This is a genomic window from Azotobacter tropicalis (assembly GCF_059739045.1).
On record NZ_AP046059.1, the window covers coordinates 3,688,598 to 4,149,970 of the forward strand.

A 461,373-nucleotide genomic window follows, 5' to 3' on the forward strand; every position below is an offset into this window, starting at 1 on the left:
GCGCCCGGACTCGACCTGGCGCTTGTGCAGGACGGCCTGCTCGGCCACGACCGGAATCGTCTTGCTTTCCAGCTTCCCGGGTTCGTCTGCAGGCATCGTTTCCCATCCTTCGCTCGGCCGAGCGTTTCACGCCCTCCTGGAAACTAGAGTTCGCCCCGGCTTTGTTGGTTCAGGAAACTTTGCAGTCGATCCGACAGACTGTCGGATTGAAAAGGAGGAATTAAATAAACAGCGGAAAATTGCATGTTTGAAGTTGCTGCCGCAGGCCGGGCAAAGTTCCGTCAGACAGCGCCCCGCCTGCCTGCCTGCCGGCCACTCACCGAACAACTCGCCTGTTGTGCAAAGACGCATGGTCTTTTGCGCGATGAATGCTGCCCTGACACGGCGAAAGAGCAAAGGTGGGTAACGGGAAAGTTCCGGAATATCCATTTCCGGCACTTTCTCGGAAAGGAAAGTCTGCCGGGAGTTCTTCAATCGTCCCGCGTCAGCACTTCCAAGAGTTCGATCTCGAAGATCAGGTTCGAATTCGGCTTGATGTGCGCGCCGATCTGCCGCTCGCCATAGGCGAGGTGCGCCGGCACGAAGAGCCTGCGCCTGCCGCCGACCTTCATGCCCATCAGCCCCTGGTCCCAGCCCTTGATCACCCGCCCGGTGCCGATCACGCACTGGAAGGGCCTGCCCTTGTCGTAGGAGGAGTCGAACTGGGTGCCGTCCTCCAGAAAGCCGCTGTACTGGGTGGTGATCAGGGCGCCCTTGATCACAGCCTTGCCGTCGCCCGGCTGGATGTCCTCGATCTGCAATTCGTCGCTCATCGCTCGCTCCGTTCAGCCGGCAGCCCGTGGGGGCTGCCCGAGTGGGCAGCGTTTTCTCAGGAATCGCACGACCTGGCAAGCGTAGCGGAGGCAGTCAGCGCCTCGCATGCTGCTCGCCGGTCGCGCGGGCTATGCTGTCCCGACGTGAGGGGGGCGCCACAAGCAAACCAGAATGCGCGGCCCCGCCAGTTATTGCTCATGGATACCAGCCCCCGGACATGGCACGCTGTGGCCAGGCTTATAGCGGCCGTGCCCGGCCAGAAGCAGCGAGGTGAGCATGACAGGGCGCCAGCAATTGTTCGAAGACCTGGAGTCCGGCAGGGCGCAGCAGGCGCCGGTCGCGCTCACGGCGTTCGGCACGCCGATCGAGGTCGGCGCCGTGCCGCGCCAGGTGATCTACGCCATACCGGGCTTGCGCCAGGTCCACCGCGCCGATGTGTTCTGGAGCAAGCTGCAGGGCCGCCTGCAGAAGCGCCTCGACCTGCTCCTCGAACCCTTCCAGCTCTACTACGCCGAGCTGCCCGAGGACGAGCAGCAGGCCGCTCTGGGGCGGCTGGCGAAATATCCGAACTGGGTCGACTTCGCCCGCTGGTTCACCCGCCGGGTGAACCTGTTCCGCCATGGCGCGCATTACACGCTGACCCTGGAACTGCACGGCGAGCCGCTGCACCTGCCGGCCGAGCTGGAGTTCCCGGACAACCGGGTGCTCGGCGAGGCCGAGGTCGAGTCGCTGCGCGCCGCCCAGCGGGAGGCCTATCGGCGCAACCTGGAAACCCTGATCGAGCTCGCCGAGGACTTCGACCTCGACCAGGTGGAGAGGCCGGTGCTGATCCGGCTGCTGCGCCAGAGTCCGCGGCGCCTGCGCAAGCACTTCCTCGAGCTGAAGGAGCGGATGCGCACCGCCATGGTGCTAAGCGAACTGCGCCGCACCGATGCCCGCTTCAGCCAGTACCACGAGCTGTACCGGGCGCGGCGTCTGAAGCGCCGCTGGCAGGCCTACCTGGGGCCGACCAACAGTGGCAAGACGCACCGCGCCATGGAGCAGGTCGCCCAGGCGGGCAGCGCCCTGTATCTCTCGCCGCTGCGGCTGATGGCCCTGGAGAACCAGGAGCGCCTGGAGGAGCAGGGCATCCCCTGCACCCTGATCACCGGCGAGGAGCAGATCATCCGCGAGGGCGCCACGCACTACTGCTGCACCATGGAGGAATTCGGTCGCTTCCAGAACACCCGCTTCGACGTGGTCGTCATCGACGAGGTGCAACTGCTGGGCGATGCCCAGCGCGGCTGGGCCTGGACCGACGCGCTGGTCGGCGCCTACACCGAGCGGCTGATCATGACCGGGCCGGAGCTGGTGACACCGTCGCTGGAGCACCTGTGCCGGATCTGCAACGACGAACTGGCGATCGAGCGCACCCGGCGCCTCACGCCGCTGGCCGTCGATCCGCAGCCGCCGAGCCTGCAGCGCATCCCGGCCGGCTCGATCATCGTCGATTTCAGCCGCCGCGGCGTGCTGGAGCTCAAGGCCCTGCTGGAGCAGCGCGGGCGCAGCGCCGCGGTGATCTACGGCGCCCTGTCGCCGGTGGTCCGCCGCGAGCAGGCCCGGCGTTTCCGCGAGGGCGAAGTCGAGATCATGGTCGCCACGGATGCCATCGGCATGGGCCTCAACCTGCCGGCCCATCGGCTCTATTTCAGGACCGACGAGAAGTTCGACGGCACCACGGTGCGCACCCTGACCGGCCAGGAGATCAAGCAGATCGCCGGGCGGGCCGGGCGGTACGGCTTCTCCGAGAGCGGGCTGGCCGGCGGTTTCGAGCACACCGTGATCCACACCATCCGCCGCGGGCTGGACGAGCCCGATCCGCCGCTGGACCTCAAGAAGTTCGCCGTGCGCCCGAGCTACGGCCATCTGAAGACGCTGGCCGACGCCCTCGGCGAGCGCAGCCTGCTCAGGGTCTGGCTGACCTTCATCGAGTCGGTGAACTACGGCAAGCACTTCATGGCGGTGCTGCCGGAAGAGCTGATGAACTGGATCAGGCGGCTCGACGACCCGGCCATTGACCTGCGCCTGCGCTGGATCTTCGCCAGCGTGCCGATCCACGGCGGACCGGAAAGCCCGGCGCGGCTCAGCGCCCTGGCCTGGCTGCGCCAGGTCCATCAGGGCGGCAGCGTGCCGCTGCCGCACCTCGGGCGCCTGCAGGACCTGCGCAGCCTGGAGGAAACCCTGCACGAGCTCGAGGTGTACATCCATCTATGGCGTGCGTTGCCGGAGCACTTCATCGAAGAGGAAGCGGCCAGGGCGCGGCGGGAGGAACTCAACGAGCGCATCCTCGAGATCCTGAGCGTGACCCGCAGACGCCGCTAGGCGCTGCCGGCAAAGCGTCGGCGGTCCGCGGCAACCCTCAGGCGCGAAGCTTTTCCGCAATCCAGATGGTGTGCCGGGTGCCCTTGTTGCCGTGGGCGAAGACCTGAACCTCTTCCGCCCGGAAACCGGCCCTGGCAAGCCGTCCGGAAAAGGCCCGGTCGGCGCTGGCCGACCAGACGGCCAGCACGCCCCTGGGCCGCAGGGCCTGCGCGCAGACGCTCAGGCCGTCCGGCGAGTAGAGCCAGCCGTTCGCTTTCTGCGTCAGCCCCTCGGGCCCGTTGTCGACATCCAGCATGATCGCGTCATAACCCCCGGGTTCGCGCTTGAGGACCGCCGCGACGTCCTCGTTGAGCAGGGTGGTGCGCGGGTCGTTCAGCGGATGGCCGGCCTTCTCGCCCAGAGGGCCGCGGTTCCACTCGATCACGCCGGGCACCAGCTCCGCCACCTGCACCTCGGCATCGGCACCCAGCGCCTTGAGCGCCGCCGCCAGGGTGAAGCCCATCCCCAGCCCCCGACCAGCACGCGCGCCTGCGGGCGCGACGCGACCTTGCGGCAGGGGATCTGGCCAAGGGCGTCCTCCGACCCGTGCATGCGGGTATTCATCAGCTGATTGCCGCTGCCGCCCTGGATCTTGATGACGAAATCCTCGCCATATTCGTACAGGCACAGCGCACCGCCGTTTTTCGGGATGGGGGCCGTGTCGAGCAGGACGAAACGTTTCATGGGCATCTCTACGAGGAGGGCGGCAGTGAGCCGGAGACGGGGCGGTCAACGCTACCGCGGAGAGCTTCGCCAGGCTGCGGGGCGGAGGCGACCGGTGCGGCAGCTTGTCATGGACGGATGGTGGCCTCAAGGCGAAACCGGCTCGTCCCGGCCTGGAGCCGGCCTTGCGGGTTCAGGCCTTGCGCGTATGCCTGCGATGGGCGATGAGTCCGATCATTCGTTGATTGAATGGATGGACTGCGTAGGGGGCCTGCTCGGCGACCAAAAGCTGAGGAGATTTGATTATTTATGTAGGCAATGGCGGTTTTCGAGCCTGAGCGGCTTTTCGATCCATAACAAACGTTAAACCTTAGTCAGGAAATTGACCAAAGCGGGCCTTCGAATTCCCCTACGGAACTAGTGGCGATTCAGTATGCTTTGTCTGCCAGCGCTGGAAGGGTGGCGCTGCTTCTCCAATGAAATATTCATCAACTCTCCTCTAGCGAGCATGCAGGCGTGGAAGTAGAAGAATTTTACGAAGCTGTAGAGCTGTTCTTTGGTGATAATAAGTTGTCGGAGCTGTGTGAAGTTCTGAAAATAGGAGACGACATTCTTGATGTAATTTCTCTGAGTGAAAATCAGCATTCAGACCTTCTTGCCTGGATGTTTGATCCTCGTGAGGGGCATGGTCAGGGCGATCAAATTCTCCGTGACCTGCTCCTAAGCGCCGCGCAAGCTGCCCGACAAGGCTGTGGACTGGATGGCAGAGGCACTACAGCACGTTTCTTTGCTGAGTGGCCGTCTTCCCGAATCCGCACCTCAGGTTTTGGCTCGGTCTTCACCGCTCGTGAGCTGGGGATGAAGGCATCAGAGCGAGTTGATCTATTTGTGATCGATCCAATCAACAAGTTCGTTCTGCTGATTGAGAATAAGGCAGGTACTACTCATAGTAGTGAACAACTTGATGGTTACCGTGGGAGCTGGCTGGAGACTATCGCTAGCAACCCTCATCTTCGAGAGTACGATAGTGTATTCATCGCCTTGGACCGGGAGTTTGCCGGCGATGACTGGTCTGATCGTCCTTCGAACGGCTATTGGTTACACCTAGGCTATGATTGGTTGAAGGCCTCTGCTGACCGAGCATTGCTCCATGTTGAGCGAGGTAATGCGGCGGCTCGGCTTGTAGTCAGCTATTGCAGTCGGCAGACGGACTGGGAGAGCCCAGTAAGCCAGCGAGCCATAACACTTGCCGCTGAGCTTCATGAGGCTCATGGTCTTGCTATCAAGCAGTTGCTCGAGGCCTCTACAGGTCGTCTCGAAAAGGCTTGGATTCAAAGCCGCAGCGATACACATATGATGTTTATGCTGCAAAACAAAGCAGCCATTACTCTCTTACGAGAAACACAAGGTATGGCTTCAATCAAGGAAACACTTGTGGCGAAAGTGCCTGGCCTGAAGCGCGAGAATATCGCTCACTCCCGTGCCTGGTTGGATATCTGTCCGCCGGGTTGGGAGAAATATAAAGGTGGGGCTGGTGGCCAGTTTACTTTAGTGTCAGTTACTCCGACAGCTCCAAGTCGAAGTGTGATGTCGCATTAATTTTGGACAAGGGCTACGCAAACTCCGAGGAAGAGGGAGAGAAACTGCGAGGTCATCTAAAAATATTTGATACACGCTTTGCCAAGCATCAGGGCACTGATCGGCGCCGGGTTGTTTTAAATAAAAGTCTCAGCGTTTCAGATCTCGTGCAGAAGCTTGATGAGCACTCGATCCGCTTGCTCAAGACTATTACATAGTGTGATTCAAAGAGGGCCACTTCAAGCATGAGCCTTGAATTGGTCCTTCTAATAACTCACATACTGATCGACACTCCTGCGTCCAAGGGACGCAGGAGTGTCCTTGGCGGCGTACCTATGCAGGGGCAGATAAGACCAGTTTCACCGTCCCCATCTGACCGACACCTGCGCCATTGTCCCAAACGCTCTTCGCCCCTCAGCGCAGCCCCAGATGCACCAGCAATCCCGCCAGCGCACAGCCCGCCAGCACCTCGATCACCCCGCGCTTGAAGCGCAGCAGCGCGACGGCGGCGGCCAGGGCGATCAGCGCCGAGGGCCAGTCGAAGCGGCCGGCGAAGCCTTCGGGCCAGAGCACGTGGTAGCCGAAGAACAGCGCCAGGTTGAGGATCACCCCCACCACGGCGGCGGTGACGCCGGTCAGCGGGCGGTGAATTTCAGGTCGCCGTGGGTGGATTCCACCAGCGGGCCGCCGGCGAGGACGAAGAGGAACGACGGCAGGAAGGTGAACCAGGTGACCAGGCAGGCGGCCAGCGCGCCTGCGAGGAAGGCCTGCTCGGCGCCGAACATCGGGTGGATGTAGCCGCCGACGAAGCCGACGAAGGCCACCACCATGATCAGCGGCCCCGGCGTGGTCTCGCCGAGGGCCAGGCCGTCGATCATCTGCGTCGGGGTCAGCCAGCCGTAGTGGCCGACCGCGCCCTGGTAGACGTAGGGCAGCACCGCGTAGGCGCCGCCGAAGGTGAGCAGCGCGGCCTTGGTGAAGAACCAGCCCATCTGCGTCAGGGTGCCGTGCCAGCCGAACAGCACGGTCAGAAGGCCCATCGGCAGCAGCCAGAGCAGGGCGCCGGCCAGCAGCAGCCGCGCCAGCCGTGCACGGCTGAAGCGCGCATGGGCGGGTGGCGGGGTGTCGTCATCGATCAGCGCCGGGCCGTAGCCGGGCTTCGCCGCCGCATGGCCGCCGGCGCCGCCGAAGTGCTCCGGCGCCAGGCGCCCGCCCAGGTAGCCGAGCAGCGCGGCGCCGAGCACGATCAGCGGGAAGGGCACCTGGAGGGCGAAGATCGCCACGAAGGCCGCCGCGGCGATCGCCCACAGCCAGGCGTTGCGCAGGGTGCGCGCGCCGATGCGGTGGGCGGCGTGGACGACGATGGCGGTCACCGCCGGCTTGATGCCGTAGAACAGCCCGGCGACCAGCGGCACGTCGCCGAAGGCGAGGTAGACCCAGGACAGGGCGATCAGGATGAGCAGTGAGGGCAGCACGAACAGCGCCCCGGCGATCACCCCGCCGCGGGTGCCGTGCAGCAGCCAGCCGAGGTAGGTGGCGAGCTGCTGCGCCTCGGGGCCGGGCAGCAGCATGCAGAAGTTCAGGGCGTGCAGGAAACGGCGTTCGGAGATCCAGCGGCGCCGCTCGACCAGCTCCTGATGCAGGATGGCGATCTGCCCGGCCGGGCCGCCGAAGCTGATGAAACCGAGCTTCAGCCAGAAGCGCAGGGCCTGGCCCAGGCTGGCGGCGGTGCGGTCGGGATGGGAGTGCTGCGCAGGCGTTTCGGACATCGGGTGTTCCTGGCCGGGAGGGTTGCGTTCGGATGACTGCCGCCGGGAACGCCTCACAGGCTTCCGGCGGCGACTGCGCGGGCGTCGCGGGGCGCATCATAGCCTGCGCCGGTTGCAGGCGTCCGACCGCCGCCCGGTCGGGCGGTGTTCAGATGGACAGGTCGACCCGCTGCCGGCTCGCCGGCGGCGGCAGGCTGCGGCGCTTGTTGACCACCAGCTCGCCGATGCGGATCAGCTGCGCGCGGGTGACGTTGCGGCTGAGGCCGAGCAGGTTGGCGGTGTGCACCTGGTTGCAGTGGCAGAAGCGGTAGGCGGTGCGCAGCAGGGCCGCCTCGACCCGTTCGTGCAGGGCGCCGCAGTCCTCCTCGAAGAGCTTGTGGAAGGCGCGCTGCAATAGCGCCTCGGCCGACTCGTCGGCGCGCGGGCGGCTTCCTCCTGGCGGTCGAGGCGCAGGTTGGAGAGGTGCAGGTCGGCGGCGCCGATCCGGTCGTTGCGGCAGATCAGCAGGGTGTGATGGATGACGTTTTCCAGCTCGCGGATGTTGCCCGGCCAGGAATAGGCGAGCAGCTTCTCCTCGGCCGCGCGGTCCAGGGCGATCTCGCTGTAGCCCAGGCGCCGGCTGTACTCATTGATGAAGTGGCGGACCAGCGGCAGCACGTCGCCGGGCCGCTCGCGCAGCGGGCTGAGTTCCAGGCTGACCACGTTGAGGCGGTAGTAGAGGTCCTCGCGGAAGTTGCCGGCGTTGATCGCCTTCTCCAGCTGCACGTTGGTCGCCGCGAGCACCCGCACGTCGATGGGGATGCTCTTGCGCGAGCCGAGGCGCACCACCTCCCGTTCCTGCAGCACGCGCAGCAGCTTGACCTGGATCGGCAGCGGCAGGTCGCCGATCTCGTCGAGGAACAGGGTGCCGCCGTTGGCCTCCTCGAACCAGCCGGCCTTGGCGCTGAGGGCGCCGGTGAAGGCGCCCTTCTCGTGCCGAACAGTTCGGCCTCCACCAGGTTCTCCGAGAAGGCGCCGCAGTTCACCGCGACGAAGGGGCCGCCGCGGCGCTTGCTGAGGTTGTGCACGTGGCGCGCCACCAGCTCCTTGCCGGTGCCGGTCTCGCCGATGATCAGCACGCTGGCGTCGCTCGGCGCGATCCGTTGCAGGTGGGCGAGCAGGGCCTGCGACTTCGGATCGGCGAAGACCTGCGCGGTGGCGCGGACCGAGGTGGCCAGCGCGGGGGACGGGGGCAGGGTGAGTAGCTGCATGGGCGATCGCTATGAGTAGAAGGTGGGAGTCGGCAGCGCCCCGTTCAGCGCCCAGTCGCCCAGTTCGTGGAGCTTGTAGTCCACCGGGTCGTGCAGGGTCTGGGTGCGCAGGTTGCGCCAATAGCGGTCCAGGCGCAGGGCGGCATGGGTGGCGCGGGCGCCGGTGACCTCGAACAGCCGGCCGGTCAGCTCGAGGCCGACGCGGCTGGCGGCGACCTTGGCGCTGGCGATGGCCACGGCGAGCCGGCCGCGCTCCTCGGCGCCGAGGCCGTCCTCCTTGCGCCAGGCCTCGTCGAGCAGCGCATTGGCCCGCTCGACGAGCAGCCGCACGCTCTCCAGGCCGACCCAGAACTCGCCGAAGTGGCGCAGGGTGTAGGGGTCCTCGCCGATGTGCGCGGCGCCGGACTTGAACCACGGGCGGGTTTCCTTGAGCGTGTAGTGGCGGGCCTCGGCGAAGGCGCCCTCGGCGATGCCGAGGAACAGGTTGGCGAAGGTCAGCTGGGCGATCAGCGGGCGCAGGCAGGCGAAGGGCGTGCTCAGCGGGCCGGGCTCGAGCAGCAGCTCGTTCTCCTCGACGCGCACCCGCTCGAAGGTGACGCTGCCGCTGTCGGTCTGCCGTTGGCCCATGTTGTCCCAGTCGCCGTGCAGGGTGATGCCGCTGCGCCCGCTGGGCAGCGCGGCGATCAACAGCTTGCCGCTGCCCTCGTCGAGCGCCGAGGCGATCAGCATTTCCGAATCGGCCGAGCCGGAGCAGAAGCTCTTGCGCCCGGAGAACTCGCGCCAGCCGTCGAACTTGCGGGCGACGGTACGAGTGTCCAGCGGGTTCAGGGCGTTGCCCCAGAACCATTGGTTGCGCGCGGTCTGCTCGAACCAGGGCTGCCACTGGTCCGGGCGGGAGAACAGGCGCACGGTGGCCAGCATCAGGTGCTGGAAGCCGTAGACGTGGGCGATCGAGCTGTCGACCCGGGCGAATTCGCGGACGATCTCCAGGGTTTCGTACCAGCTGGCGCCCAGGCCGCCGTACTGGCGGGGAATGGCCAGGGCCAGCAGGCCGCTCCGGCGCAGGGCGTCGCGCTGGGCCTTCGGCGTGCCGCCGTGCTGGTCGCGCTCGGCGGCGGTTTCGGCGAATTCGGCGGCCAGTTGGCGGGCGGTCTGCAGGGGCGACAGTACCTTGGGTTGTTGGATGGCGGTCACGCGCGGTTCCTCAGGCTGTGGTTCGACTGGCGCTGAGTGGGGCAATCCCTGTGCCATCTTGAAAATCCTTTTGAAATCATTGGCTTATACAGATGCTGCGGAACCGCTTCTGTTGGATTCGGCGCGCCGCTGTTGAACCGCTGTTGGCGGCGCAACACTTCGTCCGCTGTTGCCGGAGCAGCAGCGGGCCTGGCGAGACGGGCGTGCCGCCGGTTTGGATAAACTATGCGATATAAAAATTCAGAATTAAATATCTTTTTGTTATTTGCTTAAGGGTTTTGCCGTGGTCGCCGGCCGGCATGTCGCACTGTTGCTGGCGCAACTGTTGCTCCGGCAACACTTGCCGCGCAAAGTGTTGGCCCGCCGACAGCCGGCCGCTGCGCGCCGCCAGGGCGTGCCCGGTCGGGCGTTCGCAGCGCTGCGCCTGTTCGCGCACCTTTTGCGGGAATTGCCCGCCCATTCGCCGCCATTGCTTTCGATTCACCGCCGCCTCGCGGTGCTGGCACGGGGCTTGCCACCTCAGGGAAACCGCGCATCGCCGCACCCGTATTCCTCCTGAGGCACGCATCCATGAGTCTGGACATCTTCTGGTTCCTTCCCACTTCCGGCGACACCCGCTATCTCGGCAAGTCCTCCGCCGGCCGCCCGGCGACCAACGAATACATGCGGCAGATCGCCGTGACCGCCGAGAGCCTCGGCTACGACGGCCTGCTGATTCCCACCGGATCGAGCTGCCTCGACCCCTGGATCACCGCCGCCAGCCTGGCGCCGGTGACCAGCCGCATCAAGCTGCTGGTGGCGCTGCGCACCTCGGTCAGCGGTCCGACCGCCACCGCCCGCCAGGCCGCCACCCTCGACCAGGCGCTCAAGGGCCGCCTGCTGCTCAACGTGGTGCCGGGCGGCGACGCCACCGAGCTGGCCGCCGACGGGGTGTTCCTCGGCCACGACGAGCGCTACGAGGCGGCCGACGAGGTGCTGACCGTGTGGCGCGACCTGCTGCAGGGCAAGACCGTCGACTTCGCCGGCAAGCACGTCACCGTCGAGGGCGCGAAGAACTTCTTCCCTCCGGTGCAGAAGCCCTATCCGCCGCTGTACTTCGGCGGTTCCTCGCCGGCCGCCCACGAGCTGGCCGCCAAGCACGTCGACGCCTACCTGACCTGGGGCGAGCCGCCGGCGGCGGTGGCCGAGAAGATCGCCGACGTGCGCGAGAGGGCCAGGAAATACGGCCGCACCGTGCGCTTCGGCGTGCGCCTGCACGTGATCGTCCGCGAGACCAACGAGGAAGCCTGGGCCGCCGCCGAGAAGCTGATCAGCCATCTCGACGACGAGACCATCGCCAAGGCCCAGGCCAACTACGCGAGCATGGACTCCGAAGGCCAGCGCCGGATGGCCGCGCTGCACGGCGGCCGTCGCGACAAGCTGGAAGTCAGTCCCAACCTGTGGGCCGGGGTCGGCCTGGTGCGCGGCGGCGCCGGCACCGCGCTGGTCGGCGATCCGCAGACCGTCGCCGCGCGCCTCAAGGAGTACGCCGACCTCGGCGTCGACAGCTTCGTGCTCTCCGGCTATCCGCATCTGGAGGAGGCGATCCGCTTCGCCGAGCTGGTGTTCCCGCTGCTGCCGGGCAAGCAGCCAGTCACCGTCGAGGAGGAACTGACCGGCGGCGCCTTCGACGTGCGCGCCACCAAGAGCGAGGCCGCGGCATGAAGGTCATCGACATGCGTTGCCGGCCCGCCTACCTGCACGACTTCTTCGGCGCCACGCCGGGCAATGCCGCCCACGCGGCGGCCCGCTGGCTGAACCGGCGGGTCGGCACCCGCGGCGACGACGCGCACTTCGAGCGCTCGTTGACCGCCGAGGGCTTTCTCGCCGAGGTGCGCGACGCCGGGCTGAGCAAGGCGGTGGTGGTCGGCCGCCATACGCCGAGCCAGCACCTGCCCAACGACTTCATCCAGCAGATCGTCCACGGCCACGACGAGCTGCTCGGCATCGCCGGCATCGACCCGGCGCTGCAGGGCGTCGAGGGCGCGGTGGAGGAGATCGACCGCGCCGTCGACCGCCTGGGCCTGTCCGGCATCGACCTGGAGCCGGGCTTCGGCGAGCCGGCCCGGTACCCCGACGATCCGCTGTACTTCCCGGTCTACGAGCACCTGGCGGCGCGCGGCATCCCGCTGTTCCTGATGTCCGGGCCGACCACCCCCGACCCGGCGTTCAACGACCCCGGCCGGCTGGCGAAGATCGCGCGGACCTTCCCGACCCTGCCGATCGTCTGCTACCACGGCTACTGGCCGAACGTGGACCAGCTGCTCGGCGTGGCCTTCCGCTACGAGAACATCCTCGCCGTGCCGGACATGTACCTGTTCCTGCCGGGCAGCGCGGCCTTCGTGCAGGCGGCCAACGGCTTCCTCGGCGACCAACTGCTGTTCGGCTCGTCCTATCCGTTCCGCCCGATCCGCCAGTCGATCGACGACTTCCTCGCCCTCGGTTTCCGCGAAGACGTGCTGGACAAGCTGCTCTACGGCAACGCCACGCGGCTGTTCGGCCTGTAACGCCGGCGCCGGCTGGCCGGCGAGCCCTTCTGCCGCCCCACGCAAGGTGGGGCGGCACTATCTTGTCGGCAGACCTCAGCAAACCCACCTCAGGATTTCGCCATGCCCGAACCCTTTTCCGGTTTCTCCACCCGCGCCGTGCACGCCGGCAACGAGGTCGATCGCCAGATGGTCACCCACCCCAAGGCCCAGCCGATCTACCAGACCTCGGTGTTCGTCTACGACTCGCTGGCGCAGGTCGACGACTTCCTCGCCGGCAATCCCGACAACTACATGTACACGCGCATCGGCAACCCCAACCCGGCCGCGCTGGAGGAGCTGATCCTCGCCCTGGAGGGCGGCGCGGCGGCGCTGTTCGGCGCCTCCGGCATGGCGGCGATCGGCGCGGCGCTGCTCGGCAACCTGGAGGCCGGCGACCACCTGATCGCCAGCCGCGAGCTGTACGGCACCACCCAGAGCCTGATCGAGAAGGAGCTGGGCCGCTTCGGCATCGCCGCCACGCTGGTCGACATCCGCGATCTGGCCGCGGTGGAGGCGGCGATCACCCCAAGGACCCGGCTGATCTACACGGAAAGCGCCTCCAACCCGCTGGTGCGAGTCAGCGACGTACCGGCGCTGGCCGCGCTGGCTAAGCGCCGCGGTCTCAGGCTGCTGGTCGACAACACCTTCCTCTCGCCGGCGCTGTACCGCCCGCTGGACGACGGCGCCGACCTGGTGCTGCACAGCACCACCAAGTACCTGAACGGCCACAGCGACGCCACCGGCGGCATCCTCGCCGGCGACGCCGAGTGGGTGGCCCGGGCGCGGCGCTTCCAGATCAACGCCGGCGGCAGCGCCAGCCCGTTCGAGGCCTGGCTGACCTTCCGCGGCGCCAAGACCCTGGCCCTGCGCATGCAGGCCCACTCGCGCAACGCCCAGGCGCTGGCCGAGGCGCTCGAAGCCCATCCCCGGGTGAAGCGGGTCCACTACCCGGGGCTGCCCTCGCATCCCGACCACGCGCTGGCCCGGCGGCTGTTCCCCAGGGGCTGCTCGGGCATGCTGAGCTTCACCCTCGACGGCGGGCTGGGCGAGGTCGACCGGCTGATCCGAAACCTCAGGCTCGCGGTGTTCGCCCCCTCGCTGGCCGGCGTGGCGACCAGCATCAGCCACCCGGGCAAGACCTCGCACCGCGCCCTGGCGCCGGAAATCCTCGCCGAACTGGACATCCACGACGGCACCGTGCGCGTCTCGGCGGGCATCGAGGAGGCCGAGGACATCGTCGGCGACTTCGTCCAGGCGCTGGACCGGCTGTGAGCCGACGCTGCCCGTCGGGCAACAGCGAATGGGCACTTTGCTGCTGGCGGCATTCGCAGGAATGCCGGGGTGTCGATGCAAGTCACTGAATCAAAATAGTTTTTTTCTTGGCATGGATATTGAGCTGGGACCAGGCGCGCCTCCACGGAGGAGGGCGCCCCGACCCGTCACAGGAACCCGTCCATGCACAAGCCCGTCCGCCTCCTATCCCTTTCCATCGCCCTGGGCCTGCCGGCGCTCGCCGCCGGCGAAGGCTTCTTCGACGACGCCCAGTTGAAGGTGCTCAACCGCAACTTCTACATGAGCCAGGACTTTCGCAACGACAGCCGTTTCCGCAACCCGCAGACCGGCGAGAGCAAGCACTTTCGCGCCGAGTGGGCGCACGGGGTGATCGCCACCTTCGAGTCCGGCTTCACCCCCGGTCCGCTCGGCGTCGGCCTGGACGTGCGCGGCCTGTTCGGCTGGAAGCTGGACGGCGGCGACGGCCGGGTCGGCGACAGCAACGCCGGCAACGGGTTGATCCCGCGGCGCGGCCACAACTTCGACGGCAAGCCCAAGGACGACTTCGGCAAGGTCGACGTTGCCCTCAAGCTGCGCCTGTTCGAGGACACCGAACTGCGCTACGGCGATCACCGGCCGGCCAGCCCGGTGATCAACGCCAGCGACACCCGCCTGCTGCCGCAGAGCTTTCGCGGTTCGTTCTTCAAGAACACCTCGATAAAGGGTCTGACGCTGGAGGGCGGCAAGGTGGAGTCCGGCAGCGACCGCTCCGCCACCGCCCACAACGGCGACCTGGGCACCGCCTACGGCGGGCGCTTCAAGGACGCCGACGACTTCATTTATGCCGGCGCCGACTACCGGTACGACGAGCGCTTCTTCTTCCGCCTGCACCACGGCCGGCTCGACGACGTCTGGAACCAGACCGCCTTCTACGCCGACTGGCGCCAGCCGCTGGGCGAGGGCCTGGGCTTCAATACCGGCTTCAAGTACTTCCGCACCCGCGACACCGGCAAGTCGCTGCTCGGCGACATCGACAACGACTCCTGGAGCGCCCATGCCGGGCTGACCGCCGGCGCCCACGCGCTGACCCTGACCCACACCCGGATCGACGACGATTCGCCGTTCGACTACCTGTGGAACACCTGGGACTTCTTCCTCAACACCGGCTCGCAGGTCTCCGACTTCAACAACCCCAACGAGCGCACCTGGATGCTGCGCTACGACTACGACTTCGCCGCCGTCGGCCTGCCCGGCCTGATGCTGATCGCCCGCTACCTGCGCGGCACCGACATTGACGGCAGCAAGGTCGGGCCGGGCTATGCCGCCTACCAGAACATCCGCGACGGACGCCACTGGGAGCGCGACTTCTGGCTCAGCTACGTGGTGCAGAGCGGGCCGGCCAGGGACCTGACTTTCAAGGTCCTGCACGCCAGCCACCGGGCGAACGGCGACCACACCGCCGAGGCCGACATCGACGAGCTGCGCCTGATCGTCGAATACCCCCTGGACCTGCGCCAGCTGTGACCGGCCGGTCGTCCCCTGGCCGGGCCGCAACAGCGGGCGCTGTCTGCCGGGCAGGTGTGCGCAGCTCAACAGCCGATCAGCAGACTGTGCCCCCGGCAATACCGGGCGGATCGCTTTTGTTCGCCTATCTCGTTGAATCCGAAGCGTTTTATCGAGTGGCACGGTTTCTGAAAAGGTAAAGACGACTTCGATCCGTTCGTCGACGGCCTCGCCGGCCTGGCCCCCGTCGACGCATGCCCCTTCGTGCACTTTCAAGGAGAGTCCCATGCCCCGCGAAATCCGCCTCAACGCCTTCGAGATGAACTGCGTCGGCCACCAGTCCCCCGGCCTCTGGGCGCACCCGCGCGACCGCGCCTGGCAGTACAAGGACCTGGAATACTGGACCGAGCTGGCCAAATTGCTCGAGCGCGGCAAGCTCGACGGGATCTTCATCGCCGACGTGATCGGCATCTACGACGTGCTGGGCGGCAACGGCGAGGCGGCGATCCGCCAGTCCACCCAGGTGCCGGTCAACGACCCGCTGGCGCTGATCACCCCGATGGCGCTGGTCACCGAACACCTCGGCTTCGGCCTGACCGCCTCGCTGACCTTCGAGCATCCCTATCCCTTCGCCCGCCGCCTGTCGACCCTCGACCACCTGACCAAGGGCCGCATCGGCTGGAACATCGTCACCTCCTACCTGGACAGCGGCGCGCGCAACCTCGGCCAGCAGGCGCTGATCGATCACGACGCGCGCTACGACCACGCCGACGAATACCTGGAAGTGCTCTACAAGCTGTTCGAGGGCAGCTGGGAGGACGGCGCCGTGCTGCGCGACCGCGAGCGCCGGCTGTTCACCGATCCAGGCAAAGTCCATGAGATCCGCCACCACGGCCGGCACTTCCAGGTGCCCGGCATCCACCTCTGCGAACCCTCGCCGCAGCGCACCCCGGTGCTCTACCAGGCCGGCGCCTCCAGCCGCGGCAAGCGTTTCGCCGCCGAGCACGCCGAGTGCGTGTTCGTCGCCGCGCCGTCGAAGACCATCCTCAAGAAGACCGTCGCCGACATCCGCCGGCGCGCCGTCGAGGCCGGGCGCGATCCCTACCAGGTGCGCATCTTCAACCTGCAGACGGTGATCCTCGGCGAGACCGACGCCGCGGCCCAGGCCAAGTGGCGCGACTACAAGCAGTACGTCAGCTACGAGGGCGCGCTGGCGCTGATCTCCGGCTGGACCGGCATCGACTTCGCCCAGTACCGGCCCGACCAGGTGCTCAAGCACATCCACACCAACGCCATCCAGTCGGCGGTCGAGGCCTTCTCCAGCGCCGACCCGAACAAGCAGTGGACGGTCCAGGAACTGGCCGACTGGGTCGGCATCGGCGGCTTCGGCCCGCTGTTCGTCGGCAGCGCGCAGACCGTGGCCGACCAGTTGCAGGAGTGGGTCGAGGAAACCGACGTGGACGGCTTCAACCTGGCCTACGCGGTGACCCACGAAACCTTCGTCGACGTGGTCGAGCTGCTGGTCCCCGAGCTGCAGAAGCGCGGCGTGTTCAAGACCGACTACGTGCCGGGCACCCTGCGCGAGAAGCTGTTCGGCGCCGGGCCGCGCCTGCCGGAGAACCATCCGGGCGCCCGCTACCGCAACCTGGCGGCCCTGCCGGCGCAGCGCCCCGAAGCGGTCGGCGCCTGATGGCGGAGGAGCGGAACATGACGAGACAAGCACTGTTGGCGAAGGTCGACGAGCAGGCAGCGGAACTGACCTTCGACGGCCCCCTGTCGCCCGATTCCGCGGAGCTGGAGCCGTTGCTGGCGGAGATCGCCCGGGACGCCGAGGCGCGCCGCCAGCCCGGCCGGGAAGGCCATCCCTGGCATGCGCTGGAGCTGATCCGCCGGGCGCGGCTGGGCGCGCTGCGCCTGCCGCGCGAAAGCGGCGGCGGGGGCGCGAGTCTGCGCGAGCTGTTCGGGGTGGTCATCCGCCTCGCCGAGGCCGATCCGGACGTCGCGCACATCCTGCGCGCCCACTACCTGCTGACCGACGAGTTCCTCCGCGCGCCGGCCGGCGCCGTGCGCGACGAGCGCCTGCGCCGGGTGGCGGCCGGGGAGCTCTTCGGCAACGCCTACACCGAGCTGTCGACGCAGGCGGTCGGCGACTACCGGTTCGAGACCCGCCTGTCGCCGGACGGCGACGGCTATCGCCTGAACGGCACCAAGTACTTCAGCACCGGCACCCTGTACGCCGACTGGGTGTTCGTCACCGCCTCCCTCGAAGACGGCAGTCCGGCCGGCGCGATCGTGCCGACCAGCCGGCCGGGGGTGCGCATCGTCGACGACTGGGACGGCATCGGCCAGAAGTACACCGGCAGCGGCACGACCCACTTCGACGACGTGCGGGTCGAGCCCGACGAGCTGGCCCTGCGCGACACGGCGAACCAGTTCAACGCGCTGGCCCAGCTCTATCTGCACGGTGTCATCGCCGGCATCCTGCGCAGCGTGACCGGCGATGCCGCGGCGCTGCTGCACGGGCGGAGCCGGACCTTCAGCCACGCCGCCGCCGCGCGGCCGGCGGAGGACCCGCAGCTGCTGCAGGTGCTCGGCGAGCTGTCGAGTAGCGCCTTCGCCGCCGAGGCCATCGTGCTGGCCGCGGCAGACGCCCAGGACCGCGCCTTCGCCGCCGCCGTCGACGGCGCGGTCGATCCCAGCCTCGGCCACGAGGCCTCGCTGCGCGCCGCCCAGGCCAAGGTGGTGGTGGATGCGCTGGCCCTCGAGGCGGCCAGCCGGCTGTTCGAGGTCGGCGGTTCCTCGGCGGCCCGCCAGTCGGCGCAGCTCGACCGCCACTGGCGCAACATCCGCACCCTGGCCTCGCACAACCCGGCGCTCTACAAGGCCCGCGCCATCGGCGACTACGAGGCGAACGGCCGGGAGCTGCCGCGCAACGCCTACTTCTGAGCGGAACCCGGACCCCACTTGCAAGGCGGGCCGCAGGCCCGCCGGGAGGAATGCATGAGCGTGCACGAACTGAATCCGGTCGGCGTCGATGTCCTGCCGGACAATGCCCTCGAGCGGATGAAGCACTGGGCCGCCGGCCGGCCGCTGCAGGTCGCCCTGTGCCACAAGCGCCGCGGGCGCTGGAAGGCCTGGCGCTGGGTCGACGTGCTGCACGAGGTCGCCCGGCTGGGCGTGGCGCTGCAGCGCCAGGGCTTCGGCCCGGGTTCCCGCCTGGCGCTGAGCGGCGCCCTGGAGCCGACGGCGATCCTGCTCGCCCTGGCCGCCCAGGCCGCCGGCGGCCAGGTGGTTCCGGTCTGCCGGCGGGCGGAGGGCGGCGAGCTGCGCAGCCTCCTGCTGCGCCTGCAGCCGAGCCATGCCTTCGTCGAGAGCCGCGAGGGCGTGTCGCGCTGGCTGGAAGCCGCGCAGGAGCTGCCGCGCGAGCTCTTGGTGTTTTCCGCCCGTTCGGCGCCGCGCCGGCAGGGCCACTGCCGGGTGCTGCCGCTGGCCGCGCTGGAGGAGAGCGTGCCGGTCGTGCCGCTGATCCAGCCCTGGCGCGCCGTCCGCCGGCAGGAGACGCTGTGGTGCGAGGAGGGCAGCGAATGGCGCGAGGGCCTCGGGCTGCTGCTCCGCCACTGGCTGGACAGCGGCAGTGGCTTCGCCTTTCCGGAAAACAGCGAGTCGGCGGCGCGCGACCGCCGCGACGTCGCGCCGACCGCCCTGCTGCTCTCGGAAGGACGCCGGCAGGCGCTGGTCGCCGAGATCGAGCAGCGCCTGGCCCCGGCCGGCAGCTGGTTGCGGCGGCTGAGCGACTGGGCGCTGCACGGCCCCGAGCGCGGCCCGCGCCGCTGGCTCGCGGCACGGGTGCGCGAGCTGCTCGGCCTGCAGCGTCTCGAACGCCTGCTGCCCGGCGAGGCGGCGGCGCCGCTGGCAAGGTCGGCCCAGACCTGGCTCGGCGAACCGCGGGAGCAGGCCGCATGAGCATCGCCATTTCCGCTGCCGAGCCGATCCTCGAAGTGCGCGACATCTCCCTGTCGTTCAAGGGCGTCAAGGCGATCAACGCGCTGTCGTTCGCGGTGCGCCGCGGCGAGATCTGCGCGCTGATCGGTCCCAACGGCGCCGGCAAGAGCTCGCTGCTCAACATCCTCAACGGCGTGTACCGGCCGGATTCCGGCGAAGTGATCTTCGAGTCCGAGCACTTCCGCCGCATCCAGCCGCTGGAGGCGGCGCGCCGCGGCATCGGCCGTACCTTCCAGAACAACGCGCTGTTCAAGAAGATGAGCGTGCTCGACAACCTGCTCAGCGGCCTGTCGCGACACACGCGCAGCGGCTTCTTCGCCCAGGCCCTCGGCTTGCCGGGCGCCCGCCGCGAGGCGCGGCGCTTCCGCGAGCAGGCTGAAGGCATCCTCGAATTCCTCGAACTGCAACCCTGGCGCGACGTGGCGGTGGGCAGCCTCGCCTACGGCCTGCAGAAGCGCGTCGAGCTGGGCCGCGCGCTGATCGCCGGGCCGCGCCTGTTGCTGCTCGACGAGCCGATGGCCGGGATGAACGCCGAGGAGAAGCGCGAGATGAGCCGCTTCATCGCCGACGTCAACCGCGACCTGGGGACCACCGTGGTGCTGATCGAGCACGACATCCAGGTGGTCATGGGCCTCTCCGGCCACGTGGTGGTGCTCGACTACGGCCGCAAGGTCGGCGACGGCACGCCGGCCGAGGTGCAGGCCAACCCCGAGGTGATCGCCGCGTACCTTGGCACCGTGCACTGAGGAATTGAGATGACCTTCTTCCTGGAAACCCTGCTCGGCGGCCTGCTCGCCGGCACCATGTACTCGCTGGTGGCGATCGGCTTCGTGCTGATCTACAAGGCCAGCGGCGTGTTCAACTTCGCCCAGGGCGCCATGCTGCTGTTCGCCGCGCTGACCTTCGTCAGCCTGCAGGAGCAGGGCCTGCCCTTCGCTCTGGCGCTGCTGCTCACCGTGGCGGTGATGGCCCTCGGCGCCATCGCCATCGAGCGCGCCGTGCTGCGCCCGCTGGTCAACCGCTCGCAGATCACCCTGTTCATGGCCACCCTCGGCCTGTCGTTCGTCATCGAGGGCCTCGCCCAGGGGCTGATGGGTGCCCAGGTGCGCGCACTGGATCTGGGCATCGACGACGTGCCGCTGTTCCTCGGCGAGGTGATGGTCAGCCAGTTCGACCTGGTGGCGGCCGCCACCGCCGCCGTGCTGGTGGCAGCGCTGGCGCTCTTGTTCGAGCGCACGCGGATCGGCGTGTCGCTGCGCGCGGTGGCCGACGACACCCGCGCCGCGCTGTCGGTCGGCATCGACCTCAACCGCATCTGGCAGATCGTCTGGGCGGTGGCCGGCATCGTCGGGCTGGTCGCCGGCCTCCTGTGGGGCGCGCGCCAGGGCGTGCAGTTCTCGCTCTCCCTGGTGGTGCTCAAGGCGCTGCCGGTGCTGATCATCGGCGGCTTCACCTCGATCGGCGGGGCCATCGTCGGCGGGCTGATCGTCGGCGCGGCGGAAAACCTCGCCGAGGTCTACATCGGCGCGCACATCGGCGGCGGCATCACCCCCTGGTTCGCCTACGCGCTGGCCCTGGTCTTCCTCTACATCCGCCCCGCCGGCCTGTTCGGCGAGCGCGCCATCGAACGGGTATGACGCCATGACCACGCTTTCCCACAGCCTTCCCGCCGCTCACGACAGCGCCCCGGTCGAGCTGCTCCGCCGCCGCCTGCCCTGGAGCCTGCTGGCCCTGCTGGCGGTCGCCTTCGGCCTGGTGCCCTGGCTGGGCAACGATTACTGGCTCAACGCCATTCTCATCCCGTTCCTGGTGCTGTCGCTGGCCGGGCTGGGGCTGAACCTCTTGACCGGCTACACCGGGCAGACCTCGGTGGGCGCCGCCGGCTTCATGGCGGTCGGCGCCTTCGCCACCTACGGCCTGCTGCTGCGCGTGCCTGGGCTGCCGTTGCCGCTGGCGCTGGCCGGCGGCGGGGCGATCGCCGCGGCGGTCGGCTTCCTGTTCGGCATCCCCAGCAACCGCATCAAGGGCTTCTACCTGATGGTTACCACCCTGGCGGCGCAGTTCTTCCTCGAATGGGTGTTCACCAAGTTCCCGTGGTTCTACAACTACGCCTCCTCGGGGACCATCAGCGCGCCGCGCCTGGAGCTGTTCGGCCACGACCTGCATTCGCCGACCGGCCGCTACCTGCTGGTGCTGGGCAGCGTGGTGCTGCTGACCTGGGTGGCGGTCAACCTGGTGCGCAGCCAGATCGGCCGCAACTGGATGGCGATCCGCGACATGGACACCGCCGCCGCGGTGATCGGCATCCCGGTCGACCGCTACAAGCGCCTGGCCTTCGCCGTCAGCTCGTTCTACCTCGGCATCGCCGGCGCGCTCTGGGCCTTCGCCTACCTGGGCACCGCCAGCGCCGGCAGCTTCGACATCAACCGCTCGTTCCAGATCCTGTTCATCATCATCATCGGCGGCATGGGCAGCATCGCCGGCAACTTCGTCGGCGCCGCCTTCATCAGCCTGCTGCCGATCCTGCTCAACCAGACCGGGCAGTGGCTCCTGGGCGGCAACGTCGATGCCGGCCAGTTGCAGAACCTGCAGAAGATCATCTTCGGCGTACTGATCATCGCCTTCCTGATCAAGGAGCCGGAGGGGCTGATCCGCCTGCTGAGCAATCTGCGCGAACGGCTGGCGCGCTGGCCGCTGCGCTTCTGAAACGACTTCCATCCACCTCGACCCGACCGCGGGACAGGAGCACCCATCATCGATCCCTAGAAGTGAACCGACATGCGTAAATCCTTGCGACGCTCCATCGCCGGCGCGTTCCTCGCGCTCGGCGCCTCCAGTGCCCTGCCGGTGACGGCCCAGGCGGCACCCAACGAGCAGTTCTTCCCGCTGGCCACCTACCGGGTCGGCGCCTACGCCTCCAGCGGCATCCCGGTGTGGGCCGGGATGATCGACTACCTGCGCTACATCAACGAGGTGGAGGGCGGCATCAACGGCGTCAAGCTGGTCTGGCAGGAGTGCGAGACCGAGTGGACGGCGGAGAAGGGCATCGAGTGCTACGAGCGCTTCAAGAACGGCCTCAACGGCGCTCCGGTGGCGGTCTACCACCCCAACGGCGCTCCGGCCGCCTACGCGCTGTCCGACAAGGCCGCCGCCGACAGGATCCCGCTGATCACCCTGGGCTACGGGCGTACCGAGGCCACCGACGGCAGCGTGTTCCCCTACAACTTCCCGGTGATGCTGACCTTCTACAGCGAGGCCTCGGCGGTGGTGAACTACATCGCCGAGCGCGAGGGCGGCCTGGACAAGCTCAAGGGCAAGAAGATCGCCACCGTCTACCACGACTCCGCCTACGGCCGGGAAACCCAGGGGCCGCTGGCGCTGCTGGCCGAGAAGTACGGCTTCGAGAACCTCCAGATCCCGGTGGCCGACCCGGGCAACGAGCAGTCCGCGCAGTGGCGCCAGGTGCGCCAGGCCAAGCCGGACTGGGTGTTCCTGCGCACCTGGGGCGTGTCGACCCCGGTGGCGATCAAGACCGCGGCGCGCTTCGGCTTCCCGGTCGACCACATCATCGGTGACATCTGGGCCAGCTCCGACGAGGACGTGCTGCCCACCGGCGAGGCCGGCAAGGGCTACCTGGCGCTGACCCCCTATCCGGGCGGCGCCGACTTCGAGATCCACAGGAAGATCAAGGAGCACATCCTCGACAAGGGCAAGAGCGACCTCAAGGACCCGAAGAGCTTCGGCAGCGTCTACTACAACTCCGGGCTGGTCAACGCGGCCATCGCCGTGGAGGCGATCCGCGCCGGGCAGGCCAGGTTCGGCCAGCGCCCGCTGACCGGCGACGAAGGCCGCTGGGGCCTGGAGCACCTGAACATCGACGACGCACGGCTCAAGGCCATCGGCTTCCACGGCCTGATGCAGCCGCTCAGGCTGTCCTGCTCCGACCACGAAGGCGGCGGCGCGGCCAAGGTGCAGCAGTGGGACGGCGCCAGGTGGAGCCTGCTCACCGACTGGGTGCAGGCCGACCGCCAGACCCTGCGCCCGCTGATCGAGGCCAAGTCGGCCGCCTATGCCAAGGAGAAGGGCATCGCCGCCCGCGACTGCCGCGCCGAGCCGTGAGCCGCCCTAGCCAACGCCCTCTGAATCGACTTCCGGAAACCCATCACCATGCGTAAATCCCTGCAACGCGCCATCGCCGGCGCGCTCCTCGCCCTCGGCGCGTCCGGCGTCCTGCCCGCGCTCGCCCAGGCGGCGCCCAACGAGCAGTTCGTCCCGCTGGCCACCTACCGGGTCGGCCCCTACGCCTCCAGCGGCATCCCCTGGTGGGCCGGCACCATCGACTACCTGCGCTACGTCAACGAGGTGGAAGGCGGCATCAACGGCGTGAAGATCGCCTGGGAGGAGTGCGAGACCGAGTGGAGCACCGACCGTATCGTCGAGTGCTACGAGCGTTTCAAGAACGGCCGCGACGGCGCGCCGGTGGCCTTCTTCCTCACCCACAGTACCCCGGCCTCCTACGCGCTGATGGAGAAGGGCGCGGCGGACCACATCCCGCTGATCGACCCGGCCGGCGGGCGCACCGAGTCCACCGACGGCAGCGTGTTCCCCTACGCCTTCCCGCTGCTGCTCACCTACTACGGTCAGGCCTCGGTGGGCATCAACTACATCGCCCAGCGCGAGGGCGGCTTCGACAAGCTCAGGGGCAAGAAGATCGCCACCGTCTACCACGACTCCCCTTACGGCCGGGAGACCCAGGCGGCCATCGAGCTGCTGGCGCAGAAGTACGGTTTCGAGAACATCCAGATCCCGGTCGCCCACCCCGGCAACGAGCAGTCGGTGCAGTGGCGCCAGGTGCGCCAGCTCAAGCCGGACTGGGTGTTCCTGCGCACCTGGGGGGTGTCGACCCCGGTGGCGCTGAAAACCGCGGCGCGCTTCGGCTTCCCGGCCGACCACATCATCGGCGATGTCTGGGCCGGCTCCGAGGCCGACGTGATCCCGGCCGGCGCCGCCGCCAAGGGCTACCAGGCGCTGGCGCCGTTCCCCGGCGGCGACGGCTTCGAGATCCACCAGCGCCTGCGCGAGCAGATCCTCGACAAGGGCAAGAGCGACCTCAAGGACCCCGGCTACTTCGGCAAGGTGTACTACAACATCGGCCTGGTCAACGCGGCCATCGTGGTCGAGGCGCTGCGCGCCGGCCAGGCGAAGTTCGGCAACCGCCCGCTGAACGGCGAGGAAGGGCGCTGGGCGTTCGAGCACCTCAAGGTCGACGAGGCGCGCCTCAAGGAGATCGGCTTCGCCGGCCTGCTGCAACCCTTGCAGGTCAGCTGTGCGGACCACGAGGGCGGCGGTGCCGCCCGCGTGCAGCAGTGGGACGGCGAGAAATGGACGCTGGTCAGCGACTGGGTGCAGGCCGACCGCGACACCCTGCGCCCGCTGATCGAGGCCAAGTCCGCCGCCTACGCGAAAGAGAAGGGCATCGTCCCGCGCGAGTGCACCGCGACGAACTGAGTCCGCGCTGAAGGTGGACGAGCTGCGCGTCGTCCACCCTACGCCTGACCGCGAACCGTAGGGTGGGCAACGGCGCAGCCTTGCCCACCATCGGCACCACAGGAGCCGCTTTCCATGCAAAGGACATCCCCATGAGCAATCAGCCCCAATCCGCCGCCGCCCCCGCCGAGCTGCTGGCGGTGAACGACATCGAGGTGATCTACGACGGCGCCATCCTCGCCGTGGCCGGCGTGTCGCTGCGCGTCGCACGGGGCGGCATCGTCGCCCTGCTCGGCGCCAACGGCGCCGGCAAGAGCACCACCCTCAAGGCCATCTCCGGCCTGGTGCAGGCCGACCGCGCCCAGGTCAGCCGCGGCAGCATCCATTTTCTCGGCGAGGGCACCGCCGGGGTGGCGCCCAACCTGCTGGCGCGGCGCGCATCGTCCACGTGCTGGAGGGCCGCCACGTATTCGCCCACCTGACCGTCGAGGAGAACCTGCGCAGCGGCGGCTTCCTGCGCGGGCCGAGCCGCCGCGAGCTGGAGGAGGACCTCGAACGCATCTACGCCTGGTTCCCGCGCCTGAAGACCAAGCGCAAGACCCAGGCCGGGCTGACCTCCGGCGGCGAGCAGCAGATGCTCGCCATCGGCCGCGCGCTGATGACCCGGCCGACGCTGGTACTGCTCGACGAGCCGTCGATGGGCCTGGCGCCGATCATCGTCGAGGAGATCTTCGAGATCGTCGCCCAGCTCAACGAAAAGGAGGGCATGAGCTTCCTGGTCGCCGAGCAGAACATCAACGTCGCCCTGCGCCATGCCGACTACGGCTACATCCTGGAGAACGGCCGGGTGGTGGGCGAGGGCGCGGCGCAGGCGCTGGCGGCGCGGGAGGATATCCAGCACTTCTATTTGGGCGGCAAGGCGGGGTAGGTGGGGTAATCGGGTGGAATGTCTGGCGGATGGTGTGTATGAGCCTTGGCATGGCTGATTGCCGAGTAGGCCGACACTCCCTTTTTCGGCCCCACGGCCGAGTCACTTTTTCTTGCGTGGCCAAGAAAAAGTAACCAAAAAGAAGACCACCCCGTCGTCAGGCCCTGCGCTTCGCTCCGGGTTCCCTCGCTCCATCGCCGCTCCAGGGGCACGCCACGAAGGGCCATCCATGGCCCTCGCGGCTCTCGCGGCATCCCTGCCGCTCGACCCCTTGCGCGGCGATTCCGCTCGGCCTGACGAAGGGGGGAATGGGTGTAGTCCCCACTCCGCAAAAAAACGAGCGAAGAGCGGAAAAGCTTTTGACTATGCCCACGCTTTCCGCGTGAACCGCGCTGTGGCACCCAGCCTTGGGCTCCCACGCAGGAGCGTGGGAGCCATCGACAGCTGTGCCGGAAACACGAAAGCACTTTCAGGCAACTCGGAGTCGACTCCCGTTCAGAAGGCCGAACGCAGGTGTCGCGGAGGGGCGAGCCGCATGGATGCGGCGAGAGCCGTAGAGGGGCATGGATGCCCCTTGTACGGCGGCCCCCGGAGCGGCACCGGAGCGAGGGAACCCCGGCGCAGCCGGGGCCGGATGACCGGCGCGCTTTCTCTTTGGTTACTTTCTCTTTGCGCGCGCAAAGAGAAAGTGACTCGGCCGGGGGCCGAAACAGGGGGTGTCGAACGACTCGGTAATCAGCCATACCAATCCTCCCTCGTCGCCCCATGCGAGCAACAGAGTACTGTCCGGCAGGCAACAGCATTCGCACGGACTGTCGCCAACGCAACAGTCCGGCCGCCGTTGCCGCCCGGCCAGCCCCGGAAATCCGCCCCCGGCGGGCTGGCACGCAACCTGCTCCTGCCGAATTCATCCACCGGCGCCTGCGGGCGCCCCGCTTTTTCCCGTACAGGTTGATACGCCATGCCCGCATTTCCCGAGGCCTCGTTCGATACCGTCGAGACCGCCATCGCCGCCATCGCCCGCGGCAAATTCGTCGTCGTGGTCGACGACACCGACCGCGAGAACGAGGGCGATCTGATCGTCGCCGCCGACGCCATCAGCCCCGCGCAGATGGCCTTCCTGGTCCGCCACAGCAGCGGCCTGGTCTGCATCGCGCTGCCCGGCGAGCGCCTCGATGCGCTCGAACTGCCGCTGATGGTCGAGGCCAACAGCGAATCGCAGCAGACCGCCTTCACCGTCAGCGTCGACTACCGCCACGGCACCAGCACCGGCATCTCCGCCGCCGATCGCGCGGCGACCCTCAACGCCCTGGCCGACCCGGCTTCCAAACCGGACGACTTCGCCCGGCCCGGCCACATCTTCCCGCTGCGCGCCAAGTCTGGCGGGGTACTGAAGCGCCCCGGGCACACCGAGGCGGCGCTGGATCTCGCCGTGCTGGCCGGCCGGCGCCCGGCCGGGGTGCTCTGCGAGATCGTCAACGACGACGGCAGCATGGCGCGCCGCCCCGAACTGTTCGCCTTCGCCCGCGCGCACGGCCTGCCGATCGTCAGCATCGAACAGCTGATCGCCTGGCGCCGCGCCCGCGAGGCGGCGCCGGTCCCGCAGCTGCTCGCCGACACCCGCCTGCCGACCCGCCACGGCGAGTTCCGCCTGCACCTGTACGCCTTCGAGGGCGGCGAATACCCGGTGCTGCTCGCCGGCGAGCCGGCCGGCGAAGGGCTGCTGACCCGCCTGCATTCCGAATGCCTGACCGGCGACGTGCTCGGTTCGCTGCGCTGCGATTGCGGCGAGCAGCTCGACCTCGCTCTGGCGCGCATCGCCCGCGAAGGGCGCGGCGCGCTGCTCTATCTCACCGGCCACGAGGGCCGCGGCATCGGTCTGGCCGCCAAGCTGCGCGCCTACGCCCTGCAGGACGGCGGCCTGGACACCGTGGAAGCCAACCAGGCGCTCGGCCTGCCGGTGGACGCCCGCGACTACCGGGCCGCCGCGGCCATCCTCAAGCAGCTCGGCGTGCGCTCGGTGCAGCTGCTCAGCAACAACCCGGCCAAGGCCCGTGCCCTGCAGGCGTCGGGCATCGCGGTGCAGCGCCAATTGGCCCACGAAGTACCCGCCAATCCGGCCAACCAGCACTATCTCGCCACCAAGCGCGAACGGCTGGGCCACCGCCTGGCGCTGCCGCTGGCGGTGCCGCGCCGGGCCTGAGCCGGCCCGCCAATCATGTCCGGCGCCCGGCAGGCCCGGCCGCCTGATCCTGTGCAAGCAACTTTGAACCCGAGGGACCGACATGCCTGAAACCATCGACCGTTTGTGGCAACAACGCTACCGCGACAGCGCCCCGCAGCCGGACGCCTTCACCCCCGACGCGATCATTGCGACGCTGCTCAGGCATCGCAGCGTGCGTGCCTATCTCGACCGGCCGCTGCCTGCCGGCACGCTGGAAACCCTGCTGGCCGCCGCCCAGTCGGCAGCCAGCTCCTCCAACCTGCAGGTGTGGAGCCTGCTGGCCGTCGAGGACCCGCAGCGCAAGGCGCGCCTGGCCGAGCTGGCCAACGGTCAGGCGCATATCCGCCAGGCGCCGCTGTTCCTGGTCTGGCTGGCGGACTTCTCGCGCATCCAGCGCCAGGCCGAGCGCCGGGAGGTCGAGCTGCAGGCGCTGCCCTATCTGGACAGCTTCCTGATGGGCGCCATCGACGCGGCGCTGGCCGCGCAGAACGCCGTCACCGCCGCCGAGTCCCTGGGGCTGGGCACCGTCTACATCGGCGCCCTGCGCAACCAGCTGCCGGCGGTGATCGAGGAGCTGCGCCTGCCGCCGCTGGTCTACCCGGTGTTCGGCCTCTGCGTCGGCTATGCCGACCCGGACAAGCCGGCGCAGGTCAAGCCGCGCCTGCCGCAGAGCCTGATCCTGCACCGCGAGACCTATGCGCTGCACGAGCAGGAGGCGCAGCTGATCGACGACTACGACCGGGCCATCGCCGCCTTCTTCGCCGAGCAGGGGCAGCCGTCGCCCGGCTGGAGCCGGCAGTCGCTGGAGCGGCTGAAGAGCGTCGCAACCCTGCACGGCCGCGAACGGCTGGCCGAGGCGGTCGAGGCGCAGGGCTTTCCGTTGCGCTAGCCGGGCGCGGGCTACAGCCAGTTCATCCGCTTGAAATTGACGAACAGCGTGCCGCAGCCGAGGACGATGACGCCGAGGACGGCGAAGTAGCCGTAGTGCCAGCCGAGTTCGGGCATGTGCTCGAAGTTCATCCCGTAGATGCCGGCCATCGCGGTGGGGAAGGCGAGGATCGCCGCCCAGGCGGCGAACTTGCGCTGCACCACGCTCTGCCGCGAGGACTCCAGCAGCAGGCCGATCTCGATGGCGTGGTCGGCCATCTCGCGCTGCCCGGTGAGGTCTTCCTGCAGGCGCGCCACATGGATCGCGATGTCGCGAAAGTACGGGCGCATGGGCTTGTCGATGAACGGAAAGTCGAGCTGCTGCAGTTCGCGGCAGATCTCCGCCATGGGCGCGATCTGTCGGCGCAGGCGCAGCAGGTCGCGGCGCAAGCCGGAGATCCGTTCGACATCGGCCGTGCTCAGCGGCCGTTCGAGGACGGTCTGCCCGATTTCCTCCAACTCCTCGAACATGCTGTCCAGCAGCGGCCGGTAGTTCTCGATGACGAAGCTGAGCAGGGCGTAGAGCACGAAGTCCTCGCCGTGCGTCAGCAGCAGCGGACGCGCCTCGCAGCGCTGGCGCACCGTGGAGTAGGGCGCCGAGTCGCCGTAGCGGGCGCTGATCACGTAGCCCTTGCCGGCGAACAGCTGGGTTTCGACGAACAGCAGGCGGCCGTCCTGGCGGATCGGCGAGTACAGCACCATGAACAGCGCATCGCCGAAGGTTTCCAGCTTGGGCCGGGTGTGCTGGGCGATGGCGTCCTCCATGGCCAGCTCGTGCAGGTTGAACTGTCGCTGCAGGCAGCGCAGCAGGCTGCTGTCGGGGTCGCGCAGGCCGATCCAGACCATGTGCCCCGGCCTGGCGGCCCACTGGCTGCCTTCCTCGAGGCTGATATCGGCGACTTTGCGGCCCTGGTGGTAGGCGGCGGCGGCAACGACCTGACCCATGGATGCTCCTCGGCGGGTGGGGTGGGGCAGCTTATCCCAGGCGCCGGCGGTCTGCAGCGAGCGCGTCGTCGTGCGTGCGGCGCGGGTCCGCTGGAGTGCGCAAGGAGGCCGGGCGCGGCGCCTGCGCCCCGGATGCCGGTGGGCGGCGGTGCGGCGCTTGCGAAGGAGAAGGGGAATTCCGGGAGCCGGCCCCGCGCCGGGCGTCGCGAAGCGCGCGCCCTTCGCCGGCGGGGCCGGGGTGTGGCGTTATTCGGTCACCATCAGGGCATCGGCGGATACGTCTTTCACGCCCTTGATGCTCATGGTTTTCTGGATGGCCAGGTCCTTCTCGGCCTGGCTGTCGACCGTGCCGGACAGCGACACCACCCCTGGTTGGTTTCCACCTTGATATCCATGCCGTCGAGATCGCTGTCGGCCAGGAAAGTGGACTTCACCTTGCTGGTGATCCAGGTATCGGAAACCGCATCTTCGGCCTTCTCCATGGTTTCGCCGGCGGCGACCGTCAGCGGCTGGGCCTGGCTGGTGCGGCTTTGGTCGGCGAGGACGCCGGTGCTCATCGACAGGCCGAGAACCGTGGTGGCAGTGATGGCGGCATAGGCCCAGGGATGTTTTTTCATGGTGTTCACTCCTGTTCTTCTTGAGGAATTACAGCGTGTCAACGTAGCTATGGACTGCCCGGACAGGCGGTAAGTTCTACGCGGCAGCGGAGCGAGGAAGAGCGGCGCTTTGCCGGCCGCCGATCCGCAGGCGCCCTCCGGCGTGTGTCGGGAGGCGCGTCGGATAGGCGGTGGGCCGGCTACAGGGGCACGGGCGTCGGGGGCTGCTGCCCGCTAACGTACGCCTCGATATTGGCCAGGACGCAGGCCTCCTGTTCCTGTGCCGCTTCGAGGGTGCTGCCGCCGATATGCGGCGTCAGGGCCACATGGGGGAGCTGGAAGAGTTCGCCGGGATCGACGGCTCGTGCTCGTAGACATCCAGCCCTGCACCGGCGATCTGGCCGGTTTTCAACGCCTGCAGCAGGGCTTTTTCATCGACGGTGGTGCCCCGGGACACATTGATCAGGAACCCCTGCGGACCCAGCGCCTGCAGCACCGTGGCATCGATCGCATGGTAGGTGCCGGCGTCCGCGCGCAGGGACACGACCAGCACGTCCGCCCAGCTGGCCAGTTGCACGAGGGACGCGAAATACGGGTAGGCAACCTCCGGGCGAGCCTGCCTGCCGTGGTAGCCGACCTCCATGTCGAAGGCCGCGGCGCGTTTGGCGATATTCAGGCCGATGGCGCCCAGGCCGCAGATGCCCAGCCGGCGGCCGGTCAGGCCGCGCACCGGTTGCATGCGCTCGCCGGCGTTGCCCTGCCAGCGCCCGGCCTCCAGGTAGTGGCGGGCGGCGGGCAGGTTCCTGACGCTCGAAATCAGCAGGCCCATCGCCAGGTCGGCCACGCTTCTGGCATTGGCCGCGGGACTGTTGGTCACGACGATCCCGCGTTCCCGTGCGTGGTTCAGGTCGATGCCGTCGTAACCGCTGCCCAGGCAGCAGATCAGCCCCAGTTGCGGCAGCCGGGCCAGCGACTCGCCGCTCATCCGCGTCGAGCCGAAGGCGACGACGATGCGTATTTCCCCGGCCAGTTCCGGCGCCAGCGCGGCGACCGCGGCGTCGAAGTCGGCGGCCGTGGCCTCGATCACCCTGAAACGGGCCTTCAGGCATTCGAGGAACGACGCGGAAACGCGAGAGACGAGGAGAAGGGTGGGCTGCATGGCGGTTGCTCGTGAGGAGGACGGACCCAGCTTACCGTCCGTCGCCCGCCGCCACAGTTGCGCATTGGCGAAGCCTCCGCCGCCGGGGGGGGGGGGCGGCGGGGCTGGCCGCTCCGCTACAGCCAGGGATGGCGTGCCGGCTTGACGCCGTTGAGGTAGTAGTTGCCGATGATGCTGAACTTCCAGCGCACCGGGTCGTGCAGGGTGTGGGTGCGGGCGTTGCGCCAGTGGCGGTCGAGGTTGTACTCCTCGAGAGTGGAGCGGGTGCCGGCCAGTTCGAACAGCTTGTTGCTGGCGAGGATCGCCGCCTCGGTGGTGAGCACCTTGGCTTCGGCCACGGCGATGGAGGCGGCGGCGACGGTTTCCTCGTCGGGGTTGGCGACGGCGAGCTGGATCCGGTCGGCGGCCAGGTCGAGCACCGCTTCGGCGGCGCGCTGGCGGATCTGCAGGTCGCCGATCTGCTGCAGGGTGTAGGGGTCCTGCCAGGCGTGTTCGAGGCCGGAGTCGAGCCAGGGGCGGGCGTGGCGGCGGACCTGTTCCTGGGTGTCGGCCAAGGCGCCGCGGGCGATGCCGGCGTCGATGGTGGCCTGCAGGAACTGCGAGATCGGCCCGGCGGCGGTGGGCCGCTCGAAGGCCTGGTGGACCGGCAGCAGGTGCGCGGCCGGAACGCGCACGTTCTTGACCAGCACGGTGCCGCTGGCGGTGGTGCGCTGGCCGAAGCCGGACCAGTCGTTGATCACTTCCAGCCCCTCGGCGTCGCGGCGGATGAAGGCCAGGAAGGGACGTTTCTCGGCGTCCACCGCGACGGTGGGCACCCAGTGGGCGAGCAGGGCGCCGCTGGAGTAGAACTTCTGCCCGTCGACGCGGAAGAAGCCCTGGCCGTCCGGCGTCAGGCTCGTCTCGAAGTCGGCCACGGTGCGGCTGTTGCGCTCGGAGAAGGCGTTGCCGAAGCGCACGCCGTCCAGCACCAGGCCGAAGAAGTAGCGCTTCTGGGTTTCGTCGCCGTCCAGGCGCAGGTGGTCGACGATGGCCAGGTGGTTCTGCGGCAGCTGGGCCAGCGACGGGTCGGCGGCGGCGATGGTCTTGATCACTTCGCCGAGGGTCCGGTAGCTGACCTCGGCGCCGCCGTAGGCGCGGGGCACGGTGATGCCCCACAGGCCGCTCTGCGAGAAGGCGTTCAGTTCCGCCACCGGCAGGCGCCGCTCGCGGTCGCGCTGGCCGCCTCGCGGGCGAAGTCGGCGGCCAGGGCGCGGGCGATCTCGATGGCCTCGGCGTCGCTGCGGATGCGGTGCGCCGGCTGCGGCGGCGGCGCTTGCAGGTAGGGATCGGCCGGGCGGGCCGGGGTGTGCAGTTCGCTCATGGGGATCTTCCTTTCGTGCATGACGTGCTTCGGTGGCGGGGTCGGCTCAGGCGGCGGCGCTCGGGCCGCTGCCGATCTGCCAGACGTAGGGCGGCTCCGTGCCGTTGACCTCCCAGTCGCCGACGATGCGTTCCTTGTAGATCAGCGGGTTGTGCGAGGCGGCGGTGCGCGCGTTGCGCCAGTGGCGGTCGAGCTGTTTCTTCTCGCTGGTGGCCGAGGCGCCGAGGGCGTTGAACAGCTCGGTGGTGACGCGCAGCGCCAGCTCGGCGATCACCACCTGGGCCTGGGCCGACTCCAGTTCGGCGGCGACGTTGGCGGCGTGCTCGGCGGCCGCGTCGTTGCCGAAGCGGGTTTCGTAGGCGCGCTGGGCCGCGGCGGCGGCGCGCAGGGCGGTGGCCTCGGCGGCGTAGACCTGGGCGGAGGCCTTGCCGATCACCTGCAGCACCTGCGGGTCCTGGCTGACCCGCGGGGCGTTGCCGGTGCTGAAGATGCGCGTGCGCTGGCGCACCTCGGCGGCGAAGTCGCGCAGCGCGCCGCGCCCGCTGCCGGCCAGCACGGCGATCAGCACCAGCTGGTAGAAGGCGGTCTGGTATTTGAAGCGGCTGGCGAAGTCGATGAGGTTTTCCTCGGCGACCACCGCGTCGCTGAACACCGAGGTGCCGCTGCCGGTGGTGCGCTGGCCGAAGCCGTCCCAGTCGTCGTGCTGCTGCACGCCCTTCTGGTGGGTGCTGACCGCGGCGATCACGTCGCGGCCGTCGTCGTCGCGCTGGGCGTAGACGTCGATCCAGTCGGCAAAGATGCTCCCGGTGCTGTAGTACTTCTGGCCGTTGACCACCCACTGGCCGTCCTTGCGGCTGACCCGGGTGCCGACTTCGCCGATCTTCACCGCGCCGATCTCGGTCCAGGCGTTGCCGACCAGCTCGCCGGCGACGAAGCGCCGGAACCACTTGTCCTGCGGGGCGACGGCCTGGGCGTTGAGGCGGTCCTCGACGAAGGCGAAGTGGCCGCGCAGCGCCTGCGGCACGCTGGAGTCGGCCTCGGCCAGCTCGATCAGCAGCTGGAACAGCTGGGGCAGCGAGGCGCCGGCGCCGCCATGTTCCACCGGCACGCGCACGGCGCCGAAGCCGGCTTCCTTGAGCCACTTGATCTGCTCGTACGGCAGGCTGCGAGTGCGCTCGCGCTCGACGGCGCCTTCGGCGATGCGCGCGAAGATCGGCCGAAAGCGCGCGGCCAGCTGCTCGTAGTCGGCGCCGCTGGAAAGGGAGGACAGATGTTGCTGGGCGGTCATGGCAAGGCTCCTGAGTGGGAACGGTCGCGGCAGCCGATGCCGGCCGCCGTGTTGCCAAGCCTTTTGCACAGGCCGTGCCTGCCCCGCCAAGCCAGCATCCATGCGGGTTGCGGCCGTCGGCGGGGGGATTTGCCTGTTGCCTGCGGCGCAACTTGCTGGCGGACTGCGGCCTGGGCAACAGCTGGCTTGTCGCCATGCTTCGCGCAGGCCGGGGCGACGGCTGTCGGCCGTGCCGGGCGCGCTGTCCGCCGGGCAGCAGTCGTTCAGCAGGTTGCGCCGGGCGGAACAGCGCGAAAGTCCGGCTGCTCTGGGTAAGCTTTTGATTCTTTATGGGTTTTTCATGTTGGCACGACGGCTGCTCCAGGGCTTGCAGCGGGTGCCGCTGCGGTACCCGGCGTTTTCCCGTTTTCCCTTTCTAGCCGTGGAGCACATGCCATGAGTCAGCAACCGATCAAGTTCGCCTACTGGGTACCCAACGTCAGCGGCGGCCTCGTCGTCAGCAAGATCGAACAGCGCACCAGCTGGGACATCGACTACAACCGCACGCTGGCGCAGATCGCCGAGAAGGCCGGTTTCGAGTACGCGTTGTCGCAGATCCGCTTCACCGCCGGCTACGGCGCCGAATACCAGCACGAGTCGGTGGCGATCAGCCATGCGCTGCTGGCTTCCACCGAGAAGCTGCGGGTGATCGCCGCGATCCTGCCGGGGCCGTGGCATCCGGCGGTGCTGGCCAAGCAGATCTCGACCATTTCCCATCTGACCAACGGGCGCATCGCGGTGAACATCGTCTCCGGCTGGTTCCGCAGCGAATTCACCGCCATCGGCGAGCCCTGGCTGGAGCACGACGAGCGCTACCGGCGTTCCGAGGAGTTCATCGAGGTGCTCAAGGGCATCTGGACCCAGGACGATTTCACCTACAAGGGCGACTTCTACCGCTTCCACAACTACAGCCTCAAGCCCAAGCCGCTGCAGCAGCCGCGCCCGGAGATCTTCCAGGGCGGCAGCTCGCGCGCGGCGCGCGACATGGCCTCGCGGGCGGCCGACTGGTACTTCACCAACGGCAACAGTGTGGAGGGGATCAAGGCCCAGGTGGACGACCTGCGCGCCAAGGCGGCGGCCAACAATCACCAGGTCAAGGTCGGCGTGAACGCCTTCATCATCGCCCGCGACACCGAGGAGGAAGCCAGGGCCGTGCTGGCCGAGATCCTCGCCAAGGCCGATCCGGAAGCGGTCCGGGCCTTCGGCCACGAGGTCCGGCAGGCCGGCGCGGCCAGCCCGGAAGGCGACGGCAACTGGGCCAAGTCCAGCTTCGAGGACCTGGTGCAGTACAACGACGGCTTCAAGACCAACCTGATCGGCACCCCGCAGCAGATCGCCGAGCGCATCGTCGCCCTCAAGGCGGTCGGCGTCGACCTGATCCTCAGCGGTTTCCTGCACTTCCAGGAGGAGGTCGCCTACTTCGGCGAGAAGGTCCTGCCGCTGGTGCGCGAGCTGGAGGCCAGAAAGGCCGCCGAGAAGGACGCGGCCTGAACATGGTTCGGTTTGCGGACGGCGGGGAGCGCGTCCCCGCCAGCCTGCCGGAGTGGCTGCAGTGGCAGGCGCGCCGGCAGGGCGAGGGCATCGCCCTGCGCCACAAGCGCCTGGGTGTCTGGCAGGCGCGTAGCTGGGCGCAGCTGGCCGCCGAGGTGCGCGGTCTGGCCGGCGCGCTGCAGGTGCGCGGTTTCGCCGGCGATGCGCAGCTGGTCGTCCTCAGCCGGCCGCGTCCCGAGGCGCTGCTGGCATCGCTGGCCGCGCAGTGGCTGGGCGGCTCGGCGGTGCTGCTCGATCCGCTGGAGCCGGCCGCCGGACAGCAGGCGCTGCTGCGCGGGCTGCAACCGGACTTCGTCTTCGCCGAGGGCCTGGAGGAGCTGGAGCGCCTGCGCGGCACGGGACTCGTCCCGCGCCTGGCGTTCTACGCCGACGCGCGCGGGTGAAGGCGCAGGCCGGGGAGCAGGACTATGCCCGCCTGCTGACCGGGTCGGGAACGGCGCAGCCGGAACTGCTGGCCCAGGCCGGGCGCTGCGCCTTCGCCTTCTACCGGCGCGGCGCCGATGGCCGCCACGAGCGGCAACGGATCGGCCACGCCGAGCTGTTGCGGGAGGGACACCGGCTGGTGCAGGCCGAGCAGCTCGACGCCGATGAGGAGGCCCTGGCCGCGCGCGCCTTCGCCGCCGGCGGCCAGGCCCGCTACCTGCTGGCGCCCTGGCTGATCGCCGGCTTCCGGCTGAATTTTCCGGAAAGCCTGGCCACCCGCGACAACGACCGCCGCGAGCTGGGACCGACCCTGGTGGCCGGCACCCGGGAGACCTACGGGCGCCTGTACGCGCAGGTCCAGGCCCGTCTGCCGCCGCCGGGCAGCGCGCAGGGGCGCCTGGTCGACTGGGCGCTGGACGGGCGGCCCGGCCTGCTGCGCCAGGTGTTCGGCGATTGGCTGGTGCGCCGGCCGCTGCGCGACGTGCTGGGCTTCTCGCGCACCCGCGCGCCGCTGCTGGTCGGCGAGCCGCTGCCGCCGGACGTCGAGGCGTTCTTCGCCGGGCTGGGCGTCGCGGTACGCGCCTGGCCAGATCCCGCCGAATGGCACAGTCCGTCGGCGCAGCCGGTGCCGGCCGCCGGCGGCTGGCTTGCCGACGGCTCGCAACCGGCCTGAGGAGGAGAGGCACCGATGTCTCGACCGCTGCTCGAACTGGACAACATTTCCCTGGCGTTCAAGGGCGTCAAGGCGATCAGCAATATCGGCTTCGCCGTGGCCCCCGGCGAAATCTGCGCACTGATCGGCCCCAACGGCGCGGGCAAGAGTTCGCTGCTCAACGTCATCAACGGCGTGTACCGGCCACAGGAGGGGCTGATCCGCTTCGACCGGGTCGCGCGGCACCGGATGCGCCCGCAGCAGGCCGCCGAGCTGGGCATCGCCCGCACCTTCCAGAACATCGCCTTGTTCAAGGGCATGAGCCTGCTCGACAACGTGCTCACCGGGCGCAACCTCAAGCGCCGCGGCAGCTGGATCGAACAGGCCCTGCGCGTCGGCCGCGCGAGCGGCGAGGACGACCGCCAGCGCGAAGCGGCCGAGCGGGTGATCGAGTTCCTGCGCCTCCAGCCGTGGCGCGACGCCAGCGTCGGCCGGCTGCCCTACGGCCTGCAGAAGCGCGTCGAGCTGGCCCGCGCGCTGGCCGCCGAACCGCGCCTGTTGCTGCTCGACGAGCCGATGGCCGGGATGAATGCCGGGGAGAAGGCCGAGATGAGCCGCTTCATTGTCGAGGTCAACCGCGAGTTCGGTACCACGGTGGTGCTGATCGAGCACGACATCGGCGTGGTGATGGGCATCTCCGACCACGTGGTGGTGCTCGACTACGGGCGCAAGATCGGCGACGGCCCGCCGCATGAGGTGCGCCGCGATCCCGAGGTGATCGCCGCCTATCTGGGCACGCGGCATTAGGGACTGCGTAGGGTGGGCAACGGCGCAGCCTTGCCCACCGCTGGTGGATGGCCACCCCGTGGGAAATCGCTGCGCGAGTTTCCCACCCTACAAGAACCCCGCAATCGACGACGACCGCCTGCGTGCAGGCGGCCAGGGCGGCTTGCGCCCGCAAATGGCAGGAACAGGTATATGGAATTCTTCTTCGAAGTGCTGATCGGCGGGCTGCTGGCGGGGGTGATGTACTCGCTGGTCGCCATCGGCTTCGTGCTGATCTACAAAGCCTCGGGCGTGTTCAACTTTGCCCAGGGCGCGATGGTGCTGTTCGCCGCGCTGACCTTCGTCAGCCTGCTCGAGCGCGGCGTGCCCTTCTGGCTCGCCTTCCTGATCACCCTGGCGGCCATGGTGGCGCTGGCGCTGGCGATCGAGCGCGCGGTGCTGCGCCCGCTGGTCAACCGCTCGCCGATCACCCTGTTCATGGCCACCCTCGGTCTGTCCTACATGATCGAGGGCTTCGCCCAGGCGCTGTGGGGCGCCCAGGTGCACGGCCTGGAGCTGGGCGTCAGCGACGCGCCGCTGGAAGTCGGCGGCCTGCTGCTCTCGCAGTTCGACCTGTTCGCCGCCGGCACCGCCGCCGCGCTGGTCGCGCTGCTCACCGTGCTGTTCAACAGGACCCGCATCGGCCTGTCGCTGCGTGCGGTGGCCGACGATCCGCTGGCCGCGCTGGCGGTGGGCATCCGCCTGCAGCGCATCTGGGCAGTGGTCTGGGCGGTGGCCGGCTTCGTCGGCCTGGTCGCCGGCCTGTTGTGGGGCGCGCGCCTCGGCGTGCAGTTCTCGCTCTCCCTGGTGGTGCTCAAGGCGCTGCCGGTGCTGATCATCGGCGGCTTCACCTCGATCGGCGGCGCCATCGCCGGCGGCCTGATCGTCGGCGCCGCGGAGAAGCTCGCCGAGGTCTATCTCGGCCCCTTCGTCGGCGGCGGCATCGAGAACTGGTTCCCCTACGTGCTGGCCCTGCTGTTCCTGCTGGTGCGTCCGGCCGGACTGTTCGGCGAGCGCGCCATCGAGCGCGTCTAAGGAGATCGCCACATGCTCTATCGAGAAGCCGGCCAGTTCAGCATCCGCTACGCCGACGACCGCCGCCTGTTCCGCCTGCGCCAGGACCGCCTCGGCCTCGCCCTGCTGCTGGCCTTCGCCTTCGTCGCGGTGCCGTACCTCGGCAACGACTACTGGTTCAGCGCCATCCTGATTCCCTTCCTGGTGCTGTCGCTGGCCGGGCTGGGGCTGAACCTCTTGACCGGCTACGCCGGCCAGCTGTCGTTGGGTTCGGCGGCGTTCATGGCGGTGGGCGCCTTCGCCGCCTACAACTTCGAATTGCGCGTGGCGGGCCTGCCGCTCTTGGCCAGCTTCGCCCTCGGCGGGGTGGTCGCCGCGCTGGTGGCGCTGCTGTTCGGCCTGCCGAGTCTGCGTATCAAGGGCTTCTACCTGATCGTCTCGACCCTGGCCGCGCAGTTCTTCGTGCAGTGGGCGCTGACCAAGTTCTCTTGGTTCTCCAACGACAACCCCTCCGGCGTCATCACTGCGCCGAAGCTGCAGATCCTCGGCGCCGACTTCGGCTCGCCGGCCGGGCGCTACCTGCTGACCCTCGGCGTGGTGGCGGCGCTGTTCTGGCTCGGCCACAACCTGGTGCGCAGCGAGCTGGGCCGCAACTGGATGGCGGTGCGCGACATGGACACCGCCGCCGCAGTGATCGGCATCCCGCTGGCGAAGACCAAGCTGCTGGCCTTCGCCCTCAGCGGCTTCTTCCTCGGCGTCGCCGGCGCGCTCTGGGCGTTCACCTATCTCGGCACGGTGGAGCCGCACGGCTTCGACCTCAACCGCTCGTTCCAGGTGCTGTTCATCGTGATCATCGGCGGGCTGGGCAGCATCCTCGGCAACTTCCTCGGCGCCGCCTTCATCGTGCTGTTCCCGCTGCTCCTGTCCAACCTCGCCGGCCTGCTGCCGGCCGGGCTGATCGACGCCGGGCAGCTGGAGAACCTGCAGAAGATCGTCTTCGGCGCGCTGATCATCGCCTTCCTGATCAAGGAGCCGGAGGGGCTGGCCCGCCTCTGGCGCCGCCTGCGCGAACGCGCCCGGCTTTGGCCGCTGCGCTATTGATGCTCTCAAGGTTAAGAGCCTTCAAGCACCACCGGACGCCGGTCCGGCCCCTGACTTCCCTCTCTCTACAAGGACAAGCACGATGTTCGAACGCAGTTTCGTCAGCAGCCTGGCGCTGGCCCTGAGCCTGGGCAGCGCGACCCTCACCGCGCACGCCGCCGGCGAGCAGTACTTCCCGCTGCAGAGCTACCGGGTTGGCCCCTACGCCGCCGGCGGCACCGGCTTCTTCGGCGGCTTCATCGACTACCTCAAGTACGTCAACGCGGGCGGCGGGGTGGGCGGCGTCAAGCTGACCTGGAGCGAGTGCGAGACCGAATACGTGGTGGAGAAGGGCGTCGAGTGCTACGAGCGCCTGAAGGGCGGCTTGAATGGCGCGCCGGCCGCCGCCACCAACCCGCTGTCGGTGGGCATCGCCTACGCCACGCTGGACCGCTCCACCGCCGACAAGCTGCCGCTGATCACCATCAACCACGGGCGCACCGACTCCACCGACGGCAGCGTGTTCCCCTATGCCTTCCCGCTGCAGCTGAACCCGTATTCCGAGGTGTCGGCGATCATCAACTACATCGGCCAGCAGGCCGGCGGCCTCGACCAGCTCAAGGGCCAGAAGATCGTCACCCTCTACCACGGCTCGCCGTACGGCAAGGAAACCAACGAGGTGCTGAAGGCCCTGGCCGACCAGTACGGCTTCGCCCTGACCCTGCTGGAAGTGCCGCACCCGGGCAACGAGCAGCAGTCGCAGTGGCTGAACATCCGCCGCGAGAAGCCCGACTGGGTGATCCTGCGCGGCTGGGGGGTGATGAACCCGGTGGCGCTGAAGACCGCGCAGAAGGTCGGCTTCCCGGCCAACCGCATCATCGGCAACATCTGGAGCAACTCCGAGGAGGATGCCGCGCCGGCCGGCGCCGCGGCCAAGGGCTTCATCGCCATCACCACCCACCCGTCCGGCACCGCCTTCCCGGTCTTGCAGGGCATCAAGCAGCAGGTGGTCGACAAGGGCCAGGGCGACCTGGCCGATCCCAAGCGCTTCGGCACCGTCTACTACAACCTCGGCGTGGTCAACGGCATCCTCAACGTCGAGGCGCTGCGCATCGCCCAGGAGAAGTTCGGCCAGCAGCCCCTGACCGGCGAGCAGGTGCGCTGGGGCTTCGAGCACCTCAAGCTGGATGATGCGCGCCTCGCTGCGCTCGGCGCCAAGGGCCTGGTGCAGCCGCTCAAGCTGTCCTGCGCCGACCACGAAGGCGGCGGCGCGGTGCGCTTCCAGCAGTGGGACGGCGAGAAGTGGAGCCTGATCAGCGACTGGGTGCAGGCCGACCGCGCCCTGCTGCGGCCGATCATCGAGGCGTCCTCGCACAAGTACGCCGCCGAGAAGGGCATCGTTCCGCGCGAGTGCGGCAAGGAGGCCTAAGCCGCACGGGGCGGGGCTGGCCTTCCGCCCGCGCCAGCCCCGACAGGCGCCTGCGCAACGATGACATATTTCACAACCGGGCATCCGGCACGGACGTTCTGTGAACCACGTCTGCCGAATGGACTTATCAGGCCGGTGGTCAGGGGCCGATAATTGACCTGCTTCCGTTCCAGGAGAAGGTCTTGTCGAGCCCATCCCCTTCCGCTGCCGATTCCTCCCTGTTGCTGGTGCAGTTGACCGACAGCCACCTGTTCGCCGATGCGCAGGCGCGGCTGCTCGGCATGCAGACCCAGGACAGCCTGCAACGGGTCATCGAACTGGTGCGTCGCGAACAGCCGCGGATCGATCTGGTGGTGGTCAGCGGCGACGTCTCCCAGGACGGCTCGGCCGAGTCCTACGCGCGCTTTCGCCAGCTCTGCGCGCCGCTCGCCGCGCCGCTGCGCTGGATTCCCGGCAACCATGACACGCGCGAGGCGCTGAACCGGGCCAGTGCCGGCGGCGACTGGCGCCGGCCGATCGTCGACCTGGACAACTGGCGCATCGTGCTACTCGACTCGGTCCTTCCCGAGGCGGTGCCCGGCTTTCTCGAGGCGAGCGAGCTGGCCCTGCTCGAGCGAGCGCTCGCGGAGGCCCCCGAGCGCCATCATCTGGTCTGCCTGCATCACCATCCGGTATCGGTCGGCTGCCACTGGATGGAGTCGATCGGCTTGCGCAACGCCGAGGCGCTGTTCGCCGTGCTGGACCGTTTCCCGCAGGTGCGCGTGCTGCTCTGGGGGCACGTGCACCAGGAGTTCGACCGCCTGCGCCGCGGCGTGCGCCTGCTGGCTTCGCCCTCGACCTGCGTGCAGTTCACCCCCGGCAGCGAGACCTTCGCGGTCAGCGACCAGGCGCCCGGCTATCGCTGGCTGCGCCTGCACGCCGACGGTCGCCTGGAAACCGGCGTGTCGCGCCTGACCGATTACCGCTTCCAGATCGACTACGGCAAGGGCGGCTACTGATTCGGCAAGGTGCCGGCTACCTTGCCATACGGCAGCAAATGCGCCGCTCGACTTGAGACTGGCGCGCGCCGCTTGTAGCCTTCCTCCCCTAGGGTCTGTTGACGTTTTGGCGTAGGCCGCGACGGCGGCCCGTCTAGCGCAGAACAAGGAACGAGGAGAGAGGTTTGGTCATTCCAAATGAACGACGAGCGACGCCGTGCTGCGCCAGACGGGCCCCGTCCCTTCGGGTTGCGCGGCAAATGCCGCCATGCGGCGTTGCGGGGCTTGGCAAGGGAAGGACCATTGCCGGCGCCCCGCGCCTGGCCGAACGCGGCCCGGCCTGGCGGCATTTGACGCGGCAACGCGGCTCACGCCAAAACGTCAACAGACCCTAGCCACTGCCGCCCGAGATTCATGCCCAGCGCCGCGCCGTCCATCCTTTATATCCACGGCTTCAACAGCTCGTCCGCCTCCCTCAAGGCGCGGCAGCTGAGCCGCACCATGCAGGCCATCGGCCTGGCGGCGCGGTTGCGGGCGCCCGATCTGCACCACCATCCGCGCCAGGCGATCGTCCAGCTCGAGGCGGCGCTCGCCGAACTCGGTCGGCCCACGCTGGTCGGCAGCTCCCTGGGCGGCTACTATGCGACCCATCTGGCCGAGCGGCACGGCCTGCAGGCCGTGCTGATCAATCCCGCGGTGCGCCCGCATCGGCTGTTCGACGGCCGCCTGGGGGCGCAGCGCAACCATTACAGCGGCGAGGCCTGGGAGCTGACCGCCGACCATCTGGCGACCCTCGCCGCGCTGGAGGTGCCGCCTCCGCAGGACCCGGCGCGTTACCGGGTGTGGCTGCAGACCGGCGACGAGACCCTCGACTGGCGGGATGCCGCGACCTACTACCGGCACTGCGCGCCCGACGTCGAGACGGGTGGCGACCACGCGTTCCAGGGCTTCGCCGGGCGCCTGCCGGAACTGCTCGCCTTCGCCGGCTTCGATGCCGGGCTGTGGCGCGATTTCGATTTTTCCGAACTCTGATCTTCGAACTCTGAACTAAGGCAACCATGGCTCAGACCTACAATGCGGACGCCATCGAGGTCCTTTCCGGACTCGATCCGGTGCGCAAGCGCCCGGGCATGTACACCGACACCACGCGTCCCAACCACCTGGCCCAGGAAGTGATCGACAACAGCGTCGACGAGGCCCTGGCCGGCCACGCGAAATCCGTGCAGGTGATCCTCCACGAGGACAATTCGCTGGAGGTGATCGACGACGGCCGCGGCATGCCGGTGGACATCCACCCGGAGGAGGGCGTGCCGGGGTCGAGCTGATCCTCACCAAGCTGCATGCCGGCGGCAAGTTCTCCAACAAGAACTACCAGTTCTCCGGCGGCCTGCACGGCGTCGGCATCTCGGTGGTCAACGCGCTGTCGACCCGCGTCGAGGTGCGTGTCAAGCGCGACGGCAACGAGTACCGCATGGCCTTCGCCGACGGCTTCAAGGCCAGCGAGCTGGAGATCGTCGGCAGCGTGGGCAGGCGCAACACCGGCACCAGCGTGCAGTTCTGGCCGGATGCCCAGTACTTCGATTCGCCGAAGTTCTCCGTCGCCCGTCTCAAGCATGTGCTCAAGGCCAAGGCGGTGCTCTGCCCGGGCCTCTCGGTGAGCTTCGAGGACAGGGCCGCCGGCGAGAAGGTCGAGTGGCACTACGAGGACGGCCTGCGCTCCTACCTGGCCGATGCGGTCGGCGAGTTCGCCCGCCTGCCCGAGGAGCCGTTCGTCGGCAGTTTCGCTGCCAGCCGCGAGGCGGTGGACTGGGCGCTGCTGTGGCTGCCCGAGGGCGGCGAGAGCGTGCAGGAAAGCTACGTCAACCTGATCCCCACCGCCCAGGGCGGCACCCACGTCAACGGCCTGCGCCAGGGCCTGCTGGACGCCATGCGCGAGTTCTGCGAATTCAGGAACCTCTTGCCGCGCGGCGTCAAGCTGGCCCCGGAGGATGTCTGGGAGCGCATCGCCTTCGTCCTCTCGATGAAGCTCGCTGAGCCGCAGTTCTCCGGGCAGACCAAGGAGCGCCTGTCGTCCCGCGAGGCGGCGGCCTTCGTCTCCGGGGTGGTCAAGGACGCCTTCAGCCTGTGGCTCAACGAGCATCCCGAACTGGGCCTGGCGCTCGCCGAGCTGGCGATCAGCAACGCCGGGCGACGCCTCAAGGCCGGCAGGAAAGTCGAGCGCAAGAAGGTCACCCAAGGGCCGGCGCTGCCCGGCAAGCTGGCCGACTGCGCGGGGCAGGACCCGCAGCGCGCCGAGCTGTTCCTGGTCGAGGGCGACTCCGCCGGCGGCAGCGCCAAGCAGGCGCGCGACAAGGAGTTCCAGGCGATCATGCCGCTGCGCGGCAAGATCCTCAACACCTGGGAGGTGGACGGCGGCGAGGTGCTGGCCAGCCAGGAGGTGCACGACATCGCGGTGGCCATCGGCATCGATCCCGGCTCGGCGGATCTGTCCCAGCTGCGCTACGGCAAGATCTGCATCCTCGCCGACGCCGACTCCGACGGCCTGCACATCGCGACCCTGCTGTGCGCGCTGTTCGTCCGCCATTTCCGCCCGCTGGTCGAGGCCGGCCATGTGCATGTCGCCATGCCGCCGCTGTACCGTATCGATCTGGGCAAGGAGATCCACTATGCCCTGGACGAGGCCGAGCGCGACGGCATCCTCGAGCGCCTGGCCGCCGAGAAGAAGCGCGGCAAGCCGCAGGTCACCCGCTTCAAGGGCCTCGGCGAAATGAACCCGCTGCAGTTGCGCGAGACCACCATGGACCCCAACACCCGGCGTCTGGTGCAGCTGACCCTCGACGACTTCGACGCCACCCGCGAAGTCATGGACATGCTGCTGGCGAAGAAGCGCGCCGGCGACCGCAAGTCCTGGCTGGAGACCAAGGGCAACCTCGCCGAGGTGCTGGTTTGATGCGCCGCTGGCTGGCGGCCCTGGGCCTGCTGTTCAGCGCGACGCTGCACGCCGCGCTGCCGGTGGAGCCGTTGCGCCTGCTCGACGAGCACCCGCTCGACGGCATGCCGAGCGGCAACCTGTCCGGTCTGGCGCGCTGCGGCGACGCGCTCTGGGCGGTTTCCGACCGCGACGACGATCGTTTCTACCGCCTGCATCCCGGCGAAGCGGCCTGGCAGGCCGAGGCGCAGACCTTCGTCGTGCCGCCGCTGCCCGACAGCGGCTTGCCCTGGGGCGTGCGGGCACGGACCAAGCTGATGGGCACGCTGCGCGGCGGCGAGATGGATTTCGAGGGGCTGAGCTGCGACGCCCAAGGCAACCGCTATCTGGTCAGCGAGTCCTATGCCGCGGTGCTGCAACTGCCGGAGATCGGCCAGCCGCAGTGGCTGGCGCTGCCGGCGCCGCTGCTGCGCCAGGCGCGGGCCAGCGGCATGCTGCTGAGGTTCAACGCCATGTTCGAGGGCGTCGCCGTCGATCCGCCCGGCGAGCGCCTGTGGCTGGCCGCCGAGCGCGAGCGCCGCGGCCTGCTGGTGGCGCACCGTGCCCAGGCGAGCTGGCACTGCAGCGGCAGCTGCGTGTTGCTCAGCGAGGACGGCCCGGCGCTGCCGCCGGCCCAGTTGAAAACCTCGCGGCGCTGGGCGAAGAGCTTCTCCGACCTGACCTTCTACGGGACAAGCTGTTCAGCCTGGAGCGCCTGGCCCACCAGATCTGCCGGCACAGCCCGAACACCGGCGAGGTCGAGCGCTGTTGGTCGTTCGCCGATGCGCTGCTCACCGACGCGCGCCGCTACGCGCAACCCTGGGGCAGCGCCGAGGCCCTGTGGATCGACGCCGAGGGCGCCTGGATCGGCACCGACAACGGCTCGCTGGCCCGCGGCGACGGCGAGACCCGGCCGATGCTCTGGCATTTCGCCGCGCCGGCCGAGGGCTGGAACGCCGCACCGTGAAACCTGGCCACGACACCGCATTCATCGTCTTCCGGCGCCGGCCGCCTGCCGCCGCGCCGCAACCTAGGGTGTGACCCATGAACGAATCCTTCGATCCCGGCCTGGACGGCGTGGAGCGCCGCTCACTCGCGGAGTTCACCGAGCAGGCCTACCTCAACTATTCCATGTACGTGATCATGGACCGCGCCCTACCGCACATCGGCGACGGCCTGAAACCCGTGCAGCGGCGCATCGTCTACGCGATGAGCGAGCTGGGCCTGGATGCCGACGCCAAGCACAAGAAGTCGGCACGCACCGTCGGCGACGTGCTCGGCAAGTTCCACCCCCACGGCGACTCGGCCTGCTACGAGGCCATGGTGCTGATGGCCCAGCCGTTCAGCTACCGCTACCCGCTGATCGACGGCCAGGGCAACTGGGGCGCGCCGGACGATCCCAAGTCGTTCGCCGCCATGCGCTACACCGAGGCGCGGCTGTCGCGCTATTCGGAAGTGCTGCTCGCCGAGCTGGGGCAGGGCACCGCCGACTGGGTGGCGAACTTCGACGGCACCTTGGACGAGCCGGCGGTGCTGCCGGCGCGGCTGCCCAACCTCTTGCTCAACGGCACCACCGGCATCGCCGTGGGCATGGCCACCGACGTGCCGCCGCACAACCTGCGCGAGGTGGCGAGCGCCTGCGTGCGCCTGCTCGACGAGCCGCAGGCGACGGTGGCGCAGCTCTGCGAGCACATCCCGGGCCCGGACTTTCCCACCGAGGCGGAGATCGTCACCCCGCGCGCCGAGCTGCTGAAGACCTACGAGACCGGCCGCGGTTCGGTGCGCATGCGCGCGCTGTACCGGGTCGAGGACGGCGACGTGGTGATCACCGCGCTGCCGCACCAGGTCTCCGGGGCCAAGGTGCTGGAGCAGATCGCCGCACAGATGCAGGCCAAGAAGCTGCCGATGGTCGCCGACCTGCGCGACGAGTCGGACCACGAGAATCCCTGCCGCATCGTCATCATCCCGCGCTCCAACCGGGTCGACGTGGAGGGGCTGATGCAGCATCTGTTCGCCACCACCGAGCTGGAGTCCAGCTACCGGGTCAACCTCAACATCATCGGCCTGGACGGCCGGCCGCAGGTGAAGGACCTGCGCACGCTGCTTTCCGAATGGCTGGAGTTCCGCGTGCGGACGGTGCGCCGGCGCCTGCAGTTCCGCCTGGACAAGGTGGAGAAGCGCCTGCACCTGCTCGAGGGCCTGCTGATCGCCTTTCTCAACCTCGACGAGGTGATCCGCATCATCCGCAGCGAGGATCATCCGAAAGCCGTGCTGATCGAGCGCTTCGCCCTCAGCGAAGTGCAGGCCGACTACATCCTCGACACCCGCCTGCGCCAGCTGGCGCGGCTCGAGGAGATGAAGATCCGCGGCGAGCAGGACGAGCTGGCCAAGGAGCGCGACAAACTGCTGGCTTTGCTCGGCAGCGAGGCCAAGCTGAAGAAGCTGGTGCGCAAGGAGCTCCTGGCGGACGCCGAGACCTACGGCGATGCGCGGCGCTCGCCGATCGTCGAGCGGGCTGAGGCCAGGGCGCTGTCGGAAACCGAGCTGCTGCCCACCGAGCCGGTGACCGTGGTGCTTTCCGAGAAGGGCTGGGTGCGCTGCGCCAAGGGCCACGACATCGACCCGGCGGCGCTTTCCTACAAGGCCGGCGATGGCTTCAAGGCGGCGGCTCAGGGCCGCTCCAACCAATACGCCGTGTTCATCGACTCCAGTGGGCGCAGCTATTCCCTGGCGGCCCATTCGCTCCCCTCGGCGCGCGGCCAGGGCGAGCCGCTGACTGGGCGTCTGGCGCCGCCGCCGGGGGCGAGCTTCGAATGCGTGCTGCTGCCGGAGGACGAGGCGCTGTATGTCCTGGCCTCCGATGCCGGCTATGGCTTCGTGGTGAAGGGCGAGGATCTGCAGGCGAAGAACAAGGCCGGCAAGGCACTGCTGAGCCTGCCGGCCGGCGCCCGGGTCATGGCGCCGCGCCCGCTGGGCGATCTGCAGAACGACTGGCTGGCGGCGGTGACCACGGAGGGGCGCCTCTTGCTGTTCCCGTGGCCGAGCTGCCACAGCTGGCCAAGGGCAAGGGCAACAAGCTGATCGCCATCCCCGGGGCGCGGGTCGCCAGTCGCGAGGAGTACCTCGGCGATTTCGTCGTGCTCTCCGCCCGGGCGACCCTGGTGCTGCAGGCCGGCAAGCGGACCTTGTCGCTGAAGCCAGGCGACCTGGAGCATTACCAGGGCGAGCGTGGTGGGCGCGGCAACAAGTTGCCGCGCGGTTTTCAGCGGGTGGACGCGCTCTTGGTCGAGGAACCGGGCTGATGGCAGAATGTCGCGCGAGCGCATCGGAGGGGGCGGGGGCAGCTGCTTGCCGCTAGCTGTCTGCAGTTTCCCAAACGATTACACAGGCCGGCCTGCAAGGGATTGACGAATTGGCCATGCTCGGGCCGGCTTTGTCCGGGGGCGTTGCGGCCCCCGGCGGACGGGTGCCGTCCGCTTCGGGCATGGCCGGCTAACCTCCGGCGCCTCCTGCCAGCGCAGTTCGCCGGGTCATGTTGTTTGACGATGGACTATGGCTGCCTGGTGGCGGCCTTCTGGGTGAACATTGATGAGATTCCCTCGCTTTCGTTTGCTTGTCCTGCTGGCCGTCTTGTCGCTGCTGGGCGCCTGTTCGCTCCGCCCGACGACGACCCTCTACCGGCTGGACAGCGGCGATCCTGAAACACCCGAGCGGAACGGCCTGGCCGTGCTGCTCGGTCCGGTGATCCTGGCCGACTATCTGCAAAAGGATGCCGTCCTGGTGCAGCGTCATGAGGATGGCCGCCTGAGCACGGCACGCGATGCCCGCTGGGCCGGCGATCTGAAGGCCGATATCGACCAGTTGTTGCTGCGCCAGCTGGCCTGGCGCCTGGACAGCCACCGCCTGGTTCCCGAGCCGGGCGCGCCCGGCTTCAAGCCGGACGTGCAGGTCCAGCTGAACATCACCCGCCTGGATTCGGGGCCCAAGCAGCCGGCGGTTCTGGAGGCTCAGTGGCGTCTGCTGGACCGCCGGGGACGCCTCAACGAGAGCCGCCTGATCCGGCTGGAGGAGCCGCATCAGGGGTCCAGCGCCGATCAGGTACGGGCGCAGAGCGTGGTGCTGCAGCGCCTGGCCGAAAATCTGGCGGCGGCGATCCTGCCGCTGGCCAAGCAACAGCAGGCGCCGGTGGCGGAATCGCGCAAGACCGCGCGGGCGGCAGTGCCCAAGGTCGAGGAAAAACCGCCGCAGACCCCGGATATCCCCGTCGCTCGACCGACCCGGGACGTCGAGGTGTTCCGCTTCTGAACGCGCCGGCGCCTCAGGGCAGGTCGAACAGCAGCGCCTCGACCGCCTCGCCGGCTTCCAGCTCGATCGCCGATTCGCCGGCCAGCGTGGCGCCGTCGCCGGCTCTGAGCGGCACGCCGTTGGCCTGCAGGCTGCCGCGGGCGACGTGCAGGTAGTAGGTGCGTCCGGCACGGGTCGGCAGGCTCACCTGCTGGCGTTCTTCCAGGCGGGCCAGGTACAGGCAGGCATCCTGGTGGATCGGCAGCGAGCCCTCGCGACCGTCCGGCGAAACCACCAGGCCGAGCCCGCGCACGGCAGAGAAGTCCTTCTGCGCATAGCCCGGCTGCACGCGGTTTTCCTGCGGCTGGATCCAGATCTGCAGCAGGTGCAGCGGCTCGCTCGCCGAGGGGTTGTATTCGCTGTGCACGATACCGCTACCGGCGCTCATCGCCTGAACCTCTCCGGCCTTCAGCTGGCTGTGGTTGCCCATGCTGTCCTGGTGCTCGACGGCGCCCTCCAGCACATAGGTGATGATTTCCATGTCGCGGTGCGGGTGGGCGTCGAAGCCGGTCCGCGGCGCGACGCGGTCGTCGTTGATCACCCGCAGCCGCGAGACGCCCATGTGGCGCGGGTCGTAGTAGTCGGCGAAGGAAAAGCTGTGGTGGCTGTCCAGCCAGCCCAGGCTGGCATGGCCGCGTTCGGCGGACGGGCGCAGGGTGATCATCGAGTCTCTCCTGAAGGGGAAGGGGTGTTGCTGTGAGCAAGGCTAGCCTTCGGAGGACTGGAAGAAAAACGCGGTTTTCGGAGGGAATCGATCGAAATTATGGATGTTTCTACCGAGGCCCGTAGCGGGGCTGGATTCTCGGCCGGGGAACGCTCGTCCGCTGCAGAGTCGCTTCCGGGAGCAGCTGTGCGGCCTGCGTACCCGACAGCCGTGGTGTCGATGCATGGCCGACGGTGCCGGGCAGGGCATGAGGGGCATGCATAAACAAGAAAGCCCGCACAGGGCGGGCTTTTCAGGGGTGTTTCCGGTCATGTGGGAACATGTGGAAACTTGCATTTGGTGGAGCCGGGGGATTTGAACCCCCGTCCGTCAGCTCTCCGCTATCGGTTCTACATGCTTAGCCAGCTCTACTGAGTTAACTCCGCGCCGCCCGAGTGGCAGGGTGCTTGGAGCGAGCTGTATGGGTTTTAGCCGTTACGTCTACAGCGAACTTGGCGGCGATCCTGTTCTGTCTGACGATCACTTCGGGTTTACAGGCATCCCCTGATGATCGCTGGCGCCGAAGCGACCAGATGAAGGTTAGGCGGCTAGCGCGTACCCTTCGAAGTTGTCATCGTTGGCAACTATAGGTTTGCAACAGTGGATTTACGAGTTCTGTTACCAACTCGGCATGCCCCTCAAGTTTCGTTACCGGCGTCGAATCCTAATCGGCCCCAAAACCTTAGGTACTGAGTCAAGTATACGGTAAATAGACCAGTGAGTCGACTATCGTGGCTGGCAAAATCCGTCAGTAGGCTGCTATATGATGGGCTTTCCGACGTCGCTGGGTGACGAGACTTTTTCCATGCCTCGGGCAACGCGATACCCCTTGCGCCAGTGGATCTGGCGCGCCTTCATACAGTGCGCCTTGCTTCCGTTGTTGCTGGTGGAGCTGGTGCTGATTGGCGCCTATCTGCTGAGCAACGCTGCCATGCGCGATGCCCAACTGGGACATCTCGAGGCGCGGGCGCAGCAAGGACTGGAGAGTGCCGCGCAGCACGAGGCCGAGGTCGTAGACTGGCAGCTGTGGAGCATCGAGAGGCAGACGCGGATCTTCCGCGAGGCCGTCATCCATGCGCTGCAGAATGAACGCTTCCAGCCGGACGAAGCAGAGCGGGCGCGGCATGCGCTCGGCCCGGACGGCCAGTTCTACAGCCGCAGCGACGATGGTCGCGCGGCTTCCTTCTATGCGAAGAGCACGCCGCGGGAGCGACAGGATCATGCCAAGGCACTGCGCCTGTCGCAGCTCGATCCGCTGATGCGCTCGATCAAGGAGACCGACCCTCTGGTGGTTTCGGTCTATTTTCGCAGCTGGGACCACTACACCCGGCATTTCCCGTTCTTCGACGTGCTGCAGAAGGCGCCCGGCGACACGCCGTCTTCCGGATACAACTTCTATTCCCGGGCCGCCGAGCAGGGGGACCCGGAGCGCGAGCCGGTATGGACTTCGCCCTATCTCGATCCCGCCGGCCGCTGGCGAACGGCGACCATCGCCCCCGTATACCGCGGCAATTTCCTGGAAGGGGTGGTCGGTCTGGAGATCGACCTCGAAGAGATGCTGGCCAAGACGAGGACCCTGGAAGTGCCATGGCAGGGACACGCCATGCTGATCGACGGGGAGGGAAGCGTCATGAGCTTGCCGAGGGAGGGCGAGAGGCCGAGCCCTTTCGCGGTCAATGCGCCGGAGCATCGGCGGGAGGTCGAGCATCTGCTGCAGGCGGTTGGTGCCGAAGGGGTGGCGCAGGCAGCGATGTTCGACGGACACGAGCATCTGCTGGTCTGGCGGCGGATTCCCCTGACCGGCTGGCGTCTGCTGCTGGTCGTGGACGAGGACAGGATCTTCCAGTCGACCCGGGCCCTGGCAGCCCACTACCAGAAGATCGGTTATCTGCTGATCGCCGGTCTGCTGCTGTTCCATGGCTTGTTCCTGATGCTCTGGTGGCGGCGCTCGCAGCGCCTGAGCCGCGAACTGGAGCAGCCAATCAGCGGCATCGTCGACATGCTGCGCCATCTGGGCAAGGGGCAGTGGCATGCGGGGACCGATCGGCCGCTGCCACTGCGGAGCAGCCGGATCGACGAATTGAATACGATGGCTGATGCGTTACGCAGCAGCGATCGGCAGTTGCACGCCAGCGAGGCCGAGCGCTCCCGGACTCAGCGCCTGCTCGAGGTGGTGATGGAGAACACCACCGAGAGCCTCTGGGAAATCATCGCGGACGAGAGCCAGATCCGGGTGAGCAGCCGCTTTGCCAGGCGCTTCGCCTTGGACTCCGAGAGTGTGACCCTCGAAGAGTTCAACCGGCTGGTCCATCCGGACGACATGGAGCGTCTCAGGCAACGGCGCGAGAGTTTCTTCAGCGGTGCCGACGGTGTTTACGAGGTGGAGTACCGCTGTATCGACCGCGCCGGCCAATATGTCTGGCTGCTGTCGCGCGGCCAGGCACTGGCGTGGGATGCCAGTGGCCGGGTGCTGCATTCGGCGGGTACCCATGTGGATATTTCGCGGCTGAAGGCGGTGCAGGAGGACCTGCGCCGCGCCACCTTGCAGGCGCAGGACGCCAGCCGGGCGAAGAGCCGTTTCCTGTCCAGCATGAGCCACGAGCTGCGTACGCCGCTGAACGCGGTGCAGGGCTTCGCCCAGTTGATCGAGCTGGAGGTGGAGGGCAAGCCCGAGACGAACCCGGTCGGCGAGTATGCCCGGGAAATCGTCAAGGCCAGCCGGCATCTCACCGCGCTGGTGGACGACATCCTCGATCTGTCGACCCTGGAAGGGCGCCGCCAGCAATTGCATATCCGGCCGGTCGAGGTCGGTGCCATGCTGGCCAGTTGCGCCGAGCTGGTGCAGCCGCAGGTCCTCGAGCGCCAGTTGCAGCTACAGCTGATCCCCATGTGCATGCCCCTCTACGTGCATGCCGATTCCCGGCGCCTGCGGCAGATCCTGCTGAATCTCTTATCCAATGCGATCAAGTACAACCGTCCGCAGGGCCGGGTCACGCTCGGCTACGAGGTGCGTTCGGACTGCGTGCGGCTCTGGGTCAAGGATACCGGGCCGGGGCTCGACGCCGAGCAGCAGAGTCAGCTGTTCCAGCCCTTCCAGCGTCTTGGTCGGGAAAGCTCGAACATCCCTGGCTCCGGCATTGGTCTGGTGTTGTGCTATGAGCTGGCCAGCATGATGAGCGGCAGCATAGGCTTCTACAGCGAGCCTGGGCACGGCTGCTGCTTCTGGATCGATCTGCCGAGCGCGGCGGCACCCGAGGAGGAGCGGGCATCGCCCGGCGACGAGCCGCCGACCGGGCAGGTCGAGCGGGTCGAGGGCGATTCCTGAGGTCCGGCTTGGCGCTGGGGCATCCCTGCCCCGGTAGGTTCAGGCCGGACGGGCCTTGGCGCGGCTGACCCGGTCGACCAGGTAGACCAGCCCGTGGTAATCGAGACCGCTGTGCCGGCTGAGACCGATCTCGCAGGTCCGGCTGGTGGAGACGCCTTCCTCGCAGTACTGCACCGCTGCCTTCAGGTTGCGCAGGGCATTGGCGTTCAGCTCGGGGCTGGTGAAGCCCTTGTCGCCGGCGAAGCCGCAGCAGTGGATGCCTTCCGGAACCACCACCTCGCGGGCGCAGCGCCGGGCGATGTCGATCAGCGCCTCGGCCTCGCCCAGGTGCTGGGTGCTGCAGGTGACGTGCACGGCGATCGGTGTGTCCTGCGGCTCGAAGTCGAGACGGTCGAGCAGGAAGGTGCGGATGAATTTCACCGGATCGAAGATCTTCAGGCGCTCGTCGGTCAATTCCTTGACCAGCCGCAGGGTGCAGGGACTGGTGTCGCAGTAGATCGGATCGAGCCCGCCGCGGCTGGCTTCGAGCAGGGCGTCGAGGGTTTCCCGGCGCTTGCGCTCGGCCTGCTCGGCATAGCCCTTGGAGGCGAACGGCTGGCCGCAGCAGAGCTTGTCCAGGGCCTGCGGAAAGACCACCTGGTAGCCGGCTTTCTCCAACAGGGCGCGGGTCTTGTCGATCAGCGGCACCTGCTCCTTGTCGTTACCGGCCGGGCCCATGGCGCGCGACACGCAGGCAGCGAGATAGACCACCCGCGGGCGTTCGTCGGGCTGCGGCGCAGCGCGGCGCTGCAGCCGTACCGGCTGCGGCATGGCCGGCGTCCACTGCGGCAGGTGACCGCCGCTGAGACGGGTCAAGGCGCCGCTGAGCTTCGTCAGGCGCGGCGCACCGAGCAGGCGGCGCGCGCCGTCGGCGGCGAGCAGCACCAGGCGCGAGGCGCGCACGCTGGCGGCGAAGTGTTCGGCCAGCCAGTCGGCGGTGCTCTGGCGGCCGGCCTCCAGGCCGCGCAGCTTGCGCACCAGGTCGCCGGTGTTGATCCCCACCGGGCAGCGCTGGGCGCACAGGCCGGTGGCCGCGCAGGTGTCGATGCCTTGGTAGCGGTAGGCCTTCTCCAGGGCGGTGCTGCCGGCGCCGGCGCGCCGCCTGGCCTGGATGTCGCGCCACATGACGATGCGCTGGCGCGGCGTCAGGGTCAGGCCGCGGGACGGGCAGACCGGCTCGCAGAAGCCGCATTCGATGCACTTGTCGACGATCTCGTCGGCGGCCGGCAGCGGCTTGAGGTTCTTCAGGTGGATCTGGGGATCTTCCGAGAGCACCACGTCGGGGTTGAGGATGCCCCTGGGGTCGAGCAGGCGTTTGATCTTCCACATCAGCTGGTAGGCGTCCTGCCCCCATTCCAGCTCGACGAAGGGCGCCATGTTGCGTCCGGTGCCGTGCTCGGCCTTCAGCGAGCCGCCGAACTCCACCGCCACCAGTTGCGCGACTTCCTGCATGAAGGCCTCGTAGCGGGCGACCTGGGCCGGCTCGTCGAAGCCCTGGGTGAAGACGAAGTGCAGGTTGCCCTCTAGGGCGTGGCCGAACAGGATCGCCTCGTCGTAATGATGTTTTTCCAGCAGCTCGATCAGCCGGTTGACACCCTCGGCCAGGCGCTCGATCGGGAAGGTGACGTCCTCGATGATCACCGTGGTGCCGGTCTGGCGTACCGCGCCGACCGCCGGGAAGGTGTCCTTGCGGATCTTCCACAGCTGGTTGTAGACGGCCGGGTCGCTGCTGAAGTCGACCTGCTTCTCCACCGGGAAGCCGGCGATGGACGCGCCGATCCGCTCGATCTGTTCCTCCAGCAGCGAGAGGCCGGAGGCACGGGTTTCGATCAGCAGGGCGCAGGCGGTGGCGGACAGGCCCCTCACCCAGTCCGGCATGCCCTTCATGTTCTCCACCGAGCGCAGGCTGCGCCGGTCGAGCAGTTCCACCGCCGAGACCGGCTGCTGCTTGAGCACCGGCACGGCGTTGCAGCAGGTTTCCACGTCGGGGAAGACGATCAGCGCGCTGGCCTTGTGCGGGTGCTCGGGCACGGTGTGGTAGGTCACCGCGCTGATGAAGCCCAGGGTGCCCTCGGAGCCGACCATCAGGTGGCTGAGGATGTCCAGCGGCCGGTCGTAGTCGACCAGGGCGTTGAGCGACAGGCCGGTGGTGTTCTTCAGCCGGTACTTGTGGCGGATCTTCGCCGCCAGCGTCTCGTCGGCGCGGGTCTGCCGGCCCAGTTCGGCGAGCCGTTCGAGCAGCTCGCCGTGACTGGCCTCGAAGCTCGCCACGCTGAGCGGGTCCTCGGTGTCCAGCACGGTGCCGTCGGCCAGCACCAGGCGCAGGGCGGCGAGGGTGTGGTAGCTGTTCTGCGCGGTGCCGCAGCACATGCCGCTGGAGTTGTTGGCGACGATGCCGCCGATCTTCGCCGCATTGATCGAGGCCGGGTCCGGACCGATCTTGCGCCCCAGCGGAGCCAGCACGGCGTTGGCGTGGGCGCCGATGACCCCGGGCTGCAGGCGGATCTGCGCGCCGCCGTTGCGGATGTCGCGGCCGTTCCACTGCTCGCCGAGAACGATCAGCACCGAGTCGCTCACCGCCTGGCCGGAGAGACTGGTGCCGGCCGCACGGAAGGTCACCGGCACGCGGGAGGCAGAGGCCAGGCGCAGCAGCTTGACCACCTCGGCCTCGGACTCGACGCGCACGACCAGCTTGGGGATCAGCCGGTAGAAACTGGCGTCGGTACCGAAGGCCAGGGTGGAGAGCGGGTCGTCGAAGCGCCGCTCGCGGGGAATCAGGCGTTCGACGGCGTTAAGAAAGGAAGCGGGCAGGCTCATGCATCCTCCAGGATCAACACGACCAGATCCTTGGGTCCGTGGGCGCCGTAGGCGAGCACCTGCTCGATGTCGGCGGTCTTCGAGGGGCCGGAGACCAGCAGGGCGTTGGTCGGCATGCCGGCGGCCCACTGCTGTTTCTGCTGCACCTCGAAGAAGTTGTCGTAGACCTCGCTGGCCTTGAGCAGGGCGAAGTGTACCGGCGGCACCAGGCTCATCAGCCGCGGCTCCTCGCGGTTCGGCCAGAGGATCAGGCTGCCGGTGGCGGCGATGGCGCCGAGGGTGCCGGTCAGGCTGGCCGGGGTGTCGTCGAACAGCTCGGCCTTCCATTCCTCGATCGGTCGATCGTAGGCCTTGAGCCGCGGCAGGCCCTCGCGCCCGGCGAAGTGCGCGGCGAGCTGCGCGCCGTGGGCGGTGGCCGGGGCGATCAGCAGGCTGGGCAGCTGCTTGTCGGCGAGCAGCTTTTCCAGCAGCACCGGCCACTCGGCCGTGGTGGTCAGGTGGGTTTCGGTATGCACCGCCTCCATCAGCTGGCGCAGGCGCGGGATGCGCTCCGCCGCCGGGTAGCTCCAGGGCCGGGTCACCAGGTCCAGGTCGTAGTCGTCGGCGACCGGCGAGGTGCCTTCGAGGCTCTTTCTCAGCTTGGCGAGGATATTGGCTTTGGCTGACATCATTTGCCCTCCAGGTGCTCGCGGGCCAGCTCGTGCAGCGAGCGGGCAGCCGGTTTCGGTGCGCTGTGGTTCTGCGTCCAGGGGCCGAGGTTGCTTGGCGTCAGGCCGCGCAGGCGGGTGGCGAAGAAGCCGAAGGCGCGATACAGCAGGGGCGAGGTGTTGAGCAGGCGCCACCCCTTCCACAACAGGCGCTCGCGCGGCGAGTACTTGCTGCCCTGGCCGCGCATCACCGAGTTGGGTGCATCCGGCTTCTTGATGTTCTCCTCGCGCAGGCGGCGCAGCAGCGAGGGGATCGGGATCTTCACCGGGCAGACCTCGCCGCAGGCGCCGCACAGCGAGGAGGCGGACGGGTGGTCGGGGGTGTTCTCCAGTCCCATCAGGTGCGGCGAGACGATCTTGCCGATCGGCCCGGGATAGACGGTGCCGTAGGCCTGGCCGCCGATCCGGGTGTAGACCGGGCAGTGGTTCATGCAGGCGCCGCAGCGGATGCAGTTGAGGGTCTGGCGCAGCTCGCCGTCGGCGAAGGCCTGGCTGCGGCCGTTGTCGAGCAGCACCAGGTGGACTTCCTGCGGGCCGTCCAGCTCGCCGGCCTTGCGCGGCCCGGAGATCATGTTGACGTAGGTGGTGATGCCCTGGCCGAGCGCCGAACGGGTCAGCAGCGACAGGAGCGGCACCACGTCGCGCAGGTTCTCGACCACCTTCTCGATGCCGGTGACGGCGATGTGCACCGGCGGCACGCCGGTCGACATGCGGCCGTTGCCCTCGTTCTCCACCAAGAGCAGGGTGCCGGTCTCGGCCACCGCGAAGTTGACCCCGGAGACGCCGATGTCGGCCTCGAAGAACTTCTGGCGCAGCACGCGCCGGCCGGTCTGGATCAGCGCATCGACATCCTCGGTGTAGGGCTCGCCGAGCTTGTCGTGGAACAGGCCGGCGACCTGCCGGGCGTTCTTGTGGATCGCCGGCATGATGATGTGGGTGGGCTTCTCGTGGTCGAGCTGGATGATGTACTCGCCCATGTCGGATTCCAGGGCTTCGATGCCGTGGCCTTCGAGGAAATGGTTCATCTCCATTTCCTCGCTGACCATCGACTTGCCCTTGATCACCTGCTTGGCCCGGTGGGACTCGGCGATCTGCAGGACGATGGCGTTGGCCTCGTCCACGGTTTCCGCCCAGTGCACCTTCACGCCGTTGCGGGTCAGGTTGGCTTCCAGTTTTTCCAGCAGCTCCGGCAGCTTGGACAGGGCGCGGGCGCGCACGTGGTTGCCCATTTCGCGCAGGTGTTCGCGCTCGTGCTCGTCCGGCATCGAGGCCAGGCGCTTGGCCATCAGCGAATCCATGGCCTTGCGCATGTTGCCGCGCAGCTGGGCGTCGTCGAGGGCGTCGTGGGCGTTGCGCTTGAGGGTACGGCTGGAAATCTCCAGTGCGGGGATGCGGGCTTGGCTGTTCATGCTCCACCTCCAGTGCGTTTCCAGAGGAAGCTGGCCAGGTGCTGGCCGCGCAGCGTCTCGTTCTGCTTCTCCAGCGCGCCGTTGATGTTGAGCAGGCAGCCGCAGTCGGCGCTGACCACCTGGGCGGCGCCGGAGTCCTTCAGGGCGCGGGTCTTGTCGGCGACCATGGCGCCGGCGATGTCCGGCATGCGCACGCTGAAGGTGCCGCCGAAGCCGCAGCATTCGCTCTCGTGGTCGTGCTCGACGCGCTCGACCCGTTCCAGCTGGGCGAGCAGGGCACGGCCATGCAGGTGGGTGTTCATCTCGCGGCGCGCCGAGCAGGAGGTGTGCAGGGCGACCTTCTGCGGCTCGCCCCGGTCCTTGAACTCGACCTTGCAGACGTGGAGGAGGAATTCGGCCAGCTCGAAGGTGCGCGCGGCCAGCGCCTGCACCTGGCGCAGGGTGGCCGGCTCGTCCTTGAACAGCTCGACGTAGTGGTGGCGGATCATCCCGGCACAGGAGCCGGACGGCACCACCAGCGGCCAGTCCTCGGCGAACAGCGCCAGCTGGGCGCGGGCGACCTGGCGCGCCTCCTCGGTGTAGCCCGAGGTGTAGGCCGGCTGGCCGCAGCAGCTCTGCTCCTGCGGGAAGTGCACCTGGATGCCTTCGCGTTCGAGCAGGCGGATGGCGTCGAGGCCGGCCTCGGGGAAGAACAGGTCGAGCACGCAGGTGCCGAACAGGTAGGCGTGGCCCGGCTTCTGCGCCGGGTACCGGCGCGGCTCGGGCAGGGGCGGCGCCACGCGGGTGGCGTTGGGCGCGGCGTCGTAGAAGAGTTCGCTCATCGGGCATGCCTCCGGGTTGGCCCGGTTATCGGATGGCAGGCGCCGGGGAGTTCCCGGCGCTGCATGGCTTACGCAACAGCTCGTTCAGTGCACCAGCATGCCGGTGAACACGTAGGCCTGGGCCAGGGTGATCAGGCCGACGAAGACGGCGAAGATCAGGCTGTGCTTGAGGGTGAAGCGGAACAGATCCGACTCCTTGCCGACCAGGCCGGTCGCGGCGCAGGCCACGGCGATCGATTGCGGCGAGATCATCTTGCCGGTCACGCCGCCGCTGGTGTTGGCCGCCACCAGCAGGGTGTCGTTGACGCCGATCTGGTGTGCGGTAGTGGCCTGCAGCGAGCCGAACAGGGCGTTGGACGAGGTGTCCGAGCCGGTCAGGAACACGCCCAGCCAGCCGAGCAGCGGCGAGAAGAACGGGAAGGCCGCGCCGGTGCCGGCCAGTACCAGGGCGAGGGTGCTGGACATGCCGGAGAAGTTGGTGACGAAGGCGAAGGCCAGCACCATGCCGATGGACAGGATCGGCCAGCGCAGTTCGACCAGGGTGTCCTTGAAACTGGTCAGACCATCTTTGAGGTTGACCTTGAGGACCAGCATCGACAGCAGCGCGGAAAGGAAGATCGCGGTGCCGGTGGCGGATACCGGATCGAGCTTGAATACCGCCGGGATGAAGGTGTCCTTGGCGACGATCGGCGCGGTCTTGATCACCAGCTGGTCGAGGTGCGGGATGGCGAAGTAGAGCACCAGGTCGTGCAGCGCGCCGTCGGCGGCGAACAGCGCCTTGAACGGCTTGAGGGTCCAGACGGTGACCAGCGCGGTGAGGATCAGGAACGGCGACCAGGCCTTGACGATCTGTGCGGCACTGTAGGGCGAGGGAGTGGTGTTGCGCGGGCCGCCGAAGCCGCCCAGCACTGCGGCGCCGCCGGCGGTGATGCCGACCACCTGGGCGCTTTCCGCGCGCTTGGGTTGCCAGACCTTGAGGAACAGGGTCAGCGACACCAGGCTGACCAGCGCCGAGGTGATGTCCGGCAGTTCCGGGCCCATGAAGTTGGAGGTGAAATACTGGGTCACGGCGAAGCTGGCACCGGCGACCAGCGCGGCCGGCCAGGTTTCCCTGATGCCGCGCCAGCCGTCCATCATCGCCACCAGCCAGAACGGCACGAAGATCGACAGCAGTGGCAGCTGGCGGCCGGTCATGGCGCCGATCTTGAAGGCGTCGATGCCGGTGACCTGGCCGGCGACGGTGATCGGGATGCCCAGGGCGCCGAAAGCCACCGGCGCGGTGTTGGCGATCAGGCACAGGCCGGCGGCGTACAGCGGGTTGAGGCCGAGGCCGACCAGCAGGGCGGCGGTGATCGCCACCGGGGCACCGAAGCCGGCGGCGCCTTCGAGGAAGGCGCCGAACGAGAAGCCGATCAGCAGCACCTGCAGGCGCTGGTCGTCGGTGACCGACAGCACCGAGCTACGGATCACTTCGAACTGGCCGCTCTTGACGGTGAGTTTGTAGAGGAACACCGCCGCGACGATGATCCAGGCGATCGGCCACAGGCCGTAGAGGAAGCCGTAGCCGGCGGCGGCCAGGGCCATGTCGGCCGGCATGCCGTAGGCGAAGATGGCGACCAGGATGGAAAGTGCCAGGGTGATGCTGCCTGCCACATGTCCCTTGAGGCGGAACACGGCCAGGGCGAGGAAGAAGAATACGATCGGGACGAGGGCGGCCAGGGCCGATAGGCCGAGGCTGCCAAGCGGTGTGTAGAGCTGTTGCCAGGCTTGCATAGGGGGTTCTCCCTTGATTGTTTTTGGAGGGATCGACGACTCGCTGCGGCGTACCCCAGCCGCAGTAAGGACTGAAGGTTCCGGACTGTGCGGCGGGCAGCAGCCGGTTTTTCTGTCGCTGCAGTTGATTAAATTGGTCATACCAATTTACAATGTTGCCGGACAAGATTAGTTTTTGTGTGGGAGTCGTGTCAATTTGTCCTCTCGCGACTTTTGTCGTGGGCTTTTCTTGGTGCCGCTCGTTGTTAGGGTTGGGGCGGCTTGGATAGGCTTCACGAGGAAGGCTTGAGGGCTGGTGGTGGGTGGGGTGTCAACTGGTCAAGCTAGTGGAGGGGGAGGCAATGGGATTTGGCCCGGTCCGGCAGCGCCGTCTGTCGGACGATATCGTCGAGCGCCTCGAGGCGATGATTCTCGAGGGGTCGCTCAAGGCCGGCGAGCGCTTGCCGGCGGAGCGCGTGCTGGCCGAACAGTTCGGCGTGTCGCGCCCCTCGCTGCGCGAGGCGATTCAGAAGCTGGCGGCGCGCGGCCTGCTGGTTAGTCGCCAGGGCGGCGGCACCTATGTGGCCGAAGCGCTGGGCTCGACCTTCAGTGATCCGCTGTTGCAGCTGCTGGAGAACAGCAGCGAAGTGCAGCGCGATTTGCTGGAGTTCCGCCATACCCTGGAGGGGGCCTGCGCCTTCTATGCGGCGCAGCGCGCCACGCCCCTCGATCACGAGCGGCTGCGCAAGGCGTTCGAGCGCCTACAGCAGTGCTACGCCGCCCCGGTGCCGGGCGGCGGTGCCGAGGAGGGCTTGGCCGATGCGCGTTTCCATCTGGCGATCGCCGAGGCCAGCCACAATGCCGTGCTGTTGCACACTATCAAGGGCCTGTTCGACCTGCTCCGGCGCAACGTGGTGACCAATATCGGCGGTATGTATGCCCAGCGCGGCGAGACCCGCGACATGCTGATGCAGCAGCATCGCGAGCTGTACGAGGCAATCGTCGGCGGGCGGGCCGAAGAGGCGCGGGCGGTGTCCAGCCGGCACATCCATTATGTGCAGGAGGTGCTGGCCGAGGTGCAGCAGGAGGCGCAGCGCGAGGCGCGGGCGCGACGGCGTCAGGGGTTGGTCGAGGGTTGACGGGGCGGGCGGCGTCATCGAGGATGCCGCCCGAAAGCTCGATCAGTCTTCCTTGCCCTTGCTGCGAATGGCGCGCTGGATTTCCCGGTCGGAGTCGCGGGCCTTCTCGGTATCGCGCTTGTCGTATTCCTTCTTGCCCTTGGCCAGGGCGACCTCGCACTTGATCAGATGCTTCTTCCAGTACAGCGAGAGGGCGACGCAGGCGTAGCCCTTCTGCTGGACGGCACCGAACAGCTTGCCGAGCTCGCGCTTGTGCAGCAGCAGCTTGCGGGTGCGGGTGGGATCGGCGATCACGTGGGTGCTGGCTGTCTTCAGGGGCGTGATGTGGCTGCCCATCAGCCAGGCCTCGCCATCCTTCAGCAGCACGTAGCTGTCGACCAGTTGTGCCTTGCCGGCGCGCAGGCTCTTCACCTCCCAGCCAGCCAAGGCCAGGCCGGCCTCGAACTTCTGCTCGATGAAGTAGTCGTGCAGCGCCTTCTTGTTCTGCGCGATGTTGCCCTGAGGGTGTTTCTTTTGCTTAGCCATAGGGCGCGCATTATAGGCACTTGCAAGCGGGCTGGCGACACCGAGCTTGAGGGGTGGCTGCTAATTTCGGACAATGCCCGATCGCTTTTGCATGCGGCTGTGGCTGCGGGGCGCCGGCCGGGCCGATCGTGCCCTTGTCTTGGTTCCGGGCATTCCCTTGCGGCGATATTGACGAAGTAACCGAGAGTTCATTGAATGGCGACTCGCATACACCGCTCGGCACTGCTGCCTTTTCCGGCGCGTGCTCTTTACGATCTGGTCAACGACGTGGCGCGCTATCCGGATTTTCTGCCCTGGTGCAGCGCCGCCGAGGTGCTGGAGGCCAGCGAGACGCACATGCGTGCCAGGCTGGAGGTGGCCAAGGGCGGCTTGAGTCAGCGCTTTCTCACTCGCAACGCTCTGCAGCCGGGACAAAGCATCGAGATGAGCCTGGAGGAAGGGCCCTTCGCCCACCTGCATGGTTTCTGGGAGTTCAAGGCGCTCGGCGAGAAGGCCTGCAAGATCAGTCTCGATCTGACTTTCGACTACTCCGGTCCGTTGATCAAGGCGACCCTCGGGCCGCTGTTCAACCAGGCGGCCAATACCCTGGTGGATGCCTTCTGCGAACGGGCCAAGCAGTTGTATGGATAGGCAAAGCATTGCCGTGGAGGTCGTCTATGCCCTGGCGGACCGGCAGAGGCTGGTCGGCCTGAGCGTGCCGCGCGGCACCACGGTGCGCGAGGCGGCGTTGCGCTCCGGGCTCGACCGGGACTTTCCCGGTCTGGATCTGGCGAGCAGTCCCCTGGGGATTTTCGGCAAGGCGGTGGGCAGGCCGGAGGAGCGCGTGCTGGAGGAGGGGGAGCGGGTGGAGATCTATCGTCCGCTGATCGCCGATCCCAGGGAGGTCCGCAAGCAGCGCGCCGCCAAGGCTGCCAGGGCCAAGGCGGGGGAGGAGTCGCCAGAAAAGTAGGGCGCTGAGGCTCGGCAGGCTTTTATTGCGGGCTGGGTTCCAGGGGCTCGACCGTCGGCACGGGCATGCTTTCCGCCTCGTCCACTTCGCGCTGGATCTCTTCGAGCAGGGAACCGGGCTTGGCTGGCTCTTCGCCTTCCTCGGTCGGCGCTCGTTTGATGATGGTACCGCCGCCAGTGTGCCCCATGATTTCCTCTTCGCGCGTGGCGCCGGGAAGGAAGTCGCCGGCCAAGCCAACCAGCAGGTCGTTGTTATCGAATACCAGGCTGACCCGCTCCTGTAGCCGCTGACCGCCACCGGGTTTGATGCTGTACAGATAGTCCCAGCGATTCGGGTGGAAAGTGTCGGTGATCAGCGGACTGCCCATAACAAACCGGACTTGCCGGCGGGTCATTCCGGGACGCAACTGGTCTATCATGTCCTGCGTCACGACATTGCCCTGCTGAATGTCGATTTTGTACACCCCGGGAATCGTGCAGCCGGCAAGAGCGAGCAGGCCCACGAGGGGTAGACTGGTCAGCATGAGCTTGGTGTTTTGCATTGCTGGGAGAGTTCCGCTATCTGCTGAGGCAACTAATCCCTGATAATACCTGCATTGAAGGAGGCTGCGAAGCAGCAGCAAGAAAGCCGACCATGGTTGAAAATAACGAACTGCGTAAAGCCGGTCTGAAAGTTACCCTGCCGCGCGTCAAGATCTTGCAGATGCTCGACTCTGCCGGGCATCGCCATATGAGTGCGGAGGATGTCTACAAGGCGTTGATGGAAGCCGGGGAAGACGTGGGACTGGCGACGGTCTATCGGGTACTGACCCAGTTCGAGGCGGCTGGGTTGGTGGTCCGGCACAATTTCGATGGCGGACATGCGGTGTTCGAGCTGGCCGACAGCGGTCATCACGACCACATGGTCTGTGTGGACTCCGGTGAGGTAATCGAATTCTACGATCCGGAAATCGAGAAGTTGCAGCGCGAGATCGTCAAGCGGCACGGCTTCGAGCTGGTCGATCACAACCTGGTGCTCTACGTGCGCAAGAAATCCTGAATCGCGAGGCAGTCCAACGCTCGGCATCAGGCACAGGAAGGCGACCGGACAGTCGCCTTCCTGGTTTTGGCCGGTGCAGCCCTCAGGCCTGGGCGCTGCCGATCATTCGGCGGGCATGGGCCAGGGACTCCTCGGTCAGTTCGAGCCCACCGAGCATGCGGGCCAACTCCTTGATGTGCGGCTCACCCTCCAGGCGGGTGACTGCCGTGCGGGTTTCGTCGATCCCGCGCGCCTTGTGAACGAAAAGGTGGCGGTGCCCCTGGGCAGCGACCTGGGGCAGGTGGGTAACAGTCAGCACCTGGCCGTGCTGGCCGAGTTGACGCAGAAGCTGGCCAACCACTTCGGCGGTCGGGCCGCCGATGCCGACATCGACTTCGTCGAAGACCAGCGTCGGCGTGCGTGAGGTCTGCGCGGTGATCACCTGAATCGCCAGGCTGATGCGCGACAGTTCGCCGCCCGAGGCCACCTTGGCCAGAGGCTTCTGTGGCTGCCCGGGGTTGGCGCTGACCAGGAATTCGATCTGTTCGAGTCCCTGGGGTGAGGCTCGTTCGAGCCGGACGGATGCAGCTCGATGGCAAAGCGTCCGCCGGGCATGCCCAGGCGCTGCATCTGTTGCTCCACGGCCGCAGCCAGGCGTCCGGCGGCCTGTTGCCGCAGGCCGCTCAGCTCTTGGGCTTTCTCCTGGTAATGCCGTGTGTAGGCTGCCAGCTCCCGGTCGAGGCGCTCGAGCGTTTCGTCGTCCGCGCTCAGGCCGGCCAACTCGTCCAGCAGCCGCTGCTGCAGGGGGATCAGCTCATGCGGCTGGACCCGGTGCTTGCGCGCCAGGCTGTAGATGGCATCAAGGCGCTCCTCGACCCGCTGCTGGCGCTGCGGGTCGACATCGAAGTGATCGAGGAAGCGGTTCAATTCGCCGACGGCCTCCTCGACCTGGATCTGCGCGCTGGCCAGCAGGCCGACTGCCTCGCCGAGCGGGCCGGGCTGCACCTGCAGGCCGGTCAGGCGCTGCAGGCTGGCGGTCAGGGCGGAAAGCACGTTGCCGGCATCGTTCTCGCTGCACAGATCGATGACCTGCCGGCAGTTGCTGAGCAGGTGTTCGGCATTGGACAGCGCCTTGTGTTCCGTCTCCAACTCCTCCAGTTCGTGGTCGCCGAGGGCGAGACTCTCCAGTTCCTCCAGCTGATAGCTGAGCAACTGCTGGCGGGCGCGCTGTTCGTCGCCGGCGCTGCATCGCCTTTCCAGCTCCTGGCGGGTCTGCCGCCAGCGCTGTGCGGCCAGTCGTACTTGGTGGGCCAGGTCGCTGGCGCCGGCGTACTCGTCGAGCAGGCGGCGCTGGGTGTCGTTCTTCAGCAGGGACTGGTGTTCGTGCTGGCTGTGGACGTCGATCAACAGTTCGCCGAGTGCCCGCAGATCGCCCTGCGGGCAGGGCGTGCCGTTGATGTAGGCGCGCGACCGTCCTTCGGCGGTGATCACCCGGCGCAGGATACACGGGCTTCCGCGCTCTAGATCTCGCTCGGCGAGCCAGGCCTGTGCCTCGGGGATCGTCGTCAGATCGAAACTGGCGAGGATGTCCGCCTTGGTCGCGCCCGGTCGTACGGCGCCGCTGTCGGCCCGGTCGCCCAGTGCCAGGCCGAGGGCATCGAGCATGATCGACTTGCCGGCGCCGGTCTCGCCGGTAATGACGGTCATGCCTGCATCCAACTCGAGGTCCAGGTGTTCGACGATGGCGTAGTTGTGGATCGACAGGTGCACCAGCATGGCAAGACTCGCGGGATACAATTTCTGTGTGTATATACAGTAGTCGATTTTATGCCGACAACTCGTTCGCATGTGAAATGTCGGCGGGCTGCACAACTCCTCTTGAAGCGTTGGATTGCATCCCCATATAGGGCGGCAGAAACACGAGCCACGCCCGTGGCCCGTGGCCGCTTTTTGAAAGGAGAGATGCATGGCTGACGAACAGAACCTCGATAACCAGGTGCCCGAGGCGGCTCCTGCCGGCGAAGGTGCTCCTGCTGGCGAGGACCTGGCTGCCCGCGTGCAAGCGTTGGAGGAGCAGTTGGCTGCTGCTCAGGATCAGTCCCTGCGTGCCGCTGCAGAGTTGCAGAACGTGCGCCGGCGTGCCGAGCAGGATGTGGAGAAGGCGCACAAGTTCGCCCTCGAGCGCTTCGCCCAGGATCTGCTGGGAGTGGTCGACAGCCTCGAGCGCGGTATCGAGCTGTCCGATCCGGCCGACGAGTCGATCCGGCCGATGCGCGAAGGCATGGAGCTGACCCTGAAGATGTTCCATGACGTGCTCAAGCGCTACCAGCTCGAGCAGCTCGACCCCCACGGCGAACCCTTCAACCCCGAACATCATCAGGCGATGGCCATGGAAGAGAGCGCCAGTGCCGAGCCGGGCAGCGTGCTCAAGGTGTTCCAGAAAGGCTATCTGCTCAGCGGTCGCTTGCTGCGTCCGGCGATGGTGGTGGTCAGCAAGGCGCCGGCGCCCTCGAACAACGGACAGGCTTGAAATGGCACGGCCCGTCCCCATTTGTAAGGGCATGCATTTATCGGCTTTCGCGCCTGGCCTTCCAAGGCACGGCGACAGGCCAGTGAAACGATTAGCACAGTGGCTTTCAGTGGCCTGCTGAATCAAAGTTCTCGGAGAGTGAATATGGGCAAAATCATCGGCATCGACCTGGGCACCACCAACTCCTGCGTGTCCGTGCTGGAAAACGGCGTGGCCAAGGTCATCGAGAACGCGGAAGGTGCACGCACCACTCCGTCGATCATCGCCTACAGCAACGACGGCGAAACCCTGGTCGGGCAGTCGGCCAAGCGCCAGGCAGTGACCAACCCGCAAAACACGCTGTATGCGGTCAAGCGCCTGATCGGTCGCCGCTTCGAAGAAGAGGTGGTGCAGAAGGACATCAAGCTGGTCCCCTACAAAATCGTCAAAGCCGATAATGGTGACGCCTGGGTCGAGGTGAAGGGCCAAAAGATGGCTCCGCCGCAGATCAGCGCCGAAGTGCTGAAGAAGATGAAGAAGACTGCCGAGGACTACCTCGGCGAGCCGGTCACCGAAGCGGTGATCACCGTGCCGGCCTACTTCAACGACAGCCAGCGCCAGGCCACCAAGGACGCTGGCCGCATCGCCGGTCTGGACGTCAAGCGGATCATCAACGAGCCGACCGCCGCGGCGCTGGCCTACGGCATGGACAAGGCCAAGGGCGACCACACCATCATCGTCTATGACTTGGGTGGCGGTACCTTCGACGTGTCGGTGATCGAAATCGCCGAGGTCGACGGTGAGCACCAGTTCGAGGTGCTGGCCACCAACGGCGACACCTTCCTTGGCGGCGAGGACTTCGACATCCGCCTGATCGACTATCTCGTCGACGAATTCAAGAAGGAAAGCGGCATCGACCTGAAGGGCGATCCGCTGGCCATGCAGCGCCTGAAGGAGGCTGCCGAGAAGGCCAAGATCGAGCTGTCCTCCAGTCAGCAGACCGATGTCAATCTGCCGTACATCACGGCCGATCAGACCGGTCCGAAGCACCTCAACGTGAAGATTTCCCGCGCCAAGCTGGAAGCCCTGGTCGAGGAGCTGGTGCAGCGCACCATCGAGCCGTGCCGTATCGCCCTGAAGGACGCCGGCATCGACGTGGGCAAGATCGACGAGGTGATCCTGGTCGGTGGCCAGACCCGCATGCCGCTGGTACAGCAGAAGGTCGCCGAGTTCTTCGGCAAGGAGCCGCGCAAGGACGTCAATCCGGACGAGGCCGTGGCCATGGGCGCCGCCATCCAGGGCGCCGTGCTGGCCGGCGACGTCAAGGACGTGCTGCTGCTCGACGTGTCCCCGCTGACCTTGGGCATCGAGACCCTGGGCGGCGTGATGACCCCGCTGATCGAGAAGAACACCACTATTCCGACCAAGAAGTCGCAGGTGTTCTCAACCGCCGACGACAACCAGAACGCCGTGACCATCCACGTGCTGCAGGGCGAACGCAAGCAGGCCGCACAGAACAAGTCGCTGGGGCGCTTCGATTTGGCCGACATCCCGCCGGCGCCGCGTGGCGTGCCGCAGATCGAGGTCACTTTCGATATCGACGCCAACGGCATTCTGCACGTGTCCGCCAAGGACAAGGCCACCGGCAAGCATCAATCCATCGTGATCAAGGCCAATTCCGGCCTGTCCGAGGAGGAGATTCAGCAGATGGTGCGCGATGCCGAGGCCAATGCCGAGGAAGACCGCAAGTTCGAAGAGCTGGTGTCCGTGCGCAACCAGGGTGACCAGCTGGTACATGCCACCCGCAAGATGATCTCCGAGGCAGGTGACAAGGTCAGCGCGGATGAGAAGGTAGCCATCGAGAAGGCGGTCACCGATCTGGAGGCGGCACTCAAGGGCGACGACAAGGCCCGGATCGAATCTCAGATGAACGCCCTGTCCCAGGCTACTGCGCCGCTGGCGCAGAAGATGTATGCCGAGCAGGCCGAGTCCGGCGAGGCTGCCCAAGGGGGCGAGAAGGCCAAGGGCGCGGCGGACGATGTGGTGGACGCCGAGTTCGAAGAGGTCAAGGACAGCAAGGGCAACAAGTAAGCAGCACGCTTGCTTCCGTCCCGGCCCGTCGCTTGCGAGGGGCCTGAACCGCCGCGCGGGGGCTTGCTCCCGCGTCGGCGTGTCTGGGGCAGACGAATCCGGAGTTCATGAGATTTATGGCGAAGCGTGACTATTACGAAGTGCTGGGGGTCGAGCGGGGAGCCGACGAGGCGGAGCTGAAGAAGGCTTATCGCCGTCTGGCCATGAAGTACCACCCCGATCGTAATCCGGACGACAAGTCGGCCGAGGAGCGATTCAAGGAGGTCAACGAGGCCTACGAAGTGCTCTCGGATACCGGCAAGCGGACCGCGTACGATCAGTACGGGCATGCCGGAGTCGACCAGAGTATGGGGGGAGGCGGTTTCGGCGCTGGCGGAGCCAACTTCTCCGATATCTTCGGCGATGTGTTCAGCGATTTCTTCGGCGGCGGGCGCGGCGGCCCGCGTGGCGGCCCGCAGCGCGGCAGCGACCTGCGCTACACCCTGGAGCTCAACCTGGAGGAGGCGGTCCGCGGCACGACGGTGACCATTCGTGTCCCAACCCTGGTGCATTGCAAGACCTGCGATGGCAGCGGTGCGAAGAAGGGCACCACGCCGGTCACCTGTACGACCTGCGGCGGTATCGGTCAGGTGCGCATGCAGCAGGGCTTCTTCTCGGTGCAGCAAACCTGTCCGCGTTGCCATGGCAGCGGCAAGATGATTGCCGATCCTTGTACGGACTGCCATGGTCAGGGACGTGTCGAGGAGCACAAGACCCTGTCGGTGAAAGTGCCGGCCGGCGTCGACAGCGGTGATCGTATCCGTCTGGCCGGCGAGGGTGAAGCGGGCTCCCTGGGGGGGCCATCCGGCGACCTCTATGTCGTGGTCAGCGTGCGCGAGCACCCGATCTTCCAGCGTGACGGCAAGCATCTGTATTGCGAGGTGCCGATCAGCTTCGCCGACGCGGCGCTCGGTGGTGAGCTGGAGGTTCCCACCCTGGATGGTCGGGTCAAGCTGAAGATTCCGGAGGGCACCCAGACCGGCAAGCTGTTCCGCCTGCGCGGTAAGGGTGTGGCTCCAGTGCGTGGCGGCGCGGCGGGCGACCTGATGTGCCGGGTGGTGGTGGAGACGCCGGTCAACCTGAGCAAGCGCCAACGCGAACTACTCGAGGAGTTCCGCAGCAGTCTACAGGGCAACAGCAGTCATTCGCCCAAGGCTAGCGGCTGGTTCGAGGGCATGAAGCGCTTCTTCGACGATCTTTAACCGAACAGGATGGCGGCGCGGCGTGGCCCGCTCGCCTTCCGGAGCAGAGTTATGCGACGTATTGCAGTGATGGGTGCCGCCGGGCGCATGGGTAAGGCCCTGATCGAGGCGGTGCAGCAGGCGCCGGGGGCCTGCCTGACAGCGGCCGTTGCTCGGCCGGACAGCACCTTGGTGGGGGGCGATGCCGGCGAGCTGGCCGGTCTGGGGCGGATCGGTGTGCCCCTGTCGGGCGATCTGGGAGCAGTGCTGGACGAGTTCGACGTTCTAATCGATTTCACCCATCCGACCGTGACCCTGAAGAATCTGGAAATCTGCCGCCGGGCCGGCAAGGCCATGGTGATCGGCACCACCGGCTTTTCGGTCGACGAACGGCAACTACTGAGCGAGGCGGCTCGGGAGATTCCGATCGTCTTCGCCGCCAACTTCAGCGTCGGCGTCAATCTGTGCCTGAAGCTGCTGGATACCGCGGCGCGGGTGCTGGGTGACGAGGTCGACATCGAAATCATCGAGGCGCATCACCGGCACAAGGTCGATGCGCCGTCCGGTACCGCCCTGCGCATGGGCGAGGTGGTGGCCAGTGCCCTGGGGCGCGATTTGCGGAAAGTGGCGGTATATGGTCGCGAAGGCCAGACGGGGGCCCGGGCGCGGGAAACCATCGGCTTCGCCACCGTGCGCGCCGGCGATGTTGTCGGCGACCATACTGTGTTGTTCGCCGCGGAAGGCGAGCGGGTCGAGATTACCCATAAGGCTTCCAGCCGCATGACCTTTGCCAAGGGGGCAGTGCGTGCCGCACTCTGGTTGGAGGGGCGCGATCCTACGCTGTACGACATGCAGGATGTACTCGCGCTGCGCTGAAAAGACCTAGCAAAATGGTTGGTTACTAGACCGGGAAGGCCTTTTCCTGTACTCTAGGAATCCAATGTGTCTACCTAAAAGCACGCAGACAATCTGAAAAAGAGCGGGATGATGTGTCCACACGTCATTCCGCTTTTTTACAACCTGCGTATGCCCTATCAGGCTTGATTTCCGGGAGGTCTTCTTGACTAAGCCAGCCATTCTCGCCCTTGCTGATGGCAGCATCTTTCGTGGCGAATCCATCGGTGCCGATGGACAGACCATCGGCGAGGTGGTGTTCAACACTGCCATGACCGGCTATCAGGAAATCCTCACCGATCCTTCGTATGCGCAGCAGATCGTCACCCTGACCTACCCGCACATTGGCAATACCGGCACCACGCCGGAGGATGCCGAGTCCGGTCGCGTGTGGGCTGCCGGCCTGATCATTCGCGACCTGCCGCTGCTGGCCAGCAATTGGCGCAACAAGCAGTCGCTGCCGGACTACCTCAGAGAAAACGGCTGCGTAGCCATTGCCGACATCGATACCCGCCGCCTGACCCGCATCCTGCGCGAGAAAGGTTCGCAGAACGGCTGCATTCTGGTCGCCGACGACGCTACCGAGGAAAAAGCCCTGGAGCTGGCACGCAGCTTCCCTGGCCTCAAAGGCATGGACCTGGCCAAAGTGGTCAGTTGCTCTGAGCCCTACGAGTGGCGCTCCGGTGTCTGGGCGCTGGCGACCGACAGCCATCCGGAAGTCTCGGCCGGCAAGTTGCCCTACCATGTGGTCGCCTATGACTTCGGCGTCAAGCTGAACATCCTGCGCATGCTGGTGGCGCGCGGCTGCCGCTTGACCGTGGTGCCGGCGCAGACCCCGGCCAGCGAGGTTCTGGCGCTGAGTCCGGACGGCGTGTTCCTGTCCAACGGGCCGGGCGACCCCGAACCGTGCGACTATGCGATCCAGGCGATCAGGGACATCCTCGGGACAGACATCCCGGTATTTGGCATCTGCCTCGGCCATCAACTGCTGGCACTGGCCTCCGGTGCCAAGACCGTGAAGATGGGCCATGGCCATCATGGCGCCAACCACCCGGTGCAGGATCTCGATACCGGTGCGGTGATGATCACCAGCCAGAACCACGGTTTCGCCGTGGACGAGAGCACGCTGCCGGCCAATCTGCGGCCGATCCACAAGTCACTGTTCGACGGCACCCTGCAGGGCATCGAGCGCACCGACAAGTCGGCCTTCAGCTTCCAGGGCCACCCGGAGGCCAGCCCGGGTCCGCATGACGTGGCCCCGCTGTTCGACCGCTTCATCGCCGAAATGGCCAAGCGTCGCTGAGCCTGCCGACAGATCAACGGATTCGTGTGAGAGACCATGCCAAAACGTACAGACATTAAAAGCATCCTGATCCTTGGTGCCGGCCCCATCGTCATCGGCCAGGCCTGCGAGTTCGACTACTCGGGCGCCCAGGCGTGCAAGGCGCTGAAGGAAGAAGGCTTCCGCGTCATTCTGGTGAACTCCAACCCGGCCACCATCATGACCGACCCGGCCATGGCCGATGCCACCTACATCGAGCCGATCAAGTGGCAGACCGTGGCCAAGATCATCGAGAAGGAGCGCCCCGACGCCCTGCTGCCGACCATGGGCGGCCAGACTGCGCTGAACTGCGCCCTGGCGCTGGAAAAGCACGGCGTGCTGGCCAAGTTCGGCGTCGAGATGATCGGCGCCAACGCCGACACCATCGACAAGGCCGAAGACCGCTCGCGCTTCGACAAAGCCATGCGCGCGATCGGCCTGGAGTGTCCGCGCTCCGGCATCGCCCACAGCATGGACGAAGCCTATGGCGTGCTCGACAAGGTCGGCTTCCCCTGCATCATCCGCCCCAGCTTCACCATGGGCGGCACCGGTGGTGGCATTGCCTACAACCGCGAAGAATTCGAGGAAATCTGCACCCGCGGTCTCGACCTGTCGCCGACCAGCGAGCTGTTGATCGACGAATCGCTGATCGGCTGGAAGGAATACGAGATGGAGGTGGTCCGCGACAAGAAGGACAACTGCATCATCGTCTGCTCGATCGAGAACTTCGATCCGATGGGTGTGCATACCGGCGACTCGATCACCGTGGCCCCGGCGCAGACCCTGACCGACAAGGAATACCAGATCATGCGCAACGCATCGCTTGCGGTGTTGCGTGAGATTGGCGTGGAAACTGGTGGTTCCAACGTGCAGTTCGGCATCAATCCGGTCGACGGCCGCATGGTGGTGATCGAGATGAACCCGCGCGTGTCGCGCTCCTCGGCACTGGCCTCCAAGGCCACCGGCTTCCCGATCGCCAAGATCGCCGCCAAGCTGGCGGTGGGCTATACCCTCGACGAACTGTCCAACGACATCACCGGCGGCCGTACCCCGGCCTCCTTCGAGCCGGCCATCGACTACGTGGTCACCAAGGTGCCGCGCTTCGCCTTCGAGAAGTTTCCCAAGGCCGATGCCCGCCTGACTACCCAGATGAAGTCCGTGGGTGAGGTAATGGCCATCGGCCGTACCTTCCAGGAGTCGGTGCAGAAGGCCCTGCGTGGTCTGGAGGTCGGCGTCGCCGGTTTCGATCCCAAGCTGGACCTGGGCAACCCGGAAGCCGAGAGCATTCTCAAGCGCGAGCTGATCGTGCCGGGCGCCGAGCGCATCTGGTATGTGGCCGACGCCTTTCGCGCCGGCAAGAGCGTCGATGATGTCTTCGCGTTGACCAAGATCGATCCCTGGTTCCTGGTGCAGATCGAGGATCTGGTCAAGGAGGAGGAGCGGGTCAAGACGCTCGGTCTCTCCAGCATCGACCGCAACCTGATGTGGAAGCTCAAGCGCAAGGGCTTTTCCGACGCCCGCTTGGCCAAGCTGCTCGGTGTGACCGAGAAGAACCTGCGCAGCCACCGGCAGAAGCTGAAGGTGCAGCCGGTGTACAAGCGTGTCGATACCTGTGCTGCCGAGTTCGCCACCGATACCGCCTACATGTACTCGACCTATGAGGAAGAGTGCGAGGCCAATCCGTCGTCCCGCGACAAGATCATGGTCATCGGCGGCGGGCCGAACCGTATCGGCCAGGGCATCGAGTTCGACTACTGCTGCGTGCATGCTGCGCTGGCCATGCGCGAAGACGGTTACGAGACCATCATGGTCAACTGCAACCCGGAAACCGTCTCCACCGACTACGACACGTCCGATCGCCTGTATTTCGAGCCGGTGACCCTGGAGGACGTGCTGGAGATCGTCCGTGTCGAGCAGCCCAAGGGGGTCATCGTGCAGTACGGCGGCCAGACCCCGCTGAAGATCTGCCGCGCCCTGGAAGAGGCTGGCGTGCCGATCATCGGTACCAGCCCGGACGCCATCGACCGCGCCGAGGATCGCGAGCGCTTCCAGCAGATGGTCGAGCGTCTCAACCTGCGCCAGCCGCCGAATGCCACCGCCCGCAGCGAGGACGAGGCCATCGCCGCCTCGAAGGTGATCGGCTATCCGCTGGTGGTGCGTCCGTCCTATGTGCTGGGCGGCCGGGCCATGGAAATCGTCTATGAGGAGGACGAGCTCAAGCGCTACATGCGCGAGGCGGTACAGGTGTCCAACGACAGCCCGGTGCTGCTGGATCACTTCCTCAATTGCGCCATCGAGGTCGACATCGACGCGGTCTGCGACGGCGAGAACGTGGTGATTGGGGCGATCATGCAGCATATCGAACAGGCCGGCGTGCACTCCGGCGACTCGGCCTGCTCGCTGCCGCCCTATTCGCTGCCGGCACATATCCAGGACGACATCCGCGAGCAGGTCAAGAAAATGGCCCTGGAGCTCGGTGTGATCGGCCTGATGAACGTGCAGATGGCCGTGCAGGGCGAGGACATCTACGTGCTGGAAGTGAACCCGCGCGCCTCGCGTACCGTACCTTTCGTCTCCAAGTGCATCGGTGAGTCCCTGGCCAAGGTCGCGGCCCGCGTGATGGCGGGCAAGACCCTCAGGGAAATCGGTTTCACCGAGGAAATCATTCCGCCGTTCTTCAGCGTTAAGGAAGCGGTGTTCCCGTTCGCCAAGTTCCCCGGCGTCGATCCCATCCTTGGCCCGGAAATGAAGTCCACCGGCGAGGTGATGGGGGTCGGCGACAGTTTTGCCGAGGCTTTTGCCAAGGCCCAGCTGGGGGCCAGCGAGACGCTGCCGACCGGCGGCTGCGCCTTCATCAGCGTGCGCGAGGACGACAAGCCGTTCGTTGCCGATGTGGCGCGCAACCTGGTCGCCCTCGGCTTCGAAGTGGTGGCCACTGCCGGTACCGCTCGCATGATAGAGGCGGCCGGCCTGCCGGTTCGCCGGGTGAACAAGGTGACCGAGGGGCGTCCCCATGTGGTCGATATGATCAAGAACGACGAGGTCACCCTAATCATCAATACCACCGAGGGGCGTCAGTCGATCGCCGACTCCTTCTCGATCCGTCGCAACGCTCTGCAGCACAAGATCTGCATCACCACCACCATCGCCGGTGGTCAGGCGATCTGTGAGGCGCTCAAGTTCGGTCCCGAGAAGACCGTGCGCCGTCTGCAGGATCTCCATGCAGGAATCAACGCATGACCAAGTTTCCGATGACTGTCCAGGGCGCGCGCGCCCTGGAGGAAGAACTCAAGCATCTGAAAACCGAACTGCGTCCGCAGATCACCCAGGCGATCGCCGAGGCGCGCGAGCTGGGTGACCTCAAGGAGAACGCCGAATACCACGCTGCCCGGGAGCAACAGGGCATGGTCGAGGCACGGATCCGCGACATCGAAGGACGCCTGCAGAATGCGCAAGTCATCGATGTAACGGCCATTCCCCATACCGGGAAGGTGATCTTCGGCGTCACCGTTGAAATCGCCAACGTCGAGACCGACGAAACCGTGGTCTACCAGATCGTCGGCGACGACGAGGCCGATATCAAACAGGGCAAACTGTCGGTCAGCTCGCCGATCGCCCGCGCCCTGGTGGGCAAAGAAGAGGGCGATGTTGTGGCGGTAAAGACGCCAAGCGGCACCGTCGAATACGAGATCATCGAAGTCCGCCATCTCTGAGCCGAAGACGTCGACAAAGGCAGGGAGCGGTCTTCCGGGTTGCTCCCTGGGCATACGGTATCTGGTGTAGCACCAAGTCGTAACTGGCAGCCCGCTCACAGGTGGATTTCTGGTTGCCTATCGGTTGCTTTAGGCCTGGTGGAAGCGGCTGATGTTCGAAAGGTTCTTGTTCGGCTTGGGGTTCTTGCGGTAGAGCAGGGCGACCTTGCCGATCACCTGCGCCAGTTCGCTTCCGGATGCGTCGCAGAGTTCGGCAACCACCGCCTGGCGGTCGTCGCGTTCGGCGAGGTTGATCTTCACCTTGATCAGTTCGTGATCGTTCAGGGCTCGCTCAAGCTCGGCCAGAACGCCTTCGGTCACACCGTTTTCGGCCACGATCAAAACAGGCTTCAGGTGATGGCCGATGGATTTGAAATGTTTCTTCTGCTCCTGAGTGAGCGCCATAATCTGACCCCTGCGTCCGATCTTGTTGAAAAGCGGCCTAGTCTACCCGAGCGACCCGGGGCCGCCCAGCCAAACACGAGGTGCCCGTGGCCCGATCCAAGACTAGTCATCGCTGGTTGAAAGAACATTTTGATGACCCCTATGTGAAGATGGCGCAAAAGGATGGTTATCGTTCACGTGCCAGCTACAAACTGTTGGAGATTCAAGAGAAGGACCGCATCCTGCGGCCGGGCATGACTGTCGTCGATCTGGGGGCCGCGCCGGGCGGCTGGTCACAGGTGACCAGTCGGTTGATCGGAGATAGAGGGCGTCTGGTTGCCTCGGACATCTTGCCGATGGACAGCATCCCGGATGTGACCTTCATTCAGGGAGACTTCACCGACGATACGGTGTTCGCCCTGCTCCTTGAAGCAATCGGCGGGCAACCGGTAGATCTTGTGATGTCCGATATGGCGCCCAATATGAGCGGAGTGAAGGCAGCCGACCAGCCACGGGCCATGTATCTCTGCGAGCTGGCGTTGGATCTGGCCGGGCGGGTTCTGCGTCCGGGAGGCGATTTTTTGATCAAGATCTTCCAAGGCGAAGGCTTCGATCAATACCTTCGGCGGGTGCGCGAGGGCTTCGACAGGGTGCAGATGCGCAAGCCCCTCTCTTCCCGTGACCGTTCTCGCGAACAATATCTGCTCGCGCGCGGCTTTCGCGGAGCCTAGACTGCTGATGAGCCGTACGGGTGTTCGAAATAAGGCACACAAAGGGTTACAGAGAGGCCTGCCGGGGGCGGGGGTTGTGTATTAAGTTAGGCGGGTAGCTGTACCAGCCGTCATACAGGGACTGGCGCCGTCCCAGAGGGTAGTTAATTGAACGATATGGCAAAGAACCTGATTCTGTGGTTGATCATCGCAGCCGTTCTGGTGACCGTGATGAACAACTTTACCAATCCGAGCGAACCGCAGACGCTGAATTATTCGGACTTCATCCAGCAGGTCAAGGACGGTAAGGTCGAGCGGGTTACCGTGGATGGCTATATCATCACCGGGCAGCGGATAGACGGCGACAACTTCAAGACGATCCGTCCGGCCATCCAGGACGGTGGCCTGATAGGCGATCTGATCGACAACAATGTTCAGATCGAAGGCAAGCAGCCCGAACAGCAAAGCATCTGGTCACAGTTGCTGGTGGCCAGCTTCCCGATTCTGGTGATCATTGCCGTATTCATGTTCTTCATGCGCCAGATGCAGGGTGGCGCGGGTGGCAAAGGTGGGCCGATGAGCTTCGGCAAGAGCAAGGCGCGCCTGCTCTCGGAGGATCAGGTCAAAACCACCTTTGCTGATGTTGCCGGCTGTGACGAGGCCAAGGAAGAGGTCAGTGAGCTGGTCGAGTTTCTTCGCGATCCGGGCAAGTTCCAGCGCCTCGGTGGGCGCATTCCCCGTGGCGTGCTGATGGTCGGCCCGCCCGGCACCGGCAAGACGTTGTTGGCCAAAGCGATTGCCGGCGAGGCCAAGGTTCCGTTCTTCACCATCTCCGGTTCGGATTTTGTCGAGATGTTCGTCGGTGTCGGTGCTTCGCGTGTCCGGGACATGTTCGATCAGGCCAAGAAGCATGCTCCCTGCATCATCTTCATCGATGAAATCGATGCCGTTGGCCGTCATCGCGGTGCCGGACTTGGCGGCGGCCACGACGAGCGTGAGCAGACACTCAACCAGTTGCTCGTGGAGATGGATGGTTTTGAAATGAACGATGGCATCATCGTCATTGCTGCGACCAACCGCCCGGACGTGCTTGACCCGGCGCTGTTGCGTCCGGGGCGCTTCGATCGCCAGGTGGTGGTCGGCCTGCCGGATATCCGCGGTCGCGAGCAGATCCTCAAGGTGCATATGCGCAAGGTTCCGGTGAGCGAAGATGTCAACCCGGCGGTCATCGCTCGGGGTACTCCCGGCTTTTCGGGGGCTGATTTAGCCAACCTTGTGAACGAGGCCTCATTGTTTGCCGCGCGTGCCAACAAGCGCATCGTCGAGATGCGCGAGTTCGAGCTGGCCAAGGACAAGATCATGATGGGCGCCGAGCGCAAGACCATGGTCATGTCCGAAAAGGAAAAGCTCAACACGGCATACCATGAGGCGGGGCATGCGATCGTCGGAAGGCTGGTGCCCGAGCATGATCCTGTCTACAAAGTATCGATCATTCCGCGCGGGCGCGCTCTGGGCGTGACCATGTTTTTGCCTGAAGAAGATCGCTACAGTCTGTCCAAGCGGGCGCTGATCAGCCAGATTTGCTCGTTGTTCGGCGGGCGTATTGCCGAAGAGATGACCTTGGGCTTTGAAGGGGTCACTACGGGGGCCTCCAACGACATCATGCGTGCCACCCAGATTGCCCGAAACATGGTGACTAAGTGGGGGCTCTCGGAAAAACTAGGACCGTTGATGTATGCGGAAGAAGAGGGAGAGGTGTTTCTTGGCCGCACCGCCGGGGCCCAGCACGCCAACGTCTCGGCGGAAACCGCCAGGCTGATCGACCAGGAGGTGCGCAGTATCATTGACCAGTGCTACTGCACGGCCACGCAGTTGCTGAGAGATAACCGTGACAAGCTGGACATGATGGCGGAGGCATTAATGAAGTATGAAACCATTGATGCCGACCAGATCGATGACATCATGGCGGGACGCACAGTGCGTGAGCCGAAGGACTGGCAGGGTGGTTCCGGCACCTCTGGTACACCGGTTTCTCAGGGGGGCAATCGGGCCGAGTCTCCAATAGGAGGGCCGGCTGGCGAACATTAAGGCTTGCAAATGACTTTGTTGCCTCCGACCCGGTTGCCTTGTGGCAACCGGGTTCTTGATTTGTCACGCTCCCATGTGATGGGCATTCTTAATGTAACGCCAGACTCTTTTTCGGACGGGGGGCGCTTCAAGGGCTCGATGCTGCGTTGAAGCATGCGCGGAGTATGGTTGCTGCTGGAGCTGCGTTGATCGATGTTGGGGGGGAGTCGACTCGTCCCGGTGCTCGCGTGGTGTCGGCGAATGAGGAACTGGATCGCGTTGCGCCCGTCGTCGAAGCCATTGCATCCGAATTAGATGTCATCATCTCGGTGGATACCTCGACTCCGATAGTAATGCGCGAGGCAGCCCGTCTGGGAGCCGGTCTAATCAATGACGTCCGTTCGCTGCGGCGAGACGGTGCTCTGAAGGCGGCGGCGGAGGCGCGGCTGCCAATCTGTCTGATGCATATGCTGGGAGAGCCGGCCACCATGCAGGCGGATCCCCGCTATGTGGACCTGCTGGGCGAGGTGCGAGGCTTTCTGCTTGGGCGCATGCAGGCCTGTGCTGCGGCGGGGATTCCGGCTGAGCGCCTGCTGCTGGATCCGGGCTTTGGGTTCGCCAAGACGTTGCAGCACAACCTGCTGTTGTTCCGGCATATGGAGACGCTGCACGAGCTTGGTCGCCCGCTGTTGGTCGGTGTCTCCCGCAAGAGCATGATCGGTCAGGTATTGGGGTGCGAGGTTGGCCGGCGCCTGAACGGCAGTCTAGCCTTGGCGGCATTAGCGGTAGCCAAGGGGGTGCGTATCGTGCGGGTGCACGATGTGGCGGAAACGGCCGAGGTGGTACGAATGATCGATGCCGTGGAAACGGCAGAATGGGAGGAGGGGAAGCATTGAGCAAAAAATATTTCGGCACCGACGGCATCCGTGGGCGGGTGGGCGAATATCCCATTACCCGGATTTCATGCTCAAGCTGGGATGGGCTGCCGGCAAGGCCTTTCGTCGCCAGGGGGGGTGCCGTGTGCTGGTCGGCAAGGATACTCGCATATCCGGCTACATGTTCGAGTCGGTATTGGAAGCGGGGCTCTCCGCTGCTGGTGCCGATGTGCTGCTGCTCGGCCCCATGCCGACGCCCGCTATTGCCTATCTCACGCGAACCTTTCATGCCGAAGCAGGCATTGTCATCAGTGCTTCGCACAATCCCCATTACGACAATGGCATTAAGTTCTTTTCCGGCCAGGGAACCAAACTGCCCGACGAGTTGGAACTGATAATCGAGGAACTGCTTGATACGCCGATGACGGTAGTCGACTCATCCCAGTTGGGCAAGGTTTCCCGTATCAACGATGCAGCCGGGCGCTATATCGAATTCTGTAAGAGCAGTGTGCCGACCGGTACTAGCTTTGCCGGCCTCAAGGTCGTCGTAGACTGTGCTCATGGCGCAACTTATAAGGTCGCTCCCAGCGTGTTCCGTGAGCTGGGTGCCGAGGTGGCGGTTCTAGGGACTCAACCCAACGGGTTAAACATCAACGACCGTTGCGGCTCTACTGATATCGTTGCGTTGCAGGCAGAAGTGCTCATGCAGCGTGCCGATCTCGGTATTGCTTTCGACGGTGATGGTGATCGGGTGCTAATGGTTGACCATGCTGGGGCAGTGGTTGATGGTGATGAGCTGCTCTTTCTGATCGCACGCGACATGCAGGAGCAGGGTAAGCTGCGAGGCGGAGTTATCGGTACTCTGATGAGCAACTTAGGGCTAGAACTGGTTCTGCAGGATATGAACATTCCATTCGAGCGAGCCAAGGTCGGTGACCGTTATGTCATGGCCGAATTATTGGCTCGCAATTGGCAATTGGGAGGAGAAAGCTCCGGACATATCGTTTGCTGTCATCATGCAACAACTGGCGATGGCATTATTGCTGCGCTGCAGGTGTTGATGGCCTTGAAGCATCGTGGACAGAGGCTCGCTGAAGCGCGCCAGGGGATGCGCAAATTTCCGCAGGTGTTGCTCAATGTACGTTATGAGGGCGACAAGGATCCTGTTGGGCATCCGATTGTACAAGAGGCTTGCGAGCGTGTGACCGAACAAATGGCGGGACGAGGACGGGTACTGCTACGCAAGTCGGGTACCGAGCCTTTGGTGAGAGTAATGGTTGAAGGTGATGACGAAAGCCAGGTACGACTCTATGCAGACCATCTAGCAAAGATTGTTGCAGATGTATGTGCTTGATTGGCTTGTCAGTTCATTTTGGTTCATATAACATCTGCGCCCACTTTGATCGATTGCCTAGATATGCCGGCTCTTTGGCGGTAATGGCTGTTTTAAATGTTTTGGTGCGGGTTGCATCGCTCTGTATGTTTGATGTGTTGCGATTGGTAGCTGTGACCGAGTTGGTTGACCGTCTGGTTGTTGGTGAAGGCTGCTTGGTTTGACTCCTCTCAATGCAGATGCAGATAAAGTCTGATGCGATCTGCTGCGCTGCAGGTAACTGAAGATGCTGGAAACGGAAACGATCATTGTCGTCTTTCACCTGTTGGCCGCTCTGGGTGTGGTCGTGCTGGTTTTGATTCAGCAGGGTAAGGGGGCGGAGGCTGGGGCTTCTTTTGGCTCTGGTGCGTCTGCAACTGTTTTTGGTAGCCAAGGGTCCTCTACCTTTTTGAGTCGCGTTACTGCTATACTGGCTGCCGCTTTTTTTCTGACTAGCCTTGGGTTGGGGTTTATAGCTAAAGAAAAGGCAGGCTCGTTGGGTGAAGTAGGTTTGCCGAGTCCGGCGGCGATAGAGGTTCAGCAGGAAAAGCCGGCGGCGGAAGATGTGCCTGTGTTTGAAGAGCAAAAATCCGCAGGTGGCTCTGTAGGTATGCCTCAAATTCCAGGGCAGAAGTAAAGGTTTTGCCGAGGTGGTGGAATTGGTAGACACGCTACCTTGAGGTGGTAGTGGCCATAGGCTGTAGGGGTTCGAGTCCCCTCCTCGGTACCAAATCAGGAAGGCCCGCTAATTGCGGGCCTTCTTGCTTACAGAAGTTAGGTTGACTGGAGAGTAGGGGTATACGTATACTTGTTTTCCAGCTTTATGACGCGGGGTGGAGCAGTCTGGTAGCTCGTCGGGCTCATAACCCGAAGGTCGTTGGTTCAAATCCAGCCCCCGCAACCAGTTGTTATAAAAGCCCCTTTTCAAGGGGCTTTTTGCTAGATATCAGTAAGTGCCGATAATCGGTACACGTAGCGACGATAAAGGGAATGGGCGTTTCGCCCATTTTTTATTTGCACAGCATGCGCGAGGGGTTCAGGTGTCGAGCAAGCTAGAACAGTTGCAGGCCTTGCTGGCCCCGGTAGTCGAGGCTCTCGGCTATGAATGCTGGGGTATTGAGTTCCTGTCACAGGGGCGGCACTCGCTGTTGCGGGTCTATATCGATCACGCCAACGGCATCCTCATCGATGATTGCGAAAAGGTCAGTCGCCAAGTCAGCGGTGTGCTCGATGTGGAGGACCCGATCAGCAATGAATACACCCTTGAGGTTTCCTCGCCAGGCATGGATCGGCCGTTATTTACTCTTGAGCAGTTTGCTCGCTGTGCCGGCGAGCAGGTGAAAGTTAGATTGCGTTCTCCCTTTGATGGGCGGCGCAATTTCCAGGGGCTCCTGCGTGGTGTCGAGGACCAAGACGTCGTCATGCTGGTGGATGACCACGAATATCTGTTGCCAATCGATCTGATCGATAAAGCCAATATTATTCCCCGTTTTGATTGAGACGCGGATCCGCGGATCCCAATGGATTGCGAAAGGCGAGCGTACGATGAGCAAAGAAGTACTGCTGGTAGTTGAGTCGGTATCCAACGAAAAAGGCGTTCCGGCTGGTGTGATTTTCGAGGCCTTGGAACTGGCGTTGGCCACTGCCACCAAGAAGCGCTATGAGGACGAAGTTGATCTGCGTGTGCAGATCAATCGCCAGAGTGGTGCGTACGACACCTTTCGTCGCTGGACTGTCGTCGAGGATGAGCTGCTGGAAAATCCAGCCGCTGAATTGACGCTCGACGAGGCCCGTGAGCGCAAGCCCGATGCAAAGCTGGGGGATGTGCTTGAGGAAAAAATAGAGTCGATTGAGTTCGGTCGCATCGCTGCGCAGACTGCCAAACAGGTGATCGTGCAGAAGGTGCGGGAGGCCGAGCGAGCCCAAGTTGTAGATGCCTACCGCGAGCGTGTGGGTGAAATCATTTCTGGTAGCGTGAAGAAGGTCACTCGCGACAATGTCATCATTGATCTTGGCAATAACGCCGAGGCGCTGCTGGCTAGGGAAGACATCATTCCGCGGGAGACCTTTCGGGTTGGTGCGCGGGTGCGTGCATTGTTGAAAGAAATTCGTCCAGAGAACCGGGGCCCACAGCTGATTCTTTCGCGTACTGCGCCGGGCATGTTGATTGAACTGTTCCGCATCGAAGTGCCGGAAATTGCCGAAGGATTGATCGAGGTGAAAGGGGCTTCCCGTGATCCGGGGTCACGCGCCAAGATTGCCGTTCGTTCCAAGGATAAGCGTATCGACCCTCAAGGCGCCTGCATTGGTATGCGCGGCTCGCGCGTGCAAGCCGTTTCCGGCGAGCTGGGAGGAGAACGTGTCGACATCGTGCTATGGGATGACAACCCAGCACAGTTTGTGATTAACGCAATGGCTCCCGCCGAAGTGGCGGCAATCATTGTCGATGAGGACGCTCATGCAATGGATGTCGCCGTGGCCGATGACAATCTGGCCCAGGCTATCGGCCGCGGCGGGCAGAACGTGCGACTGGCCAGCCAACTGACTGGCTGGACCCTGAACGTGATGACCGAGGCCGACATCCAGGCTAAGCAGCAGGCCGAGACCGGTGGCATCTTGCGTTCCTTCGTCGAGGAGCTTGAGGTTGATGAGGAACTGGCGCAGGTGCTGGTGGAGGAGGGATTCACCAGTCTGGAAGAGATTGCCTATGTGCCGATGGAGGAGATGCTCGCCATCGATGGCTTCGATGAGGAAATCGTCAACGAATTGCGCGCACGCGCCAAGGACCGTCTGCTGACTAAGGCCATTGCTACTGAAGAAAAGCTAGCGGAAGCCCATCCGGCCGAAGACCTGCTCTCGCTCGAGGGCATGGACAAGGAGCTGGCGGTTGAGCTGGCGATGCGCGGAGTGATTACCCGCGAAGACCTGGCCGAGCAGTCGATCGACGACCTGCTCGACATCGACGGCATGGATGAAGAGCGTGCCGGCAAGCTGATCATGGCCGCCCGAGCCCACTGGTTCGAGTAAGCATTCGCGGCCTGAGGAGAGAGATGCATGACGCAAGTCACGGTGAAAGAACTGGCCCTGGTGGTCGATACACCGGTCGAGCGCCTGCTGCAGCAGATGCGTGAGGCAGGGCTGTCGCATACCAGCGCCGAGCAGGTAGTGACCGATAATGAAAAGCAGGCCCTATTGGCTCACCTCAAGAGCAGCCACGGTGTGAAGCTGGAGGAGCCGCGAAAGATTACCTTGCAACGCAAGACCACGACTACCTTGAGGGTCGCCGGTAGCAAGACTATCAGCGTCGAGGTGCGTAAGAAAAAGACTTATGTCAAGCGCAGCCCTGACGAGCTCGAGGCCGAGAAGCAGCGCGAGCTTGAGGAGCAGCGGGCTGCCGAGGAGGCTGCCGCCGTACGCCAGAAGGCAGAGGAAGAGGCCAAACGCCGTGCTGCCGAGCAGGAGGCGCTGCGCCAGGCGGAGCAGGCTGCTGCCGCTGCTGTCGCGAAGGAGCGGGAGCCGGTACTTAGCGTCGCTGTTGAGTCTGTGTCTACGCCTCCGACTGCCGGCGAAGAGCGTAAGCGCGAAGAGCTGCGTCGAGTCGAGAAGGAGAAGGTGCGCAATGTCGACGATGAGCGGCGTGAGCGCAAGAATGCCCAGCATCGCCCCTCCATCAAGGACAAGGCTCCGGTTGCCCGTGCAGCAGTGCGCAATGTCGACGAAGAAGGCGAAGGTTTTGGCCGTCGCGGTGGTCGTGGTGGCAAATCCAAGCTCAAGAAGCGCAATCAGCATGGCTTCCAGAGCCCGACCGGTCCTGTCGTGCGCGAGGTGACCATCGGCGAAACCATCACGGTCGCTGAGCTGGCCCAACAGATGTCGGTCAAGGCGGCCGAGGTCATCAAGTTTATGTTCAAGATGGGCACGCCGGTGACCATCAACCAGGTGCTCGACCAAGAAACCGCACAACTGGTAGCCGAGGAGTTGGGGCACAAGGTCAAGCTGGTCAGCGAGAACGCGCTGGAAGAGCAGTTGGCCGAGTCCCTCAAGTTCGAGGGTGAGGCCGTGTCGCGCGCGCCAGTGGTCACCGTCATGGGCCACGTCGATCACGGTAAGACCTCGTTGCTCGACTACATTCGTCGCACCAAGGTGGCGACTGGCGAGGCGGGTGGCATTACCCAGCACATCGGCGCCTATCATGTGGAAACTGATCGCGGCATGGTAACTTTCCTCGATACTCCCGGCCATGCTGCCTTCACCGCGATGCGTGCCCGGGGCGCCAAAGCCACCGACATCGTCATTTTGGTGGTGGCGGCCGACGATGGCGTGATGCCGCAGACCGAGGAGGCCATCCAGCATGCCAAGGCGGCCGGCGTGCCGATCGTCGTGGCGGTCAACAAGATCGATAAGCCGACAGCCGATCTGGACCGGATCAAGAACGATTTGGCCGCACGCGACGTGATCCCGGAAGAGTGGGGTGGCACCACCCAGTTCGTCCCGGTTTCGGCAAAGGTCGGTACTGGTATCGACGAGCTGCTGGAGGCGGTGCTGCTGCAGGCCGAGGTGCTTGAGCTGACTGCTACGCCGAGCGCCCCAGGGCGCGGCGTCGTGATCGAGTCGCGTCTGGACAAGGGGCGTGGCCCGGTGGCGACCGTACTGATCCAGAACGGTACCCTGCGCCAGGGCGACGTCGTCTTGGCCGGCGTCAACTTCGGTCGTGTGCGGGCAATGCTGGACGAGAACGGCCAACCCCTCAAGGAGGCCGGCCCGTCGATTCCGGTGGAGATTCTCGGTCTGGACTCCACGCCCGATGCAGGCGACGAGCTGACCGTGGTCGCCGACGAGAAGAAGGCGCGCGAAGTGGCGCTGTTCCGTCAGGGCAAGTTCCGCGAGGTCAAGCTGGCTCGTCAGCATTCGGCGAAGCTGGAAAACATCTTCGAGACCATGGGCCAAGACGAGAAGAAGACCCTCAACATCGTTCTCAAGTCCGATGTGCGCGGCTCCTTGGAGGCCCTGCAGGGTGCTCTGGCCGAGCTTGGCAACGAGGAGGTTCAGGTCCGTGTGGTCGGTGGCGGCGTTGGCGGCATCACCGAGAGCGATGCCAACCTGGCGCTGGCCTCCAACGCCGTGCTGTTCGGTTTCAATGTGCGCGCCGACGCCGGTGCGCGCAAGATCGTCGAGCAGGAAGGTCTGGACCTGCGCTACTACAACGTCATCTACGACATCATCGAGGACGTCAAGAAGGCGCTGTCGGGTATGCTGGGCAGCGAAGTCAGGGAAAATATCTTGGGTGTCGCCGAGGTGCGCGATGTGTTCCGCTCGCCGAAGTTCGGTGCCATCGCCGGCTGCATGGTGGTCGAGGGCAACGTGCATCGCAACCGCCCGATCCGCGTGCTGCGCGATGACGTGGTGATCTTCGAAGGTGAATTGGAGTCCCTGCGCCGCTTCAAGGACGACGTATCCGAAGTACGGGCCGGCATGGAGTGTGGCATCGGTGTGAAGAGCTACAACGACGTCAAGGTCGGCGACAAGATCGAAGTGTACGAGAAGGTCCAGGTGGCGCGCTCGCTTTGACGCGCACACAAGCACGAAGCTGGAAGCATGAAGCTGGAGGCCGGAAGGCTGCCGGCTTCGGCTTCCAGCTTTTGGCTTATAGAGAGGCGAGATATGGCCAAAGACTACAGTCGCACCCAGCGCATCGGCGATCAGATGCAGCGTGAGCTGTCCCTGCTGATCCAGCGCGAGATCAAGGATCCGCGTCTCGGGATGGTCACCGTGACGGCGGTGGAGGTGGCCCGGGACCTGTCCCATGCCAAGGTATTCATCACCGTCATGGGCAAGGAAGACAGTGCAGACGAGATCAAGCGGAACCTAGATATTCTCCAGGAGGCGGGCGGCTTTCTGCGCATGCAACTGGGCAAGGCGATGAAGCTGCGCAATGTGCCGCAGTTGCACTTCAGTTATGACGCGAGCATTCGTCGAGGCGTCGAGCTGTCCGCATTGATCGAGCGTGCCGTGGCCGAGGATCGGCTGCATGCCGGCAAGGGCGAGGAGTGAGGCATGGCCCAAGGCAAACGTATCCGCCGCAAGGTCGATGGCATCTTGATCCTCGACAAGCCGCGTGGGCTGACTTCTAACGCCGCGTTACAGAAAGTTCGCTGGTTGCTGAATGCCGAGAAGGCCGGGCATACCGGCAGCCTCGATCCTTTGGCCACCGGGGTGCTGCCGCTGTGCTTTGGCGAGGCGACCAAGTTCTCCCAATACCTACTGGATGCCGACAAAGGCTACGAAACCCTGATGCATCTCGGTGTGAGCACCACCACTGGGGATGCCGAGGGTGAGGTGCTCGAGCGGCGCGATGTGCAACTCGGGCAGGATGTGCTGGAGGCGGTGTTGGCGGACTTCCGGGGCGAGATCAGCCAGGTTCCGCCCATGTACTCGGCACTCAAGCGCGACGGGCAGCCGCTTTACAAGCTGGCCAGGGCTGGTGAGGTGGTGGAGCGCGAAGCGCGTTCTGTTACTATTACGCGTTTGGATTTGCTAGCCTTCGAGCCACCGTTCGCACGGCTGGCGGTGGCTTGCAGCAAAGGTACCTATGTCCGCTCCCTGGTCGAGGATATCGGCCAGGCGCTCGGGCTCGGAGCGCATGTCGCAGAGCTGCGTCGGACTCAGGCCGGTCCCTTCGGGCTAGTCCAGACAGTCAGTTTGGACGCTCTGGAGCAGGCCCACGCCGAAGGCGGCAATGAGGCGCTCGACCGTTTCCTGTCGCCGGCAGACAGTGGGCTGGAGCACTGGCCTGTACTGCAGCTTTCCGAGCACAGCAGCTACTACTGGCTGCACGGTCAGCCGGTGCGCGCGCCGCAGTCGCCGAAGTTCGGCATGGTACGGGTGCAGGATCACACAGGCCGCTTCATCGGTGTCGGTGAAGTGAGCGACGACGGGCGAATCGCGCCGCGTCGACTGATTCGGTCGGAATGACCGATGCGAGGGTGGCTGTCAGCAGGCACGGTCATACCTCTTTCTCAAACACGGGAAGATTTCCCGGCCTGCTGAAACCGCTCGGTGCTACGGCCCGAATGGTTTCCCGACAGAGAGGATGCCCATCATGGCACTCACCGTTGAAGAAAAAGCCCAGATCGTTAACGAGTACAAGCAAGCTGAAGGCGATACCGGTTCCCCGGAGGTGCAGGTTGCCCTGCTGACCGCCAACATCAACAAGCTGCAGGATCACTTCAAGGCCAACGGCAAGGACCACCACTCCCGTCGTGGCCTGATCCGCATGGTCAACCAGCGCCGCAAGTTGCTGGACTACCTGAAGGGTAAGGACACCACTCGTTACAGCGCCCTGATCGGTCGTCTGGGTCTGCGTCGCTAAGACGCGCGCTACGCCGAGGCTGCAAGTGGGAGGCTGGAAGCGAGACATCGGGCTTGCTTCCAGCTTCTTGCTTTCAGCCTTCGGTTTTTCAGGAGGCCTCTGCGGGTCCGACTCCCGACTTCCTGACGATTTCCCCAAGGCAACAATAGAGAAGGAAAATACCGTGAATCCGGTTATCAAGACATTCCAGTTCGGTCAGTCGACCGTCACCCTGGAGACCGGCCGCATTGCCCGCCAGGCCTCCGGCGCCGTAATGGTTACCATCGACGATGACGTGACCGTACTGGTCACCGTAGTCGGTGCCAAGCAGGCCGATCCGGGCAAGGGTTTCTTCCCGCTGTCCGTGCATTATCAAGAGAAGACCTATGCCGCCGGCCGCATCCCTGGTGGTTTCTTCAAGCGCGAAGGCCGTCCTTCGGAAAAGGAGACCCTGACTTCGCGCCTGATCGACCGGCCGATCCGTCCGCTGTTCCCGGAGGGCTTCATGAACGAGGTGCAGGTGATCTGCACCGTGCTCTCCACCAGCAAGAAGACCGATCCGGACATCGCCTCGATGATCGGCACCTCGGCTGCCCTGGCGGTTTCCGGCATCCCCTTCAACGGTCCGATCGGCGCCGCCCGTGTCGGTTACCACGAGGAAACCGGCTATCTGCTGAACCCCAATTACGAGCAGCTCAAGGCTTCCCGCCTGGACATGGTGGTGGCCGGCACCGAGTCCGCTGTGCTGATGGTCGAGTCCGAGGCCGAGGAACTGACCGAGGACCAGATGCTCGGTGCCGTGCTGTACGCCCACGAGGAGTTCCAAGCGGTCATCCAGGCCATCAAGGAGTTCGCCACCGAAGCCGGCAAGCCGGCTTGGAACTGGGCTGCGCCGGTTGCCAACACCGCACTGCTGAATGCCATCCGCGCCGAGCTCGGCGAAGCGATTTCCCAAGCCTATACCATCACCATCAAGCAGGAGCGCTACGGGCGTCTGGACGAACTGCGCGAGCAGGCCGTTGCCAAGCTGTCCGGCGAGGCCGAGGGCCAGCCGTCTGCCGGCGAGGTGAGGGATGCCTTCGGTGAAATCGAATACCGCACCGTGCGCGAGAACATCGTCAACGGCAAGCCGCGCATCGACGGTCGCGATACCCGGACCGTGCGTCCGCTGAAGATCGAAGTCGGCGTACTGCCGAAGACCCACGGCTCTGCCCTGTTCACTCGCGGCGAAACCCAGGCGTTGGTGGTGGCCACCCTGGGTACTGCCCGCGATGCCCAGGTGCTCGACACCCTGGAAGGCGAGCGCAAGGACAGTTTCATGCTGCACTACAACTTCCCGCCATTCTCGGTAGGCGAATGCGGCCGCATGGGCAGCGCCGGCCGTCGCGAGATCGGTCATGGTCGTCTGGCCCGCCGTGGCGTGCAGGCCATGCTGCCGAAAGACGATAGCTTCCCCTACACCGTGCGCGTGGTGTCGGAAATCACCGAGTCGAACGGCTCCAGCTCCATGGCGTCGGTCTGCGGTGCCTCCCTGGCGCTGATGGACGCCGGCGTGCCGATGAAGGCGCCGGTAGCCGGCATCGCCATGGGTCTGGTCAAGGAAGGCGAGAAGTTCGCCGTGCTGACCGACATCCTCGGCGATGAGGACCACCTGGGCGACATGGACTTCAAGGTGGCCGGTACTGCCAAGGGCGTCACCGCGCTGCAGATGGACATCAAGATCCAGGGCATCACCGAAGAGATCATGGAGATCGCCCTGAACCAGGCGCTGGAAGCCCGCCTGAACATCCTCGGCCAGATGGGCCAGGTGATCGCCCAGTCGCGCAGCGAGCTGTCGGCCAACGCTCCGACCATGCTGGCGATGAAGATCGATCAGGACAAGATCCGCGACGTGATCGGCAAGGGCGGTGCTACCATCCGCGCCATCTGCGAGGAAACCAAGGCCTCCATCGACATCGAGGACGACGGCTCGATCAAGATCTTCGGTGAAACCCGCGAGGCGGCGGAGGCGGCCAAGCAGCGCGTGCTGTCGATCACCGCCGAGGCCGAGATCGGCAAGATCTACGTCGGCAAGGTCGAGCGCATCGTCGACTTCGGTGCCTTCGTCAACATTCTGCCGGGCAAGGACGGCCTGGTGCACATCTCGCAGATCAGCGATCAGCGCATCGAGAAGGTCACCGACGTGCTCAAGGAAGGTCAGGAAGTGAAGGTGCTGGTGCTCGACGTGGACAACCGCGGCCGCATCAAGTTGTCGATCAAGGACGTTGCCGCTGCCGAAGCCTCGGGTGTCTGATACCGAGCTTCCGGCTGGAAAAGGAGAGGGCCCTGCGGGGCCCTCTTTCGTTTGTGCGGGGCGCCGCCAGCCGGCTCACTGGCCGCGACGGCTGTCGATCTCGATCAGCCGGTTGCCCTCGAACCGCAGGAAGTAGTACATGCCGTTGCGCGGGCCGTAGACCCATTCCTCCACCACCAGTTCGTGGCGGCTCCCCAGTAGTCGAAGCGTTCGCGATAGCCGAGCAGATCGCGGCTGGCCGGCTCGCCGCATTTGGCCAGGACTTCGCGAGCGGAGTCTCCGGTGCTGATCAGGCGGCTCTCGCAGCGCAGGCTGGCGCCCAGGAGCAGTGCCGGTGCCAAGCCGAGCAAGGCGACGAGCAGGCGGGGCAGGTTCATGGGCGTACCTATTCGCTGGCCAGCTGCAGCGGGACGCTGATGGGCTCGCCGGGCGGTGCCTGGCTGACGCCGACGTCCAGTTGGTAGATGCGTTGGTCGTCCAGACCTCCGCGCTCGACCAGATAGGTTTTGATGTTGATGGCGCGCGCCTGGGCCAACTGGCGAAGCAGCAGAGTGCTGTCCTCCCAGGAGTCCAGCACGGCTTCGCGCAGCCGCTCGGTGCGTTGCTCCTGGTCTAGCCCATGCCATGCCGCCGGTGGTTGCTGCTTAAGGCGGTTGCGGTAGATGCCCTCCAGCAAGGCGGCCTTCTCGCCGTTGGGCACCTGCAGTCCGTCGGCGCTGGCCGGCACGCGCTCGCCCCGTTGCTGCAGGAGCCGGTAGTAGAGATTCCGGTATTCGCGTTCCAGGCGCTGCTCTGCCAGCAAGGGACCGTCGCTGGCTTGGGCGCTCATGCCTTCTACTTCCAGGCGCAGCTGCGGGCGCTCCTTCAGTGCCTTGGCGAGGACGTCCAGGTTGCGCCGCGCAGTGGCATCCAGTTCACTGCTGCCCGCGCTGAACTCGACCTGGCTGAGGTCGGCCTCGCCGCCGGCAAGGCCGGTGATGAACCTGAACGGCGCCTGTGCGGCACGCACCACCAGGTTGCGCAGAGTCTGCCAGACGATGGGCATGACCCTGAATTCGGGATTGTTCAGGTCGCCCTGAACCGGCAGGTCGATGGCGATCCGCCCCTGGCTGTCCTTGAGCAGGGCCACCGCCAGGCGAATAGGCAGGTCTACCGCGTCCGGACTGTCGACCTGCTCGCCCAGTTGCAGCTGCTCCAGGACCAGGCTGTTCTCCGCATTCAACCGGCCTTGCTCGATGCGATAGTGCAGGTCCAGGTTGAGGCGGCCCTTGCGGATGCGGTAGCCGGCGAACTTGCCGGAGTAGGGGGTCAGGGTGGTCAGCTCGACGCGCCGGAAGCGGGTTGCGATGTCCAGGCTCTCGAGCGGATCGAAGGGGTTCAGGCTGCCCTTGATGCTGACCGGCGCGTAGCGGTCGACCTTGCCCTTGATGTCCACCGTGGCCGGCTTCCGCTGGCGGTTGTCCAGGCTGCCGATACGGCCGTCGAGCTGCTGAATGGCGGTGGCGAAATTGGGATTGAGGCTGAAGTCGGCAAAGTTGGCCGAGCCTTCCCGGATCTCCACCGTGCCGATGTGGATGCCCAGCGGCGGGCTGGCCGGTTGTTCCGCGGCTTTCACCGCACTCTTCTGCTCCGGCTGCCGCTGCTCGGGCTTCTGGGCTACCAGCAGTTCGCTGACGTTGGTGCTCAGGTTCTCGTTGATGAGGAAGCGGGCATAGGGCTGCTTGAGCAGAACCCGTTGAATGGTCAGTCGGTCGCCATGCCGGTAGCTGAGCTCCTCCAGATCCAACTGCTGCCACTTGACGAAGTCGCGGCTCTTGAGGGTGTCGAGGGTGTGCAGTTGTCTGACGCTGGCGCGGCCGTCGATCTGCAGAGCCAGTTTTTCGCCGCCCTTCATGTCGATCTTGAGGGCACTGTCGAGTTGCCCGCTGCGCAGTTCCAGACGAATGAAGGGGCTGATATAGGCTTGCGCCGGCCGCAGGTCCAGATCCTGGGTCGCGACCTGTAATTGCACCGCAAGAGGGGTCAGGCGTGCCTGGCCGCTGGCCTTGAGTCGCCCCTGACCGCCGATGCCGCTGTCCAGTTCGAGTTGGAGGGGTTTCCGGCCCTGGCTGTCGAAATCGCGCAGGGCCAGATCCAGCGGCCCGATCTGCAGCTCCACCTCCTCTGCCGGTACCCGGTCGCTCAGGTGCAGGCGGCTGCCGCGCAGCCGGGCGTCCGCCAGCAGGATCTGCCAGGGCTGTCCGGGCGCCTTGCCGTTGCCGGCATCCTTGGCGGGCGTTTGGGCCTTTTCCTCCCGCTTCTCGTTCTGGCTCTTCTCGCCGCTCGCTGGTCGCTCGGCAGAGCGGGGGCGAACAGCTTCTGCCAGTCCAGAGCGCCATCGGCCTCGCGCGCCGCCCAGGCTTCCAGTCCCTGGCCGAGCACCTGGCCGATCGATAGCTGACGCTTGTCGAGGTCGAGCGAGGTCTGACCGACCTCCAGACTCTGTAGGCGCACGAGGGGGCGTCCGTCCGCTGCCTTGAGGGTGAGTGGCGCCAGTTTGAGGGAAGCGTTCTGCAACTGCAGCCGGAAGCCATCGGCCAGATCCAGTCGGTAGTCGCTGCCGAAGCTGAGCGTGCCATCTTCCAGCACCAGTGGTGCGGCGTTCCGCGCATAGGGCCACCAGTGGCGCAGGCTGGCCTGCTCGATGCCCAGCCTGCCGCTCGAGCGCAGCGGCACCAGGCTGAGCTGTCCGGTCCACTCGATGCGCCCGCCGTCCGGGCCGCTGGCCTGCAGCTTCAGTTCGGCGTTGTCGTCGGGCAGGGTACCGAGTTGGCGCAGTTCGAGGTCGAGGTTGTCATAGCGGGCCTCGACCGGCTCGCTTGGGCGCTGATCTTGGAAGTGCACTTGTCCGCTGCTCAGCAGAAAACGGTCCAGGTGCAGCGGAAAGGGCCGGTGGCGGAGGCCGGCTCCTGCGTGTCAGAGGACGGGAGCTTGAACAGGCGGCTCAGGTTGAGAACGCCCTGCTTGTCGAACAGCACTTGCACGCTTGGGCGCTCCAGCTGTACTTCGACCAGATGCAGGTGGCCGGTCCACAGGCTGTCCCAGTGCAACTTGCTGTACAGGCGTTCGAAGGCCAGCTGCTCGCGTCCCGTTTCGCCGAGGCGCAGTCGGTGCAGCGTCAGTTCCAGGGTGAGGGGGTTGAACTCCAGGCGCTCGAGGCTGGCCGGCTGGGTGACGAAGCGGGGCAGTTGACGGTTGATCAGTTGCAGGCTGGCGCCGGGAAGAATGAGAAAGCCGAACAGGCTGTAGAGGGCGGGTGCGATGGCCAGGGTGGCGAGGGTGGGCTTCAGTCCTTTGGGCATGGGCGAACATCTTTCCGACAGACAGGAGTCGGAGTATGGCATGGGAAGCTTGCGCTCCGAAGTCGCCGGCCCGCCGCGACATGGGCGGGGCGAGTCATGCACCCCGCCTATGGTCCCGGCTCAAGGGCGGTTCAGGCGGCTATCGATCAGTTCCTGGAGAACCGAGGGGTCGGAGAGCGTCGAAGTGTCGCCCAGGTTGTCCAGCTCGTTGCAGGCGATCTTGCGCAGGATGCGCCGCATGATCTTGCCCGAGCGGGTCTTCGGCAGGCGCGGTGCCCATTGCAGGAAGTCCGGCTTGGCGAAGCTGCCGATCTCCCGGCTGACCTGATCGATCAGTTCCCGCTTGAGCGGGTCGCTGGACTGGCTGCCGGTCACCAGGGTGACGAAGGCGTAGACGCATTGGCCCTTGACGTCGTGGGGGCAGCCCACCACGGCGGCTTCGGCGACATTGTCATGCAGCACCAGGGCGCTTTCTACTTCGGCGGTGCCGATGCGGTGGCCCGACACGTTGATCACGTCGTCGACCCGCCCGGTGATCCAGTAGTAGCCGTCCTCGTCCAGGCGTGCGCCATCGCCGGTGAAGTAGTAGCCGGGATAGGGCTTGAAGTAGGTGTCGATCAGCCGCTGGTGATCGCCATAGATGCTGCGGATCTGGCTCGGCCAGCTGGCCTTGATCGCCAGGATGCCCGCGCCGGGCCCCGATTTCCTTGCCGTTGTCGTCGAGCAGCACCGGTTGCACGCCGAAGAACGGGCGGGTCGCCGAACCGGGCTTGAGCAGCGTGGCGCCGGGCAGGGGAGTGATCATGATGGCGCCGGTTTCGGTCTGCCACCAGGTATCGACGATCGGGCAGCGGCTCTCGCCGACCACATGGTAGTACCACTCCCAGGCCTCCGGGTTGATCGGCTCGCCCACCGAGCCGAGCAGGCGCAGGCTGGCGCGCGAGGTCTTCCTGACCGGAGCTTCGCCGTCGCGCATCAACGAGCGCAGCGCAGTAGGTGCCGTGTAGAAGATATTCACCTGATGCTTGTCGACCACCTGCCAGAAGCGCGAAGCGTCCGGATAGTTGGGCACGCCCTCGAAGATCAGCGTGGTGGCGCCGTTGGCCAGCGGGCCGTAGACGATGTAGCTGTGCCCGGTAATCCAGCCGATGTCGGCGCTGCACCAATAGATGTCGCCATCGTGGTAGTCGAACACGTACTGGTGGGTCATCGCCGCCTGCAGCAGGTAGCCGCCGGTGCTGTGCAGCACGCCCTTCGGCTTGCCGGTGCTCCCCGAGGTGTAGAGGATGAACAGTGGCGCCTCGGCGTCCATCGGCTCGGCCGGGCAGTTGGCGCTGCAGCCCGACACTGCTTCGTGGTACCAGAGATCGCGTCCTTCGCTCCAGTCGATGCCGCCACCGGTGTGGCGTACCACCACCACGCTGGAGACGTTCGGGCAGCTCTGCAGGGCCTTGTCGACATTGCGCTTGAGGGGCACGACCTTGCCGCCGCGCACGCTTTCGTCGGCGGTGATCAGCAGATGGCAATCGGCATCGAGGATGCGGTCGCGCAGCGCCTCGGGGGAGAAGCCGCCGAACACCACCGAATGGATGGCGCCGATGCGGGTGCAGGCCAGCATGGCATAGGCGGCCTCGGGAATCATCGGCATATAGATGCAGACACGGTCGCCCTTGCCGACACCACGGCTTTTCAGCAGGTTGGCCAGGCGGCAGACCTGTTCGTGCAACTGGCGGTAGGTGATCCGCGCAGAGTCGGCAGGGTTATCGCCCTCCCAGACGATCGCCACCTGATCGCCACGCCGTTCCAGATGCCGATCGATGCAGTTGTAGGAGACGTTCAGCTCGCCGCCAGCGAACCAACTGGTCTGGCCCTTGCTCATGTCGCCGCTATGGACGTTCTGCCAGGGTTTGAACCAGTCGAGGAAGATCTTGGCCTGCTCGGCCCAGAAGCGCTCCGGCTGTTCGACCGATTGTCGATACAGGCGCAGGTAGTCGTCATTGTTCAGCCAGCTGTGCCGGCGTGATGCTTCGCTGACGGGGTGGTTGGCGATCTTGAACATGGCGGCTCCTTGTTGTTGTGTGTCCGCAGGTGTCGTAAGCGTGGACCCACAGATCGCCGCGTTCAAGTCTCCCAAGGGGGCGGTAGAGGGGGGCGCAGGCCGGGTGCGGCCTGCGCCCTGGCTGGACTCAACCGCGATGGCGGCCGCGGAAGTAGGCGATCAGGCCCTGGGTCGAGGCATCCTCGGCCGGTGCCTCGTCCTGGCCGATCAAGCGCTGGTAGACACCCTTGCCGAGCTCCTTGCCGAGCTCGACGCCCCACTGATCGAAAGCGTTGATGCCCCAGACGACGCTTTGCACGAACACCTTGTGCTCGTACAGAGCGACCAGCGCGCCGAGGCGCCGCGGGCTGACGCGCTCCATCACCAGGGTGTTGCTCGGCCGGTTGCCGGGGATCACCTTGTGCGGCGCCAGGCGCTTCACTTCCGCCTCGGGCAGGCCTTTGGCGCGCAGCTCGGCCTCGGCTTCCGCACGGGTCTTGCCGCACATCAGCGCCTGGCTCTGCGACAGGCAGTTGGCGTACAGCCACTGGTGGTGGTCGGCCACCGGGTTGTGGCTGACCACCGGCACGATGAAGTCCGCCGGGATCAGCAGGGTGCCCTGGTGCAGCAGCTGGTGGTAGGCGTGCTGGCCGTTGCAGCCGACGCCGCCCCAGATCACCGGGCCGGTATCGCAGGATACCGGGCTGCCGTCCTGGCGCACGCTCTTGCCGTTGGACTCCATGTCCAGCTGCTGCAGGTGCTGGGTGATGTTCCGCAGGTAGTGGTCGTAGGGCAGGATGGCGTGGCTCTGCGCCCCCCAGAAGTTGCCATACCAGACGCCGAGCAGGGCGAGCAGCACCGGCATGTTGCTTTCGAAGGGGGTGTTCAGGAAGTGCTGATCCATGCTGTAGGCGCCGGACAGCAGGTCCTTGAAGTTGGCCATGCCGATGGCCAGGGCGATCGGCAGGCCGATGGCCGACCACAGCGAATAGCGTCCGCCCACCCAGTCCCACATCGGGAAGATGTTTTCCTCGCGGATGCCGAAGGCCACTGCCGCCGCGATGTTGCTGGAGACGGCGATGAAGTGGCGGTGCAGCTCGCTTTCCGTGCCGCCCTGGGCCAGGTACCAGGTACGCGCAGCCTGGGCGTTCTTCAGGGTTTCCAGGGTGCCGAAGGATTTGCTGGAGACGATGAACAGGGTGGTTTCGGCGCGCAAGCGGCTGGACAGCTCGTGGAATTCGCTGCCGTCGATGTTCGCCAGATAGTGGCAGCGCACGCCGCGCTGGGCGAAGGGCAGCAGGGCTTCGGAAACCAGCTGGGGGCCGAGGAAGGAGCCGCCGATGCCGATGTTCACCACGTCGGTGATGGGCTGTTCCGAATAGCCGCGCCACAGCCCGTCATGGATGCGTCCGACCAGCTCGGTCATCTGATTGAGTACCCGGTGCACCTGAGGAATCAGGTTCACGCCGTCGACCATCAAGCGGTCGCCGACCGGTCGGCGCAGTGCGGTGTGCAGCGCAGGACGGCCTTCGGAGGCGTTCACCGCCTCGCCCTCGAACAACGCATGAATGGCCCTTTCCAGGCCGGCTTCCCGTGCCAGGCGAACCAGCAGGTCGCGGGTCTCGTGGGTCATCAGGTTCTTCGAATAATCGAGGAACAGACCGCTGCTGCTCAGGGAGAATTGCTCGAAGCGCTGCGGATCACTCTGAAAGGCTTCGCGCATGTTGAAAGCTTGCATGGCCTGGCGATGCTGGCGGAGCGCCTCCCAAGAGGCCAGGGTCGTCACATCGAAGGGTTGCTGGTGGTGCGACATGGGGATTCTGCTTCCTTTGAATCGGTGCGAATAGCAAAAAGCCCGGAGCATTCCGGGCTTTTCGGAGAGACGCTTGCAGCGGGCAAGGCCAAGACAGGAGGTCTGAGGACTGGCGCGGACGACTCAGGCGACCTGGACTGGGATCGCATTGCTGGTATGGCTGAGCACGTTGCCGGGAGCCATGTACAGCATGCGCGGCTTGTGGCTGGCCAGCTCCGCCTCGCTATAGTGGGCATAGGCGCAGATGATCACGCGGTCGCCCTTCTGCGCCTTGTGCGCGGCGGCGCCGTTCACCGAAATCATCTTCGAGCCATCCTCGGCACGAATCGCATAGGTGGTGAAGCGTTCGCCGTTGTCCACGTTGTAGATCTGAATCTGCTCGTACTCGTGGATGCCCGCCAGATCCAGCCATTCCCCATCGATGGCGCAGGAGCCTTCGTAATCGAGCACCGAGTGGGTTACCTCGGCACGGTGCAGTTTGGCCTTGAGCATGATGGCATGCATGGCGATTCCTCTTCAGGGTCCACTGGCGGCGGCTGAGTTTGCCTTAACCGCCGGGGGTGATCAAGAAAACGGCCCGCCGGGACCGACCTGTGGTGCGTCCCGGCGGGCCTTCGTCGATGTTCAGTCGTCGGTGAGGTCGACGCTCAGGTTGTCGATCAGGCGCGTATTGCCCAGATAGGCCGCGCCGAGCACCACCAGACGGCGGTCCTCGGCGGTCGCCGGACGAAGGCTGGCGGCTTCGCGGATTTCCAGGTAATCCGGGCGGAAGCCGGCCTGCTGCAGCGTCTCCAGTCCCCGCGCGCAGAGTCCGGCGAAATTCCGTTCGCCGGCCTGGAGGGCAGTGCTGGCGTTGCACAGCACGCGGTACAGCGTCGGCGCCACGGCGCGCTGCTCGTCGTTCAGGTAGCCGTTGCGCGAGGACAGCGCCAAGCCGTCGGCGGCGCGCACGGTGGGCTCGCCGAAGATCTGGATCGGCATGTTGAGGTCGCGCACCAGGGTGCGGATCACCGCCAACTGCTGGAAGTCCTTCTCGCCGAACAGGGCGATATCCGGCTGGGCGATGTTGAACAGCTTGGTCACCACGGTGGCGACGCCCTCGAAGTGGCCGGGACGCGTCGCGCCGCAGAGTCCCTCGGAAACGCCGGGGACGGCGATACGCGTCTGTCCCTGCATGCCGCCCGGATACATCTCCTCGGCGCCGGGGGCGAACAGCAGGTTGCAGCCACCTTCGAGGAGCTTTTCCTGGTCGGCGGCGAGGGTGCGCGGGTACTTGTCCAGGTCCTCGGCGGGGCCGAACTGCAGGGGGTTGACGAAGATACTGGCGACCACGAAGTCGGCGCGCTGGCGAGCCTTCTCCACCAGAGCGATGTGGCCGGCATGCAGGTTGCCCATGGTCGGTACCAGGGCGATGCGTTTGCCTTCGCCGCGGGCCCGGGCGATGGCGGCGCGCAGTTCGCGGACGGTCTTGAGGGTGATCATGCGGAAAATCCGTGTTCGACTGCGGGGAATTCGCCTTGCTTGACCGCGCTGACGTAGGCGGCGAAAGCCGCCTGAATGCTGTCCTGGCCGGCCATGAAGTTCTTCACGAACTTCGGCGTGCGTCCGCTCAGGGACAGGCCGAGCATGTCATGCATGACCAGCACCTGACCGTCGGTGGCGGCGCCGGCGCCGATACCGATGACCGGCACGCCCGCTGCCTGGGTGATCTGCTCTGCCAGCGGGCTGGGCACGCACTCGAGCAGCAGCATGGCCGCGCCGGCGCGCTCCAGGGCCTCGGCATCGGCACGCAGCTGGCGCGCCCGTCCCTCGTCGCGCCCCTGCACCTTGTAGCCGCCGAACAGGTTCACCGACTGCGGCGTCAGGCCCAGATGCACGCAGGCCGGGATGCCGTTCTCGGCCAGGCGCGTCACGGTTTCGCACAGCCAGGCGCCGCCCTCCAGTTTGACCATGTGGGCGCCGGCGCGCATCAGCGCGGCGCTGCTGTCCAGCGCCTGCCCAAGGGTCGCATAGGCCATGAACGGCAGGTCGGTGACCACCAGGGCACCACGGTTGCCACGCTTGACGCAGGCAGTGTGGTAGGCCATGTCGCTTACGCTGGTCGGCAGGGTGCTGTCGTGGCCCTGCAGGACCATGCCGAGGGAGTCGCCGACCAGCAGCACCTCGACGCCGGCCTGGCAAGCGGTCTGGGCGAAGGTGGCGTCATAGCAGGTCAGCATGGCGATCTTTTCGCCGCGCTGCTTGAGGCCTTGCAGGGTGGTCAGGGTTACATCGGGCATGTCGGTTTCGTCCTGGTCGACATCGGCGGACGCCGGTGCGGAGCAATGGGAGGCTTATAGTCCAGATGGGGGGGCTTCAAGTCAATTGGCGCTTGAGCCATCCGGCTCCCGGTCGTCATGGCGACGCAGCCCCTGCGGCGGACAGGCGGCGAGCAACTCGTCGAGCGGGCGGCCGTCCGGCAGGCACAGCCCGGGGGCGATCTCGGCCAGCGGATAGAGCACGAAGGGGCGCGCATGCAGGTGGTAGTGCGGGACGGTCAGGCGCTCCTCGTGCAACTCGCGGTTGCCGAATAGCAGGATGTCCAGATCCAGGGTACGCGGTCCCCAGCGCTCCGCCTTGCGTACCCGACCTTGTTCCCGCTCGATCGTCTGCAGGGCGTTAAGCAGTTCCAGCGGTTCCTGCGCAGAGTCCAGCGCGGCCACGGCATTCACGTAACTAGGCTGGTCGGCCGGGCCCAGTGGCTCGCTGTCATAGAAGGAGGAAACCGCCGCCAGGCGCGTGCGCGGTAGCGCTTGCAGGGCGGCGAGGGCGGCGCGCAGTTGCGCGGCGGGATTGGCCAGGTTGCTGCCCAGGCCGATATAGACACGCTCCATGTTCAGTCTCCAGCAGGCGAGCCGCCCGTGTTGCGGCGTCGCCGGCTGCCACTGCGGCGACGCTTGCGGGGGGCAGCGGTTTCGTCCTTGTTGCCGAGGGCGCGGATCATGCTGCGCCTTTCGCTGTCGCTGGCCTCTTGGTAATCGGTCCACCAGTCGCCCAGCTCGCCGGTCTGCTCTCCGGCCTCCTCGCGTAGCAGGAGGAAGTCGTAGCCAGCGCGAAAGCGCGGGTGCTCGAGCAGCAGGTCGGCGCGTTTGCCCTGGCGGCGTGGCAGGCGCTCCTGCAGGTCCCAGATTTCCCGGGCGGGCATGGTAAAGCGTTTGGGAATCGCCGTGCGCCGGCACTGCTCGGTGATCACCAGGTGGGCGGCTTCCTGCAGCGCCGGGATCGGCGGCATGCCGCGCTCCTGCAGTGCCAGGGCCCGCGGCGGCAGAGCCGGCCAGAGCAGAGCGGCGAACAGGAAGGCGGGCGTCACCGGTTTACCCTGGGCGATGCGCTCGTCGGTATTGGCCAGCGCCTGGCGGATCAGTCGGCCGGCGTAGCTCGGATTGCGCTCCAGGGCAGCCGCGCTGGCGGGGAACAGCGGGGCGAACAGGTCGTATTCGAGCAGCAGCTCGAAGGTGTCCTCGGCATAGCCGGACAGGAACAGCTTGAGTACCTCGTCGAACAGGCGGGGCGCGGGAATGTCGCGCAGCAGCGGCGCCAGCCGGCGGATCGGCGCAGCGCTGTGGTGTTCGATGTCGAAGTCGAGCTTGGCGGCGAAACGCACGGCGCGCAGCATGCGCACGGGATCCTCGAGGTAGCGCTGCTCGGGATCGCCGATCAGGCGCACCAGGTGGTTGCGGATGTCGTGCACGCCGTGGGCGTAATCGAGGATGCGCTCATGGGTGACGTCGAAGTACAGGGCGTTGATGGTGAAGTCGCGGCGCTGGGCATCCTCTTCCACGGTGCCATAGACGTTGTCACGCAGAATCCGGCCGCTTTCGTGGCGCGCAGCCAGGTGGCTGTCCTCGTCGTCCTCGTCGTCATCCGAGTGATGGGCGCGAAAGGTGGCGACCTCGATGATCTCCCGGCCGAAATGCACATGAACCAGCTTGAAGCGGCGGCCGATCACCCGGGCGTTGCGAAATTCGGCGCGGACCTGTTCGGGCGTGGCGCTGGTGGCGACGTCGAAGTCCTTGGGCTCGATGTCGAGCAGCAGGTCCCGCACGCAGCCGCCGACGACGTAGGCCTGATAGCCGGCATTTTGCAGGCGCTCCACCACGCTGACGGCATGCCGGCTGATGTCGGCACGGCGCAGCGGGTGCTGCTGGCTGCCGAGGACCTCCGGCGTGCTGCGCGGATGGGGGCGGTTCAGGGATAGGCGAAAGGACTTGAACAGCTTCTTCAGCATCGGGATGCACTGCTTGACGGAGTGGCCGGCCAGAAACGAGCTTGACCGCGGAATGGCTGCGGATTCTAGCATCGGCACCGGAGGATATACGAAACCGGAGTGGCTCTCGAACGCAGAAAGGGAGCCGAAGCTCCCTTTCAAATCGAAGTGCGTGCGTTGTTTTTGTTCTATTCGGGGCTGTTGTTCTTGTTGTATGCCCGTCCCGGTTGGCCCGTGGGCTCCGGGATGGCCCCCAACAGGGGAGCCAATAGCAAACAGATTTCTTTGGTCGCTGATATCGCCTGGGTCGTATCGACCCACCAGTTCGGGTGCTGCCTATGGGCAATTTTATTATTCTCGGCCTGGCTGCGGGCTTGGCCCGACGGGCATGTTTCTACTCCAAAAAAATCGGTTGGCCCCGCCTCCGCGTCGTTGTTTTTATAAGGCTGGAGTCGTGTCAATCGTTCTTGTTCTGAGTGCTACATCTTTTTATTGTTGTTGTACGAATAGTAAAGCAGATCCCGTGCCATATTTTAAAATCACTTATTAAACATATACTTAAATCTTCGGCGCGGATCGGTAAGGAGCGCTCGTTCGGCGTTTGGTTACCTGCCGACCCGGTTTCTGTTACCACTTTGGTCGAGGGTAACAGCCGGGCGGTGGGGGGCTGTTACCGGGCTGATCAGGAGCTGCTGGGCGCGCCCGACTTGCGGCGCGGGATGCCGAGGCGCTGGCGGCGCTCCCAAAGGCACTTGCGGCTGATGCCGAGCTTGCGGGCCAGTTCGGTCTCGGTCATGTGGTCCTGATGCTCGAGGACGAAATGCTGGAAGTAGTCCTCCAGCGAGAGGTCCTCGGTGGGCTCGTGACCGGCTCCGACATCGGGGCCGGGGAGTTCGGCGAAGTCTTCGTCTTCCAGTTCTTCCAGTTCGATATCGATACCCAGCAGATCGGCAGGGATCGACTGGCTCTCGCAGAGAATCACCGCACGCTCGATGGCGTTCTCCAATTCGCGCACGTTACCCGGCCAGGTGTACTGGCCGATGGTCCGCTCGGCCTCGGGGGAGAAGCGCATCTCGCTGCGGCCCATGCGCTGGCTCTGGCGTTTGAGGAAGGCCCGGGCGATTTGCAGGACGTCGTCCTCGCGGTCGCGCAGGGCCGGCAGCTTCAGCGAGATGACGTTGAGCCGGTAGAACAGGTCCTCGCGAAACTGGCCAGTCTTGGCCAGCGTCTTGAGGTCGCGGTGGGTGGCGGCGATCAGGCGGACATCGACCTTCTGCGACTGCACCGAGCCGACCCGGCGGATCTCGCCTTCCTGCAGCACGCGCAGCAGGCGCGCCTGGGCCTCAAGAGGCAGCTCGCCGATCTCGTCGAGGAACAGGGTGCCGCCGTCGGCCGCCTCGACCAGGCCGGTGCGCCCGGCGACGGCACCGGTGAAGGCGCCCTTCTCGTGGCCGAAGAGCTCGGACTCGATCAGGGTTTCCGGAATCGCCGCGCAGTTCACCGAGATCAGCGGCGCCTTGGCACGTTTCGACAGGTTGTGCAGGGCGCGGGCGACCAGCTCCTTGCCGGTGCCGGACTCGCCCTGGATCAGCACCGTGGAGTCGGTCGGAGCGACCTTGCGGATCTTGCCGAACAGGTCCTGCATGGCCGGGCAGGCGCCGATGATGCCGATCTCGGCATCGGTCGCCGCGGGCGTCGGCGGCACCGGTTCGGCGGCGATGGCCGCTGGCGGCGCCTGGCGACGCTCGCCGAGGATGCGCGTCACGGTCTGCAGCATCTCGTCGTGGTCGAAGGGCTTGGCGATGTAGTCCATCGCGCCCATCTTCATCGAGTCCACCGCCGAGCGCAGACTGGCGTAGCTGGTCATGATCAGCACCGGCGTGCCCTCGGCCAGCCGGATCAGTTCGGTGCCGGGCGCGCCGGGCAGGCGCAGGTCGCTGATGATCAGGTCGAAGCCGGGGATGCTGTAGCGTTCCTGGGCCTCCTGCACCGAGCCGGCCTCGCTGACCTGGTACTGGTTGCGTTCCAGCAGGCGGCGCAGGGCGGAGCGGATGATGGTTTCATCTTCGACGATCAGAATATGTGGCATCGGACGGGTTCTCTCGACGGTCTCACGGCACCGGCGCTATATCGACATGCCGTGGCAGGGTGACCCGGACACGGGTCCCGCGTTGCCGCTCTGGGTCGGCCGGGCTGTCGATGGTGATCCGGCCATAATGCTCTTCCACGATCGAATAGACCAGTGCAAGGCCGAGACCGGTCCCCTTGCCAGGGTCCTTGGTAGTGAAGAAGGGTTCGAACAGGCGGCCGGCGATGGCCTTGGGGATGCCGCTGCCTTCATCCTCGACGATCAGGTCGATACTGTGCTCCGCGGTCTCGCTGCGCACGCGGATGGCTCCGCCGGGCGGAGAGGCGTCACGGGCGTTGGAGAGCAGGTTGACCAGCACCTGGACCAGCCGCTGGGGGTCGCCGACCACGCAGTGGGCGGGGTTGCACAGGTTGAGGAAGTGGACCTCGACGCCTTCGCGGTTGAGCGACAGCAGGCCGATCGCCTCGCGGGCGATATCGGCCAGGCACACCGGTTCGCTGTCCTGTTTGTGGCTACCGGCGTGGGCGAAACTCATCAGCGAACGGACGATACGGGTCACCCGCTTGGTCTGGTCGATGATCTGGCTGCTGATTTCGCCCAGTTCGGCATCGCCCTCGTGCTCCTCGCGCAGGTTCTGCGCCAGGCAGGCGATGCCGGTGATCGGGTTGCCGATCTCGTGGGCCACGCCGGCGGCCAGGCGGCCGATGCTGGCCAGGCGCTCGGAGTGCGCCAGCTTGTTTTCCAGCAGCTGGGTTTCGGTGAGGTCCTCGACCAGCAGGACCAGGCCGCTGCTGCCCGGTGCCAGGGGCTCGTCGATCGCCGCCTTGTGCAGATTGAGCCAGCGCATCTGGCCGTCCAGCGGCAGCCGCTGCTTGTGCAGGTGTTCGTCGGAGCGCTGGATGAAGTCTTCCAGCAGGCCTTTCCAGGGGGCATCCAGGGTCGCCAGGCAGGCGCCGACCACGCGCTCGGCGGAGATCCCGGTAAGTTCCTCCATGGCCCGGTTCCACATGAGGATTTCCCGGTCTTTGGACAGCGAGCAGACGCCCATCGGCAGCTCCTGCAGAGTCTGGCGATGGTAACGGCGCAGCGCGTCGAGTTCGGCGGCCAGGCCGGTCAGGCGCGAGCGGTAATCCTCCAGGCGGCTTTCGATGAAGTGGATATCCTCGGTGACGAAGTCCTCGCTGGCGGTCTTGTAGGGCAGGAAGGTCTCGACGATGTCCTGCGCCACGCTCGGTCCCATCAGGCCGGACAGGTTGGCCTCGATGCGGTCGCGCAGGCGGCGCAAGGCGAAGGGGCGGCTTTCGTCGAACGGCAGGTGCAGGTCGCGCAGAGCCTGCTTCACCTCGCGCTGGGCGATCTTCGCGCCGAGCGGCCGCGCCAGCTGGGCGGCGAACTCCTGGGCGGAGGTGGCCAGCAGCTCGCGGCGCTGCGGTCGGCGCACGTTGTCCACCGCGCAGGCCTCGCCGGCGCTGCGCTCCTCGGGACTCGGCTCGGTGAAGAGCGACACCAGGATGAACACCAGCACGTTAGCGGCCAGCGAGGTGATCGCCGCCAGGTGCCAACTGGTGTCGTCCAGCACGTAGACGAAATCCAGCAGTGGCAGGCGCACGTCCTGCAGATTGCCCAGCATGGGCAGCATCATGCCACCCAGCCATACCGTCATGCCGACCAGCAGTCCGGCGATGAAGCCGCGGCGATTGGCGGTCTGCCAGTAGAGCGTCGAGAGCACGCCGGGGAGGAACTGCAGGGTGGCGACGAAGGCGGTGACGCCGAGGTTGGACAGGTTCTGGCTGGCGTCCAGCAGCCGGTAGAAGGCATAGCCGGCGGCGATGATGGCGAAGATCAGCGTGCGCCGCGTCCACTTCAGCCAGCGGTAGATGTTGCCCTCGGCCGGCGGCTGGTACAGCGGCAGCACCAGGTGGTTGAGGGTCATGCCGGACAGGGCGAGAGTCAGGACGATGATCAGGCCGCTGGAGGCGGACAGGCCGCCGACATAGGCGAGCAGGGTGAGGGGGGCGCTTTCCAGCGCCAGACCCACGCCCAGGGTAAAGTATTCCGGGCCAGCGGCGACCTCGAGACGCATGCCGGCCCAGAGAATAAGCGGGACGGCCAGGCTCATCAGCAGGAGAAACAGCGGCAGGCCCCAGCTGGCACTGGCCAGTCCGCGGGGGTTGAGGTTCTCGGTAAACGCCATGTGATACATGTGCGGCATGACGATGGCCGAGGAGAAGAACAGCAAGAGCAGGGTGCGCCACGGGCCTTCCTGCAGCGGCGTGTGCAGCGTGCCCAGCACTTCCCGCTGCTGCAGCAGCCACTGCTCCAGACCCTGGGGGCCGTCAAACACCCGGTACAGGGTATAGATCCCGATGCCGCCGAGGGCCGCCAGCTTGACCAGCGACTCGAAGGCGATGGCGCAGACCAGCCCCTGGTGCTTCTCGCGGGTGGCAATGTGCCGCGAGCCGAAGAGGATGGTGAAGAGGATGATCAGGGCGCAGAAGCCCAGCGCCACCCGCTCCTTCACCGGCTCCTGGGTGAGGATGCCCACCGAGTCGGTGACCGCCTGGATCTGCAGGGCCAGCAGCGGCAGCACCGCAACCAGCATGAGCAGGGTGGTCAGCGCGCCGGCCCAGGTGCTGCGGAAACGGAAGGCGAACAGGTCGGCCAGCGACGACAGCTGGTAGGTGCGGGTCAGGCGCAGGATCGGATAGAGCAGCACCGGCGCCAGCATGAAGGCGCCGGAAACCCCCAGGTAGCAGGCCAGAAAGCCGTAGCCGTACTGGTAGGCCATACCGACCGCGCCGTAAAAGGCCCAGGCGCTGGCGTACACGCCGAGCGACAGGGTGTAGACCAGCGGGTGGCGCACCACCCGCTGCGGGATCAGGCCCTGCTCGCTGAGCCAGGCGACGCCGAACAGGGTCAGCAGGTAGGCGGCGCTGATCAGCAGCAGTTCACTCAGGCTAAAGCTCATCGGCGTCGGGCTGGGTCTGCAGGATGAAGGTCACCACGATGAGGATCAGCCACAGCAGGTACGGGCGGTACCAGGCACCGTTGGGGTCGATCCACCAATCCATGATGGCGGGGGAAAACAGGTAGATTCCCACCACCAGCAGCAGGACCAGCCGGTAGATGTACATGGCATGTTTCTCTGTCGATGGGGAATGGCGTCGGCGATGGTAATGGATGCGCGCGCCGGCGCAAGCGTGGCGGCGCGTCTGCCGGTCGCGCGAGGACGTCGAGCGCTCAGGCCAACGTGGCCTCGGCCAGGGTCAGGCAGTGCGGGATACGCCCGGCGTCCCAGTGGGCGATGCCCCATTCGAGCAGCTCCCGCGGCCGGGCGTGCTCCAGTTCAGCCGGTGGACACTGGCCGAGCGCGCGCAGGGCGCGCAGCAGCAGCGGACCGGCCTGGTCGGCGGGGAGCGGGGGCGAACGATAGGACTTGCCCAGCTTGTGGCCGTCCGGCTGGACGATCAGCGGCACGTGCAGGTAGCGCGGCCGGGGCAGGCCGAGCAGTTCCTGCAGGTAGAGCTGGCGCGGCGTCGAGTCGAGCAGGTCGGCGCCGCGCACCACGTCGGTCACGCCCTGCCAGGCATCGTCGAGGACCACCGCCAGCTGGTAGGCGTAGAGGCCGTCGCGACGGCGGATCACGAAGTCGCCGACTTCCCGGGCGAGGTGCTGGGCGAAGGGGCCCTGCACCCGGTCGACGAAGGCGTATTCGCGCTCCGGCACGCGCAGGCGGATGGCGGCATCATGGGAAGAGCGCTTGGCCTCCCGGCAGAAGCCTGGGTAGATCCCGGAAAAGCCCTCCAGCTGCCTGCGCGAACAGGTGCAGGCGTAGGCCAGGCCCTGTTCGAGCAGGCGCTCGACCACTTCGCCGTACAGCGCCAGGCGCTCGCTCTGGCGCACCAGCGCGCCGTCCCACTCGAAGCCATAGTCTTCCAGGGTCTTGAGGATGGCCGCCTGGGCGCCCGGAACCTCGCGAGGCGGGTCGAGATCCTCCATGCGCAGCAGCCAGCGGCCGTCGACGCTGCGTGCATCCAGATAGGACGCCAGGGCGGCGATCAGCGAGCCGAAATGCAGGTAGCCGCTGGGCGTGGGCGCAAAGCGGCCGACGTAGGGGAGGAGGGGGGAAGCGATCATGCGGTGCTCGGAGGGAGCTGGCGATCGGGCGCTGGCAGCCTGCCGGGCTGCAGATGCGACGCGGGGCGCCGTGGCGCCCCGCTGGCAGGATCAGCTGCCGATCTGCTTTTCCTTGATTTCCGCCAGGGTCTTGCAATCGATGCACAAGGTGGCGGTGGGGCGCGCTTCGAGACGGCGGATGCCGATCTCCACGCCGCAGGAGTCGCACCAGCCGTATTCGTTGTCTTCGATCAGCTGCAGGGTCTCGTCGATCTTCTTGATCAGCTTGCGCTCGCGATCGCGGGCGCGCAGTTCCAGGCTGAACTCCTCTTCCTGGCTGGCCCGGTCGGCGGGATCAGGGAAGTTGGCGGCCTCGTCCTGCATGTGGTGCACGGTACGGTCGACCTCCTCCATCAACTCCTGTTTCCACTTATTGAGGATGTTGGTGAAGTGAGCGCGCATGTTGTCGCTCATGTACTCCTCGCCCGCAGTCTCCGGGTAAGGTTCGAAACCGCGAACCAGGTTGTTCTGCTTTGCTTTGGTGGGCATGGATGGCCGCCTCGCTCTCTCTAATCCATACACGCAGGCACATGTTCCCTGCCGACGCTGTCGGCCCTGCGACCGCAAGCGGCCGAACTTACCAGAAGCCATCCGGCCGCGCCACTCCCCGCCGCCTGCCACGGCAGCTGCCAGAGCGGTTCCGTGTGGGTAGAATCCATCCTTCGCCCCGTTTTGGTGGAAGGCCCATGTCCTACAGTGCGCGCAGCCGCGCCATCGAACCCTTTCATGTCATGGCCCTGCTGGCCCGTGCCAACCAGCTCCAGGCTCAGGGCCGCGACGTGATCCATCTGGAGATCGGCGAGCCGAACTTCACCACGGCGGCGCCCATCGTCGCCGCCGGGCAGGCGGCGCTGGCGGTCGGGCATACCCGCTACACCGCCGCACGCGGTCTGCCGCAGCTGCGCGAAGCCATCGCCCGCTTCTATGAGCGGCGTTATCGCTTGACTATAGACCCCGAGCGCGTCCTGATCACTCCCGGCGGCTCGGGTGCTCTGCTGCTGGCCACGAGCCTGCTGGTCGACCCGGGGCGGCACTGGTTGCTGGCCGACCCCGGCTATCCGTGCAACCGCCACTTCCTGCGCCTGGTCGAGGGCGGCGCGCAACTGGTCCCGGTCGGACCGGGAGAGCGTTACCAGCTGACCCCGGAGCTGGTGGCGCGGCACTGGCGTTCGGAGAGCGTCGGCGCCTTGGTCGCCTCGCCGGCCAACCCCACCGGAACGCTGCTGCGCCGCGACGAACTGGCGGCGCTGGCCGCCGTCCTGCGTGAGCGCGGCGGCCATCTGCTAGTCGACGAGATCTACCATGGGCTGACCTACGGCGTGGACGCCTCCAGCGTGCTGGAAATGGACGATGACGCCTTCGTGCTCAACAGCTTTTCCAAGTATTTCGGCATGACCGGTTGGCGGCTCGGCTGGCTGGTGGCCCCCGAGGCGGCGGTGCCCGAACTGGAGAAGTTGGCGCAGAACCTCTACATCAGCGCCTCGACCTTGGCCCAGCATGCCGCGCTGGCCTGTTTCGAGGAGGAAACCCTGGAGATCCTCGAGGCGCGTCGCGCGGAGTTCGCCCGGCGCCGCGACTACCTGCTGCCGGCGTTGCGCGAGCTGGGCTTCGGCATTGCCGTGGAGCCCGAGGGGCCTTCTATCTGTATGCGGACATCGGCGCCTTCGGCGGCGACGCCTTCGCCTTCTGCCGGCATTTCCTGGAGCGCGAGTTCGTCGCCATCACCCCAGGAGTCGATTTCGGCCGCCATCTGGCCAGCCGGCATGTGCGCTTCGCCTATACCCAGAGCCTGCCGCGTCTCGAGCAGGCGATCGAGCGCATCGCCCGCGGCCTGAAGAGCTGGCAGCCCGATGCGCTTTGATCCGCCGCTGGAGACGGGGCGCCTGCTGCGCCGCTACAAGCGCTTTCTTGCCGACATCGAGACGCCGGCCGGCGAGCTACTGTGCATCCACTGCCCGAATACCGGCTCGATGCTCAACTGCATGGAGGAGGGCGGGCGCATCTGGTTCAGCCGCTCGAACGATCCTCGGCGCAGGCTGCCCGGCACCTGGGAGCTGAGCGAGACGCCGCAGGGGCGGCTGGCCTGCGTGAATACCGCGCGGGCCAATCCACTGGTGGAGGAGGCGTTGCGCGCCGGGCTGATCGCCGAGCTGAGCGGCTTTGCCGGACTGCGCCGCGAGGTCCGCTACGGGCTGGAGAACAGCCGGGTGGATTTCTGCCTGGACTATCCGGACGGGACGACGTTCGTCGAGGTGAAGAGCGTTACCCTGGGCTTCGCTGACAGCCCGGTCGCCGCCTTTCCCGACGCGCGGACCGAGCGCGGCGCCAGGCACCTGCGCGAGCTGGCGGCCCTGGCCCGGCAGGGTGTGCGCACGGTGCAGCTGTACTGCGTGAACCTGTCCGGCATCGCGGCGGTGCGCCCGGCGGCGGAGGTCGATCCGCTCTATGCGCAGGCATTGCACGAAGCCGTGTCGGCGGGCGTCGAGGTGCTCGCCTATGGCGCCGAATTGTCGCCCGCGGCGATCCGGCTGACGCGCCGGCTCGAGGTGTGCCTGTAGAGCGGCGAGGCGGCGGTTACAGCTCTACCCAGATGCCGGCTTCGTCCTCGTGGCAGTCGATACGTGGCAGGCGTTTTCCGGCGCAGGGGCCGGCCACGCATTCGCCATTGTCGATCAAAAACAGCGCGCCGTGGGTGGCACACTGAATCAGGCTGCCGCTGGCGTCGAGGAAGCGGTCGGCTTGCCACTCCAGCGGAATGCCGCGGTGCGGGCAGCGGTTAAGGTAGACGAAGGCCCGGCCGTCTTTGCGCACGGCAAGGAGTTTCCGGTCCTCCAGCAGGAAACCGCGGCTCTGTCCTTCGCCGAGGGCGCTCCCGATACAGAGAAACTTCATGGCACCTCCCGAAAAGCCCGGAATTATCCATGCCGGCGGTGGGCGAAGAAAGGCGTGCGCTGGCGGCTGGTCGGATCGCCTCTTATCCTTGCCGCCACCTTCGCTGCCAGAGCCCTTCATGACTGCCTGCGTTCGCCGTCCCCGTGTTCTTCTGTGCGCCCTGGGCCTGCTGTTGCTGCTCGCTTTCTGGTTGTCGCTGGCGCTCGGGCCGCTACGGCTGCCCCTGACGGACTCCCTGCTGGCACTGCTGCGCCTGGCCGGCGTGCCGCTGTCCGGGGCGGGGCTCGAGCAGGCCGAGCTGATCGTCGGACAGATCCGCCTGCCGCGCACCCTGCTCGGCCTGACGGTGGGTGGTGTACTGGCGCTGAGCGGGGTGGCGATGCAGGCGCTGTTCCGCAATCCGCTGGCCGATCCCGGGTTGATCGGGGTGTCCAGTGGCGCCGCGCTGGGCGCGGCGCTGGCGATCGTCGGCGGTTCGCTGCTCGGAGTCGATGCGCCACTCGGGATGTCGCCCTATCTGCTGTCGGCGAGCGCCTTTGGCGGAGGGCTGGCGATGACCGCGCTGGTCTACCGGCTGGGGCAGCGCGACGGCCGGACCCGGGTGGCCACCATGCTGCTTGCCGGGCTCGCCCTCAGTGCCCTGAGCGGCGCGGCAGTCGGTCTGTTCGGCTATCTGGCCGACGATGCCGCGCTGCGCCGGCTGACCTTCTGGAATCTGGGCAGCTTGAGCGGCGCCAGCTATGCCCGGCTCTGGCCGCTGCTGCTGGCGACCCTCGGCGTGGCGTTCTGGCTGCCGCGCCGCGCCGGGGCGCTGAACGCTCTGCTGCTGGGCGAGTCCGAGGCGCGCCATCTGGGCTTCGAGGTGGAGCGGCTGAAGCGCGAGCTGGTGTTCTGCACGGCCCTGGGGGTGGGGGCGGCGGTAGCGGCGGCAGGGTTGGTCGGCTTTGTCGGCCTGCTGGTGCCGCATCTGCTGCGTCTGCTCTGCGGACCGGATCATCGCCTGCTGTTGCCGGCGGCCATGCTCGGCGGCGCCAGCCTGCTGCTGTTCGCCGATTTGCTGGCGCGCCTGCTGCTGGCGCCGGCCGAGTTGCCGCTCGGCATCGTCACGGCGCTGCTCGGCGCACCTTTCTTCCTCTGGCTGCTGCGGCGGGAGCCGCTCTGATGCTGCAGGCCGAACAACTGATCGTACAGCGCGGTGGCCGGCAAGTGCTGAACGGCATCGACCTGGAGCTGCGGCCCGGCGAACTGCTCGGCGTGCTGGGGCCGAACGGGGCGGGCAAGTCCTCGCTGCTGGCGGCGCTGTGCGGCGAGCTGCGTCCGGCGGCGGGGCAGGTCCGTCTGGATGGCCGGGCGCTGGCCGATTGGCCTGGTCCCGAGCGGGCGCGCCGGCTGGCGGTGCTGCCGCAGAGTCCGGCGCTGGAGTTCGCCTTCCGCGTCGAGGAGGTGGTCGGCTTCGGGCGTCTGCCGCACGCCAGTGGCCGGCGACGCGATGCCGAGATCGTCGCTCAGGCGCTGACGGCGGCCGACGCTGTCCATCTGGCCGGGCGCAGTTATCTGACCCTGTCCGGTGGCGAGCGCCAGCGGGTCCATCTGGCCCGGGTGCTGGCGCAGCTCTGGCCGGGTGGGGTGCAGCAGGTGCTGCTGCTCGACGAGCCGACCTCGATGCTCGACCCCCTGCACCAGCACAGCATCCTGCAGGCGGTGCGGGAATTCGCCGGACAGGGCACGGCCGTGCTGACGATACTCCACGACCTGAACCTGGCGGCGCGCTACTGCGATCGCCTGCTGTTGCTGGCCGATGGTCGCATGCAGGCGCTCGGCAGTCCTGAGGAGGTCCTGCGTGCCGGGCCGCTGAAGGCGGTCTTCGGCCTCGATGTACTGGTGCAGCGCCATCCGGAGCGGGGATATCCGCTGATCGTGGCGCGTTGAGGAGGATTCATGCGTTCATTGCTGTTCGTCTGCCTGACCTTGCTGGCCGCCTGCCAGGCCCTGCCGCCATTGCCTGCCTGGCAGCAGAGCGGAGGCGGGCGGGATGGCGAGCCCGGCTCCATCCACGACCTGCGCAGCGGCGAGCGCTTGACCCCGGCACAGCTGGTCGAGCGTTTGGCCGGGGCGCCGCGGCTGTTGGTCGGCGAGAAGCACGACAACCCTGATCATCATGCCCTCGAGCTGTGGCTGCTCGAGGCCCTGGCCGGGCGGCGGGCACAGGGCAGTCTGCTGCTGGAGATGCTCGAGCCCGCTCAGCAGGCACGGGTAGCGGCGACCCAGGCCGCCTTCGCGGCGAAGCGCGCACCGGCAGACCTGCCCGCGGCACTGGCCTGGCGCGAGGGCTGGGACTGGGCGCTGTACGGTCCGCTGCTGCGCCATGCGCTGGCGCAAGCCTATCCGGTCCTGGCGGCGAATCTGGATACGCAGGAGATGCGCCGCGTTTATGCCGCGCGGCCGGCGTTGTCCGGTGCTGCGTCAACCAGCAAACAGGTGCGCGAGGCGCTACTGGCGCAAATCGGGGTGTCCCATTGCGGCCAGTTGCCGGAGTCCCAGTGGCCGGCGATGCTCGCCGTCCAGCAGCAGCGCGACCGACGCATGGCCGAGCGCCTGTTGGCCGCCCCGCAGCCGGCCCTGCTGTTGGCCGGTGCCTACCATGTGCGGCGCGATCTGGGCGTGCCCCTGCATCTGGTCGATCTCGGCAGGACGGCCGAAGGCAGCGTTGTGTTGCTGCTGGCCGAGGCCGGCGAAGCAGTGGAGGCTCAAGCCGCCGACTATGTCTGGTATACCCCGGCGACGCCGGTGCGCGACTATTGTGCCGACATGCGGGCAAAAAAAGACCCGGCAGAGCCGGGTCGAAAACCGTAATTAGCCTGATGAGGAGATAACCTGAAGAGTAGCCGCTCTGTCAGTTTACCGCTGATCTCGCGATCAGTTTTCAAATAATAACGCTTCTCATTTGTTGGTCAAGCGCTGTTTGCGATTTTTTCCAGCTTCTGCGCGCACCAAGAGAAAGAAGGCGCCTTCTTTCGGTGGGGAGGGGACTTACAGGTCGGGGAGGCGCTTGCGCATGCGCGCCACCAGCTCGTCAAGGCTCTCGGCAAGATGGGTGTCGACCCGGCGGCTATGCTGCTGCTCGACTTCGCTCAAGGGTTCGCGACCGGCCTGCTGCGCCTTGACGACCTCCAGGGTGGCGTCGGACGGGTCTTTCCCTGCGGCCCGGCGTTCCGCAAGCCATTCGGCAATCAGGGCTTCGGGGGCCTGGCAGTCGACGATCAGAAAGGGGACGCCGTTGTTCTCGGCGACCTGCCAGGCGGCCGTGCGCTGGACCTGTTTCAGGTAAGTAGCGTCGATCACCACCGGAAAGCCGGCCTGCAGGGCGCCGGCTGCCAGCCGGTGCAGATGTTCGTAGGTCGCCTCGCTGGCCTGGGGGCTGTAGATGCCGCTCGCCAGTCGATCCTGGTCGGTTGCCTGTTGCTCGCCGAACAGGCGCTTGCGTTCGACGTCCGAGCGCAGGCGGATGGCGCCGAACTCCTCCGTCAGACGTTGGGCGACATGGCTTTTGCCGACGGCGGAGACCCCGTGGGTAATGGCCAGGAAGCATGAGGGAATGGCACTGTAGCATTCTGCCAGGCTGGCGTAGTTGCGATACTGCTGGAGAATGGCGGCGCGCCGCTCGGCGCTCTCTTCCTGGGCCAGGCGGAACAGGTTGACCTTGCCGCGCACCATGGCGCGGTAGGCCTTGTAGAAGTTCAGCAGCGGCAGGGCTGCATAGTCGCCGGTCAGCTCCAGCCAGGCGCTGACGAAGCGCCGGGAAAGTCCCTTGAGGCCGCGGTCTTCCAGATCCATGGCGAGGAAGGCGGCGTCGCAGACGACATCGATCAGGCGAAACGGCTCGTTGAACTCGATGCAATCGAACAGGACGGCCTGGCCGTCGAGCAGGGTGGCGTTGCCAAGGTGCAGATCACCGTGGCATTCGCGGATGAAACCGTCCGCCTTGCGCTGTTCGAGTAGCGGACGCAGGCGTTCGAAGCTGATCTCCGCCCAGGCTTCGAGAGCGTCGAGCTGCTGCAGGTCGGCCGCTTCGGCGAGCAGCGGGCGGATCTGTTCGAAATTCTGTCGCACCGGGCTCATCACCGCCTCGGCGCTGCCTAGCGAATGCTCCACCGGCACCTTCGGTGCATGCAGGTGGAAGGTGGCGATCCGTTCGGCCAGGGCATCGATGTGCTCGGGCGCGAGTTCGCCGCGGACCTGCATTTCGCCGAGCAACTGGCTCTGCGGAAACTGGCGCATTTTCACCGCATACTCGATGACCGGGCCTGCGCCGGCCAGCTGCGGAGCGCTCTCGCTGCCGGTGATCGGCAGCACGTCCAGATAGAGGTCGCGGGTCAGGCGCTGGTTCAGGCGCACTTCCTCCTCGCAGAAGTGCTTGCGCGCTGCCAGGCTGGTGAAATCGAGGAAGCCGAAGTCGACGGCCTTCTTGAACTTGTAGGCATAGGGGCCGGTGAGCAGGACCCAGGAGATATGGGTCTCGATGACCTTGAACTCAGTCACCGCGTGCGGATAAAGCGCGGGGTTCTGCAGGGCGTTGATCAGGGCTTGGCTCACGGTCAGTCCTTGCGGCGGCGGTCAGGGTGAAGGGCCGCATTATGGCTGCTGAGGCCGGCCCTGCAAACCGCCGGGCTGCGCTATCGAGGGGGGGCAAAGTGCGTATAATGCGCCGCCATGACTCGTACCCGCTCTCCCCAATCGCCTCCTCGCCGCTCCGGCGCCCTTCGTTCCTGGCTGGGCTGGACCGCCAAGCTCGGCCTGGTCGGCCTGGTCGTGCTGGCCGGTTTTGCCGTCTATCTCGATGCCGTGGTGCAGGAGAAGTTCTCCGGCAAGCGCTGGACGCTCCCGGCCAAGGTCTACGCGCGGCCGCTGGAGCTGTTCTCCGGCCTCAAGCTGTCGAAGGAGGACTTTCTCACCGAACTGGATGCGCTCGGCTATCGTCGCGAAGCGGTTGCCGGACCGGGCTCGGCCGCTGTGGCCGGAAACACCGTCGATCTGCATACCCGAGGCTTCCGTTTCTATGAGGGCGACGAGCCTTCCCGGCGGATTCGCGTGCGCTTTTCCGGCGATTATGTGGCCGGCCTGAGTGGCGCCGACGGTAGCGATCTGGCCGTCGTGCGGATGGAGCCGCTTCTGATCGGCGGTCTGTACCCGGCACACAACGAGGACCGCATCCTAGTGCAGCGCAACGAGCTGCCGCCCTATCTGGTGGAAACCCTGGTGGCGGTGGAGGATCGCGAGTTCTTCAGTCATTTCGGGGTGTCGCCGAAGTCCATCGTCCGCGCCCTGTGGGTAAACGCCGCGGCGGGTGGAGTGGTCCAGGGGGGCAGCACGCTGACCCAGCAGCTGGTGAAGAACTTCTACCTGAGCAACGAGCGCAGCCTGGTACGCAAGGCCACCGAGGCCATGATGGCCGTGCTGCTGGAGCTGCACTACGACAAGGACGAGATTCTTGAGGCTTACCTCAACGAGGTGTTCCTGGGCCAGGACGGTAATCGCGCGGTGCATGGCTTCGGTCTGGCCAGCCAGTATTTCTTCGGCCAGCCGCTGGCCGAGCTGCAGGTACATCAGGTCGCCTTGCTGGTGGGAATGGTCAAAGGACCCACCTATTACAATCCGCGCCGTAATCCCGAGCGGGCCATGACGCGGCGCAACCTGGTCATCGATCTCATGGCCGAGCAAGGGGTGATCGATGCCGCGCAAGCCACCGCTGCCAAGCAGAAGCCGCTCGGTGTCACCACCCGCGGCAGTCTGGCCAACAGCTCCCATCCCGCGTTTCTTGATCTGGTCAAGCGTCAATTGCGCGAGGATTACCAGGAGGCCGACCTCACCGAGGAGGGATTGCGGATCTTCACCAGTCTCGACCCCATCTTGCAGAACAAGGCCGAGGCGGCGGTACATGACACCTTCAAGCGTATCGGCAAGAGGGGTGATCCGGTCGAGGCTTCGATGGTGGTGAGCAATCCGGAGACCGGTGAGGTGCTGGCCCTGCTCGGTAGCCGGCAGCCGCGCTTCGCCGGCTTCAACCGGGCGCTGGATGCGGTACGGCCGATCGGCTCGCTGATCAAGCCGGCGATCTACCTCACCGCCTTGGAGAAGCCCAGCCAGTACACCCTGACCAGTTGGCTGGCGGATGTGCCCTTTTCCGTGAAGGGTGAGGACGGTCAGCTGTGGCGTCCGCAGAACTATGACCACCAGGCCCATGGCGATATCTACCTCTATCAGGGACTGGCCAACTCTTACAACCTGTCGACCGCCAAGCTCGGTCTGGAGTTGGGCGTTCCGAACGTGCTGAAGACGCTGGCGCGATTGGGTGTCAACCGTGAGTGGCCGGCGTATCCGTCGATGCTGCTCGGAGCGGGTGCGCTGACGCCGATGGAGGTATCCAGCATGTACCTGACCATCGCCAGCGGCGGTTTCAACACGCCGCTGCGCGGCATTCGCAGTGTCCTGGCTGCCGACGGCGAGCCTCTCAAGCGCTATCCGTTCCAGATCCAGCAACGCTTCGATCCGGGAGCGATCTACCTGCTGCAGAACGCAATGCAACGGGTGATGCGCGAGGGGACCGGGCGGTCGGTCTACAGCCAGTTGCCGCGCTCGCTGAATCTGGCCGGCAAGACCGGCACCACCAATGATTCGCGGGACAGCTGGTTCGCGGGCTTCAGTCAGGATCTGTTGGCAGTGGTCTGGCTGGGGCGCGATGACAACGGCAAGACGCCGCTGACCGGCGCCACCGGTGCCCTGCGGGTCTGGACGGACTTCATGGTCAAGGCCGATCCGCTGCCGCTGGATATGCCGGTGCCGGACAATGTCGCTTTGGCCTGGGTGGATGCGCGCAACGGGCTGGGCTCCGAGCCGGGTTGTCCGGGGGTGGTGCAGATGCCCTATATTCGCGGTAGCGAGCCGCCGGCGGGGCCCCCTTGCGGTCTGCCGCAGACGCCGGCTGGCAATGGGCAGGATGTGATTGAAAATGTTCAGGATGTCATGGATTGGGTGCGCGGCTGGTCGAATTGAGCGAAGAGGGCGCCAGGTGAACAGGTGGTTGATTTGTGCAGTGGCCTCAGGTGCGCTGCTGAGCGGTTGTGCGACGGTCGAGCGCGGCTCGATTCCGGTGGTTGATGCAAGCGGTTCAGTCTACGATCGGCAGGAGGGGCGTAGCAGCGGTACGGTGTCCCGGCCGCCGGTGGCTGCGGCGCCCCAGGTGCCGGCACCCATCGAGGATTCGGGGGTGGTGGTGATGGTGCCTGGGGGGCTGCCAGCTCGGCGCCGATCCAGTCCTATCCGGCGGCGGGCGTCTCGGGGAATGCGGCCCCCGTCGTTTCGCCGCCAATCACTGCTACCACCTCCGGCGGCAATGCTGGCTATTCCGCTCCCAGCACTCCGAGTGGCACGTCGAGCGGCAGCCCTGCCGTCTCAGGCGGCTTGGCCGCCGACGAGCAGCTCGATGGTCCGGTTTTGGCGCTGCTCACCACCGCACAGCGGGAGCAGGGCAGTGGCAATCTGGATAGTGCCGCTTCCAGTCTGGAGCGGGCACAGCGCATCGCTCCGCGCGAGCCGCAGGTGCTCTATCGGTTGGCCGAGGTGCGCCTGGCCCAAGGCGATGCTGCCCAGGCCGAGCAGTTGGCGCGTCGTGCCTTGACCTATGCAGGTGGCCGTCCGGCATTGCAGGCCGGCTTGTGGAATCTGATCGCCCAGGCGCGTGAGCGTCAGGGCGATGCAGCTGGCGCAGCGCAGGCTCGCGAGCGGGCGCGGGTCAATCTGTGATGATGGACGCTCGCATCCCTGCACTGGCCGAGCAGCTGTTGTTGATTGAGCGAGAGCTGCGAGGGCTCGGCTTGTGGTCGCGCTTGCCGCCGAGCGAGGAGGCACTGTCCAGCAAGCAGCCATTTTGTGTCGACGGCCTGGCTTTCGAGGAATGGCTGCAATGGGTTTTCCTGCCGCGCATGAAGTTGATCATCGAAAGCGATAGCGCTTTCCCGGCCGCTTCGGGGATTCTTCCGATGGCTGAGATGGTCTATGCCGAGCGACTGGCCGAGATGAAATGTTTGCTGGAGTCGCTCGGCGAAATCGATCGGCTGATCTCGAATGAAAGCTGAGTCTCGCCAGTTGCTATTGGCAGTTGTCTTCTATGGCTTTTTTCGCCTCGGTGATGCGGGTCTGGCGTTCTTCCTCAGTCAGCCTGCGCATCTCCCCTGAATCTGCGTGCGTAGCCTGGGGTTGTTCTCCAGTTGGGCCAGGTTGGTGCGTACGGTTTCGCAATATTTCCTGCGCTTGGCTTCTTGGATGGCGATATCACGCTTCACTTTGCGCTCGACGTCGCCCTGCTGGTCGGAGTCGTTTGACTGTACGGGCGGTAGCTTTTCCGGGGTAGGTAGTCGGGGCGTCGGAGCCGTTGTGCTGAGCGGGGAACTTGCCTGGTCGTTCGGGGGTTGTTCGCTGAAGTGGGTTACGCCCTGCTTATCCACCCAAGTGTAAACCTGGCTAGCCGTGGCGGCTGTGCTCAAGGTAAGCAGCAGGCTTGTGAGGATCATGCGTTGCATGGGAGGTCCTTTGCGTCTCGGTAGAGGCTTAGCGCTACTATACCGGAACGATCGTGCGCCTCATGGCATCCCGTCACAGCGAGAGAAGGGGCGAAAGCCTGAGGCATTACTTGACTTGACTTGAGTGAATCCGAACAATTCAAGGTTCGCTGCAGGGGGGTTCGTCGCAGGCGGGCTTCAGCTCAGCAGACATGAGGCGTCACCCACGCCGACCTGATACACCCGCAACGCGTTACCTCGCGCTGGGTGGGAGAATCCTGCAACACACTCCGGGCCTCCCGATACTTGCTCGACAGCGCTGCGTAGGCGGCGACAACCGTCGCTCATGCCTGTTTGGCAGTAACCTATTCAGGCCGTCCGGTCGCGGGCGGTAATCTGGCGTTCTAGAGGTGAACAACGTGGAGCTTTTATCCGGCGCTGAAATGGTCGTCCGCTTTTTGCGTGATGAAGGCGTTAAGTACATTTACGGATATCCGGGCGGTGCTCTTCTGCACATCTACGATGCCCTGTTCAAGGAAAAGGAAGTCACTCATATCCTGGTCCGTCACGAGCAGGCCGCCACCCACATGGCTGACGGCTATGCCCGCGCCACCGGCAAGGCGGGTGTTGTCTTGGTGACCTCGGGCCCTGGCGCTACCAATGCCATTACCGGCATTGCTACCGCTTACATGGACTCTATCCCGATGGTGGTGATTTCCGGGCAGGTGCCAAGCACCATGGTTGGCAGTGATGCCTTCCAAGAAACTGACATGATCGGCGTCTCCCGTCCGATCGTGAAGCACAGCTTCATCGTCAAGCATCCCTCGGAAATCCCCGAAGTGCTGAAGAAGGCTTTCTATATTGCCGAGTCCGGAAGACCAGGGCCGGTAGTGGTGGATATTCCGAAGAATATGGGCGATCCGACCCAGAAGTACGAATATGTCTATCCCAAGAAGGTCAAGCTGCGCTCCTATAGTCCGGCCCTGCGTGGCCACTCCGGCCAGATTCGAAAGGCCGTCGAAATGCTTCTGGCAGCTAAGCGTCCCGTGCTCTATTCCGGTGGGGGGGTAATCATGGGTGGCGCTGCCGCCCAGTTGACCGAGTTGGCGCAGATGCTCAACCTGCCGGTGACCAATACCCTGATGGGGCTGGGGGGCTATCCAGGCAACGACCGGCAGTTCCTTGGCATGCTGGGCATGCATGGCAGCTACACCGCCAACCTGGCTATGCATCATTCCGATGTGATTCTCGCCGTCGGTGCGCGATTCGACGATCGGGTGGTCAACGGGGCCGCCAAGTTCTGCCCGAATGCCAAGATCATTCATGTCGATATCGATCCGGCGTCAATTTCCAAGACCATCAAGGCCGACGTCCCGATCGTCGGACCGGTCGACAGCGTACTCGCGGAGATGATTTCCATCGTTAAGGAAATCGGGGTAATGCCGCAGAAAGATGTCGTGGCCAGTTGGTGGAAGCAGATTGATGAGTGGCGTGGCGCGCGCGGCCTTTTTCCCTATGACAAAGGGGACGGTACTGTCATCAAGCCGCAGACAGTGATCGAAACTCTCTATGAGGTGACCAAGGGTGATGCCTACATCGCCTCCGATGTAGGGCAGCACCAGATGTTCGCCGCCCAGTACTATAAGTACGCCAAACCCAATCGCTGGATCAACTCTGGTGGTTTGGGCACCATGGGTTTCGGTTTTCCGGCGGCCATGGGTGTCAAACTGAATTTTCCTGAAACCGATGTGGCCTGTGTTACAGGGGAAGGCAGTATCCAGATGAACATTCAGGAAATGTCGACTTGCCTGCAGTACGACTTGCCGGTAAAGATCGTCAACCTCAACAACGGCGCGCTGGGTATGGTTCGCCAATGGCAGGACATGCAGTACAGCAGCCGCTATTCGCACTCTTATATGGAGTCGTTGCCTGATTTCGTCAAGTTGGCCGAAGCCTATGGCCATGTCGGCATGCGTATTACTGCGCTGAAAGACCTCAAGCCGAAGATGGAAGAGGCTTTCGCCCTGAAAGATCGCCTGGTGTTCCTCGACATTGCGGTGGATACCAGCGAGCACGTCTATCCGATGCAAATCAGAGACGGTGCGATGCGCGATATGTGGCTGAGTAAGACGGAGCGAACCTGAGCATGCGGCACATCATCTCCCTGCTGATGGAAAACGAGCCGGGGGCACTGTCCCGGGTAGTCGGTCTGTTTTCACAGCGCAATTACAACATTGAAACTCTTACTGTAGCGCCGACCGAGGATCCAACCTTGTCTCGTTTGACCTTGACCACTATTGGTCAGGATGAGGTCATTGAGCAAATCACTAAGAATCTCAACAAGCTGATCGAGGTCGTCAAGCTGGTAGATCTATCGGAAAGTGCACACATCGAGCGCGAGCTGCTGCTGGTCAAGGTTAAGGCCACTGGAGCTCAGCGTGCCGAGATCAAGCGTACTACCGACATCTTCCGTGGCCAGATCGTCGATGTTACCAGCAGTGTCTACACCATTCAGCTCGCCGGAACCAGTGATAAGCTGGACAGTTTCCTGCATGCCATCGGTACCTCATCGATTCTCGAAACCGTGCGCAGTGGTGTCACCGGCATTGCCCGTGGCGACAAAGTACTCACCATTTAGTAGCAGATGGCCGTACCGGGCCAGATAATAGGGGTAACCTCATGAAAGTGTACTACGACAAAGATTGCGATCTTTCCATTATCCAGAGCAAGAAGGTTGCCATTATCGGTTATGGTTCCCAAGGTCATGCGCACGCTTGTAACCTGAAGGACTCCGGTGCCGATGTTTGCGTCGGCCTGCGTGCTGGTTCCGCTTCGGTGGCCAAAGCCGAAGCCCATGGTCTGACCGTGAAGAGTGTCAAGGATGCCGTTGCTGCCGCTGATGTAGTGATGATCCTGACTCCTGACGAATTCCAAGGTCGCTTGTACAGGGATGAGATCGAGCCGAATCTGAAAAAGGGAGCTACCCTGGCTTTCGCCCATGGTTTCTCTATTCACTACAATCAGGTAGTGCCGCGTGCTGACCTCGACGTGATCATGATTGCTCCCAAGGCGCCAGGACATACTGTGCGTTCCGAGTTTGTCCGTGGTGGCGGTATCCCGGACCTAATTGCTATCTACCAAGATGCTTCCGGCAATGCCAAGAACGTTGCCCTGTCCTATGCCTGCGGTGTCGGTGGTGGTCGTACCGGTATTATCGAAACTACCTTCAAGGACGAAACCGAAACCGACCTGTTCGGTGAGCAGGCAGTTCTGTGCGGTGGCTGTGTCGAACTGGTCAAGGCGGGTTTCGAGACGCTGGTCGAAGCGGGTTATGCGCCGGAAATGGCCTACTTCGAGTGTCTGCATGAGCTGAAGCTGATCGTCGATCTGATGTTCGAAGGTGGCATCGCCAACATGAACTATTCGATTTCCAATAATGCTGAATACGGTGAATACGTCACCGGCCCAGAAGTGATTAACGCCGAGTCTCGCGCTGCTATGCGTAATGCTCTGAAGCGCATCCAGAATGGCGAATATGCGAAGATGTTTATTACCGAAGGTGCGGCTAATTACCCGTCGATGACTGCTTATCGTCGCAACAATGCTGCTCATGGTATCGAAGTGGTTGGTGAGAAGCTGCGCGCTATGATGCCGTGGATCGCTGCTAATAAGATCGTCGACAAGACCAAAAACTAAGGTCGAAAGACGAAACACAAAAACGCGGCTTCGGCCGCGTTTTTTGTTATAAGTTGGACTTTTGGTATAAAGGCCTGCAGAGCGGGTTGTCTGCGAGAGTACATTGCAGGCGTGAATTAAAGCTGTTTTCGAATCACTAAAGGGTACTGTTCATGAGCGAGCGTCCGGAGGGGCCTGGCAAGGAGCCTATAGCTGAAAGTTTGTTGCCAGTCGACGAGCACATTGAAGAGGAGCGAGATGCAGAGGGGCGTAAGGTCAGGCACCGTGGTATTTATTTGCTACCTAATCTATTTACTACGGCCAATCTTTTTGCTGGCTTCTACTCCATTGTGAGTGCGATTAATGGAAATCTATATGTAGCTGCAGCCACAGTTTTCGTGGCGATGGTGTTAGATAGCTTGGATGGGCGTGTGGCCCGCCTGACTAATACTCAAAGTGCGTTCGGTGCCGAGTATGATTCACTTTCCGACATGGTGGCCTTTGGGCTAGCTCCTGCGATTCTTGCCTTCGAGTGGGCGCTAAGTAGTATGGGGAAGGTCGGCTGGATGGTTGCGTTTGTTTATGTAGCTGGTGCAGCTTTGCGCCTGGCGCGTTTCAATACGCAAATTGGTAAGGCTGACAAGCGCTTCTTCATTGGGCTGGCCAGCCCGGCGGCAGCGGGGGTGGTCGCTGGTACTGTCTGGGCTTTTAGTGATTTCGGTATTCAGGGGTCAAATATTGCTTCCGTAGTGGCTCTGCTGGTTGCTGGGGCAGGCATGCTGATGGTCAGCAATATCAAGTACTACAGTTTTAAAGATCTGGACCTCAAGGGGCGGGTTCCTTTGTCGCCATTCTGGTGGTGGTACTACTCTTCGCTGTGGTATTCAGTGATCCGCCGCGAATTTTGTTATTGATTTTTCTTGTCTATGCAGCTTCTGGACCCGCGCAGTATCTGTTGCAATGGTGGCGTCGGAGACGAGTGGGTTGAGAGAGCGACGCTCTTCAGATGGCGGGGGTAGGCGTGCTTGTTATCGGGCTTTGTGGGAGGGGCAATTAGGTGTTGACTCTCGCGGGCGGTGCCCTATAATGCGCCCCACTTGCCGGGCAGCTGCTGCGGAATTCCTTGAAAATCAAGGGGTTGGCTAAAGGGTGTCGGGCAGGCAAGGCAGGCGGTGCCGACAAAGCAAGACGATTCGGCAAGGCGCTTGACAGGACGAAAGGCTGCTGTAGAATGCGCGGCCTCGGTTGAGACGAAAGCTCAAGCGAAACGCTCTTTAACAAGTTGAATCAAGCAATTCGTGTGGGTGCTTGTGGGTAAGACTGGTGATCGAAAGATTGTCAGCAACACAAGTGACTCGTGAATTCGTGAGTTTATTTGCGATTGCTGAGCCGAAAATCGGATCTTCGGATCCTGCAGATTTGAACTGAAGAGTTTGATCATGGCTCAGATTGAACGCTGGCGGCAGGCCTAACACATGCAAGTCGAGCGGCAGCGGGACCTTCGGGTTGCCGGCGAGCGGCGGACGGGTGAGTAATGCCTAGGAATCTGCCTGTTAGTGGGGGATAACGCGGGGAAACTCGCGCTAATACCGCATACGTCCTACGGGAGAAAGCGGGGGCTCTTCGGACCTCGCGCTAACAGATGAGCCTAGGTCGGATTAGCTAGTTGGTGGGGTAATGGCCCACCAAGGCGACGATCCGTAACTGGTCTGAGAGGATGATCAGTCACACTGGAACTGAGACACGGTCCAGACTCCTACGGGAGGCAGCAGTGGGGAATATTGGACAATGGGCGAAAGCCTGATCCAGCCATGCCGCGTGTGTGAAGAAGGTCTTCGGATTGTAAAGCACTTTAAGTCGGGAGGAAGGGCTGTAGGCTAATACCTTGCAGTTTTGACGTTACCGACAGAATAAGCACCGGCTAACTTCGTGCCAGCAGCCGCGGTAATACGAAGGGTGCAAGCGTTAATCGGAATTACTGGGCGTAAAGCGCGCGTAGGTGGTTCAGCAAGTTGGATGTGAAAGCCCCGGGCTCAACCTGGGAACTGCATCCAAAACTACTGGGCTAGAGTACGGTAGAGGGTGGTGGAATTTCCTGTGTAGCGGTGAAATGCGTAGATATAGGAAGGAACACCAGTGGCGAAGGCGACCACCTGGACTGATACTGACACTGAGGTGCGAAAGCGTGGGGAGCAAACAGGATTAGATACCCTGGTAGTCCACGCCGTAAACGATGTCGACTAGCCGTTGGGCTCCTTGAGAGCTTAGTGGCGCAGCTAACGCATTAAGTCGACCGCCTGGGGAGTACGGCCGCAAGGTTAAAACTCAAATGAATTGACGGGGGCCCGCACAAGCGGTGGAGCATGTGGTTTAATTCGAAGCAACGCGAAGAACCTTACCTGGCCTTGACATCCTGCGAACTTGGTAGAGATACCTTGGTGCCTTCGGGAGCGCAGAGACAGGTGCTGCATGGCTGTCGTCAGCTCGTGTCGTGAGATGTTGGGTTAAGTCCCGTAACGAGCGCAACCCTTGTCCTTAGTTACCAGCACCTCGGGTGGGCACTCTAAGGAGACTGCCGGTGACAAACCGGAGGAAGGTGGGGATGACGTCAAGTCATCATGGCCCTTACGGCCAGGGCTACACACGTGCTACAATGGTCGGTACAGAGGGTTGCCAAGCCGCGAGGCGGAGCTAATCCCAGAAAACCGATCGTAGTCCGGATCGCAGTCTGCAACTCGACTGCGTGAAGTCGGAATCGCTAGTAATCGCGAATCAGAATGTCGCGGTGAATACGTTCCCGGGCCTTGTACACACCGCCCGTCACACCATGGGAGTGGGTTGCTCCAGAAGTAGCTAGTCTAACCTTCGGGGGACGGTTACCACGGAGTGATTCATGACTGGGGTGAAGTCGTAACAAGGTAGCCGTAGGGGAACCTGCGGCTGGATCACCTCCTTAATCGAAGATCCCAGCTTTTCATAAGCACCCACACGAATTGCTTGATTCACTGGCAAAAAAGCGATTGGGTCTAGACCCGAGAGTGAGACGATTGGGTCTGTAGCTCAGTTGGTTAGAGCGCACCCCTGATAAGGGTGAGGTCGGCAGTTCGAATCTGCCCAGACCCACCAATTGTCAAGGGGCGTGGCCGGTTCGCCCTCGGGAGAGGGTAGAGGGGCCATAGCTCAGCTGGGAGAGCGCCTGCTTTGCACGCAGGAGGTCAGGAGTTCGATCCTCCTTGGCTCCACCAACCACTCCATATCGCTAAAGCGCAGAAATGAATGTTTCCGGATCTCGGTCGGTGAACATTGATTTCTGGACTTTGCGCCAGAACGTTCTTTAAAAATTCGGGTATGTGATAGAAGTAGACTGATCGATTGTTTCACTGCAGTCGATCGGGTCAAGGTAAATTTGCGAGTTCAAGCGCGAATTTTCGGCGAATGTCGTCTTCACGAACCGCTCGAGCCTGCTGAGAAGCAGATTGCTTGGGGTTATATGGTCAAGTGAAGAAGCGCATACGGTGGATGCCTTGGCAGTCAGAGGCGATGAAAGACGTGGTAGCCTGCGATAAGCTTCGGGGAGTCGGCAAACAGACTGTGATCCGGAGATCTCTGAATGGGGGAACCCACCCAGCACAAGCTGGGTATCTTGTCCTGAATCCATAGGGGCAAGAGGCGAACCAGGGGAACTGAAACATCTAAGTACCCTGAGGAACAGAAATCAACCGAGATTCCCTTAGTAGTGGCGAGCGAACGGGGACTAGCCCTTAAGCGGGCTGGATTCTAGTAGAAGGCTCTGGAAAGGGCCGCCGTAGTGGGTGATAGCCCCGTATACGAAAGGATCCGGCGCGTGAAATCGAGTAGGACGGCGCACGTGAAACGTTGTCTGAACATGGGGGGACCATCCTCCAAGGCTAAATACTCCTGACTGACCGATAGTGAACCAGTACCGTGAGGGAAAGGCGAAAAGAACCCCGGAGAGGGGAGTGAAATAGAACCTGAAACCGTATGCGTACAAGCAGTGGGAGCCCACTTTGTTGGGTGACTGCGTACCTTTTGTATAATGGGTCAGCGACTTATATTCAGTGGCAAGCTTAACCGTTTAGGGGAGGCGTAGCGAAAGCGAGTCTTAATAGGGCGTTTAGTCGCTGGGTATAGACCCGAAACCGGGCGATCTATCCATGAGCAGGTTGAAGGTTAGGTAACACTGACTGGAGGACCGAACCGACTCCCGTTGAAAAGGTAGCGGATGACTTGTGGATCGGAGTGAAAGGCTAATCAAGCTCGGAGATAGCTGGTTCTCCTCGAAAGCTATTTAGGTAGCGCCTCGTGTATCACTGCTGGGGGTAGAGCACTGTTTCGGCTAGGGGGTCATCCCGACTTACCAAACCGATGCAAACTCCGAATACCGGCAAGTGTCAGCACGGGAGACACACGGCGGGTGCTAACGTCCGTCGTGAAAAGGGAAACAACCCAGACCGTCAGCTAAGGTCCCAAAGTCCTGGTTAAGTGGGAAACGATGTGGGAAGGCTTAGACAGCTAGGAGGTTGGCTTAGAAGCAGCCACCCTTTAAAGAAAGCGTAATAGCTCACTAGTCGAGTCGGCCTGCGCGGAAGATGTAACGGGGCTCAAACCAGGCACCGAAGCTACGGGTGCATCGCAAGATGCGCGGTAGAGGAGCGTTCTGTAAGCCTGTGAAGGTGAGTCGAGAGGCTTGCTGGAGGTATCAGAAGTGCGAATGCTGACATGAGTAACGACAATGGGTGTGAAAAACATCCACGCCGAAAGACCAAGGGTTCCTGCGCAACGTTAATCGACGCAGGGTGAGTCGGTCCCTAAGGCGAGGCTGAAGAGCGTAGTCGATGGGAAACGGGTTAATATTCCCGTACTTCTAGTTACTGCGATGGGGGACGGAGAAGGCTAGGCCAGCTTGGCGTTGGTTGTCCAAGTTTAAGGTGGTAGGCCGAACACTTAGGCAAATCCGGGTGTTCAAGGCCGAGAGCTGATGACGAGCCTTCTTTTACGAAGGCGAAGTGGTTGATGCCCTGCTTCCAGGAAAAGCCTCTAAGCTTCAGGTAACTAGGAACCGTACCCCAAACCGACACAGGTGGTCGGGTAGAGAATACCAAGGCGCTTGAGAGAACTCGGGTGAAGGAACTAGGCAAAATGGCACCGTAACTTCGGGAGAAGGTGCGCCGGTGAGGGTGATGGATTTACTCCGTAAGCCCATGCCGGTCGAAGATACCAGGCCGCTGCGACTGTTTATTAAAAACACAGCACTCTGCAAACACGAAAGTGGACGTATAGGGTGTGACGCCTGCCCGGTGCCGGAAGGTTAATTGATGGGGTTAGCGCAAGCGAAGCTCTTGATCGAAGCCCCGGTAAACGGCGGCCGTAACTATAACGGTCCTAAGGTAGCGAAATTCCTTGTCGGGTAAGTTCCGACCTGCACGAATGGCGTAACGATGGCGGCGCTGTCTCCACCCGAGACTCAGTGAAATTGAAATCGCTGTGAAGATGCAGTGTATCCGCGGCTAGACGGAAAGACCCCGTGAACCTTTACTGTAGCTTTGCACTGGACTTTGAGCCTGCTTGTGTAGGATAGGTGGGAGGCTTTGAAGTGGGGACGCCAGTTCCCATGGAGCCATCCTTGAAATACCACCCTGGCATGCTTGAGGTTCTAACTCTGGTCCGTTATCCGGATCGAGGACAGTGTATGGTGGGCAGTTTGACTGGGGCGGTCTCCTCCCAAAGAGTAACGGAGGAGTACGAAGGTGCGCTCAGACCGGTCGGAAATCGGTCGCAGAGTATAAAGGCAAAAGCGCGCTTGACTGCGAGACAGACACGTCGAGCAGGTACGAAAGTAGGTCTTAGTGATCCGGTGGTTCTGTATGGAAGGGCCATCGCTCAACGGATAAAAGGTACTCCGGGGATAACAGGCTGATACCGCCCAAGAGTTCATATCGACGGCGGTGTTTGGCACCTCGATGTCGGCTCATCACATCCTGGGGCTGAAGCCGGTCCCAAGGGTATGGCTGTTCGCCATTTAAAGTGGTACGCGAGCTGGGTTTAGAACGTCGTGAGACAGTTCGGTCCCTATCTGCCGTGGACGTTTGAGATTTGAGAGGGGCTGACCTTAGTACGAGAGGACCGGGTTGGACGAACCTCTGGTGTTCCGGTTGTCACGCCAGTGGCACTGCCGGGTAGCTATGTTCGGAAAAGATAACCGCTGAAAGCATCTAAGCGGGAAACTTGCCTCAAGATGAGATCTCACTGGAGCCTCGAGCTCCCTGAAGGGCCGTCGAAGACTACGACGTTGATAGGTGGGGTGTGTAAGCGTTGTGAGGCGTTGAGCTAACCCATACTAATTGCCCGTGAGGCTTGACCATATAACACCCAAACAATCTGGCCCCCGACAGGGCGGTGCAGGGGTGAGGTCGAAGCCGACTGAGCCGAAAATTTGGCTGAACCGCAAAGCCACCGAGACTGCAGTATCACATGCCTGATACGGGATGGCGCCTGACCGCGACGTCCCCACCGAATTGCTTGACGACCATAGAGCGTTGGAACCACCTGATCCCATCCCGAACTCAGCAGTGAAACGACGCATCGCCGATGGTAGTGTGGGGTTTCCCCATGCGAGAGTAGGTCATCGTCAAGCGCCTATCCCGAACCCCCGAGCCGCAACAGACGGCTCGGGGGTTTTTGTTTTGGCCTTGCAAGTACTCTACGGAATTTTTGCGCGCGTTTAGAATGGGCGGCTGTTTCATTTGGGCATTTGCCATGCATGATTCGTCTCAATCTCATGATTTAACGGAGCTTCCCTTGGATAAGCTAGTCGCCTGCCATGAGTGCGACTTGCTGATGCTCAAGCCCAAACTCTCGCTGGGCGAGCGTGCTGAATGTCCTCGCTGCGGCTTCGAGTTGTTCAGCCGGCGGCCTCATATGCTGGGACGTAGCTTGGCGCTGGTCATTGCCGCTTTGCTGCTTTATGTGCCGGCCAACTTTTTGCCGCTCTTGCAGCTGCGCCTTTTGGGCCAGACGACTCAGGACACGGTCTGGAGCGCTGTTGTCGCGCTTTATGAAAGTGGCTTGCAGGGGATAAGCGGGGTCGTCTTTCTCTGCAGTATGGGTATTCCACTGCTCAAGCTGTTTTGCCAGTTAGCTGTCTTGTTGAGTATTCGCTGGGATGTGGGACGCGCATATGGCTTGCTGCTATATCGTATCTATCACCATCTACGCGAATGGGGAATGTTAGAAGTCTATTTCATGGGTATCTTGGTTTCGATCGTCAAGCTAATTTCTCTTGCCGATCTGGCTGTTGGGGCAGGATTGGTCTGCTTTGTCTGTCTGCTGCTGGTACAAGTCTGGCTTGAGATCACCATGTCACCGCATCAAATTTGGGAAGCCCTTTCTCGAGGGAGGGTATATGCAAGCCATTGATGCGGGTATCTTGGTCTGTCCGGAGTGTCATCAGCTCAACCGTCATGTACAAGAGTCGGATGGGCAGCAATGCATTCGCTGTGGTGCGCGAGTACATGCACGGCACCCGAACAGTCTGGGGCGCACTTGGGCATTGCTGATTACCGCCGCCATCTTATACATACCAGCCAATCTGTTGCCCATCATGACTGTCAGCTCCTTTGGCAAAGGAGAGCCGGATACCATCATGTCCGGGGTGATTGCTTTGGTACATATGGGCTCTCTGCCCGTCGCGTTGGTGGTGTTCGTGGCGAGTATCCTAGTGCCTACCTTCAAATTGGTCGGCATTGCCCTTTTACTGATTTCCGTGCAGCGTCACCAGCCGCTCTCTGCCCGTCAGCGAATCATCATGTTCCGTTTTATCGAATGGATTGGTCGTTGGTCGATGCTGGATATCTTCGTCATCGCCATTCTAGTGGCCGTGGTTAATTTCGGCACCTTGGCCAGGGTCGAGCCGAATCTGGGAGCCGTCGCCTTCGCCACTGTAGTCATTCTGACCATGTTGGCAGCCGTTACCTTTGATCCACGCCTGATTTGGGACAATACGGAGTCCGACGATGACCGTGAGTGATCTGCCTGAGGCCAGAACCCGTCCGGCCTCCACCTGGTCAGCGATCTGGGTGCTGCCGCTGATCGCCTTGCTGATCGGCGCCTGGCTGGCTTGGCGTACTTATAGCCAGGCGGGTATCGAGGTCCAGGTTCGTTTCGCCAGCGGTGAGGGCATTCAGGTCAATAAGACCGAAGTGATCTACAAAGGAATGCCGGTAGGCAAGGTCGTGGGGCTCACCCTGGATGACGAGGGCTCGAACAGGGGGTCATCGCTACGCTGGAAATGAACAAGGAGGTCGATTCCTACCTGCGCAGCAATACACGTTTCTGGCTGGTCAGACCGCGGGTTACCTTGGCCGGTATCACCGGTTTGGAGACCCTAGTATCAGGCAACTACATCGCGGTCAGCCCGGGGGATGGGGAGCCGAGCAAGAAGTTCACCGCCCTTTCCGAAGAGCCGCCGTTGCCGGACAGTACACCGGGATTGCATATCACGCTGAAGGCTGAGCGGCTGGGCTCGCTGAATCGAGACAGTCCGGTCTTCTACAAGCAGATCCAGGTTGGCCGGGTAAAAAGCTATCAGCTGGCCGAGGATCTGAGCACGGTGGAGATCAAGATCTTTGTCGAGCCGGCCTATGCGCATCTGGTGCGCAAGCACACGCGTTTCTGGAATGCCAGCGGTATCACGGTCGATGCCGGACTCGGTGGCGTCAAGTTCCGTACCGAGTCCTTGGCCAGCATCGTGGCCGGCGGTATCGCCTTCGCCACGCCGGAGAATCGCCAGGATAGTCCGCCCACCGATCCTCGCTTGCCGTTTCGTCTCTACGACAGTTTCGATGCTGCCCAGACCGGTATCAAGGTCATGCTTGAGTTGCGCGATTTCGAAGGGCTGCAGGCCGGCCGCACTCCAGTGGTGTACAAGGGCGTCCAGGTCGGCACCCTGAAGACGTTGAAGATCGAGCCCGGCCTGTCCAGTGCCAAGGCCGAGCTGACCCTGGACCCATTGGCCGAAGACTTTCTGGTCGAGGGAACCGACTTCTGGGTGGTCAAGCCCTCGATCTCCCTAGGCGGCGTCACCGGCCTCGAGGCGCTGGTGAAGGGCAACTACATCGGTATGCGTCCGGGCGAGAAGGGCGCTGCGCTCAAGCGCGAGTTTGTCGCCCGGCCCAAGGCGCCTCCGCTGGATCTTGGCGCCCCCGGTCTGCATCTGGTGCTGACCAGCGATACCTTAGGCTCGCTGGATATCGGCAGCCCGGTACTCTACCGGCAGATCAAGGTCGGCTCCGTGCAGAGTTACCAACTCTCCCGCAACCGTCGCCGTGTACTGCTGGGGGTGCACATCGAGCCGGAGTACGCCAGCCTGGTGAACGGCTCGACGCGCTTCTGGAATGCCAGCGGCATCACCCTGACTGGCGGCCTGTCGGGGATCGAGGTGAAGAGCGAGTCCTTGCAGAGCCTGCTGGCCGGCGGGATTGCCTTTGAAACGCCTGATCCCCAGGCGCCTGCCAGCGCCCGGCGGATTCCACGTTATGCTTTGCATGCCGACCGCGAGAGCGCCCTGCAGGCAGGGTTGGAGTTGCAAATCCGCGTGGACAGCGGCGACGGACTGAAGCCGGGAACGCCGATCCGCTATAAGGGATTGGACGTCGGCAAAGTGGAGCGGGTCGGGTTGAGTGAAGACCTGCAGTCGGTGCGCCTCCACGCCCGGATCACCCAGGCTGCCGAGCGCATTGCCCGCTCTGGCAGCCTGTTCTGGGTGGTCAGGCCCGAACTCGGCCTGATGCGCACCGCCAACCTGGACACCCTGGTCAGCGGCCCCTATATCGAAGTGCGGCCGGATTCGGGTAACTCTTCCCGGCAGACGAGCTTCGCCGCCGTGCCACCGCCAGCGGAGGATTCGTCCCAGCCAGAAACCGGACTCCGCTTGGTGCTCAGTACGCCACGACGCGGTTCGCTCAAAGCGGGCGTGCCGGTCACCTATCGAGAGGTGACGGTGGGCAAGGTCACCGGATTCGAGCTCGGCCGAACGCCGACCGGGTGCTGATCGGCATCCTCATCGAGCCGCGCTACGCGCCGCTGGTACGCAGCGGCAGCCGCTTCTGGAACACCAGCGGCTTCGGCTTCGACTTCGGTCTGCTCAAGGGTGCGCAGGTGCGCACCGAGTCGTTGGAAACCCTGCTCGAGGGCGGTATTGCCTTCGCCACCCCGGAGGGCGAGCAGATGGGCAAGCCGGCGGCCCCTGGGCAGACCTTCCCGCTGTTCGGTGAGGCGAACGAGGAGTGGCTGCAGTGGGCGCCGAAGATCGCCCTAGAGAAGGAAAAGAAATAACTCGCAGAAAATGGACGAAGGGCCGCCACTGCAGCCTTTCGGCGTTTCCGGGGCAAGCGGTCGTTGGAGGACCTTCCGGATTGGCTCCCGACAGCTTTCCGCCTGCCCTGTTTCCGGCCACAATTTCGCTATGGGCTTGCCTTCCGGCAAGCATCGAACAAGCCCGACCCTCGCCACATCTGACGAGGCCTTGAGGATCCCGTGAATGAGCAGCAAAGACCGCGTCATCATCTTCGACACCACCCTGCGCGACGGCGAACAGAGTCCCGGCGCCTCCATGACCAAGGACGAGAAGCTGCGCATCGCCAAGGCACTGGAGCGGCTCAAGGTGGACGTGATCGAGGCGGGCTTCGCCATTGCCAGTCCGGGCGACTTCGAGGCGGTCAAGGCCATCGCCGAGAGCATCAAGGACAGCACTGTATGCAGTCTGGCGCGTGCCGTGGACGCCGATATCGAGCGTGCCGCCGAAGCGCTGAAAAATGCCAATTCGGGACGTATCCACACCTTCATCGCCACCAGTCCGATCCACATGCAGTACAAGCTGCGCATGCAGCCCGACCAGGTGGTCGAGCAGGCCGTGCGGGCGGTGAAGAAGGCGCGCAGCCTGTGTGCCGACGTGGAGTTCTCCTGCGAGGACGCCGGCCGTTCGGAAATCGACTTCCTCTGCCGGATCATCGAGGCGGCGATCGCCGCCGGCGCGCGCACTATCAACATTCCGGACACCGTCGGCTACGCCATTCCGCATCAGTACGGCGAGATGATCGGCCAACTGCTCGCGCGCATTCCCAACGCCGACCAGGCTGTTTTCTCGGTGCATTGCCACAACGATCTGGGCCTGGCCGTGGCCAACTCGCTGGCCGCAGTGGTGGCCGGAGCGCGCCAGGTGGAGTGCACCATCAACGGCCTCGGCGAGCGCGCCGGCAATGCCGCGCTGGAAGAGATCGTCATGGCGATCAAGACCCGTCACGACCTGCTCGGCGTGCACACCAACATCGATACCCCGCACATCCTCGCCGCCTCGCGGCTGGTTTCGGGCATCACCGGCTTCCCGGTGCAGCCGAACAAGGCCATCGTCGGCGCCAACGCCTTCGCCCACGAGTCGGGCATCCACCAGGACGGCGTGCTCAAGCACCGCGAAACCTACGAGATCATGTCGGCGCAGTCGGTCGGCTGGCACACCAACAAGATGGTGCTGGGCAAGCACTCCGGACGCAACGCCTTCCGCACCCGCCTGGAAGAACTGGGTATCCAGCTCGCTGACGATGCTGCATTGAATGCGGCCTTCGCCCGCTTCAAGGCGCTGGCCGACAAGAAGCACGAGATCTTCGACGAGGATCTGCAGGCGCTGGTCTCCGAAGCCCAGGACGACGAGGCGCCGGAACACTACCGGCTGCATTCCCTGGAGGTCGTCTCGAAGAGTGGCGCGGTGCCGCGGGCGCACCTGCTGCTCGCCGTCGGCGGCCGCGAGCAGGAGGCGACCGCCGAAGGCGCCGGCCCTGTGGATGCGATCTTCAAGGCCATCGAGTCGCTCGCCGCGTCCCAGGCCAGCCTGCAGCTCTACTCGGTCAATGCCATCACCGAGGGCACCGACTCCCAGGGCGAGGTCACGGTGCGTCTGGAGAAGGGCGGGCGCATCGTCAACGGCAACGGCGCCGACATCGACATCTTGGTGGCCTCGGCCAAGGCCTACATCAATGCGCTGAACCTGATGCAGGCCGGCGTGCCCAAGGCCCACCCGCAGGCGGCCGACGTTTGATCGACGAGGCCCGCCGCCGCGCCTACCTCGGCGCCATGCAGGTGGTCAGCTGGCTGCCGCGGGTGGCGCTGCCGTTCGCCGCGCCATCGCGCCCGGAGTTGCTCGAACCCCTCGAGCCGCCTGCGTCGCCCGCTCCGCAGCGTCCGGGCGTAGAGCTCAAGGTCGTGCCCGAAGCGCCACCGCGGCCACGGCCGGTCGAGCGGGCGAGGCTCGAAGTGCCGCGTCCCGCCGCCCGTGGCGAAACGCCCGCGGCTCGCGAGCAGGCGATCGAGACGGCCCCGCCCAAGGCTACGCCGTTGCCGCCGCCGCGCTTTGCCCTGCAGTTGCTGCGCGCCGGGCGTTGTGCCCTGCTGGTCGAATTGCCCACCGGCGAACCCTTCCAGAGCCGCGACCCGGCCTACCTGCTGCTCCGCGATCTGCTGCGCGCCGCCGGGCTGGCGGACAGCCCGCGCCCGCTCGGCGAGCCGGTGCGTTGGCCGTTGCTGCGGGGCGGTAACCTGGACCAGGGACCGCAGGCGGCGCGTGAGTTCGTGCAGACCTTCGTCACCGCGCGGCTGGAGGAGGAGGGCGATTGCGCCTGCCTGTGGCTGCTCGGTCTGCCGGCGCTGCGCTTCGCCGCCGCGGTCGAGGCCGATGCCTTCAATCGCGAGCTGCAGATCGGTGGCCTGCCGCCGGTCTGGGCACTGCCCGGGCTGGAAACCCTGATGGAGGAGCCGGCCCGCAAGGCCGAGCTGTGGCGCGCCATGCGCCGTGTACGTGTGCGCTGGATACCCGTGAATGAATGATGCAATAAGCTTCCGCCCGATGACCGAGGCGGATCTGGATGCCGTGCTGAAGATCGAGTTCGCCGCCTTCAGCCATCCCTGGACCCGCGGCATCTTCCAGGATGCGCTGAAGTCCTACGAGTGCTGGCTGATGTTCGAGGGCAGCCAGCAGGTCGGCCATGGCGTGATTCAGGTGATCCTCGACGAGGCGCACCTGCTGAACATCACCGTCAAGCCGCAGAACCAGGGCCGCGGGCTCGGCTTGCAGTTGCTGGAGCACCTGATGGTGCGCGCGCGGGAGCGCCGCGCGATGGAATGCTTCCTCGAGGTGCGGGCCAGCAACGGCGCCGCCTACCGGCTCTACGAGCGCTACGGCTTCAACGAGGTTGGCCGGCGTCGCGATTACTACCCGGTCGCCGGCGGACGCGAAGACGCCCTGGTGATGGTTTGCACCCTGCTCGATTAACCGCTCAGGGCTCCCGGTCGCGCGACGAGTGAAGCGGCTCGGGGCCTTGAGCTCCTCGTCGGAAAGCACTTCCTCGTTCTCCTCCTCGGTGGATGTGGCCGCACGCCCTTCCCAAGGCTGACCATCGAGGGGGAAGACCCGAGCCTCCTCGGCTTCGTCCAGGCCACCGCCCGCACCGATCTGATCGGCGGAGACGATGCTCAGGTCCCTGTCTGTCGGAATGCCGTGGCCGCGCTCGCTCGGTGAGCGGGCGCCATCTTCCGGGATCAGGATCTCCGGATCCGCATCGTCCATGGTCGATCCGCCGCCGGGTATCTCGCCGCCGGTCATGCCGGCTTCGCGTACCCGCTCCGGGGGAATTCCTCGCGCAGCTCCTCGGCCGGCCGTCTATCGCCGATACGGCCTTGGCGCTCGTCCCGCCGGCTGCTGAAATCCAGCGGCTCCAGCGAGCCCATGCGATCCTCGAGGTCGTCGATTTCCTGCACCTGGGTTTGCGATGTTTCATGGGAACCTCCTGCCGGGGCTGCGTTCTTGCAGGGTGTGACCTGCGCCATGACGGATGATTCAGCCAGGCCGCCGGCCGGCATCGACAGGTTGCCGCAGCTGCCATTGATCCAGGCGAAGCGAACCTACGCCGTCGATTGGCGGTCCCAATCGACATGAACAATCAATACCCCCGCAGCGCGCTGGGCCTGCAGAACTGCGCCTTCTTCTTCGATGTGGACGGAACGCTTGCCGAAATACAGCCCCGTCCCGAGCTGGTATTCATTCCCGCCATTACCCTTGCCGCCCTCGACCGGCTTCAGGCCGGCGGCGTGCCGGTCGCGGTGATTTCCGGGCGCCGTCTGCAGGACCTCGACCGCCTGTTCGAGCCGTTGCGCTTGCCGGCCGCCGGCGTGCATGGCGCCGAGCGCCGCGCTGCCGACGGGCGGCTGCGGCAGCTGGACCTGGATCTGCAGGCCTTGCATCAGGTCGAGGGCGAACTGGTGCAGGCCTGTGCCCGGCACCCCGGCCTGCACCTGGAAAACAAGGGCCTGGCGTTCGCTCTGCATTTCCGCCTGGCCCCCGCGCTGGAAGAAACCGCCCGCGCCCTGGCCGAGGACTTCGCCAGCCGGTATGCCGGGCTGCTGACCCTGCAGCCCGGCAAGTGCGTGTTCGAGCTCAAGCCCCGCGGCGCCAGCAAGGGCGAGGTGATCCGCGAATTCATGCGCGAGTCGCCGTTCCGCGGCCGGGTGCCGGTATTCGTTGGCGACGACCTCACCGACGAGGCCGGTTTCCAGGCGGTCAACGCCTTGGGAGGGCATTCGTTCAAGGTGGGGCCGGGCGAGACGGCCGCGCAGCAGCGGCTGGACTCCGTCACCGCAGTGGAAAACTGGCTGGACGAACTGGTCCGGCCTCTCAAACCGGAGGTTTACCCATGAACCGTCTAGTCGTGGTTTCCAATCGGGTCGCTCCCATCCGCGAAGGCAAGGTCGCTGCGGGAGGGTTGGCCGTGGGGGTGTACGATGCCTTGAAGCAGAATGGCGGCATCTGGTTCGGCTGGAGTGGCGAGGTCAGCAAGCGGCCGGAAACGGCCTGCGAGACCATCGGCAATATCACCTATGTCACCCTGGGTCTCAGCAAGGCCGACTACGACCAGTACTACCGCGGCTTTTCCAATGCCACGCTCTGGCCGATCTTCCACTACCGCATCGATCTGTCGCGCTACAGCCGCGAGGAATACGAGGGTTACCGGCGGGTCAACGCCATGCTGGCGGAAAAGCTCAAACCCCTGCTGCGACCCGACGACATCATCTGGGTCCACGATTACCACCTGATTCCCTTCGCCGCCGCCTGCCGTGAGCTCGGCATCGGCAACCGCATCGGCTTCTTTTTGCACATTCCTTTTCCGACTTCGGAAGTCCTCACGGCCATCCCGCCGCACGAAAGCCTGTTCCGGACCTTCTGCCACTACGATCTGATCGGTTTCCAGACCGAAACCGACCGGTTGGCCTTCCAGGATTACGTCAGCCGCGAACTCGGTGGCGTGGTCGAGGCCGACGGCAGCCTGAGCGCCTGCGGGCAGAACTTCCGTGCCGGTGTCTATCCCATCGGTGTGATGCCCGACGAGATCCGCCGCCTGGCCGACTCCTACCGGGGCCGCCGGCCCATGATCGGGCGGACCATGGAGGGCAAGCTGCGCAAGACCCTCATCAGCGTCGACCGGTTGGACTACTCCAAGGGGCTGGTCGAGCGCTTTCTGGCCTACGAGCAGTTCCTGGAGCACTTCCCCGAGCATCGGCGCAACGTGGAGTTCATCCAGATCGCGCCGACTTCGCGTTCGGACGTGAAGACCTACCAGGCCATCCGCAAGCAGCTGGAAACCGTGGCCGGACACGTCAACGGGCGTCTGGCCGACCTCGACTGGATGCCGCTGCACTATCTCAACAAGAGTCTCGACCGGCGCACCCTGATGGGGCTGTTCCGCACCGCCAATGTCGGTCTGGTGACTCCGCTGCGCGACGGCATGAACCTGGTGGCCAAGGAGTACGTCGCTGCGCAGAATCCGGCCGATCCGGGCGTGCTGGTGCTGTCGCGCTTCTCCGGCGCGGCCCGCGAGCTGACTGCGGCGCTGATCGTCAATCCCTACGACGGCTTGGGCATGGCCGAGGCCATGGACCGCGCCCTGCGCATGCCGCTGGAGGAGCGCAAGGAGCGTTACGAGGACATGATGCGGGCGCTGCGCGCCGCCGACCTGAACGCCTGGCGGGACAACTTTCTCCGCGACCTGCGTACCTTCGGCCGGCACCGGGTGGTGACGGCGAGTCGGGCTGCCGCTGTCTGAGGCGTCCTGCGCCGGGGGCTGTGGTGCTGGCGGCAAAGCGCCGGCTTGCCCGGGCCTCAGCGCAGCTGTATCTGCATCTGCAGGTCCGAGGCTGCCGGCAGCACCAGCGACAGGCCATACCAGGTGAGCATCAGCGCCAGGCCGCCGAGCCAGACACCGACGGCGATCTGCAGCACCAGGCTGCCGTTCCTGCGGCGGGGTTGCCCGGCGGAGCGGGGCGGGGCCATTTCCAGATCGAAATCTTCCAGTTCGTCTTCGCGGGCGCTGAAGCCTTCCAGTCTGTTTCGCTTGTTCATCGACTCATCCTGCCGCGCTGCGCTCCGCTGTCGAGGGAGCCAGGCTTGTAGCGTATGGAATGTAAAGGCGCTCCGTGCCCGGTGAGGGGCCGGACATGCATCCGTCGGGATGCGGCGTATTGTCTGCGGCTTTCGGGGGCATCTTACCGCATCTTGCCAATGCGCCTGGCCGTTTTCCGGGCATCGCATCGGGACGTTCGGTCAGCGCTGCTAGGGGGCCGGCAGGGAATAATTTCGTGATCGGCTCGCGGAAGGCTTCATAGGGCTGTACCTCTCCGCTTCAACTTTTCCGCAGGGATACACACCGGCATACAAGACGAGCAGCGCTGCACGGGGCAAATGGGGGTACGCAGAAACAAGAAAGCCCGCACGGGGCGGGCTTCTTGGGGCGTTTCGTAGACTGTTAGAGACAGCTAGAAACAGGGTTTTGGTGGCTACACCGGGACTTGAACCTGGGACATCAGCATTATGAATGCTGCGCTCTAACCGACTGAGCTATGTAGCCAAGTGGCGCGCATTATTATCGCCATCGATTTGGGTGTCAACCCTCTTGCTCATAAAAAAGATCAGGAAAATCCGGGTCTTGGCGACGACCGGGGAAAACGCCGGGTGCGCTCCAACGTCCCGGGCCGGTCGGGGGATTGGGGAAAAGCTCATGCGGTTGCCGACCAAGACAAGTCCTGCCGGAAAGAGTGGGGCGGTCAGGCTCCGCCCTTTTCCTGCTCCGGAGGCAGCAGAATGTCGAGAAGCCTGGCGCTGCGTTGCGCCTTTTCCTCGGGATCGGCGCCGGCCTGCACCTGCGACAGGCTCTGCTGGTAGGCGTAGATCAGCCAGGCGCGGTCGCGGGCTTCGGTTTCGTTGCAGCCGAGTTGCATCAGCAGGCCTTCGATATAACTCAGCCGGTGGCTGTCGACCTCGTCGATGGCCTGACGCGCCTGCGGGTCGCGACGGGCCCAGCCGCGGATGCCGATTTCGGTGGCAGCCGCCTCGCGTGCGGTATTGCCGTGCAGGGGCAGTTCGAGCAGTTGCTCGAGCTGCTCCCGCGGGCTGTTGCGGGTATTGCGCAACTGCTGGATGACGCTCTCGGTCGCCCGGGCGCGCCAGTCGCCGAGGATGCTTTCGAGCAGTTCGCCGCGACTCTTGAAGTGGTAGTAGAAGCTGCCGCGGGTGATGTCCAGCTCCTTCGCCAGGGTGTCGACGCGGACCGAGTCGATGCCGCCCTTGACCAGCATGCGCTGGGACGCACGGATCCAATCTTCGCGGGTGAGGGGGTGGCGTGCGGACATGGTCGTCTTTCTTCGTGCGGTCGTGGGTTTTGGAGCGCGGCGTACAAGCCTAACCGATTGACCGTATGGCTGGAATAGGGACGGCTTTTCGCCACTTTTGCCCACCCGATCGCGTTCGACTTCCGTTATTGCCATCCAAAAGGGCCCTGTCCGCCTCCGGTGGCTATGTCGCCACAGCCATGGGGGAAGATGCTGGTCGTGTGCCAGAGGGATCGCTCGATCGGGGGCGATGAGCAGGGTGGCCTCGACAGGTTGCGGCAGATCCTGGTTCCCAAAGCCACCTTGTTCTGCAAGAGCTGAAATACAGTATTGTATGTTTGCGGATGGGCTCCTTGCCTTTGGTCGTGCAGTTGCGTTCGCCAGGCTGAAGCTGGAGCGGGTATGCTTGGCGTTAAGCGGATGACGACCGAGCATCTTGCGCGGGATGCGATCCGAATGAGACATGTTGACGCAGGTCTTTTGCCTCGCTAACGTACACATACGTATCTGTATTCAAGTGCGCGGAGACGGTTATGGAAGGCATAGGCAAGACCCTGCTCGCAGCGGGGCACCAGACCAACTACCACGAGGCGGGCCAGGGCGATGCGCTGTTCCTGCTGCATGGGTCGGGTCCCGGGGTTTCCGGGTGGACCAACTGGGCGAAGACCATGCCGGTGTTCGCCGACCGCTGGCGGGTCATCGTTCCGGACATCGCCGGTTTCGGCTTCACCGAGTTCAAGGACGACGCCAAATACGACATCAAGCTGTGGGTCAGCCATCTGCTCGGCATCATGGATGCGCTGGACATCCCGAAGGCGTCCTTCGTCGGTAACTCCTTCGGCGGCGCGCTGGCCATCGGCCTCGCGGTGTTCGCGCCGGAGCGGGTGAACAAGCTGGTGCTGCTCGGCACCCCGGCCGGCGAGTTCGTGCAGACCGCAGGGCTGCGCGGCGCCTGGGAGTACGAGCCGTCGCTGGAGAACATGGAAAGGCTCATGCAGCTGTTCCCCTACGACCAGGCGCTGATCACCCCCGAGCTGGTCAGGAGCCGCTTCGAAGCCAGCGCGCGACCGGGTGCCCAGGACGCCCTGCGCAGGCTGATCCCGCAGCCGGCTGCCGAGGGCGAGACCCTCGTCAAGGGCTTCCCCGCCGCCGCGCTGGCCAAGATCGCCGCGCCGACCCTGGTGGTGCACGGCCGCGAGGATCGCGTGGTGCCGCCGGAATGCGGCCTGCTGATCGCCAACGCGGTGCCGGACGCCGACCTGCACCTGTTCGGCCGCTGCGGCCACTGGGTGCAGTCCGAACAACCCCGCCGTTTCGCCGCGCTGGTGCGCGATTTTCTTTCGGAGTGAACCGACCCATGAGCCGCAACGTACTGGAAAGGGTGCTCTGGCAGCTGTCTGTCGAGCGTGCCGCCAAGGAGTGCTTCCGCGAGGACCCGCGCAGGTTTCTCGGCCGCTTCGCCCTCTCGCCCGAGGAGGTGGACATTGTCGTCGACTTCGATGTCGCCGCCCTGCAACGGCTGGGCGTGAGCCCGATGCTGACCATGGGCTTCTGGCAGGAGCTGTCGCCGAGCCGCGACATGCGCCTCTACAAGGAGCGCCTGGGCGCGACCGACAACCAATACGCGGGCTTTTCCGCCGCACTGAAGGGGTGAGAGATGGGCAAGATCGTTGGCGGCTTCTGGATGCCGCATGACCCGGTGATGTTCGTCGCCCCCGAGGCGCCGCCCCAGGAGCAGCGCGACAGGGTGTGGGGCGCCTACCAGGACTGCGCCCGGCGCTTGGCCGAGCTGGAGCCCACCGCGGTGATCATCGTCGGCTGCGACCACTACATCCTCTTCGGCACCCACTGCCTGCCGCGCTACCTGATCGGCACCGGCGACGTGGACGGGCCGATCGACCGCCTGCCGGGCCTGAACCGCGAGGTGGTGACCAACCACGAGGCGCTGGCCAACCACATCGTCGCCCACGGCGAGCAGCAGGGCATCGACTGGAGCGTGGCGCGCAGCTTCACCGTCGACCACGCCTTCTCGATTCCCCACCAACTGGTGGTGCGTCCGGCCGAGCAGCTCATGGGCCGCCGCCTGCCGAGCATTCCGGTGTACCTGGCCTGCGGCGTCGATCCGTTCATCCGCTTCGAGCGTGCCGCCGACCTCGGCCGGCAGATCCGTGCGGCCGTCGAGGCCTTCGACGCCGACGAGCGCGTCGCGATCATCGGCAGCGGCGGCATCAGCCACTGGGTCGGCACCGCCGAGTCGGGCCGGGTCAACGAGGCCTTCGACCGCGAGGTGCTGGCCATCGGCGAGCGCGGCGATCTGGCGGCGCTGTGCGCCTACCGCGACGAGGACATCCTCGAACGCGGCGGCAACGGCGCCATGGAGATCCGCAACTTCGCCTGCGCCATGGCCGCGGTGCCGGGCGCCCGCGGCGAAACCATCGCCTACGAGGCCGTGCCGGCCTGGGTCACCGGGCTGGGCTTCCTGCAACTGCACCCCGAAGAGAGCGTGGCGTAATGAACAAGGTCTTCCTCTGCCAGCGCGACGAGCTGGCGCCCGGTTCGCTGAAGAAGGTCCCCAACGCCGAGGTGGGCGACATCTGCGTGTACAACCTGGAGGGGCGCTACTACGCCACCGCCGACCTGTGCACCCATGCCACCGCCTCGCTGGCCGAGGGCGACCTCGACGACGACCTGATCACCTGCCCGGTGCACTGGGGCCAGTTCCACGTGCCGACCGGCCGGGCGGTCACCTTCCCCTGCGAGCGCCACCTGCGCACCTACCGGATCATCGTCACCGACCGGGAGGTGTACGCCGACGTCGCAGCCGAGGCCGAGGAGGCCCTGGCGGACGCCGACCCGGCCGGCGCCGGCAGCCCGGTCTGAGCACCTTCGAATCCACCGATCCACCTTGCGAGAGCCGTCATGGACAAACCAACAACACTCAAAGCCATAGACTCCACGCCGCCCTTGGCCGACCTCGACCGCCTCTGCGACATGCAGGAAGGCCGGATGGCCGGCAAGATCTTCTGGGACTCCGGGATCTACGAGCAGGAGCTGGAGAAGATCTTCGCCCGCTGCTGGCTGTTCGTCGCCCACGAGTCGCAGATCCCCAAGGCCGGCGACTACGTCGCCACCACCATGGGCGAGGACGAGGTGCTGGTCGTGCGCCAGAAGGACCAGTCGATCAAGGTCCTGATCAACGCCTGCCCGCACCGCGGCAACAAGGTCTGCTTCGCCGAGGCCGGCAACGCCCGCGGCTTCATCTGCAACTACCACGGCTGGGCCTTCGGCCCCGATGGCGCGCTGCGCGGCATGCACGAGTCGGGGGTCTACGAGCAGAGCGGCTTCGACAAGTCCCGCCAAGGCCTGCGCGAGGCGCGGGTGAGCAGCTACAAGGGCCTGGTGTTCGCCACCTTCGCCGCGGACGCGCCGAGCCTCGAGGAGTACCTGGGGCCGATGGCCTGGTACCTGGACGTGATCCTTGACAACGACGAGGGCGGCACCGAGTTCGTCGGCGGCTGCATCCGCTCCACCTACGAGTGCAACTGGAAGATCGCCGCGGAGAACTTCGTCGGCGACATCCTGCACGCCGGCTGGACCCACGACTCGGCGGCCCAGGCCATGCTCGGCGGCTCGGTGACCAAGATCAGCGAGCTGCCCGAGTCCTGGCAGGTGAACTGGAACGGCCACGGCTACGAATTCGCCCGCGACCTGGTGGGCAACGCCGCGGTGCTCGGCGAGAGCGCCATCAACAAGTACCTGCACCAGCACAGCCCGAAGGCCGCCGAGCGCCTGGGCGAGTTTCGCGCGCGGATGCTCGGCGCGGTGTCGTCCTTCACCGTGTTCCCCAACTTCTCCTTCCTGCCCGGGCAGAACACCGTGCGCGTCTGGCAGCCGCGCGGGCCGAACAAGATCGAGCTGTACACCTGGGTGATCGTCAACAGGAACGCTCCCGAGGAGGTGAAAGAGAAGTGGCGGCGCGGGGCGATGATGACCTTCTCGCCGACCGGGGTGTTCGAGATGGACGACGGCGAGAACTGGGAATACTGCACCAAGACCAGCCGCGGCAAGGTTACCCGCTACCAGGACCTGTATGTGGGCCTGGGCATGAACACCCGGCTGACCGACAGCGACCTGCCGGGCAACGTGTTCAAGGGGCAGCTGAACGAGGCCAATGCGCGGGCCTACTACCAGCGCTGGAAGGACCTGCTGCAGGCGCGCAGCTGGGCGGAAGTACCCGATCGCAACGGCAAGCTGAGCTGAGGAGGATGGCAATGAGCACGCTGGAACTGGTGAGTATCGACGAAGAGCGCGCCGTACGGGCCTTCCTGCTGCGCGAGGCGCGGCTGCTGGACGAGGACCGCTGGGACGACTGGCTGCTGACGGTTTCCGAGCGCATCCACTACTGGATGCCGGGGATCGAGAACCGCCGCCGCGAGGACGAGCGGGGCGCCTTCAACGCCGAGCACATGGCCCTCTTCGACGACGGCTACCGCGAGCTGCAGCGCCGGGTGGCGCGCTTCAAGCAGCCCTCGGCCTGGGCGGAGAACCCGCCGACGCGCAACGTGCACCTGGTCAGCAACATCGAGGTGTACGCCGGGGAGAACGCCGGCGAGTACCGGGCCTATTCCTGCTTCGTCAACGTGCGCAGCCGCGGGCTGGACGAGCAGTACCAGATCGCCGGGCGGCGCGAGGACGTGCTGTGCCGCGAGGGCGACGGGCTGAAGCTGCTCAGGCGGCAGATCCTGATCCCCAACGCCACCTTGCCCTGCAAGAACATCAACACCTTTCTCTGAGCAAGGAGAGCGACATGGGCTGGCTCGACGGACAAGTGGCACTGGTGACCGGCGGTACCGGCGGCATCGGCTCGGCCATCGTCAGGCGTTACGTGGAGGAGGGCGCGCGGGTCGCGGTGATGGCCCGCGATCCTGCGCAGTTGCAGCAACTCAAGGACGAGTTGGGCGAGGCGGTCGTCACCGTCAGGGGCGACGTGACGCGCCTTGAGGACAACCGGCGGGCGGTCGAGGCCACCCTGGCGGCCTTCGGCAAGCTCGACACCTTCGTCGGCAACGCGGCGGTGTTCGACTACTTCACCCGTCTCGACCGGATCGCCCCGGAGGAGCTGGAGACGGCCTTCCAGCGCCTGTTCGCGGTCAACGTGCAGGGCTACCTGCTCGGCGCGCGCTGCTGCATCGACGCCCTGCGCGAAACCCGCGGCAGCATGATCTTCACCCTGTCCAACAGCGCCTTCTACGCCGGCGGCGGCGGGATTCTCTACGTCACCGCCAAGCACGCGCTGGTCGGCATGATCCGCCAGCTCGCCTACGAGCTGGCCCCGGACATCCGCGTCAACGGCGTGGCGCCGGGCGCGACCAACACGCCGATGAAGAGCCTGGAGGGGCTGAACACGCGCAGCGTGCCGCTCAACCAGATTCCCGGCTTCGAGCAGGGCGCGGCGCAGGCGGTGCCGCTGGCGCGCATCGCCGAGCCGGAGGACCACGCCGGCCACTACGTGCTGCTCGCCTCGCGCCGCGATTCCGGGCTGACCACCGCGACCATCATCCACAGCGACGGCGGCTGGGAAATCCGCAGCGCCGGGCTGCGCGCCCACACCAGGAGCTGACGTCCCCGAACCGCCCGACAGCGCCGTACAACAACGACAAGAACGAGAGGCCTTCATGAACGCCAGCACCCATTGCCTGAGCGTGCAGCAACGACACGTCCTGAAACTCTTCGAGGGACTGCGGATTCCGGTACTCGCCGCGCCCATGTTCCTCGTCTCCGGCCCGCGGCTGCTCACCGCCTGCTGCCGCGCCGGCATCCTCGGCAGCCTGCCGGCGCCCAACGCCCGCACCCTGGAGCAGCTCGACCAGTGGCTGGGGCAGATCGCCGACGAGCTGGCCGCGGCGGCCCGGGCCGGTGAAAGGGTCGCCCCCTGGATGCTCAACATGATCGTCCACTCCAGCTACGACCGCTTCGCCGGCGAACTGGAGCTGGTGCGCCGCTACCGCCCGCCGTTGGTCTCCACCGCGCTGGGCAGCCCGAAGCGGGTGCTCGACGCGGTGCACGCCTACGGCGGCGCGGTGCTGGCCGACGTGATCAGCCCGGCGATGGCGCGCAAGGCGGCCGAGGCCGGCGTCGACGGCCTGATCCTGGTCTGCAACGGCGCCGGCGGCCACACCGGCAGCTACAACCCCTTCGCCTTCGTCGCCGAGGTGCGCCGCTTCTGGAAAGGCCCGCTGGGCCTGGCCGGCGCGGTGTCCAGCGGCCGCGACATCCATGCCGCACAGGTGCTCGGCTGCGACTTCGTGGTGGTCGGCACCCGGCTGATCGCCGCCGAGGAAAGCCTGGTCGAGGACGCCTACCGGCAGATGCTGATCGACTGCTCGATGGACGACCTGGTCGCCACCAAAGCGGTCAGCGGCGTGCTGGCCAACTGGATGAAGCCGTCGCTGGAGCGCGCCGGCATCGACCCGGCTGCCGAGAGCCGGGCAAACATCGACTTCTCCGGCAACATCGCCAGCGCCAACAAGGCCTGGAAGCACGTCTGGTCGGCCGGCCAGGGCGTCGGCCAGATCGAGCGCGTCCAGCGCGTCGCCGAGCTGGTCGAGGAGCTGGAGCAGGGCTACCGCGCGAGCCGCGAGCGGGCGCTCTGATGCCCCCCATCCATTCAATCGAGGAATTTTCGGTGACCCACGAATCCCGTCTCCAGGCCGCCGCCGCGGTCCTGGCCGAATCGCGCAAGACCGCCCGGCCCTGCTGCCGGATCTCCGAGCGCTTCGGCATCCAGAGCCTGGCCGACGCCTACGCCGTCCAGGAGCTGAACACCCAGGCCGCCCTGGCCCGGGGGCGCCGCCTGGTCGGCCGCAAGATCGGCCTGACCTCGCTGGCCGTGCAGCAGCAGCTCGGCGTCGACCAGCCCGACTTCGGCATGCTCTTCGCCGACATGGAGCGCCGCGACGGCGAGGCCATCGACTGTGGCCGGCTGATCCAGCCCAAGGCCGAAGGGGAGATCGCCTTCGTCCTCGGCCGCGACCTGCCCGACGCCGACGCCACCCTGGGCGAGCTGGTCAACGCCGTGGAGTTCGTCCTGCCGGCGCTGGAGATCGTCGACTCGGCGATCGAGGACTGGAAGATCACCCTGGTCGACACCGTGGCCGACAACGCGTCCTCGGCGCTCTACGTGCTGGGCCGGACGCCGACCCGGCTGCACGGCCTCGACCTCGCCCTGGAAGGCATGGTCCTGGAGAAGAACGGCGCCCAGGCCGCCATCGGCGTCGGCGCCGCCTGCCTGGGCAATCCGCTGGAAGCCTGCCTGTGGCTGGCGCGGACCATGGCCGAGGTCGGCCGCCCGCTCCAGGCCGGCGACGTGCTGCTCTCCGGCGCCCTCGGGCCGATGGTCCCGGTGGCCGCCGGCGACAGCCTGCGCCTGCGCCTGACCCGCCTGGGCGAGGTGTCCTGCCGCTTCGCCTGAGCCTTGCGCTGCAAATCGTGGTAACGGTCGCTCCCCGATTCGACGGTGCGGGGAGCAGAGAATGCTTCGCTTGCCGGCCCGGCCGGACAGAACAACAACACGAGGGCGGTACTTGCGTGCCGACCCAGGAGGCATACCCGTGGTCGACTTCTTCAATGACGCCAATCTTCTGGCCCCCGCCCGCGCGGTGGTCGAGTCCCGTTCCGACGGCGCCTTCATCCTGCGCTCCCCCGAGCCGCTGCAGCCCTACGCGCGCTGCATCGGCGAGTGGCTGGAGCGCTGGGCGCGGGAGACTCCCGGGCGGACCTTTCTCGCCGAGCGCGACGGCGACGGCTGGTTCCGCCTGAGCTACGCCGAGGCGCGCCAGCGGGTCGGCTCGCTGGCCCAGAGCCTGCTCGATCTGGGGCTGCCGGCCGGCCGCCCGCTGGTGGTGCTGTCGGAAAACGACATCGACCATGCGCTGCTGGCGCTGGCCGCCATGCACGTCGGAATCCCGGTGGCGACCGTCTCGGTGGCCTATTCGCGCAACGGCGCCGGCGGCTGCGGCAAGCTCAAGGCGATCCTCGAGGTGCTCCAGCCGGGGCTGGTCTTCGTCAGCGACGGCGATCCGTACGGCGGGGCGATCGGCCAGGTCCGCCCGGACTGCCCGGTGCTGGCCGCCCGCAACGCCGGGGAGATTCCCGGCGCGCTGAGCCTCGCCGGCTTCTACGACCGCCAGGAGAGCCCGGCGGTGATGGAGGCCTTCGCCCGCCTCGACGGCGACAGCCACGCCCGCTACCTGCTCACCTCCGGCTCCACCGGCGGGCCCAAGGCGGTGGTCAACAGCCAGCGCATGCTGTGCGCCAACCAGCAGGCCATCGCCCAGTGCTGGCGCTTCCTCGAACGCCGCGAGATCGTCGTGCTCGACTGGCTGCCGTGGAGCCACACCTTCGGCGTCAACCACAACTTCAACATGGTCCTGCGCAACGGCGGCACGCTCTATATCGACGATGGCCGCCCGCTGCCCGGTCAGATCGAGCGCACCCTGGAGAACATCAAGTCGGTGCGCCCGACCATCTTCTACAACGTGCCGCGCGGCTACGAGATCCTGCTGCCCTATCTGGAGCGCGACAAGGAACTGGCCGATGCGCTGTTCGGCCGTCTGGACGCCCTGTTCTACGCCGGCGCGGCCCTGCCGCAGAACAGCTGGGACCGCCTCGCCGCGGTGGCCGACCGGGTGCGCAGCACGCCGCTGTTCTTCACCTCGGCCTGGGGCGCCACCGAGACCGCGCCGCTGCTCACCAGCGTGCACTTCCGCATCGACAAGCCGGGCAACCTGGGCCTACCGGTGCCGGGCATCGAGATCAAGTTCGTGCCCTCCGGCGACAAGCTGGAGATGCGCGTGCGCGGCGAATCGGTGTTCAGCGAGTACCGCAACAACCCGGAGCTGACCGCGAAGGCCTTCGACGAGGACGGCTTCTACATGATCGGCGACGCCGGCCACCTGCTCGGCGACGACCGCCCGGAGCAGGGCATCCTGTTCAACGGCCGGGTCAGCGAGGACTTCAAGCTGACCACCGGCACCTGGGTCTCGGTCGGCACCCTGCGTCCGCGGCTGGTCAGCGCCCTGGCGCCCTACGCCCAGGATTGCGTGATCTGCGGCCACGACCGCGACCAGCTCGCCGCGCTCATCTACCCGACACCGGCCCTGCGCGCCCTGGCCGGCGAAGCCGGGGCGAGCATGAGCGCCGACCGGCTGGCCCTGGAGCCGGCCGTGCGCCTGGCGCTGTGCGCCGGCCTGCAGGCGCTGGCCAGGGAGTTTCCGGCGTCCTCCCAGCACGTCTCGCGGCTGCTGATCCTCGACTCGCCGCCCAGCCTCGCGGCCGGCGAGATCACCGACAAGGGCTACATCAACCAGCGCATGGCCCTCGCCCTGCGCGCCGGGCAGGTCGAGCGGCTCTACGCCGAGACGCTCGACCCGGCCGTCATCCTCCTCGCCGAGGTACACGGAGAGTTCGCATGAGTTCCAAGAAACTGAAAGTCGCCATCGTCGGCTCCGGCAACATCGGCACCGACCTGATGATCAAGATCCTGCGCCACGGCAAGCATCTGGAAATGGGCGCGATGGTCGGCATCGACCCGGCCTCCGACGGCCTGGCCCGTGCCGCACGTCTCGGCGTGGCCACCACCTCTGAGGGCGTCGAGGGCCTGACCCGCCTGCCGGTGTTCGCCGACATCAACTTCGTTTTCGACGCCACCTCGGCCGGCGCCCACGTGAAGAACGACGTGTTCCTGCGTGGTTTGAAACCCGGCCTGCGCATGATCGACCTGACCCCGGCGGCCATCGGCCCTACTGCGTGCCGGTGGTCAACCTCGAGCAGAACCTCCACGAACCCAACGTCAACATGGTCACCTGCGGCGGCCAGGCGACCATTCCGATGGTCGCCGCGGTGTCCCGCGTGGCCAGGGTCCACTACGCCGAGATCGTCGCCTCGATCAGCAGCAAGTCGGCCGGCCCCGGCACCCGCGCCAACATCGACGAGTTCACCGAAACCACCTCGAAGGCCATCGAGGTGATCGGCGGGGCGCAGAAGGGCAAGGCGATCATCGTCCTCAACCCGGCCGAGCCGCCCTTGATCATGCGCGACACCGTCTACGTGCTGTCCGATCTCGCCGACCAGGCGCAGGTCGAGGCCTCCATCGCGGAAATGGCCCAGGCGGTGCAGGCCTACGTGCCGGGCTATCGCCTCAAGCAGAAGGTGCAGTTCGACGTGATTCCCGACTCCGCGCCGCTGAACATCCCCGGCCTCGGCCATCTCGCCGGCCTGAAGACCTCGGTATTCCTCGAGGTCGAGGGCGCCGCCCACTACCTGCCGGCCTACGCCGGCAACCTGGACATCATGACCTCCGCCGCGCTGGCCACCGCCGAGCGCATGGCGCAATCCATGCTCAACGCCTGAGGACCACGCCATGACCTTCACTCCCGGCAAGAAGCTGTACATCTCCGACGTGACCCTGCGCGACGGCAGCCACGCCGTGCGTCACCAGTACTCGATCCAGAACGTGCAGGCCATCGCCCGCGCGCTGGACCTGGCCAGGGTGGACTCCATCGAGGTCGCCCACGGCGACGGCCTGCAGGGCTCGAGCTTCAACTACGGCTTCGGCGCGCACACCGACCTCGAATGGATCGAGGCGGTGGCCGAGGTGGTGACGCACGCGAGGATCGCCACCCTGCTGCTGCCCGGCATCGGCACCGTCCACGATCTGGACAACGCCTACCAGGCGGGCGCGCGCATCGTCCGGGTGGCCACCCACTGCACCGAGGCCGACGTGTCGAAGCAGCATATCGAGCACGCCCGAAAGCTCGGCATGGACACCGTGGGCTTTCTGATGATGAGCCACATGACCAGCCCGCAGAACCTCGCCGTGGAAGCCAGGAAGATGGAAGGCTACGGCGCCACCTGCATCTACGTGGTCGACTCCGGCGGCGCCATGGGCATGCAGGACATCCGCGAGCGTTTCCGCGCGGTCAAGGACGTGCTCGACCCGGCCACCCAGACCGGCATCCACGCCCACCACAACCTGTCCCTCGGGGTGGCCAATTCCATTGTCGCGGTGGAGGAGGGCTGCGACCGCATCGACGCCTCGCTGGCCGGCATGGGCGCCGGGGCGGGGAATGCGCCGCTGGAGGTGTTCATCGCCGCGGCCGAGCGCCTGGGCTGGAACCACGGCACCGACCTCTACACCCTGATGGACGCCGCCGACGAGATCGTCCGCCCGCTGCAGGACCGTCCGGTGCGGGTCGACCGCGAGACCCTGGCTCTCGGCTACGCCGGGGTCTACTCGAGCTTCCTGCGCCATGCCGAGGTGGCGGCGAGCAAATACGGCCTGAGCACCGTGGACATCCTCGTGGAGCTGGGCCGGCGGCGGATGGTCGGCGGCCAGGAGGACATGATCGTCGACGTGGCGCTGGACCTGCTCAAGCGTTCCTGATCACCCCGGCCGCCGGAGGGCGGCCGTTCACCCGCAGTACCGACAACAACAATCATCAGAGGTACGTACATCCATGGAAACCTATGGCTCGCAACGCGTCGCCGCACTGGCGGGGGAGACCCCGCGCACCTGGACGACCATCGGCCTGTGCTTCGTCGTCGCCCTGCTCGAAGGCATGGACCTGCAGGCCGCCGGCATCGCCGCCGGCGGCATGAAGGCCGCGTTCGGACTGGACGCCTCGACCCTCGGCGCGGTGTTCAGCGCCGGCATCCTCGGCCTCTTGCCCGGCGCCTTCGGCGGCGGCTGGCTGGCCGACCGCATCGGCCGCAAGTGGGTGCTGATCGGCGCGGTGGCGCTGTTCGGCGTGTTCTCCATCGCCACGGCCCATGCCTGGGATCTCTACAGCCTGCTGGTGGCGCGCTTCATGACCGGCGTCGGCCTCGGCGCCGCGCTGCCCAACCTGATCGCGCTGTCCTCGGAGGCGGCCGGCCCGCGCCTGCGCGGCACCGCGGTCAGCCTGATGTACTGCGGCGTGCCGCTGGGCGCGGCGCTGGCGGCGCTGGTCGGCATGGCCGGCTTTTCCAGCGGCTGGAAGGCGGTGTTCTACGTCGGCGGCGTGGCGCCGCTCTTGGTCGCGCCGCTGCTCGCCCTGTGCCTGCCCGAGTCGGCGGCCTTCCGCGAACAGCAGCGCGCCCAGGGTGCGGCGGCGGCGCGGCCGACGATCTGGCAGGGGCTGTTCCGCGATGGCGCCGCGCTGCCGACCTTGCTGCTCTGGGTCGCCTACTTCTTCACCCTGCTGGTCGTCTACATGCTGATCAACTGGCTGCCCTCGCTGCTGGTCGGCCAGGGGTTCAGCTCCGCGCAGGCCGGCCAGGTGCTGTTCTCGCTGCAGATCGGCGGCACCCTCGGCTCGCTGGCGCTGGGTTCGCTGCTCGACCGCTGGCGCCCGCTGGCGCTGATCGTGCTGACCTACGCCGGCATCCTCGCCGCCCTCGCCGGGCTGGGCCTGTCCGGCCAGTTCCACAGCATGCTGGTCGCCGGTTTCGTCGCGGGCTTCTTCGTGGTCGGCGGCCAGTTGGTGCTCTACGCCCTGGCGCCGCAGTTCTATCCCACCGGCATCCGCGCCACCGGGGTCGGCAGCGCCGTGGCGGTCGGCCGCCTCGGTGCCATGAGCGGCCCGCTGGTGGCCGGGCAGATGCTGGCGATGGGTTATGGCGCCACCGGCGTGATCCTCGGTGCCGCCCCCGGCATCCTGGCCGCCGCCGCGGCGGTGTCCTTCCTGCTGGTCCGGCGCCGCGCCGCCTGAGCCCCGAGCGGCGGGCCGCGGCGGCCCGCCGGCTCTCCCGTTTACTTAACCCATGCAGAGGTAGCCATGACTATTCGGGTCGATATCCAACCCTCGGGCCAGTCGTTCAGCCTGGACGCCGGGCGGAGCATTCTCGACGGCGCGCTGGCCGAGGGCCTGATGCTCAGGCACAGCTGCCGCGAAGGTACCTGCGGCAGCTGCAAGGGCCGGGTGGTCGAGGGCCGCGTCGACCACGGCCAGACCTCGCCCGAGGTGCTGAGCGAGGCGGAGCGCGCCGCCGGCCTGGCACTGTTCTGCTGCGCCAGGGCCGAGTCCGATCTGGTCATCGAGGCGTCGGAAGTGACCGAGCTGCGCGGCATCTCGATCCAGCAACTGGCGGCGCGGGTGGCCAGTGTCGACAAGGTTTCCGACGACGTGGCCATCGTCCGCCTGCTGCTGCCGCCGGGCCTGACCTTCAACTACTACCCCGGCCAGTTCGTCCAGGTCCTGCTCAAGGACGGCAGCCGGCGCAGCTACTCGATGGCCACCCGCGCAGTCGCGGACAACCAGCTCGAATGGCATGTCCGCCGGGTGCCGGGCGGGGTGTTCAGCAGCCACGTCTTCGAGGGACTGAAGCCCAGGGCGATGCTGCGTCTGGAAGGCCCGTTCGGCTCCTTCTTCCTGCGCGAAGGCACGGGACCGCTGATCTTCCTCGCCACCGGCACCGGCTTCGCACCGATCAGGGCGCTGCTGGAGCAGTTGCGCGAGCAGGGCAACCGGCGCCCGGTCTACCTCTATTGGGGCGGGCGCCGGCGCCAGGACCTCTACCGCCACGACGAGCTGCTGGCGCTGGCCGCCGAGCTGCCCTGGCTCCGCTACACGCCGGTGCTCTCCAGGCCGGGCGAGGCCTGCGACTGGCAGGGCGCGACCGGCCATGTGCAGCAGCAGGTGCTCAGGGACTTCAGCGACCTGCGCGACTTCGAGGTCTACGCCTGCGGCTCGCCGGCGATGATCGATTCCGCCCGCCGCGAGCTGGTCGACCGGCTCGGCCTGGCGGAAACCCGCTTCCATGCGGATACCTTCGTCTGAGGAGACTCCACAGGCCCCGCAGCGCTGGCGGGGCTTGCCACCGCAACCCGCAAGACCATGCATCCACCAGGGCCGGCGGGAATGCCGGCCCGACAATAAAAACAAGACAGGAGCCTTTCCCATGCGCCATCCGCATGCGCCCGCGTTCGCCCCGGCGAACCCCCTTGCCGTCCCGCTGCCGCCCTGCGCCGGCCGGCGCCCGATCCCGTTCCCCGTCATCATCCTGCGCTGAGGTCACCATGGGCTTTTCCATCCGAACCCTTGCTGGCAGGGGCGGGGCGGCGTGCGCCCTGTTCGTTCTGAGCGTTCCGGCCGACGCCGGTTTCATCGAGAACAGCCAGGGCAGCCTGACCCTGCGCAACTTCTACTTCGACCGCGACTACAAGGGCAAAAGCAATATCTCCGCGCGCCGCGAATGGGCGCAGGGCTTCATCCTCAATATCAAGTCCGGCTTCACCGAGGGCCCGCTCGGCTTCGGCCTCGACCTGCAGGGCATGCTCGGCGTCCAGCTCGACTCCTCGCGCGACCGGGTCGGCACCGGCCTGCTGCCGGTCCAGCGCGGCAGCGGCGAGGCCGCAGAGGAGTATTCCGAGCTGGGCCTCACCGGCAAGGTCCGCTACTCGAAGACCGAGCTGAACGTCGGCACCGTGATGCCGCGCCTGCCGATCCTGATCAGCAGCCCGGCGCGGCTGCTCTGGCAGACCTTCAAGGGCGGCCACCTGCGCTCCCAGGACCTCCCGGCCTGAGTTTGCAGGGCGGCTACCTGAACCGCATGAACCAGCGCGACTCCACCGACTACCAGAAGATCGCCATCGCCGCGCCCAACGGCCGCTTCGACGGCACCGCCGAGTCCGACGAGTTCCTCTTCCTCGGCGGCGACTACGCGCTGGGCAAGAGCCTGACCCTGAGCTACTACCACGCCCGCCTCGACGAGATCTACCAGCAGCACTACCTGGGCGCGATCCACCAGTTCAAGCTGGGGCCGGGGGAGTTCAAGACCGATTTCCGCTGGTTCCTCAGCGACGAGGAGGGCGACGGCAAGGCCGGTTCGGTGGACAACCAGTACGTCGGGCTGAACCTCGGCTACAAGCTGGGCGGGCACAGGCTGACGCTGGGCGGCGCGCTGTCCAGCGGCGATTCGGCGATGCCCTACATCGCCGGTTCGGAGCCGCACCTGATTTCCGAGTACGCGCTCAGCTCGGAATTCCTCAACGCCGACGAGCACTACTGGCACCTGCGCTACGACTACGACTTCGCGGCGGTCGGCATCCCCGGACTGACCGGCATGGCGCGCTTCATGCGGGGCACCCACGCCGAGCTGCCGGCGCGCCTGGGCGGCGGCGGGCGGAGCGAGAGCGAGCGGGACCTGGAGCTGTCCTACGTGGTGCAGTCCGGGCCCTTGAAGAACCTGGCATTTCGCGTGCGCAACGCGCGCTACCAGAACAGCTTCGCGGCCAACGCGACGATGCGCGACGACAACGAGACGCGGGTCAACGTCGACTACACCTGGAAGCTCTGGTAGGGCAGCGCCTTTCTCCCCGGTAGGGGCACTACCGGGAGAGGGGTGCTTGCGGGGCTGAATTGGTACTCCCGTCACGGATAAACCATACTTTTTTTGAGAGATTCCGCGCGGGCACCGAGCTGTGCTTCACAACATGCAAGCCTGTCTGCCTCCGGCAGACTGTCCGGTCTGCGATTCGCTTGTCAGAACTTTTCACGAAAACGAAATGGCGGTCCCCATGGATAATGCCGGGCCCGAAATTTTCGGTTTTCCAGCTGTAGCGGTGTATTCCCGAGACGTGCACTACCGGCATTTTCGCAAGTGGCGATAATCATCCGGATGTACCGAGGCATGTTCGGCTGGACGGACTTGTCCGGCGTGCCCGGGTTCGCGAAGGAAGTTGTTTAAAGCATATAAGGCGCCCATCCGGGGTAGGGACTTCGAGGAGTAAGCCGACTTTCTGTCTTGTCGTAATAAAGCGCTGTTACCTTCTCCCCGGAACGGGCATGTCGATTGGTATCGAGGGCGTCTAGGACGAGAATCCGGAGACTATGGAAAGAGCGTTGGCGTTTTTCTTTTTCCATGGCGCCGAACGGTTTCGAACATCTTCTTCCGGCTTGCCGGAAGTTCAAAAGAGACGGAAAGAATTTATCCGGCCGACACGGCAGGGACATATTGCCTGCGCGCGGCAATGCTGTTTGCGGATATTGAATTGCTGTAGGCGAGCCAGTTGCCCGAGAGCAATATGTTCGTCTGGTTGCAATGATGAAGAACGACGTTTCTATCGTTTATTGGCACACGTATTTTCAAGTGTCCAGATTTTTTAAAAAGGAGTTTGTATAGATGTCCGGCTTTGGAGACGATCAACCGGTGTTTGGTCTGAGCCGTCGTTCCCTGTTGAAGGCAGGTGCGGCCCTGAGTGCTCTCATGGCGACCGGCCAGGCGAGCGCGAACCAGGGCAAGCGGCCGCCCGCTCCGGGGTGAAGATCCGCAAGGCGTTCAACAAGCTGTCCGTGTCGGAAATCGAATCGATCCGCACCGGCATCCGGGTCATGAAGGAGCGCCCCGAGAGCGATCCGACCAGTTGGTGGTACCAGGCCAATATCCACGGCACCTACACCACGCCGACCGAGGAAAACGCCAAGAAAACCTGGAGCAACTGCCCGCACGGCACCTATCACTTCCTGCCGTGGCACCGCATGTATCTCTACTATTTCGAGAAGATCCTCCGCGAAGCCGCCCGCGATCCCAACCTGGCCCTGCCGTACTGGAACTACACGGACCCCGATTACCTGGATCTGCCGGAGGCCTTCCGCATCCCGGCCAGCAGCCTGAACCCGCTGTGGTACCAGGACCGCCTGCCGTTCCGCGACGAGGCGACCAGCACCGATCTGAACATCGGCGCCGGCGACAAGATGCCCTGGGCGCTGATCGACCCCACCGGTACCATGGAATTCATCAACTTCTGTTCTTCCGTGCAGAAGGCCGGCAACGACTTCGCTTCCGCCAAGGCGGACTGGATCCACTTCACCACCACCTTCGGCGCCCTGGAAAGCCAGCCGCACAACAACGTCCACCTGCTGGTGGGCGGTCTCGTGGCGGCCGCCAGCGGCGACTTCCTGCCGGGTGCGCAGCTGGCCATCGGTTCGATGTCCGACATCAACAAGGCGGCCAACGACCCGGTCTTCTGGTTCCACCACTCCAACATCGACAGGCTGTGGGATCACTGGATCTCCCTGGGCGGCGGCCGCTCCGATCCGATTGAGGAGCAGGAGTGGATGCAGACCGGCTTCACCTTCTTCGAGCCCGACGGCAGCCCGGTCCAGGTCCGCATCGCCGATGTGCTCGACAGCGAGAAGCTGGGCTACCGGTACGACACCCTGGAGCTGACCGCTGCCGGACAGGCCTCGCAGCAGCAGAATGGGCAGGACGTCGCCAAGATCACCAGCTGCACCGCCACCGCCGTCACGGCCGCGCTCGCCGCGGACCACGGCGGACATGCGGCCGAGCAGAAGGTCGCCGGCCAGGCGACCGGCTCGGGCCAGGAGCCCGCCCTGCTGCACAAGGGCGGTCGCGCCTCGGCGAAGGTCATGCCGCCGGTCGCCGCCGTCCCGGAGAAAGACTCCAAGCGGCGGGTCATCCTGCATCTGCAGGGCATCAGTGCGCCCATGCACTCCTTCCTGCTGCCGGTGTTCGCCAACCTGCCGAGCGACGAGAAGCCGTCTCTGGACAGCCCCTACCTGGTCGGCACCATCTCCATGTTCGGTGCCACCCTCAAGATGCAGCCGATGAAGTTCGACCGCACCTTCGATATCACCGAGGCGCTGCGCAAGCAGGTCGAGAAGGGCCTGTACTCGGGCGGGGAAATCACCGTGACGGTTGCCGGCGCCGTGCCGCAGCAGGTCACCGTCGATCAGATCCGCATCGAATACCGCTGAGTCCCCGGTTGCCCCGGACCGCACCGCGCGCAACGCCGGTGCGCTCCGGCGGCCTCTGCCGCCGTCGAACGCCTCGCGCGCGGCAGTCCCCGTTCAGCGCACGCCCTGATCCTTGCCCGCCGCCAGCAGCCCGGCCAGCAGGTTCTTCGGCAGCCAGCCCGACCGGTGCAGGATCAGGTAGGCGAGGGCGCCGATCACCACCCCCCAGAAGGCCGAGCCCAGGCCGAAGAAGCTCATCCCCGACGCCGTGGCCAGTAAGGTCAGCATGGACGCCTCGCGGTGCTCCTCCTCGTTCACCGCGCCCATCACGTTGCTGGTGATGGCGCCGATCAGCGCCAGGCCGGCGAGCACGGCGACGAAGGTCCTCGGCATGGCGCTGAACAGCAGGATGATGGTGCCGGCGAAGGTGCCGCCGAGCAGGTAGAAGACGCCGTTGGCGATGCCGGCGACGTAGCGCCTGTCCGGGTCCTCGTGGGCGTCCCGGCCGGTGCACAGGGCGGCGGTGATGGCGGCGATGACGATGCTGATGCCGCCGAAGCAGGCCACCGCCAGCGAGGCCAGCCCGGTGGTGGCGAGCACCGGACGGGCAGGGGTGTCGTAGCCGGCATTGCGCAGGATCGCCATGCCGGGCAGGAACTGCCCGGTCAGGCTGACCAGCACCAGCGGAATGGCCAGGCTCAGGGTCGAACTCCAGCTCCACTGCGGGGCGATGAACTGCGGCGCGGCCAGGCTCGCGCCGATGCCGGCGAGGTCGCTGCCTTCCAGGCCGACGGCCAGGACCACGCCGACGACCAACAGCAGCACCAGGCAGTAGCGCGGGAACAGGCGCTTGAAGACCAGGTAGGCGAGGAGCATGCCGAAGGCCAGCGCTGGCATCGAGGCCACCGACTGGAAGGCGCCGATGCCGAACTGGAACAGGATGCCGGCCATCATGGCGTAGGCGATGCCTTTGGGAATGGCCCGCACCAGCCGGTCGAACCAGCCGGAGATGCCGATCAAAAAGAGGATCGCGCCGGCCGTCAGGTAGGCGCCGACCGCCTCGTTGAGGCTGAGCGCCGGGAACAGGGTGACCAGCATGGCGGTGCCGGGCGCGGACCAGGCGGTCACCACCGGCACCCTGAGCCAGAGGCTGAGCAGGATGCCGGACAGCGCCGCGCCGATGGAGATGGCCCAGACCCAGGAGGACATCATTTCGGCGGAGATCCCGGCGCTCTGCGCGGCCTGGAAGAAGATCACCAGCGGGCCGGAGTAGGAGATCAGCACGGCGAGGAAGCCGGCGGTGACGGCGGACAGCGAGAAATCCTTGTGGATGCTTATGGGCTTCATGCGGGCTCGGCTCCTGGCGGCTGTGTGGACGAGGCCCCACCTTATTGTCATCGCCTGGATGGATAAAGCCGCGCAAACCGGCAACACTGTTCGGCCTTAGTGAACAAAGACCCTAGCCATGGACCGCTTTCAGGCCATGCAGCTCTTCGCCCGCATCGTCGAACTCGGCAGCTTCAGCAAGGCCGCCGAGCAGCAGGGCATGTCCCGCGCCTCGGCCAGCGCGCTGATCCGGCAACTGGAGAACCACCTCGGCGTGCGCCTGCTGCAGCGCACCACCCGACAGGTCAGCGCCACCCTCGACGGGCGTTCCTACTACCAGCACTGCCTGTCGGTCCTCGGCGAGATCGAGGAGGTGGAGAGCGTGCTGTCGCAGAGCGCCGGGCACCCGCGCGGCCGGCTGAAGATCGACATGCCGGCCTCCCTCGGCCGCCTGCTGGTGATCCCGGCCCTGCCGGACTTCTACGCCCGTTACCCGGAAATCACCCTGGAAATCGGCATCGGCGACCGGATGATCGACCTGGTGCGCGAAGGGGTGGACTGCGTGGTGCGGATCGGCGGGCTGAGCGACTCGACGCTGATCGCCCGCAGCCTGCCGGCACTGCCCCAGGTCACCTGCGCCAGCGCCGGCTACCTGGCCCGCCACGGCCTGCCGGACAGCCTCGACGAACTGGAAGGGCACCGCTGCATCGACTACTTCTCGCCCACCAGCGGGCGCCTGGCGCCGCTGGAGTTCGCCGTCGACGGCCGCCTCGAGACGCGCAGCCTGCCGGCCAGCCTGGCAGTCAACCACGGCGAAGCCTACGTGGCAGCCTGCGAGGCGGGGCTGGGCATCGTCCAGGTGCCGCGCTACCACGTCGAGCGCCAGCTGGCCGCCGGCAGTCTGGTCGAGCTACTACCCCAGCACGCGCCGCCGGCGCTGCCGCTGACCGTGCTCTATCCCCATCACCGGCACCTGACGCCGCGCCTGCGGGTGTTCATCGACTGGCTGGTGGCGCTGTTCGGCTGAGGGCGGGGCGGCAACCATCGACGCGCGAATGGCTCCTGAGCCGAATAGTCCCCATAATCGGCTCACCGAATGAGCCGAATAGCCTCCCTAATCGGCTCGCCACCCGCAGGCAGGTTCACGATGGAAGACTCACGCTGGATCTGGCAGCAACCGGATTGGCCGCATTTTCGCTGGCAGGCCGAGCGCCTGGCGCCGCTGCTGCGCGACTGCGCGCAGGCCCAGGGCCGGCTGCTCGGCATGGCCGGGGCGGCAGGGGACGAACTCGGCGCGCAGAGCGAGCTGGATGCCCTGCTGCAGAACATCGTCACCTCCTCGGCCATCGAGGGCGAGCAACTCAACGTCGGCTCGGTGCGCTCCTCGCTGGCCCGCCGCCTGGGCCTCGAAACGGACAGCGCCAGCCGCGTCAGCCCGCGCAGCGAAGGTCTCGCCGAGCTGATGCTGGACGCCACCCGGCACCTGGAGCAACCGCTGAGCCGCGAACGCCTGCTGCACTGGCACCGCCTGCTATTTCCCGCGCAGGACGACGACCTGCTGCCGCGGCGCATCCGCATCGCTGCCCTGCGCGGCGAAGAGCCGATGCAGGTGGTCTCCGGCCGGCTCGACCAGCCTACCGTGCATTTCGAGGCGTCGCCGCGCGACGGGCTGGAGCGGCAACTGGCCGCCTTCCTCGACTGGTTCGAGGCGAGCCGCAGCGACGGCGGCCTCGACCCGCTGCTGCGCGCCGGCACCGCCCATTTCTGGTTCGTCACCCTGCATCCCTTCGACGACGGCAACGGCCGGCTGACCCGCGCCATCACCGACCTGGCGCTGGCCCAGGGCGAGCGCCAGGCAATCCGCCTGCATGCCATGTCGGTCAGCATCCTCGACGACCGCCAGGGCTACTACCGCATCCTCGAAGCCAGCCAGAAGGGGGGGCTGGAGATCACCCCCTGGCTCGAATGGTTCCTCCACACCCTGCTGCGCAGCCTGCAACAGGCGCTGGCGCGCATCGACCGGGTGCTGGCCAAGGCGCGCTTCTGGCAGCGGCACCGCCAGCAGGTACTGTCCGTCGAGCAGATCAAGGTGCTCAACCGCCTGCTCGACGGCGGCGAGCGCGGCTTCGAAGGCGGCATCAGCGCCGCCCAGTACCAGGCCGTCGCCGAGGTTTCCAAGGCCACTGCCACCCGCCATCTCGGCGACCTGCTCGACAAGGGCTGCCTCGTCCGCCTGCCCGGCGGCGGGCGCAGCACCCGTTACCGGATCGACTGGCCTGCTGGCGGCGTGTCCGATACAGCCCTGTAGCGGATTCGGCGGAAGGCCGTCACGCGGGGCTGGCGGCCATCAGGGCAATCGCATGAACACTGTAGGAGCCAGCTTGCTGGCGATTTTCCAGTGCCGCCAAACGGATCGCCAGCAAGCAGGCTCCTACAGAGGGCGGCCCTGACAGAGCCTGATGAGCCCCGGATTGCCTGCGGACGCCCATCCAGCGGCTGGCCCTGTCCTCCTCGAATCCGTAACATCCGAAGCCCTTTTTTCCAGCCATCCCTCTGCGGCCGGCCTCGCCGGCCAACCGTTCAGGTAAGTCATGAAATCGAAATCCCTGCGTGCCGATGTCCTGGCCGGACTCACCACGTCTTTCGCCCTGGTGCCCGAGTGCATCGCCTTCGCCCTGGTCGCCCACCTCAACCCGCTGATGGGCCTGTACGGCGCCTTCATCATCTGCACCCTGACCGCCCTGTTCGGCGGCCGTCCGGGCATGGTGTCCGGCGCCGCCGGCTCGATGGCCGTGGTGATCGTCGCACTGGTGGTGCAGCACGGCGTGCAGTACCTGCTCGCCACCGTGCTGCTCGGCGGGCTGATCATGGTCGCCTTCGGTCTGCTGCGCCTGGGCAAGCTGGTGCGCATGGTGCCGCATCCGGTGATGCTCGGCTTCGTCAACGGCCTGGCGATCATCATCGCCCTGGCCCAGCTGGAGCACTTCAAGGACGGCGAGGCCTGGCTGAGCGGCACGCCGCTCTACCTGATGCTCGGGCTGGTGGCGCTGACCATGGCCATCGTCTACCTGCTGCCGCGCCTGACCCGCGCCGTGCCGCCGGCGCTGGTAGCGATCCTCGGCGTCGGCCTGCTGGTCTACCTGCTCGGCCTGCCGACCCACACCCTCGGCGACATGGCGCACATCGCCGGCGGCCTGCCCGTCCCGGCGGTGCCGGACGTGCCCTGGAACCTGGAAACCCTGGGCATCGTCGCCCCCTACGCGGTGCTGATGGCGCTAGTCGGCCTGCTGGAAACCCTGCTGACCCTCAACCTCACCGACGAGATCACCGAGAGCCGCGGCTATCCGGACCGCGAGTGCGCGGCGCTGGGTGCGGCCAACCTGGTGTCCGGCCTGTTCGGCGGCATGGGCGGCTGCGCGATGATCGGCCAGACCATGATCAACCTCAGCTCCGGCGGCCGCGGCCGGCTCTCCGGGGTGGTCGCCGGAGTGATGATCCTGCTCTTCGTGCTGTTCCTCTCGCCGCTGATCGAGCGCATCCCGCTCGCCGCGCTGGTCGGGGTGATGTTCGTGGTGGCACAGCAGACCTTCGCCTGGGCCTCGCTGCGGGTGCTCGACAAGGTGCCGCTCAACGACGCGCTGGTGATCGTCGCGGTAACCATCGTCACCGTGTTCACCGACCTGGCCACCGCCGTGCTCTGCGGGATCGTCATCGCCGCGCTCAACTTCGCCTGGCAGCAGGCCCGCGAGCTGTACGCCGACACCCATCGGGAAGCCGACGGCAGCAAGCTCTACCGCCTGCACGGCACGCTGTTCTTCGCCTCCACGACACCCTTCCTCAACCAGTTCGACCCCGCCGGCGACCCGCCCCAGGTGACCCTGGATTGCCGCCACCTGAGCTTCGTCGACTACTCGGCCATCGCCGCGCTGAAGACCCTGCGCGAGCGCTACGCCAAGGCCGGCAAGCACCTGCGCGTGCTGCACCTGTCCGAGCGCTGCAGGAAACTGCTCAAGCGGGCGGGGTGCAGCATGAGTGAAGGGAGGGTATACGGGGGCCGATTTTCGACGCTGCGATGGGCAACGCAGGAAATCGGGGGCCGTCGTCGCCCGGCGATCTGGCGGCGTTTTATCTCCATTACTAGTGTGGTGAATCACAACTACTCAGGATAAGTCTTGTCTACCGCGGAGCTGACAGAGTTCTTTCGGAAGACATGCGATGAAAACAGGCCGCCCAGCCGCTCGGATCAAACTGACCGAACAAGAGCATGCCGAACTCACCCACCGCCGAGCCAGGCACAAGGGGCCTGCCGATATGCAGCTGCGCGCCGAGATCATTCTGTCCTGCGCTCGAGGCGAGTCCGGCTCTTCCATTGCTCGACGGCTTGGCATTACGGCGCAAACCGTTTCGAGGTGGCGCCTTCGCTTCGCCCGTTTGGGCCTGCAAGGCCTCAATGACGAGCCGCGCTCAGGCCGCCCACGCAGCATCAGTGATGAAAAGGTCCAGGAAGTGGTCGACCGGGTGCGGCAGACCAGGCCCGACGATGCCAGTCATTGGAGCTCGCGCCGGATGAGCAAGGCCACCCATATTTCACCGGCGAGCGTACAGCGTATCTGGCGAGCCTTCGGGCTCAAGCCCCACCTGGAGCACACCTTCAAGCTGTCCACCGATCCTGCCTTTGTCGACAAGGTGCAGGATATCGTCGGGCTCTATCTAAATCCCCCTGATAAAGCGCTGGTACTGTGTGTCGATGAGAAAAGCCAGATCCAGGCGCTCAATCGAACACAGCCGGGGCTGCCGCTGGAGCCTGGGTATCCGGCGACCCGTACCCATGATTATCAGCGCCATGGCACGACGTCCTTGTTTGCCGCCCTGGATGTGGCCACCGGCGAGGTGATCGGACGTCTCAAGCGCCGTCACCGCAGCGCAGAATTCCTGGAGTTTCTCAGGGCCATCGAGGAAACGGTCAAGAGCGACAAGGCCATCCACCTGATCATGGATAACTATGCCGTGCACAAGACCGACAAGGTGCGTGCCTGGCTTGTCGCGCACCCGCGTTATCACGTGCATTTCACCCCGACGTCTGCGTCATGGCTGAATCGGGTGGAGCGCTTTTTCTCGATGCTCACCCAGAAGTGGATAAAGCGCCAGGCCCATACCAGCGTGAAGGATCTCGAGCAGTCCATCGAGTATTACCTGGCGACCTACAACCAGAATCCAAGGCCTTTCCGCTGGAGTAAGGGAGCAGGTGAAATCCTGGCCTCTGTCGGCAGGGCTGCTCGAGCCTTGCAAAGAAATAATAATGAAGCGAACTTGTGATTCACCACACTAGGTTCTGTTGACGCAAGCCCAGTGCTAAAACTGGGCTTTTGCCATGACTGACAGAAGCCGTCTGAGCGATACCGACGGGTCCCGTATCCAAAGTCTGCTGAGCGCCACGAAGGGGATCCGGCTGACCCGTACTCTCGGCTGTCGCCGCTTTGTCGAGGCGGTGCTCTGGATACTACGCAGCGGCGCTCAATGGCGGATGCTGCCTCGTTGCCTCGGCTCCTGGAACAGCGTTTTCAAACGCTTCACCCGCTGGTGCCGGCTCGGCATCTGGGACCGGCTTCACTCGGTACTGGCTCGGGACGCCGACCTTCAGCACGTCTGCATCGACAGCTCCGTCGTGCGTGCCCATGCCTGTGCAGCCGGGGCGGCCAGCAGTACTGCGGCCCAGGAGGCACTGGGGCGTTCGCGAGGAGGCTTCAGCAGCAAGATCCATGTGTTGACCGATGCGCTGGGGTTACCGATTCGCTTCATCCTGACGGAAGGCCAAGCGGCCGATATCAGCCAGGCGATCCCACTCATGGCGGGGATCGCCACGTCGGCACTGCTGGCCGACAAGGGCTATGACGCCAACCCGCTTCTGGCCTGGCTGAAGGAGCGCCAAATCCAGGCCGTCATTCCCGCCAGACGGAACCGCATCGAGCAACGCTCCTGCGACTGGCATCTCTACAAGGAGCGGCACGTGATCGAGTGCCTGTTCGGCAAGCTGAAGCACTACCGGCGGATCACCACTCGCTATGAGAAGAGGGCCAGCCATTTCAAGGGAATGCTGGCTTTTGCGGCTGTTTTGCTATGGCTGCGCTGATACGTCAACAGAACCTAGGCTTGCCCCTAAAACTTTGGGCTTACAAGGGAGGGCTTGGGAATCACAGGCAACAAAAAACCGGCTCTAAGGCCGGTTCTTCGTGGGTTTCGGGCTTTCTTGGGAAGGCTCGAAAAGATTGTGTGGTGCCGGGAGGGACTAGAACCAATCGCTGAAAGCCTCGCTGTTTCTAGCTTTTGGCCTGATGTGGTTTTTCATCTACTCACAAATCTACTCACAAAACGAAAAGTACCCCTCTTTTTCGGCTGCTTTTTGACCAGTTTCCAGCCCACCAGGATGACGCACTGCTGGCGCTGGTGATCGTCGTCACTCCCTCGGGTCGGGGTGGTGATGCGGTGATCGGCATCAGGAGGCGACGATTCGCCGGCCCCTCGCGTGCGTGCGCGTACTGGTGCAGAAAGTCGGCTCGAATATCAGGTTTTGTCAGGTCGGCCAGCCACTCGTTGGCCTCGACCCTGAAACCGTAATTTCGCGGAAACGGAAAAAAGGCTGTAGGCGCGGTCTAGGTGGGCATGGGCTTGGAGTTTTTGCCTACCCCCTCCCTGTTAACTGTTAACGCCTTCCGTTAACGGGGAAATAATCTGCGCGTGCGGTCGGGTGCGGTCTACATTTCGGCGCCTCCCGAACTTCAACAATCCCCCCTCCCACCAGCGCCAGCACCAGGCGCGAACAGGATCAGGCCGGGCCATCAGCTACCCGGATCGCTGGCGCGTGCTATTCCGGGATTTTCCCGGCTTTACGCGGGGTGTGGTCATCATCGCCACCCCTTCGGCCTTACCGTGTTCTTACCGTCCGGCATCACCCTAACCTCACCCTTCGGCCTTGTTGCGATCTTGCTGCGCCCAGGGCTTGACGGCGGTCATTCATGGGGTTGTTTTCGCAAAAGCCGGAATGCCGGCCTTTTAGGGAGTCAAGAAACCCCCGCCGCCTTGCCGTGATCTTGCCGTACACCAGGGCTTGACGCGGCCTTTCATGGGGTTTGTTTTCGCAAAGCCGGGGCGGGACTGTAAACGTGCTTTACAGGTGGCTTGCATGGGGTGTTTTCGCAGCGCCGGGAATCTCCGTCTCGGAGACACCTTTTGCGGACTTCCGCCAATCGGCGTTGATGCCGGGTTTTCCGACTTCAAATCGGAGAACCGCCCCGGATTGGCCGGCGATCATTTCCGGCTTTCCGGGCATGTAGAGCAGGCGGCCCCTCAGAATTGAGGAGCCAGATTGCCCAGTTCGATGGAGCGCACCAGGCTAAGCAGTAATGCCGGATTTTCCGGTAATTCCCCCTGATTCGGGGTATTTGACCGGCCCAGTCCTTCAGGGCTGGAGAAGATGCCAGGATGGCACTGGTGGGAGTTCTTCGAAGTCATCTTCTAGCTTTCGGTCCAGCCCTCCAGCCTCTCGGGCGATAGCGCGGATGAACTCCTTCCAAGAGCGGCTGCCATCGAAAACCGCGACGCCAGACTTAATGTTGTCTTCGTGCTCTTTACGCATCCGCTTTATCAAGTCGGATGTCTTCGCTTTGAAGTCGTTCATGACCGCTCTCGTATGTAGTTGAGCCAGGCCGGCCCGGTGCTGGTCTGGTGCCTTAGCCAGTCGAAACTACCAATTCCGGCAGTCTCGACTGAAACAGGTCGTTTCGCAGAGTCGCCAGCCACCATGGCATTACCGCGATCAGCAGCGCGACAGGGCATCCCCGGCAATCTTCACGCTGCGTTCGATCCTGCCGAGCAGGGCGCGGGCTTCGTCCAGGGCGCGGGCGTCCACCCGCTTGAGCTGTTCTATCTTCCGCTCGAAGGTCCGCCAGTGCATGCCCTTGGGCTTGCGGATGAACTCGGCAGGCAGGGACAGGAACCCCTCATCGCAGCCCAGGGCCTCGCGCAGCGTCCACGAGCGGTCACAAGGAACGTCCCGCTTGCTGGCCTGCTGGCTGCGGTAGTTCAGGCGTCGGCAGTGACGGCAGGCGAACACGCTTTGCAGGTACAGCTTGGCCACGCGCCGGCCACAACAGGGGCATAGGAACCACGGGCGTTCCCCTCCCAGGTGGCAGGGTGTCCAGGTGATCGGCACGGGGTAGTCCTTCGCCTGGCGTTCGCCCCGGATCGTTACTTGATAACGCAGGCGCACGCGGTCCCGGTTCTCGGCCTCGATGCCGATGGTTGCCACCACGCTGCCCCGTCGCGTCCATTGCCAGTTGCCGCGCCAGCCCGGCACCAGCACGCCGGCACGATGAAGCCCCCGCACGTCCAGGGCGCGGTAATCCTCGGTTGCGTCCTTCTCCTTGTCTCTGCTCATTGGGCGAACCTAAATCAATTGGAAAGTTTGGTAACTGGCTACCGGGTGCGAACCCCGGCAGCCGGCAGGGTTTAGCGCTTCACCAAGCGGGAGCCGCTGGCGTCGTGCACGGTCAGGTCGGGCCGCTTGATGGTCATGGTCCCGTCCGGGTGGAGCATGTGGACGGGCACACCATAGAGCGGACCATCCGGGCCGAACGGATCGGGCAGCGTGCCCTTGGGCGCGGTACGGATGAAGTGCCCCATGGCAGCGAAACACGCCTCGAACAGCGGGCCGCGCTTGAAGTCCTCGCCCCGATGGCTGGCGCTGTCCTCCAGGTTGTGAACGAACACCAGCCCGGACAGATCGTCCACTCCGTCGCGGCGGGCCTGTTCCCGCTCCACGGTGTTGACGTTGAGCACGTCGCACACCCCGTCGAAGCCCAAGGCGGCCATGTAGCCGTCACGGTCGTGAAGCAGCGATTCGCCAACGGTCCGCAGCACTGGGCGGATGGTGGCCAGCTGTTCGGCGCCGTAGTTGTCTGCCTGCTGCTCCAGGGCGTCGGCCTGCTGCTTGGTGAACGGCTCGAACGCCCGCAGCCTGGCGGCCTCCCGGCACAGGGCGCGGCGCTGCTCGTGGATGGCCTCGCGGTACGCACAGAAGTGACGCACGAGACGGCGGGCGACGATCAGGCTGTCGCGCTTGGTGATGCCCGGTTTCATGGCGATGTTCGCCAGGGCGATGGCTTGAGTAGGGGTCATGGGTCAGTTCTCCAGAATGTCGGCATCCGGCCAGCGCCAGCGGGCTTCGGCCAGGGCTTCGTCGTAGGTCATGGGGGCGCCGCAGATCGTGCAGACCGGCTTTCCCCCTCGGGTGATCGTCCAGGCGTTGCGGCGGGCCTCTGCCGGGCGTTCCGCTGCGGGTGCTGGGGTTGGTACTGCTGGCCCGGCCTGTGCGTCGTTGGCGGCGATCAGCTCGGCCAGCAGCTCGGCCTTGTGGTCGCGCAGGTACTGGCGGTGGGCATCGGTTAGGCGGTCGGCTGGAGTGACGCGCAGACGCTCGCCCTCCAGCTCGATGGCCAGGCCAGCCCGGCGCAGGTAGTCCAGGGCGGCCATGTCAGAAGTACTCCGCGTTGTCTTCGACTGGCAGGGGCGTTTTATCCGCAACACCGCAACAACCCGCGCCAGCCGTGGCTTTCAGCCCGTTTTGATCCGCAACAGTTGCGGCTCGTGTTGCGGTTCCAAAATCTCTGTAAGCCGCGTGGTTGCTGGGTTGTTGCGGTGTTGCGGTTGTTGCGGGGGTGTCGCCGGGCAGATACCGCTTAAAGGCTTCCTCGAACTGCTCCCGCATGTAGCCTTTCGGCGTTTTCAGTCCAATACGGACGGTTGTCGACTTGATGCCGAACTCGGAAAGCCGCTTTGCCAGCTGGTGCGGTGTCATGGGCTTGCCCCGATTCCAGGCAGCCCAGGGCGCTTCCTCATCCTCCGCCAGCACCTCCAGCAGATCGGCAGTCGATAGCCTGTCCGTGCGCCGGCTGTCGAAGGCATCGCGGATGGACGCCAGCAGCTCGGCACCAATGCTCGGCGCCTCTCCCTCCAGCCCGTGAAGGGTGACGGCGGACTGGCGAGCCAGGCGCGGCCAGTTGCCCCCGGCCACCTCGGCGACGGCCAGCAGCGGCTCCCAACAATCGTTTGCCCGGTCGTTCAGCCCTTCGATTTCTGCCGGCCTGGCCATGCGGACGGCCTCCCGGTTATCGATGGCGAAGCGCGCCAGCTTGCCGGCCAGTTCGGCAAAGGCGGCGGGATCGGCGTGGCGAATCTTGGTCGTGCGCTCGCCGGCCAGCTTGCGGCGCAGGCGTAGCGGAATGCTGCGGTCGGCCAGGGTGTCGGCGATCTTGCCGATACCGCACAGCGCTTTGGCGCCCCACACGTTGAACCGGGTGGGGATGTGATCGTCGCCCACACAGCGGATCACGAAAGCACTGTCGCGGGTGAAGCCGGCATTCAGGATGCCGCGTGCCTCCTCATGCTCGGCCAGGAAGGCGTCCACTTCGTCGATCAGCAGGGTCGGCGACCACAGTTCGATGGCACGGAACAGCGCCGCCGGGGCGATGTTGGAGACGGCCAGCGGGCGGCAGGCCAGACGCGCCAGCACGCCCAGCATCACGGTCTTGCCGCAGCGCTTCTCCGGGGCAGTGATATTGGCGATGGGCGCCACGTCCACCACGTCGATGAACCAGGTGAAGGCGGCCCACAGGGCAGCGGCATGGACGGTCGGCGGGTCGGCGATCACATGGCGGCGGATGATGGCGGCCAGTTCTTCCAGCAGCTCGGCGCCGTCCACCGGCTCAGGCCACAGCGTTACCTCGGGGAACAGCTCGTCGGTGCCGGTGGCGGCCTCGCTGGCGTTGCTGGTCAGCTTGTCCAGGTCGGCCAGGCTGACCGTCTTGGCCTCCTTGATGGCGAAGCGGATGCGTGCCCAGCGGGCCGGCTCCTCCTCCCGCACCTTGCGCAGCAGCGCCAGCACGTCGGCTTCAAACACGGCGCCGGGATCTTGGTTGACCTTGGCGACCGCCTCCGCGATGGGATCGGGCGCCGGGCTGGCCTCGGGGATCAGCTCGATAGTGCTCATGGGTGGGCCTCCCGCCACTGGCGCAGGTCGTTGAAGTCGGACAGGGACAGCGGTTCCTCGCCGCTCCAGGGCGGGAACACCACGCCACAGCCGAGCAGGCCGGCGGCATGGTTGGCCTTGGTGCGTCCGGGGTTGCCCTCGGTCTGGCGGTCGTCGTCGCCGGCCACGATCAGCGGGTTGTCGGGATAGGCGCGGCGCAGGTAGTCGCCCACGGGGTACAGGTTCCCCGCGTTCATGGCGCAGGCCACGGCGGCGCCGTTGTGCTCGTGGATCGTCGCGCCGGTCGCCCAGCCCTCGCAGAGGTAAAGCGACTGCCCCGGCTCCAGGCGGCCAAGGGGTGAATAGGCGCCCTTCACCAGTGCCCCCGGCAGGAAGCGCTTGGTGCCGTCCGGATAGATGCGTTGCAAGTTCACCAACTGGCGCCCCCGGTAGAGCGGGATCAACAGCACGTCGCCCAACTGGCGGGCGTTGTGCGGCTTCACCCCCTTGCGGGCCAGGTAGGGGTGATCGGTATCAGCCGGCGCGCTGGCGCCCCACTGACGTTGCGCCTCGACGGCGGCGGCCTGCTGGCGCTGGTGCTGCTCGGCCTCCCGCTGGCGACGGGCCTGCTCGATGCGCTGGGCGATCAACTGCGCTTCCAGGTGGTCGGCGGGCGTGCGGTTGCTCCAGGTCTGCGAGCCGCCCGCCTTCCAGCTGCCGAACAGGCCGCAGGCGATGCCGTCCAGGTGGAGCACATACCAGCCGTTGCGCGAGCCGGCGCGGTCGCCGGGGACGTGGAAGCGATGAATCTGGCCATCCGGCACGGGCAGCCAGTCCAGCGGGCCGAGCACCGATTGCAGGGCATCACGGAACAGAATCACGGCGTCAGTCATGGGTGGGCCTCCTCGATGCTTTCCAGGTAGGCGATCAAGGCCACGGCCAGCCGCTCGGCAGCGGACTGCCAGGCGTTCATGTCCTCGGGCGAACCTCCCTCGGCTGTCGCGCGGTGGAGCGCCTGCTGCGCTTCGCGGATCAGCCCCAGATGGCGGGGGGCGAACAGTCCGGCGACTTTCTCCGGGCAAGCCGATCCCGTCGCTGCCCGCGAGCAGCGTTGAAAATCCGTCATGGGTCAGTCCTCGCGCTTGATGTTGCGGTGTTTGCGCTCGATGGCGATACCGCTGCCGGTGTCGGCCAGCTTGGCGGACAGCTTGCCCAGGGTTTCCAGCAGCCAGCCCAGGTCGGTTATGGCGTCAGGATCGAGGCCGTGGTCTTCGTTCGAGGCGCAACCAGCCAACAGGTTGCCGATGGCAGCGATGCCGAAGCCGATGTTCATGCCGTAGTTGTCGGCTGCCTGGCCGGCGGCGTCCAGCTTCTCCGGAGTCATTGCTGCAATGGCTTCATGGTTCGGAAGCAGGGCATTCCAATCGGCGCGGCTCATTTCGCCACCGCCTGCGCATCCAGCTCGCGGCGAAGGTCGCTGGATTGCGTGTCCAGGTAGTTGGCGCAGTCGCTGGCCAGGTAGTGCCCCAGGGTGGCCAGATCGGCCACGCGGCGGCCTTGGTTGTGCTCGGCATCGAGGCGGATGGCGACCATCAGAGCGGACAGCCAGGTCGAATGCTCTTGGCCAAAGGCAATGGCGCCGATTGCGTCATCGGCGATGGCGTCAGTGGTGCGGACGATGGTGCTCATGCCAGCACCTCCACTTCCAGGGCGCGAGTACGAACCTCGGCGGCGAGGTGCTGCTCGATGTGCTTCTCAAGCGACGGAGAGCCGGCAGCAAGGGCAAGACGCTCCAGGTCGGCCAGACGCACGTCGGCGGGCAAGCGCATGTTGCCGAGGACGCGCCCGGTGCTGTCGATCAGTTGAACGGCGATCACAGTGCCACCTCCGCTTCCAGGGCGCGGGCCTTGGCCATGTGGTCGTTGTAGCGCTTGAGGCGGACGGACAGGCTGGAGTCGGCGTGAAGGGCGGCCAGGGCCATTGCTCGATGGGCGGCGGCGCGTTGCCGGAGTGCGGACGGATTGAGGACGGGGTCGTGCTTCATGGGGTGGTATTCCAAGTTTGAGATTGGAACCGCCACCGCCTGCGGCCAAGCAGGGAATGGTGGCGGACTGTGCAGGGTTGGCCGACCGGGAAACTTGGAACCCGGCACACCCGAAGGTGTCCCCACACAGCCCACCATGACACGGCATTGCGGGCACAAAAAAAGCGCCTGCGATGGTGTTGGGGCGCTTGTGCGCCAAGTTTCGACTGGGGCGGCCAAGCCCACTGGCCACGGGATTTACCGTGACGGGCGCAGAATAGTGCCGGTCGATGGCCAGTGCAACCCCCGGTTTCAGGCTATCGGGCCTATAGCCAACCGGTTGTTGCATATGCCGTTTGGCCGTGTCATTCCTTTCAGCATGAACCACCAGAAAGAGGTGATCGAGCATGGAGAAGGTAATCGAGCAGTTCCAGACCGATCTGCTGAAATCCGTACAGGCCTTGGTGGACTCTGTGCGGCAGATGGAGGCCACGGATGCGGCGAGGTTCGCGTCCGACGGCAAGGTTTCCGTCACCGTTCGGCTACCACCCCAGCTGGTGGAGGCCTTCCGCGCCACGGGCGACGGTTGGCAGGCCCGGATGGATGCCGCTCTGGCGGATTGGTTGAGGATAAATTCGCCCACCAGGACGCTGATGTAGCCCTCGGCTCCGGCAGGATGGCATCCGCTTGCCGTCCGCATCGAGCCAGCAGCGCGGGGGCGGCGATCTGCCGTGGCCCCGCGTTTTTCATTGAAGGCGATCATGCCGCACGCCCTCCCGCCAGACGCTTGCCCTGCAACGTCTGCATGTACTGGCTCAGGCTGGCCTTGCGCTCGGCGTAGGGCATGCCGGTGCCCATCAGCGCCGTGTCGCGCAGTTCGACCAGGGTGACAAGCTCAAGCTCTGCGGCGCTCAGTTGCTCGCGACTACGGCCAGCGAAAGCCCCGGTGATCGTCTCGTTGATAAGCCGGGCCTCGTTGATGAAGTGATGACGCTGGGGCGTCTTGCCACGGGCCTCATGGTGGAGCGCCAGCGCATCGCACATGGCCCGGTAGCCGAGGGCAGCCTCGCGCCTGGCGCTCGCCCAAGGCTTCCCGTCACCGCGCAGCAGGGCGTCAATCTGCATGTCACACCAGGCGGCGAACTTCGGACTGATCCAGCGGGCGAACGCGACGGCCAACTTCGGGTGAAGCCACGTCCCGCCGTTGTTCCCGCGTCGGGTCTTCAAATATCCGGAATCACGGACATTTGAGATTGCGGACGGCCCATCATCAGGGTGCTGGAGTTCGTCCAGGGCACGGACGTACTCCAGGGTTTCGGCGCTGTCGAGCCAGTTGCGCAGGTGCTTGCCGAACCGCTCGGCGATCTCGGTCGCGTGGAGCCAGCCCTCGGCGTTGAACCGTACCGGCTGGCCTTCGTACTCGAAGGGGATGATGCGTGCGCTCATGCGGCCACCCCCTGGCGTTCTTCTGGCAAGGTGCCGATGTAGTACAGGGCCACGCCACGATGGGGGCGCCCGTGCTCGTCAATCAGGGTGATGCGGTGGGTCTTGATGGCGTGCCCCAGCTCGCGCAGCTCCTTTACTCGGGCCGCCGGCATCATGATGTTCAACTCACGCCGGGCGGTGATCGTGTCCACCGGGCCGGCTTGCAGACGCGCCAGCAGTCGGGCGCGCTGGGCGTCGGCGTTGGTATCATGGATGCGTGATTTCTTGGGGCTGGCCTGTTGGTCGGCCTTTTTTTTGTCCGTCATTCAGGCCACCTCCCCACGGCTCTCGGCGATGCGCTCATCACACCAGGCCAGCACCTCGGCTTCGATCCAGACAACAGACTTCGGACCAAGGGTGACTTGAGCTGGGAAGGTGCCGGCTGCAATGCGGCGGTAAATCTCGGAACAGGACAGGCCGGTAATGTCTTCTACGGCCTGGCGCTTGATGAAGCGGCGGATAGGGTGGGAAGGGGTGGCAGTTGCGGCCATGTCGTGCGCCTCCTTGGGTGGCGTTGGGAACATGGCTTGCACGGTAGAGAGGAGGGCGATATGTCAGGAACGGGTGACATAGTGTCATGTCGCTATGTCATGCCCCCGTGTCATGTGCTCGGTTCAGGCGTCCCGCTGGGCTTCGGGCTTGATAATAGTCGCCAATTCCTTTGCTTTGCGCTCGGACATTCCGCCGGCCTGCTCTGCAATGAATTGTTGTACCTGCTTTTGCAGCGGGGGGCGGTTGGGGTCGTAATCTTGCCAAAACGCCAAAGCAGCCGCGCGCATAGCCTCAAGCTCTTTTGTTGCATAGGGGAAGGTCAGGCCGGTGGCTGGCTGTTGTCTCAGAGTTTCAACCCATTGGTCAGCTAGGTTGTTGCTGTCGTCATTTCTATGGCTGCATACCTTAGACACTTCTGTTTTTGCGGTTTCTTGTTGGGCGTTTTCTTGCTCCAGTTGTTGGCGCTTGTTATCAGCCTGTTCCATGTCGTCTATTTCGTGCAGTCCGCGCAAAAGCTTCGAAAAAGAAAATGCTGTTAAAGCTTTTATAAAGAGAGCAAGAAAAATAATCAGCGCGGCTCTTTCGTAGCCATTCCTGCTCAGGACAACGTATAAAAATAAGTTCCCCATGCCAAACATTGTGCCTGCCAAGAAAAAACCCAATTCACGGGTGAAATATTCTTTCTTCACACGGTTCTCCCTCCCGGGCATTCATCCACTCTTGAATAGGTCGGCCAGCCAGGCGGGTGGATAGTCCGCTTTTCGCCCCGTCGGGCTAGGCTGGCCGGTAACTCGTCATGCCCTCTTGATCGCTACCACATTGGCGCCAGCACACAGCGCGTCTATCGAGTCGGCCCAGGCTTGCATCATGTCCCGGCGCTGCTCCAGGTAGGTGGCATGGTTGTAGGTGTCGCGCATCTCGTCTTGGTCGCCGTGGGCGAGCTGGCGCTCGATCCAGTCCCGGTTGTACCCCCGGCTGTTGAGTTCGGTGCTCAGCAGGTGGCGGAAGCCGTGGCCGGTCTGGCGGCCCCGGTAGCCGGCATCGGCCAATGCCTTGTTCACTGTGTTCTCGCTCATCGGGCGGGCGCTGTTGTTGCGGCCTGCAAAGACCAGCTCATATGCCCCGGTGATCTCTTGCAGCTGGCGCAGGATCATCACGGCCTGGCGGGGCAGAGGGACGATATGCGGGCGGCGGGCCTTCATGCGTTCTTTCGGGATCGTCCAGACGGCGGCCTCCAGATCAAATTCGGCCCAGGGTGCGGCGCGCAGTTCACCCGGGCGGACGCCAGTCAGCACCAGCAGGCGGATGGCGTGTCGGGTCAGGACGTTGATGCTGGCGCCCTCGATCCTGCCCAGCAGCTCGGGCAGCTCGGCGAAGGTGACGTGCGGATGATGGCGGGTCGCTGGCGCATGGGCCGCTACTACGTCCAGATCGGTGGCCGGATTGGCGTCTACGCTGCCTTTCGCCAGCCCGAAGCGGAATATCTGGCTCAGCCACTGGCGGGCCTTCTTGGCGACGTTGTGCGCGCCCCGGTCCTCGATCTTGCGTAGCAGCTCCACCAGCTCGGGGCGGGTGATCGCCTTCACCGGGCGATTGCCCAGGGCGGGCAACAAGTCCGACTCCAGATAGGCAGCGGTCTTGTCGGCGGTGGACTTCGCCCAGCGTGGCGCCCGGTAGGCGTGCCACTCCCGCGCCAGCGTCTCGAAGGTCAGGCCGTCACTCTGCTGGGCTTCCTGCTCGGCTTTGCGTTCGGCGCTGGGGTCTTTGCCTTCGGCCAGCAGCTGGCGGGCTGCGTCACGCAGCTGGCGGGCTTTCTGGAGCGTGACGGCAGGGTAGACGCCAAGCGCCAGCATCTTTGCGTTGCCGTTGAAGCGGTAGCGGTAGCGCCACAGCTTGGAGCCGGTGGGCGTCACCTCCAGGCATAGGCCGTTGGCGTCCGCCAGCCGATACAGCTTTTCTCTCGGTTTTGCGGTGCGGATGGCGGAGTCTGAGAGCGGCATGGGGTGCCCGGGTGTGAGTAGATTTGAAAACCGAACTCGGTCTACTCACGAATCTACTCACAATGTTTTGGGCTTACAAGGGAAGGCTTGGGAATCACAGGCAACAAAAAACCGGCTCAGAGGCCGGTTCTTCGTGGGTTTCGGGCTTGCTTGGGAAGTCCCGAAAAGATTGTGTGGTGCCCCGGGAGAGACTCGAACTCTCACTCTGTCGCCAGAAACGGATTTTGAATCCGCCGCGTCTACCGATTCCGCCACCGAGGCACGATGGCGGCGCAGTATAGGGAGACGAGCGAGGCGGGTCAATCGTGTCGCGTGGTCACTCGAAGCGCTTTCCGGTAAGCTTTGCGCCCCGAAAAGCTGATCTTTCTGCCATGCGCGTCGCCGATTTCCATTTCGATCTTCCCGAGTCCCTGATTGCCCGCCATCCGCTGGCCGAGCGTCGTGCCAGCCGACTGCTGGTGCTGGACGGCAAGACTGGGGAGCTGCAGCACCGGCGTTTCACCGATCTGCTCGACTATCTCCAGTCTGGCGATCTGATGGTGTTCAACAATACCCGGGTAATTCCCGCGCGTCTGTTCGGGCAGAAGGCTTCCGGCGGGAGAGTGGAGATCCTCGTCGAGCGGGTGCTGGACGAGGAGCGGGTATTGGCTCACGTGCGTGCCAGCAAATCGCCCAAGCCAGGCTCGAAGATTCTCATCGAGGGGGCGGAGAGGCACAGATGCTGGCTCGCCATGATGCGTTATTCGAGTTGCGTTTTGACCAGAGCGTGCTGCCCCTGCTCGAGCGCGTCGGGCACATGCCGTTGCCTCCTTATATAGATCGCCCAGATGAAATGGCCGACCGCGAGCGTTACCAGACAGTCTACGCCGAGCGTGCCGGCGCGGTGGCGGCACCCACCGCCGGGTTGCACTTCGACGAGGCATTGCTCGCGGCGATTCGCGACAAGGGAGTGGCGATCGCTTTCGTTACCCTGCATGTCGGCGCCGGCACTTTCCAGCCGGTGCGCGTCGAGCGCATCGAGGATCACCACATGCACCGCGAGTGGCTGGAGGTCGGCCAGAAGGTAGTCGACGCCGTAGCTGCCTGCCGCGCGCGCGGCGGGCGGGTGGTCGCGGTCGGCACCACCAGCGTGCGCTCGCTGGAGAGTGCCGCGCGGGACGGCGTACTCAAGCCGTTCAGCGGTGACACCGATATCTTCATCTACCCCGGGCGGCCCTTCCATGTGGTCGATGCCCTGGTAACCAATTTCCATCTGCCCGAATCCACTCTGCTGATGCTGGTATCGGCTTTTGCCGGCTATCCCGAGACCATGGCCGCCTACGCGGCAGCCGTGGAGCGGGGTTACCGCTTCTTTAGCTACGGCGATGCCATGTTCATCACCCGCAATCCCGCTCCCCGCGGTCCCGAGGAAACCCCATGAGTCATATGTCCTTCGAGTTGCTGGCCACCGACGGCAAGGCCCGCCGCGGCCGTCTGACCTTTCCCCGCGGGGTGGTCGAGACCCCGGCGTTCATGCCGGTGGGCACCTATGGCACGGTGAAGGGCATGCTGCCGCGCGATATCGAAGCGATTGGCGCGCAGATCATCCTCGGCAACACCTTTCACCTCTGGTTGCGGCCGGGCACCGAGGTGATCCGCCGGCATGGCGACCTGCACGACTTCATGCAGTGGCAGGGGCCGATCCTCACCGACTCCGGCGGTTTCCAGGTGTTCAGCCTGGGAGCGCTGCGCAAGATCAAGGAGGAGGGCGTGTATTTCGCCTCGCCGGTGGACGGGGCCAAGGTGTTCATGGGGCCGGAGGAGTCGATGCAGGTGCAGCGCGATCTCGGTTCGGACATCGTGATGATCTTCGACGAGTGCACGCCCTATCCGGCCGACGAGGAGGTGGCACGGCGTTCCATGGAGCTGTCGCTGCGCTGGGCCAAGCGCTCGAAGATCGCCCATGAGGGCAATCCGGCAGCGTTGTTCGGCATCGTCCAGGGCGGCATGCACGAGGAGTTGCGCCTGCGCTCGCTGGAGGGACTCGAGGAGATCGGCTTCGACGGCCTGGCTATCGGTGGTCTGTCGGTCGGCGAGCCGAAGGAGGACATGATCCGCATCCTCGACTTCCTGCCGCCGCGCTTGCCGGCGGATAAGCCGCGTTATCTGATGGGGGTAGGCAAGCCGGAGGATCTGGTCGAGGGCGTACGCCGCGGCATCGATATGTTCGATTGCGTGATGCCGACCCGTAATGCGCGCAACGGACATTTGTTCGTCGACAGCGGCGTGCTGAAGATCCGCAACTCGGTGCATCGGCACGACGAGTCGCCGCTGGACCCGGCCTGCGACTGTTACACCTGCAAACATTTCTCCCGCGCCTATCTGCATCATTTGGATAAATGCGGCGAAATGCTGGGCAGTATGTTGAATACAATCCATAACTTGCGGCATTACCAGCGTTTGATGGCTGGTTTGCGCGAGGCTATTCAACAGAGTAAATTGGCCGCCTTTGTCGATGCCTTCTATGCCCGGCGCGGTTTGCCGGTGCCGCCGCTGACCTGAGTCGGCCGTCCTTTTCGAATCCTTTCAACAGGAGCGTTACATGAGTTTTCTGATTCCCGCCGCCTATGCCGAAGCCGCTGCCCCCGCCGCTGCTCCGCCGGGTACCGGCTTCGAGTGGATCTTCCTGGTTGGTTTCCTGGTCATCTTCTATTTCATGATCTGGCGTCCCCAGGCCAAGCGCGCCAAGGAGCACAAGAACCTGCTCGGCGGCCTGCAGAAGGGCGACGAGGTGGTGACCAGTGGTGGCATCGCCGGGCGGGTGAGCAAGGTGAGCGACGATTTCGTCGTGCTGGAGGTCTCCGACACCGTGGAACTGAAAATTCAGAAAGGCGCGATCGTCGCTTCCCTGCCCAAGGGCACCCTGAAGGCTATCTAAGCTCCACTCCTTTCATTCATGACGGGGCGCGCAAGGCGCCCCGCGTCTCAATCGGACGTCGTCATGCTCAACAAGTATCCCCTGTGGAAATATCTGCTGATCCTGGCCGTGCTGCTGGTCGGCATTGTCTATTCCGTGCCCAATCTTTTTCCGGATGACCCGGCTATCCAGATCAGCGGGGCGAGCACGGCCCGACAGATCGGCCAGGGCGATCTCGAGCGTGTCGGCAGGGCGCTGGCCGAGGCCGGCATCACCGTCAAGGCGAGCAGTCTGGCCAACGAAGGCAAGGCCGGTCTGGTGCGCCTGGTCGATCAGACGCGCCAGCTGGAGGCCAAGGATGTCGCACGCAAGACGCTCGGCGACGAATACGTGGTGGCGCTGAACCTAGCGCCGACGACGCCCGCTTGGCTGCGCGCGCTGGGTGCCAACCCCATGAAACTGGGCCTGGACCTGTCCGGCGGCGTGCACTTCCTGCTTGAAGTGGACATGGAGAAGGCGCTGGATGCGCGTCTGAAGGTATATGAAAGCGAAGTGAAGAGCCTGCTGCGCAAGGAGCGCCAACGCTATCGCAGCCTGCCGCAGCAGGATGGCGCCATTCAGCTGGGCTTTGCCGACGTGGAGCAGCTGGAGCAGTCCCAGGCCCTGATACGCAAGAATTTCAGCGATTTCGAGCTGACCACCGCCGAGCGCAACGGCCAGCAGGTGCTGCGTCTGGCGCTGTCCCCGGCCAAGCTGGCCGAAATCCGCGAGTACTCGATCAAGCAGAACCTGACCACGGTGCGCAACCGGGTCAACGAGCTGGGCGTTTCCGAGCCGCTGGTGCAGCGCCAGGGAGCCAACCGCATCGTGGTCGAGCTGCCCGGCGTGCAGGATACCGCCGAGGCCAAGCGGATTCTCGGCAAGACTGCCAACCTGGAGTTCCGTCTGGCTGCCGACTCCGATGCCTCCCGAGCCACGACCGAAAGCTTCGAGTTCCGCGAGGAAGGGCGTCCGGCGGTATCGCTGGAGCGCAGCCTGATCATCACCGGCGATCAGGTGACCGATGCCCAGGCCAGCTACGACGAGAACGGTCGGCCGCAGGTGAACATCCGCCTCGACGGCCACGGCGGCGAGTTGATGAACCGGGCGACCCGCAACAATGTCGGACGCAGCATGGCGGTGCTGTTCATCGAGCAGAAACCGGTGACCCGCTACGTCAAGCAGACGAGCGACGGCGTCGAGAAGGAGGTGCCGGTCGAGACCTTCCGCGAAGAGAAGAAGATCATCAGCCTGGCGACCATCCAGTCGGCGCTCGGCAGCCAGTTCCGCATCACCGGCCTCAACGGCCAGGGCGAGGCCTCGGAACTGGCGCTGCTGTTGCGTGCCGGTGGTCTGGCGGCGCCCATGTACTTCGCCGAGGAGCGCACCCTGGGCCCGAGCCTGGGGGCCGAGAACATCCAGCTGGGCATCCAGGCCTCGCTGTGGGGGTTCCTCTTCGTCACCGTGTTCATGCTGCTGATCTATAAGTTCTTCGGCTTGCTGGCCACCGTGGCGCTGGCCTTCAACATGGTGCTGCTGATGGCCTTGATGTCGCTGCTCGGGGCGACCCTGACCCTGCCGGGCATCGCCGGCATCGTGCTGACCATGGGCATGGCGGTGGATGCCAACGTGCTGATCTTCTCGCGCATTCGCGAGGAAATCGCCAACGGCCTGTCGATCCAGCGAGCTATTCACGAGGGCTTCGACCGGGCCTTCTCGGCGATTCTCGACGGCAACCTGACCACCCTGCTGGTGGGCGGAATCCTTTTTGCCTTGGGTACCGGGCCGGTCAAGGGCTTCGCCGTGACCATGTCGCTGGGGATCGCCACCTCCATGTTCACCGCCATCATCGTTACTCGCGGCATGGTCAACCTGATCTACGGTGGCCGCGATCTGAAGAAATTGTGGATTTGAGGGGTTCGGCATGAAGCGCGTTATCAATTTCATGGGTATCCGCCGGGTGGCTTTCATCGCGACCCTGGTGCTGACCCTGCTATCTCTGGCCAGTCTGGCGATCAGGGGGCTGAATTTCGGCCTGGATTTCACCGGCGGTACCCTCATCGAGCTGAACTACGCGCGCCCCGTCGAGCTGTCGAGCGTGCGTGCCAATCTGGACGAGGCTGGCTACGGCGATGCCCTGGTGCAGAGTTTCGGGGCGACCACCGACGTCCTGGTGCGCCTGCAAGGCGACGATCCGCAGCTGGGCGAGAAGGTGGCGTCGGCACTGCGCCAGTCGGCCTCCGATAATCCGGTGGCGGTCAAGCGTGTCGAATTCGTCGGTCCGGCGGTGGGCGAGGAACTGCGCGACCAGGGCGGTCTGGGCATGCTGTTGGCGTTGGGCGGCATCCTGGTCTACGTAGCCTTCCGCTTCCAGTGGAAGTTCGGCTGCGGTGCGGTGCTTTCCCTGTTCCATGACGTCATCGTCACTCTCGGTGTGTTCTCCCTCTTCCAGATCCCCTTCGATCTCACGGTGCTGGCGGCGGTCCTGGCGATCATCGGTTATTCGTTGAACGACACCATCGTGGTGTTCGACCGTATCCGCGAGAATTTCCGTCTGCTACGCAAGGCCGACCTGATCGAGAACATCAACATCTCCACGACCCAGACGCTGCTGCGCACCATGGCGACCTCGATCTCCACCCTGCTGGCGGTTCTGGCCCTGATGTTGTTCGGCGGCCAGGCGCTGTGGGGCTTCTCCCTGGCGCTGTTCATCGGGGTGGCGGCAGGGACCTATTCCTCGGTCTACATCGCCAACATCACGTTGATCTGGCTGAAGCTGACCCGCGACGACCTGATTCCGCCGGTCGCCGAGAGCGCCGAGGCCGACCTGCGTCCCTGAGCCTTCGCGAAGCGGAACCGCCAAATGGGACGGCGGTCCAACTCGCGGCGCCCATCCGTCGTGGTGGGAAGAGCGCAGGCAGGAGACAGTGATGAGCAAGGCAATGATCGTGGGGGCGGTGTTCGGTGCGCTGGGGATGGTCGCGAGTGGGGCGGTATCCGCCTACGGCCTGGGCGAGCGCGAGCCGGAGTATGCCGACGTGCTGGCGGTGCAGCCGATCAGGGAGAACGGCGAAGCATCGCGCGAGAGTTGTCGGGAGGTCGAGGCGAGTCGCCCAGCCCAGGTCAAGGATCAGCATCAGATCGCTGGCACGTTGATCGGTGCGGTGGCCGGCGGCCTGCTGGGCAGCCAGATTGGCAGTGGTGGCGGGAAGAAGCTCGCTGCCGTGGCTGGCGCAGTGGCCGGCGGCTATGCCGGCAACAAGATCCAGGAAACCCTGCAGGCCCGCAATGCCCAGGCCGGCACCGAAACCCGCTGCGATGGCATGGCGGACAGCGGCTACTACGGGGTGGCCGGCTACGATGTGAAGTATCGGCTGGGCCAGGAGGTCGGTTGGGTGCGCATGGACCACAATCCCGGCGCGCGGATTCCGGTGCGTAACGGCCGGCTGCTGCTGGATCGCGAGGATGCGTCATCCGTGTGGTAGGCAGTCGCTCCGCTCGCGTCTTTTCAGGTCGATAAAAAACCCGCCATTGCGGGTTTTTTATTTTGCGGCTGGCGCTTCAGCGCTTCAGCGCGTGCGGCAGGTGCGGCTGGATGGCAGTCAGCACGGCCTTGAAGCACTTGGTGTTGCCAGCCACCACGTGGCCCTTCTCAAGGAATTCGTGGCCGCCGCTGAAGTCGCTCACCAGGCCGCCCGCCTCCTGGATCAGCAGGGCGCCGGCAGCCATGTCCCATTCGGACAGGCCGAACTCCCAGAAGGCGTCGTAGCGGCCGGCGGCGACGTAGGCCAGGTCCAGACTGGCGGCGCCGGCGCGGCGAATGCCGGCGGTCTGACCGGTCAGCGCGCGGAACATGCCCAGGTAGTTCTCGAGGTATTCGAGCTGGCTGTCGCGGAACGGGAAGCCGGTACCCAGCAGGGCGCCGTCCAGGCTCTTGCGCGGGCTGACGCGGATGCGCCGGCCGTTGAGGGCGGCGCCGTTGCCGCGGCTGGCGGTGAATTCCTCCTGGCGCACCGGATCGAGCACCACGGCATGCTCCAGGCGACCCTTGTACTTGCAGGCGATGCTCACCGCGTAGTGCGGCACGCCGCGCAGGAAGTTGGTGGTGCCGTCCAGCGGGTCGATGATCCACTGGTAGTCGGCGCCTTCGCCGCTGCCCGGTTGCAGCCCGCCTTCCTCGCCGAGGATGGCGTGGTTGGGGTAGGCCTTGCGCAGAGTGGCGATGATGGTCTGCTCCGCCGCGCGATCCACCTCGCTGACGTAGTCCTTGGCGTCCTTCTCGTCGACCGAGATGACGTCCAGGCGTTCGATGGAGCGGAAGATCAGTTCGCCGGCGCTGCGGGCTGCGCGCAGCGCGATATTCAGCATGGGCTGCATGGAGGTTTCACCTGGGTCGTTAAAGAAAGCCGGCCATACTAGCAGAAACGGGCGAGGGGTGCAGTGGCCGGGGTCGCGTGGCGCCCGCCAGCCGGCTTCTGTAAGATGCCAGCCCCTTTGGTCGTGTAGCGTTGGGGAGCTGGTGTTGCTGCAGAACATTCGCGTCGTCCTGGTGAATACCAGTCATCCCGGCAATATCGGTGGGGCGGCTCGCGCCATGAAAAACATGGGCCTGAGCCGTCTCTATCTGGTCGATCCCGAAGACTTTCCGAGCAGCGAAGCGGTTGCCCGGGCCTCCGGCGCCACCGACATTCTGGATAGTGCGCAGGTGGTCGCCACCCTGGAGGAGGCGCTGATCGGCTGCAGCCTGGCGCTCGGCACCAGTGCCCGTGACCGGCGTATCCCCTGGCCGCTGCTGGATCCGCGCGAGTGTGCCTCGACTTGTCTGGAACAGGCCGGGCAGGGCGCCGAGGTGGCCTTGGTGTTCGGTCGCGAATATGCCGGACTGACCAACGAGGAGCTGCAGCGCTGCCAATTCCATGTGCATATTCCTTCGGATCCGGCGTTCAGCTCGCTCAATCTGGCGGCGGCAGTCCAGGTGCTCGCCTACGAGGTGCGCATGGCCTGGCTGACAGCCGAGGGGCTGCCGAGCAAGCAGGAAAAGCTGGAAACCACGGCGATGCTCAATGCCCAGCCGGCCACCATGGACGAGTTGGAGCTGTTCTACGGGCACCTGGAGAGCACCCTGGTGGAGATCGGCTTCCTTGATCCGGAAAAGCCGCGCCATCTGATGTCGCGGCTGCGCCGGCTGTACGGCCGCAGCGGAGTCAGCAAGCTGGAAATGAATATCCTGCGCGGCATCCTGACGGAAACCCAGAAGGCGGCTCGTGGCGAGGCCCATACGCGGAGAAAGCAGTGATGTTCGAACGCATGCGAGAAGATATCCGGAGCGTTTTCCAGCGCGACCCCGCTGCCCGCAACGCCCTCGAGGTGCTGATCTGCTATCCGGGTTGCATGCTCTGTGGCTGCACCGCCTGGCGCACGGGTTGTGGTGCGCCGACTGGAAGCTGCTGGCGCGGCTGGTCTCGCACGTGGGGCGCTGGCTGACCGGCATCGAGATCCATCCGGGCGCGCGGATCGGCCGGCGTCTGTTCATCGACCATGGCATGGGCGTGGTGATCGGCGAGACTGCCGAGATCGGCGACGACGTCACGCTCTATCACGGCGTGACCCTGGGGGGCACCAGCTGGAACAAGGGCAAGCGCCACCCGACTCTGGAAGATGGAGTGATCGTCGGGGCCGGGGCGAAGATTCTCGGCCCCTTCACCGTCGGCGCCGGCGCCAAGATCGGCTCCAATGCCGTGGTGACTCGGGCGGTGCCGGCCGGTGCCACGGCGGTGGGGATTCCCGGACGGATCATCGCCAAGCCGGACGACGAGCAGGAAGCCCGGCGCCAAGCGCTCGCCGAGAAATACGGCTTCGACGCCTATGCCCTCGGCCAGAGCATGCCGGACCCGGTGGCGCACGCCATCGGCCAGTTGCTCGATCACCTGCAGGCAGTCGACGAGCGTCTTGAGGGCATGTGCCAGGCGCTCAAGGCGTTGGGCAGCGATTACCACGCCAAGGAGCTGCCCGCGCTACGTGAGGAGGATTTCGCCGGGGTGAAGGAAGAGAACGGCAAGCCGCCGGTCTGATATCGCCGTCGCTGCTGTCCCGGCGGGACCGTCCGGGAGCGGGTAATTCCGAGTAAAGTGGATGGATTTATAGTTGATCCAAATACTCGGATATTGCATACTCATCACAAATCAGCGATTCCCTGGTATCGACCATGCGACTGACAACCAAAGGCCGGTATGCCGTTACGGCCATGCTCGATCTGGCACTGCATGCCCAGAACGGCCCCGTCTCCCTCGCCGACATCTCCGAGCGCCAGGGGATTTCCCTTTCCTATCTGGAGCAGCTGTTCGCCAAGTTGCGGCGCAACAGCCTGGTGACCAGCGTCCGCGGCCCTGGGGGCGGCTATCAGCTGTCCCGGGCCATGGCCGACATCCAGGTGGCCGAAGTCATCGACGCGGTCAACGAGTCGGTGGATGTAACGCGTTGCCAAGGCGACCGCGGCTGCCATTCGGGAGAGGTCTGCCTGACCCATTACCTGTGGTGCGACCTCAGCCACCAGATCCACGAATTTCTCAGCGGCATCAGTCTGGCCGATCTGGTCGCCCGCAGCGACGTCCAGGATCTTGCCCGCCTGCAGGATCGGCGCCAGGGTGGCGGCTGCCCGCTGCCGTATGCCGGAAAGATCGAAGCATCCGCCATCGAATGAGCCGGATGCCAGCCCGACAGGAGAGCCTCATGAAGTTGCCGATTTACCTGGATTATTCCGCCACCACCCCGGTCGATCCGCGGGTAGCGCAGAAGATGAGCGAGTGCCTGACCATGGACGGCAATTTCGGTAATCCGGCCTCGCGCTCCCATGTCTTCGGCTGGAAAGCCGAAGAGGCCGTCGAGAATGCCCGCCGCCAAGTGGCGGAGCTGGTCAATGCCGATCCGCGGGAAATCGTCTGGACCTCCGGTGCCACCGAGTCCGACAACCTGGCGATCAAGGGGGTCGCGCACTTCTACGCGAGCAAGGGCAAGCACATCGTCACCTCGAAGATCGAGCACAAGGCGGTGCTGGACACCACCCGCCAGCTCGAGCGCGAAGGCTTCGAGGTGACCTATCTCGAGCCTGGCGAGGACGGCCTGATCACCCCGGCGATGGTCGAGGCGGCGCTGCGCGAGGACACCATCCTGGTCTCGGTGATGCACGTCAACAACGAGATCGGCACCATCAACGACATCGCCGCCATCGGCGAGCTGACCCGTGCCCGGGGTGTGCTGTACCACGTCGATGCGGCGCAATCGACCGGCAAGGTGGCCATCGACCTGGAGAGTATGAAGGTCGATCTGATGTCCTTCTCCGCCCACAAGACCTACGGGCCCAAGGGCATCGGGGCGCTCTATGTACGCCGCAAGCCGCGCGTGCGCCTGGAGGCGCAGATGCATGGCGGCGGCCACGAGCGCGGCATGCGCTCCGGCACCCTGGCGACCCACCAGATCGTCGGCATGGGCGAAGCCTTCCGCATCGCCAAGGAAGAAATGGCTGCGGAAAGCCGGCGCATCGCCGCTCTCAGTCAGCGCTTCCATGAACATGTCGGCAGCCTCGAAGAGGTCTATCTGAATGGCAGCGCCACGGCGCGAGTGCCGCACAACCTCAACCTCAGCTTCAACTACGTGGAGGGCGAGTCGCTGATCATGGCGCTCAAGGACCTCGCGGTTTCCTCGGGCTCGGCCTGCACCTCGGCTTCCCTGGAACCGTCCTATGTGCTGCGAGCTCTGGGGCGCAACGACGAGCTGGCGCACAGTTCGATTCGTTTCACCTTCGGTCGCTTCACCACCGAGGAGGATGTCGACTACGCCGCGCGGAAGGTCTGCGAGGCGGTCAGCAAGCTGCGCGAGCTGTCGCCGCTCTGGGACATGTACAAGGAAGGGGTCGACCTGACCAAGGTCGAGTGGCAGGCCCACTGAGATCCCTTTCCGAAATTGCCCGTGATTAATGAGGTGTTGCACCATGGCTTACAGTGACAAGGTCATCGACCACTACGAAAACCCGCGCAACGTCGGCAATCTCGACGCACAAGATCCGGACGTCGGCACCGGCATGGTGGGCGCCCCGGCCTGCGGCGACGTGATGCGCCTGCAGATCAAGGTCAACGAGCAGGGGGTCATCGAGGACGCCAAGTTCAAGACCTACGGTTGCGGTTCGGCCATCGCCTCCAGTTCGCTGGCCACCGAGTGGATGAAGGGCAAAACCCTGGACGAGGCGGAAACCATCAAGAACACCCAGATCGCCGAAGAATTGGCGTTGCCGCCGGTCAAGATCCACTGCTCGGTGCTGGCAGAGGATGCTATCAAGGCTGCCGTGCGCGACTATAAGCACAAGAAGGGCCTGGTTTAACCACGCTGACACTGACGAAGGAGTTGCAATGGCCATCACCATGACCGAAGCCGCCGCCAGCCATGTGCGTCGTTCCCTCGAGGGGCGCGGCAAGGGTGAGGGTATCCGCCTGGGCGTCCGCACCAGTGGCTGTTCGGGTCTGGCTTACGTGCTGGAGTTCGTCGACGAGGTGGCCGGCGAGGATCAGGTGTTCGAGAGCCATGGAGTCAAGGTGATCATTGATCCCAAGAGCCTGGTCTACCTGGACGGCACCGAGCTGGACTTCGTCCGCGAAGGGCTCAACGAAGGCTTCAGGTTCAACAACCCGAACGTGCGTGGCGAGTGCGGCTGCGGCGAAAGCTTCAACGTTTGAGACGATCGCATGGCTAATGCCAGTCATTTCGCCCTGTTCGACCTCGAGCCGGATTTTCGCCTCGACCTGGACCAGCTCGCGATGCGCTATCGCGAGCTGGTGCGGCAGGTGCACCCAGACCGCTTCGCCGGCGCGTCCGTGCGCGAGCAGCGCCTGGCGCTGGAGGAGTCCGCCCGGCTCAATGAGGCTTACCAGACACTGAGGAGTCCGTCCCGGCGCGCCCGCTACCTGCTGTCTCTGCTGGGCGAGGAGATGCCCCAGGAGACCACGGTGCAGGACCCGGTGTTCCTCATGCAGCAGATGGAGCTGCGTGAAGAACTTCAGGAATTGCAGGACAGTGCCGATCTGGGCGGACTGGCACGCTTCAAGCGCCACCTCGCGCAGGCGCAGGACCAACTGAACGAGGGCTTTGCCGCCTGCTGGGCCGATCCGCAGCGGCGTGACGAAGCCGAGCGCCTGGCGCGGCGCATGCAGTTTCTCGACAAGCTCTCCGCCGAAGTCCGCCAGCTCGAAGAGCGCCTCGACGACTAACCCCGCGCAGATCCGCTGCGCCTCCGATAGCTGAAATGTCATGGCCCTACTGCAGATCGCTGAACCCGGACAGAGCCCGCAACCCCACCAGCGCCGTCTGGCGGTTGGAATAGATTTAGGCACCACCAATTCGTTGGTCGCCACGCTGCGCAGTGGTCTGGCCGAATCCCTGAAGGATGCCGACGGAGAAGCGATCCTGCCTTCGGCGGTGCGTTACCTGGCCGGCAGCCAGGTCGAGGTCGGCCGCAGTGCCAAGGTGGCCGCCACCGTCGACCCGCTGAATACCGTGCTGTCGGTGAAGCGCCTGATGGGGCGCGGTATTGCCGATGTCAAGCTGCTCGGCGAGCAACTGCCTTACCGCTTCGTCGAGGGCGAGTCGCACATGCCCTTCATCGATACCGTGCAGGGGCCGAAAAGCCCGGTCGAGGTGTCGGCAGAGATCCTCAAGGTGCTGCGCCGGCGTGCCGAGGAAGCCTTGGGCGGCGAATTGGTCGGCGCGGTGATCACCGTTCCGGCCTATTTCGACGAGGCCCAACGGCAAGCCACCAAGGACGCAGCGCGGCTGGCCGGTCTGAACGTGCTGCGCCTGCTCAACGAGCCGACCGCGGCGGCGGTCGCCTACGGCCTCGACCGGCGCGCCGAGGGCGTGGTGGCGGTCTACGACCTGGGTGGCGGCACCTTCGACATCTCCATCCTGCGCCTGACTCAGGGGGTCTTCGAGGTGCTTGCCACCGGCGGCGACAGCGCCTTGGGCGGCGACGATTTCGACCATGCCATCGCCATGTGGATTGTCGAGCAGGCGGGATTGTCCGCCGACCTCGATCCGGGCACTCAGCGCCATCTGCTGCAACTGGCCTGCGCGGCCAAGGAGACGCTGAGTGACAGCGGCTCGGTGGCGCTCGCCTATGGTCCCTGGCAGGGCGAGCTGTCCCGCGAGCATTTCGAGGCACTGATCGAGCCTTTGGTGGTGCGCAGTCTCAAGTCCTGTCGCCGGGCACTGCGCGACGCCGAGATCGATCCGCAGGATATTTCCGCGGTGGTCATGGTCGGCGGTTCGACCCGGGTGCCCCGGGTGCGCCAGGCGGTCGCCGAGTTGTTCGGCCGTCAGCCGCTGATCGACATCGACCCTGACCAGGTGGTCGCCATCGGTGCGGCGCTGCAGGCCGATACCCTGGCCGGCAACGGGCGCGACGGCGAGGAGCTGCTGTTGCTGGATGTCAATCCGCTGTCCCTGGGGCTGGAGACCATGGGCGGGCTGATGGAGAAGGTCATCCCGCGCAATACCACGCTTCCGGTGGCGCGTGCCCAGGACTTCACCACCTACAAGGACGGTCAGACGGCCATGCTGATCCATGTCTTGCAGGGCGAGCGCGAGCTGGTCAAGGACTGCCGCTCCCTGGCGCGTTTCGAGCTGCGTGGGATTCCGCCGATGGTGGCGGGTGCGGCGAAGATCCGCGTCACCTTCCAGGTCGATGCCGACGGCCTGCTCGGCGTTTCCGCCCGCGAGCTGGGTTCGGGAGTCGAGGCGAGTGTGCAGGTCAAGCCTTCCTACGGCCTGACCGACAGTGAAGTCGCGCGCATGCTCAAGGATTCCTTCGAGCATGCCGGTGGCGACAAGGCGGCACGCCAGTTGCGCGAGCTGCAGGTCGAGGCACGGCGCCTGCTGGAAGCGGTACAGGCGGCTCTGGAGGCGGATGGCGAAGCATTGCTGAGCCCCGGCGAGCGGGCTGACATCGACGCGCAGATGCAGGCGCTGCGCGAGGTGATCGATGGGCAGGATGGCGTCGCCATCGAGCTGCATACCCGGCGCCTGGCGCAGGTCACCGACACCTTCGCCGCCCGGCGCATGGATGCCTCTGTGAAGGCTGCCTTGTCCGGCCGCCGACTGAACGAAATCGAGGAGTGAGTGATGCCGCAGATCGTTTTTCTGCCCCACGAAGTACATTGTCCCGAAGGCAAGGTGGTCGAGGCCGAGCCTGGTGAGAGCATTCTCGATGCTGCCCTGCGCAACGACATCGAGATCGAGCATGCCTGCGAGATGTCCTGTGCCTGCACCACCTGTCACGTGATCGTGCGCGAGGGCTTCGGCTCCCTGGAGCCGTCCGACGAGTTGGAGGACGACATGCTCGACAAGGCCTGGGGGCTGGAGCCGGAGTCGCGGCTATCCTGTCAGGCGAAGGTCGGCACGGAGGACCTGGTGGTGGAAATTCCCCGCTATACCATCAACCAAGTGTCGGAAAAGCACTGAGGGCATGCCCGTGAGTCTGAAATGGACCGACGTACAGGAAATCGCCCTGCAACTGGCCGATACTCATCCGCAGATCGATCCGCGCTACCTCAACTTCGTCGACCTGCACCGCTGGGTGCTGGCTTTGCCGGAGTTCGACGATGAACCCGCGCGAGGCGGCGAAAAGGTGCTGGAGGCCATCCAGGCGGCCTGGATCGAAGAAGCCGACTGATCCACAAGCTGGTCTTATGTATTTCACTGGAACCCGCGTATAATCCGCGGGTTTAATTTTCCGCTTTTCAAACCCCCGATTGACTGGAGCTATCCATGGCCGTTGAACGTACCCTTTCCATCATCAAGCCCGACGCCGTCGCCAAGAACGTCATCGGTGAGATTCTCACCCGTTTCGAAAAGGCTGGTCTGCGTGTCGTCGCTGCGAAGATGGTCCAGCTGTCCGAGCGCGAAGCCGGCGGCTTCTACGCCGAGCACCAGGCGCGTCCGTTCTTCAAGGATCTGGTGTCCTTCATGACCTCCGGTCCGGTTGTCGTGCAGGTGCTGGAAGGCGAGGGCGCGATTGCCAAGAACCGTGAGCTGATGGGCGCCACCAACCCGAAGGACGCAGCTCCGGGCACCATCCGCGCCGACTTCGCCGTGTCCATCGATGAGAATGCCGTGCACGGCTCCGACTCCGAGGCTTCTGCTGCTCGCGAGATCGCTTACTTCTTCGCCGCCACCGAGGTGTGTGCCCGCATCCGCTGATCAGGCGATGGGGGAGGGTGAATCCATGAGCGAAACCACCAAGGTGAACCTGCTGGGGCTGACCCAGCCGCAGCTGGAAGGCTTCTTCGAGTCCATCGGCGAGAAGCGCTTTCGCGCCGGTCAGGTGATGAAATGGATTCACCACTTCGGCATCGACGACTTCGAGGCCATGAGCAACATCGGCAAGGCCTTGCGCGAAAAGCTCAAGGCCTGCGCCGAGATCCGTGGCCCGGAGATCGTCAGCCAGGACATTTCCAGTGACGGCACCCGCAAGTGGGTGGTACGCGTGGCGTCCGGTAGTTGCGTCGAAACCGTGTACATCCCGCAGGCCGGGCGTGGCACGCTGTGCGTGTCGTCCCAGGCCGGCTGCTCGCTGGATTGCAGTTTCTGTTCGACTGGCAAGCAGGGCTTCAACAGCGACCTGACTGCCGCCGAGATCATCGGCCAGGTGTGGATCGCCAACAAATCCTTCGGCACCGTCCCGGCCAAGATCGACCGCGCCATCACCAACGTGGTGATGATGGGCATGGGTGAGCCGCTCCTGAATTTCGATAACGTGGTCGCCGCCATGCAGATCATGATGGACGACCTCGGCTACGGTATCTCCAAGCGCAAGGTGACCCTCTCCACCTCCGGCGTGGCGCCGATGATCGACGAGCTGGGCAAGGTCATCGACGTGTCCCTGGCACTGTCGCTGCACGCACCCAACGACGAGCTGCGCAACCGGCTGGTACCGATCAACCGCAAGTACCCGCTGGTCGTGGTGCTGGATGCCTGCAAGCGCTACATCTCGCGTCTCGGCGAGAAGCGCGTGCTGACCGTGGAATACACCCTGCTCAAGGACGTCAACGACCAGCCCGAACATGCCGCGCAGATGATCGAGCTGCTTCGCGACGTACCGTGCAAGATCAACCTGATTCCCTTCAATCCCTTTCCCTTCTCCGGTTACGAGCGGCCGAGCAACAATGCCATTCGCCGCTTCCAGGATCTGCTGCATAAGGCTGGGCACAACGTCACGGTGCGCACCACGCGGGGCGACGACATCGACGCTGCCTGCGGCCAGCTGGTCGGCCAGGTCATGGATCGCACCCGGCGTAGCGAGCGCCATATCGCCGTGCGTCAGCTCGGTGACGAGGTGACGCCATCCCCTGGTGCCGCTAACCGGACCTGAACGAGGATATCTATGACCCTGCGCGCTGCGCTGCTGTTGTTTTCCGCCACGCTGCTGGTGGGTTGCGTCTCGACCGGATCGGTCGACCCCATGAGGACCGCGCAGGGCCGCCAGCAGGCCCGCGATGCCTATATCCAGCTCGGTCTCGGCTATCTCAAGCAGGGGCAGACCGATCGTGCCAAGGCGCCGCTGGGCAAGGCGCTGGAGATCGATCCGTCCGATGCCGATGCCCACGCTGCCCTGGCCTTGGTGTTCCAGGCCGAGCTCGAGTCCGACCTGGCGGATCAGCACTATCGCAAGGCGCTGGCCAATCGTCCCGGCGACGCACGGATCCTGAACAACTATGGCGGCTTTCTGTTCGAGCAACGTCGCTATCAGGATGCCTACGAGCGCTTCCAGCAGGCGGCGGCGGACACGCTATACCCCGAGCGTGCGCGGGTTTACCTCAATCTCGGTCTGACCGCGGTCAAGCTGGGCCGCCGCGACCTCGCCAAGGGGCATCTGGAAAAGGCCCTGCGGATCAATTCGCAGCAGCCCCTGGCTCTGCTGGAAATGGCGACGCTGGATTTCGAGCAGCGCGACTATGTGTCGGCCCGCTCCTATTACGCCAGCTTCAGCCGGATGGGCGAGCAGAATGCCCGCAGTTTGCTGCTGGGCACTCGTCTGGCGAAGATTTTCGATGATCGTGATCAGGCCGCCACTCTTGGCCTGCAACTGAAGCGCAATTACCCGGGCACGCCGGAATATCAGCAATATCTGTCGGAGCAACGATGAACGCGTCGCAAATCGAGAGCACGGCAGCGGCCTCCGTCAATCCGGGAGAGATCCTGCGCAAGGGCCGCGAGGCCAACGACTGGTCGCTGGCCCAGGTGGCCGGTCAGTTGCATCTTTCCGCCCGGACCTTGGCCCAGTTGGAGGCCGGCGAGTTCGATAAGCTGCCGGGGCATACCTTCGCCCGTGGCTATGTGCGCTCCTACGCCAAGCTGTTGGGCATGGACCAGGCCCGCCTGGTCGAGGCTTTCGACCAGTACACCGGCACCAACGCCAAGGGCAGCGAAGTGCACAGCCTGGGGAGGATCGAGCAGCCGCTGCGGATTTCGCAGAGTCTCCTGCGGCTGGCCGGCCTTGCCCTGATCCTGCTGCTGGTCGGCACCGCCCTGTTCTGGTGGCAGGAGCATTCGGCGCAGCAGGGAAGCCGCAACGCGCTCAACCTGGCCCATGTCGAGGTCGACAGCGCCGACGGCACCACCCAGATCCATCCGCTCGACGAGCCCGAAGACCAGGCTGTGGCTCAGGCGCTCCAGCCTGCCGAACTGCAGCCCCAGCCGACCCCGCTGGCCGGTAGCGCAGTCGGTACGGACAGCCACCCGGCGGTCGGGGCGGCGACTGAGGCGACGCCGCTGCCGTTGGCGCCGGTCGTGCCCGGTCCGGTTGCTCCGCAGGCCGGGGCTGCCCCTGCTCCGGCCGCGCCGGTCGTCGTGCCGGCCGTGCCGGCTGCTGCTCCGGCCACGGCCAGTACGCCGGAAGCCGCGGCCAGCCCTTCCCCGGCTGCCGAGCCGGCCGCCGGGGAAGGGCTGCTGGGCATCCGCTTCACGGCCGACTGCTGGGCACAGGTCACCGACGCCCGCGGCAAGACGCTGTTTCGCGGCCTGAAGCGCGCCGGCGACATGCTCGAGCTGCGTGGCCAGAAGCCCCTGGACGTGCGCCTCGGCTTCGCCCACGGTGCCGAGGTCAGTTTCAACGGCCAGCCGGTCAATCTGGCCCCTTATACCGCCCGCGGCGCGACCGCCCGCCTGAAACTGGGGAACTAAGCCTCCATGCACAGTGAATCACCCATTCAGCGTCGTCCATCGCGCAAGATCTGGGTCGGCTCGGTGGCGGTGGGCGGCGATGCACCGATCTCGGTGCAGAGCATGACCAACACCGACACCCACGACGTCGAGGCCACCGTGGCGCAGATCCGCCGCCTGGAAGCCGCCGGGGCCGACATCGTGCGCGTCTCGGTGCCGGATATGGATGCCGCCGAGGCCTTCGGCCGGATCAAGCAGCAAGTACAGGTGCCGCTGGTCGCCGATATCCACTTCGACTACCAGATCGCCCTGCGCGTGGCCGAGCTGGGTGTCGACTGTCTGCGCATCAACCCGGGCAACATCGGCCGCGAGGACCGGGTCCGCGCCGTGGTGGACGCCGCGCGCGACCGAGGCATTCCGATCCGTATCGGCGTCAACGCCGGTTCCTTGGAGAAGGACCTGCAGAAGAAGTACGGCGAGCCGACCCCGCAGGCCCTGGTGGAGTCCGCTTTGCGCCACGTCGAACATCTCGACCGCCTGGATTTCCAGAACTTCAAGGTCAGCGTCAAGGCTTCCGACGTGTTCATGGCGGTGGCCGCTTATCGCCTGCTGGCCGGACAGATCGAGCAGCCGCTGCACCTGGGCATCACCGAGGCCGGCGGGCTGCGCTCGGGCACCGTGAAGTCCGCGGTGGGCCTCGGCATGCTGCTCGCCGAGGGCATCGGCGACACCATCCGCGTGTCGCTGGCCGCCGATCCGGTGGAGGAGATCAAGGTCGGCTTCGACATCCTCAAGTCGCTGCACCTGCGCTCGCGAGGGATCAATTTCATCGCCTGCCCGAGCTGCTCGCGGCAGAACTTCGACGTGGTGAAGACCATGAACGAGCTGGAGACCCGCCTCGAGGATCTGCTGGTGCCGCTCGACGTGGCGGTGATCGGCTGCGTAGTGAACGGTCCCGGCGAGGCCAAGGAGGCGCATGTCGGCCTCACCGGCGGCACCCCGAACAACCTGATCTACATCGACGGCAAGCCGGCGCAGAAGCTGGGCAACGAGAATCTGGTGGACGAGCTGGAGCGGCTGATCCGCCGCAAGGCCGCGGAAAAGTCCGCGACCGATGCCAGCCTGATCGTCCGCAGCTAAGGAATCCGCGTGAGCAAGAACATCCAGGCCATCCGTGGCATGAACGACATCCTGCCGGAACAGACCCCGCTCTGGCGCTATTTCGAGAACGGCGTGGCCAGTCTGCTGGACGGCTACGGCTACCGGCAGATCCGCATGCCGATCGTCGAGTTCACCGAGCTGTTCAAGCGCTCGATCGGCGAGGTCACCGACATCGTCGAGAAGGAGATGTACACCTTCGAGGACCGCAACGGCGACTCTCTGACCCTGCGTCCGGAGGGCACCGCCAGCTGCGTGCGTGCGGTGCTCGAGCACGGCATCAGCGGCGGCGGTCAGGTGCAGAAGCTCTGGTACGTCGGCCCGATGTTCCGTCATGAGCGCCCGCAGAAGGGCCGCTACCGGCAGTTCCACCAGATCGGCGTGGAGGTCCTTAACCTGCCCGGGCCGGACATCGATGCCGAGCTGATCGTGCTGACCTGGCGCCTCTGGGGGCTGCTCGGTCTGCGCGAGGCGGTGACCCTCGAACTCAACAGCCTGGGCAGCAGCGAGGCGCGTGCGCGTTACCGCGAGGCGCTGGTCGAGTACCTCTCGGCACGCTTCGAGCAGCTCGACGAGGACAGCCAGCGCCGCCTGTCCAGCAACCCGCTGCGCATCCTCGACAGCAAGAGCCCGGACACCCAGGCCTTGCTGGTGGATGCGCCCAAGCTGGCCGATTACCTGGACGAGGAATCTCGCCTGCACTTCGAGGGCCTCAAGGCCCGCCTGGACGCCGCCGGCGTCCCCTACGTGATCAATCCCAAGCTGGTGCGCGGCCTGGACTACTACGGCAAGACGGTATTCGAGTGGGTCACCGACCAGCTCGGCGCCCAGGGCACCGTGTGTGCCGGCGGCCGCTACGACGGCCTGGTCGAACAGCTGGGCGGCAAGCCGACGCCGGCGGTGGGCTTCGCCATGGGCGTCGAGCGCCTGGTACTGCTGCTGGAGACCCTGGACAAGATTCCGGCGGAGCTGTCCCGGCAGGTCGATGTGTACTTCTGCGCTTTCGGCGAGGCGGCCGAACTCGCGGCCCTGGGGCTGGCCGAGCGGTTGCGCGATGCTTTGCCGGGGCTGCGTCTGGCGGTCAATGCCGGAGGTGGCAGCTTCAAGAGCCAGTTGAAGAAGGCCGACAAGAGCGGCGCCCTCTATGCCCTGGTGCTGGGCGAGGACGAGCTGGCCGGGCGCATCGTCGGGCTGAAGCCGCTGCGCGCCGAGGGCGAACAACAAAGCATAGGCTGGAACGAACTGGGCGAGCGCCTGGCGACCTGCCTGCAGGCTTGAATACTGGATTGAGGAGTAATCGGGGTGACCTCGCGTACCGAAGATGAAGAGCTGGCGCAGATCAAGGACTGGTGGCAGCGCAATGGCAAGCCCCTGCTCACTGGCGGCGTTCTGGCCTTGGTGGCGGTCTTCGCCTGGCAGGGCTGGGACAAGCACCAGACCGGACAGGCCCAGGGGGCCTCGGCGCTCTACCAGCAGTTGCTGGATGCCAGTCTGAGTCCTGCCGCGAAGCCGGACATGGCCAGGATCACCGACCTCTACGGGCAGCTGCAGAGCAATTTCGGCGGTAGCCATTATGCCCAGTACGGCAGCCTGCTGGTCGCCAAGGTAGCGGTGGAGGAGGGCAAGCTCGACGATGCCGCGGTCGAACTGCGGAAGGTTCTCGACAAACCGCTCGATGCCACCCTCGGCGAGGTGGCACGCCAGCGCCTGGCGCGGGTCCTAGCAGCCCAGGGCAAGGCCGAGGAGGGGCTTGCCCTGCTCGCCGGTGAGGCCGATCCGGCAACCTTCCAGGCCGGTCGCGAGGAGGTCAGGGGTGATCTGCTGATCCAGCTCGGCCGTCCCGACGAGGCGCGAGCTGCCTACGAAAAGGCCAAGGCGGCCCAGCCCGAAGAGGCCGGGCAGGGTACCTTGCAGATGAAACTCGACGATCTGGCCAAGGGAGACGCCTGACGTGAAGGCCTGGAAGCATGCCGTGGTGCTGGCGATGGCCGCGACGCTCACCGGTTGCATCAGTAACTGGTTCAACAGTTCCAAGGAGCAGCCGCCGGCTCCCTTGACGAAGTTCAAGGAAGAGGTACGGCTGAGCAAGGAGTGGAGTCGCTCCATCGGCGAGGGCCAGGGCAAGACTTACAACCAACTGGTGCCGGCGGTGGAGGGCGACAACCTGTTCGTCGCCGATGCCGCCGGACAGGTGATGGCCCTCGACCGCTTCAGCGGCAAGGTCATCTGGCGCAAGGATCTGGAGTTGCCGATATCAGGGGGCGTTGGTGCCGGTTATGGCCAAGTCCTGCTCGGCACCCTGCAGGGTGAAGTGATCGCGCTGGATTCGGGCAGTGGCGAGCAGGTCTGGCGCAGCCGGGTCAGCAGCGAGGTGCTGGCCCCGCCGGTGAGCAATGGTGACGTGGTGCTGGTACAGACCCAGGACGACCGCCTGATCGCCCTCGAGGCGAGCAGCGGCAGCCAGCGCTGGATCTACGAGAGCACCCCGGCCGTGCTCACCCTGCGCGGCACCGGCACGCCCCTGCTCACCAATCAGCTGGCAATCGCCGGTCTCTCCAGCGGCAAGGTGATCGCCCTGGAAACCCAGCGCGGCCTGCCGATCTGGGAGCAGCGGGTGGCGGTGCCTTCCGGCCGTTCCGAGCTCGAGCGGGTGGTGGACATCGACGGTGGCCTGGAGTTGTCCGGCGGCACCCTGTATGTCGCGACCTTCCAGGGCAGTATCGCCGCCCTCGATCTGCAGAGCGGGCGGCCCCTGTGGCAGCGTCAGGCCTCCAGCAACGGCAGCGTGGCGCTGGGCTACGGCAGCGTGTACGTGAGCCTGGCCGAGGGCGCCGTCGAGGGCATTGACGAGCGCAGTGCCTCGGCGCTGTGGAAGAACGATGCGTTGGCCCGCCGCCAGCTGTCGTCGCCGGCGGTGCTCTCCAGCTATGTGGCGGTCGGCGATCTGGAGGGCTACTTGCACTTGCTCAGCCAGACCGACGGCCGTTTCGTCGGGCGCATCCGCATCGACAGCAACGGCCTGCGCGCCCGTCCGCTGGTGGTGGGCGACTGGCTGTATGCCTATGGCAACGGCGGCAACCTGGTCGCACTGACCGTTCGCTGACCGCTGGCCATCGGTCGGCTCGTGCCGACCCCCGTTCGGCCGCTGCCCCGTGCAGCGGCCGTTGTGTTTTCCGAACATTGCAGGTGAGAGCCTTATGGTTCCCGTAATCGCCCTGGTGGGCCGCCCGAACGTCGGCAAGTCGACGCTGTTCAACCGTCTGACCAAGACCCGCGACGCCATCGTCGCCGAATACGCCGGACTAACCCGCGACCGCCAGTACGGCGAGGCCAAGTGGCAGGGGCGCACGTATATCGTCATCGACACCGGGGGTATTTCCGGCGACGAGGAAGGCATCGATGCGAAAATGGCCGAGCAGTCGCTGCAGGCCATCGAGGAAGCCGACGCCGTGCTGTTCATGGTCGACTCCCGCGCCGGGATGACCGCCGCCGACCAGCTGATCGCCGAACACCTGCGCAAGCGCAACAAGCGCAGCTTCCTGGTGGCCAACAAGGTCGACACCGTCGACCCGGACATTGCCCGCGCCGAGTTCAGTCCGCTGGGCCTGGGCGACGCCCTGCCGATCGCCGCCGCCCACGGGCGCGGCATCAACGCCATGCTCGAGGCGGCCCTTGGCATCTTCCCCAGGGACAACGCCGAACTCGAAGGCGAGGAAGGCGAAGCGGAGATCGTCGCCGAGGGCGAGGAGCCCAAGCGCATTCCCGGCCCCAGCGAGAAGGACGGCATCAAGATCGCCATCATCGGCCGTCCCAACGTCGGCAAGTCGACCCTGGTCAACCGCATGCTCGGCGAGGAGCGGGTGATCGTCTACGACCAGGCCGGTACCACCCGCGACAGCATCTACATCCCCTTCGAGCGCGGCGAGGAGAAATACACCCTGATCGACACCGCCGGCGTGCGCCGCCGCGGCAAGATCTTCGAGGCGGTGGAGAAGTTCTCGGTGGTCAAGACCCTGCAGGCCATCCAGGACGCCAACGTGGTGATCTTCGTCATGGATGCCCGCGAAGGGGTGGTCGAGCACGACCTCAACCTGCTCGGCTTCGTGCTGGAAACCGGCCGCGCTCTGGTCATCGCCCTGAACAAATGGGACGGCATGGAGCCGGGCCAGCGCGACTACGTGAAGACCGAGCTGGAACGGCGGCTGATGTTCGTCGACTTTGCCGACATCCACTTCATCTCGGCGCTGCACGGCACCGGCGTCGGGCATCTCTACAAGTCGGTGCAGGCCTCGTTCAAGTCGGCCATCACCCGCTGGCCGACCAGCCGCCTGACCCAGATCCTCGAGGACGCGGTGCAGGAGCACCAGCCGCCCTTGGTCAACGGCCGGCGCATCAAGCTGCGCTACGCCCACCTGGGCGGCGCCAACCCGCCCCTGATCGTGATTCACGGCAACCAGGTGGAGGCGGTGCCGAAGTCCTATACGCGCTATCTGGAGAACACCTATCGCCGCGTGCTCAAGCTGGTCGGCACGCCGATCCGCATCGAATACAAGGGCGGCGACAACCCCTATGAGGGTAAGAAGAACACCCTCACCGACCGTCAGGTGAACAAGAAGCGCCGCCTGATGAGCCACCACAAGAAGGCCGAGAAGAAGCGCCGCGATAAGAAGCGCTGACGGCCCGCCCGCCTGCGCTCACGGCCGCGCGGCCGGGGCGCCGCAGGCGTGGCAGAAGCGGGCGAAGGCACTCTTGCGCTGCTGGCACTGCTCGCAGTGGTCGAACAGACAGATGCCGCAGTGCGGGCAATAGTCGATCTGGGCATTGTCCAGATCGACCGGCCGTTCGCAGCCCGGGCAGACCTTCTTGGCCAGCCGCGCCAGCGCGGTGTCGTAGGGCAGCTCCTGGCGCCGTTCGGCGTCCGGCCTGGCCTCGGCCTGGCGCTGTCGCTCCAGGTAGCGGTTCAGGGCGACGATCGCCTGACGGCCGACCAGCACGGTGATCAGGATGCCCACGGCGTGCCGAACGTAGCCGCCGTAGCTCGGCAGATAGGGCACCAGCTCGACGAAGAACACGAACAACGCGAAGAAGATGAAGCCCCACACGAAGGGCCACCAGGTGCTCCTGCGCCGACGCGCGAACAGCCAGCCGGCGACGACCAGAAAGGGCAGGGTCAGCGCCAGCCGGTAGAGGAACACCTTCAGCTCCTGGCGCTGCAGTTCGTCCTGTAGTCGCTCCCGGGCCTGCTTCTCCAATTCCTGCAGGCGCTGTTCGGCGCGGCTCTCGGTTTGCTGGGTGTCGAGCAGGCGCTGCTGCTCGGCCTCGACTGCCGACCGTGCGCCGCGTTCGGCGTTCTTCAGCCGTTCCAGGGCTTCGGTGCGCTGCAGTAGCTCGGCGTCCCGGGACGACTGCTGGGTGGCGCGGCGGCTGGCCAGCCAGGCGTCGAGGCTGTCGCGGGCAGCCAGGCTGTCCTGGCGGGCCACCTCCAGCTTCAGACGCGCCTGGTCCAGGGCATCGCGGATGTCCTGGGCGAGCCGGCGCTGCTGCTCGCTCTCCTGACGCGCCTGCTCGGCGGCGGGTCGGTCGATGAAGTCCTCGAACGTCAGGTATTGCTCGACCAGCGGCAGGTTCTTCACCAGGCTGCCGCCCAGGCCGATCAGAAACCCGGCAAAGACCACGGCGATGATCCACAGGACGACACGGAACCATTTTTCCGACAGGCGTTGGGCTTTGCTCATGAGGGAGTCCTTTCTCTGCGAGGGCCTTCGTAGGCGGCGGATGTGCTTATGGCAAGATGCCACAGGATAGCAGCCGGTCCGTCCCGGCGCGCTTGCCGCCCGGCGAGCGATGTGGCTGTCGCGGGGACGTGGATCGGCTATTCTCGCGGCTTCGCCCGTCGCTTGTCCGTGAAACCCAGGCCATGATCCAGAGCAAACTGCCCAACGTCGGCACCACCATCTTCACCACCATGTCCCAGCTCGCCGCGCAGACCGGCGCCATCAACCTGTCCCAGGGATTTCCGGATTTCGACGGCCCGCCAGCGCTGCGCGAGGCGGTCGGCCGCCACGTCATGGCCGGCCACAACCAGTACGCGCCGATGACCGGCCTGCCGGCGCTGCGCGAGCAGGTCGCGCAGAAAATCGCCCGCAGCTATGGCCGCCAGGTGGATATGGACGGCGAGATCACCGTCACCCCGGGTGCCACCGAGGCGATATTCTGCGCGGTGCAGGCGCTGGTCCGTCCGGGCGACGAGGTGATCGTCTTCGATCCCTGCTACGACAGCTACGAGCCCTCGGTAGCGCTGGCCGGCGGGCGCTGTGTGCATGTGCCGCTGGCTCTGCCGAACTTCTCCATCGACTGGCAGCGCCTGGTCGACGCCCTCAGTCCGCGTACCCGGCTGATTATCCTCAACAGCCCGCACAACCCCAGCGGCGCGCTGATCTCCCGCAGCGAACTGGACCAGTTGGCCAGGCTGATCCGCGGCTTCGACATCTATCTGATCAGCGACGAGGTCTACGAACATCTGGTCTACGACGGCGTGCAGCACGCCAGCGTGCTGGCCCACGAAGAACTCTATGCCCGCGCCTGCGTGGTCAGCTCGTTCGGCAAGACCTACCACGTCACCGGCTGGAAGACCGGCTACGTGGTGGCGCCGCCGGCGCTGTCCGCTGAGCTGCGCAAGGTTCACCAGTTCGTTACCTTCTGCGGCATCACCCCGCTGCAGTGGGCGCTGGCCGACTACATGACCGCCCATCCCGAGCACGTCGACGAGCTGCCGGCCTTCTACCAGGCCAAGCGCGACCTGTTCTGCGATCTGCTGGCCGGCTCGCGCTTCACCTTCAAGCGTACCCCCGGCACCTACTTCCAGCTGGCCGACTACTCGGCGATCCGCGCCGACCTCGACGACGTGGAGATGTCCCTGTGGCTGACCCGCGAGCACGGCGTGGCGACCATCCCGGTGTCGGTGTTCTACCAGACCCCGCCGGCCGGCCTGCGCCTGGTGCGCTTCTGCTTCGCCAAGCGCGAGGAAACCCTGCGTCAGGCGGCGGAGAAGCTGTGCCGGGTTTGACGGCCTGTAGGCTGGATAACCGCGCAGCGTTATCCACCATCGAGCCCCAACGTCTGCCCGACGACCAAGGATTTGTGGAGACCTCCCATGCGTGACCTGACCGCCTTGCCCGACCTGAAGCTGGCCCTGGTGCAGACCGCCCCGGTCTGGCAGGACCCCGCCGCCAACCATGCCCACTTCGGCAGACTGCTGGAGCAGGCCGCCGGCGCCGATCTGGTGATCCTGCCGGAGATGTTCAGCACCGGCTTTTCCATGGACGCCGCGGCGTTGGCCGAGGAGGCGGACGGCCCGAGCCGCGCCTGGCTGCTGGCGCAGGCTGCGCGTCTCGGCGCCGTGGTGGTCGGCAGCGTCATCACCCATGCGGCCGATGGCAGCTATCGCAACCGCCTGTACTGGGTGCGTCCGGACGGCAGCTGCGCCCACTACGACAAGCGCCACCTGTTCCGCATGGCCGGCGAGCACGAGCACTACGCCGCGGGACAGGAGCGCGTGCTGCTGGAGCTCAAGGGCTGGCACGTGCGCCCGCTGGTCTGCTACGACCTGCGCTTCCCAGTGTGGAGCCGCGATCCCCACGACACCGACCTGCTGCTTTACATCGCCAGCTGGCCGGCGGCCCGGCGCAACGCCTGGAACCGCCTGCTGCCGGCGCGTGGCATCGAGAACCTGTGCTTTGTCGCGGCGGTCAACCGTATCGGCGCCGACGGCAACGGCTACCCGCACGCCGGCGACAGCCAGGTGCTCGACTTCCACGGCGAGCCGCTGCTGGCGCCGGGCGAGGCCGAGGGCGTGTTCCACGTCACGCTCTCGGCCCAGGCCTTGGCCAAGTACCGCACGCGCTTTCCGGCCTGGCGCGATGCGGATGCCTTCGAGCTGAAAGATTGAGCGGACGCCCAAGGCTCAGGCGGCGGGCCGACAAACCTGCGCAGCGAGGTAACCGTCATGCCTCCCGGCCTCTCCGTACAACGCCGCCAATGGCGCCTGCTCGGGGGCCCGCTCCTCGCGCTGCTGGCCGCCCTGTTCGCCGGCTGCTCCTTCGGCCTCTTCTACGGTCAGCTGCACCGGCTACTGCCCTGGTACATCGACGACTACGTCAGCCTGGACCGCGACCAGCGGGCCCTGCTCGACGTGCGTCTGGCCGAGCGTCTCGCTTGGCACTGCCGTACCCAACTGCTGCCCTACGCCGCTCTGGTGCAGGAACTCGAGGGCAATCTGCGCGGCGGCACCGTCACGCCGGCTCGGCTCGAGGCCCATCTCGGGCAGGGTGAAATCCTCCTGCACGACCTGCTGGCGGCAATCCTGCCGGATGCGCGGCTGCTGCTCGCCCGGCTCGACGACGAACAGCTCGTCGAGCTGGGCGAGGCCTTCCGGCGCCGGAACCGCGAACTGCGCGAGGAGTTCCTCTCCGGAACGCCAGACGAACAAAGAACGGAGCGCATCGAGCGCATGGAGAAGCGCCTGCGCAGCTGGTTTGGCCGCCTGAACAAGGCGCAGCGTGCGCTCGTCGTGCGTTGGAGCGATGCCCTGCAGCCCACCGCGGTGGAGTGGCTGGCCAACCGCGAGCGCTGGCAGGCCCGGCTGCTGGCGGCGCTTGCGCAGCGCCGGGATGCCGTGCGCTTCGAAGCGGCGCTGCGGCCGCTGCTGCTCGAGCCCGAGGCCGCCTGGAGTGCCGGCTACCGCGCCCGGCTGGCGCACAACCGGGAGCAGACCCTGATCCTCCTCGCCGCGCTGTTCGACACGGCGACGCCGCGCCAGCGCACGCATCTCTTCGCCGAGCTGGATGCCTGGGCCAAGCAGTTCGAGCAATTGGCCTGCACGCCTTCGCCGGTGCTGACGGCCGGGCAGGGCTGAGCGCTTCAGGTTTCCGAGTCCTTCCTGGACGCCTGGCGCACCTCCCGCACCAGATACGCCTGCTTGTGTCCGCGTCGCTCGTAGTCGTGCATCAGTGCTTCGGCCGCGGCGCGCTCGGCGAAGCGGCGCATCTCCACCTCGTTGCCGTTGTCGTCGATGCGGTAGAGGAGCCAGCGGCCGCCGCCTGCTGCGTCCTGTGTCGCTGTTTCGTCGTTCAAGTGAGAACCCTCACAGGGGCCCGGACGGGACTATGGTTGATCGGATAACGCCATCTTTTCCCCTCCAGGAGTACCTTCATGAAAGTCCAGCTTCCCCTCGCCGAGGTCTATGCCGTCCTCGAGCCCGGGCCGGTGCTGCTGCTCAGCACCAGCCATGCCGGGCGGGATGACCTGATGCCGATGTCCTGGCATTGCATGCTGGAGTTCGAGCCGCCGCTGGTGGGTTGTGTGGTCAGTGCGGCGAACTTCTCCTTCGCCGCGCTGAGCGAGACCGGCCAGTGCGTGCTCAACGTGCCGACGGTGGAGCTGGCCGAACAGGTGGTCGGCTGCGGCAACTGCTCGGGACGCACTCTGGACAAGTTCGCCCGCTTCGGCCTCACCGCCCGGCCGGCCAAGCAGGTGGCGGCGCCGCTGGTGGCCGAGTGTTACGCGAATCTGGAATGCCGGGTGACCGACCGCCAACTGGTCGGCAGCTACAACTTCTTCATCCTCGAGGTGGTGCAGGCCTGGCACAACCCGGCGGTGACCGCACCGCGCACCCTGCACCACCGCGGCTTCGGCAAGTTCATGGTGGCCGGCGAGGAGCTAAGCCTGCCCTCGGCCATGCGCTAAGGCATCGATCTGCCGGTCCTGCAGGCGGCTGAGGCCGAGCAGGGCGGTGCCGGCGCCGAGTAGGGCGAGAAAGATGTCCGACTGGGTGTCCCAGGGATCGCCCTGGGTACCGAGGAAGTCCTCCGCCCCCTGGCCGGCGAGCAGCGCCACCCACCATTCGATCAGCTCGTAGAAGGCGCTGATCGCCAGTGCCACGCACAGCGACAGGAAGGCCAGCATCCGCCCGTTGGCCAGGAAGCGACCACGCAGCAGGATCTCGCGGGCGGCCAGCGCCGGCACCAGGCCCTGCATGAAGTGGCCGAGCTTGTCGTAGGGGTTGCGGCTCAGCCCGAACAGTTCCTGTACCCAGAACCCCGCCGGTACTCGCGCATAGGTGTAGGCGCCACCGAGGATCAGTACCAGGGCGTGGGCGGCGATCAGCAGGTAGAGCAGGCGGGTCAGCGGGAAGCGACCGTAGGTGAGCACCAACAGTGGCGCGGCGATCAGCACCGGGGCGACTTCCAGCAGCCAGGTAGCCCGGTCGTAGGGTGCGATGCCGGAGACGAGCAGGGCGGTCAGGACCGTCAGGCCGAGGGTGGCGGGAAGTCGGTTGCGCTGCATGGCGTGGCTCGCCTGGATTGCCGGGGAGGGCGAGAGTTAGCACCCGGCCGGGCACTTGGCAAGAACGCCGGCCGGCGCAGGCTATTTCTTCGGGCAGCGGCGCAGGTCCACCTCGCCGACCAGCGGGTTGGCGTTGCCCTGCACGCAGGCGATGCGCTGGTTGCGCCAGAGCTCCCACTCGCTCACCGGGTACTGGCGGTTCCAGATGTCGTAGAGACGCTGGTCCTGCCTGGACAGGCGCAGCCGGTAGCGCTGGCTCATGTACAGGTAGGTGCGGGCGATGGTACCGCGGCTGTATTCCGCCGGCATGGCGGTGCGCTGCTTGAAGTCGACCACGAAGGGACAGGCGCCGTACTGGGTGGGCTGCTCGGTCAGCATGCCGAAACCGAAGTTGCTGCGGTCGCCGTTCACCTCGCCGACCACCGGCACCAGGTTGTGCAGGTCGGCCTCGGCCTGGCTGAACACCGGGTCGTTCTCCGTGCAGTTCTTGCGTCCGCCGTCCTGCCAGCACTGGCGTTGGTGGCCGATCACCCAGGCCGGAACGATGTGTTCCCACTCGACACGACCGGCACGGTTGGCGTTCTTGCGCGGCTGGTAGCCGCAGCTCTCCAGGTCGATGCGGTTGCCCTTGTAGGCGCACTGGCAATAGAAGTCCACCGGGCGTTCGGCATAGATCTTCCAGGCGATCTTCTTCGCTTCGCGGAAGGTGCGCGGGGCTTCGGCGTGGACCAGGGAGAAGGGTAACAGGAGCAGCAGAAGCGGAACGAAGCGGCGCATGGGACTCTCGCAGTTGATGTAGTACGAGCGTCCATGCCAGTGCGCCGAATGTTACTCGGTTACGGAAAGAAATCCATGCAGATTGTGATTCGATAGACAGATTCGGCATATGCCGAAGAGGGCCACGGGAGCGCTGGGAGCGACAGCCAGGCCGGCGGCCTGCCTGGGTGGCATGCGTGGGTGAGGAAATGGGATGGGAGCAGGGCATCAATGTTGCCCCGGCTTCCCCCCTCTCCCCGGAGGGAGAGAGGGGCGTCTTTGCCCTCAGGCCGCGCGTGCCGCCGCCTGCTGACCGAGGGCGCGGTTGAGCGCACTGAACAGCGCGCGCAGGCTCGCCGTGGTCAAGTTCTCGTCGATCCCCAGGCCGTGCAGCGGACGCTGGCCGTCGAGGCGCAGTTCGATGTAGGCCGCGGCCTTGGCGTTGCTGCCGGCGCCGATGGCGTGCTCGTGGTAGTCCATGATCTCCACCCGGACCGGCAGGCTGGCGACCAGCGCCTCCAGCGGGCCCTTGCCGATGCCGCGCCAGTGCCGGCGCTCGCCCTTGTCGAGGACTTCCACGTCCAGCGCGCAGGTGCCGTTCTCCTCCTGCAGGCGATGGCCCTTCAGGGCGTAGGGTGCGTCGGCGCGCAGGTACTCGGCCTCGAGCAGGGCATGGATCTGCGCGGCGCTCATCTCCAGGCCGAGGCGGTCGGTCTCCTTCTGCACCACCTGGCTGAACTCGATCTGCATGCGCCGCGGCAGGCTGATGCCGTACTCCTGCTCGAGCAGGTAGGTGATGCCGCCCTTGCCCGACTGGCTGTTGACGCGAATGACGGCCTCATAACTGCGGCCGATATCGGCCGGGTCGATCGGCAGGTAGGGCACCTCCCAGATGCCGGCCGGGTCCTGCTGGGCGAAGCCCTTGCGGATCGCGTCCTGGTGCGAGCCGGAGAAGGCGGTGTGCACCAGGTCGCCGACGTAGGGATGGCGCGGGTGCACCGGCAGCTGGTTGCATTCCTCGACCACCTTGCGCACCGCGTCGATGTCGGAGAAGTCCAGTTCGGGGTCGACGCCCTGGGTGTAGAGGTTCAGCGCCAGGGTCACCAGGTCGACGTTGCCGGTGCGCTCGCCGTTGCCGAACAGACAGCCCTCGACGCGGTCGGCGCCGGCCATCAGGCCCAGCTCGGTGGCGGCCACGCCGGTGCCGCGGTCGTTGTGGGTGTGCAGACTGACCAGCACGCTGTCGCGCCGGTCGATGTGCCGGCAGAACCATTCGATCTGGTCGGCGTAGACGTTTGGCGTGGCCGCCTCGATGGTCGCCGGCAGGTTGAGGATCAGCTTGTGCTCCGGGGTCGGCTGGAACACCCCGACCACCGCGTTGCACACCTCCACGGCGAACTCGGTCTCGGTGGAGCTGAACACCTCCGGGGAGTACTCGAAGCGCCAGGCGGTGTCCGGGTTGGCGTCGGCCAGGCGCTTGATGATCGTCGCCGCGTTGACGGCGATTTCCACCACCCCGGCCTTGTCCTGGTTGAAGACGATGCGCCGGAAGCTCGGCGCGGTGGCGTTGTAGTAGTGGACGATGGCTTGCTTGGCGCCCTTGAGCGACTCGAAGGTGCGGGTGATCAGGTCCTCGCGGGCCTGGGTCAGCACCTGGATGGTCACGTCGTCGGGGATGTGGCCTTCCTCGATCAGTTGGCGGACGAAGTCGAAATCGGTCTGCGAGGCCGAGGGAAAGCCCACCTCGATTTCCTTGAGGCCCACCTGCACCAGGGTCTTGAAGAAGCGCAGTTTCTTGTGCGCATCCATCGGCTCGATCAGCGACTGGTTGCCGTCGCGCAGGTCGGAGCTGCACCAGATCGGTGCCTTGTCGATCAGCCGGTCCGGCCAGGTGCGGTCGCGCAGGGCGATCGGCGCGAAGGGGCGGTATTTCTGCGACGGGTCTTTGAGCATGGTCATGGCGTCTCCCTGGGTCTTGCAGGCGCGGACCGCAAGCGGTGCTGCGCAACTTTCATTCGTGGGGCACACGCTAGTGGTTCGTCTGTGTTAATTGCAAGCTTGTGCTGAAAATTGGTTTTTTTTGCTTTATGAGGATTTATTCAAAATTATTGATTGCCGGAAATAGCCATAAAAATAGATTTTCTTGTTCTAGCTGTTTGCGGTGTTTTGTCGCACGTTGAGGGCGGCTCGCGCATGCGACCATCTGCGGTCGTACTGGATGGGCCGGCGATAGGCAGGAAGCACTTGTGACGGGTCAGGGACGAAGGGCAGCGGGAGTCTGGCTTGGCTTGTTCGCCATGCTGATGCTTCATGCCGGCCCCCTTTATGCCGCCCTGTGTGCCTTGTCGGCACCGGAGCCGGTCGTCGCCGAGCTGCATGCCGGCCACACCGGGCACCAGGCCGGTACGCATCGGCACACGCCGGGGCCGGGCGGCGAGCCTGGCTGGCTGACGGCCTTGGAGCTGTGCGGCTATTGCGAGCTGCTGACGCTCAATCCGCCGCTCGCCCTGTCCCCTGATCTCGCCCTGCCGCACTACGCGCCAGCCTTCGTCCAGTCCCTGCCGAGAAGACCTTTGCCGGTCGCGCCTCGGCACGCCAGTGGGCACCCGCGCGCGCCCCCGGCTTCCCACATCTGACCGGCCAGCCGGCCGCCACTCCGTTCGCCCGAGTCGTGCCGAGCGATGCGGGGCGCTACGTCGCTCCTTGCTGCCCCGTACACCGGCACAAGCGCTTTCATGCGCTCTTTGCAACCCGACGATGTGAATAATCCATGAACTGCGACATACCTTGTGCGGCGCGCTCGCCGCGGTTCCCCAGCCGCTCCCGCGCGCCTTTCCGCCGGCATTGGCCGCTGCTCGGCTTGTTGGCCTGCGCCGGCCTGTTGGCCAGCCAAGCGGACTCCTGGCCCGATATAGCGCCATGGGCGGCTCCCGATCTGCCGTCCCGGGCAGCCGATGCGGACATTTCCCTCCAGCCGGCCGCGGGCCAGGGCGACGGGCTTCGCGGCGATGGCCGCGATACCCGCTGTGAGTCGGGCGTTTCCGGCGAGCTGGGGAGGAAGGCCGAGACACCTCTCTATCACACCATCTGGCCGGCGACGACACCTTCCGACGCGGCGCCGATCCAGCCGTCGAAGTGCCGGTACGGCTCGGGCAGACGCATCTGGATGTGAGCCTTCTGGACGGCACCCAGGGGTGTCGCCGTTTCGCGGATCCGCCTGTGAATGGGCCGGGCTGAAGTGGCAAGGCGCCGACTACCCACCTGGGGGGGAATACCTGGGGGGGAGGGGCAGTATGCTTGCCGGGCCGGCCACCGCTTCGTCTTTCCCGTGGCCCGTGCGCAGAACAAGAACAAGATCGAGAGGAAGGCCGGCACGACCGGCCCGAGGTAGAAACATGAATAGACGATCCCGACCGCAGGCTTCCAGCCACCCCGACTGATCCGCCACGCCCCCCGGCAACCGCGCCAGTCCCGCCCAACCCATCGAAATCCACGTACGACCCGCCGTGCAATCACCGCGGGGCGCGGCACCGCCTTGCCGGTGCGCGGCCCGGACCTGTCCTCGGGATGGTCGTCATGCTTCAGCAACAGGAATGAATCCATGCGCTTCAACAAGAAGAATCCAGCCTGTGCCGCATCCCTGACCCTGGTCCTGGCGGTTCCGGCTATTGCCGCCGACGGTGGCGGAGAGGGCTTTCTCGAGGGCTCCAGCTTCAAGGTGCTCAACCGCAACATCTACTTCAGCCAGGATTTTCGCAACGGCGACAGCGCCCTCAACCCGCAGACCGGCGAGAAGGAAACCCGCCGCACCGAGTGGGCGCACGGCGTGATCGCCACCTTCGAATCCGGTTTCACCCCCGGCCCGATCGGCTTCGGTCTGGATGTGCGCGGCCAGTTCGGGATCAAGCTGGACGGCGGCGACGGCATGGTCGGTAACGGCATGGCGGGCAACGGTATCGTCCCGCGGCGCGGCTACGACTTCGACGGCAAGCCCAAGGACGAATTCGGCCGGGTCGACGTGGCGCTGAAGATGCGTCTGTTCGACGACACCGAACTGCGCTACGGCGATGTCCGGCCGCTCACCCCGGTGGTCAACACCAGTGATATCCGCCTGCTGCCGCAGAGCTTTCGCGGCGGCACCGTCATGAACACCTCGATCAAGGGCCTGACCGTGCAGGCCGGCAAGCTGGAATCCAACGCCGACCGTACCGCCACCGCCCACGGCGGCGACCTCGGCACCGCCTACGGCGGGCGCTTCAAGGAGGCCGACGACTTCATCTACGCCGGTGCCGACTACCAGGTCAACGACCGGCTGCTCCTGCGCCTGCACCACGGCCGGCTCGACGACGTGTGGAACCAGGCGTTCCTCGGTATCGAGTGGAACCAGCCGCTGCGCGAAGGCCTGAAGCTCAGGGCCGGCGGCAAGTACTACCGCACCCGCGACACCGGCCAGTCGCTGATGGGCGACATCAACAACGATTCCTGGAGCGCCCATGTCGGCCTCGACGTCGGCGCCCACAGCTTCACCGTGGCGCGCACCCACATCGACGGCGACACGCCGTTCGACTACGTGTGGAACACCTGGGACTTCTACCTGGACACCTTCTCCCAGTCCTCCGACTTCAACAACCCCAACGAACGGGTGTGGATGGCGCGTTACGACTACGACTTCGCCGGCATCGGCATCCCCGGCCTGACCTTCACCACCCGCTACATGCGCGGCACCGACATCGACGGCACCAAGGCCGGGCCGCACTATGCCGCCTACCAGAACATCCGCGACGGCCGCCACTGGGAGAACGACGTCTGGCTTGGCTACGTGGTGCAGAGCGGGCCGGCCAAGGACCTCACCTTCCGCGTCTGGCACGCCACCCACCGGGTCAGCGGCGACCACACCGCCGAGGCCAACCTCGACGAACTGCGCCTGATCTTCGAATACCCCATGGACTTCCGCCTGTTCTGAACAGGCCCTTGCCCCTGCGGGCCCAGTGCCTGCAGGGGCTTTTTTTCGTCACCGCCATTCAGCCGACCGGATCTTCGCCTCCGGGCTTTCGCACTACAGTTAGTGTTTCAGGGTCAGGCTGCCGGCCCGTGGCGGGAGCGTGCATTCTCGTCCGCCAAGCTGCCGGTGCTTCCAGTTGCAGGCTGGGTACAGGAGGGGCGGATGATCACGACGAACGCGCCACGACCGCGGCGGATCACGCTGACCGGGGTGCTGATGATGCTCCTGGGCGCCTTGCTGGCGCTCGGTGGCGCCTACCTGACGGTCTTGGGCGGCTCCTGGTACTACCTGCTCGCCGGCCTCGGGCTGCTGGCCGTGGGTGTCCTGATCTTGGCGGGGCGTCGGCTGGCGATTTGGCTGTATGCGGTACTGCTGCTCGCCACCCTGGCCTGGACGGTCCACGAGGTCCGCTTCGACTGGTGGCAGCTGTCGACGCGCATCGATCTGTGGTGGGGGCTGGGGCTCTGGCTGCTGCTGCCCTTCATCAACCGCCATATCGGCGCTCCGCCGAGCTGGCGGGATGCTGCCAGCGGCCTGCTCGGCCTTGGCCTGCTGCTCGGCGCGCTGATGGCCGGCTACTCGCTGACCCAGGACTATTCGCGCATCGCCGGCGAATTCAGTGCCGAGCGCCTGTCCGGCGGAAGCCCCGAAGGGCAGGCCGGCCGCTCGGCGAGCGAGTGGCCGGCATACGGCGGTTCGGCGCGCGCCGAGCGCTATTCTCCGGCCGGCTCCATCACCCCCGAGAACGTCGGGCGGCTGAAGAAAGCATGGGAGTACCACACCGGCGACTGGCCTCGCGAGGGCGACCCGGACGAGCTGACCAATCAGGTCACCCCGCTGAAGGTCGGCGACAGCCTGTTCATCTGCACGCCCCACAGCATCGCCATTGCGCTGGATGCGGACACCGGCGAGGAGAAGTGGCGCTTCGACCCGAACATCAACCGGGACGCCAAGTACTACCAGCACATGACCTGCCGCGGCCTGGCCTATCACGATGCCGCCGCCCATCCCGGCACGGGCGAGGTTGCCGCCCCCCTTGGCGAGCCCGCTCAGGCCGCCGCCACAGGCTGTACCCGCCGGTTGTTCCTGCCGACCAACGACGCCACGCTGTTCGCCCTGGACCCCGGCACCGGCCAGCCCTGCCAGGACTTCGGCACGGGCGGCATGATCGACCTGAAAGCGGGCCTGGGCGACGGGGCCCTGGGCGTATACCTGCCGACCTCGCCGCCCGTGGTGACCGGGAAGCTGGTGATCGTCGGCGGTTCGATAACCGACAACGGTTCGGTGGACTCCCCGGCGGGGTGATCCGTGCCTACGACGTGCGTACCGGCGCGCTGGTGTGGAACTGGGACCCGGGCAATCCGGAGGCGACCGATCCCTTGCCGGCGGGCGGAACCTACGTCCGCAGCACGCCGAACTCCTGGACCATCGCTAGCGCCGACGAGGAGCTGGGCCTGGTCTTCATCCCCACCGGCAACCAGACCCCGGACCAGTGGGGGCCTCGGCGCTCGCCGGAAACCGAGCGCTTCAGCGCCGCCCTGGTGGCGCTCGACCTGGCCAGCGGCAAGGTGCGCTGGGTGTTCCAGGCCGTGCACCATGACCTGTGGGACCGCGATCTGCCCTCGCAACCCACGCTGGTCGATCTCGACGGCCCGCAGGGCAAGGTGCCGGCGATCATCCAGGCGACCAAGGGCGGCGATCTGTTCGTGCTGGACCGGCGCACCGGCCAGCCCATCGTGCCGGTGCATGAGCGTCCGGTGCCGCAGGGCGCGGTCGAGGGCGATTTCACCGCGCCGACCCAGCCCGCCTCCGCGCTCAGCTATGCGCCGAAGAGGGCATTGCGCGAGAGCGACATGTGGGGCGGCACGCCGCTCGATCAACTGCTGTGCCGCATTCAGTTCCACAAGCTGCGCTACGAGGGCGACTTCACGCCGCCGAGCGAACAGGGTTCGCTGATCTATCCGGGCAACGTCGGCACCTTCAACTGGCCGTCGGTGGCGGTCGACCCGGTGCGGCAGATACTGTTCGGCGCACCAAACTACCTGGCTTTCGTCTCGCGGCTGGTCAAGCGCAGCGAGATCGAGGTCGAAGAAGGCCGCAGAGGCGGCGGCGAACTCGGTCTGCAGCCCAATCTCGGTGCGCCTTATATGGTGCACCTGGGACCCTTCATGTCGCCGCTGGGCTTGCCCTGCCAGTCGCCCCCCTGGGGTTACGTCACCGCGGTGGACCTGCGCAGCATGAAGCCGGTGTGGATGCACAAGAACGGCACCAGCCGCGACAACGCCCCCTACATTCCGTTTTCCGTAGGCGTTCCCGCGCTGGGCGGCCCGCTGATCACCGCCGGTGGCGTGGCCTTTCTCAGCGGCACGCTGGACTACTACCTGCGTGCCTACGATGTGCGCGACGGCGAGGAGTTGTGGAAGGGGCGTCTACCCGCCGGCGGCCAGGCGACGCCGATCACCTACATGTCGGAGAAGACCGGGCGGCAGTTTGTCGTGGTGATGGCTGGAGGCCATGGCTCGTTCGGCACCCGGATCGGCGATTCGCTGGTTGCCTGGGTGCTCGAGGAGGAGGCGAGGCGCTAGAGGCTTGTCGTCGAACCGGGCTTGCCGATGCTTTTTTTCGGGCTATGTTGAAAAGAGGATGCTGTTACCCACTCGCGGGTTTGCCCATGTCGGGCGCATTAGATAGGGAGATCCAGGCAATGCGCGACTTCTACTCCGTCGGCAGTGATTTGTTCTTTGAGGAAAAGTACGGATTTCAGATCGAGGAAGAAGAGGAGGAGGAAGAGGACAGTTTTTATCCCGATCTCGATGATATAGCCAAACTCAGTAACAACTGATCAACGAGAAGGCCGCCGAGAGCGGCCTTTTTCTTGCCGAGAGCGGCCAGGCTTAGGGGCTGCACTTGAGTCAATCGGTCTCTCGGCCCGGCAGCTCGCGCTTCGTATCATTGCTTCTCGGAATCACCCCCTCCGGTCGACGTCGAGAACTGCCGTCATGAAGAACCTCCGCATCACCTGCCTTGCCCTGTTCGGCGGTCTCAGCCTGCTCTGGCTGCTGGACGACAATCTGCTCGGGGCGCCCTACGAATTCTTCGCCCTGCGTCGGGCAATGGTCAATTTCACCGGCATCCTCGCCGTCGGCGCGATGAGCGTCGGCATCTTCCTGGCGATCCGTCCGGCCTTCCTGGAGGCCTTTCTCGGCGGACTGGACAAGGGCTACCGCCTGCACAAGTGGCTGGGCATCGCCGCACTGGGGCTGTCTGTCGTCCACTGGCTGTGGGTCAAGGTGCCGAAATGGATGGTCGGCTGGGGCTGGCTGGAGCGGCCGGCACGCAAGGCGGCCGGCGGCGAGGAGGTGGGGGCGCTGCTGAGCTTTCTGCGCAGCCAGCGCGGTCTGGCCGAGCAGGTCGGCGAATGGGCCTTCTACGCCGCCGTGGCGTTGATCCTGCTGGCGCTGTTCAAGCGTTTTCCCTACCGCTACTTCTTCAAGACCCACCGCCTGCTGGCCGTGGCCTACCTGGCGCTGGTCTTCCACTCGACGATCCTGATGAACAGCGCCTACTGGGCCTCGCCGCTCGGCGTGGTCATGGCCGCGCTGCTGCTCGTCGGCACGCTGGCCGCCGGCGTTGCCCTGCTGCGCCGGATCGGTGGCAGTCGCCGCGCGCTCGGTCACATCGAGGCGCTGGAGCTGCACAAGGACAACCGGGTGCTCGGCATCGATATCCTGCTGCAGGACCGCTGGCCCGGCCACCAGGCCGGGCAGTTCGCCTTCGTCACCTTCGACCCGGCCGAAGGGCCGCATCCTTTCAGCATCTCTTCCGCCTGGCAGGGCGACGGCCGCCTGCGCTTCAACGTCAAGGGCATCGGCGACTACACCGAAACCCTGCCGCAGACCCTCAGGGTCGGCGATCCGGTCAGCGTGGAAGGCCCCTACGGGCGCTTCGACTTCGCTGGCGGCAAGCCGCGGCAGATCTGGGTCGCCGGTGGCATCGGCATCACTCCGTTCCTCGCCGGCCTGCAGGCCCTGGCCGAGCAGCCGGACGGTTGCCGCATCGACCTGTTCTACAGCACCTCGGCGCCGGACCAGGGGTTCATCGAACGCCTGCACACGCTGGCCGGGCAGGCCGGAGTACGCCTGCACGTGCTGGTCAGCGGCCGCGACGAACGCCTGACCGGCGAGCGCTTGCGCGACCAGGTGCCCGACTGGCGCGAGGCCGACGTCTGGTTCTGCGGCCCGGCAGGCTTCGGCCGCGCGCTGCGTGAGAGCCTGACCGGCAGTGGCCTGCTGGCGGCGGACTTCCATCAGGAACTGTTCGAGATGCGCTAGCGCCTGCGCCTTCCCCTGGGCCGGCGTATGAAAACGAGACTGCCAGTCCGGACCGGCGTGCGAAAGCGAGTCGGCCGCTGAGACAGGGCGTCTCAAGGCCGTCCCGCTGTATCCGTCCCGGCGAGACGCGGCGTCTCGCCGGCACCTCCGCCGCACCCGCCTGGCCCATCCGAAAAGCCTCTCTGCCGCGGGCCTTTGCGCCTGCCGCCAGGACTCTGGCACCGACCTTGCTCTGGTTCGATGGCATGCGTAGCAGGCCTCTCCCGCCGCATCCAATAACAACAAGCAGAGGTGCGAAATGTCCGAACTCTCCCTTTCCGACTTCTTCCTGTCCACAAGCGCTGCCCGGGATGCCGGCGGCGCGGCGCGCTAGTCGCAGGAGGCGCCTCGCTCGTCCGGCCTGAGCCATCGCGCCAGCCGGGCCGGCGCCTCCGCCCAGGACCCCGATCGACACCTGCCGTGCAGCCGCTGCGGACGGCGGCCTCGCGCTGCCCGCGTGCCGCCCGGCCGACGCCAGGGAAGGTCGTCATGCTCCAGCAACAGGAATGAACCATGCGTCTCGACAACAACAAGAATCCAGCCCGTATCGCCTCCTTGTCCGTCCTTCTGGCCCTGCCGGCCGTGGCCTTGGGCGAGGAGGGCTTTTTCGACGGCTCCAGCTTCAAGCTGCTCAACCGCAACTTCTACTTCACCCAGGATTTCCGCAACGGCTACCGCGCCACCAACCCGCAGACCGGCGAGCGCAAGGGACAACGCACCGAGTGGGCGCACGGCCTGATCGCCACCTTCGAGTCCGGCTTCACTCCGGGAGCGGTCGGCTTCGGCCTGGACGTGCGTGGCCTCTACGGCGTCAAGCTGGACGGCGGCGACGGCCGGGTCGGCGACGGCAACGCCGGCAACGGCCTGATCCCGCGGCGCGGCTACAACTTCGACGGCAAGCCCAAGAGCGAATTCGGCAAGGTCGACGTCGAGCTGAAGCTGCGCCTGTTCGAGGACACCGAGCTGCGCTACGGCGACGTCCGGCCCCTCAGTCCGGTGCTCAATACCAGCGACATCCGCCTGCTGCCGCAGAGCTTTCGCGGCACCACGCTCAAGAACACCTCGGTCAAGGGCCTGACCCTGCAGGGCGGCAAGCTGGAATCCGGCAGCGACCGTACCGCCACCGCCCACAACGGCGACCTCGGCACCGCCTACGGCGGGCGCTTCAAGGAGGCCGACGACTTCGTCTACGGCGGCATCGACTACAACCTCGACGACCGCCTGCTCCTGCGCCTGCACCACGGCCGGCTCGACGACGTCTGGAACCAGACGGCCTTCTACGCCGACTGGCGCCAGCCGCTGGGCGAGGGCGTGAGTCTCAGTGCCGGTTTTCGCTACTACCGCACCACCGACACCGGCAAGTCGCTGCTCGGCGATCTCGATAACGACTCCTGGAGCCTGCAGACCGGCCTGACCGTCGGACCGCACGCCTTCACGGTGGCCCACACGCGGATCGACGACGGCTCGCCGTTCGACTACGTCTGGCACACCTGGGACTTCTTCCTGAACACCAACTCCCAGGTCTCCGACTTCAACAACCCCAACGAGCGCGTCTGGCTGTTCCGCTACGACTACGACTTCGCCGCCGTCGGCCTTCCCGGCCTGGCGCTGATCGCCCGCTACGTGCGCGGCACCGACATCGACGGCAGCAAGGTCGGGCCGAGCTATGCCGCCTACCAGGGCATCCGCGACGGCCGGCACTGGGAGCGCAACGTCTGGCTCAGCTACGTGGTGCAGAGCGGGCCGGCCAAGGACCTGAGCTTCCGGCTCCTGCAGGCCACCCACCGGGTGAACGGCGACCACACCGCCGAGGCCGACATCGACGAGTTGCGGCTGATTCTCGAGTTTCCTCTCGACCTGCGCATGTTCTGAGCAGGCGTTTGCCCCTGCGCTACTGACCGTCTCTGCAGGGGCTTTTTTATTCCGGCGCGGCTGCCCACGGCAGCCGTGCCCCGGTTCAGCCGAAGGCCGCCAGCGGCGCGTGGCCGGCAGTCGCCTGCCGGTGGGCCACGGCCAGGGCATCGGCTTCGCGGATGGCCCGGTAGACGTCGCCCGGCGCGACGGCGAAGGGCATGTTGCCCATGCTGTCGTGCTTCTCGCAGGCCCGTTCCGCCACCCGCCGCCACTGCGCCTCGGCGAAGGTCTTGACGCCGAGATCCTGCAGGGTGAGCGGCAGGCCGACCGCCTGGATGAAGTCGAGCACGCTGGCGATTTCCTCGTCCGGCGCCTGTTCCAGCACCAGTTGGGCGAGCAGGGCGAAGGCCATCTTCTCGCCGTGGCGGGCGTGCTGCAGGGCGGGCACGGCGAGCATGCCGTTGTGGATGGCATGGGCCGCGGCGCGGCCGCCGCCGTCGGCGCTCACCCCGCTGAGGTAGACGGTCGCCTCCAGCACCGCCTCCACTGCCCGACTCGCGCGCTGGCGCTCCACGTCGAGACGGGCCTGGACGGCGTTCTCCAGCAGGCTGTCGAGACACAGGCGGGCGGTGGCCAGGGCGGTGCGGCTCGGTTCCGTGCGCTTGGCCCTGGCCCGATAGCAGGCGCGTACCTCGAAGTAGGTCGCCAGGGCCTTGCCGATGCCGGCGACGAACAGCCGCGTCGGCGCCGCGGCGAGGATCGCGGTGTCGGCGATGACCACGTCCGGGCCGCCCGGCAGCAGCATGCAGCGGTCGAACTCGCTGTTCAGGGTATAGATCAGCGCGCGGGCGGTGCAGGCCGCATCGCTGGAGGCGGTGGTCGGCACGGTCAGCAGCGGCAGCCGCTCGTGGCAGGCGACCGCCTTGGCGGTATCCAGGGTCTTGCCGCCGCCGATGCCGACGATCAGGTCGGCCTTGATGCTGCGCGCCAGCTCGCGGTTGCGATTGATCTCGACGCGCGTGCACTCGTGCTGGAACTTGCCGAACACCGCCTTGCCGCGCGCCTCGAACGACGGGCCGGCTTCGGCGATCGCCCGTTCGAGGATGAACTTGTCGCAGAGGACGTAGGCGCGGCTGCCGAAGGCCTGGGCATAGCTGCCCAGATTGCCCAGGAGGCCCTTGCCCATGAAGAACTTGCCCGGGGGGCGGATGGAGATTGCGCCGTTCGGCATGATGGATAGCCCTTTTGTCGGATCTTATAGGCAGGATATGCACGCCGGGCGCCGCGCCGGAGAAGGCATTCGCCGGGGCGGAACGGCTGGCTGGGGCTACGGTAGGGAAAGGCCGGCGGACGGAATAACTACCCGGATGGGGGCGCGGACGAGCGGGATAGGGCATTATCCTTGCGGGCGACGCGCCGTGCGGCCTCCGACCGATCCGGGGGGCTGCGCGTGTGGTGTCGATGACAACAAGAACAGGTCGGAACAGACCGGCTTTCGAGGTATGAAAGATGGATCGACGCCATTCCGAGCGCCGCTTCGCTCCCGTCTACAGCCAGGGCACCTGCGGCCTGCCGCTGATCGCCACCAAGTTCGTTCCGCCGCGCTCGCCCGGCGTGCTGCTGGCCCGCCCGCGCCTGCTGGCGCGCTTCGAGCCGCTGGCCGAGCGCAGCCTGGCGCTGGTCTGCGCCGGGGCCGGCTTCGGCAAGACCACGCTGCTCGCCCAGTACCGCGGCCAACTGCAGGAGCGTGGGGCGGCCGTCGCCTGGCTGAGCCTGGACGAGGGCGACGACGTGCCCGAGTACTTCTGCCACTACCTGCTCGACGCCCTGCTGCCGCTGCACCCCGGCCTCGGCTGGCGACTCGGCTTTCTCGCCGCCGGACTGCCGTCCATCGACCGCGTGTTCGGCCACCTGATCAACGCCGTGCAGGCGGTGGAGGCGCCGCTCTACCTGATCGTCGACGACTACCACGCGATCCGCAACCCGGCGATCCACCGCGCCTTCGCTTACCTGCTCGAACACGCCCCGGCCAACTTCCACGTGCTGCTCGGCAGCCGCAGCCTGCCGTCGCTGCCGCTGAGCCGCCTGCGCTCGCGCCACCAGCTGATCGAGATCGACGCCAACGACCTGCGCTTCAACCTTTGCGAGGCGCGCCATTACTTCGCCGACTCCGCCGCCCTGGCCCTGAGCAATGCGCAGGCCCAGCGCCTGCTGGAGGTGACCGAGGGCTGGATCACCGGCATGCAGATGGCCACCCTGTCGCCGTCGATCAAGGACAACCCGGCGCAGGTCATCGACAGCCTGAGCCACGGCGGCCGGCTGGTCGGTCGCTACCTGGAGGACGTGGTGTTCGAGCCGCTGCCGGCGGCGGTCGACGACTTCCTGATGTGCACCTCGATCCTCGACCGCTTCTGCGCCGAGCTGTGCGATGCGGTCACCGGGCGCAACGACGGCCACGCCATGCTCGACTGGATCGAGCGGCACAACCTGTTCGTCGCCGCGCTGGACGACCACGGCCAGTGGTTCCGCTACCACCACCTGTTCGCCGAAACCCTGCAGACCCGCCTGCGCCGGCGCCCCGACCTGGACGTCGCCACCTTCCACGAGCGCGCCGGCAACTGGTTCGCCGGGCAGAGCCTGTGGGCCGAAGCGACCCGCCACGCGCTGGCCGCCGGCAAGGTGGAGAGCGCGCCGGGCCGCGCCGGGCTGGGCGCCCAGTCGCTGGCCGAGCGTGGCGATATCGACACCCTCTTGGGCTGGCTGCAGCAGCTGCCGATCACCGCCGACGAGCACCGCATCAGCCTGCAGCTCAACCTGGCCTGGGCGCTGGCCCACCGTTTCCGCTTCGACGAGTCGCGGCGCCTGCTCGGCGAGCTGCGCCGCTGGTTCGCCGTGCATCCGGCACGCCGCGACCTGCGGGTCAAGCTGGATGCGGTGGCGGCGATCTGCGAGGCCTTCGCCGAAAACGTGCAGACCGGCATCGCCCTGGCCGAGCCGCTGCTGGCGCAGATCCCCTGCGGCGACAGCTGGGTCGACGGGCTGGTCTGCAACGTCCTCAGCTACTGCCACATGGTCCTTGGCCAGCACGATCAGGCGCAGGCCGTGCAGCGCCACACCCTCTATCCGGGCGCGCCCACCGAGAACCTGTTCGTCACCGTCCACCGCGCCTTCATCCTCGGCCAGAGCCACCTGCGCCAGGGCGACCTGCGCACCGCCGAGGCCTGCTTCCTGCAGGCGATGGAGTCCGCCGACCGGCTCACCGGGCCGCAGTCCAGCGGCAGCGCCACCCTGGCCGCCTCGCTGGCCGAACTGGCCTACGAGCACGGCGACTGGGAACGCCTGGATGCGCTGGTGCGCCAGCGCGGCCCGCAGATCGACCGCGTGGTGCCCCTCGACGGTGTGCTGGCGGTCTACCGCGCGCTGTGCCGGCGGTCGCTGGCCGAGGACGATGGGGTGCAGGCGCGTCTGTTGCTCCAGCACGCCCAGGAAATCGCCGGCCAGCGCCGCTGGAACCGCCTGCAGGCGGCACTGCTCGCCGAACAGGTGCGCCTGCAGCTGCAGCGCGACGACCTGGCCGGCGCCGAACACATGCTGCGGCGCATCGAGTTGCTGAAGAGCGACGAGGGCGCCGTCCCCGGTTGCCGCCACTACGCGCGGATCGCCCGTGCCCGGCTGCTGCTCGCCCAGGGCCTCGGCCTGGCGGCGGCCGACTGCCTGGCCGGGGTGGTGGCCGAGTTCGAGGCGCGCGGCCAGCAGCTCGAGGCCATACGCCTGCGCCCGCTGTGGGCCATCGCCCTCTGGCAGGGCGACGAACGCGACGCCGCCATCGCGGTTCTGCTGCCGGCGCTGCACTTGGGCCAGCGGGAAAACCTGCTGTGTAGCCTGACCGATGCCGGCCGCGCCCTGCTGCCGCTGCTGAGTCGCTGCGCCAGCGTGGAGGCGGGCGCCGGCGACCTCGCGGGCTACGTCGCCATACTGCGCGAACGCCTCGGCGGCGAAGATTGTGCCGAACCGCCGTTCAGCCTCAGCGAGCGGGAAAGCCAGACCCTGCGTCTGGTTGCCGCCGGCCAGTCCAACAAGGAAATCGCCCGCACCCTGGACATCTCCGTGGAAACGGTGAAATGGCACCTGAAGAACCTCTACGGGAAACTGCAGGTCACCAGCCGGACGCGGGCGATGAGCCGGGCGCGGGAGTTGAGTTTGCTGGAGTGAGGGAAGGGGAGCGGCAAAGTTGCCGCTCGTCGACTGAGGCATAGTTTCAAGCGGCTTTTCATATGGCAGCCGCTTGCTACGTATGCATGTGTGGCTATTTTTCCCACTATCGTTCGTTGTCTTCCGGCTTTCTTGCTTGGCCGGCGACAATATCTTTCTATGGGTTGTCCGCTCTCCGGGACGCGGCTGGATAGCGCTAGTGTTATCGCCAGTGCTGCAATGGATTCAATGATATTGCAGAGTTGGAATTCAACTATGGCGTTATGAGTTGGAGTTCAACTGCTGGTACGTACTTCACTAAGAGTCAGGCAGAAAGTTTTTCGGGCTGCTCATTACTCTGGATCAATCTGACGTGCCTTGATGGCTTGGGTTGACAATAATGGGCGCGAATCTAATTGCGCTGATGTCTCAGTAAGTTTGGCTTGCTGTCATCGATGCTGTATGGCCCTTCGAAAATCGGTTGATGAAACAAAACGTTGGAGAAGGGCTCCTGCGCTTTTCTATGGGGCGCTACAAGTCGAGTTTGCGCAGTTGGACGCCTGGCTTGCTGGCATGTAGTTGATGCGTCGGACTACATCCAATCCGAGCGCTATATTGCCAGTGAAAAAGGCTTTCGCCGTCAGCCCGCAATTTTATTGTCCACAAATTAGTGCTCCGCCAACATTGACCGGGGTGCGATCCATACGGTGATTCGCTGAGTAACACCCTGGATGATCATTGTCGGTGCTACGGGCGGTGAGTTGAAACTGATCTGCCAAGCATTGGCGTATAGCGAACTTGTTGGGAATAGCCTGCCTGTTTCCTCCAACCTTCCCGCATAAGCATTTATCGCCGCGCGTTATGACGATTCGCATCTGCGTACATCCGGACTTTGGGAGGCGTTTCCCATGCCATGCATAATCCGTCCGCTGACTGTGCTGCTGATCTTGGCTGTTTCCGGACTGGTAGCGGCCGCTCCTTATTCAGAACTGGTGGTTTTCGGCGATTCGTTGAGTGACGGCGGGCAGTTTCCGGATAGCGGCAGCCCTTTGCTGAGCGGCTTGCCGACGGGTGGTCTGCGTTTTACCAACCGCACAGGCCCCGGCTATCTGCCGGACAATAGCGAGTACTTCGCGCCGGTTTCCATCCAGCGCCTGGCAGGCCGGCTGGGATTGGAAGCGCTGCCCTCGACACCGATTTTGCCGCAGGTCCTGACCGGCAATCCCGACGGTAGCAACTATGCGGTCGGCGGCTACCTGACCGGCCAAGTGCGTGCCTCGATCATGGATCCCGACGGCTCAATGGTGGATACCGGCCGCGGCCTCGTGCGCAGCCGCGACGGCTATCTGGTCGAGATGCCGCGGGTGGATCCGGATACGCTGTTCTATGTCAACGGTGGCGGCAACGATATCTTTCAAGGCCGCATCGTCGATGCGGCCAGTGCCGCGCAGGCTGCCGCCGAGTTGGTCGAGGGGGTGGCGGCGCTGCAGCGTGCCGGAGCGCGTTACATCATCGTCGCCGACCTGCCGGACGTCGGCGCTACTCCGGCCGGCTTCGCCAGCGGCGCCCGGCCGCTCTGGAGCCAGGCCGCCGCCCAGTTCAACGCGGCGCTGGACACCCAGCTGGCCGCCCTCGGCGGCAACCTGATCCGCCTCAATTTGCGCGGGCTGCTCGCCGAGGTGAAGGCCGAGCCGGCCGTCTTCGGCCTCGATCCGGGCGTGGCGCAGAGCGATTTCTGTTTCGATGGCTCCAGGGGGGACTGCGTCGAGGACCCGACCTGGGGGCTGCATGGCGGCTCGCCGGATCCACAGCGGCTGCTGTTCAACGATGGCGTGCATCCCACGGCGGCCGTCCAGCAGGTCAGTGCCGACTACACCCATGCATTACTCGCGGCCCCCTGGGAAATCTCCCTGCTGCCGGAAATGGGCCGTGTCACGCTGCGCGCACATCTGCGCCTGCTGGACAGCGAACTGCGGGCGCAGCAAGACAACTGGCAGGCGCTCGGGCCCTGGCGATTGTTCGTGCAGGGCGGCTACCGGCGCCCGGATTACGATGACAAGACGTCCGGCGCCGAAGGCGACGGTCACAGCCGGAGCCTGACGCTCATCGCCAGCCGGCGATTCGCCGCGCAATGGCTGGCCGGGCTGAGCCTGGGCCTGGAGGACAATCACCTGGAACTGGGTGAGGCGGATTCGGACTACGAGATGCGCAGCGTGCTGCTCACCGGCTTCGCCCGCTACCAGCCCGGTCGCCTGTTCGCCGATCTGCACGCCTCGCTGGGCTGGCTCGACTACGATGAGCTCGAACGCCGCTTTGCCCTCGGCACGGCCTGGCGTACCGAGGAGGGCGACACCGAGGGCTGGCTCTGGGGCGTCGGCGGCCGCCTGGGCCTGAACCTGTTCGCGACGGGCGCCCGCCTGCAGGCCGGGCCCTTCGTCGGCGCCGACTACCTGCGGGTGACGGTCGACGATTACCGCGAGCGCGGTGACAGCTCCAGTGCCCTGGCCTATGACGATCAGAAACAGGACTACCTGCTGCTCGTTGCCGGCCTGTTCTTCGATTACGCCCTCGGCGAGCGGACCCGGCTGTTCGGCGAGATCGCCCGCGAGCATGAAGGCCATAACGATGCCGAGGATCTTCGCCTGGGATTGGTCAGCGTGCCGGGCAACAGCTTCAAACTGCAGGGCTATGCGCCGCCGAACGACCAGACCCGCCTCGCCCTCGGCCTGGCCCGGCAATTCGGTCGGGATCTGTCGCTGCGCGCCAGCTACCACTATCTGGGCGATGAGGACTCCGTCCAGGGCCTCGATCTGTCGTTGGCCTGGAGCCTGTAGGGGCGAACAGGATGGAGCCCCCATTGAGCGCGGGGCTCTGCTGCGCTGCCGGGAGCCATGCCAATCGCGGAACTGGGATTGCGTGGGTAGCCGCTGTTTTATCGGCCGGAACTTGCCTGTCCTGCGGGCTCCGGAAACTGGTATCGGACAAGAGAGCCCAAGGCCCGACTTCATCCTTTGTTCTGGGTGCTGTTTTAATAGGTGGCGTATCCATGCGCGATAAGGCGCGTGCATTGGGCTACACAGGCTCGAGTCAGTGACTTTTTACGTATGGGGGCGGCCAGGTTCGGTCATCGGGTATAGCTCACGACTGTACTGCTCACTGAGTGATCGGGCGTTTTCGGCTTATGGGAGAGTCCGAGGGAGGCGATGAAATTGGAAAAACGGATCGAGAAACCGGGGGAGTCTGCTTCTGAAGTGTCGTCGCTGGTGAATGAGGGCCAAGCATCCGCCCAGGATCAGGCTGGCGACGCAGCGGCCGCATCGGCGCCCGAAAAGCCATCCCGCCAGACTGCCGCCCACGGATACGCCAAAGCCGCCCTCGTCAAGGCGAAGACGCTGACGGCGGCCGCGGCGAGCGGGACGAAGAACATGCCCGGCAAGGTCGTGGCCAAGGTCAAGGCGCTCGATGCGAATCACAAGGATGTGGCCGACAAGATCGACACGGTGTCCATGGGGCTGGGCATCACGTCCGGCGTGGTGAGCGCCGGGGCGGTGTTCGCCGCCCCGACCGGCCTGAGCGCGCTAGGCGTTGCCCTCGGCCTGACCAGCGCCCCCCTGATCGTGACCGCCGCGCCCATCGTCGGCGCCGCCGCCGCCGTAACGGGTGCCCTTTCGGGCGGGGCGTATTTCTATTCGAAATGGAAATCGTCGAAGGCGGCGAAGGCGGAGCGGGCGGCCCAGGATTCCCAACCGCTCGACTCGCCGGATGTCGAACAATAGGGGCCGCGCACGGGGCTCCTTTTCTCAAAGCGTCAGCGTGAACCGCCCCAGCAACGCCCCCGGCAGCGTCCTGGAGCCGCTCTGCCGCGCGCCATAGGTGCCTGCCGGCAGGATCGTTTCGGGCTCGCGGGTCAGGGCTTCCAGGTGGTGGCCGAGGAAGCTGAACACCGAGTCGTCGAAGCGCATGGTGTCGACCGGGGCGTGGAGCTGGCCGTTTTCCACCCAGAAGGTGGCGAAGCGGGTCATGCCGGTCAGCCGGCCGGCCGGGCGGTCGGAGAAGTTGAGGTACCAGAGGTTGCCGATGTACAGGCCGGTGTCCAGGCGGGCCAGGATGTCGCCCTCGTCCAGTTCGCCGCCGGCCAGCACCGGGGACAGCGGGTATTCGTGAGCGCCCGCGCCGTTGGCGGTCAGGCCGTATTCGGCGGCGCTGCGCGAGCCGACCAGCCGCTCGCCCGGCAGGCCTGCCGCGAGCAGGCGCAGATCCTGGCGCGGGCCTTCGCTGGTGAAGGCCGGGGCCAGGCCGCCGTCGATCCGCTCGTGGAGGTGCAGCAGCGGGCTGAGCCGTGCCGAGCCGGCGAACAGGCGCTGCAGGGGGCTGCCGCCGCTGGCCAGGGCCTGGGCCGAGAAGCCGCCGCTGAGCATGTCGAGGATCTCGTCCAGCGCCGCCGGGGCCAGGTAGGCCCGGTAGTCGCCCGGCGCCAGGGTCCGCGCCGGGCGGCCGAGGTATTCCAGCTGCTCGCGCGCCGAGGCCATGCGCCGGGCGAAGGCCAGGGCGTCCCAGCGTTGGCCGGCATAGGCGCTCTTGACCGCCTGGCCGTTGGCGTGGAACAGGCTCCAGTCGAAGTTGAAGCTGCTCGCCGCATGCCAGCCGAGAGCACCCCAGGAACTGGCGAAGCCATGGTACTGCGGGCCGGCGGTGTAGATGCCGGCCAGGTCGAGTCCCGCGGCGGCGGCGACGATCTGCCCGACCGCCGCCGCGCCGTCCGGCATCGTTCCCGCCTCGGCGCTCTCGCTCCGCCAGGGCTCCCGGTTGAGGCGCAGGTAGGGGTCGGGGGCCAGCGCCGGCACCACCGCGCGCAGCTTTTCCAGCGCATGGCGCAGGCGGGCGCGGTCCTCCTCGGCCACGCCGCTCAGGCTCAGCTCGAAACGGGCATGGCGCTCGCCGAGGTAGAGGGCGAGGGTGGCGTATGCCTGTTGCACCTGGCCGGCCTGGCGCACCCGCGCCCGGTTGAAGCGCACGAACTCCGAGGCCTCGGCACGGTAGTCCAGGGTGAAGCCTTCGCCGGCGCGCAGCAGCGGCCGCAGGCTGGCGAGCAGGGCGTGGAAATGCTCACGGGCGTTCATCAGGCGGTCCCTCCGAATACGACGACGTTCTTGAATACGCAGGCCGGCGAGGCGTGGCCGACGCGCACCGCCTGGTTCGGCTCGCCCTTGCCGCAGTAGGGCGTGCCGAGCACCTCGACGGTGCTCGCGTCGCCCACCGCGGCGAGGTTGCGCCAGAAGTGCGCGGAGATCCCGCGGTAGTTGGGGTTCTTCACCACGCCCTTGAGTTCGCCGTTCTCGATCAGTCGCCCCCATTCGCAGCCGAACTGGAACTTGTTGCGGGCATCGTCGATCGACCAGGAGCGGTTGGTGCTCATCAGGATGCCGTGCTCGATGCCGCCGATCAGTTGCGCGAGGCTGCGGTCGCCCGGTTCGACGTTGAGGTTGGCCATGCGGTCGATGGGCGCGCGGTTCCAGCTGCAGGCGCGGCTGCAGGCCACGCCCGGCAGGCCGCTGCGCAGCTGCGACAGGGCGCCGCCCAGCGGGCGCTGCAGGATGCCGCGGCGGATCAGGTACTCGCGCCGCGCCGGGGTGCCATCGTCGTCGTAGCGGTAGCTGGCCAGCTCCTCGGGGCGGTCGGGTCGAAGGTGACGTCGAGCAACGGCGAGCCGTACTGGTAGCGGCCGAAGTCCTCCAGGCGGATGAAGCTGGTGCCGGCATAGTTGCGCTCGTCGCCGAGGATGCGGTCCAGCTCCAGCGGATGGCCGATGGATTCGTGGATCTGCAGCACCATCTGGTCGGGCATCAGCAGCAGGTCGAGCGGGCCGCTGGGGGTATTGGGGGCCAGCAGCAGCTGCAGCGCCTCGTCGGCGATGCGCGGGGCCGATCCGATCAGGCCGAGGCGGTCGATCACCTCGGCGCCGCCCTGCTGGCCGAAGTTGAAGCCGCCGAGGCTGCGGCTCTGGCTGTCGTGGCCGTCGCTGGCGGTCACGCTCAGCTCCGGGTAGACGAAGCGCTGGGCGCGCCGCAGGCAGGCGCCGGCGCTGTTGAGGTAGATCTGCTCCACACACTGGACGCCGAGTCCGGCGCTCCAGTCCACCAGCCGCGCCTCCCGGAGCACCCGCGCCGACTCGGCGCCCAGCACCTCGAACCAGTGCGCCGGGCCGGCCAGCGGCCGCTCGTAGCCGGGCGCCACGTCGTCCGCCGCGCCGGTCGGCACCGGCAATTCCCGCACTTCCAGCAGCGCGTGCCCGGCCAGGACGCGGGCCAGGTGCTCGGCCCGCTCCAGGGCCGCCTGCAGCCCGGCCAGGGTCAGATCGCTGGTGGCCGCATAGGCTTCGACGCCGGCGATGCGCGCCGTCAGCATGGCGCCGCTGTCTTCGCCGAAGGAAGGCGGCAGGGCGACGTTGCGGCGCACCCGGTAATGCTCGCTGACTTCGTGGACATGCCGCAGCGACCAGAAATCGGCGCTGCTGCGCAGGGCGGCGAACCGGCGCGACAGCTCGGAGGCGGATTCGAACATGCAGTGGGTCCTGTACGTGCGGGGATGGACCGGATTGTAGCGAGGTGCAGCCGCGATCAGGGCACCGACAGGCGGAGCGGGCCAGGACGCCCGCCCCGGAGCGATCAACGGCTGAACTGGCCGATGAAGATTGCCGGATCGACCCGCGCGTCGTTGAGGCTGACGTTCCAGTGCAGGTGCGGCCCGGTGGCCCGGCCGGTGGCGCCGACCCGGCCGAGCACGGCGCCGCGGGGCAGTTCGTCGCCGACCTTCACCTCGACCTTGGACAGGTGGCAGAACATGCTCACCAGGCCCTGGCCGTGGTCGACGAACACCGTCCTGCCGTTGAAGAAGTAGTCGCCGACCAGGGTCACCCGGCCGGCCGCCGGGGCCTTGACCGGGGTGCCGGCCGGCACGGCGAAGTCCAGCCCGGAATGCGGGTTGCGCTCCTCGCCGTTGAAGAAGCGGCGCAGGCCGAAGGGGCTGGAGAGGGGACCGGCGACCGGCTTGTCGAACAGCAGGTTGCTCGGCTGGCGCGGCTCAAAGCGCCGGTAGGCGTCGGTCTGCTCGGCCAGTTCGCGTTCGATGCGTTTGAGGTCCTCCGGGTTCGGGTCGACCTGGCGCTGGTTCTTCAGGGTGATGCGCTGCTCGCGGTAGTGGCGGGGCTCGACCCGGAAGGCGCGGCTGCGGCCGTCCGCCTCGATGCGCTGCTCGCCCGGCTTGACCGACAGCGGGATGCCGACGATGGCGAGCCAGCGCTGGCCGTCCTCGCGGACCGTCAGCAGTGGCTTGTCCTGGTAGGTCGCCTTGGGCGGCGTGGGGCCGTCGCCCAGGTCGATCACCGCCACGCCGCCGGGCACCGGCTTGTCCAGCAGGCGGGAGATGAAGCCGTCGGCGTGGGCGGGCAAGGTGAGGAGCAGGGCGAGGCAGGCGGCGAGCAGGCGTGACATGGCGGGTTCCGGCGCTTGGGTTCAGGAGGGGCTGGCGAAGCGTTCGGCCAGTTGCTGCCGCCACAGCTCTTCGAGGGTCGGCGGTGCGGTCGGGCCGTAGAGCGCTGCCGGCTGGCCGCGATACCAGGCCCACAGCTGGTCGCCATAGTCGTAGTGCCACCACTCGCTCGGCAGGTTGCTGAAGCCGGCCGCGAGCATGGCGTTGTGCAGCAGCCGGCGGCGGTCGCGGATCGCCAGCGCGACGCTGTCGCCGGCGGCCGCGCTCTCGTAGTGGGCGCTGAACGAGCGCGGACCGACTTCGTCGAAGCGCGAGCCCATGTCCAGCCAGCGGCCCTGGGCGTCGCACAGGGTCACGTCCACCGCGCCGCCGGTCAGGTGCGGGCTCGGTGCCTGCGGATCGCTGCTGGGCGGCGAGACGAACTGGCGGGTCAGGCGCTGCAGGGTCGCCGCGTCGGCCTGCGGATGGTGCTGCGCCATGGCCGCTTCCAGGGTGCGGTACAGGTGTTGCTGCACGGTGATCGGTCGCCAGCCGTCGAGCACCACCAGCGCCAGGCCGGCGGGTAGGCACTCGGCGGCGCGCAAGAGACGTTCGAAGACTTCCTGGCGTACCTGGCAGTCGTCGACCGCCTGGGGGATGCCGAGATGACGGTAGGCCGGGTAGACCCGCAGCGCGGGGGCCAGGCGCAGGCTGCTCAGCGCTTCGCCGCACTCGGCCACGGGGATGCGGGCGACCTGCGCCCAGTCGGGTTCGGCGAAGGCCGGGATCGCCTGGTTCGGCTCGTTCATCGGTTCAGTCCGGCTGCGGCAGGGAAGAAGAAGGGGCCTCGACCCGCAGGTCCAGCTCGCCCTCGGCAAGGCGCGCGTGCAGGCGCTGGCCGGGGCGGGTCTGGGCGGCGGCGCGGATCGCCCGGCCCCGGTCGTCGAGGAGGATTGCGTAGCCGCGGCCGAGGGTCGCCAGCGGGCTGACCGCCTGCAGGGTCTGCGCGGCGGCTTCCAGATGCTGGCGCCGCTCGCGCAGGGCGCCCTGCATGGCGCGCGGCAGGCGCTCGCCCAGATGCTCTAGGCGCTGGCGCAGCAGGCCGAGCAGGCGTTCGGGATGCCGGGCGGCGAGGCGGGTGTCGAGGCGCGCCAGGCGCTCGCTGCCGTCCTGCAGGCGGCGCTGCATGGCGCGCCTGAGGCGCAGTTCCAGATCGTCGAGGCGCTGGGCCTGCTGCTGCAGGCGCTCGCCGGGATGGCGCAGGCGCCGGCGCAGGCCGTCGAGCTGCAGGCGGCGGGCGGCGAGCAGGTGCTGCATGCGCAGCTGCAGGCGGCGCTGCAGGCCGTCGAGGCGGCGTGCGAGGTCGCTGCTGTCGGGGGCCAGCAGTTCGGCGGCGGCCGAGGGGGTCGGCGCGCGCAGGTCGGCGACGAAGTCGGCGATGGTCACGTCGGTCTCGTGGCCGACCGCGCTGACCAGCGGCGTCGCGCAGGCGGCGACGGCACGGGCCACGGCTTCCTCGTTGAAGCACCAGAGGTCCTCCAGCGAGCCGCCGCCGCGGGCCAGGATCAGCGCGTCGAAGCCTTGGCGGTCGGCCAGTTCGAGGGCATGGACGAGCTGCGCCACCGCCTCGCGGCCCTGCACCGCGGTGGGCACCAGGGTCAGCTCGACCTGCGGCGCGCGGCGGCGGAACACCGAGACGATGTCGCGGATCACCGCGCCGGTCGGCGAGCTGACGATGCCGATGCGCTGCGGATGGGCCGGCAGCGGGCGCTTGCGTCCGGCGGCGAACAGGCCCTCGGCGGCGAGCTTTTCCTTGAGCGCCTCGAAGGCCAGGCGCAGGGCGCCGTCGCCGGCCGGCTCGAGCAGATCGAGGATCAGCTGGAAATCGCCGCGCCCCTCGTACAGCGAGACCTTGCCGCGCACCCGCACCGCCAGCCCGTCGCGCAGGATCTCGCGCACGCGCAGGGCGTTCTGCCGGAACAGCGCGCAGCGCACCTGGGCCTGGCGGTCCTTGAGGGTGAAGTAGAGGTGGCCGGAGGCCGGGCGGGCGAGGTTGGAGATCTCGCCCTCGACCCAGACCTGGGCGAACACGTCCTCCAGCAGCACGCGGGCGCGGCCGTTGAGCTGGCTGACGGTGAGGATTTCCCGGTCGAGACCGAGGCGCTGGAAGGGATCGCTGAGCATGGCCGGCATGATAAGCCGCCACGGCGGCGGCGGGAACCGCGCTGGCACCTGCGTTCCGGCCTGGATGTAGCGGTGTGCTCATGGCGGAGCGGCTGTGAGGGCTGTGGTATTCCGGGCTTGTCCGTATCTTATGCTGAAGTACCGCTCATGAAAGCCATGCCATGAAGAATGTTCTTTCGGTGATAGTGTGGGTGCTTATCGCAGGCTGTTCGGCGAAACCGGCCGTGGTTCCCTCTTCCGAGGGCAGCGCGGGGAAGGGTGATAACGAAATATATATAGTGAGTCATGGATGGCATACGGGCTTCGTTGTTCCGGCCGAGGATGTGCAAAGACGGCTTCCCGAACTGAAGAAGCGGTTTGGAAACACGGCCTATATCGAGTTCGGCTGGGGGGACGAGGGGTTCTATCAGGCTGAGGAGGTCACCTCGGGGCTAGCGCTGAAGGCAATATTCTGGCCGAGCGAGTCTGTGATGCATGCGGTTGCTGTGCCGGTTGCGGCCGATGAGTACTTTTCCGGCCAGGAGATGGCGAAGTTGTGTCTCACCGATGGCGAGCTTCGATCATTGGTGGACTTTATCGAAGGCAGTTTTTACAAGGATGAAAGGGGAGAAATACGCAGGTTGGGAGATGGCATCTACGGGGATAGCCAGTTTTACAAGGGGTGGGTGAATATCACCTGATGAATACGTGCAACAAGTGGACGGCGAAGGGTTTGAGAAGCGCCGGAGTGGATATATTTCCTGCCTTCAAGTTGACTGCGGGCAGCATCATGAAGTCGATCGCGAAGATTGAGTGCAATACCCGATCAGCTCCCTGAGCGGTTGGTCTTGCCCAAGGGGCAACGGATCGAAAAGTCTTTCAACACCCTCTCCCCGCTGGGGGAAGCTGGCATCTTGGCCAACTTCCTTCTTCCCGGCTCCTCGGCTTTGGACTTCTGCATCCGTGCGGATGTTTCCCGTGCATGAAAGGGCGGAGTCCTCGTACGCCTAGTGCCCCGCCAGCACCTGCGGATTGGCCAGGTTGCGCGGCTCGCCGGCGAAGAACGCCAGCAGGTTGTCGAAGGCGTCGCCGAAGTACAGCTCGTATCCGTGCTTCTCGACATAGCCCAGGTGCGGGGTGCAGAGCAGCCGCGGGTGGTTCAGCAGCGGGTGGGCGGGGTCGAGGATCGGCTCCTGCTCGAACACGTCGAGGGCGGCGAAGCCCGGACGGCCGGCGTCGAGGGCGCGGAGCAGGGCGCCGGGGGCGATCAGTTCGGCGCGGCTGACGTTGACCAGCAGGGCGTCGGGCTTCATGCGCGCCAGGTCGTCGAAGCCGACGATGTGCCGGGTGGCGGGCGCCAGACGCAGGTTGAGGCTGAGCACGTCGGCCTCGGCGAAGAACGCCTCGCGGGATTCGGCGGCGCGGTGGCCGTGGGCGACGGCGGCCTGGCGCGAGGCCTCGCTGCCCCAGACCAGCACCGGCATCTCGAAGGCCTGAGCGTAGCGGGCCAGACGCTGGCCGATCTTGCCATAGCCCCAGATGCCCAGGGTCAGTCCGGCCAGGCGCTCGCCGAGGTTGGTCTGCCAGCGGCCTTCGTGAAAGGCGGCGATGGCCGGCAGCAGCTGGCGGCGGGCGTTGAGGATCAGTGTCCAGGCCAGTTCCGCCGGGGCGACTGGCGAGCCGCGCCCTTCGGCCACGGCAACGCCGTGGCGGGTGCAGGCGTCGAGGTCGAGGTGGGCGGCGATCTTGCCGGTCTGGCTGATCAGCCTGAGCCGGGGCAGGCGGGCCAGCAGGGCTTCGTCGATGCGCGTGCGCTCGCGGGTCAGCACCAGCGCGTCGGCATCGGCGAAGCGCGCGGCGAGATGCTGCGGATCGCTTTCGGCGTCGTGGAGGATTTCGACGCTGTGGCCGGAGTCGCGCAGGCGGGCGAAGCAGTCGAGGCGGCGGATGACGTCCTGGTAGTCGTCGGGAATGACGATGTGCATGGGCTGGTTCCTTGGCGGGTGGGGCCGAGTTCTAGCAGAAGGGGGTGGGCTCGTCACGGTCGGCAGCGTCTCCGGCCCGCGGCGATCCGCTGGCGAAATGAGACGCCTGTATCATAAATCCTCTACCATGAGCGGCTTTCGTTCCGTCCCGCCAGGGCGGAATCTGTCGCACCGGATACCGGGAGCCGCCATGGCCATATTCATTCCGCCGCTCGGCGCCTGTCTTGCCCGCCTGACGGCAGGGCAACGGCAGGTCGCCCGCCTGCTGCAGGACAGCCTCGCCGACGACTGCCTGGTCTGGTGCGGCCTGCCTGCCGGCGCGGCGCGGCGCCAGCCCGACTTCGTCGTCCTGCATCCCGAGCGCGGCCTGCTGTTTCTCGAGGTGCGCGACTGGACGGCGGGCAGCCTCAAGCGGATGTCCCGCGCCGCCTGCACCCTGGAGACCGCCGAGGGGCGCCAGGAGCTGGTGCATCCTCTGGCGCTGGGGCGGCAGTTCGCCGTGCAGGCGTTGCAGGAGCTGCTGCGCAGCTCGACGTTGCGCCGGGGCGAGGGCAGCGATGCCGGCCGGCTGGCCTGCCCCTCGGCTGGGGCCTGGTGTTCAGCGACATCGCCCGCGCCCAGGTGGAGCGGGGCATCCCGCGCGAGGTGCGCGAGCGGCTGTTGCCGGAGTGGCAGGTGCTCTACCGGGACGATCTGCGCGAGGCTGCCGCCGAGTCCTTCGGACAGCGCCTGTGGCGGATGGCCGGACCGGGCTTTCCCTGCCGGCTGACGCAGGCGCAGGTCGAGCGCATCCGCTGGCACCTGTTTCCCGAGCTGCGCATCGGCACCGACGGGCTGCCGGCGCCCGACGGCACGCGGCTCATGGATCTGCAGCAGGAACGGCTGGCGCGCAGCCTGGGCGAGGGGCAGCAAGTCATCCACGGCGCGGCCGGCTCCGGCAAGACGCTGGTCCTCGCTTACCGTTGCCTGGCGTTGGCCCGGACGCTCGACAAGCCGGTCCTGATGCTGTGCTTCAACAGTGCCCTGGCGGCCAAGCTGCGCCGTTTCGCCGAGGCGTGCGGCCTCGGCGCCCGGGTGCAGGTCCATCATTTCCACGACTGGTGCGAGCGGCAGCTCGAGACCTGGCGGGTCGAGACGCTGGAAGACGAGGACGAGTACTACTGGGGACCGGTCGACGCGGTGATCGGCGCGGTGGAGCGCGGGAGGATCCCGCGCGGCCAATACGGCGCCCTGCTGATCGACGAGGGGCACGACTTCGAGCCGGAATGGCTGGCGCTGCTGACCCGAATGGTCGATCCGCGAAGCGGCTCGCTGCTGTTGTGCTACGACGATGCCCAGGCGATCTACAAGAAGCGTTCGGCGCAGGGCTTCAGTCTGGCCGGCGTCGGTATCCAGGCGCGGGGCCGCCCCGGCGTGCTCCGACTCGACTACCGCAACACCCGGGAGATCCTCGCGTTCGCCTGGCGTCTGGTGAAGGAGCACCTGCCCGAAGGCAAGGGCGACATTCCGCTGGTCGAGCCGCAGGCGGCCGGGCGGACGGGGCCGCTGCCGGTGGTGCGGCGCTTCGAGCGGCCGGCCGGGGAGATCGAGCATGCCGCCCGCTGCCTGCAGCAATGGCATGCCGAAGGGGTGGCCTGGAAGGACATGGCGGTGCTCTACCCGGGCGGCGGCGCCGGCCAGGCGATGGGCGAGGCGCTGGCCGAACTCGGCGTTCCCCACGCCTGGCTGGACGGCGGCGAGACCGGCGGCGAGGCAACCGAGCGGGTGGCGATCATGACCATCCACCGCAGCAAGGGCCTGGAGTTTTCCCGGGTGGTGCTGCTCGACGCCTCCTTCGTGGCGCCGGGCGAGGAGGCCGACAGCTCGCTGCCCGAGCGGGTGCGGCTGCTCTATGTCGGCATCACCCGGGCCAGGCAGCAGCTGCTGGTCGGCTTCCACCGCAGCAACGCGATTGCCCGGGCGCTGAGCGGAGGCGAACTGAGCCGCTACGCACATTGAGCCGGGATGGGGGGCTGGGTATAATGTCGCGCTTCCATTTTTTCCCGCCTGGGAGCCCCCGCCATGCTGCGTATCAGTCAAGAAGCCCTGACTTTCGACGACGTTCTTCTGATTCCTGGATATTCCGACGTACTGCCCAAGGATGTCAGTCTCAAGACTCGCCTGACGCGCGGCATCGAGCTCAACATTCCGCTGGTGTCTGCCGCCATGGACACCGTCACCGAAGCCCGTCTGGCCATCGCCATGGCCCAGGAAGGCGGCATCGGCATCATCCACAAGAACATGACCATCGACCAGCAGGCCGCCGAGGTGCGCAAGGTCAAGCGCTTCGAGGCCGGCGTGCTGCGCGACCCGATCACCATCGACGCCGACGCCACCGTCCGCGACCTTTTCGACCTGACCCGCCAGCACCACATCTCCGGTGTGCCGGTGCTTTCCAACGGCGATCTGGTGGGCATCGTCACCTCCCGCGACGTGCGTTTCGAGACCCGCCTGGAGGCCAGGGTGCGCGAGGTGATGACGCCGAAGGAGCGCCTGGTCACCGTCCGCGAGGGGCCGACAAGGAAGAAGCCCGCCAACTGCTGCATAAGCACCGCATCGAGCGCGTGCTGATCGTCGACGACGCTTTCCGTCTGAAGGGCATGATGACCGTCACCGACATCGAGAAGGCCAAGGCCTACCCGCTGGCCAGCAAGGACGACCAGGGCCGCCTGCGCGTCGGCGCCGCGGTGGGTACCGGCGCCGAGACGCCGGACCGGGTGGCCGCGCTGGTCGCCGCCGGGGTCGACGTGGTGGTGGTGGATACCGCCCACGGCCACTCCAAGGGCGTGATCGAGCGGGTGCGCTGGGTCAAGCAGAACTTCCCCGAGGTGCAGGTGATCGGCGGCAACATCGCCACCGGCGAGGCCGCCCGGGCGCTGGCCGAGGCCGGCGCGGACGGCGTCAAGGTCGGCATCGGGCCGGGCTCGATCTGCACCACGCGGATCGTCGCCGGGGTCGGCGTGCCGCAGATCAGCGCCATCGCCAACGTCGCCGCGGCGCTGGAGGGCAGCGGCGTGCCGCTGATCGCCGACGGTGGTATCCGCTTCTCCGGCGACCTGTCCAAGGCCATCGCCGCCGGTGCCTACTGCGTGATGATGGGCTCGATGTTCGCCGGCACCGAGGAGGCACCGGGCGAGGTCGAGCTGTTCCAGGGCCGTTCCTACAAGGCCTACCGCGGCATGGGTTCGCTGGGCGCCATGGCGCAGAGTCAGGGCTCGTCCGACCGCTACTTCCAGGACTCCTCGGCCGGCGCCGAGAAGCTGGTGCCGGAGGGTATCGAGGGGCGCGTGCCGTACAAGGGCGCGCTGGCGGCGATCATCCACCAACTGATGGGTGGCCTGCGCGCCTCCATGGGCTACACCGGCAGTGCCGATATCGAGACGATGCGCACCCGGCCGCAGTTCGTGCGCATCACCGGCGCCGGCATGGCCGAGTCGCATGTGCACGACGTGCAGATCACCAAGGAAGCGCCGAACTATCGGGTGGGCTGACTTCCAGCTTGCTTGAGATCTCGACACGGGGCTGTTTGATTCAGCCCCGTGTCGTTTGTGAATTCCGCCAAGAGAGATGGCCATGGCCCACCAAGATATCCACGCCCACCGGATCCTGATTCTGGATTTCGGCTCCCAGTACACCCAACTGATCGCCCGCCGGGTGCGCGAGATCGGCGTCTATTGCGAACTGCATCCGTTCGACATGAGCAACGAGGACATCCGCGCCTTCGCGCCGCGCGGCATCATCCTCGCCGGCGGGCCGGAATCGGTGCACGAGGCCGACAGTCCGCGCGCGCCGCAGGCGGTGTTCGACCTGGGCGTGCCGCTTTTCGGCATCTGCTACGGCATGCAGACCATGGCCGAGCAGCTCGGCGGCAAAGTGCAAGGCTCGGACCTGCGCGAGTTCGGCTATGCCCGCGTCGACGTGGTCGGCAAGGCGCGCCTGCTCGAGGGCATTGAGGACCACGTGGACGACGACGGCGTGCTCGGCCTCGACGTGTGGATGAGCCACGGCGACAAGGTCACCGAGATCCCCCCGGGCTTCCACGTGCTGGCCAGCACCCCGAGCTGCCCGATCGCCGCCATGGCCGACGACAAGCGCTGCTACTACGGCGTGCAGTTCCACCCGGAAGTGACGCACACCAAGCAGGGGCTGCGCATCCTCTCCCGCTTCGTGCGCGAGATCTGCGGCTGCGAGGCGCTGTGGACTCCGTCCAACATCGTCGAGGACGCCATCGCCCAGGTGCGCGCCCAGGTCGGCGGCGCCAACGTGCTGCTCGGTCTTTCCGGCGGCGTCGACTCCTCGGTGGTCGCCGCGCTCTTGCACCGCGCCATCGGCGACCGGCTGACCTGCGTGTTCGTCGACAACGGCCTGCTGCGCTTGCACGAGGGTGACCAGGTAATGGCCATGTTCGCCGAGAACATGGGCGTCAAGGTGATCCGCGCCGACGCCGAGGCGCAGTTCCTCGACAACCTGGCCGACGTGTCCGATCCGGAGCAGAAGCGCAAGATCATCGGCCGCACCTTCATCGAGGTGTTCGACGCCGAGGCGGCCAAGCTCGAGGGCATCAAGTTCCTCGCCCAGGGCACCATCTACCCCGACGTGATCGAGTCGGCCGGCGCCAAGACCGGCAAGGCCCATGTGATCAAGTCCCACCATAACGTCGGCGGCCTGCCGGAGGAGATGAACCTCAAGCTGGTCGAGCCGCTGCGCGAGCTGTTCAAGGACGAGGTGCGCAAGATCGGCCTGGAGCTGGGCCTGCCCTACGACATGGTCTACCGCCACCCGTTCCCCGGCCCGGGCCTGGGGGTGCGCATCCTCGGCGAGGTGAAGAAGGAGTACGCCGACCTGCTGCGTCGTGCCGACCACATCTTCATCGAGGAGCTGCGCAACTTCGACTGGTACCACAAGACCAGCCAGGCCTTCGTGGTATTCCAGCCGGTGAAGTCGGTCGGGGTGGTCGGCGACGGCCGTCGCTACGCCTGGGTGGTCGCCCTGCGCGCGGTGGAAACCGTCGACTTCATGACCGCGCGCTGGGCGCATCTGCCCTACGAGCTGCTGGAGAAAGTCTCCAACCGCATCATCAACGAGATCGACGGTATCTCCCGCGTCACCTACGACGTGTCGAGCAAGCCGCCGGCCACCATCGAGTGGGAGTGAGGCTACGGCCTGCGCCTCGCACTGCCAACGTCCGTCCTTTGTTGTTTGCCGCCGACGCCCCGCGGGCGTCGGCGGTGCCCTCCCGATCCGTTCCCGCGTCGATGCCTTCCGTTTCGGGCAGGTCATGCTTTCTTTTCTTTCCTGATGTTGTAACGGCGCAAAGCGCTGTCGAATATAGCGTTGCATTTGAGAATTAGATGCAAGTAAGAAATATATAAAGTTTCAGCGATACAGTTGCGAAGTTATTTAGTTGCCTGGCTAATTATTTGCAGCGAAACTTTTTTCGAAAAATTCCCATGATTAAAGTCATTGTATTGGTCGATATCTGTAAGTACTATCGTCCTCACAGTCCTTGAGGATAAAGGGCTGCCTCTACAGTGACTTGCAGCATTCAGGAGTTATTGTGTGGTGTTGTCATGCTTCCGTAATTCAACTTGGCGGAGGCATGTAAGTTGGTCCGGTAATTCATTACGAAAGGATTTTTGTATGGCTACGATTTATTTCTCTTCGCCGCTCATGCCGCATAACAAGAAAGTCGAAGCAGTCGCCGGCAAGCGTTCCACGCTGCTGGGCGTTGCCCAGGAAAACGGCATCAAGATTCCTTTCGAGTGCCAGGATGGCAACTGCGGTTCCTGCCTGGTCAAGATCACCCACCTCGATGGCGAGCGTATCAAGGCCATGATGCTGACCGACAAGGAGCGGAACGTGCTCAAGTCCGTCGGCAAGCTGCCGAAGTCCGAAGAGGAGCGCGCCAACGTGCGCGACCTGCCGCCGACCTACCGTCTGGCTTGCCAGACCATCGTCACCGACGAAGACCTGCTGGTCGAGTTCACCGGAGAACCGGGCGGCGCCTGATCGCCTCGGTTTTCCCCGGAAACCCCATGGCCGCGACGGCCATGGGGTTTTTCGTTTCTGGGGCGGGCAGACGCCCTTTTGCCGCCATCTACCAGTCGTATAGGCCAGCCGAGCCAGGCCTATGACCGCTTGAATGCTTGTCGCGTCCTGCCAGTCGATGCGGCGATGGCTGATCTTGCGGGATAATGAGAAACTGTTTCATCCATAATCCACTGCCGAATACCGCGCCCACGATCGACCGCCCGATACTGGCCGTGCCTTGCCGGGCAGGAGACTGACTTCATGAGCTTTACCCGCAGACAGATGCTCGCCGGCCTTGCCGGCGTTTCCGTGCTCGGCCTGGGCGCCGGCGGTGTGCGCTACTGGCTGGGCCGGCCGGACGAGGCGAAAACCCACGATTACGAGTTGATCGCCGCGCCGCTGGATGTGGAGCTGGTGCCGGGATACAGGACCTCCGCCTGGGCCTACGGCGGCCAGGCTCCCGGGCTGGAGCTGCGCGCACGGCAGGGCGACTGGCTGCGGGTGCGCTTCGTCAATCGCCTGCCCGAGCCGACCACCATCCACTGGCATGGCATCCGTCTGCCGCTGGAGATGGATGGCGTGCCCTACGTGTCGCAACTGCCGGTGCAGCCGGGCGAGTACTTCGATTATCGCTTCCGGGTGCTGGATGCCGGCAGTTTCTGGTATCACCCGCATACCGCCAGCGGCGAGCAGCTCGGCCGCGGGCTGGTCGGTCCGCTGATCGTCGAGGAGCGCGAGCCGACGGGGTTCCGGCATGAGCGTACGCTGAGCCTGAAAAGCTGGCATGTGGACGGGCAGGGCGTTTTCGGCGCATTCAGCGTGCCGCGCGAGGCGGCCCGCGGCGGCACGCCGGGGCGGCTGACCACGGTCAACGGCAAGGCGCTGCCGACCCTGGAGCTGCCCGCCGGACAGGTCGTGCGCCTGCGCATTCTCAACCTCGACAATACCCACACCTATCGCCTCAACCTGCCGGGCGCCGAAGCGCGCATCTACGCGCTGGACGGTCACCCCGTCGTGCCGCGTCCGCTGGGCGAGGAGTACTGGCTGGGGCCGGGCATGCGCATCGAGCTGGGTCTCCGGGTGCCGGCGGCCGGGATGGAGCTGCCGGTGCGCAATGGTCCGTTGCGCCTGGCGGCCCTGAAAAGCGTGGCCAGCGACGAGACGCCCGGCGACTGGCCGGCCGCGCTGCCGACCAATCCCGTCCCCGAGCCCGAGCTGGACGGGGCGGAGAGCCTGCGCTTCAACTTCGAATGGGCCGGCGCCCTATCGGCGGACACGGAGCAGGGCGGGGCCTTCAAGTTCTGGCAGATCAACGGCCAGGCCTGGGACATCAAGGATCGCAGCTGCGCCGAACGGCCGATCGCCACCTTGCAGCACGGCCGCAGCTACGTCTTCGAGTTGCGCAACGTCAGCCAGTACCAGCATCCCATCCATCTGCACGGGATGGCTTTCAAGGTGCTGGATTCCAACCGCCGGAAGATCATCCCGTATTTCACCGACACCTATCTGCTGGGGCGCAACGAAACCGCCCGGGTCGCCCTGGTGGCGGACAATCCCGGGGTGTGGATGTTCCACTGTCACGTCATCGACCACATGGAGACGGGGCTGATGGCGGCGATCCGGGTGGCATAGGGCGGCAACCCTTTCTTCGATTCCGACTTGTGCCTATTTATGAAGAATCCGCAGATCATCGACCGTAGTCAGGACGAGCGTTTCATGCGCGAGGCGCTGCTCCTCGCCGCCGAAGGGGCCGGCCTGGGCGAGGTGCCGGTGGGCGCCGTGCTGGTGCAGGAGGGCGAGATCGTCGGGCGCGGCTTCAATTGCCCGATCTCCCGCCGGGATCCCAGCGCCCATGCCGAGATGGTGGCGATCCGCGCCGCCGCTGCCGCGCTGGACAACTACCGGCTGCCCGGCAGCACCCTGTACGTGACGCTCGAGCCCTGCAGCATGTGTGCCGGGCTGATCGTCCATGCGCGTGTCACCCGGGTGGTATTCGGCGCCAGCGAGCCGCGCGCCGGGGTGGCGGTCAGTCGCGGGAGCTTCTTCGCCCAGGCGTTTCTCAACCATCGGGTGCTGGTCGAAGGGGGGCTGCTGGCGGAGGAGTGCGGGGCGATGCTCACGGCCTTCTTCAAGGCGCGGCGCGGTTGAGGGCGGGTTCTACAGCTTCGGCTTCTCGGCCGGCGGCTCGCCCTTCGGCAGGCCGGGCACGTGCAAGCCGCTTTCGGCGATGCGCGAGCCCTCCATCTGCGGCTGGGTCACCCAGGTGAGGATGTCGTAGTAGCGGCGGATGTTGGCGACGAAGTGCACCGGCTCGCCGCCGCGGGCGTAGCCGTAGCGGGTCTTGCTGTACCACTTCTTCTCCGCCAGGCGCGGCAGCATCTTCTTCACGTCCAGCCACTTGTCCGGGTTCAGGCCCGCGGCCTTGGCCAGCTTGCGGGCGTCGTCCAGGTGGCCGCTGCCGACGTTGTAGGCGGCCAGGGCGAACCAGCTGCGGTCGGGCTCCTGGATGCTCTCCGGCAGGCTCTGATGGACATGGATGAAGTATTTGGCGCCGCCGTGGATGCTCTGCCTGGGATCCAGGCGGTTGGCCACGCCCATCGCTTCGGCGGTCCGCTGGGTGAGCATCATCAGGCCGCGGACGCCGGTCTTGGAGGTGGCGCTGGGCTGCCACTGGGATTCCTGGTAGCCGATGGCGGCCAGCAGGCGCCAGTCGATTCCCTGTTTCTTCGCCGCTTCGTGGAAATGCTGTTCGTAACGCGGCAGGCGCTGCTGCAGGTGCTGGGCGAAGGTGTAGGCGCCGACATAGCCGAGCACCTCGACATGCCCGTAGTAGCGTTCCTTCAGCTGCTGCAGGATGCCCTTCTTCTGGGCCTGGGCGAGGAAGGCGTCGACCTTCTCCAGCAGGCTGCGATCGTTGCCGGGAGCCACCGCCCAGCTCAGCGTGCGGGCGTCGCCCAGGTCGAAAGCCACGCGCACGTTGGGGAAATACACCTGGTTCATCGCCAGTTCGTTGGAGTCGACCAGGGTCAGGTCGATCTGGCCCTCGTCGACCATGTGCAGCAGGTCGGCGATCTCCAGTTCGGCGGTTTCCTCGTATTTCAGCTCCGGCAGTTGCCGCTTGATCTCCGCCAGTTGATCGGCATGGCTGCTGCCCTTGAGGACCAGGATGCGCTTGCCGACCAGGTCCTGCGGCCGGGTGGGGCGGCGCTGGCCGTTGCGGTAGACGACCTGCGGGGTGACGTCCATGTAGGGGCGGGAGAACAGCGCCAGGCGGCTGTGCGCCTGGCTGGGGATCAGTCCGGGGGTGGCCAGTTCGGGCCCGTTGGGCTGGTTGAGCAGGACGAAGATGGCGTCGATGTTGTCCGCGGTCTCGATCTGCAGGCCGACGCCGAGATCGTCGGCGAAGCGCTTGACCAGTTCGTATTCGAAGCCGGTTTCGCCGTTGCGGTCCTGGAAATAGGTGGCCGGACTGTTGCGGGTGACGACCCGCAGCACACCTTCCTCCTGTACGCGCTGAAGGGTCGACGGCCGGGGAGACTCGCTGCAACCCATGAGCATCAGGAAAAGTAAGGTCGGCAACAGCCGGCGTTGGGCGCGGCGCCCGCGGAGCGCGGTTCGGTCGGTCATGGCCGTAGTATACGCAATTCGACAGGCGAGTGGCGCGGCCGTCGGCGGGCTGGCGGCCGCGGCTCTGCCGGCCTGGCGTCCTTAGCGTCCGGCGTCTCCATGGAGTAGAATGAGCGGCTTCCAAGCTCCCCTCCGAGGCTGTTCCGACGATGTTGATCCTGCGCGGCGCTCCCGCCCTTTCCACTTTCCGTCACGGCAAGCTGCTCGATCAGTTGACCCAGAAGGTCCCCGCCGTCAGCGGGCTGTATGCCGAGTTCGCCCATTTCGCCGAAGTGACCGCCGCCCTTTCCGGCGACGAGGAGAAGGTGCTGGCCCGCCTGCTCGAGTACGGCCCCAGCGTGCCGGTGCAGGAGCCCGTCGGCCGGCTGTTCCTGGTCTTGCCGCGCTTCGGCACCATCTCGCCCTGGTCGAGCAAGGCCACCGACATCGCCCGCAACTGCGGCCTGGCCAAGATCGAGCGCCTCGAGCGCGGCATCGCCTACTACGTCGCCGGCACGCTGTCCGAGAGCGACGCGCAGACCGTCGCCGCGGCGCTGCACGACCGCATGACCCAGCTGGTGCTGGACAGCCTCGAGCAGGCGGCCGGTCTGTTCAGCCATGCGCAGCCCAAGCCGCTGAGCGTGGTCGACGTGCTCGGTGGCGGGCGGGCGGCCCTGGAGAAGGCCAACCTGGAACTGGGCCTGGCCCTGGCCGAGGACGAGATCGACTACCTGGTCAAGAGCTTCACCGAGTTGGGGCGCAATCCCCACGACGTCGAGCTGATGATGTTCGCCCAGGCCAATTCCGAGCACTGCCGGCACAAGATCTTCAACGCCAGTTGGGACATCGACGGGCAGGCGCAGGAAAAGTCCCTGTTCGGCATGATCAAGAACACCTACGAGCTGCACCGTGAGGGCGTGTTGAGCGCCTACAAGGACAACGCCTCGGTGATCGTGGGCTTCACCGCAGGGCGCTATTTCCCCGACCCGGAAACCCGTCAGTACGGTGCCAGCCAGGAGCCGGTACACATCCTGATGAAGGTGGAGACGCACAACCACCCGACCGCCATCGCGCCTTTCCCGGGCGCCTCCACCGGCTCCGGCGGCGAGATCCGCGACGAGGGCGCTACCGGCCGCGGCGCCAAGCCCAAGGCCGGTCTGACCGGCTTCAGCGTCTCCAACCTGAACATCCCCGGCTTCGAGCAGCCCTGGGAGCAGCCGTACGGCAAACCCGAGCGCATCGTCAGCGCCCTGGACATTATGATCGAGGGCCCGCTGGGCGGCGCCGCCTTCAACAACGAATTCGGCCGCCCGGCGCTGACCGGCTACTTCCGTACCTTCGAGCAGAAGGTCGGTTCTCCGCGTGGCGAGGAGGTGCGCGGCTACCACAAGCCGATCATGCTCGCCGGCGGCATGGGCAACATCCGCGCCGAGCACGTGCAGAAGGGCGAGATTTCGGTCGGCGCCAAGCTGATCGTGCTCGGCGGCCCGGCCATGCTGATCGGCCTGGGCGGCGGCGCGGCTTCCTCGATGGCCACCGGCGCCAGCTCGGCGGACTTGGACTTCGCCTCGGTGCAGCGCGACAACCCGGAGATGGAGCGTCGCTGCCAGGAGGTCATCGACCGCTGCTGGCAGCTGGGCGAGGCCAACCCGATCAAGTTCATCCACGACGTCGGCGCCGGCGGCCTGTCCAACGCCTTCCCGAGCTGGTCAACGACGGCGGCCGCGGCGGTCGCTTCGAACTGCGCAACGTGCCCAACGCCGAGCCGGGCATGAGCCCGCTGGAAATCTGGTGCAACGAGTCCCAGGAGCGCTACGTGCTATCCGTGGACGCGGTCGACTTCGAACGCTTCAAGGCCATCTGCGAGCGCGAGCGCTGCCCCTTTGCGGTGGTCGGCGAGGCCACCGAGGAGCGCCGCTTGACGGTGGGCGACAGCCATTTCGCCAACGATGCCGTGGACATGCCGCTCGATGTGCTGCTCGGCAAGCCGCCGCGCATGCACCGCAGCGTCAGCCGCGAGGCCGGGCAGGGCGATGACTTCGCCGCCGCCGCACTGGGTATCGGCGAGGCCGTCAGCCGCGTACTGCGTCACCCGGCGGTGGCCAGCAAGAGCTTCCTGATCACCATCGGCGACCGTTCGATCACCGGCCTGGTGGCCCGCGACCAGATGGTCGGCCCCTGGCAGGTGCCGGTGGCCGACTGCGCGGTGACCGCCACCAGCTTCGACGTTTACACCGGCGAGGCCATGGCGCTGGGCGAGCGTACCCCGCTGGCCCTGCTGGATGCCCCGGCCTCCGGACGCATGGCCATCGGCGAGACCCTCACCAACCTGGCTGCCGCGCGCATCGAGAAAATCTCCGACATCAAGCTGTCGGCCAACTGGATGGCCGCTGCCGGCCACCCGGGCGAAGACGCGCGCCTGTACGACACCGTGAGGGCGGTCGGCATGGAGCTGTGCCCGGCGCTCGGTCTCACCATTCCGGTGGGCAAGGACTCCATGTCGATGAAGACCCGCTGGCAGGAGGTGGGCGAGGACAAGAGCGTCACCGCGCCGCTGTCGCTGATCGTCTCCGGCTTCGCCCCGGTGCAGGACGTGCGCTGCACCCTGACCCCGCAGCTGCGCCTCGACAAGGGCGAGACCGACCTGATCCTGATCGACCTGGGGCGCGGCCGCAACCGTCTGGGCGGCTCCATCCTCGCCCAGGTGTACGGCAGGCTCGGCCGCGAGGTGCCGGACGTCGACGACGCCGAGGATCTCAAGGCTTTCTTCGCGGTGGTCCAGGGGCTGAATGCCGACGGCCATCTGCTGGCTTACCACGACCGCTCCGACGGCGGTCTGCTCGCCACCGTGCTGGAGATGGCCTTCGCCGGCCACTGCGGTCTGAGCCTTTATCTCGATGGCCTGGCCGATGATCACGCCGGCGTGGCCGGCACGCTGTTCAGCGAGGAGCTGGGGGCGGTGATCCAGGTGCGCCAGGATGCCACGCCGGAAGTGCTGGCCCAGTTCAACGCGGCCGGCCTCGGCGACTGCGTGGTGGTGATCGGCCGACCGCTCAGCGGTACCGACGTGACCATCAGCTTCAATGGCGAGACGGTGTTCGCCGCCGAGCGCCGCGTGCTGCAGCGCCAGTGGAGCGAGACCAGCTACCGGATCCAGCGCCTGCGCGACAACGCCGACTGCGCCGATCAGGAGTTCGACCTCATTCTCGAGGAGGACAACCCCGGGCTGTCGGTGAAGCTCTCCTTCGACGTCGAGCAGGACATCGCCGCGCCCTACATCAAGCGGAGCGTTCGCCCGCAGGTGGCGATCCTCCGCGAGCAGGGGGTCAACGGCCAGGTGGAGATGGCGGCGGCCTTCGATCGCGCCGGTTTCGCCGCGATCGACGTGCACATGAGCGACATTCTCGCCGGGCGTGTCGATCTCGCCGAATTCAAGGGGCTGGCGGCCTGCGGCGGCTTCTCCTACGGCGACGTGCTCGGCGCCGGTGAGGGCTGGGCCAAGTCGATCCTGTTCAACGCCCGCGCCCGCGATGCCTTCCAGGCCTTCTTCGAGCGCAAGGACAGCTTCGCCCTCGGCGTGTGCAACGGCTGCCAGATGATGTCCAACCTGCACGAGCTGATTCCCGGCACCGAGTTCTGGCCGCACTTCGTGCGCAACCGCTCGGAGCAGTTCGAGGCGCGGGTGGCCATGGTGCAGGTGCAGGAGTCGGCCTCGATCTTCCTGCAGGGCATGGCGGGGTCGCGTCTGCCGATCGCCATCGCCCATGGCGAGGGACACGCCGAGTTCGAGAGCGAGGAGGCCTTGCTCGAGGCCGATTTGTCCGGCTGCGTGGCGCTGCGTTTCATCGACAATCTCGGCAAGGTCACCGAGCGCTATCCGGCCAACCCCAACGGCTCGCCGCGGGGGATCACCGGACTGTCCAGCCGCGACGGCCGCGTCACCATCATGATGCCGCACCCGGAACGGGTGTTCCGTGCCGTGCAGAATTCCTGGCATCCGGAGGCCTGGCAGGAGGATGCAGGCTGGTTGCGGATGTTCCGCAACGCCAGGGTCTGGGTGGACTGACCGGGCGGTGCTGTTTTCCGGGAGGCGCCGGAGCTGTTCCGGACGCGCCCTTCATCACCGGGGGGCGGTCGGGTGCTGTGAGCTCCGGCCTGTCTCGCCTTAGGGGGGATTCCGATGTACAAGCTGTGCTTTTACGTACCGGAGAGTCATGTGGAAACGGTCAAGGATGCCGTGTTTGCTGCCGGAGGCGGGCGTATCGGCGCTTACGACAGTTGCTGTTGGCAAGTCCTGGGGCAGGGGCAGTATCGCCCGCTCGAGGGTAGCCGGCCCTATCAGGGGCAGACCGGCAAGCTGGAGCAGGTGGCCGAGTGGAAGGTGGAGATGGTGGTTGCCGACGAATGGATTCATGACGCCGTCAAGGCGCTGAAAAAGACTCATCCCTACGAAACGCCGGCCTTCGAGGTCTGGCGGCTGTCCGACATGCAGTTCTGACCCTGTTCAGGCTGCACGCAGGCCCCGGCTCGCCAGCGGCGAGTCGGGGCTTTGTCTTTCGGGCTCAGGGGCGGATTTCGATCAGGGTGCCGTCCCTGACCAAGCTCCAGACTTCGCGCATGTCGTCGTTGCGCATGGCGATGCAGCCTTCGGTCCAGTCGAGTCCGTGGAAATACCACTCGGGGTAGTGCTCGTCCAGGGGGGTGCCATGCAGCATGATCATGCTGCCGGGTGGCACGCCCTCGGCACGGGCGCGCGCCTGGTCGCGGACGTTGGGATAGGAAATGTGCATGGACAGATTGAACTTGTCGCTGGTCTTGCGCCAGTCGAGCCAGTAGAGGCCTTCCGGGGTGCGCTGGTCGCCTTCGCGCAGCTTGGGGCCTCTGGGCTGCTTGCCCAGGGAGACCTTGTAGGACTTGAGGGGCTGCCCTTTGCTGAGCAGCTGCAGCTTGCGTTCGGATTTCACCACCAGCACCTTGTCGACGATTCGCTCATCGCCGGCAATGGGTACGCTGGCTTGCGAGAGAGTGGCAAAAGACAGGCAAAGGAATGCAAGCAACCGGCGCATCGAAGGTTCCCTATCTGCGATCAGGATTGTTCCGTGGATTCGTCAAGAGTGTGTGCAAGGGCGCAAGCGGTTCGTTGCGCACCGGGTAGAGCTGCCGAACCCGGTCCTTGAAAAAATATTCTAGGGTATGACCGACCGTCGGAAAAGCCAGCTCCGGCCAGGGGATCTCGGTCTCGTGGAACAGTCGTACCTCAAGGCTTTCCGCGCCGGCGGCAAAGTTCGCGTCGACCAGGCGGGCGCGGAAGAATACATGCACCTGCTGGATGTGCGGTAGATCGAAGAGGGTATACAGCTCGAGCCCCTCGACGCGCGCACAGGCCTCCTCCAGGGTTTCCCGGGCCGCCGCCTGCTGCATGGTTTCGTCATTCTCCATGAACCCGCCGGGCAGCGTCCAGAAGCCATGGCGTGGCTCGATGGCACGCCGGCACAGCAGGACCTGCTCGCGCCAGAGCGGCAGGCAGCCAGCGACTATCTTGGGATTCTGGTAATGCACGGTGCGGCAGGCGGGGCAGACGAAGCGCGGACGATGATCGCCGCTGGGTGTCTGCCAGTTCAGCGGGTTGCCGCATTGGCTGCAGAATTTCATGGGCTTTCCTGAGCGTCGTTACCGGCCGGCCGCCGCGATGGCGCAGGCGGGGCGGGGCGGGGCTTGGGCGGGCTGTGCGGTTCGTGTCATGATGCGTTCATGGAGTAAAGATAGAGAATGACGATGCAGGAAGATCTACTCCGACGCGTGCGAAACTATTCGCCCCGGCGCCTGAATGCCGATGGTCGCTTTCCCGAGGCGGCGGTGCTGATGCCGATCACCCGCAGTGACGAGCCCGAACTGGTGCTGACCCTGCGCGCCAGTGGTTTGTCCACCCACGGCGGCGAGGTGGCCTTTCCCGGCGGGCGCCGCGATCCGGAGGATTCCGACCTGGCCTGCACCGCCCTGCGCGAGGCGGAGGAGGAGATTGGGCTGCCGCCGGGGCTGGTCGAGGTGGTGGGGCCGCTCAGTCAACTGGTGTCGCGTCACGGCATCCAGGTGACGCCATACGTGGCGTTGGTGCCCGACTATGTCGAATATCGGCCCAACGACGGCGAAATCGCCGCAGTTTTCTCGGTGCCTCTGGTTTTCTTCTGCGACGACCCGCGGGAAACGACCCACCGCATCGATCATGAGGGGCGCAGTTACTATGTGCCCTGCTACCGCTACGGCCCGTACAAGATCTGGGGGTTGACGGCGATGATGGTGGTCGAGCTGGTGAACCTGCTGTTCGATGCAGGTATCGAGATCGGGCATCAGCCGGCGAGTTTCGTCGAGCTGAGCTGATTACGAGACGATGGCAGCCCGGTCTCCGCGTGTCCGATGCGCGGAGACGGCCGGGGTGTCGCGCTGGAAGAGTGATGAACGACGAACGCCCCGTCCCTTCGCCCTGCGTGCAGTTGTGCGCGCTGGACGACAACGACGTCTGTCTTGCCTGCCTGCGTACGGTGGACGAAATCAGGCGCTGGCGACGATTGGACAATTTCGAGCGCCGTCAGATACTGGCATTGTGTGCCGAACGGGCCCGCGCCAAGGGCCTGCTCTCCTAGGTTGCCTCTGTCCGCTGTGCGGACAGGCCCCCCTCATGTGAAGGAAACCTCATGTCCCGTATTGGAACTCCGCTGTCGCCGAGTGCGACCCGTGTATTGCTTTGTGGCTCAGGCGAACTAGGCAAGGAAGTGGTTATCGAATTGCAGCGCTTCGGTGTGGAGGTGATCGCCGTGGATCGCTATGCCAATGCGCCGGCCATGCAGGTCGCTCACCGCAGCCATGTGATCAACATGCTCGACGGCGCGGCCTTGCGCGCGGTGATCGAGCAGGAGCGGCCGCACTACATCGTGCCGGAAATCGAGGCCATCGCCACCACGACCCTGGTCGAGCTGGAGAGCGAAGGCTTCACGGTGATTCCCAGCGCGCGCGCGGCCCACCTGACCATGAACCGCGAGGGCATTCGCCGTCTGGCGGCAGAGGAGCTGGGACTGCCGACGTCGCCCTACCGGTTCGCCGACAGCTTCGAGGAGTACCGCGCGGCGGCAGAGGCGCTCGGTTTCCCCTGCGTGGTCAAGCCGATCATGAGCTCCTCCGGCAAGGGGCAGAGCCTGCTGAAGGGACCGGAGCAGCTGCAGGCCGCCTGGGACTATGCCCAGGAGGGCGGGCGTGCCGGCAAGGGGCGGGTGATCGTCGAGGGGTTCATCGACTTCGACTACGAAATCACCCTGCTGACCGTGCGCCATTCGGGCGGAACCACCTTCTGTGCGCCTATCGGCCACCGTCAGGAGAAGGGCGACTATCAGGAGTCCTGGCAGCCTCAGGCGATGACGGCCGCGGCGCAGGCCGAGTCCGAGCGTATCGCTAGGACGGTCACCGAGGCGTTGGGCGGGAGCGGACTGTTCGGCGTCGAGTTGTTCGTCAAGGGCGACCGGGTCTGGTTCAGCGAGGTTTCGCCGCGTCCCCACGACACCGGCCTGGTGACGCTGATCTCCCAGGACCTCTCCGAATTCGCCCTGCACGCGAGGGCCATTCTCGGCCTGCCGATCCCGACGATCCGCCAGTACGGGCCGGCCGCCTCGGCGGTGATCCTGGTCGAGGGGCAGTCCCGCGAGGTGAGTTTCGCCAATCTGGGCGGGGCGCTAGCCGAGCCGGATACGGCGCTGCGCCTGTTCGGCAAACCGGAGGTGGCGGGACAGCGGCGGATGGGCGTGGCTTTGGCACGCGATGTCTCCGTCGAGGCTGCACGACAGAAGGCAGCGCACGCCGCGCAAGCGGTCGAGGTGCAACTGTAGCAGCTCCGAGTCGCGCGCGAGCAGGCCGTTCACTCGGCCGTCGGCGCCGACGGGAGGCGTGTTCCAGTCTCCCAGATCCGCACGTTTTTCACTCGGTTCTCCATCGTCTCGAGAATCTCCAGTCGATAGGGGCCGATGCTCAGGCAGACCCCGCAATCGGGAATGCTCTGCAGGGCCTCGGTGATCAGTCCGTTGAGGGTACGCGGACCGTCGCTCGGCAACTGCCAGCCGAGCGCCTTGTTCACCTCGCGTATGTGGACGGCACCATCGATGATCTGGGTGCCGTCCCCCTGCGGCTGAATGTCCGGGGCGGGCAGGCTGTCACGGTTGGTGAACTCGCCGACGATCTCCTCCAGGATGTCCTCGAGCGTGACGATGCCCTGCACGTCGCCGTATTCGTCGACCACTATGGCAATGCGCCGCTTCTGCTGCTGGAAGTGGATCAGTTGGGTGGCCAGCGGCGTGTTTTCCGGAACGAAGTAGGGCTCCTGGCAGACTGCGTACAGATTTTCCTTGGTCAAGCGGTTCTCGGTGAGCAGGCGGGCGATGTGGCGCATGTGCACCACGCCCTCGACCTGGTTGATGTCGCCACGAAATACCGGCAGGCGCGTGTGGGAGGTGTTGCACAGCTGCCGGGCGATCTGTTCCAAGGTTTCGTCCAGGTCGATCCCGACGACTTCGTTGCGCGGGATCATGATGTCGTTGACGCTGACTCTCTCCAGGTCGAGGATGCCGAGCAGCATGCCCTGCCGGTTCAGCGGTAGAGTCTGTCCGGACTCGTGAACCATGTTGCGTAGCTCCTCGCTGGTCAGGCTCTCTTCACCAAGGCTATGCGGGATGATGCCGGCTAGTCGGGACAGGCCTTTGCTGATCCAGCCGAGCAGGATCAGGAGCGGGTTGAGGAGCTTCTGCAGCTGCGCCAGCGGCAGGCTGAAGGGGTAGGCCAGCAGTTCCGGGCGTATGGCCGCCAGGGCCTTGGGGATGATCGTGCCGACGACCGACAGGGCCAGGGTCAGGCCGAGGATGGCGATGGCAATGCCGGCCTCGCCCCACAGCCGTAGAGCCAGCAGGGTGGCGATGGCGGAGGCCAGGACGGTGACGAAGGTGTTGCCGATCAGAACGGTGCCGAGCAGGCGATCAGGACGTTCGAGCAGCTTGCTGGCGCGCCGGGCGGCGCGATGGCCCTTCTTGGCCTTTTGGCGCAGGCGATGCCGGTTGAGGCTGATCAGGCTTGTCTCGGTGCTGGAAAAAAACGCCGAACACAGCAGCAGGAAGAGCAGCAGGCCAATCAGGTAACCGAAGGGCAGATCTTCCATGGGCGTTTTATGGCGCGTTCAGGAGGGCGGGGCATGTGTTTTCGCCGCCTTGCCCGATGCCAAGGGGACTATCCGCTCGCTGTCGGATGCACTTCCGAAGCGGGGCGCTACACATGCACGATGAATTCGCGGACCAGCTTGCTGCCGAAATAGGCGAGCATGAGCAGGCAGAAGCCGCTCAGGGTCCAGCGGATCGCCGTGTGCCCGCGCCAGCCGAGGCGATGGCGGCCGATCAGCAGGGCGGAAAAGACCAGCCAGGCCAGGCAGGCGAGGAGGGTCTTGTGCACCAGATGCTGGGCGAACAGGTCGTCGAGGAACAACCAGCCGGAGACCAACGACAGCGAGAGCAGCCCCCAGCCGGCCCAGAGAAAGCTGAACAGCAGGCTTTCCATGGTCTGCAGCGGCGGAAAGTTGCGGGTCAGGCCGGAGGGGTGCTTGTGCTTCAGTTGGTGGTCCTGCAACAGCAGCAGCAGGGACTGAAACATGGCGATGGTGAGCATGCCGTAGGCGAGGATCGACAGCAGGATATGGGCGAGGATTCCAGGTTTCTCGTCGATTCCCTGCAAGGTACCGACTGGCATGAACTGAGCCAGCAGCACGGTGAGCGCGCTCACTGGCAGCAACAGCAGCAGTAAGTTCTCTACCGGCATGTAGCAGCTGGCGAGCAGGGTCAAGGCGACCACTGCCGCGGCGATCAGGCTGGAGGCATTGAAGAAGTGCAGGGTCAGTCCATTGGAGCCCAGCAATTGCAGCACTAGGCTGAGGCTGTGAGCGATCAGCGCGAGGATGCCCAGCAGGAGCAGCAGACGTTTGTCCGGCAGGCTGCGTCTGGCCAGGCGCATGCCCTGGTAGAGCGTGGCGGAGGCATATAGACCGGCGGCGGCGAGGCTGGGCAGCAGTGGGTGCATGAGTCCGTGTCTGGCAGGTCCTAAAGCCCGAGTGTGGCATATAAGGGGCTTCTCACGAAAGACCGCCAGCGGTGTCGGCTCCGGGTGCCTTGGTTTATAATTGCCGACCCGCTGCAAGCCCACCCTGGGCTCTTCAGAGCCTGAAAGGAACGCGCATGTTCGAAAACCTTACCGATCGCCTTTCCCAGACCCTTCGCCATGTCACCGGCAAGGCCAAGCTGACCGAGGACAACATCAAGGACACGCTGCGCGAGGTGCGCATGGCCTTGCTTGAGGCCGATGTCGCGTTGCCAGTGGTCAAGGAGTTCGTCAATCGGATCAAGGAGCGGGCCGTCGGCACCGAGGTCTCGAAAAGCCTGACCCCGGGGCAGGCCTTCGTGAAGATCGTCCGTGCCGAACTGGAAGAGCTGATGGGCGCGGCCAACGAGGATCTGGCGCTGAATGCGGCGCCGCCGGCGGTGGTACTGATGGCCGGCCTGCAGGGGGCGGGCAAGACCACTACCGTAGGCAAGCTGGCGCGTTTCCTCAAGGAGCGTCGCAAGAAGTCGGTTCTGGTGGTTTCCGCCGACATCTACCGTCCGGCGGCGATCAAGCAACTGGAAACTCTGGCTGGGGAGGTCGGTGTCACCTTTTTTCCCTCCGATGCCAGTCAAAAGCCGGTGGATATCGCCCAGGCGGCGATTCGCGAGGCTCGGCTGAAGTTCATCGATGTGGTGCTGCTGGATACCGCCGGCCGTCTGCATGTCGACGCCGAGATGATGGAGGAGATCCGGCTCCTGCATGCGGCCGTCAAACCGGTCGAGACTCTGTTCGTGGTCGATGCGATGACCGGCCAGGATGCCGCCAACACCGCCAAGGCCTTTGGTGACGCCCTGCCGCTGACCGGCGTGGTGTTGACCAAGGTGGATGGCGATGCGCGCGGCGGCGCGGCCCTGTCGGTCCGTTACATCACCGGCAAGCCGATCAAGTTCATCGGCATGGGCGAGAAGAGCGAGGCTCTGGAGCCCTTCCATCCGGATCGCATGGCTTCTCGCATCCTCGGCATGGGCGACGTGCTCAGTCTGATCGAGGAAGCCGAGCACAAGCTCGATCGCGAAAAGGCCGAGAAGCTCACCAGCAAGCTGAAGAAAGGCAAAGGCTTCGATCTGGAAGACTTTCGCGACCAGCTGCAGCAAATGAAGAACATGGGCGGGCTCGGCGGGCTGATGGACAAGCTGCCGGCCATCGGCGGCATCAACCTGGCGCAGATGGGCAATGCCCAGGGCGTGGCGGAGAAGCAGCTGATGCAAATGGAGGCGATCATCAACTCCATGACCCCAGCCGAGCGCCGCGATCCGGACATGATCAGCGGTTCGCGCAAGCGTCGCATCGCCCTGGGCTCGGGCACCCAGGTGCAGGATGTCGGGCGACTGATCAAGCAGCACAAGCAGATGCAGAAGATGATGAAGAAGTTCAGCGCCAAGGGGGCATGGCCAAGATGATGCGAGGCATGAGCGGCATGTTCCCGGCGGCCGGCTTCCCAAGGTCTAGCGGACCGGCCCGGTTGCTCCGCTTGTCTGGTCGGCCCAGGGAGCGGAGCTTGAAGGGGGCGTTTCGTAGGATGGTTGGTGAAAAGCCGTTTGCAAAACGGCGCATAACCTTTAGAATATGCGGCCTTTCGGGCCATGAGCCCAGTGCGCAATCTGGTTTTGCAGCACCGACTACAGGAACGATGTTCACATGGTAACCATCCGTCTTGCCCGTGGCGGCTCCAAGAAGCGCCCCTTCTACCACCTGACCGTGACTAACAGCCGCAACGCCCGCGACGGTCGTTTCGTCGAGCGCATCGGCTTCTTCAATCCGGTTGCCTCGGGTGCCGAAGTCAAGCTGTCCGTGGATCAGGAGCGTGCCAGCTACTGGCTGAGCCAGGGCGCCCAGCCGTCCGAACGCGTTGCCCAGCTGCTCAAGGAAGCGGCCAAGGCGACTGCCTAAGTTCGCTATGGATACGACGCCTGCATCCGCCGACGAGCTGATCGTTCTCGGCAAGATCACTTCGGTGCATGGCGTCCGTGGGGAAGTGAAGGTCTATTCCTTCACCGATCCGATCGACAACCTGCTGGACTACCATCGCTGGACGCTCCGGCGCGGTGATGAGTGGCGGCAGGCAGAGCTGGTTCGTGGCCGCCTGCAGGGCAGGGTGTTGGTAGCCAAGCTGAGGGGGGTCGATGATCGCGACGAAGCGCGTGCCTTGGCGGATTTCGAAATTCTCGTCCCTCTCGCTCAGCTGCCCCGGCTGGAAGCGGGTGACTATTACTGGCATCAGCTCGAAGGCCTGCGGGTAGTCGACCAGGCGGGTCGCTTGCTTGGCAGGGTCGATCATCTGCTGGAAACCGGCGCCAACGACGTGCTGGTGGTCAAGGCCTGCGACGGTAGTCTGGATAATCGCGAGCGCCTGCTGCCCTATACGCAGCAATGCGTGCTGCAGGTGGATCTGGCGGCCGGGGAGATGCGGGTGGACTGGGATGCGGATTTCTGAGCATGCAGGTCGAAGTCATCAGCATCTTTCCGGAGATGTTTGCCGCCATCCGTGATTTCGGCATTACCAGTCGAGCGGTCAAGCAAGGGCTGCTCAGGCTCAACTGCTGGAATCCTCGGAGCTTCACGGAGGATCGTCACCAGACGGTGGACGATCGTCCGTTCGGTGGCGGCCCGGGCATGGTCATGAAGATCCAGCCTCTGGAGCGGGCACTGGCTGCCGCCAAGGCCGCAGTCGGGGGACGGGCGAAGGTGATCTACCTGTCGCCGCAGGGCCGCCAGTTGAAGCAGCAGGCGGTGCGTGCGCTGGCCCAGGAGGAGGCGTTGATCCTCATCGCTGGCCGTTATGAAGGAGTCGACGAGCGTTTCATCGAGGCGCACGTGGATGAGGAATGGTCGATCGGCGACTATGTCCTGTCCGGCGGTGAGCTGCCGGCCATGGTGCTGATCGATGCGGTTACACGGTTGTTGCCCGGTGCGTTGGGACATTCCGGCTCCGCCGAGGAGGACTCGTTCACCGATGGCCTGCTCGATTGCCCGCACTACACCCGACCGGAGGTGTACGAGGGAAAGCGTGTTCCTGAGGTGCTGCTAAGCGGCAATCACGAGCACATCCGGCGCTGGCGTTTGCAGCGGTCCCTTGGGCGGACCTGGGAGCGCCGCGCCGATCTTCTGGATAGCCGCTCGCTTTCTGGAGAAGAGCAAAAGCTGTTGGCGGAATACCTTCGCCAGCGGGACGATAGTTGACGTATCGATGGCGGACCGGGGGTCTGCCTTAGGAGCATTCAGATGACCAACAAGATCATTCAGCAGCTCGAAGCCGAGCAGATGAGCAAAGAGATTCCGGCCTTCGCCCCGGGCGATACCGTGATCGTGCAGGTTAAAGTGAAGGAAGGCGATCGCCAGCGTCTGCAGGCTTTCGAGGGCGTGGTCATCGGCAAGCGCAACCGCGGCCTGAACAGCGCTTTTACCGTGCGCAAGATTTCCAACGGCGTGGGCGTCGAGCGTACCTTCCAAACCTACAGCCCGCTGGTCGACAGCATTTCCGTCAAGCGTCGCGGTGACGTGCGCAAGGCCAAGCTGTATTATCTCCGCGACCTGTCCGGCAAAGCAGCACGTATCAAGGAAAAGCTCTCCTGATCGGGGTTTTTCTCTTCGAAAAAGCAGCCGAAAGGCTGCTTTTTCGTTTGCGCGCGTCGGGCGGGCGCCTAGTCCTGCCTTGCAGCGCACAAGAACAACATCCCGCCAGTGGCAGCCACCTATTTTTTATCAGGAAGTAGTGGCATGACCCCTAGAGAGCAAGAAATCCAGCGTCGGATCGCCTTATCCGAGACCCGCATCACCAAAGCGGTCTTTCCGTTCACCACCAACCACCATAACACCCTGTTCGGCGGCACCGCGTTGGGCTGGATGGACGAGATCTCGTTCATCACTGCGACGCGCTTCTGTCGTCTGCCGACCGTCACGGTTTCTTCGGACCGGGTCGATTTCAAGCATCCGATTCCCGGCGGCTCGATCGTCGAGCTGGTCGGCCGGGTAACACAAGTCGGCAACACCAGTTGCAAGGTCGAGGTGGAGATCTTCGTCGAGGGCATGTATTGCGGCAGCCGCGAGAAGGCGATCACCGGCGTGTTCAGCTTCGTCGCCATCGACGAAGACAAGCGGCCGCGGGCGATACTGCCCGATTTCCCCATCGAGAAGGACGAGGCCGCCTGAGTGGAATGTCGTCGCCAGCAGGCTGAGATCGGCCCGCTGGCGGCACTTCTCTGTCCGTCTTGGCAAGGAGACGTCATGTCTGCCGTCGAACATCCCCAGATCGAGCGTTTTCTCGAAGCCCTGTGGCTGGAGAAGGGGCTTTCGGCGCATACCCGGGCGGCCTATCGCAGCGATCTCGAGCTGTTCAACGGCTGGCTGCGCGAGCGCGGCCTGGAACTGCTCGAGGTGGGGCGCGAGCTGATCCTCGATCATCTGGCTTGGCGGGTCGATGCCGGCTACAAGGCACGCTCCACGGCGCGCTTCCTGTCGGGCCTGCGCGGTTTCTTCCGCTACCTGCTGCGCGAGGGGGCGATCGCCAGCGATCCGACCCTGCAGGTAGATCTGCCGCAGCTGGGCCGCCCCCTGCCAAAATCCCTTTCCGAAGCCGACGTCGAGGCGCTGCTGGCGGCACCTGAAAGCGCTGAGCCGCTCGGGCTGCGCGACCGAGCCATGCTCGAGCTCCTGTATGCCTGCGGCCTGCGCGTCAGCGAATTGGTCGGCTTGCGCCTGGAGCAGCTGAACCTGCGCCAGGGGGTGGTGCGGGTATTCGGCAAGGGCAGTAAGGAGCGTCTGGTGCCGCTAGGCGAGGAGGCCATCGCCTGGCTCGAGCGCTATCTGGCCGAGGCCCGGCCGTGGTTGCTGGCTGGCAGACCGAGCGACGTGCTCTTTCCCAGTCTGCGTGGCGAACAGATGACCCGGCAGACCTTCTGGCACCGTATCAAGCATCACGCCCGGGCGGCGGGAATCGGCAAGAGCCTGTCGCCGCACACCCTGCGCCATGCCTTCGCTACCCACCTGCTCAACCACGGTGCCGACCTGCGCGTGGTGCAGATGCTCCTCGGCCACAGCGATCTGTCGACCACCCAGATCTATACCCACATCGCTCGGGCACGCCTGCAGGAGCTGCACGCGCGGCATCATCCGCGCGGCTGATACACCGTCCGGTGTGCCATGCCTATGATAGGCTCTGCCCATTCGCACCATCCCTCCGGAGTATCCATGCGCGTTTCCTTCCTTTTTGCTGCCGCGGCTCTCAGCCTGGCAAGCACTCTGGCCCTGGCGGCCGACCCCGATCAGGCCATTCGCAAGGCCCTGCAGCAGATGCAATCAGGGCTGCCGGTCGAGTCCATCGCCGAGAGTCCGATGGCGGGGCTCTACCAGGTCCAGCTGAAAGGTGGGCGGATGTTCTATGCCAGTGCCGACGGCCAGTTCGTTATGCAGGGTTACCTGTATCAGCTCAAGGACGGCAAGCCGCTCAATCTCACCGAGAAGGCGGAGAGCCAGGCCGTGGCGAAGACCATCAACGGCATACCGGCCAGCGAGATGGTGATCTTTGCGCCCAAGGAGCCGAAGACCCATATCACCGTTTTCACCGATACCGATTGCGGCTACTGCCAGAAGCTGCACAGCGAGGTGCCGGAGCTGAATCGGCTTGGTGTCGAGGTGCGCTATGTGGCCTTCCCGCGCCAGGGCATCGGTTCCCATGGCTATGGGGACCTGGTCAGCGTCTGGTGTGCCAAGGACCGCCAGGCGGCGATGAACAAGGCCAAGGCGCGCGAGAAGGTGCCGGCGGCCACCTGCGACAACCCCGTGGCCAAGCAGTTCGAGCTGGGCCAGATGATCGGCGTGCAGGGTACTCCCGCCGTGGTGCTGGCCAACGGGCATATGATCCCGGGTTATCAACCGGCTCCGCAGCTGGCCAAGCAGGCCATAGCCGCCCAGGCGACCAACTGACCCGGTAGCCGTCAAGGCGTACCGCCGGCACCCTGCGGGCGGTGCGCCAATTGACTAAAGGCCGAGTGCTTCGTAATGTGCGGCTCTTTTCTCTGCGGCCGGGGCATGCCCGGTCGTTTTCTGCGGTGAAGATGGGGAGTTTCAGCGTGAAACCGGTCAAAGTAGGCATCTGTGGACTGGGTACCGTCGGTGGCGGCACCTTCAATGTGCTCAAACGCAATGCCGAGGAGATCGCCCGTCGTGCCGGGCGCGAAATCGAGATTGCCCAGATCGCCATGCGCAGCACCAATCCGAAATGCGATATCGCCGGCACCCCCATCGCCGCCGACGTTTTCGAACTGGTCGACAATCCGCAGATCGAGGTCGTCGTCGAGCTGATCGGCGGCTGCACCCTGGCCCGCGAGCTGGTGCTCAAGGCCATCGACAACGGCAAGCATGTGGTCACCGCGAACAAGGCGCTGATCGCCGTGCATGGCGACGAGATCTTCACCAAGGCCCGCGCGAAGGGTGTGATCGTCGCCTTCGAGGCGGCGGTGGCCGGCGGCATCCCGGTGATCAAGGCGATCCGCGAAGGGCTGGCCGGCAACCGCATCAACTGGGTGGCCGGCATCATCAACGGCACCGGCAACTTCATCCTCAGCGAGATGCGCGAAAAGGGGCGGGCCTTCGCCGACGTGCTCAAGGAAGCCCAGGCGCTCGGCTATGCCGAGGCCGATCCGACCTTCGACGTGGAGGGTATCGATGCCGCCCACAAACTGACTATTCTCGCCTCGATCGCTTTCGGCATTCCGCTGCAATTCGACAAGGCCTATACCGAAGGTATCTCCAAGCTGACCAGTGCCGACGTCAACTACGCCGAAGCGCTGGGCTACCGCATCAAGCACTTGGGTATCGCCCGACGTACTGCCGAAGGCTTCGAGCTGCGCGTGCATCCGACGCTGATTCCGGCCGACCGTCTGATCGCCAATGTCAATGGCGTGATGAACGCGGTGATGGTCAACGGCGATGCCGTGGGCTCGACCTTGTTCTGCGGCGCCGGTGCCGGCATGGAGCCGACCGCCTCGGCGGTGGTGGCCGACTTGGTGGATGTGGTCCGCGCCATGACCTCCGACCCGGAGAACCGCGTGCCGCACCTGGCCTTCCAGCCCGACGCGCTGTCTGCCCACCCGATCCTGCCGATCGCCGCCTGCGAGAGCGCCTATTACCTGCGCATCCAGGCCAAGGACCACCCGGGCGTATTGGCCCAGGTGGCGAGCATCCTCTCCGAGCGCGGTATCAACATCGAGTCGATCATGCAGAAGGAGGTCGAAGAGCACGACGGCCTGGTGCCGATGATCCTGGTCACCCACCGGGTCCGCGAGCGTTGCATCGACGAGGCCATCGCCGCCATGGAGGCGCTCGAGGGCGTGGTCGGCAAGGTCGTCCGTATCCGCGTCGAACAGCTCAACTAATCCGCTATAAGCCGCCCGCCGCCAGTTGCCCGATTCGCTGCGGCCCGGGCCGGCGGCCCGAACCGAAGGTTTGCACCCATGCGCTACATCAGCACCCGCGGCCAGGCGCCGGCCCTGAATTTCGAAGACGTGCTGCTGGCCGGCCTCGCCAGCGACGGCGGCCTCTACGTGCCGGAAAACCTGCCGCGCTTCACCGTCGAGGAGATCGCCTCCTGGGCCGGCCTGCCGTACCACGAGCTGGCCTTCCGGGTGATGCGCCCGTTCGTCGCCGGCTGCATCGCCGACGCCGACTTCAAGCAGATCCTCGAGGAAACCTATGGCGTGTTCGCCCACAAGGCGGTCGCTCCGCTGACCCAGCTGGGCGCCAACGAGTGGGTGCTCGAGCTGTTTCAGGGGCCGACCCTGGCGTTCAAGGACTTCGCCCTGCAGCTGCTCGGCCGCCTGCTCGACCATGTGCTGACCAAGCGCGGCGAGCGCGTGGTGATCATGGGGGCGACCTCCGGCGATACCGGCTCGGCGGCCATCGAGGGCTGCAAGGCTTGCGACAACGTCGACATCTTCATCATGCACCCGCACAACCGGGTGTCCGAGGTGCAGCGCCGGCAGATGACCACCATCCTCGGCGACAACATCCACAATATCGCCATCGAAGGCAACTTCGACGACTGCCAAGAGATGGTCAAGGCCAGCTTCGCCGACCAGGGCTTCCTCAAGGGCACCCGGCTGGTGGCGGTCAACTCGATCAACTGGGCGCGGATCATGGCCCAGATCGTCTACTACTTCCACGCCGCCCTGCAGCTCGGCGCGCCGCACCGCTCGGTGGCCTTCTCGGTACCGACCGGCAACTTCGGCGACATCTTCGCCGGTTACCTGGCGCGCAACATGGGCCTGCCGGTCAACCAACTGATCGTCGCCACCAACCGCAACGACATCCTGCACCGTTTCATGTCCGGCAACCGCTACGACAAGGACACCCTGCACCCGTCGCTGTCGCCGTCCATGGACATCATGGTGTCGTCCAACTTCGAGCGTCTGCTGTTCGATCTGCACGGCCGCAACGGGGCCGCCGTGAGTGCGCTGATGGACGAGTTCAAGGCTACCGGCAAGCTGGCAGTGGAGGATGATCGCTGGACCGAGGCGCGCCGGCTGTTCGACTCGCTGGCGGTGGACGACGAGCAGACCTGTGCCACCATCGCCGAGGTGCACGGCGAAACCGGCTACCTGCTCGACCCGCACACCGCGATCGGCGTCAAGGCCGCCCGTGAGTGCCGCCGCAGTCTAGTCCTGCCGATGGTGATCCTCGGCACCGCGCATCCGGTCAAGTTCCCCGAAGCGGTGGAGAAGGCCGGCATCGGCGCCGTCCCGCAATTGCCGCCGCACCTGGCCGACCTGTTCCAGCGCGAGGAGCGCTGCACGGTGCTGGCCAACGATCTGAAGGCGGTGCAGGCCTTCGTCAGCCAGCACGGCAATCGCGGCAAACCGCTATAAGGTGCGCTGCTGGCTTCTGAGGCCCGCTGACGTTCGAGCAACGAAGCCGCCCCCGACAGGGGGGCGGCTTTTTTCTTTCATATTCCCTCCGTAGCCTGTCCAGGCATCGCTGGCCGGCCATGGCGACCGCTCGCGGGTCTCTTCGCTGCCCATGAGCGCCGTGCCCCGATGCCTTAAGAACAAGGCCGGGCGGAAACTTTCCGCGTGCTGGCAAGTCATTTGCAGGCTGTAAGCAGCCTTCTCATCACCTGAGGTGTTTGGATATGGAGAGCACGCGTGCGTTGCTGGTCGAGGCGCTGGCGCCTTACAAGATCGATATGGGAGCGGTTCGCCCGGATGGAGGTCGGTTGCTGACGTTGCGAAATGGCGCCGGCGAGGTCCTGATCGAGCGTCTGCTCCGTCCGGTGCAATTGATGGACAAATGGTTGCTCATCGATGTGGTGGATGGTCTCCATCGTGACCTGCGTATCCTCGAAGGGCGCCTCTCGCCCAAGGTGATCGCGGCGCTGGAGCGGGGGCAATGCGCCCGGCAGAGCGCCGTGTTCTGAGCCGGTGAGCGACGAAAGGCCCCGTGACGACTGCGGGGCCTTGCGTGTGGGGCTCCGGGCAGGGCAAGCCCGGCGGTCAGACTGCTCCGTTTTCGCGCAGGGCGGCGATCCGCTCTGCACTGTAACCGAGCGCCTGCAGCAATTCGGCCGTGTGCTCGCCCAGCGCCGGCCCCACCCAGTCCGCCGAGCCGGGTGTCTCCGACAGCTTGGGCACGATGCCGGGCATCTTGAACGGCTTGCCGTCCGGCAGGCGCGCGGAGAGGAACATCTCGCGGGCGAGAAACTGCGGGTCGGCGAGCATGTCCTCCACCGAATAGATGCGGCTGGCCGGCACCTCGGCGTGGTTGAGCAGGGCCAGGGCCTGGTCTGCCGGCAGCGATGCCGCCCAACGGTCGATCACTCCGTAGAGTTCGTCGCGACGCGCATCGCGACCGGCATTGTCGGCGAGCGTCGGGTCGTCGGCCAGATCAGGACGGCCGATGGCCTGCATGAAGCGCCGGAAGATCGCGTCGCCGTTGGCACCGATCTGCAGGTGACGCCCGTCGGCGCAGGTGTGGATGGAGGAGGGCGTGATGCCCGGCATGATGTTGCCGCTACGCTCGCGGATGAAGCCGAACACGTCGAACTCCGGTACCAGGCTTTCCATCATGGCGAACACCGCCTCGTACAGCGCCACGTCCACCACCTGGCCCTGGCCGCCGTTGACCTCGCGATGCCGCAGCGCCATCAGCGCGCCGATCACCCCCCACAGCGCGGCGATCGAGTCGCCGATGGAGATGCCGGTGCGCACCGGCGGACGGTCCTCGAAACCGGTAATGTAGCGCAGGCCGCCCATCGACTCGCCGACCGCGCCGAAGCCCGGCTGCTCCTTCAGCGGCCCGCTCTGGCCGAAGCCGGACAGGCGCACCATCACCAGCTTGGGATTGAGCGCATGCAGTTCTTCCCAGCCGAGACCGAGCTTTTCCAGCACGCCGGGGCGGAAGTTCTCGATCAGGATGTCCGCATCGGCCAGCAACTGCTTGAGGATCGCCAGGCCGTCCGGATGCTTGAGGTTGAGGGTGATCGACTTCTTGTTGCGTGCCTGCACGAACCACCACAGCGACGTGCCCTCGTAGAGCTTGCGCCACTTGCGCAGCGGGTCGCCGCCGTCGGGCGACTCGACCTTGATCACCTCGGCGCCGAACTCCGCGCAGAGGCGCGCGGCGAAGGGGCCGGCGATCAAACTGCCGAGCTCGATCACCTTGAGGCCGGCGAGCGGTTTGCCAGGGCTGGGCATGGAATGGGTTCCGTCGGCTGGGCGATGCGGCGACTCTAACCCGTGCTGTCGTACCCGAACAGTCCAGGCGTGGCCTTCAGGTTCTGGCGCCCTGCCGGCGGCACACGTAAAGTTCCGCCTTCCGGTCCCGGCTCCGGCCCGCCCATGATCCTGCATCTGCCCACTCTGCTGCTGACGGTTATCTACGTGCTCACCCTGCTGGGCCTACTGATGGTGCATGCCTGGTGGCGCAGCGATAGCGAGTCGACCCTCGGCTACATGGCCAGCACGCTGCTGCTGGCCGCTTTCGGACTGCTGCTGGGCTGTCTGCGCGGCATCGGGATCGACACCCTGTCCATCGTGCTCGGCAACATGCTGTTGCAACTGTCGGGGGGCTGGGATGGACGGCTTCGCGCGCGTTCGCCGGAAGGCCGGCCTGTTGGCCGGGAGTCCTGGCCGGGGTCCTGCTCTGGGGGCTGCTCTGCCTGTGGCCGACATTTCTGGCCTCGCTGCCGCTGCGGGTATCGGTCAGCAACCTGCTCGTCCTCCTCTACACCGCCCTGGCGGCCTGGGAGCTGTGGCGTGTCCGGGCGTCCCTGACGGTTTCCGTCGTGCCGGCATTGGGGCTGATGGGCGTGCACGGCGCCTTCTACTGCCTGCGTCTGCTCTTCGACCGCGGCGATTCCATCGGTCAGTCCTGGAGCGAAAACGGCGCCAGCTTCATGGCCTGGCTGGTGCTGGAGGCCTTTCTGTTCGCCAATGGCATCGCCTTCGTTACCCTCGCCATGGTCCGCGAGCGCGCCGAACAGCGTTACCGCGCAGTGGCCTATCGCGATCCGCTCACCGATATCGGCAACCGTCGGGCCTTCACCGTCGGCGGCGAGGCCCTGCTGGCCCGCTGCGCCGCCGAGGGGCGGCCGGTGATCCTGCTGCTCTGCGACCTCGACCATTTCAAGCGGCTGAACGATACCCATGGGCATGCCATGGGCGATGCGGCGCTGGTCGCCTTTGGGCGCCTGCTGGCGCTGGGCATCCGGCAGCAGGATATCTGTGGACGCATCGGGGGCGAGGAGTTCGCCTGCCTACTGCCCGGAGCCAACGAGGCGGTGGCGCTACAGGTGGCCGAGCGCATCCGTCAGGCCTGCAGCGATCTGGTGCTGGAGCCGGCGGTGCGCGTCAGCGTCAGCATCGGCATCGCCTCCACGGTGCAGGCCGGCTACGAACTGTCGCGTCTGCTGGCGCTGGGCGACCAGGCGTTGTACCGGGCCAAGGCCAAGGGGCGCAACCGGGTCGAGTGCTTCGCCGACTGAGCGCTGCAGCCCGCGTCCCGGATTCGGGGTACACTTGCCGCCCCTCGGACCGGACCGGACGCCTGCCATGGCCCTGCAAGCCACCCCCTACAAAGTCGAACTCAACCTCACCGACCTGGATCGCGGGGTCTACGAGAGCCTGCGTTTCACCGTCGCCCGGCATCCCTCGGAGACCGAGGAGCGCCTGGCCGTGCGGCTGATCGCCTATGCCCTCTGGTACGACGAGCAACTGGCCTTCGGTCGCGGCCTGTCGGACGTCGACGAACCGGCGTTGTGGCAGAAGAGCTTGGACGACCGCATCCTGCACTGGATCGAGGTCGGCCAGCCGGATGCCGAGCGCCTGACCTGGTGCTCGCGTCGCGCCGAGCGGGTCAGCCTGCTGGCCTATGGCAGCCTGCGGGTCTGGCAGGGCAAGGTGCTGGAGGCGGTGAAGGGCCTCAAGAACCTCAGCGTGGCGGCCGTGGGGCAGGAGGCGCTGGAGGCGCTGGCCCGCGACCTGCCGCGCTCGCTCAGCTGGAGCGTGATGATCAGCGACGGTGCCTTGTTCGTCACCGACGAGCGCGGCCAGCACGAGATTCCCCTGGAGTGGCTGCTCGGCGAGCGCTGATCGGCGTTTTTCCATGGGGGCGGGGCTACCCGCCAGGCTTCGAATCCGGCGGGCTGTTCCCGCCCTGCAGAATTACGATTTCAATGCGCATCGAACCCCGCCCGCTGCCCGAACCGCTGCCCGACCTGGGCGACCTGCCGCCGCTCTTGACCCGCCTCTACGCCGCCCGCGGCGTGCAGACCGCTGCCGAGCTGGACAAGGGGCTGGCACGCCTGCTTCCTTACCAGCGGCTCAAGGGCATCGAGGCGGCGGTGGAACTGCTGGTCGAGGCGCTGCACGAGCGCCGGCGCATCCTCTTCGTCGGCGACTTCGACGCCGACGGTGCCACCGCCAGCACGGTCGGCGTGCTCGGTCTGCGCCTGCTCGGCGCGGCGCAGGTCGACTACCTGGTGCCGAACCGTTTCGAGTACGGCTACGGACTGACCCCCGAGATCGTCGCCGTGGCTCTGGAGCGCCGGCCCGAGCTGCTGGTGACGGTGGACAACGGCATCTCCAGCCTCGACGGGGTGGCCGCGGCCAGGGCCGCCGGCCTGCGCGTGCTGGTCACCGACCACCACCTGCCGGGCCGCGAGCTGCCGGCGGCGGACGCCATCGTCAATCCCAACCAGCCGGGCTGCGGATTTCCCAGCAAGGCCATGGCCGGCGTCGGGGTGATCTTCTACGTGCTGCTGGCGCTGCGCGCCCGTCTGCGCGAGCTGGGCTGGTTTGCCGGGCGGAGCGAGCCGAACCTGGCCGAACTGCTCGATCTGGTCGCCCTGGGCAGCGTCGCCGACGTGGTGCCGCTGGATGCCAACAACCGCATCCTGGTCCACCAGGGGCTGGCACGCATCCGCGCCGGACGGGCACGGCCGGGGCTGCGCGCGCTCCTCGAGGTGGCCGGGCGCGACCACCGGCGGATCACCTCCACCGATCTCGGCTTCATTCTCGGGCCGCGGCTCAATGCGGCCGGGCGGCTCGATGACATGTCCCTCGGCATCGAGTGCCTGCTCTGCGAGGACGAAGGGCTGGCCCGCGACATGGCGGTGCAGCTCGACCAGCTCAACCAGGACCGCAAGGCCATCGAGCAGGGCATGCAGCGCGAAGCCCTGGCCCGGCTCAAGGAGCTGCCGGTCGAGGCGCTGCCCTTCGGCCTCTGCCTGTTCGAGCCGGACTGGCACCAGGGGGTGATCGGCATCCTCGCCTCGCGCCTCAAGGAGCGCTACCACCGTCCGGCCATCGCCTTCGCCGATGCCGGCGACGGCCTGCTCAAGGGATCGGCGCGCTCGGTGCCGGGCTTCCACATCCGCGATGCGCTGGATGCGGTGGCGGCCCGCCAGCCGGGACTGATCAGCAAGTTCGGCGGGCATGCCATGGCCGCCGGACTGTCGCTGCCGCAGGCGAACTTCGCCGCCTTCGCCGCGGCTTTCGACGCCGAGGTGCGCCGCCAGCTCAGTGCCGACGACCTGACCGGGCGGCTGCTCTCCGACGGCCAGCTCGGCGTCGAGGAGTTCCACCTCGACCTGGCCCGCGCCTTGCGCCAGGCCGGTCCCTGGGGCCAGCACTTCCCCGAGCCGCTGTTCCACGGAGTGTTCCAGATCGTCCAGCAGCGCCTGCTCGGCGAGCGCCATCTGAAGCTGGTGGTGCGCAGCGACTGCGGCGCCGTGCAGCTCGACGCCATCGCCTTCAACGTCGACCGCGAGCAATGGCCGAACCCCACGGTACGCTGGGTCGAGCTGGCCTACCGGCTGGACGTCAACGAGTATCGCGGGCAGGAGAGCGTGCAACTGGTGGTGGTGCACCTCGCGGCGCGCTGAGCAGGCTCGCCGGGCGTGCCGGTCTTCTCGCTTCGGTGGCGCATGTGCGCCAGAACGAAGGCCCGGTCCCGTCTAGAGTTGTTGGAGTATGACCATTCGTTAGGATCCAAGGGAGTGTTGCCATGAGCCTGTTGTTCGAGCCCCTGACCCTGCGTCAGCTGACCCTGCCCAACCGCATCGTGGTATCGCCGATGTGCCAGTACTCGGCCCGCGACGGGCTGGCCAACGATTGGCATCTGGTGCATCTGGGCAGCCGCGCGGTGGGCGGCGCGGGGCTGGTGATCGTCGAGGCCACCGCGGTCGCCGCCGAGGGCCGGATCTCCGCCCAGGATCTCGGCCTCTGGTGCGACGAGCAGATCGAGCCGCTGCGCCGGATCACCGCCTTCATCGAGGCCCAAGGCTCGCTGGCCGGCGTTCAGTTGGCCCATGCCGGGCGCAAGGCGAGCGTCTGGCAGCCCTGGCTGGGTCGCCCGGGCAGCGTGCCGCCCGCGGAGGGCGGCTGGATTCCGGTCGGTCCCTCGGCGATTCCCTTCGATCCCCGCCACACCGTGCCCCGCGCGCTCGACGAGGCCGGCGTCGGCGAAATCGTCCAGGCCTTCGTGCGCGCCGCCGAGCGCGCCCTGGCCGCCGGCTTCAAGGTCGCCGAGCTGCATGCTGCCCACGGCTATCTGCTGCATCAGTTTCTCTCGCCGCTGTCCAACCAGCGCCGGGACCAGTACGGCGGCAGCTTCGACAACCGCATCCGCCTGCTGCTGGAAGTGACCGAGGCGGTGCGTGCCGTGTGGCCCGCGACCCTGCCGCTGTTCGTCCGCCTGTCGGCCACCGACTGGGTGGAGGAGGGCTGGAACCCGGAGGAGACGGTGGAGCTGGCCCGGCGCCTGAGGGCGCTGGGCGTCGATCTGATCGACGTGTCCTCCGGCGGTACTGCGGCGACCGCGGAGATTCCCATCGGCCCGGGCTACCAGACCCGCTTCGCCGAGCAGGTGCGTCGCGAGGCGGAAATCGCCACCGGCGCGGTGGGCATGATCACCGAGGCGGCACAGGCCGAGCACATCCTGCGCACCGGTCAGGCCGACCTGATTCTGCTGGCCCGCGAGCTGCTGCGCGATCCCTACTGGCCGCTGCATGCCGCGGACTTTCTCGGCGACAAGACAGTGCCCTGGCCTGCACAGTACGTGCGGGCCGCGCATCGTGATACGCCGTTTCGCGAGCCCGGCGAGCTCGACTGACGGTGCCGGTTTCGCTTCTCGACCTAGAGGAGACTGCGCGATGAACACCAGCGGATTGCTCGACCAACTTCTCCGGTCCGCCCAAAGCTTTCGCCGGCAGGGTCAGCCACGGCCCGGCGGCAGGAGCGGAGCTGGCGGTGGCGTGCTCGGCAACATTCTCGGCGGCGCCGGCGGTGGTTCCCTGGGCAGCCTGATGGGCGGCGGGAACAAGGGCGCATTGGCTGCCGGGGCCCTTGGTCTTTTGCTCGGCAAGCGGCGGATCGGCAAGCTGGGCGGCAACGCCATGGCCTACGGCGGTCTCGCCGCCCTCGGGATGCTGGCCTACAAGGCCTTCAGCAACTGGCAGGCGCAGCAGGCTGGCGCTCTCCGGCACGAGCCGCAGACCCTCGACCGCCTGCCGCCGGATAAGGCCGAAGGGCACAGCCAGGCCGTGCTCAAGGCGCTGGTCGCCGCGGCCAAGGCCGACGGACACGTGGATGAACGCGAGCGCCAGTTGATCGAAACCGAGTTGGCGAGGGTCGCCGAAGACGACGAACTGAAGCGCTGGCTGCATGATGAATTGAACAGCGCGCTGGACCCGGCCGATGTGGCCCGGGCCGCCGACACGCCCGAGCTGGCTGCCGAGATCTATCTCGCCAGTCTTCTGGCGGTCGACGAGGAGCAGTATATGGAGCGCGCCTACCTCGACGAGCTGGCGCGGCAGTTGAAGCTCGACCCGCAACTCAAGGCGGAGCTGGAGAGCCAGGCCCGGGCCGCTTGAGCCCGATTGGCGCGGCATGCGTGCGGACGCGCGGGCTGTCAGCCACGGCCCGCTGCGTTATACTCCCGGGCTTTTCGAACTGTCCGACCGCGAGTGCTGCCCACCATGGAAATCAACCCAATCGTCAACAGCATCAAGGACCTGTCCGAACGCACCCAGACCATTCGGGGGTATCTTTGACTACGATCACAAGCGTGATCGTCTGACCGAGGTCGAGCGCGAGCTGGAAGACCCGAACGTCTGGAACAACCCGGAATACGCCCAGAACCTGGGCCGCGAACGCGCCCAACTGGCGCTGGCCGTCGAGACCCTCGACGAGCTCGCCGGCGGCCTGGCCGACTCCCGCGACCTGCTGGACATGGCCGTCGAGGAAAACGACGAAGGTGCGGTGAGCGACGTCGCCAGCGAGGTCGAGCGCCTGCGCGGGATCCTCGAAAAGCTCGAGTTCCGCCGGATGTTCAGCGGCGAAATGGATGCCAACAACGCCTATCTCGACGTTCAGGCCGGCTCCGGCGGTACCGAGGCCCAGGACTGGGCCAACATGCTGCTGCGCATGTACCTGCGCTGGGCCGACAAGCATGGCTTCGACACCGAGATCGTCGAGCTGTCGGAGGGCGAGGTCGCCGGCATCAAGAGCGCCACCGTGCACGTCAAGGGCGAATACGCCTTCGGCTGGCTGCGCACCGAGATCGGCGTGCACCGCCTGGTGCGCAAGAGCCCGTTCGACTCCGGCAACCGCCGCCACACCTCCTTCTCCGCGGTGTTCGCCTCGCCGGAGATCGACGACAACATCGAGATCGACATCAACCCGGCTGATCTGCGCATCGATACCTATCGCTCCTCCGGCGCCGGCGGTCAGCACGTGAACACCACCGACTCCGCGGTGCGCATCACCCACCTGCCGACCAACACCGTGGTGAGCTGCCAGAACGAGCGTTCCCAGCACGCCAACAAGGACCGCGCGATGAAGATGCTGCGCGCCAAGCTCTACGAGCTGGAGGTGCAGAAGCGCAACGCCGCGGCCCAGGCCTTGGAAGATACCAAGTCGGACATCGGCTGGGGCCACCAGATCCGCTCCTACGTGCTCGACCAGTCGCGGATCAAGGATCTGCGCACCGGCATCGAGAACAGCAACTGCGACGCGGTGCTGGACGGCGATCTCGACGACTTCATCGAGGCCAGCCTCAAGAAAGGGCTCTGACGCCTCCGACGCCCCTGCGCCGAGCGGGCCGGGGCAGGGGGGCGGGCTCGCAGCACCTCCCCCGAACCCTCTCCCCGGCGCGGCGAGGGGATGCAACCCATCAGGAACATGACACGACCATGAGCGAACAACCGCTGAACCAGCATGCCCTCCACGAGGAAGAAAACAAGCTGATCGCCCTGCGCAAGGAAAAGCTTGCCGCCGAGCGCGCGAAGGGCAACGCCTTCCCCAACGATTTCCGCCGCGATAGCTACTGTGCCGACCTGCAGAAGCGCCATGCCGAGGCGAGCAAGGAGGAGCTGGAAGCGGCCGCGATTCCGGTCAGGGTGGCCGGGCGCATCATGCTCAACCGCGGCGCCTTCATGGTCATCCAGGACATGACCGGTCGCATCCAGGTCTACGTCGACCGCAAGACGCTGCCGGCGGAGACCCTGGAAGCGGTCAAGCATTGGGATCTGGGCGACATCATCGCCGCCGAGGGCACCCTGGCGCGCTCCGGCAAGGGCGACCTCTACGTGCACATGACCGCGGTGCGCCTGCTGACCAAGTCGCTGCGCCCGCTGCCGGACAAGCACCACGGCCTGACCGATACCGAGCAGCGCTACCGCCAGCGCTACGTCGACCTGATGGTCAACGAGGAGACCCGCCACACCTTCCGCGTGCGTTCGCAGGTCATCGCCTACATCCGCAAGTTCCTCGCCGAGCGCGACTTCCTCGAAGTGGAAACGCCGATGCTGCAGGTCATCCCCGGCGGCGCCGCGGCCAAGCCCTTCCAGACCCATCACAACGCGCTGGACCTGCCGATGTTCCTGCGCATCGCGCCCGAGCTCTACCTCAAGCGCCTGGTGGTCGGCGGCTTCGAGCGGGTCTTCGAGATCAACCGCAACTTCCGCAACGAAGGCGTTTCGACCCGCCACAACCCCGAATTCACCATGCTCGAGTTCTACCAGGCCTACGCCGACTACGAGGACAACATGGACCTCACCGAGCAGCTATTCCGCGAGCTGGCGCAGCTGGTGCTGGGAACCACCGACGTGCCCTACCAGGGCAAGGTGTTCCACTTCGGCGAACCCTTCGCCCGCCTGTCGGTGTTCGACTCGATCCTCCGCTACAACCCTGAAATCTCCGCCGTGGACCTGCGCGACATCGACAAGTGCCGCACCATCGCCAAGAAGGCCGGTGCCGACGTCAAGGGCTTCGAGGGCCTCGGCAAGCTGCAGACGATGATCTTCGAGGAACTGGTCGAGCACAAACTGGAGCAGCCGACCTTCATCACCCGCTATCCCTTCGAGGTTTCGCCGCTGGCCCGGCGCAGCGACGACGACCCGAGCGTCACCGACCGCTTCGAGCTGTTCATCGGCGGCCGCGAGATCGCCAACGCCTACTCCGAGCTGAACGACGCCGAGGACCAGGCCGAGCGCTTCATGCAGCAGGTCAAGGACAAGGATGCCGGCGACGACGAGGCCATGCACTTCGACGCCGACTTCGTGCGCGCTCTGGAATACGGCATGCCGCCGACCGCCGGCGAGGGCATCGGTATCGATCGTCTGGTGATGCTGCTGACCGATTCGCCGTCGATCCGCGACGTGATCCTCTTCCCGCACATGCGTCCGGAAGTCTGATCCGGGGCTGACCAGCCGCTGCCCAGGAAAGGCCCGCACTCAGCTGCGGGCCTTTTCGTTGCGGGTGGATTCGCCTTGCTGTTGCACTTTGGTATCGGAGTGCCAGGATGGATTGCTTCCGGCGCCGAAAGCCCTAACAATGGGGACAGGTCTTAGTTGGAAAAGGATGCCCGTCTTGACCCAGTTCATCGTTCTGAACAGTGCCGCCCGCATGGCCAGCGCTGTTGCCCACAGTGTCCAGTATCAAGGTCGCAAGACCAGCCGGCGCGGCAGCGAGCAGCGCCGTCAGGCGATTCTCGACGCCGCCATGCGCATCATCATCCGCGACGGCGTGCGTGCCGTGCGCCATCGGGCGGTGGCCGCCGAGGCCGGCGTGCCGTTATCGGCGACCACCTATTACTTCAAGGACATCGACGACCTGCTGACGGACACCTTCGCGCTGTTCGTCGAGCGTAGCGCGGCCTACATGGCCGGCTTCTGGGAGCGTACCCAGGGGCTCTTGCTGGAGCAGGTCGACCGGCTGGACGAAAGCAGCGAGTCGCGCCGCCAGTTGGCCGAGGAGATCGCCCGATTGGCGGTGGGCTACGTGCGCCACCAGTTGCACTTCCGGCGCGACGAGCTGATCGCCGAGCAAGCTTTCCAGCAGGAGGCGCTGATCAATCCGCGTCTGCACGATCTGGCCCGTTCGCACCGGCGGATCCTCCAGCAGGGGGCCATCCAGGTCTTTCAGGCGCTCGGTTCGCAGCATCCGGAGCAGGATGCCAACGTGCTGACCGGCATCATCGGACGCATGGAGTATCAGGGCCTGCTCGACGGTCCGGCACGCCTGGACGACGAGGAGATGCTGGCCATCCTCAGTCGCTACATGTATCTGGTGCTCGGGCTCTGAACAGGGCCGTCCCCGGTGCAGGCGCCGGGGACGGCCCGTCCTGGCGGAGGAAAGCGGGCGCTTCCCATCCTCCTGCTGTCCTTCCGCCTGCTCGTCGGCTGCCTGCTGGGCTTCATTCGGCGGATCGCCCCCAGCCGCTACCGCGCCCGATGCCGTTGCAGGCCGAATTCAGCGTGGCCGGCCATGGCCGGCGCTGGTATCTTTCCGCCGGGCTGCCGGACGACTTTAGCGGAGGTTTTCGCATCCTCGGCTTCGCGTTGACGGTGCAGAACGAGCGGGTGCTCTACAACCTGAAGCCGGCCCGGATCCGCGAGGTGCCGGAGTGGGGCGTGTTCTCAGCCCGCTGGCAGGGTCTTCGCCTATCGGGACGATCCCGCCCATTCCGACGTATTCAGCGAAGTGGCGCGCTAGCGGTGCGCCGGCCAGTGAGAGCTTGATGAGCAGACGCAACAAGCAGCAAGACAATTACCAGCAGATCATCCGCAGCCTTTCCGACCGGCTGGTCGAGGCGCAGATGCCGATCCGCGTGCTGGATGCGGTGAAATGGGACGACGAGGTTCGCCAGCGTTTCTTCGCTGCCGGTTGCCGCCAATTGCCGCCGGTGGACCGGGCCTACTACGAGAGCCGTCCGCTGTCCTTCGATCCGGTGGCGAAGAAGCAGGAGTTCCAGGGCATCGAGCGGGATATCACCCGGCAGCTCGGCCAGTTCAGCCCGGTCGGGCAGATCATGCGACGCATGTGCAAGGAGTACCGCATGGTCATCCGCATGCTCGAGGCGCGTGGTACGCCGGACTTCGGACTGATTTCCGAGGAACTCTACGGCGCCGCCTCGGATGCCTTCCATGCGGGCGATCCGACCCTGGCCGATCTCGGCCTGATGCTCTCCGACTATCTGAATCAGATCGCCGACCGCGGCGACCTCAAGGACGAACCCAAGACCCTCAACGCCAGCGCCGCCGTGACGCTGCTCCAGGAGCGCCTGAACCGGGTGTTCGGCGAGAGCGAGGGGACGGTCCGCGTGTTCGAGTCCGACGGCATCGTCGCCGACGCCGCGGCCGGCGCCGACTACATCAAGATCCGCAGCGACGCGCTGTTCAACGAACGCGACGTGCGCGCCCTGGAGGTGCACGAGGGGCTGGTCCACGTGGCCACCACGCTCAACGGCCTGAGCCAGCCGATCTGCACCTTCCTGGCCAAGGGCCCGCCGTCCTCCACGGTGACCCAGGAGGGCCTGGCGATCCTCATGGAGGTGATCGCCTTCGCTTCCTACCCGAGCCGCCTGCGCAAGCTGACCAACCGCACCCGGGCCATCCACATGGCCGAACAGGGCGCCAACTTCCTGGATATCTTCGAGTTCTTCCGCGACCAGGGCCTGAGCGACGAGGACAGCTACACGAACGTCAGCCGCGTGTTCCGTGGTTCGCGTCCAGACGGCATGCCGTTCACCAAGGATCTGTCGTATCTCAGGGGCTTCATCCTGATCTACAACTACATCCAGCTGGCGGTGCGCAAGGGCAAGCTGGAGCAGATCCCGCTGCTGTTCTGCGGCAAGACCACCCTGGAGGATATGCGCACCCTGCGCCAACTGGTCGATCAGGGGCTGGTGGTGCCGCCGAAGTACCTGCCGGAGCAGTTTCGCGACCTCAATGCCCTGTCGGCCTGGATGTGCTTCTCCAACTTTCTCAACCACCTCAGCATGGAGCGGATCGAGGCGGACTACGCCAACATCCTCTGAGATGCGCGGCGTGCGTCGTTTCGCGTCGCCGTGCACCGCCGGGGTATCCTTGCAGGCTTCCTGCCCCGATAAGGATCGTTTCCATGGCCAGCCATCAGCTCGACTACGAAATCCTCGGTTCCCACGCGCAGTCGGTGGAGATCATTCTCGATCCCGGCGAAACGGTGGTCGCCGAAGCCGGCGCGATGAACTACATGACCGAAGGCGTGCGCTTCGAGACGCGCATGGGGGACGGCTCCGAGGGCGGCGTGCTGGGCAAGCTGTGGGGCATGGGCAAGCGCATGCTGACCGGCGAGTCGCTGTTCATGACGCACTTCTCCAACCACGGCAAGCGACAGGCGCGGGTCGCCTTCGCCGCCCCCTATCCGGGCACCGTGGTGCCGGTGGACCTCGCCCAGATCGGCGGCACCCTGGTCTGCCAGAAGGACAGCTTCCTCTGCGCGGCCCGCGGCACCGAGATCGGCATCACCTTCAGCAAGCGCATCGGTGCCGGTTTCTTCGGCGGCGAGGGCTTCATCCTGCAGAGGCTGTCCGGCGACGGCCTGGCTTTCCTGCATGCCGGCGGCGCGGTGATCCGCAAGGAGCTGCACGACGAGACCCTGCGCCTGGATACCGGCTGCCTGGTGGGTTTCAGCGAGGGCATCGACTACGACATCCAGCTGGCCGGCGGCCTGAAGAGCATGCTGTTCGGCGGCGAGGGGGTTCTCCTGGCGACCCTCAAGGGCACCGGCACCGTATGGCTGCAGAGCCTGCCGTTCTCGCGGCTGGCCGAGCGGGTCTACGAGGCGACCGTCAAGGCCCGCGAGGACGTGCGCGGCGGAGGCGACTGATGCTGGGGCCGGGGCGAGCGCTGTGCCTGGCCCTGCTCGGCCTGGTGCTGGCCGGCGCCGGCTGCAGCTCCCTGCTGTTCTATCCGGAGCCCGGCCAGCCCCTCACGCCGCGAGCGGCCGGGCTGGAGTATCGCGACGTCGAACTGCGCGCCGCCGACGGCACGCGGCTGCATGCCTGGTGGCTGCCGGCCAAGGCCGGGCGGGAGGTGCGCGGTACCGTGCTGCATCTGCACGGCAATGGCGGCAACCTCGCCTGGCATCTGGGCGGCAGCTGGTGGCTGCCGGAGCAGGGCTGGCAGGTGCTGCTGCTGGATTACCGCGGCTACGGGCTGTCCGAAGGCACGCCCGCACTGCCGGAGGTGTATGGCGATCTGGAGGCGGCCTTCGCCTGGCTGGAAAGGGAGCCGGCGGTGCGCGGCAAACCGCTCGCCGTGCTCGGCCAGAGCCTCGGCGGTGCCCTGGCGGTGCACTTTCTGGCGCAGCAGCCGCCGCGCCGCGCCCAGGTCTCGGCCTTGGTGCTCGACGGCGTGCCGGCCAATTACCGGGAGGTGGCGCGGCACATGCTGGCCGGCGCCTGGCTGACCTGGCCGCTGCAGGTGCCGCTGTCCTGGCTGGTGCCGGACGGCGACAGCGCGATCGAGGCGATGCCGCAGCTGCAAGGCCTGCCCGTGCTGATCTACCATAGCCGCGACGACGACCTGGTGCCCCTCGCCAACGGCCTGCGTCTGTACCGGGCCGCCCTCCCGCCGCGGCTTTTCCAGCCGACCCGCGGCGGCCACGTGCAGACCTTCGCCGAACCGGCCTGGCGTGCGCTGATGCTGCGCTTTCTCGCCGACCCGCGAGGGGCCGGCGGACCGGTCGATCCCCATCCTTGACGAGACTTACCGATGAGCGTGACCAATCCCGTCCACCTGATCCTCACTGCGGTCGGCAGTGTCGCCGCCACGGTGGTGGCGCTCGGCTATTATGGCTATCTGCATGTGGCCCGACCGGAGGACGCCCTGCTGCTGGCGGAGTTCACCATGCTCAAGACGATTCCCGGCGAGGATTACCGGCTTTCCCTGAAGCCGGCCAGCCAGGTGGCGCAGTGCATCGATGGTGTGCTGGTGCTGTTCGACACCGAGCAGAAGGGACTCACCGGCGTGCTGGTGGACCGGCGCAAGCAGGCGGTGCGCTGCCTAGGTCAGGAAACGCCGCAGGTAGAGCAGCCATGAACGTCCTGATCTGGCAGGGCGATCTGACCTGTCTGGCGGTGGACGCCCTGGTCAATGCCGCCAATCCCAGCCTGCTCGGCGGCGGCGGGGTGGATGGCGCCATCCATCGCGCCGCCGGCCCCGGGATGCTCGCCGCCTGTCGTCGGTTGGGCGGCTGTCCGACCGGCGAGGCGCGCCTGACCCCGGGCTTTCGCCTGCCGGCACGCTACGTGATCCACACGGTCGGACCGGTCTGGCAGGGTGGCAGCCAGGGCGAGGCGGAGCTGCTTGCCGCCTGCTACCGCAACAGCCTGGCCCTGGCCGAGCAGCACGGGCTGGAGAGCATCGCCTTCCCGGCGATCAGCTGCGGCATCTACGGCTATCCGCCGGAGCAGGCGGCAGCCATCGCCCTGAGCGAGCTGCACCGTCCGCGCCCGGCCGGCAGCTCCCTGCGCCAGGCGTTTCTGGTGGCCTATTCGGCGGACATGGCCGCCCTCTATCGGCGCCTGCTGAACCCCTGATCCTCAGTGGCTGGCGCCGTCGGCTTGGGCGACCATTTCCTGCAGGTAGCGGCGCGACAGGGCGAGAAAGCGCGGTGTCGGGCCGATGTCCTCGTAGAGCGGGTCGCCCTGCTCGTCCATGGCGACGACCTGGCTGCCCTTCACGTAGGGCATGTTGGTCTCCAGCTCCTCGAGCGCCGCGCCGATCAACTCGCCGAGCAGCTCCTCGACGCTGCGCCTGGGATACATTTCGGCCAGCGCGGCAAGGCGTGCCGCGGATTCCAGATCGAGTCGGATCTGATAGGTGCTGGGCGTCAGACGACCTCTGGCGCCGCGCTCCCAGTGCTGGAGCAGTTCGCGGATCTTCATGAGGCACCTCATCCTGCTGCATGGGCTGACGGGCGGCCCGTCGGACGACGACGGGTCGTGCTCTGGTATGAGTTCAGACTAGCCCAGCAGCGCTGCCCCTTGTCAGAAATCGGCACGCTGGGCCACTCTACGGAAAGCGATCCGGCTCGACGGAGAGACCGCCGGAGGCCCGATCGGCTGCGTGTTCCCCAAATGCTGCTGGAGGTTGCGATGGAGGAAATCGACGCTCGTCTGCGCGAGGAAGTCCGCCTGCTCGGCGAACTGCTCGGTGAGTACATCCATGCCCAGTGCGGCGAAGCCTTCTTCGACAAGATCGAGCGCATCCGCCTGGGGGCCAAGACCGGCCGCCTCGGTTCGGAGGAGGGCGCCGAGCAGTTGACCCGCACCCTGGGCGAGCTGCAGGAGGACGAGCTGCTGCCGGTGGCGCGGGCCTTCAACCAGTTTCTCAACCTGGCCAACATCGCCGAGCAATACCACGAGATTCGTCGCCGCGGTCCCGAGGAGCCACCGCCCTTCGCGCTGCGCGCGCTGCCCGAGCTGCTCGAGCGGCTGCTCGCCCGCGGGCATGCCGCCGATGCCCTGGCCCGCCAGCTCGGGCGGCTGGATATCGACCTGGTGCTCACCGCTCACCCCACCGAGGTGACGCGCCGCACCCTGATCCGCAAGTACGAGGCGATCGCCGCCGAGTTGGCCGTGCTCGATCACGGCGATCTGCTGCCGGCCGAGTGCGAGGCGGTGCGCGAAAGCTTGCGCCGGCTGATCGCCGAGGCCTGGCACACCGACGAGATCCGCCGCAGCCGGCCGACTCCCGTGGACGAGGCCAAGTGGGGCTTTTCGGTGATCGAGCATTCCCTCTGGCAGGCCGTGCCGGCCTTCCTGCGCAGCGTCGACCGGGCGCTGCACCAGGCCACCGGCCTGCACCTGCCGCTGGAGGCGGCACCGATCCGTTTCTCCTCCTGGATGGGCGGCGATCGCGACGGCAACCCCAACGTCACCGCCGCGGTCACCCGCGAAGTGCTGCTGCTGGCGCGCTGGGCGGCCGCCGATCTCTATCTGCGCGACATCGACCAACTGGCCGCCGAGCTGTCCATGCAGGAGGCGAGCCGCGAGCTGCGTGCCCAGGTCGGCGAGGTCGACGAACCCTATCGGGTTCTGCTCAAGCAACTGCGCGAGCGCCTGCTGGTCAGCCGCGACTGGGCTGCCGCGGCCTTGCACGGCATAACGGCGCGCCCGCCGGCGCTGCTGCAGAGCAACCGCGAACTCCTGCAGCCGCTGGAGCTCTGCTACCGCTCACTGCATGCCTGCGGCATGGGCCTGATCGCCGATGGCCCGCTGCTCGACTGCCTGCGCCGGGCGGCCACCTTCGGGCTGTTCCTGGTGCGTCTGGACATCCGCCAGGATGCCGCCCGGCATGCCGCGGCACTCAGCGAGATCACCGAATACCTGGGGCTCGGCCGCTACGCCGACTGGGACGAAGACGCCCGCACCGCCTTTCTGGTGCGCGAGCTGGACAGCCGCCGGCCGCTGCTGCCGGTGCACTTTCCCGCCTCGGACGAGACTGCCGAGGTGCTCGCCACCTGCCGCGAGGTGGCGCTGGCACCGGCGGCCTCGCTGGGCTCCTACGTCATCTCCATGGCCGGCGCGCCCTCCGACGTGCTGGCCGTGCAACTGCTGCTCAAGGAGTGCGGGCTGCAGCGGCCGATGCGCGTGGTGCCGCTGTTCGAGACCCTGGACGACCTGGAGCAGGCCGCGCCGACGGTGGAACAGCTGCTATTGCTGCCGGGCTACCGAGCCCGCCTGCACGGCCCGCAGGAAGTGATGATCGGCTATTCCGACTCGGCCAAGGACGGCGGCACCACGGCCGCCGCCTGGGCGCAGTACCGCGCCCAGGAGGGCCTGGTGGAGGTCTGTCGGCGTCAGGGTGTCGAGCTGCTGCTGTTCCATGGCCGCGGCGGCACCGTCGGCCGCGGCGGCGGCCCGGCGCATGCGGCGATCCTCTCGCAGCCGCCGGGTTCGGTGGCCGGGCGCTTCCGCACCACCGAGCAGGGCGAGATGATCCGCTTCAAGTTCGGTCTGCCGGACACTGCCGTGCAGAACCTCAATCTGTACCTGGCCGCCGTCCTCGAGGCCACCCTGCTGCCACCGCCGGAGCCGGAGCCGGCCTGGCGCGAACTGATGGACCGCCTGGCTGCGGAGGGTCTGGCCGCCTACCGCGGCGTGGTGCGCGAGCATCCGCAGTTCGTCGAGTATTTCCGTCAGGCCACCCCCGAGCAGGAGCTCGGCCGCCTGCCGCTGGGCAGCCGACCAGCCAAGCGGCGGGCCGGCGGGGTCGAGAGCCTGCGGGCGATTCCCTGGATCTTCGCCTGGACCCAGACGCGCCTGATGTTGCCGGCCTGGCTGGGCTGGGAGACGGCGCTGGGCAACGCCCTGGCGCGCGGCGAGGGCGAGTTGCTCGAACGGATGCGCCAGCACTGGCCGTTCTTCGGCACGCGCATCGACATGCTGGAGATGGTTCTGGCCAAGTCCGATGCCTCGATCGCCTGGCTTTATGACGAGCGCCTGGTGGAGCCGCATCTGCGCGGGCTCGGCCAGCAACTGCGTGGCCTTTTGTCGCAAGCCTGCGACGCCGTCCTCGAATTGACAGGGCAGGAGCGCCTGCTCGGCCACAATCCCGAGGTCCGTGCCGCCTTCAGCGTGCGTAATACTTATCTGGATCCCCTACACCTGTTGCAGGTCGAACTGCTGGCGCGCTACCGGCAGCATCAGGAGCAGACCGGTAGCCCGCTGGAGCAGGCCCTGCTGGTGAGCGTGGCGGGCATCGCTGCCGGTTTGCGCAATACTGGCTGACGAGCGGCTCCTGCGCAGGAGATTGCCGCAGGGAGGCTCCGGCATGCTGTGCCAGCATGCTTTTCAGCGAGATTTTTCTGTAATTTGCCGCACGTTCGCCATGGTTTTGGCTGACTTGTGCGCCCGAGGTCGGCTGTGTATCTTGTGCACCCTTTTGGCTGCCGAAAGCGCCAAATTCATCGTTCAGATGATCGATCAGAGACAATTCGAAAATTTAAAAATCACTCAAGGAGCTACATCGATGCGCATGATCCTGCTGGGGGCGCCCGGTGCCGGCAAAGGCACCCAGGCCCGCTTCATCACCGAGAAGTTCGGTATTCCGCAGATTTCCACCGGTGACATGCTGCGTGCCGCGGTCAAGGCCGGCAGCCCGCTGGGGCTCAAGGTGAAGGGCGTGATGGACAGCGGCGGCCTGGTGTCCGATGACATCATCATCGATCTGATTCGCGAGCGTATCGTCCAGCCCGACTGCGCCCGCGGCTTCCTCTTCGACGGCTTCCCGCGCACCATCCCCCAGGCCGAGGCCCTGCGCGATGCCGGCGTGACCATCGACCACGTGCTGGAAATCGCCGTGGACGACGAGGAGATCGTCTCGCGTATGTCCGGCCGCCGCGTTCACCCGGCCTCGGGGCGCGTCTACCACGACCTGCACAACCCGCCGAAGGTGGCCGGCAAGGACGACGAGACCGGCGAGGCGCTGATCCAGCGCGAGGACGACAAGGAGGAGACCGTGCGTCACCGCCTGGCCCTCTACCATTCGCAGACCAAGCCGCTGGTCGATTTCTACCAGAAGCTCGCCGCCGCCACCGGTACGCCCCGCTATAGCCGCGTCGAAGGCGTCGGTCCGGTGAACGAGATCACCGCCCGCGTGCAGGCCGCCCTGGCCTGATTCGCCCGCCTGCGACGGACGGCCCGCCCTGTGCGGGCCGTCCGCTTTTCGGCGTCCGGATGGCCGGGCGTTTATAATGTCCGCCCTTTTTTCCGCCCGGATGACCCGATGACCACTCTGCTGGCCCTGGATACCGCCACCGAAGCCTGTTCCGTCGCCCTCCTGCACGAGGGGCGCGTGTTCGGCCGCCATGAGGTGATCCCGCGACTGCATGCCCAGCGCGTGCTGCCCATGGTGCAGGAGCTGCTGGGCGAGGCGGGCATCGCCCTCTCGGCGGTCGACGCCATCGCCTTCGGCCGTGGCCCGGGGCCTTCACCGGGGTGCGCATCGTCGTCGGCGTGGTGCAGGGGCTGGCCTTCGCCCTTAAGCGGCCGGTGCTGCCGGTTTCCAACCTGGCGCTGCTGGCCCAGCGCGCCCATCGCGAGCAGGGTGCCGAGCAGGTGGCGGCGGCCATCGATGCGCGCATGGACGAAGTCTACTGGGGCTGTTACCGCCTGGAGGCCGGCGAGATGCGCCTGGTCGGCGCCGAGGCGGTGCTGCCGCCGGAGCGGGTCGGGTTGCCGCGCCTGGCGAGCGGCGATTGGTTCGGTGCCGGGACTGGCTGGGCCTATGCCGAGCGCATGCCGATCAGGCCCGTCGCCCGGGACGCCAGCCTGCTGCCCGATGCCCGCGACCTGCTGAGCCTGGCCGGCTTCGCCTGGCAGCGCGGCGAGGGCGTGCCGGCCGAGCAGGCCCAGCCGGTCTACTTGCGCGACAAGGTCGCCACGCCCAAGGGCGCCCGGTAGGTCCGCCGATGCTGCCCTATTGCCTCGGCTGTCCTTCCTGGAGCGAGGTGGCCTGGCGCGGCAGCCTCTACCCGGACGGCACGCCGGCGGCCGACTACCTGAGCCTGTATGCCCGGGTGTTCAATGCGGTCGAGGGCAACACCACCTTCTACGCTCAGCCCTCGGCGGCCGCCGTGCAGCGCTGGGCGCAGCGCATGCCGGCGCATTTCCGCTTCTGCGCCAAGCTGCCGCGGGAGATCAGCCATTCGGCCGATCTGCGCCTGCAGGTGCCGGCCAGCCGGGCTTTCGTCGAGCTGCTGGCGCCGTTGGGCGAGCGGGTCACGCCGTACTGGCTGCAACTGCCGGCCAGCTTCGCGCCGGTGCGCCTAGGCGAGCTGGCGGACTTTCTCGCCCATTTCGAGCATCCCCTGGCGGTGGAAGTCCGCCATCCGGCCTTCTTCCAGCGGGGTGAGGAGGAGCGGGCGCTGAACCGCCTGCTGCGCGACAGCGGTGTCGAGCGGCTGTGCCTGGATGCTCGCGCCCTGTTCAGCTGCCACGACGACACGCCGGCGCTGCGCCATGCCCAGGCGAAGAAGCCGCGCCTGCCGGTGCGCCCGGCGGCCTTCACCGGGCTCCCGCAGGTGCGTTTCATCGGTCATCCCGAGCTGGAAGCCAACGACCCGTTCCTGGTGCCCTGGCTGGACAAGGTCGCCGCCTGGGTCGAGGAGGGCCGGCATCCCTACGTCTTTCTACACACCCCGGACAACCGGCTGGCCCCCGAGCTGGCGCGGCGCTTCCACGAGCAGCTGACGGTGCGTCTGCCAGGACTGCCGCCTTTGCCGGCGCCGGCGGCGAACGGAAATTCGCAGCTCGATCTGCTCTAGAGCCTGTTATTAACCCGTTCGTTTCTTGATCAGCCGGGTGTTGCCAAGGCCTTGAGAGCAGTCGGCAACATCAGGCAAACAAAGGCTATGAAGTGAAAGCCCGCCAGCGTCGAGGCCAGGCGCTCGTAGTCCCGACTCAGTCTTCGAAAGCGGGCCATCCAGCCGAAGCTGCGCTCGACCACCCAGCGCCGGGGCAGCAGGATGAAGCCCTTCTTCGCTTCCGTGTGCTTGATCACTTCCAGCTGGATGCCATGCGCCTCTGCCTGTCGGGCCGCCGACTCGCCGCTGTAGCTCTGGTCGGCGAAGGCAACCTCCACCGCCTCACCGGTCACCCGCTGCACCTGCTCGGCGAGGGCGGCCACCTGGGCGCGGTCCTGTTCGTTGGCGGGCGTCACCCGCAGGGCGAGCAACTGCCCCAGCGTATCCACGGCCATATGCACCTTCGAGCCCTTGCGGCGTTTGGCCCCGTCATAGCCGGCCCGTGCGCCGCTTTCCGGCGTCGACTGCAGGGTGCGGCTGTCGAGGATCACGGCGCTGGGCTGAGCCTTGCGCTTGTCCGCCACCCGGATCAACTCGCGCACATCATGCAGCAGTTCCTCGAAGACGCCGGCCTCGATCCAGCGTCGGGTCTGCTGATACACCACCTGCCACGGCGGCAGATCATGCGGCATCTGCCGCCAGAGCAGGCCGCCGCGGACGATGTAGCGCAGGGCATTGAAGACCTCGCGCAGGCTGTGGACGCGATGGGCGGAGGATTCGGGCATCAGCGCCAGATAGGGCGCCACGAAGGCCCACTCCTCATCGCTGACATCGGTGGGGTAGGGTTTTCGGGTTAACTGCAGACGATAACCAAAGCAGTGGTTAATAACAGGCTCTAGGCGTGCAACCTGGCCGCCTGTGCGTTGCCTCAAGAACATGTTCATCGTTCGCAGGTTCTTGGTGTGCACGCTGCTGGCAGGACTCGCCTGGGTCGGCTGGCAGGCCTGGCCGGCCGTGCCGCCTCGCTGGAATCCCTGGGCGCCGCTGGATGTGCGCGAGCCGCCGAACCTGCTCACGCCCTTCAAACTGTGGCGCCTGCAACACGATGAGGCGCTCTGCGCCGAGGCGCTGGCCAGCTCCGCATTGCGCTATGCCGCCGTGGCCGACAGCCGGCCGGCGCCCGGCTGCCCGATCAAGAACAGCGTGCGTCTGCACGCCTCCGAGGTCGCCTTCAATGCCAGCTTCACCGCCACCTGCCGGCTCGCCGTCGGCTATGCACTGTTCGAGCACCATGGCCTGCAACCTGCCGCCCGGCAGGTTTTCGGCCAGCCGGTGGTACGCATCGAGCACTATGGCAGCTTCGCCTGCCGCAACGTCGCCCGCAGCGCCAGGCGCAGCCAGCATGCCAGCGCCAATGCCCTGGACATCGCCGGTTTTCGCCTGCGTGACGGCCGGCGCATCACCCTGGCCCGCGACTGGGGCGGCAACGATGAGGAAGCACGCTTTCTGAGGCTGGTGCGCGATGCCGCCTGCCGCTCCTTCAACGTCACCCTGGGCCCGGATTACAACGCCGCCCACCGCGATCATTTGCACGTCGACATGGGGCCGGGACGGCTTTGCCGTTAGGCCCGGTAAACGCCGGAAAGCGCCTCGACTCTGGCAGAATGCCCGGCCTGAAGTTGGCGGCCGCCGCTGCGGCCTTTTGCGAGCGCGTTGCGATGATCGATGAGTCTCCTGCGGTATCTGTCCGGGTCGAGGCCCTGAATCCGGTATTCGACGAGGCGGCACAGGCCCTGGCCGAGCGCCTGGGCCTGTCGCTGGGCGGCGCGGCGGACTTCGCCCTGCAGTTCGGCGAGCAGGGCCTGCAGTTGGCCGAGCTGGGGCCGCAGGCGCCCGGGCCGGTGCGGGTCGATTTCGTCGAGGGGGCGGCGGCGCACCGGCGGCTGTTCGGCGGCGGCAGCGGGCAGATGATCGCCAAGGCGGTCGGCGTGCAGAGCGGGGTGCGCCCGCGGGTGCTCGACGCCACCGCCGGACTGGGGCGCGACGCCTTCGTGCTCGCCTGCCTGGGCTGCGAGGTGATCCTGATCGAGCGCCAGCCCTTGATCGGCGCACTGCTCGCGGACGGTCTGGCCCGTGCCGTCCGCGACCCGGAGGTCGGCCCCATCGTCGCGCGCATGCATCTGCGCCAGGGCGATGCCATCGCGCAGATGCGCCAGTGGGCGGATGCGCCGCCGCAGGTGATCTACCTCGACCCGATGTTCCCCCATCGCGACAAGAGCGCCCTGGTGAAGAAGGAGATGCGCCTGTTCCGTCCGCTGGTCGGCGACGACCTGGACGCGCCGGCCCTGCTTGAGGCCGCCCTGGCGCTGGCCAGCCACCGGGTGGTGGTCAAACGCCCGCGCAAGGCGCCGATCGTCGCCGGGCCCAAGCCGGGTTACAGCCTGGACGGCAAGTCCAGTCGTTACGACGTCTACGCGCTGCAGTCGCTGAAGGGATAGAGGCCCGCGTCACAGCGCGCCGAATACCTTCTTCGCCAGGCTGCTGGCGGCCGCCGCCGGGTTCTCGCGGATCTTCGCCTCTTCCGCGGCGATCACCTCGAACAGGCCGTCGAGCGCCTGCTCGGTAACGTAGCCCTCGAGATTGGCGCTCTTCGCGTCGAGCGCGCCGAAGCTCGCCGCCTGGCTGGCGAAGGCGTTGTACTTCTGGGCCAGGCCGACCTGGTCGGTCGCCTGCTTGACGATGGGCAGGAAGCGGGCGCGGATCTGCTCGCGGCTGCTGCGATCGAGGTACTGGGTGGCCGCATCCTGCGGGCCGGCGAGGATCCCTTTGGCGTCGGCCACGGTCATCTTGCGCACGGCATCCAGCAGCAGGGCCTGAGCCCGCGGCACCGCGGCCTCGGCGGCCTGGTTCATGCGCGCTTCCAGTTGCTCGACCTGGCTGCCCATGCCCATCAGCTTCATGGTCTGGGCGACCTTGCCGAGCTTGCCCGGCAGTCCGATGCGCCGCTCCGGGTCGTCGCTGAAGCCGCCGGGGCGGCCCAGTTGCTGGACGGCCAGCTGGGCGCCCTGGCCGAGCGCATCCTTGAGTCCGCCATTGGCGTCCTGTTGCGTGAGATCGGCGAGCGAGAGGGCGAGGGCGTTGGCGCTCAGCATGAGGCCGGCGAGCAACGGGGCGAGGCGACGCATGATGGCATTCCGTGCAGAAAAGGGGCGGCCAGCTTAGCCGAGGCGGGCGGGTCAGAACATCCGGACACGGCCTTCTGGCGCGCCGCAGAGCGGCTGCGCAGCGGCAGGGGCGATCTTGCCAGGCCGCGAGCGGACTCCTTATAGTCCGCCGGCATTCACTACACCGGCCGCTGGAAAGCCTCCGCAGGCGGCCATCGGCCTCCGGGCCGGGTTTTCCAACGGATCGAACGGGGCGCTTCCTGCGCGCGGCTGTCGGCGGACAGGAAGGCTTCACTGCACGGATGAGAGGCCATGATCGAGATAGACAACCTGACCAGGCGCTTCGCGCAGCACACCGCGGTGGACAACCTGTCCTTCCGCGTCCGGCCGGGGGAGGTGCTGGGCTTTCTCGGCCCCAACGGCGCCGGCAAGTCCACCACCATGAAGATGCTCACCGGCTTCCTCGCGCCGACCTCCGGCAGCGCGCGCATCCTCGGCTTCGACATCCAGCGCCAGACCCTCCAGGCCCAGCGGCAGATCGGCTACCTGCCGGAGGGCGCGCCCTGCTACGGCGAGATGCGTGTGGCCGGCTTTCTCGGCTTCATCGCCGAGGTACGCGGCTTCCGTGGCGCGGAGAGGCGGCGCCGGGTCGAGGCGGCGGTGGCCCGCCTGGAGCTGGAGAAGGTCCTCGACCAGACCATCGACACCCTCTCTAAGGGCTTCAAGCGCCGGGTCGGCCTGGCCCAGGCGATCCTCCACGAGCCGCCGGTGCTGATCCTCGACGAGCCGACCGACGGCCTCGATCCCAACCAGAAGCATCAGGTGCGCCAGCTGATCGGCGATCTGGCCCGCGACCGCATCGTCATCATCTCCACCCATATCCTCGAGGAGGTGGCGGCGGTGTGCAGCCGCGCGCTGATCATCGCCGCCGGCCGGCTGGTGGCCGACGGCACGCCGCTGGAGCTGGAAAGCCGCTCGCGCTACCACCAGGCGGTGACCCTGGTCGGTGAGGGCCTGGAGCGGGACGCGCTGGCGGCGCTGCCGGGCGTCGCCGGGGTCGAGGCCAATTCCCGGGAGGACAGCCTCACCGTGCTGGCGAAACCCGGCGAGGTGATCTTTCCCCAGGTCAATGCGCTGATTCACCAGCGTGGCTGGCAGGTGCGCGAACTGGACGTGGAGCGCGGCCGCCTCGACGAGGTGTTCCGTACCCTGACCCGGGGGAGGCGGCATGAGACAGCTACCGGTGGTCTTCAAGCGCGAACTGGGCAGCTATTTCGCCACGCCCCTGGCCTACGTGTTCATCCTGATCTTCCTGGTCCTCTCCGGGGTGTTCACCTTCTACCTGGGCGGCTTCTTCGAGAGCAACCAGGCGAGCCTGGCGCCTTTCTTCAACTTCCATCCCTGGCTCTACCTGTTCCTGGTGCCGGCCATCGCCATGCGCCTCTGGGCCGAGGAGCGCAAGTCGGGCTCCATTGAGCTGTTGATGACCCTGCCGATCAGCCGCTTCGAGGCGGTCGCCGGCAAGTTCCTCGCCGCCTGGGTGTTCGCCGGCCTGGCCCTGCTGCTGACCTTTCCCATGGTGCTCACCGTCAACTATCTGGGCGATCCGGACAACGGCGCGATCCTCACCGGTTACCTCGGCAGCTGGCTGCTGGCCGGTGCCTACCTGGCGATCGGCGCGTGCACGTCGGCGCTGGCGAAGAACCAGGTAATCGCCTTCATCCTCGCCGTCAGCCTGAGCTTCCTGTTCATCGCCAGCGGCTTTCCGCTGGTGCTCGACGCCTTCAGCGGCTGGGCGCCGCAGTGGCTGGTCGACGCGGTGGCCTCGCTGAGCTTCCTGGTGCGCTTCGACGCGATCAGCAAGGGCGTGCTCGACCTGCGCGACCTGCTCTACTTCGTCTCCCTGATCGCCGCCTGGCTGGCCGCCACCGCCGTGGTGGTCGATCTGAAGAAGGCCGACTGACATGAAGAAGATCCTGCACTCCGGCGCCGGGCTGCTGCTCATCGCCGTGGCCTTCCTGGCCTTCAACATCCTCTCCGGGCAGCTGCTCGGCAACGTCCGCCTGGACCTCACCGAGCAGAAGCTCTACACCCTTTCCGGCGGCACCGAGCGGATCCTCGCCGGGCTGGAGCAGCCGCTCGACCTGTACTTCTTCTACTCCGACCGCGCCACTCGCGAGGTGGCGCCGCTGCGCAACTACGCGCGGCGCGTCGAGGAAATGCTCAAGGCCTACGAGCGGGCCGCGAACGGCAGGCTGCGCCTGCACCTCGTCGACCCCGAGCCGTTCTCCGAGGACGAGGATCGCGCCGCCGAGTTCGGCCTGCAGGCAGTGCCGCTGAACCAGGGCGGCGAACAGGTCTACTTCGGCCTGGCCGGCCGCAATGCGGCCGGCAACGTCCAGGCGATTCCGTTCTTCCCGCTGGATCAGGAAGAGTTTCTCGAGTACGAGATCAGCCGCCTGGTGCAGGGGCTGGTCCACACCCGGCTGCCGGTGATCGGGGTGCTCTCCGGGCTGCAGCTCAACGGCGGCTTCGACATGCTGGCCGGGCAGCCGACGCCGCCCTGGATGGTGCTTGAGGAGATCCGCCAGCTGTTCCGCATCGAAAGCCTGGAGGCCGGCCTCGACCAGATCCCCGAGGACGTCTCGGTGCTGCTGCTGGTGCATCCGAAACAGCTGCCGGAGCAGACCCTCTACGCCATCGACCAGTTCGTGCTGCGCGGCGGCAAGCTGCTGGCCTTCGTCGACCCGCTCGCCGAGTTCGACAGCGGCATGAGCCTGTCCGGCGAGATGGGCAGCGGCCGGGCCTCCGACCTGGAGCCGCTGTTCAAGGCCTGGGGTGTGCGCCTGCGCCCCGGCGAGGTGCTCGGCGACGGCGCCTACGCCATGGCGGTGAGTGTCGGCCAGGGGCAGCGGGCGGTGCGCCATCCCGCCTGGCTGAACCTGCCGCCCGCGGCGCTGGACCAGCAGGATGTCAGCATCGCCGGGCTGGAGAGCCTGACGCTCGCCAGCGCCGGCATCCTCGACCCCGTGGAAGGCGCCTCGACCCGCTTCGTGCCGCTGATCAAGAGCTCCGTCTATGCCATGCCGCTGGACGCCGAGCGGGTCGCCGCCGTCGACGACCCGCAGAGTCTGCTCGGCGACCTGCAGCCGACCGGCGAGCGCTACACCCTCGCCGTGCGGATCAGCGGGCCGGTCAGGTCGGCCTATCCGGACGGCATCGAGGGGCGCCGGGACGGCCTCAAGGCGGCCGACAACATCAACCTCATCGTGGTTGCCGACAGCGACCTGCTCAGCGACCGCATGTGGGTGCGGGTGCAGGACTTCTTCGGCCAGCGCGTTCCGCAGCCCTTCGCCGACAACGGCAGCTTCGCGATCAACGCGCTGGACAATCTGGCCGGCTCCGAGGCGCTGATCGAGGTGCGCTCGCGCGGCCGTTTCAGCCGCCCGTTCGTGGTGGTCGAGGCGCTGCAGCGCGAGGCCGAGGCGCGCTTTCGCGAGAAGGAGGAGGTGCTGCAACAGCGTCTGACGCAGACCGAGCAGCAGCTCGCCGCCCTGCAGCAGAGCGAGGAGCCGGGCAAGGCCCTGGAGCTGAGTCCCGAGCAGCAGGCCACGCTGCAGCAGTTCCTGCAGGAGAAGCTGCGTATCCGCAAGGAGCTGCGCGAAGTGCGCTACCAGCTCAATGCCGACATCGAAGCCCTCGGCCGCACCCTCAAGCTCCTCAACATCGCCCTGGTTCCGTTGCTGCTGACCCTGGGCGCGCTGGCGGTCTGGTTGTGGCGTCGTCAGCGCCGGGTCTGAGGGGCGAAAACGCTTACAAAATATGCGGTTACCGCCGAGGGCACGGGCGAAACGCTGAAATCAGTCGAAAATAGTCGGATTTTCGACCGATTTATTGACCTAGGGGGTTGCGCGCCTACGACAAAAAGTCCTTTCCAGCTTGGGTGGTTGCTTTATACTGCCCGAGCGGTGCTTCCAGGGATGCGCCTTCAACACCCACGCGACACGCATGTTTGAGGGTTTGGAGCACGTCCGCGGGCCTTGTGGCCTCTGGTAAGGCAAACAACAAAATTGCATGTTTGGAGAGAGTGGTAATGGCTGATCGTGAGGTCGGAACCGTCAAGTGGTTCAATGATGCCAAAGGCTATGGATTCATTCAGCGCGAGAGCGGCCCGGACGTGTTCGTCCATTACCGCGCCATCCGCGGCGACGGTCATCGTTCCCTGATCGAGGGACAAAAGGTGGAGTTTTCGGTGATCCAGGGCCAGAAGGGCCTGCAGGCGGAAGACGTCTCCAAAGTGTAAGACCCGGCAGGCCCGTCCGCGACGGGCCTGTCAGCTCCTGGCCCCGGCGCTCGCCGGTGCTCTTTCGGCCCTCACTGGGTCCGCCAGATGAACTCCTGCTCGCCCTCGCCGTTGATCTTGATCCAGCGGTCGGCGGCATCGACGCTTTCCTCTTCCTGCCAGCCCCCCGGCGCACAGCGGATTTCCACGCCCAGTGCGGCGAAGGCGGCGCGGGCGAAGGTCAGATCGTCCTCCCAGGGCGTCTGCTCGCTTTCGATGAACAGGCTGTGCCACTTGCCCACCGCGTTCGGCAGCCAGGTGACGGGCGCGCCGTTGGCGGCCTGGCACTTGAAGGTCTGGCCCTGGCGTCGCCAGGGCGTGCAGGGGCCGATCGTCGTGTTCAGCCAGTCGGTGACTGCCTGCTGATCGCCGTCCTTCAGGTAGATCTCGATGTCGGGTTGGCGCATGGCGAATTCCTGGCGTCTAACTGCGTTCGATCCAATCGTAGCGTATGGCAATGGTGACCTCTAAGGGCGCGGCGATCACCGCGGCGCGGCGCTCGGCGCTGGCACGCCAGCCGTGCGGGGTCATCGCCAGCAGGTCGGCGCGGTCCTCGGCCCTGTCCAGCCGCAGCCGGTAGCTCAGCGTTTCGCTGTGCGCCAGATGCAGGCCCGGCGGAATCAGCGATAGGTGCTTGGCGTCGTCGTATTCGCGCACCTCGTCATAGAGCAGGCCACGCAGCTCCAGCAGGTGCTCGCGGGTCGGCCCCATGCGCAGCAGGCCGCCGCCGGGGCCAGCAGGCGGCGGGCTTCCTGCCAATCGAGCGGGCTGAATACGCTGGCCAGCAGTTCGCAGCTGGCATCGGCCAGCGGCACCCGCGCCATGCTCGCCACCAGCCAGGTCAGCTGCGGGGCCCGGCGGCAGGCCCGCTTGACCGCCTCGCGGGAGATGTCCAGGGCGTAGCCGTCGGCCGCGGGCAGGGCCTCGGCCAGTTGCGCCGTGTAGTAGCCTTCGCCGCAGCCGATGTCCAGCCAGCGGCGCGGTGCGCGCGCGGCGGCCAGTTCGGTCAGCCGGCGGGCTGGCGGGGCGTAGTGTCCGCCGTCGAGGAAGCGCCGACGCGCCTCGACCATCGCCTGGTTGTCGCCGGGATCGCGGCTCTTCTTGTGCTGCACCGGCAGCAGGTTCAGATAGCCCTGGCGGGCGCGGTCGAAACGATGCCCGGCGGCGCAGGCGACACCTCGGTCGTCGGCGCTCAGGGCGCCGTTGCAGAGCGGACAGATCAGCATGCCAGCAGCCGCACCAGGGTCTGGTAATAGATTTCGGCGAGCAGGTCCAGGTCGCTGGCCAGGATGCGCTCGTCGACCTGGTGGATGGTGGTGTTGAGCGGACCGAACTCGACTACCTGGGTGCCCAGGGTGGCGATGAAGCGCCCGTCGGAGGTGCCGCCGCTGGTCGAGGGCGTGGTGTTCCGGCCGGTCACCGCACGGATGCTGGCCGACACGGCATCGAGCAGCTCGCCCGGTTCGGTGAGGAACGGCAGGCCGGACAGCGCCCAGTCGATCTGCCAGTCCAGGCCGTGGCGGTCGAGGATCGCCGCGACGCGCTGCTTGAGGCTTTCCTCCGTGGATTCGGTAGAGAAGCGGAAGTTGAACAGCACCTGCAACTCGCCGGGGATCACGTTGGTGGCACCGGTGCCGGCCTGGATGTTGGAGATCTGGAAGCTGGTCGGCGGGAAGAAGGCGTTGCCGTCGTCCCAATGCTCGGCGGCCAGCTCGGCGAGCGCCGGCGCGGCCAGGTGGATCGGGTTCCTGGCCAGCTGCGGATAGGCCACGTGGCCCTGCTTGCCGCGCACCGTCAGGGTCGCGCCGAGCGAGCCGCGCCGGCCGTTCTTCACCGTGTCGCCGAGCGCCTGGCTGCTCGATGGCTCGCCGACGATGCACCAGTCGAGGCGCTCGCCGCGCGCGCGCAGACGCTCGACCACTGCCTGGGTGCCGTGCAGCGCCGGGCCTTCCTCGTCGCTGGTGATCAGGAAGGCGATCGCCCCCCGGTGGCGCGGGTGATCGGCGACGAAGCGCTCGACCGCGACCACCATGGCCGCCAGGCTGCCTTTCATGTCCGCCGCACCGCGTCCGCGGAGCATGCCGTGCTCGTCGATGCTGGCGGCGAAGGGCGGGGTCTGCCAGGCCTCGTGCGGGCCGGTCGGCACCACGTCGGTGTGGCCGGCGAAGCACAGCACCGGGCCCTCGCCGGTGCCGCCGTCGCGCCGCGCCCAGAAGTTCTCCACTTCCTCGACGGGCATCGGCTCCAGGGCGAAGCCGACGGCGCCCAGGCGGGCCATCATCAGCGCCTGACAGCCTTCGTCCCGCGGCGTGACCGAGGGGCGGTTGATCAGTTCGCAGGCGAGCGCCAGGGTGGGAGAGAGGGCTGAGGCGGTCATTGCGGCTCCGGAGCGACGGAAAAAGGGCGTCATTTTAAGACAAAAGCCGCTGACGGGCTGCAGCGGCTTTGAGGGATGAGAGAAGGCCGCATCGCCGCCGGGGAGTCCCCGGCAGCGATGCCCGGCCTCAGGCGGCCTCGGCGAGCGGGGCTTCCTGGACTTTCTTCGGCAGCGACGACAGCAGGGCCATGATCAGCGCCGCCAGGTAGGGCAGCGACTGGATCAGCAGGACCGCCACCCAGAAGATCACGTCGTTGCTCGGGAAGCCCTGCACCAGGGCGATGCCGGCGGCCGCGCCCCACAGCACGAGCATGATCACGACCTCCTCGCGGGCCTCCGCCAGCGCCACCAGGAAGCCGTGGCTGGTCGCCATCTTCGGCGTGCGGAAGAACGGGATGCTGCTGGTGAAGAAGCCGTAGAGCACCGCCTTGGCGATGGTGTGCGACAGCGCCAGGCCGGCGATCGCGGCGTAGAAGGCATCTTTGAGGTTGACGCCCACCGCGCGGCGGTAGAGGAACAGGATCTTCGCGACCTTGAAGAAGAACAGCGCCAGCGGCGGGATGGCGAAGATCATCAGCGGCGGGTCGACCCGGTGCGGCACGATGATCATCGCCGCCGACCAGAGCAGGGCGCCGAGGGTGAAGAAGATGTTCAGCCCGTCGGCGATCCACGGCAGCCAGCCGGCCAGGAAGTGGTAGCGCTGGCCGCGGGTCAGCTCGGTGTCCTTGCCCCACAGCAGGCTGCGGGTATGGCGCTTCATGATCTGGATGGCGCCGTAGGCCCAGCGGAAACGCTGCTTCTTGAAGTCGATGAAGGTGTCGGGCATCAGGCCCTTGCCGTAGCTGCGTTCCGAGTAGGCCGCCGAGAGCCCCTTCTCGAACACCCGCAGGCCCAGTTCGGCGTCCTCGGTGATGCACCAGTCGGCCCAGCCCAGCTCGTCCAGCACCGAGCGTCGGGTCATGGTCATGGTGCCGTGCTGGATGATCGCGTCGCGGTCGTTGCGGGTGATCATGCCGATGTGGAAGAAGCCCTTGTATTCCGCGTAGCAGAGCTTCTTGAAGGCGCTTTCCCTGTCGTCGCGATAGTCCTGCGGCGACTGCACCACGGCGATCTTCGGATCGGCGAAGTGCGGCACCATGTGCTTGAGCCAGTCGCGCTCGACGCAGTAGTCGGAGTCGATCACCGCGATCACCTCGGCGTCCGGCGCGGTGTGCTGCATCACGTAGTTCAGCGCGCCGCCCTTGAAGCCGGCCAGCGGTGCGACGTGGAAGAACTTGAAGCGCGGGCCGAGGCGCGCGCAGTGCTCCTCGAGGGGCTGCCAGACCGCCGGGTCCTTGGTGTTGTTGTCGATCACCAGCACCTCGAAGTCCGGATAGTCCAGATGCGAGAGGGCGTCGAGGGTCTGCTTGACCATCTCCGGCGGCTCGTTGTAGCAGGGTACGTGGATCGACACCTTGGGCCGGTAGGCCTCGTCGCCGGTGACCGCCGGGAACGGCCGACGGCGTTTGAGCGTCCACACCGTCTCGGCCAGTTCGTGGGCCTCGGTGAGCAGCACGATGAACACGCCGAGGGCGCCGAGGGCGAGGAGGAAGCCGACGGTGAGGCTGAACCAGGTGCTGTACTGCTGGCTGTAGTCGTAGGCGATCCATACCAGGATCGAGCCGCAGGCGAAGGCGACGAAGGTCAGGAAGGTGCGGCCGCGCTGGCGCAGTGCGCTGCTGTCGATCAGCAGCAGGGCCAGGGCCAGCACGGCGAGGACCACCGAGCCGATGGCCAGCAGGCGCCACTGGGGAATGGCCACCACCGGTCCCTCGAAGGCGAACTTGGGCTGGCGCTCGAAGTTATAGACGCCCCAGTAGGCGCCCACCGAGCCTTCGTCGTCGATTTTCCAGGGCTGATCGAAGGCCTCGATGACGAAGTAGTTGTAGCCCTGGGCGTTGAGGGTGTTGACCAGGGTGCGCAGGTAGACCGCCTGGTCGGCCTGCGAGGCCTCGGCGCCGCCGCGGGTGCGGCCGTTGCTCGGCCAGCCGACTTCCGAGAGCAGCAGCGGCTTTCTCGGGAACAGCTTCTTCAGGTCGCGGGCGCGGTCGAGGGTGAACTGGATGGAGTCCTCCATCGGCACGAATTCCCAGTAGGGCAGGATGTGCGCGGCGATCAGGTCGACGTGGCGGCCCAGTTCCGGATATTCCTGCCAGATGTGCCACTGCTCGGAGGTGGTCACCGGCACCTTGACCGCGGCGCGGACCCGGTCGATGTAGGCGATCAGCGCCTCGGGGGTGATCTCGCCGCGGAACAGCGCCTCGTTGCCGACCACCACGCGCACCACGCTGCGCGAGCTCTTGGCCAGTTCGATGGCCTTGGCGATTTCCCGCTCGTTGCGCTCGAGGTCCGCGCTGATCCAGATGCCCAGGGTCACGCGCAGGCCGAACTCCTCGGCCAGACGGGGGATGTCGGCCTGGGTGCCGGACACCGAATAGGTGCGGACGCTGTCGGTCTGCCGACTGAGCAGCTCCAGGTCGGCGCGGATTTCCTCGTCGCTCGGGTAGATGTCTTCCTGGGGGTTCTGCCCCGGACGGAAGGGTGAGAAGGAGTAGCCGGAGATTTGCTCGGGCCAGTCCGGTGCGGTGACCGGCAAATTGTAGAGTGCCCAGAAACCGGTGAAGAGCGCAGCGACTGCCACGACCACCACCAGGTTGAGTCCGAATTTATGCGATGACATGACTGATTCAGGTTCCAAGAGGTGGAGCAGGCGAAGCCGGCGAACGCCGTCGGCGCATCCTACTTTGCCATCCCTGACCTGTATAGCTCCCGCCCGTCCTGCCACGCCACGCCCGGCGCAGCTTGCAGCCCTTTGGCAGCGGCGGGCCGGGCAAGTTCTCCGCAGCGTTCGCGAAGGCTCGGCGAACGGCGAAGGCTTCAATCCCACCTTGCCTGGACCGATAATAACCGCCCGTTCACGAGGTGGCTCAATGATTACAGAGGATCAGCGCTTCGGCGGCATCGCCCGCCTGTACGGCCGCGACGGCCTGGCCCGCCTGGCGGCGGCCCATGTGGCGGTGGTCGGCATCGGCGGGGTCGGTTCCTGGGCGGCGGAGGCCCTGGCGCGCAGCGGGGTCGGCGAGATTTCCCTGTTCGATCTGGACGACGTCTGCATCACCAATACCAATCGTCAGGTGCATGCCCTCGAGGGTGCCGTCGGTCGGCTCAAGGTCGAGGCGATGGCCGAGCGCCTGCGCGCCATCAGTCCCGCCTGCCGGGTGCATGCGGTGGCCGACTTCGTCACCCGCGAAACCATGGCCGAACACATCACCGAAGACCTGGACTTCGTCATCGACTGCATCGACAGCGTGGCGGCCAAGGCGGCGCTGATCGCCTGGTGCAAGCGGCGCAAGATCGGCATCGTCACCACCGGCGGCGCCGGCGGGCAGATCGATCCGACGCAGATCCAGGTCGGCGACCTGAACAAGACCTTCAACGACCCGCTGGCCGCCAAGGTGCGCTCGACCCTGCGCCGCGACTACGGCTTCTCGCGCACCCCGGGACGGAGCTACAGCGTGCCCTGCGTGTTCTCCAGCGAGCAGCTGCGCTATCCCAAGCCGGACGGCACGGTGTGCCAGAGCAAGGGCTTCGTCGGCGAAGGGGTGAAGCTCGACTGCGCCGGCGGCTTCGGCGCGGTGACCATGGTCACCGCCAGCTTCGGCATGGCCGCGGCGGCCAGGGCGGTGGACAAGCTGGTGGCCGGCGCGCGGCGACCGGCAGAGCGGCGCGCGCCTTCCGCCTGAGGGATTCTTTACCCGACGCTTACCCAATCCTGACCCAGCCCTTGCGCCCCGGCTGGCACCATCGACCGCCGTTCCGAAGCATTCCGGAGACCGTGCGAATGTCGAAATCCAGGCTCTTGCGTCTTTCCCTGCCGTTGTTCGTCGGTGCCGCGCTGGCTGCCTGCGCCGGGCGGCCCGAGCCGCCGGGGCCGCCCGGCGAAGGGCTCGAACGCCACCTGGAGGGCGCCTACCGTCCGGCGCTCCGGTTGCCGGTGCGCGGCTGGGATGCCGAATGGCAGGTCGCCGGACAGACGGTCGAGGTCAGCTGGATGGCGCCGGAGCCGGCCCGGGGCGCGCCGCTGATCCTCTACCTGCCGGGACTCGGCGAGGGCAGCCGGGCCGGCGCACAGTGGCGGCGGGCCTGGGCCGAGGCCGGCTACGCGGTGCTCTCGGTGCAGCCGCAGGCCTACGGGCGGGCGGCCTATTCCACTGCCGAGGCGCAGGCCGGGGTGTTCCGCTCCTTGGCGCAGAAAAGCTTCGCCGGCCAGGCCCTGACGGCGCGCATTGCCGTGCTCGATCAGGTGCTGGCGGAACTGCGCAGCCGCGCCCAGGCCGGCGAGCCGAGTCTGGCCGGGGTCGACTGGCAGACCCTGGCGGTGGCCGGTTTCGACCTCGGCGCGCAGACCGCCGCCGCCCTGGCCGGCGAGCGGGCGAGCGGGGAGGCGCCGCCGGCCGGCTGGCAGCCGAAGGCGGCGATCCTGCTCAGCCCCTACGTGTCCGCGGAGGCGGACAGCGAACGCTTCGGGCGTATCGACACGCCGCTGCTGGCGCTCACCGGGCCGCGCGACGAGGACCCCTTCGGCTGGGTGGAGCCGCCGAGCCGCCGCCAGCGGCTCTGGCAGGGGCTGAAGGTGCCCGGCAGCTACCAGCTGATCGCCGCCGAGGCCACTCACCGGCTGCTCGGCGGCTCGTTCGAGGCGATACCGGGGCCGGGCGCCGGGCCCGAAGGCGGACGTCCGGCGGGTGGTCGGCCGGAGAGCGGCGGGGGCCTGGCGGAGGTGGACCTGGCGCCGGCGGCCCCGGAGGCGGTGGCGGCGAGCGAGGCGGGCGCGGCGGCCGTCCCGGCGGCAAGGGGGGCGGCCCGGCCGGGGGCGGCCGGCTGGGGCATGGCCAGGGCATGGAGGAGCGCGTCGATCCGCGCCGGATGGCCAGCCTGCTGAGCCTCAGCCTGGCCTTCCTCGACGCCCGGGTGCGCGACGCCGCGCCGGCGCGCCTGTGGCTGGAGCAGGATGCCGCCCGCTGGCTGGAGGCGACCGGCCGGCTGGAGAGGAAACCATAGGGCCTGTTGAGACTACTACACGGCCGCGACGGAGCCCGTTTTTGCGCGAGGCTAGGCGCGAGACGCGAAGTTTGGTCGTTCCAAATGAGCCGTCGAGCAACGACACATCGCGCAAAAACAGGCCCGTCCCTTCGGGTTGCGCGGCAAATGGCGCCATGCGTCGTTGCGGGACTTGGCAAGGGAACGCCGCCTAGCTTGGCGCCATTTGGCGCAGCAACGCGGTTCGTGAAGTAGTGTCAACAGGCCCTATCCTGGCCGGCCAGCTCGCGCATCCGCTGCAACACGGCGTTCAGGCCGTTGCTGCGCGACGGCGAGAGCTGGCGCGACAGGCCGAGGCGGGCGAACCAGTCGGCCGTATCCACCGCCTGCAGCTCTTTCGCCGTCAGTCCGTCGACCCGCGCCAGCAGCAGCGCCAGCAGGCCGCGCAGCAGGCGCGCATCGCTGCCGGCGCGGAAATGCCAGCGGCCGTCCCGCTGTTCGCCGAGCAGCCAGACCTGGCTCTCGCAGCCCTGTACCCGATGGGACTCGCAGCGATCTGCCTCGCCCAGCGGCTCCAGGCGTTCGCCCCACTGCAGCAGCAGGCGTGCGCGCTGTTCCCAGCCGGGGCACTGGGCGAAGGCCTCCAGAGCCTCGCAGGCGGCGGCGGGCAGGTTCATCGCAGCAGCTCCAGGGCATGTCGAAGGGCGGCGAAGAAGCGCTCCAGATCGTTCCCGTCGCTGTACAGGCCGAGCGACACGCGCAGCGCGCCGGGCAGACCGAGGCGGCGCAGCAGCGGCATGGCGCAGTGCTGGCCGGCGCGCACGGCGATGCCCTGTTCGGCGAGCAGGTGGGACAGGTCGGCGTTGTGCACGCCTTCGATCACGAAGCTGGCCAGCGCGGTGTGCGGCTCGGCGAGCAGGCGCAGGCCGTCGACGGCGCGCAGCCCGGCGAGCAGGCGCGCGTGCAGGGCCGCCTCGTGGGCGGCGACCGCCGCGCCGTCCAGGCTCTGCAGGTAATCCAGCGCGGCGCCGAAGGCGATGGCCGCACCGATCGCCGGGGTGCCGGCCTCGAAACCCAGCGGCGCCGGGCGGAAGTGCGCGGCGTGGTAGTCGGCCTGCTGGACCATCTCGCCGCCGAACTGCCAGTGACGGAGGCGCTCCAGGGCCTGCGGGCGGCCGTAGAGCACGCCGAGGCCCTCCGGGCCGTAGAGCTTGTGCGCGGAGAACACGTAGAAGTCGCAGGCCAGCGCTTGCAGGTCGTGGCGGCCGTGGACCGCGCCCTGGGCGCCGTCGACCACGCTCAGCGCGCCTTGGGCGCGGGCCAGGGCGAGCAGCGCTTCGAGCGGCTGCCAGCGGCCGAGCACGTTGGACAGCTGGCTGACGGCGAGCAGCCGGGTGCGCGGGCCGATCAGCCGTGCGGCCTGCCCTAGGTCGATGTCGCCGGCGCCATCCAGCGGCAGCACCACCAGCTCCAGGCCGCGGCGCTGCGCCAGCTGCTGCCAGGGCAGCAGGTTGGCGTGGTGCTCCAGGGCGCCGACGGCGATCTGCTCGCCTTCGCGGAACAGGTGTTCGAGGCCGTAGGCGAGCAGGTTGATCGACTCGGTGGCGCCGCGGGTGAAGACGATCTGGCCGGCGCTGGCGGCGTTCAGCCAGGCGGCGACCTTGGCCCGCGCCTCCTCGAAGGCGCGCGTGGCGCGTTCGCCGGGGGCGTGCTGGGCGCGGTGCACGTTGGCCGCGCCGCCGGTGTAGTAGCTGAGCAGGGCGTCCAGCACCGCCTGCGGTTTCTGCGCGGTGGCGGCGCTGTCCAGGTAGGTCTGGCCGTCCCGGGCGAAGGCGGCGAAGGCCGGGAAGTCGGCGCGCCAGGGAGAGGGAAGGGACATGGTCGGCGCTGCTGTGATGATGAAGGAAATCGGCAAAATCGCCGGCGATCACTGTTCGGAGTGACGCAGTCCAGTGTAGGAGCGAGCCTGCCCGCGATCCAGGCCGTTCGGGCACATCGCCAGCAAGCCGGCTCCTACGTTCGGACGCGGCGATCAGTTGTGGGCGTGCAGCGCCTCGTTCAGCTCGATGGCCGACTTGTGGGTCTTGCACTCCACCGCGCCGGTCTGCGAGTTGCGGCGGAACAGCAGGTCCGGCTGGCCGGCCAGGTCGCGGGCCTTGACCACCCTGACCAGCTGGTTCTGCTCGTCGAGCAGGTTGACCTTGGTGCCGGCGGTGACGTAGAGGCCGGATTCCACGGTGTTGCGGTCGCCCAGCGGGATGCCGATGCCGGCGTTGGCGCCGATCAGGCAGCCTTCGCCCACGGAGATCACGATGTTGCCGCCGCCGGACAGGGTGCCCATGGTCGAGCAGCCGCCGCCCAGGTCCGAGCCCTTGCCGACGAACACCCCGGCCGAGACGCGGCCTTCGATCATCCCCGGACCTGCGGTGCCGGCGTTGAAGTTGACGAAGCCCTCGTGCATCACCGTGGTGCCCTCGCCGATGTAGGCGCCCAGGCGGATCCGCGCGCTGTCGGCGATGCGCACGCCGGACGGCACCACGTAGTCGGTCATCTTCGGGAACTTGTCCACCGAGAAGACCTCCAGCAGCTCGCCCTTCAGGCGCGCTTCCAGCTGGCGGGCCGGCAGTTCGGCGAGGTCGATGGCGCCCTGGCTGGTCCAGGCCACGTTGGGCAGCAGCGGGAAAATCCCGGCAAGGTTCTGCCCGTGCGGCTTGACCAGCCGGTGGGAGAGCAGGTGCAGCTTGAGGTAGGCCTCCGGGGTGGAGGTCAGGGCGGCGTCCTCGGCCAGCAGGGTGGCGACCAGCGGCTTCTGGGCTTCGGCCAGGCGGGTGAGCAGGGCGGACTGCGCCGGGTCGATGCCCTTCAGCGCCTTGGACAGTTCGGCGGCCTGGTCGGTGTCGAGGGCGATCGCCTGGTTGCCGCCTGCGTAGCCGAGGATCGGCGCGACCGCGGCGACCAGTTCGGCGGCCGGCGCGAGCAGCGGCAGGGCGTAGAAGACTTCCAGCCAGGCGCCCTGGCGGTTCTGGGTGCCGACGCCGAAGGCCAGGCTGAACAGGGTAGTGGACATGCGGGTGTTCCTTGTTGCTGATTCGTGAAGGCGCCGGCCTCAGGCCAGCGCGGCGGAATAGAGGTCCGGCTTGAAGCCGACCAGACTGCGGGCGCCGAGGTCGAGCACCGGGCGCTTGATCATCGACGGCTGGGCGAGCATCAGCTCGATGGCCCTGGCCTGATCAAGATCGGCCTTCTGTGTGTCATCCAGTTTGCGGAAGGTGGTGCCGGCGCGATTGAGCACGACCTGCCAGCCGTGCTCGGCGCACCACTTCTCCAGGCGCGCGCGGTCGATGCCGGCGCTCTTGTAGTCGTGGAAGCGGTAGACGACGCCATGCGCGTCGAGCCAGGCGCGGGCCTTCTTCATGGTGTCGCAGGCCTTGATGCCGTAGAGAACCGGGGTTCCGTCTGTCATCTGGGTATCGTGTGGTCGGGAGGATGGTCGGGAATTATGCCACGCCGAACCCCGGCCGGCGGCAGATTGAATCCGAACGGATTGTTTCGGGGCCGTGTCGAACCGGCGGCGTTGCGGGCGAGGGCCGCCTCTGCGCGAATCCCCGTCAGGCGCTACACTGCCCGCCCCCTTTCGGCTGCCGCCATCACCGTTTTCTCAAGGACCCGCATGCCCAGCCTGAACCGCATCATTCTGATCAACACCCACCTCCAGGGCGTGGTGGAGCTGGTCGTCGACGACCACACCAACATCTGCGGCACCAACGCCTCCGGCAAGACCACCCTGCAGCGGCTGGTGCCGGTGTTCTACGGTGAGTACCCGAGCCGCGTGGTGCCGGCCACCCGCGACAGCTTCGAGCGCTGGTACCTGCCGACCGAGCAGAGCTTCATCGTCTACGAATACCAGCGCATGGACGGCCAGCTCTGCCAGGCGGTGCTGGCCGCCGCCAGCGACGGTCGGGGGGTGGCCTACCGCCTGGTGCAGAAGGGCTTCGAGCTGGACGACTACGTGAAGAGCCGCCAGGGCGACGCCATCGCCTGCCTGAGCATGGAGGAGCTGGGGCGGCGCTTCCGGCAGGCCGGCGTCAACACCACCCGGCTGATCAACACCACCCAGTTCCGCGCCATCGTCCAGAACGACCGCAGCCTGCTCGCCGCCGACGGTCAGCGCGCCGAGCTGCGTGCTTTCGCCCGGCAGTTCTCGCTCTGCGACCCCGAGCACTCCCTGCGCCACATCGAGAAGCTGGCGCGCGCCGTGCATTCCCGGAGGGCAAGATGGAGACCATCAAGTCGATGGTCGCCGCCATCCTCGAGGAGGACGGCGTCAGTCCGCCGGCCACCCACCTCAACCTGCAGCGGGTCGAGGACTGGATTCGCGACAGCCGCCTGATCCAGGGCTTCAACGCCATCCGCCCGGAGTTCGAGCGCCTGGAGCGCGAGTATCAGGACCTGCTGGGCGGCGAGCTGCGTCTGGCCGGCCTGTTGCTCGGCTACCAGGCCGACGAGCCGCGCCTGTTCCAGGCCCAGGAAGAGACCGAGGCATCGATCGAACAGAGCGGCTTCCAGCTCCGCCAGCTGGAGGAGCGCTGGAAGGACCGGCGCGACGCGCTCAACCAGGAGCTGTCCGCTGCCCGCGGCGACATCGGGCGCATCGAGGACGAGCTGGAGCAGATCGAGCGGCAGTACCAGGATTACCTGGACGCCGACATCGAGCAGGCTAAGGCCGATCTCGAGCAGGTCGGCGCCTGGCGCGACGAGATGGCCAACCTCGATGCCCGCCACCGCTTGTTCACCAGCCAGCACCAGGACGTCGAACGCGACTGGCTGGAGCGTCAGCAGGCGATCAAGGACCAGCGCGAGGCGGCGCTGGAGCAACTGCGCGGCCAGGAGGAAGCCCTGCGCGAGGAGCGCGACGAGCGCAAGGCCCGCCAGGACGAGGCGCTGCACGCCCTCGAAAGCGCTTTCGCCGCCCGCCGCCAGGAGGGGCTGGAAGACTTCAGCCGCCGCGAGTACGAGCGCAGGCTCGAGCGCGAGCGCCTCGACCAGCAGAGCCGGAGCCTCGGCTACAGCGAGGAGGAGAACCTCGCCCTGGCGATCCTCGACCGCCGCCTGGAAGAGGCCGACGAGAAGGTCGAGGCCGCCGAGGCCCAGGTTCGCCAGCTGGAAATCCAGGAGCGCGGCCTGCGCGCCCGCCGCGAGGAAGCCCACGGCGCCTTCACGCTGGGCGCACGGCGGCTGGTCGAGCGCCAGGAGCGGCTCGACGAGATCGAGCTGATGCTCTATCCCGGCCAGCACACCCTGCTGGAGTTCCTGCGCCGCGAGCAGCCGGGCTGGGAGAGCCGGCTCGGCAAGGTCATCCATCCGGAGCTGCTCAAACGCGCCAATCTCAAGCCGGCGCTGGCCGGCGACGGCGAGGACAGCCTGTTCGGCGTGCATCTGGACCTGGCCGCCCTCGAAATCCCCGAATACGCCGCCAGCGAGGCCGAGCTGCGCCAGCGCCTGCAACTCGCCCAGGACGCCCTGCAGGATGCCGAGAACCAGCAGAAGGAGGCCGAGGCCCGGCTGGTCGAGGCCAACGACGCGCTGGAGGCGCTGCAGCGGCAACTGGTGGTGGCGCGCAGCGAGGCGCAGAACCGCCGCGACGACCGCCAGCGCCTCAAGGAGGAGCGCCGCGCCCAGAAGGATCGGCTGGACGCCGCGGTGGCCGAGCGGCGCAGCCAGGCACGCCGGCAACTGGTCGAGCTGGATGGCGCGCTCAAGCAACTGGCCGCCGAGCGCGACGCCTGGCTGGACGGGCTGAAAAGCCGCTACGGCGAGGAGCGCCTGGAAACCTCGGCGCACTGGCAGCAGGTGCTCGGCAGCCTGGACAACCAGATCCGCCAGCTCAAGGCCGCCGCCGAGGCGCGCCGCGCCGGCGCCCAGGCCGAGCTGGACGAGTGCGAGCGCTGGTACAGGGCCGAGCTGAAGTCGCGCGGCGTCGACGAGAACGCCATCGTCGAGCTCAAGCGCCAGATGAAGACGCTCGGCGAGCGGATCGTCCGCACCGAGCAGCGCCGCGCCGAGGTGCTGCGCTACGACGAGTGGTACCGGCACAGCTGGCTGGTGCGCAAACCCAAGCTGCAGGGCCAGTTGGGCGACAGCCGCGACCTGGCCGCCGATCTCGAACAGCGGCTGGGCAGCGCCAGCGCCGCCTACAAGGCCGAACGCAGCCAGCTGGAGGAGCTCCGCCGGCAGGCTCTGCAGCTCAAGGGGCAGCTCGACGAGGCGCTGGGCCGCGTCAGGGTGCTGCTGCGCCGCCTGGGCGAACTGAAGCTGCCGCGCGAGGGCAGCCTCGCCGAAGGCGAGCTGGACGAGCGCCTGCGCCTCGGCGAGGAGCTGCTGCAGGCCCGCGAGCGGCAACTCGTCGCCGTCAAGGCCCACGTCGAGCGCTTCGACGGCCTGATCGCCGGGCAGTCCGGTTCCGGCCTGGCGGAGACCTGGGAGCGCAGCCGCGCCGAATGCACCCTGGTCGGCGAGCGCGGCATCCCGACCCTCGACTACCGCCGCCTGGTGCCGCACCTGGCGGAACTGCTCAACACCCTGGTGCCGCAGAAGATCGCCGTGCTGCGCGATCTGGGCAAGAACTTCGGCATCGAACTCAATCACTACTACGAGGTGCTCGCCGACATCGACCGCAAGATCGACACGCAGAGCGCGCGGATCACCCGCGAGGTCAGCGAGGAGCTGTTCCTCGACGGCGTCTCCGACTCGGCGGTGCGCATCCGTTCGCGGATCGGCGAGCTGGAGTTCTGGCCGGAGCTCAAGGCCTTCATCAAGGCCTTCCGCACCTGGCGCGAGGACGGCTACAGCGAACTGCCCGGCGAGGACTACACCGCCAGCATGCGCCGGACGCTGGACATCATCGGCCGCTCGGCGCTCGGCGGCGGCATCGCCGGGCTGCTGGAGATCGAGCTGCGCCTGCGCGAAGGCAACAGCGACCTGGTGATCCGCACCGACCGCCAGCTCAACGAGTCGTCCAGCCACGGCATGGCCTATCTGATCCTCTGCAAGTTCCTCTTGGCCTTCACCCGCCTGCTGCGCGGCGCGGCGCCGGCCGTCGTCCACTGGCCGATCGACGAGCTGGGCACCCTGCACCACAACAACGTGAAGAAGATCTTCGAGGCCTGCAGCAACAACAACATCCGCATCCTCGGCGCCTTCCCCAACCCGGACTCCGAGGTGCTGTCGCTGTTCGCCAACCGCTACATCGTCAACAAGCAGACCCGCCAGTTGCAGGTGGTCAAGCCGCGCCTGGATGTCATCGCCGAGCGTCTGAAAAGCCTGAAGAACGGGGAGGTGGCGTAAATGCTCTCGACCAGGGGACAAGTGATCGAACGCCTGCTCAGGGGCGAGTTCATCTGCCGTACCAGCGACGAGGACGCCTGGCGCTTCCTGAAGACGCCGGCCAATCGCGAGCAGGTCGATGACTACCTGGCCACCCTCAACCGCAGGGTCGCCGCCGTCGGCGGCTCCGGCGAGGGCGACGTGTTCTTCTGCGCCTACCGGCAGCTCGGCGAGGACGAGCGCGGGGTGATCGGCCAGCAGTTCCGCGACGTCTGCGCCGCGCTCTCCCCGCTGGTGGAGTGGCTGGTGCTGGTCCAGGAGGCCGGCGCCCAGGATGCGCCGCTCACCGAGGGCAGCGCGCTGCGTCTCAACGAGCTGCAGAGCATCGTCGAGGACACCCCGGCGTTCCGCGAGCAACTGGCGCGGATCAGCCACTACCGGCTGTTCGGCTCGACCAGCGCCAGCGTTGACGGGCAGATCAAGCAAGTGTTCAAGAAGCTCTGCGAGCTGGGCTACCTGGTGCGTCCCAACCCGGACAAGCAGATCTACCTGGGCACCGGCAAGCTCGACTACCTGTACGAGGTGATCCGTTTCATCGACGAAAGCGAGGGCCTCGACCTCGAGGGCCGCGCGGAAGGCGCCGGCCAGGGTTCGCTGCTATGAGCGGCAGCAACCTGCATCAGGCGGGGGTGCGCTTCCTGCGCCTGCTGGGCCGCCATGCCGAGCCGATCATGGACGCCTACCTGGCCGGCTCGGTGGCGGACCAGGCGCTGGAGCCGGCGGTCGAGGAGCGGCTGGTCAAGGAGGGCATCCTCTACCGGCCCGAGCCCGGCGCCGACCTGCACCTGCGCCGGGCGGTGCGCGCGCTGCTGGAGGAGGCCCTGCGCGACGACCGCAACCGGCAGATCGACGCCAACACCGGCTCCGCCCTGGCCACCTTCAAGACCCTCGCCGCCCACTACAAGGAGGCGCGCCACCAGGGCGACTACGCGGCCGCCGATGCCTACCTGGGCGAGCTGCGCGAGCACGTCTACGCCTTCGGCGAGACGCTGGGCCACGGCATCCGCGTGCTGTGGAGCCGGATCAACAACGAGTTCGGCTATGTCGGCACCCTCAATGCCAAGATCCGCGAGAACGAGCTGGCCCAGGCCCAGGTGAGCGAGCTGCTCGCCGGGCTGGAGCTGATCAGCTTCGAGGAGCTGGCCGAGACCGCCGGCGATCTGCGCGAGCTGCGCCGTCTGCTGGTCACCAGCCTGCAGCGCACGGTCAGCGCCTGTTCCCAGGAGTTGAGCGTCGTCCAAGGCCGTCTGCTCGAACTGCTCGGGCGCTTTCGCCAGATCCGCGGCCGCACCCGCCTGCTCAAGGGCTGGCTGCTGCACATGGAGCAGCAGCCCGACTATCGGGTGGGCAACCACGCCGTCCAGCCGCAGGTGCCGCAGTTGTTCAACCTGGCTTCGGCGATCCTCGCCCCGGCCGCGGCGGACGTCCACAACCCGCTGCAGGAAGAGGTCCTGCTCGCCCTGGTGGCCCAGGCGCGCAGCCTGCAGCCGGCCGAGCGCCTGAGCCAGGCGCCGGGCGAGGCCGGCGAGTTCGTGCTCGGCGCGCACGAGGACTTCGAGGTCGTCGCCAGTCCCATCCGCGCGGCCGTCGAGGCCTACTTCTGTCGGGTCATCGACAGCGGCGAGCGGCTCTCGGCCCTGGAGTACCGGGCGCAGCACGACCTGCCGTGGGAGGCGGAAAGCTGGCTGTACCAGGTGATCGGCGGTTACGAGGGGCTGCCGGAGGAGCAGAAGCGCCATTTCGAGCTGGACCCCATCGGCGAGCCGCATCCGGTCTATTCGGGCAACTTCATCGTGCGGGACGTGCGGCTGTGGCTGGCCTAAGCCGGAGGCACATGCAGGCCGTCCATCGCCTGCTGCGCGAGCGCCTCGACCGGGTCGAGCTGAGTTCGACCTGGAGGCCGATTTACGCGGCCTTCGAGGTGGGCGAGGCGCTGGGCAACTGGCTGCATTTCAACCGGGAACAGCGGGAGGTACTCCGGGAGCTGGCCCGGCGCGCATGGGGCTTCGACCCGCTGGAGGGGATTCCGGACGGCTCGCGCCGGGAGGTGGCCGCCCGGACCGTCGACGAAAAGATCGCTCGCCAGCGTCCCGACGACCGGCACGTACTGGCCAAGGGGCGCCTGCCTGCGCCGCTTCCGTCACTGGGCCCGGAATTGAGTCTGCGCGTGCCGCTGGAGAGCCTGGACCTTGGGGCCGTCGCCTCGGTCGTGGTGATCGAGAACCTCGACAGTTTCGACGACTGGCACGCCTATCCGGCCCCGGTCGGGCTGACCGACAGCCTGGTCCTCTACCGCGGCCATGGCGGCCTCGCCCGCGGCGCGCGCCGCTTGCTGACGGCGCTGCCGGAGCGCTGCGAGGTCACCGTCTTCGCGGATTACGACCCGGCCGGCCTGAGCATCGCTGCCAGCCTGCCGCGTGCCGATACCCTGCTGGCGCCGGCACTGGACGAGCGCCTGCTGGAGAAGGGCAGCCGCGAGCACTTCGTCCGCCAATCCCGGCAGTCCGCTCATCTGGAGGGTATCGAGCTGGACGGCTGGCAAGGCGTGTGGGAGGAGATGAAGGCGTATCGGGTCAGCATCAAGCAGCAGCACATGCTGGCGTTCGGCGCTGTCCTGCGGCAGGTGCCGCGTCGCTGACTCGAAAAGATTTTCACCTCGACCTTCGCGAGGTTTGCCGCTTCGCTTGAGGGAGTAGACTGGGAGCTCTTCCCGGCTGCTCCTTCCCGCGTATGCAACTTCTCTACACCATCCTGATCATGCTGCTGGTCGTCGGCGGCACGCGCATCACTGCGCAGTTCATCCCCGTTCCGCTGCCGCTCATCCAGATCGCCATCGGCGCGCTGCTGGCGCTGCCGGGTTTCGGTCTGCACGTGCGGCTCGATCCCGAGCTGTTCCTGCTGCTGTTCATTCCGCCCCTGCTGTTCGTCGACGGCTGGCGGATGCCCAAGGGCGAGTTCTGGCGGCTGCGCACGCCGATCCTGCTCCTGGCCTTCGGCCTGGTGCTGTTCACCGTGCTCGGCGCCGGTTGGCTGATCCACTTGCTGTTTCCAGGCATTCCGCTGGCGGCGGCCTTCGCCCTGGCGGCGGTGCTGTCGCCCACCGACGCCGTGGCGGTGTCGGCGATCGTCCACGGCCGCCTGCCGCGCACCTTGATGAACATCCTCCAGGGCGAGGCGCTGATGAACGACGCTTCCGGTCTGGTGGCCTTCAAGTTCGCCGTGGCCGCCGTGCTGACCGGAGCCTTCTCGCCCGTCGAGGCCAGTCTGGATTTCGCCGTGGTGGCCCTCGGCGGGCTGGCGGTCGGGGTCGCGCTGAGCTACGCGCTGGGGCGTTTCCGCGCCTGGATGATCGGCCTCGGCTGGGAGGAGCCGGCACCGCATGTGATGTTCATGCTGCTGCTGCCGTTCGCCGCCTATGTGGCGGCCGAGCACCTGGGCGTCTCCGGGATTCTCTCGGCGGTGGCGGCGGGCATGATGCAGAGTCGTCTCGACCTGCTGCCGCGGCAGACCACCACGCGGCTGCTCAACCGCAGCGTCTGGGCGCTGCTGGAGTTCACCTTCAACGGGTTGATCTTCCTGCTCCTCGGCCTGCAGCTGCCGGACATCGTCAAGGCCTCGCTGGAGGAGGGCGAGCCGTTCTGGGCGAGCGCCGAACAGCTGGCGCTCTACGTGGGCCAGGTATACCTGGCGCTGATCGTGCTGCGTTTCGTCTGGACCTGGCTCTACTGGCTGGTGTCCGGCGCGCTGCGCCGCTGGCGCGGTCTGCCGAGCAGCTTCGACGGGCAATCGTCGCTGCGCCTGGCCGCGCTGCTCACCCTGAGCGGGGTACGCGGTGCGGTGACCCTGGCCGGCGTGCTGTCGTTACCCTTGCTGCTGGGCAACGGCGAGGCCTTTCCGCAGCGCGACCTGCTGATCTTCATCGCCGCCGGGGTGATCCTGCTCTCGCTGCTGGTCGCCACTCTCGGCCTGCCGCTGCTGCTGCACGGCCTGCCGGCGGACAACCAGGAGGCGCGCGAGCAGGAGCTGCGGCGCAACCGGGTGAAGACCGTCGAGGCGGCGATCCGTGCCCTGGAGGCGCAGAGCGACGAGCCCGGCCTGAGCCCCGAGGGGATGGCGCTGGCGGCCGAGGTCAAGGCCAAGATCATGGCCGAATACCGCCAGCAGCTGGAACGCGACGGCTCGGGAGAGACGCGGATGCGGCTGCGCCAGATGGATGCGCTGGAGCAGCGCCTGCGTCTGCAGGCGCTGCGTTCCCAGCGTCTGGAACTGTACCGCCTGCGGCATCGCCATCAGGTCGACGACGACCTGCTCGGCGAGATCCTGCGCGAGCTGGACATCAACGAGGCGCGGCTGCACCGCAGTTGAGGGGCGGGGGCGGCGCGCCGGGTGCGCGCCGCCTGTCGGAGTCAGCCGGCGCGGACGAACTCGCGGATGCGCTCGGCGGCTTCCACGCACTCGGCCAGCGGCGCGACCAGGGCCATGCGCACGCGACCGGCACCGGGGTTGAGGCCGTCCACGCTGCGCGACAGGTAGCTGCCCGGCACCACGGTCACGTGCTCGCGGGCGAACAGCTCGCGGGTGAAGGTCGGGTCGTCCGTCGGGGTGCGCGGCCACAGGTAGAAGCTGCCGTCCGGGCGCTTGACGTCGAGCACCGGCTGCAGGATGCCCAGCACCGCGTCGAACTTCTCCCGGTACAGCACGCGGTTGGCGCGCACGTGGACCTCGTCGTTCCAGGCGGCGATGCTGGCCAGCTGGGTCGGCACCGACATGGCGCAGCCGTGGTAGGTGCGGTAGAGCAGGAAGCTCTTGAGGATCTCGGCGTCGCCGGCGACGAAGCCCGAGCGCAGGCCCGGCAGGTTGGAGCGCTTGGACAGGCTGTGGAACACCACGCAGCGGGAAAAATCGCTGCGGCCCAGCTCGGCACAGGCGGTCAGCAGGCCGGGCGGCGGGTTCTGCTCGTCGAAGTACAGCTCGCTGTAGCACTCGTCGGCGGCGATCACGAAGTCGTGCTCGTCGGCCAGGGCGATCAGCCTCTTCAGGGTTTCCAGCGGCACCAGGGCGCCGGTGGGGTTGCCCGGCGAGCAGAGGAACAGCACTTGGCAGCGCTGCCAGACCTCGGCCGGCACCGCGTCGAAGTCGGGATTGAAGCCGTTTTCCTCAAGGCACGGCAGGTAGTGCGGCGCAGCGCCGGCGAGCAGGGCCGCGCCTTCGTAGATCTGGTAGAAGGGGTTGGGGCTGACCACCAGGCCGTTGCTTTCACGGTTCACCACGGTCTGGGTGAAGGCGAACAGCGCCTCGCGGGTGCCGTTGACCGGCAGCACGTGGCGTGCCGGGTCCAACCAGCCGGTCGGCACCCGGAAGCGCCGTTCGCACCAGTGGACGACGGCCTCGCGCAGCGCCGGCAGGCCGAGGGTGGTGGGATAGACCGCGAGCTGTTCGAGATTGGCGCTCAGGGCCTCGGCGACGAAGCTCGGCGAGCGGTGCTTGGGTTCGCCGATGGACAGGGCGATGGCCTTCTTGCCGGCCGGCGGCTGCACGCCGGCGAGCAGCACGCGGAGCTTCTCGAAGGGGTAGGGTTGCAGCAGGTTCAGGGCGTCGTTCATGGGGCTTTCCTGGTGACCGCAGGCAGGCGGCCCGTCCGCGGTTGGGGACGGGCGCCGCCCTGTTCAAGGTTCAGATGCTGATCCAGCTCGGCTGGATGTGGCTGTTGCCGTCGGCCAGCTGCTCGACGATCGCCAGTTGCAGGCGGGCGCAGAGCTCCGGATCGGACAACGGCTGGTTGTGGGCATCGGTGACGAAGAACACGTCCTCGACCCGCTCGCCGAGGGTGGCAATCTTGGCGTTCTGCAGCGACAGGTCGAAGTCCAGGAAGATCTTGCCGAGCCGTGCCAAGAGGCCGGGGCGGTCCGGGGCGATGATCTCGAGGATGGTCACCGGGCGCAGGGCGTCGTTGTGGATGGTGACCTGCGGCGCGAAGGCGAAGTGCTTGAGCTGGCGCGGTACGCGGCGCTGGATGATGGTCGGGTAGTCGGCCGGATTGCGCAGGGCCTCCACCAGCCCCTGGCGGATCTCGTGGATGCGCGCCGGGTTGTCGCCGATCGAGCCGCCGTCGGCGTCGAGCACGATGTAGGTGTCGAGGGTGAACTGGCTGGTCGAGGTGATGACGCGGGCGTCGTGGATGCTCAGGTTGAGCTGGTCCATGGCGGCCACGGTCACGGCGAAGAAGTCGTGCTGGTCCGGCGCGTAGATGAAGATCTGGGTGGCGCCCTCGAATTCGCGCTGGGTGGTTTCCTTGATCAGCACCAGCGGCCCGCCGCTGCTCGGGTGCTGGAGGATCGCCTCGGTGTGCCAGGCGATGTCGTTGGAGGTGTGGCGCAGGAAGTAGTCGTCGCCCAGCTGCGTCCACAGGTGTTCGGCGTCGTCGGGGTCGGTGCCGCTGCGCACCAGGATGTCCAGCGCGGCGTTCTGCGTCTGGCGGATCTGCTCCTCGCGACCGACCGGCTGCTCCAGGCCGCGGCGCAGGGCGTGCTTGGTCTCAGTGTAGAGCTGGCGCAGCAGGCTGGCCCGCCAGGAGTTCCAGAGCGTCGGGTTGGTGGCGTTGATGTCCGCCACGGTCAGCACGTAGAGGTAGTCCAGGTAGGTCTGGTCGCGGACCTTCTGGGCGAAGTCGAAGATCACCTGCGGGTCGGAGAGGTCCTTGCGCTGCGCGGTGGTGGACATCAGCAGGTGGTTGCGCACCAGCCAGACGACCAGCTGGGTGTCCCCCGCCGGCAACTGATGGCGTTGGCAGAAGGCCAGGGCGTCGGCGGCGCCGAGTTCCGAATGGTCGCCGCCGCGGCCCTTGCCGATGTCGTGGTAGAGCCCGGCTAGATAGACCAGCTCGGGCTTGGGCAGCTTTTCGATCAGCTTGCTGGCCAGCGGGTATTTCTCCGCCAGCTCCGGCCAGAAGAGTTTGCGCAGGTTCTTGATCAGGTTCAGGGTGTGGGCATCAACCGTGTAGATGTGGAACAGGTCGTGCTGCATCTGCCCGACGATGTGGCCGAACTCCGGCAGGTAGCGGCCCAGGATGCCGTAGCGGTTCATGCGCCGCAGGTTGCGGTGGATGCCCTGGCGGCTCTTGAACAGCTCGATGAACAGGCCGGTATTGTGGGGATCGCGGCGGAAGGCGTCGTCGATCAGATAACGGTGATCGCGCAACAAGCGGATGGTGTCGGCGCGCACGCCGCGGAGCTCCGGGTGCCGGGCCAGCAGCACGAAGATCTCCAGGAGGGCAGCAGGGGTTTCCTGGAAGATCTTCTCATGGGTGGCTTCCAGAAAGCCGTCGCGTATCTGGAAGCGTTCGTTCAGCGGCTCGACCCGTCCGGCGCTGTCGTCCGGCAGGATGACTTCCTCGAAGTGCTGGAAGACCAGTTCGGTCAGCTCGGCGATGCCCATCACCACCCGATAGTACTTCTGCATGAAGCGTTCGACCGCGAGCTTGGCGTCGCTGTCCTCGTAGCCGAGCAGGCCGGCGATCTGCCGCTGCAGGTCGAACAGCAGGCGGTCCTCGGCGCGTCCGGCGAGCATGTGCAGGGCGTAGCGCACCTTCCAGAGGAACTCCTGGGAGGCGGCGAGCAGGGTGTATTCGCTTTCCAGCAGGAAGCCCTGGCCGACCATGGCGTGCAGGTTGATGGTGCCGAACTGGCGGCGGGCGATCCAGAGAATGGTCTGGATGTCGCGCAGGCCACCGGGCGAGCCCTTGACGTTGGGCTCGAGGTTGTATTCGGTGTCGTTGTAGCGGGCGTGGCGGGCCTTCTGTTCGTCGCGCTTGGCGAGGAAGAAAGCCCGGCTCGGCCACATCCGCTGCGTGCTGGTGACTTCCAGCATGCGCTCGCGCAGGTGCTCGGGGCCGGCGAGGGTGCGGCTCTCCATCAGGTTGCTGATCACCGTCAGGTCGGCCTGCGCCTCCTCGGCGCATTCGCTCAGCGAGCGCACGCTCTGCCCGACCTCCAGGCCGATGTCCCAGAGCAGGGTCAGAAAGCCCTCGATCGGTTCGCGGAACACCTCGTGATCGGCGCCGTCCATCAGGATCAGCAGGTCGATGTCCGAGTAGGGGTGCAGTTCGCCACGGCCGTAGCCGCCGACGGCGATCAGCGCGATGTCGGCATCCTCGCTCCAGTCGAAACGGTTCCAGGCCAGGGCGAGAATCTGATCGACGAACCAGGCGCGGTCCTCGATCAGCCGGCGGATGTCGCGGCCCTCCCGAAAGCGCGCATCGAGCACTTCCCGGGCGCGCCGCAGCGCCTTCTTGAAGGCGGCGATGGGGCTGGACTTGAGGGCCAGTTCGGCCTGGAACTGCCCGGGGTCGAACAAATCGGGGTCCACCTGCGGCATGGCGTCACCTTTCTACTGCGGTCGGATATTCGGGGGCGTGTGGCTCAGCGCGGCGTGCGGGCGATGGTTTCGTCGCGGCGCAGGGTGAGGATCTCGTAGCCGTCGGCGGTGACCAGCAGGGTGTGCTCCCACTGGGCAGACAGCTTGCGGTCCTTGGTGATGGCCGTCCAGCCGTCGCCGAGCAGGCGGGTTTCCGCGCGGCCCTGGTTGATCATCGGCTCGATGGTGAAGGTCATGCCTTCCTTGAGCTCGAGGCCGGTGCCGGCGCGGCCGTAGTGGAGCACTTGGGGTTCTTCGTGGAACACCGCACCGATGCCGTGGCCGCAGTATTCGCGGACCACCGAGAAGCCGTTCTTCTCGGCATGCTTCTGGATCGCCTCGCCGATGTCGCCCAGGTAGGCGCCCGGGCGTACCAGTTTGATGCCTTTATACAGGCACTCTTGGGTCACCTGGCACAGGCGCTTCGCCCACTCCGGGGTGTCGCCGACCAGGAACATCATGCTGGTGTCGCCGTGGTAGCCGTCCTTGATCACGGTGATGTCGAGGTTGACGATGTCGCCGTCCTTCAGTGGCTTGTCGTTGGGGATGCCGTGGCAGACCACATGATTGACCGACGTGCAGATCGACTTGGGAAAGCCCTTGTAGTTGAGCGGGGCGGGAGTGGCGTGCTGCACCTCGACGATATAGTCGTGACAGATGCGGTCCAGCTCCTCGGTGGTGACGCCCGGCTTGACGTGTTCACCGATCATTTCCAGCACCTCGGCGGCCAGGCGGCCGGCCGTGCGCATTTTCTCGATTTCTTCGGGCGTCTTGATGGTGACGGTCATGCGGATTCTCTCTCGGCGCCTGAGGCGCGGGGCATTCGTTCGGAAGGCGCGATGATAAACCAAATCGCGTGGGCGCCGTGCGGCGAGAGGGGTGGATTGCCGGCCTGTCGGTAGCCTGCAGCCGGCTTTTGTGCTATAAAACGCGCCGCTCGACGGACCTGTCGTTCGCGAGCACCAAACCCCACACACGTATCGGCACGGTATCCTGGGTGCCCGCAAGGGTTGGATATCGGGATGCGTGGAGGCCTAACCCGATTCGATCGAGGAATTGAAATGTCCCAAGTCAACATGCGCGACATGCTGAAGGCTGGCTGCCACTTCGGCCACCAGACCCGTTACTGGAACCCGAAGATGGGCAAGTACATCTTCGGCGCGCGCAACAAGATCCACATCATCAACCTGGAAAAGACCCTGCCGATGTTCAACGAAGCCCTGAGCTTCGTCGAGAAGCTGGCAACGGGCAAGAACAAGATCCTGTTCGTCGGCACCAAGCGTTCTGCCGGCAAGCTGGTCCGCGAGGAGGCTACCCGTTGCGGCATGCCCTACGTCGACCACCGCTGGCTGGGCGGCATGCTGACCAACTACAAGACCATTCGTGCCTCCATCAAGCGCCTGCGCGAGCTGGAAACCCAGTCCCAGGACGGCACCTTTGCCAAGCTGACCAAGAAAGAGGCGCTGATGCGTTCTCGCGATCTGGAAAAGCTGGAGCGCAGCCTGGGCGGCATCAAGGACATGGGCGGCCTGCCGGACGCCATGTTCGTGATCGACGTCGATCATGAGCGCATCGCCATCACCGAAGCCAACAAGCTGGGCATTCCGGTCATCGGCGTGGTCGATACCAACAGCAGCCCCGAAGGTGTTGACTACATCATCCCCGGTAACGACGACGCCATTCGTGCCGTGCAGTTGTACCTGAGCGCTGTGGCCGACTCGGTGCTGAGCGGCCGTCAGAACGCCAGCACCGGCGACGAGTTCGTCGAGGAAGTCGCCGCCTCCGAGGGCGCGGAAGGCTAAGCGCGGGACGCCAGGCGGTACCCGCTGCGCAAGAAGGGGGCTAGGCCCCTTTTTGCCACCTTCATATCTGAAGATTGGAAACGCCCGGTCCAGCGGGCGGAATGGTTGAGAACCTATTCAAGAGGATTGCGAACATGGCAGAGATTACTGCGGCGCTGGTCAAGGAACTGCGCGAACGTACCGGCCAGGGCATGATGGATTGCAAGAAGGCCCTGACAGCCGCCGGTGGCGACATCGAGAAAGCCATCGACGACATGCGTGCCGCCGGTGCGATCAAGGCAGCCAAGAAGGCCGGCAACATCGCTGCCGAGGGCTCCATCGCGGTCAAGGTGGCCGACGACAACAAGGCGGCCGTGATCATCGAAGTCAACTCCCAGACCGACTTCCTGGCCCTGCAGGACGACTTCAAGGCCTTCGTCGCCGCGAGCCTCGAGAAAGCCTTCGCCGACAAGCTGACCGACGCCGCTCCGCTGATCGCGGCCCAGGAATCGGCGCGCGAGGCTCTGGTGGCCAAGTGTGGCGAAAACGTCAACATCCGCCGTCTGACTCGTGTGGAGGGCGACGTGGTGGGCGCCTACCTGCACGGTCACCGCATCGGTGTGCTGGTCACCCTGAAGGGCGGTAACGCCGAGCTGGCTAAGGAGGTCGCCATGCACGTGGCGGCCAGCAACCCGCAGTTCCTGAGCCCGTCCCAGGTGTCCGAGGAAGCGATCGCCAAGGAAAAGGAAATCTTCCTGGCGCTGAATGCCGACAAGATCGCCGGCAAGCCGGAAAACATCGTCGAGAACATGGTCAAAGGCCGCATCAACAAGTTCCTCGCCGAGGCCAGCCTGGTCGAGCAGCCGTTCGTCAAGGACCCGGAAGTCAAGGTCGGCGATCTGGCCAAGAAAGCTGGCGCCGAGATCGTTTCCTTCATCCGCTACGAAGTGGGCGAGGGCATCGAGAAGGCGGAAGTCGACTTCGCTGCCGAAGTGGCTGCCCAGCTGGCTGCTAGCAAGCAATAAGACGGCTTCGACTCCGTTGTCCCGACAAGAGGCTGCCCGCTCGCGCGTGCGGCCTCTTTGTCGACTGGTGGCCTGTGCTTTGCCATCCCGCTGGGCGAGCCTGGTTTCGGGAGGGGGTGGCAATGTGTCATTCGCTGCCGCAGCGCCGGAGTCGATTGTCACAACCAATTCACAGGCAGCCGGGTGATGCAGTCGCTTCGCCGGGTTGTCCGACCGCCGGCCTGCGCCGTTTCCGGTGCAGGGCAACAGCAGGTACGCCTGTCTGTTTCGACTGACTATAGATAAGCCGCAGGAGAGATACGCAATGGCTCAGCAGGTGAGTGGTCGTCAACCGCGCTATAAACGGATTCTGCTCAAGCTAAGCGGCGAAGCTTTGATGGGCTCCGAGGAGTTCGGCATCGATCCCAAGGTGCTGGATCGCATGGCGCTGGAGGTCGGCCAACTGGTCGGCATCGGCGTGCAGGTCGGTCTGGTGATCGGTGGTGGCAACCTGTTCCGTGGCGCCGCCTTGTCTGCCGCCGGCATGGACCGGGTCACGGGCGACCACATGGGGATGTTGGCCACGGTGATGAACGCCCTGGCCATGCGTGATGCCCTGGAGCGCTCCAATATCCCGGCGACCGTCATGTCGGCGATCTCCATGGTCGGCGTGACCGATCATTACGACCGACGCAAGGCCATGCGCCATCTGGTTTCCGGCGAAGTCGTGATCTTTGCTGCAGGAACCGGCAATCCCTTCTTCACCACGGACTCCGCAGCCTGCCTGCGTGCCATCGAAGTCGATGCCGATCTGGTGCTCAAGGCTACCAAGGTCGATGGTGTCTACACGGCCGATCCTTTCAAGGACCCGAACGCCGAGAAGTTCGAGTACCTGACCTACGACGAGGTGCTGGATCGCAAGCTGGGCGTGATGGATCTGACCGCCATTTGTCTGTGTCGCGATCACAAGATGCCGCTGCGCGTCTTCAATATGAACAAACCGGGTGCCCTGCTGAACATCGTGGTCGGCGGTGCCGAAGGAACCCTGATCGAGGAAAGCAAGCATGATCAATGAGATCAAGAAGGACGCGCAGGCGCGCATGAAAAAGAGCCTGGAGTCCTTGGAGCACGCCTTCGCCAAAATTCGCACCGGTCGCGCCCATCCGAGCATTCTGGACGGTGTCATGGTCTCCTACTACGGAGCCGACACGCCGTTGCGCCAAGTAGCCAACGTGGTCGCCGAGGATGCGCGTACCCTGGCGCTGACCGTGTTCGACAAGAGCATGATCCAGGCGGTGGAGAAGGCCATCATGACTTCCGATCTGGGCCTCAACCCGGCGACCGCCGGCACCACCATCCGGGTGCCGATGCCGGCGCTGACCGAAGAAACCCGTAAGGGCTATACCCGCCAGGCGCGTGCCGAGGCGGAGAACGCCCGGGTTGCAGTACGCAACATCCGTCGCGATGCCTTGGCTCAGCTCAAAGATCTGGTCAAGGAGAAGGAAATCAGCGAGGACGACGAGCGTCGGGCGGCCGACGAAGTGCAAAAGCTCACCGACAAGGCCATTGCCGAAGTCGACAAGGCGCTGGAGGCCAAGGAGGCCGACCTGATGGCCGTGTAATGGCGGCCGTTACGGAAAATTTCATGGAAAAATATAAGACCGCTGCTCCTGCCGTGGTGCCACGCCATGTGGCGATCATCATGGATGGCAACAACCGTTGGGCGAAGAAGCGCTTGCTGCCCGGCATCGCCGGGCACAAGGCGGGGGTCGATGCGGTGCGGGCGGTAATCGAGGTGTGTGCCGAAGCCGGGGTCGAAGTGCTGACCCTGTTCGCCTTCTCCAGCGAGAACTGGCAGCGTCCGGCTGCCGAGGTCAGCGCCCTGATGGAACTGTTCTTGGCAGCCTTGCGCCGTGAGGCGAGAAGGCTCAGCGAGAACGGCATCTGCCTGCGCATCATCGGTGATCGCTCGCGCTTCAGTCCGGAGTTGCAGGCCGCCATGCGCGAAGCGGAGTCGCGGACTTCGGGGCAAAAGGGCCTGCTCCTGCAGGTCGCTGCCAACTACGGTGGGCAGTGGGATATCGCTCAGGCCGCGCAGCGCCTGGCGCGCGAGGTGCAGGCCGGCCACCTGCAGCCGGACGACATCACGCCGCAGCTCCTGCAGGGGTGTCTGTCGACCGGTGATCAACCATTGCCGGATCTCTGCATCCGTACTGGCGGGGATCACCGCATCAGCAACTTCCTGCTCTGGCAGCTGGCCTATGCCGAGCTGTATTTCACCGATCTCTATTGGCCGGACTTCAAGCAGGATGCCATGCGCCGGGCGCTGGCCGACTTCGCGTCTCGCCAGCGCCGCTTTGGCAAGACCAGCGAACAGGTGGAAGCAGAGGCGCGGACCTGATGCTCAAGCAACGAATTCTCACTGCGCTGGTGCTGCTGCCTCTCGCCATGGCCGGTTTCTTCCTGCTCGAAGGTGGGGCGTTCGCGCTGTTCATCGGTGCAGTCGTCACCCTGGGCGGCTGGGAGTGGGCGCAGCTTGCCGGTTTTAGCGGGCAGTCGGCACGCGTGGGCTTTGCCGCGTTGGTCGCGGCGCTGCTCGTCCTGCTCTACTGGCTGCCGGCGCTGGCGCCGGGGGTCATGCTGCTCGGTATTCTCTGGTGGTTGCTGGCCGTGCCGTTGGTCCTGAACTATCCACAGAGCGGTCGCCTCTGGGAGGGAGCGGTCCGGCGCCTGGTGATCGGCCTGTTGATCCTCCTGCCGGCGTGGCAGGGCTTGCTGCTGCTCAAGCAGTGGCCGCTTGGCAATCAACTGATTTTGGCAGTGATGGTGCTGGTCTGGACCGCGGACATTGGCGCCTATTTCGTCGGTCGAGCCCTCGGCAGGCGCAAGCTGGCGCCGCAGGTCAGTCCTGGCAAGAGCTGGGAAGGGGTGGCTGGCGGTCTGCTGGCCTGCCTGCTGGTCGCCATGGTTGTCGGGCTGGTCCGTGGCTGGTCGGGAGGCGAGTTCGCGCTGGCGCTCGCCGGCACCGTTCTGGTGGTGCTGATCTCGGTAATCGGCGACCTGACCGAGAGCATGTTCAAGCGCCACGCCGGCCTCAAGGACAGCAGCAATCTGCTGCCCGGGCATGGCGGTGTGCTGGATCGCATCGACAGCCTGACTGCAGCCATTCCCATGTTCGTCGTCATGCTCTGGATCGCCGGTTGGGGGGCATCTTGAATCCGCAACAGATAACCGTGCTGGGTGCCACCGGCTCCATCGGCCTGAGCACCCTGGACGTGATCGCCCGTCATCCCGAACGTTATCGGGCCTTTGCGCTGACGGGGTTCGCCCGGCTAGATGAGCTGAAAACTCTTTGTCTGCGTTTTCGTCCCCGCTATGCCGTGGTACCCGAGTTGGGGGCGGCACGGCGGCTTGGGGACGAGCTACGCGCGGCCGGCCTGGCTACCCGGGTATTGGTCGGCGGCGAAGGGCTTTGCGAAGTGGCGGCCCATCCCGAAGTGGATGCGGTGATGGCGGCCATCGTCGGTGCTGCCGGATTGCGTCCCACGCTGGCAGCTGTGGAGGCGGGCAAGAAGGTCCTGCTGGCCAACAAGGAGGCGCTGGTGATGTCCGGTGCCCTGTTCATGCAGGCGGTGCGCCGCAGTGGCGCGCAGTTGCTGCCGATCGACAGCGAGCACAATGCAATCTTTCAGTGTCTGCCCGATGGCTACGGCCGGGGCCTGGCGTCAGTCGGGGTGCGGCGTATCCTGCTGACCGCTTCCGGTGGGCCGTTCCGCGAAACCCCGGCGGCCGAGCTGGCCGCAGTGACACCCGCTCAGGCCTGTGCACACCCCAACTGGTCCATGGGGCGGAAGATTTCCGTGGACTCGGCCAGCATGATGAACAAGGGGCTAGAGCTGATCGAGGCCTGTTGGCTGTTCGATGCGCGTCCCGCTCAGGTCGAGGTGGTGGTTCATCCGCAGAGCGTGATCCATTCGTTGGTTGATTATGTCGATGGCTCGGTGCTGGCGCAGCTGGGCAATCCGGATATGCGTACGCCGATCGCCCACGCCCTGGCCTGGCCTGAGCGTATCGATTCCGGTGTTGCCCCGCTGGACCTGTTCGGCATCGCGCGTCTGGATTTCCAGGCACCCGACGAAGCGCGCTTTCCCTGTCTGCGTTTGGCTCGGCAGGCGGCCGAGGTCGGTGGCAGCGCACCGGCCATGCTCAACGCGGCCAACGAAGTGGCTGTGGCGGCCTTTCTCGACGGACGTGTCCGCTTTCCGGAAATCGCGAGTATCATCGGGGAGGTCCTGCAGGGCGAGCCAGTTGTCACCATCGATGATCTCGAAGCGGTGCTGCTTGCCGATGGCCAGGCGCGTGCGCGAGCCGAGAACTGGCTGCGGCATCACAATCGCTGAGGCTGGGCCGTAGTGATGGGCCGGTCGCAGGATCCTTCCGTCGTGCCATGCCGGGGCTGGCCGGTCAGTAACAACGGTGAGGCATCCTCACTACTCGCGAGGATATGCGGGCGCGTGATGAAGGGGCGAGTCTATCCCTGTCGGTGAGGGGCAATGGGGCGATTCGCCAACCTGTCTTGGCGTCCACACCGGGACTTGAGTCCGGCGGCTAGGATCGCTGGATCCGGAGGAGTTCAATGAGCGCTCTATACATGATCGTCGGCACCCTGGTAGCGCTCGGGGTGCTGGTCACCTTCCATGAGTTCGGCCATTTCTGGGTCGCCCGTCGCTGCGGAGTCAGGGTGCTGCGCTTTTCCATCGGTTTCGGCACGCCCTTGCTGCGCTGGCATGATCGGCAAGGTACCGAATTCATGATCGCCGCGGTCCCCTTGGGGGATATGTCAAGATGCTCGACGAGCGGGAGGGCGAAGTCCCGCCGGGGATGCTCGACCAGGCATTCAATCGGCAGAGTGTCGTCCGGCGCATCGCCATCGTTGCGGCTGGCCCTATCGCCAATTTTCTCTTGGCTCTGCTGTTCTTCTGGGTACTGGCCATGCTCGGCAGCCAGCAGCTGCGTCCGGTGATCGGGGCCGTGGATGCGGGTAGTCCGGCGGCGCTTGCGGGGCTGCAGGTCGGCGAGGAGGTTCTCGCAGTAGATGGCGAGGAGACGGCCGACTGGGCGGCTGTCAACCTGCAGATGGTGCGTCGTCTGGGTGAGACCGGCACGCTCGAGATCACCGTTCGCGAGGCGGGCTCCAGCGTGAATACCCAGCGCCAACTGGTGCTCAAGGATTGGCTGAAAGATGTCGAGGAGCCCGATCCGATTGCCGGTCTCGGGATTCGCCCGTGGCGTCCCGCGCTACCGCCGGTCCTGGCCCGGCTCGATCCGAAGGGCCCGGCACAGGCGGCGGGTCTGCAGGCGGGCGACCGTCTGCTGGCGCTCGATGGACGGGCGTTGGACGATTGGCAGCAGGTGGTCGATCAGGTGCGTGCCCGTCCCGGTTCACGCGTTGTCTTCCTGATCGACAGGATGGGGCAGCGGGTCGAGTTGCCAGTCGGGCTAGCAGTGCGTGGCGAGGGTGATGCGCGCAGTGGCTATCTTGGGGCCGGTGTGGAGGCTGTCGAATGGCCTCCGGAAATGGTTCGTGAGGTGCGTCACGGCCCCTGGAAGCAGTCGGCGAAGCAGTCCGGCGCACCTGGAGCATGAGCGTTCTCACCCTTGATTCCCTGAGAAAAATGCTCTTTGGCGAGCTCTCGGTAAAAAACTTGAGCGGGCCGATAACCATTGCTAAAGTGGCGGGCGCTTCAGCCCAGTCAGGGGTGGGAGACTTCCTAAATTTTCTCGCCTATCTGAGCATAAGCTTGGGGGTGCTCAATTTGCTGCCGATACCGGTGCTCGATGGCGGGCATCTGCTTTTCTATTTCGTCGAGTGGGTCCGGGGGCCCCTTGTCGGAACGAGTCCAGGCGTGGGGAATGCAGATTGGGATCAGCCTTGTCGTTGGGGTCATGCTGCTGGCTCTGGTCAATGACCTGAGTCGCTTGTGACGCATTGCCGAGTTTCGAAACTGCCGCGTTTCGCGGCAGTTTCTTTATTGTCAGTTGAAAAAGAAAGGACTTCATGAAACGCCTGCTGCTGCCTGCGGTCCTCGCCGCCTTGATGACCGCTGAGGTTCACGCCGAGTCCTTCACCATCACCGATATCCGTGTTAATGGTCTGCAGAGGGTTTCCGCCGGCAGCGTATTCAGTGCCCTACCGCTCAGCGTTGGTGATCAGATAGATGATCGGCGTCTCGTGGAGGGTACGCGCGCGCTCTTTAAGACTGGCTTCTTTCAGGATATCCAGCTTGGCCGTGATGGCAATGTTCTAGTCATCACCGTCGTCGAGCGGCCTTCGATTTCCAGTATCGAGCTGGAAGGCAACAAGGCCATTAAGTCGGAAGACCTGCTGAATGGCTTGAAGCAGTCCGGCCTTGCCGAAGGCGAGATTTTTCAGCGGGCTACGTTAGAAGGAGTGCGCAACGAGTTGCAGCGCCAGTACGTCGCCCAGGGCCGTTATTCGGCCTCGATTGAGGCCGAGGTGGTACCGCAGCCGCGCAACCGGGTAGCGCTGAAGATCAAGATCAACGAGGGTTCGGTCGCCGCCATCCAGCATATCAACGTGGTGGGCAACACCGTCTTTCCGGACGAGACCTTGCTCGGTCTGTTCGAGTTGAAGACCACCAATCTGTTGTCCTTCTTTCGCAACGACGACAAATATGCTCGCGAGAAGCTGTCCGGTGACCTAGAGCGTCTGCGCTCTTACTACCTGGACCGCGGTTACATCAATATGGATATCGCCTCTACCCAGGTATCCATCACTCCGGACAAGCGGCACGTCTATATCACGGTCAATATCGACGAGGGCGAAAAATATAGCGTTCGTGACGTCAAGCTCACCGGCGACCTGAGGGTCCCGGAAGAGGAGGTCGAGTCCCTGCTGCTGGTCAAGGAAGGCCAAGTGTTTTCTCGCAAGGTGATGACCAGTAGCTCCGAGCTGATCACTCGGCGTCTGGGCAACGAGGGTTATACCTTCGCCAACGTCAATGCCGTACCGGAGCCGCACGACGAGGACAAGACGGTTTCCATCACCTTTGTGGTCGATCCTGGCAAGCGGGCTTACGTTAATCGAATCAACTTCCGTGGTAACACCAAGACCGAGGACGAAGTACTGCGTCGCGAGATGCGCCAGATGGAAGGCGGTTGGGCCTCGACCTACCTTATCGACCAGTCCAAGACCCGCCTGGAGCGATTGGGCTTCTTCAAGGAGGTCAGTGTCCAGACGCCACAAGTACCGGGTACCGACGACCAGGTCGATGTGAACTTCACGGTGGAGGAGCAGGCTTCTGGCTCCGTTACCGCCAGTGTCGGCTTTGCCCAGAATGCCGGTTTGGTACTGGGCGGTTCGATCAGTCAGAACAACTTTCTCGGCAGCGGTAACAAGGTCACCATTGGCCTGACCCGCAGCGAATACCAGTCCAACTACAACTTCGGTTTTGTCGACCCCTACTGGACCGAGGATGGTATCAGCCTCGGTTACAACGTGTTCCTTCGCACCACCGATTACAGTGATCTGAATGTGGATTACTCCAGCTATTCGGTGGATAGTTTCGGTAGCGGCATCAATATCGGTTATCCGATCAGTGAAACCGCACGCTTGAGTTTCGGTCTCACTGCTCAGCAGGACACTATCGATACCGGCACTTACACAGTTGATGAAATCTTCGATTTTCTCGACGAAGAGGGTGACAATTACCTGAATTTCAAGGCCTCGGCGGGCTGGTCGGAGTCGACCCTGAACCGTGGGGTGATGCCCACGCGTGGTGCCTCCCAAAGCCTGGTGTTCGAGAGCACGCTGCCTGGCAGCGACCTGTCGTTCTACAAGGTCGACTACAACGCCCAGTTGTTCAAGGCGCTGACCGACGACTACACCCTGCGCTTCCATACTCAATTGGGTTATGGTGATAGCTTCGGCTCCACTACCAAGATGCCCTTCTATGAGCACTATTATGCCGGTGGCTTCTCCTCGGTTCGGGGCTTCAAGGACAACACCTTAGGGGCGCGCAGTACGCCAAGTCGGGGTGAGGCGGTAACCGGAAACAAAGGCACTGAGGCTGATCCGGATCAGGACGAGCAACCATTCGGTGGCAACGTATTGGTCGCTGGCGGTGTCGAGATGATGTTCCCAATGCCGTTCGTCAAGGACCAACGTTCGCTGCGTACCTCTCTGTTTTGGGATGTGGGCAACGTGTTCGATACCAATTGCAGCTCCTCGCAGAAGGATCGCAACGATGAGAGTTGCGATATCGACCCCAGCAACATGGCCAGCTCCGTGGGGTTGGGTGTGACCTGGGTCAGCGGCTTTGGGCCGTTGAGCTTCAGCCTGGCCGTGCCGGTCACGAAGCCGGAGGACGCCGAAACCCAGGTCTTCCAGTTCTCAATGGGGCAGAACTTCTAACGAGTCTGCCCCCATCATGTAAATGCTGCAAAGCGGGAGTTCATCGTGCGCAAGTTGACTCAATGGGTTTTGTTCTGTGCTGCCTTTCTGGCAACACCGGCCTTCGCGGAAATGAAGATTGCCGTGCTCAATTATCAGATGGCCCTGCTTGAGTCCGATGCGGCGAAGAAATATGCCGTGGATGCAGAGAAGAAATTCGGTCCGCAGTTGAACAAGCTGAAGACTCTGGAGAGCGATGCCAAGCGCATCCAGGACCGTCTGGTGAAGGAGGGCGAGAAGATGCAGACTGCTGAGCGTGAGCGTCTCGAGCTCGAGTTCAAGCAGAAGGCGCGCGACTTCCAGTTTCAATCCAAGGAGCTGAACGAGGCCAAGGCGGTTGCCGATCGCGAAATGCTCAAGCAGCTCAAGCCCAAACTGGATCAAGCGGTCGAAGAAGTCATCAAGAAAGGAAGCTACGACCTGGTGCTCGAGCAAGGCTCCGTGGTCGAAGTCAAGCCTCAATATGACATCACTCGTCAAGTCATCGAGCGCATGAACCAGATGCGCTGATCATGAATACCCCTGCATTCACGCTCGGCGAGTTGGCCGGACGCCTTGGCGCCACGTTGCGCGGCGCTGCGGACAAAGCCGTTCGCGGACTTGCCTCCCTCGAGGAGGCCGGTCCCGAACACCTGAGCTTTCTCGCCAATCCGAAGTACCGCAAGCATCTGGAGAGCACCCGCGCCGGAGCTCTGCTGCTGACCCCAGCGGACGCTGAGTCCTATAGAGGGGATGCGCTGCTGCTGGCCAATCCCTATTTGGCCTATGCGCAGCTTTCACATCTGTTCGATCCGAAGCCGGTCGCATCAGTCGGAGTACATGCTACCGCCCTGATCGCGCCGGATGCCAATGTGCATCCCACCGCTAGTATCGGTGCCTATGCAGTGATCGAGTCCGGAGCGCAGATCGAGGCGGGAGCCACGGTCGGTGCGCATTGCTTCATCGGTGCCCGCAGCGTGATCGGCGCGGGCGGCTGGCTAGCACCACGGGTCACGCTCTATCACGACGTGCGGATCGGCAAACGGGTGGTCATACAGTCCGGGGCGGTGATCGGCGGCGAGGGGTTCGGTTTTGCCAACGAGAAGGGTACTTGGCACAAGATTGCCCAGATTGGCGGGGTTTCCATCGGCGATGATGTGGAAATTGGCGCCAATACTACCATCGATCGCGGCGCGCTGGCCGACACCCTGATCGGCAACGGTGTCAAGCTGGATAACCAGATCATGATCGCACACAACGTACAGGTCGGTGATCACACCGCCATGGCCGGTTGTGTCGGCATTTCCGGCAGCACCAAGATCGGCAAGCACTGCATGATTGCCGGCGGTGTCGGCATGGTGGGGCATATCGAGGTGTGCGATGGAGTTTTCGTCACCGGAATGACTATGGTCACCCGTTCGATTCACGAGCCGGGCGCCTACTCTTCCGGCACGGCTATGCAGCCAGCCGCGGAGTGGAAGAAGAGCGTCGCCCGCATCCGCCAACTCGATGATCTGGCGCGGCGCCTGCAACAGATGGAAAAGCGCCTGACGAGCGTGACCTCCGACGGAGATGCTACATCAGAGGCTGACCCACTTTGATGTGCGTCCCCAACTTTACCTACAGGCTTTCCTGGAAATGATGGACATTAACGAGATTCGCGAATACCTGCCGCACCGCTATCCTTTCCTTCTGGTTGATCGGGTGGTGGACCTTGATGTTGAAGGCCAGCGCATTCGCGCCTACAAGAATGTCAGCATCAATGAGCCGTTTTTCAATGGCCATTTTCCCTTGCATCCAATCATGCCGGGTGTACTGATCATCGAGGCAATGGCTCAGGCCGCCGGCATCCTGGGTTTCAAGATGCTCGACGTGAAGCCCGCTGATGGCACGATCTATTACTTCGTCGGTTCAGACAAGATGCGCTTCCGCCAGCCGGTGATGCCAGGGGACCAATTGATTCTCGAGGCTAAATTCCTCAGCGCCAAGCGCAGCATCTGGAAGTTCGAATGCCAAGCCATGGTGGACGACAAGCAGGTCTGCTCGGGCGAAATCATTTGTGCGGAACGTAAGCTATGAGTTTGATCGATCCTCGCGCCATCATCGACCCGACCGCCACTCTGGCGCCCGACGTACGCATTGGTCCTTGGACCTTGATCGGGCCGCATGTGCATATCGGCGAAGGCACTGAGATCGGTCCCCATGTGATCGTCAAGGGGCCGACCTGGATCGGCCGACACAACAAGATCTTCCAGTTTTCGACCATCGGCGAGGACACTCCTGACCTGAAATACAAGGGTGAGCCGACCCGGCTGGTTATCGGTGACCACAATGTGATCCGCGAGGGGGTCACTATCCATCGTGGGACCGTCCAGGACCGTTCGGAAACCACCATCGGCGACCATAACCTGATCATGGCCTATGTGCATATCGGCCATGACAGCGTGATGGGCAGTCACTGCATCCTGGTCAACAACGCCTCCCTGGCCGGCCATGTGCATGTGGGCGACTGGGCGATCCTCTCCGGCTATACCCTGATCCATCAGCATTGTCAGATCGGTGCACACAGTTTCGTCGGTATGGGGAGCGGTGTATCCAAGGATGTGCCGGCCTTCGTCACTGTTCTGGGCAGTCCGGCCCAGGCCCGCAGCATGAACTTCGAAGGCATGCGTCGGCGCGGTTTCACGCCCGAGGCCATGAACGCACTGCGCCGGGCCTACAAGGTCGTCTATCGTCAGGGACTGACGGTGGAGCAGGCGCTGGTGGAGCTGGAGGAGGCGGCCAGGCAATTCCCCGAGGTAGCGATCTTCCGCGACTCCGTCCGTGCTTCCACGCGCGGTATCACCCGCTGAGATGGCCAAGGTACTGCGCGTCGCCCTGGTGGCCGGAGAGGCTTCGGGCGACATCCTGGGCGCCAGCCTGATTCAGGCCTTGAAGGCGGCTCGCCCGGATATCGAGTTTATCGGCGTCGGCGGCCCGCGCATGGAGGCAGAGGGCCTGCAATCATATTTCCCCATGGAGCGCCTGTCCGTCATGGGGCTGTTCGAGGTGCTCGGTCGTCTCCCCGAACTGCTGCTGCGCCGTCGGCGCCTGATTCGCAGTCTGATCGAGGCCAAGCCTGACGTATACATCGGGATCGATGCGCCGGATTTCAATCTGGGGATCGAGCTCAGGTTGCGGCATGCCGGCATCCGCACCGTGCACTATGTCAGTCCATCGGTATGGGCTTGGCGCCAGAAGCGGGTGTTGAAGATTCGCCAGGCCTGCGACCTCATGCTCACCCTATTTCCGTTCGAGGCGCAGTTTTACGAGACACATGACGTGCCGGTGCGTTTCGTCGGTCATCCGCTGGCCGATCAGGTTCCCCTGCAGATCGATCGCGAGGCCGCCCGTACCGCGCTGGACCTGACCGACGGGGAGACCATCATCGCCTTGATGCCGGGCAGCCGTGGTGGCGAACTGGCCCGTCTCGGCCCGCTGTTTCTCGAAACCGCCGAGCATCTGCTGGCGCTGCACTCCGGGGCCCTGCGCTTCGTGGTGCCCTGCGCCAGTCCCGAGCGGCGTCGACAACTCGAGGAGATGCTCAGCCACACCCGGCGCGATCTGCCGGTGATGCTGCTCGACGGGCGCTCCCACGAGGCGCTCGGCGCCTGCGATGCGGTGCTCATCGCTTCCGGTACGGCGACGCTGGAGGCCCTGCTGTGCAAGCGCCCGATGGTCGTGGCCTATCGCTTGGCGCCGCTGACCTACAAGGTCGCAAGGCGCCTGGTGAAGACGCCGTTCTTCTCCCTGCCCAATCTGCTCGCCGGTCGGGCGCTGGTGCCCGAGCTGTTGCAGGATCGCGCGACTCCCGAGGCGCTGGCCGGGGCCTTGCTGCCGCTGCTGGAGATGGGCCGGGAGCAGACCGACTGCTTCGATACCATCCATCGCGCGTTGCGCCGGGACGCCTCGCGCCAGGCGGCAGAAGCGGTGCTCGAGCTGGCGGAGCGTGCCCGATGCAATTAGGTCTGGATTTCGGACGGGTTGAGGCGCTGGTCGCCGGTGTTGACGAGGTCGGCCGTGGTCCGCTCTGCGGGGCGGTGGTCACCGCTGCGGTGATTCTCGATCCGGGCCGCCCGATTCTAGGGCTGAATGACTCGAAAAAGCTTTCCGAGGCACGTCGAGAAGCCTTGTTCGAGGAAATCCGTGAGAAGGCACTGGCCTGGTGCATCGCCCGCGCCGAAGTGGTGGAGATTGACCGGCTGAACATCCTTCAAGCGACTCTGTTGGCCATGCAGCGTGCCGTGGAGGGGCTTACCGTGACGCCCCGTTTGGCACTGATCGACGGCAACCGCTGTCCGAAGCTGGCGGTCCCCTGTGCGCCGGTAGTCAAGGGCGACGCCCAGGTCCCGGCCATCGCCGCGGCTTCGATCCTCGCCAAGGTCACCCGGGACCGGGAAATGCTCGCCCTGGATGCTCTCTATCCCGGCTATGGGCTGGCCAAGCACAAAGGCTATCCCACAGCTATGCACCTGGAGGCTCTAGCACGCTTGGGGCCAAGCGTCATCCATCGGCGCTCCTTCGCACCGGTGCGCGAACTGCTCGAGGCCGCTGCCGGCCCGGGCGTCCATTCCGACGTCCTGCGCTCCTGAGCGAACGCCCGCGGCGAGCGGTTGCCCATAGACGATTACACTTCCGCCGTTTCCCTGTCAGTCAAGGTCTGCCATGTCCGTTTCCTTCGTCCACCTGCGCGTGCACACCGAGTTCTCCCTGGTCGACGGCCTGGTGCGGGTCAAACCGCTGATCAAGGCGGTGGCCGGGGCGGGGATGCCGGCGGTGGCGGTCACCGACCAGAGCAACATGTGCTCGCTGGTGAAGTTCTACAAGACAGCCATGGGCGCCGGGGTCAAGCCGATCTGCGGCGCCGACCTCTGGCTCGCCAGCCCCGAGACCGACGGCCCGCTGTCGCGTCTGACCCTGCTAGCGATGGATGCCAAGGGCTACCGCAACCTCACCGAGCTGGTTTCACGGGGCTGGACCGAGGGCCAGCACGGCGATGGCCTGGTGATCATCCAGCGCGACTGGGTGAAGGAGGCCGCCGAAGGCTTGATCGCCCTGTCCGGCGCCCGGGAAGGGGAGATCGGTCTGGCGCTGCTCAATGGCCATGCCGACGCGGCCGCGGCGCTGCTCAAGGAGTGGCTGACAGTATTCCCCGAGCGCTTCTATCTGGAGGTGCAGCGCACCGGCCGCATCGGCGACGAGGAGTACTTGCATGCCGCCGTCGGGCTGGCCGAGCGCTGCGGCGCCCCGCTGGTGGCCACCAACGACGTGCGTTTTCTCAAGCAGGAGGACTTCGAGGCCCACGAGACCCGCGTCTGCATCGGCGAAGGGCGCGTCCTCGGCGATTCGCGGCGACCGCGCAACTATTCCGACCAGCAGTACCTGAAAACGCCAGCGGAAATGTGGGAGCTGTTTTCCGACCTGCCCGAGGCGCTGGAAAACAGCGTGGAGATCGCCCGGCGCTGCAACATCGAGGTGCGTCTGGGCAAGTACTTCCTGCCCAATTTCCCGGTGCCGGCCGGCATGACCATCGACGACTACCTGCGCCAGGTGGCCTACGAGGGGCTGGAGGAGCGCCTGGCGGTGCTCTGGCCGAAGGCGACCACGCCCAACTACGAGGAAAAGCGCCAGATCTACGTCGACCGCCTGGAGTTCGAGCTAGGCACCATCATCCAGATGGGTTTTCCCGGCTACTTCCTGATCGTGATGGACTTCATCAAGTGGGCGAAGAACAACGGCGTCCCGGTCGGCCCCGGCCGCGGCTCCGGCGCAGGCAGTCTGGTGGCCTATGTGCTGAAGATCACCGACCTCGATCCCCTGGCCTACGATCTGCTGTTCGAACGCTTTCTCAATCCCGAGCGGATCTCCATGCCCGACTTCGATGTCGACTTCTGCATGGACGGCCGTGACCGGGTCATCGACTACGTGGCCGAAACCTACGGACGCAATGCGGTGAGCCAGATCATCACCTTCGGCTCGATGGCAGCCAAGGCGGTGGTGCGCGATGTGGCACGGGTGCAGGGTAAGTCCTACGGGCTGGCCGACCGCCTGTCGAAGATGATTCCCTTCGAGGTCGGCATGACCTTGGAGAAGGCCTACGAACAGGAGGAGATGCTCCGCGAATTCCTCAGGGGCGACGAGGAGGCCCAGGAGATCTGGGACATGGCCCTGAAGCTGGAGGGCATCACCCGCGGCACCGGCAAGCACGCCGGCGGCGTGGTGATCGCGCCGACCAAGCTCACCGATTTTGCCCCATCGCCTGCGACGAGGATGGCGGCGGCCTGGTCACCCAGTTCGACAAGGACGACGTGGAGGCCGCCGGCCTGGTCAAGTTCGACTTCCTCGGTCTGCGCACCCTGACCATCATCAAATGGGCGATGGAGACCATCAACCGCGAACAGGCGAAGAAAGGCCTGGAGCCGGTGAACATCGACTTCATCCCGCTGGACGACAAGGCGACCTACGCGCTCCTGCAGAAGGCCGAGACCACCGCGGTGTTCCAGCTGGAATCCCGTGGCATGAAAGAGCTGATCAAGAAGCTCAAGCCCGACAATATCGAAGACATGATCGCGCTGGTGGCGCTGTTCCGGCCGGGCCCGCTGCAGTCGGGCATGGTGGACGACTTCATCAACCGCAAGCACGGACGTGCGGAGCTTTCCTACCCGCATCCCGATTACCAGTATGCGGGCCTGGAGCCGGTTCTGAAGCCTACCTACGGCATCATCCTGTATCAGGAGCAGGTGATGCAGATCGCCCAGGTGATGGCCGGCTATACCCTGGGTGGTGCGGACATGCTGCGCCGCGCCATGGGCAAGAAGAAGCCCGAGGAAATGGCCAAGCAGCGCGGAGGTTTCATCGAGGGTTGTGCGGAGAACGGCATCGATGCCGAGCTGGCGGGTAACATCTTCGATCTGGTGGAAAAGTTCGCCGGCTATGGCTTCAACAAGTCGCACTCGGCCGCCTACGGCCTGGTTTCCTACCAGACCGCCTGGCTGAAGACCCACTACCCGGCGCCCTTCATGGCCGCGGTGCTGTCGGCAGACATGCACAACACCGACAAGGTGGTGACCCTGATCGAGGAATGTCGCAGCATGAAACTGCGCATCGTCGCACCGGACGTGAACAACTCCGAGTTCATGTTCACCGTCGACGATGAAGGGCACATCGTCTACGGTCTGGGGGCGATCAAAGGGGTCGGCGAAGGGCCGGTAGAGGCCATCGTCGAGTGTCGCGCCGCGGGCGGCCCGTTCAAGGATCTGTTCGACTTCTGCGCACGGGTCGATCTCAAGCGGATCAACAAGCGCACCCTCGAGGCGCTGATCCGCGGCGGTGCCTTGGATCGCCTGGGACCGTACTTTTCCGACGAGCCCAGGGCCTACCAGGCGAACCTCGACCGCAACCGGGCGGTTCTGCTGGCTGCCGTGGAGGAGGCCGTGCAGGCCGCCGAGCAGACTGCGCGCAGCGCCGACAGCGGCCATTTGGATCTGTTCGGCGGGCTGTTCGCCGAGCCCGAGGCCGACGTCTACGCCAACCATCGTCATGCCCGCGAGCTGTCGCTCAAGGAGCGCCTGAAGGGCGAGAAGGACACCCTGGGCCTCTACCTGACCGGTCACCCGATCGACGAGTACGAAGGCGAGATCCGCCGTTTCGCTCGCCAGCGCATCGTCGAGCTTCGTCCAGCGCGGGAAACCCAGACGGTTGCCGGACTGATCGTCAACCTGCGGGTGATGAAGAACAAGAAGGGCGACAAGATGGGCTTCATCACCCTCGACGACCGCTCCGGGCGCATTGAGGCTTCGCTGTTTGCCGATGCCTTCGCTGGCGCTCAGGCGCTGCTGCAGACCGATGCTCTGGTGGTGGTGGAGGGCGAAGTCAGTAACGATGACTTCTCCGGCGGTCTGCGCCTGCGCGCCAAGCGGGTGATGAGTCTGGAGGAGGCGCGCACCGGGCTGGCCGAGAGCCTGCGGCTGCGGGTCGCCAGCGAGGCACTGGCCGGCGATCGCCTGCACTGGCTGGCAGAGCTCTGCCGTCGCCATCGTGGCGCCTGTCCCATCACTCTGGACTACACCGGGCGTGAGGCGCGCGCCCTGCTGCAGTTCGGCGAGGCATGGCGGATCGATCCGGCGGACAGCCTGATCCAAGCCCTGCGTGACCAGTTCGGCAAGGACAACGTCTTTCTGCACTACCGCTGAGACGAACGCCGGCGGAATCATCGTGCGCGGGGATCGTTCCGGACTGCTCCGATCCTCGACGCCAGGTGCCCGATCCCTTAAGGTGAAGGCGCCAAACGGAACTGCAAACGGCCGCCAGGCCGTCGACTCAAGACGGAAACTTATGAACCCGAACTTTCTCGATTTCGAACAGCCGATTGCTGACCTGCAAGCCAAGATCGAAGAGCTGCGTCTGGTCGGCGACGACAACGCGCTGAACATCAGCGACGAGATTTCCCGCCTTCAGGACAAGAGCCACGCGCTCACCGCGAGCATCTTCGGCAACCTGAGCAGCTGGCAGATCGCCCAGTTGGCGCGGCATCCGCGACGTCCCTACACCCTCGACTACCTCGGGCACATCTTCACCGACTTCGAGGAGCTGCACGGCGACCGCCATTTCACCGACGATGCCGCCATCGTCGGTGGCGTGGCGCGTCTGGACGGCGAGCCGGTCATGGTCATCGGCCACCAGAAGGGCCGCGACGTGCGCGAGAAGGTCCGCCGCAACTTCGGCATGCCACGTCCCGAGGGGTATCGCAAGGCCTGCCGCCTGATGGAGATGGCCGAGCGTTTCAAGCTGCCCATCCTGACCTTCATCGACACTCCCGGCGCTTATCCCGGCATCGATGCCGAGGAGCGCAACCAGAGTGAGGCCATCGCCTGGAACCTGCGGGTCATGGCGCGCCTGAAGACGCCGATCATCGCCACGGTGATCGGCGAGGGCGGCTCCGGCGGTGCGCTGGCGATCGGTGTCTGCGACCGTCTGAACATGCTGCAGTACTCCACCTACGCGGTGATTTCGCCAGAGGGTTGCGCCTCGATCCTCTGGCGCACTGCCGAGAAGGCCGCCGATGCCGCCGAGGCGATGGGCATTACCGCCGCGCGTCTGAAGGACCTCGGCATCGTCGACGAGGTGATCGGCGAACCCCTGGGCGGCGCCCACCGCGATCCAGCGGCTACCGCCGAGGGCGTTCGCCAGCAACTGCTGGCCCAGTTGGATGTCCTGCGTGGCCTGGATAGCGACACGCTGCTCGAGCAGCGCTATGAGCGTCTGATGAGCTACGGTCGCGGTTGATGCGCGCTGGCCGGGCGGTGTACCGGCAGGGGCGAGCGGATGCATCTGGCTGGCCTGGCGTCTGCCGCTCCCGGTGTGCGGCCCAGTGGTCTGTTCGGCTGATGCTTCCGTGATATGTCCTGCATGAGCCTGGAGTCCCGCCTGCTCGCCATCCTGGCCCCCTGGCGCGATGCGCCCGGCTGGCGCCTGGCTTTTTCTGGCGGGTTGGACTCCACTGTCCTCCTGCATTTGCTGGTGCGGCTCGGCCGGCAGCACAAGCTGCCGCCGCTGACCGCCCTGCATGTCCACCATGGCTTGCAGACCGCAGCCGACGACTGGCCGGAGCATTGCCAGCGGGTCTGTGCACGGCTGGGGGTTCCCCTGCATATTCTCCGGGTTCGCGTCGAGGCTGGCGCCAGCCTTGAGCGTGCCGCTCGCGAGGCGCGCTATCAGGCTTTCGCTGAGCTGCTGGGAGTGGGCGAATTGCTGCTGATTGCGCAGCATCAGGACGATCAGGCGGAAACCCTGCTGTTTCGCCTGTTACGCGGGGCTGGGGTGCGCGGTCTGGCAGCGATGCCCGAACTGCGGCGGCTTGGTCATGGCTCGCTGCTGCGTCCCTTGCTGGGGGTTGCCCGGGCGGAGCTGGAGTTCTACGCCCGACAGGAAGGCATCTCCTGGGTCGAGGACCCTTCCAACTTGGAGCTGAGCTACTCGCGTAACTATCTGCGTCACCAGGTGCTGCCGCTGCTTGCCGGGCGCTGGCCGCAGGCCGTGCGCAGCATGGCCCGCAGCGCCGCGCACATGGCCGAAGCGCAGGAGCTGCTGGACGATCTGGCACGGCTGGATCTGGCCTCGGCAGGGGGAAAGAGCGATTTTTCCTGGCTCGGCTTGCCGTCGCTGGCCCTGACACCGTTGCTTGGGCTATCGCTGGCGCGCCAACGCAATGCCTTGCGTCACTGGCTGGAGACTTTCACGCCATTGCCGGATACCGACCACTGGGCGGGCTGGGAGGCGTTACGCGATGCGGTGCCGAATGCTGCCCCGGTCTGGCGCTTGGCCGAAGGCGAGTTGCATCGGGGAGCCGGGCGGATCTGGTGGCTGGCTGGCGACTGGCTGCACCCGCCCGTCGGGCCGCTGCCTTGGGACGAACCTGCAGGGCCGTTGACGCTGCCGGGCAACGGCTGCCTGCAGTTGCAGGGCCAGGGGCCGGGCGGCCCTCTCGAGGTGCGCTACCGGCAGGGTGGCGAAGTGTTGGCTGTGCCGGGGCGTGGCCATCGCGACCTCAAGCGCCTGCTCAACGAGCGCGGTCTGCCGGCCTTCGTCCGTGGCCGTCTGCCGCTGCTCTACCGCGGCGCCGAGCTGCTCGCCGTAGCCGCGTTGCCGGGACTCGACGGACCGGCGGACGGGGCCTGGCGACTGCTCTGGAGACCGCCGGGCAATGTCGAGGTTTGAGCTGAAAACCCCTTTCCGGTAGACTACGCTCCCGTCTTATATCGCTACTGCGGACTCCAGCCTGGGAACCCGTAGTGCCTTGCTGTTGTCGCACAGTGCGCAATTGCTCCTTCGCTTCCCCGGCGGCGCCAGCCGCTTAAACGCAGACTTCTAGGGTTATTCATGACGCGCTACATCTTCGTCACGGGCGGTGTTGTTTCTTCATTGGGGAAAGGCATCGCATCGGCATCCTTGGCGGCTATCCTGGAGGCGCGGGGGCTGAAGGTCACCCTGCTCAAACTGGATCCCTACATCAACGTCGATCCGGGCACCATGAGCCCCTTCCAGCATGGCGAGGTGTTCGTCACCCAGGATGGGGCCGAGACCGACCTCGACCTGGGTCACTACGAGCGTTTCGTGCGCACCACCATGACCCGCAACAACAACTTCACCACCGGCCGTGTCTACGAGGACGTGCTGCGCCGCGAGCGCCGTGGTGATTACCTGGGCGCCACCATCCAGGTCATCCCGCACATCACCGACGAGATCAAGCGGCGGATCATCAAGGGCGCCGGCGATGCCGATGTGGCCATGGTGGAGATCGGCGGCACCGTCGGCGATATCGAGTCCCAGCCGTTCCTCGAGGCGATCCGTCAGCTGCGTCTGGAGGTCGGTGCCAAGCGTGCGATGCTGATCCACCTGACCCTGGTGCCCTACATCGCCACCGCCGGCGAAACCAAGACCAAGCCGACCCAGCACTCGGTGAAGGAGCTGCGCTCCATCGGCCTGCAGCCGGACGTGTTGATCTGCCGTTCCGACCACCCGATCGACATATCCTCGCGGCGCAAGATCGCCCTCTTCACCAACGTGGAGGAGCGCGCGGTGATCGCCCTGGAGGACGTCGACACCATCTACAAGATTCCCTCGGTGCTGCATGCCCAGGGGCTCGACGACATCGTCGTCGAGCGCTTCGGTCTGGAGTGCAAGAGCGCCGACCTCTCCGAATGGGAGCGCGTGGTCGATGCCAAGCTGCATCCGGAGAAGGAAGTGACCATCGCCATGGTCGGCAAGTACATGGAGCTGCTGGACGCCTACAAGTCGCTGATCGAAGCCATGGGCCATGCCGGCATCCAGAACCGCACCCGCGTCAATCTGCGCTACATCGACTCGGAGGATATCGAGAACCAGGGCACCGCGCTGCTGGAGGGCGCCGACGCCATCCTGGTGCCGGGCGGCTTCGGCCTGCGCGGGGTGGAAGGCAAGATCGCCGCGGTCAAGTATGCCCGCGAGAACAAGGTGCCCTACCTGGGCATCTGCCTCGGCATGCAGGTGGCGGTGATCGAGTACGCCCGCAACGTGCTGGGCTGGGCCGACGCCAACTCCACCGAGTTCGACAAGTCCTGCGGCCATCCGGTGGTTGGCCTGATCACCGAATGGCAGGACGCCACTGGCGCTACCGAAACCCGCAGCGAGTCCTCCGACCTGGGCGGCACCATGCGCCTGGGCGCCCAGGACTGCCAGCTGGAGCAGGGCTCCCAGGTGCGCCAATGCTACGGCAAGGAGACGCTCGTCGAGCGTCACCGCCACCGCTACGAGGTCAACAACAACCTGCTGCCGCAGCTGACCGGGGCCGGCCTCAAGATCACCGGCCGCTCCGGCGACGGCGCGCTGGTGGAAGTGATCGAGGTGGCCGACCATCCCTGGTTCGTCGCCTGCCAGTTTCACCCGGAATTCACCTCGACCCCGCGCGACGGCCATCCGCTGTTCAGCGGTTTCGTCAACGCCGCGCTCGCACAGAAAGCCCGGAAGGCCTGAGCCATGACCCAGAAGACTATTCGAGTCGGTACCGTCGAGATCGCCAACGATAGGCCCATGGTGCTGTTCGGCGGGATGAACGTGCTGGAGTCGCGCGACCTGGCGTTGAAGGTCTGCGAGGAATACGTCCGGGTTACCGAGAGGCTCGGCATCCCCTACGTGTTCAAGGCCAGCTTCGACAAGGCCAATCGCTCCTCGATCACCTCCTACCGCGGCCCGGGCCTGGAGGAAGGCATGCGGATCTTCGAGGAGGTGAAGAAGGCCTTCGGCGTGCCGGTGCTCACCGATGTGCACGAGCCTTGGCAGGCCGCACCGGTGGCGGAGGTCTGCGACATCCTCCAGTTGCCGGCCTTCCTGTCCCGGCAGACCGATCTGGTGGTCGCCATGGCCAAAACCTCCGCGGTGATCAACATCAAGAAGGCTCAGTTCCTCGCCCCCCAGGAGATGAAGCACATCCTCAGGAAATGCGAGGAGGCCGGCAACGACCAGCTGATCCTCTGCGAGCGCGGCACCTCCTTCGGCTACAACAATCTGGTGGTCGACATGCTCGGCTTCGGCATCATGAAGCGGTTCGAGTATCCGGTGTTCTTCGACGTGACCCACGCCCTGCAGATGCCGGGCGGTCGCGCCGACTCCGCCGGCGGCCGCCGTGCCCAGGTCACCGACCTGGCCAAGGCTGGCATTAGCCAGGGACTGGCCGGGCTGTTCCTCGAGGCCCATCCGGATCCCGATCATGCCAAGTGCGACGGCCCCTGCGCCTTGCGTCTGGACAAGCTCGAGCCCTTCCTCGCCCAGCTCAAGCAGCTGGACGACCTGGTCAAGAAATTCCCGCCAATCGAAACTGCTTGAACCCTGTCGCTTGCAGCTATCTATGGAGTGTTGAACAACAATGGCAAAGATCGTCGACATCAAGGGACGCGAAGTGCTCGATTCCCGTGGCAACCCCACCGTGGAAGCCGACGTGATTCTCGACAATGGCATCATCGGCAGTGCCTGCGCCCCGTCCGGTGCCTCCACCGGATCCCGCGAGGCGCTGGAGCTGCGTGACGGTGACAAGGCGCGCTATCTGGGCAAGGGCGTGCTGAAGGCCGTGGCCAACGTCAACGGCCCCATTCGCGACCTGCTGCTGGGCAAGGATCCGGCCGACCAGAAGGCGCTGGACCGGGCGATGATCGAGCTGGACGGCACCGAGAACAAGGCCGGCCTGGGCGCCAACGCGATCCTCGCCGTGTCTCTCGCCGCCGCCAAGGCCGCCGCCAAGGACAAGGGCGTGCCGCTCTATGCGCACATCGCCGACCTGAACGGCACCCCGGGCGTCTACTCCATGCCGGTGCCGATGATGAACATCATCAACGGCGGCGAACACGCCGACAACAACGTCGACATCCAGGAATTCATGGTGCAGCCGGTCGGCGCCAAGACCTTCGCCGACGCGCTGCGCATGGGCGCTGAGATCTTCCACAACCTCAAGGCCGTGCTGAAGGCTCGCGGTCTCAACACCGCGGTGGGTGACGAGGGCGGCTTTGCGCCGAACCTGGCCTCCAACGAGGATGCCCTGGCCGCCATCGCCGAGGCGGTCGAGAAGGCCGGCTACAAGCTGGGCAGCGACGTGACCCTGGCTCTGGACTGCGCTTCCAGCGAGTTCTACAAGGACGGCAAGTACGACCTGGCCGGCGAGGGCAAGGTGTTCGACGCCGCCGGTTTCGCCGATTACCTGGCCGGTCTGACCCAGCGCTACCCGATCATCTCCATCGAGGACGGCATGGACGAGTCCGACTGGGCCGGCTGGAAGGGCCTGACCGACAAGATCGGCGCCAAGGTGCAACTGGTCGGCGACGACCTGTTCGTGACCAACACCAAGATCCTCAAGGAGGGCATCGAGAAGGGCATCGGCAACTCGATCCTGATCAAGTTCAACCAGATCGGCTCGTTGACCGAAACCTTGGAAGCCATCCAGATGGCCAAGGCCGCCGGCTACACCGCGGTGATCTCGCACCGCAGCGGCGAAACCGAAGACAGCACCATTGCCGACCTGGCCGTGGGCACCGCCGCCGGGCAGATCAAGACCGGTTCGCTGTGCCGCTCCGACCGCGTGTCGAAGTACAACCAGCTGCTGCGCATCGAGGAGCAACTGGGCGCGAAGGCTCCGTACAAGGGCCGTGCCGAGTTCCGCGGCTGAGCCGTGGCGCACCAGGAAAGGGGCGGCGCGAGCTGCCCCTTTTCGTATGGCGAGCGAACCCATGAACAGGGAGCTTGGTGAGGCCCCTGCGCCCCGCTACCAGAGCGAAGTGTCGACATGTCATTCCTGCGTAGTCACTATTGGCTTTTCGTCGTGTTGGCCCTGCTGCTGGGCAGTCTGCAATATCGCCTGTGGGTAGGTGACGGTAGCCTGGCCCAGGTGACCGAGCTGAAGCGACAGATCTCCGAGCAGCAGGACGAGAACAAGCGCCTGCACGAGCGCAATCGGATTCTCGAGGCCGAAGTGCAGGAGTTGAAGAAAGGCATGGAAACCGTGGAGGAGCGTGCCCGCCATGAGCTCGGCATGGTCAAGGAAGGCGAGACTCTCTATCAGCTGACCAAATGAACGTTCCCGACCTGCCATTCTTCTGGGCCGTGATTCCGGCTGCCGGCATCGGCAGCCGCATGCGCGCCGATCGTCCCAAGCAATACCTGCCGCTCGGCGGCAGGAGCATTCTCGAACATACCCTCGACTGCTTCCTCGACCATCCCCGGCTGAAGGGGCTGGTGGTCAGTCTGGCGGCAGGCGATCCCTACTGGCCGCAGCTGCCCTGTGCGGGCGACGGGCGGGTCCTGCGCGCCGCCGGGGGCAGCGAGCGTGCCGACTCGGTATTCAATGCCCTGCAACTGCTCGCCGGACAGGGCGCGGATGTCGCGGACTGGGTGCTGGTGCACGACGCCGCACGCCCAAATCTGGCTCGTGCCGATCTGGATCGGCTGCTGGCCGAGCTGGCTGACGATCCGGTCGGCGGCCTGCTGGCGGTGCCGGCACGGGACACTCTGAAGCGCGCCGGTGCTGACGGCAGGGTACGCGAGACCATCGACCGTTCGGTAATCTGGCAGGCCTATACGCCGCAGATGTTCCGCCTAGGTGCGTTGCGCCAGGCCTTGGGCGACGCGCTGGCGGCCGGCGTGGCGATCACCGACGAGTCCTCCGCCATGGAGTGGGCCGGGCAGGCTCCTCGGCTGATCGAGGGGCGTACGGACAATCTGAAGATCACGCGTCCCGAGGATCTGCACTGGCTGGCCCGGCGCTGGGAGGGTGGCTGAACGCCTGCGGTTGCTCGCCGATGGTGTACTCGAGGATCTTTTCCGGACGAACGGTCATCCCCTTATCCGCTCTGAAGTAGACTTCTGCTTTTCCACGCATCGAGACTGTCTGTCATGACCATCAAATCCCGTGCCGCCGTCGCTTTCGGGCCGAACCAGCCGCTGCAAGTCGTCGAGGTGGACGTGGCGCCGCCGAAAAAGGGCGAGGTGCTGGTGCGCATCGTCGCCAGCGGCGTCTGCCATACCGACGCCTACACCCTGTCCGGCCAGGACAGCGAGGGTGTGTTTCCGTGCATCCTCGGCCACGAGGGCGGTGGCATCGTCGAGGCGGTGGGTGAGGGGGTCACCTCGCTCTCGGTAGGCGACCACGTGATCCCGCTCTACACCGCCGAATGCCGCGAGTGCAAATTCTGCAAGTCCGGCAAGACCAACCTGTGCCAGGCGGTGCGCGCCACCCAGGGCAAGGGCCTGATGCCGGACGGCACCACCCGCTTCAGCTACCAAGGCCAGCCGGTCTACCACTACATGGGCTGCTCGACCTTCTCCGAGTACACCGTGCTGCCGGAAATCTCCCTGGCCAAGATTTCCAAGGAGGCGCCGCTGGAGAAGGTCTGCCTGCTCGGCTGCGGGGTGACCACCGGCATCGGCGCGGTGCTCAACACCGCCAAGGTCACCGAGGGTTCCACCGTGGCGATCTTCGGCCTCGGTGGCATCGGCCTGGCAGCGATCATCGGCGCCAAGATGGCCAAGGCCAGCCGCATCATCGCCATCGACATCAACCCGGCCAAGTTCGAGGTGGCCCGAGAGTTGGGCGCCACCGACTTCATCAATCCACAGGATCACGACAAGCCGATCCAGGAGGTGATCGTCGAGATGACCGACGGCGGCGTGGACTACAGCTTCGAGTGCGTCGGCAACGTGCAGCTGATGCGCGCCGCGCTGGAGTGCTGCCACAAGGGTTGGGGCGAGTCGACCATCATCGGTGTGGCCGGCGCCGGCCAGGAAATTAGCACTCGACCGTTCCAGCTGGTCACCGGCCGGGTCTGGCGCGGCAGCGCTTTTGGCGGCGTCAGGGGTCGCACCGAGTTGCCGAGCTACGTGGAGAAGGCGCAAAAGGGAGAGATCCCGCTGGATACCTTCATCACCCACACCATGGGTCTGGAAGACATCAACAAGGCCTTCGAGCTGATGCACGAGGGCAAAAGCATCCGCACCGTCATCCACTTCTGAGTGGGGCGGCGCTCGCTTCTCGATGATCGCGCCCACGCACCTGCGTGGGCGCTCCGTTTCCGGACTCCGTTCAAGGACCGCCCATGACCCTCGAACTGCTCTCCAGCCAGAAAAGCTTCGGTGGCTGGCACAACCGCTATCGTCACCACTCAGCCACCCTGAGCTGCGACATGGTGTTCGCCGTGTACCTGCCGCCGCAGGCGGAGCAGGGCGCCAAATTGTCGGTGTTGTACTGGCTGAGCGGACTGACCTGCACCGACGAGAACTTCATGCAGAAGGCCGGCGCGCAGCGCCTGGTCGCCGAGCTGGGGCTGGTCATAGTCGCGCCGGACACCAGCCCGCGCGGCGAGGGCGTGCCGGGCGATCCCGACGGCGCCTGGGATTTCGGCCTCGGCGCCGGCTTCTACCTGAATGCCACCCGAGAGCCTTGGGTGCAGCACTACCGCATGCACGACTACGTGGTGCACGAGCTGCCGGCGCTGATCGAGGCCAATTTCCCGGTCAGCGGCAGGCGCGGGATCAGCGGCCACTCCATGGGTGGGCACGGCGCGCTGGTCTGCGCCCTGCGCAATCCTGGGCGTTACCGGTCGCTGTCGGCCTTCGCGCCGATCGTCAACCCGAGCAACTGCCCGTGGGGCGAGAAGGCCTTCTCGCGTTACCTCGGCCAGGACCGCGACGCCTGGCGCGAGTGGGACGCTTGTGCGCTGCTGATCGAGGCCAGCGAGCGCCTGCCGATCCTGGTCGATCAGGGCGAGGCCGACGGCTTCCTGGACAGCCAGCTCAAGCCGGAGGTGCTGCGTGCCACCGCCGAGGCGGTCGGCCACCCGCTGACCCTGCGCCTGCAGCCGGGCTACGACCACAGCTACTACTTCATCGCCAGTTTCATCGACGACCACCTGCGCCATCATGCGGCGGCGCTGAACGGCTGACGCGCCCACCGGCCGGTCTGTCCTGTAGAATCGCGCCCTGACTTCCTGAGGGCGTTCTTCTCTTATGCGTATCGGCCACGGCTACGACGTGCACCGCTTCGGCGCGGGCGATTTCATCACCCTCGGCGGCGTGCGCATTTCCCACAAGTTCGGTCTCATCGCCCATTCCGACGGCGACGTGCTGCTGCATGCGCTCAGTGATGCACTGCTCGGTGCCGCGGCGCTGGGCGACATCGGCCGGCACTTTCCGGACACCGATCCACAGTTCAAGGGCGCCGACAGCCGCGTGCTACTGCGTCATGTTGTGGCACTGGTACGGGAAAAGGGCTGGCGGGTCGGCAACATCGACGCCACCATCGTCGCCCAGGCGCCGAAGATGGCCCCGCATGTTGAGCACATGCGCCTGTTGATCGCCGAGGATCTGCAGGTCGGCGTGGAGCAGGTCAACGTCAAGGCCACTACCACCGAGAAGCTCGGCTTCACGGGGCGCGAGGAGGGTATCGCCGTGCACGCGGTAGCCCTGTTGCTGCCGCTATGACGGAGTTCGAGCTGCTTGGGCCCAAGGCCCATGGCGAAGCCTGCGGCCAGGCGGTGCTCAAGGCCTCGGCGGAGGACTTCCAAGTTGACGAAGTGCTGGACATCCCGCTGAGCGGGCAGGGCGAGCACCTCTGGCTGTGGGTAGAGAAGCGCGGGCTGAATACCGAAGAGGCGGCACGGCGTCTTGCCCGCGCTGCGGGGATGCCGCTGAGGGCGGTCAGCTATGCCGGCCTGAAGGACCGCCAGGCCCTGACCCGTCAGTGGTTCAGCCTGCACCTGCCGGGCAAGGCCGATCCCGATCTCGCAGCTGCAGAAGACGACAGCCTGCGCATTCTCGAGCGCACCCGTCATTCGCGCAAACTGCAGCGCGGTGCCCACGCGGCCAACGGCTTCACCCTGCGCCTGACTAATCTCGCTGCCGATCGCCCGGCACTGGAGGCGCGTCTGGAAAGGATCCGCCGCGACGGGGTGCCCAACTACTTTGGTTTGCAGCGTTTTGGCCATGCCGGCGGCAATCTCGCCGAAGCCCGGGCCTTCGCCGCGCGGCGCGAGTTGCCGAGTCAGCGCAACCTGCGCTCGCGGCTGCTCTCGTCGGCACGCAGCTACCTGTTCAACCGAGTACTGGCCGAGCGGGTTGCGGCCGGCACCTGGAGCTGGGCACTGCCGGGCGACCTGCTGGCTTTCACCGACAGTCGCAGTTTCTTCATGGCCGGAGAGGCCGAGTGCGCGGACCCGCGTCTGGCTCTGCTCGACCTGCATCCCACCGGGCCCTTGTGGGGCGCGGGCGGCTCTCCGGCCGGCGCGGACATCAAGACGTTGGAAGAAACCATCGCCGCGGGCGAGACGTCGCTGTGCGACTGGCTGGGAGAAGCGGGCTTGGTGCACGAACGACGCATTCTGCGCCTCCCCATCGCCCGGATGGCGTGGCATTATCCCACTACCGACATCTTGCAACTGGAATTCGTCCTGCCGGCCGGCTGCTTCGCCACTGTGGTGGTCCGCGAGCTCGTCGATCTGCTGCCGGCAGGTCCAATGGACACTTCATGCGTATTCTGATCGCCAACGACGACGGGGTATATGCCCCCGGTATCGCCGCACTTCACGATGCTCTGGCCGATATGGCCGATTGTGTGGTCGTCGCCCCCATCAAGGACATGAGTGGCGTCAGCAGTTCGTTGACTCTGGATCGACCACTGCATCCGCAACCCTTGCCGAACGGCTTCATCGCTCTCGACGGAACTCCTACCGATTGTGTCCACCTGGGGCTCAACGGCTTGCTCGATCCGGTTCCGGACATGGTGGTGTCCGGTATCAACCTGGGCGCCAATCTCGGGGACGACGTGCTCTATTCGGGAACCGTGGCCGCAGCCCTCGAGGGGCGCTTCTGCGATCGGCCGGCCTTTGCCTTCTCGTTGCTGTCGCGCGAGCCAGACAATTTGCCGACGGCCGCGCACATCGCCCGTATTCTGGTCGAGCATCACGAACGGCTCGAGTTGCCGCCGCGCACCGTGCTCAGCGTGAACGTCCCCAACCTGCCGCTCGACCATATCCGTGGCATCCGTTTGTGCCGCCTCGGCCATCGGGCCCGGGCCAAGGCGCCGGTCAAGGTGGTCAACCCGCGTGGGAAGGAAGGCTACTGGATCTCGGTGGCCGGCGATGTCGAGGATGGCGGGCCGGGGACCGATTTCCACGCCGTGATGCAGGGCTATGTAGCAATCACCCCACTGCAGCTCGATCGTACCTTTCACGAGGCCTTCGCCGGCCTCGATAGCTGGCTGGAGGGGTTGCTCTGATGCGCCGCCGGCATGACGACCTGTTGCACAGTGGCATCGGTATGACCTCGCAGCGCACCCGCGAGCGGCTGATCCAGCGCCTCTACGAGGAGGGCCTGTCCAGTGCCTCGGTGCTTGAGGTGATTCGCTGCACGCCGCGCCATCTGTTCGTCGACGAGGCCCTGGCGCACCGGGCCTACGAGGACACCGCCCTGCCGATCGGCCACAATCAGACGATTTCCCAGCCTTACATGGTAGGCCGCATGACCGAGGTACTGCTCGCCGGCGGCCCGCTCGACAAGGTGCTGGAGATCGGCACCGGTTCCGGTTATCAGACCGCGGTACTGGCGCAGTTGGTGGAGCGGGTGTTCTCCGTCGAGCGAATCCAGACGCTGCAGGAGCGGGCCAAGGAGCGACTGCTCGAACTCAGGTTGCGCAATGTGGTCTTTCGCTGGGGCGACGGTTGGGAGGGCTGGCCGGCGCTGGCGCCTTATAATGGCATCATGGTTACCGCTGCCGCTCCGGACGTGCCGCCGGCACTGCTGGATCAGTTGGCCCCGGCGGCCGTCTGGTGATTCCGGTAGGCACTGGCGATGAACAGCAGCTGTTGCTGATCATTCGCGAGACTGACGGCTTCCGCCGTCATGTGCTGGAGACCGTGCGTTTCGTGCCCTTGCTTCAAGGTTCCTTGTTCTGACCGGTTAGATAGGCTTCGTGAAGTCCTCCTTGCCGTTTTTGCGGAAGGGCGCCGCCATGGATGCGGCCGATGATGTTGTGCCCGGTGTTCGGGATGGTTGCGTCATCTTCATCAATGCTATCCATGACAAACTGCTACGTTTCGTTGAGCGTCTGGTCCGGCTGCGTTGTTGCTGCGTGGGCGCGCCGGGGAGGCTTGGCCGCGTGTCATGCGGCCTTACTGCGGACCCTTCCGGGCAGCGTTGTCAGGTAATCAAAATTCGTCGGAGTTCCAGTGTCACGTCATCGGAAAGAGGATGCGCGGGTGAGTTTCAGAGTTCTTCAATTTGGGGTTGGCGGCCGCGCTGCCCGGCTTCCGCTGACTGGCATTGCTGTTGCCCTGCTGCTGGCTGGATGCGCCAGCTCTTCCCGGATAACGTGCAGGTGGTAGAGCAGCAGCCTGCGGTTCCGCGTGTTACCACTGGTCAGCATGTGGTCAGTCGTGGCGAGTCGATTTCTTCCATCGCCATACGTTATGGCTGGGACTGGCGGGAGTTGGCGGCCCGCAATGGCATCGCTGCACCTTATGTGATTCATCCGGGCCAGAAGATCCAGTTAGGTGCGGTACGACAGATGGGAGCGTCGCAAGCGGTTCGGCAGCCGACGCAGGCCGCGGTCGTCGCTCCTGCAGCTTCTGCTTCGGCGAGTTCGCCTGCTGTGGCAACGGCCCCGGCCAAGCCGGCTGAGGAGAAAGTCTTGGCGAAGCCCGCGACCACCACTCCTGGCGCCCAGGCAGCATTAGCATCCCGGGCTGCGTCCGGCTGGGCCTGGCCGGCCGAGGGGCCTCTGGTAGGACGCTTTTCCTCAAACGGTAGTTTGAATAAAGGCATTGATATCGGCGGGCAATTGGGCCAGCCTGTCGTGGCTGCGTCTGATGGATCGGTTGTTTATGCCGGAGGTGGGTTGCGGGGTTACGGCGAGCTGATCATCATCAAGCACAGTGACATCTATGTCAGTGCCTACGGTCACAACCGCAGGCTGCTGGTTCGGGAAGGACAACAGGTCAAGGCGGGGCAGACTATTGCCGAGATGGGATCGACAGGCACTGATCGGGTGAAGCTGCATTTCGAGATTCGCCGCCAAGGAAAACCTGTGGATCCTCTGCAATATCTACCTTCCCGGTGAACCGCTGCAGCCCGCTCCAGTCAGAGATAAGGGCTCAGGTGACAGCCATGGGATGGCGACGCCGGAGCTTGTTGTTGAACATAGCAGGGGACAACAACGATGGCTCTCAATATAAAAGCAAAAGAAGCGCCGGAGTTTGATGTAGACGATGATGTACTCCTGATGGACGCGGAGATTGTGCTCGAGGATGTCCTGGAAGACGAACCGGAGCTTTCCCCGGCGAAGTCCAAACAGGCCAACCTGAAGCAGCACAAATACATCGACTACAGTCGGGCGCTGGATGCGACCCAGCTTTATCTCAACGAAATTGGCTTCTCTCCATTGCTGACTCCGGCGGAGGAAGTGCATTTCGCGCGTCTGGCCCAGCGGGGCGATCCGGCTGGACGTAAGCGGATGATCGAAAGCAACCTGCGGCTGGTAGTCAAGATTGCCCGCCGCTATGTCAACCGCGGCCTATCGCTGCTCGACCTGATCGAGGAGGGCAATCTGGGCCTGATCCGGGCGGTGGAGAAGTTCGATCCGGAGCGCGGATTCCGTTTTTCGACTTACGCTACTTGGTGGATCCGCCAGACCATCGAGCGGGCCATCATGAACCAGACCCGCACCATTCGTCTGCCAATCCATGTGGTCAAGGAGCTCAATGTCTATCTGCGGGCGGCACGCGAGCTGACCCAGAAGCTCGACCACGAGCCTTCGGCGGAAGAGATCGCCAGCCTGCTCGAGAAGCCGGTCGCCGAGGTCAAGCGGATGCTCGGGCTCAACGAGCGGGTCACTTCGGTCGACGTCTCCTTGGGGCCGGATTCGGACAAGACCCTGCTCGACGTGCTGACCGACGATCGTCCCTCCGATCCTTGCGATCTGCTGCAGGACGATGACCTGTCGCAGAGTATTGACCAGTGGCTGTTCGATCTGACCGATAAGCAGCGGGAAGTGGTAGTGCGTCGTTTCGGTTTGCGTGGTCATGAGAGCTGCACGTTGGAGGAGGTGGGGCAGGAGATCGGTCTGACCCGCGAAAGGGTGCGTCAGATCCAGGTCGAGGCGCTCAAGCGCCTGCGAGAGATCCTTGAGAAGAACGGTCTGTCCAGCGACGCCCTGTTCCAGTAGCGTGGGTGAGCGAAGAGCGCGCCGTGAGCTTTGTTGGCTCTGGAAATGAAAAGGCCCGTCATTCGACGGGCCTTTTCATTTCCAGAGCGGAATCAGCGTTCCAGATGTTGCAGCTTGCCTTTCACACCATCCCAGTCTTCCGCGTCCGGCAGGGCTTCCTTCTTCTCGGTGATGTTCGGCCAGATTTCTGCCAGTTCGGCGTTCAACTGGATGAACTCCTGCATGTCCTCGGGTACTTCATCTTCGGAGAAGATCGCCTGGGCCGGGCATTCGGGCTCGCAGAGCGCGCAGTCGATGCACTCGTCCGGGTGGATGACCAGAAAGTTCGGCCCTTCGTAGAAACAGTCTACCGGGCAAACTTCAACACAGTCGGTGTACTTGCATTTGATGCAGTTGTCGGTGACGACGAAGGCCATTCCAATGTTCTCCTCAGGCGCAGCCGTGGAGCCGAGCCGGCTCTCTGCTTGTATGAAAGGGCTCCGGGCTTCAGGCTATAAAGGCCCCGGAGCTCCCTGAAAGCGCGCGATTCTAGCAGTTTGCTCGGGTATGCGTTAGAGCCGCATTTTCCATGTATATAGCAGCTCCAAGGCTTGGCGCGGACTCAGATCGTCCGGCTTGATGCATGCCAACTCCTCCAGCAGCGGGTGCGGCAGGCTGGCGAACAGGTCGTTTTGCACTGGCGGTTGGGGGCTTCCCGCCTCGCGGCGTGGTGCCTCGTGGGGGAGGCTCGTGGTTTCCAGGCGTGCCAGATGTTCGCGGGCACGGGCGATGACTGTTCCCGGCACGCCAGCCAGTTGGGCGACCGCTAGGCCGTAGCTCTGGCTGGCCGGGCCCGGCAGCACATGATGCAGGAAGACGATGCGTTCGTTGTGCTCGGTAGCCGACAAGTGCACGTTGGCCACGACTGGCTGGCTCTCCGCCAGAACAGTCAGTTCGAAGTAGTGGGTGGCGAACAGGGTCCAAGCACGCAGGCCAGCCAGGTGCTCGGCTGCTGCCCAGGCCAGCGACAGTCCATCGAAGGTGCTAGTGCCACGACCGACCTCGTCCATCAGCACCAGGCTACGCTCGGTGGCATTGTGCAGGATATTGGCGGTCTCGCTCATTTCCACCATAAAGGTGGAGCGGCCGCCAGCCAGGTCGTCGCTGGAGCCGATGCGGGTGAAGATGCGATCCACCAGAGACAGTTCGCAACTCTGTGCCGGGACGAAGCTACCGATATGGGCGAGCAGCACGATTAGCGCCGTCTGGCGCATATAGGTGGATTTGCCGCCCATGTTCGGCCCAGTGATGATCAGCATCCGGGTGCTGTCGTCGAGTTCCAGGTCATTGGCGACGAAGGGCGTGTCCAGCACCTGCTCGACGACCGGGTGGCGGCCCTGGCAGATACGCAGGCAGGGCTCCTCGACGAAACGCGGGCGGTTGAGGTCGAGATTCAGCGCCCGCTCGGCGAGGTCGGCCAGCACGTCCAGTTCGGCGAGGGCGGCCGCAGTGTCCTGCAGCGGCGCCAACTGGGCGATGAGTATTTCCAGAAGCTCCTCGTAAAGCGCCTTTTCCCGTGCCAGGGCGCGGCTCTTGGCCGACAGGGCCTTGTCTTCGAAGGCCTTCAGCTCGGGGGTGATGAAGCGCTCGGCGCCTTTCAGAGTCTGCCGGCGGATGTAATCGGCCGGTGCCTGCTCGGCCTGCACCCGCGGCAGTTCGATGTAGTAGCCATGGATGCGGTTGTAACCGACCTTGAGGTTGGGCAGGCCGGTGCGCGCCTTCTCCCGCGCCTCCAGATCCATGAGGAACTGGCCGGCGTTTTCGCTGAGCGACAGCAGCTCATCCAGTTCGGCGTCGTAGCCCTGCTTGAGCACGCCGCCGTCACGGATCACCGCCGGTGGATTGTCGATGATGGCGCGGGCCAGCAGGTCTGCTAGTTCCGGATAGATGCGGATGCTGCGGGCCAGGACCTGCAGATGTGGCGCCTCCAGAGAGGCCATTGCGGCCTGCAGCTCTGGCAGCGCGGCAAGGGCATCGCGCAAGCGGGCAAGGTCGCGCGGGCGGGCATTGCGCAGGCCGATGCGGGCGAGGATACGCTCGACGTCGCCGATCTCCTTTAGCTGCGGCTGCAGATTTTCGAAACGATAATTCTCTAGCAGGCAGGCAACGGCGTTCTGGCGCGACTCCAATACAGCATGGTCGCGCAACGGGCGGTTCAGCCAGCGCCCGAGCAGGCGGCTGCCCATGGCGGTCTGGCAGCGGTCGATCACCGACTGCAAGGTATTGTCTCGCCCGCCGGCAAGATTGATGTCCAGCTCCAAGTTGCGGCGGCTGGCGCCGTCGAGGATCACAGTGTCGTCCAGGCGCTCGTGGCGCAAGCTGCGCAGATGTGGCAGGGCTGTGCGCTGGGTTTCCCGGGCATAGCCCAGCAAGCAGCCGGCAGCGCCGATGGCCAGGCTCAGACCGCCGCAGCCGAAGCCTTTCAGGTCCTGGGTGGCGAACTGCTGGCAGAGGCTCTTGTAGGCGCTGTCGCGGTCGAAATCCCAGGGCGCCCGGCGGTGCGCGCCGCGGCGTTTCTCCAGCGGCAGGCCGGCCGGCCAGTCGTCAGGGTAGAGCAGCTCCGCGGGGTTGAGGCGTTCCAGCTCGGCCAGCAGATTTTCCCAGCCCTTGATCTCCTGCACGCTGAAACGCCCGCTGGTGATGTCCAGCACCGCCAGGCCGAACAGCCGTTCGTCGCCGAGCACTGCAGCCAGCAGGTTGTCGCGGCGTTCGTCGAGCAGGGCCTCGTCGCTGACCGTGCCGGGCGTGATGATACGCACCACTTGACGCTCAACCGGTCCCTTGGCCGTGGCCGGATCGCCGATCTGCTCGCAGATCGCCACCGATTCGCCGAGCTTGACCAGCTTGGCCAGATAACCTTCGACCGAATGAAAAGGAATCCCGGCCATTGGAATCGACTTGCCGGCTGACTGACCGCGCGCGGTGAGGGTGATGTCGAGCAGCTTGGCGGCCTTCTTGGCGTCTTCATAGAACAGCTCGTAGAAATCGCCCATGCGGTAGAAAAGCAGTTGGTCCGGATGCTCGCGCTTGAGTTTCCAATACTGCTGCATCATGGGGGTGTGCGCGGAGATGTCTATTTTATCCATTAAAATCAGTAGCTTGTAAAATGGGCGGGCGTGTGGGTGGGCCTATTCAAGCACGGTTTCGCCTGTTTTGGCGCGGACAGTTGCGATCATCCCGCCGGGAGTAAGACCGGGCACAGCGAGAGCGGACTCCTGTGGCTGACCGGGTGCTTGCCTTGGGCCGTTATCGGAGTAGGGTATCGCCCTGCTGCGATTCAGCTTGGAGAGCACCATGGACGAAATCACCCGGCTCGCCGCCGAACTCGGCGAAGGCCTGCGTGCCCTCGGCGAGCAGGCGAGCACTGCAGAGTCCTGCACCGGTGGTGGCATCGCCGAGGCCATCACCCGCATCCCCGGCAGTTCGGTCTGGTTCGAGGCCGGCTATGTTACCTATTCGAATCGCCAGAAGAGCATCCAGTTGGGAGTGCCGGCCGAGCTGCTCGAACGTTTCGGCGCAGTCAGCCAGGAAATTGTCGAGGCCATGGCTCACGGCGCACAGGCGCGCAGCGGCGCCCGCTATGCCGTGGCGGTGAGCGGCATCGCCGGGCCTGATGGTGGTTCGCCGGGAAGGCCGGTCGGCACCGTCTGGCTGGCTTGGGCCGATGGCGAGCGGCTGTTTGCGGTGCGTCGTCAGTTTGCCGGCGATCGCGGCGAAGTGCGCCGACGAACGGTGCAGGCTGCCTTGGCCGGTCTGGTCCGCCTGATTGCTGGTGAGTCGCCCGCAGGAGGTGCCGGGCATCACGGAAATGGGCCGGCACAGGGGTAGGCGGGCAGACTTTTCCTGTGCTCTAATACTGTCTACTTATACAGTATATGGCGGCCGCAAGGCCCTCTGAATACGTGAGGTCTTCAATGGACGAGAACAAGAAGCGCGCTTTGGCTGCGGCTTTGGGCCAGATCGAGAAGCAGTTCGGCAAGGGTGCGGTCATGCGCATGGGCGATCATGAGCGCCAGGCGATTCCGGCCATTTCCACGGGCTCTCTGGGGCTGGACATCGCACTTGGCATCGGTGGCCTGCCCAAGGGACGGATTGTCGAGATCTACGGTCCCGAATCCTCCGGCAAGACCACGCTGACCTTGTCGACCATCGCCGAGGCTCAGAAGCAGGGCGCCACCTGTGCTTTCGTCGATGCCGAGCATGCGCTCGATCCGGACTATGCCGCCAAGCTCGGAGTGAACGTCGACGACCTGCTGGTTTCCCAGCCGGATACCGGCGAACAGGCTTTGGAGATCACCGATATGTTGGTGCGCTCCAACGCGGTGGATGTGATCATCGTCGACTCGGTGGCGGCGCTGGTGCCCAAGGCGGAAATCGAGGGCGAGATGGGTGACCAGCACGTCGGCCTGCAGGCGCGCCTGATGTCCCAGGCGTTGCGCAAGATCACCGGCAACATCAAGAATGCCAACTGCCTGGTCATCTTCATCAACCAGATCCGCATGAAGATCGGCGTGATGTTCGGCAACCCGGAAACCACCACTGGCGGCAACGCCCTGAAGTTCTATGCCTCCGTGCGCCTGGACATCCGCCGCACCGGCGCGGTGAAGGAGGGCGACGAAGTGGTGGGCAGCGAGACCCGCGTCAAGGTGGTGAAGAACAAGGTGGCCCCGCCGTTCCGCCAGGCCGAGTTCCAGATCCTTTACGGCAAGGGCATCTATCGCAACGGTGAGATCATCGATCTCGGCGTGCAACTGGGCCTGTTGGAGAAGTCCGGCGCCTGGTACAGCTATCAGGGCAACAAGATCGGCCAAGGCAAGGCCAATGCGGCCAAGTTCCTCGAGGACAATCCGGAGGTCGCCGCGGCCATCGAGAAGAGCATCCGCGACCAACTGCTCGCCGTGCCGACCAGCGGCCGGCCGGCGGCTGTGGCCGACGAACCGGCCGACGCGGATCTCGACTACTGAGCCTGGCGATGACAGGCCTGCTCGATAGCCCCGCCGCCGTGCGGCGTGCAGCCATGGACCTGCTGGCCCGTCGTGAGCACGGCCGGGTCGAACTGGCCCGCAAGCTGGCCCGTTGCGGCGCTCCGACGGAGCTGATCGAGGCTGCCCTTGATCGTCTGGCGGAGGAAGGGCTGCTCAGCGAGGCCCGTTATCTGGACGCCTTCGTGGCCAGTCGTGCCCGTTCCGGCTACGGCCCCCTGCGGATTCGCGAGGAGCTGGCCCAGCGAGGCTTGCCGCGCCAGGCCATCGAGCAGGCGCTCCGCGAGAGCGGATTGGACTGGACCGAACTGCTGACCGACACTTGGCGACGCAAGTTCGCCGGTTGCCTGCCCGGCGATGCGCGCGAGCGTGCCCGTCAGGGGCGTTTCCTTGGCTATCGTGGCTTCCCGCCCGAGATGATCGGTCGCCTGTTGCGCGGCGGCTTGTCCGACGACTGCTGAATCTGGCGCCTTCCCAGAGCTGCCCCGCAGTCTCGTGACGGCCTCCTGTCTCGTGCCAGCCGATGGTGCTCTGGCTGGGCAGTTGCAACAGCGCTGACGCCAACGGCCTGCTGCCTGTGCAGGCCTGGAGGCATCGTTCGGATCAGGCCTTGACGGCCCAGTTCTGCGAAAGGTTGATGAAGTTGAGCAGTTCGCGCAGGCGGCCGTGATCGCGGGCGTTGAAGATGAAGCTCAGACGCAGCAGGTGGCAGAGTTCCGGTTCGTCCTGTTCGCTTTCGCAGTAGCCCTGCTGCTCGAAGGTGCCGTTCAGGCAGAGATCAGCGAACTCGTCGCGTAGGTGCATCAGCGCCGCTTCGCTCAAAGGGTGGTGCATACGGATGACGAAACGGTCTTTGATCCAGCGGCTGGAGTGGTAGTTGCGGTAGAACTGGGCGATTTCCTCGGCCGCCTCTTCGGCGCTGCTGACCAGGCTGAGCAGGTGCATGTCGCTGGGCAGGATGTAGCGATTGCCCTCCAGTTGCCTGCGGATGAATTGCAGGGCATCGGCCCAGTAGGTGCCGCCGGGCTCGTCCAGCAGGACTACCGGAACCAGCGGACTCTTGCCGGTCTGGATCAGGGTCAGCACTTCCAGCGCCTCGTCCAGAGTGCCGAAGCCGCCCGGGCAGAGTATCAGCGCATCGGCCTCCTTGACGAAGAACAGCTTGCGCACGAAGAAGAAGTGGAAGGACATCAGATTCGACGTGCCTTCGACCGTGGCGTTGGCATGCTGTTCGAAGGGCAGGGTGATATTGAAGCCCAAGCTGTTTTCCAGTCCGGCGCCTTCGTGGGCGGCAGCCATGATGCCACCACCGGCACCCGTGATGACCATCAGGTCGTGGCGCGCCAGGGTGTGGCCGAGTTCGCGGGCCAGGGCGTACAGCGGGTGTTCGATCGGCGTGCGTGCCGAGCCGAATACGGTGACCTTGCGACGGCGCTTGAACTGTTCGAGGCGGCTGAAGGCTTGCTCCATTTCGCGCAGGGTCTGCAGCATGATCTTGGCGTCCCAGCGGTTGCGGTCGGCTTGGGCCATGCGGATGACGGTGTAGAGCATCTCCCGGTAGAGGGGGAGGTTGGGACTGGTTTCAGGAACGATTTCATCGACCAGCGCATCGACGAGGGCATTGATGTCGACGCCGCTGGTCTGGAAGTGACGAGAAAGAAACTCGTCCGATTCGAAAGGCATGGACTTCTCCTTGAGCGCGGAATCTTGACGATGCTGCGAGCAGCATCGCTCCGATGGCAGGCCTTGGTCATCATGACGGCCCGGTATGGCGGCGGTCGGTCCATTATTCATTCCGGCTCGCACGGCCATCTTACTGCCGCTTTTTCTTAGATTGCTATTTGCTCGCCTCGCTCGGGAATGTTGGCCGTCCAGTTCAGACGCTCGTGCAGAGCCTGCTGCAGAGCCTGCATTTTTTCCAGTTCCCCGTGGACCAGATAGAGCTCGGGGCGGTGGTCGAAATGCTGTACCCAGTCGATCAGCTGGGATTGGCCGGCGTGAGCCGAGAAGCCGCCGAGGGTATGCACCTGGGCGCGTACGGCAATGCGCTGGTGGAGGACCTTCACAGTGCTGGCACCGTCGACGATGCGCCGTCCCAGGGTGCCCTGCGCCTGGAAGCCAGGGAACACCAGGTGGCACTCCTCGCGCCAGAGGTTGTGCTTGAAGTGGTGGACGATTCGTCCGCCAGTGCACATGCCGCTGCCGGCGATGATGATGGCACCGCTCTTGATCCGGTTGATCGCCATCGACTCCTCGGGAGTGGGCGTCATGCGCAGGATCGGCAGCCAGTCCTCGGCACGTTTGACACCTCTGGCCTGCAGCAGGTTGCGGTCGACCGGATCGAACTCCGCGGCGAAGCGCGAATAGATGGCATTGGCACGGATCGCCATGGGACTGTCGAGGAACACCGCCTGCTGGGGCAGGCGACCCTCCTGGTAGAAGCGCCCCAGGTAGAAAAGCAGGTCTTGGGTACGGCCGACGGCGAAGGAGGGAATCAGCACGTTGCCGCCGTCGCGATGGGCGGTCTGCAGGATTTCGGCGAACTCCTCGAGGGTGTCCTCGGTGCGGCGGTGGTCGCGGTCGCCGTAGGTGGATTCGAGCAGCACCACGTCGGCCCGCGATAGCGGAGTCGGGTCGCGCATTAGCGGCGTGCAGGTATTGCCGAGGTCGCCGGAGAACACGAGATGGCGGGTCAGATGGTGATCGTGCAGTTCCATCTCGACGATGGCCGAGCCGAGGATGTGCCCGGCGGTGTGAAAGGTGACGATCACCCCGGGGGCCACTTCCAGCGCTTTGCCATAGGGCTGCGGGCGGCACAGGGAGAGTGCCTTCTCGGCGTCGGTCGTGGTGTAGAGCGGCTGTACCGGCGGCTTGCCGAGGCGAGCCCGCCACTTGTTCTCCCATTCGGCATCGTTTTCCTGCAGATGGGCCGAGTCCAGCAGCATCAGGCCCATCAGCTCGCAGGTAGCCTCGGTGGCGAAGATCGGCCCCTGGTAGCCGGAGGCGACCAGGCGCGGCAGGAGGCCGCTGTGATCGATGTGTGCATGGGAGACGACCACGGCATGGAGGCTGCCAGGGTCGAAAGGGAACGGCCGGGCATTGCCTTCCTCTTCCTCGCGGTGTCCCCCTTGGCGCATGCCGCACTCGAGCAGCACACGGCTGCCGTCGCGTGTCTCGACCAGGTAGCAGGAGCCGGTCACTTCTTGAATCGCACCGAGAAAGCTGAGCAGAGCCATGATGTTTCCTTGACCACGGAAGGTTGGGCAGCGCGCCGGCAGTGGCCACCGGCCTGCCCTGATATAAACCATCATAGCCGCAGGCCGAACCAATCGATATATGAGCGCGACTCGCTCCTGGCCGATCGGGAGGCGATAGTCGGAAGGCGTAGCGATCGCGTTGCCGGCTGGCCGATGGGCCGCATCGGCGAGTCCAGGCGCGGGAAGATGGCATAGACTGCAATGGATACCGATGATGGAGCCCGCAATGCCTCAGATTCTCCCGCCTCTCGCCGAGCTGGACGAGCACGCCCGGGTCGAGCCTTCCTTTGCCCAGTGGCGCCAGGGCTATGGTCCCCTGCAGCATGTCGCCGAAACCCAGGCCGGGGTGTTCCGATTGGCCCACCAACTGGTCCAGGCCGGCCTGCAGCCGGATGTAGCCAGCGTCTACCGCCTGCTGCACGCGCTCGATCGGCTGAGCGCTGCAGGACTCTGGCTGGTGGTGCACATGACCTACGCCCGGCGTGTGCGTCTGGATGGTGCGCCGCTCGTGGCCGAGGATTTCAAGTCCCATCCGGAGGGCCATACCGGCGGTGCGCTGAACATGGTGTCGGCCTATGCCGGCTATCTCGCGCTGAATGTCCTGAGCGGCGAGAACCGCGGCTGGCTGATGGGCCAGGGGCATTGCGTGGCGGCCATCGATGCGCTCAATCTGCTGACCGGCAACCAGCTGCCCGAGCAGGCCAACGCCTATCCCTGCGACGAGGCGGGCATGACCCGGCTGGCGCAAGACTTCTACGGCTACCGGCAGGCCGCGCCACTGGGCAGTCATGTCAACGCCCATACCGCCGGCGGGATTGCCGAGGGTGGCTATCTCGGCTTCGCCGAACTGCAATATGCACACCTGCCCTTGCCGGGCGAGACCCTGGTGGCCTTCCTCTCCGATGGTGCCGCCGAGGAGCAGCGCGGCAGCGACTGGATGCCGCGCTGGTGGCGTGCCGAGGACTGTGGTGTGGCACTGCCGGTGATGATCGCCAACGGCCGGCGCATCGAGCAGCGTACCGATCTGGGCAGCCACGAGGGGCTGGAGGGCTTCCGCCAGCACCTGCGCCGCTGTGGCTTCGATCCGATCGGCTTCGACGGCCGCGATCCGGCGGCTTTTGCCTGCACCCTCTGGGAAATGCAGCAGCGCCTGGGGCGGCGGGTGGAGGAGCTGGAACGGGGTATTCTGCGCTACCCGCTGCCGATTCCCTATGGCATCGCCGAGACGGTGAAGGGCTTTGGCTTCTACGGCGCCGGTAGCAATGCCGCGCACAACCTGCCGTTGCCCGGTTGTCCGCGGCGCGACGCCGACTCGCGGGAGCTGTTCAATCGCTATGCGGCGGCGCTCTGGGTGCCGCCCCAGGAGCTTTTCGCCGCCTGCGCCCTGTTCGCCGCTGCGCGTCAGGGACGTCCGCTGCCGCGCGACAATCCGCTGGCTACCCGCTATCCGCCGGCGCCAGCGACTCCAGCGCTGTACTACCGCGAGCCGGGCGAGCAGGCTTCGCCGATGGGCGCGCTGGACCGTTTCTTCGTCGATCTGGTACAGGCCAATCCGGGGCTGCGGCCACGGGTCGGCAATCCGGACGAATTGGCCAGCAATCGTCTGGGCGGCGTGCTCACGGCACTCAAACATCGCGTCTGCCAGCCCGAGAGCGAGCTGGAGGCGCTGGACGGCAAGGTCATCACCGTGCTGAACGAGGAGGCGGTGGTGTCCGCCTGTCTGGGCAATCAGGGTGGGCTCAACCTGGTGGCCAGCTACGAAGCCTTCTGCGTAAAGATGCTCGGTGCGGTGCGCCAGTGCCTGATCTTCGCCCGTCAACAGAAGGAGGCCGGTCGTCCGGCCGGCTGGCTGGGATGGCCGCTGGTGGCCACCTCGCACACCTGGGAGAACGGCAAGAACCAGCAGTCGCATCAGGACACCACCTTCAGCGAGGCGCTGCTCGGTGAGATGGGCGACATGCTGCGGGTGCTCTTCCCGGCCGACCACAACAGCCTGCTGGCCCTGCTGCCGTCCGTGTACGAGGCACGTGGACAGCTGGCGTGCCTGGTGGTGCCCAAGCGCGAGCGCCCGGTGCTCTTCGAGCCCGGGCAGGCCGAGCAGTTGGCCCGTGAAGGGGCGCTGGTCGTCGAGGAGCGGGTCGGTGCCGAGCCGTTGCTGCTGATCGCCAACGGCAGCTACCAGCTGGCCGAGATGCTCCGCGCAGCCGAGCGCCTGAAAGCAGCCGGCCAGGCGTACCGGCTGGTCTACCTGCAGGAGCCGGGACGCTTCCGCGCGCCGCGCGACCGCTGGGAGGCGGCGGCGCTGGCCGATGGCGAATCGATCGGCCGGTTGTTCCCGGCCAGCCACGAGCGTCGCGTCCTGCTGACCCATATGCGCCCGGAGGTCGCCCGCGGACATCTCTGGCCGATCCTGCCGGACGCGCGCCGTGCGCTGGCGCTTGGCTACCGCAACGCCGGCGGCACCCTGGACGAGGCCGGCATGCTGTTCGCCAACCGTGCCAGCTGGGCCCATGTCCTGGAGGCCTGTACCACGCTGCTGGAGGTGCCGGCCGCCGCGCTGCTCACCCGGGAAGAAGCCGATATCCTTGCCGGCCACGGTGATCCGGCACGATTGCGTGCCGCCGGCGAAGGCGGCTGAGCGGTGTCTGTCGCGTCGCCGGCGCCGCTTACAGGTTGCAGTCGGCGGCGCGGTAGCGTTCGGTGGTCACCGGGCGGTTGCTCTGGTACTCGCTGAACTGGTAACGCAGCACCGCGCCCTTGGCGAGCAGCTGGCGGAAGCCCCGGTTGCTGCACACGCTGCCCAGCAGCTGGCTGCGCACGGTGTCCGGATGGGAGCGCATCTGCTGGGCATGCGAGGCGCGCACGCTGAGGTGGTTGATCAGTTCGTTGTCCTCCACCGTGTAGCCCTGGTCGAGGATATCCTCGTTGATCGCGCGCGGAGTGCCTACGCTGCTTTCCTTGGCCACCTTCTCCAGCATCTTGGTCAGCTCGAAGTCCTTGAGAGAGGCGGCCAGGGCCGTCGTCGGCAGAAGGAAGCAGAGGGCAAGGGCAGTCGGTCGCAACATGGAAGTCTCCTGGAGTGTGGGTGTGCCGGCGATCCGAGCCGATATTCCGGCAGTCGAGGCGTCGCATTATAGGTGTGTCGGCGACAGCGACAATCACGGCATCCCGCCCGGTGTGCCCTGGCACTCTGCTAGACTGCCGCCCCCCGACTTCTTGTCCAGCTCGAAGACTGTGTCCATTCCGCCTGATTTTTGCACTGCACCCGTGAGCCATGCCGTGTCCCGCTTGCGCGAGGAGCGTCTGGCGCGCAGCCTGAAGCCCTTTCAGGCGCGCGGCTCGCGGACACCGCGCTGTCCGGCCTGCCGGGTGTCGATCAGCCATTGCCTGTGCGCCTGGCGCCCGCGGATCGAGGCCGAGTCCGGCGTCTGCCTGCTGATGCACGACATCGAGCCGCTCAAGCCGAGCAATACCGGCTGGCTGATCGCCGACGTGGTGGCCGATACTGCCGCCTTCGGCTGGTCGCGTACCGAGGTGGATGCGCGTCTGCCGGCGTTGCTCGGCGATCCGCAGTGGCAGCCCTATGTGGTGTTCCCCGGTGAGTACGCGGCGCCGCAGCGGGTGGTCGGCGAAGTCCGTCGGGAGCCGGACCGGCGGCCGCTGTTCATCCTCCTTGATGCGACCTGGACCGAGGCGCGCAAGATGTTTCGCAAGAGTCCCTATCTCGACGGACTGCCGGTGCTCGGCCTGCAGCCGGAGCAGCTGTCGCGCTATCGCCTGCGCCGTTCGAAGCGAGACGACCACCTGTGCACGGCAGAGGTGGCCGCGCTCTGCCTGGAGCTGGCCGGGGATCTGCGTGCCGGCGAGGCGCTGGCAGCCTACCTGGATGTGTTCACCGAGCACTACCTGGCGGCCAAGCAGAGTCGTCCCGTCGATCCCGACGACGAGGCCCACCGGCGTCTGCGTGCTTTTCTCTGAAGCGGCCAATCGGTGCAAAACGTTGGGGCATGCCAAGCGAAGCGCCCCGTCCTGCTCGAAAACGCGTAAACTGCCGTTTTCCGCCTGAATGACCGGCTACGCCCGTTCTGCGGGTGTGGGGCCTCCGGCAGGTTGCTCGTCCTGTCCCGGCTCGCTGTCGCATCAGGTCTTCACGACAAGAAACGGGATCTGCCAATGCTTTCTTATGAAATCCTGATCGCCGATGACCATCCGCTATTCCGCAGTGCCTTGCAGCAGGCTCTGACCCTCGGGCTCGGCCCCGTGGTACGGCTGGTGGAGGCGGACAGCATCGCTGCGCTGGAGGCTCGCCTGGAGGAGAAGGCGGACTGGGACCTGGTTCTGCTCGATCTCAACATGCCCGGTGCCCACGGCTTTTCCGGGCTGGTCCTGCTGCGTGGGCAGTATCCGCAGATTCCGGTGGTGATGATCTCCGCCCAGGAGGAGGCCGCCGTGGTGGCGCGGGCTCGCGAGTTCGGCGCCACCGGCTTCATCCCCAAATCCAGCGCTCTGGAAACCCTGCAGCAGGCGGTGCGCGCGGTGCTCGACGGCGACGAGTGGTGGCCGCCACAGCTCCAGGAGACGGTCAGCGTTTCCGCCGAGGCGAAGGCCGCCAGCGCCGGTCTGGCCAGTCTGACGCCGCAGCAGTTCCGGGTGCTGAGCATGGTCTGCGACGGCCTGCTGAACAAGCAGATCGCCTATGAGCTGGGCGTCTCCGAGGCGACCGTCAAGGCCCACGTGACGGCGATCTTCCGCAAGCTCGGGGTGCGCACCCGCACCCAGGCGGCCCTGCTGCTGCAGCAGCTGGAGTCGTTGCCGGCCTAAGGCTTCTCGCCGCCGTCGCTCGTCAGGCGATCGGCGGCAGGACGATCTCGTCGCTACGCCGTACTCCGGCGGTCAGTGCCCGGCACTGCTCGAGAAATTCGCGCATGGCTGCGGTGTGCAGCTTCTGCTTGTGCCAGAGGAAGCAGAACTGCCGCCTCAGGTCCAGCTCCGGAGTTTCCACCGGTACCAGGCTGCCGCGGCGGAAGGCGTCGCGCAGCGCCAGGCGGGAAATGCAGCCGATCCCCAGACTGGACTCGACCGCCCGCTTGATCGCTTCGGTATGTTCCAGCTCAAGGCGGATGTTCAGCGCCGGGCGATGATGGCGCATGGCCTGATCGAAGGTCAGGCGGGTGCCCGAGCCCTGTTCGCGGAGGATCCAGGCCTCGCCGGCCAGCTCGTCCAGGCTTGCCCGGCCGCGCCGTGCCAGCGGGTGCTGTGGGGCGCAGAACACCACCAGTTCGTCTTCCACCCAGGGCTGCAATTCCACGTCGGGATGCTGGCAGCTGCCCTCGATCAGACCGAGATCCAGCTCGTGATTGGCCACCTGCTGGAGGATGTGTGCGGTGTTCTGCACATGCAGTCGGACCCGCGACTGCGGATGGCGCTGCATGAAGGCGCCGATCAGCAAGGTCGCCAGGTAGTTGCCCACGGTCAGCGTGGCGCCGACCGCCAGCGAGCCGAAGCCCTCCTTGCCGTCGAGCAGGTCCTCGATTTCCCGTGCCTGGTTGAGCAGCGCCATCGCCTGGGGCAGCAACTGCCGGCCCAAGGCGTTGAGTTTCAGGCGCTTGCCGACCCGATCAAAGAGCAGGCAGTCGGACTGACGCTCCAGCTCGGTCAGCGAGGTGCTGGCCGCCGACTGGGAAAGGGCGAGGGACTCGGCCGCACGGGTGACGCTTTCCAAGCGGGCCACGGCGGCGAAAACCTCAAGCTGGCGCAGGGTGAATCGCATATCTATATAACCGATTATCTATATCTTGATAATTTACTTAACAGATAGTTTGCCGCCTCCTAGAATGGACGGCAATCGTGCCGCCAGGCAGCACCACCCTCGAAGGAGCCCCGAATGAGCAACCTGAACGTAGAGCGTGTCCTCAGTGTTCACCACTGGAACGATACCCTGTTCAGTTTCAAGACCACCCGCAACCCAGGCCTGCGTTTCGAGAACGGTCAGTTCGTGATGATCGGCCTCGAGGTCGAGGGACGCCCCCTGATGCGTGCCTACAGCATTGCCAGCCCGAACTACGAGGAGCATCTCGAGTTCTTCAGCATCAAGGTGCAGAACGGTCCGCTCACTTCGCGTCTGCAGCACCTGAAGGAGGGCGACGAGCTGATGATCAGCCGCAAGCCCACCGGCACCCTAGTGACCGGCGACCTGCTGCCCGGCAAGCACCTCTACATGCTCAGCACCGGCACCGGTCTGGCGCCCTTCATGAGCCTGATCCAGGACCCGGAGGTCTACGAGCGCTTCGAGAAGGTTGTGCTGATCCACGGCGTGCGCCAGGTCAGCGAGCTGGCCTATCAGCAGTTCATCACCGAGCACCTGCCGCAGAACGAGTACTTCGGCGATGCGGTGAAGGAAAAGCTGATCTATTACCCCACGGTCACCCGCGAGTCCTACCGAAACCAGGGACGGCTCACCGACCTGATGCGCAACGGCAAGCTGTTCGAAGATATCGGTCTGCCGCCGCTCAATCCGCAGGACGACCGCGCGATGATCTGTGGCAGCCCGAGCATGCTCGACGAGAGCTGCGAGGTGCTCGACAGCTTCGGCCTGAAGATCTCCCCGCGCATGGGCGAGCCGGGCGACTACCTGATCGAGCGCGCCTTCGTCGAGAAGTAAACTTCAGTGCCTCTGACCGAAGCCCGGCTTGTCCGGGCTTCTGCGTTTCAAGGCGTGTCGTTCAGGCCCGTTGCACTTCCAGCACGCGGATCAGCCCCGGTTGCGGGTAGTGCCAGCGCACCTCCACATCCCAGAAGCGTACCCCGTAGCGGCGCGCAGGCTCGGGTACCTGGTAAGCGGGGCGAGGATCCTGGGCCAGGCATTGCTCGATGAGTTCGACCAGTGGCTCGCCCAGGCGTACCGCGTGCTCCTGCGCCTGCAGCAGCGCCGGCGCGTTCCACTCCAGCGGAATCGCCGACGGCGGTGCCTCGGCGATGGCGTTGCAGGCCGCGGGCAGGCAGTCGGCGTAGGGCACATAGGGTTTGATGTCGAGCACCGGCGTACCGTCCAGCAGGTCGATGCCGGACAGCCACAGGCGCCCCGGCTCGACTTTCTCCAGCTTGACCACCGACTGGCCGATGCCGTTCGGGCGGTGGGTCGAGCGGGTGGCAAACACCCCGAGCGAGCGGTTGCCACCCAGGCGGGGAGGACGGACCTTGAGGCGTGGTCTGTCCTCCAAGGCTTGGTGGAAGAGAAACAGCAGCCAGACGTGACTGACCTGCTCGAGGCCCTCGATAGCCTGTGCCTGGTCGAAGGGTGGCAGCAGTTCCAGCATGCCGCGGGCGGCTGGCGCCAGTTGCGGCTGACGCGGAATGGCGAATTTCTCCTTGAAGCAGGAGCGCAGGTAGCCGATCGGCGAGACGGAATAGAGCATGCTGGCAGGTGTATTCAGGCGGGCCGCCATGGTAGCGCATTCGATGGGCGGCTGCCCTGTCAGCGGGGGCTTTCGGCCTTGTGCGGATCGTTCTTGCGCAGACCACGCACGTTCATCAGCGCCAGGCACAGCTGCAGAACGATCAGGGCCCAGGCATGGGCGTGCCAGCCCCAGAAGACCCAAAGCGCATTGCTGAGCAGAAAGCACCAGAAGCCGATGGTGCGCCTGCGCAGATTCAGCGAGCCGATCAGCCAGGCCGCTACCACGGTGGCAACCATCGCCGGCCATTGGGTGAAGTCAAGCCAGTCCACCTGCATAATCCTCCCGTCGTAGCGGCCGGCCGGGAAGAGCGGACAGGCCGAAGGCTGCTACTCAATGAGAGCCTCCGGCGCCGCGGATGTTCGGCGAAGCGCCCGCCGTGAGCCGACGGGCGTTGCCGCTGGAGCTTACTTCAGTTGCACCAGGCTTTCGGCGATCTTCTGCTTCCAGACCGCCGGACCGGTGATGTGCACCGACTCGCCTTTGGCGTCGACGGCCACGGTGACCGGCATGTCCTTGACTTCGAACTCGTAGATCGCTTCCATGCCCAGTTCCGGGAAGGCCAGGGTCTTCGAGGCCTTGATCGCCTGGGCGACCAGATAGGCGGCGCCGCCAACGGCCATCAGGTACACGGCCTTGTTGTCCTTGATCGCTTCGATGGCGACCGGGCCGCGCTCGGACTTACCGATCATGCCCAGGAGGCCGGTCTGCTCGAGGATCTGGCGGGTGAACTTGTCCATACGGGTCGCAGTGGTCGGACCGGCCGGACCGACCACCTCGTCGCGCACCGGATCGACCGGGCCGACGTAGTAGATGAAGCGGCCTTTCAGGTCCACCGGCAGCTTCTCGCCGGCGTTCAGCATGTCGACCATGCGCTTGTGCGCGGCGTCGCGGCCGGTCAGCATCTTACCGTTGAGCAGCAGGGTCTCGCCCGGCTTCCAGCTCTGCACTTCTTCCGGGGTGACGGTGTCGAGGTTGACGCGGCGGGCGCTCGGGCCGGCTTCCCAGACGATTTCCGGATAGGCGTCCAGGCTCGGGGCTTCCAGGCTGGCCGGGCCGGAACCGTCGAGCACGAAGTGGGCGTGGCGGGTGGCGGCGCAGTTGGGGATCATGCACACCGGCAGGGAAGCGGCATGGGTCGGATAATCCTTGATCTTCACATCGAGGACGGTGGTCAGGCCGCCCAGGCCTTGGGCGCCGATGCCCAGCTGGTTGACCTTCTCGAACAGCTCGAGGCGCAGCTCCTCGACGCGGTTCTGCGGGCCGCGGGCCTTCAGCTCATGGATGTCGATCTCTTCCATGAGGGATTCCTTGGCGAGCAGGGCGGCCTTCTCGGCGGTACCGCCGATGCCGATGCCGAGCATGCCCGGCGGGCACCAGCCGGCGCCCATTTCCGGCACGGTCTTCAGCACCCAGTCGACGATGGAGTCGGAGGGGTTGAGCATGCCCATCTTCGACTTGTTCTCGGAGCCGCCGCCCTTGGCGGCGACGTCCACTTCCACCTTGTCGCCGGGGACGAGGGAGTAGTGGATGACCGCCGGGGTGTTGTCCTTGGTGTTCTTGCGGGCACCGGCCGGATCGGCCAGGATCGAGGCGCGCAGGACGTTTTCCGGCAGGTTGTAGGCGCGGCGCACGCCCTCGTTGATCATGTCGTCTACACTCATGGTGGCGCCGTCCCAGCGGACGTCCATGCCGACCTTGACGAACACGGTGACGATGCCGGTGTCCTGGCAGATCGGGCGATGACCGGTGGCACACATGCGCGAGTTGATCAGGATCTGGGCAATGGAGTCGCGGGCAGCCGGCGACTCTTCGCGCAGGTAGGCCTCGTGCATGGCCTGGATGAAGTCGACGGGGTGGTAATAGGAGATGAACTGCAAGGCGTCGGCGACGCTTTGAATCAGATCATCTTGCTTGATTACGGTCATGCTGCGCTCCTTTATTGGGCAGGAACTTCGATGCGCCGAACCCGTGTCCGGTGCGGAAAATTGCCGCAGTATAACGTGCCCGGCATGACCGGGAGCAACCGCTTGGGCCAAAGGCGTAGGACGGCTAGGCAGGTGCCTGGCCGGCCGGTAGAGTGTCCCATTGGCGTTGTCACGGGATGGACCCCATGAACACTTCCACTACGCGGCTGGAGCCGCAGGCCTTGCAACGTCTGTTGCTGAGCCGCTTTGCCATGGCATTGGGTACCTATGCCCTGGCGTTGCTGCTGCTGGCCGTGGCGATCGTGACCGGGCATGGCCAGGTGCCGTTCGCCGTGCTGCAGCTCGGCGGCATTTCGCTCGCCTCCAGTCAACTGGCGTTCTTCCTGCTGCTGCGCAGCGGGCGCAACCTGCGCTTCCGCGATCCGGGGATGACCGAGGCGCAGGTGCTGGTAGCCCTGCTCTGGCAGACACTCCTGCTCGGCTGTCTGGACAACGAGGCCCGCGGCACCCTGCTGGTGTTCTATGTGCCGATCCTGCTGTTCGGACTCTTCCAGCTGCGTCCGCGCGCCTTCGTCCGCTGTACGGCCCTCGCCTTTGCCGGCTTCGTCGCGCTCGAATGGTGGGACTCCTTCTTTCAGGCGCAGGACGCCGCCGAGCCGCCTCTCCTGCAATTGGCAACCCTGTTCACCGTGCTCTTCTGGCTCTGCCTGTTCGGCCGCTACATCAATGCGATGCGCCAGCGCATGCGCCAACGACGCCATGCTCTGGTGGCGCACCAGAACACCCTGCGCGGGATAATGCGCCAGCTGGAGGATCAGGCTTCCACTGACGAGCTGACCGGGCTCTGCAACCGGCGGCATTTCCTGCGCCTGGCGGAGCGCGAGCTGGCCCAGTTGCCGGCCCAGGCCCAGTATGGCCTGGCCCTGATCGACCTGGATCATTTCAAGCGTATCAACGACCGCTATGGACACGCCGCCGGGGATCGGGTGCTGCAGACTTTCGCGACGCTGGCACAGGCCTGTCTGCGTGAGAGCGACGTGCTGGCCCGCTACGGTGGCGAGGAATTCGTGCTGCTGTTGCCCAATGTCAACCTGGATCAGATCTCGGTCTGCTGCGAGCGGCTGCGCGAGGCCTTCGCCGCCGCCGAGCCGCTAGGACTGTCGCTGGGCGGTCTCAGTCTGTCGATCGGTATGACCCGGTTGCAGCAGGGCGACAACCTGGACCTCGCCCTGCAACGTGCCGATCAAGCCCTCTATCGAGCCAAGCACAACGGTCGGAACCGCTGCGAAGCAAGCTGGGAGCCCAGCGACGCCCGAACCGATCGCCGCTCGGCATCCTCCTGAAAGGACATGGCCGCCCCCGGCGGCCATGTGGATCAGACCAGCGGCTCGCCCACGTGCAGGATTTTCATGCCGTTGGTGCCGCCGATGGTGTTGTAGCTGTCGCCCTTGGTGAGGATCACCCAATCGCCCGGCTCGACCACTCCGCGCTTGAGCAACTCGTCCACCGCCGCCTGGCTGAGCTTTTCCGGTGCCATGGCCGTCGGGTCGAAGGGCACCGTGTAGACGCCGCGGAACAGCGCCACCCGCGCCTGGGTCTCGCGGTGCGGCGAGAAGGCGAAGATCGGCACCGAGGAGCGGATACGCGACATGATCAGCGGCGTGTAGCCGCTTTCGGTAAGGCTGATGATCGCCTTCACGCCGGGGAAGTGGTTGGCGGTGTACATGGCCGCTAGGGCGATGCTCTCGTCGCAGCGCTCGAAGGTGTGGCCGAGGCGATGGCTGGAGCGGGTGCTGGTCGGATGGCGTTCCGCACCCAGACAGACGCGCGCCATGGCCTGCACCGCCTCCACCGGGTACTCACCCGCGGCGCTTTCCGCCGAGAGCATCACCGCGTCGGTGTTGTCGAGCACGGCGTTGGCCACGTCCGAGACCTCCGCGCGGGTCGGCATCGGGCTGTGGATCATCGACTCCATCATCTGCGTCGCGGTGATCACCGCCTTGTTGTAGCGCCGGGCATGGAGAATGATCTTCTTCTGGATGCCGACCAGCTCGGCGTCGCCGATTTCCACGCCGAGATCGCCACGCGCCACCATCACCGCGTCGCTGGCGCGGATCAGACCGTCGAGGGCGGCATCGTCGGCCACAGCCTCGGCGCGTTCGATCTTGGCCACCAGCCAGGCCTTGCCGCCGGCCTCGTCGCGCAGGCGCCGGGCCAGTTCCATGTCGGCGGCGTCGCGGGGGAAGGATACCGCCAGGTAGTCCAGCTCCAGCTCCGCGGCCAGCTTGATGTCCTGCTTGTCCTTGGCGGTCAGGGCCGGCGCGGTGAGGCCGCCGCCGCGACGGTTGATGCCCTTGTGGTCGGACAGCGGGCCGCCGATCAGCACCGTGCAGTGCAGCTCGTCGGCGCTCTTCTCGCGGACCAGCATGACCACCCGGCCGTCGTCGAGCAGCAGTTCGTCGCCGACGTTGCAGTCCTTCACCAGATCCGGGTAGTCGATGCCGACCACCTCCTGGGTGCCTGCATCGCGCGGATGGGTGACGGAGAAGCGGAAATGGTCGCCGACCGCCAGTTCGATACGCTTGTCGACGAATTTGGCGATGCGGATCTTCGGTCCCTGCAGGTCGCCGAGCAGGGCAACGAAACGACCATGTTTGGCGGCCAGTTCACGGACCAGATGGGCACGGGCGCGGTGTTCGTCCGCGCTGCCATGGGAGAAGTTCAGGCGGGCGACATCGAGCCCGGCGAGGATCAGTTGCTCGAGCCGCTCGGGCGAGCTGCTGGCTGGACCGAGGGTAGCGACGATTTTGGTGCGGCGGAACGTCATGCGGGACTCCTTATGGGACGCTGCCTGCGAGGCTACTACGCGCGGGGGCTGTAGTCATTGTCATGCCGCACTACCTTCCTCGGGCTGCGGCCTGAGCACCAGGAGGTCGCACTCCAGTGCCTCCAGTACCCGCTCGGCGGTGTTGCCGATCAGCGCGTTGTCCAGGTGGCCGCGGGCGATGGCGCCCATCAGCAGCAGATCGACCTGTCGATCGCGCACGAAGCGGGGGATCAGCTCCTCCGGATAGCCCTGTTCCAGGTGGCGGTGGCTGGCGGGAATCGCGTAGGGCGCGAGCAACTGCTCGAAGGCCATGCGGTGCTGCCGGCTGCCGCGCTCGACATAGGCGTCATAGGTGGCGACCAGCTCTTCGTCGAAGACCAGACTGCGCGGTAGCGGCGCGTAGCAGTGCAGGTAATGGGCGTCCAGCTGCAGACGCTCGGCCAGCTCGCGGGCCGTGGCGATCAGGCGGTGATCGAGATGGGCCGGCTTGTCGGCGCTGTGCAGCGGATCGAGGGCGGCGCACAGGCGTCGGCCCTGCCAGGGGCCGGGATGCACCAGCCAGAGCGGCACCGGACAATGGCGCAGCAGCTGCCAACTGGTGTTGCTCAGCAGCAGGCGCCCGAGCAGGCCGTGGCGGTGGGTGGCCGTATTGAACAGCAGATCCGGCTTCAGCTCCTCGGCCCGGCTCAGGATCGTCCTGTGCAGTGGCTTGCCCCAGCGTGTCTCGACCTGCACCTGCAGGCCATCGGCGCGCAGCGGAGCGGCTAGCGCCTCGAGGCGCGCACGGCGGTGGGCGAGCAGCGCAGTGCGTGCCTGCTCGGTCTGCCGGTCGTCGAACAGCAGGCTGTTGTCCAGAGCTGGTTCGAATTCGCAGGCCAGCAGCTCCACAGCTGCGCCGGTACTGCGAGCCAGCCAGGCGGCCCGCTCCAGGGCCGGCTGGGCCTCCTGGGTGAGGTCGATCACGACGAGCAACTGGCGCAGGTTCATTATTGTCTCCTTGGCTCTTGGCAGCGCAGTGCACCCGGGCGGCGGCCGGGATGTCCGATGCCTAACAGACTAACTCAAGCGAGATATCTCGTTGCCATGGGAGCATAAAAGCGAAACGGCTTGTCAGATAGTGGGACACTGGTTCCTGAGCGATCTTGGCGTCATACTCAAAAACCGGACTAGCGATTTGTCATAAATCATGCCTATCCAGCGCCGTATCGAACGTCACCAACTGCCTTACTATCTCAAGGTGTTCAATCGGGTCACCGATAAGCCCATGGGTTACATCGGCAACATTTCCCGCGAGGGGCTGATGCTGATCAGTCCGTGGCCGATGCTGGTGCTCGCCGAATTCGACATGCGCCTGAAGATCCCTGGGCGCGAAGGTCAGCAGCACTACATAGACTTTTCCGCCACCTGCCGCTGGACCCGCGAGGACGTGACGCCCGGCAGCTTCGACTCGGGTTTCGAGCTGGCCGACCCGCCCAGCGGATACCTCGACCTGGTCGAGGTTTTGCGCCAGTACTTCACCTTCCATCCCAACGCCGCTTCGGCTTAGAGCACTCCGCCCCGCTTCCAGGCCAGGTAGCGGCCGATTAGCTCGGGGCCCAGCTCGGCGGGACGCACGTCGAGCAGCGGTATGCCCGCAGCCGCCAGGCGCTGGTGCAAGGTGGCGCGGGCGTTCAGATAATCGATCGTGCCGCAATAGGCCAGGGCGTCCGCATGACTCTCCACCGGCGTGTGGCGCAGCCGGTCGAGCACTTCCTCGCGCAGGCTGGCGACCAGCACCCGATGACGGCGGCCCAGGCGGCGGACTGCCGCCGGCAGCTCGCCGTCGTCCTCGTCGCGCAGGTTGCTCAGGATCACCACCAGGGCGCGGCGGCGCTGGCGCTTGAGCAGCAGGTTGGCCGCCGCGGCGAAATCTGCCGGACGGCGGGTGGCTTGCAGGTCGTAGACGGTGTTGAGCAACGCATTCAGTTGGGCATCGCCCTTGGCCGGAGCCAGGTAGCGGTCCTGATCGCCGGCGAGGGTCGCCAGCCCCACCGCATCGCCCTGGCGCAACGCCACGTAGGCGAGCAGCAGGCAGGCGTCAAGGGCATGGTCGAGGTGGGCGAGTTCGCCGTCCCGGCTGCGCATGTGCCGGCCGCAGTCGAGCAAGAAGAGGATCTGCTGATCGCGCTCGTCGCGGTACTCGCGCACGATGGGCGTGTGCTTGCGTGCCGTGGTCTTCCAGTCCATCTGCCGCAGGGTGTCGCCGTCGCGGAATTCGCGCAGTTGGTGGAAGTCCTGGCCGAGGCCGCGGCGCGGCAACTGGCGAATGCCGAGACGGCCGAGCCAGGTGTCCACCGCCATCAGCCGGGCCCGGCAAAGGCGGCTGAAGTCCGGATAGACGCGGGTTTCTCCAGGCAGTTCCAAGCGGCGACGCCCCTGCCAGAGTCCGAGCAGGCTGGGCAGGCCGATCTCACAGCATTGGAAGCGGAAGTGTCCGCGCTCGAGCGGCCGGATCCGGTAGCCGCACTCGGTCGCCTCGCCGGGCCGCAGTTTCAGGCGCAGCGGCAGCGGCTCGCCGTGCATGCCGGGCGGCAGGTGGTCGAAGATTTCCACGGACACTGGCAGGCGGTAGTCGTGTTCCAGGTCGAGGCGCACCTCGCCCCAGCGGCCCTGCGGCAGATGGCCCGGCAACTGGCGCTTCAGGCGGGGCGAGGGGCGCCAGTGCAGCCCGGCGGCATCCAGACCGGCGAGCAGCAGCAGGGCGAGCAGCAGCCCCCACCAGAGTGTCGCGAAGGCCGGCGATCCTTCCCCGTACAGGGCCGAGCGGAGGCCGAGCGGCAGGGCGGCGAGGAGCAGCGCGGCGAGCAGGGCGAGGAGCCGGCGCGTAGGTTTCATGGCCGTGGCGCCGCGACCTGGTCGAGCAGTTGCAGCAGTACCTGGTCCACCGAAAGGCCCTCGATGTCCAGCTCCGGCGCCAGGTACACGCGATGGCGCAGCACGGCCAGGGCGCAGTCGCGGATGTCGTCGGGGGTCACGAAATCGCCGCCGCGCAGCAGGGCGCGGGCCCTGCCGCAACGCACCAGGTCGATCGAGGCGCGCGGCCCGGCACCGAGGATCAGGCCGGGCCAGTCGCGCGTCCGGCGCACCAGACGCACGGCGTAGTCGAGCACCTGCTCGTCGAGCGGCAGCTCGCTGGCCAGTCGCTGCAGCGCCAGCACGTCGGCCGCCTGCAGCAGGGGCCGCAATGGGGTGACCTCAAGCATGTCGGCACGCGGTGAGCGGGCGACCTGGCGGACCAGGTCCAGCTCGTCCGTGGCTTCCGGGTAGTCCATGCGCAGCTTGAGCATGAAGCGGTCCAGCTCGGCCTCCGGCAGCGGATAGGTGCCTTCCTGCTCGATCGGGTTCTGCGTGGCCAGCACCAGGAACGGTTGCGGCACCGGCAGGGCACGGCCCTCCAGGGTCACCTGGCGCTCCTGCATGACCTCCAGCAGGGCCGCCTGGGTCTTGGCCGGTGCGCGGTTGATTTCGTCGGCGAGCAGCAGATGGGTGAACACCGGCCCCTTGCGCAGTTTGAACTGTTCGCTGGCGAGGTCGTACACCGCATGCCCGGTGACATCGCTGGGCATCAGGTCGGGGGTGAATTGGATGCGCCCGAAGTCGCCGTCGAAGCAGCGTGCGAGCGTGCGCACCAGCAGCGTCTTGCCGAGTCCCGGAACGCCTTCGACGAGGACGTGGCCGTTGGCGATCAGCGCGGTCAGCAGGTCGTCGATGGCCGCCTGCTGGCCGATCACCGCCTTGCGGATCTCCGTGCGCAGGGCCTGGAGCAGCTGGCCGGCCTGCTGGCGGGAGAACGTCGGGGGAGTGCTTGCATCGTTCATAAGGCGTTCCTGAGTCGTTGCAGGTCGGCGACCTGGCGGGTGAAGTCGGTGGCCGGCAGCGTCTTGCCCGGCGGCTGCATGAGCCGGCCGATATGCTCGGCCGGCAGGCGCCCGAGCCGGGCCAGCAACTGCCACTGCGCCTCCTCGGACAGCTCGGCGAAGCGCGGATCGCGCTGGCCGGCACGCCGCCGGATGTCCTGCTGCAGGCCCTGCAGCAGGCTGGCCTGGCCGCAGCGGTGGAGCAGGAAGTCGGCGCCGGCGCGCAGGTGTTCCTCCAGTTGCCGGCGCGTGGGGCCGGCGGCCGGCAACGGCGGGCCCTGACGCAGCCCGGCGCGCCACGCCAGGGCGCCGGCGAGAAGGGCCAGGGCCAGCAGGGCGGCGGGGAAATGGCGCAGCAGCAAGGTGGCCAGGCTGTCGCCGGCGACCCGATAGGCGAGGATGACCTGACTGTCCCGGCTGAGATACCAGAGCAGCCAGGCGTGGTCGTGAGCGCCGATGTTCGGATTTTCCCAGATCCAGGCATCGGTCAGCACCGTGGCGTCGCCCTGACCGTGGCGCACTCGCAGCAGGTGAGTGGCTTCGCTGCTGTTGGCCCAGGCGTAGGCGCGGTGGCGGCTGTCGTAGAGGTGGAAGGCGGGGTCGAAGGCCAGATAGGCCGGCTTGCGCTCGTTCTGCACGTAGAAGCGGGCCAGTTCCGCGGGCTGCCGCTCGTTGTCCCGCGGCTCGCCGATCGCCAGGTCCGCGCTGAGGTGCTGCTGGATGCCCAGCCCGTCGAGCAGCGGGTCGCCGCTGCGGTCGGCCTTCTCGTCCCACAGCCGTTCGGCGACGAACACCAGGTGTCCGCCGGCGGCGGTCCACTCGAGCACCCGCTCGGCCTGGCGCGGGGTCATGTGCTCGCGGCTGCCGAGCAGCAGCAGGGTCTGGGCGCGTCCAGGGCGTGCCGCGAGGCTTTCCAGGCCGCTGGCGCGCTGCACCTCGAGGCCCTGGCGGCGCAGGAAGAGTTCTGCGGCCAGATAGGGATTGGCGCGGGCCTGCGACGTCGGGCCGCGCTCGACGATTTCCCGGTAGGGATGCAACTGGCCGAGCAGCCAGGTCCCCAGCAGCGCCAAGGCCAGCCCGGCGCCTGCCAGGGCGAGACGGCGCCCCCCGCTCATGCCGTGCCCACGGCGCCGAACTGGCGCTGCCAGGCGGCGAGCAGTTCGTCTTTCAGCTCGGCCGGCGGCAGACGCCCGCCGTAGGCGAAATTCTGCCAGTGCCAGGTCAGGGTTTCGGCGAGCTGCTGCAGCTCGCGCTGCTCCAGCCGGGAAACCCGGCGCAGGATTTCGCCCTCGGTATCGGCCTCGCGCAGCGGCAGGCGGTAATCCGCGCGCAGGTGTTCGAGCAGGCCGCGGTAGAGCAGGGCGAGTGCTCGCCCTGGATTCTCTGCCCACAGTCGTTCGGCCTCCGCGGCGATGTCGGCGGGCAGCACCGGCGGTGCGGGCCGGGGGGCGGAGTGCCGGGGCGGCAGCGGCGGGATGGCGCGCTCGGAGGGCTGGCGACGTCCGGCAAAGGCTGCCAGCCAGCCGCGGTAGCGCCAGGCCAGCAATAGGCCCCCCGCTCCGACGGATGCCCACAGGAGAATTTCCAGCGCCTCGGCCAGCCGGCGAACGAGGCCGGAGGACACGAGCGGCCGGGCCTTGGCGCTCGGCACCTGCGCCGGGGCGCCGAAGCGCCAGCGGGTGACTTCTTCGCGCCGACTGAAGGGCGGCTGTCCGAGCAGGGTCCGGATGTCCGCCTGGGCGGCTTGGTGGTCCAGCGTTTGCGCCGGCTGCGGCGCCGGCGACTGGGCCAGGGCCGTGCCGGGAGGCTGCAGCAGCGCCAGGCCGGCGGCGAGCAGCAGGATGCCGGGTGCGCTGCCCAGACGCCGACGCAGGCGCTTGAAGGCCACTTCGAGGTCCCAGGCCTCGAGGTGTACGCGGCGATTCAGGTAGAGGCCGAAGCCGCAGGCGACATACAGTGGCTCCCAGACCATCAGCGCCAGGGCATAGAGCCCGTTGGTCAGATGCTCCAGCCACAGCCGCTCCGGCGGCGTGTCCTCGAGCAGCCGTTGCCAGTCGAACTCGATACTCGCCTGCGCCGGCAGCAGCAGATAAAGGAAGCCCAGCAGGCCGAGCCACAGCGCCAGCTCCAGGTGCAGGCCGACCAGGGTCAGCCAACCGGCGCCGCGCTTGCCGCGTCCCGCCGCGAGCACGGCGCGGCGCTGCTGCAGCTCCCTGCCGGAGAGCCCCTCGAGCAGCAGCACCGGCAGATCGAAACTGCGGGTCGGGTTGAAGCGGCGCCGGGTCAGGCTGGCCAGCGTCTCTGCGCGGAGCAGGCCGGGCAGGGCGCGCAGGGCCTCGCCCAGGCGCGGTGTCGCGCCGAACAGGGCGCGGGAGAGGATGAACAGCGGCAGGCGCTCGCCGAGCGGCTTCAACCACCAGAAGATCAGCAGGACCCAGCCGGGACTCTCCCAGAGCAGCAGGCTGAGCAGAGCCAGCAGCGGCAGGGCGGGCAGCGCCCAGGCGAGCATCAGCAGGCCGGCGTGACGCTGCGCCAGCAATATGCCGAGATCCATGGCTTCCCAGGGGCTACGCGGGCGGAGCACCGCGATGCTGTCAGTCAGGCGCATGGCGCGTGCGTCCGGCGAGCAGGAAGTAGGCGGCCACCAGCAGCCAGAGCAGGATGCCGACCGCGTACTTGAGTGGCGCTCCGCTGAAGGTCATGGACGACCAGTAGGCCTCGACGAAGGCGGCGATCAGCAGCAGGAGCAGTACCCCGGCGACCAGTTGCACGCTACGCGCCGCAGCCCGGCGCAGGGCTTCGCTGCGGGTCAGGCGGCCGGGGGCGAACAGGGCGCCGCCGAGCTTGAGGCCGGCGGCGCCGGCGAAGGTGATGGCGGTCAGCTCGAAGGCGCCATGGCCGATCACGAACGGCCAGAAGGTACCGGTGTAGCCGATGCCGGTCAGATGGCCGGCCACCGCACCGATGGTCAGGCCGTTGGCGAGCAGGAAGAGCAGGCTGCCGAGGCCGAACAGCAGGCCGCTGGCGAAGGTCTGGAAGGCGATGCCGAAGTTGTTCATGACGTAGTAGCCGAACATCATCCAGTCGGCCGCGGAGCTGCGTTCGCCGAAGCGGCCGAGACGGCTGGCGTCGGGATCGTAGAGGGCCTCCATCTGCGCCACCTGCTCGGGAGCGAGCAGGCTGTAGACCAGCTCCGGAAAGCAATAGACGAGCAGGCCCATGACCGCCAGGCTGCCGTAGAACAGCAGGCTGGCGACCAGCACCAGGCGCCACTCCTCGCGCACCAGGCGCGGGAAGCCGCCGAGCAGGAAACCGATGCAGCGCGCACCCAGAGGGCTGCGATGGCGGTAGAACTGGCGGTGGCCGCGCAGGGCCAGCTGTTGCAACTGCTCGACCAGCCGGCTGCCGTAGCCGCGCTCCTCGGCCAGCGCCAGTTGCCGGCAGAGGCGCCGGTAGGCGGCGGGAAAGTGCCGGCTGTCCGCACCGGCTCTGCCATGCTCGAGGGCGTCGAGCTGGCGGGCGAAGGCCTGCCAGTCGGCCTGATGGCGCCGTTCGAAGGAGCCTTGCTTCATGACGGGCCCATGAGTTCGCGGGCGATGCCGAGCAGCCGGGCCTCGGCCTGTTCTTCCGGCACTTGCAGCGGCCCGGCGAGAATCTCCGCCAGTTCGCGGCGGCGTCCGGCGGACAGCCTGGTCCGGCGTTCGGCGAAGGCGAGCAGGGCGCGCCGCTCGTCCGCCTGCAGGGCGAAGGGCACGGGCTGCGCGGCGATCTCGGGCAAGGCAGGGCGCGATTGCGCTCGTTCCCGGTAGACCACCAGGGTGCCGGCGGCCAGGTCGCCCAGGCGCTTGAAGGCCGGATGGGCGAGGCAACTGAGGATGCCCAGGGTGTAGCCGAACGGCAGCAGGTCGACGACGCGCAGCAGGTTGCGAGTCAGCGAGGCGGCCCAGCCGACCGGCGTGCCGTCGTCGTGCAGCACCTGCAGGCCGAGCAGCTGCTTGCCGGGCGAGCAGCCCTGGTTGAGCACTTCGAAGAGCACCATGTACCACCAGGTGACGAGGAAGAAGGTCAGGCTGGCCAGGCCCGTGCCCAGTTCGCCGAGCTGGCCGAGGAGCAGAAAGGCCAGCAGCAGGAGCAGCGCGCGGACCACCAGGTCGACGGCGAAGGCCAGCGCGCGCGGCACCAGGCCGGCAGGATGCAGCACGAGGTCGATGCCTTCCGGCGTCTCCACCAGGTAACGGGTATCCAGGGGCGGCTGCCGGACGGGGCCGGCAGCGGACGGGGCGGGGGACGCGGACATCGCTCGACCGTGCTCGGGCGGAAAGCCCGATGCTAGCCAGCCGCCGGCCGCCAGGCAACCGCCCCGGTCCGGAGCGGGGCGAATGGTAGACTTTCGCCATTCCATCGACGGGAACCCCCCAGTGACCTCCAGCATCTTCTGGTACGACTACGAAACCACCGGTATCAATCCACGCTGCGACCGTCCCCTGCAGGTGGCGGGGATCCGCACCGACGAGGAGCTCAACGAGATCGGCACGCCGCTGAACCTCTACTGCCGGCCGGCCGACGACATCCTGCCGCATCCGGCAGCCTGCCTGGTCACCGGCATCACTCCGCAGCTGCTCGCCGAGCGGGGGCTGTGCGAGGCCGAATTCGTCACCCGCCTGCACGCCGAACTGGCCCGCCCCGGCACCTGTACGGCAGGCTACAACAGTCTGCGCTTCGATGACGAAATCAGCCGCTACGCGCTTTACCGCAACTTCTTCGATCCCTATGCCCGCGAATGGCAGGGCGGCAACAGCCGCTGGGACCTGATCGACCTGCTGCGCACGGCCTGCGCCCTGCGGCCCGAGGGCATCCACTGGCCGCAGGAGGAGGGACGGGTCACGCTCCGTCTGGAGCGGCTGACCGCGGCCAACGGCATCGATCACGGCCAGGCCCACGACGCCCTGGCCGACGTGCGCGCGACCATCGCCTTGGCCCGGTTGCTGCGCGAGCGCCAGCCGAAGCTGTACGACTATCTCTATCGGCTGCGCAGCAAGCAGCGGGTGCTGGAGCAGATCAGGCTGCTGCGTCCCCTGGTGCACGTCTCCGGGCGTTTCGCTGCCGAGCGCAGCTATCTAGCGGTGGTCCTGCCGCTGGCCTGGCATCCGTCCAACCGCAATGCCCTGATCGTCTGCGACCTGCAGGCCGATCCGGCGCCGTTGTTCGATCTCGAGGCGGAAGTTCTGCGCCGGCGCCTTTATACCCGCCGCGAAGAGTTGGCAGACAATGAATTGCCGGTCCCTCTGAAACTCGTGCATATCAATCGTTGTCCGGTATTGGCTCCCTTGTCGGTATTGCGTGAAGAAGATATCGGGCGTCTGCAACTGGACATGGCAGAGTGCCAACGGCGTGTGGACTTGTTATGTGCGGCTCAAGGGCAGTGGCAGAAAAAACTGTCGCAGATTTATAGCGGCGATGAGTTTTCCGCCAACGAGGACCCGGAACAGCAGTTGTATGGCGGATTTCTGGGGGAGCGGGACCGGCGTCTTTGCGAACAAGTGCGCCAGGCCGAGCCACAAAGTCTGGGCAAGCAGAATTGGGGATTCGACGATGCGCGTCTTCCCGAGTTACTGTTTCGCTATCGGGCGCGCAATTTCCCGGAAACTTTGACGGCAGCCGAAGGTGAGACTTGGCGAGACTTCTGCCGACGGCGTCTGAATGACGCTGCCTGGGGGGCACCCAACACGCTGGGGGATTTCAATGCGCAATGGGAGCAACTGTTCGTCCAAGCGTGCAGCGAACATCGGTCGATACTGCAAGCGTGGCACGAATATGCACGGCAGTTGCGAGAGCGCTATGCCATGTAAGCTCTCGGACTGAGTCGGGACTTATAAAGGAACGCCAATAGTGCAGCGTTCCTTTGGAAATCCGGCAGTTTCGACTCAGTCGAGCAGAGTAGCCCAGCTTTCGACGACATCGGCACCGTACTGGGCTTTCCATTCCTTCAGGGTCTTGTGATTACCCCTTTGGTTTCAATGGTTTCGCCGGTATAGGGGTTCTTGTACTGCTTGACCTTGCGGGCGCGCTTGGTGGGCGCCGGAGCGGGCTTGGCGCTGCGTGCACCGCGCGCGGACTTGGCATCCGGATCGAGCAGGGCATTGATGTCGCGCAGGGACTTTTGATATTCGCCCATCAGTTTGCGCAGTTTGCTTTCGAATTCCAATTCCTTCTGCAGCTTGTCGTCCTGTGAAAGATTCTTCAGGCGCTCCTGAAGCTCCTTGATGGCTTCTTCGGTGGCACGGTATTCGTTGATCAGGGACATTTTACTTACCTTGAACCCCGGCAGGGGATTAGACGAGTTCTGGGACAATGATAGTCAGGCATTGTTGGCAAGTAAATATCCTGGAAAACTTTGTTCAACTTTAAGTTGCGGTCTTTGTCGCAGACTTCAGGAACTCGATACGGAAATAGCCGAGGCCACATTTTATAGGCCGTTAATACTTGGGCAGCACGCTCGAACGGGGTGCGATTCTGCCCGTGCTGGCCGTTTATAGCGTCGCCGCTACAGTCGGTGGGCACATGCCGAAAAACTCGAGTCCGCGGCTCGCAGGGTGCGAATAAAGGGTTTCAAAACAGTTCCGATCACGCTTTTTTCATGTGCTCTTTCAGTCCGCAACAGTATGGCGATATCCTCCTTTTATTCGCCGCTGCACTTAACCCGACTGTTGCGCGAACTACGACGGGTGCTTGTTGCCCGGTCTCCCCGGGACGCGCGCGAGTTACTGAAGTTTTCCGGCGCTGTGGCTAGAATGGCGCTTTCGCGAGTTCTGGAGTTGTTCCCATCATGCGTACATTTCGGCTGGTGATCGCTTGCCCCGACCGGGTCGGCATCGTCGCCAAGGTCAGTAGTTTCCTGGCCACCTATAACGGCTGGATCACTGAGGCGAGCCACCATTCGGATAGTCACAGCGGCTGGTTCTTCATGCGCCATGAAATCCGTGCGGACTCCCTGCCGTTCGATCTCGAGGAGTTCCGCCGTGCCTTCGCCCCGATCGCCCGGGAGTTCTCCATGGAGTGGCGGGTCACCGATTCGAGCCAGCTCAAGCGCGTGGTACTGATGGCCAGCCGCGAATCGCACTGCCTGGCCGATCTGCTGCACCGCTGGCACAGCGGCGAACTGGCCTGCGAGATTCCCTGCGTGATCGCCAATCATGACGACCTGCGCAGCATGGTCGAGTGGCATGGCATTCCTTATTACCATGTGCCGGTCGATCCGCAGAACAAGGAGCCGGCTTTCGCCGAAGTCTCGCGGCTGGTCCGCGAGCATGCCGCCGACACCGTGGTGCTGGCCCGCTACATGCAAATCCTGCCGCCGCAGCTGTGTCAGGAGTTCGCCATGCAGGTGATCAACATCCATCACAGCTTCCTGCCGTCCTTCGTCGGCGCCCGGCCCTATCACCAGGCCTCGCTGCGCGGGGTGAAGCTGATCGGCGCGACCTGCCACTACGTCACCGAGGAGCTGGACGCCGGCCCGATCATCGAGCAGGACGTGGTGCGCATCACCCACCGCGACAGCGTCGAGGACATGGTGCGCCTCGGCAAGGACGTGGAAAAGATGGTGCTGTCCCGCGGCCTGCGCTATCACCTCGAGGACCGCGTGCTGGTGCACGACAACCGCACGGTGGTGTTCGCCTGAAGCTGTCCTGAGGCGGGGAGGGCAGGCCTGGCGGCAGCATGCCCTGCCGGAACTGCCGAAAGACCCGCCTGCCGCTTTTCCCGGCGGAGTCGCCTGCGCCGGTTCGTCCATTGGGGGCGCCCATGCTCGTCGACAACCGCATCAAGTTCCGCCATCTGGTCAGCTTTCTCGAAGTGGCCCGTCAGCGCAGCTTCGTCAAGGCGGCGGATACCCTGGCGGTATCCCAGCCGGCGATGTCCAAGACGCTCAAGGAACTGGAAGAGATCCTCGATTCCCGGCTGTTCGAGCGCGGCAAATCCGGGGTGTCGCTGACTCCGGCAGGGATCGCCTTCCTGCGTTATGCCGGGCCCTGCGTGCAGGCCCTGCGCGACGGCGTCAACACCCTGCGCGGCGACAGCCAGGCCGGCGGGGTGGTGCGCGTCGGCGTGCTCTCGACGGTGGAGAGCCAGGTGGTGCCGGAGGTGGTGCTGCGCCTGCACCGCAATCACCCGGCGCTGGTGGTCAGCGTCGCCACCGGCCTCAGCGCCTACCTGCTCGCGCAGCTGCGGGTCGGCGAGCTGGATCTGGTGGTGGGGCGGATGACCGACAGCCCGGAAATCCGCGGGCTGACCTTCGAGCACCTTTATAGCGAGTCCATGACGCTGGTGGTGCGGCCCGGGCACCCGTTGCTCGAGGCCGATCTGGCCGATCTGGCGCCGCTCGGCGACTACCCGCTGATCCTGCCGCTGGCCGGCACCACCATCCGCCAGTATGCCGAGAGCTTCTTCGTCCAGTGCGGCATTCCCCTGCCGGCGCAGCGCCTGGAAACCCTCTCGCCGGTGCTGAGCCGGCGCTATGTGCTGTCCAGCGATGCGCTCTGGCTGGCGCCGCTGGATGCGGTGCGTCTGGACCTGCAGGCCGGCGAGCTGCTCGAGCTGCGGCTGGGCGCGCGCGAGGCGGGCGGCTCGATCGGCTTCTGCTGGAACTCGGCGCTGCCGCTGCCGCTGGCTGCGCAGTGGTTCTGCGACGAGCTGCGCCAGGTGGCCAGGGAGCTGAGCGGGAGTGTTGATACATAACCATTAGGTTATGTCTGTGGGCGTTCTTTTCAATTTTCATCGGGCTGGGGCAGTGTGACACTTTGCCTCGCGTAGCCGCCTTGCGGTTCTAGCGACTCCACAATCCCAAGAACAAGGAGCCTGAGATGTCCGAGCTCGATACCCGCCGTTTCGTCGCCCGTGACCGGAATTGGCAGCCGAAAGGTTATACCCCGGATTACAAGACCACCATCGCCCGCTCGCCGAGCCAGGCGTTGGTCAGCATCCCGCAGTCCCTCTCGGAGACCACCGGTCCGGACTTCACCCATCTGAAGATGGGCAAGTACGACAACGACCTGCTGCTCAACTTCAACCACGGCGGTCTGCCGGTCGGCGAGCGCGTCATCATGTGCGGCCGGGTGGTCGACCAGTACGGCAATCCGGTTCCGCACACCCTGGTGGAAATGTGGCAGGCCAACGCCGGCGGCCGCTACCGTCACAAGAACGACAGCTACCTGGCACCGCTGGACCCCAACTTCGGCGGGGTCGGCCGCACCCTGACCGACGCCGACGGCTACTACTTCTTCCGCACCATCAAGCCGGGTCCCTACCCGTGGCGCAACGGCCCCAACGAGTGGCGGCCCTCGCACATCCACGTGTCGATCAGTGGCCCGTCGATCGCCACCAAGCTGATCACCCAGATGTACTTCGAGGGCGATCCGCTAATTGCGAAGTGCCCGATCGTCCGCACCATCGCCAACCCGGACGCCGTGGAAACCCTGATCGGCCGTCTGGACCTGAGCTCCAACGTGCCCATGGATTGCCTGGCGTACCGTTTCAACATCGTGCTGCGTGGCCAGCGCCAGACCCGTTTCGAGAACCAGTGAGAAGGAGCCGACCATGAACTATGAACTGCTGCCGGAAACCCCCTCGCAGACCGCCGGTCCCTACGTGCACATCGGCCTGGCCGGCGCCGCCGCCGGCAACCCGACCCGCGCACAGGAAATCTGGAACGAGATGGCCAAGGATGACGCGCCGGGCGAGCACATCATCCTGATCGGCAAGGTGGTCGACGGCAACGGCCACCTGATCCGCGACTCCTACCTGGAGCTCTGGCAGGCCAACCACGAAGGCGTCTACGACACCGCCTACGACCTGGAGAAGTCGTTCAACGGCTTCGCCCGCACCGCGACCACCTTCGACGCCGGCGAGTGGACGGTGAAGACCGTCAAGCCGGGCGTGGTGAAGAATGCCGCCGGCAAGCCGATGGCGCCGCACATCAGCGTCTCGCTGTTCGCTCGCGGCATCAACATCCACCTGCAGACCCGCATCTACTTCGACGACGAGGTCGAGGCCAACGCCGCCGACCCGGTGCTCAACCTGATCGAGCAGCCGGAGCGCCGCAAGACCCTGATCGCCCGGCGCTGCGAGGTGGACGGCAAGACCGCCTACCGCTTCGACATCCGCGTGCAGGGCGAAGGGGAAACGGTGTTCTTTGACTTCTGAGGTCATGCACCGACCGGCGCCCGCGCAAGCGGTGCGCCGGCACTTCGCGGAGCGACTGGCGGCGTCGGGCTTTCAGGCCGACGCCGCGCAGTCGTCTGCGCTCGATGCGCTGACCGACTGGCTGGAGAGCCTGCTGAGCGGCAAGCGCGGCTGGCTGCGCCGGCCCGTCGGCGGCCTCTATCTGTGGGGCGGGGTGGGGCGCGGCAAGAGCTTCGTCATGGACTGCTTCTTCCAGGGGGCGCCGCTGGCGGCCAAGCGCCGGGTGCATTTCCACGCCTTCCTGCAGGAGCTGCAGGTGCGCCTGCTGGCCCACACCGGGCAGCCCGATCCGCTGGCGCGGGTCGCCGCGGAGCTGGCCGGCGAGGTGCGCCTGCTCTGCTTCGACGAGTTCCACGTCCACGACATCGGCGATGCCATCCTCCTCGGGCGTCTGCTCGAGGCGCTGCTGCAGGCGCAGGTCGGGGTGGTGGTCACCTCCAACTATGCGCCGGCCTCGCTCTGCCCGAACCCGCTGCATCACGAGCGCTTCAGGCCGTTCATCCGCGCGCTCGAGAAGCACATGCGCATCGTCGAGCTGGACGGCGGGGTCGACTACCGCTCCCGCAGCGTCCGCGACTGGGGCCAGTACCACTGGCCGGAGTCGCCGCAAAGCCTGCAGGACTGGCGCCGCGAGCTGGGCCTGGACATGCCGGCGGCGCCGCTCGCGGTCAACCGGCTGAACCTGCAGCCGCTCGGCCAGGACGCGCGCAGCCTCTGGCTGGACTTCGCCGCGCTGTTCCCGGTGCCGTCCTCGACCCGCGACTACCTCTGGCTCTGCGCGCGCTTCGAGCGCATCGCCATCAGCGGGCTGCCCTGTCTGGACCGGCATTCGCCGGACGTCCGGCAGCGCTTCCTGAATTTCGTCGACATCGCCTACGACGCCGGCATCGAACTGCTGCTGAGCAGCCGGACGAGCCTGGACGAACTGTGCCGCGAGCGGGTCCACGAGGACTTCGCGCGCACCCGCAGCCGCCTGGCCCAGCTCCGGCCGCGGGCCCTGGCGGAGGCGTAGGGCGCCGCCGGGCGCTCGATTGTGATCGCCCGGCCACTGGCCGATAATCGAGCATGTCGTATCGCCTCTCGTCGCATCGTTCCGGGGCGAGCCAGTCAAGGAGACCCCATGAGTGAGTCGCGTCAGGCCGTGCCCACCCTCGCGCCGCCGCCGTACATTTCCCCCGCCAAGCGCATCGAGGCCCTGAGCGGCGATCCGAACTTCATGACCTCCCTGGCCCGCGGCCTGGCGGTGATCGGCGCCTTCCAGGAGCGCAAGCGCCACCTGACCATCGCCCAGATCAGCCACCGCACCGAGATCCCGCGCGCCGCCGTGCGCCGCTGCCTGCACACCCTGATGAAACTCGGCTTCGCCACCACCGACGGGCGCACCTACTCGCTGACCCCCAAGGTGCTGACCCTCGGCCACGCCTACCTGTCCTCCACGCCGCTGGCGGTGTCCGCGCAGCCCTACCTTGACCGCATCAGCGAACAGCTGCACGAGGCCTGCAACCTGGCCACCCTGGAAGGCGAGGAGGTGCTCTACATCGCCCGCTCGGCGATTCCCCAGCGGCTGATCTCGGTCGACCTCAGCGTCGGCAGCCGGCTGCCGGCCTACTGCACCTCGATGGGCCGCGTGCTGCTTGCCGCGCTGGACGACGTCAGCCTGCAGGAGTACCTGGAGCACGCCGACCTGCTGCCCAAGACCAGCCGCACCCTGCACACCCGCGAGGCGCTCTGGGAGTGCCTGCAGCAGGTGCGCCGGCAGGGCTGGTGCATCGTCGACCAGGAGCTCGAGCAGGGCCTGCGCTCGCTGGCGGTGCCGGTCCAGGACTCCTCGGGACGGGTGCTGGCGGCGATGAACGTCAGCACCCATGCCGGGCGGGTGACCATCGCCGAGCTGGAAAAGCGCTACCTGCCGATCATGCTGGGCGCCAGCCGCGAGCTGAGCGCCCAGCTGTTCGCCTGAGGGGGCGGCAGCCCTCCGCCCGGTCGGCCGCCAGGCAATGCCAGCGGCGATCCGCTCGTTCGATAGTGGCCTCACAAGCTGTTCGATAAACGAACGGATTGGCGATTATCGGATTGTTCCGCCCCTTCCTTCTCCGTAACTTGACTCGAAACCGCGCCGCCCCCGGCGCAGCCGATCCCCGACAAGAGCAAGTACGAAATGGCCGAGATCATCACCCTGCGTGAAGCGGTGCAGCGCTTCGTCAACGACGGCGACACCGTTGCCCTCGAAGGCTTCACCCACCTGATTCCCACCGCCGCCGCCCACGAGCTGATCCGCCAGGGCAAGAAAGACTTGACCCTGGTGCGCATGACCCCCGACCTGGTCTACGACCTGCTGATCGGCGCCGGCTGCGCCAGGAAGCTGATCTTCTCCTGGGGCGGCAACCCCGGCGTGGGCTCCCTGCATCGCCTGCGCGACGCGGTGGAGAAGGGCTGGCCGCAACCGCTGGAGATCGAGGAGCACAGCCACGCCGACCTGGCCAACGCCTACGTGGCCGGCGCCTCCGGCCTGCCGTTCGCGGTGCTGCGCGCCTACGCCGGCTCCGACCTGCCGAAGGTCAACCCGGTGATCAAGAGCGTCACCTGCCCGTTCACCGGCGAAGTGCTGGCCGCGGTGCCCTCGGTGCGCCCGGACGTCACCGTGATCCACGCGCAGAAGGCCGACCGCAAGGGCAACGTGCTGATCCAGGGCATCCTCGGCGTGCAGAAGGAAGCCGCGCTGGCCGCCAAACGCGCCATCGTCACCGTCGAGGAGATCGTCGACGACCTCAAGGCGCCGATGAACGCCTGCGTCCTGCCGACCTGGGCGCTGAGCGCAGTCTGCCTGGTGCCCGGCGGCGCCCATCCGTCCTATGCCCACGGCTACTCCGAGCGCGACAACCGCTTCTACCAGGACTGGGACCCGATCGCCCGCAGCCGCGAGAGCTTCACCGCCTGGATCGATGCGTTCATCCGCGGCACCGCCGACTTTTCCGGCTTTCAAGAAAAAATGGGGCAGGCCAAGCTGGCCGCCCAGGAGGCCAAATGATGACTTACTCCACCAATGAAATGATGACCGTCGCCGCCGCCCGCCGCCTGGGCAACGGCAGCGTCTGCTTCGTCGGCATCGGCCTGCCGTCCAAGGCCGCCAACCTGGCGCGCCTGACCCACGCCCCGGACGTGGTGCTGATCTACGAATCCGGCCCGATCGGCGCCAAGCCCTCGGTGCTGCCGCTGTCGATCGGCGACGGCGAGCTGGCCGAGACCGCCGACACCGTGGTGCCCACCGGCGAGATCTTCCGCTACTGGCTGCAGGGCGGGCGCATCGACGTCGGCTTCCTCGGCGCCGCCCAGGTCGACAAGTTCGGCAACATCAACACCACGGTGATCGGCGACTACCACCAGCCCAAGGTGCGCCTGCCGGGCGCCGGCGGCGCGCCGGAAATCGCCGGCAGCGCCAAGAAGGTGCTGATCATCCTCAAGCAGTCGCACCGCACCTTCGTCGACAAGCTGGCCTTCATCACCTCGGTCGGTCACGGCGAGGGCGGCGATCACCGCAAGCAGCTCGGCCTGCCCGGTGCCGGTCCGGTGGCGATCATCACCGACCTGTGCATCATGGAGCCGGAAGCCGGCACCCACGAATTCGTCGTCACCGCCCTGCACCCGGGCGTGACCCGCGAGCAGGTGGTCGAGAACACCGGCTGGGCGATCCGCTTCGCCGATAAGGTGGCGGTCACCGAGGCGCCGAACGAGACCGAACTGACCGCCCTGCGCGAGCTGGAGGCCCGCACCGCCGCCGCCCACGGCCAGGCCGGAGGTGAGGAATGAGCCGCGACGTCTTCATCTGCGACGCCGTGCGCACGCCCATCGGCCGCTTCGGCGGCGCGCTGGCCGCGGTGCGCGCCGACGACTTGGGCGCGATTCCGCTCAAGGCCCTGCTGGCGCGCAACCCGCAGCTCGATCCGGCGGCCATCGACGACCTGTACTACGGCTGCGCCAACCAGGCCGGCGAGGACAACCGCAACGTGGCGCGCATGGCGCTGCTGCTCGCCGGGCTGCCGCCGAGCGTGCCGGGGGTGACCCTCAACCGTCTGTGCGCCTCGGGGCTCGACGCGGTGGGCACCGCCTTCCGCGCCATCGCCAGCGGCGAGATCGAGCTGGCCATCGCCGGCGGCGTCGAGTCGATGAGCCGCGCGCCCTTCGTGATGGGCAAGGCCGACGGCGCCTGGTCGCGCAACATGAAGATCGAAGACACCACCATGGGCTGGCGCTTCATCAACCCGTTGCTGAAGGCCCAGTACGGTGTGGAGGCCATGCCGCAGACCGCCGACAACGTGGCCGAGGACTACGGCATCTCCCGCGCCGACCAGGACGCCTTCGCCCTGCGCAGCCAGCAGCGCGCCGGTCGCGCCCAGGCCGAGGGTTTCTACGCCGAGGAAATCGTCCCGGTGGTGATCAAGGGCAAGAAGGGCGATACCGTGGTGGATAGCGACGAGCATCCGCGTCCGGACACCACGCCCGAAGCTTTGGCCAAGCTCAAGCCGGTCAACGGCGAGGGCAAGACCGTCACCGCCGGCAACGCCTCAGGCATCAACGACGGCGCCGCCGCGATGATCCTGGCTTCCGCCGAAGCGGTCGCCAAGTACGGCCTCAAGCCGCGCGCCAGGGTGCTCGGCATGGCCGCCGCCGGCGTGGAACCGCGGGTCATGGGCATCGGCCCGGTGCCGGCGGTGCGCAAGCTCTGCGAGCGCCTGAACCTGGCGGTCGCCGACTTCGACGTGATCGAGCTGAACGAAGCCTTCGCCGCCCAGGGACTGGCCTGCCTGCGCGAGCTGGGCATCGCCGACGACGATGCGCGGGTCAACCCCAACGGCGGCGCCATCGCCCTCGGCCACCCGCTGGGCATGAGCGGCGCGCGCCTGGTGCTGACCGCCCTGCACCAGCTGGAGAAGTCCGGCGGCAAGAAGGGCCTGGCGACCATGTGCATCGGCGTCGGCCAGGGCCTGGCGTTGGCCATCGAGCGCGTCTGAGCCGGTTTGGCCTGTCGATGGTGGAGAACGCTGCGCAACTGTCCGCCCTGCGAAACTGCAACGGTGCAATGGAGTAGGGTGGACAACGCCGCAGGCTTGTCCACCATGGTGGATGGCTTCGGCCATCCACCCTACGGCTGGGCCGCCCCCGTGCCGTGCTGCCAATCTGGGCCGTACCGCCATCGCTTTCTGTTTCAGGACGAATCGACGTGAGCAACCAACTCTTCGATGCCTACTTCACCAGCGCGCCGATGCGCGCGGTGTTTTCCGACCGCGGGCGCCTGCAGGGCATGCTCGATTTCGAGGCCGCGCTGGCGCGGGCCGAGGCGAAGGTCGGACTGATTCCCGCGGCCGCCGTGGCGCCGATCGCCGGCGCCTGCGTGGCCGAGCGCTTCGATGTCGCCGCTCTGGCCACGGCCATCGCCAGCGCCGGCAACTCGGCGATCCCGCTGGTCAAGGCCCTCGGCCGGCAGATCGCCGCCGTGGATGCCGAGGCAGAGCGCTACGTGCACCTCGGTGCGACCAGCCAGGACGCCATGGACAGCGGCCTGGTGCTGCAACTGCGCGCCGCCGTCGCGCTGTTCGAAACCGAGCTGGCGCAACTGGCCGAGGACCTCGCCGCCCAGGCCGAGCGTCACGCCGATACCCCGCTGGCCGGGCGCACTTGGCTGCAGCACGCCACCCCGGTGACCCTCGGCATGAAGCTCGCCGGCCTGCTCGGCGCGCTCACCCGCCAGCGCCAGCGGCTGGCCGAGTTGAAGCCGCGCCTCCTGGTCCTGCAGTTCGGCGGCGCCGCCGGTACCCTGGCCGCCCTGGGCGAACACGCCCTGCCGGTGGCCGAGGCGCTGGCCCGCGAACTGGACCTGGCCCTGCCCGAGCAGCCTTGGCACACCCAGCGCGACCGTCTGGCCGAGTTCGCCGGCTGGCTCGGCCTGCTCGCCGGCACCCTCGGCAAGCTCGGCCGCGACCTCAGCTTGCTGATGCAGACCGACGTCGGCGAGGCGTTCGAGCCCTCGGCGCCGGGCAAGGGCGGCTCCTCGACCATGCCGCACAAGCGCAACCCGGTCGGCGCCGCCGTGCTGATCGGCGCCGCCACCCGCGCGCCGGGGCTGGTCGCCACCATGCTGTCGGCCATGCCCCAGGAGCACGAGCGCAGCCTCGGCCTCTGGCATGCCGAGTGGGAAACCCTGCCCGAGCTGTGCTGCCTGGTTTCCGGCGCCCTGCAGCAGGCGCGCCTGCTGCTGCCGGGACTGGAAGTGGACGCCGTGCGCATGCGTGAGAACCTCGACCTGACCCGGGGCCTGGTGCTCGCCGAGGCGGTGAGCATCGCCCTGGCCCAGCGGCTGGGCCGCGAGCGTGCCCATCATCTGGTCGAGCAGTGCTGCCGCCAGGCCGTCGCCGAGGGGCGTCACCTGCGTGCCGTGCTCGGCGGCAACGCCGACGTCAGCGGCGAGCTGTCCGCCGCCGAACTGGACCGCCTGCTCGATCCGTCCCATTACCTCGGCCTGGCGCAGCGCTGGGTCGCCCGTGCCGTGGCCGAACACCGCGCCACCCACTGCTAAGGAGTCATAGATGCCGACTGTGCAACTCGCCGATGGCGCCCTGAACTACCAGATCGACGGCCCCGCGGGCGCGCCGGTACTGGTGCTGTCCAATTCGCTGGGCACCGACCTGCGCATGTGGGACGCGCAGATCCCGGCCTTCGCCGGGCATTTCCGCGTGCTGCGCTACGACACCCGCGGCCACGGCCACTCGGTGGTCAGCCACGGACCGTACAACGTCGAGCAGCTTGGCCGCGATGTGCTGGCGCTGGCCGATGCCCTCGACATCCGCAAGTTTTCCTTCTGCGGCCTGTCCATGGGCGGGCTGATCGGCCAGTGGCTGGGTGTCAACGCCGGCGAACGCCTGCACAAGCTGGTGCTGTGCAACACCGCGGCGAAGATCGCCAACGACGAGGTCTGGAACACCCGCATCGACACCGTGCAGAAGGGCGGCACGCAGGCCATGCGCGACCTGCGCGACGCCTCCATCGCCCGCTGGTTCACCCCCGAGTTCGTCGCCGCCCAGCCGGGCAAGGTCGAGCCGATCGTCGGCATGCTGGCGCAGACTTCGCCCGAGGGCTATGCCGCCAACTGCGCGGCGGTGCGCGATGCCGACTTCCGCGAGCGGCTCGGCGCCGTCGCCGTGCCGACGCTGATCGTCTGCGGCACCCAGGACGCGGTGACCACCCCGGAGAATGGCCGCTTCATGCAGGCGTGCATCCAGGGGGCGGAGCGGGTCGAGTTCCATGCCGCGCACCTGTCCAACGTCGAGGCCGGCGAGGCCTTCACCCGGGCGGTGCTGGCGTTCCTCAAGAAGTAAGTCAGACGTAGGGTGGGCAACGGCGCAGCCTTGCCCACCGTGGCCCTTGGTGGACAAGCGCTCCGCGCGTTGTCCACCCTACGGAAAGGCCAAGCCCGCCACCATGATCATCAGGCCAGCTGCCATGGGCGAGCCGGCCGAACCTTCCACGGAGCCAGCAATGGACGAGAAAGAACGCTACGACGCCGGCATGCAGGTGCGCCGCGCGGTGCTCGGCGACGCCCACGTCGACCGCAGCCTGAAGAACCTGACGCCGTTCAACGAAGAATTCCAGGAAATGATCACCCGGCATGCCTGGGGCGACATCTGGACCCGCCCGGGCCTGCCGCGCCACACCCGCAGCCTGATCACCATCGCCATGCTGATCGGCATGAACCGCGAGGGCGAGCTGAAGCTGCACCTGCGCGCGGCGAAGAACAACGGCGTGACCCGCGACGAGATCAAGGAAGTGCTGATGCAGAGTGCCATCTACTGCGGCATTCCGGCGGCCAACGCCACCTTCCACCTGGCCGAGGAGGTCTGGGACGAGCTGGGCGTGGAATCGCTGGGCTGAGCCTCCGAACCGGCCGATCCGCCTCCTGCCGGCCATGCGCCGGCAGGATCGGTCGGCGGGGCTGAGGCCGCGTTCGCGCTGACGCGAGGTGCCGGGCTTCACTCCGCCCGGCATCCGCCGTGGTCACGCGCTATGCGTCGCAGGCATCCCACTCGGGGGCGAACTCGGGGCTGACCAGGCGCTGGTTCTTCGGCAGGGCATCGATCAGGGCGCGGTCTTCGTCGTCCAGCGTCACCTCCAGCGCGCCGAGGTTGATGCGCTGGTTGGCGACGCTGCCGGCCTTGGGAATGGCCGCGACCGAGGGCTGGTCGAGCAGCCATTTCAGGGCGATTTGCGCAGGTTCGGCCCCGTGCCTGGCAGCGATCGCGCGGATTTCCGCCACTTCCGCAATGCGGTTGCGGGCCAGCGGGCTGTAGGCGATCAGCGCCATGCCGTGCCGGCGGGCGTAGTCGAGCAGCTGCCGCTGGCCGAGCAGGACGTGGTATTCCACCTGGATGGCGGAGAGCGGCGCGCCCAGTTCCTCGACCGTCCGGCGCAGCAGTGCTAGCGGGAAGTTGGCCACGCCGATGTGCCGAGCCCTGCCTTCCTCGCGCAGGGCGACCAGGGTTTCGATGCTGCGCGGCAGGTCCCAGTCCTTGCCCGGCCAGTGGATCATGAACAGGTCGACGCGGTCGGTGCGCAGGGCGTCCAGGCTGCGCTCCAGCGAGGCGCGCATGGCCGCCGGCTGCAACTGGTCCCACCAGACCTTGGTGGTCAGGTGCACGTCTTCGCGGGGCACCGGCGACTGTTCCAGCGCCCGGCCCACGGCCGCCTCGTTCGCGTAGGCGGCCGCCGTGTCGATATGCCGGTAGCCCAGCTCCAGGGCGCTGTGCACGGCGCGGGCGCATTCCTCGCCGAGCATCGGCCAGGTGCCGAGGCCCAGTTTGGGCAGAACCAGCCGGTCGTGGGTGACGATGTTCTGCATGCGTTCTTCTCCTGTCGTCATTCCGCAGTGACGGCGCCCGCGACATGGCGCGCGGCGATATAGCCGAAGGTCATCGCCGGGCCGAGGTTGATGCCGCCGGAGGGGTAGTGGCCGCCCATGATGCTGGCCATGTCGGTGCCCGCCGCGTACAGCCCGTCGATGGGCGCGCCGTCGCCGTCCAGCACCTGGGCGTGGGCGTTGGTCTTCAGGCCGGCGAAGGTGCCGAAGCAGCCCGGCTCGACCTTGACGGCGTAGAAGGGGGCGCTGACGATCGGCGCGAGACAGGGGTTCGGGCCGGTATGCAGGGGATCGCCCTGCTTGCGGTTGTAGGGGGTCGAGCCCTTGCCGAAGGCCGGGTCCTTGCCCTGGTAGGCCTGCAGGTTGTACGCGTCGACGGTCGCGGCCAGTCCGGCCGGGTCGATGCCGCAGGCCTCGGCCAGCTCTTCGAGGGTCTTGCCGCGTTTCAGGTAGCCGGAGCGCAGTGCGCCGGTCAGCGGCACCGGGAACGGGCGGGCGAAACCGAGCCCGTAGCGGCGCAGGAAGCGGTGGTCGCAGATCAGCCAGGAGGCCGCCGGCTGGCCTTCCGGCGCGCTGGCCAGCATGGCCGCGACATAGTCGTAGTAGCCGTTGGCTTCGTTGACGAAGCGCTTGCCGTCGGACAGCACGCCGATCACGCCGGGCTTGGCGCGGTCGATGATGTGCGGGAAGTGGCCGAAGCTGCCGTCCCAGTGCGCTACGCGGGACACCGGCGCCCAGGCCACCGGCGAGGCGAGGTCGGTGACCAGCCGGCCGCCGGCGGCCTCGCCCAGGCGGATGCCGTCGCCTTCGCAGGCGGCCGGCGGCAGCGCCAGATGCTCGCGGCCGGTGGGCGTGCGCGGGAACAGCGCCTTGCGCCGGGCGACGTCGTTGGGGAAGCCGCCGGCGGCGAGCAGCACGGCCCTGGCGCGGATGGCGACATCGCCGCGGGCGGTGGCCACCACCGCGCCCCGGACCTGGCCGTTCTCCTCGATCAGCTGCTTGGCCGGCGCCGCTTCCCACAGTTGCACGCCCAGGTCTTCGGCGGACTTGGCCAGGCGGGCGACCAGCGCCACGCCGTTGACCAGCTGCATGGCCCGGCCATGGAAGGCGAGGTCCCACAGGTGCTGGAGGAAGCGCCTGCCGACGTGGAGGGTGGAACGCAGCGAACGGGTCACGCTGAGGAACGCCGCCAGATCCGGGCCGGCCATGATCGGCATGCCCATGAAGGAGGTCTCGCGCATGGTCTTGCGCAGGCGGCGCAGCAGCGGTCCGACCTTGCGCCCGTTGTAGGGCGCGGCGATCACCTGGTGGCCGCCGGTGGCGGCGCCCGGGCTGTCGCCGTGGATGTCGGGGATGCCGTTGCCGTCGACGAACTGCAGCGCGGTGTGCTTCTCGAAAAAGGCGACCATGTTCGGGCCGTTGTCGAGGAAGGCGTCGACCAGCGCCGCATCGTAGCGCTCGCCCAGCTCGTGCCTGAGATAGGTACGCGGCTGCTCGGGGTCCTCGTGGATGCCGGCGCGCCTGGCCAGCGGGTTGCCGGGCACCCACATCCAGCCGCCGGACCAAGCGGTGGCGCCGCCGAAGACCGGCTCCTTTTCCACCACGATGACTTTCAGGCCATGCCAGGCGGCGGTGACCGCGGCCGACAGACCGGCGGCGCCGGAGCCTATGACGAGCAGATCGCATTCGACAGACGGGGGCGTGGGCATTCTGACTTCTCCCGAAGGCCTGGCACCCTGTGAGGGCAGGCGGGTTGTGCGTTTTTATGATTCTGGAATCTTGTTCCAATAATAATGCTAGGCGGCGTTCACGCCAAGCCCGGATGCGGGTTGCCGAGGTGTGCGATGGGGGATGGGCGGGAGACATGGCCGCCGTGCGGCGGCCGGCAGGAATCCGGCCCGCCTGTCCGGCGGGCCGGAGAGGGCGACTCAGAACAGCGAGAGCGGATAATTGATGACCACGCGGTTTTCGTTCCAGCTGGTGTTGGTGCCCCAGTTGGCGCGTTTGGTGGAGTTGCGCAGGCGGACGGTGAGGTTCTTCAGCGAGCCGCTCTGGAACACGTAGGCCAGTTCGTTCTCGCGGCTCCAGGTCTCGCCGTTGGTCGCGCCGTCCCGGTGCACGTTCCTGCCGTCGATGTAGCGGCTCATGAAGGTCATGCCGGGAATACCGAGGCCGGCGAAGTTGTAGTCGTGGCGGATCTGCCAGGAGATTTCCTTGGGGTTGTTGTAGGGGCCGGCATAGACGTCGTTGGGCAGGGGGTCGGCGCTGGTGCCGTTGACCTGCAGCCAGCGGTCCTTGCCGGTGAGTTTCTGGTAGGCGAAGGTGAAGGTGTTGCTGCCGGCCCTGAGGGCGAAGCGGCCGAAGAAGGTCTTGTTGTCCAGATTGCCGGCGAGGGCCTGGCCGTCTTCCTCGCCGTCGAAGAGGCCCAGCTTGGCGTTGAGCGACACGTCCTTGCCCAGCGGCTGGGTATGGCGGATCTCGAAGTAGCGCTGCTTGTAGAGGTCCTCCAGTTGCGCGAACCAGGCGCTGAGCATGGTCTGGCCTTCGTTGAAGCTGTACTCGACGCCGCCGAAGTTGAAGCGGTCGGAGGTGCCGCGGCTGCTGATGCCGTCGATGGTCATGTCCTGCATGCTGGCGTCGTTGCGCGGACTGTTCTGGCGCATCTGCCCGGCGTAGAGCGTCACGTTCTTGATGTCCTTGGAGGTGAGCATGCCGCCCTGGAAGGTCTGCGTCAGGCCGCGTCCGTCGTCCGAACTGAGGATGGGCAGCACCGGGTTCCATTCGCCGACCTTGATCTCGGTATTCGAGTAACGGGCCTTGAAGGCGACGCCGAAGCGGCCGAAATCGTCGGCCGGCTTGTTGCCGTCGTGGGTGGGCAACAACTGGGTGCCGTAGGTGCCGCCGCCGCCGTCGAGCTTGACCGACCAGAGCCCGAGCAGATCGATGCCAAAGCCGACGGGGCCTTCGGTGAAGCCCGATTGCACGTTCAGGATGAAGCTCTGCGTCCACTCCTCGGCCTTGCCGCGGGTGGCGCCGTGGTCGTAGTCGCGATTCAGGTAGTAGTTGCGCAGGTTCAGCGTGCCTTTGGCATCTTCAAAGAAGGCGGCCTGCAGCGGGCCGGACGAAAGGGCGGCGGCGATCGCGCAGGGAAGCGCGATTCGGCAAGGCTTCACGAGCCGGGCAGATGTGACTCTCATTATTCTTGTTCCTGAACAGGTGATTTCCGGGCATGCGGGCATCCCTCCGCGAGGGCGGACGTCTGCATGGTCGGGGGCTTCGGCGCTGTGGTTACTGCCGGGGCTGGCTGGATCTGGACATGGGGGCTGAGGCCTCGAAAGTCTTGTTGTTGTTATCGAAAGCGCCCCGCGTGCGCTGGGGCGTCGGCCTTCAGGGCGCTCCTGAGGGCGATGTGGCGATGCTAGTAACAAAAGCTTTCAGCAGGCTTTCACGAGACTTTCAGGGCTTGTGCGCCGATTGGCGGTATGGGGCCGTGGCCGTTTTGTCCGTGCGGTGGATGGCGTCTGTTTTCCCGGCGGCGGTGCGCCAGGGGTTTCCTCTTCGAAACGATTCCGGATGCGCCAAAAAAAGACCCGCCGTGAAGGCGGGTCAAACTCTCGCAGAGGCAAAGAGTGACGGTTCAGAACAGCGAGAGCGGGTACTGGACGATCAGGCGTTGTTCGTTGAACTGGTTGTTGCTGCCCCAGTCGCGGCGCATGGTGCTGTTGCGCCAGCGCAGGATCAGGTTCTTCGCCGCGCCGCTCTGCACCACGTAGGCCAGCTCGCTCTCGCGGCCCCATTCCTCGCCGTCGTCGACGGCGCCGACGTGCACGTTGTGGCCTTGGATGTAGCGGGTCATGAAGGTCAGCCCCGGCACGCCGATGGCCGCGAAGTTGTAGTCGTAGCGCAGCTGCCAGGAGCGCTCGCGGGCGTTGTCGTAGCTGGAGTTGTAACTGTCGTTGGCCAGGGTGCCGCCGCTGGTGCCGTTGACCCGCAGCCACTTGCTGTCGCCGCTGACCCGTTGCAGGCCCAGGTAGAAGGTGTGCGCGTTGTACTTGAGGGAGAACAGTCCGGACAGCACCTTGTTGTCCAGATGGCCTTCCAGCGCCTCGCCGTCCTCTTCGCCGTCGAAGTAACCGATGTTGGCGCCCAGGGTCCATTCCTTGCCGAGCGGCTGGGTGTGCAGCAGCTGGACGTAGCGCTGCTTGTAGATGTCCTTCAGGCGCGCGTACCAGAGCCCGACGGTGGTGCGCTTGTCGTTGAAGGCGTATTCGGCGCCGCCGAAATCGAAGTCGTCGGATTTGCGGTCGCTGGTGTAGGGGCTGGTGCCGAACAGCGTCATGTCCTCCATGCTGCCGTCGTCGCGCGGGCTGTTGCCGGTGATGTGGCCGGCATAGAGGGTCAGGTTCTTGATGTCCTTCGAGGTGAGCATGGTGCCCTCGAAGGTCTGCGGCAGCGAGCGGCCGTCGTCGGCGCGCAGGATCGGCAGCACCAGGTACCACTCGCCGACGCGCAGCTCGGTTTCGGAGAGCTTCATCTTGCCGGAGACGGCGATCCGGCCGAACTTGTCGGCGGGCTTGCCGTCCTTGTCGAGCGGCAGCAGCTGGGTGCCGCCGGTGCCCTTGCCGCCGTCGAGCTTCTGCGAATAGAGGCCGAGCACGTCGACGCCGAAGCCGACCGGGCCCTGGGTGTAGCCGGACTTGAAGTCGAGGATGAAGTTCTGGGTCCACTCCTCGGCCTTGCTGCGGGTGGCGTTGTCGTGCTTGAAGTCGCGGTTGATGAAGAAGTTGCGCAGGGTCAGGGTGCCCGTGGCGTCTTCGACGAAGCCTGCGGCGTTCGCGGCGAGGGGCAGGGCCAGGATTGCGCCGAAGGTCAGGCTTGCGCCACTGCGCGCCGTCGACAGCAGGTCGCGTGAAGTCATGGATGGTCTCCGTTGTTTTTGTAGGACATGACTTGTCCCTCCGGCCAGACATGCAGACATGCAACGGCGGAGAGAGCGGGGGATTGGCTGGGTCGCTGGGAGCTCGACCGTCGACAGCGAGTCAGATCAGCGGGGATGCGCCGGGAAGCGGAGGCAGCGCAGGAGCGGTAAGGCGGAAATGCACGACATCGAAGAATTCCTTTTGAAATTATTGTTGGAATCAAGAGGCCCGGGATGCTTCCCAAGTGGGCGTTTATGGTTGCCGCCCGCTCCCGTGGGGGTCAATCGGGTGAGCAGGGCTTTGGTGCGGTAATCGCACCAATAGTTAACCGTTTGGTACATTTGTGTTGCTCGCCCCGAAGTGTCGACCAATAATTGATGCGGATTTCCCCCTTCGCCAGTCCGGCCTGCCCGATCCATGCTTTCGGCAGCCGCTGGCGGCCGACTGCTCCAATGCGGAGGACTCATGCATCGTTCCATAGCTACCGTCTCGCTCAGTGGAACCCTGCCGGAAAAGCTCGAGGCGATCGCCGCCGCCGGCTTCGATGGCGTGGAGATCTTCGAGAACGACCTGCTCTATTACGGCGCCAGCCCGCGCGAGGTGCGCAAGCTGGCCGCCGACCTGGGCCTGGCCATCACCCTGTTCCAGCCGTTCCGCGACTTCGAGGGCTGCCGCCGCGACCGCCTGCAGCGCAACCTCGACCGCGCCGAGCGCAAGTTCGACCTGATGCAGGAGTTGGGCACCGATCTGGTGCTGGTGTGCAGCAATGTCGCCGGCGACTCCCTCGGCGAGCGGCAGGTCCTCGTCGACGACTTGCGCCTGCTGGCCGAGCGTGCCGGCGCGCGCAACCTGCGCATCGGCTACGAGGCGCTGGCCTGGGGCCGTCACGTCAACACCTGGCAGCAGGTCTGGGACATCGTCAGGGAAGCCAACCACCCGAGCCTGGGCATGATCCTCGACAGCTTCCACACCCTGTCGCTGAAGGGTGATCCGAGCGCCATCGCCGAGGTGCCGGGGGAGAAGATCTTCTTCGTGCAGATGGCCGATGCGCCGATCCTGGCCATGGACGTGCTGGAGTGGAGCCGGCATTTCCGCTGTTTTCCGGGGCAGGGCGAGTTCGACTTGCCGGGCTTTCTCGCGCCGATCCTCAAGAGCGGCTACCGCGGGCCGCTGTCGCTGGAAATCTTCAACGACGGCTTCCGTGCCGCGCCGACCCGCAGCAACGCGGCGGACGGCTATCGCTCGCTGCTCTATCTGGAGGAGAAGACCCGCCTGCTGCTGGAGCGGCAGGGGCAGCCGGTGGAGCCCGGGGTGCTGTTCGCGCCGCCGCCGGCCAGCCGCTATGACGGCATCGAGTTCCTCGAGTTCGCCGTGGACGACACCCACGCCGCCCGGCTGACTCACTGGCTGACCCAGCTGGGCTTCGCCGAGGCCGGTCGCCATCGCTCGAAGAACGTCAGCCTGCTGCGCCAGGGCGGCATCAACCTGGTGCTCAACGCCGAACCCTATTCCTTCGCTCACAGCTACTTCGAGGCCCATGGCCCGTCGCTGTGCGCCACCGCGTTGCGGGTGCAGGACGGCCATCAGGCGCTGGAGCGCGCCTGCGGCTTCGGCGGCCAGCCCTATCGCGGTCTGGTCGGCCCCAACGAGCGCGAGGTTCCCGCGGTGCGCGCGCCGGACAGCAGCCTGATCTACCTGGTTGACCGCGATGCCGAGGGCCACAGCATCTACGAGACCGACTTCGATCTGAAAAAAGGTCCAGCCGGCAGTGGCGTGCTGCAGCGCATCGACCATGTGGCCATGGCCCTGCCGGCCGAGGCCATGGATTCATGGGTGCTGTTCTACAAGAGCCTGTTCGACTTCGCGGCCGACGACGAGGTGGTGCTGCCCGACCCCTACGGGCTGGTCAAAAGCCGCGCGGTGCGCAGCCGCTGTGGCTCGGTGCGCCTGCCGCTGAACATCTCGGAGAACCGCAACACGGCGATCTCCCGTTCGCTGTCGACCTATCGCGGTTCCGGGGTGCACCACATCGCCTTCGTCTGCGACGACATCTTCGCCGCCGTCGAGCAGGCCAAGGAAGCCGGCGTGCCCCTGCTGGAAATCCCGCTGAACTACTACGACGATCTGGCCGCGCGCTTCGACTTCGACGACGACTTCCTCAGCAAGCTGGCCTACTTCAACATCCTCTACGACCGCGATGCCCAAGGCGGCGAGCTGTTCCACGTCTACACGGAGCCGTTCGCCGAGCGCTTCTTCTTCGAGATCCTGCAGCGCAAGGATTACGCCGGCTACGGGGCGGCCAACGTGGCGGTGCGCCTGGCGGCCATGGCCCAGGCGCGCAGCGGACACAGCAAGCCCAAGCTGTGAGGCGGCAAAGCCGCGGCGCCTTCCGCCGTGGCTTTTCTCCTGCGGTGCGGCCATGAATAATGGCGCCATCCTTCCCCTTCAAGATGCGCTTTCCATGCCGGACACCAAGCCTGCCGCCGACCCTGCCGTGCGTCCTCGCCAACCGCGCAAGAACAACCCGGAAAAGACCCGCCAGGACATTCTCCTCGCCGCCATCCACGAGTTCGCCGAGCAGGGCCTGAGCGGTGCGCGGGTGGACGCCATCGCCGAGCGCACCAGCACCTCAAAACGGATGATCTACTACTACTTCGGTAGCAAGGAGCAGCTCTACCTGGCCGTGCTGGAGAAGCTCTACGGCGATATCCGCGCCACCGAGGCCACCCTCCGGCTCGACGAGTTGGCCCCGGAGGCGGCGATCCGCCGGCTGGTCGAGTTCACCTTCGACCACCACGACGCCAACGTCGACTTCATCCGCGTGGCGAGCATCGAGAATATCCATCACGGCGAGCATATCGCCCGGTCCCAGCTGATCCGTTCGATGAGCAAGTCGATCGTCACGGAAATCGCCGCGATCCTCGCCCGTGGTGTCGATGCCGACGTGTTTCGCGCCGGTATCGATCCGCTCGACCTGCATCTGCTGATCAGCTCGTTCTGCTTCTTCCGGGTGTCCAACCGCTATACCTTCTCGACCATCCACCAGGTCGATCTCGGCGACTCGCAGGCCAAGGCGCGCCATCGGGAGATGATCTGCGAGACGGTGATTCGCTATATCCGGGCGTGAGGAGGGGGCTTCCAGTCCGTCGGGGGAAGTGGAGCGCGGCTGATAGGGGCTGTCTGGTGCCGGGCCGGGCTTGTCGCTCGCGGGCCGCGTCGGCGGGGTGGGGGCTTGGCCACTGTCGGAACAGTGGCCAATTCCGACCGGAGTCAGCCGAGGCTGGCGAAATGCGCCATCATCCGTCCGGCATCGGCCTGGGCACCGCTGAACAGCTCGAACGCTTTGACCGCCTGGAACACCGCCATGTTACTGCCATCGAGAGTCAGGCAGCCGAGGGCACGGGCGGTGTGCAGCAGCTCGGTTTCCAGCGGGAAGTAGATGATTTCCGCCACCCATAGCCCGGTATGCAGCAGTTCGGCCGGCAGCGGCATGCCGGGCAGCTTGGCCATCCCGACCGGCGTGGTGTTGACCAGACCCTGGGCTTCGGCTACGGCGGCGGGCAGATCGCTACCGGCCAGCGCCCGACCGGCACCGAAGCTGGTGTCGAGGCTGGCGACCAGATCGGCGACACGGCTCGGCTCCACATCGAAGACGGTCAGCTGGCGCACGCCGGCCTGCAGCAGGGCATGGGCCACCGCGGCTCCGGCGCCGCCGGCGCCCATCTGCACCACGCGCTCGCGTGCCACGCCCGGCAGGCCGCGGCGGAAGCCCTCGGCGAAGCCCAGGCAGTCGGTGTTGTGGCCGATGCGCTTGCCGTCCTTGAACACCACGGTGTTCACCGCGCCGATGCCGCGGGCCTCCGCCGACAGCCCGTCGAGCAGCGGAATGACCGCCTGCTTGCAGGGGAAGGTGATATTCAGGCCGGTGAAGCCCATGCGTTCGGCGGCGGTCAGCAGTTCCGGCAGGGCTTCGCTGGTCAGACCGAGCTTGTCCAGATCGATCAGCCGGTACAGGTAGCGGATGCCCTGGGCGTCGCCCTCCTGCTCGTGCATGGCCGGGGTGCGCGAAGCCTGGATACCGGCGCCGATCAGGCCGGCGAGGATGCTGTTCGGTTTGGCGCTCATGGACTCAATCCTTCTTCAGAAGCTGGCTGAAATGCTGCAGGGCCATGCGGTAGCCGTGGCTGCCGAGGCCGCAGATCACACCGACGGCGATGTCCGACACGAAGGAGTGGTGGCGGAAGGGTTCGCGCTTGTGCACGTTGGAAAGGTGCACCTCGATGACCGGCAGTTCGCTGGCGAGCAGGGTGTCGCGGATGGCCACCGAGGTGTGCGTCCAAGCGGCGGGGTTGATCAGGATGCCGGCACAGCGACCGCGGGCCAAATGGATCCATTCGATCAGCTCGCCTTCATGGTTGGTCTGGCGAAACTCCACGGCCAGACCGCACTCCTCGGCGGTGCGTGTGCAGAGGTCGGCGATGTCGGCCAGGGTCTCCCATCCGTAGGTGGCTGGCTCGCGTGTACCGAGCAGATTGAGATTGGGGCCGTTGAGCACGAGGACTGTGTGTGTCACGCGATTCTCCGTTGTTATTAGGTAATTGGAGGTGCGCGTATAAAATGTACTAAATAGTTAATTCGGTCAATTCGCCGGAAGCCTGGTCGGCGCTTGGCCGACAGCAGCCGCGCCGGACGACACGGCTGCAACCCCACTGGGGTGGGCATTCCGTAGCTTGTTGATGCAGCCGGGGGCGGTTATTAAAGTGTGCGGTTATCGGTCGTGAGGTGGCGTAGATCGAGAGCGAAAGCTTGGGCTGACCGCAGCAAGGCTGCTCCGGAAAGTTGCGCTTCACCTGCAGGCTGACTTCTGGTAAAAATGCGCGACTTGCGGGCGTCGTATAATGGCATTACCTGAGCTTCCCAAGCTCATGACGAGGGTTCGATTCCCTTCGCCCGCTCCAAATATCAACATCTAAGCCCCTGATTTAAGGGGCTTTTTTGTTTCTCGCAGCGATTAATGTCGAAAAAGTGCCGAAATCAGCAAGTAATCATCAGTCTGATGGCATTTCAGATAGCGCGCTTCGATCGCAAGCCGCTGCGCCCCGGCAAAAAGACTGCGTCAGTTCGCCGGGGCGCAGCGGCTCAAAATAGGCGATCGAAGCGCGTCCGAGGCGGAATCAAAAGCCGCCCTCATGATCCACAACCCGCAGAAACTTGATGGTATCCAAAAAAACCTCAAATCCGTAACCATCAGGCGCCTGCAACCCCCTGTGCGAGTGCATCAAAATTTGAGCAGATACGGCAGAGCCTGGAGCAGGCACCACGACACCCACGATCTGAGCAGGCTGCGTGTCGTAAACATCATCCGCTTCCCCGTTACCCCAATCCACTCGGCAAGTCACCCACTTGCCCAAAAGATCCAGCGCCTGAAATACCGTCGGCCGCATGATGACTACGTCCAAAGTCATACATCCCCCTTTTCATAAGCCTTGAGATAACGCTTTATCGCAGTTCTGACGTGGTAAGCCATCGTTTCCCCCGTCTCCTCGGAAAGCCCTCTGAGAGCCTCCAAATCGGACGGAGGCAGCAAGATAGAAAACAGAACTTTCTTTTGCTTGGAGGGCTTTGGAGCAGAAGCCTCGGGCCGACTAGCTGCCTGAACCTCGATTGAAGGGGAAGGCAGTTCTACGCTATCAGCGGCAGGAATGGGCGACCGCTCCTCCTGATCGCGCTTAGAGCGCTCCTCAGACCGCCACTCCAAAGCATCCTTCAACAGCCGAGCGCGTTCAGGCCTAGGCAATGTGCGAAAAAGGTTCTGAGCCTCAGCGATAGACTTACCACCCACCCATGCTAGGAAGGCATAGCAAAGCTGCCGGTCTACTGAATTCATACATAAAACCTATATATGTTTTATGTATTTTCAACGTATGCCTACCTCCAAGTCAAGCCGCAGGCCAAAGCTAATAACAGCCCTTACTGAGACGAAACGACACTCATGAAATTGCTTTTATTGACGTGCTACAGGGACGTCACATGTGCCTACCCGCCCTCGCTCTGAACCAAGCCGCTCGGTCGGGCAGGCACATGGACGATAGGTGCCCAGCAGTTCAGGACAAGAGCAAAAGCGCCTCCGGCGGCCCTGCCGGGGGCGTCTTGCTTGCGACGCGGCGGGAGCGCAGGAGAAAAAGCGCCTCCTGCGCCCCTAGCTGAGCATGTCTTAACTCGTGCAGGGTCAAGGGTGCGCTGCGCCCGTACTCGCCCGCTTCAATCCTCAAAAGCCCCTTGGGCTTTCTGCGGTTGAACCGGCCTGCGAGCGGCCCTTGACCTGGAGAGATCGAGGCAAAAGTGTCGAAGAAGCGTCGAAAAAGCCGTGCCAGACAGTGCCGGAATGACACAAGCGAAGCGGCAGCAGCCACGGAACGCGCAGAATAGGCACACAGCGAAACGGATAGATGAGGGTTCGATTCCCTTCGCCACCCGAATATCCCCGCCTGCCCCTGCATATCCCTGTATCCCTGCTTGTCTCCTCGCGAAATTGCCGAATCTGGGGATACATGAATTGAAGCGGATAGAGATCAAGCGCCAGTCCATGACGTATACCGTGCTCGCCACCCTGGAGCCGGAGGGTAAGGAGTATCGAGAGCTTGATGGGAACGGCCTGTACCTGCGTGTGAAGCCTAACGGCACCAAGTCCTGGCAGCTCCGCTACAAGAGCGCGGCTGGCAAGTGGTCTTGGCTTGGGCTTGGCGGCTATCCAGACGTGAGCGGTTCGCTGGCCCGCCAGAAGGCCGCAAAGCATCGCAAAGACTTGAGCAATGGAATTGACCCTGCCCAGCGCAAGCGCGCCGAGAGGGCCTCCAGGGAAGCCGCTGGGCTGAATCCCCTCCGGGAGTCTGTCGCCTATTGGTATCAGCGTAAGGTCACGGATGGCCTGGCCGAAAGCATGCTCCGGCTGATGCGCGGCTACATCGACAACGACATCTTGCCCGCCCTGGGCAGCAAGCCCATCACCTCGATCACCCCTAGAGCCTGTTATTAACCACTGCTTTGGTTATCGTTTGCAGTTAACCCGAAAACCCTACCCCACCGATGTCAGCGATGAGGAGTGGGCCTTCGTGGCGCCCTATCTGGCGCTGATGCCCGAATCCTCCGCCCATCGTGTCCACAGCCTGCGCGAGGTCTTCAATGCCCTGCGCTACATCGTCCGCGGCGGCCTGCTCTGGCGGCAGATGCCGCATGATCTGCCGCCGTGGCAGGTGGTGTATCAGCAGACCCGACGCTGGATCGAGGCCGGCGTCTTCGAGGAACTGCTGCATGATGTGCGCGAGTTGATCCGGGTGGCGGACAAGCGCAAGGCTCAGCCCAGCGCCGTGATCCTCGACAGCCGCACCCTGCAGTCGACGCCGGAAAGCGGCGCACGGGCCGGCTATGACGGGGCCAAACGCCGCAAGGGCTCGAAGGTGCATATGGCCGTGGATACGCTGGGGCAGTTGCTCGCCCTGCGGGTGACGCCCGCCAACGAACAGGACCGCGCCCAGGTGGCCGCCCTCGCCGAGCAGGTGCAGCGGGTGACCGGTGAGGCGGTGGAGGTTGCCTTCGCCGACCAGGGCTACAGCGGCGAGTCGGCGGCCCGACAGGCAGAGGCGCATGGCATCCAGCTGGAAGTGATCAAGCACACGGAAGCGAAGAAGGGCTTCATCCTGCTGCCCCGGCGCTGGGTGGTCGAGCGCAGCTTCGGCTGGATGGCCCGCTTTCGAAGACTGAGTCGGGATTACGAGCGCCTGGCCTCGACGCTGGCGGGCTTTCACTTCATAGCCTTTGTTTGCCTGATGTTGCCGACTGCTCTCAAGGCCTTGGCAACACTCGGCTGATCAAGAAACGAACGGGTTAATAACAGGCTCTAGGGACTGCGCCGAGCTGCAAGCCAAGATCGAGGCCAGGGGGCGACCAACACCCGTGACAAAGATCCGCGTAGCCCTGCGCCAGATATTCTGCCAGGCCATTGCTCTTGGCCGATGCGAGAGCAATCCGGCTAGTTAGCGGGCCGGGCGCCATCGCCGCACCACCCCCGCAGGCTAAGTTGTTCCCCGGCGAAGCTCGTTATCAGTGAAAACACCATCACCCTGACGGCTGAACAAGGTCGGGTACAAGGGCCGCCTGATAGGGCGCGGCACGGGCGGTGCATGAGCGTGCCTGCCACCCGGCTGTTTGTTGCTATGAGTCAAGGCAACGAGGGCGTGGGTGATCTAGCCTCATAGTGGGTGTGTTCGCAACACAAACACGAGCAAGGGATGATAAGAATGAAACTAGCACTCGCACGGGGTCTGTTTTTTGTAGGTTCCTTGGCCGTTGCTTCCCTGGCTGTGGCGGCTTGGCATGAACCGGCACCTGGTGTGATCAATGCCAAGAGTGGCCTTGATCATTGTCCGCTGCCCCCCAATGCCAGAGGTGTTGCGCAAGTTCGCCCGGATCAGGATCTGATGCTGCTTCTGTTCGGTCTCTCGCAAGGTCTGAAAGCTTCGAACTGATTCAGCCATGTATACATTCTCGAACCGATCAGTTGGCCTCTGCCACGAGGCCAACCAACCTCATGCAGCCCCTCAGCAGGTCTGCGTCTTTTCTTGAGCGCCATACTGGCTTGTATGACTGCTTGGCTCAAGATCTTCCGTTCGAAAGTCTAAATTAGAAGCTGGCTCATGGCCAAGCCATGCTGAGGCCGGGCGCGCTTGTCGCCAGGTATTGGGATGGCGCTGGGATGGCGAGGAGGGCTGCTTATTGGTTGGTATGGAGCTGCTGCAAGAGGTCGATGCAAGCAGGCGCTTCAGCCTGAACGAATGGCGTTACCAAGTCGGCCAAGAGGCAGCCGGCCAAGCGGGCCGGCTGCTTTGCATCGCTCAGATTCCTTCCGGTAGACGTAGGCCTCCAGCCTCGATCGTATAGGGGACAGCTTCGATGGCTGCTTGGTTTTGACTGACTTTGGGGATGGGGCAGCGGTAGCGCTGGCGTACGTCCAACTGCTGATCTGCCGTTCTGCAGGGCTCTTTGGTGGCCAGGCTGGCGAGGTAGGCAGGGGATAGCCGGACAAGAGCATCCTTGTCGCGCTGGTTGCCATTCCCTCCATTGCCGGTGCCGCCAGAGCCACCATTTCCGCCAGTGCTTCCGTCGCCGGAGCCGTTATCCCCTCCGGTGCCGCCAGAACCACCCTCTCCTCCAGTGTCGCCGCCACCGGAGCCATTATCCCCGCCGCCGGTGCCGCCAGAACCGCTGTCACCACCGGAACCACCATCCCCACCGGTGCCGCCGTCGCCACCACTGCCGCCAGAATCGCTGTCGCCACCGGAACCACCATCCCCACCGGTGCCGCCGTCGCCACCACTGCCGCCAGAACCGCTGTCGCCACCGGAACCACCATCCCCGCCGGTGCCGCCATCGCCACCGCCACCGGTTCCGCCATCACCGCCACCTCCGGTATCGGCGGCGGCAAGAATAAGACCGCTGGCGGTTTGGCGGGTCACCTCATAGTTGTTTCCGCCATTGCCGTCTTCGATGGCTACCTCGTCCACCAGTAGGGTGCGCTCGCCGACTGTCGCCGAATCGTACTCCTGGGTTGCCGTGGCCGTATCGCCGGTAGCAAGACCGGTAATTCCGACCGTACCGCTCGAGGTGGTGGTGCCATCGTAGGTCTTGCTGTCCGAGCTGGCGCTCAGGATCAGCTGGGCCTTGTTGATGGTAAGGGTGCCGGAGTTGTAGCTAATGTCGTAACCGAGCTGGCTGGAGTAGAGGCCACCGTCGATCGCGTAGGTACCGGCGTTGCGTGCGGGCTGGCTGGTATTGATGGTGCCATAGATCAGGCTTTGCTTGACCTTGGGATAGCGGTGCCAGAAGTTCGGGGTTATCGAGCCGGTCGTGTAGCTGCTGCCGCCAGCCCAGACGGTACCGTCGTAGGTAATGGTCACATCGTCAGAGGTGACCGTCAGCGGTGTCATGAAGGCGCGCAGCAGGGGAGTGGTATGGCCTTCGTAGATCCTCCAGACCGCATTGCTACCACCGCTGTTGGAGATGCTCCAGTCGGCGAAGCTCTCCATTTGCATCATCTCTTCGTTGGTCAGGCCGCTGGCGCCGCTGGTGTTTCCAGCTCCGATGCCGGGCCGACTGCCGGCCGTTGTGGCATTCCAGTAGCTCCTGGCAATGCTGCCGCCGTTATAACCCAGCAGGGCGCCGACATTGCCGCTCGTGCCGGTGACAGTACCGATCGCATAGCTGGTATCGATGCTGCCGCCGTTATATCCCACCAGTCCGCCGACCTCGCTGGTGCCGGAGACGCTGCCGGAGGCATAGGTGTTGACGATCGAGCCCGAGTTGGTGCCGACCAGTCCACCGCTGCGGGATGAGACGCTGCTGACGCTGCCAAGGGCGAAGCTGTTCTCGATGTTGCCCGCATTGGCCCCGACCAGACCTCCAGCGTTGCCGCCGGAAACTGTGCCGATGGCGACATTGCCGGCGGCATAGTTGGTATCGATGCTACCGGCGTTGTATCCCACCAGGCCGCCGACCTTGTTCTTGCCGGAAACAGTGCCCGTGGCGTAGTTGACCTTGACAGAGCCGGTGTTATAGCCAACCAATCCGCCGGTGTTCTCCTCTTCGCCCGTGACGTTACCCGAGGCGCTGTTGCCGATGACCAGTCCGCTGTTGCCGCCCACCAGTCCGCCGACGTTGGTATAGCCATAGACGTTGGCGAAATTGTGGCTGCCGGCGACGATGCCACTCGCGTTGAGTCCCACCAGGCCCCGACATTGGTGTTTCCACTGACGCTGCCGAGAAGGTCCGCGTAGTCGCCAAGCATGCTGTTGTCGGGGTCGAGTGCGCTGCCGAGCAGTTCGAGTCCGCCGAGGTCGGCGAGGCTGTAGCCGATTGCAGCTAGTTTGCTGTCGATGAGTGCTTGCAGGCCGTCGAGGGTACTGATGCTGACGAGGCTATCCAGGCCGTAGCTGCCGGCGTAGAGGGTGCTGTCGCCGAATCCTGACAGCCCTGTACTGCTGGCGATGTCAGTCAGATTACCGATGCTGTAACCGCTGGCGAGCTGAACGCCGCTGTCGAGCCCGAACAAGCTGGCCAACTCGTCGAGAGTTGCGGCACCGAAGCCGCCGCCTGCCACGAGGCCGCCGAAATTGAGTCCAACCAGGCCACCGACGTTGCTGTTGCCGCTGACGATTGCATTGCTATAGTTGGCTACGACCAATCCGCTAATATTGGAGCCTACCAGGCCGCCGACATTGGTGTTTCCGGTGACCAGGCCGATGCTGTAGTTACCTGCGACGATGCCGCTGTCGTTGGTTCCCACCAGGCCGCCGACATTGGTGTTGCCAGTGATGTCGCCGACGACGAAGTTGCCCATGAGCACACCCGAGTTGTAGCCCGCCAGTCCGCCGATGCTCGAGGCTGTGCCGATCACGCTGCTGAGCGCGAAGGTGTTGATGAGCTGGCCGCTGTTGCTGCCGACCAGTCCGCCCACGAAGCTTTCTCCACCGACACCGCCGATGCTGTGGCTGTTGGCGATCAAGCCGCTGTTGCCGCCGACCAGTCCGCCGACGTACTGGTAGCCGCCGACGCTGCCGGTGGCGTAGATCGACTCGAGCGTGCTGGACGAGGCCTTGCCGACCAGGCTGCCGACGCGGCTCAATCCGCGGACACTGGCATCGACCAGTCCCAACTGGCGTATCGTCGCGTTCTCGGTCGCGCCGAACAAGCCGACGTTGTCGGTGGTCGAGCGGTTGATGGTCAGTCCCGAAATGGTGTGCCCCAGCCCATCGAAGATGCCGGTGAACGCACTGCCGTCATTGCCGATCGGCTCGAAGCCGGCGCCACCGTTCCAGGTGCTGGTATCGCTGGCGACGATGTCATTGCCCAGCACGTAGCGTCCGCCGAGATCGCTGCTGCCGACCCCCTGCAGGGCGGCAAGGGTCTGGATCACGGTATAGGCATCGCCGTTCACGGAGAAGCCGGCGCCGCTGCCGGAAAGGGTGATGCTGGAGCCGTTGAGCAGGCGGTAGGTGGCATTGCTGCCGTGATTCAGCGCTACGCCTGCGCCGTCGCCGGTGGCGGTGATATCGGCATTGATGTTGATGTCGTTGTGGGCGCTCAGGGTCAGGGTGGTGCCGGCATCCCAGCTGACGGCGGCATTGACGTTGATGTCGCCGGGCTCCGCGCCGTTGTCCCCGGTTGCCAATTCGACGTTGGTGCTCGCCAGACTGGCGGACAGCGTATCGGCAGCGATGTTGCTGCCGGTCGGGGAACTGCCGGCACCGATGGTGAAGTTATTCGGGTCGATGCGCCAGGTGCCGGTCTTGCCCGTGCTGGCCTTGGTGGTCACCTTGGCCGTATCGGCGACCTGTACCGTGGCGCCGCTGGTTTCGATGAAGCCGCCGTCGCCCCCGTCCGGAGCCGAGGCGTCCAGGGTGCCGCCGACCTGGACGATCCCCAGGTTCATGTCGCCGAGCAGGGCGATTTTGCCGTTCTTGCTGCCCAGGGTCTGCGCTTCGATGATGCCTTCGTTGTTGACAACGGTCTTCAGCAAGGCGTCGCTGGTCTTGGCGGTCATGATCACCGTGCCGCCATTGGCCTTAATCAGGCTGCCGTTGCGGGCCAGGGCGTCGGCGGCGGCCTGGTCGACCTGGACATTGAGCAGGCCGTCGCCGGCGAAGTCGAGGGTGACCTGGTTGCCGGCGGCCAGGGCCACCGTGCCCAGCTTCGCCTGGATGACCCCGTCGTTGCTGACCTGGCCACCGAGCAGGGCCACTGCGCCGCCGTCGCTGGCGGTGATGTTGCCCTGGTTGCTGACGCCAGCCAGATGATGGCCGTTACCCTTGAAGCGGTAATTGCCGGCCTCGAAATCCTCGTTGGTGATGTCCAGGGTCGAGGCGACCAGGCCGCCGACATTGACGCTGGCCCCTGGCCGAAGAGGATGCCGTTGGGGTTGATCAGAAATACCTTGCCGTTCGCATCCAGTTTGCCGTAGATGGCGCTGCCATCGCTGCCGATCACCCGGTTCAAGGCGATGGAGCTGCTGTTCGGCTGCTGGAAGGTCACGCTCTTGTCCGCGCCGATGTTGAAGCTCTGCCAATCGATGGCCATTTTCTGGCTGTTCTGCTGGATCTGCAGATTGTTGCCCGAGGGTGTGCCGATGGCGCCGCTTCCCAGGACGACCTGTCCGCCCTCGGGCAGGTCGGCGGCCAGCAGGGACAGCGGCGAGAGAAAGAGGACGAGAATCGGCAGCCGCAGGCGGCCGGGCTTGCCGCGTTTGGCGGCGTGTTCACTGGTGACGACCCAGGCGCTTTGCGTATGACTCCAGATGACGTTGAAGATCCTGTTCATTAATTGTCGAGCCCCCTTCCGATGGGTATACGTACGACTGCGGGCATGGTCGGTGCGCTACGGCCGATACTGCCGGTCCGACGACAGCGCGTACTACTCGATATTAAAAATAGCGGACTAACTGAACCCAGACGCGAGGCGTGCGGTTGACATCGCTTTCGGTGCGCTCGCTGCCGAGTTTCCAGGCGGATACGGCACTGATCCGCCAGCCGTAATCGCTCCAGTTGATGCCGACCCCGGCGCCGGACAGGCTGCGGTGGTTTTCGCCGTCGTCCCAGGTGTCCTCGTTCAGGCGCACTTCGCCGTGGTCGACGAAGGTGGACAGTTGCCAGGCAGGGGTCAGGGCATAGCGCAGCTCGACGTTGGCCAGCCAGCCCTGGTCGCCGGTCGCTTCGCCCTGCGGGTAGGCCCGCACGCCATAGGGGCCGCCGAGCCAGAACTTTTCCGCGGAGTCGAGGTTGCCGTCGCTGAGCTGGGCCTGTAGATGGGTGTAAAGGCTGAGGCGGTCGGTCAGGCGTTGCAGGCGCAGGATGGCCGGGTTCCACTTGTTGAAGGTGCCCTGGGTGTGAGCCGTGGCGTCGTCCAGCTGCTCCACGTCGCCGCTGCCGATGGTCAGGTCGCCGTGGGTGTAGGTGAGGGCGAAACTGGTGACGCCGCCACTGCCCAGGTTGTCCTGGGCATTGCCGCTGAGGGTCGCGCTCCAGTTGCGCAGGTGCTTGTCGCTGCGGCTGGAGAACAGGTCGATGTCGTCCTCGAGGAATTTCTGCTCGTACTGCAGGTGACCATAGAGGTTGAAGGTGCGGCTGCGGATCAGCGGCTGCAGTACGAAGGCGGTGGCGATGCGCGCATTGCCGTGGGCGTCCAGCTCGTCGAAGTCCTTGGACAGTTCGTAATTCATGTTGGAGTAGGCCGCACCGATCTGCGTGCCGATCGGCCCGACCGGCAGTTGATAACCGATGCGGTAGTAGTTCTGGCCCTCGTCGGAGCGCATGCCGCGCAGGCTCAACTGGTCGCCCAGGCCCAGCGGGCTGTTCAGGTTGAGGGTCAGGCCCAGGCGATCCTGGCCCATGAAGCGGTTGCCGTAGTTGTCCGCATCGATCGAGCCGCTCACCAGCGGGGCGGGACGGGTTTCGACGACCAGGTCCGAGGTGCCGACGCTGGTGCCGGGGCGCAGGGTGGACTTGACTTCGACGCCCGGGGTGTCCTGCAGCAGCAGGAGGCTGCGTTCGAGCTCCTTGCCCTCGACCGCCGTGCCGCTTTCCAGGGGAGCGAGCGGGCCCTTGAGGACGCGGTCGCTGACGCGCGAACCGTTCTGCAGCTGGATCTGGCCGTAGCGGCCTTCGAGCAGGGCGATCTCGACGATGCCTTGGTCGATTTCCTGGGCCGGCAGGTAGGCGCGGGCGAGTGGATAGCCGCGCTGGCGATAGTAGTTGGACAGGCGCTGTGCGGCCTGCTGCAACTCGCCGAGGCTGAGATCGCGTCCTTTCAGGTTGTCGAGCAGGGGCAGGAGCTTGCTGCTCGGGATTGCCTGGTTGCCGCTGAGGCGAAATCCCTTCACCGACAGTGTCGGGCCGCCGGCGGTCACCTGGCCGTTGCCGCTGTCCGGCAGGGTCAGGTCGAGGCGCTGAGGCGCGGGTACGGAAAGTGGTGCTGTTTCGATTTCGTGGATCAGTCGGCCAGCGTTGGGAAGCGTGGCCGCAAAAACGCTACAGACAGGCAGGGTGGTGCACAGGGCAAACAGCGGCCGCAGATGGCGCATCGTTCGGATTCCTTTCCAAGAAGCCATGGCATCCGGCCGGTTGGTGGGGTGGGCCGGATACAGCGTGCTTCAATCCTTGAAGGTTGGGGCGCCCAGACCGGGCTCTTTCAGAGTAAGAGCTGACAGACGGTCTATCAAGGCAAAATTGCCATCGTTCCTCGCCCGTTTCACCAGACAGTGGCATCAGGCCAGGCGTAGATGGTTATCCCAGAGCCCGGCCGGCAACTCTAGATGGCGAGTTTCGATCCGTGCCTGGCGGCAGTCGTACAGTCGGCAGCGGCTCTGTCCGGAGCTGACGACGAAGCCTTCGGCGACCGCCGCGACACCGGCGCAGTCGGCCAGCGGCGCATCGAGGCGCAGCGCGGCGCTATCCAGATCCCAGACGAATACCCGGTTGCCGCGTGGCGCGGTCACTGCCAGCAGGCGCAGTGTGCTGTGGATCGCCACGCTGGCGGTGTACTGACTCATCGCCCGGCGCTGGGCCTCGCCAAGGGGGAAGGCCCGGAAAGCCTGACCGGGACGCTTGATCGCCAGCAGCGGCACGGCATCCTGCGGATTTCCCTCGTATTGCTGGCCGCTGACCACGGTGCCGTCGCTGGCCACGGCCAGATGGCGCACGCTGTTCATCCGCTCGGGCAGTCGCTCCTTGCTGATCAGGTGGCCATCGCGGCGCAGCAGCACCAGGCTCGGCTCCATGGCATCAAGGTTCATCTTCTCGCGGCTGTCGGCCTCGGTGCGGATGCCGCCGTTGGCTACCACCAGGGTTTCGCCGTCGGGCATCCACAGCAACTGGTGCGGGCCGATGCCGTGGCTGGGGTGTTCGGCCACGCGCTGCAGCCGTTCGGCCTGCAGGCGATAGACGCCGATTACCCCACGGCCGGGTTCGCGGGTATCGTTCTCGGTGCTGTAGAACCACTCGCCGCCGGCATGGAATACGCCATGTCCGTAGAAGTGCCGGTCGGCGGGAGTGGCCAGCGTCTGCCGCAGGCGGCCGTCGCGGGTGTCGATCAGATAGCTCTCGCGGCTCGGTCGGCGGCCGATGAACAGCGCCAGCGGCAGGTGCGGATGCGGCACCACGTCGTGGCAGCGCTCGGCCACCGGAGTGGCGAAGGCCTGGGTGCCGTCCAGCCGGTAGCCGACGGCATGGTGATGGCCGTCGGCATCGTCGCGGGCGGAGAGCAGCAGCGGCTGGCTACTGCCGGACAGCAGGCGCCAGCCGCCCAGGGTGGCGGCAGCGAGCAGGGCGCCGCCGCTGGCGAGCAGGATGCGTCGCTTCATGGCCGTGCCATCCTCAGTCGCCGTCGTGGGCGTTGAAGCCGAGCTGGATGCCGAGCGCCTTGGCCAGCTCGCGCTCGTGCAGGCGATGCAGGCGATCGAGACTGTCGTAGAGGGCATTCAACTGGTCGCGCCCGCCCTTGTCGGCGAGCAGTTCGTCGAGCGGACGCTGCAGGGCGGCGAGCCGTCCGCGGCTGTCGCCGAAGGCCTGGTCGAGGCGTTGGGCGAGTTCCACCCGGTCGCCGCCGAGCAGGCTGCGAATGCCGTCCTGCTTGACGCCGAGCCACAGGCGTTCGGCCGTTGCCAGGCTGGCGGCGAGGTTCGACAGCGTGGACTGGCTGCGCCAGGCTTCGGCCTGCAGCGGCTGCGGCACGCCCTTGCTCTGCCGGCCGAGCGGGGTGCCGAGCTTCTTCTTCAGACCGTCGAGGGCGACGACTTCGGCGCGCAGGATTTCGGCGATGGCCTCCTTGGCTTCGGCATAGCGGCTGTTGGGAAACTTCTTCAGTTGTGCGGCCATGCCGGCCTCTCCTTGCCACTGCTGGAGGATTTCCGCGGAGAGGGTCTGCTGGTGCTTGCCGATGGCGATCAGCAGCGGGCAGTAGCGTTGGCGCTGGGTGGCGTCGGCGAGGTCCAGATCCTTGTCAAAGAGCAGATATTCGTAGGCGCTGAGGCCCTGGACCACCACGCTGGCCTGATCCAGGTCGGTCTGCGTCAGTTCCGGCTTCTGCTGCAGCAGATTCTCGACCTGACGGGCGACCAGGTTTTTCTTGTCCGGCCAGAACTGCACCTGCCAGGTCAGGTTGCCTTCGGCCAGCGGCCCGAGCAGCAGGGGCTGCAGGGCGGCCCAGTTGCCCTGGGCAGCCAGGAAAATCTGCCGTGCCTGTTGCAGGTCCTCGTTGCCGGCGCAGAAGGAGAGGGCGCTGGCCGCCAGCTGACGGTCGGCTTCGGTCCAAGCGCTGTAGGCTGGCAGCAGCACCCCATCGGTCAGGGCGGTGCTGGTCTGCAGGTTGGGCTCCTTGGGCGTGCAGGCACCGAGCAGGAGGCCGGTCAGGGCAAGGAGGAGGGGCGTGCTGCGGAACATGCTTCGGTTCCTTTTTCAGAGGGAGTTCAGAAAGGCCAGGAGTGCGGCGCGCTGGCGGGCATCGAAGCTCAGGACCCGGTCCCTGGCCGCTTGCGCTTCGCCAGCGTGCCAGAGTATCGCTTCCAGCAGGTTGCGCGCCCGGCCGTCGTGAAGGAGCTGGGTATGGCCGCTGACTGCTGCGGTCAGGCCGAGCCCCCACAGCGGCGGAGTCCGCCATTCGCGGCCGCTGGCCTTGAATTCCGCGCGATTGTCGGCCAGACCGTCGCCCATGTTATGCAGCAGAAGGTCGCTGTAGGGACGGATCTTCTGGCTGGCCAGCGCCGGGTCGGCGTTCGCGGCGGTGACGAAGGCGGGAGTGTGGCACTGCGCGCAGCCGGCGCGGTGGAACAGCGCCTTGCCGGCCAGTACCTGCGGGTCCTCCACGGCGCGCCTTGCCGGCACGCCGAGATGGCGGGTGTAGAAAAGCACCCGGGCGAGCAGGTGGTCGTCGACTTCCGGCTCCCTGCCATCGGCGCCGGCCAGGCAATCGCTCTGGCCCGGCGTGCAACTGCTGCCGGGTAGCCGGCTGCTGGAAAGGCCCAGATCGTTGAAGAAGGCGTCGGCGTTCTGCTGGTCGAGGGTCGGCTGTCCGGCCTTCCAGCCGAAACGGCCCAGGGCCGTCGCCTGGGCGATGCGGTCCCGCACCCGGTTGGGGCGCCCGGAAATGCCGTCGCCGTCGGCATCGTCGGGATCGGCGTTGGCCAGGATGTCCGTCTCGGGGATCGCTTCCAGCAGGCCGAGGCCGATCATCGGCGGGGCGATGCGCAGGGAAAAGCGCGTGTCGGGGTGTAGCGGGCCGTAGCCCAGGCGGTCGAGCAGCAGCCGCGGTTGGCGCAGCTCCACTTCGAAGCCGTCGGCGAAACGCAGGCGCTGGGTGTCGTAACTCAGGCGCACCCGCGCCTCCGGGATCACGCCGGGCACCGCCATGTCCTGCAGCTGGGTGCCGTAGACCGGTTCGGGAACCACGCCGAGACGTTCGGCGAGCGCTGCGGTTTCCGGCGTCTCGGGGAGCGACAGGCGCACCAGCAGGGACACGGCATTGCCCGCCTGCGCCTCCGGCGGATGGCCGCGGCCGTCGCGAAGATGGCAGTTCTGGCAGGCGTTGGTGTTGAACAGCGGGCCGAGGCCGTCGCGGGCGGTGGTGCTGGCCGGGGCGATCACCCAGGGCTTGCGGAAGAAGCTGTTGCCGACGGCGAAGTCCATGCGCTGCCCGGACGTCAGATTGGCCGAGGGCTGGGCGAAGGCGTCCCGGTCGCTGCGCCGGACGGTGGCGCTGCCCGCCGACAGGGCTTCGTCGGGCTCGGGCCGGCTGAAGTCCGCCGAAGGCCCGTCGCAGGCGGCGAGGCCGAGCACCAGCAGCAAGGGAAAAAGGCGGTGAAGCGGTGACGGCATCGACGGCATCCCAGGGAGGGCGCGGCAGCGAGCCGCGCCCGACAGGCGGCGGGGATCAGAAGCTGTGGTCGGCGCTGTCCGGATTCAGGTCGCCGATGCCCAGCCGGGCCGCAGCCTGCTCGATGGCACCGGTCTGCTTGACCAGCGCGGCGATGGCGTCGCGCACCAGCTGCTGGCCGGCGGTATTGTCGGCGGCGATCAGCTGGTCGAAATGCTGGCCCTTGGCGGCGCTGTCGACCAGCGCCTGCAGGCGCGCCTCGCTGGCCGCGAGGTTGGCCTTGAGGGTGGCGTCGGTCTGGGCATCGGCCTTGGCGACCAGCGACGACAGGCTCGGTCCGCTCAGCAGGCTGCCGTCGAGCCGGCGGTATTCGCCCAGGTAGACGTCGCGGATGCCCTTGCCGTCGAAGAAGTGCGCATTGTGGGTGTTGTCGCTGAAGCAGTCCTGCTCGTCCTCGGTGGAGTTGGCCTCCAGCGGCACCTTCATGCGTTCGCCGGCCAGCTCGCCGAGGGACAGGCTGCCCATGCCGAAGAACATCTTGCGCAGGCCGTTGGCGGCCGGCTCCTGCTCCAGGCCGGCGCGGTAGTTGTCGGCCACCTGCGGCTGCCACTGGCCGACCATGTATTGCAGATCGCTGACCAGCAGGTCGGTGACCGCCTTGAGGTACGCACGGCGACGGTCGCAGTGGCCGCCGGTGCAGCCCTTGTCGGCCAGGTAGTCGCTGGCCGGGCGCTGGCCGGCGCCGGCGGCGGTGCCGTTCAGATCCTGGCCCCAGAGCAGGAATTCGATGGCGTGGTAGCCGGTGGCGACGTTGGCCTCCGAGCCGGCCAGCTCGTTGAGGCTGGCCAGGGTCTCGCCGGTGATGCTGGCGACGTCGAGCTTCTCTTCGCCTACCTGGATCTCGGTATTGGCGACGATGTTGGCGCTGGCACCGGGATTGCCGAGCGCATGCTGGTAGTCGGCGGCGACGTAGTCGATCAGCCCCTCGTCCAGCGGCCAGGCGTTGAGCTGGCCCTCCCATTCGTCCACCACCGGGTTGCCGAAACGGAACACCTCGCTCTGCATGTAGGGGACGCGCGCCGCGATCCAGGCCTCGCGGGCGGCCCGCAGCGTGTCCTCGCCCGGCTTGGCGAGCAGGGCGTCGACTGCCTGCTGCAAGGCCTTGGCGCTGCTCAGGGCGTCGCCGTACACGGCCAGTGCCAGGTCGGCGTAATGCTTCACCACCGCCTTGGCGGTCGCCTCGTCGACCCGCGGTGCGGCGGCGGGAGCGCTGGCTGCCGGTGCGGCGGCCTGGGTGCTGGTTTGTTCTTTCTGGTCATCGCAGCCGGCGAGCGAGAGGGCGATGGCGAGCAGGCTGGCGGCCAAGGGAGTGCGGGACATGACGGTAGTCCTTGCGGCGGAGTCGGCGGGGCGCGATGCGCAGTTGCCGTTTATGATGCGAAGGATTTGCATTTTTGAAAAGTAGACCGATGGCCGACCGCGGGCCTGTCCGCCGGGAATCAGCTGACGGGCGCTTGACGCAGTTGCGCATCGCGGATGAAGGTCACCAGTTCCGCCGCCGGCAGCGGCTTGCTGTACAGATAACCCTGGCCTTCGTGGCAGTCCTGGCTCATCAGGTAGGCCTCCTGCTCGGCGGTTTCCACGCCTTCGGCGGTCACCTGTTTGCCCAGGTTGCGGGCCAGCTGGATGATGGTGCGGACGATGGTACCGGCGTCGTGATCCTCGTCGTTGAGCAGGTCCAGGACGAAGCTCTTGTCGATCTTGATCTTGTCCAGCGGCAGGCTCTTCAGGTAGCTCAGCGAGGAGTAGCCGGTGCCGAAGTCGTCGATGGCGATCCGCGCACCGCAGCGACGCAGGCTGCGCAGGTGCCGGGCGGCGATCTGCACGTCTTCCATCAGGCTGGTTTCGGTGACCTCCAGCTCCAGGCTGCCGGCCGGCAGCCGGTAGTTGTGCAGCAGCCGGTCGATCAGGCGCGGCAGACCGTCGTGGCGCAGTTGCACGGCGGACAGGTTGACCGCCATGTGCAGCTCGGCGAAGCCCAGGTCGTGCCACTCGCGTAGCTGCCGACAGGCCTGGTCGAGCACCCACTCGCCGATGGGAATGATGCTGCCGCTGTGTTCGGCGAGCAGCACGAACTGGTCCGGCGGCACCAGGCCGTAGCGCGGATGGCGCCAGCGCAGCAGGGCCTCGACCCCTTCCACCCGCCGGTTGCGGTAGTTCAGTTGCGGCTGGTAGAGCAGTTGCAACTCGCCGCGCGTCACAGCTTCGCGCAGATCCTTTTCCAGCTCGCGGCGGTGGCGCATCTCGCGGTCGACGCTGGCGATGTAGAACTGGTAGCGGCTGTGCGAGCGTTTGGCCAGGGTCATGGTCTGCTCGGCTTTCTGCAGCAGCTTCTCGGGGGAGCGGCCGTCCTCGGGGTAGAGGGTGATGCCGATGCTGGCATGCAGCTGGGCCTCCTGCTGTTCCAGGCGAAAAGGCGCCTCCAGGTCGTCGAGGATGCCCTGGGCCAGCTCGGCGGCCATGTAGGGCTCTTCGATGCCGGTGCGAACCAGTACGAAACGGTCGCCGCCCAGACGCGCCAGGGTCCCGGGAGCGGTGTCGTGGCTGCGCAGGCGATCGGCCAGGGCCAGCAGCAGTTCGTCGCCGCTCCGGTAGCAGAACTGCTCGTTGATCGACTTGAAGTCGTCCAGGCCGACGCAGAGCACGGCGACGCGGTGCTGATGGCGGCGCGCATCCGCCAGGGCCTGGCCGAGCAGGCGCAGCAGCTGCTGGCGGTTGGGCAGGCCGGTGAGGACGTCGTAGTAGGCCATGCGCTGCAAGCTGTGCTCCGCCTCGTGGCGCAGGCGCGTGTTGCGCTCGATGGAGGCGAGCAGCTGGTTGGCCGTGTGGACCCACAGCCCCAGTTCGGTTTTTCGTTGCCCTCGAGCATCGGCAATTGCCGGGCCCCGGGTGTTCCGGGTCGATCTTCGCCAGGTTGGCGATGATGCGATCCAGAGGCTTGCTCAGCAGCCGCTGATAGACCAGGTAGAGCAGCATGGCCAGGATGACGGCGTGTAGCAGGCCGGCGAGGAGGATGACCTGGGCGCGGTTCAGGAAGTCGTGGCCGTAGGCGGCGGTGTCCAGCGCGAGGTGCAGTCCGGCGGAGGAGGCGTCGTCCGGTGGGCGGCCGCGCAGCGGAAGACTGAAATGCTGCTCGTGGCCGAGCAGCGCATCGGTCAGGGTGCGACTGGCGAAGGAAGGCAGTTGCCGGGAGCGTTCGGCCAGCACGGCGCCGGAGGGCAGGACGAGGCTGGTCGAGGCGACCGATTCGTGATGCAGCAGGTCTGCGATGACCTGCTCGCCCGTCTGCCGATCCAGAGTGCCGAGCGCCTGGGATGCCGGCTCGCGGAACATGGCGAGGAGCCGCTCGGCCTCGTGGTCGATCTGCTGGCGGGTCTTCTGCAGCTCGAAGGCGATCTGGGCACAACTGAACAGCAGTCCGAGCAGAAGGGCACAGAGCAGTACCACACGGAGCAGTTTCAGGGACAGGCTGTTGCGCGGTGCCGGCTTCACATGGGGAGTCCTGGAGGAGTACCGCCTCGGTCAAGTATTGGCAGGACTGCAGAAGACGTCAAAAACTGCTTGTTTTGCAATGCAAAATTCTGTTTCGCCGGCAGAAACGAAAAAACCCGACCGGAGTCGGGTTTTTGGCGGCAAGCCGGGAAATCAGGCGGCGTAGTTGGCGGCCACGAAGTCCCAGTTGACCAGGTTCCAGAACGCCTCGACGTACTTCGGACGCAGGTTGCGGTAGTCGATGTAGTAGGCGTGTTCCCAGACGTCGCAGGTCAGCAGCGGGGTGTCGCCGCTGGTCAGCGGGCAGCCGGCGCCGATGGTGCTGGCCAGGGCCAGGGAGCCGTCGGCCTTCTTCACCAGCCAGGCCCAGCCGGAGCCGAAGGTGCCGATGGCGGTCTTGGTGAACTCTTCCTTGAACTTGTCGAAGGAACCGAAGGCGGCGTTGATGGCATCGGCCAGGGCACCGGTCGGTTGGCCGCCGCCTTGGGGCTTCAGGCCGTTCCAGTAGAAGGTGTGGTTCCACACCTGGGCGGCGTTGTTGAAGATGCCGCCGGAGGAAGTCTTGACGATGTCTTCCAGGCTCTTGCCTTCGAACTCGGTACCCGGAATCAGGTTGTTCAGGTTCACCACATAGGTGTTGTGGTGCTTGCCGTAGTGATATTCCAGGGTCTCGGTGGAAATGTACGGCTCGAGGGCGTTTTTCTCGTAAGGCAGCGGCGGCAGTTCAAAAGCCATGATCAACTCTCCATCTTCATCAGGTCGTGGGGCACGCGGCATGGGCGCGACCGGTTCGGGTGCTGCTTGGAGCGGGGCGCTAGGCGCCGTAGGTCAGGGATCATAGCACCGGGGTTGCGACATATCCACGCAGCATGCGTGTGGGAAAGCCCATGCTAGAGCGCCGTTGCCGGAGGGGTCGGTAACCCGGCCGGCGGCTCGAATCGCTATACTGCAGACCCGTCGGCCGTGCCTCTGCGAAGCCCCCCATGCGCAATGATTCCTTCGATGAAGTGGAGCATATTCCCAGCCTGCGAACCGAGGTTCGCAATCCGGTGTCGCTGCCTGTCGGCGCCGACCAGGCACCGCCGGTGCGCCGGACCGGCAACGGCCTGCTGTGGGGCTGGTCGTTGCGCAGGCCTTGGCCCTGGGCGGGCTTGGCTGGTGGAGCCAGCAGCGTCTCGAGCTGATGGAGCAGCAACTGGTGGCGACCCAGGAAAGCTTCGCGCGGATCAGCGAGGACGCAGCACTGCGCATCCAGAACATCAGCGGCAAGATGGTGGCCGCCGAATCCAGCGTGACCACCGGCAGCGAAAGCCTGAAGCTGCAGATCCGCCAGCTGGAGAGCCGCCTGGCCGAGCAGGACAAGCGCCAGCAGGCGCTGCAGGATCGCCAGGAGGAGCGGGACCTGCGCCTCGGCCAACTGGCCGGCGACCTGCAGAAGCAGCAGGAGGTGGCCGTGGCACTGGCGGCCCAGCTGGACGGCCGGCAGCGCCAGCTCGACGAGCGGCTGCAGGCGCTCGCCGGCGAGCAGGCGGCGCTGAAGGGGCAGCAGACCGAGCAGGAGCAGCGGCTGGCCGAGCGCCTGAGCGGTTTCGACAAGGAGGCGGCGGCGCTGAGAGAACAGCAGGCCGGGCAGGAACAGCGCCTGGTCGCACGCGTGAATGACCTGGACGGGGAGGTGGCGGCGCTGAAGAAGCGCACCGACCCGGCTCCGGCCATCGAGCGTCTCGAACAGGAGCTCTTGGTGCTGCGCAGCGAGCTGGACAACCGGCCGGCACCGAGCGGCGGCGTCGCCAACACCGCCGAGTTCGATGCCTTCCGGGCGCAGACCACGCGCAGCTTCACCGCGCTGCAGAATCAGATGCGCAGCCTGCAGCAGCAGTTGAACGGGCGCTGAAGCGGCAGCCCGGCAACCAGCCGGGCTGCGGGCGGGGCTACAGGGTCGGGTAGTCCAGATAGCCCTGCGGACCCGAGCCGTAGAAGGTTTCCGGATGCGCCTCGTTGAGCGGCGCATCGGCCGCCAGGCGCGCCGGCAGGTCCGGGTTGGCGATGAAGGGGATGCCGAAGGCCACGGCATCGGCCTTGCCCTCGGCCAGCCAGAGGTTGGCCTGCTCCTTGGTGAAGCGTTCGTTGGCGATCAGCACGCCGCCGAAGGCCTGCTTGAGCTGCGGCGTCAGGCTGTCCGGCCCCTCCTGCTCCCGGGTGCAGATGAAGGCGATGCCGCGCTTGCCCAGCTCGCGGGCGACGTGGCCGAAGGTCTCGGCGCGGTTGGAATCGCCCATGTCGTGGGCGTCGGCGCGCGGCGCCAGGTGCACGCCGACCCGCCCGGCGCCCCATACCGAAATCGCCGCGTCGGTCACCTCCAGCAGCAGGCGGGCACGGTTTTCCAGACTGCCGCCATACCGGTCGGTGCGCTGGTTGGTGCTGTCTTGGAGGAACTGGTCGAGCAGGTAGCCGTTGGCGCCGTGGATCTCCACACCGTCGAAGCCGGCCGCCTTGGCGTTCTCGGCGCCCTGGCGGTAGGCCTCGACGATGCCGGGGATCTCGGCGGTTTCCAGGGCACGTGGGGGCTCGAACTCCTTCAGCGGACGAATCAGGCTGACATGACCCTTAGGCTTGACGGCGCTCGGCGCCACCGGCTGCTCGCCGTTCAGATAGACCGGATCGGAGATCCGCCCCACGTGCCAGAGCTGCAGGACGATGCGCCCGCCGGCGGCGTGCACCGCCCGGGTGACGTTCCGCCAGCCGGCGACCTGCTCTTCCGACCAGATGCCGGGAGTGTCGGGGTAGCCGACGCCCTGCGGACAGACCGAGGTGGCTTCGCTGATGATCAGGCCGGCGCTGGCGCGCTGCACGTAGTACTCGGCCATCAGCGCGCCGGGCACGCGGCCGGGCTCGGCGCGGCAGCGGGTCAGCGGGGCCATGACGATGCGGTTGGGCAGTTCGAGGTCGCCGATCTTGATCGGTTCGAAGAGGGTGCTCATGGGTAGTCCTTTCAGTGGGTCGCGCGGAGAGTCGAGGCCGTCGGTCGCAGGCAGCGCCTTCGGCTGGAAATGAGCAGGCACGCCTTACAGCCCATCGCGGAGCTGCTCGAGGAAAGCCTGGATGGCCGCTTCGTTGCGTTTGAAGAAGCACCACTGGCCGACCTTGCGCACGCTGACCAGCCCGGCGCGCTGCAGGGTCGCCAGGTGGGCCGAGACGGTGGACTGGGACAGCCCGGTGCGCTGGTCGATCTGGCCGGCGCAGACGCCGAGCTCCAGGGAGTGCTCCTGGTTGGGAAAGTAGCGTTCCGGCTCCTTCAGCCAGTGCAGGATCTGCCGGCGCACGGGATGAGCCAGGGCCTTGTAGATCTCGTCGAAGTCGTTGGACACGTAGCGCTCCTGTCCAGGTGAATCGTGTTGCAGCGAAGCTTAAATCGCTATATTGCGATATATCAATACTGGCGAATGGCCGTCGCCTTGCCGATCGCTGATCCGGGTTAAACTTCCCGCATGAACTACCTTGCCCATCTCCATCTGGGCGGCCCGCAGCCGGCCGACCTGCTTGGCAGCCTCTACGGCGATTTCGTCAAGGGGCCCCTGCAGGGGCGCTGGCCGGCGGACATCGAGGCCGCTATCCGCCTGCACCGGCGCATCGATGCCTTCACCGACGGCCATCTCCTGGTGCGCCAGGCCGGGGCGCGTTTTCCCGAAGCGCGGCGTCGCTATGCCGGCATCCTCCTGGACGTGTTCTTCGACCACTGCCTGGCTTGCTACTGGAACGACTATGCGCAGGAGCCGCTGCCGGCGTTCACCGCGCGGGTCTACGCGCTGCTCGCCGGCGAGGCGCGGTTGCCCGGCCGGCTGGCCGAGCTGGCGCCGCGCATGGCGCAGCAGGACTGGCTGGGCAGCTACCGCGACTTCGCCGTGCTGGAGCGTGTGGTGGCCGGGATGCAGCGGCGCCTATCGCGCCCGAGGGGCTGAGCGGCGCGCTGGACGAGCTGGCGCGACTCTATGTGCCGCTGAGCCGCGATTTTCGGGCCTTCTATCCGGAGCTGCAGGATTTCGCACGCCGGCAGCGGGGCGAACCCTGAGTCTCAGGCGGCGACCGGCAGGGGCCGGGAGCTGCCGAACAGGCGTTCGGCGATCGCCGTGTGTGCCTGGCGGCTCAGTTCGGTGCGGCTGACGCCCTGACTGTCCAGCGGCGGAAGCAGGTGGATTTCCACCTCGCTGCGCTCGCTGCGCAGCAGGCGCAGCAAGTGCGAGAGCAGGTCGTCGTCGCCAATGAAGGGGGCGATTGGGTCGGCTGCTCCGTCGCGCAGATAGCGGATCGCCACCGGCTGCACCGGCACCTGCGCTTCCACCGCGCTGGCCAAGAGGCGGCTGTGGAAGCCGCGCAGGCTACGCCCGTCGGTGGTGGTGCCTTCGGGGAAGATCAGCAGGTCGTGGCCGTGCTGCAGATGACGCAGCAGCTGGCTCCTGACCAGGCGCTGTCGCCCGCGCCGCGGCGGATGAACAGCGTTCCGGCCTTGTGCGCCAGCCAGCCGGCCAGCGGCCAGCTGCGCACCTCGGATTTGGACAGGAAGGACAGCGGGACGAGCCCGCCGAGCAGAGGGATGTCGGTCCAGGACACATGATTGCCGACCCACAGCATCGGCCGGTCGGGCAACTGGCCGTGCAGGCTCAGGCGAAAGGGCAGGGCGGCGGCGAGCTGGGCGAGAAAGCGGCGGGTCAGGCGCTGGCGCAGGGGCATCAGCTCGTCGCGCTTGAGGCGCTCCAGCAGGCTGACCCAGCCGGCCATGGCCAGGCCGAGGGCGAGCACCGCCAGCAGGCGGAGGAGGCGGCTGTAGAGGCGGAGTTTCTTCATGGGTTCTCGCGAGGCAGGACAATGACGGACAGGGCGCCGGTCCGGGCGGCCTGTCCGTCACATGGGATATCGCTCAGACGGCGGCCTTGAAATGACGGGCGTAGCGGGGACACAGCTCGTCGCGCTTGAGCAGGATGAACACATCGGCCACCTGGAAGTCCTGGTCCCAGCAGGGCTCGCCGCAGACCTTGGCGCCCAGGCGCATGTAGGCCTTGAGCAGCGGCGGCAGCTCGGCGGTGACGTTACCGGGCAATTCCAGGCGCGGCAGCGGCGTTCTGGGTTCGGCGCGCAGCTGTGCGGTGCACAGATGACGTTCGCGCAGACGCTGCATGACCGCCTGGGCCTGGATGCCGCCGTCCTTCATGGGGATGCTGGCGCAGCCCATCAGGTAGCGGTATCCGCCCTCGTTGAGCACCTCGGCCAGCTCGCTCCAGAGCACGGCGATGGTGGCGCCGTTGCGATAGCCGGGGGCGACGCAGGTGCGGCCGATTTCCAGCAGCGGGCCCTGCAGGCGGGCCAGGCCGTGCAGACTGAATTCCTCTTCGCTGTAGAAGCGTCCGAGGCCGGCGGCAGCCCGGTGGTCGAGCAGCCGGGTGGTGGCGACCAGCTCGCCGCTGCCGAGATCGCGCACGCCGATATGGCTGCAGTGCGGATCGTAGTCGTCCATATCCAGCCCCAGTTCGGCGCCCTTGAGCTTGGCGTCGAATTCCGTGCTGAACACGCGAAAGCGCAGGGCTTGGGCCTCGCGCAGCGCCTGCGTGCCGAGCAGGCGTTCGGCGCGCAGGCGGCGTTCTGGGGTCTTGCGTTCGGAGGTGAGGGCACCGTGGGTCATAGGGGTCTCCGTGAGCCGCCTGATGCGCTTCGGCAGGACATGCCCCGCGGCGGTGACATGCTCTGCCCGGCTGCTGTCGTTGTGGGGTCGGATCGACTTGGTCGGGTACGCTCAAGCTAGGCGGGGGCGGTGTCACGTCCGTGACGTTTGGGTGATCCTTGCGTGACAGGCTGCGCTACCCGGAAATGACGGCAGGAGAGGGGTTGATTTGTGTCACTAAGCCAGCGAGGACTGCGGAGTATTTTGACGATCCTCTGCATTCAGCGAGGTTTCCATGCGACGCGAGCCCCATGTGCTGTTCGACAACGGCACCCATCAATGCCTGCTTTTCGACGATCTGGTCAGGGGGGAGGGCGTACAGACCAACCAGTTCCTGATCACCGATCACGGCCAGTACCTGCTGCTCGATCCGGGCGGCGACCTGACCTACACGCCGCTGTCGCTGGAGCTGTCGAAGCGCATCTCGCTGCAGGAGCTGACCTACATCTTCGCTTCGCACCAGGACCCGGACATCATCTCCTCGCTGGGTAAGTGGCTGCTGCACACCAAGGCCAAGGTGCTCTGCTCGAAGCTGTGGGCGCGCTTCCTGCCGCACCTGACCGCCAACTACCTGGCCATGAGCCATGGCATCTCCACCTTCGACCGGATCATCGCCCTGCCGGACCGCGGCGAGTCCATTCCCCTCGGCCGCTGCCAGCTGAAGGCGGTGCCGGCGCATTTCCTGCACTCGGTGGGCAACTTCCAGCTGTACGACCCGGTGAGCCGCATCCTCTTCTCCGGCGACATGGGCGCCTCGCTGGTGGACGACGCTACTCCGGTGCGCGATTTCGCCAGCCACATCCCGCATATGGACGCCTTCCATCGCCGCTACATGGCCAGCAACAAGGTCTGCCGGCTGTGGGCGGGCATGGTGCGCGGCATGAAGGTGGACATGATCGTGCCGCAGCATGGCCGCCCCTTCGTCGGCCGGGAGATGATCGACGCCTTCCTCGACTGGATCGAGCACCTGGAGTGCGGCATCGACCTTCTCGGCCAGGACGATTACCAACTGCCGAAGTAGGCAATTCCCCGGCGCCGGGCCGTGTCCATTTCGTCATCCGGCCCGTGCTAGGCTTCGCGCTCCTTCCATCGCGAGGTCGTTCCGATGCCCGCCGTTGCGTTTCCTGTGCGCTTTCTGCTGGCTTGCGTGGCGGCCACCGTGCTCGCTGCCGGGCAGGTTGTCGCCGGGGAACTCTGGCCAGGCGCCGACTGGGCGCGGCAACCCGCTGCGCCGGGAGCGGCGCTGGAAGCCTTCGAGGCCTATGCCTTTCCCGTGCGGGACGAGGCCGAGCGCCGCGGGGTGCGCAGCGACGCGGTGGTGGTGATCCGCGACGGCGTGCTGGTCTACGAGCGCTATGCCGCGCCGACCAGCGAAAGCACGCCGCATCTGGTCTGGTCGGTGAGCAAGAGCCTGCTCGCCTGCCTGTTCGGCGTTGCCTACGGCGAGGGCCGTTTTCGCCTCGACGATCCGGCGGCGCGCTACTATCCGCCGCTCGCCGCTCATCCCGACCTGCGCCTGCGCCACCTGCTCAACTGGACTTCCGGTCTGGCCTGGGAAGAGGATTACGAGTACTCGCCGCTGAAGTCGTCGGTCATCGCCATGCTCTACACCCGTGGCCACGAGGACATGGCCGGGTTCGTCGCCCGGCATGCGGCCGGCGCCGCCCCCGGAGTGCGCTTCAGCTATTCCAGCGGCGACAGCGTTCTGCTCGCAGCGGCGCTGAAGGGCATGCTCACGGCCGGGCAGTACGCAGACTACCCGTGGCGGGCGCTGTTCGAGCCGCTCGGAATCACTTCGGCGGTCTGGGAAAGGGATGCGACCGGAACCTTTATCGCTGCCTCCTATGCCTATCTGAATGCCCGCGATCTGGCCCGGGTCGGGCTGCTGATGCTGCGCAACGGCCGCTGGGGCGAGCGCCAATTGCTGCCGGCAGACTGGGTCGCCTTCAATCGCTCGCCGGCGCCCGGCTACCAGCCGCGCCCGCAGGGGCTGGTGCCGGGCGGGCACTGGTGGCTCAACCTGTCGCTGGATGGGGCGCCCCGGCCCTGGCCGGATGTGCCGGCGGATGCCTTTGCGGCGCTGGGACACTGGGGCCAGGCGCTCTATGTGCTGCCGGAGGAAAAGCTGGTGATCGTCCGCTTCGCCGACGACCGCGATTCGCGTTATCGGCACAACGACTTCCTGCGTCTGGCCCGTGCAGCCTTCGCCCCTGCGGAGGCCCGCTGATGCGTCGTCGTCATGCGCTGCTACTGGGCTCGACCGTGCTGCTGGCGGTCGCCGTGATCTGGCCGAACCGCGCGCATCTGGCGGCTTTCCCCGACATCATCGGCGCCTATAGCGCCAAGGAGTACTGCTCGTGCCGCTATGTGAGTGGCAACCCGGCAGACTATTGTCAGGTCTATATCCAGCAGTACATTCCCATCGACCTGCTGCACGACGAGTCGGCGAGCCGGACGGTGACTGCCCGTGGCCTGGGGCGCACCCACAGTGCCGTCTGGTTCGGTCCGCGCGAGGGCTGTCGTCTGCTGGACGAGGGCGAGGTTTCGGCCGTGCCCTGAACCTGTGCTCCGGGCCACGCCGATATGTTTTGGGCGGTGGTCTGAGGCGGTTATCGTCCTGCGCCCGGCCTTCACGCGAGAGATTGCATGCACCAGTTCTTCACTCACTTGCCGCTCAGGCGGCTGTCATCGGCAGGGAGGCGCATTTCCCTGGCGAGAGCTGCCGCCGCCCGGGCGAAATGGAGACCGTGATGCAAGAAGGAGCGGTCTTTCCCTGGCGTGGCGGCAATCGCTTCAGCCTGCTGATCGACGGCAAGACGTTCTTTCCGCGCATGCTGACGGCCATTGCCGGCGCCAAGTGGCGCATTGATCTGGAGTTGTATCTGATCAAGGACGGCCGCTGTGCCGACCTGCTGGTCGAGGCGCTGGTCGCCGCCGCCGAGCGCGGCGTGCAGGTGCGTTGCCTGTTCGACGGCTTCGGGGCGCTCGGGTTCGGTACGGCCTTGCGCAGTCGGCTGACCAAGGCGGGCGTCGCCCTGCTGCAGTTCAACCCCTTGCGCTGGCACTTCGGGCTGCACAACCTGCACCGCGACCATCGCAAGGTGCTGCTGGTGGACGATCGCCTGGGCTATGTCGGCGGGGCCGGCGCTACCGACGAGTTCTGGAACCCTGAGGAAGAGAGCGGTCAGTGGCATGAGGTCATGGTGGAGATCGCCGGCCCCGTGCTGGCCGACTGGCGGACGCTGTTCGACCATCAATGGATGCTCTGTCACGAGCGCGGACGCTGGCATTCGCAGCGGCCGCCGAAGCCGCCGCGCATCCCGCCGGGACCCTTGCGCCGCGATGGCTCCGGGCGGCTCGCTTATGCCGAGGCGCACCAGCATCGCGACGTGTTGCGGGCGCTGATCCGCAGTTTGCTCCGTGCGAACCGGCGCATCTGGCTGGCCACGCCATATTTCCTGCCGACCTGGAAAGTCCGCCGCGCCCTGATCAAGGCGGCACGGCGCGGGGTGGAGGTGCGCCTGTTGCTGGCCGGGCACAATACCGACCACCCGCCAGTGCGCTATGCCGGCCAGCGCTATTACCGCCGCCTGCTGCGGGCCGGCGTGCGCATCTTCGAATACCAGCCGCGCTTCCTGCACCTGAAGATGGTGCTGGTCGACGACTGGGTCAGTGTCGGTTCCTGCAACTTCGACCATTGGAACCTACGCTTGAATCTGGAAGCCAACCTCGAAACGCGAGATCCGGCCTTTATCGGCGAAGTCGCCGAGTGTTTCCTCACCGATTTTCGGGTCAGCCATGAGGTCGACCAAGAGCATTGGCAGGCACGCCCCTGGTACCGCCGCCTGTATCAGCGGCTGTGGGGGTGGCTTGATCGGCTGGTGGTCGATCTGCTCGATCGCGGCGGTTGACCCTTGGCCGGGCTGAGGGTGGGTCGACGGCCGCTGAGCGGCAGGGTAGGGTGGATCTCCCTGGCGCGCAGGCTCCCCAGGCTCCGGTCTAGGGCGTCGTGCGCGTTTCATGCATCCTGTTCAGGAGTCCCCCGTGTCTGCCAAGAAAGTTCTCATGCTGGTCGGCGACTATGCCGAAGATTACGAAACCATGGTGCCGTTCCAGGCACTGCTGATGCTCGGTCATACGGTGCATGCCGTGTGCCCGGACAAGCACGCCGGGCAGACCGTGCGTACCGCCATCCACGATTTCGAGGGCGATCAGACCTACAGCGAAAAGCCGGGGCACAACTTCGCCCTGAATTTCGATTTCGCCAAGGTGCGTGCCGAGGATTACGACGCGCTGCTGATTCCGGGTGGCCGGGCGCCCGAATACCTGCGCCTCAACGAGCGCGTGCTGGAGCTGGTACGTGCCTTCGCCTCGGCGCACAAGCCGATTGCCGCTGTCTGCCATGGCGCCCAGTTGCTGGCCGCGGCCGGAGTGCTCGACGGCCGCTCGTGCAGTGCCTATCCGGCCTGTGCCCCGAGGTGCGGCTGGCCGGCGGAGAATATGTGGATGTACCGCTGGATCAGGCCCATGTGGATGGCAACCTGGTCACGGCGCCGGCCTGGCCGGCACATCCGACCTGGCTGGCGAGCTTCATCGGCCTGCTGGGCACCCGGATCGTCCACCAAGGCTAAGTCCAGAATCCAAGCGGCGGGTGCCGGTCGGTCGATGCCCCGATACGGCGCCGGGTCTGTGGCCGGATGCCTGGCTGAACGGCGGCATCTGGCAGGTGTTGCATTTTTTTGGTGCGCAGTGGATCGTGCTGGACAGATCGGGGGCTTTTTTGGTGCGAGGCCTTCCCACTCCTCCATCGCGCTCTGTCCGCGCCAGGATGAGCCGGGTCATCGGCGACCGAATGCGATTGACTAGAGGGCGACTGGAGCGAGTGACCAACAGGCTGCAGGCTCGTTTGCGATTCGCCGGCGCGATGGCACGGCTGCCCACGGAGCGTCTGCAAGACATTGATAGGAATAGGAACTTGGCAACTGGCATGAGCTTTGCGAACTTCTTTTATGCACAGCCGAGGAGCATGCATGGATCGCCAATTTTTTGACGAAATGTACGATGTGAACGGTATCTGCCGGCCACATTACCGGGGCTTCGCCAACTGGCTGGAGAACACTCCCCAGGAGGTGCTGGCCCAGCGCCGGCGCGAGGCCGATCTTCTGTTTCACCGAGCGGGTATCACTTTCACCCTGTACGGCGACGCGCAGGGCACCGAGCGCCTGATCCCCTTCGATACCATTCCGCGCAGCATTCCTGCCAGCGAATGGCGCGGGATCGAGGCCGGCTGCATACAGCGGGTTCAGGCCCTGAACCTGTTCCTTGCCGATATCTATCACGAGCAGCGTATCCTCAAGGCCGGCATCGTTCCGCCGGAGCAGGTGCTGGCCAACGACGGCTACCAGCAGGTCATGCACGGGCTCGACCTGCATCGCGACATCTACGCGCACATCGCCGGGGTCGACCTGGTGCGCGACGGCGACGGCACCTTCTACGTGCTGGAGGACAACCTGCGTACACCGAGTGGCGTCAGTTACATGCTGGAAGACCGCAAGATGATGATGCGGCTGTTCCCCGAACTGTTCGCCGCCCAGCGCATCGCCCCCGTCGACCACTATCCGAACCTGCTGCTGGAAACCTTGAAGAGCTCCAGCCCGCTGGACAACCCCAGCGTGGTGGTGCTGACCCCGGGACGCTACAACAGCGCCTATTTCGAGCACGCCTTCCTGGCCCGCGAGATGGGCGTGGAACTGGTGGAAGGGGCCGACCTGTTCGTCCGCGACGAGCGGGTGTTCATGCGCACCACCGCTGGCGCCAGGCCGGTGGACGTGATCTACCGCCGGCTGGACGATGCCTTCCTCGATCCGCTGGCGTTCAATCCCGAATCGGTACTTGGCGTGCCGGGGCTCTTGTCGGCCTATCGGTGCGGCAACGTGGTGCTGGCCAACGCCATCGGCACTGGGGTAGCCGACGACAAGTCGATCTACCCCTACGTCACCGACATGATCCGTTTCTACCTGGGCGAGGAGCCGATCCTGCAGAACGTGCCCACCTGGCAATGCCGCAAGCCGCAAGATCTGTCCCATGTCCTGGCCCATCTGCCCGAGCTGGTGGTCAAGGAAACCCAGGGGTCCGGCGGTTACGGCATGCTGGTGGGACCGGCGGCCACCAAGGCCGAGATCGAGGCCTTCCGCGAGCGTATCAAGGCGCGTCCCGAGGCCTACATCGCCCAGCCGACCTTGAGTCTGTCGACCTGCCCGACCTTCGTCGAGAGCGGCATCGCGCCGCGGCACATTGATCTGCGGCCTTTCGTCCTGAGCGGCCGCGAAACTCGTCTGGTGCCCGGTGGGCTCACCCGCGTGGCGCTGCGGGAGGGCTCCCTGGTGGTCAACTCGTCCCAGGGCGGCGGCACCAAGGACACCTGGGTCGTTGAGGATTGAAGGAATTATCGAGCATGTTAAGTAGAACCGCCGCCGATCTGTACTGGATGTCGCGCTATCTGGAGCGTGCCGAGAATCTCGCGCGGATGCTCGACGTCAGCTACTCGCTGTCGCTGATGCCGCAGGATGGCCGTGGCAATGGCCTCGACGAGCTGGCCATGCCGCTGCTGATCACCGGCACCCTCGAGGACTATCTGGAGCGCCACGGCGAATTGCACGCCGAGCGTATGCTGCACTTCTTCGCCCTCGACGCGAGCAATCCGGCCAGCCTGTTCAATTGCCTGGCTGCGGCGCGCAGCAACGCCCATGCGGTGCGCGGAAGGATCACCGCGGACATGTGGGAGAACATCAACGCCACGTGGCTGGCTCTGCTCGACCTTGCCGAGCAGGGGCTGAGCGGCTACGGCATCAGCCGTTTTTGCGAGTGGGTCAAGGAGCGCTCTCACCTGTTCCGCGGCGCCACCTACGGCACCCTGATGCGCGGCGACGTGCACAGCTTCATCCGCCTGGGGACGTTCATCGAGCGGGCCGACAACACCCTGCGCCTGCTCGATGCCCGCTACGAGCTGCTTGGCGCGGACAGCGAGGATCCCAACGATCGCTCGGCACGTGCCTACTATCAGTGGAGCGCGCTGCTTCGCGCGCTGACCGCCTTCGAAGCCTTCGCCGAGATCTATCGCGGCTCGCCGCGGGCCGGCAAGGTCGCCGAGCTACTACTGCTGCGGGCAGAGGTGCCGCGCTCGCTGCGCTCCTGTCTGACCGAGCTGCAGCAGACGCTTGCCGACCTGCCCGGCGACAACGGTCGTCCGGCCCAGCGCCTGGCCGCCGAGCTGGAAGCGCGGCTGCGCTACACGGTGATCGAGGAGGTTCTCGAAACCGGGATGCATGCCTGGATCACCGAGTACATCGAACAGGTGCAGTGCCTGGGCGACGCCATTCACAAGTGCTATCTGGAAGTGGCCTGAATGCCTGCCGGCATCCGCCGGATGCCGGCAAAGTGCAGCGGAAGCCTTAGCTTGGTGCCAGGGGCACTGTCCGGGAGCGCCCCTTCTGGTCTAGGGCTGGCCTGCCGGCAGCCATCGGGTGTCTCAGTGGCAATCGCCCGTCTCGGCCAGGCGATATTCGATGATTTCGCTGACCCGGAAGCTGCCCGGAAAGTCGCGACAGCCCGGACAATCCAGCTGTGGCCCTGGGGTGCCGCGCAAGACCGCGAAGGCTTCCTCGTAGGGCTCGCTGACCAGGCTCGCATATTGGGTCTCGAGACGGTGGCCGGTGGCTTCGTCTGCGACCAGCCAGAGGGGCGCCTCCGAGTTGCAAGGAACGAAGACGTGCATCTCCGGGAGCATGACCAGATGGCCCTCATAACGCCTGGCAGGCGGGCTGCTGTCCCGGGTGGTAGAGGTGCCTGCGCAGCCGGCGAGCAGTAGGGCGCCGGCAAGAAGGTAGAAAAGCGGATGCATAAGCCTCCTTGCGCTGAGCTGATGCGAGATGGCCTGGGTGAGGAGGCTGCTACCCGCTTCAGGATAGGTCAAGAGCCAGGCAGGAACGACGGACGTTCTCTCCAGGCTTGCCGCCCAGCAGGGCGTGCAGGCCCGGAGGGCGGAGCTGCGGGTGAGGGCGGCTTCAGAGAAGCTCGGCCCAGAGATCGTACTCGTCGGCGTCGGTGATGCGTACGTGCACCTTGTCGCCCGGCTGGAGCTGGTCGCTGTCGATGTAGACATTGCCGTCGATCTCCGGAGCGTCGGCGGCAGAACGACCGATGGCGCCTTGTTCGTCGACCTCGTCGATCAGTACCTCGATTTCCTTGCCGATCTTCAGTTGCAGGCGCGCCGCGGAAATCGCCTGCTGGTGGGCCATGAAGCGCTCCCAGCGCTCCTGCTTGACCTCGTCCGGTACGGGCGGAAGGCCCAGGTCGTTGGCCGGCGCGCCCTCGACCGGCGAGTACTGGAAGCAGCCGACGCGGTCGAGCTGGGCCTCGCTCAGCCAGTCGAGCAGGTACTGGAAGTCCTCTTCGGTTTCGCCGGGGAAGCCGACGATGAAAGTCGAGCGGATGGTCAGCTCCGGGCAGATCTTCCGCCACTTCCTGATGCGGGCGAGGGTCTGGTCCTCGAAGGCCGGACGCTTCATGGCCTTGAGGATCTTCGGGCTGGCATGCTGGAAGGGAATGTCGAGGTACGGCAGGATCTTGCCCTCGGCCATCAGCGGGATCACGTCGTCGACGTTGGGATAGGGATAGACGTAGTGCAGGCGAACCCACACGCCCATCTTGCCGAGTTCCTCGCACAGTTCGAGCATGCGGGTCTTCACCGGCTGGCCGTTCCAGAAGTCGGTCCGGTACTTGAGGTCTACGCCATAGGCGCTGGTGTCCTGGGAGATCACCAGAAGCTCCTTGACGCCGGCCTTGACCAGTCGCTCGGCTTCGCCCAGCACCTCGCCCGCCGGGCGGCTGACCAGCTTGCCGCGCATCGACGGGATGATGCAGAAGGCGCAACTGTGGTTGCAGCCCTCGGAGATCTTCAGGTAGGCGTAGTGGCGCGGAGTCAGCTTGACGCCCTGTGGCGGCACCAGGTCGACAAAGGGATCATGGTCGATCTTCGGCGGTACTACCTCATGCACGGCATTGACCACCTGCTCGTACTGCTGCGGCCCGGTGACCGCCAGTACGCTGGGGTGTACATTGCGGATGCTGTCCTCGGACACGCCCATGCAGCCGGTGACGATCACCTTGCCGTTTTCCGCCAGGGCCTCGCCGATGGCATCGAGAGACTCGGCCTTGGCGCTGTCGATGAAGCCGCAGGTGTTGACTACCACCACGTCGGCATCCTCGTAGGAAGGCACGATCTGGTAGCCCTCCATGCGCAGCTGGGTGAGGATGCGTTCGGAGTCGACGGTGGCCTTGGACACCCAAGAGATATAAATCCTATACTTCCAGCTTTCTTCGACATAGCGTTGCGGAGACCTCGAGGGCCGGCTGTGAAAAATGGGGCGAAAGTATACAGCTATCTTCGGTTTTCTGATCCGCGGCAAGCGACGGGGCGCAGTGCCGGTCGGCAATTGCTGTGCGTGAGTTGGAGCTGAGCGAGATGCTGTCGCTGCCAAACGCGTGTCAAGCAGGAGCACCGTAGTGACGTCCAGCGATGGCCGGGAGTACAGCCGGGAGGGTTCAAGCCTAGCCCATGGACCTGTTCCACAGTCTGCTGGTGATGATTCGAAAGCTTTCGGAATGTTATCGAGCGCTTCCGCTACTGACGAGCCGGCGATTGGTCTGTCCGTCGCATATGGACAGACCAAACATCCAGGCCGGCGCATAGCCGGCAATCAGTATCTGCCGGAATAGGCCGAGCCAGGCATACATGTGGCGCTATTTTTCCACTGAACAGCTGCGACCGCCGAGCAGCATACGAGCAGGGCACCAACTGAGCAGCCCGGTAGCCAGGAGCATCACTCCAGCCCAAGCCCAGAGCGGTCCTCCTGCGATGGCCCAAATAACCAATGCAATGCCGATCAGGATGCGAGCGATTTTTTCGATACTGCCAATATTCTTTTGCAAGATGGGTTATCCCTGTATGTGATGGTAATGCTTTGTGGCGACATTATAAGCAATACATTTTTCCGGCTTTTCCTCCGGGCTTCATGGCAGCCGGGAGTTCTCGGCGATCGCGGCGAGTAGAGTGGATAACGCTCTGTTTGTCTACCGTGTGGTGGCATAGCCCCCAGCTCTTCCTCCTGCTGCGCAATGAGAAAGGCCAAGTATCTCGGTTTTCGCTGGGGCCAAGCCTTTTCTGTACCGTGCCATTGTATTGATAGAAATTCTTGTGGGCCGAGTGCGAGGTCTGATAGTGGAAAGTCTGGATCCGCCAGTTCTGCAAGGGCAAGGCGGCCTATGCTGAGAATCGGGGGAGCTGATGCTCGTGCAACGCAAGGAGGCGTGAAAGATATGGAACTGGAACGGATTTGCGAGCCTGGCCCCCAAGATTGTGATGCGGCGGGAGGACATGTGGCATGACCAGATCCTCTCTTCTCATCACCGCGCTCATTGGGCTGCTCATCTGGCTGCTTTTCCGTGAGGCCGACACCTTGCGTGCCGAGTTGCAGCGTACGATCGAGCGTGCCGATCAGGCCGAACAACTAGCCGGCGACCACCTGACCGATATGGAGCATCTGGCCGCGGCGCTTGCCAGCGAACGCACCGCCCGAGAACAACTGCGCCGTGAGCAGGACGACCTGCGTGTCGCCCTGGCCGACTACCGGCAGCAACTCGAAGAACTGAAGCATGAAAATCATAAGCTGCGAGACTGGGCCGCCGAGTTTCTGCCTGCTGCCCACCGGTTGAGTGAGCAGCCAGCCATTACCGGTACCGATACTTTCCCTGAGCACCTGTCCGGCAATGCGGCCTTGCCGGCAGCCGCCGCCGAGCCGTCCGCGCGTCAGTAGTCCGTTCGCCAGGCGGCGCTTGTTGAGTGGGTGAGGAGGAGAGAGGAGGGCCGGGCGCCCCAGGAATCTTGGCGTATGCTGGCGCCGATGTGCGCCCAGGATTCTAGGCGCTGGATAGCAATCGGCCCCGGCTGCTTGATGCAGCTGGGGCCGATTGTGAAGATTTGGTTGCGGGGGCTGGATTTGAACCAACGACCTTCGGGTTATGAGCCCGACGAGCTACCAGACTGCTCCACCCCGCGTCTGTGTGGGCGGCATTCTACAGCCAAACAATTTGCTGTCAAGCTGTATCGTTTGAAAAAGTAGTTTTGCTTCAAACGGTTAATGTCGCGGGGAAGGCGCTGGCTGCTAGATGCCTTCAGTGCGCGTGTACTCCTCGGTGGCACGGACTACCTGTTCGCGCCAGTTGTCGCTCTCCTCGCTGAGCAGTGCCACGGCCTGACACATGGCTATGAAAGCCTCTCGGTAGAGGGTTGGATCATTGCGCTCGACCGCCTGATCGGCATGCTGCCGGGCCTGTTCGAGTAGGGTGTCGAGAGCGTGCTTGTCGAGGGGCATGGTGGCGGCTCAGTGGGGAGATTTTTGTAGAGATTAGACCAGCAGCTCTCGCCTGAGCTGGTATTTCGTGATATTCACGCCGGGCTTTACTCCAATCAGGGCAGTATGGAGAGGTACTTATATGGGACTTTTTCATGGGCGGATGACCGCGCGTCAGGTTGCCCGATTCGGGAGATGCAATGCAGTCAAAAGTGAAAGTTGCGCTGTTGGCGCTACTGTTCTCAACCGGTGCACTGGCCGAAAATGACATCCGATTGCGCAACATGCAGTTGATCACCATGAGCCACAAGGCCTATCTCCAGGGGACGGGTGTGAACGTCTCGGGACAGGATCTGAAGGACGTGGCCATTGATGTCGATATCCTCAAGGCTGGCCAGGTGGTCGGCAGCCGCGTCATCGAGGCCCGAGTGATCGGTGCCGACGAGGCCTGGCGGATCTGGCTGCCCATCGACATCGCCGGTTCCGATGGTTTCCGCGTCCGCAACATCCGCTCAGCGCGTACCACCGGCGAGGACATGGCGGCGCACTGAGGCGTCTGGGCTGTCGGCACCATGCTTCGGCGGCATATGCGCCATAAGCGGTAGACAGCTCATTCACGTTGACTGGGCGAGCTGTGCGTTGAGGCTTTTTAGCGCCCGATTGGCTCGCCCAGGGCGCGGCATGCGGGGTTTCTGCGTTCGCCGTGGTGCCTTGGAGTGCTGCTCCAGGCGTTGAAACTACCCAAGGCTTTCAGCGAGAACCTGTCTCCGTATATCAAGCGCATGCCGTTTCGCGAGATAACGGCGGCTCACCTGCTGAAGTGCCTCCGACGCCTCATGGAGACGCGTAGGGCCACCTATTATGCGATTTCGCTGTGCAACTGGATGTAGCAGACGTTCCGTTATGCAGTGCGTACCTTGCGCGCAGGATACGCCCTGGCCGTAGTGCTGGCCGGCTACGGTGGGTTCCGCATCGGGTGGTTTCGGTTCGGCTGCGGCCGGCCTGGGTTCAGGTCGATAGTGCCGGCAGGATGACCAGCACGGCGCTGATGACGATGAGCAGTAGCCCGAGTTTTTCCCGGTGGGAGACCTGCTCCTTGAGCCAGTGCTGCGACAGCAGGAGGGTAAAGAACACTTCGATCTGCCCCAAGGTCTTCACCAGTCCGACGTCTTCCAGGTTGACCGCGGTGAACCAGCACAGGGAGGCGACGGAGCTGGACAGGCTGATGCGGAAGACCAGCGAGGGACGTTGCCACAACTTCACCAGCGTCTGCGGGTCGCGCAGGGCCAGCCAGCCGGTCAGTGCCGCGACCTGGATACTGATGGTCCACACCAGGGCCCAGGCGGCGGTGTGCATGAAGGGCAGCTGCAACTGGTGGCAGGCATCGCGCACCCACAGCGTGGTCAGGGCGAAGCACAGGCCGCTCGCCAGACCCAGCAGCAGGGTCGCGAGGTCCAGCGTGCCGGGTTCGCTGCGCCCCTTCATCAGCCAGACGGCCACCGAGCCGACCATGACGCCCAGCCAGCCGACCGGGCCGAGCAGGGCGCCGAAGAAGAGCGAGCCCAGTACTGCGGCCAGCAAGGCTTCGCTCTTGGCCAGGCCGACGCCCGTGGCATAGCTGCGGCGCTGGAACAGCAGCACCATGAGGGCGGTGGCGAAGATCTGCGCGAAGGCGGCGGCCGCCACGTCGAAGACGAAACGGCCGCTGAACTGCGGCAGGGCGGCGGGGGCACTGACCTGCAGCAGCACCAGGTAGAGCACGGCCAGCGGCAAGGCCCAGATGAAGCGCGCCAGGGTCACGCCCAGCGCGTTCACTTCGCGGCTGAGCTGTTTCTGCTGGGCGTTGCGCAGTGCCTGGGTGAAGGCGGCGGCCAGGGTGAAGGGGATCCAGAGCATGGAGAGACCCGTGTGCAAAAACGGTACAGGGTCTGGCTCATTCGCTCGGGCGTCAAGTCCAATGGCCGGCTGGCCAGGGCAGGTGCTCATGTAGCCGAGCATTGGGCCTTTGTCCCTGCTTCTGCGGAGTTTTCCATTTCCGTCTGATCGGTAAGGAGCACTGCTGTCGACCGAGCAGCACACGCTGGCGGACATGCCGCTCTGGATGCTGGTTCTACTCCATGGCCGAACTGTCCGGCGAGGTGTAGCGAGCGTCGTGCGGCAACCTGATCTTGAGACAGATCCCGCTGCGGGTGGTGCTGTGCTGCTCCACCGTGGCGCTGTGGGGTAACGCAGGCGGATCGGCATCGTGATTGGCGTTATCGGCGCGGATGTGGCCGGTGAGCTGTAGCGCGACGGCTGGCGAAGCGGGCGCTGGCCGATGCGCTGGACCATACGGCCAACCAGACGCGGATCGCACTGCGGGACGAGATGGAAAGCGTATTCGACCAGCTGATCCCTGCCCCTCCGAACAGGAGGCCGCTGCCCAGCTCGAACTGCTCAGGCTCCAACAGGAGGGCGCCTTCAGGAGGCTGTATACAGCCCTGCAGGTCAGGTTGGCCCAAGCTGCGGACGGCAGATCGGTAGAGGCGAGTGAGTGCGATCGCGCCGAATTAGAAATATTGAATCAAAACCTCAAAAGTAGGACGAAAGTTCTAATTGGTTCGGCTTTCTCCGGTAAATCAGCTACTTGTCAACCTTCTGCAGAGCGTACGGAGGAAGGCACTGCCTGGCTGACGGCCAGGGCTCCCCCTCCTTAAGCATAAGATGGTGATTGTTTTATTGATTCGCATCAATGGAGGCGGTAATTTCTATAAAGGGGGAGACGAAACAGCGGCGATAACAGCGCCACAACCCGTCTCGATTGAATCGACTGGTAACGACCGCTCGTCTCGCTTTGGGGGAACCGCCATGAAAAAATTCGGAATTCTAGCTCTGACCATCGGCATGCTCACCGTCGGCACCGTCAACGCCGCCGAAATCGTCCGGGAAGTGACGGACGAGACCTCCGGCCAGGCTGCGGGCAGTATGAACGGCATGATGGCCGGCGCTGTCGGCGGCCCGATCGGTGCGGTGCTCGGTGCAGGCTTTGGCGCGCTGTTCGGCGGTTCCAGTCAGAAGGCCGTGGGGGCCAGCGAGCGTATCTACCTGGTGCGTACCGACAGCGGCGAACTCAAGGAGTACCGCTCGCCGAACTACGTTTTCTCCACAGGCGACAAGGTGGTGATCTACGGCAACCGCCCGCGTCCAGACGGCTGGACCCCCGAAACCGCTGAAGACTTCGCCTACAACGGCCACTGATCCCCACGTCGGCCGATACGTCGAAACACCGAGCCCCCGCCACACCGCGGGGGCTTTTTTTTGTGCCTGCGATTCAGCGGCGGGAATTGGCTGGCAGTCGTGGTGGTCGTTGAGGATCAGGCACAGCAAAACGGGGTCATTGCCTTACCATGGACCAGCAGATGCGTGAAAATGCTTAGTGAAGTTACTTATATGAACTTTAGATAAATACTATATCTCTCCGGAGAGAATTTGGCTTGATCTAGAATTAGGGTGCGCTGCTGGCACAGCGATATCAAATAATGTCATTTTTGTCACTAAATGATATTGTATTGACAACTTTTTGCCATGATTAAATAATTTGTAATCAGACAACCAAGGGTTGGGTGTTCTGGCTGGCCTGCGCTTTTTAGAAGCTAAAAATAAAACAAGAAGAAAAAGGATGAAAAGTATGGTGGGCTGACTTATATAGAATTCAGTATTAATTGGTAAGGTGTATCATGATTCAAGGATGGATTGTTTGCGCTTTTGTTTCAATAATACTGTGTGTTGGTGGTTATTCTAGAATTGTGTGGGGTGAACTGCCAGATAAGGTTGATACTTTGAAGGTAGAGTCTCATGCAACAAGAAGCAGTATTGGTGTTGTGCCGGTTAAGTGTAGAAATTTAGAGTCAAATGTGATTTGGCAGTCGCATGCGACTGGTGGTTTTTCAAAGGCAGAACAAAGAATAAGATTTTAAATCCTTTGAATAAAGTAGAGCCATGGGAGTGCACGGAATTTGTTGTGCTTGCCTGCTTTTTTTGTCTGCTGGGCTCCTTCTGACTGGCGCTCAAACTGTGGTTTTCCTTCAAACTTACACAACGACAAACAGTGAGGCTGATTAAGCCCAGCTCGATAAGGTATTTGCTGATCGTGGACGGCCGGCATAATGCTCAGCCTCATCCGCTTGAATGCAATTGCCCTATTCGCTGGATTCAACGCTCAATCTATGAGCTAGAGCCTCTACTTCTTCGGCAGGGGCTTTTTTGTGTGCCTGCGATTCAGCGGCGGGACTTGGAGAGGCGTTCGCCGATCGCTTGTAACATGACCGGTAGGAAGTTGGAGTGGGCGCCGAAGGGGGGCGAGAGTCCAGCGGCTCAGGCTGGCCACGGACGATTGCTCGGATTCGGGCGCGGCGCTGGTACCCGGGTGAGGTTGCATATCCACGCCAGGTGTCGGGGCTTCGCTGTAGGTTCGGTCATCTCGATAATGCGGGATGGCACGCAAAAAGTCGGGTGTCGGAGTGGATGCCAAATCTGATTTTTCGAGGTAATCCCTTTTAAGATCAGTATGTTATGAATCGAAGAAAGATCATTCATGTCGATTGCGACTGTTTCTATGCGGCCATCGAAATGCGCGATGACCCGCGTCTGGTCGGTCGGCCGCTGGCAGTGGGCGGCGCGCCCGAGCGGCGCGGGGTGATCGCCACCTGCAATTACGAGGCGCGCGCCTATGGCGTGCGCGCGGCGATGCCGGCCCGCCAGGCGCTGAAGCTCTGTCCGGACCTGTTGATCGTCAGACCGCGCTTCGAAGCCTACAAGGCGGCCTCGAGGGCGATCCACGGGATCTTGCGCGACTACACCGAGTGCATCGAGCCGCTGTCGCTGGACGAGGCCTATCTGGATGTCTCCGCCAGCCCGCATTTTTTCGGCAGCGCCACGCGCATCGCTCAGGACATCCGTCGGCGCGTCTGGCAAGAATTGCGTATCACGGTGTCCGCCGGCGTTGCGCCCAACAAGTTCCTCGCCAAGATCGCCAGCGACTGGCGCAAGCCCGACGGGTTGTTCGTGATTCCGCCGACAGAGGTCGCGACCTTCGTCGCCGACCTGCCGGTGAGCCGGCTGCACGGGGTCGGCAAGGTCACCGCCGAGCGGCTCGGGCGTCTGGGCATTCGCACCTGTGCCGAACTGCGCGAATGGAGCCGGCTGGCGCTGGTGCGCGAGTTCGGCAGCTTCGGCGAGCGCCTGGGGCAGCTGGCGCGGGGAATCGACGAGCGCCCGGTGGAGGCCGACAGCCGCCGCCAATCGCTGAGCGTGGAGCACACCTACGAGCGGGATCTGCCGGATCTGGCCGCCTGCCTGGAGCGGCTACCGCTGCTGCTGGCGGAGCTCGACGAACGCCTGGCGCGGTTGGATGGCAGTTATCGGCCGGACAAGCCCTTCGTCAAGGTGAGGTTCCACGACTTCACTCAGACCACCCTGGAGCAGGCCGGCGCCGGCCGTGACCTGGACAGTTACCGGAAGCTGCTCGGCCGCGCCTTCGCCCGTGGCGCTCGGCCGGTACGTCTGCTCGGTGTCGGCGTGCGCTTGCTGGATCGACCCGCGAGGGGCGAGCAGTTGGAGTTGTTCGCCCTCTAGCCAAGCGCTTCCGGTGCGTTCGGCGGGTGTCCGACCTGCATTCAGGCGCCGAACTTCGCCTCGCCGGCCAAACGCTGGATGGCGGCATCCAGTTCGTCCAGGGCAGCGTCGGCCGCTGGAGCGTGCTGCTTGAGCAGGGTCTCGCTGTGCTGGCAGGCGGCGCGCAACTGGGGGACGCCGCAGTAGCGGGTCGCCCCGTGCAGGCGATGCACGCGCTCGATCAGGGCGGCGCGGTCGCCGTCCCGACGTGCCTGGCGGATCGCCTGGCGGTCGGCATCCAGCGAGGCGAGCAGCATGGACAGCATGTCGGCGGCCAGGTCGGGCTTGCCGGCGGCCAGGCGCAGGCCTTCCTCGGGGTCGAGCACGCTGAGATGGCCGATGGCGGCCGGCCGGACCTCGTCGATCTGGCTATCGAGCGAGCGCAGATGCAGCTTGGTCCATTTGTGCACGACCTGGGCCAGCTGGCGTTCGTTGATTGGCTTGGTTAGGTAGTCGTCCATGCCGCCCTGCAGCAGGGCGCGTCGTTCATTGGCCAAGGCATGGGCGGTGAGGGCGATGATCGGCGTATGGCGCTGTTCCGGCTGGGCGTTTTCCCACTGGCGAATCGCCTTGGTGGCCTGGCGGCCGTCCATGCCGGGCATCTGTACGTCCATGAAGATCAGGTCGAAGCGTTCGCGCTGCGCCGCTTCCACGGCCGTCTGGCCGCTGTCCGCCACGCTGACCGTGGCGCCCATGTCGTTGAGCAGCGTCTGCACCAGCAGCAGGTTGGCCGGATTGTCGTCGACGCAGAGCAGGTGTGGAGCACGGTTGCCCAGGGGGCTGGGGACCTGCTGGCCGGTCGGCTGTGGCGCGAGCATTTCGCTGAGGATGGCCTCCAGCTTGTCGCGCCGTGCCGGCTTGCTCTGCAGTTGGATCTGCGCTTCCGGCAGGGCCTCCTGGTAGAGCAGCTGTTCGGTGGTGGGGCAGAGTATCAGACACTTGCAGCCGAGCCGGTCGAGGTCGGCAACGTGCTGGGCCAGCTCCTCGGCGCCGGTGTCGCGGCTGGTCACGCCAAGTACCGCCAGGCTGATCGGCCGGTTTTCCTGGCGCGCAGCGGCAACGCCGGCCAGCAGGCTGTTCAGCTCGGAGAAGGGCAGCACCTCCAGGCCGCAGTCTTCCAGCTGGTGCTGCATCGACTGGCGGGCCAGTTCGTGCTGTTCGAGCAGGGCCAGCCGGTGACCGTGCAGGGCGGTCGGCGACTCGTCCTCGGTATGGTCGTCGAGCGGCAGGGACAGGCGGATCCAGAACTCCGAGCCCTCGCCCGGCACGCTGTTGACGCCGATCTCGCCGCCCATCTGCTCAATTAGGCGCTTGGAGATGACCAGACCGAGGCCAGTGCCGCCGGCCTGACGGGTCAGCGAGTTGTCGGCCTGGCTGAAGGCCTGGAACAGGGCGTTCAGGTCCTCCTGGGACAGGCCGATGCCGGTGTCGTGCACACTGATGCGCAGCTGGGCGAACTCCTCGCCGACTTCCTCGACCATGGCGCGTACGGCGATGGTGCCTTCGTTGGTGAACTTGATGGCATTGCTGACCAGGTTGGTGAGAACCTGGCGGAGCCTTTGGGGGTCGCCGTTCAGCGCCAGGGGGGTGTCGCGGTAGATCAGGCTGACCAGCTCGAGGTGCTTGGCATGGGCCGCCGGGGCGAGGATGGTGAGGGTGTCCTGGATGAGTTCGCGCAGGTTGAACGGCGTGTGCTCGAGGATCAGCTTGCCGGCCTCGATCTTCGAGAAGTCGAGGATCTCGTTGATGATGTCGAGCAGGCTGTCGGCGGACTTCTGGATGGTGTTCAGGTAGTCGTGCTGGCGGGGCGACAGCTCGCATTTCTGCAACAGGTTGGTGAAGCCGATGATGCCGTTCAGCGGGGTGCGGATCTCGTGGCTCATGTTGGCGAGGAACTCGGACTTGATCCGGCTCGCCTCCAGTGCTTCGCGGCGCGCCATGTCCAGCTCGATGTTCTGGATCTCGATGGTTTCCAGGTTCTGGCGAACGTCCTCGGTCGCCTGGTCGATGCTGTTCTGCATCTCCTCCTGGGCGTGCTGCATGACCTCGGCCATGCGGTTGATGCCGGCGGCCAGCTCGTCCAGCTCGTGACTGCGCAGGGGCGGCAGGCGGGTTTCCAGGTGGCCGTCGCGCAGCTGCGACACGCCTTGCTGGATGCGCCGTAGCGGATCGCTGATCGAGCGCCCCACGCGCAAGGCGAGGAGGCCGCTGATCACCAGCACGGCGAGGATCAGCGCCAGGCTGGCGAGCAGGTTGCGATACCCCTGCAGGAGGGCGCTGTGGTGCGATATTTCCAGGGCGATCCAGCCGAGCAGTCGGTCGTCCTGGGCGCTACCGCCGCCGCTGGCCAGGTTCTGATGGTAGCCGAGGACCGGCATCAGCAGGTGGGTGGCGTTTTCGTCGCGGGTCATGGTCAGTTGGGTCGGGTCCGGCGACGGCAGCGGGCCGCTGAGGCTCGGCCCGGCATGCACGATGGTTTCCAGCTTGCCGTCGAGAAAGCTCACCGCACGGATATCCGCCTGGTCGAGCACCCGATTGGCGATGCGCTGCAGACGATTGTGGTAGTTCTGTGCCAGGGACGGCGCGGCCAGCGGGGCGAGCTGCTGGACGGTCAGTTGGCCGCGCTCCACCAGATTGCCCTGCATCTGGGCCAGTTGCTGCCAGGTGAAATAACTGCCCAGGACCAGCGCCAGCAGGCTGCTGGGCAGCAGGGTGAGCATGACGATGCGGGCCTTGATGCTGAACTCGTGGAACACCCCGATTCTCCGTGAGGGATTTGGAGAACCAGTGTAACGACAGACTCCAATGGGGCAATAGAAGACGAGTTCATAGCTATTTGGAATAAGCGTGCAGCATTTCCGAATGATGGCCTGCAGCGCTTTGCCGGCTATCATAGTCGCCCCCTGTAGCCTGGACGGTTCGCCTTCCGATACGGCAGACGAGCGGCCTGTCGCAGGCCGGGCGCCGCGGCGCCCATGCAGCATGGCGGCAAGGAGGCCGTCCGGACCGAGTAGCCCTTTTCTGATTCAGGACACCGAGCGTTTCCATGACAGTGCATTTCCCCACCATCGCCGAGTGCATCGGCAATACCCCGCTGGTGCGCCTGCAGCGCCTGCCGGGCGAAACCTCGAACACCCTGCTGGTCAAGCTGGAGGGCAACAACCCGGCCGGCTCGGTGAAGGATCGCCCGGCGCTGTCGATGATCACCCGTGCCGAGCTGCGCGGCGACATCCGCCCCGGCGACACCCTGATCGAGGCGACCTCCGGCAACACCGGCATCGCCCTGGCCATGGCGGCGGCGATCAAGGGCTACCGGATGATCCTGATCATGCCGGACAACATGAGCGCCGAGCGCAAGGCGGCGATGACCGCCTACGGCGCCGAGCTGGTGCTGGTGAGCAAGGCCGAGGGCATGGAGGGCGCCCGCGACCTGGCGCTGAAGATGCAGGGCGAGGGGCGCGGCAAGGTGCTCGACCAGTTCGGCAACCAGGACAACCCGCAGGCCCACTACGAGGGGACCGGTCCGGAGATCTGGCGCCAGACCCAGGGCTCGATCACCCACTTCATCAGCTCGATGGGCACCACCGGCACCATCATGGGCACCTCGCGCTATCTCAAGGAGCAGAACCCGGCAGTGCAGATCGTCGGCCTGCAGCCCCAGGAGGGCTCGGCGATTCCCGGCATTCGCCGCTGGCCGCAGGAATACCTGCCGAAGATCTTCGACGCGAGCCGCGTCGACCGGGTGATCGACATGGCCCAGGCCGAGGCCGAGGACTGCATGCGCCGTCTGGCCCGCGAGGAGGGCATCTTCTGCGGGGTGTCCTCGGGCGGGGCGGTGGCGGCCATGCTGCGCCTGTCGCGCGAGGTGGAGCATGCGGTGATGGTGGCGATCATCTGCGACCGCGGCGACCGCTACCTGTCCACGGGTGTCTATGATCAGCCATAAGCCGGTCCCTGCCTCTTGGCAGGGCAGCACTTCACGCGAGGTCCTCTGCCGTGGCTAGACGCACTACCGGGCTGCGCTTCCAGCCCAGCGGTGGCGCCCGCTCGGCGCCCCTGCAGGTGGGCAGGAAGCAGGTTCTGAGCATCGAACGCCTGGCCCACGACGGCCGTGGCATTGCCTTCGTCGACGGGCGCACCTGGTTCGTTTCCGGCGCTCTGGCCGGCGAGCAGGTCGAGGCTCGCGTGCTCGGCGCGCGCAACCGCATCGTCGATGCCCGCGCCGAGCGCATCCTGACGGCCAGTCCGCTGCGCCGCGCCGAGCCCTGCGCGCAGGCCGGACGTTGCGGCGGCTGCACCCTGCAGGCATTGCCGCATGCCGAGCAGCTGGCTCTCAAGCAGCGCACTCTTGCCGAGCAGCTGGCGCGCTTCGCCGACCTCGCACCGGAAGAATGGGCGCCGCCGTTGGTCGGCCCGGAGTTCGGCTACCGTCGGCGGGCGCGCATCGCGGTGCGTTGGGATGCCGCCGCCGGCCGGCTGGAGGTGGGCTTTCGCGCCGCGGCCAGTCAGGCGATCGTCGCCATCGACGACTGCCCGGTGCTGGTACGCCCGTTGCAGTCGATCCTGCACGCTCTGCCTACGCTTCTGCATGGCCTGGCGCGGCCCCAGGCGCTGGGCCATGTCGAATTGTTCCATGGCAATACAAGCGCCATTCTGGTGCGCCATACTGCGCCCCTTGCGGACGACGACCTGCAGCGCCTGCGTGCCTTCTGCGGCGAGCACGCCGCCCAGCTCTGGCTGCAGGGCAAGGGCGAGCCGCAGGCGGACGCGCCGGAAGCCGCGCTGGGCTACCGGCTGGAGTCATGGGGGCTCGAGTTGCACTACCGCCCCGGCGACTTCGTGCAGGTCAATGCCGCGGTGAACGAGGCGATGATCGCCCAGGCCCTCGACTGGCTGGCCCCACGGGCGGAGGAGCGGGTACTGGATCTGTTCAGCGGCCTGGGCAATTTCGCCCTGCCGCTGGCGCGGCGGGCGGGCGCGGTGGTGGCGGTGGAGGGCGTGGCGGCGATGGTCGAGCGGGGCAGGGAGAACGCGGCCGGCAACGGCCTGGGCAACCTGCACTTCTGCCAGGCGGATCTGTCGAAACCGCTGGCCGAGGCGCCCTGGGCGACCGCCGGCTTCTCGGCGGTCCTGCTCGACCCGCCGCGCGACGGCGCGCTGGAGGTCGTGCGGCAGATGGGCAGCTTGGGCGCCAAGCGGGTGCTATATGTTTCCTGCAATCCGGCGACCCTGGCGCGGGATGCTGCGGAGCTGGCCGGTCAGGGCTACCGGCTGCGGCGTGCCGGCATTCTCGACATGTTTCCGCAGACCGCGCATGTCGAGGCCATGGCGTTGTTCGAGAGGGGGCCTGCCGCGCGCTGAGGTGGAGCGCCGCGGCTCGCCGGGCAGGGATGGCTGCATTTTTAGTTTCCAGGCAGCCCGATCCGGCTGATGTTGATGCGGCATGAAATACATGCTGGGGGAAAGGTAGATACATGGTACAGGTGAGAGCGCAGCAGCCGGTCAACACCGACGGAAGCATCAATCTTGAAGCCTGGCTGGATCATGTCCTGAAGATGGACCCGGCCCTGGATCGCGAAGCGCTGAAGAAGGCCTGCGAGTACGCCCGCGAGGCCGAGCGGCAGGCCCGGCCGGATCCGGGCATCCCGGCGGTGGGCACGTCCAGCTTCCTGGTCGGGCTGGAGATCGCGGAAATTCTCGCCGATCTCAAGCTGGATCAGGACTCCCTGGTCGCCGCGGTGCTCTATCGCGGTGTGCGCCAGAAGCAGATCGTCCTCGAGGAGGTGCAGCGGCGTTTCGGCCAGGTGGTCGCCAAGCTGATCGAGGGCGTGCTGCGCATGGCGGCGATCAGCGACAGCCTCAACCCGCGCGAGTCCCTGATGCTGGATGCCCAGACCCAGGTGGAGAACCTGCGCAAGATGCTGGTGGCGATGGTCGACGACGTGCGCGTCGCGCTGATCAAGCTGGCCGAGCGCACCTGCGCGATCCGCGCGGTCAAGCACGCCAGCGAGGAGCGCCGCCAGCGTGTCGCCCGCGAGGTGTCCGCCATCTATGCGCCGCTGGCCCACCGTCTCGGTATCGGCCACATCAAGTGGGAGCTGGAGGACCTGTCCTTCCGTTACCTGGAGCCCGAGCAGTACAAGCAGATCGCCAAGCTGCTCCACGAGCGCCGGCTGGATCGCGAGCAGTTCATCGCCAAGGTCGTCCAGGAGCTCAAGGACGCGCTGGCCGGCGCCGGCATCAAGGCCGACATCAACGGCCGGGCCAAGCACATCTATTCGATCTGGCGCAAGATGCAGAAGAAGGGCCTGCAGTTCAGCCAGATCTACGACGTGCGCGCCGTGCGCGTGCTGGTCCCGGAGGTGCGCGACTGCTATACCGCCCTCGGCATCGTCCACTCGCTGTGGCGGCACATCCCCAGGGAGTTCGACGACTACATCGCCAACCCCAAGGAGAACGGCTACCGCTCGCTGCACACCGCGGTGATCGGTCCGGATGGCAAGACCCTCGAGGTGCAGATCCGCACCCATGCCATGCACGAGGAAGCCGAGCTGGGCGTCTGCGCCCACTGGCGCTACAAGGGCACCGACGTCAAGTCCACCTCCAGCCATTACGAGGAGAAGATCGCCTGGCTGCGCCAGGTGCTCGAATGGCACGAGGAACTGGGCGACATCGGCGGCCTGGCCGAGCAGCTGCAGGTCGACATCGAGCCCGACCGGGTCTACGTGTTCACTCCCGACGGCCATGCCATCGACCTGCCCAAGGGCGCCACGCCGCTGGATTTCGCCTACCGCGTGCATACCGAGATCGGCCACAACTGCCGCGGCGCCAAGATCGACGGGCGCATCGTGCCGCTCAACTACACCCTGCAGACCGGCGAGCAGGTGGAGATCATCACCGGCAAGAACGGCGCGCCGAGCCGCGACTGGCTGAACTCCAATCTCGGCTACGTCGCCACCTCGCGCGCCCGGGCGAAGATCGTCCACTGGTTCAAGCTGCAGGCGCGCGACCAGAACGTCGCCGCCGGCAAGGTGCTGCTCGAGCGCGAGCTCGCGCGTCTCGACCTGTCGCCGGTGGATTACGACCGGCTGGCGGAAAAGAGCAACCTGAAGACCGCCGAGGACCTGTTCGCCGCCCTCGGCGCCGGCGACCTGCGCCTGGCCCATGTGGTGGGGCTCGCCCAGCAGCTGGTCGAGCCGGAGCGCAGCACCGAGCAGCTCGAGCTGATTCCGCGCAAGGCCGGCACCTTGCACAAGCCGGGCAGGCGCGACGACATCCAGATCCAGGGGGTGGGCAACCTGCTGACGCAGATGGCCGGCTGCTGTCAGCCGCTGCCCGGCGATCCCATCGTCGGCTACATCACCCTGGGGCGCGGGGTCACCATCCACCGCCAGGACTGCGCCAATGCCCTGCAGCTGGCCAGCCGCGAGCCGGAGCGGATCATCCAGGTCAGCTGGGGGCCGGTGCCGGTGCAGACTTATCCGGTGGACATCTTCATCCGCGCCTACGACCGTTCCGGTCTGCTGCGCGACGTGTCCCAGGTGCTGCTCAACGAGCGGATCAATGTGCTGGCCGCCAATACCCTGTCGAACAAGGAGGACAGTACCGCGCAGATGGTCCTGACCATCGAGATTCCCGGGCTGGCCGCTCTCGGCCGGCTGCTGGCGCGTATCGCCCAGTTGCCCAACGTGATCGAGGCGCGCCGCCACCGTGCCGTTTCCTGACGACCGGGGCCGGCAGCACCTGCCGGCCGTCCGGATAGGCCTGCTCCGCAGCATGTAGAATAGAATTATTCGCATTTTGCTGGGCCAATGAATGACTGCCTTTCCCAATTGCCAGATCCTGGCCATCGAGGACGATCCCCTGCTGGGCGTCCACCTGAACGAGCACTTGGCGCGTCAGGGCTTCGCCGTCACGCTGTGCGGCGATGGCCGCGACGGCCTGGCGCTGGCCAACGAGCGCGATTTCGACCTGATCCTGCTGGACATCCTGCTGCCCGGCCTCGACGGTCTCGAGGTGCTGGCTCGCCTGCGCCTGCGCCGGCACGTCCCGGTCATCCTGATCTCGGCGCTGGGCGACGAGCGGGATCGCATCACCGGCTTCAGCCGCGGGGCCGATGACTACCTGCCCAAGCCTTTCGGCATGGGCGAGCTGCAGGTGCGCATCGAGGCCATCCTGCGGCGCATCGCCTACGAGCGTGGCCAGCCGCTGCCGGCGGCCAGTTCTTCGCTGCACTTCGACGAAGGGCGCTGCGACATTCGCCGTGGCGACGCCTGGGCCGGGCTGACCCTGACCGAGTACCGTCTGCTGGAAACCTTCGTGCGCCATCCGGAGGAGGTGCTGAGCAAGCCGTTCCTCTACCAGCAGGTGCTGCGCCGCGGCTATTCCCAGCATGATCGGAGTCTGGACATGCATGTCTGCAACATTCGCCGCAAGCTGGCCGACCTCGGCCTGCAGGGGGTCCGGCTGGAAACCATCTGGGGCAAGGGTTATCTGCTGAAGCAGGTCGGTTGAGTGCCGGGCCGTCATTCGCTGTTCTGGCGGCTGGCCGCGCTGCTGGTGACATTCTGCCTGCTGGTGATTTCCCTGAGCGGCTCCTGGGGAAGCTGGATCGATCTGCGGACCTCCTACCTTTCCGGAGAGGCCCGCCGGACCCTCCTGGGCTACGCCGACGAGGCCGCGCACGTGGCCTGGGAGGGACCCGAGGCGGTGGATGCCTTTCTGCTCGACCTGAAGCGCCGGGAGCCGGGGCCGGCCGATCTGCTGGACGGCTACCTGCAGCCCCTAGGGAGCCGGCCGCTGATCGAGGCCGGGCAACTGACCTTCATGCGCCAGCTCGACTGGCCGATGAGCCGGCGCAGCCAGAAGCTTCCGCTGATCGCCCTCCCGCTGGCCGACGGCCGCGGCTATCTGGTCATCCAGCTGCCCGAGCGCCATCGCCCCGGGCGTTATCGCCTGCTGCTCCGGGCCGTGATCCTCTATCTGATTCCTGCTGGGCTGGTCCTGCTGTTCTGTATCGGTCTCTACCGGGTGCTGATCGCACCGCTGGCACGCCTGCGCGAGCTGGCCAATGCCCTGCACGCGGACAACCTGGATGCGCGTATGGATCCGCGGGTCGCCCGGCGGCGCGACGAACTGGGTGAGCTGGGACGCGCCTTCGATCACATGGCCGGGCGCCTGGAGGAGTCGCTGGGCCTGCAGCGCCAGCTGCTGCGCGACCTGTCCCACGAGCTGCGTACTCCGCTGAGCCGCCTGCAGGTGGCCAGCGAGGCCGGACTGGACGGCGCTGAACTGGAGGAGCGGGTCCGCCGCGAGGTCGAGGTCATGCGCACCTTGGTGGACGGCACCCTGGAGCTGGCCTGGATGGACACCGAGCGTCCGCAGCCGCTGCTGGAGCCGGTGGAAGTCGCCGCCCTCTGGGAGATCCTCTGCGAGGACGCCTGTTTCGAGAGCGGCTGGAACCCGCAGCGTCTTCCCTGCCGGCTGCCGCCGGAATGCCGGGTCCTGGGCAATCTGAACGGGCTGGCGCGGGCGCTGGAAAACATCCTGCGCAACGCCATCCGTCATTCGCCGGAGGGCGGCTGTGTCCGTCTGGACGGCTGCCGCGAGGGCGACCACTGGCTGCTGTGGGTCGAGGATCAGGGGCCCGGGGTGGCGGAGGCCGAGCTGGAGCGCATCTTCCAGCCCTTCACCCGGCTCAACGCCGCCCGTCCCGGCGGCGACGGGTTCGGCCTGGGCCTGGCGATCGCCCGCCGGCTGATCCGTCAGCAGGAGGGGCGACTCTGGGCGGAAAACGCTCATCCGGGGCTGCGGATGATGCTGCGTCTGAAAATGTATAGTTCGTAAATGATCTTTACTATCAAATAAGAATAAATGGCATTTGTCTCAGCTTTGTCGCATGCCGCCTCTTCGGGATCGAGAGTCCGGTCGGGCCGGGCCTCGGAGCCTTGCGTTCCGTCGCTGCCGTTCGATTCCGCTCCGATGGCCGGCGCGCCCATGCGTAGAGGTGAGGTAAAGGCATGTACTCGTGTTTCAGGCTTGCACATCTGTCCCTGGCATTGCTGGCGGTTTCTTCATCCTCTCTGGAGGCGGAGGAGGTCGCCGAGGAGGGCTCCCAGGACGGCGGCGCCTATCAGGAAGGCGAAGGGAACGTCCTCGAACTGGACGACGTGCTGGTTACCGCCGAGCGAGAGCTGAAACAGGCCCCCGGCGTCTCCATCATCACCGCCGACGACATCAGGAAGCGCCCGCCGGTCAACGACCGTTCCGACATCATCCGCAAGATGCCCGGCGTCAACCTCACCGGCAACAGCGCCAGCGGCCAGTACGGCAACAACCGGCAGATCGACATCCGCGGCATGGGTCCGGAAAACACCCTGATCCTGATTGACGGCAAGCCCGTGCGCTCGCGTAACGCGGTGCGCATGGGCTGCAGCGGCGAACGCAACACCCGTGGCGACACCAACTGGGTGCCGGCGGAGCTGGTCGAGCGCATCGAGGTGCTGCGCGGTCCGGCGGCGGCGCGCTATGGCTCGGGCTCCATGGGGGGCGTGGTCAACATCATCACCAAGGCGCCGACCGAACAGGTGCACGACTTGCTTTCCTGGTACGCCAACAGCCCGGAAAGCGAATACGAGGGACAGACAACTTCAGCCTGAGCGGCCCCATGCTCAAGGGGCTTTCCTACCGCCTGAGCGGCAACCTCAACAAGACCGACGCCGACGATCCGGGTCTGAACAGCGCCTATACGACCGGCACCACTCCGCCGGCCGGCAAGGAGGGGGTACGCAACCGCGACCTCAACGGCCTGCTGCGCTGGGATCTGAACGCGCAGCAGACCCTCGAGGTCGAGGGCAGCTACAGTCGCCAGGGGAACATCTACGCCGGCGACCGGGCCGTCAGCTCGACGGGCTCAACGCTGCTGAACGAGCTGATCGGCCGGGAAACCAACGTCATGTACCGCCGTGCCGGCTCCATCACCCACCGCGGCAACTGGGACTGGGGCAGCTCGCAGCTGGTCTTCTCCTACGAGAACACCCGCAACCGGCGCCTCAACGAAGGGCTGGCCGGCAGCTCGGAGGGCAGCATCAACACCGGCGAGGTGTCCACCTCCGAATACGACAACTATGCGCTGCGCGGCGAGCTGAACATTCCCTTCACCTTCGGTTTCAGCCAGGTGGCGACGCTGGGCTTCGAGTACACCAAGGAGGTGCTGGACGATCCCTTCTCGATGAGCCAGAGCACCGCGGCCGGCGGTGCGCTTTCCGGAGTCGGCTCCGGCAGCCGCGACAGCGAGGCGACCAACGAGAACGTCGCCTTCTTCGCCGAAAGCAACGTCCAGCTGACCGACCGCTGGACCCTGACGCCCGGCCTGCGCTTCGACAACCACACCCAGTTCGGCAGCAACTGGAGCCCGAGCCTGAACACCTCCTACCAGCTGACCGATGCCGTCTCGATCAAGGGCGGTCTGGCGCGGGCCTTCAAGGCGCCCAACCTGTACCAGTCCAACTCCAACTACATCTACTTCACCATGGGCAACGGCTGCCCGGTCGACTCGCCGAGCCTGGGCGGCGGCTGCTACGTGCAGGGCAACGACAGCCTGGATACGGAAAAGAGCTGGAACTTCGAACTGGGCGTCGCCTACGACCAGGCCGGCTGGAATGCCGGGGTGACCTATTTCCGCAACGAGTACGAGGACAAGATCGAGGCCGGTCTGAGCCCGGTGGCCACCACCAGCGGCGGCACCCAGGGCGGGCTCGGTCAGGTCCTCATGTGGGAGAACGCGCCCAAGGCGGTAGTGGCCGGCTGGGAGGGCACCCTGAACGTCCCGCTGCTGGGCTTCGAGGGCGACATCCTGAGCTGGAACACCAACTTTACCTACATGATCGAGAACAAGAACAAGAAGACCGGCGAGCCGCTGTCGGTCATTCCCAAGTTCACCGTCAACTCGATCCTCGACTGGCAGGCCAGCGCGGCGCTCAACCTGATCCTGAGCATGATCCTCTACGGCTATCAGGACCCGCGCCGGCTGAGCACCACGGGGGCCGCGGAGGAGGGCGAGGCCCTCAAGCAGCGCGGCGGCTACACCCTGTGGGCGATCAGCGGCAACTACGAACCGGATAAGCACTGGAGCTTCGGGGCAGGTATCAACAACCTGTTCGACAAGGAGCTCAAGCGCGAGGGCACCAACTCCGGCAACGCCGGGGCGGCCAGCTACAACGAGCTGGGCCGGGCCTATTACGCCTCGGCCAAGTTCTCCTTCTGACCGTCCGCGGGAGCCGAGCAGCCATGCCGCAAGACACCGGCTACGTACTGGACGAGCCCTATCCCCACCATTTACAGCGCGAGTCGACGCCGCTCTGGCTGTCCTTCGTCGCGACGGCGCTGGGGATCGCGGCGCCGGACATCGCCCGGCCCTATTCCTGGTGCGAGCTCGGCTGCGGCCAGGGGCTGGGCGCGGCGCTCAACGCCGCAGCCAACCCCCAAGGGCGCTTCGTCGCCGTCGACTTCAATCCGCGGCACATCGCCCACGGCCGCGCCCTGGCGCAGCCCTCCGGGCTGGACAACCTCGAATTCGTCGAGGCCGACTTCGCCTCCCTGGCCGGAATGGCCGAGGTACAGGGCGCGCAACACGACTTCATCGTCCTTGGCGGCGTCTACTCGTGGGTCTCCGAATCCGACCGCGAGGCGTTGCGCCGCTGCGTGCGCCACTGGCTCAAGCCGGGCGGCATCCTCTATCTCGGCTACATGTGCCAGCCCGGCATGGCCTTCCTGTCCGCACTGCAGCGTTTCCTGCGCTGCCATGGCGAGTCCGTGCCGGGCGACTCGCTGGCCCGGCTGCAGGCCGGCCTGGGCCTGCTCGGGCGCATGGAGCAAGGTGGTGCCGGCTTCTTCCGCGAGCATCCGGCCGCGGCGAGCTATCTGGCGGCGGCCCGGCGGGAAGATCCGCGCCAGCTGGCCCACGAGCTGCTGAACGCGCACTGGGAGTCGCTGCAGGTGGCCGAGGTCATGGAGGCGCTGTCCGCCTGCGGCTGCGAGTATCTCGGCAGCGCCACGCCGCTGGAGAACATCGATGCGCTGTCCCTGCCGGTCAATCTGCTGCCCCTGCTGAGCGAGCTGCGTACGCCGGCCGCGCGGGAGACCTTCAAGGACCTGGCGCGCAACCAGTCCGAGCGCCGCGATCTCTACCAGCGCGGCGTGCGCCGGCTGGACGGGCAGGCGCAGCGTCAGGCGCTGCTCGACCAGGTGCTGACGGCCCTGCCGGGAGCGCTGCAGGGCGGCGGCATCGTCTTCGACACCCGCATCGGCCCGGTTCAGGGGCAGGCCGGCCTGTTCGCTCCCCTGCTCGAAACCCTGGCGGCCGGCCCGTGCTCCTTCGCCGAACTGGCCCGCCTGCCGGCGCTGCAGGGGCAGATCGATCTGATCAGCCCGGCCCTGCAGATGCTCGCCTGGGCCGGGCACCTCCATCCACTGCTGCCGGGCCAGGTCGCGGTCGAGCGTTGCCGGAGCCTGAACCGCGTGCTCTGCGAAGGCGCCTTGCAGGGCACCCGTTACGGCCACCTGGCCGCTCCCAGCCTTGGGGGCCGCGGTGGTTGCGGACCGCCTGCAGAGGGTCGCCCTAGGGGTCCTGCTGGAGTATCCGGGCATTTCCGGCCGGCTGCTGCACGAGACGGTCCGGGCCCTGCTGGCGGATGCCAGCGGCGCCGGGGAGGCCGACCTGGAGCGGCGCCTCCTAGACTTCGAGGCCGTCGTGCTGCCGTGCTGGCGGCAGATGGGAATGCTGGACGCATGAACTGTACGTTGCCCGCGATTGCGTTCTTCGTGCTGGGCTGGCTGGCCTGGCTGCGGCGGACCCTGCGCGCCGCCGGCTAGCTGGCGCTGGGGCTGGCTTTCCAGGCCTGCGTTCTGGTCTGGGGCTCGGCTATGGGGCCGGTCGGCTGGTTCGGCCTGGTGTCCCTGACGGGCTTCGCCCTGGTGCTGCTGCCCCATGCGCCGCGACTGGCGCTCTGGCTGCCGGCCGGGGGCGGGCGGCTCTGGGCGGTTTTCCTGGGCACCGGTCTCTGGCGTGGCGAGCCGTTCTGAGTCCCTGGCGGCAGCCGCGGCGGGATCGCGCTATGCTCGCGGCTTTCGCACCCGGACCGGACAGGGAGACTCCATGTATCGACTCGACGACCTGCTGCATCTGATGACCCGCCTGCGCGATCCGCAGCATGGCTGCCCCTGGGACTTGCAGCAGTCCTACGCGAGCATCGTTCCGCATACCATCGAGGAGGCCTACGAGGTCGCCGATGCCATCGAGCGCGGCGATTTCGAGCACCTGCCGGGCGAGCTCGGCGACCTGCTGTTCCAGGTGGTCTACTACAGCCAGCTGGCGCGGGAGGAGGGGCGTTTCGACTTCGCCGCAGTGGTCGACGGCATCACCCGCAAGCTGATCCGCCGTCACCCCCACGTGTTTCCCGACGGCGACCTGTACGGTACGCCGGACCAGCCGAAGCTGGCGGAGGCGGCCATCCGCCAGCGCTGGGAAGAGATCAAGGCCGAGGAGCGGGCGGAGAAGGCCGCCGCGCCCGAGCAGCTGTCTTTACTCGACGACGTGCCGCAGGCCCTGCCGGCTCTGTCCCGCTCGGTCAAGCTGCAGAAGCGCGCCGCGCGGGTCGGTTTCGACTGGCCGGAGGCGCTGGTGGTGGTCGACAAGCTGCGCGAGGAGCTGGACGAGCTGCTGGAGGCGATGAGCGAGAGCGATCCGCAGCATATCGCCGACGAGCTCGGCGATGTGCTGTTCGCCGCGACCAACCTGGCGCGGCATCTCGCGGTCGATCCTGAGGCCGCTTTGCGCGGCGCCAACGGCCGGTTTGAGTGGCGTTTCCGCTTCATCGAACAGGCCCTGCGTGCCGACGGCCGTAGTCCGGAAGGATGCAGCCTGGACGAGTTGGAAGCCTTGTGGGTGGCGGCCAAGCGCGCCGAACGCGACGGGCCGAGCTGCGCCTGAGGCCGTGCGGGCTTCAGCCGATCAGCCAGCGATACAGCAGTATCGCCAGCAGGACGGCGAAGACCGGCCGCAGCGCCCGATAGGCCTGCGGGTGGCGGCGCTTGAATGTGCGTACCCGCCCGCCCAGGACATTGCCGAGGCGTTTGAAGCTGCCATAGGCCCGGTTGATCGCACCGACCCGTTCGCCCTCGACGTTCTGCGGTGCGGTGGCCCGGCCGAGGACGCTGCTGATCCAGCGGTTGAATTGGCGCAGCGGTGTCGGCAGCGGCCGCTCGACATCGCAGAACAGGATCAGACGCGCCTGGTCGGTGTCGTTCACCACCCAGTGCACATAGGTCTCGTCGAACATCACGTCCTCGCCGTCGCGCCAGGCATGGGGCTCGCCGTCGACATGGATGCGGCAGGCGTCGGAGTTCGGCGTGGCCAGCCCCAGGTGATAGCGCAGCGAGCCGGCGAAGGGGTCGCGGTGCGGGTTGAGGTGGCTGTGGGCCGGCAGCAGGGTGAACATCGCCCCCTTCACCGAAGGGATCCGGGCGAGCAGGTCGAGCGTCATGGGGCACAGCCGGCGCGCCGACGGCAGCTCGCCCTCGGCGTACCAGGTCAGGTAGAAGCGCTTCCAGCCCTTCTTGAAAAAGCTGCCGAACCCCGCCTCGTTGTCGTGCAGGGCGGCACGGATGTAGCCCTCGTCGAACAGCGTCAGGGCTTCGTCGCGGATGCTCTGCCAGTTGTCGCGCAAGAGATCCAGCTCGGGAAAGTCGCGGCGTTCCACGTAGGGGCGCGAAGGCGTCCGCGAGAAGAGTTGCATCAGGGCGTTGTACGGCATGAACAATGCCGAGTAGTTGACCATCTGGCGTAGCAGGGGCAGGCGGGCACGGCCGCGAAAGTGCACGAAGAGAACGCTGGCAAGGAAGGTGGCCAGCAGTGAGGCTTTGATGAACAGTGGCATTGCCCGACTCCGTCTAGGCGTATGGTCTGTTTGGCGGGTTTGATCGGTCGATTTCGGCACCCCGGCCATCCGCGATTGCGTCGATCCGCCAACCGCACAGACCTCTGGTGCGGAAATGGCGAACTTTATAACCATCCTTCGTGTGTGGCCAGTGACTGTGCCGCTGGCCACATGCAGACTTGCGCTCCGGGCCTGCAGGCTGGAGGATTGGCCCTGGCCGTCAGGTTGCGGAGGGCGCCAGTCCAGCCTTTCCCCTAGTCGGCCGTGTCGCCGAAGTCCGCCCCTGAAAACGAACGCCCGCATCGCCGGGCTGTTGGAAGATCTCTTACGATGAGCATGTCATTGCGCGACCAGCTGCTGAAAGCCGGACTGGTCAACGAGAAGCAGGCCAAGCAGGCCGGCAAGCAGAAACAGAAGCAGGAGCGCCTGGAGCGCAAGGGACAGGTCGAGAAGGACGACTCGCAGCGCCGGGCCGCGCTCCAGGCCCAGGCCGAGAAGCTCGCCCGCGATCAGGAACTGAACCGCCAGCAGCAGGAGAAGGCCGAGCAGAAGGCGCGGGCTGCGCAGATCAAGCAGTTGATCGAGGTTTCCCGGCTGCCCAAGCTGAACACCGATGACTATTACAATTTCGTCGACGACAAGAAGGTCAAGCGTGTGTCGGTCAACGCCATGATGCGCGACAAGCTCAGTCGCGGCTCTCTGGGCATCGTTCGTCACGGCGGTGGCTACGAGGTGGTGCCGCGCGAGGCGGCGCTGAGGATCCAGGAACGCGATCCGCGCCGGGTGGTGTCGCTCAACACGCCGACCGAGGCCCCGGACGACGACGATCCGTATGCGGCCTACAAGATCCCCGACGATCTGATGTGGTAGGGCCGCAGAAACGACGAGGCCGGCTTGGTGCCGGCCTCGTCGTTTCCGTGGGGCGTTGCCGGTCAGTCGAGCCGGCCCTTCACCGGGCGGCCGTCGACCGTGCCCTCCTTGAGCATGATCTGGTACTCCTTGCCGTCCTTTTCCACCTGGTGCAGGCGCACCAGCAGATAGTCCCAGTCCTTGGCGAGCCAGAACACCGTCTTGCGGCTGCTCTGGGTGGGGTCGCGCACACGCTCGACCTTGATCGCCTCGATCAGCCCCACCCGGGTACGCACGTTCTCGCTGCCCAGCACGCGGAAGTCGTAGGTTTCGACCTCGTCGCCGTCGAGCACCTGATAGCTCATGCTCTGCTTGCCTTCGGCGACGTCCTTCTGC

Annotated in this window: 362 protein-coding genes, 8 tRNA genes, 3 rRNA genes, 1 other RNA gene and 50 pseudogenes (2 of these 424 only partly in view); 280 read left to right on the top strand and 144 right to left on the bottom strand. The window is 65.9% G+C overall.

The window, feature by feature from the left end; all coding sequences use genetic code 11:
• Both Atro_RS17475 and Atro_RS17480 read right to left on the bottom strand, forming a co-directional pair.
• On the bottom strand, positions 1-96 hold the 5' portion of the coding sequence (locus Atro_RS17475) for a YsnF/AvaK domain-containing protein (protein ID WP_497924303.1). Its footprint begins 324 nt before the window's first position; the window shows 96 of its 420 coding nt (coding positions 1-96); it begins with the start codon at positions 94-96; its stop codon lies beyond the left edge, outside the window.
• Between the two features lie 374 nt (positions 97-470).
• Positions 471-812, bottom strand: coding sequence for an FKBP-type peptidyl-prolyl cis-trans isomerase (locus Atro_RS17480; RefSeq protein WP_497924305.1), 342 nt, complete (start codon positions 810-812; stop codon positions 471-473).
• 277 nt (positions 813-1,089) lie between these two features.
• Here Atro_RS17480 and Atro_RS17485 point away from each other — a divergent pair, with 277 nt between their 5' ends.
• Positions 1,090-3,174 (top strand): helicase-related protein, encoded by a 2,085-nt coding sequence (locus tag Atro_RS17485; protein WP_497927700.1) that lies wholly within the window; start codon positions 1,090-1,092, stop codon positions 3,172-3,174.
• 37 nt (positions 3,175-3,211) lie between these two features.
• Here the strand turns inward: Atro_RS17485 and Atro_RS17490 are convergent.
• A pseudogene (locus Atro_RS17490) lies at positions 3,212-3,897 on the bottom strand (spermine/spermidine synthase domain-containing protein).
• Between the two features lie 495 nt (positions 3,898-4,392).
• Between Atro_RS17490 and Atro_RS17495 the strand changes: the two are divergent.
• On the top strand, positions 4,393-5,475 hold the full coding sequence (locus Atro_RS17495; protein ID WP_497924307.1) for a PDDEXK-like family protein: 1,083 nt from the start codon (positions 4,393-4,395) through the stop codon (positions 5,473-5,475).
• Positions 5,476-5,868: 393 nt separating this feature from the next.
• Here the strand turns inward: Atro_RS17495 and chrA are convergent.
• From chrA to Atro_RS17515, 4 genes and pseudogenes are all read right to left on the bottom strand, one after another.
• Positions 5,869-7,223, bottom strand: a pseudogene (gene chrA / locus Atro_RS17500) (chromate efflux transporter).
• Positions 7,224-7,371: 148 nt separating this feature from the next.
• A pseudogene (locus Atro_RS17505) lies at positions 7,372-8,473 on the bottom strand (sigma-54 interaction domain-containing protein).
• A 9-nt stretch (positions 8,474-8,482) separates the two neighbouring features.
• Positions 8,483-9,667 (bottom strand): acyl-CoA dehydrogenase family protein, encoded by a 1,185-nt coding sequence (locus tag Atro_RS17510; protein ID WP_497924309.1) that lies wholly within the window; start codon positions 9,665-9,667, stop codon positions 8,483-8,485.
• A 223-nt stretch (positions 9,668-9,890) separates the two neighbouring features.
• The gene (locus Atro_RS17515; RefSeq protein ID WP_497924311.1) at positions 9,891-10,151 is read right to left on the bottom strand and encodes a hypothetical protein; all 261 of its coding nucleotides are present in this window, start codon (positions 10,149-10,151) and stop codon (positions 9,891-9,893) included.
• 86 nt (positions 10,152-10,237) lie between these two features.
• On the opposite strand from Atro_RS17515, the gene ssuD reads away from it, so the two are divergent.
• The 15 genes and pseudogenes from ssuD (at position 10,238) to Atro_RS17590 (ending at position 28,539) form a co-directional block, all read left to right on the top strand.
• A complete protein-coding gene (ssuD, locus tag Atro_RS17520) occupies positions 10,238-11,371 on the top strand; it encodes an FMNH2-dependent alkanesulfonate monooxygenase (RefSeq protein ID WP_497924313.1) in 1,134 nt (377 codons plus the stop codon).
• Complete coding sequence (locus tag Atro_RS17525) at positions 11,368-12,213, top strand: amidohydrolase family protein (RefSeq protein ID WP_497924315.1); 846 nt, start codon at positions 11,368-11,370, stop codon at positions 12,211-12,213. The genes ssuD and Atro_RS17525 overlap by 4 nt, the downstream gene beginning before the upstream one ends.
• Positions 12,214-12,315: 102 nt before the next feature.
• Positions 12,316-13,506 (top strand): trans-sulfuration enzyme family protein, encoded by a 1,191-nt coding sequence (locus Atro_RS17530; protein ID WP_497924317.1) that lies wholly within the window; start codon positions 12,316-12,318, stop codon positions 13,504-13,506.
• Positions 13,507-13,689: 183 nt separating this feature from the next.
• On the top strand, positions 13,690-15,030 hold the full coding sequence (locus tag Atro_RS17535; protein WP_497924319.1) for an OprD family porin: 1,341 nt from the start codon (positions 13,690-13,692) through the stop codon (positions 15,028-15,030).
• A gap of 265 nt (positions 15,031-15,295) precedes the next feature.
• Complete coding sequence (locus tag Atro_RS17540; RefSeq protein WP_497924321.1) at positions 15,296-16,699, top strand: LLM class flavin-dependent oxidoreductase; 1,404 nt, start codon at positions 15,296-15,298, stop codon at positions 16,697-16,699.
• 17 nt (positions 16,700-16,716) lie between these two features.
• Positions 16,717-17,955, top strand: coding sequence for an acyl-CoA dehydrogenase family protein (locus Atro_RS17545; protein WP_497924323.1), 1,239 nt, complete (start codon positions 16,717-16,719; stop codon positions 17,953-17,955).
• Between the two features lie 54 nt (positions 17,956-18,009).
• Positions 18,010-18,972 carry an AMP-binding protein gene (locus Atro_RS17550; protein ID WP_497924325.1) on the top strand — a complete coding sequence of 321 codons (963 nt, stop codon included), beginning with the start codon at positions 18,010-18,012 and terminating at the stop codon, positions 18,970-18,972.
• A complete protein-coding gene (locus Atro_RS17555) occupies positions 18,969-19,757 on the top strand; it encodes an ABC transporter ATP-binding protein (protein WP_497924327.1) in 789 nt (262 codons plus the stop codon). Before Atro_RS17550 ends, Atro_RS17555 begins: the two co-directional genes overlap by 4 nt.
• Positions 19,758-19,766: 9 nt before the next feature.
• Positions 19,767-20,648, top strand: a complete 882-nt coding sequence (locus tag Atro_RS17560) for a branched-chain amino acid ABC transporter permease (RefSeq protein WP_497924329.1) — start codon at positions 19,767-19,769, stop codon at positions 20,646-20,648.
• 4 nt (positions 20,649-20,652) lie between these two features.
• Positions 20,653-21,717: a branched-chain amino acid ABC transporter permease gene (locus tag Atro_RS17565; RefSeq protein WP_497924330.1), complete on the top strand. Its 1,065-nt coding sequence runs from the start codon at positions 20,653-20,655 to the stop codon at positions 21,715-21,717.
• Between the two features lie 72 nt (positions 21,718-21,789).
• Positions 21,790-23,130, top strand: a complete 1,341-nt coding sequence (locus Atro_RS17570) for an ABC transporter substrate-binding protein (RefSeq protein ID WP_497924332.1) — start codon at positions 21,790-21,792, stop codon at positions 23,128-23,130.
• A gap of 48 nt (positions 23,131-23,178) precedes the next feature.
• On the top strand, positions 23,179-24,519 hold the full coding sequence (locus Atro_RS17575) for an ABC transporter substrate-binding protein (protein ID WP_497924334.1): 1,341 nt from the start codon (positions 23,179-23,181) through the stop codon (positions 24,517-24,519).
• Between the two features lie 131 nt (positions 24,520-24,650).
• A pseudogene (locus tag Atro_RS17580) lies at positions 24,651-25,426 on the top strand (ABC transporter ATP-binding protein).
• A gap of 961 nt (positions 25,427-26,387) precedes the next feature.
• On the top strand, positions 26,388-27,629 hold the full coding sequence (locus tag Atro_RS17585; protein ID WP_497924336.1) for a bifunctional 3,4-dihydroxy-2-butanone-4-phosphate synthase/GTP cyclohydrolase II: 1,242 nt from the start codon (positions 26,388-26,390) through the stop codon (positions 27,627-27,629).
• 82 nt (positions 27,630-27,711) lie between these two features.
• Positions 27,712-28,539 (top strand): NADPH-dependent oxidoreductase, encoded by an 828-nt coding sequence (locus tag Atro_RS17590; protein ID WP_497924338.1) that lies wholly within the window; start codon positions 27,712-27,714, stop codon positions 28,537-28,539.
• An 11-nt stretch (positions 28,540-28,550) separates the two neighbouring features.
• On the opposite strand, the gene Atro_RS17595 is transcribed toward Atro_RS17590, so the two are convergent.
• From Atro_RS17595 to Atro_RS17615, 5 genes and pseudogenes are all read right to left on the bottom strand, one after another.
• A complete protein-coding gene (locus tag Atro_RS17595) occupies positions 28,551-29,522 on the bottom strand; it encodes a magnesium and cobalt transport protein CorA (RefSeq protein ID WP_497924340.1) in 972 nt (323 codons plus the stop codon).
• Between the two features lie 246 nt (positions 29,523-29,768).
• Positions 29,769-30,139: pseudogene (locus Atro_RS17600) on the bottom strand (BON domain-containing protein).
• Between the two features lie 295 nt (positions 30,140-30,434).
• Positions 30,435-31,277, bottom strand: coding sequence for a 2-hydroxyacid dehydrogenase (locus Atro_RS17605; protein WP_497924342.1), 843 nt, complete (start codon positions 31,275-31,277; stop codon positions 30,435-30,437).
• A gap of 116 nt (positions 31,278-31,393) precedes the next feature.
• Positions 31,394-32,637, bottom strand: a pseudogene (locus Atro_RS17610) (SfnB family sulfur acquisition oxidoreductase).
• A gap of 46 nt (positions 32,638-32,683) precedes the next feature.
• Entirely contained in the window at positions 32,684-33,925 is a 1,242-nt protein-coding gene (locus Atro_RS17615) for an acyl-CoA dehydrogenase family protein (protein WP_497924344.1), read from the bottom strand.
• 435 nt (positions 33,926-34,360) lie between these two features.
• Between Atro_RS17615 and sfnG the strand changes: the two genes are divergently transcribed.
• From sfnG to Atro_RS17675, 12 genes and pseudogenes are all read left to right on the top strand, one after another.
• Positions 34,361-35,455 carry a dimethylsulfone monooxygenase SfnG gene (gene sfnG / locus Atro_RS17620; RefSeq protein ID WP_497924346.1) on the top strand — a complete coding sequence of 365 codons (1,095 nt, stop codon included), beginning with the start codon at positions 34,361-34,363 and terminating at the stop codon, positions 35,453-35,455.
• Between the two features lie 2 nt (positions 35,456-35,457).
• Positions 35,458-36,611: pseudogene (locus Atro_RS17625) on the top strand (AMP-binding protein).
• A gap of 15 nt (positions 36,612-36,626) precedes the next feature.
• Positions 36,627-37,397 (top strand): ABC transporter ATP-binding protein, encoded by a 771-nt coding sequence (locus tag Atro_RS17630; RefSeq protein ID WP_497924348.1) that lies wholly within the window; start codon positions 36,627-36,629, stop codon positions 37,395-37,397.
• Positions 37,398-37,568: 171 nt separating this feature from the next.
• On the top strand, positions 37,569-38,450 hold the full coding sequence (locus Atro_RS17635) for a branched-chain amino acid ABC transporter permease (RefSeq protein WP_497924350.1): 882 nt from the start codon (positions 37,569-37,571) through the stop codon (positions 38,448-38,450).
• A gap of 12 nt (positions 38,451-38,462) precedes the next feature.
• Entirely contained in the window at positions 38,463-39,530 is a 1,068-nt protein-coding gene (locus Atro_RS17640; RefSeq protein ID WP_497924352.1) for a branched-chain amino acid ABC transporter permease, read from the top strand.
• Between the two features lie 82 nt (positions 39,531-39,612).
• On the top strand, positions 39,613-40,938 hold the full coding sequence (locus Atro_RS17645) for an ABC transporter substrate-binding protein (protein WP_497924354.1): 1,326 nt from the start codon (positions 39,613-39,615) through the stop codon (positions 40,936-40,938).
• 182 nt (positions 40,939-41,120) lie between these two features.
• The gene (cpdA, locus tag Atro_RS17650) at positions 41,121-41,936 is read left to right on the top strand and encodes a 3',5'-cyclic-AMP phosphodiesterase (protein WP_497924356.1); all 816 of its coding nucleotides are present in this window, start codon (positions 41,121-41,123) and stop codon (positions 41,934-41,936) included.
• Between the two features lie 393 nt (positions 41,937-42,329).
• A complete protein-coding gene (locus Atro_RS17655) occupies positions 42,330-42,947 on the top strand; it encodes a YqiA/YcfP family alpha/beta fold hydrolase (protein WP_497924358.1) in 618 nt (205 codons plus the stop codon).
• Positions 42,948-42,973: 26 nt separating this feature from the next.
• Positions 42,974-44,865, top strand: a pseudogene (parE, locus tag Atro_RS17660) (DNA topoisomerase IV subunit B).
• Positions 44,865-45,850, top strand: a pseudogene (locus tag Atro_RS17665) (esterase-like activity of phytase family protein). The pseudogenes parE and Atro_RS17665 overlap by 1 nt, the downstream one beginning before the upstream one ends.
• Before the next feature lie 77 nt (positions 45,851-45,927).
• A pseudogene (gene parC, locus Atro_RS17670) lies at positions 45,928-48,185 on the top strand (DNA topoisomerase IV subunit A).
• A 286-nt stretch (positions 48,186-48,471) separates the two neighbouring features.
• Positions 48,472-49,188, top strand: a complete 717-nt coding sequence (locus tag Atro_RS17675) for a PqiC family protein (RefSeq protein WP_497924360.1) — start codon at positions 48,472-48,474, stop codon at positions 49,186-49,188.
• 13 nt (positions 49,189-49,201) lie between these two features.
• On the opposite strand, the gene Atro_RS17680 is transcribed toward Atro_RS17675, so the two are convergent.
• Complete coding sequence (locus tag Atro_RS17680; protein WP_497924361.1) at positions 49,202-49,891, bottom strand: pirin family protein; 690 nt, start codon at positions 49,889-49,891, stop codon at positions 49,202-49,204.
• A 337-nt stretch (positions 49,892-50,228) separates the two neighbouring features.
• Positions 50,229-50,606, bottom strand: a transfer-messenger RNA (tmRNA) gene (ssrA, locus tag Atro_RS17685).
• A gap of 153 nt (positions 50,607-50,759) precedes the next feature.
• On the opposite strand from ssrA, the gene Atro_RS17690 reads away from it, so the two are divergent.
• Complete coding sequence (locus Atro_RS17690) at positions 50,760-53,255, top strand: sensor histidine kinase (RefSeq protein ID WP_497924367.1); 2,496 nt, start codon at positions 50,760-50,762, stop codon at positions 53,253-53,255.
• 39 nt (positions 53,256-53,294) lie between these two features.
• Here Atro_RS17690 and Atro_RS17695 read toward each other — a convergent pair whose 3' ends face one another.
• The 5 genes from Atro_RS17695 to Atro_RS17715 all read right to left on the bottom strand — a co-directional run bounded on the left by Atro_RS17695 (position 53,295) and on the right by Atro_RS17715 (position 60,821).
• Positions 53,295-56,111: an FAD-binding and (Fe-S)-binding domain-containing protein gene (locus Atro_RS17695; RefSeq protein ID WP_497924370.1), complete on the bottom strand. Its 2,817-nt coding sequence runs from the start codon at positions 56,109-56,111 to the stop codon at positions 53,295-53,297.
• Positions 56,108-56,779: a LutC/YkgG family protein gene (locus Atro_RS17700; RefSeq protein ID WP_497927701.1), complete on the bottom strand. Its 672-nt coding sequence runs from the start codon at positions 56,777-56,779 to the stop codon at positions 56,108-56,110. The genes Atro_RS17695 and Atro_RS17700 overlap by 4 nt, the downstream gene beginning before the upstream one ends.
• Positions 56,779-58,227, bottom strand: coding sequence for a LutB/LldF family L-lactate oxidation iron-sulfur protein (locus tag Atro_RS17705; protein WP_497924372.1), 1,449 nt, complete (start codon positions 58,225-58,227; stop codon positions 56,779-56,781). The genes Atro_RS17700 and Atro_RS17705 overlap by 1 nt, the downstream gene beginning before the upstream one ends.
• Entirely contained in the window at positions 58,224-59,048 is an 825-nt protein-coding gene (locus Atro_RS17710) for a (Fe-S)-binding protein (protein ID WP_497924374.1), read from the bottom strand. The genes Atro_RS17705 and Atro_RS17710 overlap by 4 nt, the downstream gene beginning before the upstream one ends.
• Before the next feature lie 84 nt (positions 59,049-59,132).
• Positions 59,133-60,821, bottom strand: a complete 1,689-nt coding sequence (locus Atro_RS17715; RefSeq protein WP_497924376.1) for a lactate permease LctP family transporter — start codon at positions 60,819-60,821, stop codon at positions 59,133-59,135.
• Between the two features lie 341 nt (positions 60,822-61,162).
• Here Atro_RS17715 and Atro_RS17720 point away from each other — a divergent pair, with 341 nt between their 5' ends.
• Complete coding sequence (locus Atro_RS17720; protein ID WP_497924378.1) at positions 61,163-61,939, top strand: FCD domain-containing protein; 777 nt, start codon at positions 61,163-61,165, stop codon at positions 61,937-61,939.
• A 42-nt stretch (positions 61,940-61,981) separates the two neighbouring features.
• Here the strand turns inward: Atro_RS17720 and smpB are convergent, their stop codons facing one another.
• Positions 61,982-62,464, bottom strand: coding sequence for an SsrA-binding protein SmpB (smpB, locus tag Atro_RS17725; RefSeq protein ID WP_497924380.1), 483 nt, complete (start codon positions 62,462-62,464; stop codon positions 61,982-61,984).
• Positions 62,465-62,659: 195 nt separating this feature from the next.
• Here smpB and Atro_RS17730 point away from each other — a divergent pair, with 195 nt between their 5' ends.
• Both Atro_RS17730 and Atro_RS17735 read left to right on the top strand, forming a co-directional pair.
• Entirely contained in the window at positions 62,660-63,094 is a 435-nt protein-coding gene (locus Atro_RS17730; protein ID WP_497924382.1) for a type II toxin-antitoxin system RatA family toxin, read from the top strand.
• Positions 63,087-63,413, top strand: coding sequence for an RnfH family protein (locus Atro_RS17735; RefSeq protein WP_497924384.1), 327 nt, complete (start codon positions 63,087-63,089; stop codon positions 63,411-63,413). Before Atro_RS17730 ends, Atro_RS17735 begins: the two co-directional genes overlap by 8 nt.
• Positions 63,414-63,435: 22 nt before the next feature.
• Here the strand turns inward: Atro_RS17735 and Atro_RS17740 are convergent, their stop codons facing one another.
• Positions 63,436-63,954 (bottom strand): outer membrane protein assembly factor BamE, encoded by a 519-nt coding sequence (locus Atro_RS17740; protein ID WP_497924386.1) that lies wholly within the window; start codon positions 63,952-63,954, stop codon positions 63,436-63,438.
• A 92-nt stretch (positions 63,955-64,046) separates the two neighbouring features.
• Here Atro_RS17740 and fur point away from each other — a divergent pair, with 92 nt between their 5' ends.
• Complete coding sequence (fur, locus tag Atro_RS17745) at positions 64,047-64,451, top strand: ferric iron uptake transcriptional regulator (RefSeq protein WP_497924388.1); 405 nt, start codon at positions 64,047-64,049, stop codon at positions 64,449-64,451.
• An 82-nt stretch (positions 64,452-64,533) separates the two neighbouring features.
• Here the strand turns inward: fur and recN are convergent.
• A pseudogene (recN, locus tag Atro_RS17750) lies at positions 64,534-66,206 on the bottom strand (DNA repair protein RecN).
• A gap of 190 nt (positions 66,207-66,396) precedes the next feature.
• Between recN and grpE the strand changes: the two are divergent.
• The 7 genes from grpE (at position 66,397) to greA (ending at position 76,178) form a co-directional block, all read left to right on the top strand.
• Positions 66,397-66,960, top strand: coding sequence for a nucleotide exchange factor GrpE (grpE, locus tag Atro_RS17755; RefSeq protein ID WP_497924390.1), 564 nt, complete (start codon positions 66,397-66,399; stop codon positions 66,958-66,960).
• Positions 66,961-67,098: 138 nt separating this feature from the next.
• Complete coding sequence (dnaK, locus tag Atro_RS17760) at positions 67,099-69,030, top strand: molecular chaperone DnaK (protein WP_497924392.1); 1,932 nt, start codon at positions 67,099-67,101, stop codon at positions 69,028-69,030.
• A gap of 116 nt (positions 69,031-69,146) precedes the next feature.
• A complete protein-coding gene (dnaJ, locus tag Atro_RS17765; protein WP_497924394.1) occupies positions 69,147-70,271 on the top strand; it encodes a molecular chaperone DnaJ in 1,125 nt (374 codons plus the stop codon).
• 51 nt (positions 70,272-70,322) lie between these two features.
• Positions 70,323-71,126: a 4-hydroxy-tetrahydrodipicolinate reductase gene (gene dapB, locus Atro_RS17770; RefSeq protein ID WP_497924396.1), complete on the top strand. Its 804-nt coding sequence runs from the start codon at positions 70,323-70,325 to the stop codon at positions 71,124-71,126.
• Between the two features lie 184 nt (positions 71,127-71,310).
• Positions 71,311-72,447, top strand: coding sequence for a glutamine-hydrolyzing carbamoyl-phosphate synthase small subunit (carA, locus tag Atro_RS17775; protein WP_497924398.1), 1,137 nt, complete (start codon positions 71,311-71,313; stop codon positions 72,445-72,447).
• A 36-nt stretch (positions 72,448-72,483) separates the two neighbouring features.
• Positions 72,484-75,705 (top strand): carbamoyl-phosphate synthase large subunit, encoded by a 3,222-nt coding sequence (carB, locus tag Atro_RS17780; protein ID WP_497924400.1) that lies wholly within the window; start codon positions 72,484-72,486, stop codon positions 75,703-75,705.
• The gene (gene greA, locus Atro_RS17785) at positions 75,702-76,178 is read left to right on the top strand and encodes a transcription elongation factor GreA (RefSeq protein WP_497924402.1); all 477 of its coding nucleotides are present in this window, start codon (positions 75,702-75,704) and stop codon (positions 76,176-76,178) included. Before carB ends, greA begins: the two co-directional genes overlap by 4 nt.
• 129 nt (positions 76,179-76,307) lie before the next feature.
• Here the strand turns inward: greA and yhbY are convergent, their stop codons facing one another.
• On the bottom strand, positions 76,308-76,622 hold the full coding sequence (gene yhbY / locus Atro_RS17790) for a ribosome assembly RNA-binding protein YhbY (protein ID WP_497924404.1): 315 nt from the start codon (positions 76,620-76,622) through the stop codon (positions 76,308-76,310).
• Positions 76,623-76,708: 86 nt separating this feature from the next.
• Between yhbY and rlmE the strand changes: the two genes are divergently transcribed.
• The 14 genes and pseudogenes from rlmE (at position 76,709) to pnp (ending at position 91,266) form a co-directional block, all read left to right on the top strand.
• A complete protein-coding gene (rlmE, locus tag Atro_RS17795; protein ID WP_497924406.1) occupies positions 76,709-77,332 on the top strand; it encodes a 23S rRNA (uridine(2552)-2'-O)-methyltransferase RlmE in 624 nt (207 codons plus the stop codon).
• A 156-nt stretch (positions 77,333-77,488) separates the two neighbouring features.
• Positions 77,489-79,399 carry an ATP-dependent zinc metalloprotease FtsH gene (gene ftsH, locus Atro_RS17800; protein ID WP_497927702.1) on the top strand — a complete coding sequence of 637 codons (1,911 nt, stop codon included), beginning with the start codon at positions 77,489-77,491 and terminating at the stop codon, positions 79,397-79,399.
• A gap of 9 nt (positions 79,400-79,408) precedes the next feature.
• A pseudogene (folP, locus tag Atro_RS17805) lies at positions 79,409-80,274 on the top strand (dihydropteroate synthase).
• Positions 80,271-81,607, top strand: a pseudogene (gene glmM / locus Atro_RS17810) (phosphoglucosamine mutase). The pseudogenes folP and glmM overlap by 4 nt, the downstream one beginning before the upstream one ends.
• A 265-nt stretch (positions 81,608-81,872) precedes the next feature.
• Positions 81,873-82,262, top strand: a complete 390-nt coding sequence (gene secG, locus Atro_RS17815; protein WP_497924408.1) for a preprotein translocase subunit SecG — start codon at positions 81,873-81,875, stop codon at positions 82,260-82,262.
• A 7-nt stretch (positions 82,263-82,269) separates the two neighbouring features.
• Positions 82,270-82,355, top strand: a tRNA-Leu gene (locus tag Atro_RS17820).
• Between the two features lie 97 nt (positions 82,356-82,452).
• Positions 82,453-82,529, top strand: a tRNA-Met gene (locus Atro_RS17825).
• A gap of 136 nt (positions 82,530-82,665) precedes the next feature.
• Positions 82,666-83,124 (top strand): ribosome maturation factor RimP, encoded by a 459-nt coding sequence (rimP, locus tag Atro_RS17830; RefSeq protein WP_497927703.1) that lies wholly within the window; start codon positions 82,666-82,668, stop codon positions 83,122-83,124.
• 46 nt (positions 83,125-83,170) lie between these two features.
• Entirely contained in the window at positions 83,171-84,652 is a 1,482-nt protein-coding gene (nusA, locus tag Atro_RS17835) for a transcription termination factor NusA (protein ID WP_497924410.1), read from the top strand.
• A gap of 27 nt (positions 84,653-84,679) precedes the next feature.
• Entirely contained in the window at positions 84,680-87,193 is a 2,514-nt protein-coding gene (gene infB, locus Atro_RS17840) for a translation initiation factor IF-2 (RefSeq protein ID WP_497924412.1), read from the top strand.
• Positions 87,194-87,286: 93 nt separating this feature from the next.
• The gene (gene rbfA / locus Atro_RS17845; protein ID WP_497924414.1) at positions 87,287-87,676 is read left to right on the top strand and encodes a 30S ribosome-binding factor RbfA; all 390 of its coding nucleotides are present in this window, start codon (positions 87,287-87,289) and stop codon (positions 87,674-87,676) included.
• Positions 87,677-87,679: 3 nt separating this feature from the next.
• Positions 87,680-88,597, top strand: coding sequence for a tRNA pseudouridine(55) synthase TruB (gene truB / locus Atro_RS17850; RefSeq protein ID WP_497924416.1), 918 nt, complete (start codon positions 87,680-87,682; stop codon positions 88,595-88,597).
• A gap of 127 nt (positions 88,598-88,724) precedes the next feature.
• Positions 88,725-88,994: a 30S ribosomal protein S15 gene (gene rpsO / locus Atro_RS17855; RefSeq protein ID WP_497924418.1), complete on the top strand. Its 270-nt coding sequence runs from the start codon at positions 88,725-88,727 to the stop codon at positions 88,992-88,994.
• Between the two features lie 163 nt (positions 88,995-89,157).
• Complete coding sequence (gene pnp / locus Atro_RS17860) at positions 89,158-91,266, top strand: polyribonucleotide nucleotidyltransferase (protein ID WP_497924420.1); 2,109 nt, start codon at positions 89,158-89,160, stop codon at positions 91,264-91,266.
• A gap of 75 nt (positions 91,267-91,341) precedes the next feature.
• Here the strand turns inward: pnp and Atro_RS17865 are convergent.
• The 14 genes and pseudogenes from Atro_RS17865 to dksA form a co-directional block, all read right to left on the bottom strand.
• Positions 91,342-91,643, bottom strand: a pseudogene (locus Atro_RS17865) (DUF2845 domain-containing protein).
• Positions 91,644-91,651: 8 nt separating this feature from the next.
• A pseudogene (locus tag Atro_RS17870) lies at positions 91,652-94,607 on the bottom strand (DUF748 domain-containing protein).
• A gap of 120 nt (positions 94,608-94,727) precedes the next feature.
• A pseudogene (gene acs / locus Atro_RS17875) lies at positions 94,728-96,666 on the bottom strand (acetate--CoA ligase).
• Between the two features lie 127 nt (positions 96,667-96,793).
• Positions 96,794-98,458: a glucose-6-phosphate isomerase gene (gene pgi / locus Atro_RS17880; protein ID WP_497924422.1), complete on the bottom strand. Its 1,665-nt coding sequence runs from the start codon at positions 98,456-98,458 to the stop codon at positions 96,794-96,796.
• A gap of 123 nt (positions 98,459-98,581) precedes the next feature.
• Entirely contained in the window at positions 98,582-98,962 is a 381-nt protein-coding gene (panD, locus tag Atro_RS17885; RefSeq protein ID WP_039802082.1) for an aspartate 1-decarboxylase, read from the bottom strand.
• Positions 98,963-99,082: 120 nt separating this feature from the next.
• Complete coding sequence (panC, locus tag Atro_RS17890) at positions 99,083-99,940, bottom strand: pantoate--beta-alanine ligase (RefSeq protein WP_497924424.1); 858 nt, start codon at positions 99,938-99,940, stop codon at positions 99,083-99,085.
• Positions 99,937-100,737 carry a 3-methyl-2-oxobutanoate hydroxymethyltransferase gene (gene panB / locus Atro_RS17895; protein WP_497924426.1) on the bottom strand — a complete coding sequence of 267 codons (801 nt, stop codon included), beginning with the start codon at positions 100,735-100,737 and terminating at the stop codon, positions 99,937-99,939. The genes panC and panB overlap by 4 nt, the downstream gene beginning before the upstream one ends.
• 81 nt (positions 100,738-100,818) lie before the next feature.
• Positions 100,819-101,331 (bottom strand): 2-amino-4-hydroxy-6-hydroxymethyldihydropteridine diphosphokinase, encoded by a 513-nt coding sequence (folK, locus tag Atro_RS17900; protein WP_497924428.1) that lies wholly within the window; start codon positions 101,329-101,331, stop codon positions 100,819-100,821.
• A gap of 2 nt (positions 101,332-101,333) precedes the next feature.
• Positions 101,334-102,725, bottom strand: coding sequence for a polynucleotide adenylyltransferase PcnB (locus Atro_RS17905; protein ID WP_497924430.1), 1,392 nt, complete (start codon positions 102,723-102,725; stop codon positions 101,334-101,336).
• Positions 102,726-103,386: 661 nt separating this feature from the next.
• Positions 103,387-104,793 (bottom strand): sigma-54-dependent transcriptional regulator, encoded by a 1,407-nt coding sequence (locus tag Atro_RS17910; protein ID WP_497924432.1) that lies wholly within the window; start codon positions 104,791-104,793, stop codon positions 103,387-103,389.
• Positions 104,794-104,815: 22 nt separating this feature from the next.
• Positions 104,816-107,761, bottom strand: a complete 2,946-nt coding sequence (locus tag Atro_RS17915; protein WP_497924434.1) for an ATP-binding protein — start codon at positions 107,759-107,761, stop codon at positions 104,816-104,818.
• Positions 107,751-107,927 carry a hypothetical protein gene (locus tag Atro_RS17920; RefSeq protein WP_497924436.1) on the bottom strand — a complete coding sequence of 59 codons (177 nt, stop codon included), beginning with the start codon at positions 107,925-107,927 and terminating at the stop codon, positions 107,751-107,753. Before Atro_RS17920 ends, Atro_RS17915 begins: the two co-directional genes overlap by 11 nt.
• Positions 107,928-108,033: 106 nt before the next feature.
• Positions 108,034-108,930, bottom strand: a complete 897-nt coding sequence (gluQRS, locus tag Atro_RS17925) for a tRNA glutamyl-Q(34) synthetase GluQRS (RefSeq protein ID WP_497924438.1) — start codon at positions 108,928-108,930, stop codon at positions 108,034-108,036.
• Positions 108,931-109,020: 90 nt separating this feature from the next.
• On the bottom strand, positions 109,021-109,458 hold the full coding sequence (gene dksA, locus Atro_RS17930; protein ID WP_497924440.1) for an RNA polymerase-binding protein DksA: 438 nt from the start codon (positions 109,456-109,458) through the stop codon (positions 109,021-109,023).
• Between the two features lie 197 nt (positions 109,459-109,655).
• Here dksA and Atro_RS17935 point away from each other — a divergent pair.
• A pseudogene (locus Atro_RS17935) lies at positions 109,656-110,830 on the top strand (pyridoxal phosphate-dependent aminotransferase).
• On the top strand, positions 110,820-111,527 hold the full coding sequence (gene sfsA, locus Atro_RS17940; RefSeq protein ID WP_497924441.1) for a DNA/RNA nuclease SfsA: 708 nt from the start codon (positions 110,820-110,822) through the stop codon (positions 111,525-111,527). Before Atro_RS17935 ends, sfsA begins: the two are co-directional and overlap by 11 nt.
• A 16-nt stretch (positions 111,528-111,543) precedes the next feature.
• Here the strand turns inward: sfsA and Atro_RS17945 are convergent, their stop codons facing one another.
• Entirely contained in the window at positions 111,544-111,861 is a 318-nt protein-coding gene (locus Atro_RS17945) for a Rieske (2Fe-2S) protein (RefSeq protein WP_497924443.1), read from the bottom strand.
• A gap of 118 nt (positions 111,862-111,979) precedes the next feature.
• On the opposite strand from Atro_RS17945, the gene Atro_RS17950 reads away from it, so the two are divergent.
• From Atro_RS17950 to Atro_RS17960, 3 genes are read left to right on the top strand one after another with little or no spacing between them, the layout of a single operon-like run.
• A complete protein-coding gene (locus Atro_RS17950) occupies positions 111,980-113,023 on the top strand; it encodes a FecCD family ABC transporter permease (RefSeq protein ID WP_497924445.1) in 1,044 nt (347 codons plus the stop codon).
• Entirely contained in the window at positions 113,023-113,790 is a 768-nt protein-coding gene (locus Atro_RS17955) for a heme ABC transporter ATP-binding protein (protein ID WP_497924447.1), read from the top strand. Before Atro_RS17950 ends, Atro_RS17955 begins: the two co-directional genes overlap by 1 nt.
• A 9-nt stretch (positions 113,791-113,799) precedes the next feature.
• Positions 113,800-114,714, top strand: coding sequence for a ChaN family lipoprotein (locus Atro_RS17960; protein WP_497924449.1), 915 nt, complete (start codon positions 113,800-113,802; stop codon positions 114,712-114,714).
• Positions 114,715-114,891: 177 nt separating this feature from the next.
• On the opposite strand, the gene Atro_RS17965 is transcribed toward Atro_RS17960, so the two are convergent.
• Positions 114,892-116,454, bottom strand: a complete 1,563-nt coding sequence (locus tag Atro_RS17965) for a bifunctional aminoglycoside phosphotransferase/ATP-binding protein (protein ID WP_497924451.1) — start codon at positions 116,452-116,454, stop codon at positions 114,892-114,894.
• Between the two features lie 117 nt (positions 116,455-116,571).
• On the opposite strand from Atro_RS17965, the gene mrcB reads away from it, so the two are divergent.
• From mrcB to Atro_RS17980, 3 genes and pseudogenes are all read left to right on the top strand, one after another.
• The gene (gene mrcB, locus Atro_RS17970) at positions 116,572-118,911 is read left to right on the top strand and encodes a penicillin-binding protein 1B (RefSeq protein WP_497924453.1); all 2,340 of its coding nucleotides are present in this window, start codon (positions 116,572-116,574) and stop codon (positions 118,909-118,911) included.
• 16 nt (positions 118,912-118,927) lie between these two features.
• Positions 118,928-119,661, top strand: a pseudogene (locus tag Atro_RS17975) (tetratricopeptide repeat protein).
• A 2-nt stretch (positions 119,662-119,663) separates the two neighbouring features.
• Positions 119,664-119,993, top strand: coding sequence for a YqcC family protein (locus Atro_RS17980; protein ID WP_497927704.1), 330 nt, complete (start codon positions 119,664-119,666; stop codon positions 119,991-119,993).
• Between the two features lie 13 nt (positions 119,994-120,006).
• Here Atro_RS17980 and Atro_RS17985 read toward each other — a convergent pair.
• Positions 120,007-120,437, bottom strand: a pseudogene (locus Atro_RS17985) (DUF4124 domain-containing protein).
• A gap of 398 nt (positions 120,438-120,835) precedes the next feature.
• On the opposite strand from Atro_RS17985, the gene Atro_RS17990 reads away from it, so the two are divergent.
• The 16 genes and pseudogenes from Atro_RS17990 (at position 120,836) to rimI (ending at position 137,430) form a co-directional block, all read left to right on the top strand.
• Complete coding sequence (locus Atro_RS17990) at positions 120,836-122,560, top strand: acetolactate synthase 3 large subunit (protein ID WP_497927705.1); 1,725 nt, start codon at positions 120,836-120,838, stop codon at positions 122,558-122,560.
• 2 nt (positions 122,561-122,562) lie between these two features.
• On the top strand, positions 122,563-123,054 hold the full coding sequence (gene ilvN / locus Atro_RS17995) for an acetolactate synthase small subunit (protein ID WP_497924455.1): 492 nt from the start codon (positions 122,563-122,565) through the stop codon (positions 123,052-123,054).
• Between the two features lie 41 nt (positions 123,055-123,095).
• Positions 123,096-124,112: a ketol-acid reductoisomerase gene (gene ilvC / locus Atro_RS18000; protein ID WP_497924456.1), complete on the top strand. Its 1,017-nt coding sequence runs from the start codon at positions 123,096-123,098 to the stop codon at positions 124,110-124,112.
• 152 nt (positions 124,113-124,264) lie between these two features.
• A pseudogene (gene pssA, locus Atro_RS18005) lies at positions 124,265-125,079 on the top strand (CDP-diacylglycerol--serine O-phosphatidyltransferase).
• 433 nt (positions 125,080-125,512) lie between these two features.
• Positions 125,513-127,047, top strand: a 16S ribosomal RNA gene (locus Atro_RS18010).
• 93 nt (positions 127,048-127,140) lie between these two features.
• A tRNA-Ile gene (locus Atro_RS18015) sits at positions 127,141-127,217 on the top strand.
• A gap of 43 nt (positions 127,218-127,260) precedes the next feature.
• Positions 127,261-127,336: transfer RNA gene (locus tag Atro_RS18020), tRNA-Ala, on the top strand.
• Between the two features lie 247 nt (positions 127,337-127,583).
• Positions 127,584-130,474, top strand: a 23S ribosomal RNA gene (locus Atro_RS18025).
• 156 nt (positions 130,475-130,630) lie between these two features.
• Positions 130,631-130,746, top strand: a 5S ribosomal RNA gene (rrf, locus tag Atro_RS18030).
• Together the 16S, 23S and 5S rRNA genes with 2 tRNA genes alongside form the textbook arrangement of a ribosomal RNA operon.
• Before the next feature lie 122 nt (positions 130,747-130,868).
• Complete coding sequence (locus Atro_RS18035; protein WP_497924458.1) at positions 130,869-131,528, top strand: paraquat-inducible protein A; 660 nt, start codon at positions 130,869-130,871, stop codon at positions 131,526-131,528.
• On the top strand, positions 131,515-132,138 hold the full coding sequence (locus tag Atro_RS18040) for a paraquat-inducible protein A (RefSeq protein WP_497924459.1): 624 nt from the start codon (positions 131,515-131,517) through the stop codon (positions 132,136-132,138). The genes Atro_RS18035 and Atro_RS18040 overlap by 14 nt, the downstream gene beginning before the upstream one ends.
• Positions 132,131-133,957, top strand: a pseudogene (locus Atro_RS18045) (PqiB family protein); the annotation flags it as partial. The gene Atro_RS18040 and the pseudogene Atro_RS18045, both read left to right, overlap by 8 nt.
• A 68-nt stretch (positions 133,958-134,025) precedes the next feature.
• Positions 134,026-134,444: pseudogene (locus tag Atro_RS18050) on the top strand (MlaD family protein); the annotation flags it as partial.
• A 205-nt stretch (positions 134,445-134,649) separates the two neighbouring features.
• A complete protein-coding gene (locus tag Atro_RS18055; protein WP_497924461.1) occupies positions 134,650-136,200 on the top strand; it encodes a 2-isopropylmalate synthase in 1,551 nt (516 codons plus the stop codon).
• The gene (locus tag Atro_RS18060; protein WP_497924463.1) at positions 136,197-136,985 is read left to right on the top strand and encodes an energy transducer TonB; all 789 of its coding nucleotides are present in this window, start codon (positions 136,197-136,199) and stop codon (positions 136,983-136,985) included. Before Atro_RS18055 ends, Atro_RS18060 begins: the two co-directional genes overlap by 4 nt.
• A complete protein-coding gene (rimI, locus tag Atro_RS18065; protein WP_497924465.1) occupies positions 136,978-137,430 on the top strand; it encodes a ribosomal protein S18-alanine N-acetyltransferase in 453 nt (150 codons plus the stop codon). Before Atro_RS18060 ends, rimI begins: the two co-directional genes overlap by 8 nt.
• Before the next feature lie 4 nt (positions 137,431-137,434).
• Here the strand turns inward: rimI and Atro_RS18070 are convergent.
• Positions 137,435-137,885 (bottom strand): annotated as a pseudogene (locus Atro_RS18070) (hypothetical protein).
• 204 nt (positions 137,886-138,089) lie between these two features.
• Here Atro_RS18070 and otsB point away from each other — a divergent pair.
• Both otsB and otsA read left to right on the top strand, forming a co-directional pair.
• A complete protein-coding gene (gene otsB / locus Atro_RS18075; protein WP_497924467.1) occupies positions 138,090-138,851 on the top strand; it encodes a trehalose-phosphatase in 762 nt (253 codons plus the stop codon).
• The gene (otsA, locus tag Atro_RS18080) at positions 138,848-140,254 is read left to right on the top strand and encodes an alpha,alpha-trehalose-phosphate synthase (UDP-forming) (protein WP_497924469.1); all 1,407 of its coding nucleotides are present in this window, start codon (positions 138,848-138,850) and stop codon (positions 140,252-140,254) included. The genes otsB and otsA overlap by 4 nt, the downstream gene beginning before the upstream one ends.
• A gap of 56 nt (positions 140,255-140,310) precedes the next feature.
• Here otsA and Atro_RS18085 read toward each other — a convergent pair whose 3' ends face one another.
• The 3 genes from Atro_RS18085 to Atro_RS18095 form a co-directional block, all read right to left on the bottom strand.
• A complete protein-coding gene (locus tag Atro_RS18085; RefSeq protein WP_497924471.1) occupies positions 140,311-140,550 on the bottom strand; it encodes a hypothetical protein in 240 nt (79 codons plus the stop codon).
• A gap of 428 nt (positions 140,551-140,978) precedes the next feature.
• Positions 140,979-141,055: transfer RNA gene (locus tag Atro_RS18090), tRNA-Met, on the bottom strand.
• Positions 141,056-141,251: 196 nt separating this feature from the next.
• Positions 141,252-141,836, bottom strand: coding sequence for a TetR/AcrR family transcriptional regulator (locus tag Atro_RS18095; protein WP_497924473.1), 585 nt, complete (start codon positions 141,834-141,836; stop codon positions 141,252-141,254).
• Positions 141,837-142,348: 512 nt separating this feature from the next.
• On the opposite strand from Atro_RS18095, the gene Atro_RS18100 reads away from it, so the two are divergent.
• The 17 genes and pseudogenes from Atro_RS18100 to Atro_RS18180 all read left to right on the top strand — a co-directional run bounded on the left by Atro_RS18100 (position 142,349) and on the right by Atro_RS18180 (position 159,571).
• The gene (locus Atro_RS18100; protein WP_497924475.1) at positions 142,349-143,164 is read left to right on the top strand and encodes an alpha/beta fold hydrolase; all 816 of its coding nucleotides are present in this window, start codon (positions 142,349-142,351) and stop codon (positions 143,162-143,164) included.
• Positions 143,165-143,172: 8 nt separating this feature from the next.
• A complete protein-coding gene (locus tag Atro_RS18105; protein WP_497924477.1) occupies positions 143,173-143,469 on the top strand; it encodes an extradiol ring-cleavage dioxygenase in 297 nt (98 codons plus the stop codon).
• Positions 143,470-143,472: 3 nt separating this feature from the next.
• Entirely contained in the window at positions 143,473-144,327 is an 855-nt protein-coding gene (locus Atro_RS18110; RefSeq protein ID WP_349573472.1) for a DODA-type extradiol aromatic ring-opening family dioxygenase, read from the top strand.
• Positions 144,327-144,695, top strand: a complete 369-nt coding sequence (locus Atro_RS18115; protein ID WP_131345438.1) for a non-heme iron oxygenase ferredoxin subunit — start codon at positions 144,327-144,329, stop codon at positions 144,693-144,695. The genes Atro_RS18110 and Atro_RS18115 overlap by 1 nt, the downstream gene beginning before the upstream one ends.
• Before the next feature lie 39 nt (positions 144,696-144,734).
• Positions 144,735-146,075, top strand: a complete 1,341-nt coding sequence (locus tag Atro_RS18120; protein ID WP_497924480.1) for an aromatic ring-hydroxylating dioxygenase subunit alpha — start codon at positions 144,735-144,737, stop codon at positions 146,073-146,075.
• Positions 146,076-146,086: 11 nt separating this feature from the next.
• A complete protein-coding gene (locus Atro_RS18125; RefSeq protein ID WP_497924482.1) occupies positions 146,087-146,608 on the top strand; it encodes a 3-phenylpropionate/cinnamic acid dioxygenase subunit beta in 522 nt (173 codons plus the stop codon).
• A gap of 14 nt (positions 146,609-146,622) precedes the next feature.
• Complete coding sequence (gene hcaB, locus Atro_RS18130; RefSeq protein ID WP_497924484.1) at positions 146,623-147,435, top strand: 3-(cis-5,6-dihydroxycyclohexa-1,3-dien-1-yl)propanoate dehydrogenase; 813 nt, start codon at positions 146,623-146,625, stop codon at positions 147,433-147,435.
• A 55-nt stretch (positions 147,436-147,490) separates the two neighbouring features.
• Positions 147,491-148,468, top strand: a complete 978-nt coding sequence (locus Atro_RS18135; protein WP_497924486.1) for an NAD(P)H-dependent flavin oxidoreductase — start codon at positions 147,491-147,493, stop codon at positions 148,466-148,468.
• Positions 148,469-148,500: 32 nt separating this feature from the next.
• The gene (locus Atro_RS18140) at positions 148,501-149,286 is read left to right on the top strand and encodes a 2-keto-4-pentenoate hydratase (RefSeq protein ID WP_497924488.1); all 786 of its coding nucleotides are present in this window, start codon (positions 148,501-148,503) and stop codon (positions 149,284-149,286) included.
• A 139-nt stretch (positions 149,287-149,425) separates the two neighbouring features.
• Complete coding sequence (locus tag Atro_RS18145) at positions 149,426-151,288, top strand: feruloyl-CoA synthase (protein WP_497924490.1); 1,863 nt, start codon at positions 149,426-149,428, stop codon at positions 151,286-151,288.
• Positions 151,285-152,225, top strand: a pseudogene (locus tag Atro_RS18150) (acetaldehyde dehydrogenase (acetylating)). Before Atro_RS18145 ends, Atro_RS18150 begins: the two are co-directional and overlap by 4 nt.
• 10 nt (positions 152,226-152,235) lie before the next feature.
• Positions 152,236-153,258 (top strand): 4-hydroxy-2-oxovalerate aldolase, encoded by a 1,023-nt coding sequence (dmpG, locus tag Atro_RS18155; RefSeq protein ID WP_497924492.1) that lies wholly within the window; start codon positions 152,236-152,238, stop codon positions 153,256-153,258.
• Positions 153,259-153,331: 73 nt separating this feature from the next.
• Positions 153,332-154,564: a 3-(3-hydroxy-phenyl)propionate transporter MhpT gene (gene mhpT / locus Atro_RS18160; RefSeq protein ID WP_497924494.1), complete on the top strand. Its 1,233-nt coding sequence runs from the start codon at positions 153,332-153,334 to the stop codon at positions 154,562-154,564.
• A 66-nt stretch (positions 154,565-154,630) separates the two neighbouring features.
• Positions 154,631-155,632 carry a CDP-6-deoxy-delta-3,4-glucoseen reductase gene (locus tag Atro_RS18165; protein WP_497924496.1) on the top strand — a complete coding sequence of 334 codons (1,002 nt, stop codon included), beginning with the start codon at positions 154,631-154,633 and terminating at the stop codon, positions 155,630-155,632.
• Positions 155,633-155,871: 239 nt separating this feature from the next.
• Positions 155,872-157,154: pseudogene (locus tag Atro_RS18170) on the top strand (OprD family porin).
• 822 nt (positions 157,155-157,976) lie between these two features.
• A complete protein-coding gene (locus Atro_RS18175; RefSeq protein ID WP_497924498.1) occupies positions 157,977-158,117 on the top strand; it encodes a twin-arginine translocation signal domain-containing protein in 141 nt (46 codons plus the stop codon).
• Positions 158,118-158,146: 29 nt separating this feature from the next.
• Positions 158,147-159,571: a tyrosinase family protein gene (locus Atro_RS18180; RefSeq protein WP_497924500.1), complete on the top strand. Its 1,425-nt coding sequence runs from the start codon at positions 158,147-158,149 to the stop codon at positions 159,569-159,571.
• 93 nt (positions 159,572-159,664) lie between these two features.
• Here Atro_RS18180 and Atro_RS18185 read toward each other — a convergent pair whose 3' ends face one another.
• Positions 159,665-160,897, bottom strand: a complete 1,233-nt coding sequence (locus tag Atro_RS18185) for a benzoate/H(+) symporter BenE family transporter (protein WP_497924502.1) — start codon at positions 160,895-160,897, stop codon at positions 159,665-159,667.
• Between the two features lie 118 nt (positions 160,898-161,015).
• Here Atro_RS18185 and Atro_RS18190 point away from each other — a divergent pair, with 118 nt between their 5' ends.
• From Atro_RS18190 to Atro_RS18210, 5 genes and pseudogenes are all read left to right on the top strand, one after another.
• Positions 161,016-161,903 (top strand): LysR family transcriptional regulator, encoded by an 888-nt coding sequence (locus Atro_RS18190; RefSeq protein ID WP_497924504.1) that lies wholly within the window; start codon positions 161,016-161,018, stop codon positions 161,901-161,903.
• 120 nt (positions 161,904-162,023) lie between these two features.
• Positions 162,024-163,184, top strand: a complete 1,161-nt coding sequence (locus Atro_RS18195) for a Fic family protein (RefSeq protein WP_497924506.1) — start codon at positions 162,024-162,026, stop codon at positions 163,182-163,184.
• Positions 163,185-163,467: 283 nt separating this feature from the next.
• Positions 163,468-164,898: pseudogene (locus Atro_RS18200) on the top strand (SulP family inorganic anion transporter); the annotation flags it as partial.
• Between the two features lie 193 nt (positions 164,899-165,091).
• Positions 165,092-166,192: an IS630 family transposase gene (locus Atro_RS18205; protein ID WP_497924508.1), complete on the top strand. Its 1,101-nt coding sequence runs from the start codon at positions 165,092-165,094 to the stop codon at positions 166,190-166,192.
• Between the two features lie 55 nt (positions 166,193-166,247).
• Positions 166,248-167,006, top strand: a complete 759-nt coding sequence (locus Atro_RS18210) for an IS5 family transposase (protein ID WP_497924510.1) — start codon at positions 166,248-166,250, stop codon at positions 167,004-167,006.
• A gap of 1,326 nt (positions 167,007-168,332) precedes the next feature.
• Here the strand turns inward: Atro_RS18210 and Atro_RS18215 are convergent.
• The 11 genes from Atro_RS18215 to Atro_RS18265 form a co-directional block, all read right to left on the bottom strand.
• Positions 168,333-168,551 carry a hypothetical protein gene (locus tag Atro_RS18215; protein WP_497924512.1) on the bottom strand — a complete coding sequence of 73 codons (219 nt, stop codon included), beginning with the start codon at positions 168,549-168,551 and terminating at the stop codon, positions 168,333-168,335.
• 138 nt (positions 168,552-168,689) lie between these two features.
• Complete coding sequence (locus Atro_RS18220) at positions 168,690-169,310, bottom strand: hypothetical protein (RefSeq protein ID WP_497924514.1); 621 nt, start codon at positions 169,308-169,310, stop codon at positions 168,690-168,692.
• 71 nt (positions 169,311-169,381) lie between these two features.
• Positions 169,382-170,050 (bottom strand): hypothetical protein, encoded by a 669-nt coding sequence (locus tag Atro_RS18225; protein ID WP_497924516.1) that lies wholly within the window; start codon positions 170,048-170,050, stop codon positions 169,382-169,384.
• A 3-nt stretch (positions 170,051-170,053) separates the two neighbouring features.
• Entirely contained in the window at positions 170,054-170,404 is a 351-nt protein-coding gene (locus tag Atro_RS18230) for a TubC N-terminal docking domain-related protein (RefSeq protein WP_497924518.1), read from the bottom strand.
• Between the two features lies 1 nt (position 170,405).
• Complete coding sequence (locus Atro_RS18235; RefSeq protein WP_497924519.1) at positions 170,406-171,920, bottom strand: DUF3631 domain-containing protein; 1,515 nt, start codon at positions 171,918-171,920, stop codon at positions 170,406-170,408.
• The gene (locus Atro_RS18240) at positions 171,917-172,792 is read right to left on the bottom strand and encodes a toprim domain-containing protein (RefSeq protein ID WP_497924520.1); all 876 of its coding nucleotides are present in this window, start codon (positions 172,790-172,792) and stop codon (positions 171,917-171,919) included. The genes Atro_RS18235 and Atro_RS18240 overlap by 4 nt, the downstream gene beginning before the upstream one ends.
• Positions 172,789-173,025: a hypothetical protein gene (locus tag Atro_RS18245; RefSeq protein WP_497924522.1), complete on the bottom strand. Its 237-nt coding sequence runs from the start codon at positions 173,023-173,025 to the stop codon at positions 172,789-172,791. The genes Atro_RS18240 and Atro_RS18245 overlap by 4 nt, the downstream gene beginning before the upstream one ends.
• Before the next feature lie 3 nt (positions 173,026-173,028).
• Positions 173,029-173,337 (bottom strand): hypothetical protein, encoded by a 309-nt coding sequence (locus tag Atro_RS18250; protein WP_497924524.1) that lies wholly within the window; start codon positions 173,335-173,337, stop codon positions 173,029-173,031.
• On the bottom strand, positions 173,334-173,588 hold the full coding sequence (locus tag Atro_RS18255; RefSeq protein ID WP_497924526.1) for a hypothetical protein: 255 nt from the start codon (positions 173,586-173,588) through the stop codon (positions 173,334-173,336). Before Atro_RS18255 ends, Atro_RS18250 begins: the two co-directional genes overlap by 4 nt.
• The gene (locus Atro_RS18260) at positions 173,585-173,776 is read right to left on the bottom strand and encodes a hypothetical protein (protein ID WP_497924528.1); all 192 of its coding nucleotides are present in this window, start codon (positions 173,774-173,776) and stop codon (positions 173,585-173,587) included. The genes Atro_RS18255 and Atro_RS18260 overlap by 4 nt, the downstream gene beginning before the upstream one ends.
• Entirely contained in the window at positions 173,773-173,943 is a 171-nt protein-coding gene (locus tag Atro_RS18265) for a hypothetical protein (protein WP_497924530.1), read from the bottom strand. Before Atro_RS18265 ends, Atro_RS18260 begins: the two co-directional genes overlap by 4 nt.
• A gap of 386 nt (positions 173,944-174,329) precedes the next feature.
• Between Atro_RS18265 and Atro_RS18270 the strand changes: the two genes are divergently transcribed.
• Positions 174,330-174,581 (top strand): BrnA antitoxin family protein, encoded by a 252-nt coding sequence (locus Atro_RS18270; RefSeq protein ID WP_497924532.1) that lies wholly within the window; start codon positions 174,330-174,332, stop codon positions 174,579-174,581.
• A 100-nt stretch (positions 174,582-174,681) separates the two neighbouring features.
• Here Atro_RS18270 and Atro_RS18275 read toward each other — a convergent pair whose 3' ends face one another.
• From Atro_RS18275 to Atro_RS18300, 6 genes are all read right to left on the bottom strand, one after another.
• Positions 174,682-175,368: a KilA-N domain-containing protein gene (locus Atro_RS18275; RefSeq protein ID WP_497924534.1), complete on the bottom strand. Its 687-nt coding sequence runs from the start codon at positions 175,366-175,368 to the stop codon at positions 174,682-174,684.
• A complete protein-coding gene (locus tag Atro_RS18280) occupies positions 175,365-175,673 on the bottom strand; it encodes a helix-turn-helix domain-containing protein (protein ID WP_497924535.1) in 309 nt (102 codons plus the stop codon). The genes Atro_RS18275 and Atro_RS18280 overlap by 4 nt, the downstream gene beginning before the upstream one ends.
• Positions 175,674-175,898 (bottom strand): helix-turn-helix transcriptional regulator, encoded by a 225-nt coding sequence (locus Atro_RS18285; RefSeq protein WP_497924537.1) that lies wholly within the window; start codon positions 175,896-175,898, stop codon positions 175,674-175,676. It abuts the gene before it with no gap.
• Between the two features lie 123 nt (positions 175,899-176,021).
• Positions 176,022-176,588, bottom strand: coding sequence for a hypothetical protein (locus Atro_RS18290; protein WP_497924539.1), 567 nt, complete (start codon positions 176,586-176,588; stop codon positions 176,022-176,024).
• 105 nt (positions 176,589-176,693) lie between these two features.
• Complete coding sequence (locus tag Atro_RS18295) at positions 176,694-177,899, bottom strand: tyrosine-type recombinase/integrase (protein ID WP_497924541.1); 1,206 nt, start codon at positions 177,897-177,899, stop codon at positions 176,694-176,696.
• A gap of 174 nt (positions 177,900-178,073) precedes the next feature.
• Positions 178,074-178,160: transfer RNA gene (locus Atro_RS18300), tRNA-Leu, on the bottom strand.
• Between the two features lie 110 nt (positions 178,161-178,270).
• Between Atro_RS18300 and queA the strand changes: the two are divergent.
• From queA to Atro_RS18330, 6 genes and pseudogenes are all read left to right on the top strand, one after another.
• Positions 178,271-179,319: pseudogene (gene queA, locus Atro_RS18305) on the top strand (tRNA preQ1(34) S-adenosylmethionine ribosyltransferase-isomerase QueA).
• 5 nt (positions 179,320-179,324) lie between these two features.
• A complete protein-coding gene (gene tgt, locus Atro_RS18310) occupies positions 179,325-180,440 on the top strand; it encodes a tRNA guanosine(34) transglycosylase Tgt (protein WP_497927706.1) in 1,116 nt (371 codons plus the stop codon).
• A 40-nt stretch (positions 180,441-180,480) separates the two neighbouring features.
• Positions 180,481-180,816, top strand: coding sequence for a preprotein translocase subunit YajC (yajC, locus tag Atro_RS18315; protein WP_497924543.1), 336 nt, complete (start codon positions 180,481-180,483; stop codon positions 180,814-180,816).
• 63 nt (positions 180,817-180,879) lie between these two features.
• Positions 180,880-182,748, top strand: coding sequence for a protein translocase subunit SecD (gene secD, locus Atro_RS18320; RefSeq protein ID WP_497924545.1), 1,869 nt, complete (start codon positions 180,880-180,882; stop codon positions 182,746-182,748).
• Positions 182,749-182,758: 10 nt separating this feature from the next.
• Complete coding sequence (gene secF / locus Atro_RS18325) at positions 182,759-183,673, top strand: protein translocase subunit SecF (protein ID WP_497924547.1); 915 nt, start codon at positions 182,759-182,761, stop codon at positions 183,671-183,673.
• A gap of 91 nt (positions 183,674-183,764) precedes the next feature.
• Positions 183,765-184,319: a glycine zipper 2TM domain-containing protein gene (locus Atro_RS18330; protein ID WP_497924549.1), complete on the top strand. Its 555-nt coding sequence runs from the start codon at positions 183,765-183,767 to the stop codon at positions 184,317-184,319.
• A 76-nt stretch (positions 184,320-184,395) separates the two neighbouring features.
• Here Atro_RS18330 and suhB read toward each other — a convergent pair whose 3' ends face one another.
• Positions 184,396-185,211 (bottom strand): type III secretion system regulator SuhB, encoded by an 816-nt coding sequence (gene suhB, locus Atro_RS18335; RefSeq protein WP_497924551.1) that lies wholly within the window; start codon positions 185,209-185,211, stop codon positions 184,396-184,398.
• A 142-nt stretch (positions 185,212-185,353) separates the two neighbouring features.
• Between suhB and trmJ the strand changes: the two genes are divergently transcribed.
• From trmJ to der, 19 genes and pseudogenes are all read left to right on the top strand, one after another.
• Positions 185,354-186,130 (top strand): tRNA (cytosine(32)/uridine(32)-2'-O)-methyltransferase TrmJ, encoded by a 777-nt coding sequence (gene trmJ, locus Atro_RS18340; RefSeq protein ID WP_497924553.1) that lies wholly within the window; start codon positions 185,354-185,356, stop codon positions 186,128-186,130.
• A pseudogene (gene cysE, locus Atro_RS18345) lies at positions 186,130-186,905 on the top strand (serine O-acetyltransferase). Before trmJ ends, cysE begins: the two are co-directional and overlap by 1 nt.
• 134 nt (positions 186,906-187,039) lie before the next feature.
• Positions 187,040-187,534, top strand: a complete 495-nt coding sequence (iscR, locus tag Atro_RS18350) for a Fe-S cluster assembly transcriptional regulator IscR (RefSeq protein ID WP_497924554.1) — start codon at positions 187,040-187,042, stop codon at positions 187,532-187,534.
• A 29-nt stretch (positions 187,535-187,563) separates the two neighbouring features.
• Positions 187,564-188,778, top strand: coding sequence for an IscS subfamily cysteine desulfurase (locus tag Atro_RS18355; RefSeq protein ID WP_497924555.1), 1,215 nt, complete (start codon positions 187,564-187,566; stop codon positions 188,776-188,778).
• Between the two features lie 43 nt (positions 188,779-188,821).
• Positions 188,822-189,208: a Fe-S cluster assembly scaffold IscU gene (iscU, locus tag Atro_RS18360; protein ID WP_497924556.1), complete on the top strand. Its 387-nt coding sequence runs from the start codon at positions 188,822-188,824 to the stop codon at positions 189,206-189,208.
• 28 nt (positions 189,209-189,236) lie between these two features.
• Positions 189,237-189,560: an iron-sulfur cluster assembly protein IscA gene (iscA, locus tag Atro_RS18365; RefSeq protein WP_497924558.1), complete on the top strand. Its 324-nt coding sequence runs from the start codon at positions 189,237-189,239 to the stop codon at positions 189,558-189,560.
• A 9-nt stretch (positions 189,561-189,569) separates the two neighbouring features.
• Positions 189,570-190,091 (top strand): co-chaperone HscB, encoded by a 522-nt coding sequence (gene hscB / locus Atro_RS18370; protein WP_497924560.1) that lies wholly within the window; start codon positions 189,570-189,572, stop codon positions 190,089-190,091.
• Between the two features lie 40 nt (positions 190,092-190,131).
• Entirely contained in the window at positions 190,132-191,997 is a 1,866-nt protein-coding gene (hscA, locus tag Atro_RS18375) for a Fe-S protein assembly chaperone HscA (RefSeq protein WP_497924562.1), read from the top strand.
• Positions 191,998-192,000: 3 nt separating this feature from the next.
• Positions 192,001-192,339, top strand: coding sequence for an ISC system 2Fe-2S type ferredoxin (fdx, locus tag Atro_RS18380; RefSeq protein WP_497924564.1), 339 nt, complete (start codon positions 192,001-192,003; stop codon positions 192,337-192,339).
• 10 nt (positions 192,340-192,349) lie between these two features.
• Complete coding sequence (gene iscX / locus Atro_RS18385) at positions 192,350-192,550, top strand: Fe-S cluster assembly protein IscX (RefSeq protein WP_497924566.1); 201 nt, start codon at positions 192,350-192,352, stop codon at positions 192,548-192,550.
• A gap of 95 nt (positions 192,551-192,645) precedes the next feature.
• Positions 192,646-193,077 carry a nucleoside-diphosphate kinase gene (ndk, locus tag Atro_RS18390; RefSeq protein WP_349572608.1) on the top strand — a complete coding sequence of 144 codons (432 nt, stop codon included), beginning with the start codon at positions 192,646-192,648 and terminating at the stop codon, positions 193,075-193,077.
• Positions 193,078-193,102: 25 nt separating this feature from the next.
• Positions 193,103-194,248 (top strand): dual-specificity RNA methyltransferase RlmN, encoded by a 1,146-nt coding sequence (rlmN, locus tag Atro_RS18395; RefSeq protein ID WP_497924568.1) that lies wholly within the window; start codon positions 193,103-193,105, stop codon positions 194,246-194,248.
• Positions 194,249-194,260: 12 nt separating this feature from the next.
• A complete protein-coding gene (gene pilW, locus Atro_RS18400; RefSeq protein ID WP_497924570.1) occupies positions 194,261-195,022 on the top strand; it encodes a type IV pilus biogenesis/stability protein PilW in 762 nt (253 codons plus the stop codon).
• Complete coding sequence (locus tag Atro_RS18405) at positions 195,019-196,059, top strand: RodZ domain-containing protein (protein ID WP_497924572.1); 1,041 nt, start codon at positions 195,019-195,021, stop codon at positions 196,057-196,059. The genes pilW and Atro_RS18405 overlap by 4 nt, the downstream gene beginning before the upstream one ends.
• A gap of 6 nt (positions 196,060-196,065) precedes the next feature.
• Entirely contained in the window at positions 196,066-197,178 is a 1,113-nt protein-coding gene (ispG, locus tag Atro_RS18410) for a flavodoxin-dependent (E)-4-hydroxy-3-methylbut-2-enyl-diphosphate synthase (RefSeq protein WP_497924574.1), read from the top strand.
• Positions 197,179-197,187: 9 nt separating this feature from the next.
• Positions 197,188-198,474 (top strand): histidine--tRNA ligase, encoded by a 1,287-nt coding sequence (hisS, locus tag Atro_RS18415; RefSeq protein ID WP_497924576.1) that lies wholly within the window; start codon positions 197,188-197,190, stop codon positions 198,472-198,474.
• Between the two features lie 24 nt (positions 198,475-198,498).
• Positions 198,499-199,146 (top strand): YfgM family protein, encoded by a 648-nt coding sequence (locus Atro_RS18420; protein WP_497924578.1) that lies wholly within the window; start codon positions 198,499-198,501, stop codon positions 199,144-199,146.
• A gap of 34 nt (positions 199,147-199,180) precedes the next feature.
• Positions 199,181-200,299, top strand: a complete 1,119-nt coding sequence (gene bamB, locus Atro_RS18425; RefSeq protein WP_497927707.1) for an outer membrane protein assembly factor BamB — start codon at positions 199,181-199,183, stop codon at positions 200,297-200,299.
• Positions 200,300-200,393: 94 nt separating this feature from the next.
• A complete protein-coding gene (gene der, locus Atro_RS18430) occupies positions 200,394-201,872 on the top strand; it encodes a ribosome biogenesis GTPase Der (protein ID WP_497924580.1) in 1,479 nt (492 codons plus the stop codon).
• A gap of 18 nt (positions 201,873-201,890) precedes the next feature.
• On the opposite strand, the gene Atro_RS18435 is transcribed toward der, so the two are convergent.
• Positions 201,891-202,931: a serine endopeptidase gene (locus Atro_RS18435; protein ID WP_497924582.1), complete on the bottom strand. Its 1,041-nt coding sequence runs from the start codon at positions 202,929-202,931 to the stop codon at positions 201,891-201,893.
• Positions 202,932-203,113: 182 nt separating this feature from the next.
• Here Atro_RS18435 and Atro_RS18440 point away from each other — a divergent pair, with 182 nt between their 5' ends.
• The 3 genes from Atro_RS18440 to Atro_RS18450 all read left to right on the top strand — a co-directional run bounded on the left by Atro_RS18440 (position 203,114) and on the right by Atro_RS18450 (position 206,110).
• Complete coding sequence (locus tag Atro_RS18440; protein ID WP_497924584.1) at positions 203,114-204,262, top strand: pyridoxal phosphate-dependent aminotransferase; 1,149 nt, start codon at positions 203,114-203,116, stop codon at positions 204,260-204,262.
• Positions 204,263-204,349: 87 nt separating this feature from the next.
• Positions 204,350-205,144 (top strand): amidohydrolase, encoded by a 795-nt coding sequence (locus Atro_RS18445; protein WP_497924586.1) that lies wholly within the window; start codon positions 204,350-204,352, stop codon positions 205,142-205,144.
• A 57-nt stretch (positions 205,145-205,201) separates the two neighbouring features.
• Complete coding sequence (locus Atro_RS18450; RefSeq protein WP_497924587.1) at positions 205,202-206,110, top strand: DUF6279 family lipoprotein; 909 nt, start codon at positions 205,202-205,204, stop codon at positions 206,108-206,110.
• A gap of 5 nt (positions 206,111-206,115) precedes the next feature.
• On the opposite strand, the gene Atro_RS18455 is transcribed toward Atro_RS18450, so the two are convergent.
• On the bottom strand, positions 206,116-206,328 hold the full coding sequence (locus tag Atro_RS18455; RefSeq protein WP_497924590.1) for a hypothetical protein: 213 nt from the start codon (positions 206,326-206,328) through the stop codon (positions 206,116-206,118).
• Positions 206,329-206,406: 78 nt separating this feature from the next.
• On the opposite strand from Atro_RS18455, the gene Atro_RS18460 reads away from it, so the two are divergent.
• The gene (locus Atro_RS18460) at positions 206,407-206,940 is read left to right on the top strand and encodes a flavin reductase family protein (protein ID WP_497924592.1); all 534 of its coding nucleotides are present in this window, start codon (positions 206,407-206,409) and stop codon (positions 206,938-206,940) included.
• Here Atro_RS18460 and Atro_RS18465 read toward each other — a convergent pair.
• The 3 genes from Atro_RS18465 to leuA form a co-directional block, all read right to left on the bottom strand.
• Positions 206,914-207,540 (bottom strand): DUF2238 domain-containing protein, encoded by a 627-nt coding sequence (locus tag Atro_RS18465; protein WP_497924594.1) that lies wholly within the window; start codon positions 207,538-207,540, stop codon positions 206,914-206,916. The genes Atro_RS18460 and Atro_RS18465 overlap by 27 nt on opposite strands.
• 81 nt (positions 207,541-207,621) lie before the next feature.
• On the bottom strand, positions 207,622-208,317 hold the full coding sequence (locus Atro_RS18470; RefSeq protein ID WP_497924596.1) for an endonuclease: 696 nt from the start codon (positions 208,315-208,317) through the stop codon (positions 207,622-207,624).
• A gap of 264 nt (positions 208,318-208,581) precedes the next feature.
• Positions 208,582-210,255, bottom strand: a complete 1,674-nt coding sequence (gene leuA / locus Atro_RS18475) for a 2-isopropylmalate synthase (RefSeq protein WP_497924597.1) — start codon at positions 210,253-210,255, stop codon at positions 208,582-208,584.
• A gap of 287 nt (positions 210,256-210,542) precedes the next feature.
• Here leuA and Atro_RS18480 point away from each other — a divergent pair, with 287 nt between their 5' ends.
• Entirely contained in the window at positions 210,543-210,932 is a 390-nt protein-coding gene (locus tag Atro_RS18480; protein ID WP_497924599.1) for a DUF2946 domain-containing protein, read from the top strand.
• Positions 210,933-211,374: 442 nt separating this feature from the next.
• Here the strand turns inward: Atro_RS18480 and Atro_RS18485 are convergent, their stop codons facing one another.
• Complete coding sequence (locus Atro_RS18485) at positions 211,375-211,908, bottom strand: hypothetical protein (protein WP_497924601.1); 534 nt, start codon at positions 211,906-211,908, stop codon at positions 211,375-211,377.
• Here Atro_RS18485 and Atro_RS18490 point away from each other — a divergent pair.
• From Atro_RS18490 to Atro_RS18510, 5 genes and pseudogenes are all read left to right on the top strand, one after another.
• Complete coding sequence (locus tag Atro_RS18490) at positions 211,898-213,259, top strand: OprD family porin (protein WP_497924604.1); 1,362 nt, start codon at positions 211,898-211,900, stop codon at positions 213,257-213,259. The genes Atro_RS18485 and Atro_RS18490 overlap by 11 nt on opposite strands.
• 201 nt (positions 213,260-213,460) lie before the next feature.
• Positions 213,461-215,883: pseudogene (locus Atro_RS18495) on the top strand (membrane-bound PQQ-dependent dehydrogenase, glucose/quinate/shikimate family).
• 119 nt (positions 215,884-216,002) lie between these two features.
• The gene (locus Atro_RS18500) at positions 216,003-216,140 is read left to right on the top strand and encodes a hypothetical protein (RefSeq protein WP_497924606.1); all 138 of its coding nucleotides are present in this window, start codon (positions 216,003-216,005) and stop codon (positions 216,138-216,140) included.
• A gap of 157 nt (positions 216,141-216,297) precedes the next feature.
• A complete protein-coding gene (locus Atro_RS18505; RefSeq protein WP_497924608.1) occupies positions 216,298-217,629 on the top strand; it encodes a ferredoxin reductase family protein in 1,332 nt (443 codons plus the stop codon).
• A 552-nt stretch (positions 217,630-218,181) separates the two neighbouring features.
• Positions 218,182-219,540, top strand: a complete 1,359-nt coding sequence (locus Atro_RS18510) for an OprD family porin (RefSeq protein ID WP_497924610.1) — start codon at positions 218,182-218,184, stop codon at positions 219,538-219,540.
• An 85-nt stretch (positions 219,541-219,625) separates the two neighbouring features.
• Here Atro_RS18510 and Atro_RS18515 read toward each other — a convergent pair whose 3' ends face one another.
• Positions 219,626-220,753 (bottom strand): glycerol dehydrogenase, encoded by a 1,128-nt coding sequence (locus tag Atro_RS18515; RefSeq protein WP_497924612.1) that lies wholly within the window; start codon positions 220,751-220,753, stop codon positions 219,626-219,628.
• 278 nt (positions 220,754-221,031) lie between these two features.
• Between Atro_RS18515 and Atro_RS18520 the strand changes: the two genes are divergently transcribed.
• The 3 genes from Atro_RS18520 to Atro_RS18530 all read left to right on the top strand — a co-directional run bounded on the left by Atro_RS18520 (position 221,032) and on the right by Atro_RS18530 (position 227,489).
• The gene (locus Atro_RS18520; RefSeq protein ID WP_497924617.1) at positions 221,032-223,734 is read left to right on the top strand and encodes a winged helix-turn-helix domain-containing protein; all 2,703 of its coding nucleotides are present in this window, start codon (positions 221,032-221,034) and stop codon (positions 223,732-223,734) included.
• Positions 223,735-224,621: 887 nt separating this feature from the next.
• Positions 224,622-226,547 carry an autotransporter domain-containing protein gene (locus Atro_RS18525; protein ID WP_497924620.1) on the top strand — a complete coding sequence of 642 codons (1,926 nt, stop codon included), beginning with the start codon at positions 224,622-224,624 and terminating at the stop codon, positions 226,545-226,547.
• A 369-nt stretch (positions 226,548-226,916) separates the two neighbouring features.
• Positions 226,917-227,489 (top strand): hypothetical protein, encoded by a 573-nt coding sequence (locus tag Atro_RS18530; protein ID WP_497924622.1) that lies wholly within the window; start codon positions 226,917-226,919, stop codon positions 227,487-227,489.
• A 24-nt stretch (positions 227,490-227,513) separates the two neighbouring features.
• Here the strand turns inward: Atro_RS18530 and Atro_RS18535 are convergent, their stop codons facing one another.
• The 5 genes and pseudogenes from Atro_RS18535 to xseA all read right to left on the bottom strand — a co-directional run bounded on the left by Atro_RS18535 (position 227,514) and on the right by xseA (position 233,364).
• Complete coding sequence (locus Atro_RS18535; RefSeq protein WP_497924624.1) at positions 227,514-228,833, bottom strand: TldD/PmbA family protein; 1,320 nt, start codon at positions 228,831-228,833, stop codon at positions 227,514-227,516.
• Positions 228,833-230,274: pseudogene (locus tag Atro_RS18540) on the bottom strand (TldD/PmbA family protein). Before Atro_RS18540 ends, Atro_RS18535 begins: the two are co-directional and overlap by 1 nt.
• A 104-nt stretch (positions 230,275-230,378) precedes the next feature.
• Positions 230,379-231,203, bottom strand: coding sequence for a peptidoglycan DD-metalloendopeptidase family protein (locus tag Atro_RS18545; RefSeq protein WP_497924626.1), 825 nt, complete (start codon positions 231,201-231,203; stop codon positions 230,379-230,381).
• Positions 231,204-231,224: 21 nt separating this feature from the next.
• A complete protein-coding gene (locus Atro_RS18550) occupies positions 231,225-231,989 on the bottom strand; it encodes a M15 family metallopeptidase (RefSeq protein WP_497924628.1) in 765 nt (254 codons plus the stop codon).
• A 4-nt stretch (positions 231,990-231,993) separates the two neighbouring features.
• Positions 231,994-233,364 (bottom strand): exodeoxyribonuclease VII large subunit, encoded by a 1,371-nt coding sequence (gene xseA, locus Atro_RS18555; protein ID WP_497927708.1) that lies wholly within the window; start codon positions 233,362-233,364, stop codon positions 231,994-231,996.
• A gap of 161 nt (positions 233,365-233,525) precedes the next feature.
• Between xseA and Atro_RS18560 the strand changes: the two genes are divergently transcribed.
• Together Atro_RS18560 and Atro_RS18565 are read left to right on the top strand one after the other, a co-directional pair.
• Complete coding sequence (locus Atro_RS18560) at positions 233,526-234,044, top strand: DUF2459 domain-containing protein (protein ID WP_497924630.1); 519 nt, start codon at positions 233,526-233,528, stop codon at positions 234,042-234,044.
• The gene (locus tag Atro_RS18565; protein ID WP_497924632.1) at positions 234,044-234,181 is read left to right on the top strand and encodes a hypothetical protein; all 138 of its coding nucleotides are present in this window, start codon (positions 234,044-234,046) and stop codon (positions 234,179-234,181) included. The genes Atro_RS18560 and Atro_RS18565 overlap by 1 nt, the downstream gene beginning before the upstream one ends.
• Positions 234,182-234,350: 169 nt before the next feature.
• Here the strand turns inward: Atro_RS18565 and Atro_RS18570 are convergent, their stop codons facing one another.
• Positions 234,351-235,328 carry a D-2-hydroxyacid dehydrogenase family protein gene (locus tag Atro_RS18570; RefSeq protein WP_497924635.1) on the bottom strand — a complete coding sequence of 326 codons (978 nt, stop codon included), beginning with the start codon at positions 235,326-235,328 and terminating at the stop codon, positions 234,351-234,353.
• A gap of 190 nt (positions 235,329-235,518) precedes the next feature.
• Between Atro_RS18570 and Atro_RS18575 the strand changes: the two genes are divergently transcribed.
• The 7 genes and pseudogenes from Atro_RS18575 to tadA all read left to right on the top strand — a co-directional run bounded on the left by Atro_RS18575 (position 235,519) and on the right by tadA (position 243,545).
• Positions 235,519-236,097, top strand: coding sequence for a nuclease-related domain-containing protein (locus Atro_RS18575; RefSeq protein ID WP_497924637.1), 579 nt, complete (start codon positions 235,519-235,521; stop codon positions 236,095-236,097).
• 92 nt (positions 236,098-236,189) lie between these two features.
• Positions 236,190-237,326 carry a DEAD/DEAH box helicase gene (locus Atro_RS18580; protein ID WP_497927709.1) on the top strand — a complete coding sequence of 379 codons (1,137 nt, stop codon included), beginning with the start codon at positions 236,190-236,192 and terminating at the stop codon, positions 237,324-237,326.
• Positions 237,327-237,389: 63 nt separating this feature from the next.
• A pseudogene (gene guaB / locus Atro_RS18585) lies at positions 237,390-238,858 on the top strand (IMP dehydrogenase).
• An 82-nt stretch (positions 238,859-238,940) separates the two neighbouring features.
• A complete protein-coding gene (guaA, locus tag Atro_RS18590) occupies positions 238,941-240,521 on the top strand; it encodes a glutamine-hydrolyzing GMP synthase (RefSeq protein WP_497924639.1) in 1,581 nt (526 codons plus the stop codon).
• 486 nt (positions 240,522-241,007) lie between these two features.
• Positions 241,008-241,376, top strand: a complete 369-nt coding sequence (locus Atro_RS18595) for a 2Fe-2S iron-sulfur cluster-binding protein (protein ID WP_497924641.1) — start codon at positions 241,008-241,010, stop codon at positions 241,374-241,376.
• Positions 241,377-241,658: 282 nt separating this feature from the next.
• On the top strand, positions 241,659-243,029 hold the full coding sequence (locus Atro_RS18600) for a multicopper oxidase family protein (RefSeq protein WP_497924643.1): 1,371 nt from the start codon (positions 241,659-241,661) through the stop codon (positions 243,027-243,029).
• A 39-nt stretch (positions 243,030-243,068) separates the two neighbouring features.
• Positions 243,069-243,545, top strand: coding sequence for a tRNA adenosine(34) deaminase TadA (gene tadA / locus Atro_RS18605; RefSeq protein ID WP_497924644.1), 477 nt, complete (start codon positions 243,069-243,071; stop codon positions 243,543-243,545).
• Positions 243,546-243,554: 9 nt separating this feature from the next.
• On the opposite strand, the gene mltF is transcribed toward tadA, so the two are convergent.
• Positions 243,555-245,024 (bottom strand): membrane-bound lytic murein transglycosylase MltF, encoded by a 1,470-nt coding sequence (gene mltF / locus Atro_RS18610; protein ID WP_497924645.1) that lies wholly within the window; start codon positions 245,022-245,024, stop codon positions 243,555-243,557.
• A 149-nt stretch (positions 245,025-245,173) separates the two neighbouring features.
• Between mltF and purL the strand changes: the two are divergent.
• Positions 245,174-249,069: pseudogene (purL, locus tag Atro_RS18615) on the top strand (phosphoribosylformylglycinamidine synthase).
• Positions 249,070-249,183: 114 nt separating this feature from the next.
• On the top strand, positions 249,184-249,501 hold the full coding sequence (locus Atro_RS18620) for an NGG1p interacting factor NIF3 (protein WP_497924648.1): 318 nt from the start codon (positions 249,184-249,186) through the stop codon (positions 249,499-249,501).
• A 64-nt stretch (positions 249,502-249,565) separates the two neighbouring features.
• On the opposite strand, the gene Atro_RS18625 is transcribed toward Atro_RS18620, so the two are convergent.
• Both Atro_RS18625 and Atro_RS18630 read right to left on the bottom strand, forming a co-directional pair.
• The gene (locus Atro_RS18625; RefSeq protein WP_497924650.1) at positions 249,566-250,069 is read right to left on the bottom strand and encodes a L,D-transpeptidase family protein; all 504 of its coding nucleotides are present in this window, start codon (positions 250,067-250,069) and stop codon (positions 249,566-249,568) included.
• A 10-nt stretch (positions 250,070-250,079) separates the two neighbouring features.
• Positions 250,080-250,655 (bottom strand): NUDIX hydrolase, encoded by a 576-nt coding sequence (locus Atro_RS18630; protein ID WP_497924652.1) that lies wholly within the window; start codon positions 250,653-250,655, stop codon positions 250,080-250,082.
• 123 nt (positions 250,656-250,778) lie between these two features.
• Here Atro_RS18630 and Atro_RS18635 point away from each other — a divergent pair, with 123 nt between their 5' ends.
• The 3 genes from Atro_RS18635 to purT all read left to right on the top strand — a co-directional run bounded on the left by Atro_RS18635 (position 250,779) and on the right by purT (position 252,877).
• Complete coding sequence (locus Atro_RS18635; protein WP_497924654.1) at positions 250,779-251,381, top strand: CoA pyrophosphatase; 603 nt, start codon at positions 250,779-250,781, stop codon at positions 251,379-251,381.
• Between the two features lie 74 nt (positions 251,382-251,455).
• On the top strand, positions 251,456-251,644 hold the full coding sequence (locus tag Atro_RS18640; RefSeq protein ID WP_497924655.1) for a DUF1289 domain-containing protein: 189 nt from the start codon (positions 251,456-251,458) through the stop codon (positions 251,642-251,644).
• Between the two features lie 51 nt (positions 251,645-251,695).
• The gene (gene purT / locus Atro_RS18645; protein WP_497924657.1) at positions 251,696-252,877 is read left to right on the top strand and encodes a formate-dependent phosphoribosylglycinamide formyltransferase; all 1,182 of its coding nucleotides are present in this window, start codon (positions 251,696-251,698) and stop codon (positions 252,875-252,877) included.
• A gap of 29 nt (positions 252,878-252,906) precedes the next feature.
• Here the strand turns inward: purT and Atro_RS18650 are convergent, their stop codons facing one another.
• Entirely contained in the window at positions 252,907-254,193 is a 1,287-nt protein-coding gene (locus Atro_RS18650; protein WP_497924659.1) for an HlyC/CorC family transporter, read from the bottom strand.
• Positions 254,194-254,300: 107 nt separating this feature from the next.
• Positions 254,301-255,101: a cytochrome C assembly family protein gene (locus tag Atro_RS18655; protein ID WP_497924663.1), complete on the bottom strand. Its 801-nt coding sequence runs from the start codon at positions 255,099-255,101 to the stop codon at positions 254,301-254,303.
• A gap of 155 nt (positions 255,102-255,256) precedes the next feature.
• Between Atro_RS18655 and ffh the strand changes: the two are divergent.
• From ffh to Atro_RS18710, 11 genes and pseudogenes are all read left to right on the top strand, one after another.
• Positions 255,257-256,626 (top strand): annotated as a pseudogene (gene ffh / locus Atro_RS18660) (signal recognition particle protein); the annotation flags it as partial.
• 194 nt (positions 256,627-256,820) lie between these two features.
• Positions 256,821-257,072, top strand: coding sequence for a 30S ribosomal protein S16 (gene rpsP, locus Atro_RS18665; protein ID WP_497924665.1), 252 nt, complete (start codon positions 256,821-256,823; stop codon positions 257,070-257,072).
• 7 nt (positions 257,073-257,079) lie between these two features.
• Positions 257,080-257,616: a ribosome maturation factor RimM gene (gene rimM / locus Atro_RS18670; protein WP_497924666.1), complete on the top strand. Its 537-nt coding sequence runs from the start codon at positions 257,080-257,082 to the stop codon at positions 257,614-257,616.
• A gap of 2 nt (positions 257,617-257,618) precedes the next feature.
• Positions 257,619-258,362, top strand: a complete 744-nt coding sequence (gene trmD, locus Atro_RS18675; RefSeq protein ID WP_497924668.1) for a tRNA (guanosine(37)-N1)-methyltransferase TrmD — start codon at positions 257,619-257,621, stop codon at positions 258,360-258,362.
• Positions 258,363-258,404: 42 nt separating this feature from the next.
• Positions 258,405-258,755 (top strand): 50S ribosomal protein L19, encoded by a 351-nt coding sequence (rplS, locus tag Atro_RS18680; protein WP_497924670.1) that lies wholly within the window; start codon positions 258,405-258,407, stop codon positions 258,753-258,755.
• 144 nt (positions 258,756-258,899) lie between these two features.
• Positions 258,900-259,331 carry an acyl-CoA thioesterase gene (locus Atro_RS18685; RefSeq protein ID WP_497924673.1) on the top strand — a complete coding sequence of 144 codons (432 nt, stop codon included), beginning with the start codon at positions 258,900-258,902 and terminating at the stop codon, positions 259,329-259,331.
• Positions 259,332-259,406: 75 nt separating this feature from the next.
• Positions 259,407-260,303 (top strand): site-specific tyrosine recombinase XerD, encoded by an 897-nt coding sequence (gene xerD, locus Atro_RS18690; protein ID WP_497924674.1) that lies wholly within the window; start codon positions 259,407-259,409, stop codon positions 260,301-260,303.
• Between the two features lie 66 nt (positions 260,304-260,369).
• Positions 260,370-261,104, top strand: coding sequence for a DsbC family protein (locus Atro_RS18695; RefSeq protein WP_497924677.1), 735 nt, complete (start codon positions 260,370-260,372; stop codon positions 261,102-261,104).
• Between the two features lie 146 nt (positions 261,105-261,250).
• Positions 261,251-262,555, top strand: coding sequence for a homoserine dehydrogenase (locus tag Atro_RS18700; RefSeq protein WP_497924679.1), 1,305 nt, complete (start codon positions 261,251-261,253; stop codon positions 262,553-262,555).
• Between the two features lie 78 nt (positions 262,556-262,633).
• Complete coding sequence (thrC, locus tag Atro_RS18705) at positions 262,634-264,043, top strand: threonine synthase (protein WP_497924681.1); 1,410 nt, start codon at positions 262,634-262,636, stop codon at positions 264,041-264,043.
• Between the two features lie 263 nt (positions 264,044-264,306).
• The gene (locus Atro_RS18710) at positions 264,307-264,591 is read left to right on the top strand and encodes a DUF3509 domain-containing protein (protein ID WP_497924683.1); all 285 of its coding nucleotides are present in this window, start codon (positions 264,307-264,309) and stop codon (positions 264,589-264,591) included.
• Positions 264,592-264,667: 76 nt separating this feature from the next.
• Here the strand turns inward: Atro_RS18710 and Atro_RS18715 are convergent, their stop codons facing one another.
• Positions 264,668-265,867, bottom strand: coding sequence for a CaiB/BaiF CoA transferase family protein (locus tag Atro_RS18715; RefSeq protein WP_497924685.1), 1,200 nt, complete (start codon positions 265,865-265,867; stop codon positions 264,668-264,670).
• Positions 265,868-266,011: 144 nt separating this feature from the next.
• On the opposite strand from Atro_RS18715, the pseudogene Atro_RS18720 reads away from it, so the two are divergent.
• From Atro_RS18720 to Atro_RS18780, 13 genes and pseudogenes are all read left to right on the top strand, one after another.
• Positions 266,012-267,156 (top strand): annotated as a pseudogene (locus tag Atro_RS18720) (GGDEF domain-containing protein).
• 67 nt (positions 267,157-267,223) lie between these two features.
• On the top strand, positions 267,224-267,763 hold the full coding sequence (locus Atro_RS18725; protein WP_497924686.1) for a YaeQ family protein: 540 nt from the start codon (positions 267,224-267,226) through the stop codon (positions 267,761-267,763).
• An 83-nt stretch (positions 267,764-267,846) separates the two neighbouring features.
• On the top strand, positions 267,847-269,556 hold the full coding sequence (gene recJ, locus Atro_RS18730; protein ID WP_497924687.1) for a single-stranded-DNA-specific exonuclease RecJ: 1,710 nt from the start codon (positions 267,847-267,849) through the stop codon (positions 269,554-269,556).
• Positions 269,557-269,678: 122 nt separating this feature from the next.
• Positions 269,679-270,785 (top strand): NADH:flavin oxidoreductase/NADH oxidase, encoded by a 1,107-nt coding sequence (locus Atro_RS18735; RefSeq protein ID WP_497924688.1) that lies wholly within the window; start codon positions 269,679-269,681, stop codon positions 270,783-270,785.
• Between the two features lie 40 nt (positions 270,786-270,825).
• Complete coding sequence (locus Atro_RS18740; protein ID WP_497924690.1) at positions 270,826-271,545, top strand: tellurite resistance TerB family protein; 720 nt, start codon at positions 270,826-270,828, stop codon at positions 271,543-271,545.
• Between the two features lie 105 nt (positions 271,546-271,650).
• A protein-coding gene (gene prfB, locus Atro_RS18745; RefSeq protein ID WP_497924692.1) for a peptide chain release factor 2 occupies positions 271,651-272,746 on the top strand; the annotation gives its coding sequence in 2 pieces (ribosomal slippage) (positions 271,651-271,722 and positions 271,724-272,746; 1,095 coding nt in all).
• Between the two features lie 119 nt (positions 272,747-272,865).
• Positions 272,866-274,368, top strand: a complete 1,503-nt coding sequence (gene lysS, locus Atro_RS18750; protein ID WP_497924693.1) for a lysine--tRNA ligase — start codon at positions 272,866-272,868, stop codon at positions 274,366-274,368.
• A gap of 166 nt (positions 274,369-274,534) precedes the next feature.
• Positions 274,535-275,257, top strand: a complete 723-nt coding sequence (locus Atro_RS18755) for a TetR/AcrR family transcriptional regulator (RefSeq protein ID WP_497924694.1) — start codon at positions 274,535-274,537, stop codon at positions 275,255-275,257.
• Positions 275,258-275,693: 436 nt separating this feature from the next.
• A complete protein-coding gene (locus Atro_RS18760; RefSeq protein WP_497924696.1) occupies positions 275,694-276,992 on the top strand; it encodes a flavohemoglobin expression-modulating QEGLA motif protein in 1,299 nt (432 codons plus the stop codon).
• Positions 276,993-277,075: 83 nt separating this feature from the next.
• Entirely contained in the window at positions 277,076-277,822 is a 747-nt protein-coding gene (locus Atro_RS18765; protein WP_497924697.1) for a TIGR00266 family protein, read from the top strand.
• Positions 277,822-278,697, top strand: coding sequence for an alpha/beta hydrolase (locus Atro_RS18770; RefSeq protein WP_497924699.1), 876 nt, complete (start codon positions 277,822-277,824; stop codon positions 278,695-278,697). The genes Atro_RS18765 and Atro_RS18770 overlap by 1 nt, the downstream gene beginning before the upstream one ends.
• A gap of 12 nt (positions 278,698-278,709) precedes the next feature.
• The gene (locus tag Atro_RS18775) at positions 278,710-279,036 is read left to right on the top strand and encodes a PA3694 family proteiin (RefSeq protein ID WP_497924701.1); all 327 of its coding nucleotides are present in this window, start codon (positions 278,710-278,712) and stop codon (positions 279,034-279,036) included.
• Positions 279,033-279,536 carry an O-acetyl-ADP-ribose deacetylase gene (locus Atro_RS18780; protein WP_497924703.1) on the top strand — a complete coding sequence of 168 codons (504 nt, stop codon included), beginning with the start codon at positions 279,033-279,035 and terminating at the stop codon, positions 279,534-279,536. The genes Atro_RS18775 and Atro_RS18780 overlap by 4 nt, the downstream gene beginning before the upstream one ends.
• Before the next feature lie 3 nt (positions 279,537-279,539).
• Here Atro_RS18780 and Atro_RS18785 read toward each other — a convergent pair whose 3' ends face one another.
• The gene (locus Atro_RS18785) at positions 279,540-279,884 is read right to left on the bottom strand and encodes a pilin assembly protein (protein ID WP_497924705.1); all 345 of its coding nucleotides are present in this window, start codon (positions 279,882-279,884) and stop codon (positions 279,540-279,542) included.
• Positions 279,885-280,094: 210 nt separating this feature from the next.
• Between Atro_RS18785 and ppc the strand changes: the two genes are divergently transcribed.
• From ppc to Atro_RS18805, 4 genes and pseudogenes are all read left to right on the top strand, one after another.
• Positions 280,095-282,731: a phosphoenolpyruvate carboxylase gene (gene ppc, locus Atro_RS18790; protein WP_497924707.1), complete on the top strand. Its 2,637-nt coding sequence runs from the start codon at positions 280,095-280,097 to the stop codon at positions 282,729-282,731.
• Between the two features lie 241 nt (positions 282,732-282,972).
• On the top strand, positions 282,973-283,620 hold the full coding sequence (adk, locus tag Atro_RS18795; protein ID WP_497924709.1) for an adenylate kinase: 648 nt from the start codon (positions 282,973-282,975) through the stop codon (positions 283,618-283,620).
• Positions 283,621-283,728: 108 nt separating this feature from the next.
• Positions 283,729-284,405: pseudogene (tsaB, locus tag Atro_RS18800) on the top strand (tRNA (adenosine(37)-N6)-threonylcarbamoyltransferase complex dimerization subunit type 1 TsaB).
• Positions 284,406-284,413: 8 nt separating this feature from the next.
• Positions 284,414-285,268, top strand: coding sequence for a DUF72 domain-containing protein (locus Atro_RS18805; RefSeq protein ID WP_497924711.1), 855 nt, complete (start codon positions 284,414-284,416; stop codon positions 285,266-285,268).
• A 29-nt stretch (positions 285,269-285,297) separates the two neighbouring features.
• Here the strand turns inward: Atro_RS18805 and Atro_RS18810 are convergent, their stop codons facing one another.
• Positions 285,298-286,110: an IS5 family transposase gene (locus tag Atro_RS18810; protein WP_497927710.1), complete on the bottom strand. Its 813-nt coding sequence runs from the start codon at positions 286,108-286,110 to the stop codon at positions 285,298-285,300.
• A gap of 73 nt (positions 286,111-286,183) precedes the next feature.
• On the opposite strand from Atro_RS18810, the gene Atro_RS18815 reads away from it, so the two are divergent.
• Both Atro_RS18815 and Atro_RS18820 read left to right on the top strand, forming a co-directional pair.
• Entirely contained in the window at positions 286,184-286,873 is a 690-nt protein-coding gene (locus Atro_RS18815) for an extensin-like domain-containing protein (protein WP_497924713.1), read from the top strand.
• A 92-nt stretch (positions 286,874-286,965) separates the two neighbouring features.
• Positions 286,966-287,745 carry a class I SAM-dependent methyltransferase gene (locus Atro_RS18820; RefSeq protein WP_497924715.1) on the top strand — a complete coding sequence of 260 codons (780 nt, stop codon included), beginning with the start codon at positions 286,966-286,968 and terminating at the stop codon, positions 287,743-287,745.
• Between the two features lie 9 nt (positions 287,746-287,754).
• On the opposite strand, the gene Atro_RS18825 is transcribed toward Atro_RS18820, so the two are convergent.
• Entirely contained in the window at positions 287,755-288,432 is a 678-nt protein-coding gene (locus Atro_RS18825; RefSeq protein WP_497924717.1) for a DUF4197 domain-containing protein, read from the bottom strand.
• Between the two features lie 291 nt (positions 288,433-288,723).
• Between Atro_RS18825 and Atro_RS18830 the strand changes: the two are divergent.
• The 4 genes and pseudogenes from Atro_RS18830 to Atro_RS18845 all read left to right on the top strand — a co-directional run.
• Positions 288,724-289,632, top strand: a pseudogene (locus Atro_RS18830) (ABC transporter ATP-binding protein); the annotation flags it as partial.
• Between the two features lie 7 nt (positions 289,633-289,639).
• Positions 289,640-290,374, top strand: a complete 735-nt coding sequence (locus Atro_RS18835; protein ID WP_497924719.1) for an ABC transporter permease subunit — start codon at positions 289,640-289,642, stop codon at positions 290,372-290,374.
• Between the two features lies 1 nt (position 290,375).
• On the top strand, positions 290,376-292,211 hold the full coding sequence (locus Atro_RS18840; protein ID WP_497924721.1) for a GldG family protein: 1,836 nt from the start codon (positions 290,376-290,378) through the stop codon (positions 292,209-292,211).
• Positions 292,212-292,504: 293 nt separating this feature from the next.
• On the top strand, positions 292,505-292,714 hold the full coding sequence (locus tag Atro_RS18845) for a cold shock domain-containing protein (protein WP_152388946.1): 210 nt from the start codon (positions 292,505-292,507) through the stop codon (positions 292,712-292,714).
• Positions 292,715-292,785: 71 nt separating this feature from the next.
• Here Atro_RS18845 and Atro_RS18850 read toward each other — a convergent pair whose 3' ends face one another.
• The 4 genes and pseudogenes from Atro_RS18850 to Atro_RS18865 form a co-directional block, all read right to left on the bottom strand.
• Positions 292,786-293,160: a hypothetical protein gene (locus tag Atro_RS18850; RefSeq protein WP_497924724.1), complete on the bottom strand. Its 375-nt coding sequence runs from the start codon at positions 293,158-293,160 to the stop codon at positions 292,786-292,788.
• A 16-nt stretch (positions 293,161-293,176) separates the two neighbouring features.
• Positions 293,177-293,979 (bottom strand): annotated as a pseudogene (locus Atro_RS18855) (putative RNA methyltransferase).
• Positions 293,973-295,130, bottom strand: coding sequence for a succinyl-diaminopimelate desuccinylase (gene dapE / locus Atro_RS18860; RefSeq protein WP_497924726.1), 1,158 nt, complete (start codon positions 295,128-295,130; stop codon positions 293,973-293,975). The pseudogene Atro_RS18855 and the gene dapE overlap by 7 nt, the downstream one beginning before the upstream one ends.
• A gap of 127 nt (positions 295,131-295,257) precedes the next feature.
• Positions 295,258-297,849 (bottom strand): glycosyltransferase, encoded by a 2,592-nt coding sequence (locus Atro_RS18865; RefSeq protein ID WP_497924728.1) that lies wholly within the window; start codon positions 297,847-297,849, stop codon positions 295,258-295,260.
• A 250-nt stretch (positions 297,850-298,099) separates the two neighbouring features.
• On the opposite strand from Atro_RS18865, the gene tcdA reads away from it, so the two are divergent.
• From tcdA to Atro_RS18880, 3 genes are all read left to right on the top strand, one after another.
• The gene (gene tcdA, locus Atro_RS18870; protein WP_497924730.1) at positions 298,100-298,912 is read left to right on the top strand and encodes a tRNA cyclic N6-threonylcarbamoyladenosine(37) synthase TcdA; all 813 of its coding nucleotides are present in this window, start codon (positions 298,100-298,102) and stop codon (positions 298,910-298,912) included.
• A gap of 98 nt (positions 298,913-299,010) precedes the next feature.
• Positions 299,011-300,111: an alpha/beta hydrolase gene (locus tag Atro_RS18875; RefSeq protein WP_497924732.1), complete on the top strand. Its 1,101-nt coding sequence runs from the start codon at positions 299,011-299,013 to the stop codon at positions 300,109-300,111.
• Complete coding sequence (locus tag Atro_RS18880; RefSeq protein ID WP_497924734.1) at positions 300,096-300,230, top strand: hypothetical protein; 135 nt, start codon at positions 300,096-300,098, stop codon at positions 300,228-300,230. Before Atro_RS18875 ends, Atro_RS18880 begins: the two co-directional genes overlap by 16 nt.
• A 236-nt stretch (positions 300,231-300,466) precedes the next feature.
• On the opposite strand, the gene Atro_RS18885 is transcribed toward Atro_RS18880, so the two are convergent.
• From Atro_RS18885 to Atro_RS18900, 4 genes are all read right to left on the bottom strand, one after another.
• Positions 300,467-300,886, bottom strand: a complete 420-nt coding sequence (locus Atro_RS18885) for a SufE family protein (protein ID WP_497924735.1) — start codon at positions 300,884-300,886, stop codon at positions 300,467-300,469.
• On the bottom strand, positions 300,883-302,088 hold the full coding sequence (locus Atro_RS18890) for an aminotransferase class V-fold PLP-dependent enzyme (RefSeq protein WP_497924737.1): 1,206 nt from the start codon (positions 302,086-302,088) through the stop codon (positions 300,883-300,885). Before Atro_RS18890 ends, Atro_RS18885 begins: the two co-directional genes overlap by 4 nt.
• A gap of 153 nt (positions 302,089-302,241) precedes the next feature.
• On the bottom strand, positions 302,242-303,276 hold the full coding sequence (gene dapD, locus Atro_RS18895) for a 2,3,4,5-tetrahydropyridine-2,6-dicarboxylate N-succinyltransferase (RefSeq protein ID WP_497924739.1): 1,035 nt from the start codon (positions 303,274-303,276) through the stop codon (positions 302,242-302,244).
• 39 nt (positions 303,277-303,315) lie between these two features.
• Complete coding sequence (locus Atro_RS18900; RefSeq protein ID WP_497924741.1) at positions 303,316-303,672, bottom strand: ArsC family reductase; 357 nt, start codon at positions 303,670-303,672, stop codon at positions 303,316-303,318.
• Between the two features lie 207 nt (positions 303,673-303,879).
• Here Atro_RS18900 and Atro_RS18905 point away from each other — a divergent pair.
• The 5 genes and pseudogenes from Atro_RS18905 (at position 303,880) to Atro_RS18925 (ending at position 311,957) form a co-directional block, all read left to right on the top strand.
• Positions 303,880-307,553, top strand: a pseudogene (locus Atro_RS18905) (ATP-binding protein).
• Entirely contained in the window at positions 307,554-308,195 is a 642-nt protein-coding gene (locus Atro_RS18910) for a hypothetical protein (protein ID WP_497924744.1), read from the top strand.
• A complete protein-coding gene (locus tag Atro_RS18915) occupies positions 308,192-309,415 on the top strand; it encodes a phosphoenolpyruvate carboxylase (RefSeq protein ID WP_497924745.1) in 1,224 nt (407 codons plus the stop codon). Before Atro_RS18910 ends, Atro_RS18915 begins: the two co-directional genes overlap by 4 nt.
• An 11-nt stretch (positions 309,416-309,426) precedes the next feature.
• Positions 309,427-310,230: a DUF7281 domain-containing protein gene (locus Atro_RS18920; protein ID WP_497924747.1), complete on the top strand. Its 804-nt coding sequence runs from the start codon at positions 309,427-309,429 to the stop codon at positions 310,228-310,230.
• A 92-nt stretch (positions 310,231-310,322) separates the two neighbouring features.
• Positions 310,323-311,957 carry a Na+/H+ antiporter gene (locus tag Atro_RS18925; protein WP_497924749.1) on the top strand — a complete coding sequence of 545 codons (1,635 nt, stop codon included), beginning with the start codon at positions 310,323-310,325 and terminating at the stop codon, positions 311,955-311,957.
• Positions 311,958-311,998: 41 nt separating this feature from the next.
• Here the strand turns inward: Atro_RS18925 and dapC are convergent, their stop codons facing one another.
• From dapC to map, 3 genes are all read right to left on the bottom strand, one after another.
• The gene (dapC, locus tag Atro_RS18930) at positions 311,999-313,195 is read right to left on the bottom strand and encodes a succinyldiaminopimelate transaminase (RefSeq protein ID WP_497924751.1); all 1,197 of its coding nucleotides are present in this window, start codon (positions 313,193-313,195) and stop codon (positions 311,999-312,001) included.
• Between the two features lie 70 nt (positions 313,196-313,265).
• A complete protein-coding gene (locus Atro_RS18935) occupies positions 313,266-315,965 on the bottom strand; it encodes a [protein-PII] uridylyltransferase (RefSeq protein ID WP_497924753.1) in 2,700 nt (899 codons plus the stop codon).
• A gap of 44 nt (positions 315,966-316,009) precedes the next feature.
• Positions 316,010-316,981 (bottom strand): type I methionyl aminopeptidase, encoded by a 972-nt coding sequence (map, locus tag Atro_RS18940; RefSeq protein ID WP_497924755.1) that lies wholly within the window; start codon positions 316,979-316,981, stop codon positions 316,010-316,012.
• Between the two features lie 84 nt (positions 316,982-317,065).
• Here map and rpsB point away from each other — a divergent pair, with 84 nt between their 5' ends.
• The 29 genes and pseudogenes from rpsB (at position 317,066) to Atro_RS19085 (ending at position 348,243) form a co-directional block, all read left to right on the top strand.
• Positions 317,066-317,806 (top strand): 30S ribosomal protein S2, encoded by a 741-nt coding sequence (rpsB, locus tag Atro_RS18945; RefSeq protein ID WP_497924757.1) that lies wholly within the window; start codon positions 317,066-317,068, stop codon positions 317,804-317,806.
• Positions 317,807-317,940: 134 nt separating this feature from the next.
• The gene (gene tsf, locus Atro_RS18950) at positions 317,941-318,810 is read left to right on the top strand and encodes a translation elongation factor Ts (protein WP_497924758.1); all 870 of its coding nucleotides are present in this window, start codon (positions 317,941-317,943) and stop codon (positions 318,808-318,810) included.
• 304 nt (positions 318,811-319,114) lie between these two features.
• Positions 319,115-319,864 carry a UMP kinase gene (gene pyrH, locus Atro_RS18955; protein WP_131301327.1) on the top strand — a complete coding sequence of 250 codons (750 nt, stop codon included), beginning with the start codon at positions 319,115-319,117 and terminating at the stop codon, positions 319,862-319,864.
• Entirely contained in the window at positions 319,854-320,411 is a 558-nt protein-coding gene (frr, locus tag Atro_RS18960) for a ribosome recycling factor (protein ID WP_152388966.1), read from the top strand. The genes pyrH and frr overlap by 11 nt, the downstream gene beginning before the upstream one ends.
• A gap of 23 nt (positions 320,412-320,434) precedes the next feature.
• Positions 320,435-321,190, top strand: a complete 756-nt coding sequence (gene uppS, locus Atro_RS18965; protein ID WP_497924760.1) for a polyprenyl diphosphate synthase — start codon at positions 320,435-320,437, stop codon at positions 321,188-321,190.
• On the top strand, positions 321,190-322,005 hold the full coding sequence (locus Atro_RS18970) for a phosphatidate cytidylyltransferase (RefSeq protein ID WP_497924761.1): 816 nt from the start codon (positions 321,190-321,192) through the stop codon (positions 322,003-322,005). Before uppS ends, Atro_RS18970 begins: the two co-directional genes overlap by 1 nt.
• Positions 321,999-323,189, top strand: a complete 1,191-nt coding sequence (gene ispC / locus Atro_RS18975; protein WP_497927711.1) for a 1-deoxy-D-xylulose-5-phosphate reductoisomerase — start codon at positions 321,999-322,001, stop codon at positions 323,187-323,189. The genes Atro_RS18970 and ispC overlap by 7 nt, the downstream gene beginning before the upstream one ends.
• Positions 323,190-323,425: 236 nt before the next feature.
• Positions 323,426-324,774, top strand: a pseudogene (gene rseP / locus Atro_RS18980) (sigma E protease regulator RseP).
• Positions 324,775-324,847: 73 nt separating this feature from the next.
• Positions 324,848-327,223, top strand: coding sequence for an outer membrane protein assembly factor BamA (bamA, locus tag Atro_RS18985; RefSeq protein ID WP_497924762.1), 2,376 nt, complete (start codon positions 324,848-324,850; stop codon positions 327,221-327,223).
• Positions 327,224-327,268: 45 nt separating this feature from the next.
• Entirely contained in the window at positions 327,269-327,772 is a 504-nt protein-coding gene (locus tag Atro_RS18990) for an OmpH/Skp family outer membrane protein (protein ID WP_497924764.1), read from the top strand.
• 2 nt (positions 327,773-327,774) lie between these two features.
• On the top strand, positions 327,775-328,842 hold the full coding sequence (gene lpxD / locus Atro_RS18995; protein ID WP_497924766.1) for a UDP-3-O-(3-hydroxymyristoyl)glucosamine N-acyltransferase: 1,068 nt from the start codon (positions 327,775-327,777) through the stop codon (positions 328,840-328,842).
• Between the two features lie 37 nt (positions 328,843-328,879).
• Positions 328,880-329,320, top strand: a complete 441-nt coding sequence (gene fabZ, locus Atro_RS19000; RefSeq protein WP_497924768.1) for a 3-hydroxyacyl-ACP dehydratase FabZ — start codon at positions 328,880-328,882, stop codon at positions 329,318-329,320.
• Positions 329,317-330,093: an acyl-ACP--UDP-N-acetylglucosamine O-acyltransferase gene (lpxA, locus tag Atro_RS19005; RefSeq protein ID WP_497924770.1), complete on the top strand. Its 777-nt coding sequence runs from the start codon at positions 329,317-329,319 to the stop codon at positions 330,091-330,093. The genes fabZ and lpxA overlap by 4 nt, the downstream gene beginning before the upstream one ends.
• A gap of 1 nt (position 330,094) precedes the next feature.
• Positions 330,095-331,246 carry a lipid-A-disaccharide synthase gene (gene lpxB / locus Atro_RS19010; protein ID WP_497924772.1) on the top strand — a complete coding sequence of 384 codons (1,152 nt, stop codon included), beginning with the start codon at positions 330,095-330,097 and terminating at the stop codon, positions 331,244-331,246.
• Positions 331,237-331,872 (top strand): ribonuclease HII, encoded by a 636-nt coding sequence (rnhB, locus tag Atro_RS19015; RefSeq protein ID WP_497924774.1) that lies wholly within the window; start codon positions 331,237-331,239, stop codon positions 331,870-331,872. Before lpxB ends, rnhB begins: the two co-directional genes overlap by 10 nt.
• A gap of 73 nt (positions 331,873-331,945) precedes the next feature.
• Positions 331,946-335,472: pseudogene (gene dnaE, locus Atro_RS19020) on the top strand (DNA polymerase III subunit alpha).
• Between the two features lie 142 nt (positions 335,473-335,614).
• A complete protein-coding gene (locus Atro_RS19025; protein ID WP_497924779.1) occupies positions 335,615-336,565 on the top strand; it encodes an acetyl-CoA carboxylase carboxyltransferase subunit alpha in 951 nt (316 codons plus the stop codon).
• 123 nt (positions 336,566-336,688) lie between these two features.
• On the top strand, positions 336,689-337,996 hold the full coding sequence (gene tilS, locus Atro_RS19030) for a tRNA lysidine(34) synthetase TilS (RefSeq protein ID WP_497924782.1): 1,308 nt from the start codon (positions 336,689-336,691) through the stop codon (positions 337,994-337,996).
• Positions 337,997-338,158: 162 nt separating this feature from the next.
• Complete coding sequence (gene pyrG, locus Atro_RS19035) at positions 338,159-339,790, top strand: CTP synthase (protein WP_497924784.1); 1,632 nt, start codon at positions 338,159-338,161, stop codon at positions 339,788-339,790.
• 3 nt (positions 339,791-339,793) lie between these two features.
• The gene (kdsA, locus tag Atro_RS19040) at positions 339,794-340,639 is read left to right on the top strand and encodes a 3-deoxy-8-phosphooctulonate synthase (protein ID WP_497924786.1); all 846 of its coding nucleotides are present in this window, start codon (positions 339,794-339,796) and stop codon (positions 340,637-340,639) included.
• Positions 340,640-340,679: 40 nt separating this feature from the next.
• On the top strand, positions 340,680-341,969 hold the full coding sequence (eno, locus tag Atro_RS19045) for a phosphopyruvate hydratase (RefSeq protein WP_497924788.1): 1,290 nt from the start codon (positions 340,680-340,682) through the stop codon (positions 341,967-341,969).
• A gap of 117 nt (positions 341,970-342,086) precedes the next feature.
• Positions 342,087-342,374 (top strand): cell division protein FtsB, encoded by a 288-nt coding sequence (gene ftsB / locus Atro_RS19050; protein ID WP_497924790.1) that lies wholly within the window; start codon positions 342,087-342,089, stop codon positions 342,372-342,374.
• On the top strand, positions 342,371-343,078 hold the full coding sequence (ispD, locus tag Atro_RS19055) for a 2-C-methyl-D-erythritol 4-phosphate cytidylyltransferase (protein WP_497924792.1): 708 nt from the start codon (positions 342,371-342,373) through the stop codon (positions 343,076-343,078). The genes ftsB and ispD overlap by 4 nt, the downstream gene beginning before the upstream one ends.
• Positions 343,079-343,192: 114 nt before the next feature.
• Entirely contained in the window at positions 343,193-344,308 is a 1,116-nt protein-coding gene (locus Atro_RS19060) for an S-(hydroxymethyl)glutathione dehydrogenase/class III alcohol dehydrogenase (protein ID WP_497924794.1), read from the top strand.
• A gap of 83 nt (positions 344,309-344,391) precedes the next feature.
• Complete coding sequence (gene fghA, locus Atro_RS19065) at positions 344,392-345,237, top strand: S-formylglutathione hydrolase (protein WP_497924796.1); 846 nt, start codon at positions 344,392-344,394, stop codon at positions 345,235-345,237.
• Positions 345,238-345,301: 64 nt separating this feature from the next.
• Positions 345,302-345,775, top strand: coding sequence for a 2-C-methyl-D-erythritol 2,4-cyclodiphosphate synthase (ispF, locus tag Atro_RS19070; protein ID WP_497924798.1), 474 nt, complete (start codon positions 345,302-345,304; stop codon positions 345,773-345,775).
• Positions 345,772-346,830 carry a tRNA pseudouridine(13) synthase TruD gene (gene truD, locus Atro_RS19075; protein ID WP_497924799.1) on the top strand — a complete coding sequence of 353 codons (1,059 nt, stop codon included), beginning with the start codon at positions 345,772-345,774 and terminating at the stop codon, positions 346,828-346,830. Before ispF ends, truD begins: the two co-directional genes overlap by 4 nt.
• The gene (gene surE / locus Atro_RS19080; RefSeq protein ID WP_497924801.1) at positions 346,818-347,567 is read left to right on the top strand and encodes a 5'/3'-nucleotidase SurE; all 750 of its coding nucleotides are present in this window, start codon (positions 346,818-346,820) and stop codon (positions 347,565-347,567) included. Before truD ends, surE begins: the two co-directional genes overlap by 13 nt.
• A pseudogene (locus Atro_RS19085) lies at positions 347,567-348,243 on the top strand (protein-L-isoaspartate(D-aspartate) O-methyltransferase). Before surE ends, Atro_RS19085 begins: the two are co-directional and overlap by 1 nt.
• Here Atro_RS19085 and Atro_RS19090 read toward each other — a convergent pair.
• Positions 348,225-348,368 (bottom strand): hypothetical protein, encoded by a 144-nt coding sequence (locus Atro_RS19090; protein WP_497924803.1) that lies wholly within the window; start codon positions 348,366-348,368, stop codon positions 348,225-348,227. The pseudogene Atro_RS19085 and the gene Atro_RS19090 overlap by 19 nt on opposite strands.
• A 178-nt stretch (positions 348,369-348,546) precedes the next feature.
• Here Atro_RS19090 and Atro_RS19095 point away from each other — a divergent pair.
• Together Atro_RS19095 and rpoS are read left to right on the top strand one after the other, a co-directional pair.
• A pseudogene (locus Atro_RS19095) lies at positions 348,547-349,406 on the top strand (peptidoglycan DD-metalloendopeptidase family protein).
• Positions 349,407-349,505: 99 nt separating this feature from the next.
• The gene (gene rpoS, locus Atro_RS19100; protein ID WP_497924805.1) at positions 349,506-350,510 is read left to right on the top strand and encodes an RNA polymerase sigma factor RpoS; all 1,005 of its coding nucleotides are present in this window, start codon (positions 349,506-349,508) and stop codon (positions 350,508-350,510) included.
• A 92-nt stretch (positions 350,511-350,602) separates the two neighbouring features.
• Here rpoS and fdxA read toward each other — a convergent pair whose 3' ends face one another.
• Together fdxA and mutS are read right to left on the bottom strand one after the other, a co-directional pair.
• On the bottom strand, positions 350,603-350,926 hold the full coding sequence (gene fdxA, locus Atro_RS19105) for a ferredoxin FdxA (RefSeq protein WP_497924807.1): 324 nt from the start codon (positions 350,924-350,926) through the stop codon (positions 350,603-350,605).
• A 135-nt stretch (positions 350,927-351,061) separates the two neighbouring features.
• Positions 351,062-353,635 (bottom strand): DNA mismatch repair protein MutS, encoded by a 2,574-nt coding sequence (gene mutS / locus Atro_RS19110; protein WP_497924809.1) that lies wholly within the window; start codon positions 353,633-353,635, stop codon positions 351,062-351,064.
• Between the two features lie 208 nt (positions 353,636-353,843).
• On the opposite strand from mutS, the gene Atro_RS19115 reads away from it, so the two are divergent.
• From Atro_RS19115 to recX, 3 genes are all read left to right on the top strand, one after another.
• Entirely contained in the window at positions 353,844-354,377 is a 534-nt protein-coding gene (locus Atro_RS19115) for a CinA family protein (protein WP_497924811.1), read from the top strand.
• 86 nt (positions 354,378-354,463) lie between these two features.
• Positions 354,464-355,513, top strand: a complete 1,050-nt coding sequence (gene recA / locus Atro_RS19120) for a recombinase RecA (protein ID WP_497924813.1) — start codon at positions 354,464-354,466, stop codon at positions 355,511-355,513.
• An 8-nt stretch (positions 355,514-355,521) separates the two neighbouring features.
• Positions 355,522-355,992 (top strand): recombination regulator RecX, encoded by a 471-nt coding sequence (recX, locus tag Atro_RS19125; protein ID WP_497924815.1) that lies wholly within the window; start codon positions 355,522-355,524, stop codon positions 355,990-355,992.
• Positions 355,993-356,134: 142 nt separating this feature from the next.
• Here recX and Atro_RS19130 read toward each other — a convergent pair whose 3' ends face one another.
• Together Atro_RS19130 and Atro_RS19135 are read right to left on the bottom strand one after the other, a co-directional pair.
• Positions 356,135-357,214 (bottom strand): LOG family protein, encoded by a 1,080-nt coding sequence (locus Atro_RS19130; RefSeq protein ID WP_497924817.1) that lies wholly within the window; start codon positions 357,212-357,214, stop codon positions 356,135-356,137.
• A 146-nt stretch (positions 357,215-357,360) separates the two neighbouring features.
• Complete coding sequence (locus tag Atro_RS19135) at positions 357,361-358,767, bottom strand: MBL fold metallo-hydrolase RNA specificity domain-containing protein (protein WP_497924819.1); 1,407 nt, start codon at positions 358,765-358,767, stop codon at positions 357,361-357,363.
• A gap of 247 nt (positions 358,768-359,014) precedes the next feature.
• On the opposite strand from Atro_RS19135, the gene Atro_RS19140 reads away from it, so the two are divergent.
• Complete coding sequence (locus Atro_RS19140) at positions 359,015-361,426, top strand: phosphoketolase family protein (protein ID WP_497924821.1); 2,412 nt, start codon at positions 359,015-359,017, stop codon at positions 361,424-361,426.
• A 28-nt stretch (positions 361,427-361,454) separates the two neighbouring features.
• Here Atro_RS19140 and Atro_RS19145 read toward each other — a convergent pair whose 3' ends face one another.
• Complete coding sequence (locus Atro_RS19145) at positions 361,455-361,853, bottom strand: quorum-sensing-regulated virulence factor family protein (RefSeq protein WP_497924823.1); 399 nt, start codon at positions 361,851-361,853, stop codon at positions 361,455-361,457.
• A 202-nt stretch (positions 361,854-362,055) separates the two neighbouring features.
• On the opposite strand from Atro_RS19145, the gene Atro_RS19150 reads away from it, so the two are divergent.
• The gene (locus Atro_RS19150; protein ID WP_497924824.1) at positions 362,056-362,766 is read left to right on the top strand and encodes a tRNA-uridine aminocarboxypropyltransferase; all 711 of its coding nucleotides are present in this window, start codon (positions 362,056-362,058) and stop codon (positions 362,764-362,766) included.
• Between the two features lie 195 nt (positions 362,767-362,961).
• A complete protein-coding gene (erdR, locus tag Atro_RS19155) occupies positions 362,962-363,609 on the top strand; it encodes a response regulator transcription factor ErdR (protein WP_497924826.1) in 648 nt (215 codons plus the stop codon).
• Positions 363,610-363,631: 22 nt separating this feature from the next.
• Here the strand turns inward: erdR and Atro_RS19160 are convergent, their stop codons facing one another.
• On the bottom strand, positions 363,632-364,558 hold the full coding sequence (locus tag Atro_RS19160; protein WP_497924828.1) for a LysR family transcriptional regulator: 927 nt from the start codon (positions 364,556-364,558) through the stop codon (positions 363,632-363,634).
• 114 nt (positions 364,559-364,672) lie between these two features.
• Between Atro_RS19160 and fpr the strand changes: the two genes are divergently transcribed.
• The gene (fpr, locus tag Atro_RS19165; RefSeq protein ID WP_497924830.1) at positions 364,673-365,449 is read left to right on the top strand and encodes a ferredoxin-NADP reductase; all 777 of its coding nucleotides are present in this window, start codon (positions 364,673-364,675) and stop codon (positions 365,447-365,449) included.
• Between the two features lie 61 nt (positions 365,450-365,510).
• Here fpr and tsaA read toward each other — a convergent pair whose 3' ends face one another.
• The 3 genes from tsaA to Atro_RS19180 all read right to left on the bottom strand — a co-directional run bounded on the left by tsaA (position 365,511) and on the right by Atro_RS19180 (position 368,170).
• Positions 365,511-366,203 carry a tRNA (N6-threonylcarbamoyladenosine(37)-N6)-methyltransferase TrmO gene (gene tsaA, locus Atro_RS19170; RefSeq protein ID WP_497927712.1) on the bottom strand — a complete coding sequence of 231 codons (693 nt, stop codon included), beginning with the start codon at positions 366,201-366,203 and terminating at the stop codon, positions 365,511-365,513.
• Positions 366,204-366,262: 59 nt separating this feature from the next.
• Positions 366,263-366,514, bottom strand: a complete 252-nt coding sequence (locus Atro_RS19175) for a hypothetical protein (RefSeq protein ID WP_497924832.1) — start codon at positions 366,512-366,514, stop codon at positions 366,263-366,265.
• A gap of 135 nt (positions 366,515-366,649) precedes the next feature.
• Positions 366,650-368,170 carry a fumarate hydratase gene (locus Atro_RS19180; protein ID WP_497924834.1) on the bottom strand — a complete coding sequence of 507 codons (1,521 nt, stop codon included), beginning with the start codon at positions 368,168-368,170 and terminating at the stop codon, positions 366,650-366,652.
• A 185-nt stretch (positions 368,171-368,355) separates the two neighbouring features.
• Between Atro_RS19180 and Atro_RS19185 the strand changes: the two genes are divergently transcribed.
• A complete protein-coding gene (locus Atro_RS19185) occupies positions 368,356-369,513 on the top strand; it encodes a GGDEF domain-containing protein (protein WP_497924836.1) in 1,158 nt (385 codons plus the stop codon).
• 32 nt (positions 369,514-369,545) lie between these two features.
• Here the strand turns inward: Atro_RS19185 and pyk are convergent, their stop codons facing one another.
• Both pyk and Atro_RS19195 read right to left on the bottom strand, forming a co-directional pair.
• Positions 369,546-370,997 carry a pyruvate kinase gene (gene pyk, locus Atro_RS19190; RefSeq protein WP_497924838.1) on the bottom strand — a complete coding sequence of 484 codons (1,452 nt, stop codon included), beginning with the start codon at positions 370,995-370,997 and terminating at the stop codon, positions 369,546-369,548.
• A gap of 60 nt (positions 370,998-371,057) precedes the next feature.
• Positions 371,058-371,984, bottom strand: coding sequence for a universal stress protein (locus Atro_RS19195; protein ID WP_497924840.1), 927 nt, complete (start codon positions 371,982-371,984; stop codon positions 371,058-371,060).
• Between the two features lie 199 nt (positions 371,985-372,183).
• Between Atro_RS19195 and Atro_RS19200 the strand changes: the two genes are divergently transcribed.
• Entirely contained in the window at positions 372,184-372,543 is a 360-nt protein-coding gene (locus Atro_RS19200; RefSeq protein WP_497924842.1) for a PilZ domain-containing protein, read from the top strand.
• Here Atro_RS19200 and Atro_RS19205 read toward each other — a convergent pair.
• Genes Atro_RS19205 through Atro_RS19230 form a run of 6 tightly spaced genes read right to left on the bottom strand, consistent with a single transcriptional unit; the run spans position 372,540 to position 379,190 of the window.
• A complete protein-coding gene (locus Atro_RS19205) occupies positions 372,540-373,871 on the bottom strand; it encodes a DUF58 domain-containing protein (protein ID WP_497924844.1) in 1,332 nt (443 codons plus the stop codon). The genes Atro_RS19200 and Atro_RS19205 overlap by 4 nt on opposite strands.
• Positions 373,868-374,854, bottom strand: coding sequence for an AAA family ATPase (locus Atro_RS19210; protein ID WP_497924846.1), 987 nt, complete (start codon positions 374,852-374,854; stop codon positions 373,868-373,870). Before Atro_RS19210 ends, Atro_RS19205 begins: the two co-directional genes overlap by 4 nt.
• Complete coding sequence (locus Atro_RS19215; RefSeq protein WP_497924848.1) at positions 374,851-376,008, bottom strand: DUF4350 domain-containing protein; 1,158 nt, start codon at positions 376,006-376,008, stop codon at positions 374,851-374,853. Before Atro_RS19215 ends, Atro_RS19210 begins: the two co-directional genes overlap by 4 nt.
• Positions 376,005-377,501: a DUF4129 domain-containing protein gene (locus Atro_RS19220; protein ID WP_497924850.1), complete on the bottom strand. Its 1,497-nt coding sequence runs from the start codon at positions 377,499-377,501 to the stop codon at positions 376,005-376,007. The genes Atro_RS19215 and Atro_RS19220 overlap by 4 nt, the downstream gene beginning before the upstream one ends.
• Entirely contained in the window at positions 377,488-378,465 is a 978-nt protein-coding gene (locus Atro_RS19225) for a stage II sporulation protein M (RefSeq protein WP_497924851.1), read from the bottom strand. Before Atro_RS19225 ends, Atro_RS19220 begins: the two co-directional genes overlap by 14 nt.
• Complete coding sequence (locus Atro_RS19230; protein WP_497924853.1) at positions 378,462-379,190, bottom strand: RDD family protein; 729 nt, start codon at positions 379,188-379,190, stop codon at positions 378,462-378,464. Before Atro_RS19230 ends, Atro_RS19225 begins: the two co-directional genes overlap by 4 nt.
• 121 nt (positions 379,191-379,311) lie before the next feature.
• Between Atro_RS19230 and sbcB the strand changes: the two genes are divergently transcribed.
• Positions 379,312-380,742 carry an exodeoxyribonuclease I gene (gene sbcB / locus Atro_RS19235; protein ID WP_497924855.1) on the top strand — a complete coding sequence of 477 codons (1,431 nt, stop codon included), beginning with the start codon at positions 379,312-379,314 and terminating at the stop codon, positions 380,740-380,742.
• Positions 380,743-380,817: 75 nt separating this feature from the next.
• Here the strand turns inward: sbcB and mvaT are convergent.
• Positions 380,818-381,197: pseudogene (mvaT, locus tag Atro_RS19240) on the bottom strand (histone-like nucleoid-structuring protein MvaT).
• A gap of 522 nt (positions 381,198-381,719) precedes the next feature.
• Between mvaT and purU the strand changes: the two are divergent.
• From purU to pcaC, 12 genes are all read left to right on the top strand, one after another.
• Positions 381,720-382,571 (top strand): formyltetrahydrofolate deformylase, encoded by an 852-nt coding sequence (gene purU / locus Atro_RS19245; RefSeq protein ID WP_497924858.1) that lies wholly within the window; start codon positions 381,720-381,722, stop codon positions 382,569-382,571.
• Between the two features lie 122 nt (positions 382,572-382,693).
• The gene (gene pcaQ / locus Atro_RS19250) at positions 382,694-383,626 is read left to right on the top strand and encodes a pca operon transcription factor PcaQ (protein ID WP_497924859.1); all 933 of its coding nucleotides are present in this window, start codon (positions 382,694-382,696) and stop codon (positions 383,624-383,626) included.
• Between the two features lie 125 nt (positions 383,627-383,751).
• The gene (pcaH, locus tag Atro_RS19255) at positions 383,752-384,471 is read left to right on the top strand and encodes a protocatechuate 3,4-dioxygenase subunit beta (RefSeq protein WP_497924861.1); all 720 of its coding nucleotides are present in this window, start codon (positions 383,752-383,754) and stop codon (positions 384,469-384,471) included.
• A 13-nt stretch (positions 384,472-384,484) separates the two neighbouring features.
• Positions 384,485-385,090, top strand: coding sequence for a protocatechuate 3,4-dioxygenase subunit alpha (gene pcaG / locus Atro_RS19260; RefSeq protein WP_497924863.1), 606 nt, complete (start codon positions 384,485-384,487; stop codon positions 385,088-385,090).
• A 4-nt stretch (positions 385,091-385,094) separates the two neighbouring features.
• A complete protein-coding gene (gene zapE / locus Atro_RS19265; protein WP_497924865.1) occupies positions 385,095-386,141 on the top strand; it encodes a cell division protein ZapE in 1,047 nt (348 codons plus the stop codon).
• Between the two features lie 108 nt (positions 386,142-386,249).
• Positions 386,250-387,089, top strand: a complete 840-nt coding sequence (locus Atro_RS19270; RefSeq protein ID WP_497924867.1) for an IclR family transcriptional regulator — start codon at positions 386,250-386,252, stop codon at positions 387,087-387,089.
• A 198-nt stretch (positions 387,090-387,287) separates the two neighbouring features.
• Positions 387,288-388,157 (top strand): CoA transferase subunit A, encoded by an 870-nt coding sequence (locus Atro_RS19275; protein WP_497924869.1) that lies wholly within the window; start codon positions 387,288-387,290, stop codon positions 388,155-388,157.
• On the top strand, positions 388,154-388,936 hold the full coding sequence (locus tag Atro_RS19280; RefSeq protein ID WP_497924871.1) for a CoA-transferase subunit beta: 783 nt from the start codon (positions 388,154-388,156) through the stop codon (positions 388,934-388,936). Before Atro_RS19275 ends, Atro_RS19280 begins: the two co-directional genes overlap by 4 nt.
• Complete coding sequence (gene pcaF / locus Atro_RS19285) at positions 388,933-390,138, top strand: 3-oxoadipyl-CoA thiolase (protein WP_497924873.1); 1,206 nt, start codon at positions 388,933-388,935, stop codon at positions 390,136-390,138. The genes Atro_RS19280 and pcaF overlap by 4 nt, the downstream gene beginning before the upstream one ends.
• Positions 390,139-390,347: 209 nt before the next feature.
• On the top strand, positions 390,348-391,700 hold the full coding sequence (locus tag Atro_RS19290) for a 3-carboxy-cis,cis-muconate cycloisomerase (RefSeq protein ID WP_497924875.1): 1,353 nt from the start codon (positions 390,348-390,350) through the stop codon (positions 391,698-391,700).
• A 10-nt stretch (positions 391,701-391,710) separates the two neighbouring features.
• On the top strand, positions 391,711-392,499 hold the full coding sequence (gene pcaD, locus Atro_RS19295; protein WP_497924877.1) for a 3-oxoadipate enol-lactonase: 789 nt from the start codon (positions 391,711-391,713) through the stop codon (positions 392,497-392,499).
• 160 nt (positions 392,500-392,659) lie between these two features.
• The gene (pcaC, locus tag Atro_RS19300) at positions 392,660-393,052 is read left to right on the top strand and encodes a 4-carboxymuconolactone decarboxylase (protein ID WP_089168853.1); all 393 of its coding nucleotides are present in this window, start codon (positions 392,660-392,662) and stop codon (positions 393,050-393,052) included.
• A gap of 130 nt (positions 393,053-393,182) precedes the next feature.
• Here the strand turns inward: pcaC and Atro_RS19305 are convergent, their stop codons facing one another.
• The 4 genes from Atro_RS19305 to Atro_RS19320 all read right to left on the bottom strand — a co-directional run bounded on the left by Atro_RS19305 (position 393,183) and on the right by Atro_RS19320 (position 398,952).
• Positions 393,183-394,016, bottom strand: a complete 834-nt coding sequence (locus Atro_RS19305) for an aldo/keto reductase (RefSeq protein WP_497924879.1) — start codon at positions 394,014-394,016, stop codon at positions 393,183-393,185.
• Between the two features lie 17 nt (positions 394,017-394,033).
• Positions 394,034-395,743: an FAD-dependent oxidoreductase gene (locus Atro_RS19310; protein ID WP_497924880.1), complete on the bottom strand. Its 1,710-nt coding sequence runs from the start codon at positions 395,741-395,743 to the stop codon at positions 394,034-394,036.
• A 219-nt stretch (positions 395,744-395,962) separates the two neighbouring features.
• Entirely contained in the window at positions 395,963-397,231 is a 1,269-nt protein-coding gene (locus tag Atro_RS19315) for an OprD family porin (protein ID WP_497924882.1), read from the bottom strand.
• A 440-nt stretch (positions 397,232-397,671) separates the two neighbouring features.
• Entirely contained in the window at positions 397,672-398,952 is a 1,281-nt protein-coding gene (locus tag Atro_RS19320) for an OprD family porin (RefSeq protein ID WP_497924884.1), read from the bottom strand.
• A gap of 466 nt (positions 398,953-399,418) precedes the next feature.
• Here Atro_RS19320 and quiC point away from each other — a divergent pair, with 466 nt between their 5' ends.
• Positions 399,419-401,320: a 3-dehydroshikimate dehydratase QuiC gene (gene quiC, locus Atro_RS19325; RefSeq protein WP_497924885.1), complete on the top strand. Its 1,902-nt coding sequence runs from the start codon at positions 399,419-399,421 to the stop codon at positions 401,318-401,320.
• Between the two features lie 94 nt (positions 401,321-401,414).
• A complete protein-coding gene (locus Atro_RS19330; RefSeq protein ID WP_497924887.1) occupies positions 401,415-402,080 on the top strand; it encodes a TetR/AcrR family transcriptional regulator in 666 nt (221 codons plus the stop codon).
• 143 nt (positions 402,081-402,223) lie between these two features.
• On the opposite strand, the gene Atro_RS19335 is transcribed toward Atro_RS19330, so the two are convergent.
• The gene (locus tag Atro_RS19335; protein ID WP_497924889.1) at positions 402,224-403,078 is read right to left on the bottom strand and encodes a shikimate dehydrogenase; all 855 of its coding nucleotides are present in this window, start codon (positions 403,076-403,078) and stop codon (positions 402,224-402,226) included.
• Between the two features lie 4 nt (positions 403,079-403,082).
• The gene (gene aroQ, locus Atro_RS19340) at positions 403,083-403,526 is read right to left on the bottom strand and encodes a type II 3-dehydroquinate dehydratase (RefSeq protein WP_497924890.1); all 444 of its coding nucleotides are present in this window, start codon (positions 403,524-403,526) and stop codon (positions 403,083-403,085) included.
• Positions 403,527-403,837: 311 nt separating this feature from the next.
• Here aroQ and Atro_RS19345 point away from each other — a divergent pair.
• Positions 403,838-403,911: transfer RNA gene (locus Atro_RS19345), tRNA-Gly, on the top strand.
• Positions 403,912-404,127: 216 nt separating this feature from the next.
• Here Atro_RS19345 and Atro_RS19350 read toward each other — a convergent pair.
• Positions 404,128-404,418 (bottom strand): hypothetical protein, encoded by a 291-nt coding sequence (locus tag Atro_RS19350; RefSeq protein ID WP_497924892.1) that lies wholly within the window; start codon positions 404,416-404,418, stop codon positions 404,128-404,130.
• Between the two features lie 1,091 nt (positions 404,419-405,509).
• Here Atro_RS19350 and Atro_RS19355 point away from each other — a divergent pair.
• The 3 genes from Atro_RS19355 to Atro_RS19365 all read left to right on the top strand — a co-directional run bounded on the left by Atro_RS19355 (position 405,510) and on the right by Atro_RS19365 (position 407,478).
• Positions 405,510-405,989: a tyrosine-type recombinase/integrase gene (locus Atro_RS19355; RefSeq protein ID WP_497924894.1), complete on the top strand. Its 480-nt coding sequence runs from the start codon at positions 405,510-405,512 to the stop codon at positions 405,987-405,989.
• A 19-nt stretch (positions 405,990-406,008) separates the two neighbouring features.
• The gene (locus Atro_RS19360; protein WP_497924896.1) at positions 406,009-406,821 is read left to right on the top strand and encodes an IS5 family transposase; all 813 of its coding nucleotides are present in this window, start codon (positions 406,009-406,011) and stop codon (positions 406,819-406,821) included.
• 429 nt (positions 406,822-407,250) lie between these two features.
• A complete protein-coding gene (locus tag Atro_RS19365; protein ID WP_497924897.1) occupies positions 407,251-407,478 on the top strand; it encodes a hypothetical protein in 228 nt (75 codons plus the stop codon).
• Between the two features lie 366 nt (positions 407,479-407,844).
• Here Atro_RS19365 and Atro_RS19370 read toward each other — a convergent pair whose 3' ends face one another.
• The 9 genes and pseudogenes from Atro_RS19370 to Atro_RS19410 all read right to left on the bottom strand — a co-directional run bounded on the left by Atro_RS19370 (position 407,845) and on the right by Atro_RS19410 (position 422,152).
• Positions 407,845-409,491, bottom strand: a complete 1,647-nt coding sequence (locus tag Atro_RS19370) for a hypothetical protein (protein ID WP_497924899.1) — start codon at positions 409,489-409,491, stop codon at positions 407,845-407,847.
• Between the two features lie 2,083 nt (positions 409,492-411,574).
• Positions 411,575-412,321 carry a two-partner secretion domain-containing protein gene (locus tag Atro_RS19375; RefSeq protein ID WP_497924901.1) on the bottom strand — a complete coding sequence of 249 codons (747 nt, stop codon included), beginning with the start codon at positions 412,319-412,321 and terminating at the stop codon, positions 411,575-411,577.
• Between the two features lie 103 nt (positions 412,322-412,424).
• A complete protein-coding gene (locus Atro_RS19380; RefSeq protein ID WP_497924903.1) occupies positions 412,425-414,080 on the bottom strand; it encodes a ShlB/FhaC/HecB family hemolysin secretion/activation protein in 1,656 nt (551 codons plus the stop codon).
• 183 nt (positions 414,081-414,263) lie between these two features.
• Positions 414,264-415,358: a DUF1513 domain-containing protein gene (locus Atro_RS19385; RefSeq protein ID WP_497924904.1), complete on the bottom strand. Its 1,095-nt coding sequence runs from the start codon at positions 415,356-415,358 to the stop codon at positions 414,264-414,266.
• Between the two features lie 13 nt (positions 415,359-415,371).
• The gene (locus Atro_RS19390) at positions 415,372-416,436 is read right to left on the bottom strand and encodes an imelysin family protein (protein ID WP_497924906.1); all 1,065 of its coding nucleotides are present in this window, start codon (positions 416,434-416,436) and stop codon (positions 415,372-415,374) included.
• A gap of 15 nt (positions 416,437-416,451) precedes the next feature.
• Positions 416,452-417,867: a di-heme oxidoreductase family protein gene (locus Atro_RS19395; protein ID WP_497924907.1), complete on the bottom strand. Its 1,416-nt coding sequence runs from the start codon at positions 417,865-417,867 to the stop codon at positions 416,452-416,454.
• A gap of 55 nt (positions 417,868-417,922) precedes the next feature.
• A complete protein-coding gene (locus Atro_RS19400) occupies positions 417,923-419,245 on the bottom strand; it encodes an imelysin family protein (RefSeq protein WP_497924909.1) in 1,323 nt (440 codons plus the stop codon).
• A gap of 119 nt (positions 419,246-419,364) precedes the next feature.
• A pseudogene (locus tag Atro_RS19405) lies at positions 419,365-421,417 on the bottom strand (putative bifunctional diguanylate cyclase/phosphodiesterase).
• A gap of 153 nt (positions 421,418-421,570) precedes the next feature.
• On the bottom strand, positions 421,571-422,152 hold the full coding sequence (locus tag Atro_RS19410; protein WP_497924911.1) for a superoxide dismutase: 582 nt from the start codon (positions 422,150-422,152) through the stop codon (positions 421,571-421,573).
• 248 nt (positions 422,153-422,400) lie between these two features.
• Between Atro_RS19410 and Atro_RS19415 the strand changes: the two are divergent.
• Positions 422,401-423,311: pseudogene (locus Atro_RS19415) on the top strand (ATPase).
• Positions 423,312-423,348: 37 nt separating this feature from the next.
• Here Atro_RS19415 and Atro_RS19420 read toward each other — a convergent pair.
• The gene (locus Atro_RS19420) at positions 423,349-424,398 is read right to left on the bottom strand and encodes an alkene reductase (RefSeq protein WP_497924913.1); all 1,050 of its coding nucleotides are present in this window, start codon (positions 424,396-424,398) and stop codon (positions 423,349-423,351) included.
• A gap of 84 nt (positions 424,399-424,482) precedes the next feature.
• Complete coding sequence (locus tag Atro_RS19425) at positions 424,483-424,785, bottom strand: ArsR/SmtB family transcription factor (protein WP_497924914.1); 303 nt, start codon at positions 424,783-424,785, stop codon at positions 424,483-424,485.
• 120 nt (positions 424,786-424,905) lie between these two features.
• Here Atro_RS19425 and Atro_RS19430 point away from each other — a divergent pair.
• A pseudogene (locus tag Atro_RS19430) lies at positions 424,906-425,486 on the top strand (acyl carrier protein phosphodiesterase).
• A 3-nt stretch (positions 425,487-425,489) separates the two neighbouring features.
• On the opposite strand, the pseudogene Atro_RS19435 reads toward Atro_RS19430, so the two are convergent.
• Both Atro_RS19435 and olsB read right to left on the bottom strand, forming a co-directional pair.
• Positions 425,490-426,259 (bottom strand): annotated as a pseudogene (locus tag Atro_RS19435) (lysophospholipid acyltransferase family protein).
• 73 nt (positions 426,260-426,332) lie between these two features.
• A complete protein-coding gene (gene olsB / locus Atro_RS19440) occupies positions 426,333-427,091 on the bottom strand; it encodes an L-ornithine N(alpha)-acyltransferase (RefSeq protein ID WP_497924916.1) in 759 nt (252 codons plus the stop codon).
• Positions 427,092-427,365: 274 nt separating this feature from the next.
• Here olsB and Atro_RS19445 point away from each other — a divergent pair, with 274 nt between their 5' ends.
• The 7 genes and pseudogenes from Atro_RS19445 (at position 427,366) to Atro_RS19475 (ending at position 434,535) form a co-directional block, all read left to right on the top strand.
• Positions 427,366-428,151 (top strand): oxygen-binding di-iron domain-containing protein, encoded by a 786-nt coding sequence (locus tag Atro_RS19445; RefSeq protein WP_497924918.1) that lies wholly within the window; start codon positions 427,366-427,368, stop codon positions 428,149-428,151.
• Positions 428,152-428,235: 84 nt separating this feature from the next.
• Entirely contained in the window at positions 428,236-429,357 is a 1,122-nt protein-coding gene (locus tag Atro_RS19450) for a serine hydrolase domain-containing protein (RefSeq protein ID WP_497924920.1), read from the top strand.
• Complete coding sequence (locus Atro_RS19455) at positions 429,357-429,689, top strand: amidase (RefSeq protein ID WP_497924922.1); 333 nt, start codon at positions 429,357-429,359, stop codon at positions 429,687-429,689. The genes Atro_RS19450 and Atro_RS19455 overlap by 1 nt, the downstream gene beginning before the upstream one ends.
• A 191-nt stretch (positions 429,690-429,880) precedes the next feature.
• Positions 429,881-431,041: a phospholipase D-like domain-containing protein gene (locus tag Atro_RS19460; RefSeq protein WP_497924924.1), complete on the top strand. Its 1,161-nt coding sequence runs from the start codon at positions 429,881-429,883 to the stop codon at positions 431,039-431,041.
• A 109-nt stretch (positions 431,042-431,150) separates the two neighbouring features.
• Positions 431,151-431,761, top strand: a pseudogene (locus Atro_RS19465) (DJ-1/PfpI family protein).
• Between the two features lie 399 nt (positions 431,762-432,160).
• The gene (locus Atro_RS19470) at positions 432,161-433,570 is read left to right on the top strand and encodes a circularly permuted type 2 ATP-grasp protein (RefSeq protein WP_497924926.1); all 1,410 of its coding nucleotides are present in this window, start codon (positions 432,161-432,163) and stop codon (positions 433,568-433,570) included.
• 14 nt (positions 433,571-433,584) lie between these two features.
• Positions 433,585-434,535 (top strand): alpha-E domain-containing protein, encoded by a 951-nt coding sequence (locus Atro_RS19475; protein ID WP_497924927.1) that lies wholly within the window; start codon positions 433,585-433,587, stop codon positions 434,533-434,535.
• A gap of 123 nt (positions 434,536-434,658) precedes the next feature.
• Here the strand turns inward: Atro_RS19475 and Atro_RS19480 are convergent, their stop codons facing one another.
• From Atro_RS19480 to Atro_RS19490, 3 genes and pseudogenes are all read right to left on the bottom strand, one after another.
• Entirely contained in the window at positions 434,659-435,030 is a 372-nt protein-coding gene (locus tag Atro_RS19480) for a hypothetical protein (RefSeq protein ID WP_497924929.1), read from the bottom strand.
• A 163-nt stretch (positions 435,031-435,193) separates the two neighbouring features.
• A pseudogene (gene rimO / locus Atro_RS19485) lies at positions 435,194-436,515 on the bottom strand (30S ribosomal protein S12 methylthiotransferase RimO).
• Between the two features lie 416 nt (positions 436,516-436,931).
• Positions 436,932-437,120, bottom strand: coding sequence for a YgaP family membrane protein (locus tag Atro_RS19490; protein WP_497924930.1), 189 nt, complete (start codon positions 437,118-437,120; stop codon positions 436,932-436,934).
• A 452-nt stretch (positions 437,121-437,572) separates the two neighbouring features.
• Between Atro_RS19490 and Atro_RS19495 the strand changes: the two genes are divergently transcribed.
• Complete coding sequence (locus tag Atro_RS19495) at positions 437,573-438,004, top strand: Rz-like lysis system protein LysB (RefSeq protein ID WP_497924932.1); 432 nt, start codon at positions 437,573-437,575, stop codon at positions 438,002-438,004.
• A gap of 165 nt (positions 438,005-438,169) precedes the next feature.
• On the opposite strand, the gene Atro_RS19500 is transcribed toward Atro_RS19495, so the two are convergent.
• Together Atro_RS19500 and Atro_RS19505 are read right to left on the bottom strand one after the other, a co-directional pair.
• Positions 438,170-438,246: transfer RNA gene (locus Atro_RS19500), tRNA-Met, on the bottom strand.
• Positions 438,247-438,352: 106 nt separating this feature from the next.
• Complete coding sequence (locus Atro_RS19505) at positions 438,353-438,562, bottom strand: hypothetical protein (RefSeq protein WP_497924934.1); 210 nt, start codon at positions 438,560-438,562, stop codon at positions 438,353-438,355.
• Between the two features lie 179 nt (positions 438,563-438,741).
• Between Atro_RS19505 and Atro_RS19510 the strand changes: the two genes are divergently transcribed.
• Entirely contained in the window at positions 438,742-439,092 is a 351-nt protein-coding gene (locus Atro_RS19510; RefSeq protein WP_497924936.1) for an FxLYD domain-containing protein, read from the top strand.
• Between the two features lie 457 nt (positions 439,093-439,549).
• On the opposite strand, the gene Atro_RS19515 is transcribed toward Atro_RS19510, so the two are convergent.
• Positions 439,550-440,437, bottom strand: a complete 888-nt coding sequence (locus tag Atro_RS19515) for an EamA family transporter (RefSeq protein WP_497924938.1) — start codon at positions 440,435-440,437, stop codon at positions 439,550-439,552.
• Between the two features lie 951 nt (positions 440,438-441,388).
• On the opposite strand from Atro_RS19515, the gene Atro_RS19520 reads away from it, so the two are divergent.
• Positions 441,389-441,778, top strand: a complete 390-nt coding sequence (locus Atro_RS19520) for a hypothetical protein (protein WP_497924940.1) — start codon at positions 441,389-441,391, stop codon at positions 441,776-441,778.
• 1,314 nt (positions 441,779-443,092) lie between these two features.
• Positions 443,093-444,154: a DNA polymerase IV gene (gene dinB, locus Atro_RS19525; RefSeq protein WP_497924942.1), complete on the top strand. Its 1,062-nt coding sequence runs from the start codon at positions 443,093-443,095 to the stop codon at positions 444,152-444,154.
• A gap of 41 nt (positions 444,155-444,195) precedes the next feature.
• Here the strand turns inward: dinB and Atro_RS19530 are convergent, their stop codons facing one another.
• Complete coding sequence (locus tag Atro_RS19530) at positions 444,196-446,949, bottom strand: response regulator (RefSeq protein WP_497924944.1); 2,754 nt, start codon at positions 446,947-446,949, stop codon at positions 444,196-444,198.
• Positions 446,950-447,239: 290 nt separating this feature from the next.
• On the opposite strand from Atro_RS19530, the gene cysM reads away from it, so the two are divergent.
• The 9 genes and pseudogenes from cysM to mazG all read left to right on the top strand — a co-directional run bounded on the left by cysM (position 447,240) and on the right by mazG (position 459,182).
• Entirely contained in the window at positions 447,240-448,139 is a 900-nt protein-coding gene (gene cysM, locus Atro_RS19535; protein WP_497924946.1) for a cysteine synthase CysM, read from the top strand.
• 50 nt (positions 448,140-448,189) lie between these two features.
• Positions 448,190-449,554: a 23S rRNA (uracil(1939)-C(5))-methyltransferase RlmD gene (gene rlmD, locus Atro_RS19540; RefSeq protein WP_497924947.1), complete on the top strand. Its 1,365-nt coding sequence runs from the start codon at positions 448,190-448,192 to the stop codon at positions 449,552-449,554.
• Positions 449,555-449,667: 113 nt separating this feature from the next.
• The gene (gene relA / locus Atro_RS19545) at positions 449,668-451,917 is read left to right on the top strand and encodes a GTP diphosphokinase (RefSeq protein WP_497924949.1); all 2,250 of its coding nucleotides are present in this window, start codon (positions 449,668-449,670) and stop codon (positions 451,915-451,917) included.
• A gap of 91 nt (positions 451,918-452,008) precedes the next feature.
• A complete protein-coding gene (locus tag Atro_RS19550; protein ID WP_497924951.1) occupies positions 452,009-452,707 on the top strand; it encodes a response regulator transcription factor in 699 nt (232 codons plus the stop codon).
• Complete coding sequence (locus Atro_RS19555) at positions 452,708-454,039, top strand: sensor histidine kinase (protein WP_497924953.1); 1,332 nt, start codon at positions 452,708-452,710, stop codon at positions 454,037-454,039.
• Positions 454,040-454,212: 173 nt separating this feature from the next.
• A pseudogene (locus tag Atro_RS19560) lies at positions 454,213-456,458 on the top strand (TonB-dependent siderophore receptor).
• Positions 456,459-456,481: 23 nt separating this feature from the next.
• Positions 456,482-458,065: a class I SAM-dependent methyltransferase gene (locus Atro_RS19565; protein ID WP_497924955.1), complete on the top strand. Its 1,584-nt coding sequence runs from the start codon at positions 456,482-456,484 to the stop codon at positions 458,063-458,065.
• Positions 458,066-458,077: 12 nt separating this feature from the next.
• Positions 458,078-458,275, top strand: a complete 198-nt coding sequence (locus Atro_RS19570) for a hypothetical protein (protein ID WP_497927713.1) — start codon at positions 458,078-458,080, stop codon at positions 458,273-458,275.
• A 73-nt stretch (positions 458,276-458,348) separates the two neighbouring features.
• On the top strand, positions 458,349-459,182 hold the full coding sequence (gene mazG / locus Atro_RS19575; protein WP_497924957.1) for a nucleoside triphosphate pyrophosphohydrolase: 834 nt from the start codon (positions 458,349-458,351) through the stop codon (positions 459,180-459,182).
• Between the two features lie 13 nt (positions 459,183-459,195).
• On the opposite strand, the gene Atro_RS19580 is transcribed toward mazG, so the two are convergent.
• Positions 459,196-460,128 (bottom strand): aspartyl/asparaginyl beta-hydroxylase domain-containing protein, encoded by a 933-nt coding sequence (locus tag Atro_RS19580; protein ID WP_497924959.1) that lies wholly within the window; start codon positions 460,126-460,128, stop codon positions 459,196-459,198.
• Between the two features lie 330 nt (positions 460,129-460,458).
• Between Atro_RS19580 and Atro_RS19585 the strand changes: the two genes are divergently transcribed.
• Positions 460,459-460,998: a DUF2058 domain-containing protein gene (locus Atro_RS19585; protein WP_497924961.1), complete on the top strand. Its 540-nt coding sequence runs from the start codon at positions 460,459-460,461 to the stop codon at positions 460,996-460,998.
• 62 nt (positions 460,999-461,060) lie between these two features.
• Here Atro_RS19585 and Atro_RS19590 read toward each other — a convergent pair whose 3' ends face one another.
• Positions 461,061-461,373, bottom strand: the end of a protein-coding gene (locus Atro_RS19590; RefSeq protein WP_497924962.1) for a DUF3108 domain-containing protein. 404 nt of this gene lie beyond the right edge of the window; 313 of the gene's 717 nt are visible here — the last part of the coding sequence; its start codon lies beyond the right edge, outside the window — the gene reads right to left on this strand; it ends in the stop codon at positions 461,061-461,063.

Coding starts and splice junctions, on each gene's coding strand:
- Atro_RS18580 (WP_497927709.1), top strand. CDS start 236,190: ATGGATCTGCAGCAGGAACGGCTGGCGCGCAGCCTGGGCGAGGGGCAG.
- Atro_RS18120 (WP_497924480.1), top strand. CDS start 144,735: ATGGACAAACCAACAACACTCAAAGCCATAGACTCCACGCCGCCCTTG.
- Atro_RS18835 (WP_497924719.1), top strand. CDS start 289,640: ATGAGACAGCTACCGGTGGTCTTCAAGCGCGAACTGGGCAGCTATTTC.
- Atro_RS18470 (WP_497924596.1), bottom strand. CDS start 208,317: ATGCGCCGCTTCGTTCCGCTTCTGCTGCTCCTGTTACCCTTCTCCCTG.
- Atro_RS19230 (WP_497924853.1), bottom strand. CDS start 379,190: ATGTCCGCGTCCCCCGCCCCGTCCGCTGCCGGCCCCGTCCGGCAGCCG.
- Atro_RS18510 (WP_497924610.1), top strand. CDS start 218,182: ATGCGTCTCGACAACAACAAGAATCCAGCCCGTATCGCCTCCTTGTCC.
- Atro_RS19495 (WP_497924932.1), top strand. CDS start 437,573: ATGACCAGATCCTCTCTTCTCATCACCGCGCTCATTGGGCTGCTCATC.
- Atro_RS18105 (WP_497924477.1), top strand. CDS start 143,173: ATGAGCCGCAACGTACTGGAAAGGGTGCTCTGGCAGCTGTCTGTCGAG.
- Atro_RS19410 (WP_497924911.1), bottom strand. CDS start 422,152: ATGGCTTTTGAACTGCCGCCGCTGCCTTACGAGAAAAACGCCCTCGAG.
- Atro_RS19395 (WP_497924907.1), bottom strand. CDS start 417,867: ATGCCGTCACCGCTTCACCGCCTTTTTCCCTTGCTGCTGGTGCTCGGC.
- Atro_RS18460 (WP_497924592.1), top strand. CDS start 206,407: ATGAAAGTCCAGCTTCCCCTCGCCGAGGTCTATGCCGTCCTCGAGCCC.
- Atro_RS18490 (WP_497924604.1), top strand. CDS start 211,898: ATGCGCTTCAACAAGAAGAATCCAGCCTGTGCCGCATCCCTGACCCTG.
- Atro_RS18710 (WP_497924683.1), top strand. CDS start 264,307: ATGGAGAGCACGCGTGCGTTGCTGGTCGAGGCGCTGGCGCCTTACAAG.
- Atro_RS19160 (WP_497924828.1), bottom strand. CDS start 364,558: ATGCGATTCACCCTGCGCCAGCTTGAGGTTTTCGCCGCCGTGGCCCGC.
- Atro_RS18545 (WP_497924626.1), bottom strand. CDS start 231,203: ATGTCACGCCTGCTCGCCGCCTGCCTCGCCCTGCTCCTCACCTTGCCC.
- Atro_RS19140 (WP_497924821.1), top strand. CDS start 359,015: ATGCCTCAGATTCTCCCGCCTCTCGCCGAGCTGGACGAGCACGCCCGG.
- ppc (WP_497924707.1), top strand. CDS start 280,095: ATGGAGGAAATCGACGCTCGTCTGCGCGAGGAAGTCCGCCTGCTCGGC.
- suhB (WP_497924551.1), bottom strand. CDS start 185,211: ATGCAGCCCATGCTGAATATCGCGCTGCGCGCAGCCCGCAGCGCCGGC.
- Atro_RS18330 (WP_497924549.1), top strand. CDS start 183,765: ATGAGCAAGGCAATGATCGTGGGGGCGGTGTTCGGTGCGCTGGGGATG.
- purU (WP_497924858.1), top strand. CDS start 381,720: ATGCGTACATTTCGGCTGGTGATCGCTTGCCCCGACCGGGTCGGCATC.
- Atro_RS18725 (WP_497924686.1), top strand. CDS start 267,224: ATGGCCCTGCAAGCCACCCCCTACAAAGTCGAACTCAACCTCACCGAC.
- recJ (WP_497924687.1), top strand. CDS start 267,847: ATGCGCATCGAACCCCGCCCGCTGCCCGAACCGCTGCCCGACCTGGGC.
- pyrH (WP_131301327.1), top strand. CDS start 319,115: ATGGCTCAGCAGGTGAGTGGTCGTCAACCGCGCTATAAACGGATTCTG.
- Atro_RS18920 (WP_497924747.1), top strand. CDS start 309,427: ATGCAGGCCGTCCATCGCCTGCTGCGCGAGCGCCTCGACCGGGTCGAG.
- xseA (WP_497927708.1), bottom strand. CDS start 233,364: ATGCTCAGCGATCCCTTCCAGCGCCTCGGTCTCGACCGGGAAATCCTC.
- secF (WP_497924547.1), top strand. CDS start 182,759: ATGAAGCGCGTTATCAATTTCATGGGTATCCGCCGGGTGGCTTTCATC.
- ilvN (WP_497924455.1), top strand. CDS start 122,563: ATGCGGCACATCATCTCCCTGCTGATGGAAAACGAGCCGGGGGCACTG.
- Atro_RS18740 (WP_497924690.1), top strand. CDS start 270,826: ATGAACACCAGCGGATTGCTCGACCAACTTCTCCGGTCCGCCCAAAGC.
- Atro_RS18875 (WP_497924732.1), top strand. CDS start 299,011: ATGTCGAAATCCAGGCTCTTGCGTCTTTCCCTGCCGTTGTTCGTCGGT.
- tsf (WP_497924758.1), top strand. CDS start 317,941: ATGGCAGAGATTACTGCGGCGCTGGTCAAGGAACTGCGCGAACGTACC.
- rplS (WP_497924670.1), top strand. CDS start 258,405: ATGACCAACAAGATCATTCAGCAGCTCGAAGCCGAGCAGATGAGCAAA.
- Atro_RS17915 (WP_497924434.1), bottom strand. CDS start 107,761: ATGAGCTTTAGCCTGAGTGAACTGCTGCTGATCAGCGCCGCCTACCTG.
- Atro_RS18755 (WP_497924694.1), top strand. CDS start 274,535: ATGCCCGTCTTGACCCAGTTCATCGTTCTGAACAGTGCCGCCCGCATG.
- Atro_RS18625 (WP_497924650.1), bottom strand. CDS start 250,069: ATGCGCCGGTTGCTTGCATTCCTTTGCCTGTCTTTTGCCACTCTCTCG.
- Atro_RS19480 (WP_497924929.1), bottom strand. CDS start 435,030: ATGCATCCGCTTTTCTACCTTCTTGCCGGCGCCCTACTGCTCGCCGGC.
- truB (WP_497924416.1), top strand. CDS start 87,680: ATGGCCCAAGGCAAACGTATCCGCCGCAAGGTCGATGGCATCTTGATC.
- Atro_RS18655 (WP_497924663.1), bottom strand. CDS start 255,101: ATGCACCCACTGCTGCCCAGCCTCGCCGCCGCCGGTCTATATGCCTCC.
- Atro_RS18280 (WP_497924535.1), bottom strand. CDS start 175,673: ATGACGGACAAAAAAAAGGCCGACCAACAGGCCAGCCCCAAGAAATCA.
- guaA (WP_497924639.1), top strand. CDS start 238,941: ATGGCCCACCAAGATATCCACGCCCACCGGATCCTGATTCTGGATTTC.
- relA (WP_497924949.1), top strand. CDS start 449,668: ATGGTACAGGTGAGAGCGCAGCAGCCGGTCAACACCGACGGAAGCATC.
- tadA (WP_497924644.1), top strand. CDS start 243,069: ATGAAGAATCCGCAGATCATCGACCGTAGTCAGGACGAGCGTTTCATG.
- ftsB (WP_497924790.1), top strand. CDS start 342,087: ATGTCATTCCTGCGTAGTCACTATTGGCTTTTCGTCGTGTTGGCCCTG.
- Atro_RS19210 (WP_497924846.1), bottom strand. CDS start 374,854: ATGAACGATGCAAGCACTCCCCCGACGTTCTCCCGCCAGCAGGCCGGC.
- Atro_RS18095 (WP_497924473.1), bottom strand. CDS start 141,836: ATGTCCGCACGCCACCCCCTCACCCGCGAAGATTGGATCCGTGCGTCC.
- Atro_RS17645 (WP_497924354.1), top strand. CDS start 39,613: ATGTTCGAACGCAGTTTCGTCAGCAGCCTGGCGCTGGCCCTGAGCCTG.
- Atro_RS18055 (WP_497924461.1), top strand. CDS start 134,650: ATGAGCAGCAAAGACCGCGTCATCATCTTCGACACCACCCTGCGCGAC.
- Atro_RS18270 (WP_497924532.1), top strand. CDS start 174,330: ATGGAGAAGGTAATCGAGCAGTTCCAGACCGATCTGCTGAAATCCGTA.
- Atro_RS17905 (WP_497924430.1), bottom strand. CDS start 102,725: ATGCTGAAGAAGCTGTTCAAGTCCTTTCGCCTATCCCTGAACCGCCCC.
- surE (WP_497924801.1), top strand. CDS start 346,818: ATGCGTATTCTGATCGCCAACGACGACGGGGTATATGCCCCCGGTATC.
- rpsP (WP_497924665.1), top strand. CDS start 256,821: ATGGTAACCATCCGTCTTGCCCGTGGCGGCTCCAAGAAGCGCCCCTTC.
- Atro_RS17525 (WP_497924315.1), top strand. CDS start 11,368: ATGAAGGTCATCGACATGCGTTGCCGGCCCGCCTACCTGCACGACTTC.
- infB (WP_497924412.1), top strand. CDS start 84,680: ATGACGCAAGTCACGGTGAAAGAACTGGCCCTGGTGGTCGATACACCG.
- dmpG (WP_497924492.1), top strand. CDS start 152,236: ATGACCTTCACTCCCGGCAAGAAGCTGTACATCTCCGACGTGACCCTG.
- Atro_RS19385 (WP_497924904.1), bottom strand. CDS start 415,358: ATGAAGCGACGCATCCTGCTCGCCAGCGGCGGCGCCCTGCTCGCTGCC.
- Atro_RS18890 (WP_497924737.1), bottom strand. CDS start 302,088: ATGTCCCTTCCCTCTCCCTGGCGCGCCGACTTCCCGGCCTTCGCCGCC.
- iscR (WP_497924554.1), top strand. CDS start 187,040: ATGCGACTGACAACCAAAGGCCGGTATGCCGTTACGGCCATGCTCGAT.
- Atro_RS19585 (WP_497924961.1), top strand. CDS start 460,459: ATGAGCATGTCATTGCGCGACCAGCTGCTGAAAGCCGGACTGGTCAAC.
- Atro_RS19515 (WP_497924938.1), bottom strand. CDS start 440,437: ATGCTCTGGATCCCCTTCACCCTGGCCGCCGCCTTCACCCAGGCACTG.
- recA (WP_497924813.1), top strand. CDS start 354,464: ATGGACGAGAACAAGAAGCGCGCTTTGGCTGCGGCTTTGGGCCAGATC.
- Atro_RS17480 (WP_497924305.1), bottom strand. CDS start 812: ATGAGCGACGAATTGCAGATCGAGGACATCCAGCCGGGCGACGGCAAG.
- Atro_RS19460 (WP_497924924.1), top strand. CDS start 429,881: ATGCAAGAAGGAGCGGTCTTTCCCTGGCGTGGCGGCAATCGCTTCAGC.
- Atro_RS17680 (WP_497924361.1), bottom strand. CDS start 49,891: ATGATCACCCTGCGCCCGTCCGCCGAACGCGGCCATGCCAGCCTGGGC.
- rimM (WP_497924666.1), top strand. CDS start 257,080: ATGGATACGACGCCTGCATCCGCCGACGAGCTGATCGTTCTCGGCAAG.
- Atro_RS17955 (WP_497924447.1), top strand. CDS start 113,023: ATGCTGCAGGCCGAACAACTGATCGTACAGCGCGGTGGCCGGCAAGTG.
- Atro_RS17980 (WP_497927704.1), top strand. CDS start 119,664: ATGGACGCTCGCATCCCTGCACTGGCCGAGCAGCTGTTGTTGATTGAG.
- panB (WP_497924426.1), bottom strand. CDS start 100,737: ATGCCCGATGTAACCCTGACCACCCTGCAAGGCCTCAAGCAGCGCGGC.
- Atro_RS18245 (WP_497924522.1), bottom strand. CDS start 173,025: ATGACGGATTTTCAACGCTGCTCGCGGGCAGCGACGGGATCGGCTTGC.
- Atro_RS19565 (WP_497924955.1), top strand. CDS start 456,482: ATGCCGCAAGACACCGGCTACGTACTGGACGAGCCCTATCCCCACCAT.
- Atro_RS17730 (WP_497924382.1), top strand. CDS start 62,660: ATGGCGACTCGCATACACCGCTCGGCACTGCTGCCTTTTCCGGCGCGT.
- Atro_RS17945 (WP_497924443.1), bottom strand. CDS start 111,861: ATGAAGTTTCTCTGTATCGGGAGCGCCCTCGGCGAAGGACAGAGCCGC.
- Atro_RS17920 (WP_497924436.1), bottom strand. CDS start 107,927: ATGTACATCTACCGGCTGGTCCTGCTGCTGGTGGTGGGAATCTACCTG.
- recX (WP_497924815.1), top strand. CDS start 355,522: ATGACAGGCCTGCTCGATAGCCCCGCCGCCGTGCGGCGTGCAGCCATG.
- rpsO (WP_497924418.1), top strand. CDS start 88,725: ATGGCACTCACCGTTGAAGAAAAAGCCCAGATCGTTAACGAGTACAAG.
- rbfA (WP_497924414.1), top strand. CDS start 87,287: ATGGCCAAAGACTACAGTCGCACCCAGCGCATCGGCGATCAGATGCAG.
- Atro_RS19145 (WP_497924823.1), bottom strand. CDS start 361,853: ATGTTGCGACCGACTGCCCTTGCCCTCTGCTTCCTTCTGCCGACGACG.
- Atro_RS19025 (WP_497924779.1), top strand. CDS start 335,615: ATGAACCCGAACTTTCTCGATTTCGAACAGCCGATTGCTGACCTGCAA.
- Atro_RS17735 (WP_497924384.1), top strand. CDS start 63,087: ATGGATAGGCAAAGCATTGCCGTGGAGGTCGTCTATGCCCTGGCGGAC.
- Atro_RS19275 (WP_497924869.1), top strand. CDS start 387,288: ATGGCCGAGATCATCACCCTGCGTGAAGCGGTGCAGCGCTTCGTCAAC.
- Atro_RS17635 (WP_497924350.1), top strand. CDS start 37,569: ATGGAATTCTTCTTCGAAGTGCTGATCGGCGGGCTGCTGGCGGGGGTG.
- ispF (WP_497924798.1), top strand. CDS start 345,302: ATGCGTATCGGCCACGGCTACGACGTGCACCGCTTCGGCGCGGGCGAT.
- pgi (WP_497924422.1), bottom strand. CDS start 98,458: ATGTCGCACCACCAGCAACCCTTCGATGTGACGACCCTGGCCTCTTGG.
- Atro_RS17910 (WP_497924432.1), bottom strand. CDS start 104,793: ATGCCACATATTCTGATCGTCGAAGATGAAACCATCATCCGCTCCGCC.
- Atro_RS19310 (WP_497924880.1), bottom strand. CDS start 395,743: ATGCCCACGCCCCCGTCTGTCGAATGCGATCTGCTCGTCATAGGCTCC.
- Atro_RS18250 (WP_497924524.1), bottom strand. CDS start 173,337: ATGAGCCGCGCCGATTGGAATGCCCTGCTTCCGAACCATGAAGCCATT.
- mhpT (WP_497924494.1), top strand. CDS start 153,332: ATGGAAACCTATGGCTCGCAACGCGTCGCCGCACTGGCGGGGGAGACC.
- Atro_RS18565 (WP_497924632.1), top strand. CDS start 234,044: ATGAATACGTGCAACAAGTGGACGGCGAAGGGTTTGAGAAGCGCCGGA.
- Atro_RS18865 (WP_497924728.1), bottom strand. CDS start 297,849: ATGTCATCGCATAAATTCGGACTCAACCTGGTGGTGGTCGTGGCAGTC.
- carB (WP_497924400.1), top strand. CDS start 72,484: ATGCCAAAACGTACAGACATTAAAAGCATCCTGATCCTTGGTGCCGGC.
- dapD (WP_497924739.1), bottom strand. CDS start 303,276: ATGTCCACTACCCTGTTCAGCCTGGCCTTCGGCGTCGGCACCCAGAAC.
- Atro_RS18525 (WP_497924620.1), top strand. CDS start 224,622: ATGCCATGCATAATCCGTCCGCTGACTGTGCTGCTGATCTTGGCTGTT.
- secG (WP_497924408.1), top strand. CDS start 81,873: ATGCTGGAAACGGAAACGATCATTGTCGTCTTTCACCTGTTGGCCGCT.
- Atro_RS17615 (WP_497924344.1), bottom strand. CDS start 33,925: ATGACCGCCCAGCAACATCTGTCCTCCCTTTCCAGCGGCGCCGACTAC.
- Atro_RS19200 (WP_497924842.1), top strand. CDS start 372,184: ATGCCTATCCAGCGCCGTATCGAACGTCACCAACTGCCTTACTATCTC.
- Atro_RS19305 (WP_497924879.1), bottom strand. CDS start 394,016: ATGCAGAACATCGTCACCCACGACCGGCTGGTTCTGCCCAAACTGGGC.
- Atro_RS18575 (WP_497924637.1), top strand. CDS start 235,519: ATGGCCATATTCATTCCGCCGCTCGGCGCCTGTCTTGCCCGCCTGACG.
- pcaH (WP_497924861.1), top strand. CDS start 383,752: ATGTCCGAGCTCGATACCCGCCGTTTCGTCGCCCGTGACCGGAATTGG.
- pilW (WP_497924570.1), top strand. CDS start 194,261: ATGACCCTGCGCGCTGCGCTGCTGTTGTTTTCCGCCACGCTGCTGGTG.
- Atro_RS18175 (WP_497924498.1), top strand. CDS start 157,977: ATGTCCGGCTTTGGAGACGATCAACCGGTGTTTGGTCTGAGCCGTCGT.
- Atro_RS17605 (WP_497924342.1), bottom strand. CDS start 31,277: ATGCAGCCCACCCTTCTCCTCGTCTCTCGCGTTTCCGCGTCGTTCCTC.
- Atro_RS17715 (WP_497924376.1), bottom strand. CDS start 60,821: ATGCAAGCCTGGCAACAGCTCTACACACCGCTTGGCAGCCTCGGCCTA.
- Atro_RS18295 (WP_497924541.1), bottom strand. CDS start 177,899: ATGCCGCTCTCAGACTCCGCCATCCGCACCGCAAAACCGAGAGAAAAG.
- Atro_RS18785 (WP_497924705.1), bottom strand. CDS start 279,884: ATGAAGATCCGCGAACTGCTCCAGCACTGGGAGCGCGGCGCCAGAGGT.
- Atro_RS18815 (WP_497924713.1), top strand. CDS start 286,184: ATGTTCATCGTTCGCAGGTTCTTGGTGTGCACGCTGCTGGCAGGACTC.
- ilvC (WP_497924456.1), top strand. CDS start 123,096: ATGAAAGTGTACTACGACAAAGATTGCGATCTTTCCATTATCCAGAGC.
- Atro_RS17485 (WP_497927700.1), top strand. CDS start 1,090: ATGACAGGGCGCCAGCAATTGTTCGAAGACCTGGAGTCCGGCAGGGCG.
- fghA (WP_497924796.1), top strand. CDS start 344,392: ATGACCCTCGAACTGCTCTCCAGCCAGAAAAGCTTCGGTGGCTGGCAC.
- Atro_RS18190 (WP_497924504.1), top strand. CDS start 161,016: ATGGACCGCTTTCAGGCCATGCAGCTCTTCGCCCGCATCGTCGAACTC.
- ispD (WP_497924792.1), top strand. CDS start 342,371: ATGAACGTTCCCGACCTGCCATTCTTCTGGGCCGTGATTCCGGCTGCC.
- Atro_RS18125 (WP_497924482.1), top strand. CDS start 146,087: ATGAGCACGCTGGAACTGGTGAGTATCGACGAAGAGCGCGCCGTACGG.
- Atro_RS19280 (WP_497924871.1), top strand. CDS start 388,154: ATGATGACTTACTCCACCAATGAAATGATGACCGTCGCCGCCGCCCGC.
- Atro_RS18850 (WP_497924724.1), bottom strand. CDS start 293,160: ATGCGCCAACCCGACATCGAGATCTACCTGAAGGACGGCGATCAGCAG.
- uppS (WP_497924760.1), top strand. CDS start 320,435: ATGGAAAAATATAAGACCGCTGCTCCTGCCGTGGTGCCACGCCATGTG.
- Atro_RS18520 (WP_497924617.1), top strand. CDS start 221,032: ATGGATCGACGCCATTCCGAGCGCCGCTTCGCTCCCGTCTACAGCCAG.
- bamA (WP_497924762.1), top strand. CDS start 324,848: ATGAAACGCCTGCTGCTGCCTGCGGTCCTCGCCGCCTTGATGACCGCT.
- der (WP_497924580.1), top strand. CDS start 200,394: ATGGTTCCCGTAATCGCCCTGGTGGGCCGCCCGAACGTCGGCAAGTCG.
- frr (WP_152388966.1), top strand. CDS start 319,854: ATGATCAATGAGATCAAGAAGGACGCGCAGGCGCGCATGAAAAAGAGC.
- grpE (WP_497924390.1), top strand. CDS start 66,397: ATGGCTGACGAACAGAACCTCGATAACCAGGTGCCCGAGGCGGCTCCT.
- Atro_RS18715 (WP_497924685.1), bottom strand. CDS start 265,867: ATGCCCAGCCCTGGCAAACCGCTCGCCGGCCTCAAGGTGATCGAGCTC.
- tcdA (WP_497924730.1), top strand. CDS start 298,100: ATGATTACAGAGGATCAGCGCTTCGGCGGCATCGCCCGCCTGTACGGC.
- Atro_RS18820 (WP_497924715.1), top strand. CDS start 286,966: ATGATCGATGAGTCTCCTGCGGTATCTGTCCGGGTCGAGGCCCTGAAT.
- Atro_RS17565 (WP_497924330.1), top strand. CDS start 20,653: ATGACCACGCTTTCCCACAGCCTTCCCGCCGCTCACGACAGCGCCCCG.
- Atro_RS18880 (WP_497924734.1), top strand. CDS start 300,096: ATGGCCAGCCTGCTGAGCCTCAGCCTGGCCTTCCTCGACGCCCGGGTG.
- Atro_RS19350 (WP_497924892.1), bottom strand. CDS start 404,418: ATGACTTTGGACGTAGTCATCATGCGGCCGACGGTATTTCAGGCGCTG.
- dapE (WP_497924726.1), bottom strand. CDS start 295,130: ATGACCGCCTCAGCCCTCTCTCCCACCCTGGCGCTCGCCTGCGAACTG.
- Atro_RS18500 (WP_497924606.1), top strand. CDS start 216,003: ATGCGCGACTTCTACTCCGTCGGCAGTGATTTGTTCTTTGAGGAAAAG.
- Atro_RS18230 (WP_497924518.1), bottom strand. CDS start 170,404: ATGGCCGCCCTGGACTACCTGCGCCGGGCTGGCCTGGCCATCGAGCTG.
- Atro_RS18970 (WP_497924761.1), top strand. CDS start 321,190: ATGCTCAAGCAACGAATTCTCACTGCGCTGGTGCTGCTGCCTCTCGCC.
- Atro_RS18915 (WP_497924745.1), top strand. CDS start 308,192: ATGAGCGGCAGCAACCTGCATCAGGCGGGGGTGCGCTTCCTGCGCCTG.
- Atro_RS17700 (WP_497927701.1), bottom strand. CDS start 56,779: ATGTCAGCCAAAGCCAATATCCTCGCCAAGCTGAGAAAGAGCCTCGAA.
- Atro_RS18215 (WP_497924512.1), bottom strand. CDS start 168,551: ATGAACGACTTCAAAGCGAAGACATCCGACTTGATAAAGCGGATGCGT.
- Atro_RS18225 (WP_497924516.1), bottom strand. CDS start 170,050: ATGACCCCTACTCAAGCCATCGCCCTGGCGAACATCGCCATGAAACCG.
- Atro_RS17595 (WP_497924340.1), bottom strand. CDS start 29,522: ATGGGTCAGGTCGTTGCCGCCGCCGCCTACCACCAGGGCCGCAAAGTC.
- Atro_RS17585 (WP_497924336.1), top strand. CDS start 26,388: ATGCCCGCATTTCCCGAGGCCTCGTTCGATACCGTCGAGACCGCCATC.
- iscA (WP_497924558.1), top strand. CDS start 189,237: ATGGCCATCACCATGACCGAAGCCGCCGCCAGCCATGTGCGTCGTTCC.
- Atro_RS19475 (WP_497924927.1), top strand. CDS start 433,585: ATGTTAAGTAGAACCGCCGCCGATCTGTACTGGATGTCGCGCTATCTG.
- Atro_RS19130 (WP_497924817.1), bottom strand. CDS start 357,214: ATGCCTTTCGAATCGGACGAGTTTCTTTCTCGTCACTTCCAGACCAGC.
- Atro_RS18195 (WP_497924506.1), top strand. CDS start 162,024: ATGGAAGACTCACGCTGGATCTGGCAGCAACCGGATTGGCCGCATTTT.
- Atro_RS19365 (WP_497924897.1), top strand. CDS start 407,251: ATGAAACTAGCACTCGCACGGGGTCTGTTTTTTGTAGGTTCCTTGGCC.
- purT (WP_497924657.1), top strand. CDS start 251,696: ATGTCCCGTATTGGAACTCCGCTGTCGCCGAGTGCGACCCGTGTATTG.
- dapB (WP_497924396.1), top strand. CDS start 70,323: ATGCGACGTATTGCAGTGATGGGTGCCGCCGGGCGCATGGGTAAGGCC.
- Atro_RS18840 (WP_497924721.1), top strand. CDS start 290,376: ATGAAGAAGATCCTGCACTCCGGCGCCGGGCTGCTGCTCATCGCCGTG.
- Atro_RS19455 (WP_497924922.1), top strand. CDS start 429,357: ATGCGTCGTCGTCATGCGCTGCTACTGGGCTCGACCGTGCTGCTGGCG.
- Atro_RS17530 (WP_497924317.1), top strand. CDS start 12,316: ATGCCCGAACCCTTTTCCGGTTTCTCCACCCGCGCCGTGCACGCCGGC.
- Atro_RS17575 (WP_497924334.1), top strand. CDS start 23,179: ATGCGTAAATCCCTGCAACGCGCCATCGCCGGCGCGCTCCTCGCCCTC.
- Atro_RS18825 (WP_497924717.1), bottom strand. CDS start 288,432: ATGCGTCGCCTCGCCCCGTTGCTCGCCGGCCTCATGCTGAGCGCCAAC.
- kdsA (WP_497924786.1), top strand. CDS start 339,794: ATGACCCAGAAGACTATTCGAGTCGGTACCGTCGAGATCGCCAACGAT.
- panC (WP_497924424.1), bottom strand. CDS start 99,940: ATGATCACCCTCAAGACCGTCCGCGAACTGCGCGCCGCCATCGCCCGG.
- Atro_RS19090 (WP_497924803.1), bottom strand. CDS start 348,368: ATGGATAGCATTGATGAAGATGACGCAACCATCCCGAACACCGGGCAC.
- Atro_RS18405 (WP_497924572.1), top strand. CDS start 195,019: ATGAACGCGTCGCAAATCGAGAGCACGGCAGCGGCCTCCGTCAATCCG.
- Atro_RS19115 (WP_497924811.1), top strand. CDS start 353,844: ATGGACGAAATCACCCGGCTCGCCGCCGAACTCGGCGAAGGCCTGCGT.
- iscU (WP_497924556.1), top strand. CDS start 188,822: ATGGCTTACAGTGACAAGGTCATCGACCACTACGAAAACCCGCGCAAC.
- Atro_RS18770 (WP_497924699.1), top strand. CDS start 277,822: ATGCTGGGGCCGGGGCGAGCGCTGTGCCTGGCCCTGCTCGGCCTGGTG.
- Atro_RS19135 (WP_497924819.1), bottom strand. CDS start 358,767: ATGGCTCTGCTCAGCTTTCTCGGTGCGATTCAAGAAGTGACCGGCTCC.
- Atro_RS18760 (WP_497924696.1), top strand. CDS start 275,694: ATGAGCAGACGCAACAAGCAGCAAGACAATTACCAGCAGATCATCCGC.
- lysS (WP_497924693.1), top strand. CDS start 272,866: ATGAGCGAACAACCGCTGAACCAGCATGCCCTCCACGAGGAAGAAAAC.
- pyk (WP_497924838.1), bottom strand. CDS start 370,997: ATGACGTTCCGCCGCACCAAAATCGTCGCTACCCTCGGTCCAGCCAGC.
- Atro_RS19420 (WP_497924913.1), bottom strand. CDS start 424,398: ATGAGCACCCTCTTCGAACCGATCAAGATCGGCGACCTCGAACTGCCC.
- Atro_RS19520 (WP_497924940.1), top strand. CDS start 441,389: ATGAAAAAATTCGGAATTCTAGCTCTGACCATCGGCATGCTCACCGTC.
- Atro_RS17960 (WP_497924449.1), top strand. CDS start 113,800: ATGCGTTCATTGCTGTTCGTCTGCCTGACCTTGCTGGCCGCCTGCCAG.
- otsB (WP_497924467.1), top strand. CDS start 138,090: ATGAACAATCAATACCCCCGCAGCGCGCTGGGCCTGCAGAACTGCGCC.
- bamB (WP_497927707.1), top strand. CDS start 199,181: ATGGCCGCGACGCTCACCGGTTGCATCAGTAACTGGTTCAACAGTTCC.
- Atro_RS18560 (WP_497924630.1), top strand. CDS start 233,526: ATGAAGAATGTTCTTTCGGTGATAGTGTGGGTGCTTATCGCAGGCTGT.
- Atro_RS17675 (WP_497924360.1), top strand. CDS start 48,472: ATGAGATTCCCTCGCTTTCGTTTGCTTGTCCTGCTGGCCGTCTTGTCG.
- Atro_RS18650 (WP_497924659.1), bottom strand. CDS start 254,193: ATGGAAGATCTGCCCTTCGGTTACCTGATTGGCCTGCTGCTCTTCCTG.
- Atro_RS18185 (WP_497924502.1), bottom strand. CDS start 160,897: ATGAAGCCCATAAGCATCCACAAGGATTTCTCGCTGTCCGCCGTCACC.
- Atro_RS19550 (WP_497924951.1), top strand. CDS start 452,009: ATGACTGCCTTTCCCAATTGCCAGATCCTGGCCATCGAGGACGATCCC.
- Atro_RS17705 (WP_497924372.1), bottom strand. CDS start 58,227: ATGAACAGCCAAGCCCGCATCCCCGCACTGGAGATTTCCAGCCGTACC.
- Atro_RS18275 (WP_497924534.1), bottom strand. CDS start 175,368: ATGAGCGCACGCATCATCCCCTTCGAGTACGAAGGCCAGCCGGTACGG.
- Atro_RS18805 (WP_497924711.1), top strand. CDS start 284,414: ATGCTGCCCTATTGCCTCGGCTGTCCTTCCTGGAGCGAGGTGGCCTGG.
- dksA (WP_497924440.1), bottom strand. CDS start 109,458: ATGCCCACCAAAGCAAAGCAGAACAACCTGGTTCGCGGTTTCGAACCT.
- Atro_RS17590 (WP_497924338.1), top strand. CDS start 27,712: ATGCCTGAAACCATCGACCGTTTGTGGCAACAACGCTACCGCGACAGC.
- tilS (WP_497924782.1), top strand. CDS start 336,689: ATGAGCCTGGAGTCCCGCCTGCTCGCCATCCTGGCCCCCTGGCGCGAT.
- thrC (WP_497924681.1), top strand. CDS start 262,634: ATGCGCTACATCAGCACCCGCGGCCAGGCGCCGGCCCTGAATTTCGAA.
- Atro_RS18110 (WP_349573472.1), top strand. CDS start 143,473: ATGGGCAAGATCGTTGGCGGCTTCTGGATGCCGCATGACCCGGTGATG.
- leuA (WP_497924597.1), bottom strand. CDS start 210,255: ATGACCATGCTCAAAGACCCGTCGCAGAAATACCGCCCCTTCGCGCCG.
- lpxA (WP_497924770.1), top strand. CDS start 329,317: ATGAGTTTGATCGATCCTCGCGCCATCATCGACCCGACCGCCACTCTG.
- Atro_RS18445 (WP_497924586.1), top strand. CDS start 204,350: ATGCGTGACCTGACCGCCTTGCCCGACCTGAAGCTGGCCCTGGTGCAG.
- yhbY (WP_497924404.1), bottom strand. CDS start 76,622: ATGGCGCTCACTCAGGAGCAGAAGAAACATTTCAAATCCATCGGCCAT.
- Atro_RS17540 (WP_497924321.1), top strand. CDS start 15,296: ATGCCCCGCGAAATCCGCCTCAACGCCTTCGAGATGAACTGCGTCGGC.
- Atro_RS18780 (WP_497924703.1), top strand. CDS start 279,033: ATGAACGTCCTGATCTGGCAGGGCGATCTGACCTGTCTGGCGGTGGAC.
- hscB (WP_497924560.1), top strand. CDS start 189,570: ATGGCTAATGCCAGTCATTTCGCCCTGTTCGACCTCGAGCCGGATTTT.
- Atro_RS18515 (WP_497924612.1), bottom strand. CDS start 220,753: ATGCCGAACGGCGCAATCTCCATCCGCCCCCCGGGCAAGTTCTTCATG.
- greA (WP_497924402.1), top strand. CDS start 75,702: ATGACCAAGTTTCCGATGACTGTCCAGGGCGCGCGCGCCCTGGAGGAA.
- Atro_RS17535 (WP_497924319.1), top strand. CDS start 13,690: ATGCACAAGCCCGTCCGCCTCCTATCCCTTTCCATCGCCCTGGGCCTG.
- Atro_RS19390 (WP_497924906.1), bottom strand. CDS start 416,436: ATGTTCCGCAGCACGCCCCTCCTCCTTGCCCTGACCGGCCTCCTGCTC.
- sfsA (WP_497924441.1), top strand. CDS start 110,820: ATGCGCTTTGATCCGCCGCTGGAGACGGGGCGCCTGCTGCGCCGCTAC.
- rpsB (WP_497924757.1), top strand. CDS start 317,066: ATGTCCCAAGTCAACATGCGCGACATGCTGAAGGCTGGCTGCCACTTC.
- ndk (WP_349572608.1), top strand. CDS start 192,646: ATGGCCGTTGAACGTACCCTTTCCATCATCAAGCCCGACGCCGTCGCC.
- Atro_RS18935 (WP_497924753.1), bottom strand. CDS start 315,965: ATGCCGCAGGTGGACCCCGATTTGTTCGACCCCGGGCAGTTCCAGGCC.
- Atro_RS18535 (WP_497924624.1), bottom strand. CDS start 228,833: ATGAACGCCCGTGAGCATTTCCACGCCCTGCTCGCCAGCCTGCGGCCG.
- nusA (WP_497924410.1), top strand. CDS start 83,171: ATGAGCAAAGAAGTACTGCTGGTAGTTGAGTCGGTATCCAACGAAAAA.
- truD (WP_497924799.1), top strand. CDS start 345,772: ATGACGGAGTTCGAGCTGCTTGGGCCCAAGGCCCATGGCGAAGCCTGC.
- dnaJ (WP_497924394.1), top strand. CDS start 69,147: ATGGCGAAGCGTGACTATTACGAAGTGCTGGGGGTCGAGCGGGGAGCC.
- Atro_RS19060 (WP_497924794.1), top strand. CDS start 343,193: ATGACCATCAAATCCCGTGCCGCCGTCGCTTTCGGGCCGAACCAGCCG.
- Atro_RS18100 (WP_497924475.1), top strand. CDS start 142,349: ATGGAAGGCATAGGCAAGACCCTGCTCGCAGCGGGGCACCAGACCAAC.
- secD (WP_497924545.1), top strand. CDS start 180,880: ATGCTCAACAAGTATCCCCTGTGGAAATATCTGCTGATCCTGGCCGTG.
- Atro_RS19375 (WP_497924901.1), bottom strand. CDS start 412,321: ATGAACAGGATCTTCAACGTCATCTGGAGTCATACGCAAAGCGCCTGG.
- Atro_RS19320 (WP_497924884.1), bottom strand. CDS start 398,952: ATGACTTCACGCGACCTGCTGTCGACGGCGCGCAGTGGCGCAAGCCTG.
- hscA (WP_497924562.1), top strand. CDS start 190,132: ATGGCCCTACTGCAGATCGCTGAACCCGGACAGAGCCCGCAACCCCAC.
- Atro_RS18685 (WP_497924673.1), top strand. CDS start 258,900: ATGACCCCTAGAGAGCAAGAAATCCAGCGTCGGATCGCCTTATCCGAG.
- Atro_RS19580 (WP_497924959.1), bottom strand. CDS start 460,128: ATGCCACTGTTCATCAAAGCCTCACTGCTGGCCACCTTCCTTGCCAGC.
- Atro_RS18885 (WP_497924735.1), bottom strand. CDS start 300,886: ATGAACCTGCCCGCCGCCGCCTGCGAGGCTCTGGAGGCCTTCGCCCAG.
- lpxD (WP_497924766.1), top strand. CDS start 327,775: ATGAATACCCCTGCATTCACGCTCGGCGAGTTGGCCGGACGCCTTGGC.
- Atro_RS18925 (WP_497924749.1), top strand. CDS start 310,323: ATGCAACTTCTCTACACCATCCTGATCATGCTGCTGGTCGTCGGCGGC.
- hcaB (WP_497924484.1), top strand. CDS start 146,623: ATGGGCTGGCTCGACGGACAAGTGGCACTGGTGACCGGCGGTACCGGC.
- Atro_RS17555 (WP_497924327.1), top strand. CDS start 18,969: ATGAGCATCGCCATTTCCGCTGCCGAGCCGATCCTCGAAGTGCGCGAC.
- Atro_RS17560 (WP_497924329.1), top strand. CDS start 19,767: ATGACCTTCTTCCTGGAAACCCTGCTCGGCGGCCTGCTCGCCGGCACC.
- Atro_RS19270 (WP_497924867.1), top strand. CDS start 386,250: ATGAGTGAGTCGCGTCAGGCCGTGCCCACCCTCGCGCCGCCGCCGTAC.
- Atro_RS18085 (WP_497924471.1), bottom strand. CDS start 140,550: ATGAACAAGCGAAACAGACTGGAAGGCTTCAGCGCCCGCGAAGACGAA.
- Atro_RS18845 (WP_152388946.1), top strand. CDS start 292,505: ATGGCTGATCGTGAGGTCGGAACCGTCAAGTGGTTCAATGATGCCAAA.
- Atro_RS18115 (WP_131345438.1), top strand. CDS start 144,327: ATGAACAAGGTCTTCCTCTGCCAGCGCGACGAGCTGGCGCCCGGTTCG.
- Atro_RS18235 (WP_497924519.1), bottom strand. CDS start 171,920: ATGAGCACTATCGAGCTGATCCCCGAGGCCAGCCCGGCGCCCGATCCC.
- adk (WP_497924709.1), top strand. CDS start 282,973: ATGCGCATGATCCTGCTGGGGGCGCCCGGTGCCGGCAAAGGCACCCAG.
- Atro_RS18640 (WP_497924655.1), top strand. CDS start 251,456: ATGAACGACGAACGCCCCGTCCCTTCGCCCTGCGTGCAGTTGTGCGCG.
- Atro_RS18630 (WP_497924652.1), bottom strand. CDS start 250,655: ATGAAATTCTGCAGCCAATGCGGCAACCCGCTGAACTGGCAGACACCC.
- Atro_RS18435 (WP_497924582.1), bottom strand. CDS start 202,931: ATGAGCAAAGCCCAACGCCTGTCGGAAAAATGGTTCCGTGTCGTCCTG.
- Atro_RS18355 (WP_497924555.1), top strand. CDS start 187,564: ATGAAGTTGCCGATTTACCTGGATTATTCCGCCACCACCCCGGTCGAT.
- Atro_RS18465 (WP_497924594.1), bottom strand. CDS start 207,540: ATGCAGCGCAACCGACTTCCCGCCACCCTCGGCCTGACGGTCCTGACC.
- rpoS (WP_497924805.1), top strand. CDS start 349,506: ATGGCTCTCAATATAAAAGCAAAAGAAGCGCCGGAGTTTGATGTAGAC.
- Atro_RS17710 (WP_497924374.1), bottom strand. CDS start 59,048: ATGAGCGAACTCTTCTACGACGCCGCGCCCAACGCCACCCGCGTGGCG.
- Atro_RS18900 (WP_497924741.1), bottom strand. CDS start 303,672: ATGACAGACGGAACCCCGGTTCTCTACGGCATCAAGGCCTGCGACACC.
- Atro_RS18910 (WP_497924744.1), top strand. CDS start 307,554: ATGCTCTCGACCAGGGGACAAGTGATCGAACGCCTGCTCAGGGGCGAG.
- Atro_RS18570 (WP_497924635.1), bottom strand. CDS start 235,328: ATGCACATCGTCATTCCCGACGACTACCAGGACGTCATCCGCCGCCTC.
- folK (WP_497924428.1), bottom strand. CDS start 101,331: ATGGAGCGTGTCTATATCGGCCTGGGCAGCAACCTGGCCAATCCCGCC.
- trmD (WP_497924668.1), top strand. CDS start 257,619: ATGCAGGTCGAAGTCATCAGCATCTTTCCGGAGATGTTTGCCGCCATC.
- rnhB (WP_497924774.1), top strand. CDS start 331,237: ATGCAATTAGGTCTGGATTTCGGACGGGTTGAGGCGCTGGTCGCCGGT.
- erdR (WP_497924826.1), top strand. CDS start 362,962: ATGCTTTCTTATGAAATCCTGATCGCCGATGACCATCCGCTATTCCGC.
- fpr (WP_497924830.1), top strand. CDS start 364,673: ATGAGCAACCTGAACGTAGAGCGTGTCCTCAGTGTTCACCACTGGAAC.
- dinB (WP_497924942.1), top strand. CDS start 443,093: ATGAATCGAAGAAAGATCATTCATGTCGATTGCGACTGTTTCTATGCG.
- Atro_RS17720 (WP_497924378.1), top strand. CDS start 61,163: ATGGGATTTGGCCCGGTCCGGCAGCGCCGTCTGTCGGACGATATCGTC.
- tsaA (WP_497927712.1), bottom strand. CDS start 366,203: ATGCTCTATTCCGTCTCGCCGATCGGCTACCTGCGCTCCTGCTTCAAG.
- Atro_RS18620 (WP_497924648.1), top strand. CDS start 249,184: ATGTACAAGCTGTGCTTTTACGTACCGGAGAGTCATGTGGAAACGGTC.
- panD (WP_039802082.1), bottom strand. CDS start 98,962: ATGCATGCCATCATGCTCAAGGCCAAACTGCACCGTGCCGAGGTAACC.
- fdx (WP_497924564.1), top strand. CDS start 192,001: ATGCCGCAGATCGTTTTTCTGCCCCACGAAGTACATTGTCCCGAAGGC.
- Atro_RS18440 (WP_497924584.1), top strand. CDS start 203,114: ATGATCCAGAGCAAACTGCCCAACGTCGGCACCACCATCTTCACCACC.
- Atro_RS19215 (WP_497924848.1), bottom strand. CDS start 376,008: ATGAGCGGGGGGCGCCGTCTCGCCCTGGCAGGCGCCGGGCTGGCCTTG.
- Atro_RS18240 (WP_497924520.1), bottom strand. CDS start 172,792: ATGACTGACGCCGTGATTCTGTTCCGTGATGCCCTGCAATCGGTGCTC.
- Atro_RS19450 (WP_497924920.1), top strand. CDS start 428,236: ATGCCCGCCGTTGCGTTTCCTGTGCGCTTTCTGCTGGCTTGCGTGGCG.
- Atro_RS19445 (WP_497924918.1), top strand. CDS start 427,366: ATGCGACGCGAGCCCCATGTGCTGTTCGACAACGGCACCCATCAATGC.
- yajC (WP_497924543.1), top strand. CDS start 180,481: ATGAGTTTTCTGATTCCCGCCGCCTATGCCGAAGCCGCTGCCCCCGCC.
- Atro_RS18220 (WP_497924514.1), bottom strand. CDS start 169,310: ATGAGCAGAGACAAGGAGAAGGACGCAACCGAGGATTACCGCGCCCTG.
- xerD (WP_497924674.1), top strand. CDS start 259,407: ATGTCTGCCGTCGAACATCCCCAGATCGAGCGTTTTCTCGAAGCCCTG.
- tgt (WP_497927706.1), top strand. CDS start 179,325: ATGTCCTTCGAGTTGCTGGCCACCGACGGCAAGGCCCGCCGCGGCCGT.
- Atro_RS18635 (WP_497924654.1), top strand. CDS start 250,779: ATGCAGGAAGATCTACTCCGACGCGTGCGAAACTATTCGCCCCGGCGC.
- Atro_RS19185 (WP_497924836.1), top strand. CDS start 368,356: ATGAACACTTCCACTACGCGGCTGGAGCCGCAGGCCTTGCAACGTCTG.
- Atro_RS18505 (WP_497924608.1), top strand. CDS start 216,298: ATGAAGAACCTCCGCATCACCTGCCTTGCCCTGTTCGGCGGTCTCAGC.
- olsB (WP_497924916.1), bottom strand. CDS start 427,091: ATGACCCACGGTGCCCTCACCTCCGAACGCAAGACCCCAGAACGCCGC.
- Atro_RS18040 (WP_497924459.1), top strand. CDS start 131,515: ATGCAAGCCATTGATGCGGGTATCTTGGTCTGTCCGGAGTGTCATCAG.
- otsA (WP_497924469.1), top strand. CDS start 138,848: ATGAACCGTCTAGTCGTGGTTTCCAATCGGGTCGCTCCCATCCGCGAA.
- Atro_RS18600 (WP_497924643.1), top strand. CDS start 241,659: ATGAGCTTTACCCGCAGACAGATGCTCGCCGGCCTTGCCGGCGTTTCC.
- Atro_RS18255 (WP_497924526.1), bottom strand. CDS start 173,588: ATGAGCACCATCGTCCGCACCACTGACGCCATCGCCGATGACGCAATC.
- Atro_RS19225 (WP_497924851.1), bottom strand. CDS start 378,465: ATGAAGCAAGGCTCCTTCGAACGGCGCCATCAGGCCGACTGGCAGGCC.
- Atro_RS18775 (WP_497924701.1), top strand. CDS start 278,710: ATGAGCGTGACCAATCCCGTCCACCTGATCCTCACTGCGGTCGGCAGT.
- rlmN (WP_497924568.1), top strand. CDS start 193,103: ATGAGCGAAACCACCAAGGTGAACCTGCTGGGGCTGACCCAGCCGCAG.
- pcaD (WP_497924877.1), top strand. CDS start 391,711: ATGCCGACTGTGCAACTCGCCGATGGCGCCCTGAACTACCAGATCGAC.
- Atro_RS19400 (WP_497924909.1), bottom strand. CDS start 419,245: ATGTCCCGCACTCCCTTGGCCGCCAGCCTGCTCGCCATCGCCCTCTCG.
- ssuD (WP_497924313.1), top strand. CDS start 10,238: ATGAGTCTGGACATCTTCTGGTTCCTTCCCACTTCCGGCGACACCCGC.
- dapC (WP_497924751.1), bottom strand. CDS start 313,195: ATGAACGACGCCCTGAACCTGCTGCAACCCTACCCCTTCGAGAAGCTC.
- mrcB (WP_497924453.1), top strand. CDS start 116,572: ATGACTCGTACCCGCTCTCCCCAATCGCCTCCTCGCCGCTCCGGCGCC.
- pcaG (WP_497924863.1), top strand. CDS start 384,485: ATGAACTATGAACTGCTGCCGGAAACCCCCTCGCAGACCGCCGGTCCC.
- ftsH (WP_497927702.1), top strand. CDS start 77,489: ATGGCAAAGAACCTGATTCTGTGGTTGATCATCGCAGCCGTTCTGGTG.
- pcaC (WP_089168853.1), top strand. CDS start 392,660: ATGGACGAGAAAGAACGCTACGACGCCGGCATGCAGGTGCGCCGCGCG.
- fur (WP_497924388.1), top strand. CDS start 64,047: ATGGTTGAAAATAACGAACTGCGTAAAGCCGGTCTGAAAGTTACCCTG.
- mutS (WP_497924809.1), bottom strand. CDS start 353,635: ATGGATAAAATAGACATCTCCGCGCACACCCCCATGATGCAGCAGTAT.
- sfnG (WP_497924346.1), top strand. CDS start 34,361: ATGAGTCAGCAACCGATCAAGTTCGCCTACTGGGTACCCAACGTCAGC.
- Atro_RS17640 (WP_497924352.1), top strand. CDS start 38,463: ATGCTCTATCGAGAAGCCGGCCAGTTCAGCATCCGCTACGCCGACGAC.
- cysM (WP_497924946.1), top strand. CDS start 447,240: ATGACAGTGCATTTCCCCACCATCGCCGAGTGCATCGGCAATACCCCG.
- mltF (WP_497924645.1), bottom strand. CDS start 245,024: ATGACCGACCGAACCGCGCTCCGCGGGCGCCGCGCCCAACGCCGGCTG.
- Atro_RS17545 (WP_497924323.1), top strand. CDS start 16,717: ATGACGAGACAAGCACTGTTGGCGAAGGTCGACGAGCAGGCAGCGGAA.
- Atro_RS18530 (WP_497924622.1), top strand. CDS start 226,917: ATGAAATTGGAAAAACGGATCGAGAAACCGGGGGAGTCTGCTTCTGAA.
- Atro_RS19330 (WP_497924887.1), top strand. CDS start 401,415: ATGCCGGACACCAAGCCTGCCGCCGACCCTGCCGTGCGTCCTCGCCAA.
- Atro_RS19220 (WP_497924850.1), bottom strand. CDS start 377,501: ATGCGCCTGACTGACAGCATCGCGGTGCTCCGCCCGCGTAGCCCCTGG.
- Atro_RS19470 (WP_497924926.1), top strand. CDS start 432,161: ATGGATCGCCAATTTTTTGACGAAATGTACGATGTGAACGGTATCTGC.
- Atro_RS18695 (WP_497924677.1), top strand. CDS start 260,370: ATGCGCGTTTCCTTCCTTTTTGCTGCCGCGGCTCTCAGCCTGGCAAGC.
- Atro_RS17655 (WP_497924358.1), top strand. CDS start 42,330: ATGCCCAGCGCCGCGCCGTCCATCCTTTATATCCACGGCTTCAACAGC.
- Atro_RS19510 (WP_497924936.1), top strand. CDS start 438,742: ATGCAGTCAAAAGTGAAAGTTGCGCTGTTGGCGCTACTGTTCTCAACC.
- lpxB (WP_497924772.1), top strand. CDS start 330,095: ATGGCCAAGGTACTGCGCGTCGCCCTGGTGGCCGGAGAGGCTTCGGGC.
- Atro_RS18450 (WP_497924587.1), top strand. CDS start 205,202: ATGCCTCCCGGCCTCTCCGTACAACGCCGCCAATGGCGCCTGCTCGGG.
- Atro_RS19195 (WP_497924840.1), bottom strand. CDS start 371,984: ATGAACCTGCGCCAGTTGCTCGTCGTGATCGACCTCACCCAGGAGGCC.
- smpB (WP_497924380.1), bottom strand. CDS start 62,464: ATGGCTAAGCAAAAGAAACACCCTCAGGGCAACATCGCGCAGAACAAG.
- pcaF (WP_497924873.1), top strand. CDS start 388,933: ATGAGCCGCGACGTCTTCATCTGCGACGCCGTGCGCACGCCCATCGGC.
- Atro_RS18135 (WP_497924486.1), top strand. CDS start 147,491: ATGAACGCCAGCACCCATTGCCTGAGCGTGCAGCAACGACACGTCCTG.
- gluQRS (WP_497924438.1), bottom strand. CDS start 108,930: ATGATCGCTTCCCCCCTCCTCCCCTACGTCGGCCGCTTTGCGCCCACG.
- Atro_RS18165 (WP_497924496.1), top strand. CDS start 154,631: ATGACTATTCGGGTCGATATCCAACCCTCGGGCCAGTCGTTCAGCCTG.
- pyrG (WP_497924784.1), top strand. CDS start 338,159: ATGACGCGCTACATCTTCGTCACGGGCGGTGTTGTTTCTTCATTGGGG.
- Atro_RS17550 (WP_497924325.1), top strand. CDS start 18,010: ATGAGCGTGCACGAACTGAATCCGGTCGGCGTCGATGTCCTGCCGGAC.
- Atro_RS17695 (WP_497924370.1), bottom strand. CDS start 56,111: ATGAGCCTGCCCGCTTCCTTTCTTAACGCCGTCGAACGCCTGATTCCC.
- ispG (WP_497924574.1), top strand. CDS start 196,066: ATGCACAGTGAATCACCCATTCAGCGTCGTCCATCGCGCAAGATCTGG.
- Atro_RS17630 (WP_497924348.1), top strand. CDS start 36,627: ATGTCTCGACCGCTGCTCGAACTGGACAACATTTCCCTGGCGTTCAAG.
- Atro_RS19315 (WP_497924882.1), bottom strand. CDS start 397,231: ATGAGAGTCACATCTGCCCGGCTCGTGAAGCCTTGCCGAATCGCGCTT.
- fabZ (WP_497924768.1), top strand. CDS start 328,880: ATGATGGACATTAACGAGATTCGCGAATACCTGCCGCACCGCTATCCT.
- rimI (WP_497924465.1), top strand. CDS start 136,978: ATGAATGATGCAATAAGCTTCCGCCCGATGACCGAGGCGGATCTGGAT.
- Atro_RS18265 (WP_497924530.1), bottom strand. CDS start 173,943: ATGAAGCACGACCCCGTCCTCAATCCGTCCGCACTCCGGCAACGCGCC.
- zapE (WP_497924865.1), top strand. CDS start 385,095: ATGCACCGACCGGCGCCCGCGCAAGCGGTGCGCCGGCACTTCGCGGAG.
- Atro_RS19505 (WP_497924934.1), bottom strand. CDS start 438,562: ATGCCCCTCGACAAGCACGCTCTCGACACCCTACTCGAACAGGCCCGG.
- Atro_RS18210 (WP_497924510.1), top strand. CDS start 166,248: ATGACTGACAGAAGCCGTCTGAGCGATACCGACGGGTCCCGTATCCAA.
- Atro_RS18205 (WP_497924508.1), top strand. CDS start 165,092: ATGAAAACAGGCCGCCCAGCCGCTCGGATCAAACTGACCGAACAAGAG.
- Atro_RS18595 (WP_497924641.1), top strand. CDS start 241,008: ATGGCTACGATTTATTTCTCTTCGCCGCTCATGCCGCATAACAAGAAA.
- Atro_RS17740 (WP_497924386.1), bottom strand. CDS start 63,954: ATGCAAAACACCAAGCTCATGCTGACCAGTCTACCCCTCGTGGGCCTG.
- Atro_RS19335 (WP_497924889.1), bottom strand. CDS start 403,078: ATGAGCGCCAAACCGAACAGCATCCTCGCCGGCCTGATCGGCGCCGGT.
- Atro_RS19180 (WP_497924834.1), bottom strand. CDS start 368,170: ATGACCGTAATCAAGCAAGATGATCTGATTCAAAGCGTCGCCGACGCC.
- Atro_RS18765 (WP_497924697.1), top strand. CDS start 277,076: ATGGCCAGCCATCAGCTCGACTACGAAATCCTCGGTTCCCACGCGCAG.
- fdxA (WP_497924807.1), bottom strand. CDS start 350,926: ATGGCCTTCGTCGTCACCGACAACTGCATCAAATGCAAGTACACCGAC.
- Atro_RS18550 (WP_497924628.1), bottom strand. CDS start 231,989: ATGAACGAGCCGAACCAGGCGATCCCGGCCTTCGCCGAACCCGACTGG.
- Atro_RS18035 (WP_497924458.1), top strand. CDS start 130,869: ATGCATGATTCGTCTCAATCTCATGATTTAACGGAGCTTCCCTTGGAT.
- quiC (WP_497924885.1), top strand. CDS start 399,419: ATGCATCGTTCCATAGCTACCGTCTCGCTCAGTGGAACCCTGCCGGAA.
- Atro_RS18285 (WP_497924537.1), bottom strand. CDS start 175,898: ATGGCCGCAACTGCCACCCCTTCCCACCCTATCCGCCGCTTCATCAAG.
- Atro_RS19205 (WP_497924844.1), bottom strand. CDS start 373,871: ATGAAACCTACGCGCCGGCTCCTCGCCCTGCTCGCCGCGCTGCTCCTC.
- eno (WP_497924788.1), top strand. CDS start 340,680: ATGGCAAAGATCGTCGACATCAAGGGACGCGAAGTGCTCGATTCCCGT.
- Atro_RS18735 (WP_497924688.1), top strand. CDS start 269,679: ATGAGCCTGTTGTTCGAGCCCCTGACCCTGCGTCAGCTGACCCTGCCC.
- Atro_RS17570 (WP_497924332.1), top strand. CDS start 21,790: ATGCGTAAATCCTTGCGACGCTCCATCGCCGGCGCGTTCCTCGCGCTC.
- pcaQ (WP_497924859.1), top strand. CDS start 382,694: ATGCTCGTCGACAACCGCATCAAGTTCCGCCATCTGGTCAGCTTTCTC.
- Atro_RS17950 (WP_497924445.1), top strand. CDS start 111,980: ATGACTGCCTGCGTTCGCCGTCCCCGTGTTCTTCTGTGCGCCCTGGGC.
- mazG (WP_497924957.1), top strand. CDS start 458,349: ATGTATCGACTCGACGACCTGCTGCATCTGATGACCCGCCTGCGCGAT.
- Atro_RS19380 (WP_497924903.1), bottom strand. CDS start 414,080: ATGCGCCATCTGCGGCCGCTGTTTGCCCTGTGCACCACCCTGCCTGTC.